At 68.4% G+C, this 454,257-nt stretch carries 424 protein-coding genes, 10 tRNA genes, 9 pseudogenes and 3 riboswitches (2 of these 446 cut by a window edge); of the genes and pseudogenes, 230 read left to right on the plus strand and 213 right to left on the minus strand.

All coding sequences use genetic code 11. The annotated features are described in order from the left end of the window. On the minus strand, window positions 1-90 hold the beginning of the coding sequence (locus ACQP06_RS11670) for a TetR/AcrR family transcriptional regulator (RefSeq protein WP_379278778.1). The gene continues 504 nt to the left of window position 1, outside the view; the window shows 90 of its 594 coding nt (coding positions 1-90); its start codon is at window positions 88-90; the stop codon falls past the left edge of the window. Window positions 91-209: 119 nt separating this feature from the next. On the opposite strand from ACQP06_RS11670, the gene dapB reads away from it, so the two are divergent. The 3 genes from dapB to ACQP06_RS11685 are packed head-to-tail and all read left to right on the plus strand — an operon-like array spanning window position 210 to window position 2,159. Beyond that, window positions 210-965: a 4-hydroxy-tetrahydrodipicolinate reductase gene (gene dapB / locus ACQP06_RS11675; protein WP_433672236.1), complete on the plus strand. Its 756-nt coding sequence runs from the start codon at window positions 210-212 to the stop codon at window positions 963-965. Further along, entirely contained in the window at window positions 962-1,456 is a 495-nt protein-coding gene (locus ACQP06_RS11680) for a hypothetical protein (RefSeq protein WP_404204252.1), read from the plus strand. Before dapB ends, ACQP06_RS11680 begins: the two co-directional genes overlap by 4 nt. Before the next feature lie 55 nt (window positions 1,457-1,511). Beyond that, window positions 1,512-2,159: a hypothetical protein gene (locus tag ACQP06_RS11685; protein WP_433672237.1), complete on the plus strand. Its 648-nt coding sequence runs from the start codon at window positions 1,512-1,514 to the stop codon at window positions 2,157-2,159. A 70-nt stretch (window positions 2,160-2,229) separates the two neighbouring features. Here the strand turns inward: ACQP06_RS11685 and puuE are convergent, their stop codons facing one another. The 7 genes from puuE to ACQP06_RS11720 form a co-directional block, all read right to left on the minus strand. Beyond that, window positions 2,230-3,147: an allantoinase PuuE gene (gene puuE, locus ACQP06_RS11690; RefSeq protein ID WP_433672238.1), complete on the minus strand. Its 918-nt coding sequence runs from the start codon at window positions 3,145-3,147 to the stop codon at window positions 2,230-2,232. Continuing rightward, complete coding sequence (alc, locus tag ACQP06_RS11695) at window positions 3,144-4,175, minus strand: allantoicase (protein WP_433672239.1); 1,032 nt, start codon at window positions 4,173-4,175, stop codon at window positions 3,144-3,146. The genes puuE and alc overlap by 4 nt, the downstream gene beginning before the upstream one ends. Further along, window positions 4,172-5,386 carry a DUF6986 family protein gene (locus ACQP06_RS11700; protein WP_433672240.1) on the minus strand — a complete coding sequence of 405 codons (1,215 nt, stop codon included), beginning with the start codon at window positions 5,384-5,386 and terminating at the stop codon, window positions 4,172-4,174. Before ACQP06_RS11700 ends, alc begins: the two co-directional genes overlap by 4 nt. Further along, complete coding sequence (locus tag ACQP06_RS11705) at window positions 5,383-6,129, minus strand: aspartate/glutamate racemase family protein (protein ID WP_433672241.1); 747 nt, start codon at window positions 6,127-6,129, stop codon at window positions 5,383-5,385. The genes ACQP06_RS11700 and ACQP06_RS11705 overlap by 4 nt, the downstream gene beginning before the upstream one ends. A 5-nt stretch (window positions 6,130-6,134) precedes the next feature. Beyond that, window positions 6,135-7,661: an NCS1 family nucleobase:cation symporter-1 gene (locus ACQP06_RS11710; protein WP_433672242.1), complete on the minus strand. Its 1,527-nt coding sequence runs from the start codon at window positions 7,659-7,661 to the stop codon at window positions 6,135-6,137. Between the two features lie 121 nt (window positions 7,662-7,782). Next, entirely contained in the window at window positions 7,783-8,517 is a 735-nt protein-coding gene (locus tag ACQP06_RS11715; RefSeq protein ID WP_433672243.1) for a GntR family transcriptional regulator, read from the minus strand. 41 nt (window positions 8,518-8,558) lie between these two features. After that, window positions 8,559-9,008 carry a MarR family winged helix-turn-helix transcriptional regulator gene (locus ACQP06_RS11720; protein WP_433672244.1) on the minus strand — a complete coding sequence of 150 codons (450 nt, stop codon included), beginning with the start codon at window positions 9,006-9,008 and terminating at the stop codon, window positions 8,559-8,561. Window positions 9,009-9,094: 86 nt separating this feature from the next. Between ACQP06_RS11720 and ACQP06_RS11725 the strand changes: the two genes are divergently transcribed. Beyond that, a complete protein-coding gene (locus ACQP06_RS11725) occupies window positions 9,095-10,525 on the plus strand; it encodes a DHA2 family efflux MFS transporter permease subunit (protein WP_433672245.1) in 1,431 nt (476 codons plus the stop codon). Between the two features lie 19 nt (window positions 10,526-10,544). Here the strand turns inward: ACQP06_RS11725 and ACQP06_RS11730 are convergent, their stop codons facing one another. From ACQP06_RS11730 to ACQP06_RS11740, 3 genes are read right to left on the minus strand one after another with little or no spacing between them, the layout of a single operon-like run. Beyond that, window positions 10,545-11,549, minus strand: a complete 1,005-nt coding sequence (locus tag ACQP06_RS11730; protein ID WP_433672246.1) for a PHP domain-containing protein — start codon at window positions 11,547-11,549, stop codon at window positions 10,545-10,547. Between the two features lie 55 nt (window positions 11,550-11,604). Then, window positions 11,605-11,874, minus strand: coding sequence for a hypothetical protein (locus ACQP06_RS11735; protein WP_433672247.1), 270 nt, complete (start codon window positions 11,872-11,874; stop codon window positions 11,605-11,607). Next, window positions 11,874-12,530: a TetR/AcrR family transcriptional regulator gene (locus tag ACQP06_RS11740; protein WP_433672248.1), complete on the minus strand. Its 657-nt coding sequence runs from the start codon at window positions 12,528-12,530 to the stop codon at window positions 11,874-11,876. The genes ACQP06_RS11735 and ACQP06_RS11740 overlap by 1 nt, the downstream gene beginning before the upstream one ends. Window positions 12,531-12,600: 70 nt before the next feature. On the opposite strand from ACQP06_RS11740, the gene ACQP06_RS11745 reads away from it, so the two are divergent. After that, window positions 12,601-13,089 (plus strand): VOC family protein, encoded by a 489-nt coding sequence (locus tag ACQP06_RS11745; RefSeq protein WP_433672249.1) that lies wholly within the window; start codon window positions 12,601-12,603, stop codon window positions 13,087-13,089. Window positions 13,090-13,116: 27 nt separating this feature from the next. Here the strand turns inward: ACQP06_RS11745 and ACQP06_RS11750 are convergent, their stop codons facing one another. The 3 genes from ACQP06_RS11750 to ACQP06_RS11760 are packed head-to-tail and all read right to left on the minus strand — an operon-like array spanning window position 13,117 to window position 16,513. Further along, on the minus strand, window positions 13,117-14,211 hold the full coding sequence (locus tag ACQP06_RS11750) for a saccharopine dehydrogenase family protein (RefSeq protein ID WP_433672250.1): 1,095 nt from the start codon (window positions 14,209-14,211) through the stop codon (window positions 13,117-13,119). Then, the gene (locus ACQP06_RS11755) at window positions 14,208-15,146 is read right to left on the minus strand and encodes an alpha/beta hydrolase (protein ID WP_433672251.1); all 939 of its coding nucleotides are present in this window, start codon (window positions 15,144-15,146) and stop codon (window positions 14,208-14,210) included. Before ACQP06_RS11755 ends, ACQP06_RS11750 begins: the two co-directional genes overlap by 4 nt. After that, window positions 15,146-16,513, minus strand: a complete 1,368-nt coding sequence (locus tag ACQP06_RS11760) for a flavin-containing monooxygenase (RefSeq protein ID WP_433672252.1) — start codon at window positions 16,511-16,513, stop codon at window positions 15,146-15,148. The genes ACQP06_RS11755 and ACQP06_RS11760 overlap by 1 nt, the downstream gene beginning before the upstream one ends. Before the next feature lie 103 nt (window positions 16,514-16,616). Between ACQP06_RS11760 and ACQP06_RS11765 the strand changes: the two genes are divergently transcribed. From ACQP06_RS11765 to ACQP06_RS11785, 5 genes are all read left to right on the plus strand, one after another. Next, window positions 16,617-17,267, plus strand: coding sequence for a TetR/AcrR family transcriptional regulator (locus tag ACQP06_RS11765; RefSeq protein ID WP_433672253.1), 651 nt, complete (start codon window positions 16,617-16,619; stop codon window positions 17,265-17,267). A 9-nt stretch (window positions 17,268-17,276) separates the two neighbouring features. After that, a complete protein-coding gene (locus ACQP06_RS11770) occupies window positions 17,277-17,729 on the plus strand; it encodes a flavodoxin family protein (protein ID WP_433672254.1) in 453 nt (150 codons plus the stop codon). A gap of 103 nt (window positions 17,730-17,832) precedes the next feature. Continuing rightward, window positions 17,833-18,513, plus strand: a complete 681-nt coding sequence (locus ACQP06_RS11775; protein WP_357099984.1) for a response regulator transcription factor — start codon at window positions 17,833-17,835, stop codon at window positions 18,511-18,513. Next, complete coding sequence (locus tag ACQP06_RS11780; protein ID WP_433672255.1) at window positions 18,510-19,799, plus strand: sensor histidine kinase; 1,290 nt, start codon at window positions 18,510-18,512, stop codon at window positions 19,797-19,799. Before ACQP06_RS11775 ends, ACQP06_RS11780 begins: the two co-directional genes overlap by 4 nt. Next, window positions 19,786-20,829 carry a hypothetical protein gene (locus tag ACQP06_RS11785; protein ID WP_433672256.1) on the plus strand — a complete coding sequence of 348 codons (1,044 nt, stop codon included), beginning with the start codon at window positions 19,786-19,788 and terminating at the stop codon, window positions 20,827-20,829. Before ACQP06_RS11780 ends, ACQP06_RS11785 begins: the two co-directional genes overlap by 14 nt. Here the strand turns inward: ACQP06_RS11785 and ACQP06_RS11790 are convergent. Further along, window positions 20,826-21,272, minus strand: a complete 447-nt coding sequence (locus tag ACQP06_RS11790) for a MarR family winged helix-turn-helix transcriptional regulator (RefSeq protein ID WP_433672257.1) — start codon at window positions 21,270-21,272, stop codon at window positions 20,826-20,828. The two genes, ACQP06_RS11785 and ACQP06_RS11790, sit on opposite strands and share 4 nt — an antisense overlap. Window positions 21,273-21,344: 72 nt before the next feature. Here ACQP06_RS11790 and ACQP06_RS11795 point away from each other — a divergent pair, with 72 nt between their 5' ends. From ACQP06_RS11795 to ACQP06_RS11805, 3 genes are read left to right on the plus strand one after another with little or no spacing between them, the layout of a single operon-like run. After that, window positions 21,345-21,584, plus strand: coding sequence for a flavodoxin domain-containing protein (locus ACQP06_RS11795; RefSeq protein WP_433672258.1), 240 nt, complete (start codon window positions 21,345-21,347; stop codon window positions 21,582-21,584). Beyond that, window positions 21,581-22,984, plus strand: coding sequence for an MFS transporter (locus tag ACQP06_RS11800; protein ID WP_433672259.1), 1,404 nt, complete (start codon window positions 21,581-21,583; stop codon window positions 22,982-22,984). Before ACQP06_RS11795 ends, ACQP06_RS11800 begins: the two co-directional genes overlap by 4 nt. Beyond that, complete coding sequence (locus ACQP06_RS11805; RefSeq protein ID WP_433672260.1) at window positions 22,985-23,275, plus strand: hypothetical protein; 291 nt, start codon at window positions 22,985-22,987, stop codon at window positions 23,273-23,275. 5 nt (window positions 23,276-23,280) lie between these two features. On the opposite strand, the gene ACQP06_RS11810 is transcribed toward ACQP06_RS11805, so the two are convergent. Continuing rightward, window positions 23,281-23,724 carry a hypothetical protein gene (locus ACQP06_RS11810; RefSeq protein ID WP_433672261.1) on the minus strand — a complete coding sequence of 148 codons (444 nt, stop codon included), beginning with the start codon at window positions 23,722-23,724 and terminating at the stop codon, window positions 23,281-23,283. A 146-nt stretch (window positions 23,725-23,870) separates the two neighbouring features. Between ACQP06_RS11810 and dapA the strand changes: the two genes are divergently transcribed. Next, window positions 23,871-24,779: a 4-hydroxy-tetrahydrodipicolinate synthase gene (gene dapA / locus ACQP06_RS11815; RefSeq protein WP_433672262.1), complete on the plus strand. Its 909-nt coding sequence runs from the start codon at window positions 23,871-23,873 to the stop codon at window positions 24,777-24,779. Further along, window positions 24,776-26,836, plus strand: coding sequence for a ribonuclease J (locus ACQP06_RS11820; protein WP_433672263.1), 2,061 nt, complete (start codon window positions 24,776-24,778; stop codon window positions 26,834-26,836). The genes dapA and ACQP06_RS11820 overlap by 4 nt, the downstream gene beginning before the upstream one ends. A 74-nt stretch (window positions 26,837-26,910) precedes the next feature. On the opposite strand, the gene ACQP06_RS11825 is transcribed toward ACQP06_RS11820, so the two are convergent. Both ACQP06_RS11825 and ACQP06_RS11830 read right to left on the minus strand, forming a co-directional pair. Continuing rightward, window positions 26,911-27,471 carry a hypothetical protein gene (locus tag ACQP06_RS11825; protein ID WP_357097261.1) on the minus strand — a complete coding sequence of 187 codons (561 nt, stop codon included), beginning with the start codon at window positions 27,469-27,471 and terminating at the stop codon, window positions 26,911-26,913. Window positions 27,472-27,490: 19 nt separating this feature from the next. Then, window positions 27,491-27,880 carry a DUF4189 domain-containing protein gene (locus ACQP06_RS11830; protein ID WP_357097259.1) on the minus strand — a complete coding sequence of 130 codons (390 nt, stop codon included), beginning with the start codon at window positions 27,878-27,880 and terminating at the stop codon, window positions 27,491-27,493. Between the two features lie 245 nt (window positions 27,881-28,125). Between ACQP06_RS11830 and ACQP06_RS11835 the strand changes: the two genes are divergently transcribed. From ACQP06_RS11835 to ACQP06_RS11850, 4 genes are all read left to right on the plus strand, one after another. Next, the gene (locus ACQP06_RS11835; protein WP_433672264.1) at window positions 28,126-28,743 is read left to right on the plus strand and encodes a TIGR03085 family metal-binding protein; all 618 of its coding nucleotides are present in this window, start codon (window positions 28,126-28,128) and stop codon (window positions 28,741-28,743) included. A 161-nt stretch (window positions 28,744-28,904) separates the two neighbouring features. After that, window positions 28,905-31,502 (plus strand): DNA translocase FtsK 4TM domain-containing protein, encoded by a 2,598-nt coding sequence (locus ACQP06_RS11840; RefSeq protein WP_433672265.1) that lies wholly within the window; start codon window positions 28,905-28,907, stop codon window positions 31,500-31,502. Window positions 31,503-31,637: 135 nt separating this feature from the next. Further along, a complete protein-coding gene (locus tag ACQP06_RS11845; protein ID WP_433672266.1) occupies window positions 31,638-32,663 on the plus strand; it encodes a DUF5919 domain-containing protein in 1,026 nt (341 codons plus the stop codon). Between the two features lie 107 nt (window positions 32,664-32,770). Next, a complete protein-coding gene (locus ACQP06_RS11850) occupies window positions 32,771-34,015 on the plus strand; it encodes a KamA family radical SAM protein (RefSeq protein ID WP_433672267.1) in 1,245 nt (414 codons plus the stop codon). Here ACQP06_RS11850 and ACQP06_RS11855 read toward each other — a convergent pair. Both ACQP06_RS11855 and ACQP06_RS11860 read right to left on the minus strand, forming a co-directional pair. Further along, complete coding sequence (locus ACQP06_RS11855; protein ID WP_433672268.1) at window positions 34,000-34,215, minus strand: DUF397 domain-containing protein; 216 nt, start codon at window positions 34,213-34,215, stop codon at window positions 34,000-34,002. The two genes, ACQP06_RS11850 and ACQP06_RS11855, sit on opposite strands and share 16 nt — an antisense overlap. Then, window positions 34,212-35,093: a helix-turn-helix domain-containing protein gene (locus ACQP06_RS11860; RefSeq protein WP_433672269.1), complete on the minus strand. Its 882-nt coding sequence runs from the start codon at window positions 35,091-35,093 to the stop codon at window positions 34,212-34,214. Before ACQP06_RS11860 ends, ACQP06_RS11855 begins: the two co-directional genes overlap by 4 nt. 169 nt (window positions 35,094-35,262) lie before the next feature. Here ACQP06_RS11860 and ACQP06_RS11865 point away from each other — a divergent pair, with 169 nt between their 5' ends. Genes ACQP06_RS11865 through ACQP06_RS11875 form a run of 3 tightly spaced genes read left to right on the plus strand, consistent with a single transcriptional unit; the run spans window position 35,263 to window position 36,184 of the window. After that, complete coding sequence (locus ACQP06_RS11865) at window positions 35,263-35,466, plus strand: hypothetical protein (protein ID WP_433672270.1); 204 nt, start codon at window positions 35,263-35,265, stop codon at window positions 35,464-35,466. Beyond that, window positions 35,451-35,921, plus strand: coding sequence for a hypothetical protein (locus ACQP06_RS11870; protein WP_433672271.1), 471 nt, complete (start codon window positions 35,451-35,453; stop codon window positions 35,919-35,921). Before ACQP06_RS11865 ends, ACQP06_RS11870 begins: the two co-directional genes overlap by 16 nt. A gap of 14 nt (window positions 35,922-35,935) precedes the next feature. Then, window positions 35,936-36,184 (plus strand): hypothetical protein, encoded by a 249-nt coding sequence (locus tag ACQP06_RS11875; protein ID WP_433672272.1) that lies wholly within the window; start codon window positions 35,936-35,938, stop codon window positions 36,182-36,184. Between the two features lie 76 nt (window positions 36,185-36,260). Here the strand turns inward: ACQP06_RS11875 and ACQP06_RS11880 are convergent, their stop codons facing one another. Further along, the gene (locus tag ACQP06_RS11880) at window positions 36,261-36,626 is read right to left on the minus strand and encodes a DUF2834 domain-containing protein (RefSeq protein ID WP_433672273.1); all 366 of its coding nucleotides are present in this window, start codon (window positions 36,624-36,626) and stop codon (window positions 36,261-36,263) included. A gap of 99 nt (window positions 36,627-36,725) precedes the next feature. Beyond that, on the minus strand, window positions 36,726-37,322 hold the full coding sequence (locus ACQP06_RS11885; protein WP_433672274.1) for a TetR/AcrR family transcriptional regulator: 597 nt from the start codon (window positions 37,320-37,322) through the stop codon (window positions 36,726-36,728). A 94-nt stretch (window positions 37,323-37,416) separates the two neighbouring features. On the opposite strand from ACQP06_RS11885, the gene ACQP06_RS11890 reads away from it, so the two are divergent. Beyond that, the gene (locus tag ACQP06_RS11890; protein ID WP_433672275.1) at window positions 37,417-37,848 is read left to right on the plus strand and encodes a tautomerase family protein; all 432 of its coding nucleotides are present in this window, start codon (window positions 37,417-37,419) and stop codon (window positions 37,846-37,848) included. A gap of 85 nt (window positions 37,849-37,933) precedes the next feature. Here the strand turns inward: ACQP06_RS11890 and ACQP06_RS11895 are convergent, their stop codons facing one another. Continuing rightward, complete coding sequence (locus tag ACQP06_RS11895; protein WP_433672276.1) at window positions 37,934-38,377, minus strand: hypothetical protein; 444 nt, start codon at window positions 38,375-38,377, stop codon at window positions 37,934-37,936. A 43-nt stretch (window positions 38,378-38,420) separates the two neighbouring features. Then, window positions 38,421-38,858, minus strand: a complete 438-nt coding sequence (locus ACQP06_RS11900; RefSeq protein WP_433672277.1) for a DUF4259 domain-containing protein — start codon at window positions 38,856-38,858, stop codon at window positions 38,421-38,423. Between the two features lie 239 nt (window positions 38,859-39,097). On the opposite strand from ACQP06_RS11900, the gene ACQP06_RS11905 reads away from it, so the two are divergent. Then, window positions 39,098-39,736, plus strand: coding sequence for a hypothetical protein (locus tag ACQP06_RS11905; protein ID WP_433672278.1), 639 nt, complete (start codon window positions 39,098-39,100; stop codon window positions 39,734-39,736). A gap of 72 nt (window positions 39,737-39,808) precedes the next feature. Further along, a complete protein-coding gene (locus ACQP06_RS11910; protein ID WP_433672279.1) occupies window positions 39,809-39,970 on the plus strand; it encodes a hypothetical protein in 162 nt (53 codons plus the stop codon). A gap of 326 nt (window positions 39,971-40,296) precedes the next feature. On the opposite strand, the gene ACQP06_RS11915 is transcribed toward ACQP06_RS11910, so the two are convergent. Both ACQP06_RS11915 and ACQP06_RS11920 read right to left on the minus strand, forming a co-directional pair. Continuing rightward, window positions 40,297-41,448 (minus strand): hypothetical protein, encoded by a 1,152-nt coding sequence (locus tag ACQP06_RS11915; RefSeq protein ID WP_433672280.1) that lies wholly within the window; start codon window positions 41,446-41,448, stop codon window positions 40,297-40,299. 760 nt (window positions 41,449-42,208) lie between these two features. Further along, the gene (locus ACQP06_RS11920; protein WP_433672281.1) at window positions 42,209-42,916 is read right to left on the minus strand and encodes a hypothetical protein; all 708 of its coding nucleotides are present in this window, start codon (window positions 42,914-42,916) and stop codon (window positions 42,209-42,211) included. Between the two features lie 198 nt (window positions 42,917-43,114). Here ACQP06_RS11920 and ACQP06_RS11925 point away from each other — a divergent pair, with 198 nt between their 5' ends. Together ACQP06_RS11925 and ACQP06_RS11930 are read left to right on the plus strand one after the other, a co-directional pair. After that, window positions 43,115-44,119, plus strand: coding sequence for a metallophosphoesterase family protein (locus tag ACQP06_RS11925; RefSeq protein ID WP_433672282.1), 1,005 nt, complete (start codon window positions 43,115-43,117; stop codon window positions 44,117-44,119). Between the two features lie 135 nt (window positions 44,120-44,254). After that, window positions 44,255-44,959: a hypothetical protein gene (locus ACQP06_RS11930; RefSeq protein WP_433672283.1), complete on the plus strand. Its 705-nt coding sequence runs from the start codon at window positions 44,255-44,257 to the stop codon at window positions 44,957-44,959. Between the two features lie 287 nt (window positions 44,960-45,246). On the opposite strand, the gene ACQP06_RS11935 is transcribed toward ACQP06_RS11930, so the two are convergent. Next, on the minus strand, window positions 45,247-45,867 hold the full coding sequence (locus ACQP06_RS11935; protein ID WP_433672284.1) for a hypothetical protein: 621 nt from the start codon (window positions 45,865-45,867) through the stop codon (window positions 45,247-45,249). A 182-nt stretch (window positions 45,868-46,049) separates the two neighbouring features. On the opposite strand from ACQP06_RS11935, the gene ACQP06_RS11940 reads away from it, so the two are divergent. The 4 genes from ACQP06_RS11940 to ACQP06_RS11955 all read left to right on the plus strand — a co-directional run bounded on the left by ACQP06_RS11940 (window position 46,050) and on the right by ACQP06_RS11955 (window position 48,879). Then, complete coding sequence (locus ACQP06_RS11940) at window positions 46,050-46,799, plus strand: hypothetical protein (RefSeq protein ID WP_433672285.1); 750 nt, start codon at window positions 46,050-46,052, stop codon at window positions 46,797-46,799. A gap of 236 nt (window positions 46,800-47,035) precedes the next feature. Then, entirely contained in the window at window positions 47,036-47,596 is a 561-nt protein-coding gene (locus tag ACQP06_RS11945; protein WP_433673295.1) for a DUF6630 family protein, read from the plus strand. A gap of 59 nt (window positions 47,597-47,655) precedes the next feature. Then, window positions 47,656-48,402 carry a helix-turn-helix domain-containing protein gene (locus tag ACQP06_RS11950; RefSeq protein WP_433672286.1) on the plus strand — a complete coding sequence of 249 codons (747 nt, stop codon included), beginning with the start codon at window positions 47,656-47,658 and terminating at the stop codon, window positions 48,400-48,402. A gap of 54 nt (window positions 48,403-48,456) precedes the next feature. Further along, window positions 48,457-48,879, plus strand: coding sequence for a VOC family protein (locus tag ACQP06_RS11955; protein WP_433672287.1), 423 nt, complete (start codon window positions 48,457-48,459; stop codon window positions 48,877-48,879). Between the two features lie 352 nt (window positions 48,880-49,231). Here the strand turns inward: ACQP06_RS11955 and ACQP06_RS11960 are convergent, their stop codons facing one another. Continuing rightward, entirely contained in the window at window positions 49,232-50,053 is an 822-nt protein-coding gene (locus tag ACQP06_RS11960) for a hypothetical protein (RefSeq protein WP_433672288.1), read from the minus strand. A gap of 8 nt (window positions 50,054-50,061) precedes the next feature. On the opposite strand from ACQP06_RS11960, the gene ACQP06_RS11965 reads away from it, so the two are divergent. The 6 genes from ACQP06_RS11965 (at window position 50,062) to ACQP06_RS11990 (ending at window position 52,724) form a co-directional block, all read left to right on the plus strand. Further along, window positions 50,062-50,541 carry a dihydrofolate reductase family protein gene (locus ACQP06_RS11965; protein ID WP_433672289.1) on the plus strand — a complete coding sequence of 160 codons (480 nt, stop codon included), beginning with the start codon at window positions 50,062-50,064 and terminating at the stop codon, window positions 50,539-50,541. Window positions 50,542-50,616: 75 nt separating this feature from the next. Next, window positions 50,617-51,132, plus strand: a complete 516-nt coding sequence (locus ACQP06_RS11970) for a DUF4442 domain-containing protein (RefSeq protein ID WP_433672290.1) — start codon at window positions 50,617-50,619, stop codon at window positions 51,130-51,132. Window positions 51,133-51,161: 29 nt separating this feature from the next. Beyond that, window positions 51,162-51,569 carry a hypothetical protein gene (locus tag ACQP06_RS11975; RefSeq protein WP_433672291.1) on the plus strand — a complete coding sequence of 136 codons (408 nt, stop codon included), beginning with the start codon at window positions 51,162-51,164 and terminating at the stop codon, window positions 51,567-51,569. Beyond that, window positions 51,566-51,922 carry an immunity 51 family protein gene (locus ACQP06_RS11980; protein ID WP_379276117.1) on the plus strand — a complete coding sequence of 119 codons (357 nt, stop codon included), beginning with the start codon at window positions 51,566-51,568 and terminating at the stop codon, window positions 51,920-51,922. The genes ACQP06_RS11975 and ACQP06_RS11980 overlap by 4 nt, the downstream gene beginning before the upstream one ends. A 34-nt stretch (window positions 51,923-51,956) precedes the next feature. Continuing rightward, complete coding sequence (locus ACQP06_RS11985; protein WP_433672292.1) at window positions 51,957-52,361, plus strand: hypothetical protein; 405 nt, start codon at window positions 51,957-51,959, stop codon at window positions 52,359-52,361. Between the two features lie 3 nt (window positions 52,362-52,364). Next, window positions 52,365-52,724, plus strand: a complete 360-nt coding sequence (locus tag ACQP06_RS11990) for a VOC family protein (RefSeq protein ID WP_433672293.1) — start codon at window positions 52,365-52,367, stop codon at window positions 52,722-52,724. Window positions 52,725-52,751: 27 nt separating this feature from the next. Here ACQP06_RS11990 and ACQP06_RS11995 read toward each other — a convergent pair whose 3' ends face one another. Further along, window positions 52,752-53,435 carry a GAP family protein gene (locus ACQP06_RS11995; protein ID WP_433672294.1) on the minus strand — a complete coding sequence of 228 codons (684 nt, stop codon included), beginning with the start codon at window positions 53,433-53,435 and terminating at the stop codon, window positions 52,752-52,754. A 132-nt stretch (window positions 53,436-53,567) separates the two neighbouring features. Between ACQP06_RS11995 and ACQP06_RS12000 the strand changes: the two genes are divergently transcribed. From ACQP06_RS12000 to ACQP06_RS12010, 3 genes are all read left to right on the plus strand, one after another. After that, window positions 53,568-54,797, plus strand: coding sequence for an acyl-CoA dehydrogenase family protein (locus ACQP06_RS12000; protein WP_433672295.1), 1,230 nt, complete (start codon window positions 53,568-53,570; stop codon window positions 54,795-54,797). A 291-nt stretch (window positions 54,798-55,088) separates the two neighbouring features. Continuing rightward, window positions 55,089-55,514: a hypothetical protein gene (locus ACQP06_RS12005; protein WP_433672296.1), complete on the plus strand. Its 426-nt coding sequence runs from the start codon at window positions 55,089-55,091 to the stop codon at window positions 55,512-55,514. A gap of 91 nt (window positions 55,515-55,605) precedes the next feature. Next, the gene (locus ACQP06_RS12010; protein ID WP_433672297.1) at window positions 55,606-56,169 is read left to right on the plus strand and encodes a PadR family transcriptional regulator; all 564 of its coding nucleotides are present in this window, start codon (window positions 55,606-55,608) and stop codon (window positions 56,167-56,169) included. A 4-nt stretch (window positions 56,170-56,173) separates the two neighbouring features. Here ACQP06_RS12010 and ACQP06_RS12015 read toward each other — a convergent pair whose 3' ends face one another. Then, window positions 56,174-57,190, minus strand: coding sequence for a TIGR03617 family F420-dependent LLM class oxidoreductase (locus ACQP06_RS12015; protein WP_433672298.1), 1,017 nt, complete (start codon window positions 57,188-57,190; stop codon window positions 56,174-56,176). Window positions 57,191-57,295: 105 nt separating this feature from the next. Here ACQP06_RS12015 and ACQP06_RS12020 point away from each other — a divergent pair, with 105 nt between their 5' ends. Further along, window positions 57,296-57,781, plus strand: a complete 486-nt coding sequence (locus tag ACQP06_RS12020) for an FKBP-type peptidyl-prolyl cis-trans isomerase (protein WP_357097191.1) — start codon at window positions 57,296-57,298, stop codon at window positions 57,779-57,781. Window positions 57,782-57,952: 171 nt separating this feature from the next. Further along, the gene (locus ACQP06_RS12025) at window positions 57,953-58,981 is read left to right on the plus strand and encodes an AraC family transcriptional regulator ligand-binding domain-containing protein (RefSeq protein ID WP_433672299.1); all 1,029 of its coding nucleotides are present in this window, start codon (window positions 57,953-57,955) and stop codon (window positions 58,979-58,981) included. A 12-nt stretch (window positions 58,982-58,993) separates the two neighbouring features. Here the strand turns inward: ACQP06_RS12025 and ACQP06_RS12030 are convergent, their stop codons facing one another. The 6 genes from ACQP06_RS12030 to ACQP06_RS12055 form a co-directional block, all read right to left on the minus strand. Continuing rightward, window positions 58,994-59,710 carry an AraC family transcriptional regulator ligand-binding domain-containing protein gene (locus tag ACQP06_RS12030; protein ID WP_433672300.1) on the minus strand — a complete coding sequence of 239 codons (717 nt, stop codon included), beginning with the start codon at window positions 59,708-59,710 and terminating at the stop codon, window positions 58,994-58,996. Between the two features lie 613 nt (window positions 59,711-60,323). Then, window positions 60,324-61,016: an LppP/LprE family lipoprotein gene (locus ACQP06_RS12035; protein ID WP_433672301.1), complete on the minus strand. Its 693-nt coding sequence runs from the start codon at window positions 61,014-61,016 to the stop codon at window positions 60,324-60,326. 83 nt (window positions 61,017-61,099) lie between these two features. Further along, window positions 61,100-61,318 carry a hypothetical protein gene (locus ACQP06_RS12040; protein ID WP_433672302.1) on the minus strand — a complete coding sequence of 73 codons (219 nt, stop codon included), beginning with the start codon at window positions 61,316-61,318 and terminating at the stop codon, window positions 61,100-61,102. A 102-nt stretch (window positions 61,319-61,420) separates the two neighbouring features. Next, window positions 61,421-64,123 carry a LuxR C-terminal-related transcriptional regulator gene (locus ACQP06_RS12045; RefSeq protein WP_433672303.1) on the minus strand — a complete coding sequence of 901 codons (2,703 nt, stop codon included), beginning with the start codon at window positions 64,121-64,123 and terminating at the stop codon, window positions 61,421-61,423. 80 nt (window positions 64,124-64,203) lie between these two features. Further along, window positions 64,204-64,719 carry a hypothetical protein gene (locus ACQP06_RS12050; protein WP_433672304.1) on the minus strand — a complete coding sequence of 172 codons (516 nt, stop codon included), beginning with the start codon at window positions 64,717-64,719 and terminating at the stop codon, window positions 64,204-64,206. Between the two features lie 149 nt (window positions 64,720-64,868). Next, window positions 64,869-65,954 carry a fatty acid desaturase family protein gene (locus ACQP06_RS12055; protein ID WP_433672305.1) on the minus strand — a complete coding sequence of 362 codons (1,086 nt, stop codon included), beginning with the start codon at window positions 65,952-65,954 and terminating at the stop codon, window positions 64,869-64,871. Between the two features lie 295 nt (window positions 65,955-66,249). On the opposite strand from ACQP06_RS12055, the gene ACQP06_RS12060 reads away from it, so the two are divergent. After that, window positions 66,250-67,848 (plus strand): GMC family oxidoreductase, encoded by a 1,599-nt coding sequence (locus ACQP06_RS12060; RefSeq protein WP_433672306.1) that lies wholly within the window; start codon window positions 66,250-66,252, stop codon window positions 67,846-67,848. 4 nt (window positions 67,849-67,852) lie between these two features. On the opposite strand, the gene ACQP06_RS12065 is transcribed toward ACQP06_RS12060, so the two are convergent. Beyond that, a complete protein-coding gene (locus ACQP06_RS12065) occupies window positions 67,853-68,944 on the minus strand; it encodes a DUF6236 family protein (RefSeq protein ID WP_433672307.1) in 1,092 nt (363 codons plus the stop codon). A gap of 243 nt (window positions 68,945-69,187) precedes the next feature. On the opposite strand from ACQP06_RS12065, the gene ACQP06_RS12070 reads away from it, so the two are divergent. After that, window positions 69,188-70,108, plus strand: coding sequence for an SGNH/GDSL hydrolase family protein (locus ACQP06_RS12070; protein ID WP_433672308.1), 921 nt, complete (start codon window positions 69,188-69,190; stop codon window positions 70,106-70,108). A 5-nt stretch (window positions 70,109-70,113) separates the two neighbouring features. Here ACQP06_RS12070 and ACQP06_RS12075 read toward each other — a convergent pair. Further along, window positions 70,114-70,184: transfer RNA gene (locus ACQP06_RS12075), tRNA-Gln, on the minus strand. Between the two features lie 8 nt (window positions 70,185-70,192). Then, a tRNA-Arg gene (locus ACQP06_RS12080) sits at window positions 70,193-70,268 on the minus strand. A gap of 400 nt (window positions 70,269-70,668) precedes the next feature. Between ACQP06_RS12080 and ACQP06_RS12085 the strand changes: the two genes are divergently transcribed. Further along, a complete protein-coding gene (locus ACQP06_RS12085; protein WP_433672309.1) occupies window positions 70,669-71,031 on the plus strand; it encodes a DUF397 domain-containing protein in 363 nt (120 codons plus the stop codon). A gap of 83 nt (window positions 71,032-71,114) precedes the next feature. Here the strand turns inward: ACQP06_RS12085 and ACQP06_RS12090 are convergent, their stop codons facing one another. Next, the gene (locus ACQP06_RS12090; RefSeq protein WP_433672310.1) at window positions 71,115-72,035 is read right to left on the minus strand and encodes a helix-turn-helix domain-containing protein; all 921 of its coding nucleotides are present in this window, start codon (window positions 72,033-72,035) and stop codon (window positions 71,115-71,117) included. A gap of 240 nt (window positions 72,036-72,275) precedes the next feature. Here ACQP06_RS12090 and ACQP06_RS12095 point away from each other — a divergent pair, with 240 nt between their 5' ends. Continuing rightward, on the plus strand, window positions 72,276-73,088 hold the full coding sequence (locus tag ACQP06_RS12095; RefSeq protein WP_433672311.1) for a PIG-L family deacetylase: 813 nt from the start codon (window positions 72,276-72,278) through the stop codon (window positions 73,086-73,088). A gap of 190 nt (window positions 73,089-73,278) precedes the next feature. Then, entirely contained in the window at window positions 73,279-73,770 is a 492-nt protein-coding gene (locus ACQP06_RS12100) for a hypothetical protein (RefSeq protein ID WP_433672312.1), read from the plus strand. On the opposite strand, the gene ACQP06_RS12105 is transcribed toward ACQP06_RS12100, so the two are convergent. Further along, complete coding sequence (locus ACQP06_RS12105; protein ID WP_433672313.1) at window positions 73,767-74,324, minus strand: hypothetical protein; 558 nt, start codon at window positions 74,322-74,324, stop codon at window positions 73,767-73,769. The genes ACQP06_RS12100 and ACQP06_RS12105 overlap by 4 nt on opposite strands. 171 nt (window positions 74,325-74,495) lie before the next feature. Between ACQP06_RS12105 and ACQP06_RS12110 the strand changes: the two genes are divergently transcribed. From ACQP06_RS12110 to ACQP06_RS12120, 3 genes are all read left to right on the plus strand, one after another. Then, window positions 74,496-75,554, plus strand: coding sequence for an asparagine synthase-related protein (locus tag ACQP06_RS12110; protein WP_433672314.1), 1,059 nt, complete (start codon window positions 74,496-74,498; stop codon window positions 75,552-75,554). After that, window positions 75,551-76,318, plus strand: a complete 768-nt coding sequence (locus ACQP06_RS12115; protein WP_433672315.1) for a pyrimidine reductase family protein — start codon at window positions 75,551-75,553, stop codon at window positions 76,316-76,318. The genes ACQP06_RS12110 and ACQP06_RS12115 overlap by 4 nt, the downstream gene beginning before the upstream one ends. Window positions 76,319-76,771: 453 nt before the next feature. After that, on the plus strand, window positions 76,772-78,103 hold the full coding sequence (locus ACQP06_RS12120; protein ID WP_433672316.1) for a glycosyltransferase 87 family protein: 1,332 nt from the start codon (window positions 76,772-76,774) through the stop codon (window positions 78,101-78,103). Here ACQP06_RS12120 and ACQP06_RS12125 read toward each other — a convergent pair. Further along, a complete protein-coding gene (locus tag ACQP06_RS12125) occupies window positions 78,063-78,347 on the minus strand; it encodes a YciI family protein (protein WP_404205266.1) in 285 nt (94 codons plus the stop codon). The genes ACQP06_RS12120 and ACQP06_RS12125 overlap by 41 nt on opposite strands. A gap of 41 nt (window positions 78,348-78,388) precedes the next feature. Then, window positions 78,389-78,931, minus strand: a complete 543-nt coding sequence (locus ACQP06_RS12130; RefSeq protein ID WP_357096706.1) for an amino-acid N-acetyltransferase — start codon at window positions 78,929-78,931, stop codon at window positions 78,389-78,391. A gap of 174 nt (window positions 78,932-79,105) precedes the next feature. On the opposite strand from ACQP06_RS12130, the gene pgsA reads away from it, so the two are divergent. The 14 genes from pgsA (at window position 79,106) to ACQP06_RS12200 (ending at window position 91,835) form a co-directional block, all read left to right on the plus strand. Then, entirely contained in the window at window positions 79,106-79,768 is a 663-nt protein-coding gene (gene pgsA, locus ACQP06_RS12135) for a CDP-diacylglycerol--glycerol-3-phosphate 3-phosphatidyltransferase (protein ID WP_433673296.1), read from the plus strand. 52 nt (window positions 79,769-79,820) lie between these two features. Beyond that, window positions 79,821-80,315 carry a CinA family protein gene (locus ACQP06_RS12140; RefSeq protein WP_433673297.1) on the plus strand — a complete coding sequence of 165 codons (495 nt, stop codon included), beginning with the start codon at window positions 79,821-79,823 and terminating at the stop codon, window positions 80,313-80,315. An 81-nt stretch (window positions 80,316-80,396) separates the two neighbouring features. Then, on the plus strand, window positions 80,397-80,762 hold the full coding sequence (locus tag ACQP06_RS12145; protein WP_213556733.1) for a helix-turn-helix domain-containing protein: 366 nt from the start codon (window positions 80,397-80,399) through the stop codon (window positions 80,760-80,762). Between the two features lie 187 nt (window positions 80,763-80,949). Beyond that, complete coding sequence (gene pspA, locus ACQP06_RS12150; RefSeq protein ID WP_357096702.1) at window positions 80,950-81,774, plus strand: phage shock protein PspA; 825 nt, start codon at window positions 80,950-80,952, stop codon at window positions 81,772-81,774. 636 nt (window positions 81,775-82,410) lie between these two features. Continuing rightward, entirely contained in the window at window positions 82,411-83,217 is an 807-nt protein-coding gene (gene pspM, locus ACQP06_RS12155; RefSeq protein ID WP_433672317.1) for a phage shock envelope stress response protein PspM, read from the plus strand. Between the two features lie 373 nt (window positions 83,218-83,590). Beyond that, window positions 83,591-83,767 (plus strand): hypothetical protein, encoded by a 177-nt coding sequence (locus ACQP06_RS12160; protein ID WP_357096697.1) that lies wholly within the window; start codon window positions 83,591-83,593, stop codon window positions 83,765-83,767. A gap of 72 nt (window positions 83,768-83,839) precedes the next feature. Beyond that, window positions 83,840-84,784: an NADP-dependent oxidoreductase gene (locus tag ACQP06_RS12165; RefSeq protein WP_433672318.1), complete on the plus strand. Its 945-nt coding sequence runs from the start codon at window positions 83,840-83,842 to the stop codon at window positions 84,782-84,784. A 121-nt stretch (window positions 84,785-84,905) separates the two neighbouring features. Then, window positions 84,906-86,060 (plus strand): sugar ABC transporter substrate-binding protein, encoded by a 1,155-nt coding sequence (locus ACQP06_RS12170; RefSeq protein ID WP_433672319.1) that lies wholly within the window; start codon window positions 84,906-84,908, stop codon window positions 86,058-86,060. Window positions 86,061-86,069: 9 nt separating this feature from the next. Next, window positions 86,070-86,843 carry an ATP-binding cassette domain-containing protein gene (locus ACQP06_RS12175; protein WP_433672320.1) on the plus strand — a complete coding sequence of 258 codons (774 nt, stop codon included), beginning with the start codon at window positions 86,070-86,072 and terminating at the stop codon, window positions 86,841-86,843. Continuing rightward, entirely contained in the window at window positions 86,840-88,285 is a 1,446-nt protein-coding gene (locus ACQP06_RS12180; RefSeq protein ID WP_433672321.1) for a sugar ABC transporter permease, read from the plus strand. The genes ACQP06_RS12175 and ACQP06_RS12180 overlap by 4 nt, the downstream gene beginning before the upstream one ends. A 25-nt stretch (window positions 88,286-88,310) precedes the next feature. Then, the gene (locus ACQP06_RS12185; protein WP_433672322.1) at window positions 88,311-89,462 is read left to right on the plus strand and encodes an ROK family protein; all 1,152 of its coding nucleotides are present in this window, start codon (window positions 88,311-88,313) and stop codon (window positions 89,460-89,462) included. A 101-nt stretch (window positions 89,463-89,563) separates the two neighbouring features. Next, a complete protein-coding gene (locus ACQP06_RS12190; RefSeq protein WP_433672323.1) occupies window positions 89,564-90,277 on the plus strand; it encodes a PIG-L deacetylase family protein in 714 nt (237 codons plus the stop codon). A gap of 88 nt (window positions 90,278-90,365) precedes the next feature. Next, window positions 90,366-91,514, plus strand: coding sequence for a glycosyltransferase (locus ACQP06_RS12195; protein WP_433672324.1), 1,149 nt, complete (start codon window positions 90,366-90,368; stop codon window positions 91,512-91,514). Window positions 91,515-91,643: 129 nt separating this feature from the next. Beyond that, window positions 91,644-91,835 (plus strand): DUF3046 domain-containing protein, encoded by a 192-nt coding sequence (locus ACQP06_RS12200; protein WP_433672325.1) that lies wholly within the window; start codon window positions 91,644-91,646, stop codon window positions 91,833-91,835. A gap of 7 nt (window positions 91,836-91,842) precedes the next feature. Here ACQP06_RS12200 and ACQP06_RS12205 read toward each other — a convergent pair whose 3' ends face one another. Beyond that, window positions 91,843-92,394 carry a CGNR zinc finger domain-containing protein gene (locus ACQP06_RS12205; RefSeq protein WP_433672326.1) on the minus strand — a complete coding sequence of 184 codons (552 nt, stop codon included), beginning with the start codon at window positions 92,392-92,394 and terminating at the stop codon, window positions 91,843-91,845. Between the two features lie 155 nt (window positions 92,395-92,549). On the opposite strand from ACQP06_RS12205, the gene ACQP06_RS12210 reads away from it, so the two are divergent. From ACQP06_RS12210 to ACQP06_RS12220, 3 genes are all read left to right on the plus strand, one after another. Continuing rightward, window positions 92,550-93,002: a VOC family protein gene (locus ACQP06_RS12210; protein WP_433672327.1), complete on the plus strand. Its 453-nt coding sequence runs from the start codon at window positions 92,550-92,552 to the stop codon at window positions 93,000-93,002. 89 nt (window positions 93,003-93,091) lie between these two features. Further along, window positions 93,092-94,009, plus strand: coding sequence for a pyridoxamine 5'-phosphate oxidase family protein (locus ACQP06_RS12215; protein ID WP_433672328.1), 918 nt, complete (start codon window positions 93,092-93,094; stop codon window positions 94,007-94,009). A 35-nt stretch (window positions 94,010-94,044) separates the two neighbouring features. Next, window positions 94,045-94,497, plus strand: a complete 453-nt coding sequence (locus ACQP06_RS12220) for a nuclear transport factor 2 family protein (RefSeq protein ID WP_433672329.1) — start codon at window positions 94,045-94,047, stop codon at window positions 94,495-94,497. 3 nt (window positions 94,498-94,500) lie between these two features. On the opposite strand, the gene ACQP06_RS12225 is transcribed toward ACQP06_RS12220, so the two are convergent. After that, a complete protein-coding gene (locus tag ACQP06_RS12225) occupies window positions 94,501-95,898 on the minus strand; it encodes an MFS transporter (RefSeq protein WP_433672330.1) in 1,398 nt (465 codons plus the stop codon). Between the two features lie 95 nt (window positions 95,899-95,993). On the opposite strand from ACQP06_RS12225, the gene ACQP06_RS12230 reads away from it, so the two are divergent. From ACQP06_RS12230 to ACQP06_RS12245, 4 genes and pseudogenes are all read left to right on the plus strand, one after another. Continuing rightward, complete coding sequence (locus tag ACQP06_RS12230) at window positions 95,994-97,016, plus strand: Lrp/AsnC family transcriptional regulator (RefSeq protein WP_433672331.1); 1,023 nt, start codon at window positions 95,994-95,996, stop codon at window positions 97,014-97,016. A 171-nt stretch (window positions 97,017-97,187) separates the two neighbouring features. Beyond that, window positions 97,188-98,222, plus strand: a complete 1,035-nt coding sequence (gene recA / locus ACQP06_RS12235; protein ID WP_433672332.1) for a recombinase RecA — start codon at window positions 97,188-97,190, stop codon at window positions 98,220-98,222. Between the two features lie 1,207 nt (window positions 98,223-99,429). Continuing rightward, window positions 99,430-99,858 (plus strand): annotated as a pseudogene (locus tag ACQP06_RS12240) (regulatory protein RecX); the annotation flags it as partial. A gap of 369 nt (window positions 99,859-100,227) precedes the next feature. Then, a pseudogene (locus tag ACQP06_RS12245) lies at window positions 100,228-100,401 on the plus strand (recombination regulator RecX); the annotation flags it as partial. Window positions 100,402-100,452: 51 nt separating this feature from the next. Here ACQP06_RS12245 and ACQP06_RS12250 read toward each other — a convergent pair. The 5 genes from ACQP06_RS12250 to ACQP06_RS12270 form a co-directional block, all read right to left on the minus strand. Beyond that, on the minus strand, window positions 100,453-100,728 hold the full coding sequence (locus ACQP06_RS12250) for a hypothetical protein (protein WP_433672333.1): 276 nt from the start codon (window positions 100,726-100,728) through the stop codon (window positions 100,453-100,455). Window positions 100,729-100,787: 59 nt separating this feature from the next. Continuing rightward, window positions 100,788-101,699 (minus strand): amino acid ABC transporter permease, encoded by a 912-nt coding sequence (locus ACQP06_RS12255; protein WP_433672334.1) that lies wholly within the window; start codon window positions 101,697-101,699, stop codon window positions 100,788-100,790. Next, window positions 101,696-102,376 (minus strand): amino acid ABC transporter permease, encoded by a 681-nt coding sequence (locus ACQP06_RS12260; protein WP_357096646.1) that lies wholly within the window; start codon window positions 102,374-102,376, stop codon window positions 101,696-101,698. The genes ACQP06_RS12255 and ACQP06_RS12260 overlap by 4 nt, the downstream gene beginning before the upstream one ends. Window positions 102,377-102,458: 82 nt before the next feature. After that, window positions 102,459-103,298, minus strand: coding sequence for a glutamate ABC transporter substrate-binding protein (locus ACQP06_RS12265; RefSeq protein ID WP_433672335.1), 840 nt, complete (start codon window positions 103,296-103,298; stop codon window positions 102,459-102,461). A 24-nt stretch (window positions 103,299-103,322) separates the two neighbouring features. Further along, the gene (locus ACQP06_RS12270) at window positions 103,323-104,051 is read right to left on the minus strand and encodes an amino acid ABC transporter ATP-binding protein (protein WP_357096756.1); all 729 of its coding nucleotides are present in this window, start codon (window positions 104,049-104,051) and stop codon (window positions 103,323-103,325) included. A gap of 255 nt (window positions 104,052-104,306) precedes the next feature. On the opposite strand from ACQP06_RS12270, the gene miaB reads away from it, so the two are divergent. Together miaB and ACQP06_RS12280 are read left to right on the plus strand one after the other, a co-directional pair. Beyond that, the gene (miaB, locus tag ACQP06_RS12275) at window positions 104,307-105,833 is read left to right on the plus strand and encodes a tRNA (N6-isopentenyl adenosine(37)-C2)-methylthiotransferase MiaB (protein WP_433672336.1); all 1,527 of its coding nucleotides are present in this window, start codon (window positions 104,307-104,309) and stop codon (window positions 105,831-105,833) included. Between the two features lie 333 nt (window positions 105,834-106,166). Continuing rightward, window positions 106,167-106,751: an Rv2732c family membrane protein gene (locus tag ACQP06_RS12280; protein ID WP_433673298.1), complete on the plus strand. Its 585-nt coding sequence runs from the start codon at window positions 106,167-106,169 to the stop codon at window positions 106,749-106,751. A gap of 261 nt (window positions 106,752-107,012) precedes the next feature. On the opposite strand, the gene ACQP06_RS12285 is transcribed toward ACQP06_RS12280, so the two are convergent. Further along, window positions 107,013-108,449 carry a DUF349 domain-containing protein gene (locus ACQP06_RS12285; RefSeq protein WP_433672337.1) on the minus strand — a complete coding sequence of 479 codons (1,437 nt, stop codon included), beginning with the start codon at window positions 108,447-108,449 and terminating at the stop codon, window positions 107,013-107,015. 210 nt (window positions 108,450-108,659) lie between these two features. Here ACQP06_RS12285 and ACQP06_RS12290 point away from each other — a divergent pair, with 210 nt between their 5' ends. The 4 genes from ACQP06_RS12290 to dapF are packed head-to-tail and all read left to right on the plus strand — an operon-like array spanning window position 108,660 to window position 112,093. Continuing rightward, window positions 108,660-109,418 (plus strand): hypothetical protein, encoded by a 759-nt coding sequence (locus ACQP06_RS12290; protein ID WP_433672338.1) that lies wholly within the window; start codon window positions 108,660-108,662, stop codon window positions 109,416-109,418. Then, complete coding sequence (gene miaA, locus ACQP06_RS12295) at window positions 109,415-110,323, plus strand: tRNA (adenosine(37)-N6)-dimethylallyltransferase MiaA (RefSeq protein WP_387306312.1); 909 nt, start codon at window positions 109,415-109,417, stop codon at window positions 110,321-110,323. Before ACQP06_RS12290 ends, miaA begins: the two co-directional genes overlap by 4 nt. 22 nt (window positions 110,324-110,345) lie before the next feature. Further along, complete coding sequence (locus tag ACQP06_RS12300; RefSeq protein ID WP_433672339.1) at window positions 110,346-111,167, plus strand: TrmH family RNA methyltransferase; 822 nt, start codon at window positions 110,346-110,348, stop codon at window positions 111,165-111,167. Window positions 111,168-111,172: 5 nt separating this feature from the next. Beyond that, on the plus strand, window positions 111,173-112,093 hold the full coding sequence (dapF, locus tag ACQP06_RS12305) for a diaminopimelate epimerase (protein WP_433672340.1): 921 nt from the start codon (window positions 111,173-111,175) through the stop codon (window positions 112,091-112,093). A gap of 8 nt (window positions 112,094-112,101) precedes the next feature. Here the strand turns inward: dapF and ACQP06_RS12310 are convergent, their stop codons facing one another. Further along, window positions 112,102-113,199 carry an alkene reductase gene (locus ACQP06_RS12310; protein WP_433672341.1) on the minus strand — a complete coding sequence of 366 codons (1,098 nt, stop codon included), beginning with the start codon at window positions 113,197-113,199 and terminating at the stop codon, window positions 112,102-112,104. A gap of 60 nt (window positions 113,200-113,259) precedes the next feature. Between ACQP06_RS12310 and ACQP06_RS12315 the strand changes: the two genes are divergently transcribed. After that, window positions 113,260-113,634, plus strand: coding sequence for a MerR family transcriptional regulator (locus ACQP06_RS12315; RefSeq protein ID WP_433672342.1), 375 nt, complete (start codon window positions 113,260-113,262; stop codon window positions 113,632-113,634). Window positions 113,635-113,716: 82 nt separating this feature from the next. Further along, a pseudogene (hflX, locus tag ACQP06_RS12320) lies at window positions 113,717-115,195 on the plus strand (GTPase HflX); the annotation flags it as partial. Between the two features lie 207 nt (window positions 115,196-115,402). On the opposite strand, the gene ACQP06_RS12325 reads toward hflX, so the two are convergent. Continuing rightward, window positions 115,403-115,567 carry a hypothetical protein gene (locus ACQP06_RS12325; RefSeq protein ID WP_433672343.1) on the minus strand — a complete coding sequence of 55 codons (165 nt, stop codon included), beginning with the start codon at window positions 115,565-115,567 and terminating at the stop codon, window positions 115,403-115,405. A 383-nt stretch (window positions 115,568-115,950) separates the two neighbouring features. Between ACQP06_RS12325 and ACQP06_RS12330 the strand changes: the two genes are divergently transcribed. Both ACQP06_RS12330 and ACQP06_RS12335 read left to right on the plus strand, forming a co-directional pair. Continuing rightward, the gene (locus tag ACQP06_RS12330) at window positions 115,951-116,826 is read left to right on the plus strand and encodes a helix-turn-helix domain-containing protein (RefSeq protein WP_433672344.1); all 876 of its coding nucleotides are present in this window, start codon (window positions 115,951-115,953) and stop codon (window positions 116,824-116,826) included. After that, entirely contained in the window at window positions 116,823-117,014 is a 192-nt protein-coding gene (locus ACQP06_RS12335) for a DUF397 domain-containing protein (RefSeq protein WP_433672345.1), read from the plus strand. Before ACQP06_RS12330 ends, ACQP06_RS12335 begins: the two co-directional genes overlap by 4 nt. A 13-nt stretch (window positions 117,015-117,027) precedes the next feature. Here ACQP06_RS12335 and ACQP06_RS12340 read toward each other — a convergent pair whose 3' ends face one another. Further along, window positions 117,028-118,407, minus strand: coding sequence for a DUF1214 domain-containing protein (locus tag ACQP06_RS12340; protein ID WP_433672346.1), 1,380 nt, complete (start codon window positions 118,405-118,407; stop codon window positions 117,028-117,030). Between the two features lie 89 nt (window positions 118,408-118,496). Between ACQP06_RS12340 and ACQP06_RS12345 the strand changes: the two genes are divergently transcribed. Then, window positions 118,497-119,258: a hypothetical protein gene (locus ACQP06_RS12345; protein WP_433672347.1), complete on the plus strand. Its 762-nt coding sequence runs from the start codon at window positions 118,497-118,499 to the stop codon at window positions 119,256-119,258. On the opposite strand, the gene ACQP06_RS12350 is transcribed toward ACQP06_RS12345, so the two are convergent. Next, window positions 119,206-120,117: a helix-turn-helix domain-containing protein gene (locus ACQP06_RS12350; protein WP_433672348.1), complete on the minus strand. Its 912-nt coding sequence runs from the start codon at window positions 120,115-120,117 to the stop codon at window positions 119,206-119,208. The two genes, ACQP06_RS12345 and ACQP06_RS12350, sit on opposite strands and share 53 nt — an antisense overlap. 115 nt (window positions 120,118-120,232) lie before the next feature. On the opposite strand from ACQP06_RS12350, the gene ACQP06_RS12355 reads away from it, so the two are divergent. Beyond that, complete coding sequence (locus ACQP06_RS12355) at window positions 120,233-121,003, plus strand: alpha/beta fold hydrolase (RefSeq protein ID WP_433672349.1); 771 nt, start codon at window positions 120,233-120,235, stop codon at window positions 121,001-121,003. 9 nt (window positions 121,004-121,012) lie between these two features. Here ACQP06_RS12355 and ACQP06_RS12360 read toward each other — a convergent pair whose 3' ends face one another. Beyond that, window positions 121,013-121,810: a thioesterase family protein gene (locus tag ACQP06_RS12360; RefSeq protein ID WP_433672350.1), complete on the minus strand. Its 798-nt coding sequence runs from the start codon at window positions 121,808-121,810 to the stop codon at window positions 121,013-121,015. A gap of 98 nt (window positions 121,811-121,908) precedes the next feature. On the opposite strand from ACQP06_RS12360, the gene ACQP06_RS12365 reads away from it, so the two are divergent. Then, a complete protein-coding gene (locus ACQP06_RS12365; RefSeq protein ID WP_357282915.1) occupies window positions 121,909-122,535 on the plus strand; it encodes a TetR/AcrR family transcriptional regulator in 627 nt (208 codons plus the stop codon). Here ACQP06_RS12365 and ACQP06_RS12370 read toward each other — a convergent pair. Further along, on the minus strand, window positions 122,522-122,647 hold the full coding sequence (locus ACQP06_RS12370; protein ID WP_433672351.1) for a hypothetical protein: 126 nt from the start codon (window positions 122,645-122,647) through the stop codon (window positions 122,522-122,524). The two genes, ACQP06_RS12365 and ACQP06_RS12370, sit on opposite strands and share 14 nt — an antisense overlap. A 168-nt stretch (window positions 122,648-122,815) precedes the next feature. Here ACQP06_RS12370 and ACQP06_RS12375 point away from each other — a divergent pair, with 168 nt between their 5' ends. The 7 genes from ACQP06_RS12375 to ACQP06_RS12405 all read left to right on the plus strand — a co-directional run bounded on the left by ACQP06_RS12375 (window position 122,816) and on the right by ACQP06_RS12405 (window position 130,259). After that, entirely contained in the window at window positions 122,816-124,108 is a 1,293-nt protein-coding gene (locus ACQP06_RS12375) for a PucR family transcriptional regulator (protein WP_433672352.1), read from the plus strand. A 93-nt stretch (window positions 124,109-124,201) separates the two neighbouring features. Then, window positions 124,202-124,753: a nuclear transport factor 2 family protein gene (locus tag ACQP06_RS12380; protein ID WP_433672353.1), complete on the plus strand. Its 552-nt coding sequence runs from the start codon at window positions 124,202-124,204 to the stop codon at window positions 124,751-124,753. 37 nt (window positions 124,754-124,790) lie between these two features. Then, entirely contained in the window at window positions 124,791-126,482 is a 1,692-nt protein-coding gene (locus ACQP06_RS12385; RefSeq protein WP_433672354.1) for an AMP-binding protein, read from the plus strand. 70 nt (window positions 126,483-126,552) lie between these two features. Further along, a complete protein-coding gene (locus ACQP06_RS12390) occupies window positions 126,553-127,428 on the plus strand; it encodes a lysophospholipid acyltransferase family protein (protein ID WP_433672355.1) in 876 nt (291 codons plus the stop codon). 182 nt (window positions 127,429-127,610) lie between these two features. Further along, on the plus strand, window positions 127,611-128,756 hold the full coding sequence (locus ACQP06_RS12395) for an acyl-CoA dehydrogenase family protein (RefSeq protein WP_357096590.1): 1,146 nt from the start codon (window positions 127,611-127,613) through the stop codon (window positions 128,754-128,756). Between the two features lie 308 nt (window positions 128,757-129,064). Beyond that, window positions 129,065-129,481 (plus strand): AMP-binding protein, encoded by a 417-nt coding sequence (locus ACQP06_RS12400; RefSeq protein WP_433672356.1) that lies wholly within the window; start codon window positions 129,065-129,067, stop codon window positions 129,479-129,481. 49 nt (window positions 129,482-129,530) lie between these two features. After that, window positions 129,531-130,259 carry an enoyl-CoA hydratase/isomerase family protein gene (locus tag ACQP06_RS12405; protein ID WP_433672357.1) on the plus strand — a complete coding sequence of 243 codons (729 nt, stop codon included), beginning with the start codon at window positions 129,531-129,533 and terminating at the stop codon, window positions 130,257-130,259. A gap of 35 nt (window positions 130,260-130,294) precedes the next feature. Here the strand turns inward: ACQP06_RS12405 and ACQP06_RS12410 are convergent, their stop codons facing one another. From ACQP06_RS12410 to ACQP06_RS12420, 3 genes are all read right to left on the minus strand, one after another. Next, on the minus strand, window positions 130,295-130,666 hold the full coding sequence (locus ACQP06_RS12410) for a hypothetical protein (protein ID WP_379277652.1): 372 nt from the start codon (window positions 130,664-130,666) through the stop codon (window positions 130,295-130,297). A 199-nt stretch (window positions 130,667-130,865) separates the two neighbouring features. Beyond that, on the minus strand, window positions 130,866-131,198 hold the full coding sequence (locus ACQP06_RS12415) for a DUF732 domain-containing protein (RefSeq protein ID WP_433672358.1): 333 nt from the start codon (window positions 131,196-131,198) through the stop codon (window positions 130,866-130,868). 85 nt (window positions 131,199-131,283) lie between these two features. Further along, the gene (locus ACQP06_RS12420) at window positions 131,284-132,204 is read right to left on the minus strand and encodes a hypothetical protein (RefSeq protein ID WP_433672359.1); all 921 of its coding nucleotides are present in this window, start codon (window positions 132,202-132,204) and stop codon (window positions 131,284-131,286) included. Between the two features lie 321 nt (window positions 132,205-132,525). On the opposite strand from ACQP06_RS12420, the gene ACQP06_RS12425 reads away from it, so the two are divergent. From ACQP06_RS12425 to ACQP06_RS12445, 5 genes are all read left to right on the plus strand, one after another. After that, entirely contained in the window at window positions 132,526-132,936 is a 411-nt protein-coding gene (locus ACQP06_RS12425; RefSeq protein ID WP_433672360.1) for a hypothetical protein, read from the plus strand. A gap of 143 nt (window positions 132,937-133,079) precedes the next feature. Further along, window positions 133,080-134,303 carry an MFS transporter gene (locus ACQP06_RS12430; protein WP_433672361.1) on the plus strand — a complete coding sequence of 408 codons (1,224 nt, stop codon included), beginning with the start codon at window positions 133,080-133,082 and terminating at the stop codon, window positions 134,301-134,303. A gap of 38 nt (window positions 134,304-134,341) precedes the next feature. Continuing rightward, window positions 134,342-134,451: riboswitch (SAM riboswitch) on the plus strand. Between the two features lie 13 nt (window positions 134,452-134,464). Further along, window positions 134,465-135,253 (plus strand): AfsA-related hotdog domain-containing protein, encoded by a 789-nt coding sequence (locus ACQP06_RS12435; RefSeq protein WP_433672362.1) that lies wholly within the window; start codon window positions 134,465-134,467, stop codon window positions 135,251-135,253. After that, window positions 135,250-135,969, plus strand: coding sequence for an HAD family hydrolase (locus ACQP06_RS12440; RefSeq protein WP_433672363.1), 720 nt, complete (start codon window positions 135,250-135,252; stop codon window positions 135,967-135,969). The genes ACQP06_RS12435 and ACQP06_RS12440 overlap by 4 nt, the downstream gene beginning before the upstream one ends. After that, window positions 135,963-136,808, plus strand: coding sequence for a hypothetical protein (locus ACQP06_RS12445; protein WP_433672364.1), 846 nt, complete (start codon window positions 135,963-135,965; stop codon window positions 136,806-136,808). Before ACQP06_RS12440 ends, ACQP06_RS12445 begins: the two co-directional genes overlap by 7 nt. Window positions 136,809-136,814: 6 nt before the next feature. Here ACQP06_RS12445 and ACQP06_RS12450 read toward each other — a convergent pair whose 3' ends face one another. Continuing rightward, window positions 136,815-137,141 (minus strand): DoxX family protein, encoded by a 327-nt coding sequence (locus ACQP06_RS12450; RefSeq protein WP_433673299.1) that lies wholly within the window; start codon window positions 137,139-137,141, stop codon window positions 136,815-136,817. A 266-nt stretch (window positions 137,142-137,407) separates the two neighbouring features. On the opposite strand from ACQP06_RS12450, the gene ACQP06_RS12455 reads away from it, so the two are divergent. Beyond that, on the plus strand, window positions 137,408-138,043 hold the full coding sequence (locus tag ACQP06_RS12455) for a hypothetical protein (RefSeq protein ID WP_433672365.1): 636 nt from the start codon (window positions 137,408-137,410) through the stop codon (window positions 138,041-138,043). Between the two features lie 76 nt (window positions 138,044-138,119). Continuing rightward, window positions 138,120-138,776 (plus strand): hypothetical protein, encoded by a 657-nt coding sequence (locus tag ACQP06_RS12460; protein ID WP_433672366.1) that lies wholly within the window; start codon window positions 138,120-138,122, stop codon window positions 138,774-138,776. Window positions 138,777-138,779: 3 nt separating this feature from the next. Here ACQP06_RS12460 and ACQP06_RS12465 read toward each other — a convergent pair whose 3' ends face one another. Beyond that, window positions 138,780-139,793, minus strand: coding sequence for an NADP-dependent oxidoreductase (locus ACQP06_RS12465; RefSeq protein ID WP_433672367.1), 1,014 nt, complete (start codon window positions 139,791-139,793; stop codon window positions 138,780-138,782). A 108-nt stretch (window positions 139,794-139,901) separates the two neighbouring features. Here ACQP06_RS12465 and ACQP06_RS12470 point away from each other — a divergent pair, with 108 nt between their 5' ends. Then, on the plus strand, window positions 139,902-140,597 hold the full coding sequence (locus ACQP06_RS12470) for an LmeA family phospholipid-binding protein (protein ID WP_433672368.1): 696 nt from the start codon (window positions 139,902-139,904) through the stop codon (window positions 140,595-140,597). A gap of 69 nt (window positions 140,598-140,666) precedes the next feature. Here ACQP06_RS12470 and ACQP06_RS12475 read toward each other — a convergent pair whose 3' ends face one another. Beyond that, entirely contained in the window at window positions 140,667-141,269 is a 603-nt protein-coding gene (locus tag ACQP06_RS12475) for a TetR/AcrR family transcriptional regulator (protein ID WP_433672369.1), read from the minus strand. Window positions 141,270-141,349: 80 nt separating this feature from the next. Between ACQP06_RS12475 and ACQP06_RS12480 the strand changes: the two genes are divergently transcribed. The 4 genes from ACQP06_RS12480 to ACQP06_RS12495 all read left to right on the plus strand — a co-directional run bounded on the left by ACQP06_RS12480 (window position 141,350) and on the right by ACQP06_RS12495 (window position 145,189). Continuing rightward, window positions 141,350-142,372, plus strand: a complete 1,023-nt coding sequence (locus ACQP06_RS12480) for a GlxA family transcriptional regulator (protein WP_433672370.1) — start codon at window positions 141,350-141,352, stop codon at window positions 142,370-142,372. A 106-nt stretch (window positions 142,373-142,478) separates the two neighbouring features. Then, a complete protein-coding gene (locus tag ACQP06_RS12485) occupies window positions 142,479-143,444 on the plus strand; it encodes an alpha/beta hydrolase (protein ID WP_433673300.1) in 966 nt (321 codons plus the stop codon). 29 nt (window positions 143,445-143,473) lie between these two features. Then, complete coding sequence (locus tag ACQP06_RS12490) at window positions 143,474-144,184, plus strand: alpha/beta fold hydrolase (RefSeq protein ID WP_433672371.1); 711 nt, start codon at window positions 143,474-143,476, stop codon at window positions 144,182-144,184. Between the two features lie 39 nt (window positions 144,185-144,223). Further along, window positions 144,224-145,189 (plus strand): DUF1152 domain-containing protein, encoded by a 966-nt coding sequence (locus ACQP06_RS12495; protein WP_433672372.1) that lies wholly within the window; start codon window positions 144,224-144,226, stop codon window positions 145,187-145,189. Window positions 145,190-145,201: 12 nt separating this feature from the next. Here the strand turns inward: ACQP06_RS12495 and ACQP06_RS12500 are convergent, their stop codons facing one another. Next, on the minus strand, window positions 145,202-145,813 hold the full coding sequence (locus ACQP06_RS12500; protein WP_433672373.1) for a DUF4126 domain-containing protein: 612 nt from the start codon (window positions 145,811-145,813) through the stop codon (window positions 145,202-145,204). Window positions 145,814-146,012: 199 nt separating this feature from the next. Here ACQP06_RS12500 and ACQP06_RS12505 point away from each other — a divergent pair, with 199 nt between their 5' ends. Beyond that, the gene (locus tag ACQP06_RS12505; protein WP_433672374.1) at window positions 146,013-147,308 is read left to right on the plus strand and encodes a lipopolysaccharide biosynthesis protein; all 1,296 of its coding nucleotides are present in this window, start codon (window positions 146,013-146,015) and stop codon (window positions 147,306-147,308) included. Here the strand turns inward: ACQP06_RS12505 and ACQP06_RS12510 are convergent. From ACQP06_RS12510 to ACQP06_RS12545, 8 genes are all read right to left on the minus strand, one after another. Further along, on the minus strand, window positions 147,281-148,498 hold the full coding sequence (locus tag ACQP06_RS12510) for a L,D-transpeptidase (RefSeq protein ID WP_433672375.1): 1,218 nt from the start codon (window positions 148,496-148,498) through the stop codon (window positions 147,281-147,283). The two genes, ACQP06_RS12505 and ACQP06_RS12510, sit on opposite strands and share 28 nt — an antisense overlap. A gap of 160 nt (window positions 148,499-148,658) precedes the next feature. Next, complete coding sequence (locus tag ACQP06_RS12515) at window positions 148,659-149,561, minus strand: metallophosphoesterase family protein (RefSeq protein ID WP_433673301.1); 903 nt, start codon at window positions 149,559-149,561, stop codon at window positions 148,659-148,661. Window positions 149,562-149,614: 53 nt separating this feature from the next. Next, window positions 149,615-150,112: a cupredoxin domain-containing protein gene (locus ACQP06_RS12520; RefSeq protein WP_433672376.1), complete on the minus strand. Its 498-nt coding sequence runs from the start codon at window positions 150,110-150,112 to the stop codon at window positions 149,615-149,617. 108 nt (window positions 150,113-150,220) lie between these two features. Beyond that, complete coding sequence (locus tag ACQP06_RS12525) at window positions 150,221-150,916, minus strand: Rieske (2Fe-2S) protein (RefSeq protein ID WP_433672377.1); 696 nt, start codon at window positions 150,914-150,916, stop codon at window positions 150,221-150,223. Further along, window positions 150,913-151,485 carry an RNA polymerase sigma factor gene (locus ACQP06_RS12530; protein WP_433672378.1) on the minus strand — a complete coding sequence of 191 codons (573 nt, stop codon included), beginning with the start codon at window positions 151,483-151,485 and terminating at the stop codon, window positions 150,913-150,915. Before ACQP06_RS12530 ends, ACQP06_RS12525 begins: the two co-directional genes overlap by 4 nt. A gap of 123 nt (window positions 151,486-151,608) precedes the next feature. After that, a complete protein-coding gene (locus ACQP06_RS12535; protein WP_433672379.1) occupies window positions 151,609-152,754 on the minus strand; it encodes a TDT family transporter in 1,146 nt (381 codons plus the stop codon). A gap of 80 nt (window positions 152,755-152,834) precedes the next feature. Beyond that, entirely contained in the window at window positions 152,835-153,401 is a 567-nt protein-coding gene (locus ACQP06_RS12540) for a DJ-1/PfpI family protein (protein WP_433672380.1), read from the minus strand. A gap of 56 nt (window positions 153,402-153,457) precedes the next feature. Continuing rightward, the gene (locus tag ACQP06_RS12545; RefSeq protein ID WP_433672381.1) at window positions 153,458-154,906 is read right to left on the minus strand and encodes an ABC1 kinase family protein; all 1,449 of its coding nucleotides are present in this window, start codon (window positions 154,904-154,906) and stop codon (window positions 153,458-153,460) included. 142 nt (window positions 154,907-155,048) lie between these two features. Between ACQP06_RS12545 and ACQP06_RS12550 the strand changes: the two genes are divergently transcribed. Beyond that, window positions 155,049-155,825 (plus strand): GntR family transcriptional regulator, encoded by a 777-nt coding sequence (locus ACQP06_RS12550; protein WP_433672382.1) that lies wholly within the window; start codon window positions 155,049-155,051, stop codon window positions 155,823-155,825. Window positions 155,826-156,228: 403 nt separating this feature from the next. Here ACQP06_RS12550 and ACQP06_RS12555 read toward each other — a convergent pair whose 3' ends face one another. Next, window positions 156,229-157,488, minus strand: coding sequence for a KasA/KasB family beta-ketoacyl-ACP synthase (locus ACQP06_RS12555; protein WP_433672383.1), 1,260 nt, complete (start codon window positions 157,486-157,488; stop codon window positions 156,229-156,231). 248 nt (window positions 157,489-157,736) lie between these two features. Between ACQP06_RS12555 and ACQP06_RS12560 the strand changes: the two genes are divergently transcribed. Further along, window positions 157,737-158,711 carry an oxidoreductase gene (locus ACQP06_RS12560; RefSeq protein WP_433672384.1) on the plus strand — a complete coding sequence of 325 codons (975 nt, stop codon included), beginning with the start codon at window positions 157,737-157,739 and terminating at the stop codon, window positions 158,709-158,711. Window positions 158,712-158,837: 126 nt separating this feature from the next. Here the strand turns inward: ACQP06_RS12560 and ACQP06_RS12565 are convergent, their stop codons facing one another. Both ACQP06_RS12565 and ACQP06_RS12570 read right to left on the minus strand, forming a co-directional pair. Further along, entirely contained in the window at window positions 158,838-159,350 is a 513-nt protein-coding gene (locus ACQP06_RS12565; RefSeq protein ID WP_433672385.1) for a mycothiol transferase, read from the minus strand. Between the two features lie 44 nt (window positions 159,351-159,394). Then, window positions 159,395-159,670 (minus strand): YggT family protein, encoded by a 276-nt coding sequence (locus ACQP06_RS12570; RefSeq protein ID WP_357096495.1) that lies wholly within the window; start codon window positions 159,668-159,670, stop codon window positions 159,395-159,397. Between the two features lie 177 nt (window positions 159,671-159,847). On the opposite strand from ACQP06_RS12570, the gene ACQP06_RS12575 reads away from it, so the two are divergent. After that, entirely contained in the window at window positions 159,848-160,096 is a 249-nt protein-coding gene (locus ACQP06_RS12575; RefSeq protein ID WP_433672386.1) for a hypothetical protein, read from the plus strand. Between the two features lie 16 nt (window positions 160,097-160,112). On the opposite strand, the gene ACQP06_RS12580 is transcribed toward ACQP06_RS12575, so the two are convergent. After that, on the minus strand, window positions 160,113-161,150 hold the full coding sequence (locus tag ACQP06_RS12580; protein ID WP_433672387.1) for a lysylphosphatidylglycerol synthase transmembrane domain-containing protein: 1,038 nt from the start codon (window positions 161,148-161,150) through the stop codon (window positions 160,113-160,115). Between the two features lie 221 nt (window positions 161,151-161,371). On the opposite strand from ACQP06_RS12580, the gene ACQP06_RS12585 reads away from it, so the two are divergent. From ACQP06_RS12585 to ACQP06_RS12605, 5 genes are all read left to right on the plus strand, one after another. Next, the gene (locus ACQP06_RS12585; protein WP_433672388.1) at window positions 161,372-162,352 is read left to right on the plus strand and encodes an acyl-ACP desaturase; all 981 of its coding nucleotides are present in this window, start codon (window positions 161,372-161,374) and stop codon (window positions 162,350-162,352) included. 113 nt (window positions 162,353-162,465) lie between these two features. Continuing rightward, on the plus strand, window positions 162,466-162,774 hold the full coding sequence (locus ACQP06_RS12590; RefSeq protein WP_433672389.1) for a hypothetical protein: 309 nt from the start codon (window positions 162,466-162,468) through the stop codon (window positions 162,772-162,774). An 80-nt stretch (window positions 162,775-162,854) separates the two neighbouring features. Continuing rightward, window positions 162,855-164,528: an alpha/beta hydrolase gene (locus ACQP06_RS12595; protein WP_433672390.1), complete on the plus strand. Its 1,674-nt coding sequence runs from the start codon at window positions 162,855-162,857 to the stop codon at window positions 164,526-164,528. A 291-nt stretch (window positions 164,529-164,819) separates the two neighbouring features. Next, complete coding sequence (locus tag ACQP06_RS12600) at window positions 164,820-165,467, plus strand: hypothetical protein (RefSeq protein ID WP_433672391.1); 648 nt, start codon at window positions 164,820-164,822, stop codon at window positions 165,465-165,467. An 87-nt stretch (window positions 165,468-165,554) separates the two neighbouring features. Further along, a complete protein-coding gene (locus tag ACQP06_RS12605) occupies window positions 165,555-166,019 on the plus strand; it encodes a DUF2231 domain-containing protein (protein ID WP_433672392.1) in 465 nt (154 codons plus the stop codon). A 68-nt stretch (window positions 166,020-166,087) separates the two neighbouring features. Here ACQP06_RS12605 and lexA read toward each other — a convergent pair whose 3' ends face one another. After that, entirely contained in the window at window positions 166,088-166,780 is a 693-nt protein-coding gene (gene lexA, locus ACQP06_RS12610) for a transcriptional repressor LexA (RefSeq protein WP_433673302.1), read from the minus strand. Window positions 166,781-167,293: 513 nt separating this feature from the next. On the opposite strand from lexA, the gene ACQP06_RS12615 reads away from it, so the two are divergent. The 3 genes from ACQP06_RS12615 (at window position 167,294) to nrdR (ending at window position 169,487) form a co-directional block, all read left to right on the plus strand. Then, complete coding sequence (locus ACQP06_RS12615; RefSeq protein WP_433672393.1) at window positions 167,294-167,503, plus strand: hypothetical protein; 210 nt, start codon at window positions 167,294-167,296, stop codon at window positions 167,501-167,503. Window positions 167,504-167,681: 178 nt separating this feature from the next. Next, window positions 167,682-168,905: a hypothetical protein gene (locus tag ACQP06_RS12620; RefSeq protein ID WP_433672394.1), complete on the plus strand. Its 1,224-nt coding sequence runs from the start codon at window positions 167,682-167,684 to the stop codon at window positions 168,903-168,905. Window positions 168,906-169,010: 105 nt separating this feature from the next. Next, the gene (gene nrdR, locus ACQP06_RS12625) at window positions 169,011-169,487 is read left to right on the plus strand and encodes a transcriptional regulator NrdR (protein WP_357096465.1); all 477 of its coding nucleotides are present in this window, start codon (window positions 169,011-169,013) and stop codon (window positions 169,485-169,487) included. Between the two features lie 111 nt (window positions 169,488-169,598). On the opposite strand, the gene hrpA is transcribed toward nrdR, so the two are convergent. Further along, a complete protein-coding gene (gene hrpA, locus ACQP06_RS12630; RefSeq protein WP_433672395.1) occupies window positions 169,599-173,861 on the minus strand; it encodes an ATP-dependent RNA helicase HrpA in 4,263 nt (1,420 codons plus the stop codon). Window positions 173,862-173,999: 138 nt separating this feature from the next. On the opposite strand from hrpA, the gene ACQP06_RS12635 reads away from it, so the two are divergent. Next, window positions 174,000-174,629: a Pr6Pr family membrane protein gene (locus tag ACQP06_RS12635; RefSeq protein ID WP_433672396.1), complete on the plus strand. Its 630-nt coding sequence runs from the start codon at window positions 174,000-174,002 to the stop codon at window positions 174,627-174,629. 10 nt (window positions 174,630-174,639) lie between these two features. Here ACQP06_RS12635 and ACQP06_RS12640 read toward each other — a convergent pair whose 3' ends face one another. Both ACQP06_RS12640 and ACQP06_RS12645 read right to left on the minus strand, forming a co-directional pair. Beyond that, window positions 174,640-175,095, minus strand: a complete 456-nt coding sequence (locus tag ACQP06_RS12640) for a GNAT family N-acetyltransferase (RefSeq protein ID WP_433672397.1) — start codon at window positions 175,093-175,095, stop codon at window positions 174,640-174,642. A gap of 323 nt (window positions 175,096-175,418) precedes the next feature. Next, the gene (locus ACQP06_RS12645; protein ID WP_433672398.1) at window positions 175,419-175,613 is read right to left on the minus strand and encodes a hypothetical protein; all 195 of its coding nucleotides are present in this window, start codon (window positions 175,611-175,613) and stop codon (window positions 175,419-175,421) included. Window positions 175,614-175,761: 148 nt separating this feature from the next. Here ACQP06_RS12645 and ACQP06_RS12650 point away from each other — a divergent pair, with 148 nt between their 5' ends. Then, a complete protein-coding gene (locus ACQP06_RS12650; RefSeq protein WP_433672399.1) occupies window positions 175,762-176,418 on the plus strand; it encodes a DUF5134 domain-containing protein in 657 nt (218 codons plus the stop codon). Between the two features lie 128 nt (window positions 176,419-176,546). Beyond that, window positions 176,547-177,773, plus strand: coding sequence for an aspartate aminotransferase family protein (locus ACQP06_RS12655; protein ID WP_433672400.1), 1,227 nt, complete (start codon window positions 176,547-176,549; stop codon window positions 177,771-177,773). Window positions 177,774-177,784: 11 nt separating this feature from the next. On the opposite strand, the gene ACQP06_RS12660 is transcribed toward ACQP06_RS12655, so the two are convergent. The 5 genes from ACQP06_RS12660 to ACQP06_RS12680 all read right to left on the minus strand — a co-directional run bounded on the left by ACQP06_RS12660 (window position 177,785) and on the right by ACQP06_RS12680 (window position 182,257). Beyond that, complete coding sequence (locus tag ACQP06_RS12660) at window positions 177,785-179,341, minus strand: MFS transporter (protein ID WP_433672401.1); 1,557 nt, start codon at window positions 179,339-179,341, stop codon at window positions 177,785-177,787. Between the two features lie 139 nt (window positions 179,342-179,480). Beyond that, window positions 179,481-180,173 carry a PhzF family phenazine biosynthesis protein gene (locus ACQP06_RS12665; RefSeq protein WP_433672402.1) on the minus strand — a complete coding sequence of 231 codons (693 nt, stop codon included), beginning with the start codon at window positions 180,171-180,173 and terminating at the stop codon, window positions 179,481-179,483. 21 nt (window positions 180,174-180,194) lie between these two features. Beyond that, window positions 180,195-180,944, minus strand: a complete 750-nt coding sequence (locus tag ACQP06_RS12670; RefSeq protein WP_433672403.1) for an HNH endonuclease family protein — start codon at window positions 180,942-180,944, stop codon at window positions 180,195-180,197. A 159-nt stretch (window positions 180,945-181,103) separates the two neighbouring features. After that, window positions 181,104-181,643: a carboxymuconolactone decarboxylase family protein gene (locus ACQP06_RS12675; RefSeq protein WP_433672404.1), complete on the minus strand. Its 540-nt coding sequence runs from the start codon at window positions 181,641-181,643 to the stop codon at window positions 181,104-181,106. Window positions 181,644-181,669: 26 nt separating this feature from the next. Further along, window positions 181,670-182,257 carry a peroxiredoxin gene (locus ACQP06_RS12680; RefSeq protein WP_213556646.1) on the minus strand — a complete coding sequence of 196 codons (588 nt, stop codon included), beginning with the start codon at window positions 182,255-182,257 and terminating at the stop codon, window positions 181,670-181,672. A gap of 107 nt (window positions 182,258-182,364) precedes the next feature. Here ACQP06_RS12680 and ACQP06_RS12685 point away from each other — a divergent pair, with 107 nt between their 5' ends. The 4 genes from ACQP06_RS12685 (at window position 182,365) to ACQP06_RS12700 (ending at window position 186,217) form a co-directional block, all read left to right on the plus strand. After that, window positions 182,365-183,273, plus strand: a complete 909-nt coding sequence (locus ACQP06_RS12685) for a LysR substrate-binding domain-containing protein (protein WP_433672405.1) — start codon at window positions 182,365-182,367, stop codon at window positions 183,271-183,273. 82 nt (window positions 183,274-183,355) lie between these two features. After that, window positions 183,356-184,132 carry an MBL fold metallo-hydrolase gene (locus ACQP06_RS12690; protein ID WP_433672406.1) on the plus strand — a complete coding sequence of 259 codons (777 nt, stop codon included), beginning with the start codon at window positions 183,356-183,358 and terminating at the stop codon, window positions 184,130-184,132. Next, on the plus strand, window positions 184,129-184,587 hold the full coding sequence (locus ACQP06_RS12695) for a gamma-glutamylcyclotransferase family protein (protein ID WP_433672407.1): 459 nt from the start codon (window positions 184,129-184,131) through the stop codon (window positions 184,585-184,587). Before ACQP06_RS12690 ends, ACQP06_RS12695 begins: the two co-directional genes overlap by 4 nt. A gap of 34 nt (window positions 184,588-184,621) precedes the next feature. Beyond that, the gene (locus tag ACQP06_RS12700) at window positions 184,622-186,217 is read left to right on the plus strand and encodes an acyl-CoA synthetase (protein WP_433672408.1); all 1,596 of its coding nucleotides are present in this window, start codon (window positions 184,622-184,624) and stop codon (window positions 186,215-186,217) included. Here ACQP06_RS12700 and ACQP06_RS12705 read toward each other — a convergent pair whose 3' ends face one another. The 3 genes from ACQP06_RS12705 to ACQP06_RS12715 all read right to left on the minus strand — a co-directional run bounded on the left by ACQP06_RS12705 (window position 186,218) and on the right by ACQP06_RS12715 (window position 188,352). Beyond that, the gene (locus tag ACQP06_RS12705) at window positions 186,218-186,655 is read right to left on the minus strand and encodes an RpiB/LacA/LacB family sugar-phosphate isomerase (RefSeq protein WP_404204769.1); all 438 of its coding nucleotides are present in this window, start codon (window positions 186,653-186,655) and stop codon (window positions 186,218-186,220) included. Window positions 186,656-186,694: 39 nt separating this feature from the next. Then, complete coding sequence (locus ACQP06_RS12710; protein WP_433672409.1) at window positions 186,695-187,678, minus strand: aldo/keto reductase; 984 nt, start codon at window positions 187,676-187,678, stop codon at window positions 186,695-186,697. An 89-nt stretch (window positions 187,679-187,767) separates the two neighbouring features. Beyond that, window positions 187,768-188,352, minus strand: a complete 585-nt coding sequence (locus tag ACQP06_RS12715) for a TetR/AcrR family transcriptional regulator (protein ID WP_357282998.1) — start codon at window positions 188,350-188,352, stop codon at window positions 187,768-187,770. Window positions 188,353-188,449: 97 nt separating this feature from the next. Between ACQP06_RS12715 and ACQP06_RS12720 the strand changes: the two genes are divergently transcribed. Further along, window positions 188,450-189,487, plus strand: a complete 1,038-nt coding sequence (locus tag ACQP06_RS12720; protein WP_433672410.1) for a beta-ketoacyl-ACP synthase III — start codon at window positions 188,450-188,452, stop codon at window positions 189,485-189,487. A 102-nt stretch (window positions 189,488-189,589) separates the two neighbouring features. On the opposite strand, the gene speD is transcribed toward ACQP06_RS12720, so the two are convergent. The 4 genes from speD to ACQP06_RS12740 form a co-directional block, all read right to left on the minus strand. Further along, on the minus strand, window positions 189,590-190,804 hold the full coding sequence (speD, locus tag ACQP06_RS12725; RefSeq protein ID WP_433673303.1) for an adenosylmethionine decarboxylase: 1,215 nt from the start codon (window positions 190,802-190,804) through the stop codon (window positions 189,590-189,592). A gap of 12 nt (window positions 190,805-190,816) precedes the next feature. Next, window positions 190,817-191,917, minus strand: a complete 1,101-nt coding sequence (locus ACQP06_RS12730; protein WP_357094069.1) for a type III PLP-dependent enzyme — start codon at window positions 191,915-191,917, stop codon at window positions 190,817-190,819. 123 nt (window positions 191,918-192,040) lie between these two features. Beyond that, a complete protein-coding gene (locus ACQP06_RS12735) occupies window positions 192,041-194,509 on the minus strand; it encodes a DEAD/DEAH box helicase (protein WP_433673304.1) in 2,469 nt (822 codons plus the stop codon). 88 nt (window positions 194,510-194,597) lie between these two features. Further along, window positions 194,598-195,551 carry a proteasome assembly chaperone family protein gene (locus tag ACQP06_RS12740; RefSeq protein ID WP_433672411.1) on the minus strand — a complete coding sequence of 318 codons (954 nt, stop codon included), beginning with the start codon at window positions 195,549-195,551 and terminating at the stop codon, window positions 194,598-194,600. A gap of 232 nt (window positions 195,552-195,783) precedes the next feature. Between ACQP06_RS12740 and ACQP06_RS12745 the strand changes: the two genes are divergently transcribed. Further along, window positions 195,784-196,458, plus strand: a complete 675-nt coding sequence (locus tag ACQP06_RS12745) for a sensor domain-containing protein (protein WP_433672412.1) — start codon at window positions 195,784-195,786, stop codon at window positions 196,456-196,458. 67 nt (window positions 196,459-196,525) lie between these two features. Here the strand turns inward: ACQP06_RS12745 and ACQP06_RS12750 are convergent, their stop codons facing one another. Together ACQP06_RS12750 and ACQP06_RS12755 are read right to left on the minus strand one after the other, a co-directional pair. Then, complete coding sequence (locus ACQP06_RS12750; RefSeq protein WP_433672413.1) at window positions 196,526-197,095, minus strand: hypothetical protein; 570 nt, start codon at window positions 197,093-197,095, stop codon at window positions 196,526-196,528. A 123-nt stretch (window positions 197,096-197,218) separates the two neighbouring features. Then, window positions 197,219-198,166, minus strand: coding sequence for a helix-turn-helix transcriptional regulator (locus tag ACQP06_RS12755; RefSeq protein WP_433672414.1), 948 nt, complete (start codon window positions 198,164-198,166; stop codon window positions 197,219-197,221). Between the two features lie 94 nt (window positions 198,167-198,260). Between ACQP06_RS12755 and ACQP06_RS12760 the strand changes: the two genes are divergently transcribed. Both ACQP06_RS12760 and ACQP06_RS12765 read left to right on the plus strand, forming a co-directional pair. Then, window positions 198,261-198,668 carry a VOC family protein gene (locus tag ACQP06_RS12760; protein ID WP_433672415.1) on the plus strand — a complete coding sequence of 136 codons (408 nt, stop codon included), beginning with the start codon at window positions 198,261-198,263 and terminating at the stop codon, window positions 198,666-198,668. A 328-nt stretch (window positions 198,669-198,996) separates the two neighbouring features. Next, the gene (locus ACQP06_RS12765; RefSeq protein ID WP_433672416.1) at window positions 198,997-200,238 is read left to right on the plus strand and encodes a DUF4192 domain-containing protein; all 1,242 of its coding nucleotides are present in this window, start codon (window positions 198,997-198,999) and stop codon (window positions 200,236-200,238) included. A 34-nt stretch (window positions 200,239-200,272) separates the two neighbouring features. On the opposite strand, the gene galE is transcribed toward ACQP06_RS12765, so the two are convergent. Both galE and ACQP06_RS12775 read right to left on the minus strand, forming a co-directional pair. Continuing rightward, a complete protein-coding gene (gene galE, locus ACQP06_RS12770; RefSeq protein WP_433672417.1) occupies window positions 200,273-201,253 on the minus strand; it encodes a UDP-glucose 4-epimerase GalE in 981 nt (326 codons plus the stop codon). Between the two features lie 3 nt (window positions 201,254-201,256). Then, window positions 201,257-201,943, minus strand: coding sequence for a metal-dependent transcriptional regulator (locus ACQP06_RS12775; protein ID WP_357093423.1), 687 nt, complete (start codon window positions 201,941-201,943; stop codon window positions 201,257-201,259). Between the two features lie 213 nt (window positions 201,944-202,156). On the opposite strand from ACQP06_RS12775, the gene ACQP06_RS12780 reads away from it, so the two are divergent. From ACQP06_RS12780 to ACQP06_RS12805, 6 genes are all read left to right on the plus strand, one after another. Further along, window positions 202,157-203,413, plus strand: coding sequence for an acetoin utilization protein AcuC (locus ACQP06_RS12780; RefSeq protein WP_433672418.1), 1,257 nt, complete (start codon window positions 202,157-202,159; stop codon window positions 203,411-203,413). 46 nt (window positions 203,414-203,459) lie between these two features. Further along, window positions 203,460-206,162: a GNAT family N-acetyltransferase gene (locus ACQP06_RS12785; RefSeq protein ID WP_433673305.1), complete on the plus strand. Its 2,703-nt coding sequence runs from the start codon at window positions 203,460-203,462 to the stop codon at window positions 206,160-206,162. Between the two features lie 30 nt (window positions 206,163-206,192). After that, the gene (ppc, locus tag ACQP06_RS12790; protein WP_433672419.1) at window positions 206,193-208,955 is read left to right on the plus strand and encodes a phosphoenolpyruvate carboxylase; all 2,763 of its coding nucleotides are present in this window, start codon (window positions 206,193-206,195) and stop codon (window positions 208,953-208,955) included. 125 nt (window positions 208,956-209,080) lie between these two features. Next, window positions 209,081-209,536, plus strand: a complete 456-nt coding sequence (locus ACQP06_RS12795) for a hypothetical protein (RefSeq protein ID WP_433672420.1) — start codon at window positions 209,081-209,083, stop codon at window positions 209,534-209,536. A gap of 65 nt (window positions 209,537-209,601) precedes the next feature. Continuing rightward, a complete protein-coding gene (locus ACQP06_RS12800) occupies window positions 209,602-209,970 on the plus strand; it encodes an ArsR/SmtB family transcription factor (RefSeq protein ID WP_433672421.1) in 369 nt (122 codons plus the stop codon). Then, window positions 209,967-210,410 (plus strand): SRPBCC family protein, encoded by a 444-nt coding sequence (locus ACQP06_RS12805; protein WP_433672422.1) that lies wholly within the window; start codon window positions 209,967-209,969, stop codon window positions 210,408-210,410. Before ACQP06_RS12800 ends, ACQP06_RS12805 begins: the two co-directional genes overlap by 4 nt. 7 nt (window positions 210,411-210,417) lie before the next feature. Here ACQP06_RS12805 and ACQP06_RS12810 read toward each other — a convergent pair whose 3' ends face one another. Next, on the minus strand, window positions 210,418-211,269 hold the full coding sequence (locus ACQP06_RS12810) for an NAD(P)H-binding protein (RefSeq protein ID WP_433672423.1): 852 nt from the start codon (window positions 211,267-211,269) through the stop codon (window positions 210,418-210,420). A gap of 86 nt (window positions 211,270-211,355) precedes the next feature. On the opposite strand from ACQP06_RS12810, the gene ACQP06_RS12815 reads away from it, so the two are divergent. Further along, complete coding sequence (locus ACQP06_RS12815; protein ID WP_433672424.1) at window positions 211,356-212,168, plus strand: helix-turn-helix domain-containing protein; 813 nt, start codon at window positions 211,356-211,358, stop codon at window positions 212,166-212,168. 1 nt (window position 212,169) lies between these two features. Here ACQP06_RS12815 and ACQP06_RS12820 read toward each other — a convergent pair whose 3' ends face one another. The 3 genes from ACQP06_RS12820 to ACQP06_RS12830 all read right to left on the minus strand — a co-directional run bounded on the left by ACQP06_RS12820 (window position 212,170) and on the right by ACQP06_RS12830 (window position 215,708). Next, window positions 212,170-212,544, minus strand: coding sequence for a hypothetical protein (locus ACQP06_RS12820; RefSeq protein ID WP_433672425.1), 375 nt, complete (start codon window positions 212,542-212,544; stop codon window positions 212,170-212,172). Window positions 212,545-212,766: 222 nt separating this feature from the next. Next, the gene (locus ACQP06_RS12825; RefSeq protein WP_357093448.1) at window positions 212,767-213,735 is read right to left on the minus strand and encodes a sigma-70 family RNA polymerase sigma factor; all 969 of its coding nucleotides are present in this window, start codon (window positions 213,733-213,735) and stop codon (window positions 212,767-212,769) included. 437 nt (window positions 213,736-214,172) lie between these two features. Beyond that, window positions 214,173-215,708 carry a DUF7059 domain-containing protein gene (locus ACQP06_RS12830; RefSeq protein WP_433672426.1) on the minus strand — a complete coding sequence of 512 codons (1,536 nt, stop codon included), beginning with the start codon at window positions 215,706-215,708 and terminating at the stop codon, window positions 214,173-214,175. Window positions 215,709-215,942: 234 nt separating this feature from the next. Here ACQP06_RS12830 and ACQP06_RS12835 point away from each other — a divergent pair, with 234 nt between their 5' ends. The 7 genes from ACQP06_RS12835 to ACQP06_RS12865 all read left to right on the plus strand — a co-directional run bounded on the left by ACQP06_RS12835 (window position 215,943) and on the right by ACQP06_RS12865 (window position 220,620). Next, a complete protein-coding gene (locus ACQP06_RS12835) occupies window positions 215,943-216,281 on the plus strand; it encodes a DUF485 domain-containing protein (RefSeq protein WP_433672427.1) in 339 nt (112 codons plus the stop codon). Beyond that, entirely contained in the window at window positions 216,278-217,906 is a 1,629-nt protein-coding gene (locus ACQP06_RS12840) for a solute symporter family protein (protein WP_433672428.1), read from the plus strand. Before ACQP06_RS12835 ends, ACQP06_RS12840 begins: the two co-directional genes overlap by 4 nt. Window positions 217,907-218,138: 232 nt before the next feature. Further along, window positions 218,139-218,450, plus strand: a complete 312-nt coding sequence (locus ACQP06_RS12845) for a hypothetical protein (RefSeq protein ID WP_433672429.1) — start codon at window positions 218,139-218,141, stop codon at window positions 218,448-218,450. After that, window positions 218,447-219,211 (plus strand): F0F1 ATP synthase subunit A, encoded by a 765-nt coding sequence (atpB, locus tag ACQP06_RS12850; RefSeq protein ID WP_404204232.1) that lies wholly within the window; start codon window positions 218,447-218,449, stop codon window positions 219,209-219,211. The genes ACQP06_RS12845 and atpB overlap by 4 nt, the downstream gene beginning before the upstream one ends. Window positions 219,212-219,278: 67 nt before the next feature. Then, window positions 219,279-219,536, plus strand: a complete 258-nt coding sequence (locus tag ACQP06_RS12855; protein ID WP_040810042.1) for a F0F1 ATP synthase subunit C — start codon at window positions 219,279-219,281, stop codon at window positions 219,534-219,536. Between the two features lie 8 nt (window positions 219,537-219,544). After that, window positions 219,545-220,051 carry a F0F1 ATP synthase subunit B gene (locus tag ACQP06_RS12860; protein WP_404204230.1) on the plus strand — a complete coding sequence of 169 codons (507 nt, stop codon included), beginning with the start codon at window positions 219,545-219,547 and terminating at the stop codon, window positions 220,049-220,051. Next, a complete protein-coding gene (locus ACQP06_RS12865) occupies window positions 220,048-220,620 on the plus strand; it encodes a hypothetical protein (protein ID WP_357093468.1) in 573 nt (190 codons plus the stop codon). Before ACQP06_RS12860 ends, ACQP06_RS12865 begins: the two co-directional genes overlap by 4 nt. Before the next feature lie 91 nt (window positions 220,621-220,711). On the opposite strand, the gene ACQP06_RS12870 is transcribed toward ACQP06_RS12865, so the two are convergent. Beyond that, on the minus strand, window positions 220,712-221,455 hold the full coding sequence (locus ACQP06_RS12870; protein ID WP_433672430.1) for a VOC family protein: 744 nt from the start codon (window positions 221,453-221,455) through the stop codon (window positions 220,712-220,714). Beyond that, window positions 221,452-222,378, minus strand: a complete 927-nt coding sequence (locus tag ACQP06_RS12875; RefSeq protein ID WP_433673306.1) for a GlxA family transcriptional regulator — start codon at window positions 222,376-222,378, stop codon at window positions 221,452-221,454. Before ACQP06_RS12875 ends, ACQP06_RS12870 begins: the two co-directional genes overlap by 4 nt. Before the next feature lie 200 nt (window positions 222,379-222,578). Here ACQP06_RS12875 and ACQP06_RS12880 point away from each other — a divergent pair, with 200 nt between their 5' ends. Further along, complete coding sequence (locus ACQP06_RS12880) at window positions 222,579-223,874, plus strand: MFS transporter (RefSeq protein WP_433673307.1); 1,296 nt, start codon at window positions 222,579-222,581, stop codon at window positions 223,872-223,874. Here the strand turns inward: ACQP06_RS12880 and ACQP06_RS12885 are convergent. Beyond that, the gene (locus ACQP06_RS12885) at window positions 223,871-224,338 is read right to left on the minus strand and encodes a DUF3099 domain-containing protein (protein WP_357093477.1); all 468 of its coding nucleotides are present in this window, start codon (window positions 224,336-224,338) and stop codon (window positions 223,871-223,873) included. The genes ACQP06_RS12880 and ACQP06_RS12885 overlap by 4 nt on opposite strands. Window positions 224,339-224,417: 79 nt before the next feature. Between ACQP06_RS12885 and ACQP06_RS12890 the strand changes: the two genes are divergently transcribed. Beyond that, window positions 224,418-224,651 (plus strand): DUF3039 domain-containing protein, encoded by a 234-nt coding sequence (locus tag ACQP06_RS12890; RefSeq protein WP_379277347.1) that lies wholly within the window; start codon window positions 224,418-224,420, stop codon window positions 224,649-224,651. A 732-nt stretch (window positions 224,652-225,383) separates the two neighbouring features. Here ACQP06_RS12890 and ACQP06_RS12895 read toward each other — a convergent pair. After that, window positions 225,384-226,111: pseudogene (locus ACQP06_RS12895) on the minus strand (IS5 family transposase); the annotation flags it as partial. A 93-nt stretch (window positions 226,112-226,204) separates the two neighbouring features. On the opposite strand from ACQP06_RS12895, the gene ACQP06_RS12900 reads away from it, so the two are divergent. The 3 genes from ACQP06_RS12900 to ACQP06_RS12910 are packed head-to-tail and all read left to right on the plus strand — an operon-like array spanning window position 226,205 to window position 229,613. Beyond that, entirely contained in the window at window positions 226,205-227,167 is a 963-nt protein-coding gene (locus ACQP06_RS12900; RefSeq protein WP_433672431.1) for a VWA domain-containing protein, read from the plus strand. Then, the gene (locus tag ACQP06_RS12905) at window positions 227,164-227,877 is read left to right on the plus strand and encodes a hypothetical protein (protein WP_433672432.1); all 714 of its coding nucleotides are present in this window, start codon (window positions 227,164-227,166) and stop codon (window positions 227,875-227,877) included. Before ACQP06_RS12900 ends, ACQP06_RS12905 begins: the two co-directional genes overlap by 4 nt. Continuing rightward, window positions 227,874-229,613: a hypothetical protein gene (locus ACQP06_RS12910; RefSeq protein WP_433672433.1), complete on the plus strand. Its 1,740-nt coding sequence runs from the start codon at window positions 227,874-227,876 to the stop codon at window positions 229,611-229,613. The genes ACQP06_RS12905 and ACQP06_RS12910 overlap by 4 nt, the downstream gene beginning before the upstream one ends. Window positions 229,614-229,654: 41 nt before the next feature. Here the strand turns inward: ACQP06_RS12910 and ACQP06_RS12915 are convergent, their stop codons facing one another. Together ACQP06_RS12915 and ACQP06_RS12920 are read right to left on the minus strand one after the other, a co-directional pair. Beyond that, window positions 229,655-233,332, minus strand: coding sequence for an AAA domain-containing protein (locus ACQP06_RS12915; RefSeq protein ID WP_433672434.1), 3,678 nt, complete (start codon window positions 233,330-233,332; stop codon window positions 229,655-229,657). 23 nt (window positions 233,333-233,355) lie between these two features. Next, the gene (locus tag ACQP06_RS12920; protein WP_433672435.1) at window positions 233,356-233,769 is read right to left on the minus strand and encodes a hypothetical protein; all 414 of its coding nucleotides are present in this window, start codon (window positions 233,767-233,769) and stop codon (window positions 233,356-233,358) included. Between the two features lie 483 nt (window positions 233,770-234,252). On the opposite strand from ACQP06_RS12920, the gene ACQP06_RS12925 reads away from it, so the two are divergent. Continuing rightward, window positions 234,253-234,543 carry a hypothetical protein gene (locus tag ACQP06_RS12925; RefSeq protein ID WP_433672436.1) on the plus strand — a complete coding sequence of 97 codons (291 nt, stop codon included), beginning with the start codon at window positions 234,253-234,255 and terminating at the stop codon, window positions 234,541-234,543. Between the two features lie 148 nt (window positions 234,544-234,691). Here ACQP06_RS12925 and ACQP06_RS12930 read toward each other — a convergent pair. The 3 genes and pseudogenes from ACQP06_RS12930 to ACQP06_RS12940 form a co-directional block, all read right to left on the minus strand. Then, a pseudogene (locus tag ACQP06_RS12930) lies at window positions 234,692-235,081 on the minus strand (Fic family protein); the annotation flags it as partial. Window positions 235,082-235,419: 338 nt separating this feature from the next. Further along, window positions 235,420-235,545, minus strand: a complete 126-nt coding sequence (locus ACQP06_RS12935) for a hypothetical protein (protein WP_433672437.1) — start codon at window positions 235,543-235,545, stop codon at window positions 235,420-235,422. An 89-nt stretch (window positions 235,546-235,634) separates the two neighbouring features. Further along, a complete protein-coding gene (locus tag ACQP06_RS12940) occupies window positions 235,635-236,621 on the minus strand; it encodes an oxidoreductase (RefSeq protein ID WP_433672438.1) in 987 nt (328 codons plus the stop codon). 398 nt (window positions 236,622-237,019) lie between these two features. Between ACQP06_RS12940 and ACQP06_RS12945 the strand changes: the two genes are divergently transcribed. Beyond that, a complete protein-coding gene (locus ACQP06_RS12945; protein ID WP_433672439.1) occupies window positions 237,020-237,943 on the plus strand; it encodes an SDR family NAD(P)-dependent oxidoreductase in 924 nt (307 codons plus the stop codon). 18 nt (window positions 237,944-237,961) lie between these two features. Here the strand turns inward: ACQP06_RS12945 and ACQP06_RS12950 are convergent, their stop codons facing one another. Next, complete coding sequence (locus ACQP06_RS12950) at window positions 237,962-239,614, minus strand: acyl-CoA synthetase (RefSeq protein ID WP_433672440.1); 1,653 nt, start codon at window positions 239,612-239,614, stop codon at window positions 237,962-237,964. Between the two features lie 213 nt (window positions 239,615-239,827). Between ACQP06_RS12950 and ACQP06_RS12955 the strand changes: the two genes are divergently transcribed. The 8 genes from ACQP06_RS12955 to ACQP06_RS12990 all read left to right on the plus strand — a co-directional run bounded on the left by ACQP06_RS12955 (window position 239,828) and on the right by ACQP06_RS12990 (window position 248,789). Continuing rightward, entirely contained in the window at window positions 239,828-241,162 is a 1,335-nt protein-coding gene (locus tag ACQP06_RS12955) for a cytochrome P450 (protein WP_433672441.1), read from the plus strand. 4 nt (window positions 241,163-241,166) lie between these two features. Then, on the plus strand, window positions 241,167-242,297 hold the full coding sequence (locus ACQP06_RS12960; protein WP_433672442.1) for a cytochrome P450: 1,131 nt from the start codon (window positions 241,167-241,169) through the stop codon (window positions 242,295-242,297). Between the two features lie 85 nt (window positions 242,298-242,382). Next, on the plus strand, window positions 242,383-243,336 hold the full coding sequence (locus ACQP06_RS12965) for a hypothetical protein (RefSeq protein WP_433672443.1): 954 nt from the start codon (window positions 242,383-242,385) through the stop codon (window positions 243,334-243,336). 34 nt (window positions 243,337-243,370) lie between these two features. After that, window positions 243,371-244,348 (plus strand): aromatic ring-hydroxylating oxygenase subunit alpha, encoded by a 978-nt coding sequence (locus tag ACQP06_RS12970; protein ID WP_433672444.1) that lies wholly within the window; start codon window positions 243,371-243,373, stop codon window positions 244,346-244,348. A gap of 89 nt (window positions 244,349-244,437) precedes the next feature. Then, window positions 244,438-245,721: a cytochrome P450 gene (locus ACQP06_RS12975; protein WP_433672445.1), complete on the plus strand. Its 1,284-nt coding sequence runs from the start codon at window positions 244,438-244,440 to the stop codon at window positions 245,719-245,721. A gap of 141 nt (window positions 245,722-245,862) precedes the next feature. Further along, entirely contained in the window at window positions 245,863-247,080 is a 1,218-nt protein-coding gene (locus tag ACQP06_RS12980) for a cytochrome P450 family protein (RefSeq protein WP_433672446.1), read from the plus strand. 26 nt (window positions 247,081-247,106) lie between these two features. Continuing rightward, a complete protein-coding gene (locus tag ACQP06_RS12985; protein WP_433672447.1) occupies window positions 247,107-247,865 on the plus strand; it encodes a thioesterase II family protein in 759 nt (252 codons plus the stop codon). A 63-nt stretch (window positions 247,866-247,928) separates the two neighbouring features. Then, on the plus strand, window positions 247,929-248,789 hold the full coding sequence (locus tag ACQP06_RS12990) for a class I SAM-dependent methyltransferase (RefSeq protein WP_433672448.1): 861 nt from the start codon (window positions 247,929-247,931) through the stop codon (window positions 248,787-248,789). A gap of 44 nt (window positions 248,790-248,833) precedes the next feature. Here ACQP06_RS12990 and ACQP06_RS12995 read toward each other — a convergent pair. The 4 genes and pseudogenes from ACQP06_RS12995 to ACQP06_RS13010 form a co-directional block, all read right to left on the minus strand. Continuing rightward, a pseudogene (locus ACQP06_RS12995) lies at window positions 248,834-254,953 on the minus strand (type I polyketide synthase); the annotation flags it as partial. A 31-nt stretch (window positions 254,954-254,984) separates the two neighbouring features. Beyond that, window positions 254,985-270,833, minus strand: a complete 15,849-nt coding sequence (locus tag ACQP06_RS13000) for an SDR family NAD(P)-dependent oxidoreductase (RefSeq protein WP_433672449.1) — start codon at window positions 270,831-270,833, stop codon at window positions 254,985-254,987. Beyond that, complete coding sequence (locus tag ACQP06_RS13005) at window positions 270,830-281,602, minus strand: type I polyketide synthase (protein WP_433672450.1); 10,773 nt, start codon at window positions 281,600-281,602, stop codon at window positions 270,830-270,832. Before ACQP06_RS13005 ends, ACQP06_RS13000 begins: the two co-directional genes overlap by 4 nt. 24 nt (window positions 281,603-281,626) lie before the next feature. Continuing rightward, window positions 281,627-295,165, minus strand: coding sequence for an SDR family NAD(P)-dependent oxidoreductase (locus ACQP06_RS13010; protein ID WP_433672451.1), 13,539 nt, complete (start codon window positions 295,163-295,165; stop codon window positions 281,627-281,629). Between the two features lie 852 nt (window positions 295,166-296,017). Here ACQP06_RS13010 and ACQP06_RS13015 point away from each other — a divergent pair. The 5 genes from ACQP06_RS13015 (at window position 296,018) to ACQP06_RS13035 (ending at window position 301,190) form a co-directional block, all read left to right on the plus strand. After that, window positions 296,018-297,397, plus strand: a complete 1,380-nt coding sequence (locus ACQP06_RS13015) for an FAD-dependent oxidoreductase (protein WP_433672452.1) — start codon at window positions 296,018-296,020, stop codon at window positions 297,395-297,397. A 66-nt stretch (window positions 297,398-297,463) separates the two neighbouring features. Further along, complete coding sequence (locus tag ACQP06_RS13020; protein WP_379272720.1) at window positions 297,464-297,850, plus strand: hypothetical protein; 387 nt, start codon at window positions 297,464-297,466, stop codon at window positions 297,848-297,850. Between the two features lie 138 nt (window positions 297,851-297,988). Next, window positions 297,989-298,672 (plus strand): TetR/AcrR family transcriptional regulator, encoded by a 684-nt coding sequence (locus ACQP06_RS13025; protein ID WP_433672453.1) that lies wholly within the window; start codon window positions 297,989-297,991, stop codon window positions 298,670-298,672. Beyond that, entirely contained in the window at window positions 298,669-299,574 is a 906-nt protein-coding gene (locus ACQP06_RS13030; RefSeq protein ID WP_433672454.1) for an SDR family NAD(P)-dependent oxidoreductase, read from the plus strand. The genes ACQP06_RS13025 and ACQP06_RS13030 overlap by 4 nt, the downstream gene beginning before the upstream one ends. After that, complete coding sequence (locus ACQP06_RS13035; protein ID WP_433672455.1) at window positions 299,571-301,190, plus strand: AMP-binding protein; 1,620 nt, start codon at window positions 299,571-299,573, stop codon at window positions 301,188-301,190. The genes ACQP06_RS13030 and ACQP06_RS13035 overlap by 4 nt, the downstream gene beginning before the upstream one ends. A 25-nt stretch (window positions 301,191-301,215) precedes the next feature. Here the strand turns inward: ACQP06_RS13035 and ACQP06_RS13040 are convergent, their stop codons facing one another. The 5 genes from ACQP06_RS13040 to ACQP06_RS13060 all read right to left on the minus strand — a co-directional run bounded on the left by ACQP06_RS13040 (window position 301,216) and on the right by ACQP06_RS13060 (window position 306,736). Next, on the minus strand, window positions 301,216-302,106 hold the full coding sequence (locus ACQP06_RS13040) for a DUF5995 family protein (RefSeq protein WP_433672456.1): 891 nt from the start codon (window positions 302,104-302,106) through the stop codon (window positions 301,216-301,218). Window positions 302,107-302,172: 66 nt separating this feature from the next. Further along, complete coding sequence (locus tag ACQP06_RS13045; protein ID WP_433672457.1) at window positions 302,173-303,057, minus strand: helix-turn-helix domain-containing protein; 885 nt, start codon at window positions 303,055-303,057, stop codon at window positions 302,173-302,175. A 244-nt stretch (window positions 303,058-303,301) separates the two neighbouring features. Next, complete coding sequence (locus ACQP06_RS13050) at window positions 303,302-303,970, minus strand: hypothetical protein (RefSeq protein ID WP_433672458.1); 669 nt, start codon at window positions 303,968-303,970, stop codon at window positions 303,302-303,304. Window positions 303,971-304,148: 178 nt separating this feature from the next. Beyond that, on the minus strand, window positions 304,149-304,517 hold the full coding sequence (locus ACQP06_RS13055) for a hypothetical protein (RefSeq protein WP_433672459.1): 369 nt from the start codon (window positions 304,515-304,517) through the stop codon (window positions 304,149-304,151). Between the two features lie 308 nt (window positions 304,518-304,825). After that, window positions 304,826-306,736 (minus strand): vWA domain-containing protein, encoded by a 1,911-nt coding sequence (locus tag ACQP06_RS13060; protein ID WP_433672460.1) that lies wholly within the window; start codon window positions 306,734-306,736, stop codon window positions 304,826-304,828. 91 nt (window positions 306,737-306,827) lie between these two features. Between ACQP06_RS13060 and ACQP06_RS13065 the strand changes: the two genes are divergently transcribed. Continuing rightward, window positions 306,828-307,394: a hypothetical protein gene (locus ACQP06_RS13065; protein WP_433672461.1), complete on the plus strand. Its 567-nt coding sequence runs from the start codon at window positions 306,828-306,830 to the stop codon at window positions 307,392-307,394. Between the two features lie 6 nt (window positions 307,395-307,400). Here the strand turns inward: ACQP06_RS13065 and ACQP06_RS13070 are convergent, their stop codons facing one another. Further along, the gene (locus tag ACQP06_RS13070) at window positions 307,401-308,327 is read right to left on the minus strand and encodes a LysR family transcriptional regulator (protein ID WP_357283038.1); all 927 of its coding nucleotides are present in this window, start codon (window positions 308,325-308,327) and stop codon (window positions 307,401-307,403) included. A 124-nt stretch (window positions 308,328-308,451) separates the two neighbouring features. On the opposite strand from ACQP06_RS13070, the gene ACQP06_RS13075 reads away from it, so the two are divergent. Genes ACQP06_RS13075 through ACQP06_RS13085 form a run of 3 tightly spaced genes read left to right on the plus strand, consistent with a single transcriptional unit; the run spans window position 308,452 to window position 312,559 of the window. Continuing rightward, on the plus strand, window positions 308,452-309,831 hold the full coding sequence (locus ACQP06_RS13075; RefSeq protein WP_357283040.1) for an MFS transporter: 1,380 nt from the start codon (window positions 308,452-308,454) through the stop codon (window positions 309,829-309,831). Further along, on the plus strand, window positions 309,828-310,595 hold the full coding sequence (locus ACQP06_RS13080; RefSeq protein ID WP_433672462.1) for a 3-hydroxybutyrate dehydrogenase: 768 nt from the start codon (window positions 309,828-309,830) through the stop codon (window positions 310,593-310,595). Before ACQP06_RS13075 ends, ACQP06_RS13080 begins: the two co-directional genes overlap by 4 nt. Continuing rightward, entirely contained in the window at window positions 310,592-312,559 is a 1,968-nt protein-coding gene (locus ACQP06_RS13085; RefSeq protein ID WP_433672463.1) for an acetoacetate--CoA ligase, read from the plus strand. Before ACQP06_RS13080 ends, ACQP06_RS13085 begins: the two co-directional genes overlap by 4 nt. Here ACQP06_RS13085 and ACQP06_RS13090 read toward each other — a convergent pair. Continuing rightward, window positions 312,524-313,585, minus strand: a complete 1,062-nt coding sequence (locus ACQP06_RS13090) for a YihY/virulence factor BrkB family protein (RefSeq protein WP_433672464.1) — start codon at window positions 313,583-313,585, stop codon at window positions 312,524-312,526. The genes ACQP06_RS13085 and ACQP06_RS13090 overlap by 36 nt on opposite strands. A 122-nt stretch (window positions 313,586-313,707) precedes the next feature. On the opposite strand from ACQP06_RS13090, the gene ACQP06_RS13095 reads away from it, so the two are divergent. Further along, window positions 313,708-315,420 carry a DEAD/DEAH box helicase gene (locus ACQP06_RS13095; RefSeq protein ID WP_357093597.1) on the plus strand — a complete coding sequence of 571 codons (1,713 nt, stop codon included), beginning with the start codon at window positions 313,708-313,710 and terminating at the stop codon, window positions 315,418-315,420. 33 nt (window positions 315,421-315,453) lie between these two features. Here the strand turns inward: ACQP06_RS13095 and ACQP06_RS13100 are convergent, their stop codons facing one another. Both ACQP06_RS13100 and ACQP06_RS13105 read right to left on the minus strand, forming a co-directional pair. Then, window positions 315,454-315,753 carry a DUF1905 domain-containing protein gene (locus tag ACQP06_RS13100; RefSeq protein WP_433672465.1) on the minus strand — a complete coding sequence of 100 codons (300 nt, stop codon included), beginning with the start codon at window positions 315,751-315,753 and terminating at the stop codon, window positions 315,454-315,456. Window positions 315,754-315,797: 44 nt separating this feature from the next. Further along, the gene (locus ACQP06_RS13105; protein WP_433672466.1) at window positions 315,798-316,565 is read right to left on the minus strand and encodes a helix-turn-helix domain-containing protein; all 768 of its coding nucleotides are present in this window, start codon (window positions 316,563-316,565) and stop codon (window positions 315,798-315,800) included. 55 nt (window positions 316,566-316,620) lie between these two features. On the opposite strand from ACQP06_RS13105, the gene ACQP06_RS13110 reads away from it, so the two are divergent. Continuing rightward, window positions 316,621-317,190, plus strand: a complete 570-nt coding sequence (locus ACQP06_RS13110; protein WP_433672467.1) for a class I SAM-dependent methyltransferase — start codon at window positions 316,621-316,623, stop codon at window positions 317,188-317,190. A gap of 25 nt (window positions 317,191-317,215) precedes the next feature. Here ACQP06_RS13110 and ACQP06_RS13115 read toward each other — a convergent pair whose 3' ends face one another. The 5 genes from ACQP06_RS13115 to ACQP06_RS13135 all read right to left on the minus strand — a co-directional run bounded on the left by ACQP06_RS13115 (window position 317,216) and on the right by ACQP06_RS13135 (window position 323,495). Continuing rightward, on the minus strand, window positions 317,216-317,764 hold the full coding sequence (locus ACQP06_RS13115) for a hypothetical protein (protein WP_433672468.1): 549 nt from the start codon (window positions 317,762-317,764) through the stop codon (window positions 317,216-317,218). Between the two features lies 1 nt (window position 317,765). Beyond that, a complete protein-coding gene (locus ACQP06_RS13120; RefSeq protein WP_433673308.1) occupies window positions 317,766-319,499 on the minus strand; it encodes a DEAD/DEAH box helicase in 1,734 nt (577 codons plus the stop codon). A gap of 248 nt (window positions 319,500-319,747) precedes the next feature. Beyond that, window positions 319,748-319,942: a DUF7455 domain-containing protein gene (locus ACQP06_RS13125; RefSeq protein ID WP_364689144.1), complete on the minus strand. Its 195-nt coding sequence runs from the start codon at window positions 319,940-319,942 to the stop codon at window positions 319,748-319,750. Between the two features lie 475 nt (window positions 319,943-320,417). Then, window positions 320,418-322,217 (minus strand): acyl-CoA dehydrogenase, encoded by a 1,800-nt coding sequence (locus ACQP06_RS13130; RefSeq protein ID WP_433672469.1) that lies wholly within the window; start codon window positions 322,215-322,217, stop codon window positions 320,418-320,420. 243 nt (window positions 322,218-322,460) lie between these two features. Beyond that, window positions 322,461-323,495: an AraC family transcriptional regulator gene (locus ACQP06_RS13135; protein ID WP_433672470.1), complete on the minus strand. Its 1,035-nt coding sequence runs from the start codon at window positions 323,493-323,495 to the stop codon at window positions 322,461-322,463. A gap of 53 nt (window positions 323,496-323,548) precedes the next feature. Here ACQP06_RS13135 and ACQP06_RS13140 point away from each other — a divergent pair. The 4 genes and pseudogenes from ACQP06_RS13140 to ACQP06_RS13155 form a co-directional block, all read left to right on the plus strand. After that, window positions 323,549-323,710, plus strand: a pseudogene (locus ACQP06_RS13140) (aldehyde dehydrogenase family protein); the annotation flags it as partial. 59 nt (window positions 323,711-323,769) lie between these two features. Then, entirely contained in the window at window positions 323,770-324,138 is a 369-nt protein-coding gene (locus ACQP06_RS13145) for a DUF952 domain-containing protein (RefSeq protein ID WP_433673309.1), read from the plus strand. A 55-nt stretch (window positions 324,139-324,193) separates the two neighbouring features. Further along, window positions 324,194-324,676, plus strand: a complete 483-nt coding sequence (locus ACQP06_RS13150) for a cation:proton antiporter regulatory subunit (RefSeq protein ID WP_433672471.1) — start codon at window positions 324,194-324,196, stop codon at window positions 324,674-324,676. A 5-nt stretch (window positions 324,677-324,681) separates the two neighbouring features. Then, on the plus strand, window positions 324,682-325,869 hold the full coding sequence (locus ACQP06_RS13155) for a cation:proton antiporter (protein WP_433672472.1): 1,188 nt from the start codon (window positions 324,682-324,684) through the stop codon (window positions 325,867-325,869). On the opposite strand, the gene ACQP06_RS13160 is transcribed toward ACQP06_RS13155, so the two are convergent. After that, window positions 325,768-326,652 (minus strand): rhomboid-like protein, encoded by an 885-nt coding sequence (locus ACQP06_RS13160; RefSeq protein ID WP_433672473.1) that lies wholly within the window; start codon window positions 326,650-326,652, stop codon window positions 325,768-325,770. The genes ACQP06_RS13155 and ACQP06_RS13160 overlap by 102 nt on opposite strands. 166 nt (window positions 326,653-326,818) lie before the next feature. Between ACQP06_RS13160 and ACQP06_RS13165 the strand changes: the two genes are divergently transcribed. Next, on the plus strand, window positions 326,819-327,409 hold the full coding sequence (locus ACQP06_RS13165; RefSeq protein WP_433672474.1) for a YdcF family protein: 591 nt from the start codon (window positions 326,819-326,821) through the stop codon (window positions 327,407-327,409). 16 nt (window positions 327,410-327,425) lie between these two features. Here ACQP06_RS13165 and ACQP06_RS13170 read toward each other — a convergent pair whose 3' ends face one another. Further along, a complete protein-coding gene (locus ACQP06_RS13170; RefSeq protein ID WP_433672475.1) occupies window positions 327,426-329,015 on the minus strand; it encodes a Na+/H+ antiporter in 1,590 nt (529 codons plus the stop codon). A 121-nt stretch (window positions 329,016-329,136) separates the two neighbouring features. Further along, on the minus strand, window positions 329,137-330,099 hold the full coding sequence (locus tag ACQP06_RS13175) for an MHYT domain-containing protein (protein WP_433672476.1): 963 nt from the start codon (window positions 330,097-330,099) through the stop codon (window positions 329,137-329,139). 352 nt (window positions 330,100-330,451) lie between these two features. On the opposite strand from ACQP06_RS13175, the gene ACQP06_RS13180 reads away from it, so the two are divergent. Both ACQP06_RS13180 and ACQP06_RS13185 read left to right on the plus strand, forming a co-directional pair. Continuing rightward, window positions 330,452-331,318, plus strand: coding sequence for an alpha/beta fold hydrolase (locus ACQP06_RS13180; protein WP_433672477.1), 867 nt, complete (start codon window positions 330,452-330,454; stop codon window positions 331,316-331,318). A gap of 111 nt (window positions 331,319-331,429) precedes the next feature. After that, window positions 331,430-331,783, plus strand: a complete 354-nt coding sequence (locus tag ACQP06_RS13185; RefSeq protein WP_379096961.1) for a VOC family protein — start codon at window positions 331,430-331,432, stop codon at window positions 331,781-331,783. Window positions 331,784-331,875: 92 nt separating this feature from the next. Here ACQP06_RS13185 and ACQP06_RS13190 read toward each other — a convergent pair whose 3' ends face one another. Beyond that, window positions 331,876-332,733 (minus strand): DeoR/GlpR family DNA-binding transcription regulator, encoded by an 858-nt coding sequence (locus ACQP06_RS13190; RefSeq protein WP_433672478.1) that lies wholly within the window; start codon window positions 332,731-332,733, stop codon window positions 331,876-331,878. Window positions 332,734-332,885: 152 nt separating this feature from the next. Here ACQP06_RS13190 and tal point away from each other — a divergent pair, with 152 nt between their 5' ends. Genes tal through gnd form a run of 4 tightly spaced genes read left to right on the plus strand, consistent with a single transcriptional unit; the run spans window position 332,886 to window position 337,642 of the window. Beyond that, a complete protein-coding gene (gene tal, locus ACQP06_RS13195; RefSeq protein ID WP_433672479.1) occupies window positions 332,886-334,001 on the plus strand; it encodes a transaldolase in 1,116 nt (371 codons plus the stop codon). Next, on the plus strand, window positions 333,998-335,611 hold the full coding sequence (pgi, locus tag ACQP06_RS13200; protein WP_433672480.1) for a glucose-6-phosphate isomerase: 1,614 nt from the start codon (window positions 333,998-334,000) through the stop codon (window positions 335,609-335,611). The genes tal and pgi overlap by 4 nt, the downstream gene beginning before the upstream one ends. Continuing rightward, a complete protein-coding gene (fgd, locus tag ACQP06_RS13205; RefSeq protein ID WP_433672481.1) occupies window positions 335,608-336,612 on the plus strand; it encodes a glucose-6-phosphate dehydrogenase (coenzyme-F420) in 1,005 nt (334 codons plus the stop codon). The genes pgi and fgd overlap by 4 nt, the downstream gene beginning before the upstream one ends. A 34-nt stretch (window positions 336,613-336,646) precedes the next feature. Continuing rightward, window positions 336,647-337,642, plus strand: coding sequence for a phosphogluconate dehydrogenase (NAD(+)-dependent, decarboxylating) (gene gnd / locus ACQP06_RS13210; protein ID WP_433672482.1), 996 nt, complete (start codon window positions 336,647-336,649; stop codon window positions 337,640-337,642). 451 nt (window positions 337,643-338,093) lie between these two features. On the opposite strand, the gene ACQP06_RS13215 is transcribed toward gnd, so the two are convergent. From ACQP06_RS13215 to ACQP06_RS13225, 3 genes are all read right to left on the minus strand, one after another. Then, complete coding sequence (locus ACQP06_RS13215) at window positions 338,094-338,504, minus strand: hypothetical protein (protein WP_433672483.1); 411 nt, start codon at window positions 338,502-338,504, stop codon at window positions 338,094-338,096. A 65-nt stretch (window positions 338,505-338,569) separates the two neighbouring features. Then, window positions 338,570-338,989: a VOC family protein gene (locus ACQP06_RS13220; protein ID WP_433672484.1), complete on the minus strand. Its 420-nt coding sequence runs from the start codon at window positions 338,987-338,989 to the stop codon at window positions 338,570-338,572. 44 nt (window positions 338,990-339,033) lie between these two features. Then, entirely contained in the window at window positions 339,034-339,243 is a 210-nt protein-coding gene (locus ACQP06_RS13225) for a hypothetical protein (protein ID WP_433672485.1), read from the minus strand. A gap of 159 nt (window positions 339,244-339,402) precedes the next feature. On the opposite strand from ACQP06_RS13225, the gene ACQP06_RS13230 reads away from it, so the two are divergent. Further along, window positions 339,403-339,897 (plus strand): hypothetical protein, encoded by a 495-nt coding sequence (locus ACQP06_RS13230; protein WP_433672486.1) that lies wholly within the window; start codon window positions 339,403-339,405, stop codon window positions 339,895-339,897. Between the two features lie 449 nt (window positions 339,898-340,346). Here ACQP06_RS13230 and ACQP06_RS13235 read toward each other — a convergent pair whose 3' ends face one another. Both ACQP06_RS13235 and ACQP06_RS13240 read right to left on the minus strand, forming a co-directional pair. After that, entirely contained in the window at window positions 340,347-341,252 is a 906-nt protein-coding gene (locus ACQP06_RS13235) for an intradiol ring-cleavage dioxygenase (protein ID WP_433673310.1), read from the minus strand. A gap of 209 nt (window positions 341,253-341,461) precedes the next feature. Beyond that, window positions 341,462-342,037, minus strand: a complete 576-nt coding sequence (locus ACQP06_RS13240; RefSeq protein WP_433672487.1) for a chorismate mutase — start codon at window positions 342,035-342,037, stop codon at window positions 341,462-341,464. A gap of 138 nt (window positions 342,038-342,175) precedes the next feature. Between ACQP06_RS13240 and pip the strand changes: the two genes are divergently transcribed. Beyond that, complete coding sequence (gene pip / locus ACQP06_RS13245) at window positions 342,176-343,138, plus strand: prolyl aminopeptidase (protein WP_433672488.1); 963 nt, start codon at window positions 342,176-342,178, stop codon at window positions 343,136-343,138. Here pip and ACQP06_RS13250 read toward each other — a convergent pair. The 4 genes from ACQP06_RS13250 to ppgK form a co-directional block, all read right to left on the minus strand. Then, window positions 343,135-343,734, minus strand: a complete 600-nt coding sequence (locus ACQP06_RS13250; protein ID WP_433672489.1) for a LemA family protein — start codon at window positions 343,732-343,734, stop codon at window positions 343,135-343,137. The two genes, pip and ACQP06_RS13250, sit on opposite strands and share 4 nt — an antisense overlap. Continuing rightward, window positions 343,731-344,645, minus strand: a complete 915-nt coding sequence (locus ACQP06_RS13255) for a DUF3137 domain-containing protein (protein ID WP_433672490.1) — start codon at window positions 344,643-344,645, stop codon at window positions 343,731-343,733. The genes ACQP06_RS13250 and ACQP06_RS13255 overlap by 4 nt, the downstream gene beginning before the upstream one ends. A 49-nt stretch (window positions 344,646-344,694) precedes the next feature. Then, window positions 344,695-346,140, minus strand: a complete 1,446-nt coding sequence (locus ACQP06_RS13260) for an RNA polymerase sigma factor (protein WP_433672491.1) — start codon at window positions 346,138-346,140, stop codon at window positions 344,695-344,697. A 154-nt stretch (window positions 346,141-346,294) separates the two neighbouring features. Continuing rightward, entirely contained in the window at window positions 346,295-347,053 is a 759-nt protein-coding gene (ppgK, locus tag ACQP06_RS13265) for a polyphosphate--glucose phosphotransferase (protein WP_433672492.1), read from the minus strand. 85 nt (window positions 347,054-347,138) lie between these two features. Here ppgK and ACQP06_RS13270 point away from each other — a divergent pair, with 85 nt between their 5' ends. Further along, complete coding sequence (locus ACQP06_RS13270) at window positions 347,139-348,080, plus strand: inositol monophosphatase family protein (protein WP_433672493.1); 942 nt, start codon at window positions 347,139-347,141, stop codon at window positions 348,078-348,080. 154 nt (window positions 348,081-348,234) lie between these two features. On the opposite strand, the gene cei is transcribed toward ACQP06_RS13270, so the two are convergent. Then, window positions 348,235-348,912, minus strand: coding sequence for an envelope integrity protein Cei (gene cei / locus ACQP06_RS13275; RefSeq protein WP_379280592.1), 678 nt, complete (start codon window positions 348,910-348,912; stop codon window positions 348,235-348,237). A gap of 457 nt (window positions 348,913-349,369) precedes the next feature. On the opposite strand from cei, the gene ACQP06_RS13280 reads away from it, so the two are divergent. Then, window positions 349,370-349,672 (plus strand): DUF4193 domain-containing protein, encoded by a 303-nt coding sequence (locus tag ACQP06_RS13280; RefSeq protein WP_040859007.1) that lies wholly within the window; start codon window positions 349,370-349,372, stop codon window positions 349,670-349,672. Window positions 349,673-349,775: 103 nt separating this feature from the next. On the opposite strand, the gene ACQP06_RS13285 is transcribed toward ACQP06_RS13280, so the two are convergent. After that, window positions 349,776-350,291 carry a DUF3093 domain-containing protein gene (locus ACQP06_RS13285; protein ID WP_433672494.1) on the minus strand — a complete coding sequence of 172 codons (516 nt, stop codon included), beginning with the start codon at window positions 350,289-350,291 and terminating at the stop codon, window positions 349,776-349,778. A 52-nt stretch (window positions 350,292-350,343) separates the two neighbouring features. Between ACQP06_RS13285 and dut the strand changes: the two genes are divergently transcribed. Next, a complete protein-coding gene (gene dut, locus ACQP06_RS13290; RefSeq protein WP_433672495.1) occupies window positions 350,344-350,841 on the plus strand; it encodes a dUTP diphosphatase in 498 nt (165 codons plus the stop codon). Window positions 350,842-350,846: 5 nt separating this feature from the next. Further along, complete coding sequence (locus ACQP06_RS13295; protein WP_433673311.1) at window positions 350,847-351,695, plus strand: DUF3710 domain-containing protein; 849 nt, start codon at window positions 350,847-350,849, stop codon at window positions 351,693-351,695. A gap of 212 nt (window positions 351,696-351,907) precedes the next feature. Here ACQP06_RS13295 and ACQP06_RS13300 read toward each other — a convergent pair whose 3' ends face one another. After that, the gene (locus ACQP06_RS13300; protein WP_433672496.1) at window positions 351,908-352,624 is read right to left on the minus strand and encodes an alpha/beta fold hydrolase; all 717 of its coding nucleotides are present in this window, start codon (window positions 352,622-352,624) and stop codon (window positions 351,908-351,910) included. Window positions 352,625-352,789: 165 nt separating this feature from the next. Between ACQP06_RS13300 and ACQP06_RS13305 the strand changes: the two genes are divergently transcribed. The 3 genes from ACQP06_RS13305 to ACQP06_RS13315 all read left to right on the plus strand — a co-directional run bounded on the left by ACQP06_RS13305 (window position 352,790) and on the right by ACQP06_RS13315 (window position 354,913). After that, window positions 352,790-353,182: an OB-fold nucleic acid binding domain-containing protein gene (locus tag ACQP06_RS13305; protein ID WP_379280631.1), complete on the plus strand. Its 393-nt coding sequence runs from the start codon at window positions 352,790-352,792 to the stop codon at window positions 353,180-353,182. Between the two features lie 245 nt (window positions 353,183-353,427). Further along, window positions 353,428-354,033 carry a DUF3159 domain-containing protein gene (locus ACQP06_RS13310; RefSeq protein WP_433673312.1) on the plus strand — a complete coding sequence of 202 codons (606 nt, stop codon included), beginning with the start codon at window positions 353,428-353,430 and terminating at the stop codon, window positions 354,031-354,033. Window positions 354,034-354,331: 298 nt separating this feature from the next. Beyond that, a complete protein-coding gene (locus ACQP06_RS13315; RefSeq protein WP_357283220.1) occupies window positions 354,332-354,913 on the plus strand; it encodes a sigma-70 family RNA polymerase sigma factor in 582 nt (193 codons plus the stop codon). Window positions 354,914-354,993: 80 nt separating this feature from the next. On the opposite strand, the gene ACQP06_RS13320 is transcribed toward ACQP06_RS13315, so the two are convergent. Both ACQP06_RS13320 and ACQP06_RS13325 read right to left on the minus strand, forming a co-directional pair. Continuing rightward, window positions 354,994-355,704, minus strand: coding sequence for a potassium channel family protein (locus ACQP06_RS13320; RefSeq protein WP_433672497.1), 711 nt, complete (start codon window positions 355,702-355,704; stop codon window positions 354,994-354,996). 16 nt (window positions 355,705-355,720) lie between these two features. Next, a complete protein-coding gene (locus ACQP06_RS13325; RefSeq protein ID WP_433672498.1) occupies window positions 355,721-356,386 on the minus strand; it encodes a potassium channel family protein in 666 nt (221 codons plus the stop codon). Between the two features lie 232 nt (window positions 356,387-356,618). On the opposite strand from ACQP06_RS13325, the gene ACQP06_RS13330 reads away from it, so the two are divergent. The 4 genes and pseudogenes from ACQP06_RS13330 (at window position 356,619) to ACQP06_RS13345 (ending at window position 361,224) form a co-directional block, all read left to right on the plus strand. Beyond that, window positions 356,619-358,607 carry an APC family permease gene (locus ACQP06_RS13330; RefSeq protein ID WP_433672499.1) on the plus strand — a complete coding sequence of 663 codons (1,989 nt, stop codon included), beginning with the start codon at window positions 356,619-356,621 and terminating at the stop codon, window positions 358,605-358,607. Then, a pseudogene (locus ACQP06_RS13335) lies at window positions 358,604-358,978 on the plus strand (TRAM domain-containing protein); the annotation flags it as partial. The gene ACQP06_RS13330 and the pseudogene ACQP06_RS13335, both read left to right, overlap by 4 nt. Window positions 358,979-359,143: 165 nt before the next feature. Further along, the gene (locus ACQP06_RS13340; protein WP_433673313.1) at window positions 359,144-360,286 is read left to right on the plus strand and encodes a class I SAM-dependent RNA methyltransferase; all 1,143 of its coding nucleotides are present in this window, start codon (window positions 359,144-359,146) and stop codon (window positions 360,284-360,286) included. A gap of 128 nt (window positions 360,287-360,414) precedes the next feature. Next, entirely contained in the window at window positions 360,415-361,224 is an 810-nt protein-coding gene (locus tag ACQP06_RS13345; RefSeq protein ID WP_433672500.1) for a hypothetical protein, read from the plus strand. Between the two features lie 7 nt (window positions 361,225-361,231). On the opposite strand, the gene ACQP06_RS13350 is transcribed toward ACQP06_RS13345, so the two are convergent. Both ACQP06_RS13350 and ACQP06_RS13355 read right to left on the minus strand, forming a co-directional pair. Next, window positions 361,232-361,915 (minus strand): SIMPL domain-containing protein, encoded by a 684-nt coding sequence (locus ACQP06_RS13350; protein WP_433672501.1) that lies wholly within the window; start codon window positions 361,913-361,915, stop codon window positions 361,232-361,234. Between the two features lie 88 nt (window positions 361,916-362,003). Further along, the gene (locus tag ACQP06_RS13355) at window positions 362,004-362,603 is read right to left on the minus strand and encodes a winged helix-turn-helix transcriptional regulator (protein ID WP_433672502.1); all 600 of its coding nucleotides are present in this window, start codon (window positions 362,601-362,603) and stop codon (window positions 362,004-362,006) included. Window positions 362,604-362,624: 21 nt separating this feature from the next. On the opposite strand from ACQP06_RS13355, the gene ACQP06_RS13360 reads away from it, so the two are divergent. Further along, window positions 362,625-363,908 (plus strand): pyridoxal phosphate-dependent aminotransferase, encoded by a 1,284-nt coding sequence (locus ACQP06_RS13360; RefSeq protein WP_433672503.1) that lies wholly within the window; start codon window positions 362,625-362,627, stop codon window positions 363,906-363,908. 42 nt (window positions 363,909-363,950) lie between these two features. Here ACQP06_RS13360 and ACQP06_RS13365 read toward each other — a convergent pair whose 3' ends face one another. The 8 genes from ACQP06_RS13365 to glsA form a co-directional block, all read right to left on the minus strand. Further along, complete coding sequence (locus ACQP06_RS13365) at window positions 363,951-364,694, minus strand: glucose 1-dehydrogenase (RefSeq protein WP_433672504.1); 744 nt, start codon at window positions 364,692-364,694, stop codon at window positions 363,951-363,953. Further along, entirely contained in the window at window positions 364,691-365,890 is a 1,200-nt protein-coding gene (locus tag ACQP06_RS13370) for an NADH:flavin oxidoreductase (protein WP_433672505.1), read from the minus strand. Before ACQP06_RS13370 ends, ACQP06_RS13365 begins: the two co-directional genes overlap by 4 nt. Continuing rightward, window positions 365,887-366,462, minus strand: a complete 576-nt coding sequence (locus ACQP06_RS13375; protein WP_433672506.1) for a TetR/AcrR family transcriptional regulator — start codon at window positions 366,460-366,462, stop codon at window positions 365,887-365,889. Before ACQP06_RS13375 ends, ACQP06_RS13370 begins: the two co-directional genes overlap by 4 nt. 77 nt (window positions 366,463-366,539) lie before the next feature. Beyond that, entirely contained in the window at window positions 366,540-366,887 is a 348-nt protein-coding gene (locus ACQP06_RS13380) for a hypothetical protein (RefSeq protein WP_379280041.1), read from the minus strand. Window positions 366,888-366,943: 56 nt separating this feature from the next. Then, the gene (locus tag ACQP06_RS13385; protein WP_433672507.1) at window positions 366,944-368,287 is read right to left on the minus strand and encodes a hypothetical protein; all 1,344 of its coding nucleotides are present in this window, start codon (window positions 368,285-368,287) and stop codon (window positions 366,944-366,946) included. A gap of 59 nt (window positions 368,288-368,346) precedes the next feature. Further along, window positions 368,347-368,529: a hypothetical protein gene (locus ACQP06_RS13390; RefSeq protein WP_357283124.1), complete on the minus strand. Its 183-nt coding sequence runs from the start codon at window positions 368,527-368,529 to the stop codon at window positions 368,347-368,349. A gap of 16 nt (window positions 368,530-368,545) precedes the next feature. After that, window positions 368,546-368,965 (minus strand): DUF1707 SHOCT-like domain-containing protein, encoded by a 420-nt coding sequence (locus tag ACQP06_RS13395; RefSeq protein WP_433672508.1) that lies wholly within the window; start codon window positions 368,963-368,965, stop codon window positions 368,546-368,548. A 194-nt stretch (window positions 368,966-369,159) separates the two neighbouring features. Beyond that, a complete protein-coding gene (glsA, locus tag ACQP06_RS13400; RefSeq protein WP_433672509.1) occupies window positions 369,160-370,995 on the minus strand; it encodes a glutaminase A in 1,836 nt (611 codons plus the stop codon). Between the two features lie 145 nt (window positions 370,996-371,140). Between glsA and dxs the strand changes: the two genes are divergently transcribed. After that, on the plus strand, window positions 371,141-373,099 hold the full coding sequence (dxs, locus tag ACQP06_RS13405; RefSeq protein ID WP_433672510.1) for a 1-deoxy-D-xylulose-5-phosphate synthase: 1,959 nt from the start codon (window positions 371,141-371,143) through the stop codon (window positions 373,097-373,099). A 139-nt stretch (window positions 373,100-373,238) separates the two neighbouring features. Then, window positions 373,239-374,042 carry an enoyl-CoA hydratase gene (locus tag ACQP06_RS13410; RefSeq protein WP_433672511.1) on the plus strand — a complete coding sequence of 268 codons (804 nt, stop codon included), beginning with the start codon at window positions 373,239-373,241 and terminating at the stop codon, window positions 374,040-374,042. A gap of 67 nt (window positions 374,043-374,109) precedes the next feature. On the opposite strand, the gene ACQP06_RS13415 is transcribed toward ACQP06_RS13410, so the two are convergent. The 3 genes from ACQP06_RS13415 to ACQP06_RS13425 form a co-directional block, all read right to left on the minus strand. Further along, window positions 374,110-374,688, minus strand: a complete 579-nt coding sequence (locus ACQP06_RS13415; protein WP_433672512.1) for a hypothetical protein — start codon at window positions 374,686-374,688, stop codon at window positions 374,110-374,112. Between the two features lie 152 nt (window positions 374,689-374,840). After that, window positions 374,841-376,085 (minus strand): HRDC domain-containing protein, encoded by a 1,245-nt coding sequence (locus ACQP06_RS13420; protein ID WP_433672513.1) that lies wholly within the window; start codon window positions 376,083-376,085, stop codon window positions 374,841-374,843. A gap of 203 nt (window positions 376,086-376,288) precedes the next feature. After that, window positions 376,289-376,915, minus strand: coding sequence for a DUF3000 domain-containing protein (locus tag ACQP06_RS13425; RefSeq protein ID WP_357093771.1), 627 nt, complete (start codon window positions 376,913-376,915; stop codon window positions 376,289-376,291). Window positions 376,916-376,989: 74 nt separating this feature from the next. On the opposite strand from ACQP06_RS13425, the gene hemE reads away from it, so the two are divergent. Beyond that, window positions 376,990-378,057 (plus strand): uroporphyrinogen decarboxylase, encoded by a 1,068-nt coding sequence (hemE, locus tag ACQP06_RS13430; RefSeq protein WP_433672514.1) that lies wholly within the window; start codon window positions 376,990-376,992, stop codon window positions 378,055-378,057. 220 nt (window positions 378,058-378,277) lie between these two features. Continuing rightward, entirely contained in the window at window positions 378,278-379,624 is a 1,347-nt protein-coding gene (locus ACQP06_RS13435) for a protoporphyrinogen oxidase (RefSeq protein WP_433672515.1), read from the plus strand. Window positions 379,625-379,629: 5 nt separating this feature from the next. Here ACQP06_RS13435 and ACQP06_RS13440 read toward each other — a convergent pair whose 3' ends face one another. After that, window positions 379,630-380,580, minus strand: coding sequence for a serine/threonine dehydratase (locus ACQP06_RS13440; protein ID WP_433672516.1), 951 nt, complete (start codon window positions 380,578-380,580; stop codon window positions 379,630-379,632). Between the two features lie 121 nt (window positions 380,581-380,701). Between ACQP06_RS13440 and ACQP06_RS13445 the strand changes: the two genes are divergently transcribed. From ACQP06_RS13445 to ACQP06_RS13455, 3 genes are all read left to right on the plus strand, one after another. Next, window positions 380,702-381,352: a TetR/AcrR family transcriptional regulator C-terminal domain-containing protein gene (locus ACQP06_RS13445; RefSeq protein WP_433672517.1), complete on the plus strand. Its 651-nt coding sequence runs from the start codon at window positions 380,702-380,704 to the stop codon at window positions 381,350-381,352. A 60-nt stretch (window positions 381,353-381,412) separates the two neighbouring features. Beyond that, window positions 381,413-382,108 carry a hydrogen peroxide-dependent heme synthase gene (gene hemQ, locus ACQP06_RS13450; protein WP_357093786.1) on the plus strand — a complete coding sequence of 232 codons (696 nt, stop codon included), beginning with the start codon at window positions 381,413-381,415 and terminating at the stop codon, window positions 382,106-382,108. 485 nt (window positions 382,109-382,593) lie between these two features. Beyond that, entirely contained in the window at window positions 382,594-383,556 is a 963-nt protein-coding gene (locus ACQP06_RS13455) for an acyl-ACP desaturase (RefSeq protein WP_433672518.1), read from the plus strand. Between the two features lie 2 nt (window positions 383,557-383,558). On the opposite strand, the gene msrB is transcribed toward ACQP06_RS13455, so the two are convergent. The 3 genes from msrB to ACQP06_RS13470 all read right to left on the minus strand — a co-directional run bounded on the left by msrB (window position 383,559) and on the right by ACQP06_RS13470 (window position 387,077). After that, a complete protein-coding gene (gene msrB / locus ACQP06_RS13460; protein ID WP_433672519.1) occupies window positions 383,559-384,011 on the minus strand; it encodes a peptide-methionine (R)-S-oxide reductase MsrB in 453 nt (150 codons plus the stop codon). A 9-nt stretch (window positions 384,012-384,020) separates the two neighbouring features. Further along, the gene (locus tag ACQP06_RS13465) at window positions 384,021-385,307 is read right to left on the minus strand and encodes a glycosyltransferase family 87 protein (RefSeq protein ID WP_433672520.1); all 1,287 of its coding nucleotides are present in this window, start codon (window positions 385,305-385,307) and stop codon (window positions 384,021-384,023) included. Between the two features lie 207 nt (window positions 385,308-385,514). After that, window positions 385,515-387,077, minus strand: a complete 1,563-nt coding sequence (locus tag ACQP06_RS13470; RefSeq protein ID WP_433672521.1) for an alpha/beta hydrolase — start codon at window positions 387,075-387,077, stop codon at window positions 385,515-385,517. A 186-nt stretch (window positions 387,078-387,263) separates the two neighbouring features. Between ACQP06_RS13470 and zapE the strand changes: the two genes are divergently transcribed. From zapE to ACQP06_RS13485, 3 genes are all read left to right on the plus strand, one after another. After that, entirely contained in the window at window positions 387,264-388,286 is a 1,023-nt protein-coding gene (zapE, locus tag ACQP06_RS13475) for a cell division protein ZapE (protein ID WP_433672522.1), read from the plus strand. A 143-nt stretch (window positions 388,287-388,429) separates the two neighbouring features. After that, entirely contained in the window at window positions 388,430-389,233 is an 804-nt protein-coding gene (locus tag ACQP06_RS13480; RefSeq protein ID WP_433672523.1) for a tyrosine-protein phosphatase, read from the plus strand. Between the two features lie 341 nt (window positions 389,234-389,574). After that, the gene (locus ACQP06_RS13485) at window positions 389,575-391,194 is read left to right on the plus strand and encodes a TlrC/CarA/OleB/SrmB family ABC-F type ribosomal protection protein (protein WP_433673314.1); all 1,620 of its coding nucleotides are present in this window, start codon (window positions 389,575-389,577) and stop codon (window positions 391,192-391,194) included. Here the strand turns inward: ACQP06_RS13485 and ACQP06_RS13490 are convergent. Further along, window positions 391,175-391,711: a GNAT family N-acetyltransferase gene (locus tag ACQP06_RS13490; RefSeq protein ID WP_433672524.1), complete on the minus strand. Its 537-nt coding sequence runs from the start codon at window positions 391,709-391,711 to the stop codon at window positions 391,175-391,177. The two genes, ACQP06_RS13485 and ACQP06_RS13490, sit on opposite strands and share 20 nt — an antisense overlap. A gap of 8 nt (window positions 391,712-391,719) precedes the next feature. Continuing rightward, window positions 391,720-392,952 (minus strand): MFS transporter, encoded by a 1,233-nt coding sequence (locus tag ACQP06_RS13495; RefSeq protein WP_433672525.1) that lies wholly within the window; start codon window positions 392,950-392,952, stop codon window positions 391,720-391,722. Window positions 392,953-393,268: 316 nt separating this feature from the next. On the opposite strand from ACQP06_RS13495, the gene ACQP06_RS13500 reads away from it, so the two are divergent. Together ACQP06_RS13500 and rox are read left to right on the plus strand one after the other, a co-directional pair. Further along, a complete protein-coding gene (locus ACQP06_RS13500) occupies window positions 393,269-394,252 on the plus strand; it encodes a hypothetical protein (protein WP_433672526.1) in 984 nt (327 codons plus the stop codon). A gap of 127 nt (window positions 394,253-394,379) precedes the next feature. Continuing rightward, entirely contained in the window at window positions 394,380-395,807 is a 1,428-nt protein-coding gene (rox, locus tag ACQP06_RS13505) for a rifampin monooxygenase (RefSeq protein WP_433672527.1), read from the plus strand. 10 nt (window positions 395,808-395,817) lie between these two features. Here the strand turns inward: rox and ACQP06_RS13510 are convergent, their stop codons facing one another. The 9 genes from ACQP06_RS13510 to ACQP06_RS13550 all read right to left on the minus strand — a co-directional run bounded on the left by ACQP06_RS13510 (window position 395,818) and on the right by ACQP06_RS13550 (window position 405,165). Beyond that, window positions 395,818-397,176, minus strand: a complete 1,359-nt coding sequence (locus ACQP06_RS13510) for a hypothetical protein (protein WP_433672528.1) — start codon at window positions 397,174-397,176, stop codon at window positions 395,818-395,820. A gap of 82 nt (window positions 397,177-397,258) precedes the next feature. Continuing rightward, window positions 397,259-397,564: a hypothetical protein gene (locus tag ACQP06_RS13515; RefSeq protein WP_433673315.1), complete on the minus strand. Its 306-nt coding sequence runs from the start codon at window positions 397,562-397,564 to the stop codon at window positions 397,259-397,261. A gap of 93 nt (window positions 397,565-397,657) precedes the next feature. Continuing rightward, window positions 397,658-397,730 (minus strand) — tRNA-Gly (locus tag ACQP06_RS13520). A 138-nt stretch (window positions 397,731-397,868) separates the two neighbouring features. After that, complete coding sequence (locus ACQP06_RS13525) at window positions 397,869-399,182, minus strand: hypothetical protein (RefSeq protein WP_433672529.1); 1,314 nt, start codon at window positions 399,180-399,182, stop codon at window positions 397,869-397,871. Beyond that, window positions 399,179-400,852, minus strand: a complete 1,674-nt coding sequence (locus tag ACQP06_RS13530; RefSeq protein WP_433672530.1) for a cutinase family protein — start codon at window positions 400,850-400,852, stop codon at window positions 399,179-399,181. Before ACQP06_RS13530 ends, ACQP06_RS13525 begins: the two co-directional genes overlap by 4 nt. A 17-nt stretch (window positions 400,853-400,869) precedes the next feature. Continuing rightward, window positions 400,870-401,736, minus strand: a complete 867-nt coding sequence (locus ACQP06_RS13535) for a hypothetical protein (protein ID WP_433672531.1) — start codon at window positions 401,734-401,736, stop codon at window positions 400,870-400,872. After that, a complete protein-coding gene (locus ACQP06_RS13540) occupies window positions 401,733-402,611 on the minus strand; it encodes a MinD/ParA family ATP-binding protein (protein WP_433672532.1) in 879 nt (292 codons plus the stop codon). The genes ACQP06_RS13535 and ACQP06_RS13540 overlap by 4 nt, the downstream gene beginning before the upstream one ends. A 3-nt stretch (window positions 402,612-402,614) precedes the next feature. After that, window positions 402,615-403,769 carry a hypothetical protein gene (locus ACQP06_RS13545; protein ID WP_433672533.1) on the minus strand — a complete coding sequence of 385 codons (1,155 nt, stop codon included), beginning with the start codon at window positions 403,767-403,769 and terminating at the stop codon, window positions 402,615-402,617. A 22-nt stretch (window positions 403,770-403,791) separates the two neighbouring features. Then, window positions 403,792-405,165 (minus strand): hypothetical protein, encoded by a 1,374-nt coding sequence (locus ACQP06_RS13550; RefSeq protein WP_433672534.1) that lies wholly within the window; start codon window positions 405,163-405,165, stop codon window positions 403,792-403,794. A 362-nt stretch (window positions 405,166-405,527) separates the two neighbouring features. On the opposite strand from ACQP06_RS13550, the gene ACQP06_RS13555 reads away from it, so the two are divergent. Then, window positions 405,528-406,184 (plus strand): hypothetical protein, encoded by a 657-nt coding sequence (locus tag ACQP06_RS13555; RefSeq protein ID WP_433672535.1) that lies wholly within the window; start codon window positions 405,528-405,530, stop codon window positions 406,182-406,184. A gap of 4 nt (window positions 406,185-406,188) precedes the next feature. On the opposite strand, the gene ACQP06_RS13560 is transcribed toward ACQP06_RS13555, so the two are convergent. From ACQP06_RS13560 to ACQP06_RS13575, 4 genes are all read right to left on the minus strand, one after another. Then, complete coding sequence (locus tag ACQP06_RS13560; RefSeq protein WP_433672536.1) at window positions 406,189-406,503, minus strand: DMT family transporter; 315 nt, start codon at window positions 406,501-406,503, stop codon at window positions 406,189-406,191. 9 nt (window positions 406,504-406,512) lie between these two features. Next, window positions 406,513-406,576: riboswitch (guanidine-III (ykkC-III) riboswitch) on the minus strand. An 82-nt stretch (window positions 406,577-406,658) separates the two neighbouring features. Continuing rightward, entirely contained in the window at window positions 406,659-407,276 is a 618-nt protein-coding gene (locus tag ACQP06_RS13565; protein ID WP_433672537.1) for a LysE family translocator, read from the minus strand. Between the two features lie 39 nt (window positions 407,277-407,315). Continuing rightward, window positions 407,316-407,516, minus strand: a complete 201-nt coding sequence (locus ACQP06_RS13570) for a DUF397 domain-containing protein (RefSeq protein ID WP_433672538.1) — start codon at window positions 407,514-407,516, stop codon at window positions 407,316-407,318. Beyond that, window positions 407,513-408,418, minus strand: a complete 906-nt coding sequence (locus ACQP06_RS13575; RefSeq protein WP_433672539.1) for a helix-turn-helix domain-containing protein — start codon at window positions 408,416-408,418, stop codon at window positions 407,513-407,515. Before ACQP06_RS13575 ends, ACQP06_RS13570 begins: the two co-directional genes overlap by 4 nt. Before the next feature lie 169 nt (window positions 408,419-408,587). On the opposite strand from ACQP06_RS13575, the gene ACQP06_RS13580 reads away from it, so the two are divergent. Further along, complete coding sequence (locus tag ACQP06_RS13580) at window positions 408,588-408,791, plus strand: hypothetical protein (RefSeq protein ID WP_433672540.1); 204 nt, start codon at window positions 408,588-408,590, stop codon at window positions 408,789-408,791. A gap of 4 nt (window positions 408,792-408,795) precedes the next feature. After that, window positions 408,796-409,020, plus strand: a complete 225-nt coding sequence (locus ACQP06_RS13585; protein ID WP_433672541.1) for a hypothetical protein — start codon at window positions 408,796-408,798, stop codon at window positions 409,018-409,020. A gap of 19 nt (window positions 409,021-409,039) precedes the next feature. Here ACQP06_RS13585 and ACQP06_RS13590 read toward each other — a convergent pair whose 3' ends face one another. Both ACQP06_RS13590 and ACQP06_RS13595 read right to left on the minus strand, forming a co-directional pair. Further along, a complete protein-coding gene (locus ACQP06_RS13590) occupies window positions 409,040-409,411 on the minus strand; it encodes a hypothetical protein (protein ID WP_433672542.1) in 372 nt (123 codons plus the stop codon). A 3-nt stretch (window positions 409,412-409,414) separates the two neighbouring features. Beyond that, complete coding sequence (locus ACQP06_RS13595; RefSeq protein WP_433672543.1) at window positions 409,415-410,191, minus strand: hypothetical protein; 777 nt, start codon at window positions 410,189-410,191, stop codon at window positions 409,415-409,417. A gap of 57 nt (window positions 410,192-410,248) precedes the next feature. Between ACQP06_RS13595 and ACQP06_RS13600 the strand changes: the two genes are divergently transcribed. Then, the gene (locus ACQP06_RS13600) at window positions 410,249-410,617 is read left to right on the plus strand and encodes a hypothetical protein (protein ID WP_433672544.1); all 369 of its coding nucleotides are present in this window, start codon (window positions 410,249-410,251) and stop codon (window positions 410,615-410,617) included. Between the two features lie 128 nt (window positions 410,618-410,745). On the opposite strand, the gene ACQP06_RS13605 is transcribed toward ACQP06_RS13600, so the two are convergent. The 5 genes from ACQP06_RS13605 to ACQP06_RS13625 all read right to left on the minus strand — a co-directional run bounded on the left by ACQP06_RS13605 (window position 410,746) and on the right by ACQP06_RS13625 (window position 416,282). Beyond that, window positions 410,746-411,786 carry a ferritin-like domain-containing protein gene (locus tag ACQP06_RS13605; RefSeq protein WP_433672545.1) on the minus strand — a complete coding sequence of 347 codons (1,041 nt, stop codon included), beginning with the start codon at window positions 411,784-411,786 and terminating at the stop codon, window positions 410,746-410,748. Window positions 411,787-411,806: 20 nt separating this feature from the next. Then, a complete protein-coding gene (locus ACQP06_RS13610; protein ID WP_433672546.1) occupies window positions 411,807-412,001 on the minus strand; it encodes a hypothetical protein in 195 nt (64 codons plus the stop codon). A gap of 400 nt (window positions 412,002-412,401) precedes the next feature. Beyond that, window positions 412,402-413,688 (minus strand): ABC transporter ATP-binding protein, encoded by a 1,287-nt coding sequence (locus ACQP06_RS13615; protein ID WP_433672547.1) that lies wholly within the window; start codon window positions 413,686-413,688, stop codon window positions 412,402-412,404. A gap of 26 nt (window positions 413,689-413,714) precedes the next feature. After that, window positions 413,715-415,472 (minus strand): ABC transporter permease, encoded by a 1,758-nt coding sequence (locus ACQP06_RS13620; RefSeq protein ID WP_433672548.1) that lies wholly within the window; start codon window positions 415,470-415,472, stop codon window positions 413,715-413,717. Between the two features lie 36 nt (window positions 415,473-415,508). Next, window positions 415,509-416,282, minus strand: coding sequence for a hypothetical protein (locus tag ACQP06_RS13625; protein ID WP_433672549.1), 774 nt, complete (start codon window positions 416,280-416,282; stop codon window positions 415,509-415,511). A gap of 364 nt (window positions 416,283-416,646) precedes the next feature. Beyond that, window positions 416,647-416,816, minus strand: a riboswitch (M-box (ykoK) riboswitch). A 162-nt stretch (window positions 416,817-416,978) separates the two neighbouring features. On the opposite strand from ACQP06_RS13625, the gene ACQP06_RS13630 reads away from it, so the two are divergent. Further along, a complete protein-coding gene (locus ACQP06_RS13630; RefSeq protein WP_433672550.1) occupies window positions 416,979-417,479 on the plus strand; it encodes a hypothetical protein in 501 nt (166 codons plus the stop codon). A gap of 441 nt (window positions 417,480-417,920) precedes the next feature. Beyond that, complete coding sequence (locus ACQP06_RS13635) at window positions 417,921-418,883, plus strand: hypothetical protein (RefSeq protein WP_433672551.1); 963 nt, start codon at window positions 417,921-417,923, stop codon at window positions 418,881-418,883. A 149-nt stretch (window positions 418,884-419,032) separates the two neighbouring features. On the opposite strand, the gene ACQP06_RS13640 is transcribed toward ACQP06_RS13635, so the two are convergent. Further along, on the minus strand, window positions 419,033-419,431 hold the full coding sequence (locus tag ACQP06_RS13640; RefSeq protein WP_379107728.1) for a VOC family protein: 399 nt from the start codon (window positions 419,429-419,431) through the stop codon (window positions 419,033-419,035). A gap of 103 nt (window positions 419,432-419,534) precedes the next feature. Between ACQP06_RS13640 and ACQP06_RS13645 the strand changes: the two genes are divergently transcribed. The 4 genes from ACQP06_RS13645 (at window position 419,535) to ACQP06_RS13660 (ending at window position 422,735) form a co-directional block, all read left to right on the plus strand. Then, the gene (locus tag ACQP06_RS13645) at window positions 419,535-420,548 is read left to right on the plus strand and encodes a helix-turn-helix transcriptional regulator (RefSeq protein WP_433672552.1); all 1,014 of its coding nucleotides are present in this window, start codon (window positions 419,535-419,537) and stop codon (window positions 420,546-420,548) included. 264 nt (window positions 420,549-420,812) lie between these two features. Further along, the gene (locus ACQP06_RS13650) at window positions 420,813-421,388 is read left to right on the plus strand and encodes a GNAT family N-acetyltransferase (RefSeq protein ID WP_433672553.1); all 576 of its coding nucleotides are present in this window, start codon (window positions 420,813-420,815) and stop codon (window positions 421,386-421,388) included. A gap of 229 nt (window positions 421,389-421,617) precedes the next feature. Then, the gene (locus ACQP06_RS13655) at window positions 421,618-421,869 is read left to right on the plus strand and encodes a hypothetical protein (protein ID WP_433672554.1); all 252 of its coding nucleotides are present in this window, start codon (window positions 421,618-421,620) and stop codon (window positions 421,867-421,869) included. Window positions 421,870-422,018: 149 nt separating this feature from the next. Next, a complete protein-coding gene (locus ACQP06_RS13660) occupies window positions 422,019-422,735 on the plus strand; it encodes an LppP/LprE family lipoprotein (protein WP_433672555.1) in 717 nt (238 codons plus the stop codon). Between the two features lie 69 nt (window positions 422,736-422,804). On the opposite strand, the gene ACQP06_RS13665 is transcribed toward ACQP06_RS13660, so the two are convergent. Continuing rightward, window positions 422,805-423,533 carry an Imm52 family immunity protein gene (locus ACQP06_RS13665; RefSeq protein ID WP_433672556.1) on the minus strand — a complete coding sequence of 243 codons (729 nt, stop codon included), beginning with the start codon at window positions 423,531-423,533 and terminating at the stop codon, window positions 422,805-422,807. Window positions 423,534-423,837: 304 nt separating this feature from the next. Here ACQP06_RS13665 and ACQP06_RS13670 point away from each other — a divergent pair, with 304 nt between their 5' ends. Next, window positions 423,838-424,146: a hypothetical protein gene (locus ACQP06_RS13670; RefSeq protein WP_433672557.1), complete on the plus strand. Its 309-nt coding sequence runs from the start codon at window positions 423,838-423,840 to the stop codon at window positions 424,144-424,146. A gap of 74 nt (window positions 424,147-424,220) precedes the next feature. Here ACQP06_RS13670 and ACQP06_RS13675 read toward each other — a convergent pair whose 3' ends face one another. Together ACQP06_RS13675 and ACQP06_RS13680 are read right to left on the minus strand one after the other, a co-directional pair. Further along, on the minus strand, window positions 424,221-424,751 hold the full coding sequence (locus tag ACQP06_RS13675) for a hypothetical protein (RefSeq protein WP_433672558.1): 531 nt from the start codon (window positions 424,749-424,751) through the stop codon (window positions 424,221-424,223). Window positions 424,752-425,024: 273 nt separating this feature from the next. Then, complete coding sequence (locus tag ACQP06_RS13680) at window positions 425,025-425,447, minus strand: CBS domain-containing protein (protein ID WP_433672559.1); 423 nt, start codon at window positions 425,445-425,447, stop codon at window positions 425,025-425,027. A gap of 380 nt (window positions 425,448-425,827) precedes the next feature. On the opposite strand from ACQP06_RS13680, the gene ACQP06_RS13685 reads away from it, so the two are divergent. Then, window positions 425,828-426,019, plus strand: a complete 192-nt coding sequence (locus ACQP06_RS13685; RefSeq protein ID WP_433672560.1) for a hypothetical protein — start codon at window positions 425,828-425,830, stop codon at window positions 426,017-426,019. A 164-nt stretch (window positions 426,020-426,183) separates the two neighbouring features. On the opposite strand, the gene ACQP06_RS13690 is transcribed toward ACQP06_RS13685, so the two are convergent. Continuing rightward, a complete protein-coding gene (locus tag ACQP06_RS13690) occupies window positions 426,184-426,795 on the minus strand; it encodes a TenA family protein (RefSeq protein ID WP_433672561.1) in 612 nt (203 codons plus the stop codon). Window positions 426,796-427,029: 234 nt separating this feature from the next. Then, window positions 427,030-427,485, minus strand: a complete 456-nt coding sequence (locus ACQP06_RS13695; protein ID WP_433672562.1) for a hypothetical protein — start codon at window positions 427,483-427,485, stop codon at window positions 427,030-427,032. Between the two features lie 234 nt (window positions 427,486-427,719). Here ACQP06_RS13695 and ACQP06_RS13700 point away from each other — a divergent pair, with 234 nt between their 5' ends. The 7 genes from ACQP06_RS13700 (at window position 427,720) to ACQP06_RS13730 (ending at window position 433,566) form a co-directional block, all read left to right on the plus strand. Then, the gene (locus ACQP06_RS13700; RefSeq protein WP_433672563.1) at window positions 427,720-428,271 is read left to right on the plus strand and encodes a hypothetical protein; all 552 of its coding nucleotides are present in this window, start codon (window positions 427,720-427,722) and stop codon (window positions 428,269-428,271) included. A 432-nt stretch (window positions 428,272-428,703) separates the two neighbouring features. Then, window positions 428,704-429,912 carry an FAD-dependent oxidoreductase gene (locus ACQP06_RS13705; protein ID WP_433672564.1) on the plus strand — a complete coding sequence of 403 codons (1,209 nt, stop codon included), beginning with the start codon at window positions 428,704-428,706 and terminating at the stop codon, window positions 429,910-429,912. A 296-nt stretch (window positions 429,913-430,208) separates the two neighbouring features. Next, window positions 430,209-431,051 (plus strand): SDR family NAD(P)-dependent oxidoreductase, encoded by an 843-nt coding sequence (locus tag ACQP06_RS13710; RefSeq protein ID WP_433672565.1) that lies wholly within the window; start codon window positions 430,209-430,211, stop codon window positions 431,049-431,051. A 396-nt stretch (window positions 431,052-431,447) separates the two neighbouring features. Then, window positions 431,448-431,612, plus strand: a complete 165-nt coding sequence (locus ACQP06_RS13715; RefSeq protein ID WP_433672566.1) for a hypothetical protein — start codon at window positions 431,448-431,450, stop codon at window positions 431,610-431,612. A gap of 238 nt (window positions 431,613-431,850) precedes the next feature. After that, complete coding sequence (locus tag ACQP06_RS13720) at window positions 431,851-432,363, plus strand: DinB family protein (RefSeq protein WP_433672567.1); 513 nt, start codon at window positions 431,851-431,853, stop codon at window positions 432,361-432,363. Between the two features lie 73 nt (window positions 432,364-432,436). Next, window positions 432,437-433,153, plus strand: a complete 717-nt coding sequence (locus tag ACQP06_RS13725) for a PP2C family protein-serine/threonine phosphatase (protein WP_433672568.1) — start codon at window positions 432,437-432,439, stop codon at window positions 433,151-433,153. Between the two features lie 5 nt (window positions 433,154-433,158). Next, on the plus strand, window positions 433,159-433,566 hold the full coding sequence (locus ACQP06_RS13730) for a hypothetical protein (protein WP_433672569.1): 408 nt from the start codon (window positions 433,159-433,161) through the stop codon (window positions 433,564-433,566). A 119-nt stretch (window positions 433,567-433,685) separates the two neighbouring features. On the opposite strand, the gene ACQP06_RS13735 is transcribed toward ACQP06_RS13730, so the two are convergent. From ACQP06_RS13735 to ACQP06_RS13765, 7 genes are all read right to left on the minus strand, one after another. Continuing rightward, window positions 433,686-434,051, minus strand: a complete 366-nt coding sequence (locus tag ACQP06_RS13735) for an effector-associated constant component EACC1 (protein ID WP_433672570.1) — start codon at window positions 434,049-434,051, stop codon at window positions 433,686-433,688. Window positions 434,052-434,098: 47 nt separating this feature from the next. Continuing rightward, complete coding sequence (locus tag ACQP06_RS13740) at window positions 434,099-434,503, minus strand: hypothetical protein (protein WP_379278751.1); 405 nt, start codon at window positions 434,501-434,503, stop codon at window positions 434,099-434,101. A gap of 117 nt (window positions 434,504-434,620) precedes the next feature. After that, window positions 434,621-435,607: a TauD/TfdA family dioxygenase gene (locus ACQP06_RS13745; RefSeq protein ID WP_433672571.1), complete on the minus strand. Its 987-nt coding sequence runs from the start codon at window positions 435,605-435,607 to the stop codon at window positions 434,621-434,623. Beyond that, complete coding sequence (locus ACQP06_RS13750) at window positions 435,604-436,026, minus strand: arsenate reductase ArsC (protein ID WP_433672572.1); 423 nt, start codon at window positions 436,024-436,026, stop codon at window positions 435,604-435,606. The genes ACQP06_RS13745 and ACQP06_RS13750 overlap by 4 nt, the downstream gene beginning before the upstream one ends. Before the next feature lie 16 nt (window positions 436,027-436,042). Beyond that, window positions 436,043-436,759 (minus strand): aquaporin, encoded by a 717-nt coding sequence (locus tag ACQP06_RS13755; RefSeq protein WP_433672573.1) that lies wholly within the window; start codon window positions 436,757-436,759, stop codon window positions 436,043-436,045. Further along, entirely contained in the window at window positions 436,756-437,133 is a 378-nt protein-coding gene (locus tag ACQP06_RS13760) for an ArsR/SmtB family transcription factor (RefSeq protein ID WP_433672574.1), read from the minus strand. The genes ACQP06_RS13755 and ACQP06_RS13760 overlap by 4 nt, the downstream gene beginning before the upstream one ends. Before the next feature lie 63 nt (window positions 437,134-437,196). Continuing rightward, entirely contained in the window at window positions 437,197-437,727 is a 531-nt protein-coding gene (locus ACQP06_RS13765; RefSeq protein ID WP_433672575.1) for an ArsI/CadI family heavy metal resistance metalloenzyme, read from the minus strand. A gap of 103 nt (window positions 437,728-437,830) precedes the next feature. Between ACQP06_RS13765 and ACQP06_RS13770 the strand changes: the two genes are divergently transcribed. Beyond that, complete coding sequence (locus ACQP06_RS13770) at window positions 437,831-438,190, plus strand: Rv2640c family ArsR-like transcriptional regulator (protein ID WP_433672576.1); 360 nt, start codon at window positions 437,831-437,833, stop codon at window positions 438,188-438,190. A 53-nt stretch (window positions 438,191-438,243) separates the two neighbouring features. Here ACQP06_RS13770 and ACQP06_RS13775 read toward each other — a convergent pair whose 3' ends face one another. The 4 genes from ACQP06_RS13775 to ACQP06_RS13790 all read right to left on the minus strand — a co-directional run bounded on the left by ACQP06_RS13775 (window position 438,244) and on the right by ACQP06_RS13790 (window position 440,861). Then, complete coding sequence (locus ACQP06_RS13775) at window positions 438,244-438,858, minus strand: class I SAM-dependent methyltransferase (protein WP_433672577.1); 615 nt, start codon at window positions 438,856-438,858, stop codon at window positions 438,244-438,246. A gap of 105 nt (window positions 438,859-438,963) precedes the next feature. Beyond that, window positions 438,964-439,407, minus strand: coding sequence for a nuclear transport factor 2 family protein (locus tag ACQP06_RS13780; protein ID WP_357093981.1), 444 nt, complete (start codon window positions 439,405-439,407; stop codon window positions 438,964-438,966). Window positions 439,408-439,500: 93 nt separating this feature from the next. Beyond that, window positions 439,501-439,573 (minus strand) — tRNA-Gly (locus ACQP06_RS13785). A 112-nt stretch (window positions 439,574-439,685) separates the two neighbouring features. Continuing rightward, window positions 439,686-440,861: a serine hydrolase domain-containing protein gene (locus tag ACQP06_RS13790; RefSeq protein WP_433672578.1), complete on the minus strand. Its 1,176-nt coding sequence runs from the start codon at window positions 440,859-440,861 to the stop codon at window positions 439,686-439,688. Between the two features lie 97 nt (window positions 440,862-440,958). Between ACQP06_RS13790 and ACQP06_RS13795 the strand changes: the two genes are divergently transcribed. After that, window positions 440,959-441,645 (plus strand): TetR/AcrR family transcriptional regulator, encoded by a 687-nt coding sequence (locus tag ACQP06_RS13795; RefSeq protein WP_433672579.1) that lies wholly within the window; start codon window positions 440,959-440,961, stop codon window positions 441,643-441,645. 50 nt (window positions 441,646-441,695) lie between these two features. Here the strand turns inward: ACQP06_RS13795 and ACQP06_RS13800 are convergent. The 4 genes from ACQP06_RS13800 to ACQP06_RS13815 form a co-directional block, all read right to left on the minus strand. Further along, a tRNA-Val gene (locus ACQP06_RS13800) sits at window positions 441,696-441,770 on the minus strand. A gap of 17 nt (window positions 441,771-441,787) precedes the next feature. After that, window positions 441,788-441,860 (minus strand) — tRNA-Gly (locus tag ACQP06_RS13805). A gap of 116 nt (window positions 441,861-441,976) precedes the next feature. Next, a complete protein-coding gene (locus tag ACQP06_RS13810) occupies window positions 441,977-442,849 on the minus strand; it encodes a DMT family transporter (protein WP_433672580.1) in 873 nt (290 codons plus the stop codon). 114 nt (window positions 442,850-442,963) lie between these two features. After that, window positions 442,964-443,452, minus strand: a complete 489-nt coding sequence (locus ACQP06_RS13815) for a MarR family winged helix-turn-helix transcriptional regulator (RefSeq protein ID WP_357093990.1) — start codon at window positions 443,450-443,452, stop codon at window positions 442,964-442,966. A gap of 120 nt (window positions 443,453-443,572) precedes the next feature. Between ACQP06_RS13815 and ACQP06_RS13820 the strand changes: the two genes are divergently transcribed. Then, window positions 443,573-444,073 (plus strand): DUF1772 domain-containing protein, encoded by a 501-nt coding sequence (locus ACQP06_RS13820; protein ID WP_433672581.1) that lies wholly within the window; start codon window positions 443,573-443,575, stop codon window positions 444,071-444,073. On the opposite strand, the gene ACQP06_RS13825 is transcribed toward ACQP06_RS13820, so the two are convergent. Then, window positions 444,046-444,729, minus strand: coding sequence for a CPBP family intramembrane glutamic endopeptidase (locus ACQP06_RS13825; protein ID WP_433672582.1), 684 nt, complete (start codon window positions 444,727-444,729; stop codon window positions 444,046-444,048). The genes ACQP06_RS13820 and ACQP06_RS13825 overlap by 28 nt on opposite strands. Window positions 444,730-444,876: 147 nt before the next feature. Between ACQP06_RS13825 and ACQP06_RS13830 the strand changes: the two genes are divergently transcribed. Continuing rightward, window positions 444,877-446,622, plus strand: coding sequence for an N-acyl-D-amino-acid deacylase family protein (locus ACQP06_RS13830; RefSeq protein WP_433672583.1), 1,746 nt, complete (start codon window positions 444,877-444,879; stop codon window positions 446,620-446,622). A gap of 57 nt (window positions 446,623-446,679) precedes the next feature. Here ACQP06_RS13830 and ACQP06_RS13835 read toward each other — a convergent pair. From ACQP06_RS13835 to ACQP06_RS13845, 3 genes are all read right to left on the minus strand, one after another. Continuing rightward, a tRNA-Val gene (locus ACQP06_RS13835) sits at window positions 446,680-446,754 on the minus strand. A gap of 26 nt (window positions 446,755-446,780) precedes the next feature. Next, window positions 446,781-446,851: transfer RNA gene (locus ACQP06_RS13840), tRNA-Cys, on the minus strand. A 23-nt stretch (window positions 446,852-446,874) separates the two neighbouring features. Beyond that, window positions 446,875-446,947: transfer RNA gene (locus ACQP06_RS13845), tRNA-Gly, on the minus strand. Between the two features lie 373 nt (window positions 446,948-447,320). Between ACQP06_RS13845 and ACQP06_RS13850 the strand changes: the two genes are divergently transcribed. Next, window positions 447,321-447,392: transfer RNA gene (locus tag ACQP06_RS13850), tRNA-Val, on the plus strand. A gap of 89 nt (window positions 447,393-447,481) precedes the next feature. Here the strand turns inward: ACQP06_RS13850 and ACQP06_RS13855 are convergent. Beyond that, a pseudogene (locus tag ACQP06_RS13855) lies at window positions 447,482-447,664 on the minus strand (glycerophosphodiester phosphodiesterase family protein); the annotation flags it as partial. Window positions 447,665-447,883: 219 nt separating this feature from the next. Here ACQP06_RS13855 and ACQP06_RS13860 point away from each other — a divergent pair. Both ACQP06_RS13860 and ACQP06_RS13865 read left to right on the plus strand, forming a co-directional pair. Beyond that, window positions 447,884-449,125 (plus strand): cytochrome P450, encoded by a 1,242-nt coding sequence (locus ACQP06_RS13860; RefSeq protein ID WP_433672584.1) that lies wholly within the window; start codon window positions 447,884-447,886, stop codon window positions 449,123-449,125. A 724-nt stretch (window positions 449,126-449,849) separates the two neighbouring features. Next, entirely contained in the window at window positions 449,850-451,631 is a 1,782-nt protein-coding gene (locus ACQP06_RS13865; protein ID WP_433672585.1) for an alpha/beta fold hydrolase, read from the plus strand. Window positions 451,632-451,736: 105 nt separating this feature from the next. Here the strand turns inward: ACQP06_RS13865 and ACQP06_RS13870 are convergent, their stop codons facing one another. Next, a complete protein-coding gene (locus ACQP06_RS13870; protein WP_433672586.1) occupies window positions 451,737-453,152 on the minus strand; it encodes an MFS transporter in 1,416 nt (471 codons plus the stop codon). 61 nt (window positions 453,153-453,213) lie between these two features. On the opposite strand from ACQP06_RS13870, the gene ACQP06_RS13875 reads away from it, so the two are divergent. Continuing rightward, the gene (locus ACQP06_RS13875; RefSeq protein ID WP_433672587.1) at window positions 453,214-453,627 is read left to right on the plus strand and encodes an STAS domain-containing protein; all 414 of its coding nucleotides are present in this window, start codon (window positions 453,214-453,216) and stop codon (window positions 453,625-453,627) included. 4 nt (window positions 453,628-453,631) lie between these two features. On the opposite strand, the gene ACQP06_RS13880 is transcribed toward ACQP06_RS13875, so the two are convergent. Then, window positions 453,632-454,257, minus strand: partial view of an RNA polymerase subunit sigma-70 gene (locus tag ACQP06_RS13880; protein WP_433672588.1) — the 3' portion only. Its footprint extends 331 nt past the window's final position; 626 of the gene's 957 nt are visible here — the last part of the coding sequence; its start codon lies beyond the right edge, outside the window — the gene reads right to left on this strand; it ends in the stop codon at window positions 453,632-453,634.

Below are 454,257 nucleotides of genomic sequence, written 5' to 3' on the forward strand. Positions count from 1 at the left end.
GACCCGGGCGATCTCCGCGGCGGCCACGTCGAGAATCTGCGCCTCGCGTTCGGCGCGCGGGACGCCCTTGGTTCCGGCTGTGGATCGCACCCTCGAAAATTACCACCCGGTCAATTCGACCGGCCCGTGGTCACCGGCCTGTGGTCCCGGTGTTTCGCCGACCCGATAGGCTCGACGGGTTCCAGATCGGTCATAGCGAAGGAGACCAGGTGGCCACGAACCGGATCCGGGTGGGTGTGCTCGGGGCGCGCGGCAAGGTCGGGCAGTCCATCTGCGCGGGCGTCGAGGCGGCCGCGGATCTGGAGCTGGTGGCGCAGGTCGACAAGGACGACTCGCTCGAGGCGTTCACCGCCGCCGGGACCGAGGTCGTGGTCGACTTCACCCACCCCGACGTGGTGATGCCGAATCTGAAGTGGCTGGTGGAGAACGGCATTCACGCCGTCGTCGGCACCACCGGCTTCGACGCCGACCGGCTCGGGCAGGTCAAGGGCTGGCTCGCCGCCAAGCCCGAGGTCGGCGTGCTGATCGCCCCCAACTTCGCCATCGGCGCGGTGCTGAGCATGCGGTTCGCCGAGCAGGCAGCCCGCTTCTTCGACTCGGTCGAGGTCATCGAGCTGCACCACCCGAACAAGGCCGACGCGCCCTCGGGCACCGCCTTCCGGACCGCCGCGCTCATCGCCGCCGCCCGGGAGAAGGCCGGTGTCGGCCGCAGCCCCGACGCCACCAGCCAGGAGTTGGAGGGCGCGCGCGGCGCGGACGTGGACGGCGTGCGCGTGCACTCGGTGCGGCTGGCCGGACTGGTCGCCCACCAGGAGGTGCTGTTCGGCACCCAGGGCGAGACCCTCACCATCCGCCACGACTCGCTCGACCGCACCTCCTTCGTGCCGGGCGTGCTGCTGGGCGTGCGCAAGACCCCGCTGCGCCCGGGCCTGACCGTGGGCATCGACCCGCTGCTCGACCTGTGAGCGCGCCGGAGGCGAACAACGGCCGCGAGGTCTTCAAGCGGGTCGGCTTCATCGCGGCCCTCGTGCTGGTTCTCGGGTTCTATTTCGTGTTGCTGGGCCGGATCGCGTTCAGCCTCATCGGTTCCGGCAAGCCCGCCGCCATCGGCCTCGGCCTGGGTGTGCTCATCCTGCCGCTGCTGGGGGTGTGGATCGTGGGCACCAGCGTCCGCGCCGCGTTCGCCCACCAGCATCTGGCCCGGCGCATGCACGAGGAGGGCGGCGAGCTCGACGTCTCCGACCTGCCGCGCCGCCCCTCCGGCCGCATCGAGAAGGCCGCCGCCGATGAGCTTTTCGAGCAGGTGAAGGCCGAATTCGAAGCGGACCCGCAGAACTGGCGCACCAGCTACCGCGCGGCCCGCGCCTATGACTATGCCGGGGACCGCACCCGGGCGCGCGAAATGATGAAGCGCGCAGTCGATTTGGAGCGCGCCGAGCGCACCGGCTCACGATAGCCAGTGTTTCGCAGGAAACCTGCCGGTAGGTTGCGACCGGAGTAAAGTCCGCCGGGTGAGGTTCACGGTGGGTTATGCGCTGGCCATCGCCTGCGCGACGATGGGGTCACCTGCGGCGGTATCGGCGGTGGCGCGCGCGGACACCGCGCCGTCCTGTATCGAGTCGGAGAACGACTACAAGCTCGAATGGCAGCTCAGCTGGTCGGTGTATGAAGCCGAGCAGCAGAATCCGGCCGACGCGCGGGCGGTGCGCGAGGTGGATCTGCCGATCACCATCGACGCCCCGCTGGACAAGGTGTGGTCGGTGTACACCGACTTCCGCAACGGCCTGGGCCGCCACTCGTTCCTCAAGGACATCATCGTCCACCGCACCTGCGACGAGGACGGCGTGCGCGTCACCGATTTCACCGCGCTGGAAGACATTCCGATGGGGCCGATCACCTTCCCCGGCCACACCCAGGCCGAGCAGCGCCTGTACGCGGACCAGAACTACTACACCTCCGACACCTGGGACATCCCCAATGTCACCACCCACCAGGTGGTCACCTTCACCGACAACGGGGACGGCACCACCACGGTCAACGAGCACCTGACCTTCGTCGCCGATCAGCCGCTCATCGATTTCACCGCGGACAACGGCGTGGCCGCGCACCTCGCCTCCCAGGAAGCGGTGAAGGCCGATATCGAGAACGGCACGCTCTGAGTGGTTTTCGCGTGACGAACCGAATGCGGCCCGGAACCTGATGGTTCCGGGCCGCATTCCTGTCTCGCGCTCAGGAGGCGGGGTGCACCCGCTGCCAGTGCTCGGCGATGTCGATGCGCCGAGCCAGCCACACCTTGTCGTGCGACCGCACGTAATCCACGAAGCGCTCCAACGCCTTCGCCCGCGCGGGCTTGCCCGCGATGCGGCAGTGCAGGCCGATCGAGAGCATCTTCGGCGCGCCCGCCTCTCCCTCGGCGTAGAGCACGTCGAAGGCGTCCTTCAGGTAGGTGAAGAACTCCTCGCCGTTGGCGAATCCGGCGGGGGAGGAGAACCGCATGTCGTTGGTTTCGAGGGTGTACGGCAGCACCAGGTGGTCCCGGTCGCCGACCTTCACCCAGTAGGGCAGGTCGTCGGCGTAGGAGTCGGAGTCGTAGACGAATCCGCCGTGCTCCACCACCAGTTCGCGGGTCCGCGGCGAGTCGCGGCCGGTGTACCAGCCCTTGGGCGCCTCACCGAAGAGCTTGGTGATGATCCGCACCGCCTCGTCCAGGTGCGCGCGCTCGGTCTCGGCGTCCACGCTCTGGTAGGAGAGCCAGCGCAGGCCGTGCGAGCAGATGTCGTAGCCGAGCCGCTTGAACGCCGCGACCGCCTCCGGGTTGCGTTCCAGCGCCCGCGCCACCCCGAAGATGGTCAGCGGCACGCCGCGGCTCTCGAACAGCCGCAGCACCCGCCACAGTCCGGCCCGCGAGCCGTACTCGTAAATCGTCTCCATCGACATGTGCCGGTCCGGGAACGACGCCGCCGGAACGATATCCGACAGGAACGTCTCCGAGCCCTCGTCGCCGTCGAGCACATTGTTCTCGCCGCCCTCCTCGTAGTTGAGGACGAAGTTGACGGCGATGTTCGCATCCCCCGGCCACTGCGGATGCGGCGGGTGGGGGCCGTAACCGACCATGTCCCGCGGGTAGTTCAGGTCGAAATCGCTCATGCGCGTTCATTGTCCAGCCCGGCACGCAATCGTGCGCGAGCTTCGTCGGTGAGCGTGCCGTAGAGCCGCAGCCGGGCCAGGCCACCGTCGGGGTAGGCGTCCAGGCGGACCGACACCACCGGGTCGGCGGCGTCGATCAGGAAGCGGTGGCGGGTGTCGGGCTGCAGGCGGGTGCGCGGCAGCAGTTCGACCTCGGTGCCGTCGGCGCGGATGCCGGTCAGCGAGCCCGCGCCCGGGCTGTTGAACAGGAAGTACGAGGTGTCGATCTCGGCGGCGGTGATCACGCCTTCCTCGGCCAGCTGCACCAGCACCCAGTCGTTGGTGTTCTTGTCGCGGCGGCGCGCGGTCTCCCAGCCGTCACCCATGCTGCGGGCGCGACCGGGCATGAGCACGTTCTGCGGGTGCGAGTAGAAGCGGTTCGAGCAGTCGGCGACCAGGCCGCCGTTCTCGATCGCGGCCAGATCGAACGGGCCCGCCTCGAGCCAGGCCGGATCCGGCTTGGCGACGCCGTGCACGCGCAGCCGGGCGATGCCGCCGTCGGGGAACATGCGCAGGCGCACATGGGTGAAGCGCTGCGCGGAATCCACGGCGAACGGGATCTCCGAATCACCGTCGACCTTGGCGCGGTCCACCAGGGTGGTCCAGCCCTCGGCGGCGACCAGCTCGTCGACCGATGGATGGCCCGCCACCGCGATGGCTTCCACCGACACCTCGGGTGGATAGTTGCCCTTGAACCACGCGGTGTCCACCACGACGCCCTGGATCACGCCGGGCACGCCCAGGCGGATGATCGCGGTGTGGCAGGCGTCGATGGGCGGGTGGCCGCCGTCCGCGCCGCGCTGGCGCAGCGTCTCCCAGCCGTCGTAGACCTGGCCCTTGTGGCCGAAGGTGGCGGGGGAGTAGGTGGCCGCCTCGGGCCGGATCAGGTTCTCCCGCTCGGCGAAGGACTCGTCGTCGGCCCACAGCACGGCACCGCCCAGGGTGCGCACGGCCAGGTCGGGAAGCAGCGTGAAATCAGCGTCGCTCATAGCGCCGGGATCTTCCTTTCTCGCAATTGATGCAAAACCTCGACAGAGGCTTTCGGGGCGATCGCGATCACGTCGGCGGGATCGAAAGCGCCGCACTCCAGTCCGCGCAGCACCACTGTCGCCAGTGCCTGCGCGGTGGCCGGTTCGTCCATCACCGCGCCGCCCTGGCGGTCCAGGTAGCGGCCGATGCGCGGGGCGGCGATGCCCAGGCCCTCGCGGAAGAACGCGAAGGTGGCCAGCCAGCGGGTGACCAGGTGGCCCGCGCCCATGTCCCAGCCCTGGTAGTAGCCGCGCTCGAGCGAGCGGCCGACCAGGCGGAAGTGCCGCGACACGGCCGCGCGCACCTCGGCGTCGGTGCCGATGGGCAGCACCTGGGTGGAGCCGTCGCACACCCACACGCCGGTGGTGGCCGCGGCGGCCTGCATGACCGCCTTGGCGTGGTCGGCGACCGGGTGCTCCAGCGACTGGAACTTGGGTGCGATTCCGCAGGCGGCGCTGTAATCGTAAGTGCCGTAGTGCAATCCGGTGCAGCGTCCGGCCGAGCGCTGGATCAGCTGGGCGACCGGGGAGGTGCCGTCGGCGGCGATGATGGCCTGCGGGCTCTCGATCTGCAGCTCGAACTTCAGCGATCCGGCGGCCAGGCCGTGCGCGGATTCGACGGCCTCGCACAGGTCCACGGTGATGTCGGCCTGCTCGACGTGGCGGATCTTGGGGACGGTGAACACGAAGCCCTCGGGCACCCCGCCCGCGCCCTCGAGGACCTTCTCCAGGGTGCGCACGGCGCGCGCCCACTCCAGGGAGGTCAAGCCCTTCATGCGGATGCCGCGCGAGGTGACCTCGGGGGCAAGGGCTTTCAGTACCGCACCGGCGTGCAGGGCGTCGCGGTCCTCGACGTCGTCGCCGCGGGTGCCGTAGCCGTCCTCGAAGTCGAAGCGCAGGTCCTGGATGGGCCGCTCGCGAAGAACCGTGAAGACCCGCTCGGTGACGTCGGCGCCGGCCAGCTCGATCAGCAGGTCGCGCTGGGCCTCGGCGAGTTCGATGGCGGCGGCGCCCCACTGGGCGGGCAGATCGATCGAGGCGTCCGCGCCGGAGGCGTACGCGGTGTGCACCGGCTGTCCCGGGCGATCACCCGGATAGCGCCGCAGCAGCTCCGAATCCACGTCCCGCAAACGGGATTCGATCCCGTTCAATGTCTCCGGTGGCACCCTCACGCACGGGCCTCCTTCTCCTCGATGCCGAAATCGGCGAGCAATCCCACATACCGCTTCGGCAGTGGGGCCGCGAATTCCCCGCGGCCGGACTTACGCAGCTTCATGGTGACCAGCGACTGCACGGTCAGGGTGGCGGCGGCGACCCCGTCGATGACGGGCACGCCGACCTCGTCGGTCAGGTACTCGCACAGGTCCGCCATGCCCGCGCAGCCGAGCACGACCGCGTCGGAGTCGTCGGCGGCCACCGCGTCACGGCAGGCGTCGGCGACGACCTTGCGCGCCTTCGGGTCCTCGAGTTCGAGCACCGGGATCTCACAGGCGTGCACGTTCGCGCAGAACCGTTCCATCCCATAGCGTTCGGCCAGATCCCAGGCCCGGCCCGCGGTGCGGCCCAGTGTGGTGACCACGCTGAACTTGCGCCCGAGATGGCTGGCGTACTGCATTGCCGCCTCGGCGATGCCGATCACCGGGCCGCGCGCGAGCTCGCGGGCGGCGTCCAGGCCCGGATCGCCGAAGCAGGCGATGATGTAGCCGTCCACGCCCTCGGCCTCGCCGCGCGCGATCTCGGCCAGCAGGCCCGGCACGGCCAGCGCCTCGTCGTAGTGGCTCTCGATGGAGGCCGGGCCCATGGTCGGGTTCACGCCCTCGACGATGGTGCCGGGCGCGGCCACCAGCTTGGCACTGGCCTCGATCAGGCTGGTCATGGCCGCGGTGGTGTTGGGGTTGATGACTCGAATGCGCATGGATCTCACCGGTTCTCGAAGGACGGGACGTGGCGGGAGGCGTCGATCTTCAAAGGTCCGCGCAACGCCAGCACGCGGTAGGCGACCAGGGCCAGGGCGCAGCCGATGAACCAGCTGTACTGGGCGGCGGTGTACATGCCGGGCACATCGCCGGCGGTCAGCACCGGGATCACCGCGGCGATCGCGCCGAGCGCGGTGGCCGCGATGGCGGCCGGGTTGTAGCCCTTGCGGTACCAGTAGGTGCCCTGCTCGGACATGGTGAACAGCTCGTCGACGAACACCCGCTGGCGGCGCACCAGGTAGTAGTCGGCGATGAGCACGCCGAACAGCGGTCCGATGAACGCGCCCAGCACCTCGAGGGTGTAGTGGATGACGTCGGGGTTGTTGTACAGGTTCCAGGGGGTGATCAGCACCGACCCGACCGCGGCGATCATGCCGCCGGTGCGCCAGCTGATCTTCTGCGGGTTCACGTTCGAGAAGTCGAAGGCGGGGGAGATGAAGTTCGCGACGATATTGATGCCGATGGTCGCGACGGTGAAGGTCAGCGCGCCCAGCACGATCGCGAAGGTGTTGTCGATGCGCGCCACCGTGGCGACCGGATCGGTGATGAGCTCGCCGTACACCGGAATGGTCAGCGAGGCGGTCACCACGACCAGCAGCGAGAACACCAGGAAGTTGACCGGCAGGCCCAGGAAGTTGCCCTTCTTCACCGCCGCGAAACTGCGCCCGTAGCGGGAGAAGTCACCGAAGTTCAGCATCGGTCCCGAGAAGTACGACACCACCAGCGCGACCGCGCCCAGCATGACCGGCACCGCCGACCAGCCGGTGTGGGTGGCCGCCTTGCCCATGTTCAGGTCGATGCCGTGCCAGCCCGCCTTGTAGATCAGGTAGCCGCACAGCACGAACATGACCACGTAGACCGCGGGACCGCAGAAGTCGATGAACTTGCGGATGGACTCCATGCCGCGCCAGAACACCGCGGCCTGCAGCACCCACAGGATCAGGTAGGAGGCCCAGCCCAGCGCGGACAGGCCCAGGAAGCCGTGGTCGGCCTCGACCGCGTAGGGGGCCAGACTCGGAAAGAGCTTGATCAGCACCACATCCAGGGCCGCCGAGGCCAGGAAGGTCTGAATGCCGTACCAGGCCACCGCGATCAGGCCGCGGATGATGGCCGGGACGTTCGCGCCGAGCACGCCGAAGGCGCTGCGACAGATGACCGGATACGGGACGCCGGTGGCCTGGCTGGGCTTGGCGACGAGGTTGCAGAGCCCGTACACGATGGTGATGCCGACGACCAGGGCGACGAGGACCTGCCAGCTGTGCAGCCCGAGCGCGAACAGCGAGCCCGCGGTGACGTACCCGCCGACGCTGTGCACGTCCGACATCCAGAACGCGAAGATGTTGTACGTGCCCCAGGTCTGCTTCTGCAGCGGCGCCAGGTCCTCGTTGACCAGACGGGGGTCGTACTCCGGCGCGGGCGGCGGTATCGGGGCGAGCGAACTCCCGGCCGCCGGCGCAACGGTATCGGGCATTTCGCACATCCCATCGTGTCGTGGTGTCCCGTTGATTGAGACGAGTGTGCGAAGGCTATCCAACAGGCATTGCCCGATTATTGCCTGAACGATATATGTTCCGTAACCCCTGGTTCAGGGCCTATATATCTTCTTCACCTGCTGGTTCGGCGAAAAGTCCGGTGTCCTTCGGGAGATGCGCGAGCACACCGTTCAATCGTGCATGATGCCCCTCGGTCGCCGCCAGCAATGCTTCAGCATCTCTTGCCAGGAAGGCCTGCAACTGCTTGGAGTGATCGGCGTGCAGCACCACGCGGTCCATCGTCGTCACATGCACCATGGGCTGCACGGGCTCGGTGATGTTCCAGGCGTATTCCAGCATGTGCACCAACCGCGGCATGCCCGAGGGGCGGACCAGGGCCAGATGGAAATTGCGGGTCTCGCGGTGATAGGCCACCGCGTTCTCGGTGAGCACCGCCTGCTCGAGCCGCGCGTGGATCTCGCGGGCCAGCTGGTGGTCGGCCCCGGTCGCGTTGTGCACCGCCGCGGCCAGCGCCGCCGACTCCAGCCGTTCGCGCACCACGTACAGCTCGCGCAGCTCGTCGGAGGTCAGCAGGGTCACCTGGTACCCGAAGTTGGGCCGATGCTCGACCAGGCCCTCGCCGATCAGCGTCTGCAGCGACTCGCGCACCGGGATCGCGCTCACCTCGAAGGAACGGGCCAGCTCGCCCAGCGGCAGGCCGGTGCCCGGAGGCAGGTTGCCCTCCAGGATCAGACGGCGCATCTCGCCGAGGATCTCCTGCTGGGAGTAGCCGCGACGGACGTCCAGCGGCGGGTTGAGCTGGGGCAAACGGGGTAGGCGGGGGCGAGAAGGCACGCCCCAACCCTAGACCGTCACCGCAAGCCCCCCGGTGTGGGTCAGATCTCGTCGGCGTCGTAGCCCAGCGCCTTGAGTGAAAGCCGGTGCAGCGTTGCCCGTTCCGCCGGGGACAGGCGGGCGAGCAGCACATCGGTCGCCGCGGCGATCCGCGCGTCGGTCTCGGCGCGCACCCGATTCCCGGCGGCGGTGATAGCCAAACGGTATTTCCGGCGGTCCTCGGGATCACGATTGCGGGTGACCAGTCCGGCCTTCTCGAGGCTGTCGATCAGCCGCACCACCTCGCTGCGGTCGATCTCGAGCACATTGGCCATCTCCTGCTGGGACGGTTCGGCGTGCTCGGCGAGGTAGGTGAGCACCCAGTGCTCGCGCAGCGGCGTCCCGAGTTCGGCGTGCATCGCTTTGTGCAGCTTGCCCAGGGCGTAGGTCGGGTGGCGCAGCAGTCCGGCGGGGTGGATGTCGCCGGGGGTGGCGGAGGGTTCGTCGGTCACCCGCTGATTCTATCTATTGTTGAGGAGCTCAATGATTGATACTGTCTGCAATTGAGTTGCTCATCAACAATTGAAGGAGGGGTCCGATGACGCAAACGCGTTCGGACACCAGGACATCCATCGCCGCCACCCCCGCCGACTCCGACAAGATCCCCGCGCACGTCTGGCGCACCGCCGGCGTGGTGGTGTTCGGCGCGATCATGGGGATGCTCGACACCTCGCTGGTCAATATCGGGTTGCGCACCATCGGCGCGGACCTCGGCGCGTCGCTGGCTACGATCCAATGGGTCGCCAGCGGATACCTGCTGGCCCTGGGGGTTTCACTCACCGTCTGCGGCTGGCTCGCCCGGCGCGTCGGCGTCACCCGGCTCTGGCGCTGGGCATTGATCGCCTTCACCCTCACCTCGACCGCGTGCGCCTTCGCGCCGGACGCGGGCTGGCTGATCGGGCTGCGCATCCTGCAGGGCCTCGCCGCCGGGCTGATGATCCCCGCCGGGCAGACCATCCTGGGTCAGGCCGCCGGGCCGCAGCGCATGGGCCGGGTCATGGGCGTGGTCGGCATCGCCGTCGTGGGCGCGCCCGCCATCGGGCCGACCATCGGCGGGCTCATGCTGGCGCACTGGAGCTGGGAGTGGTTGTTCCTCATCAATATTCCGTTCGGCCTGGCCGGCCTGGCGCTGGGCCTGCGCTATCTGCCGCGCAGTAGCCCGACGGCCACCCAGCCGCTGGACGTGCTCGGGCTGGTGCTCGCGGGCGGCGGCGTGTCGGCGGTGGTCTACGGACTGTCCGAGGTCGGCGTGACGGGGTCGGTGACCTCGCTGTCGGTGTGGCTGCCGGTGCTGCTCGGCCTGGCCGGGCTGGCCGGATTCCTGGTGCGCGCGCTGCGGAACACGCTGCCGCTGCTGGACATCCGGTTGTTCGCCATCCCCGGCTTCCGGGTGGCCACCTCGGCCGGCTTCTTCGCCGGAGGAGCCATGTTCGGCGTGATGGTGTTGCTGCCGTTGTACTTCCAGGAGCTGCACGGCGCGGGGCTGGTCCGCACCGGCGTGAACCTGCTCGGCTTCGGACTGGGCGGTGTCGTCATGCTGCCGCTGGGTGGCAGGCTGACCGACCGCTTCGGCGGCGGCAGCGTCGCGGTGATCGGTAACCTCGCCGTGGCCGCTACCGTGCTGCCGCTGGCCTTCCTGCCGGTCGACGCCAATGGATTCCTCGTCCAATCACTGCTGTTCGCGGCGGGATTGGCGACCGCGGTGGGCGCGATGCCGCTGGTGTCGGCGGCCTACGCCGCGGTCCGGCGCGAGCAGTTGCCCGACGCCACGGCGCTGGTGAACATCATGCAGCGGGTCGGCGGCGCGGTCGCGGTCGCCATGGTGGCCGTGATCCTGTCCCGCGCAACGGCTTCCGGATGGGCGCCGGTGTCCGGCTACCACCTCGCCTTCGCCGCGCTGGCCGCCCTCTCGGTGGTGGCGGCGGTGGCCTCGACGGTCCTGCGCCATCAGCAGCGGGTGACCGCCTAGACGCGTCAGCTGAGCGCGGTCACGCCGCCGCCCATGTGAGGAGTTTGTCCGCCGGCCAGGTGTTGATGATCCGGTCGGCGGGCACGCCGTTGTCGAGGGCCCGTTGCGCGCCGTAGCCGAGGAAGTCGAGCTGGCCCGGGGCGTGGGCGTCGGTGTCGATGGCGAAGTGGCAGCCCAGTTCGAGGGCCTGTTTCAGTAGCCGCGTCGGCGGGTCGCGGCGTTCGGGGCGGGAGTTGATCTCGACCGCGACCCCGTGGTCGCGGCAGGCCGAGAAGACCTGTGCGGCATCGAAACTCGACTCGGGGCGGGTGCCGCGATTGCCCTCGACCAGGCGGCCGGTGCAGTGGCCGAGCACGGTGGCGCGGCCGCCGGACACCGCGCGCACCATGCGGCGGGTCATGGCGGCGGCGTCCATCTTCAGCTTGGAATGGACGCTGGCGACCACGATGTCGAGGCGGTCGAGCAGTTCGGGCTCCTGATCGAGGCTGCCGTCGTCGAGGATGTCGACCTCGATGCCGGTCAGGATGACCATGGGGGAGAAGCGTTCCCGCAGTTCGTCGATCACGTCGAGCTGCTGCCGCAACCGGTCCGGGGAGAGGCCGTTGGCGACCGTGAGCCGCGGGGAATGATCGGTCAGCGCGCAGTATTCGTGGCCCAGGGCCTGCGCGGTGGCCATCATCTCCACGATCGACGCCGACCCGTCGGACCAGTTCGAGTGCACGTGCAGGTCGCCCTTGAGCGCGGCCCGCAGCTCGCCGCCGCCGAGATCCTTGGCCGCGGTGCGCAATTGGACCAGGGTGTCGGGCTCGCGACCGGCCCACGCCTGCGCGATCACCGCCGCCGTCTTCGGCCCGACCCCGGCCAGTGACTGCCAGTCCCCGGTCCGGCCCAGCCGCTCCCGCTGCTCGTCGTCGAGGGCCTCGACGATGTCGGCGGCCTTGCGGTAGGCCATCACCCGCCGCGAATCCTCGCGGGCCCGGTCCTTGAAGAACGCGATCATGCGGAGCGCGACGACAGGATCCATACCTATCAGTGTGCCCGCCGCACGACCGCCCGGTGTGTACTCGGCGCGCCCGCGCTCACACCGCCCGCAGCGTCCGCCGCAGCAGAACCGCCGATCCGGCCGCCACGATCACGCCGCCGACGATCAGGAACCCGGTGGTCGAATCGCGCAGGGAGCGTTGCTCGTCGAATGTCCGCACCACCGCGCGGCCCTTGTCGGTGTCGTGGCACACCTGGCCGCGCTCCATGGTGTGACCGTCGCATTCCACGGGCAGGAACAGCCGGATCACCCCGGCGAGCAACAGTGCCAGCCCCACCGCGATCCCGATGGTGTGGGCGATCTTCATCAGGACTCCGCAAGCGTCGAGGGTGTCGTGGCCAGGCGCATCCAGGTGCCGTGGAGCCACTGCTCGTAACCGTCCGGATCCAGGCCGAGGGTGCTGACCATGAGGTTATAGGTGTCGGCCTGGGCGAGCGGGCCGACGATTCCGATGATCCAGTCGACATCGGCCTCGGGATGCAGCAGTCCGTCGGCGCGCATGCGCTGCCACAGCTCGGCGACGTGCTGCTGGGTGGCGGCGCGTCCGGCCCGGGCGGCCTCGGCGATGACCGGTTCGCTGGCCTCGGCGGCGACGGCGGCCGCGATGAGCGGCGCCGCGCGTTCCATGAGCTGTCGCGCCCCCTGGGCGTAGGCGGTGACGCGTTCGTGCAGGGTGGGCGCGGTCCCGGCCCGGATGTGCCAGTCGCGGTGGGCCAGGTCGACGTCCTCGGTGTCGCCGACGATCGCCACGTCGATGGTGCGTTTGAGCAGTTCGGCCTTGGAGCCGAAGCGCAGGTAGACCGTGCGCGAACCCACCTCGGCGGCGTCGGCGACCGCGGCCAGCGAGGTCGTCGCGTAGCCGTCGGCGATGAACAGCCGCCGGGCCGCGTCGAGGATCTTGCGCTCGGTCTCGGCCTTGCGGGCGTCCCACAGCGGGGACGACTTCTTGACACCCGGACTCAACTGCTGCATCCTAACTGCATCACTACAGTGATACTGCATAAATACATCGATACTGCAAAGGATAGCAGCGATGATCCCCACACTCGCCGGGGTGCATCACCTCAAGGTTCCCGTGTCCGATCTGGCACGGTCCATCGATTGGTACCGCAGCCGTCTCGGCTACACCGTCGGCCTCGAATTCCAGGAGCAGGGCGTCCTGAGGGGTGTCGTCCTGCACCACGCCGCCGGCGGTCCGATGCTCGGCCTGCGCCTACATCCGGAAATGGCCGCCGCCTCCGCCGGATTCGACTTCTTCTCGATCGGCGTCCCGGATCAAGCGGCCCTCGAGGTGCTGGCACAGCATCTGAGCGGCCTCGGTGAATCCCACGCCGGGGTGCACCGCGCCAGCCTCGGCTGGATCCTGCCCGAACTCCGCGACCCCGACGGTCACGAAGTCCGCTTCTACTCCATGGCATCCCACACCGAACTCGGCGACGAACCCGTCATCATCAACAATCCGCGCGCGACCGCGGAAGCCAAGGAACGCGAGATCGCGTTGCGAGGCAACGAGAGTCGGTGATTCGAGCGGCACGTCCGGGCTCATCGGTCACACCGGGGTGAGGCCGATGTCGGCGCAGCCGTCGCGCAGTCCGTCGAAACCGAACGCCTCGATCGGGCCGACGACACCCGCGGTGCGCCCCGCGCCGGCCGCGAGTTGCTCCGCGCCCCAGGCGATCAGCTCACCGGTGAGGTTGTAGATGCTGGGGCCTTCGAGGTGGACCTCGGCGAGCGGGCCGCTCGGGCCCGTGGCAACCGCGACCACATGGGAGCGGGTGCGCTCACGTTCGGCGGCGTCGGGCCCGCCGGGTGCGCCGATCACCGGCCGGGTGCACGCGTCGATCAGCTTGCGGCCCAGCGGGATTCGAGTGGCGATGGCGGTGAACCCGGACAGCAGGGCGGCCGCGCGGCTCAGCGCCGGGAACCAGCCGTTGTAGACACTGATGTTCTCGACGGTCGGGAAGGTCGCCGACAGGTGCAGTACCTCGGTGCCCGACACCAGGAAAGCGTTCTTGCAACGACCGTGCACCGGGAAGGCGTGCACCCGGGATGCCGTGCGCTCCTCCACCAGTCGCCCTCCCAGTCGTCGCGCCGAGGGCAGCGTCACGCCGTCGCGCATGGTGGTTCGGGTGCCCTGGCTCAGGCCCCGCCACAGCGGGCCGGTCGCGAAGTAGCCGATATCGATCGACCGCACGGCGGGCCCGCCCTCGAGCACGGCCAGCGTCCCGGCGAGCACACCCGGCACGTAGTCGTAGCCGAAGGCGGGCAACATGACCGAGCCGTTGGCCCGCGCGATGCGGTGCAATCGGCCCTGCAACTCGCGAACGAAGCCCACCTCGCCGGTGGAATCGATGTAGTGGGCTCCGGCGGTCGCGGCGGCCTCGGCGACCGGGTAACCGAAGCGTTCGAAGGGGCCGACGGTCGTGATGAGCACATCGCCGGGGCCCACCAGCGCGGCGAGGCTCGCCGCGTCGGAGGCGTCGGCGACCGCGAATTCCAGGCCGCCCGCCTGGTCGGCCAGCGACTGCACGGTCGCGCGATTGCGCCCGGCCAGAACGGGTTTGATGCCACGGCGCAGCAGCGAATGCAGCACCAGGTCGCCGGTGTAGCCCGTCGCGCCCAGCAGCACGATGCGTCCGGTCATGGGGTGTCTCCTTCCGGTGTGATCGGGACATGGCGGCGCAGGAACGCGAGCTGATCGGCGATCACCCGCTCGAAGGCCGCACCGCGATAGATGTCGAAATGCCCGTCCGCGTAGGTGCGGACCTCGCCGCGCGGTGCCCGCGCCGCGTAGCGCAGGGTGGGTTTCGCCGGTGCGACGGAATCGGTTTCGCACACCGAGAACAGGATCGGCACCTGGATGCGCCCCGTCTGGCGGCCGGGCCGATCGGTCAGGATGTCGAACACGACCCGGGCCGTGGCCTGGTTGCGGAAGTCGGCGCCGGGCGGAACCAGTGCCAGATAACCGGATTCGGCGTCGGGCGCGGTCATCAGCGCGGTGCCGTTCGCGGGCCCGGCGGTGGTGATCATGTGCGGTTCCCGGCCGAGCAGCATGGCCGCCACATCGCGCACGCCCGCGGCGGTGGCCTTGATCGAGTTGATCGGGGAGATCGCCATGGTGGACGCGACGCCGTCGGTGAACGGGCACTGCGCGATCGCCGCGACCAGTCCGGCCGGGCGTTTCGCGGCGGTGTGAATGACGTGCCCGCCGCCGAAGGACGTGCCCCAGGCGATGATCCGGGCATTGTCGACCTGGGGGAGGTGCCGGGCGAACGCCAGTGCGGCGATCCAGTCCGCGCGCTGCTCACGGGTCGAGAGCAGATAGCGGGGCGCGCCGTCGCTGTCGCCGAAGTGGCGATAGTCGAACACCAGGCAGGCGTATCCGGCGGCGGTGAACCGCTCGGCGTAGGCGGCCAGACCCATGGCGCGGATCGCGCCGAGCCCGTGCGCCATCACCACCACCGGCGGTCGGACCCTCGGGCGCGGCTCGGGCAGGTAGAGGGTGGCGGCGCAGTGGTCGCCGTTGCCGGAAGGGAAGCGCACCTCGTGTGTGGTTGCGCCCGTGGGGTTTCCGCTCATCACGCGACCACCTCGGCGGCGCTGCGCGCGGTGCGGTCGACGGCCGACAGCCCGGCGGGACGGCGTGCGCCGCGTTCGCGCTCCAGGCGCAGATCGCGCATGTAGTCGTCGAAGTCGACCTGGATGGTGTGTCGTTTGGAGGCGACATAGCGGCGCTGGATGCCGCGCCGGTGCGCGGCGATCTCGCTGTCCATGTCGGCGGAGCTCGGCAGGTGGTACCGGCCCTGGAGGTGGTCGGCGATCAGCTGGGCCTGTCGTTCGGCGATCGGCATGATCGCGCCCAGCGGCTGTACCAGACCCACGAAGTACAGGCCGGGCACCTCGGGGTGGAACACGCGCCGGTACAGGCGGATTCGATTGTCGCCCGACGGGTCGAGGAAGTCGTGGTCGAAGAACGGGAAGCTGATCTTGTAGCCGGTGCAGAACACCACCAGGTCGGCGGCCACCCGGCGGCCGTCGGTGAACACCACCTCGTCGCCGTCGAAGTGATCGATGTTCGGGACCGGAGTGATCGCCCCGTGCGCCAGCCGGTCGAGGATGCGGCTGGACATGGTCGGATGCGCCTGGGCGAACTTGTGATCGGGCTCGGGCAGCCCGTAGCGGGACATCGGCCCGGTGGCCGCGGCCATCAGCTTGCGCGCGAAAGGCCAGCGCAGGAACGATGGGAACCACTCGGCGGCCCCGAGCCGGTCGTAGGGGCGGCCCCAGACGTACTTCGGGATCACGTGCACACCGCTGCGGGCCGAAAGATAGGTCTGCTCGGCGTGATACGAGGCGTCCACCGCGATGTCCATGGCGGAGTTGCCCATCCCGAGCACCACCACCCGCTTCCCGGTCAGCTGCGCTTCCTCGGTGTAGGCGTGCGAGTGCATCAACTGCCCGCGGAACTCGCTCGCGCCGGGGAACATCGGCTCGGGCAGGCGGGGATCCCAGTGGTGGCCGTTGGCGACCAGCACCGCGTCGTAGCGCAGGGTCTCGCCGGTCGAGATCGTCACGTCGAACCCGCGGTCCGTGCGCGGCGCGACGTGCAGCACGCCGGTGCGGAAGCGGATGCGGTCGGCGAAGTCGAAATGCCGCACGTACGAGTCGAAGTAGTCGGCGATCTGATCGTGGCGCGCGAAGTCGGGCAGATGCGCGGGCATGGGGAAGTCGCTGAACTCCATGCGCTGGCGCGAGGTGTTGATGTGCAGCGACCTGTACGCCGCCGACACCCCGTTGGTATTGCCGAACACCCAGTTGCCGCCGACCCGGTCGGACAGCTCGTAGCCGTGCACGTCGAGACCGCGTTCGGCGAGCACCTTCACCGCCGCGATACCGGCCGACCCCGCGCCGATGACGCAGACCTTCGGACTCGAATTGAGGGACATCGCTGAGACTCCTTTATGACCAGTGGTCATATGACCACTGGTCACTGTAGGATCGAAACGGTCACGACGTCAATAGGCCGCAGGTGGTCGGAGGAGATCGGTGATGCCGACAGGGACATGGGATCGACTGCCCGCGCCGCGCCGCGCCGCCGTGGTGGCCGCGGCCGAGGCCGAGTTCGCCGCGCGCGGATTCAGCGGCGGCAGCCTGAACACCATCTGCAAGGAGGCCGGCGTCTCCAAGGGCAGCCTGTTCCAGTACTTCACCGACAAGGCCGACATGTACGTCTACCTGGCCGAACTGTCGAGTGAGCGAATCCGCGCGAGCATGGAGGCCACCGCCCGCGAATTGCGCTGGGACACCGACTTCTTCGGCTCCTTCGAAGCCCTGCTCGAGGCCTGGGTCCGCTACTTCTACGACCACCCGTTAGAACGCGCCATGACCGCCGCCGCCAACCTCGAGCCCGATCCGGTGGCCCGCACCGCCGTCCGCGAATCGGTCAACGTCCACTACCTCGCGGTCCTGTGTCCCCTCTTCGAGGCCGGCGTCGCCACCGGAGCCCTGCGCCCGGACACCGACACCCAGGCCCTGCTCGCCCTGCTCCTGCTGCTGTTGCCGCAACTGGCCCTGGCCCCGCACGTCCAGGGTCTCGACCCGCTGCTCGGCCTCGCCGAGGGCGACGCCGACCACGCCGTCGCCACCGCCCTGCGCCTGGTCCACGTCGTGGTAGACCCCTATCGTGGCCAGGGATCGTAGGCTCGCACCGTGCCGACACTGCTGATCATCCACCACACCCCGTCGCCGTTCATGCAGGAGATGTTCGAGGCGGTGCTGGCGGGCGCGACCGACCCGGAAATCGAAGGCGTCGAGGTGATCCGCCGCCCGGCCCTGGGCGTCACCGCCAGCGATGTGCTCGCCGCCGACGGCTACCTGCTCGGCACTCCGGCCAATCTCGGCTACATGAGCGGTGCCCTCAAGCACGCCTTCGACACCTTCTACTACCCGTGCCTGGATTCGACCACCGGTCGGCCATACGGGCTCTACATCCACGGCAATCAGGGCACCGAGGGCGCGGAACGCAGTGTCGAGAGCGCGACCACCGGGCTGGGGTGGGAGAAGGCGGCCGCGCCGGTGATCATTTCGGGCAAGCCGGAGAAGGTCGATATCGAACGCTGCTGGGAGCTGGGCGCGACCGTCGCGGCCCGATTGATGGAGTGAGTCCGGGCTGCCCCCGAATTCTGGTGTCTGACACATTCGGGGGCGAGCCCGTCATACTCGAGGGGGCGTTCTCCGGGAACGCCCACTGGGAGTGTGGGAAGAGGTGACGGCCGCCGTGGAGGCGCAAGAGTCGGGAACACGCCGTATCGGGCTGGTCGAGGATCATGAATCGGTGGTGCTGGGGTTGTCGGCCATGCTGGCCCCGGAAGCCGATCTGGAATTGGTGATCACCGCGGGAACCGTCGCGGAACTGCTGGCCGCCGGGCCGGAACTGGATCTGGTGGTGCTGGATCTGCGGCTCGCCGACGGCTCCTCGCCCGATGATAATGTGCGCGCGCTGCGCGAGCGGGGGATCGAGGTGCTGGTGTTCACCGGGGCGGACAATCCGTTCCTGGTGCGATCGGCCGCGCGGGCGGGCGTGCTGGGTGTGGTGCGCAAGTCCGAGGACGCGGCGACCGTGGTCGCCGCGGTACGCCGGGCCGCGCACGGTGAGCAGGTGGTCACCACCGACTGGGCCGCCGCCATCGACGGCGACCCGCAATTGCAGGACGTCGGGTTGAGCCCGCGGCAGCAGCAGGTGCTGCAGCTGTACGCCTCGGGGGAGAAGGCGTCGCGGGTGGCCCGCATGACCGGGCTGTCCGAGCAGACCGTCAACGACTATCTGGGCCGCATCCGGCAGAAGTACGCCGACGCCGGACGCCCGGCCCCGACCAAGACCGACCTCTACAAACGAGCCGTCGAGGACGGGTGGCTGCCCGTGCCGGAGCGGAGTCCGCGGGCATGACCGCCACGAGCGCCCTCGACTCGACGGCCGCTCCCCGGTCCATGCCCTCGCTCGCGGCGCTCACCCGGCGGGTGCGTGCCCGCCTGAAGGCGACCGAGGATCCGGCCACCGCCGCCTACGACCGCATCATGCGGCGGCTCGGCATCTCCATCGGCATCGCCGGCGCCATCATCGGCGGCGGCGAACTGCCGGAGGTCGCCGAACAGGGCCGCTACGCCTCGGTGTGGTGGTCGGTGGCGGCGATGACGCTCGTCTTCGGCTGGTATCCGATCATCGGCGTGGTGTCCGCGGTGGCGGGGACCAAGGCCATCAGGTTCGTGTGTGGTTGCGCCGCGGTCAGTTTCCTCGGCGCGCTCGCCACCATCCCGTTGGGTTTCGACCCGCACACCGTGGACGCCACCAATATCTGGCCGTACCGGGTGACCGCGCTCGCGGTGAGCGCGGGCGTGCTGGCCTGGTCGGGCCGAACGACACTGATCTATCTGCTGGCCGCGTCCGCGTCGGCGGCGCTGGCCACCGTGTACACGGTCGGCGAGGTGACGCCGCAGCACATCATCGAGAACTTCCTGCGCTCAGCGGGATTGGCCGCGCTGTTCCTGTGGTGCGGCACCGCCGCCGTCGGGGCCGCCGCCCGGGTCGACCGTGAATCCGCCATCGCCAGCCGCCGCGCCGCCGCCCAGGCCGCCGCGCAGGCGCGCGACCGGGAACGCTCGCGCTTCGCCGCGCTCATCCACGACGCCGTGCTCTCGACGCTGCTGGAGGCCTCGCGGGCCGGCGCCGAATCCGCTGTGGTGCGGCGACAGGCCGAACGCACCCTCGAACAGCTCGACGAATACCGTGGCGCGGAACGCGATCCGGACCTCCTCGACGCCCGTTCCGCGCTGCTGTTCCTGCGCGCCGCGGTGCAGGAGATCAATCCGAGCATCCGTTTCGCCACCCGCACCTGGCCCGGCTTCGACGACCTGCGCATGCCGGTGCACTCGGCCAGCACCATCGCCGCCGCGCTCACCGAGGCCGTCAAGAACAGCCTCCGCCACGCCGCCGTCCCGGGCCGCGAGGTGCGGCGCGCGGTGACGGCCACCGTCAGCGCGGGCAGCATCCGGATCGTGTTCGGCGACAATGGGGCCGGATTCGATCTGGCCGCGGTCTCCGCCGATCGGCTCGGCATCTCCATGAGCATCCTGGGCCGCATGCGCCAGCTGGCGGGCGGCTCGGCGTTCGTGGAATCCCAGCCCGGTGAGGGCACCACCGTGACATTGGTGTGGGGTGGCGATGGCTCCCGCTGACGGCATCGACCTGGATCCCCGCTTCGGGCTGCGCGATCTGCTCGGGCTGCGGGGTAGCACCGCGTGGTGGTTCCTGCTCATCCTGGAAGCCGTCATCACGCTGTACATGGCCCGCAATTTCGGGCAGGCCCCGCTGTGGGCGGCGCTGGCCGCGCTGGTCCTGATGCTCAGTGCGGGCGCGCTGGTCACCGCGATCCCGGTCGACCCGCTGCCGATTCCGGTCGCCCTGTACGGGGCCGCGGCGCCGCCGATCGCGACCGCGCTGACCGTCATGACCCCGGTGCGGGATCTGCCGCACGAGTCGGTGTGGTCGGCGTTCGCCTCGTCCTATGTGCTCGGAGTCCTGGTGCTGCGCGGCCGGATTCGCACCGCGTGGGCGGGCGTCATCGCCGTGGCCGCGGTCCTGGTCACCCTCGGCCTGGGCGGTTCGCACCTGGACCCCGGCACCCTGATCGGTTCCATGGTCCCGGTCGGCACCATCACCGCGATCTCGGTCTTCACCGCCGTCATGCGCCCGATGCAGCGCTCCCTGCGCATCCTGCGCGAGGACGCCCTCATGCGCGCCACCGCCGAGGCCACCATGGCCGCCGCCGACAGCGAACGCACCCGCCAGCTGGCCCGTCTGGACCGCGTAGCCCGCCCGATCCTCGAGCGCATCGCCGACGGCGCCCAACTCACCGCCGCCGAACGCGAGGAATGCCGCCTACTCGAAGCCGAACTTCGTGACGGTCTCCGCGCCCCGCAACTGGTCACCGATGAACTCAGCGGCGCCGCCCGCGGCGCCCGCGGCCGCGGCGTCGAAGTGATCCTCCTCGACGACGGCGGCTTCGCCGGAGTCCCTGAATGGGTCCGCCGCCGCGTCATCGACGCCGCCACCAAGGAATTGGACGCGACCAACGCCGGCCGAGTCACCATCCGAGTTCTCCCGTTGGGCCGCCCGGTCCTGGCCACGGTCCTCGCCACCGCCCCCACCCAGGACCGCCGCACCGAAATCGACCAGGACGGCCGAGTCACCACCATGACCGACTAGTCCGGGCCGCGCCGCCGACTGTCGACATTCCCGGTCAAGGTCGCCAGCAGCCCCGGCAGCTCCGCCACGGTCCGCTCCGACAACCCGACCACCGTCTCCTCGGCCAGATCCCGCCACACCCGCTTCACCTCCTGAGCCAGCTCCCGCCCACTCTCGGTGAGCTCGACAACACTGGCCCGCTTGTCATTCGGCGCCGGCGCCCGCCGAACATGTCCGGACGCTTCGAGCTTCTTCGTCATCAACGTGACACTGGGCGGCTCGCACCCAAGCGCTCCGCTCAACTGCGCCTGAATCATCGGACCACTCCGAGCGAGCTCCAGCAGCAACGCCTCCTGCCCGGTATGCAGCCCCAGCGGAGCCAACAGCGTTGCGGCCCTTGCCCGGTGGCGCAGGGTCAGCAGGCGAATGGCCTGGTTGATGGCATCGGCTTGCTCGAAGTCCACGGGTCTCCTTGACAGGATAGTTATCCGCATAACATTATGCGGATAACTAATTCTAACAATCCTGGAGTCGCCATGCTCGTGAAGGTCGCCGTCATCTACTACAGCGCGACAGGAACCGTGCACGCGCTCGCGCAGGCCGTCGCCGCCGGAGCCGCGGCGAGCGGAGCCGAGGTGCGACTGCGCCGCGTCGCCGAACTCGCCCCCGACCGCGCGATCGATCAGAACCCGCTGTGGCGCAAGCACGCTGATGCGACGCGAACGGTCCCGGAGGCCTCGCTCGAGGATCTGGCGTTCCTGGTGGGACGGGAATGAACGCCCTCGCCGGCACGAGTGCCGAGACTGATAGGGATGGAACGCATTCCGGGCGGACGCGGCTGATCCTGGCGCTGGTCTGCGCGTGTCAGTTCATGGTCATCCTGGACTCGTCCATCGTGAATGTCGCGCTGCCGTCGGTGCAGCGGGACCTGGCCTTCAGTGCCACGGGCGTGGCGTGGGTGGTCAATGGCTATCTGCTCGCCTTCGCCGGGTTCATGCTGCTGGGCGGTCGTGCGGCGGATTTGTTCGGGCAGCGGCGGATGCTGATCATCGGGCTGACGGTGTTCTCCGCGGCGAGTCTTATCGGCGGTCTCGCGGCCACTGCGGAGCTGCTGGTGGCGGCTCGGTTCGAGCAGGGGGTCGGGGCCGCGCTGCTGGCGCCCGCGACGCTGGCGGTGATCAATACCGAATTCAGCGAGACCCGCACGCGGGCACGGGCATTCGGGGCGTGGTCGGCGGCGGGTGGGATCGGTGGCATGGCCGGTGCGCTGGCGGGCGGAGCCATCACCACCGGTCTGTCGTGGCGGTGGGTCTTCCTCATCAATGTGCCGATCGGTGCCGCTTTGATCGGCCTTGCCCTGCTGTCGCTGACCGGTAGGCGTGGCGCGCACCGTGAATCACTGGACCTCGTCGGCGCGGTCACCGGCACCACCGGCCTCGCCGCCCTGATCTTCGGTGTCATGAGCAGCGCCGATCACGGCTGGCTGTCGGGTGTGGTCGCCGGGCCGATCGGCCTGGGTGTGCTGTTGCTGGTCGTCTTCGTCGCGGTGGAGGCGCGGTTCGCCGCCCGGCCGCTGGTGCCGCTGCGGCTGTTCCGGGTGCGGCCGGTGGCCGTCGGCAACGCCTTGCTGCTGTTGTTCGGCGCGATCAGTATCGCCATGTGGTATTTCACCTCGCTGCTCCTCCAGAATGTGCTGGGCTACAGTGCATTACGGACCGGGCTCGGGCAGACTCCCGCCGCGGTGACGTTCCTGGTGTTCGCGCGCGTGTCCGCCACCCTGCTCCCGCGAACCGGCGCCCGCCCGCAGATCCTGGCCGGAAGCGCCTGCCTCCTCGCCGGATTCGCCTGGCTGACCCGCGTCGGTGCCGACAGCGGCTATCTCCTCGGCGTCCTCGGCCCGACGTCGCTCATCGCCATCGGCATCGGCCTGACGTTCCCGACTCTGATGGCCGTGGCCACCTCGGACGCGCCGGACGGTGATGCGGGGATCGTCGGCGGGCTGGCGGGCACCGCCAATCAGGTCGGCGGGTCGGTCGGTTTGGCGGTCTTCGCGACGTTCGCAGGCTCAGCCGCGGCGTACGACCGAGTGTTCGTGGTAGCAGCCGGAATCGCGGTGGTGATCGCGGTGATCGCCGCCGCACTCATGACAGCAACTGAATCGGAAAGGGTTTCCTGAATGTCCCCGCGAACGGTGGAGCTGACCATCGTGTCGAGCCCCGACACGCTGGCGACCCTCCAGGCCGGCGGCAAATACGTGCAGTTCACCCCGGTGACGCTGGGCGGCAGACAGGCCGTCGAGTACCGCGCGGCCCAGGACACCCACCATCTGGGCTGTTATGTCACCACCTTCACCGGCGACGGCAGCGTCGCCTTCGTCGCCAAGACCCTGCGGGTGGAGCAGGACGGCTTCGACTCGTGCGCCGACGCGCGCACGTTCGGCACGGCGCTGGCGAGCCAGTTGCCCTGACCGGATCAGGACTCGTCCCAGCGGCCGCCCTTCCTCATCTGATCGCGGAGGGCGGATTGGACGGTGGAGGACAGCCAGGAGTTGAGGGATACGCCGCTCTGGGCGGCGGCTTCCTCTGCCCGGGATTTGATCTGTTCGACCAGGCGGAGGGTGACGCGGCTGATGTCGCCGGTGACCTCCTCGAAGGTGGGGTGCTCGTCGGTGGCTGCGGTCTTGCGCACATCGACGTGGGCGTCGGTACCGTCGACGGAGACGTGGACGGTCCGATCGGGGAGGGTGGCGCTCACCTCGGCGGCCAGCTCCGAGAGAGCGGACAGCAGGATCAGGCGGGCGGAGTTCTCGGTGGCGGCGGCCAGGGCGGCTGCGGTGGCCTGGGTTTTCTCGTCGCCGAGGGCCGCGGCGGCGACGAGATTCTCGCGGAGTTGGGCGGTGTACTTGTTCAGATCCATGACACCAGTGTGACGTCATAGATGGTGTCATTCAAGGAAACTTCTGACGCCAGAAACGGGCGCTCGAGTCGAATCGCCAACCTGCCGGGCACGGTTCGGGTATAACGATGCAAAACCCGTTCCAGCGACGCTGTAGCCTTCTGACTATGACGAACGGTGAATCGACGCGAACCGAGCTGCGCGCGTCCGGCACAGTAGGTGTCGCGATGGTGACCCCCTTTACCGCCGAAGGCAAGCTCGACGTCGATGCCGGTGTCGCGCTGGCCGCCCGTCTGATCGACGGCGGCGTCGATCTGCTCGCGATCTCCGGAACCACCGGCGAGTCGCCCACCACCACCGAGTCCGAGAAGTTCGATCTGCTGCGCGCCGTCGTGGACGCCGTCGGTGATCGCGCCACCGTCATCGCGGGCGCCGGCACCTACGACACCGCGCACAGCATCGAGCTCGCCCGCAACGCTCAGCGTGCGGGCGCTCACGGTTTGCTGGTCGTCACCCCGTACTACTCGCGTCCCAGCCAGGACGGGCTGTTCGCGCACTTCTCCGCCGTCGCGGACGCGACCGATCTGCCGGTCACGCTCTACGACATTCCGCCGCGCTCGGTGGTCCCCATCGCGACCGACACCATTCGCCGTCTCGCCGAGCACCCGAACATCGTCGCCGTCAAGGACGCCAAGGGCGACCTGGGCGCGGGCGCGGAGCTGATCGCCGAGACCGGGCTGGCCTTCTACTCCGGCGACGACGTGCTCAACCTGCCGTGGCTCTCGATCGGCGCGACCGGATTCATCAGTGTCATCGGTCATCTCGTGCCGGACCGCCTGCGCGCCCTGATCGACGCCTACCAGGCCGGGGACATCGTCCGGGCCCGCGAGATCAATGTCAGCATGGCCCCGCTGAACCGCGCCATGTCGCGCCTCGGCGGTGTCGCCATGACGAAGGGCGCGCTGCGCCTGCTCGGAATCGAGACCGGAGAACCACGCTTGCCACAACTCATGCCGAACGGCGATCAGCTCGACGAGCTCGCCGTGGACCTTCGTGCCGCGGGGGTGATTGCGTGACCAGCCCCGCTCGCCGCCCCCGTCGTAGTGCCAGCCGCGCCGCCGGCGCCCCGGCCCCCGCTCCCGCTGAGAAGCCGGCCGCCGCTGAGAAGCCCGCTGCCGTCGAGCAGCCCGCTGCAGCGCCCGAAACCGTGAGTTCGGCTGCCGCGCAGCCGGAACCGGCGCAGGCCGCCCCGGCTCGCGCGGCAGCCGAGCCCGCCCGCGAGCGCCCGGCCCGCGGCCGTTCCTCGGACCGCGCCAAGGCCGCCCAGTCCAGACCGGCCGATGAGGCCCCCCGTTCCCGTCAGGACGATTCCCGCAACCGTGGCGACCGCAACCGCCGCGGCGGCGGTGGCCGTTCCCGGCAGGGTGGCCGCGATCAGGCTCCGGCCCCGCGCGATCCGCACGCCATGGGCACCCCGCCGAAGGCCCCCAAGGGCGGCCTGCGGGTGTTCGCGCTCGGCGGCATCGGCGAGATCGGCCGCAACATGACCGTTTTCGAGTACGACGGCAAGCTGCTGATCGTCGACTGCGGTGTGTTGTTCCCCGAGGACCAGCAGCCCGGCGTCGACCTGATCCTGCCCGACTTCGGTCCCATCGAGGACCGCATGGACGACATCGCCGCGGTGATCCTGACCCACGGTCACGAGGACCACATCGGCGCGGTGCCGTTCCTGCTGCGCTTGCGCCGCGACATCCCGGTGATCGGCGCGAAGTTCACCCTCGCGCTGGTGGCGGCCAAGTGCCGCGAACATCGCTTGCAGCCCAACCTGATCGAGGTCACCGAGGGCGAGCGCACCCAGCACGACGCGTTCGACTGCGAGTACTTCGCGGTCAACCACTCGATCCCGGACGCCATCGCGGTCGCGATCCGCACCCCCGCGGGCATCGCGCTGCACACCGGCGACATCAAGCTGGATCAGCTGCCGCTCGACGGCCGCCTCACCGACCTGGCCGGTTTCTCCCGCCTGGGCGACGAGGGCGTGGACCTGTTCCTGGTCGACTCCACCAATGCCGAGGTGCCGGGCTTCGTGACGCCCGAGCGCGAGATCGGCCCGGTGCTCGACAGCGTGATCGGCAAGGCCAAGGGCCGGGTCATCGTGGCCTCCTTCGCTTCTCACGTGCACCGCATCCAGCAGGTGGTGGACGTGGCGCAGCGCTACGACCGCCGGGTCTGCTTCGTGGGCCGGTCTATGGTCCGCAATATGCAGATCGCGCAGGATCTGGGCTACCTGGAGATCCCGGACAACCTGGTGGTGGATCTGGATCAGGCCGCCAACCTGCCGGTGCACAAGCTGGTGCTGATCTCGACCGGTTCGCAGGGTGAGCCGCTGTCGGCGCTGTCGCGCATGGCGCGCGGCGACCACCGTCAGATCAACATCCGCCCCGACGATCTGGTGGTGCTGGCCTCCTCGCTGATCCCGGGCAACGAGAACGCGGTGTTCACGGTGGTGAACGGACTGGCTCGCCTGGGCGCGACGGTCGTCACCCAGCAGAACGCGAAAGTCCATGTCTCCGGCCATGCTTCGGCGGGCGAGCTGCTGTACCTGTACAACGCGGTCCGTCCGACCAACGCCATGCCCGTGCACGGCGAGTGGCGGCACCTGCGCGCCAACGGCGCCCTCGCGGTGGCGACCGGCGTCCCCGAGGAGCGGGTCATCCTGGCCGAGAACGGCGTGGTGGTCGACCTGGTCGACGGCATCGCCACCATCTCCGGTCGCGTCCCGGTCGGCCAGGTCTACGTCGACGGCCTCTCGGTCGGCGATGTCGGCGAGTCCACCCTCTCGGACCGCCTGGTCCTGGGTGAGGGCGGCTTCATCTCCATCAATGTCGCCGTCGACTCCGCCACCGGCAAGGCCGTCAGTACCCCCGAGGTCAGCGGCCGCGGCTTCTCCGACGACCCCGAGGCCCTCTCCGGCGCTCAGGAACTCGTCGAGAGCGAACTGCACCGCCTGGCCGTCGAGGGTGTCACCGACACCCACCGCATCGCCCAGTCCGTCCGCCGCGTCGTCGGCCGCTGGGTCGCCGAGAAGTACCGCCGCCGCCCCATGATCGTCCCCACGGTCATCGGCGTCTAGGCCGCGGAACCGCAAGGGCCGCAACGCGACAGCGCCCCGGAGCCGTGAGGCTGCGGGGCGCTGTTCTGTGCGCGCTACTTGTCCTGGCAGGCTGCGGAATCGAGCTTGGCGGCCTTGACGATGCTGCAGGCGTAGTTGTGGTCGATCTTCCAGTCGGTGCCGTCGGCGACGAAGGAGACGGTCGCGTTCTGGACCGGCTTGCCGTCGATGGTGACGTCGGCGTCGGCCTTGAGCTTGCCCTCGGCGGGGTCGCCCACGTTGGTGATCTTGATCTTGACGTTGTTGGCCTTGGCGGCGTCGACCAGCTTCTGGGCGAGCTGCGGGTCCAGCCCGGCGTTCTCGATCCAGTCGGTCTTGGTCTTGGAGTCGATCGACGGGTCGAACGCCTTGGTGACCTTGTCGTTCAGGTCCGCGACCGAGGGCTTGGGCAGGTCGGCGACCGTGGTGGGGGCCGGGGCCGCGCCGGTGACCTTGGCGTCGCCGCCGTCGGTGCTGCCGTCGAACTTGCCGGCGGGGGCGGCCGAGGTGGTGGCGGCGGCCTTGGTGGTGTCATCGGACTTGCTGCAGGCCACCAGGCCGAAGGCCGAGGTGGCCAGCATCAGCGCGGCGGTCGCGCGGAAAACGGTGTGCTTCAACGAAATTCTCCCCGTGATTTCAGAGCTGGTAACCGGTGGTGCAGTTCCAGTGAATGATGGTGGCGCCGGCGGAGTTCCGGTTGAGCGCCTGGTTCTTGGCGGCGATCCGCGAGGACGCGGCGCCGAAGGTGTAGTAGCCGTCGCGCGAGGAGTAGGCGACCGCACCGCAGCCGTTGGAGAAGCGCGCGACGATCTTGCAGTCGTTGTAGGTGCACGAGCTCATGGCGGCGTTCTGCGCGGCAGGGCTGTCGGAATAGTCGTAGGAGTAGCCGATACGACCGGTCGACACCGACAGCGCGATGGCGCCGTAGTTGTAGTCCTGGTAGGCATTGGCCGGAGCAGCCGTCCCAGCGAGCAGGGAACCGGCGGCCGCGACCATCACGGCTGCGCCGCTGACGATCTTCTTCAAGGTGTTGCCCTTCTTGTGCTTTCGGGTCCACGACCCTATGGACCGAGGGATCAAGTTACCGATCCGGAAGTGTTGACGCCAACCGGCATCTGTGGTTTGTGCGGCGGCAGTGCGTTGCGGGCCGCCTCCGGCTGTGTTGTGACATCCGGTGCCAGATCATGATCAGCGGCGGTCCTTATGGGAGACCGTGTGGTTTCCTTAACGCCCCGGTGCGAAGCCGGGCAACCCGGACTAAGGTCCCCCTTATGAATATGGCCCAACGTGAGCGCCAGGCCCTGGTTCAGGCGATGGCCGAAGCCGGCCCCGACGCGCCGACCCTGTGCGGGGAGTGGACGGCCCGGGATCTGGCCGCGCACTTGGTCGTTCGCGAGCGTCGCCCGGACGCCGCCCCCGGCATCCTGCTCAAGCCGTTCGCCCCGTATCTGGACAGCGTGCAGCGCAAGGTCACGGAGCGCCCGTTCGCGCAGCTGCTCGACGAGGTGCGCTCCGGCCCGCCGTTCTACCTGCGCCCGGTCGACGCCCTGATGAACACCACCGAGATGTTCGTCCACCACGAGGATGTCCGCCGCGCCGCCCCCGGCTGGGAGCCCCGCACCCTGTCCGCCGCCGACGAGGACCGGCTGTGGAAGGTGCTGACGGGCTTGGCCCGCATGGCCTATCGCAAGTCGCCGATCACCATCGCGCTGGCCACGCCGGACGGCCGCCGCACGGTGGCGCGGCAGGCCGGGGATCGCACGGTCGTGCTGGCCGGCCCGCCCTCGGAGCTGCTGCTGCACGCTTTCGGCCGCAACGCGGTCCGTCTGGAGGCGACCGGCGCGCCGGAGGATGTCGAGTTGGTGCACGCGCTCGATCGCAGCGTCTGATCTGCCCGGAGGGGTGCGCGGCAACCCTGCTGACCCGGTCGTTTCCGGCCTGATCGCGGCGTCGACGGCGGTTTTTCGTTGTGATCGCCACAGTTTCTGATTCGGGTGGGCCGGGTGTTGCGGATGGTCCGGGTGGTGCTGTTGCGGCTAGCCTGGGACGCATGGCAGGTAAGGCCCGCACCGGAACGTCACGTACGCGAGCGGGGGCCACGCGGGGGCAGACTCCCGCGCAGTCCCGCGCGCGCACCCAACGCACCCCGGCCAAGGGCCGCGGCACGGCGGCGCGCAAGGCTCCGGCCCGGCGGCCGGCGCCTCGGCGGGCGCAGTCCAATACGGCCCCGCTCGCGGTCGTCCGGCGTGGTGTGACCAGCGGCTGGAACATGATGGCGCGGGGCCTGGGCGCGACGACGCGGGCGGTCAGCCGGGCGGGGGAGATCGAGCACGGCCACCGGCGTGACGGGATCGCACTCGGCCTGGTGGCTTTCGCCTTCCTGATCGTGGCGGCGGTGTGGTTGTCGGCGGGCGGCCCGGTCGGGCACTGGGTCGATACCGCGGTGCGGGCGGTGTCCGGATCGGCTTCTGCGGCACTGCCGTTCGTGCTGGTGGCGATCGCGGTGATTCTGATGCGCACCGAGCCGCAGCCGGAGATCCGGCCGCGTCTGGTGCTGGGCGGCCTGATGGCGGGTCTGCCGATCCTGGGTTTGTGGCATCTGGCCGCGGGTTCCCCGTCGGACGCGCACGGTCGCACGCACGCCGCCGGTTTCGTCGGTTACGTGGTGGGCGGCCCGCTCTCGGAGGGCCTGTCCGCGTTCCTGGCGGTCCCGCTGCTCATGTTGGCCATCGGTTTCGGCCTGCTGCTGTTGACCGGCACCCAGGTCCGGGATGTGCCCGAACGCCTGCGGGAGATCTTCGGCACCAGCGCGGGCGGCGACGAATACGACCGCTACTCCGACGACCCCTACGATCCGTCCAACTACGACGCGGACGGTTTCCCGCTGCACGCTCCCGAGGTGCGCAAGCGTCGCGGCCGCACCCCGTCGGAGAACTATCCGGCCGACGAGTTCGGCGGTTCGGACGCGGTCACCGAGATCCTCGGCGAGCCCCCGTTGCAGGACGCGAAGGAGATCGTCCAGCCGGAGGAGAAGCCCAAGCCCGCCCCGGCGAAGGCCAAGCCCCCCAAACCCGCTCCCGCGGTGGTCGACCAGACCCCGCCTCCGCCGGAGCAATTGGAGTTCGTCACCGACCGCGAGGTGGACGGCGATTACACGCTGCCGTCGCTGAACCTGCTGACCGACGGCGATCCGCCGAAGCAGCGCAGCGCGGCAAACGAATCCATGATCGAGGCCATCACCGAGGTGCTGGTCCAGTTCAAGATCGACGCCGCGGTCACCGGTTTCGTGCGCGGCCCGACGGTCACCCGCTACGAGGTGGAGCTGGGCCCGGGCGTGAAGGTCGAGAAGATCACCGCGCTTGCCCGCAACCTGGCCTACGCGGTGGCCACCGAGAACGTGCGTCTGCTGGCCCCGATCCCGGGCAAGTCGGCCGTCGGTATCGAGGTCCCCAACGCCGACCGCGAATTGGTGCGCCTGGCCGACGTATTGAAGGCTTCCAGCACCCGCAACGACCATCACCCGTTGGTGATCGGCTTGGGCAAGAACATCGAAGGCGAGTTCGTCACCGCGAATCTGGCCAAGATGCCGCACTTGCTGGTGGCCGGTTCCACCGGTTCCGGTAAGTCCAGTTTCGTCAACTCGATGCTGGTCTCGCTGCTGTGCCGCGCCACCCCCGAGGAGGTGCGCATGATCCTCATCGACCCGAAGATGGTGGAACTGACGCCCTACGAGGGCATTCCGCACCTGATCACCCCCATCATCACCCAGCCCAAGAAGGCGGCCGCCGCGCTGGCCTGGCTGGTGGAGGAGATGGAGCAGCGCTATCAGGACATGCAGGCCAGCAAAGTCCGCCACGTCGACGACTTCAACCGCAAGGTGAAGTCGGGTCAGATCACCACTCCGCTGGGCAGCGAAAGGGTGTATCGCCCTTACCCGTACATCCTGGCCATCGTCGACGAGCTCGCCGACCTGATGATGACCGCGCCCCGCGACGTCGAGGACGCCATCGTCCGCATCACCCAGAAGGCCCGTGCCGCGGGCATTCACCTGGTGCTGGCGACCCAGCGCCCGTCGGTGGACGTGGTGACCGGTCTGATCAAGACGAACGTTCCCTCCCGCCTCGCGTTCGCCACGTCCTCGCTGACCGACTCCCGGGTCATCCTCGATCAGCCCGGCGCGGAGAAGCTGATCGGTATGGGTGACGGCCTGTTCCTGCCCATGGGCGCGAGCAAACCGACCCGTCTCCAGGGCGCTTTCATCTCCGACGAGGAGATCGCCGGCGTTGTCGATTTCGCCAAGACCCAGGCCGAGCCCGACTACCAGGAGGGCGTCACCGCCGCCAAGGCGGGCGAGAAGAAGGACGTCGACCCCGATATCGGCGACGACCTCGACCTCCTCCTGCAAGCCATCGAACTGGTGGTCACCTCCCAGTTCGGCTCGACCTCCATGCTCCAGCGCAAGCTCCGCGTCGGCTTCGCCAAGGCGGGCCGCCTCATGGACCTGATGGAAACCAGGGGAGTGGTCGGCCCGTCGGAAGGCTCCAAGGCTCGTGACGTCCTCATCAAGCCGGACGAACTCGACGGCCTGCTCTGGTCGATTCGAGGCGGCGGCGACGAACCGCCCACGGATGGCGCTGAGCCCGAGTAGTTTTGAGCGGTCCGCTCCATATTGAAGCTCCTCCGCGGTGCCCCTAATCTGAATCCTGTGGCACGCGGGGGAGTTTCATGGCGCCGGAGCTGGAATCGGCGGTGGCGCAGGCCGGAACCGCGTTGGATCGCCGGGTTGGGCGTCGGTGTCGCGACCGTCCTGCTGCTGGCGGTGCTGGCCCGCGGAATGCCGGACTACTGGCGCAATTTCGAGTTGAACACCGCGGCCGACCTCATCGGCGCGGTGTTCACCATCTTCCTGCTCACCCCGATCATTCAGCGGGTCGGCGAATCCCGGGTGCGCGAGCATCGCGAGCTCGACTATCGGCGCTTCCTGGACCGCGCCCACCGCAGTATGAACGCCATCCGGATCGTCGACACCTTCTCGAACATGCTGATCGAGCCGCATTCCGATCGTTTCGGGCAGATCACCCGGGATGCGTTGGCCCGGGGCGTGTCGGTGCGGGTGCTGTTGATCAACCCGTCCACGCTCGCGGCCGAGCAGCGCGACCGGGAACTCGGTGCGGCCGAGGACCTGCAGCGGCAGCTGGCGCTGAATCTGATCTCCCTGCGGGCCCTGCAACGCGATATCGGCGAGCTCGAACGCGCGCACCCGGGCCACGGTCCCGGCGCGGATTTCCAGGTCCGGCTGTACTCGTCGGGTCCCGACGTCACCATGTATCGCTCCGACGACAGGTGCCTCATCTCGTTCTATACGATCGACGGCCTCTCCGGTGATTCGCGCCAGCTCGAGGTTTCGGTGCATTCGCCGCTCGGCAAGTTCGTCAACGATCGATTCCACGCGGTCTGGAGCCGGTCCGTTCCGCTGGAATACCTGATCGACGTGACCCTGTCCGACGGCACCGGTGACCGGCGCAGGTCGCTGGTGAAATCGATTGTGGTGGACGATATTCGGTATCTGCGGGGTGCTCGCACGGACAGTTTCCTGAGCCGGGTGGGGACCGATCCGATCCGGGCGCGGCTCGACGACGGCACCGATCATGAGCTGTTCCGGGTGGTGGACGCGGCGCTGATCGCTCGGCTCACAGCGGTGGCGGGCCGGATCTTCCGCGACTCGTCCGATGGCGATTTCCTCTGTATGCGGCCGGCGGCATTGCCCGGGCAACCTCCCCGCGCCGACGAGGCGGCCGAGGATCGCTAGGATCGTTGCTCGGTCGCTCGACGTCCGTCGGGCCGTGCTGGAGGCATCGGATGTCGCTGGGCACCACGGGGTATGGGTTTCGCGCGATCGGCGCTCGGGAGTTGCCGATGATCGCGGCCCGCGCCGGGCTCGACGCCGAGCAGGCGCGGGAGCTGGCCGCGGTGGCCGAGGTGCTGCCGTTCCGGACGAACCGCTATGTCCTGGACGAACTCATCGACTGGACACGCGCGCCCGATGACCCGATCTTCCGGCTGACCATGCCGCATCCGGGGATGCTCGCCGATGACGACCGAGCGGAGATCGCGGCCCTGCTGGCGCACGACGCCTCCGCCGCCGACCTCCGCCACACCGCCGCCCGCATCCGTAAGGCCATGAACCCGCATCCGGAGGGCCAGCGCACCCTCAATCGCCCCGCGGCAGAGGGGGAGTCCTTCGACGGGTTGCAGCACAAATACCGCAACACGGTGCTGTACTTCCCGCGCAACGGTCAAACCTGTCACGCCTACTGCGCGTACTGCTTCCGTTGGGCGCAGTTCGTCGGTGAGCCGGACCTGCGCATGGCCGCCGCGGGTCCCGAGGTGCTGATCCGCTACCTGGACCGCCATCCCGAGGTCAGCGATGTCCTGGTCACCGGCGGCGACCCGATGATCATGAGCGCGGACGTCCTGTCCCGGCACCTCGAGCCGCTGCTGGACCCACGCCTGGAACAGATCACCTCGATCCGCATCGGCACCAAAGCCCTGGCCTTCTGGCCACACCGCTTCGTCACCGACCCCGACGCCGATCAACTCCTGAAGCTCCTGACCCGAATCACCGAGTCCGGCCGCCACCTGGCGATCATGGCCCACGTCTCGCACTCCCGCGAACTGGACACCGACGTGGTCCGCCACGCGATCCGCCGATTACAGGCCACCGGTGCCGTGATCCGCTGCCAATCCCCGATCGTCCGCACCGTCAACGACACCGCCGACGACTGGATCACCCTGTGGCGCAACGAGGTCCGACTGGGCATGATCCCGTACTACATGTTCGTAGAACGCGACACCGGCCCCCGCGACCACTTCGCGGTCCCCCTGTCCGCCGCAACCGCCATCTTCACCGACGCCTACCGGGCAGTCCCCGGCCTGGCCCGCACAGTCCGCGGCCCAGTCATGTCGGCCACCCCCGGCAAGGTCGTCATCGACGGCATCACCACGATCGCCGACCGCCAAGTCTTCGCCCTACGCCTACTCCAAGCCCGCGACGAATCGCTCGTAGGCACACCGTTCTTCGCGAACCACAGCGACACGGCCCGCTGGCTCGACGACCTCACCCCCGCCTTCGCCCCCCGATTCCCCTACGAGCAACCGTGAATATCGAACCTCCCCGCCGCAACGGCCCCGATAAACGCATCCCACTGCCCCGCAGTGAAAACATGCGCTGCCCCACCAGGATCCTTGGAATCACGAACCCCGATCCGGCCGCCTGCCAGAAACGCGGCCTCGACACACTCCTTGCTACCGCCGCTTCTGCTGCTCTTGAACCACTGTGCGCCGTCTAGTTCGTCGTTCACGCGCTGTACTCCCTTGCTATCTCGCGCACCAGATCTCTGCTGCTCGACTCATCCAGCGCAGCCCGCTGGAGAACTCTGTACGCCTCGACGTAGCGATCGACGACATCGCGCTTCTCCGAGTACATGTCGCTCGAATAGCCCTCGCTGTAGATCGTGGTCGGAGCTACAGGCTGGCCGCGCCCGTCCGTCGTGAAATCGATGATCACGAACGGTCCGGTCTGATCGCCGGTCGGCATCCCGGCGGAGAACGGAAGGATGCGGAGGGTGACGTTGGGCAAAGTGCTCGCCTCGGCGAGGCGTTTGAGTTGGTCTGACATTATCTTCGGACCGCCGATCACCCTGCGCAACACAGTTTCTCCGAGCACCATGTTCAGCTGAGGCTTCTTGAGGTTGTGCGTGAGGATGCGCTGCCTGCGTGCCTTCAACTCCAAACGACCAGCGAGAGCGTCTTCCCCGTCCTCGGGGTTGGCTGTGTAGGCGAGCACGCGCGCGTAAGGGCGTGTCTGGACCAGGCCGGGGATGAGGTCCGGTTGGTAGGTCGTCAGCACCGCCGCGGCGGACTCCATGTCCACATAGATCCGGAAGTCGTCCGGCAGAACGCGACTGAACTCGTGCCACCAGGACTTCCCGGCGGCGGTCTCGGCCAGTCCGCGTAGGTGCGCAGCCTGGCGATCATCTATCTGGTAGAGCCGAATCAGCAGGTCCAGATCGGGCCGACGGATCTTCGCGACCTCGCCGGCCTCGTGCCGTTGGAGCTTGCTCTTGCTCCAGTCCATCTGTCTGCCCGCCTGTTCCAGGGTGAACCCGGCTTCCTCGCGGGCGGACTTCAGGTACCTGCCGAGCTGGCGGCGGGTGAGGGTGCCTTCGCTTTCGGACATGGAATTTCCCGCTCTCGGGTCATCATGCTTCCCGCTCCGCGACGATGGCGATTCCCGGAGCGGGAATATCATCTCACCGTTCGGGGGCCGAAACCTGGTGAAACAGAGGAAAAATCCGGGATCCCGCTTTTCACTTCCCACATCCTCGCTGCCTCGCTCCACTTGAAGCATGACGATCCAGCGAGACCAGCGGTCTGCCCCCAACGCGTTCTGGGTCAACGACGACTGCCGCAACGGTTCGATCTTCCCCATCTCCCGGCAACGTGCCCAAGGCATCCGAAAGATCCACGCCACCTGCGACCCGCCATGCCCGCGTGCGGAAAGCGCCCGCAGCTATCTCGAAGGAGGCCAGGCCCAATGCCCGCGCACGTGACAGGCGAGACCCCACTCGACCGTCAGCTCTGGCTGTACCGGGAACTCTACGGCCTCCCCTGCCGAATCTCCGGCTCCCGAATCACCCTGTCCACCACCGACGTCACCGCGATCAGCGCCCCACCCGCCCTAGCCGCCGCGATCGACGACGAACTGTTCTGGACCAAACAGACCACCCCCATCCTCGACGAGCGCGCCGCCACCGGCCCCCTGATCCTCCTGGCCGCCCCCACCCAACTCGACATCACCCTCCCCGCCAACGATTTCCGCACCCGCGCCCACTGCGAATTCCTCCCGCCAGGCAGGCACCTCACCCTCCCCGCCCCACGCGGTCCCAGCAGGTCCTCATCGACCTGGTTCAGATACCCCCAATGGGAGACCCTTCAGCCCCTCACCACAGTCCTCCGCGCCCTCCGAATCGCCCTCCGCGAAACTCCCCGCACCTACCCGTCCTGAACTCGGGAGGACCCGTGCTCATCGAAATCGCGACCACCGCAGTCGTATTCATCTTCTTCACCGGCTACCTCGCCCGCTCGATCGGCAGTAGCCTCTCTCGCCGGCGGCTTTCGAACCCCCACTCGGTTGCCGCAATCCGAGCTCGCCTCGAGGGCGAGAAGCGTATCGTCGCCGCCTCGAAACGTGAAGCAGTTCGCCTTTCGACCGAACTAGCGTCTGCCGGCCGCGACGCGAACGAGCGCTTCACCTTGGCACAGGTCTAAAGCACTCCGGTAGTGCTTGCCAGTTCCGGGCGAACGAATCAGGCCCGGAGTACAGCTCGATACGTGACCGATTGCGCTACGTGTCAGCCGCAGCCTTCTCCACGGTGAAGTCACGTACCAGCAGGAAAAACGGTATGGCTGTTGCGATTCCGACCGTGAAGGTCAGCACGAACGAGGCGGCCCACCACCGCGTGATGCCGAGTCGCCGAGCCTCGGCGAAGGCCCAGAGGTGGAAGCCCAGGACGACGAAGATGAGGTCGATCATCGCGAATCGGCCGGGGACGGTCTTGTAGATGTCGCCGACGAAGAAGTCGAGCGCCGACTTCGGTCCGTTGCGCCGCACGTAGGGCAGGGCGATCGAGTTCTGCGTGATGAACGCGGCGATGAGCGTGGCGATCAGGGTGGGTCGACGCCACGATTGGTCTGCGACGTTGCAGGACATGGCCACTCCTTCGATATGTGTATACCGCTCGGTGTATGTAACTGAGAGTAACAGTATTAGAAGGGTTGTGGAGCCGGTAGATGCGGTTGCCGCGTCGGCTCAGTCCTGGGTGCCTGTTGGCGTGATCGCGGCATGGACGATTATCTCGAGCTTGGCGCCGATGCGGTCGAGCGCCCTCGTGCTGCGCTCGGCGCGGCACATGGCGACGCTTCCTTCGATGGCGGCGATGATCAGCGTGGCGGTGTGCTCGGCATCGTCCGGATCGGCTCCATGCTCGCGCAGCGCCGCCGACAGCAGGTCGGTCCATTGGGTGAAGGCGGCGGCTGCTGCCGCGTGGGGTGCTCGCTCTGCCTCGGGAAGGTCTTCGACCGAGACGGCCAGGACCGGGCACCCGGCCTGGAAGTCAGTGTCCACCACTATCTTTCGCCACATGCCGAGGAATGCGTGCAACGCCTCGATCGGGCCGTTCTCGAGTTCGCGAACCAACACCGCCGCGGTGAGGTCACCCGCGAACGTGACGGCCTCGGTCGCCAGCTGCGTCTTACCGCCGGGGAAGTAGTGGTACGTCGACCCCAATGGCGCGTGAGCATGCTTGGCCAGCTCCCGAACGCTGGTGGCGTTGAGGCCGCGTCGCCGGATCATGTCGGCCGCGCCGCTCACCAGCTTCTGGCGCGAGTCCTGCGATTCCGCCACCATTACCTCCTTGTCTATAACAGTCGTCATATAGTAGCGTCCGGTGATTATAACGACCGTTATAACTCGGTCTTCCGCGATCTGAAGGAGCATCCCGATGCCGATGATTCACCTGACCGTGCCCGCCGGAGTCCTGACCGGACAGGCCCGCGCCGAGCTGTTGAAGTCGCTGCCGAAGTCCCTGCTGAAGTGGGAAGGCGCACCCGACACCGCCTTCTTCCGAGCGCAGGCGTGGGGCCGCGTCGAGGAGGTCACCGACGGCGGATTCGCCGCGCTGGAAGACGACCTCCCGAGATTCCGGGTGGATGTGACCGTTCCCGAGGGCGGGCTGTCGGACCGCCGCAAGGCCGGCCTCGTCGCCGAAGTCACCAAGCAAATACTCGCGGCTACCGGTCTCGCCGAAGGTGATTCCTGGCGAGTGTGGGTCCTGATCCGCGAACAGCCGGAAGGCACCTGGGGAGCCGCCGGCAACATCGTGAAGTTCAAGGAGCTGGCCGCTCTCGCGCAGGCGCAGCGCGAGAGTGTGTGAGCTGCAGCCTATTCGGCGCGGCCGTCAAGGGCCGCAGCCCGGCGCGAGCGAAGTCTCCCTGAGGCTTTCGCCACCCTCGGAACGCCTAATTCGGGGCGTCGATCGCGCGCGTCAGACGTTGCGCCGCTTCACTGTCGTCGTGAACGGACAAGGCCTGGTTGACGATCAGCCAATCCGGTATGTCGTCGCCGAGCGAGTACTTCCGAAAACAGTTGTAGATCGCGTAGTAGGCGAACTCGACCGGGTCGGGAAAGGCGAGATCGTCGTCTTGCAGCGCTGCAATGGGTTCGAGGTATCGCCCGCCGACATCCGCGAGGTCCGCACCGGCCCAAGCGGAGCGCAGGGCTTCCCCCGGAAGCTCGATATCCACCTGGTGCCGCATCCCGACAACCGAGTCCCGGTAGCGAAGCGAGGCGGGTTTCCCACGGACGTAACCGATCCAGATCGGCAGGGCATCCTCGCACAGCGACAGATGAACCTGCCGGCGGCGATCAGCCCCCAGCTGCGTGAAGAGTTCTTTCGGAGTCATGTGGGATTCAGAGATCTCCGGTCAGCAGCTGCCCGAGCCTGCCCTAGATGTGTTGGTCTTGCTCACGAGTCGTGGCCAACGCTATCGCTCGATCGAATGTCTCGGTGAGTGTTGCACGCCGCTGAGTTTTGAACTCGTCGTCGGGCCCGAGTTCGTCGATATTCTCTTCCCACACCCGCAGATACCGTTCGCGCCACTCGCCGAGCACCGCCACCGAGGGGAAGCTCGCACCGACTCGCGCGGGTTCGACAATCTGGATCAGAATCTCCAGCCAGGCGGGAACCATGTCCCCACCCCACTCATCGGGTTCCAATGCCGTGTCGTCCGAGGTGTCCTGGAATTGTTCGGCGATGTTGCCGATGATGTGGTCGGTCAGTTCCCCGAGCCCGTCCGCAGCGGTGTCGCTGTCGAAGTTACCCGGACCCCAGACACCCATAACAACCTTTCCGGCCGAACGCTTTTGGCGCGCCCAGCCTATCAACCAGTGGGTGCCCCAAAGTGCGTCGCGGTGGCGCTGCGGTTACTTGAACCCACCATCGTGTTCCGAATACCGACCGCCGGGTGGGTTTTGCCTGCTGGGCTGCCATCTTCGGATTCCTCTCGAGTCTGTCCGAAGACCGCTCCGCGGGGGAGAATTCGTGGGGAGGACCTGAGCGGCCGGATGTAGGGGGAAGCCATGTGGTTCGGACATCACACCGTTGCAGGCAGGGCGTGAGGGAGGTGACCGCATTCCTTCAGCAGTTACCTGCGCTGGTCGGGGTGCTGCTCGGTGCCGCTGCGACCTATCTGTCGACCTCGGCAGCCGAGCGGGCGCGGTGGCGCCGAGCCCAAGCGATCCGCTGGGACGAGAAGAGGCTCACCACCTACACCGAGTACGCCTACGCCGTGAAGAAGGTAATCGGTATCTCGGTTCGCATTGCCGCACACCAGGGAATACACCCCGACAGCAACGAACTCCCACTCGACGAAGGCGTAGTCGCCCTTGCCGCCGCGGAGCACGAGAGAACGATGAAATGGGAATCCGTCCTGATGCTCGCGAGCGAGGACGCGATCACCGCCGCGCGGGCCTGGCATGAAAGCGCCTACAGTCTGCAGTTGATCGCGGTCGGCCGAATCACCGGCGCGGCATGGCCAGAAGCCGTCGAGGCGACCAGCCAAGCCCGCCGCAAGTACTACGAGGTTGTACGAAAAGACATCGGCCTCGCCATCCGAGGTTCTTCGCAAAGCTATGAATGGCAACTGGCCAGGTTCATCCAGATCGCCCGCGAGCCAGATGATGTCGAGCGACATGTGCCTGTCCCACCGCCTGCGCCCAACCCCGAACTGCCGCCCCCCGCGCCTGCACCAGCGCCGTCGTAAGGGGATAGTTGCCGGTTGGGCGCCGGTTCATCTTGGCCAGTGAAGGTCTCGTGCCTGTTCTACTCTCCACGGGTGCCCAAGATCAGGTTCAGCAATACGTCCGACAAGTTGCTTCAGGTGTGGACGGAGCCGATCCCCGAGGACTACTGGATGCGGCCCGGGGACGTATTCACCATCGCCTACGACGACAACGACTTCGAGGAGTCTGTGCTCGGCGATGCACACTTCGACTGACGTGGAACGACGAGGGCGTCACGGTGTGGCTGGGTACTTGCGCTATCCCGGATGTCTACGACCAGTCCGGCAACCGACTCGAATGCGGTCACCAGCGTCCGAAGCCGGCATGAACCCCACGCGGCAACAGCCGACGACATCGAGCGTGACAACGAAGCATCGAGCATTCAATTCAGCCGCATACCGCGCTGACCGAACCGGCCAGCGCGGGGGCGTCTGCGTCCGGAACCTGCTGCGGCGCAGAACGTTCGCTACTGCCGATTACAGGAGTAGCTCGGCGACTCGCCGTCACCGCGAATGATCGAAGCGTGCGCAGGGTATGGCTGTTAGTTCATGGGGACAAGAGCGAATTCGGTTGGCAAAGCATGCTTCGCGTATCTATTTTCGAATGGCAAGATGCCCCGACGTAGGACGACACCGGATTCGCCGTCCTCGAACCAGTTGCTCTCCAGGTCCACGCGGGAGACCTTTGAGTTACTCCGAAGAAACTCTTCGATCAGCTTGCCAACTTCGTCGAAGTATGAATCCGGCACCGTGCCCAGTGTGTCGGTTACATCAACAACTATGATGGTCGGCCGATCGCCCGAGAATTGTCCTGCCGCAGACTTCAGCGACGACTTCACCCCTCTGATGTAGTCATGCTCGACATCACAGGAAAGCGACATGAATATCAGTTGATCTAGGGCCTTTGAGCCATCCGGCAGTTCAACGACAATGCCGCTATTGGTTTCTATATCGAAAGGTTTCGATCCGAACGGGCGTCGCGGCAGACTCAGCGCTGCTGCTGGTTCGACATCGCCTCGGTCGACCCCCTCGATACTGTAATCAAACAGAGGCCCTGCGCTGTCGATGGACATGGGCCCGGAACCGCGGATTATCGACCGCGCCGACTCGATGATCTCGTCGATCATCATCCGCTCGGGTTCGACATGAAAGCGCGCGGTGACCACCAAGGCACCGCACCTGGAGCCAGCGACGAGAACCTTCCGGAGCTTTCTGTCGAGCAGAGAGTAGATCTCGTGGCGCGCTCGATCGGCGTCACTCGCTGGCCCTTTGCACTTGCACTCGATTTCGACAGCATCGCCTACTAGGAGGTCGGGAGTTCTACTTCTCCCTTCGGGAATTATCTTCACGGGGAAGCCGCTTCCGCAGAATATCGCCGCTACTCTTATCTCATGGAGAGCGCTTTTCACTCGACTTGGATTGTCCGACAGAAGATCTCGCCACAGATTGTCCAGGGGGCCGACGTCAGCACCTTCGAGTATCGCAATACACTTCGCCAGCCTTCCCAGCAGTACAAGGTGCTGAGAGTTCGCCAAGGTGTCAGGGTCTGACCACCCACGATATTGTGATATCCATAAGGCAATCTCGTGCGGCGTTGAATTCGGTTGTGCTTGATGTTCATCCAGCCAATCGTCACCGATTCGCTGGATGAAGGACTCGATGAGATCAATCGCCCTATCAAGGGATCTGTCCACGACCTCTCAGCTCTCCTCCCGAACCAGGGCCATAAAATTCGTCCGGCAAGCATACTCACCGGAGAGCGGCACCGCCAAACACCTAGCGCCATGAGTCCCGCATCCGTTCCGGCAGCGTCAGTTCGAGACGCGCCCAGGTGGCGGAACGCCGATGCTGTTCGGAGTTACACCCGGCCGGCCTCGGCCTGCGCGTGGTGTATCCAGCTTGGCATTTCAACAGAGGAAGTTACTTTCGGACTGAAGGGCGCAGAGGAGTGGGCGGGATCGACTGATGCCTGCTAGTGGCCCCGGCGAACGCCCTGTCACGACGCGACCCGCGCTGACTGAAGCGGCCAGCGCGCGGCGCTGGTGAAACGACTGAGCCTTCAGTAAGTTCCACCTGAACAGCAGGATTCGAGGTAGCCGTGCCTGACAGCGCAGAGCCTCGACCCCCGCGTCACCATCGGCGAACTGTCCTGACCAGCCGCCAGCACACTTTCCCAGTCGGCGTCGAATACTTGCACGCCGAGACCGGGCCCGACGCCGTACCCGCGCCTTCGGGTTCCGCGGGCTGATCCGGAGCAGCTCCCGCGGTGGGCGCTCCAGTAGCAGGTCCTCGACCATCTGCGTGCGCTGGAGGCCCTGCTCCGCCGCCGGCACCGCCTCGAGACCGCCCCTCCAGCGGCCCCACTGACTGGCTGGCTCCAGCGCACTTGAGTGCGCGCTCATGCCGATTACACGACGATTGTTGGTCTGAGGCCGAGACCGCGCGCTCAAGATCTCACTGCGACTGATCCTGTTGGCGGGCTTCTCGAACACGGCGGTAGGCAGGGAACGAATCGAGTAGATGCTGCTCGAACTTGGGTGCGCGCGACTCCCGCTCGCCCCAGTGCAGGTTTGCCCGCAGGTGTGCATCCATCACCGGTACGGCATCCTCGGCCCGATTCAGCGACAGCAACAACAGGATCAGGCGTCGGACGAACATAGGGTTGCTGTCGCCAGTCACCGATACCGCCGCCGCGACCAGCGGCTCGACGGCCAATACGGCTGTGGCCCAGTCGCTGACAGGACCGTCGACCATGCCGATGAATTCTTCGACGGCCGCATCGACATGGCCGTCGGTCTCGACCAGGATCTCTTGCTCGGCTTCTCCGAAGCTGTCTCTGCGCCCGAAGCTCTTGATCGCGAGTTCGGTGGAGTAGGGCCTGCCGCCGGACAGATCGAGATTGCTGACCGCTGCGTCCGGTGTTGCATCGATGGCGGTTTGCAGGGCGGGAACAGCCATCGAGACAGTGCCGGTCACTCGAAGTTCCCCGTATTTCAGGACGAGATCGGCCAGGACCTCCAGCGCTCCCGAGAAGTGCTCACCCTCAACAGTTTTGCGGAACGCATATCCGTCATCCACTCGGTGCATCGTGAAGCCGCGGTCCGTGCACATCGCTACCTTCAGCTCACGCGCCAGCGCCGCCCGGGTTGCCCCCGTCGCCATCAACCCTCCCAATTACCTCACCAGTTGCCGCTTGTGGCCGTCAGGGACCCAGCCAGCCACCGCCATCACCGCTGGACAATACCGACGGTCGACCTCGGCCGAATCCAGCTCCGAATATCCGCACATGCCGAGTAGCGTGCGGCCGCAACGGCGATATTTCATTGCTAGCCGACCGGGTCAGCGCCTACGGTCGTCCGGGTGCAGCGCACTGTCATCATCGGCGACATCCATGGATGCTTCGACGAGCTGGTCGAGCTACTAGAAAAGGCCGAGCTCGCTGAGGACGACCTACTTGTCAGCGTCGGCGATCTGGTCGACCGTGGCCCGAAGCCTCACCAAGTGGTCAGCTTCTTTCGCGAGCGCCCGAACTCGGTGGCCATCATGGGCAACCACGAACGCAAACACGTCCGCGGGATCTTCTCCTACGCCCAGGAAATCACACGGCTGCAGGTAGGCGATGGATACGCCGACATGGTCGATTGGATGCGGACGCTTCCCTATTACTTCGAGAACGACCACGCCCGCATCGTCCATGCCGGTATGGTGCCCGGTATCCCGCTCGCCGACCAACGTGAGGAGATCCTCTGCGGCTCCACACGCGGTGAGCGTGAACTCCAGACCCTGTTCCCCGACAGCGTCTGGCACGACCACTACACTGATGCCAAGCCAATCGTGTTCGGACACCACGTCACCGGCGACACGCCACTGGTTCGAGACAGTCGGATTCTGGGCTTGGATACCGGTGCCTGCCACGGCGGCGCCTTGACCGCACTCAGTCTGCCGGACTTCGTGATTCACACGCTGCCGGCACATGCCGATCACTGGTCACAGGTCAGGCGCCAATGGCAGCTGCCGGTTCTGAAAACCAAACCGTGGGCCGACTACACCTGGCCGGAACTGAGCGAGGCAATCGCACGGTTCTCCTCCACATCGGACGCCTCCACCAACGCTTGGCTGAGCGCGGTCGAGGGATGGGCAGCAGGGCTGCGTTCAGCGTTTCCAACTCTTGTAGCCGCTGCCTACAAATCCGCAAACGGACTCGAGACCGACCAGCTGCGACAGCATCCCGCTGCGTTGTTCCTTTTTCAAGCCCGTCACAACAGACTCGATCTGCCGAGCTTGGCCAGGCAATGCGTCAATCCCCGCAGAACGATCGATCTCGCAACCGCATTGGATCTCGACGTGCCCGAATTTCCCCAGTAACTGAGACATTCGAGCCATTTCCCCGCGGCTACCGCGCACCCGAAACGCACTGTCATGCCGCTGATCGCTCGGCTCGAGGCGGCCGCGGCAGATCGTGAGCGCGTTGTGTCAGTGAGCGGAGTTAGGCTGCCGCATATGGATTTGGAGCTGCCGCATCCTGGCGCGCTGTGGGTGACGGCTGTTGTCACCGACGTCTTCTTTGCCGCATTCCCTGGGGACGTGTACGACCCCGCCGAGTCGGCCGAGTACATCGGGACCACGACTGTGGTCGCTGGTGGACGTCTGGACAAGGAGGACGGTGCGGGCAACTGGTTCGCTCTGATCCGTTTCCCCGGCGACCGTGCCGTGCTGTTCGGGTGGGATCGCGAAAACGACGTCTACGACAAGTCGTATGATCCCAGAGCTGCTGCGCCGGAATGGGTTCGTGCTATCGAGATAAAGGCCCATCACCCGCGAGTACTCACCACAGATTTAGTCAGCTTCCTGCGGTGGTGGGAGAACGGCCGATGGTCCTCCACGCCCACCGAATACGATGACGGCCTGTACATGTGCCTGCGTGAGTGTGCCGGCATCGACAGCCTCAAAGCGCGTGTAGCGCAGGCTTACGAGAGCGCCGTGGACGTGGCCTACGACATCGACACCGACGAAGCTCTCGACCACGTGAGTCTCGATGAGCTCGCACACCTGGCAGAGGCAGCCGAACGTCATCAGGTGACCGTCGAAGAGCTGAATATTCTCGAACCCGAAGTCGCCGAAGCCGCCTACGAGTACCTGTGGCTGGCGGGGATTGCTTCCGGTGCACCACAACTAGTCGAACCCTCACCTACCACTGCACAGTAGATATCCAGCAATTGTCGGCACTGGTATCCGCTCATGCCGCATACCGCGCTGACCGAACCGGCCAGCGCGGTATTCCCGCGCCCGGATTCCGGTGCGGTGCGAGCAGCCGGTGTCTCTCGCGCTTTGTCAGACACGCCCTAGGTGCCAAGCGGCACAGCGAAAGATCAACGGACCGAGTGTTGTCAGGGCGGTCTCGTGGATGTTGCCGATCGTCTTGTGATGCGTACCGTCGCCTCATGGATGGCGTTGGGCGTCTCGCCCGCAGCCGCCATCCGCCTAGGGCTCAGTTATGTAGCGTCCCAGCAGGAGTCGAGCCACCACCAACCGCCCGCCAGCTCCATCGTGGGGCAGACAGGTTCGCCGAACCCGTCGTACGGTCCGGGCTCGGGTGTTCCGACGAAATGTCCGTAGCCGAGCGCATCGTCGGGGATCCCGATGTAGTCGGGTACGAACAGCACTGGCTGCCCACCACTGGTGCCGATCACTGCCACTCGGCAGTTCGCCGAAACGAGGCACAGGTACGGAGGCAGCTCGACACCGTAGTAGTCGATCTTGCCATCCGGCAGTTCCATCGCTGCGATAGCGGCGAATGCCGGTCGCTCGACCCAAAACCTGGTCCACGCATTAGCGTTCGAGTCGACGAAGAGAAAGACCGACCCGCCGATCCCGATCAGTGCGAGCATCGCGGTTGCCGCCAGAGGCCACCGTCGCGTATCGCGGCCGGCCAGAAACAGCACCAGCACGAAGCAGGCCAAGGCAGCCACGAACGCTCCCAGCAGCAATGGCAAGGCGAGAATCCATAACTTGGTGACTATCCAACCGCGATGCAGCGTCACGCCGAGCACAATCGTGGCCACGACCACGGCGCACAGGGGCGCATCGGAGGATCGAAAAGCTTTGACGACCACGACAGCAGCCTAGGTCGCCGATATGCACGGTTTGCGCCGGAATTGTGAGGATTATGTGAGCGACCGCGTTCGTCCCGCTCCGAACGTCCGCCAACAACCTCCGCTTCTGCCGATTATCGAGTGGTGGGCGTCGGACGGACGTTGCTACCGTGCAAGCGTTCGGTGATCACGAAGGGAAGAATATGCCCGTGGTGCGGCGGTTCTGGATCGAATTCGATCGGGACCGCGAACCGGCTTGGCCCGGATCGAACGTCGGTGTGACCGGCTACGGCGAGCAGGACTGTCTGGCTATGGTGGCCGATCTGCTCCCCGACGGCGTGGAGTTACGCCCGGTGCGCCGCATCACGCCGGATATCGTTGTGGACGAGAACCTTCCGGTGAACATTCGCGCTCTCGGAGTCCCGGTGTGGCGCGGCGTCTGGTATCCGCCCAGCAACCTCCGGACCGGGCCGACGTGGCGTCCCCGAGGCGTCGGCCGAAATCCTGCCGCACCCGCCTCCGGCCCGGAACGCCGCACGGATTCACCCACGCAGCCGGGGGCCGCCGTGCGCCCCGACCCACTGCCGGAGTGGTGGGACGAAATCCCGCATGTCGACAGTCTGCTGTGGCCGGTCGGCAAGATGCCCTACACCTATCTGGGCGATCAGATGTGGCGATACGCACCAGAACTGCGCCGCGCCATCATCGAGGAGCCGAGCTATGGGGACATGGTGCGCGAAGCCCTCGACTACGTGATCGCGCGACGTCCGGCACCGAGCGATTGGTTCGACCCGAACACGACCACGTTCCGAGATCAACAGCATCAGAACGAATATCTGCGAACCTTCCGCGACTACTTATTCGGACACCACCCGGACCCGATCTACCCGCCCCGCAAACAACTTGCACCCGACGCGGACACCACACAGTTCGACGAATGCCGACCTGATTGAGACCACGGGTTGAGCACGGGCCATGAGGGCGAGCCGCTTTGTCGTTGCCTACCGATACGCGGAATAGCGGGTTCAGTACGACCGGACGTCGATTTCGCTCCGTGGCAACGACTTGACCAGCCCCACCTAGGGCTGACAGAACAACAGGTCGAAAGCAGCATTGACGGCCTACCGCACCCGGCTCGGGGTTGCGCAGCCGTTCGGATGCTCGTTCGTATGCTGGCGGCGTGAGCGATATGGCGCATTTCCTTGCGGCGGCTGAGCGGGGATTCCTACTCGATGCGGACGATGTGGTGAATTCCTTGATCCAGGAGGGGGTTCTTTTGCGGGTCGACTGGTCCGGCGAGGAACGGACGGGACAGATAGCGCAGTTCGTGTCGGCTCGGGTGGCGGCCTTCGGGAAGGACAGTGCGGTTGTCGTGGCAGTCGAGTCCGCTGCCAGGCAAGCGGCCGGGGCTGACCTCGATCGTGGTGAACACGTGCCGGCGATCCTGCGCGCAGTGGATGAAGCCCTGGCGAGTGCGGGGTTGGCGCTCGGCGAACTACGGTCCGGCGACGACACCTATCGTGTCGGTGTCATGCGTCGCACGACGGCGTCGAGTCTGGCGTGGGGTCTGGATCGGCCTTCTCCCGAGTTGCTGTACATCATCGACTGTCCGTGCGGTGGCATGAACGTGTGGCAGCTCCCCGAGACGGAAGCGAAGCCTGGTGAGGGCGAGTGCGACTCGTGCGGTCGGGACTTGTTCGATCCCGCCGGTATCCCGATCGTGCCTATGGTCGTGGAGCCCGTCCGCTGAGGCGGCTCCCGCAGGCTCGAGCACTGCGGCAGGCGACCGCCAGTGTTAGTTTCTTGGTCGTGAGCCTCGAGCCGGCCGGTGGAGTCGAGCAGCGCCTGTCCGATTCCCCCTATGTCGAGCGGGTCTATCGGGCTGGATCGGTTGCCGGGGCGGTGGCGGCGCGGATGCGGTCGGTGGCGAATTCGAATTGGGAGCTTGTCGTCTGGCGCGACCGTGGGGAGACACACGTTTCGGTCCGCGGCCCGGAGACCGGTCCCACGGTGCTGGAGCTGGGGCCGGGTGCGGGCGAGACGCTCGGGATCATCTTCCGCCATGGCGCTTTCCTGGCGCCGATGCCGGTGTCGACGCTGGTCGACACCGCGGTGTCCAGTCCGCACGCCACGGCTCACTCGTTCGTGCTGCAAGGCGAGGAATGGGAGATTCCGGCCTACGACAATGCGGACGTCTTTGTGGACCGTCTGGTCCGCGCCGGACTGCTGGTGCGTGATCCGCTGGTCACCGATGTGCTCCGCGGGGACGGGACCACTCTGGTCACTCCACGGTCGGTGCAACGGCGGGTGGTCGCGGCGACCGGGCTGACGCAGGGCGCGATCCGACAGATCGAGCGGGCCAGACAGGCTGTGCTGCTGGTGCAGCAGGGTATGCCGTTGATCGAGGTCGCGCAGTCGACGGGATACCACGACCAGCCGCACCTCGCGCGTTCGCTGACCCGGTTCACCGGCCGCACAGCTTCTCAGCTGCGGCGCGGAGACAGCGACGAGATGTTGTCGCTTCTGTACAAGACCGATGTCGAGGTACGCCCCTAGGTTTGCGATGTCGCCGGGAACACCCGGCGCACCGACCATCTTTGGAGGCACCTCATGGCATTCACGCAGATCTACGTCAACCTGCCGGTCACCGACCTGGAAGCGAGCAAGAAGGTGTACACGGCGATGGGAGGCACGATCAACCCGGACTTCACCGGGGACACCTCCGCCCAGGTGGTCCTCGCCGACGCGATCGTCGTGCAGCTGATGACGCGCGAGACGTTCGCGACTTTCACCAAGCGAGACACCGCGGATGGTCCGATCGAGGTGATCAACGCGCTGGCCGCCGGGTCGCGCGAAGAGGTGGACCGGCTTGCCGACGCCGTGCTGGCCGCAGGCGCCACCGAACCACGGGAGGCACAGGACATGGGGTGGCTGTACAACCGGGCCATCGACGACCCGGACGGCCACAGCTGGGAGCTGTTGGCCTACAACGCGGAAGCCATGAGTGACGCCACCACGACCGGCCAGGACTGACCTCGGCACGCTAGCGCTCACTGGCGGATTCTGCACCACCACAGGCATATCCGACGCCCTCGGTCTTGCCTGTATGGCGCGCCCGCTTACGGACGCCGTTCGCGCTGTTCAGTCCCGCGCCGATGCCCAGACACGAAACAGTGCGAGCGCCTCGGACGAGTTCAAAGGCGCGGAACAATACCACCGGGAGGGGGCGACGGCATCGGCGGACCAGGATCGTGGTCCGAGTTCCGTTGCGTGTCAGGCATAGCGGAACCCGTGCGCGGGCTCTGCTTGCCAGTGCACGCACATGCTAGCGAGCGGTCGTAAGGCTGACCGACGGTGCGGCGGATCATTACCCGCCTGTGCCCGTTCAGGGTTCGTCTGCGAGATGGAGGCTGTCCACGGTGTCGGCCAGCCGCTGGTAGTCGGTACGGCGCTCGTCAAGAATGAAATCGTTCGGACGCTCGCGTGCCAGGCGTGCGTAGCGGTGCTGGAAGTCGGCCATCGCGTCGTAGAGGGTTCCCTCGATCTCGGCATGGATTCTCAGAACGGCGCGACCTATCTGCCTGGTCAAGATGAGTTCGTCGATCGGTGTCTCGTCGACGGGTACGGGATTCGGTTTGCTGAGGCGCACCAGCACCGGTTCGACCGATTGCAGTAGACACCAGTCGAAGCGGGCACGGTAGGGACGTCTGCGCCCGGACTCCGGGTCGACCGCCTCGAAGTCGACTAGGTTCCCGATCGAGCCGAGGTCGATGTCTTCATCGAACGGACCCAGGCCGGAGCCCAGAAACTCCTCTGTCGTGCACGACCAAGGGATCAAATCCTCAATCGAATTCAACTGCGGCGCAGGCACTCCCGGCTTGCGGAGCATTCGATGGAAGAGATGACGAGGCCCCATCGCCCTGAACTCGAACTGCATGCCGGGCCAGAACGGCAAATCCCACCGCGCCGAGCGAATCTCCCGCTCGCCGTAACGTTCGATGTATTCCGAATCCGGCGCGCCCCAAGCAGTTACATATTCGTCGATCGTCGTGAAGTTGTTCGTGGCGTCACCAAACCACCACCGCGCCTGCGCGACCGCAGTGTCGGCGCTGGTCGCGCCGATTCGATGAAGCAGTCCTGCGGCCTGCGTCGGGGCGCTCTTGCACATCGGGTGAAGCAGCGACAATTGGAAGTCATGCAGTGTCATCACAGGTCATGATGAGCATTGATGACGATGAGCAGGAGGAGTACTTCGTGAGCCGGCTCTGGGAGGCTGGTGCTTTCCTGATGGGCCGCAAGTCCTACGAGATCATGGCCGGGTTCTGGCCGACCTCTGATCACCCGTCGGCCAAGGCGATGAACGAAATTCCCAAGGTCGTGTTCTCCCGCACCCTGAAATCCGCTGATGACTGGCCCGAGACACGCATCGCGTCCGGTGACACCGCCGAGGAGATCGCCGAGCTCAAGGCCGAGCCCGGCAAGGACTTGGTGGCCGTCGGTGGCACGGAGTTCATGCATTCCCTGATCAAGCTCGGCGTGGTGGACGAATACCGCCTGTGGGTGCTGCCCGCCGCCGCGGGCAAGGGTGCGCCGCTGTTCCCGGAGATGGATGAGCCCGTGAAGCTGCGTCTGGTGAAGAGCACGGCCTTCTCGTCCGGAATCCTCGAACTGGTCTACGCACCGGCCGACAAATAGTGACCGACCGGCCAGGGCGGCGCGTACGGCCTCCGCCTGGCGTGCGCTGTACTGGCCGGTAGGTAGGGTGGCGAAATGCGTTTCAAACCAGGGGGATTCGAGGGGCGGACCATTCCGGCAGCCGTCCTGACACCACGCAGGCTCCACACGGTCATGAACCTCGCCCCGTCCCTCCTGTTCCTCGGAGTGCGAGTGGACCGATTCGCCGACGACTGGACGTCCACCGACGTGAGCCTGAAGGTGCGCCGCTGGAACTCCAACCACAATGGCGCCGCACCGGGTTGGTCCCTGTTCGCGATGACCGACCCGTTCTTCGGCATGATGGCCAACGGCCAACTCGGCCAGGGCTATCGGATCTGGAACACCACCGCCGACATCGAGTTCATCGCTCCCGGCCGCGGCACCGTCCGCACCACCATGCTGATGCCCCGCGAACTGATGGACGACATCCGCCGCAAAACCGCCGACGGCTCGAAATCCATCACCGAGCACGAAACCCGGATCGTAGATTCCAACGGCGCCCTGGTCGCTCGCGCACACCAGACGCTCTATGTCCGGAAGAAGCTGGAGACTTCCGTAACCCGCGCCTGATCCTTCGAGCACAACGTCAGGAAACACCGATGCACTCTCAGCCGGATTCGTTGCTCGCCCGTTTGTGCGGTCTGGAGTTGGCGTCGGTGGTGTTCGTCCGTGACTACGTCCAACTCGACTTCGACGGTCCACGACTGACGTGCTGGGTCTGGCCGAAGATCGGTTCGGGCGAAACTGTTCTGCACATCGGCGACACCGGATATCGAGACTCGCTGTGCGCGTTCATCGATCAGACCGTGGTGTCGACCGAGGACGCCGCCGGGGACGGCCTCGTACTGCGGTTCGAGAAGGGCACGCTGTCCCTCGATGCGACAGCCGACAAACTCGAAGGCCCCGAGATCGCAATGCTGAGCGGGTTCGCTGACGAAAGTTGGGACGTGTGGCGACCTGGTGACGGCAACTCGGTGTCGGAGGGTTCCGATAGGTTCCAGCCGTGACCGATCGTGAAACCTATGCCCCGCTGGTGTTCTTCGAGTACGACCACAAGCCCGGGCACTTCTGCCTGATGCTGTCCGACAATCACATGCTCTCCACCGAGGAAGTGTTCGCTGAGCTCGGTTACGACGGTGGCGGTTACGGCTGGGCCGGGGTCGCGCGGTCGGCGGTGGCGATGCGGGCGCCCGAGCTGGCGGACCGGATCGACTACGACCCCGAGGCGGGAATGTTCGTCGCCTACGGGGAAGACGCCGAGGCGCTCCGGCAGCTCGGGGCGCTGTTGCAGGAGGCGCATCGGGACTCGACGATCCTGTCCGGGTTCATCGCGGGCGGCGACCCCGACTGGTTCGACTGACCGGTGACGGCGAGCCGTCCGTACGATCGCTGGTGTGACCGACGACAGAGCAGTCAGCACTGTGGACCTTGGCATCGCGATTCAGAACCTGCACGACGATCTCGCGGCCTGGTTGGGTAGCGAGGCGGAGCTCGAGGTGTTCGAACGCTTCGCCGGCGCGCAGGATCCGGGGTTCACCATGGTGAGTACCGACGGGTCGGTGGTTGCGGGTGAGGCGCTGCTCGCCGGGCTGCGTACGGCTCGGAATGCGGTGCCCGGTCTGCGGATCGAGATCGGCGAGGTAGTCGAGTTGAACCGGGTGGGCGGGATGGTCGTGGTCCGCTTCCTCGAGATCCACCACAGCCCGACCGGTAGCGCCGCTCGCCGGGTGACCGCGGTCCTGACTGCCGAACCGGACGGCTACCGGTGGCATTCCGTGCACGAGACCGCGATCGGCTGAGGCATGGACGTGAACTCGCTGTTCTTCGGCCTGGCGGTGACCGATTTCGCGGCAGCCGAGGACTGGTACACCCGCCTGTTCGGTCGCGCCGCCGATGTCCTGGTGACGCCGGGGACCGAGGCGATGTGGCAGCTGGGCGACACCGTGTTCGTCTACATCGTGGTCGACCCCGACCACGCCGGCCGCGCGCTGGTGAACATCGCCGTTCCCGACCTGGAGACCGCCGTCGCCGAAATCGGCTCACGCGGTGTCGATCCCGGACCGTTCATCCTCGTCGGGCCGGACGGCGCGGCCGGTCGCAAAGCCCCGTTCGTCGATCCGGACGGCAACTCGATCTTCGTCATCGAGATCGCGGGAGCATGACGGGCGGGATCCGCACGAAGTGGACCTCTACAACGACGAGTAGTGCCGAATGGCGTCCACGATGAGCGCGGCTCCGAAGAGCGCGAAGAGGATTCGAATCGACAGGGGTCCGAATCGGGTCAGCGCGCGGACGAAACCGCGGTAGAACCGCTGTACGCGGGCTGAGCGGCGGGTGGCGGCGAACAGCACCAGTAGCGGTGGCAAGAGGGCGATGAGGCAGTAGGCGGCCACGATCAGGGGCCACAGGGTGGGGCGTGGCTCTCGGATCGTGAGCATCGCCAGGGCCGCCAGGTAGGGGACCGCGGTCGGCGCTTGCGCGAGACCGATCGCGGCTCCGATCAAGCCCAGGAGTAGCGGTCGTCGTCTGGCCTCGATGGCCCAGGGCGGGATTTCGTTGGTCGCCTGACTGGGTAGTCGAACCGCGCCGAGGATCAGTAGCAGTACCCCGATGACGAGCTCGGCCCAATAGCGAATGGTCGGCGTGATGTCGAAGTGGATGAGATCTGTCAGGAAGCCGAGCCCCAAAACGGTGCAGATCCCGAATGCTGTTGTGACGGCGAAGAGTCCTGCGATGAAGCTCAAGGCCCCGGGAACCGGCGAGCGGCGACCCAGCCGGCTGTCGACGACCACCGCGGCGGTGATCCCGATGTTCAGGACGTGCAGGGAATCGAGGAAGGCGAATCCCGCGAGCGCCAGTAGGAAGATCAGCATGTCCCAACCGACCATACAGACCGGCCACCCCACCCGGATCGCCCCGATGAGCTCACCTGCGGCGTTCAATCGAAGTAGAACGTGTTCTATATTCGGGGGTAACCGTTCCGCGAGCCCTCGGGAGTTCACTACATGTACCAGTGGTCCGACGAAGACCTGATGTTCCGCGACGCACTGCGTGGGTTCATCGACAAGGAGATCAAGCCGAACGTCGAGCAGCTGGAGAGTGGGGCGCTGCCGCCTTTCGACATCATCCGGAAGCTGTACGCCACCTTCGGGCTGGACGAGCTGGCGAAGGAAGGTCTGGAGAAGGCGTTCGCGAAGGAGGAAGGCGCCAGCGCGGGCGGCTCGGGGAAGTCCGGCGGCGGGTTCAGCGGGTCGGGCAGCATGGGGGTGATCCTCAACAGCGAGCTGGCGGGCATCAGCCTGGGCCTGGTGGCCTCGATGGGCGTGAGCCTGGGGCTGACCGTGGGCACCATTCGCAGCCGCGGCACGCTCGCGCAGAAGAAGCGGTGGCTGCCGGAGCTGGTCACCTTCGAGAAGGTCGGCGCGTGGGCCATCACCGAGCCGGACTCCGGGTCGGACGCGTTCGGCGGCATGAAGTCGTACGTGCGGCGTGACGGCGAGGACTACATCCTCAACGGTCAGAAGACCTTCATCACCAATGGTCCGTACGCCGACGTCACCGTCGTCTACGCCAAGCTGGACGAGGGCGACGGCGTCGACAAGCGGGACCGCAAGGTGCTGACCTTCGTGCTCGACAAGGGCATGGAGGGCTTCACCCAGAGCAAGCCGTTCAAGAAGATGGGCATGAACTCCTCGCCGACCGGTGAGATGTTCTTCAACAATGTCCGCATCACCCCGGACCGGCTGCTCGGTGAGACCGAGACCCCGGCCAAGGGCGACGGCAAGGACAGCGCCAAGGAGTCGTTCGCGGCCGAGCGGATCGGCATCGCGTCGCTGGCGCTGGGCATCATCAACGAATGCCACCGGCTCAGCATCGATTACGCGAAGTCGCGCAAGCTGTGGGGCAAGGAGATCGCGCAGTTCCAGCTCATCCAGCTCAAGCTGGCCGAGATGGAGATCGCGCGAATCAATGTGCAGAACATGGTGTTCAACGCCATCGAGCGCACCGCGGCGGGGGAGAAGGTGTCCCTGGCCGAGGCGTCGGCGATGAAGCTGTACTCCTCGCGCGCGGCCACCGAGGTCGCCATGGAGGCGGTGCAGCTGTTCGGCGGCAACGGCTACATGGCCGAGTACAAGGTCGAGCAGCTCGCCCGTGACGCCAAGTCGCTGATGATCTACGCCGGCTCCAACGAGATCCAGGTGACCCACATCGCCAAGGGCCTGCTCGGCGGCTAGTCCGTCGCCGGTCGGCACGCCCGCGGGCGCACCCCATCAATGTCTCGATGAGGTTGGCGCTGCCCGCGGGCGTGCACAGCGACACCGCCGCCGCGCGCGCAGCCGCCGTAACACGGTGTGGCGGTGGGGGATTCGAGCGGCCTCGCGCGGTCCTCGGGAGGCCGGCAGATGCGGGGTGCGGGTCGGCCGTCGATCGTGGGATGCGCGGAAAGTGTGTCGCCACCAGCAGTGAAGCACTATCGTTTCTCATCGCTCACGAAGTTGTGGGCGAATAGTGAGGAGCACACTTTCATGAAGAATTCCCACCGTGCCGGCATCGGCGCGACGGCCATCGGCGCAGCGGCCGCCGTCGCCGCGCTGACCGCCCCCAACGCCAGCGCGTTGGTCAACTCGATCACCGTCAGCGACGCCAAGGTCTGCCTCAACAAGGCCACCACCGTGACCGTCGCCGTCACCCCGACCTCGTTCCTGTTCGATGTCTCCCTCAGCGACAACGACGCCTCGGTCGGCAATGCCAAGGTCTCCAACAGCCAGGCCGTCTTCTCCTGGACCCCGACCACCGTCGGCTCGCACACCCTCAAGGCGACCCAGGAAGTCATCAGCACCAAGACCATCACCGTGGACGTCGTGGACTGCACCCCGACCCCCGTCCCCGGCACCGGCTCGTCCGCGAGCAACCCGCTCGCCGGCCTGCTCAGCAGCCTCTCGGCCAAGTAGCGCCGTGAACCCGGGGGTGCGGCGCGCGCCCGCGCCCCCGGGCCCGCCTCGGCCGCGCACAGTCAATTAATTGATCAGTTAGCCTGACCTGATGGCGCTACGAAACGCGGTGCTGGCCGCCCTGCTGGACGGTGAGGCCTCCGGCTACGACCTGGCCAAGGGTTTCGACGCCCCGGTGGCGAACTTCTGGGTCGCCACCCCGCAGCAGCTGTACAAGGAACTCGAGCGGATGGCCGCCGACGGGCTCATCGAGACCCGCGTCGTCGAACAGGAACGCCGCCCCACCAAACGTTTGCACGCCATCACCCCCGCCGGGCGGGCCGCGTTGCGCGAATTCATCTCCGAGCCCGCCAAACCCACCGCCATCCGTGACGAGATGATGGTGAAGGTCCAGGCCATGGAACCCGAGGACGCCCCCGCCGTGCGGTCCGCCGTCGCCGCCAAACTGGAATGGTCGCGGGCGCGCCTGGCCCGCTACGAACGGCTGCGCACCCGGATGCTGGACGGGCGCAGCGAACAGGCCTACCTGGCCGAAGTCGACCGGGTCGGGCCGTATCTGACGCTGTTGCGCGGAATCTCCCTGGAGCAGGAGAACATTCGGTGGGCCGAGTTCGCGCTGTCGGTCATCGAACGGCGGATCGCGGCCCACACCTAGGGGTTCAGCGCGAGCGCAGGTCCTCGATCGCGAGCCGCAGCCGATCGTCCGCGCCGTCATCGGCGGGCGCGGACAGTACGACGCCCTCGACCAGGCCGTCATACCGCTCGTGCAGCAGGTCCGGCAGCGCGGCATAGTCGCCGCAGATGAGCAGGGCGTCGAGTACGTCTTCCGACATCACCGTGTGCAGCCGGTCCCACTGGTTCGCCTGCGTCATTTCCCGCAGCTGGTCGAACAATTCGGGCAGGCCCAGGCGAACCAGCGTCGACTTGTAGGACGGCGTCGAATACAGGAAGGCCAGCAGGCGGCGCATCCGCTCCCGTTCCTTGCCCACCGACTCCGCGTTCGCACCCGTCGCGACCGGCGCGGCGGCGATGATCCCGGGTGTCGGCCGGGACGCTGCGGCAGCGCCCTTCTCCAACGCGGGCCGCACCACGTCGCGGAGATAGTCCGGATCGGAGTTGGTCGAATGGGTGATCACGCCGTCCGCGAGTCGCCCTGCCAGCGCGCACATTCCGGGATTGACCGCGCCCAGCAGCACCGGCGGGGCGACCGCCGTGCCCGGTCCGGGATTGAAGTACGGCTGCATCCGGGTGAGCCGGTAATGCTCGCCCTCATATCGGACCGGCCCGCCGGAGGTGAAGGCCGCGAACAACTCCCGCACCGCCTCCAGGTATTCGCCCATCCGGGCAACGGGTTCGGACCACGGCATTCCGTAGCGGCCCTCGATGTTCTGTTTGATCTGGGTGCCCAGGCCCAGTTCGAAGCGGCCGCCGGAGAACGCCGCCAGATCCCACGCGCCGTAGGCCACCACCGTGGGGGAGCGGACGAAGGCGAGGGTGATCGCGGTGCGCAGGGTGATGCGGCTGGTGTGTTCGGCGGCCAGCAGCGCCACCGCGAAGGAGTCGTGGATCGTCTCCGGAATATGGATGCCGTCGAAGCCGAGGGCCTCCATCCGGCGCGCCACCGCGCGCACCTGCGATAGGGGCAGGCGCGGATCCAGGGCTGCGAAAACTCTCATCGGCCGTCTTCCTCGGGTGTCGCGTGTTGTCGACGCCGACGGTAGCGAACCGGAGGGTCCGGGTTACATTTGCGCGGTCCGCATTCCTCTGCGAAAGGGTCACCCATGTCGATCGCCGCTGACAAGGTCGTCTCCATCGAATACACCTTGACGGCCGACGACGGCGAGGTGCTGGACACCTCCGTCGGCGACGAGCCGCTCATCTACCTGCACGGCGCGGACAACATCGTGCCGGGCCTGGAGCAGGCGCTCGAGGGCAAGAGCACCGGGGACGAGCTGACCGTCGTGGTCGAGCCCGAGGACGGCTACGGCGACTACCTGGCCGAACTGGTCAGCAGCGTGCCGCGGGACATGTTCGAGGGCGTCGACGAGCTCGAGCCGGGCATGGAGTTCCATGCCGAGGCCCCGGACGGCGAATCCCAGATCGTGGTCGTCCAGCAGGTCGACGGCGACGAGGTCATCATCGACGCCAACCACCCGCTGGCCGGTCAGCGGCTCAACTTCGCGGTCAAGGTGGTCGACGTGCGTGACGCCACCGCCGACGAGCTCGCCCACGGTCACCCGCACGGCGACGACGACCACCACCACTGATCCTCCGCCGGGTCGGTTCGTCACGAACCGACCCGGTGAATCCTCTGAATTCCGGTGCGGCCGACAGGGTTCGTTTTTCGGCCAATCGGCCGATGTCGCCCCCGGATCCCGCGGTCTGTGACTACGTTTTCGACAGCAACGAGTGGTCCTGTGCGCGCGGCCGGAGGAATCTTGGAGACCACATATCGCCTGTCCCTGCACAGGTTCGCCATTACCGAGCTGACGGCGAACGGGTTGGATACCGACTGGTTGCTTCGAGAGGCTGGTATTCCGCACTGGTCCATGCGCGACGGGGACATCCAGGTCCCCAGCTCGGCCTACGCGCGCCTGTGGGAGGTGGCCGCGCGCGCCCTCGACGATCCGCTCGTCCCCGCCCGGCTGGGCTGCCGGTTCGCCCTCGGCGCGGGCGGGCTCTGCGACTACCTGTTCTCCACCTCGGCCACCATCGGGGAGGGCCTGGCCACCGTCGGGCCGTTCATCAGCGATATCACCACCAACCGCCGGCTGTCCCGCACCGAGGAGGACAACGGTGACATCACTTTCGGCTTCGAGATCATCGAGGGCGACGACACCGCCCGCGACCTGACCCACCTGTGGGCGGTCGCCTCCCTGCCCGGACGTGCCCGCCGGGTCGCGGCGGGGCCGTTCGACGCGGTCCGGGTCCGACTACGGCAGCGGGCCCCGCGCAACTACGCCGATCTGCACGACTTGGTCGGCACTCGGGCCATCGAGTTCGGGGCGTCGGACGACTCCATCACCTTCCGCGCCGCCGATATGGACATACCGCTCACCACCGCGGACCCGGTGCTGCGCGCCATCCTCGAGAAGGCCGCCGCCACCGTCCCCCCGCCGCCACCGCTGGCCAGCGCCTGGGTCGATCAGGTCTCCGAGGCGCTCGCCGAAGCCCTCGTCGCGGGCGACGCCTCGCTCGCCACCGTCGCACGACGACTCATGGTGAGCCGCCGCACTCTACAGCGCCGGCTGACCGAGGCGGGCACCACCTGGCGGCAGGAACTCGACCGCGCACGGCTGGAACGACTGCGCCGCGCCGACACCGTCGGGCAGCAACTGGGCCGGGCCAGACAGGCCGAGATCCTGGGATATTCGGGCCCACAGGCGATTCGGCGGGCCGCCCGCCGATGGGAGTCCATCGCCGAACGCCGCGTCTCGGACGGACCCGTGCTGGCGGGACGCTCCTGACGCGCACCGCGATCAGCGCCACCCGTAGCCGTCGTCGAAGCGCGTGCGGGTCGGGTGGCGGGGCGCTCGGCCGTCGTCGCGGACCGCGTAGAGGCCCGCGAAGCGTGGATTCGCCTGCGGCATGGGCATATCCAGCAGCAGCGGGTCCAGGACCAGCATCGTGCGGGGCGCCTCGAACCGGAGGTCGCGGACGCCGAGTACCACCGCGATGCCCTCGTAGACCGGGTCGGCGGCCACGGTGGTCTCGGCCCGCTTGATGGGCTGCCGCATCTGCACCGCGTCGCGCTGCATGCTGACCAGGGCGCCGATATCGTGCTCGAGGGCGAATCGCCGGATTTCGACGGGCAGCATGGAATCGTCACGCACCAGCTCGATCTCGTCGCCGCGCGATTCGATGGTGTGGCGGGCCAGCGAGCAGGACCGCTCGGCGAACCGGATGGCCACCTCGAACGCCTGCCGGACCGTGGGCTGACTCATGACCGCGCGTTCGACCGCGCCGATCTGCGGGGGATGGCAGGTGAGCCCCGCCATCAGGCCGAAGCCCGCCTCGTCGCCGACGCCGTGCACGATATTGCGCATGACCGCCACATGCTGGGTGAAGGTGATCTCGGTGCCGGGGTGGGCGAGCTGCACGTCGCGGATGCCGGTGTGCCGCAGGATCGATGCGATCGACAGGCCGCGGCCCAGCGCGAAATCCACCAGTAGCGCGGTACTGGAGATCGGGCGCATTCGATACCGACGCTGGGCCGGCCTGTGATTGATCACCGGTGTTGCCTCTGGTCCTCGGGATTGCCACCGCCGCCCGGCTGACGCATCGGCGGAACGGTTGGAGGTCTCCGGGTACACCCGCGGCGCGGCCGGTGCGCCCGGATCCCGCTTCCAGCTTCGTGAATCGCGGGCAACACGGCCAGCCCCGATTGCGCCAAGGCTCCGCTGATTGCGCCATCCTGTGCCGACGGGCCTGGTACGAATGTCCGAAATTGGCACCCGCGGGCCGGAAACCGATCTTCATCGGGGCTGGTTCCGGGAGTGATGCGGGTGCGGCGGTGGGGCAGCGGTGCGGTGCACCGGGGTGTCGCCGGGGCGCGCGAAGTTGTCCCGATACCAACGTCTCGTGACCGAAAGCGCACTGGCGAAACGACTTCAGCAACTTTATAGTTACTTCATCGCGCAGTGATCGATGAACCCCCGCCGGACAGCCGAGGCGACCGCAGGTAGGTATCGAAACCTGTTGCGGCACCCCCACGTTCATCTCCCGCACGGTCCGACCGGCCGCTTACGGAGCCCTGCAACCGGAGGGTCTGTACCTGCGGACGTCGCGCGCTGATCGGCGCGCCCGGGCTCACTTGGGTGCGATGGCCTGTGCGGGGAAGTCGCGGTCGGGCGTGACGCTGTGCCCGTCGGATCCGAGGGTCAGCGTCACCACGGACGGGCCGCCCGACGGGCAGCAGTTCGCGTCGTTCCCCGTCAGCCAGCGGTACTGCACCTGCACCGTGCGATCGGAGGATCCGACCACGCTCGTGTAGGAGGTGGACCGTTTGGTCGCCGTGCCCAGGTAGCCGTCGTGGTTGAACAGCATCACATGCCAGGGCGAACTGGCGGTGCCGTGCGGAGTCCCGGCCCGGACCCACAGCAGTGCCGGGCAGGAGCCGACGGCCGCGTCGGTGCCGCTCTCGGCATAGAACCCGTCCCCGCCCACGCCGCCGCCGAGGGTGGCGAGCGCCTGCGTGACCACCGGCGACGTCAGGCTGACGCACCGGCCATTGGCCGCGGTGGCGGGCGCGGTGTCCGCCGGCGGCCGCGAATTCCCCTGGGACTGAGTCGGATTCCCTTGGGGCTGGGTCGGATTCCCCTGAGACTGCGGCGGATTCTCCGGCGACTGCGCGGGCGCCGTGGCCGGCGCGGATCCCGCCGCGCTGACGGTGGTGGCGGGCGCCTGCGACCCACCGCTGGGCGTCGTCACCTGGTCCTGGCAGCCGGCCACCGCCAGGCTCATGGCGGCGGCCGCCGCGACGATTCCGATGATTCGTTTCACGAGTGGTCCTTTCAGATGAGAACCCCGGGCCGCGGGGCCCGGGGTTCCTCGATCGATCGCCTGGTCCGCGACCGCGATATCGCTCAGAAGCAGTACGGGAACTTGCACTTGCCGGGCTCGTTCGGCCCGAAGATGGCCGCGATCAAACCGTTGATCACCACGTCCGCACCCGCGGACCCCGTGCTGATCGCCACGTCCTGCACACCCGCGACCGCTTCGGGCTGTGCGGCCTGCGCCGTCGCGGTCGCGGGCGCGCCGATCAGCATGCCTGCCGCGAGAACCACCAGAGACTTTCGAATCATGTTCCTACCCTTTCGCCAACCTGACGTCGACAGTAGGAATCGGGGTACGTGGGGTCCATCGGACGAATGCCCTATTTCTTGCCGATAGGGGACCCGTGCCGGTCACAAGGACGTGTGCCGGGCCAACTCGACGCGTTTGCTGACGCCGAGCTTCGGAAAAGCCCGGTACAGGTGGTGGCTCACGGTTTTCGGGCTGATGAACAGCTTGGCCGCGATCTCCTTGTTCGTCGCGCCGGCCGCGGCGAGCCGGACCACCTGCAGCTCCTGCGGCGTCAACGCGGCAGTCTCCGCCGCCGGGGGAGTCTCCGGCCGTTGCGCCAGATCACCCGCGGCGCGTAATTCGTTGCGGGCATGCGCCGCCCACGGAATCGCGCCGAGCCGATCGAAGGTCTCGACCGCGGCGCGGAGCTGCGTCCGGGCCTCGCCGATGCTGCGTTCGCGGCGCAGCCACTCGCCGTAGAGCAGCGCCGTACGGGCGTGGTCGTACCAGAGTCCCTCGGCGGCCAGCAGTTTCAGCGCCCGCGCGTAGGCGTCGCCGTCGGAGTGCAGCATGGCCTGACAGCGCACCGAGATCGCCTCGGCGAAAGGCGAACCCAGTGCCGCCGACCACCGATCGATCTCCTCCACCGCATGCGTCGCCCGTTCGGGCCGGCGTGCGCGCACCGCGGCCTCCACCAGATCGCGCAGCAGGTGCAGCCAGTGGCCGCGGATACGGTTCGGAATACGGTGCAGGGTGTCGAGGCGGTCCAACGCCGGTTCGTAGCGCCCGTGTCCGAGATCGACCAGGGCTCGGGCCCATTCGTGGTTGACGTGGTTGATGAAATTGTCCTGCCCGTGCGGTTGGCGCGGGTGATCGAGCAGTTCCAGGCAGCGCAGCTCATCGCCGCGAATCCCGGCGATGAGCGCGAGATAGCCTTCGCCGAAGCCGATCTCGCCCAGCTGACCGATGTCCCGGGACACCCGGACGGCGTGCGCCAGCTTCTCCTCGGCCTCCCACAGCCGGCCCAGCATCAGATCCGCCGCACCGGCGTAGATGGCTCCCGTCGAGAACCGCCCGACCTGGCCATGACACTGGGCGGCGCCCGAGAACCGCTGCGCCAGCGTATGGGCGTCCTCGAGATCGCCGATCAGCATGGCCTGCCCGGTCGCGGCCAGCATCAGCGCCGGATCGTCGGAACGATGGCTCTCGGCGATGGTGGCCCGGATCCGCGTGACGCCCTCGGCGAGCTCGCCGGAATGCAGATTCAGTGCTCCGTCGAGCGCGCGGAGGAACGACGACCGCTGTTCGGGCGGTAAGCGCAACTCTGCCAGGCGGGTGCGCGCGTGGTAGGCGGTCGCGGGATCACCCAGCACCCAGGACGAGCGGGCCGCCTCCATGAACAGTGGTCCGGCGCGCTCGGGTTCGACGGCGGCCACCTCCTCGGCCGCCGCGAACAGCGAATCCTGCGACCCGCGCAGGTCGCCCTGTTCATACGCGATCAGCGCCTTCGCCCAGCCCAGCCGCGCCCGCTCGTCCGGAGCCAGCGGCAGCTGCCCGGCCGACCGGCCCAGTTCGCCGGCACGCTGATAGGCGCCCGCGGCGGCGGCCCACTCGATCGCCAGAAGTATTCGGCGGTTACGGTTTTCGAGATCCGTGGTCAGGGCGGCGGCCCGCTCCACGGCCGCCGAGGCTGCCGAGTAACCGGCTCGATCCACAGCGCGAAGCGCCGCCGATTCCAGCAGTGCCGCGACCCCCTCGTCCGGGCCGACGGTCCCGGCCGCCAGATGCCAGGCGCGGCGATCGGGATCATCGTCGGACGCGGCGGCCAGTGCGGCGTGCACGGGCTGGCGCTCGGCGAACGACGCACCGTGGTAGACCGCCGCCCGCACCAGCGGGTGGCGGAACCGAATCGCCTGCGCGGTAACGTCGATCAGGCTCGAGGCCTCAGCCTCGGCGATGCCCGCCGGATCGACGCCGAGGGCGTCGAGCACGTGCAGCACCAGTCGCAGATCACCGGCCGTCTCCGCCGCGGCCGCCAGCAAGGCGGTGCGCGACGCGGGCGAGAGTTCCGCGATCTGCTGCCGATAGCCGCTGGACAGCCGATGCGGCAACGGCAGCGGCCCGACCGGCAGCGCGTCCAGATTCATCCGCGGAAACTCCAGCAGCGCAAGCGGATTCCCCGCTGCCTCCCGCAGAATCCGTTCCTGCATGTCGCGCCGCAGCCCCGGCCAGTTGTCGGCGAGCAGCCGCGCCGAGGCCGCGGTATCCAGCGGGGGCAGATGCAGGTCGGGCGCGCGCGGCAGGACCGCCTCGACGCGGCTCGCGAACAGGATCACGATGCCCTCGGCGCCGAGCCGGCGCGCCGCGAACCGAAGTGCTTGCGCCGAAGCGGAATCCAGCCACTGGACATCGTCGACCGTACACAGCACCGGGCCGCCCTCGGCGAGTTCGGCCAGCAGCGACAGGGTCGCCAGACCGACCAGGAAGCGGTCGATCGGCTCGGTGGCGACCCGCAGCCCGATCACCGCCCGCAGGGCATCGGCCTGCGGGCGGGGCAGGACGTCCAGCGGGAGAGCGTCGGCATGACCGCCGGCCGCCATCAGCAACTCCTGCAGTCCCGAGAACGGCAGCTCCGAATCGCCCTCCACGCCCGCGCAGCGCAGGACCCGCCAGTTGCCGCCGGTGAGCTCCACCGCGCGGTCCAATAGCGCTGTCTTCCCGCCACCCGCGTCGGCCACGATCTCCACCGCGCCGCTGTGGCCGTCCGCAGCCCCGTTCAGCAGAGTGCTGATCCGCTGTTCCTCGTGTGCACGGCCATACAGCATGTCCCCCAATCTATATGGCTCTGCTATCGCCTCGGCGTCGGTGGCACGCAGGGCACGGTGTTCGCCGCTGTCGGCCGCATCTATTGCCGCGCCAGGGCGGCGGTGAGCCGGCCGCGGGGTGGGAGATAGCCGCCGCGCGGAGCGTTCGCCGAGCTGAAACGAACCCCGCGGGGCTGAGCGGGGGCGGGCGCGAACGGCGAGAGAATCGTTGCCCAGCCATCGAATTGGTCGCGATCGGGCGGGGTCGCGTAGGCGGCCGACGGCGGCGCCAGCGGCCCGAGCAGGGGATTGGCCGCTATCAAACGTGATTCGACCGCGGCCGCGAAAGCCAGTTGCAGCACTGCCCTTTCGGCTCCTGCGGCCAGATCGGCCGCATCGGTGGCCGGGTCGAGCCAGTAGGCGGCCCGCAACCGGTCCGGGGTCAGCTCGGCGGCCGCCAGGCCGCCGAACCGCCGCGTCAACGCGTCCACCTGGGTTCGCATGTCCCGCAGCCGCGCCGCGCCGAGCATCGCGACGATATCGCCGCGGGTCAGCCAGAACATCAGCACCGACTCGACCGTGACCACCGGATCGGGGATCTGATCGAGCGCTGCCATCGGTTACTCCTGATCATCGCGGTTGTCCGGACGCCGTCGTCCGGACTGTGCTACGACCGGGCAAACCGATCGTCCCGGGATTCTCGCAACCGGAACCGCGTTCCATGACCGAATTCAGACAATTGACCAGTTCTGTCGGTGGCGAGTGCCTAACGCACCTGACGGCCGACGTCGTTCAAGTGGCCCAGAGCCTGCGCGTAGGAGGTGAGGAACGAGGTTTCGGCGTAGGGGATGGACAGTTCGGCGCAGAAGTCTCGCACCATCGACTGGGCGTCACGCAACGCGGAGCGGGGCATGGACGGGAACAGATGGTGCTCGATCTGGTAGTTGAGGCCGCCGAGCACGACATCGACCAGCGCGCCACCGCGGACATTGCGGGAAGTGAGGACCTGGCGGCGCAGGAAATCGGTGCTGTCGCCCTCGGGGAGGACCGGCATGCCCTTGTGGTTGGGGGCGAAGGTGCAGCCCATGTAGAAGCCGAACAGGCCCTGATGGACGGCGATGAAGACCAGCGCCTTGACCGGCGACAGCACCAGGAACACCGCTGACAGGTAGAGGACGGCGTGCGCGGCCAGGAACGCGCCCTCGCGGACCTTGTTCCGGATCGGCCAGGTCAGGATCGCGCGCACGCTCGAGAAGTGCAGGCTGCCCGCCTCCAGCAGCAGCATCGGGAAGAACAGCCACGCCTGATAGCGGAAGATGAAGCGCCGCCAGCCTTTTCCGGTGACCGCCCGGCCCGCGGAGTGGGCCAGAATGCCGCCGACATCCGGATCCTCACCCTCGGTATTGGGGTGCGCGTGATGGCGATTGTGGTTGCTCGTCCACCAGCCGATGCTCACCCCGGTCGCCAGATTGCCGACGAACAGGCCGAACCAATGATTGGCCCGCCGGGTCCGGAAGACCTGCCGGTGCCCGGCGTCGTGCCCGAGGAACGCGACCTGCGCGAACGCCACCGCCAGGAACACCGCCGTCCCCAGCTGCCACCAGGAGTCGCCGATCGCCGCGAACGCCGCCCAGCCCAGCGCGAAAACACCAACGGTGAGACCGGTCTTCCACCCGTAGTACCGCAGTCGCCGTTCCAGCAGGCCCGCCTGCCGTACCCGCCGCATCAGGGCCGCGTAGTCGCTGCCGCGCGCTGGGTAGTCGCCGTCGCGGGCGGGCGTGGGTGCGGGCGTCACCGGGGCGAGGGTCTGTTCCCGCTCCGCCGGGCGGCGTCGTTCCGTGAGGATTACCAAGGGTTCTGCACATCCTGCTGTCGTGGTGCGTGGCGGGCCCGCGTACCCGGCACCAGGGTGCCGCGCCGCGGCCACCATCAGATGAACGAACGCGCGAGGCGGCGACACAACTGCATGACGGTTTCGCGACCGCCAGGTGGTCTTCGGCGCCGGAGCCGATCCGGATGTGACAGTACTGTCGCCGTGATCCGGGCTCCGAAACGGGTTCCTGTGCGGCCGCTTTCGAGTATTTTCGCAACACATTCTAGTTTCGCGGCCCGTACGGGACGAGACTTGTGTGGCGGAAGGGCTGATCATGGCTGCTACGGACTACATCGTCATCGGCTCCGGCAGCGCCGGGGCCATCATCGCGCGCCGGCTCGCCGACACCGGCGCCACCGTCACCCTGTTCGAGGCGGGCCGCTCCGACCGCTCCCGGCTCATGCGCAAACCCGGCATGATCGGCCCGATGCACAGCGTGCCCCAGCTCAAGAAGCTCATCGACTGGGGGCACTACACCGTCGAACAGAAGCACGCGCTGGGCCGCAGGATCCCGCAGACCCACGGCAAGGTGGTCGGCGGGTCCAGCTCCGTCAACGGCATGGTGTTCGTCCGCGGCAACCGCCGCAACTTCGACGACTGGGCCGCCGAGGGCAACACCGGCTGGTCCTACGAGGACGTGCTGCCCAGCTTCCGCACATTCGAGTCCTTCGAGGACGGCGCCAACCAGTTCCGCGGCGACTCCGGACCGATCAAGGTGATCCGGGCCCGCGACCTGACCCCCGCCTCCGAATCGTTCATGCAGGCCTTCACCGAGACCACCGACCTGCCGCTCAACCCCGACTACAACGGGGCGGAACAGGAAGGCGTCTCGATCCTGCAGCAGAGCAACAGCGACGGCCTGCGCTCCAGCACCTCGGTCGGCTACCTCGACGACCGGCCGAAAACCCTGACCGTGCTGGCGAATACGCAGGTCCTGCGCATCGTGATCGACAACGGCCGGGCCGTCGGCGTGGAATACCGCACCGGCAACGGCACCGAGATCCTGCACGCCGAGCGCGAGATCATCGTCAGCGCAGGCGCTTTCGGCTCACCCCACCTGCTCATGCTCTCCGGCGTCGGTCCCGCCGACCACCTGCGCGCCTTCGGCATCGACGTCGCCGCCGACCTCCCCGTCGGCGACAACCTGCACGACCACCTGTTCGTCCCCATGTCCTTCGCCATGCCCACCGCCCTGCGCCGCTCCTCCCCGGCCTACTTCGCCCGCGCCTTCGTCCGGGAATCGTTGCGCAACAACACCACCTGGCTGGCCCGCAGCGTCTTCGAAGCCGTCGCCTTCCTGCGCACCCCCTACACCACCGGCATCCCCGACCTGCAACTCCACGTCCTGCCCTGGAGCTACCCCGGCCCCAACCAGGACGCCCCCACCCGCCACATCCCCGACCCCCGCCAATCCCTCACGATCATGGTCACCATGATCTACCCCCGCAGCCGCGGCACCCTCCGCCTCACCTCGGCCGACCCCACCGCCGCCCCCGCCATCGACCCCAACTACCTCGCCGACCAGAACGACCTCGACACCCTCGCCTACGGCATGGACCTCACCCGAGAAGTCATGTCCGCCAAATCCATCACCCCCGCCGTCGACACCGAAATCTCCCCCGGCCCCACCTACCCCACCCGCGCCGACCTCGCCGCCGAGATCCCCAACCGCGCCACCACCGTCTACCACCCCGTAGGCACCTGCCGCATGGGCACAGACCCCCGCGCCGTAGTCGACCCCACCCTCCGCGTCCGCGGCATCGACAACCTCCGAGTAGCCGACGCCTCGATCATGCCCAGCATCGTCGGCGGCAACACCAACGCCGCCACCATGATGATCGGCGAACACGCCGCCTCGATCATCCTGCGCTGAGCGGCTATCGACCGCGCCGCCGCATCCGGTCGATCAGCGACCGGCCCGACAGCTCCTTGTCGACCGCCAGCAGATACGAGACGGGCGACTCACGGTGCGCGGTGCGCCGGGCCTTTCGCCGGTCCGCCACGTAGGACCCGACCGCGAGCGCGGCCCCGCCGACAACGGTGGCCGGAGTCCCGGTAGCGAGACCGACCCCGAGTAGCCCGCCCGCCGTGGTCTTACCGACATCGACCTTGATCCCGAGCAGCCCGATGCCGGATTCGACGCCCAGCGCGCGCAGCGCGCGACGGAGCTCGTCCAGTTGCGGCTTGGTCTTGCCGTTGTAGACGCTCTGCAGGTGCTTCTCCGCGGCCACCGGATCCTTCAGGGCGGCAATGGTTCCCAGTTCGTCGGACAACGACGCGACATGAGCGCGGAAAGCCGACAGCTCGCCGCCGTAGCGTTCCCGGAAGGAGATCAGGGTGCTCAGTGGAACCGCCTCGAGATGGTCGGGCCGGATGGACGCCTCGACCGCGAGATGGATGTACGCGCCCTCGACGTCACCGATCGCGGGCACCTCCGCGTCCTCGTCGAGCAGCAGTTCGTACAGGCGGTCCAGAGTGCCGACGGCGCTGTGGGCGTCCACATCATCGGTGGCCGGGGCCAGCGCGCGATGCCGCGACACTACGTCGGCCAGAGCGGTCAGATAGATCCGCGCGAGCGCGGGATGCAACCCGACATAGACGGCCTCGTCCTCGTCGACGACAACGGCCAGATCCGCCGCCTCGAACGAACTGAGCAGCGGCGCAGCCATCTTCGGCCCGGTCTGCCCCGCGTGCACCCACCGCAGGCCCGGGTAGTCGGCGCGCGGCCCCGATATCGCCCGCGTGCCGGAGGCCTCCTCGACCGCCTGCTGCCAGGAGAACCGCTTGCGCAGATCGTCACCACCCAGGTCCACGATCTCCCGGAACACGTCCGCGATGGCCACGAGCTCGCGCGGCGAAGGCTCTACTCCGAAGAGGAAGTCCGTCTCCGCCCGCAACTGCGTCACCAGGTCGGAATCCACGTCCATCGTGAGCCGCGGCTGAATCCGTCCGACCGAGTCCCAGGTCAAGATGGCGAGCTTCAGCCAGTTTTCGTTCCGGAAGCGCATCCACGGGTAGTACAGGGCTCCTCTTCCCTGGCCAACCACAAACGCTGGTCGCATCCCTCCGGTTGGCAGCGGGTCGTCGACCGGATCGACGAACTGCGAATCGAAACGTCTGGATTTCGGATTATTCGTGATCGAACCTCGGGGCTCCCGTCGCGCGGTTACAGTGGGCGTTTCGATTCGGATCGGTGAAGAGGTACACGGGTAGTGAAGAGTTCGGCTCGGTTGCGGCTGGTCGCGGCATCCACGGTCTGCGGGACCGCCGCGGTGCTCGCCACGATGGCGCCCCCGGCCACGGCGGAGACGCCCGACGGCAAGTCGCTCGTGACGATCGGCGATTCCTTCTCCGCCAACGGCCAGATCCTCGACCTGCTGAACGCGGGCGGCGACCCGGACTGCAAACACGTCCCCACCTCGTGGCCGACCCAGCTGGCCCAGCGCCTCGGCCTGTCCCCGGACGACGTCGAGGACACCTCTTGTCAGGGCGGCACCATCGACACCTCCGGCTGGACCCTGGTCCACCAGGTCAAACGCGCCGCCTCCGACAATGCCTTCGGCCCCCGCACCCGAGCCGTCACGATCCAGCTCGGCATGAACGACGCCTGGGGAACCGACAACCCCGTCGCCCTGTCCCGCGCCTACTCCTGCCTGATCGATCTGAGCAACGGCTGCGACGTCGGAGCCGCCGCCGAGGGCCGCGCCCCCGACCCGGCCACCATCACCGGCCAGGCCTACGCCGACCGCGTCCGCAAGGCCGTCGAGTACATCCGCTACTACGCCCCGAACGCCCAGATCATCTTCGTCGGCTACCCGGAGATCCACACCCCCGGTCAAACCTCGGCCTGCGCCGGGATCCTCGGCATCGACGCCGTCCAGCCCCGAGCCGGAGCCATCACCGAGTTCCTCGACCACATGGACACCGCCCAACGCGAAGCCGCCGCGATCCTGAAGGTCACCTTCCTCGACTCCCGAGCCGTCACCGCGGGCCACGGCGCCTGCACCCCCGACGCCTGGGTAGCCGGCGCCTTCGACCCCCGCACCGAACTCCTCGGTTTCCCCTGGCACCCCACCGCCCACGGCGACACGATCCTCGCGGCCGCCGTGCAGCAGAAAATCGCGCAGGGCTGATCGAGCTGAAGCGCCAGGATTCGAACCTGGATCGGCGGAGTCAGGGTCCGTCATGCTGCCGTTACACCACGCTTCATCGAGAGTTGGTGTGCCCGGGAGGATTCGAACCTCCGGCCGCCTGATTCGTAATCAGGTGCTCTTTCCGCTGAGCTACGGACACGTGGCCCCGCGCGGATGTCGGCGTTGACATCTGCTCTGCGCTGAGGTGCGCGGGGTGTGGAAAGAGGGGTTTACTCGGAGTGGCCTGAATGGGTGGAAGAACTCAGGCGTTGCTGCGGATCCGGCGGAGAGCGGATACGCGGGGTGCGCGCCGGAGCTGGGCGCGGCGGGTGGTCCAGCTCTGCTGGTGAATCAGTGGCTGTCGTGCCATTCCGGTGCCCTCCTCTACGGTCGCGTCGTGATTGTTGAGATGACGGTAGCAGCGCGAATCCTGGTGGTAAACCGAATTATTGACGCTGACGTGCCTCGGGTCGGCGCAGCGAGCCTGACCAGCGGCGGACAAGGTTGGGGGTGCGTGGAGGCATCAGAATCTGTCGGTGGGTCGCCGTAAGGTTGCGTGTATGAGCATTTCGATGCGCCGGGCCGGAGGTCCGGATGAATTCAGTTGCGTGGCAGGTGGTTCGGATAGCACTGTGTTCGGCGTCAGCGATTCGCGTGCAGGGTCATGGGGAGTGGCCCTCCGGGGGGAAGGAATGAATGTCATGAACCGCAATGTGGTTCACGGGGAACGTCGGGGTCCGAGGTTCGCCAAGAGCAGTTTCAGTTACGGTGGCGGCGATTGCGTCGAGGTCGCATTCCACGAAGATCAGATCGCGGTGCGTGATTCCAAGGATCGGCACAGCCCGACTTTGTGGTTCACGAAATCCGAATGGCGCGCGTTCACCTCGGGTGTGCGCGCCGGAGAATTCGATTTCGGCGAGTGACGTGTTGGTGGTGTCGCAGCGAATTCGCTGCGACACCACCACCCCCACGTGCGGCCGACCCCTCGACGGCCGCTGGAAAATGGTCATTGGGTTGCGATGCGGTGGATTTCATCGCGAATCGCCGCGAGAAATTCGCGGGCATCGTTGTCGAACAAGGCCATTCGAGCCAGCGCGTCCCAGCGGCGGCGATGGGCGTCGACGAGTTCGGGTCCGCGAGTGACCATGCTGCCCGGGATCGGCTCCGCGGAAGCGACCGCATGGTCCTCGTTCTCGTAGATGACGAACCCGTGCGGAATCGTGGTGCTCGCCTCGATATCCTGCGGAATCACCCCGATGGTGACCGTATCGAGGGTCTCGATCGAGATGATCCGGTCCAGCTGGGCCAGCAGCACCCGATGCGGTCCCGGCCGAAAACGCAGGGCCGCTTCGGTGATCAGGAATTCGAACCGCTTCGCGGGGTCGTACAACACCTGCTGCCGATCCAGGCGCGCGGCCAGCGCGGCCGCCGCCGCCTCGGGCGCGTAGGGCGGGTCGAAGGTGTCGAACACTCGGCGCGCGTAGTCCGCGGTCTGCAGCAGGCCCGGCACCAGCGCGGGCTGGAAGTTCCGCACCACCTGCGCGTCCCGCTCGAAGGCCTGCACGTCGTCCTGCAGATGCGGACGGTTCGCGAGCGCGCCCGCCCACTCCTCCACCTCGGGCGTGTGCGCCGCCTCGGTGAGCGAACGCAGCGACTGCCGAGAATCCTCCTCCGCCCCAACCGCTTCGGCCCAGCCGAGCACCTGCGGTAGCGGAGGAACCACGGTCCCCGCCTCGATCCGCGACAACGTCGACTGACTGATCCCGACCCGCTTCGCCAGCTCCCGCCCGGAGATCCCGGCCAGGTCCCGCAACCGACGCAGCTCCGCGCCCAACTGCTGGCGCGGATGCGACTGGCGCACAACCGAATTCGCGGCTGTCGCCGCGCCCTCGGTCGCGCCCCGTGTCGGCTGATTCTGTCGGTCCATGATGATTCAGATCGAATCATCTCGATTCGGACAGGTCAAGACTCATCCTGAATCATGACCGGAATCACATGCCGGCCAGTCTGATTCCATGGGCCGGCTCCGAGTCGAGATGCCCGGGCCGGACCGCTGTCGTGCCGGCGGCAGGATGAACGATTCCGTGCCGGTCGGAATCCGGGGACAGGCCGTGGTGTTCATTCGAGGATGAGCACGGAAGCGCCGTGCGGATACAGACGAGGACTCATGACCGAGCAGCTGACGATCATGGCCGTGCACGCCCATCCCGACGATGAGGTCATCGGGACGGGTGGGGTGCTCGCGCACTATGCCGCCGAGGGGATCCGGACGGTGCTGGTGACCTGCACCAATGGGGAGCAGGGGGATGCGCCCGGGGGAATCAAGCCGGGCGAGGCGGGGCACGATCCGGATGCTGTTCGGGTGCAGCGGCTTTCGGAGCTTCGAGAGTCGGCGGCGCTGCTGGGGATCGAGCATGTCGAGTTGTTGGGGTATCGGGACTCCGGGATGGTCGGGTGGGATGGGAACCAGCATCCGGAGGCGTTCTGGAATACGCCGGTCGATCAGGCGGCGGCGCGACTGGCGGACCTGATGCGGCAGTACCGGCCACAGGTGGTGGTGACGTACGACGAGAACGGGAATTACGGGCATCCCGATCACATTCAGGCCAATCGGATCACCGTGACGGCGGTAGCTTCGACCGGGATCCCGGACAAGCTGTACTACACCGCGATTCCGCGGGAGCCCTCGCTCGAGCGGTTCAAGGTCATGCGGGCGCAGGGGATGATCGATTTCGATCCGCCGGCGGACTTCGGCACGCCCATCGATGAGATCACTACGATCGTGGATGTCGCGCCGTATGTCTCACGGAAGATCAAAGCGCTCGAAGCACATGCCAGCCAGGCCGACAGCGTGCCGTTGCTGCGATTGCCCGCGGAGATGCAGCAGTCGTTCTTCGGGACCGAGAGTTTCGTGCGCCGTACCTCCAAGCTCACGGTGGAGGCCGGCCAGGAAACCGATCTCTTCGCGGGACTGCGCTGACCCGGCGGGTGGTGCGCCGCTGATCGAAAGTATCGAACTGGCCGGGCGGGCTTCCTCACCTCGCCATCCGCCCAGCTATCGTTGATTTATCACGAATGGGAGAATGCAGACGTGAGTGACGTGATAAAGACGATCAAAGATCAGCACGGGGCGCCGGCGGGTGTCGTGGCACCCGTCGGAGGATAGTTCGATGTCGGACCAGGAAGTGCCGGGGCGGGGATCCCTGCCGGGGCCCGGCGCGAACCGGTTCGATGCCGTGGAACGGCTGCGCGCGAAGCTGGAAGCCATGCGGGCAGGCGAGGCTGCCACGCCCGAAAAGGACGATTCGAATCTGACCCGCCTGCCGCGTCGCCCGCGGCGCACCACCGATCCGGCCCCCGGCCCGCCGTCCATGCCCTGGAATCCGGCGGGCGGCTCCGCCTACGATCCCGCGCCTACCCGGCCGGTGACGCGCGCGGAACTGCAGGGTGAGACGGGCTGGCTGCCGATCGATCCGGGCCGCGCCCAGCACCCCGCGCCCGCCCCCGAGGCGGGCCGTGGCGACGGCAGTGTCATCGACTTCAACGCGGCGCGCCGGCGCCGAGCCGGTGAGGATGCCCCGGCCACCGGCATGCGGCCCATCGCCAAACCACGCCGCATCGGATCCGGCGACGCGCCCGAAACCAAGGGCGATCGCGGCTAGAGCCGCTTGAATACCCAGCGGGCACGCGGTTCGTCGCTGACGTGACCGAGCAGCGCGATCGGCACCGCCGACGCGGTCTCGCCGTAAAGGGTCAGACTGGGGTCGGACGCCAGGCTGACGCGATGATTGCCCGCGGTCTCGCTCACGTACCACAGGCCCGTGTCGGCGACCCCGCACACGGCCTGCCCCACGGAGTAGGTGACCGGATCGAGCTTGACCGGTTGCAGACACAACCGGGTCGAGGAATTGAGCAGCTGGTACAGCGGACCCGCGGGTTTGTAGGTGATCAGCACCGTCTCCCAGCGATTCACGTCCGCGCCGTCGTCGACGATCGCCTTCGCGCCGGTGGGGGCCGTCACCGCCGGGCGCAGCGTGTAGGCCGGTTGCGCCTCCAGGAAGATGCGATACCGGCCCGGGCGTAGTGGCTCGGCGGAGGCGGGGGTGGCCATGACTGCGGCGAGAATCAGGTGAATCACGATCACGAGAACGGCGCGGGCGGACATGACGCTGCTCATCCTTTCGGGGAGGTGCGCGGACGGATTCACGCTGCGCACGGGTGAATTCGAAACGCCGGCGGCCCGGACATGATCACGGGCCGCCACGCTTCCTATTCGAGGCCGAAACCCGTCCGGCGTGCCCGATTTGCCCCGTCACGGCTGGAATTTCCGAAAGGCCGGGTGTTGTAGGTTCGACTGCGTGATCCGCGGCGAAGGAGTATCGAACCCATGACGACTGCTCGCAACGAGCGGGTCCGCGCCGACCAGACCGGCGAGACCATGCAGTTCGTCGCCGACCTGCGCGATATCGCCGCACCCGATCCGGGATTGCGGCAGGTCACCGACCCCGTGGTGGCGGCCGAACTGATCGGGCAGGAGTTGCGGGATCGGCTGCGGGCCGTGCTCGACGCCGCGACCGCCGATCCGGTGGTGCTGCTGTCGGGCGGAGTCGACTCGATCCTGGTCGCGGCCGCCGCCGTCGCGGCCGGTGCGCGCCCGCACTCGATCACCATTGTCTCCGAGGGCGGTACGGACCGGGAGAACGCGGAAGCCGCGGCGCGGGCGCTCGGTCTCACCCACGAGGTCGTCGAGATCGACGAGCCCGCCGTCGTCGACCTGGCCGCGCACGCGATCGACCGCCTCGGCGTCCAGGAGCTGTGGGAGGTCACCTACGCCGTCCCGCTGCTCGCCGCCCTGCCCGCCCTGGACCGCCTCGGCGCGGTCGGCCCGATCCTCACCGGCAGTGGCGCCGACGCGATCGTCGCGGGCGGCAAGCAACTGCGGCACCCGATCGGCTCGCCCGAGGCCGTCGAGGAACTCGACCGCACCATCCGCAAGGAATCGGCGAACAACTTCGTCCACGCGCGCCTGGTGCCGGACTTCTATCCGCGGATCATGGGGGAGTACGCCGACCGGTTCGTACACGTCTTCCAAACCGTCCGAATGTGGGAGGTCGCCGAGACCTTCGCCCCGACAGCGCTTTTCGGTGAACACGACGGAGAACCGGCCGACAAGCTGTGCCTGCGCCTGGCCTGCGAGGCCCTGCTGCCCGACGCGGCGCGGGGACTCGCCTGGGCGAAGAAGTCGGCGATCCAGCGTTCGGCGGGCATCATGGGCGCACTGGCCACCGCCGCGCGACGGCGGGCCGCGGCCATGCCCGGCGCGACCGCCTACGGCGACCCGATGACCGAACCGTACGAATCGGTCGCCACCCGGCTGTTCCTGGCTCTGCTCGGCACGGATCGAGCAGGGCTCACCGTGGATCGAGAAGGAAAGGGCGTCCGATGACAACCAGCGGAACCTCGGCGGCAGGGATCCCCGACATCGTCGGCGCCACCGGCCTCACCGACGACGACCTCGCCGACCTCTACGCCTACCCGGACACCACCGAGCCGCAGGTCCGCGCGAACTTCGTGGCTTCCGTGGACGGCGCGATCAGCACCGACGGCTCCTCCAGCGGCCTGACCAGCCCCCTGGATCAGCGCATTCTGAAACTGCTGCGCAGCCTCGCCGATGTCGTCCTGGTCGGGGCCGCCACCATCCGGATCGAGGACTACCGGGGCATCCGGATCTCGGAATCCGGGCAGCAGCGCCGCAAAACGCTGGGCCTGGAACCGATTCCGCCGCTCGCGGTGGTCACCGGCCGCGCCGACATCGACCCGGGCTCGCGGCTGCTCACCGATACGATCGTCCCGCCGATCATCCTGACCACCGCCGCCGCGCCGGCCGCCGCCAAGCGCGATCTGGCCGCCGCGGGCGCACAGGTCGTCGAGCTGGGCCCGGATCGCGTCGAGACCCCCGCCATCATGGACACCCTCGTCGGCCTGGGCATGCGCCGCATCCTGTGCGAGGGCGGCCCGAGCCTGGCGGGCCAGCTGGCGGCCGACGACGTGCTCGACGAACTCTGCGTCACCACCGCACCCACCGTGGTCTGCGGCGATGCCCGCCGCATCACCCATACCGAGCGTCCGGCTCAGCTGCGGATGGACTGCCAGCACATCATCTTCGATACCGATGGATTCCAGTTCGCCCGCTGGGCGCGGAAGCAATAGCGGGAGCGCTTCGAATCCGGCGTGGCTCCGGTTCGGCTCCGGCGCAAGATGATTCGCTCGATCGGAATGTAATTGTCTTTGTCGTGCCGCGAAATAGGCAGTGGCCCACTATATTCGGGCTCAGGTGTACGCGCCTCGTGTGGAGTTGAGCCGACCGGCAACACCCACAACCGCGTGGGACCACTGGCCAGGGCGTGTGTCGCGGCTCACACGTCCGTTTCGGGGCGTGTCGCGGCCGGTACTGTCCTGTTTTGTCAAACATGCTGAGCGATCACCATGGGCGATTACCCCCGAGCGGGCCCCGAACCGACGCAGACCGGTCCGGGGCTCGGTCGGTCATGTGCATCCGGGGTGATGTGAAACCTGTTGTGTCGCAAGTGATTGCACCCGGTGTCCTGATTGTCGGGTTATTGTGGATTAATGGTTGCGGGGGCTAAAGAGTTTGTCGCCAGGGTGCGGAACCCGCGCGCCGAGCCCGAAGTGACCGACCGGATGCTGATCATCGGCTTGCTGCTCGCGGCGGCCGCGATCGTGTGGCACATATACGCACTGCCGATCGATGATCCCTACTACGGACTGTTCAACAATGGCGTCGATCTGGACGTCTATCAGGCCGGCGGTGCGGTGATCCGCGCGCGATCGGGCCTCTACGACGGTCCGGTGGTGTTCGGCATGGAGTTCACCTACACCCCGTTCGCGGCCCTGGCCTTCGTGCCGCTCACGCTGTTCTCCCTCGTCACGGTCAAAGCCCTCTGGTGGACGGCCACCCTCGCGGCTCTCATCGCCCTCGCCGGGCGCTGCCTGATCGCCGTGGGATACCGGAACACGCTGCGCACGTGGATGTTCGCGCTCCCGCTCGCGGTGGTGTGCACGGTGCTGGAACCGGTGCGCACGACCATCTGGCTGGGCCAGATCAACATCTTCCTGGCATTGCTGGTCGTCTGGGACCTCACGAGACCGCGCGCGGCATCGCTGCGCGGCGCGGGCATCGGGCTCGCGGCCGGGATCAAACTGACGCCGATCTTCTTCATGGTCTACCTCGCCTGCACCCGTCAATGGCGGGCCCTGGGCGTCGCGTCGGGGGCGTTCGCCGCGACCGTCGCGATCGGCTTCCTTCTACGGCCGCACGAGGCCTGGTCCTACTGGAGTCGCCAGATCGCCGCCCCCGAGCGTGTCGGCGCGGTCGATTCCCCGGCCAACCAGTCCCTGAACGGCTTTCTCGCGCAGCTGCTGCGCTTCTTCGACATCGAGCGCTTCACGTCGAGCCCGTTCGGCGCGACGGTGTTCGAGCCCCCAGCCTGGCTCTGGGTGCTCGTGGTGCTGCCGGTCGCGGTCCTCGGCCTGCTCGCCGCCGTCCTGGCCCACCGCGCGAACCGTGAGCTACTTGCCGTCACGGTGACAGGTATGACCGCCGCCTGCGTCTCCCCGTTCTCCTGGGGACACCACTGGGTGTGGTTCATGCCGTTGGCGATTCTGACCTGGCATTACGCGCGCACCGCCACCGTCCGCTGGGCGATGCTGGCCCCCGCGGCCGTCGTCCTCATCGGATTCAGCTGGTGGTGGACCTTTTCCGACCGTCCGCCCATGGAGGGCTCCCCGCACCCGATCGGCATCGGCCTGTTCATGCTGCCCCGCGCAGACCGGTCGGTGTGGTGGGCGTACCTCACCGTGCCGACCTACGCGGGCTGCTATCCGCTGCTGATGATCGCGACCAGTGCCGTGATCATCTGGCGCAGTGCGTGGTTCAGGGAACGAACGCGCCCATGGTCGGCAACCATTCGGTGATCCGCTTGTCCTCGAGCAGGCCCTCCCGATTGAACGGGTCGTCCTCGAACAGCTTGGTGACCGCGGCCAGATCCTCGGCCGAGACCAGGATGAGCGCCCCGGACCCGTCCGCGTAGGGCCCGCTGGTGAGCACGGTGCCCTCGTCGACGAGTGCGTTCAGCCAGGCCCGGTGCTCGGGCCGGTGGATGTCGCGGGCCGGGACGGTGGCCTCGGAGTAGACGTAGTGGACGGCGAAGACGGCCATGGGCACGCTCCTGATCGAAGTCGGTGACGGATACGGAAGAGTCAGAGCGTCAACAGCATTCGGGTATTCCCGAGCGTGTTCGGCTTGACGTAGGACAGGTCCAGGAATTCGGCGACACCGGTGTCGTAGGACCGGCACATCTCGGCGTACACCTCCGCCGTCACCGGAGTGCCCTCGATCTCCGCGAACCCGTGCCGGGCGAAGAACTCCACCTCGAAGGTGAGCACGAACAGCCGCCGCAATTCCAGCTCCCGCGCGACCGCGATGAGCTGCTCCACGATCAGCCGCCCCGCGCCGGTGCCCTTGATGTCGGGGTGCACCGCGACCGTGCGCACCTCGCCGAGGTCGGCCCACAGCACGTGCAGCGCCCCGCAGCCGAGGATCACCCCGTCGCGTTCGGCGACCCAGAACTCCTGCACCGCCTCGTAGAGAGTGACCAGGTTCTTCTCGAGCAGGATGCGGCCGGCGTAGATGTCGATGAGGTGTTTGATCTCGGGCACGTCAGAGGTTCGCGCTCGGCGGACGACCGGCGCTCCCGCCGCCTGCCCGCCGATCGAACCGCTGTCTGGTGCCCGTGTTGTCATGGGGTGCACAGTAGTCGGCCCGCGTACCGATAGGCTTGTCGGTGTGTCGCACATCCAGCTCTCCCGCATCCCGGCCTGGTCCGGAAACCGTGGCCGGTCCCGCGGCCGGTGGGGGCGCTGGTGACGGTGCAGCGTGACGAGATCGAGGGGCGCTGGGCCGACCCCCGTCCCGCGGTGAGTCCGGGCTTCGCGCCCGCCGCTCGTCCGCAGACCGACCGGCCGGACGCCCTGGCCGCGCACCGGGCGGAGACGCTGGTCGAGCCGAAGCCGGTGCCGCTGCTGAACATCGCCAATGTGCTCACGATCCTGCGCATTCTCATCGTGCCGCTGTTCCTGATGGCGTTGTTCGCACGCGGCGGACACGACCCGCAGTGGCGCTGGGTCGCGGCGGCCGCGTTCGGCGTCGCCGCCATCACCGATCGCATCGACGGGCAACTGGCCCGCAAATACGGTCTGGTCACCGACTTCGGCAAGCTGGCCGATCCGATCGCGGACAAGGCGCTGATCGGGGCCGCGCTGATCGGGCTGTCCATGCTGCACGATCTGCCCTGGTGGATCACGCTGGTGATCGTGGCCCGCGAACTGGGCGTCACCCTGCTGCGGCTGGCCGTGGTCCGGCGCGGGGTGATTCCCGCGGGCCGCGGTGGCAAGCTCAAGACGCTGGTCCAGTCGGTCGCCATCGGCGTGCTGCTGCTGCCGCTGTCGGGCTCCTTCGCCACGGCCGGAATGGACCTGATGTACCTGGCCGTGCTGCTGACGGTGGTCACCGGTCTCGATTACGTCGTGCAAGCGGCCCGGCTGTGGTTCGGGTCGCCGGGCGGCAGTCGTGCCGCGTGAGGTCCGGCCGGACATCGACGGCCTGCTGTCGCGCGTAGCGACCGCCGGTCCCATCCCGCCCGACCCGCTGGTCACCTCCGCGCCCGCCGCCGATCTGGTGGCCGCCCTGATCGCGGCCGAGCAGACCGTGGCCACCGCGGAATCGCTGACCGCCGGACTGCTCAGCGCGACCATCGCGGGAATTCCGGGCGCGAGCGCGGTGTTACGGGGTGGGCTGATCGTCTACGCCACCGACCTCAAAGCGTCGCTCGCCGGCGTGAGTGCCGACACGCTGACCTCGGATGGTCCGGTGTCCGCGAGCACCGCCGAGCAGCTCGCCGTCGGCGCACGTGAGCGGTGCGGAGCGGACTGGGGAATCGGACTCACCGGAGTCGCTGGACCCGAACCACAGGACGGCCGACCGGTTGGCACGGTATTTGTTGGTATAGCGGGTCCGGAGTCCACCGAGGTGCTTCGGTTGAAGTTGCCGGGAGACCGGTGGACGATCAGGGTGGGCGCGGTACGCGCCGCGGTCACCGAGCTCGTCCGCTTGGTTCGGGGCGAGTGACGACACCGGGAACGCGCGGCCGACGCCGGACGTTGTCCAGTCAAACGCTGGGTCCGGCGAGACGAGTGTGAGGAGAACGAGATGACGCTGCTGCGAGAAGCCATCGGGGAAAGCCTGCGGCGCGCTCGGGTCGCCCAGAGCCGGACGTTGCGTGAGGTCTCGACCTCCGCGCGAGTGAGCCTGGGGTACCTGTCCGAGGTCGAACGGGGTCGCAAGGAGGCGTCGAGCGAGCTGCTCGCCGCCATCTGCCAGGCCCTGGACGTCCCGCTGGCGCAGGTGCTGTTCGATGTGAGCTCCACCATGGCCGACGCCGACAAGGCCGCCGCGAAGGTGCCCGTCCGGGGTGGCGATGGTGACGTGGCGATGGCCGCGGACGGAACTTTCGGCCCCCGCATCGTGATTCCGGCCCCCAAGTCGGATCGTCTGGTGCTGGTCGCCGCCAAGTGATCGCTGTACTGAGGGGCCGAAAGGGATAAATTCTCTGTAGGCTTCGTCCCGGAGAGGTCGTGCTGTTGCCGAAATCTCTGGAACGACCGTTGCACAGTGGAGATATGGGACAACAGGGGTGCGCGACGGTCGCGCACTACTGTCGCGCTACGGGGCGCGGCACGTCATATGGAGGCGGGATCAATCGATGGCTAATCCGTTCGTGAAGGCCTGGAAGTACCTGATGGCCCTCTTCGACTCGAAGATCGAAGAGCATGCGGATCCGAAGGTTCAGATCCAGCAGGCCATCGAGGAAGCCCAGCGCCAGCATCAGGCCCTGTCGCAGCAGGCCGCGTCGGTGATCGGCAACCAGCGCCAGCTGGAGATGAAGCTCAATCGTCAGCTGGACGAGGTCGAGAAGCTCAATGCCAATGCGCGCCAGGCGGTTATGCTCGCCGACCAGGCCACCGGCGCGGGCGACACCGAGAAGGCGATCCAGTACACCAATGCCGCAGAGGCTTTCGCCGCGCAGCTGGTGACGGCCGAGCAGTCGGTCGAAGACCTGAAGGTGCTGCACGACCAGTCGCTGCAGGCCGCCGCCCAGGCCAAGAAGGCCGTCGAGCAGAACGCCATGCTGCTGCAGCAGAAGGTCGCCGAGCGCACCAAGCTGCTGTCCCAGCTGGAGCAGGCCAAGATGCAGGAGCAGGTCTCGGCCTCGCTGCAGCAGATGGACTCCACCCTGTCGGCCCCCGGCACCACCCCGAGCCTGGACGCGGTGCGCGAGAAGATCGAGCGCCGCTACGCCAACGCCCTGGGTTCGGCCGAGCTGGCCCAGAACTCGGTCCAGGGCCGCATGATGGAGGTCCAGCAGGCCTCGATCCAGATGGCCGGCCACAGCCGCCTCGAGCAGATCCGCGCCTCCATGCGCGGCGACGCCCTGCCGTCGGGCGGCGCCCAGCAGCAGATCCCGCAGGGCCAGCCCGCCCAGCCGGCGGCGCAGCCGTTCAACAAGGGCCAGGCCGCCCAGCAGTAACTGCTGCGCGGAAAGTAGTACACGATGGGGAGATCGCGGGCCGACCAGAGTCCCGCGACCTCCCCTGCCCGTTTTCTCCGCCGAACCCGGACGAAAAACCCCGATCCCATCCCGGGCTTCCCCGCACCGTTCGGTGCGCCCGCAAACTCCCAGCCACCCGCGCAACCCGAAACCTCCGGGCCCGGAACGGCTTCTGCACCCTCTCCAACCGGTTTCCACGCGCCGGAACCAAACCCCGTCGGTCAGGCCGCTGCCTCAGCAGGCGCGCCCTTCAATGACCACTCCACTGCCCGAGCCGCCACCGCGCCTGCGCAATCCGATCCCATGCAGTCGACGACAGCCCCGCCCCACGCGCCCCGGTCGGCGCCTCACGCCGTTCCGCAGGTCCCGCCGACGGCCGCATCGACAGGGTGGCGCAGCCGCAAGCGTCCGATCGGACGCGACGTGCAGCCTGCCCCCTCGAACTCGGAACCGCGGCCATCGGGCGCGGTACCGGCCGGAGCCACTGGACAATTCGGCGCGCCAATCGATGCCGCTGCCCCGCGCAACCAGTCGGCCGGTCCCGAGGTTCGAGCGTCCGGTCGGCGTGCGAAGAAGCGGGCACGGCGGGAGCGGGCCACCGAAGCGGTGCGGGAGGTGTTGGCGCCCACCGGGTTCGAGCCCGAGGAGTTGGCGCAGCGGCTGCCGGACACCTTGCGGGGTGTGGGGGAGCAGGCGTTGGTGGCCGTGCGGAAGTGGGCCGATCCGCGGGAGCGGGAGCTGCGGAAGCGGCGACGGGCTCGGCGGCGGAGTTTCCGGCTCGGGACCGCCTCCGGGTTGACGACGGCCGGAACCGTTGGGCTGGTGTTGATCTCGGCGCCCGCGTGGGCGGTGGTCGTGGTCGGCGGCGGCGCGGTCGCGCTGGTGACCGGGACCGCGGTGACGGCGCGGCGGTATCTGGACATGCGGCGGGAGCCCTTGCCGCAGGCGGCGTTCGTGCCGCGGAAGTTGCCGCCGATCCGGTCGGCGGCGCGGGCTTCGATCGCGCGGTTGGTGCGGGCGGAGCGGGCATTGCACGGGTTGCACGCGCAGATCGCGCGGTCCGGGCGACTGCCGGCGGATGATCTCGACGACACGCTCGAGACCGCCGCGTCGGGTGCCGCCGCTCTGCACGCCCTCGCGCAGGATGTGGTCGCCATGGAGCAGGCCGCCGGTGCGCTGGGGTCGAATTCGCCTCTGGGCGAGCATGTTCGGGCCGTGTCGGTCCGTCTCGACGGTGGCGTGGTCGAATTCGAGGGCATGGTCGAGGCGGCCGCCCGGGTGCTGGCCGTGCCCGAAAGCGCCGCGGTGGCCGATGATCTCGGCTGGGCCATGGTCGGGCTGCGCGATGCCGCCGATCGGCTCGACGGGTGGGCTCAGGCGCTCACCGAGCTGGCCGACCAGCGTTTCCGCACGCGTCCCTGAGAACTGCCCGCGTCCGAGACGAGAACTCCGTGTGGTCTGGGGCTCTCTCGTCAATGCCCGCACTGCCGCCCGCATCGATGTCGCGGCGGCGCGTCCCATTCCCGCATCTGTGGACCCCGGGGTCGCGCTTCGGGCGCGCGTGCGCGCGATTGCCGGGGCAGCGACGCCCGCGGCGGCCTCGGCCGGCAGCACCGCAGGTAGCGCGGGGTCCGGCACGCCGGATCGACCGCTCCTGGACAGTCGCACGACCTCGGGGTGAACCCTGATTCTGTCCCGGATATCGCGGCTGACCTGGTGATTTTCTGGCCCGGCCGACGCAGTATGGATGGTGTCGGATCGCGCGGACGGCGGTTCGGAAACTAGGAGGCAAGGAATGTTCTGGAAGATTCTCGGCGTCGTCGTCCTCGTCTGGATCGCTTTCATGATTCTCGGCGCGCTGATCAAGAGCCTGTTCCCCATCCTGATGGTGAGCGCGGTCATCTTCGGCCTGTACCTGCTGTACAAGGCGGTGTCGGGGTCGAAGGACAAGTCGCCGCTGAGCAAGTTCTGACCGTACGGCCCACAACGGACCGTCTACCCGGGGAGACCCGGGCGGGCGGTCCGTTCTCCGTATGATCGCCGTATGGCTACTGCTGTCGTTGCCACCGCTTACGGTGGACCGGAAGTCTTGTCGCTCATCGACGTCGATGTGCCCGACCCGGGGCCTGGCGACGTCACCATCGCGGTGCGTGCCGCCGGGGTGAATCCCTTCGACTACAAGCTCTACAGCGGTGCGTTCGGCACCGATCCGAGCAAGCTGCCGATCCGGCTGGGGCTCGAGGTGGCCGGCGTGGTCACCGCCATCGGCCCCGACGCGGTTGGCCCGGCCGGGCCGATCGAGGTCGGTGACGAGGTCATCGCGACGGTGGGCGGCGGATACGCCACCGCGGTCACCGCGAACGCCTCCCGCGTCGTGCCCAAGCCCGCCGACGTGGACTGGAAGCAGGCCGCGGGCGTGCTCAGTGTCGGCGGCACCGCGGTGCATCTGCTCGCCGCCACCGCCGTCGGCCCCGGTGACACCGTGCTCGTGCACGGCGCGGCGGGCAGCGTCGGCGCTCTGGCCGCCCAGCTGGCGGTCGCGCGCGGCGCCCGGGTGATCGGCACCGCCTCGCCGAGTCGTCACGAGCGGCTGCGGGCGTATGGCGTCGAACCCGTCGCCTACGGTCCCGGTCTGGCCGATCGGGTGAAGGCCTTGGCCCCCAACGGAATCGACGCCGCCATCGACACGGCCGGCACCGACGAGGCGGTGGACGTCTCTCTCGAACTGGTCGCCGACCGCGGCCGGATCGCGAGCATCGTGGCCTTCGGCCGCGCGGCCACCGACGGTTTCAAGGTGCTGGGCCAGGGCCCCGGCGCCGATCCGGGCACCGAGATCCGCGGCAATGCCTGGCGTGAACTGCTGCCGCTGCTGTCGGCGGGCAAGCTGGATCTGGCCATCGCGAAGACGTTCCCGCTGGCGGAAGTGGCTGCGGCGCATACCTTCGTGATGGACGGCCACGCCGGTGGAAAGGTCATTCTACTGCCCTGATCGGCCTCGCCAGTTTTGGCGAATCGTCCCCTCCGTGACCGCGCACGGCATATGTTGTTGCCCACAACATATGCCGTGTGTGCGGTCGCAACCCAGTGACCGCTGCTGAAAGGTCACCCTGATGAGGACGAAAAGCGCGCTCCCGCCGAAGAAGTCCGGACGTCGACGGGGTTACGCCGCCGCCGCGCTGGCTCTGTCCGGCTTGCTCACCCTCACCGCCTGCGGATCCAATTCCAGTACCGACACCGCCACGTCCAACGCTCCCGCCGGTGGCGGGGGAAACGGGACGGTCGGTGTCATCCTCCCCGAGACGGCCACTTCGGCCCGCTGGGAATCCTTCGACAAGCCCCTGCTGCGAAATGCCTTGAACCAGGCCGGATTCGACGCCGACGTCCAGAACGCGCAGGGCGACGTCCAGAAGTTCACCACCCTCGCCGACGGCATGATCTCCAAGGGCGTCAAGGTCCTGGTGATCGCCGCCATCAACAGTGAGGTCGGCAGCGCCGTCGCGGCCAAGGCCAAGAAGGCGGGCATCCCGACCATCGACTACGACCGCCTCAACCTCGGCGGATCCTCCGACTACTACGTGTCCTTCGACAATGTGAAGGTCGGTGAGCTGCAAGGTCAGGGGCTGGCGACCGCACTCAAGGACAAGCCGGGCGCGCAGGTCGTCGAGATCGAAGGCGCCCCGACCGACAACAACGCCACCCTCTTCCATCAGGGCCAGCAGAAAGCCCTGCAGCCGCTCTACGATTCGGGCGCGTTGAAACTGGTGCGCAGCCAGCCCATCGACGACTGGAACAACCAGAAGGGCGGCACCACCTTCGAGCAGATCCTCACCGGCAATGGCGGCAAGGTCGACGGCGTGGTCGCCGCCAACGACGGCCTGGCGGGGGCGGTGATCACGGTGCTGAAGAAGAACGGCCTCAATGGCAAGGTGCCGGTGACCGGTCAGGACGCCACCGTCGACGGGCTCAAGGCGGTGTTGCGCGGGGACCAGTACATGACCGTGTTCAAGCCCATCAAGGAGGAGGCGGAGAACGCGGCCAAACTCGCCGTCGCCCTGGCCAAGGGTGACAAGGCGGCCGCGGACGCGCTGGCGCAGGCCGTGAGCCAGGACCCGAAGGGCAAGCGGGACGTGAAATCCGTGCTGCTGCAACCGCAACCGATCACCAAGACCGAGGTCAAGCAGGTGGTGGACTCCGGCTTCGTGAAGGCCGGTGACGTCTGCTCCGGCGACGTGAAGTCCGCCTGCTCCGCGCTCGGCATCGCCTGAGGATTCGGCATGAATGAGCCGCTGCTCCGGATCACCGGCCTGAACAAGAGTTTCGGACCGGTGCACGTGCTGCACGACGTGGACCTCACCGTGCCGGCGGGCGAGGTCACCGCACTCGTCGGTGACAATGGCGCGGGCAAATCCACGCTGGTGAAATGTGTCGCCGGAATCCACGCCGCCGATTCGGGCGAGGTGCGATTCCGGGGCGAACCCGTTCACCTGCGTGGCGCCAAGGACGCGGCGGCGCTCGGCATCGAGGTCGTCTACCAGGACCTGGCCCTGGCCGACAATCTCGACATCGTGGCCAATATGTTCCTCGGCCGGGAGCGCGGCAAGCCGTGGCTGCTGGACGAGGCGAGCATGGAGGAGGCGGCGCGGCGCACCCTGGCCTCGTTGGGGGTGCGCACCGTGAAATCGGTGCGCACCCCGGTCGCGGCACTTTCCGGCGGGCAACGCCAGACCGTGGCGATCGCCAAAGCCGTGCTGTGGAACAGCAATCTGGTGCTGCTCGACGAACCCACCGCGGCGCTCGGCGTCGCGCAGACACGGCAGGTGCTGGATCTGGTGCGGCGGCTGGCCGAACAAGGTCTCGGGGTGATGTTGATCAGCCACAACCTGGCCGACGTCTTCGAGGTCGCGGATCGGATCGCGGTGCTGTACCTGGGACGGATGGCCGCGCAGGTGCGGACCGCCGATGTCACCACCGGGCAGGTGGTGGAGTTGATCACCGCCGGGCGCTCGGGGGATCTCGGGTTGGCGCGTCCGGAAGCGGTGGCGATGTGAGCGAGGAATCCACCGCCATGACCAATGTTCCCGAAGCGACGGCCGAATCCGGGACCGCCGTCACCGACTTCGGAATCGACACCACGACACTGTCGGTGCGAGAAGCTTTGAGCGACTATGTGGCTCGGCTGCGCGGCGGCGAGATCGGTTCGCTGCCTGCGATTCTCGGCCTCGTGGCGTTGATCGTATTCTTCTCGGCCCTCTCGGATGTGTTCTTCTCGCTCAACAACATCGCCAACCTGCTGGCGCAGGGCGCGGGGCAGACCATCATCGCCATCGGGATCGTGTTCGTGCTGCTGATCGGCGAGATCGATCTGTCGGCGGGCACGGCCTCCGGGGTGGCGGGCGCGGTGCTGGCCATGCACTACGTGGAGAACGGGAACCTGTTGACCGGCATGGGGTCGACGGTGTTCTTCGTGTTCAACGCCATGCTGGCGCTGGCCGCGATCCTGGCGGGGCTGCTGCGGATCTGGCCGGGGGTGGCGTTCTCGCTGCTCGGGATTCTGCTGACGGTCCTGGGCCTGTCCGCGAATCCGTGGGTGGAGATGCTGCTCGCGGTATGCGTGGGCGCGGCCATCGGGTCCATCACCGGGTTCCTGATCGCCAAGATCGGGATGCCGTCGTTCGTGGTGACGCTGGCGCTGTTCCTGGCGTGGCAGGGCGTGATCCTGCAGCTCATCGGTGAGGGTGGGGTGCTGGGGATCAGTTCCTCGCACGTGCTCGACGCGGTGGCCAACGGGAATCTGTCGACGGTGGGCAGCTGGGCGCTGTGCGTGGTGGCGGCGGGCGGGTACGCCGTGGTCACGCTCGGCGGGCACGTGCTGCGCCGGCGGCGGGGGCTGGTGACGCGGCCGACGGCGCTGGTAGTGGTGAAGGTTTCGGCGCTGGTGATCTTCGCGGTCGTCGTGACGGCGCTGCTCACCGTCAACCGGTCGCCGAGCTCGCTGATCGTCATTTCCGGTGTGCCGTACGTGGTTCCGATCGTGCTGGTGCTGCTGGTCGCCGGAACCTACGTGCTGACGCGGACCACCTACGGCCGTCACATCTACGCGGTCGGCGGCAATGTCGAGGCGGCGCGGCGCGCGGGCATCAATGTCACCCAGTTGCGGGCCAGCGTCTTCGTGATCAGTTCCGCGTGCGCGGCGGTCGGGGCGATCGTCTACTCCTCGAAGGTCGGTTCGGTGGATCCGCAAGCGGGCGGGCTCAATACGCTGCTGTTCGCGGTCGGCGCGGCCGTGATCGGCGGGACGTCGCTGTTCGGGGGGCGCGGGCGGGTCGCCGACGCGGTGATCGGCGGCGCGGTGCTGGCGGTGGTGTCGAACGGGCTGGGCCTGCTGCGGCAACCGGCGGCGGTGGTGTCCATCGTGACCGGGCTGGTGCTGCTGCTGGCCGCCTCCGTCGACGCGCTGTCGAGACGCCGCGTGGCGATGTCCGGTCGGTGAGCCGCGCGATGGTATATCCGAGTTCATGACCGTCGCCCGTCCGGACGAGGTGCGCCGGTTCAACCGGTCGACCCTCCTGCGGCTGCTACACACCGGAGGCCCCGCCACCCGCGCGACCCTCGCGGCCGAACTCGGGCTCAACCGATCCACCATCAAGATGCTCGTGGACGGGCTCGCCGAGGACGGCGTGGTGGAGGAGAAGGTGCCGCGGCTGGCCCGTGGGGCCGGACGGCCGTCGCTGCTGGTGCTGCCGCAACCCGAGGCGGCGGTGGTGCTGGCGGTGGACGTGCAGGTCGAGCACGTGGGGATCGCGCTGGTCGGGTTCGGTGGGCAGATCATGGGCCGCAACAGCTGGAATCTGCGTGGGCGGCAACGGGAACCGGACGAGGTGATCACCCACGTCGCGGAGTCCTCGGCGATCCTGGCCGAGGATCTGGGACTGCGGCCGGTCGCGGCCGGGGTGTGCGTGCCCGGGGTGGTGCGGCGCGCCGACGGGCTGGTGCACCATGCCGCGAATCTGCGCTGGGGCGAGGTGGCGCTCGGGCAGCGGCTGCGGGCGGTGCTGGACGTGCCGGTCACGGTCGGCAACGACGCCGAATTCGGCGCTCTCGCAGAGCATGTCAGGGGTGCCGGGCGCACCGCCGCCGACGCGGTGTTCGTGTCCGCCGATGTCGGGGTGGGCGGCGGGCTCATCGCCCAGGGCGCGCTGCTGCGCGGGCAGGCCGGGTACATGGGCGAGATCGGGCACATGACGGTGCGACCCGGCGGGCGAAAGTGCTACTGCGGCAACGAGGGCTGCTGGGAGGGCGAGGTGGGGGAGGCGGCGCTGTGCCGGGCCCTGGGCATGCCCGAGCACGGGCCGCGCGGCGCGATCGTGGCCGAACTGCGTGCGCTGGGCGGGAATTGGGAATCCCAGCTCGACGAGTACCTGGACTGGCTGACGCTCGGGCTGGTCAATGTCGTGAACATTCTCGGACCCGAACTGGTGGTGCTGGGCGACCTGTTCACCGCGCTGCCCGACGGGGCGATCGCGCGGGTCCGCGAGGAGGTGCACCGGCGCAGCATGGTCAGCCGGGCATTCGGCGGGGTGCGGATCGAGAAGTCTTGTCTGGGACCGGATCTCAAACTGCTGGGAGCGGCCGAGGCGGCGTTCGAGGGCGTGCTCAGCATGCTGTGATCCGCCGCTGCCGGCTCGGCGCGGGCGGCGCGATACGGGTCCGGGGTGCGAAGTTCGTGCCCTGGTGGCGCGGGCCGGTGCGCCCGGAGTTGAATACAGGCATGGAGCAGCTTCCCGAGGACTGGCAGCGGGGGATCGTCATCGTGGCGCATCCCGACGACATCGAGTACGGGGCCGCCGCGGCGGTCGCACGATGGACCGGGCAGGGCAAGGACATCCGCTACGTGCTGGTCAGCAGTGGTGAGGCCGGTATCGCGGGGCTGTCGCCCGCCGAGGCGGGGCCGCTGCGCGAGGACGAGGAGCGGGCCTCGGCCAAGATCGTCGGCGTCAGCTCGGTCGAATTCCTCGGCTACCCGGACGGCCGCATCGAGGAATCCCTTGCCCTGCGGCGCGACCTGGCCGCCGCCATCCGCCGCCACCGCCCCGAAATGGTGCTCCTGTTCAACTACGGCGACACCTGGGCGCGCGGCTACGTCAACTCCGCCGACCACCGCGCCGTCGGCCGTGCCGCCCTCGACGCCGTCTCCGACGCGGGCAACGAGTGGATCCACCCCGACATCGCCGACCTGCCCGCCTGGTCCCCGCGCTGGGCCGCCGTCTACGGCGTCGGCGTCGGTAGCCACGGCCTCGACGTCACCGACACCGTCGAGGCTGCCGTCGAATCCCTCACCGCCCACCGTCGCTACCTCGAGGTCCTCAGCCCCGAACCCGTCGAAGCCCAGGCCCGCGCCGTCATCGAGATGACCACCGGCCCCAAGGAGGGCTTCCCCGCCGCCCGAGCCCTCAGCTTCGAGCTGTACCGCTTCGCGGGCTGAGCTGGGATGCCGCCGTCCGCCCGGCGGCGCGAGGTCGGAATGCGGGTGAGGTTCCGGAACTGTCGGGCGGGTGTGGCACCCTGGCTGCGTGCGAGTAGCGGTGGTGGCCGGGCCTGATCCGGGGCATGCGTTTCCGGCGATTGCGTTGTGTGAACGATTGCTGGCGGCCGGGGACGAGCCGGTGCTGTTCACCAGCCCGCGCTGGTTCGACGCCGCCCGGGACGCCGGGATCGGGGTGCGACGGCTCAAGGGCCTCGCGCCGCGGGCCGAGGACGACGACAGTGACGCCGGGGCGCGGATTCATCAACGGGCCGCGCATATCTCGACCGAGATCCTGCCGGATCTGAGCGCCATGCTGCCCGAACTCGTGGTGTCGGACGTGCTCACCGCCGGCGGTGGGATGGCCGCGGAGCGGTTGCGGCTGCCGTGGGTGGAACTGTCGCCGCATCCGCTGTACCTGCAGTCGAAGGGGTTGCCGCCCATCGGGAGTGGCCTCGCGGCGGGAGAGGGGCTGCGCGGTCGGGCCCGGGACTCGGTGCTGCGCGGGCTGAGCTCGCGCGCCGTGCGACGCGGAGAAGTGCAGCGTGAGCAGGCGCGGGCCAGTATCGGCCTGCCCGCGGAGGATCCGGGGCCCGATGCCCGGCTGATCGGCACGCTGCCCGCCCTGGAGGTGCCGCGGCCGGACTGGCCGGAGAACGCCCACCTGGTCGGGCCCCTGCTGTGGGAGCCCACCTCTCACATCCTCGACCTGCCGCCCGGCGACGAACCGCTGGTCATGGTCGCCCCCTCGACCGCTCAGACCGGCCAGGTCGGTCTGGCGGAGGCCGCATTGGCGGCGTTCGAGGGCGCGGGCGTTCGTGTCGCCATCTCCACCCTCGACACCCCGCCCACCGACCTCCCGTCCTGGGCCACAGCCGGTTTGGGTCGTCAGGACGAACTGCTGCGGCACGCCTCGGTCGTGATCGGCGGTGGCGGACACGGTCTGCTCGCCAAGACCCTGTTGTCAGGCGTCCCGATCGTCACCGTTCCCGGTGGCGGCGACCAGTGGGAGCTCGCCAATCGCGCGGCCCGCCAAGGCAGTTCCCTGTTCGTGCGGCCGCTCACCCCCGAGGCCCTGCGGGACGCGGTGAAACGCATCCTGGACGATCCCGCCTACAAGACCGCCGCCGAGTCGGCCGCCGCCGGCATCGCGGACACCGTCGACCCGGTCGAGATCTGTCACGCCGTGGTGCGCTGACGCCGCCTGCTCGGCGAGTGCCGGACCAGCGGCGCGAGCTCCGGGCCAACCGGTCGTGTACGAGTCGGGCGATCCGGTCGGACCGGTATGCCACCGGCCGGATTCGGTCGGTGGCGTAGGCTCGCGGCCGTGCGGCTGACGGAGTTTCAGGAGTTGATGCATACCGAGTTCGGCACGGCGCGCGCCGACGCGCTGCTGGCCGATCACGTGCTGCCGTCCATGGGGCGGACCGGCGCGCAGGCCATCGAGGCGGGGATCGATCCCCGCGACGTGTGGCGGGCGCTGTGCGCGGAATTCGATGTACCGAAGTCGCGCTGGTGAATTCGGGTTACCCGGCGGACTGCTCCGACTGGGTCTTCTTCGCGTAGTGCCGCGTCGCCTTGGCGCGATTGCCGCACGCCGCCATGGAATGCCAGCGGCGGGTGCCGTTCTTGGAGGTGTCCAGGAACCACAGGACACAGTGCGGGTGCGCACACTGCTTGATGCGTTCGGGGGAGCTCGCCAGCAGGTGTAGCAGGTTGTCGGCGGCGAGCCAGGCGGGTAGCCAGGCCGGGTCGGCGACCTCGGGGACGTCGGCCGGGCCCGCTGCGGTCAGGGCGCGGCGGATGCGGCCGTGCGCGAGCACCGCATTGAGGTCGTCGGCGATGTGCGGATCATCCGCGGAGTCGGCCTTGGCCACGCGCAGGATCGCGTCGCGGGCGGCTATCAGGGCATTGAGCGTGTCCTCGTCGGCGGGGACGTCGAGATCGTTGTCGGCCAGCCACTGCCGGGCGCCGGCCACATCGGTGAGCAGATCCCGCGGGCCCGTCTGCGCTATCCAGCGCGTGTTGAGCAGGTCCAACGCGGGCGGTTCACCGAGGTGGGGGCGTGGTTCGGGCACGTCTGAGGGTAACCGGCTCCTTGTCGTCATCGGATCATCCACTCCCTTCTAACCAGACAAATCAACTATAGGGGTTGACGATGGGTGACCCCGGCGATTAGTTTCTAACCTGTCAAACAAAGAACATGGGTTAGATCATTCCGAAGGGATTCATCATGACCGCACCCGTCCTCGCCACCGGGCACATCGGCCTCAATGTCACCGACCTCGACCGCTCGGTGTCCTTCTATCGGCGCGCACTCGGCTTCGAACAGCTCGGCGCGGGCGGGGAGGGCGCGCAGCGCTTCGCCTTCCTCGGGCGCGACGGGCAGCTGCAGGTCACGCTGTGGCAGCAGAGCGACGGCGAGTTCTCGGCGAAAACTCCCGGCCTGCACCACCTCTCGTTCGAGGTCGACACCATCGACCAGGTCCGTGCGGTGGAGACCGCGCTGAAGGACCTGGATGTCGCGTTCGCGCACGACGGCGTCGTCGCCCACGGCGAGGGCGCGGCCTCCGGCGGCATCTTCTTCATCGACCCGGATGGCATCCGCCTCGAGGTGTACGCGCCCTCGGGCGCCGAGCACGCTCCCGCTCCCTCGGGCAGCGCCCCGACCTGCGGGTTCTTCTGAGCCGGAATATCGGACTGCCACCGCGGGATTCGCATGGGGTGCCGCTGCGGCGCCTCGCCACCGAACCGAGCCCCCGAAGGGAGACGGACATGAACGACATACGGGTCCGGGACCTGCCCGGCGGGGTCGCCTATCACCCCGGGGAACTGGCGGTGCAGCGGCGGCTGGGCCAGGCCGACATCGCGCAGCGGGTCGGCCGGATGATCCGGCCCGACATTCCGGCCGCCGCCGCGCAATTCCTGGCCGAACAGCCGATGATCGTCCTGGCCGCCGCCGATGACGCGGGCCATATGTGGGCGGGCCAGCTGGCGGGGTCGCCCGGGTTCGTCCACGCCGCCGGCGAGCGCGTCATCGAGGTCGAGGCGACACCGGTGGCTGGTGACCCGCTGGCCGAATCGCTGCGCGGCACACGGCATGTCGGGATGATCGCCTTGCAGCCGCAGACGCGCCGTCGCATGCGGGTCAACGGGGTGGTCGCGCCCACCGCGACCGGACTACGCATCGACACCGAACAGGTGTATTCGAACTGCCCGAAGTACATTTCCCGTCGAGGGGTCGAGGAATGGATCGCGGGCGCGACGCCGGAGGTGCGCCGCGGCACGGAGTTGGATGCCGCTCAGCGGGAACTCGCCTCACGCGCCGACACCTTCTTCGTCGCATCCGCCGACGCCGACGGGCACGCCGACGCCTCCCATCGCGGCGGCAATCCCGGCTTCCTGCAGGTGCTTTCCCCGACCCGCCTGCGCTGGCCCGACTACCGTGGCAACTCCATGTTCATGACCCTCGGCAATATCGCCGCCGATCCGCGCTGCGGCCTGCTCGTGCCCGACTGGGGGACCGGGGCCACCCTGCAACTCACCGGAACCGCCGAGATCACGTGGGACGAGGCGGTTTTCACGCCCGGCGCGCAATGCGCCATCGATTTCACCGTCACCGAGGTCGTCGAGATCTCGGGCGCCACGCCCCTGCGCTGGACCGACCCCGAGCTATCGCCGGTCAACCCCTGACCCGCGATCCCCGTCAACCCGAAAGGCCCGCCGCCATGCGTCCTCCACTGCCGCCCTTCGACCTGGAATCCGCGAAGCAGAAGGTTCGCGCCGCCGAAAACGCCTGGAACACCCGCGATCCCGAGAAGGTCGCGCAGGCGTACACCGAGGATTCCGTCTGGCGCAACCGCGACGAATTCCTCACCGGCCACGCCGAGATCGTCGACTTCCTGAAGCGCAAATGGTCCACCGAGAACGGCTACGCCCTGCGCAAGGACCTGTGGACCTTCACCGAGAACCGCATCGCCGTCCGTTTCCAGTACGAATGGCACGACGACGAGGGCCGGTGGCATCGCAGCTACGGCAACGAACTCTGGGAGTTCGCGCCCGACGGCCGCATGTCGCGCCGCGAGGCCAGCATCAACGATGTGCCGATCGCCGAGTCCGAGCGCCGCATCTTCGGCCCGCGCACCGAGGAGGAGGACGACGCCCTCCTCCCTGTGCGCTAACGATCAGACCAGCGCGGGAGCGGGAGCCGGTTCGGTATCGCGTTCGTGGGTGCGGAAGAGCGCGAAAACCGCGACGCCACACACGATTCCGACGGCACTCGCCACCGCGACCGCCGAATCCAGACCCGTCACGAAGTGCGGCAGCGTCGGACGGCCGTCACCGGCGGCGCCGCGGAACACGGTGCCCAGCACCGCGACCCCGAGCGCCAGGCCCAGCTGCCGCGCGGTGTTCACCGCCCCGGCCGCCGTCCCGCTCTGCTGCGGCGGGACGGCGGCCATGCCCACGGCCACCAGCGGCGGGGCCATCACGCCGACGCCGGCGCCGATCACCAGCAGCCCGGGAACCGCGGCGGTCCAGGACGATCCGGCGTCGATCAGGGTGAGCAGCCCGCTGCCCACGCCGATCGTGAGCAGGCCGCCGCCGATCGACCACTTCGGCGACAGGTCGTGCAGCTGCCGGCCGAACACGCCCGACGTCAGGAAGGCGCTCACCGACATCGGCAGCAGCGACAGCCCGGCCCGCAGCGGAGTCAGGTGCAGTTGCTGCTGGAGCCACAGCGAGATCAGCGGGCTGGCCGCGAAGGCGGCGAAACTCATGCCGAGAGCGGCGATCAAGGTCGCGACCAAGCCGGTGTGACGCAGCAGGGTCAGCGGCAGCATCGGTGCGGCGCTGCGGGATTCGACGGCCAGGAACGCCAGCAGAGCTGCCGCACCGGCGATCAGGGCGGTCACCGCGCGGGCATCGGTCCAGCCGTGTTCACCGCCGCGAATGATGCCGTAGGTCACCGCGGTCGCCGCCAGCGCGAACGCCGCCATACCCGGCAGGTCCACACCACGATCGGCGCGGCGCGGCGACGGGCCGAAAGCGATGGCGGTCAAGGGAATCGTGATCGCCGCGATGGGCAGGTTCACGAAGAAGATCCACCGCCACGACAGCAGATCGGTCAGCACACCGCCCAGCACCACGCCGATACCCGCGGACGCGCCCGCCACCGCGCCCCACGCGCCGAACGCCACACCGCGCTCCTTGCCGGTGTAGGTGGCGTGCAACAGGGACAGCGTCGTCGCCAGCATGGCCGCGCCGCCGATGCCCTGCGCGGCGCGCGCGGCCACCAGCACCTCCGCGGACTGCGCGACACCGCAGGCCAGCGAGGCGGCCGCGAACAGGACCAGGCCCACCAGATAGGTGGGTTTCGCGCCGACCCGGTCGGCGAGCGAGCCCAGGACCAGCAACAGCGCGGCCAGGGCGAGAGCGTAACCGTCGACGACCCACTGCAATCCGGACAGGCCGGTGCCGAGATCGACGGCGATGTCGGGCAGGGCGACATTCACGATCGTGACGTCGATGAGAAGCATCAGCGTGCCCAGGCAGGCCGCGACGAGGGGGAGCCATTTCCGCATGGGAACCTCCAGGAGAACGAGCGATTTCGTCACCTAGACTGACCATGAAGGCCGGTTTCCCCTAGCCGTACCGGCTCTGGCGAAAGATTCCTCCCATGGATGCTGAACAAGCGGACGAATCCGCCGTTCTGGATACGCTCGACAAGCAGATCATCCACGGCCTGGTCACCGACGCGCGCATCCCGTTCGCCCGGCTCGGCGCGATCCTCGGCGTATCCGAACAGACCGTCGCCCGCCGCTACCGGTCGCTGCGGCGGCGCGGCATGCTCCACGTCGCCGGGCAGGTGAATACGGTGCCGCTCGGGCGCACCCGGTGGATCCTGCGCATGCGGACCCCGCCGAATCGGGCGGTCGCGCTGGCCGAGGCGCTCGCCCGGCAACCGGATGTGAGCTGGGTTTCCTTGCTGGCCACCGGATTCGAGGTCACCTGCGTGTGCCGGCCGCGATCGGTGGAGCGTCAGGACGAGCTGCTGTTGCGGATGATCCCGCGCGCCACGCAGGTGCTCGAGCTGACCGTGCACGAGGTGATGCGGCAGTTCCCGTTCGCCGAGGAGTGGCCGCGCTACAGCGGGCTGCTCACGGCCGGGCAGCTGCGTGAACTGGGGCCGCGGCCGCCCATGTGGGAGCCGCGGGGGCCGGAGAAATCGGTCCAGCTGTCGCGGGAGGACGAGGCGATGCTGGCCATCCTGGGGCGTGACGGGCGGGCCTCCTACGCGCAGATCGCCACCGCCACCGGGTGGAGTTCGAGCCGGGTGGCGCGGCGCATGAGCGAGCTCATCGAATCCGGGGTGCTGTACTTCGATCTCGACTTCGCCTTGGAGCGAATGGGTTACGTGTCGCGGGCCATGCTGTGGATGCGGGTGCGGCCCGGGGATCTGGAGGCGGTGGGCCGGGCCGTCGCCACGCACCCGGAGGTCGCCTTCGTCGCGGCGACGACAGGGACCGTGAACCTGGTGGCCGCGGTGGTGTGTCACGACACCGCGCATCTGTACCGGTACGTCACCGAGTCACTGGGGGTGCTGCCGGGGATCAACGATGTTCAGGTGCTGTCGGCGTTGCGGATGTTCAAGCAGTCGACGACGTTGTTGGATGACCGGAAGGTGGGGGTCGTGCCCTGAGCCCGGTCGGCTTGCCGATCGGTTGCTACCAGGTGTTTCGCGTGTCGTTCAGCGCGTCGCTTGCATCGAACACCTGTTCGTCTAAGCTCGTCGTCGGAAGTTGTCGGTGCCTCCCTCTAACGTGGGCGCCAACCACAGTATGAGACTCACCCGTTGAGAAGGGGACAGACGATGGCACCTCCGGCTTTCGATCGTGACAAGGCCCTCGAACTGGCGTTGGCGCAGATCGAGAAGGGTTTCGGTAAGGGCGCGGTCATGCGCCTGGGAGAAGAGGCGCGCCAGCCGATCGCGGTGATTCCCACCGGATCCATCGCGCTGGACGTCGCTCTCGGCATCGGCGGCCTGCCGCGCGGCCGCATCGTCGAGGTCTACGGCCCGGAATCCTCGGGTAAGACCACCGTCGCGCTGCACGCGGTCGCCAACGCGCAGGCCAACGGCGGTGTCGCGGCGTTCATCGACGCCGAGCACGCGCTCGATCCCGACTACGCCCGCAAGCTGGGTGTCGACACCGACGCGCTGCTGGTCTCCCAGCCCGACACCGGTGAGCAGGCGCTCGAGATCGCCGACATGCTGGTGCGTTCCGGCGCCATCGACATCATCGTCATCGACTCCGTCGCCGCCCTGGTGCCGCGCGCCGAGATCGAGGGCGAGATGGGTGACAGCCACGTCGGTCTGCAGGCCCGCCTGATGAGCCAGGCGCTGCGCAAGATGACCGGCGCCCTGAACAATTCGGGCACCACCGCCATCTTCATCAACCAGCTGCGCGAGAAGATCGGCGTCATGTTCGGCTCGCCGGAGACCACCACCGGTGGTAAGGCGCTGAAGTTCTACGCCTCGGTCCGCCTGGACGTGCGCCGCATCGAGACGTTGAAGGACGGCTCGGACGCGGTCGGTAACCGCACCCGCGTGAAGGTCGTCAAGAACAAGGTCTCGCCGCCGTTCAAGCAGGCCGAGTTCGACATCCTCTACGGTGTCGGCATCTCCAAGGAGGGCTCGATCATCGACATGGGTGTCGAGCAGGGCTTCATCCGCAAGTCCGGCTCCTGGTACACCTACGAGGGCGACCAGCTCGGCCAGGGCAAGGAGAACGCCCGCAAGTTCCTGCTCGAGAACACCGACGTCCGCGACGAGATCGAGAAGAAGATCAAGGAGAAGCTCGGCATCGGCGCGGACGTCACCGCCGAGGAAACCGCCGCCGACTTCTGACATGACCTCGCGGGATTCCGAAGGGCCCCGGCGCACCCCGCCGGGGCCCACCCCCCAATTGGACGCGGTGGAACGCCTCCGCCGCCAACTGGAATCCCGCGACGCCAAGTCCGCGCGCCGCGGATCCCGCCCTTCCGCCCCTCGCTCGTCCGAGCCGAGCCACGACCTCTTCGGCCGCGACTCCGCCGACCCCTACGCCTCCGGCGGCGGCTGGAACTACGGCCCCTCCGGCCGAGCCGACTCCTACCGCCCTCCCGCCGAACACAATCCAGCGGAGGGCCACTCCTCCACCTGGCGCACCACAGACGCATCCGACGCGGCCACCCCGCACCCGCCGGCCCACGAGACCGCCGACCGCGACCGTGAATCCGAGGCCCGCGACCGCGAATCTCCAGTCGGTTCAGCCGGCAACAAGTCCGCCGAGCACCACCCCTCGGACACCCACCGGACCACGGGACGTGCCGCCCAGACCGTGCCTGCATCCAACGGTGCAGGCCGTGAGTCGGTTCCGCCGACTCGGGCGACCGAGCCCGGATCCCTCAACGAGCCTGCCGCCCCTGTCTCCCGGGAGACGGCCACCTCGGCGACCAAGCTGTCGCCGATCGCGCGCACCGCTGTCGGTGGGGGAGAGTCGAATTCGGTCACCTGGGCTCCGGGCCACAAGCTGGCTGCGGCGCGGGCGGCCTTGGCCGAGGCCACCGCCATTGCCGCTGCGAACGCGGCGCAGGCTGCGGCGGATTCGGATCGGCGTCGTCGAGGCCGCCGTGCTGAGGCTGCGGCCTCGGCGGATCCGGACGGTACCGAGCATGACGATGCTGACCAGGGGAGTAGCCGTCGCACTGCACGTCGGGCCGGACGGAACTCGGTTTCGGCGGGGGCATATCCGGCCGATAGCGAGAATTCAGGTGCAGCGGGGTCGTATCCAGGTGATTGCGAGAGTTCGGTTGCGGGCGAGCCGTATCCCGATGACGATGAGACTTCCGGCCGGGCTGGTCGACGCGGGCGGCGTGGTGGTCGTCGGCACGGGGAGTATGGGGAACGGGATGGCAGAGATGCGGAACGGGCTGGGGTAGATGGTGCCGACTCCGACGATGACGGCAGTCGTCGCGGTCGGGGCGGCCGTCGTAGGCGACGAAGCGGGGCCGGTGAGGAGACTGCCGGACCGGGTGCTCCGGCGGGCGGCGGCACGGAAGCGCAGGCGAAGGATGTGTGTCTGCGGCTGCTGACCGATCGGGCTCGGAGCCGGTTCGAGTTGGCTGATCGGCTGGCGGACAAGGGATTCAATGCCGAGCTGGTGAAGCGGGTGCTCGATCGGCTGACCGAGGTCGGGCTGATCGATGACGCGGCGTTCGCCCAGCAGTGGGTGCATTCGCGCCACACCTACTCGGGCAAGGGCAAGAAGGTCCTCGCCGAGGAGTTGCGGCGCAAGGGAATCGCACCCGAACACGCGGAACCGGCCCTGGAGGCGATCACCCCCGCCGCCGAGCGGACTCGTGCGTCGGACCTGGTCCGCCGCAAAGCCGCGAATCTCTCCCCGGAACTCGACCGTGACAAGGCTGTCCGTCGCCTGGTCGCCATGCTGGCCCGCAAAGGCTACAACCCGGGCACCGCCTTCGACGTGGTGGCCACCGAACTCCCGCCCCAACCCACCTCTCGCCGCGCCGCCGCGTCCACGCCGACCGGCGACTCGAATTCCACTCACCCCCGCCGCGAATCCCCCTCCGGCGACGCCGAATCCGCAACCGAACTGATCCGCACCAAGCTCCGCACGCTCTCCCCAACCCTCGACCGCGAAACAGCCACCCGCCGCCTGGTCGGCCTCCTGGCCCGTCGCGGCTACGCCTCCGCCACCGCCTACAAGGTCGTGACCACGGAGTTGAACGCCGCCAACTTCGGCACCGATGCTCCCGATCGGACCGACCGGTCATCTGGAACAGCGTCCTCGCCTCGCCGTTCGAAGCTCTCGTCCCCGCCCCCTACCGACTCGGCCGAGGATGACGAGCAAGCCCGTGCCGCCGAATTGGTGCGTTCGAAAATTCGCACCCTGCCCCGAAACCTGGACCACGCCAAGGCCACCCAACGCCTGGTCGGCCTCCTGGCCCGGCGCGGCTTCAGCGCATCGACGGCCTACGCGGTGGTGAAAGCCGAACTGGCCGAGGCCGATCTCTCGGGCGACTGATCACAATCGCCGAGTGCTCACTCCGCCAGCGCGCGTAGTTAGGTCAGCAGGTCAGTGCAGGACCCCACCCGGGCGGCGGGTGGAGAGTGCGCGGCGCGCGTGCCGGTGTCCGGTGTGGCGGAACGGGCGCTGGGCGGCGAGGTGCGGGGACTCGGGCTCCGGAGGTTTCTCTCGGCGGGCGGCGCGGAGCCGGTGTGCGGCCGCGCGGGTGAGGTGGGCGCCGAGGATGGCGGCGAAGGTGGTGAGCCCCGCGAGGAGCGGGGCGAGCACCGTGGCCAGAAAGAGCCCGAAGACGAATTCTCTTCGAGCGCTGTCGTCTTCGGTCATGAAATTCAGTATGCGAGCTGGGGGAGCGGCTTGTCCGGCGGTCGGGCAAGCCGCACCGGTCAGTTCGGCGGTTTCTGCAGGGAAACGTCGGACACCATGGCGTCCATGCCGGGCGGGGCGGTGATGGTGCCCGCCGCGACCACGGCTCGGGAGCCGCGTTTGCGGGTGCGCAGCCACTTCTCGACGCGAGTGGCCAGCACGGTCAGCGTGTAGTTGAGAACGATCATGATGATGGCGATCACGATCAGCGACGGGATCGGGTTCTGCTGGGCGGCACCGAGTTGGGTGCCCGAGCGCACGATCTCGAGGTAGGTGATCTGGTAGCCGAGCGCGGAGTCCTTGAGCGCCACCACCATCTGCGAGATCAGCGCCGGCATCATGGCGGTGATCGCCTGCGGGAGCAGGATCGACACCATCACCTGGGTCTTGCGCATGCCCAGCGCCACGGCCGCCTCGGTCTGCCCCTTGGGCAGCGCGCGGATGCCCGAGCGCACGATCTCGGCGATGACCGACCCGTTGTAGACCGTCAGCGCCGTCACCACCGCCGCCAGCGCCAGCTGATCGGAGGGGAAGGCGTTCTGCTTGGCGAACAGGTAGTAGAGGAAGATCATCAGGACCAGCACGGGAATCGCCCGCGAGACCTCCACCACCACGGCCGCGAACCAGCGGATCGCCCGATGATCCGACATGCGCAGAATGCCGAACAGCATGCCCAGCACCAGCGCCAGCACGATGGACAGCGCCGCCGCCTCGAGCGTGCCGCGCAGACCCGGCAGCAGGTAGGTGCTCCACACCTGGCTCTCGGTGAACGGCTTCCACTTGGCTTCGGTGAACTGACCCTTGTCGGCGAGCCCGCGGTAGACGAACCACAACACCGCGGCGACGGCGGCGATCGCGATGACCGTATAGATCCGGTAGCGCACCCGGGCGCGGGGGCCGGGCGCGTCGTAGAGCACGGACGCCGCGGTCATCGCGCCACCTCGTATCGTTTGGCCAGCCAGCCGAAGAACAGGCCGGTCGGCAGGGTCAGGATCACGAACCCGAGCGCGAAGATGGCGCCGATATTGAGCACGGCCGCCTCGTTCTCGTTCATCTCCGCCATGAGCAGCGCCGCCTCGCCGACACCGATGGCCGAGGCGATGGTCGAGTTCTTGGTCAGGGCGATGAGCACGCTACCCAGCGGCGCGATGACCGCCCGGAAGGCCTGCGGCAGCACCACCATGCGCAGGTTCTGCCCGAAGGTGAACCCCAGCGAACGGCCCGCCTCCGACTGCCCGAACGGCACCGTGTTGATGCCCGCCCGCAGCGACTCGCAGACGAAAGCCGCCGTGTAGACGCTCAATCCGACGATCGCGAACCGGAAGTTGTTCTCGGAGATACTGTTCGGACCCTCCGCCGCGAGCCGCAGCCCGAGCGTGGAGTACAGGCCGATGGAGCAGAACACGATGATCAGCGTGAGCGGCGTGTTCCGGATGATGTTGACGTACAGCGTGCCGATCCAGCGCGCGATCGGAATCGGCGACACCCGCATGCCCGCGACGAGGGTGCCGAGAATCAGCGCCCAGAACCCCGAGTACAGCGTCAGTTTGATGGTCACCCAGAACGCGTCGAGCAGCTTGGTGTGATAGTTGGAGATCAAGTCGAACACGACTGCCCCATTCCTCCGATCGGAAAACGAAGCGTGCCAGGTGATTTCAGCAGCAGGAAATCACCCAGCACGAGTCCGCGAATCAGTACCGGTCGACCTTGGGCGGCTCCGGAACCTGGAATCCGGTGGCGCCGAACTCCTTCTCCAGCGCGGCCTTCCACGCCCCGGAGGCGATCATGGCGTCGATGGCGTCATTGATCTTGCCGCGCGATTCGGTGTCGCCCTTCTTCACGCCGATGCCGTACTTCTCGACGGTGAAGGTGTTGCCGACCACCTTGAGCGCGCCCGGCGACTGCGCCGCGTAACCGCGCAGGATGATGTCGTCGGTGGTGACCGCGTCGACTGCGCCGGACTTGAGCGCCTCCACACACAGCGAGTAGGTGTCGTACGTGATCAGCTGCACCTCATGGGCGGCGACGTACTTGTCCTTGATGTTCTGCGCCGGGGTGGAACCCTTCACCGAGCACAGCTTCTTGTTGCCGTTCAGCGAGTCCGGCCCGGTGATGTCGGTGTTGTCCGACCGCACCAGCAGCGACTGCCCGGTCTGGAAGTACGGGCCCGCGAAATCGACCTTCTCCTTGCGCTTGTCGGTGATCGAGTAGGTGGCGACGATGAAATCGACCTGCCCGTTCTCGATCAGCGTCTCGCGCTGCGCCGACGGCGACTCCTTGAAGGTGATGTTCTCCGCCTTCACGCCCAGCTTGTCGGCCACGTAGGTGGCGACGTCGACGTCGAAGCCGCTGAAGCTGCCGTCCTTGTTGTGCAGGCCCAGGCCCGGCTGGTCGTACTTGATGCCGATGGTGAGCTTGCCGTCGGCGGCGTGCTGGCTGGCGGTCTTGTTGCTGCCGCCGCCGCACGCGGTGACGGCGAGGGCCAGGGCAGCCACTCCGGCGGCGATCCTGAGCGCGGGGTTGATCCTCATCGAACGTCCTGTTCTCTTGTGGAGTCAGTGGGAGAGGATCTTGCCGAGGAAGTCCCTGGCGCGATCCGATTTCGGTGCGGTGAAGAAGGATTCGGGCTCGGTGTCCTCGACGATCTGCCCGTCGGCCATGAACAGCACCCGATTGCCGGCGCGGCGCGCGAAGCCCATCTCGTGCGTGACGACCAGCATGGTCATGCCGTCGCGGGCCAGCCCGACCATGACCTCGAGCACCTCGGACACCATTTCCGGGTCGAGTGCGGAGGTGGGCTCGTCGAACAGCATCACCTTCGGGCTCATGGCCAGCGCGCGGGCGATGGCCACGCGCTGCTGCTGTCCGCCGGAGAGCTGCGCCGGATACTTGTCGGCCTGATTGGCGATGCCGACCCGGTCGAGCAGCTCCAGCGCCCGGGCTCGCGCCTTGGCCTTGTCGGTGCGGCGCACCTTCACCGGCGCCAGCATCACATTGTCGAGAATTGTCTTGTGCGCGAACAGGTTGAACTGCTGGAACACCATGCCCACGTCGGCGCGCAGCTTGGCGAGGGCCTTGCCTTCCTCGGGCAGTTTCACCCCGTCGACGGCGATCTCACCGGAATCGATGGTCTCGAGCCGGTTGATGGTTCGGCACAACGTCGACTTGCCGGAGCCCGAGGGTCCCACCACGATCACGACCTGCCCCTTGGGCACTTCGAGATTGATGTCACGCAAGACGTGCAGCGAGCCGAAGTGCTTGTCCACATTCCGCATCGAGATCATCGGCGCGGGAGTGCTGATGGAATCGGCCACGTCGGTCATGACCAGTGACCCTAACCACCTTGCGCCCGAAATGCTCGTCTTTGCCGGTCCGGCCCGGGCTGTGCCGAGACTCGACACCCGCGCGTAACCAGCGATTGACGCCGCCGAGACCAGTCAGGCCGGTCGGGCGTTGATTCAGCGACAACTCCGCGACCATCGGTGGCCGTCGACCGATGGCGTTTATGGCCCGCGCGGGGCAGCTATTACCCTGGTTGAGTGAATTCCCCGGCCCGGACCTACGAGGTCCGCACCTACGGCTGCCAGATGAACGTGCACGACTCCGAGCGGCTCTCGGGTCTGCTCGAGGACGCCGGCTACGTCAAGGCCGTGGCCGGCGATACCGCTGACCTGGTCGTATTCAATACCTGCGCGGTGCGCGAGAACGCCGACAACAAGCTGTACGGCACCCTCGGCCACCTCGCGCCGATCAAGGCCGAACGCGAGGGCATGCAGATCGCGGTCGGCGGCTGCCTGGCGCAGAAGGACCGCGACACCGTGGTCAAGAAGGCGCCCTGGGTGGATGTGGTGTTCGGCACCCACAACATCGGCTCGCTGCCGGTGCTGCTGGAGCGGGCCCGCCACAACGAGCAGGCGCAGGTCGAGATCATCGAATCGCTCGAGGCGTTCCCGTCCACGCTGCCCGCCAAGCGCGAGTCCGCGTACGCGGGCTGGGTGTCGATCTCGGTGGGCTGCAACAACACCTGCACGTTCTGCATCGTTCCGGCGCTGCGCGGCAAGGAGGTCGACCGGCGGCCCGGCGACGTGCTCGCCGAGGTGCAGGCGCTCGTCGAGCAGGGCGTGCTCGAGGTGACGCTGCTGGGTCAGAACGTGAACTCCTACGGCGTCTCGTTCGCCGACCCCGAGGAGCCGCGCGACCGTGGCGCTTTCGCGAAGCTGCTGCGCGCCGCCGGCACCATCGAGGGCCTCGAGCGGATCCGCTTCACCTCCCCGCACCCGGCCGAGTTCACCGACGACGTGATCGAGGCCATGGCCGAGACCCCGAATGTCTGCCCGCAGCTGCACATGCCGCTGCAGTCCGGCTCGGACCGCGTGCTCAAGGCCATGCGCCGCTCCTACCGCAGCGCCAAGTTCCTCGGCATCATCGAGAAGGTGCGCGCCGCCATGCCGCACGCCGCCATCACCACCGACATCATCGTGGGCTTCCCCGGCGAGACCGAGGAGGACTTCCAGGCCACCCTGGACGTGGTGCGGCAGGCGCGGTTCACCAGCGCGTTCACCTTCCAGTACTCGATCCGCCCCGGCACCCCGGCCGCGACCATGCCCGACCAGCTGCCCAAGGAGGTCGTGCAGGAACGCTACGACCGGCTGATCGAGCTGCAGGAGCAGATCTCGCTGGAAGGCAATCAGGCGCTGGTCGGTTCGACCGTCGAGCTGCTGGTCGCCGAGGGCGCGGGCAAGAAGAACGACAGGACCGCCCGCATGTCCGGGCGCGCCCGCGACGGCCGCCTGGTCCACTTCCGCCCCACCGTGAACCCGGCTCCGGGCAGCGAGATCCGGCCCGGCGACATCATCACCATCGACGTCACCGGCGCGGCCCCGCACTACCTGATCGCCGACGGCGAGGTGCTGAGCCACCGCCGCACCCGCGCGGGCGACGCCCACGAGCAGGGCATCACCCCCAAGACCGCGCCCATCGGCGTCGGCCTGGGCCTGCCCAGCATCGGCGCGCCCGTGGTGGTCGAGACCGCCGCCGCGGGCTGCGGTTCCGCCTGCGGCGACTAGCGGACGCCGCCCGCGCGCGAGCCCGGGGCCGCCCGGGCGCCGCGAACCGTGGGTCGGCTGTCAACTACGCAGCGTCATAGGGCAGGATCGCGGGGGACGTGCGGTGGATCGCCATCGCGGGATTCCGCCCGACACGCCGCCGACCACTCCGGTGCCGTGCCCGAGCGCGGTGCGGGACTCGACGACCCAGGCGTGAGCGAGGATCGCAGCGGTATGACCGAGCAGCAGCCCACCGGCTCCGACGAGCCTCGTGACCGGCCGGAGCAGCCGGAAGACGAAGCAGCACAATCGGATACGGCGTCGCAGCAGGCGCCCGACGCGAACGAGGAGAGCATGAAGGCGGCCGACCACAGTCAGGACTTCGAGCAGTTCCGCGCGGACCTCGAGGCTGTCGAACGCAAGATCGCCGGCGAGATCGACCCGGGCATGCGGGCCATGGTGGTCGCCGGTTCGGTGTTCGTGCTGCTGGCCTCGCTGGTGCTGCCGCACGCGGGCAAGACCCGCGGCTTCGACGTGCTGCTCTACGACACCGTCGCCCAGGCCGACCACATCGGCCTGCCGTCGCGGGTGTTCGTCTGGTTCGTGGTGATCTTCGGCATCGGCTTCTCGGTGCTCGCGCTCATCACCCGCCGCTGGATGCTGGCCTGGATCGCCGTCGCGGGTTCCGCCGTCGGCAGCGTCTTCGGCGTGCTGTCCATCTGGCACCGCCAGACCCCCGGCCTCGGCAACTATCACGGCGCGGGCCCGGGCGTCGGCCTCATCGTGGCCACGCTCGCCATCATCGTGCTGACCTTCCACTGGGTCCGCGTGGTCTGGGCCCGCACCTCGGTCCAGCTCGCCGCCGAGGAGCAGCGCCGCCTGGCCGCCGCCAAGGCCGAGGACCAGCAGCGCCGCCGCCTCTTCGGCGACGAGGACTGAGTCGCGGCAGGAACTCCACGAAGGCCCGGTAGCAACCTGATCGGTTGTGACCGGGCCTTTTCGTGCGATCTCGGCGTTCCGTCGAGCGCTGCGGTCACCGGGTGGCGCAGACCGCCGCGGTCGTGCCCGCGGGGAGGTCGATCAGGTGGCGGCGGCGCGAAAAAGGCCCGGCCGCAACCTGATCGGATTGCCGCCGGACCTTCTTCGGCAGGACATGAGCCGATCGCCTGGGCCGCAAGGGGATCCAGGCGATCGGCGTTCTCAGCGCTGGCTGACCGCGCCCTCGGCGGCATCGGCCCATTCGCGCCACTGCTTGGCCTGCTCCAGGGCCTTCTCCGCGTCGCGGGTCTTGCCCGCGGCCTGGGCCTTGGCGGCCTGCTCCTCGAACTGGGCGACGCGCTCGCGGAACTGGGCGGCGCGGGCCATGGCCTCGGGGTCGGTGCGGCGCCACTGGGCGTCGGCGGCCTCGCGGACCTTCTTCTCGATGGCGCGCAGTCGCGATTCCAGGTCGTGCATGCGCTCGCGGGGCACCTTGCCGATGGCGTCCCACTTCTCCTGGAGTTCGCGCAGGGCGTTGCGAGCGGCATCGAGCCCGGTCTCGGGGTTGATGTGCTCGTAGGCCTTCAGCAGTTCCTCCTTGAGGGAGGCGTTCTGCTCGAACTCGTGGTCGCGTTCGCTGGCCGCGGAGTTGCGGGCGGCGAAGAACACGTCCTGGGCGGCCTTGAAGCGACGCCACAGCTGCTCGTCGGCCTCGCGGGGAGCGCGACCGGCGGCCTTCCACTCCGTCAGCAGCTCACGGAAGATGGCGGCGGTGCCGGACCAGTCGGTCGAGCCGGACAGTTCCTCGGCGCGGACGCAGAGCTCTTCCTTGCGGCCCTTGGCGGCGGCGCGTTCGCGATCCAGATCGGCGAAGTGCGCCCCGCGGCGGCGGTTGAACGCCTCGCGGGCCTTGGAGAAGCGGCGCCACAGCGCGTCGTCGACCTTGCGGTCCACGCCGCGAATGGTCTTCCACTCGTCGAGGATCTCGCGGAGCCGGTCGCCGGCGACCTTCCACTGGGTGGAGTCGTTGGCGATATGCTCGGCCTCGGCTGCCAAGGCCTCTTTGCGCTCGGTTTGCTCGTGCCGGGTGCGGTCCTTCTCCTCCTTGGCGTGCGCGGCCGCCTCGTCGGAGTGTTCGATGATCGCCTGCAGCCGGGTGGTCAGACCGTCCAGATCACCGATCACCGCGGCCGTCGGCAACGTTTCGGCAAGCGCGGTGGCGGCGGTCTTGGTCTTGCGGGCGTCGGTGCCGGCGGCCAGGCGGGCCTCCAGCAGCGCCACCTCGGTGGCCAGATCGTCATAGCGGCGGCCGAAGTGGGCCAGACCCTCGGCGGCGTCACCGGCCTGCCAGGAGCCGATCACCCGCTCGCCGTCGGCGGTCTTGACCCAGGCGGTGCCGTCGTCGTCGACGCGTCCCCACTGGCTGGGGTCGCTGACGCTGGGCACCACGACCGGGTGCGGATGCGCGGCGGCCGGGCCGGGCATGGCGTGCGGTTTGGGAGTTTCGGGTTTGCGGCGCGGGCCCCCCGGGCGGGGTGCGGCGGCGGCCGCCGGTGATGGCTTGGCGCTCTCGCTCGGGGCAGGCACGGCGGCGCCGGGCTGGGGCGTCGGGGTCGACTCCGGGTGGGTAGCCTTCTCGTTTCCGTTGTTGTCGGTCATAGCTCCTCGTCCCTGCCGCGCGTCACGGCTGCCTGGTTACGCCCTAGCTCATCGGTCTAGCTCATCCCATTCAACCAGGCTGAGATGCGAAATGCTGTCTTTGAGGCCGCTTCGGCGGCGCGGCGATCGGCGGGGGTGGGGCTGGTGAGGTGCGGTAGCGCTACGGTTGACGGCGTGTTCTGTGTTGCGTCACTGGTCCCCTCGCCGCCTGTGCTGGTTCCCGAACTGGAGGGTGCGGCCGGGTCTGCCGTCGAGGGGGCTGTCGCGGAGCTGCGAGCTGCGGTGTTGGCCGCGGGTGAGGACTTGGCCGCCCGCGTGTCGCGATGGGTCGTCGTCGGCGTGGCGGAGCCGGGGGAGGGCTCGGGCGCGGGCGATTCGGGCCGGGTGATCGGAGCTGACGCGGTCGGCACCTTCCGGGGCTACGGCGTGGACGTGCGGGTCGGTTTGTCAGGCCGGGTTGCCGAGCGTGTCGCGGATGTCCTGTTACCGCTGCCCGCGCTGATCGCGGGCTGGCTACGCGAGCAGGTAGCGCCCGACACCGTCGCGGAATGCCGTCTGATCTCGGCCGATGCCACCGCGGAGGAGTGTTCGGCCTTCGGCCGGGCGCTGCGCGCGGAACTCGACACAGAATCCGAACCGGTCGGTGTCCTGGTGGTTGCCGACGGCGCGGCCACCCTCTCCCTGAAGGCTCCCCGATACCTGGACGAGCGCGCCGAGGGCGTGCAGGCCGACATCGATCGCGCCCTGAGCGCGGGCGATCGCCAGGCCCTCGCCGCCCTCGACACCACCCTGTGCGCCGAGATCGAGGTGGAGGGCCGGCCCGCCTACCAGGCGCTGGCCGGACTGTTCGCCGCCGACCCCGCCGATCCACAGGTCGAAACCCGCTACGCCGCAGCCCCGTTCGGCGTCGCCTACCACGTCAGCGTGTGGCGCCCGACCCTCTCCTCCGGCAGCGGGGTCACCGCGTGACCCGCCCCGTCGCGGTCGTCGGCCCCACCGCCACCGGAAAGTCCGATCTGGCCCTGGATCTGGCGGAACGCCTGGACGGCGAGATCGTCAATATCGACGCCATGCAGCTCTACCGCGGCATGGACATCGGCACCGCGAAACTCCCGGTCGCCGAACGCCGCGGCATCCCGCACCACCAGCTCGACGTCCTCGACATCACCGAAACCGCCACCGTCGCCTCGTATCAGGCGGCGGCCCGGGCCGACGTGGAGGCGATCATGGCGCGCGGCCGCACCCCGGTCATCGTGGGCGGCTCCATGATGTACGTGCAAGCGCTGCTGGACGATTGGGACTTCCCGGCCACCGATCCGGAGATCCGCGCCAAATGGGAGACGGTGCTGGCCGACCGCGGCACGGTCGCCGTGCACGAGGCGCTGAAACAGGCCGATCCGGTGGCCGCGCAGACGATCCTGCCGACTGACGGCCGCCGCATGGTGCGCGCGCTCGAGGTGGTGGAGCTGACCGGGCAGCCGTTCGCCGCCTCGGCGCCCCAGATCGGTGAACCACGTTGGGGCACGGCCATTATCGGTGTCGATCGCGAGACCGCCGAACTGGATGCCCGCATCGAACTGCGCACCGCGAAGATGTTCGAATCCGGTCTGCTCGACGAGGTCGAGGGCTTGCTCGCGCACGGTCTGCGCCACGGCCAAACCGCCCGCCGCGCCATCGGTTACGCCCAAGTCCTCGATTTCCTGGACAACGAATACGACCTGAACGAAGCTCAGGAGCGCACCTTCATCGGCACCCGGCGCTATGTCCGGCGACAGCGGTCGTGGTTCCGCCGAGATCAGCGGGTGCGATGGGTGGACGGCGCGGATCCCGCCCTGGCGGAGACCGCGCTGGCCCTCCTCGAGCCGCACCGTTGAGGGACGAACAGGAACAACCACAGTGACGCGTCGCGCGAACACACGCACCGCCGCGGTCGGGGTGTGGCAGGCCTACCTGACCACCCGCGCCGCACGCACCCGGGATTCCCGATTCCTGGTGCAGGGCATGCGGCCCATCAGCCGCGCCCTCGAATGCCGTTGGCCGCTGGAGACTCTGGTCTACCGGCTGGGCGATCCGGAACCGTCGCCGTGGGTGCGGCGGGTGCTGGATTCCAGTGGCGTGCCCAGCATCGGCCTGGTGCCGGAGGTGATGGCCGAACTGGCCGAACCGAGCGAGCCGGTGCCGGAACTGGTGGCGGTCGCGGTGACGCGTCGGCCCGAGCTCGAGGACTTCGCGCCGGGCACCGCGGAGGATCCGGCGACCGTGGTGGTCGTGGACCGGCCCGCGTCGGCGATCCGGTTGGGCGCGTTGATCCGATCGGCGGCGGCGTTCGGGGCGGGCGGGGTGATCGTGACCGGTTCCGGCGCCGACCAATACGACCCGCAGAGCGTGCGCGCCTCCGACGGCGCCCTGTTCGAGGTGCCCGTGTTGCGCACCTCGGGTCCGGCGCAGGTGGCGGCGTTCCGGGACCGGCAGCGGGCGCGTGGCATCTCGACGCGGATCGTCGGCAGTGACGACCGCGGCGGCCTGGCCCTCGACGACGCGAAGTTCGACGGCGGCACGGTGCTGGTGCTCGGCGACGAGACCGAGGCCCTGGCTCCGGGCTGGCGGCAGGTGTGCGACGAACTGGTCTGCATCCCCACCGACGGCACGCTCGGCATGCCGTCCGCGGCCGCGGTGGCCCTCTACGAAATCTCCCGTCAGCGCCGGGCGCTACCGTAATGACCATGACGAGCGAGAGCAGCGCCGCCGATATCGAATTCAGCAAGGGCCACGGCACCCAGAACGATTTCGTGGTGCTGCCGGACCCGGACGCCTGGCTGCAGCTCACCGAATCCCGGATCGCCGCCCTGTGCGACCGGCAGCGGGGGCTCGGCGCGGACGGGGTGCTGCGGGTGGCCCGCGCGGGCGCGCTGATCGAGACCGGCGTGCTGGCCGCGCTGCCCGAGGGCGTCGACGTGGACGACTGGTTCATGGACTACCGCAACGCGGACGGGTCCATCGCCGAGATGTGCGGCAATGGGGTGCGGGTGTTCGCGCACTACCTCGTCGCGACCGGGCTGGAGCAGCGTTCCGAGTTCGTGGTCGGCTCCCGGGCGGGCGCGCGGCCGGTGGTCGTGCACCACGCCGACCCTGTGCACGGTGAAGTGACCGTCGCCATGGGCATTGTGAAGAACCTCGGTCCCTCGACGGCGACGCTGAGTGGACGGGAATTCACCGGGATCGGCATCGACGTCGGCAATCCGCACCTGGCCTGCGTGGATCCGGACCTGACTCCGGCGCTGCTCGCCGACCTCGACCTCGAGCAGGCCCCCGGCTTCGATCACACGCTGTTCCCGCACGGTGTGAACGTCGAGATCCTCACCATGTTGAATGTCGGCTCCGACGGCGAGCGGGGTGTGAACATGCGCGTGTACGAGCGCGGCGTGGGCGAGACCCGATCCTGTGGCACGGGAACCGTCGCGGCTGCGGCCGCCGCCCTGGCCCGCGACGGCTTCGACCTCGCCTCCGACACCGGGCATGTGAAGGTCCGCATTCCCGGCGGCGTGGTGACCGTCGGCATCGAGCACGGTTCGGCGTGGCTGCGCGGCCCGTCGGAACTGGTGGCGACGGGCCGCATCGCGGCCAAGTGGTGGCAGGACGCCTGAGCCTTCGCTCACGCGGCGACCGTGTCGAGCACCGGGTAGTCGGTGTAGCCGGTCGCGCCGCCGACGTACATCAGGTGCGCGTCGCGGACGGTGTTGAGCGTCGCGCCGATCCGCAGGCGTTCCACCAGGTCCGGATTGGCCAGGAACGAGCGGCCCAGCGAGACCAGGTCCGCGCCCGCGCCGAGGAGCGCCTCGGCCGCGGCGGCTCCGCCGTCGGCGGGTAGCGGGACGCCCCAGCCGAGGTTCGGGTTCGCGATCAGGGTGGTCGGCCACAGGCTCCGGATGCGGTGGAACAGGCCGCTTTCCGGGTCGGCGAAGACCACGTGGAGGTAGGCGGGGTGCCGCTGCGCGAGCGCGGACACGAGCGCCGGGTACAGCTCGTCGGTGTCGGTCTCGGCGATGCCGTTCACGTTCACCCCGGGCGCGATCCGCACCCCGACCCGCTCGGCTCCGATGGCCGCGATCACCGCGTCCACCACCTCGACGGTGAAGCGGATCCGGTTGGCGATCGAACCCCCGTAGGCGTCGGTGCGCTGGTTGGTGTTGTCGGACAGGAACTGGTGCAGCAGATAGCCGTTGGCGCTGTGGATTTCGACGCCCTCGAATCCGGCCGCGATCGCATTGCGGGCGGCGGTGACGAAATCGGCGACGGTGTCCTGGATTTCGGCGACGGTGAGTTCGCGCGGGGTGACCGCGTCCTGGTGCCCGGTGGGGGTGTGCACGGTGTCGGGCAGCGCGATGGCGGACGGCGCGACGGGAGTCAGCCCGCTGTTGTCCGGGTGTCCGACGCGGCCGCCGTGCTGGAGTTGCAGCACCATGCGCCCGCCCGCGGCCCGCACCGAGTCGGTGACCCGCCGCCAGCCCGCGATGTGCGAATCGGTGTAGATGGCCGGGATATTCGGGTAGGTCAGTCCGACCTGGTTCGGGGTGGCGGCCTCGGCGATGATCAGTCCGGCGGTCGCGCGCTGGGTGTAGTAGGCGGCCATGAGCTCGGTCGGGGTGCCGTCGGCGGCCGCGCGATTGCGGGTCATCGGGGCCATCACGAGGCGGTTGGGGAGGTCGAGTGCGCCGACGCGGCCGGTGGTGAAGAGGTCTGTGTTCGTCATGCCGGTAAGGTAAAACCTGACATCAATGTGAGGTGCAAGCCTCGGATTCCGGAGTGCCGCATGCGAATCGGTGAGCTGGCAAAACGCACCGGCGTGAGCGATCGGTCGCTGCGCTACTACGAGGAGCAGGGTCTGCTGGTCGCCGACCGCACGCCCGGCGGGCAACGCGATTACCCGGAGCTCGCGGTCGATCGGGTGATCCACATCCAGGAGCTGTTCGCGGCCGGCCTCAACAGCAAGAAGATCTTCGAGATCCTCCCGTGCATGCGGGACGTCGACGGCGGCGCGAACGAGCGCGCCACCCCCGAGCTGGTGGACGAGTTGCGTTCCGAACGCGACCGCATCGACCGGACGATCGCGGACCTGCTGCGGTCCCGCGAGGTGCTCGACGATGTGATCGTGCGCGCAGGCGAGCGGTTCGTGACCAGGTCGTGAGCGGTGACGCGGGTGTCGCATGGTGGTCGCCCCGAAATAACCGAGTGCGGTCGTTCGTTGGGACGTGGGACTATGGAGGTGTATGAGTAAGCCAGAAACGTATGAGTTCACTCCCGCCGAGGACCTCGACGAGGAGACCAACGACGCGCCCGAGACCGGCCGCAATGGCTGGTCGGCCGCGCCGACCGTCGGCGAGCAGCAGCTCGAGGAGCGCGCCGCGCTGCGTCGCGTCGCGGGTCTGTCCACCGAGCTCGAGGACGTCACCGAGGTCGAGTACCGGCAGCTGCGACTGGAGCGGGTCGTTCTGGTCGGTGTCTGGACCGAGGGCACGGCCGCGCAGGCCGACGCGAGCATGGCCGAGCTGGCCGCGCTCGCGGAGACCGCGGGTTCGGAGGTGCTCGACGCGCTGATCCAGCGCCGCGACAAGCCGGACAAGTCCACCTACATCGGCTCGGGCAAGGCCGACGAGCTGCGCGGCATGGTGCTCGAGCACGGCGCCGACACCGTCGTCTGTGACGGTGAGCTCTCGCCCGCGCAGCTGACCGCGCTGGAGAAGATCGTCAAGGTGAAGGTCATCGACCGCACCGCGCTGATTCTGGACATCTTCGCCCAGCACGCCACCTCGCGGGAGGGCAAGGCGCAGGTGTCGCTGGCCCAGATGGAATACATGCTGCCGCGTCTGCGCGGTTGGGGTGAGTCCATGTCCCGGCAGGCCGGTGGTCGTGCGGGCAGCAATGGCGGTGTGGGTCTGCGTGGTCCCGGTGAGACCAAGATCGAGACCGATCGTCGCCGGATTCGTGAGCGAATGGCGAAGCTGCGCCGCGAGATCCGCGAGATGAAGACCGCCCGCGACACCAAGCGCGCCAAGCGCTCGTCCAGCGGCATTCCGCAGGTCGCGATCGTCGGCTACACCAACGCGGGCAAGTCGTCCCTGATGAACGCGTTGACCGATGCCGGCATCCTGGTGCAGGACGCCCTGTTCGCCACCCTGGATCCGACCACCCGCCGCGCGGCGCTGGAGGACGGTCGTGAGGTCGTGTTCACCGACACCGTCGGCTTCGTCCGCCACCTGCCCACCCAGCTGGTCGAGGCGTTCCGGTCCACCCTGGAAGAGGTGACCGGCGCGGACCTGCTGCTGCACGTGGTCGACGGCTCCGACGCGCTGCCGGATCAGCAGATCAAGGCCGTGCGCGAGGTCATCACCGACGTCCTGCGGGAAACCAAGACTCCCGCGCCGCCGGAGTTCCTGGTGGTCAACAAGATCGACGCGCTGGACCCCCTGGAACTGACCCAGCTGCGCGGCTGGCTCCCGGACGCGGCCTTCGTCTCGGCCCGCACCGGCGAGGGCATCGACCAGCTCCGCGACCGCCTCGGCCAGATCCTCGGCGGCCTGGATGTCGAGGTCAGCGTTTTGCTGCCCTACACCCGCGGCGACCTGCTCGCCCGCATCCACGCGGACGGCAAGATCCTCAGCACCGACCACGAGGAAACCGGCACCCGGGTCCGCGCCCGCGTCCCCAACAGCCTCGCCGGCCAGCTGGCGGAGTTCGCCTACGCGGGCGGCCCCGCCACCGACATCGAAGAGCTCGACCTCGAGGACGACCTCACCGACGAGCTGGATGACATCGACGAGTTGGACGACACCGACGGCGAGCACGATGCCGACGAGTCGAACTTCGGTGCCGCGTAACCCAACCCGACCCTGACCCGCCCCGGCCGGAAGCCCTGCACAGGCTTCCGGCCGGTGCGTTGTCAGGCCCGTTTCGCCTCACGGTTCCCGCGCCCACAGATTCCATCCCGCCGAAGCCGCCCGCCGCCGCGCGATCATCTCCAGATGCGGCACCAACGCCGTGAAATACCGCTTGGCCTCACACTCCTTACCGCAGTCGCGATGCGCCTCGAGCCCGCGCCGCGCCACCTCGAGATTCTGCACCGGATAATCCGGCACCTCATGACTGATCGCCCGCACGGCTCAGCCCCTGACCCGCCGCCGCTGCGCCCGATGTCTCCCCACCCGACCGCGTTCCGCATTGCGGGAACTCCTGATGTCCTCGATCACGCAGAACGCGATCGACAACCCACCCAAAGCGGTCATCACCGACAAAACCCAAGCATCCCAAGGCATTACGACTCCCGATGTCGTGTCCGATTTTCCGAGGTGAGCGCTCAGGAATAAGTAGACATCGAAAAACATTGCCGGACTGGCCCACTGACGACATCTCGCTGAAATACGATGAATGTCCGCGGCGGTCATGTCCGCGGAGGTCATATCCCTGATAGCGAGGCTAAGAAATGACTGGATTGACGGTCTCTCGCATGGATTTCGGGAACTTCATGCGTGGCGTACGTGAAGAAGCGCATCAGACACTGCTTGCCGCAGCGGCCGGGCTGGAGGTGTCTCGTCAGGTCATCATGAGGATGGAGGAGGGGAGTCCGACCAAGCTCACGAGGCCGCTGATCGGGCTGCTGCTGGATCACTACGGTGCTTCGCCCGAGGTCTGCGACGAGGCGCTGCGGCTGTGGTCCGAAATCTCCGAACAGGACAGAATTGCCAAGGCGCAAGGGAATTCGAAAGGCTTCTGGAAGGCATATACCGACCAGATGGCTCCAACCTTTCCGCGGTTTCTCCGTCTCGAAGGTGCGGCGAGTCGAGTGGTCGTGCATCAGCCGGTGATCGTGCCCGGTCTGCTACAGACTCCCGGATACCGTCGTGCGATTATCCAGATCGATAAACCCGACCTTTCCGCGGTGAATGTCGAGCGCCGACTCGAACTCACGGCTCGCCGCCAAGTTCGTCTGTATGAGGACGGGTTCCGACTCGAAGCTCTCGTGTCGGAGGCGGTTCTTCGCCACCGGCCGGCGCCCCCGGAAGTCATGGCGGCCCAGCTGCGCTGGATGGCTGAGATCGGTGAACGCGACAACATCAGTATTCGTGTCATCCCATTCGAGTCCCGTCCGCACCGCGGGCTGACCATCCAGCCGTTCACCCTGCTGGAGTTCCCCAAAGCAACCAGTGGAATCGCCTTGCCGACAGTGGTTCTCGTCGAAGGTGTGGTCGGAAGTCTGTACCACGAACGCGCGGAGGAGATCGATCAGTATTCGCAAGCGATCACAGCCATGCGGGCGGTAGCGTCGTCGGAAACGGACACCAGAGACATGGTGGTCGCACTCGCGAAGGAGTACGCCGGATGAAGAGGCTCCCGCCAACCCGCCAGTGGTTCAAGTCGAGCTGGTCCGACTCCGCACAGCAATGCGTTGAGGTCTACCTCGGTGAAGGGGCTGTGGGGGTGCGGGACTCGAAGAATCCGGGCGGCCCCGAACTGTGGTTCCCGGACACGGCGTGGCGGTCGTTCCTCGACAGCCGGGTCTGGGAGCGCTGAGGCGCGTTCGCGGTCAGGAGGGCTGGATGTCGGGGAGTTTCCAGGTCTTGTCGAACAGGGGTGGCTGGGGGCCGTAGAAGCGGAAGACGATTTCGAAGCCCTCGCCGGATTTTGTGGGGATCCAGTTCGGCTTCTTGCCGTCGGGGGCGGTCGGGCCCAGGTAGAGGTCGAAGGAGCCGTCGGAATTGGGTTGCAGATCAGGGGTGTTGGAGGCGCGGCTGGGCCAGTCGGCGTTCTTGATCAGGGCATGGGTATCGCGGTTGTAGGCGGTCGCGGACCAGTAGAGGGAGACGGGGGCGTTGGCGGGGACGGTGAGGCGGTAGTTCTTGCCGCCGTCGAGGGGCTTGCCGTCCTTGTCCTCGATGCCGACCAGGTAGAACTGGCCGGTGCCGAGGCTCTTGGCGGAGAAGAACGCGAACGAGTATGTGACACCACGGATGTCGACGGGGTAGCTGGAGGCGTCGGTGTAGCCGTTCTGCAGGTCGTTGATCAAGGTTTGATCGACGGGCAGGGCCCAGTGGGCGTTGTCGTAGTAGGCGGGGGTGAAGCCCTTCACGTACAGCGCGTCGAGCCACTTGCGGGCGTCGGCGGCAGCGCTGTCGAAGACCTTGCCGATGGCCGAATCCGGTTGGAACGGTGAGCCCTTCTTGATGCCGAGGCTGGCGACCTGGTCGATCATGGCCATGTCGCGGGCCAACCAGGGCTCGGCCTGCACCTGCCGGTTCAGGGCGGTGAAGTAGTCGCGGTTGTAGGGGATGGTGGCGTCGAAGTCCTTGCCGGAGGCGTCCACGTAGGTGGTGGGCGGCGGGCTCGCGGCGGCGTCGAGGCGGTAGAGGCCGCACCGTCTTCCGTAGGCGACGGCGGCGGCGATGTCGGCATCGCTGCCGCTCTTCAGGTTCGAGCGCAGCAGCGCGAATCCGGCCTTGGTTTCCGAACACAGCGGAATGAACCCGTCCGGGACCTCGCCGTTGTAGCCCGGCGGCAGGATCAGATAGCGGCCACCCTGGCCCTTGTCGGTACCGGCCGGGCCGACGTCGGCGAGCGGAGTCTGCCAGACCGAGTCGATGGACCCGGTGATCGTCGAATCGCCCTCGGCGGGCGGGATGTCGAGGACGATGGGCCCGTCGGAGGTGTCGTAGAACGGCATCAGGTAGATGGCGTTCGGATTCGGGGTGAGGGTCTGGTTGTGCCAGTCCACCAGCTCGGACCAGCACACGATCTGATTCGGTCCACTGCCGATCGCCTTCGCGGCCTCCAACATCCGGTCGAAATTGACCGCCGGCATCCCCCACACGACCGCCTCGAACGCGCGCGCCGCGATCACATTGCTGTCGACATCGGACCCAGACGGCGACGAGGACGGTGTGGAGGTCGGCTCGCTATTTTCTGGCATGGCTAGAAGCTAGCCAGGCGTCCTTGGCGATTGTGGAATCGCCACGCCGACTCTTGCCCCGGCGTGCCACTGTATGAAGGCTCTGACCTGTGGCTATGCTGCGCGGCATGGCTTCCGGCGGCAGCGATGGGGTGAGCGGGCGGGCGGATCGTCAGGATTCGGAGGGCGAGGGCGGCTCGGAGTCCGGTGAATACGGGGAGGCGTGGGCTACCGGGCTGTCGTTGACCGGGGCCGCGGTGTTGTTCGTGGTGTTGCGGTTGTTCGCGGTGGCGGCTTCCGACTGGGTGCGGGCGGCGTCGGTGGCGGACACGATCGGGCTCGATGACGCGTCGCGGATGGTGTTCGGGACGATGATGGCCGATCCGACGGCGACGGGTGTGGTGCTGGCGGTGCTGGTGCCCGCATCGCTGAGTCACCAATGGCGGCTGGGGAAGCCGTCGTTCCGGACCGCCGGGAACCTCGTGATGCTGATCATCGTGCTGCTGTTCGCGGTGGTGCTGCTGGCCACCTACCGGCTGTGGTGGCTGCTGATCATCGCGGGGGTGGTCGGGGCGCTCATGATCGTGTTGCAGGCCAAGGGGCATCGGGATGCGCAGGGGCGGCGGTTCGCGTTGTTCGTCATGCATCGCACCGGTGTGGTGGCGATTCTGGCTCTACTGGTGACGGCGGCGATCGTGCGGGTGCCGTGGGCGCCGTTGGAGCGCATCGAGACTCGCGGGGGCACGATCATGGGGTACGTGCTGGAGAATCCGCCCGGATTCCTGAAGGTGCTGACCGACGACGAGCGGGAGATCCTGATCATCGATATCGATCAGGTGCGTTCTCGCGAGGAGATTCCGACGAAGCCGTGACGTGCGCGGCGGGCCGGTGTGAGCGGTGGGCGGTGTCGGGGCCGAGCGCGCGCAGGATTTCGAGGGCCTCGGCCGCGGGGGAGTCCGGTGGCGGGGTGAACAGCCGCAGACGCTGGTCCTCGGCCTGTGTGTGCAGTAGTTCGTAGTCGAATTCGATGGTGCCGACGGCCGGATGGTGCACGCGCACATGGCTTTCGCGGCGGACGGCCACCTCGTGGCGTCGCCAGAGGGCGGTGAACTCGGGGCTCGCGGCTTCGAGGCGCTCGATGAGAGCGGTCGCGGTGTGGTCGTAGCCGCGGCGGGTGGCGGCGGCGCGCAGGTCCGCGACCCGCAGGCGGCTCAGGTTCTCGTGGTCCGCGGCGGGATACGCGGCGCGGACGGTGGGTTCGGTGAACCAGCGCCACACGATATTGCGATCCGGCTCGGCGATGGTGCAGACACAGCCGAACAGGGCCTCGGCCAAGGCATTCTGCGCGAGCAGGTCGCCGAGGTCGGTGATCAGCTGGGCGGGGGTGTCGCCCAAGCGGTCGAGCAGGTAGCGCAGGGCGGGTCGCACGGTGTTCCCGGCCAGTGTCCCGGCGGGCGGCCGATGCCCGGCCAGCAGGTACAGGTGGTCGCGTTCGTCGGCGCTCAATCGCAGGGCTTGGGCGAGGGCGGCGAGCAGCTGGGTCGAGGGCTGGGAGCTGCGGGCCTGTTCGAGCCGCATCACGTAATCGGCTGATACGCCCGCCAATTGGGCCAGCTCCTCACGCCGCAGGCCCGGGGTGCGGCGGCGCGGCCCGGCGGCCAGGCCCGCGTCCTCCGGTTGTAGCCGCTCGCGGGATCGGCGCAGGAAGTCCGCCAGTTTGTCGCGATCCATGGTCATATCATCCATCTTCCGGTGCCTAGGAGAGCCGCTCCTAGGGGAGACTCTCCGCTCCTCATCGCCCGACGCCCTTGGCAGGGTCGATGACATCGAGCGAGAGGAGCTGGACATGAAGGAAATCACGGTGGGCACAGCGCAGGTGCCGTACGAGGTGCTGGGCGCCGGAGGTCCGCTGGTGCTGGTGCACGGGGCCGGTGCGGGTGCGCGGTCGTGGGATCGGGTCAAGGACGCGTTCGCGGAGACCAACACGGTTGTGCTGCCGAACCTTTCGGGCAGCGACACAGCACGTGACGACGGCGCGGACCTGACCGTCGAAGAACTGGTGGAGCAGTTGGCCGCCGTGGTCCGGGACCTCGACGCGGGCCCGGTCGACGTCGTCGGGCATTCCCTCGGCGGCGTGGTGGTGGCCGCCCTCGCCGCCTTGCATCCCGACCTGGTTCGCACCGTCGTCCCGGTCGCGACCTTCGCGGGCCACGGCGACGAATACCTGCGCAACGCCCTGACCGTCTGGCGTGAACTCCTCGGCGACGCCGACACGTTCGCCCGGTACTCGATGCTGCTGGCGTTCAGCCGCACCCACCTGCGGACCATCGGCTACGACGCCGTCGAGGAGCTGGCCGCCGCCTTCCGCCCCAATACCGACCGGCGGCGTCAGATCGAACTGGCTCTGCGCCTGGACATTCGCGACCTGCTGCCGCGTATTCACGCCCCGGCCCTGGTGATCGGCGCGGCGCACGACGCCTTCCTGCCGGTGGAGAATGCCCGCGAGCTGGCCGCGGGCATCCCCGGCGCGGTGTACGAGGAGGTCGACACCGGACACGTCGTGATGGCCGAGCAGCCGCGGGAATTCGTGAAGCTGATCCGCGACTTCATCGCGTAGGCGCGAGGATCAGCTGGTCGGCTGCGGTCGCAGGGTGAGACTCTGCTGGGCGTAGCCGACCGGGCCGCGCAGGTCGTGCAGGACCGTGGTGGTCAGGCCCTGGCCGCTGTGGCCGAACACCACAGAGGTGTCCATCCCGACCCACGGGGTTTCGGGCTGCCGGTACAGGTGGATGGTCATATCGACGTTCGGGAACATCCATTTCGTGGGTTCCTGCCGGACGGCGATGCCGTTCGCGGTGTCGACAAGCGCGATGTAGGAGGCCAGCGGATCGACGTCCTCGCCCTCGACCAGGTCCACGGCGGTGGTGATCCACGCGGTGGCGCGGCCGGGTTCGGGGAAGCCGACCTGCCGGGCCTCGATCGATTCGATGTAGCCGCCGGGCCAGACGGGGGTGAGGGACCACGGTGCGAGCGCATCGGGGGCGGGCAGCCGGTCCGGTTCGCCGCCCGCGACGATGCCGGTGTCCTGCGCGCCGAGAAACCAGGCCCGCGCGCTGATGGTGTCGCGGCCGCCGATGACCACCGTGGCCTCCACCAGTTCGATGGTGCGGCCCGGCCGGATGGTCTCGACGCGAATCTCGAACTCCTCGAACGCGATCCGGCCGAGGATGTCGAAGCCGATGCGGCTCATCACCAGGTCGGGGCGATCGGTGCGGGCGCGCAGGATCTCGTGCACGACCAGCCCGGCCACCGGGCTGAAATGCTGTTCGCCGGAGGACCAGGCCCCGCCCGCGTGGTGAGTGGGGACGAAGCGGCGGTCGCCGACGCGCCGGAAGTAGGCGGTTTCGGGTGCGGTCGTATCCATCACGATTCTCAACCTAGGGGTCGAGTTTTGATATTGCCAGTCGGTAAACCAGCTTTGTGGTTGAACTAACGGACCCTAGGGGCGGATATGATCGGGCGATGAGTACGACCGTGGACGAGGAAGCCGCCCCCACCGGGCGCGCGGCCCGCCGGCGTGATCGCCGCAAGGCGGAGATGATCGCGACCGCGCTGCAGATCCTGTCCGGCAGCGGCTACCAGGGAATGCGCTTCGAGGACGTCGCGGAACGCACCGACATCGCCAAAGCCACCCTCTACCACTACTTTCCGAGCAAAGACGCGCTGGTCTCGGCCGCGCTGGAGAAGCTCACCACCGATGTGCTGACCCGCCTGCGCGAAGCGCTCGACGCCGCGGCCGACCGGTCACCGGCCGAGCAGCTGCGGATTCTGATCGCCGAACAGCTGCACATCCTGACCGTGCTCTACCCCGAAGTGGGCAAGCTGTTCTCGTTCCCCGCCCCCTGGCCCGCCGAGCACAGCGAGGCCATCAAGACCATGCGCCGCCGCCACGACCGTATGTTCCGCGAGGTGATCGACCGCGGCATGGATTCGGGCGCATTCGATTGCCCCGATCCCGCGGTGGCCCTGCACTGCCTGCACGGCATTCTCAATCACGCCTCGATCTGGCTGCGTCCTGACACCGACCCCGACCACCACGCCCGTGACGGGGTGGTCGAGGCCTCCCTGCGGCTGTTCATCCGAGGCTGACCGCGGGCTCGACGGCGCGCCGCGTGATCAGCAAGACGATCGCGAGCAGCGGGATACACCAGGACCGGCAGCATCGTTCCGAGCCGGCCGACGTGACATCGGTGGTGCTCATGCGCAGAACGTACCGAGCACTAGCTCCGATTGGTGGCATTCGGAGGGGCTGTGTGATGAGCCTCGTAAACGGCTGTCCCACCCAGTTGGACGAATCGCCCGTTCCCCTTCCGGTCGACCCGGCCGCTCGTCAGTCTGGTCGGATGCCCATCAGTGTGGAGGGAGCAGCGTGACCGAGTCGGCGCCGCCCGCGAATCCGCTCCGGCTGTCCGAGCTCGGTTCGGACCCGGCGGCGGTGCTGCGGCTGATCACCCATTTCGACGCCTTCGACGAGTCTGCCGCCAACGCCGACACCGTGATTCGCGCCGCCGCGCTCCTGGCCGAATGCCCGGCCGGCGCGAGCTGGCCCTCCGGCACCGTGATCCGCTACGACGCCGCCGGCCGCCTGCTCCTTGCCACGGCCGCCCCCACTGACGCATCCGGCTCGGACCCTGCGGTCTGGCTGGAGCGTCCGCCGCAGCAGCGGCCCGCGGATACGTCGGCCCGGCCGCATCCGTTGGACGGCGTGGTGCTCGATCGCCTCCGGCATTGTCTGCGCGTGGTGGCGGCGCGGCAGGTGGCCGATCCGCTGCGGATGGATGACCCGGCGCTGCTGGAAGTTGTGCTGTCGGAGAAGGAGCGGCGGGAGGATCGGGTGCGGGCCATGCGGCTGCTCGGTCTGGATCCCGGGCGCGCCACGCGCGTGCTCGCGGTGACCGGGCCGGGGGCCGCGGAGGCCGTGCGGATCATCGGCGAGCACGTGCCGATCCTGCGGCAGGCGGTGATCGGGGCGACGACGGCCGTGCTCGTTCAGGATCTGACCGCCTTGGGTGGAGCCGACGGTCGTGGCGCGGTCAGCGCGATCGGTCCCCACGCCGCTGCTCTCGGGCAGACCGCGACCGGACCCGGGCGGCCGTCCATGGTGGATCGCGGACTGTCGGACACCTTGAATGCCGCTGTGGTACACGCATTTCCGGCCTCCCAGGCGGGCGCGGCCGGGCCCTGGATCGGGGTGGGGGAGCGGTTGCCCGCGCTGGCGGCGGCCGCGTCGTGGGAGCAGGCGCGGCGGGCCTTGCGGTTCGCGTCGTCGACCTGGCACGGGCGCAGGGTGATCGCGTTCGAGCGGTTGGGGGCGCTGGAGTTGCTGTCGGATCTGCCGGTGCAGCGGCTCCTGGGAACCGCCGATGTGACGCGGATCAACGAATTCGCCGCGACCGAGCCGGGCGCGCTCGCGGTCGACACCCTCGAAGCGTTCTGTGTCTTCGGCACGCTGCGGCGCACCGCGACCGAGCTGCATCTGCATCACTCCACGGTGGCCGCGCGAATCGCGCAGGTGGAGGCCGTGATGGGCTGGGATGTCGACGACGCGCTGGATCGGTTCACGGCCACGCTGGTGTTGTTCGTGCGCCGGATGGCGCTCTCCTCCGCGCAGTTGTCGGCCCCGGCGGCGGCCGACCCGACAAGCGTCGGGCCCGAGCGGTGATACCCGCGACGGACGGCGGGTGATCCGGATCACGTCGCTCGGCGACGATCGTGGGGCACGGCACAGCCGGTGCGGGAGAAGGAGATTCACACCATGGCCATCGTCGAACCCACCAAGACCTGGAAGCTGCTCGAGGAGCGGCTGGCCGTCACCACCAACGAGCGGCACCGCCGGGTGCTCGAGATCGTCATCGAGCACATGAAGGCCGAGGCCGTGCCGGACCTGGACGGTCTGATGAAGACCCTGGTGGCCGAGCCGGACTACCACTTCTGGCAGTTCGGCCAGGATGTCGGTCCGAAGGGCTGGGACGGCGTCCGCGACTATTACGCGGCGTTCGTGGAGAGCAAGTCCAACATTCTGGAGTTCGAGCTGGACCGCCTGCTGGTCGACGACGACTGCGTGGTCACCGAGGGCTACCTGCGCCAGATCTACCCCGGCGCGTACGCCGCCCAGATCGGCCTCCCGGTCGAGGACCCCGAGGCCGACTACCTGATCTCGTTCCGTCAGCTGCTGCTGTGGCCGGTGGACGAGGCGGGCTTGATCATCGGCGAGGACTCCTACCACTCGGGCCCGGTGGAGATCCGCAAGCTGTCGTTCGACGAACTGCCGAGCGAATACGTCGAACTCGTGTACCCGGGTAACTGACAACGGCGAGACTCGGCAGATGGAAGGCGAATCGGACATGACGGACCTATCAGTGGCAACCCCGGCGGCGCAGGCCCCGGTCGAGCGGCGCGCGGACATCGCGAGCCTGCTGCTCGACCGGCTCGGTGACGAGCGGCTCGGCCTGCGCACCCGGGAGCGGGACTGGACCTGGGACGCGGTGGTGCGGGAGTCGGCGGCGCGCGCCGAACTGGCTCGCGACCTGCGGCGTGACGGGCCGTTCCACATCGGTGTGCTGCTGGACAATGTGCCCGACTTCGTCTTCTGGCTGGGTGCGGCCGCGCTGGCGGGCGCGACCGTGGTCGGCATCAATCCCACGCGCGGCAACGCTCAGCTGGAAGCCGACATCCGTTATGTCGACTGCCAGCTGATCGTCACCGACGCCGCCGGCATGGCCCGGCTGGGCGCCCTGGACCTGGGTCTGGAACCGGACCGGTTCCTGCGGGTGGACGACCCGGCCTATGTCGAGCGGGTGGCGGCGCACGCGGCCGAGCCGGTCGCCCACGCCGGTGCGGAGGCCCTGCTGCTGTTGCTGTTCACCTCGGGCACGACCGGCACCTCGAAGGCGGTCAAGTGCACCCAGCGCCGCCTGGCCATCCTCGGATACGCGGCCAGCGACAAGTTCGGCCACATCCGCGAGGACGTGGACTACTGCTGCATGCCGCTGTTCCACGGCAACGCGATCATGGCGTTGTGGGCTCCGGCGCTGGTGAACGGCGCGACGGTGTGCCTGACCCCGAAGTTCTCCGCGACCGGATTCCTTTCCGACGTACGGTATTTCGGCGTGACCTTCTTCACCTACGTGGGCAAGGCGCTGGGCTACCTGCTCGCCACTCCGGCCACCCCGCAGGACGCCGACACCACCCTGGTCCGCGGTTTCGGCACCGAGGCGTCGGTGGCCGACCAAGCCGAGTTCCGCCGCCGTTTCGGGGCCGAGCTGTTCGAGGGTTACGGCTCGAGCGAGGGCCCGGCCCTGGCGGCGCTGGATCCGGAGGCTCCGGCCGCCGCGCTGGGCCGTCCAGCGCATCCGGGTGTGGCGGTCGTGAATCCGGAGACTCTCGAGGATTGTCCGCGCGCGGTATTGGATGAATACGGCCGCGTATTGAATCCGGACGAATCGGTCGGCGAGATGGTCGACAAGGCGGGCGCGATCGTATTCGAGGGCTATTACAAAAACGATGTCGCGGATGCCGAACGTTTGCGGAACGGTTGGTATTGGACGGGTGACCTGGGCTATATCGACGAAGCCGGATTCCTGTATTTCGGCGGCCGCAAAGGCGATTGGCTGCGCGTCGACGGCGAGAACACCTCGACGCTGTCCATCGAACAGGTCATCCGTCGGCACCCGGCGGTCATCGCCGCCGCGGTCTACGGGGTGCCCGATCCGCGCTCGGGCGATCGGGTGATGGCGGCCATCGAGGTCGCGGACCCGGACGCCTTCGACGCGGACGAATTCGCCGAATTCCTCACTGCCCAGGACGATCTCGGCTCCAAGGGCGCGCCCCGCCTGCTGCGCGTCTCCGGCAGCCTCCCGGTCACCGGCTCGAACAAGGTGCTCAAACGTGAACTCCAGGAACAGCGCTGGCACACCGGCGAGCTACTCTTCCGCTGGTTCGGCCGCGGGAAGCCCGAATACGAACGCCTGACCGATTCCGGCAAATTGGAACTCGAAGCCGAGTTCGTCTCATTCGGCCGGGGGAACCTGTTCTAGCCCTGATTCGGTGACCTGCGCGGACTTTCGTTACCATGAAGTTATCGAAGGTTCCGTAGGGAGGGTTGCCTTGTCTCACGACAAACATGGGTCCGAAGAACGAACGCCGAAGGGGCTGACCGACGGCGCGCCGTTGCACGTCGATCTCACCGATACCGATCGCCGGATCATCGACGCGATCATCGCGCCCTCGCGGGCCTGGTTCAGCCCGCGCTTCTACGGGATGGAGAACTTCCCGCTCGAGGGTCCGGTGCTGCTCGTCGGCAATCACAGTCTGGCGGGCGGCACCGACGCGCCGCTGCTCGCACACGAGATCCTGGTGCGCCACGATCGGCTGGTGCGGGGACTGGCCGAGAACCTCCTCATCGATGTGCCGGGGCTTCGAGATGTGTTGCACCGCTGGGGAATCGTGCGCGGCAACCGTCACAACTGCACCACGCTGCTCGAGCAGGGCGAAGCGGTGGCGGTGTTCCCGGGCGGCGGCCGCGAGGCCATGCGCGGCAAGGGGCAGAAGTATCAGCTGATGTGGGAGGGCCGCACCGGCTTCGCCGCGATGGCCATCGCGGCCGGTGCGCCCATCGTCCCGATTGCCATGGTCGGCGGTGACGACGTGTTCGACATCGTCTTCGACGGCGATCACCCGGTCATGTTCCCGCTGCGCAAGGCTGTCGAGGGCTTGGGTCTGCGCTCGAGCCTGACCCCGCCGCTGATCCGCGGCCTGGGTCCGACCCTGGTGCCCAAGCCGGAGCGTTTCTACTTCTCGCTGGGCACCCCGATCGACACCAGCCCCTGGCGCGACATCCCCGACACCGACGCCGCGGCGAACGAACTGCAGGCCGTGGTGAAGAAGGCCCTCGAAGGCGAACTCGACTTCCTGCTCGGCGAACGCGACCGGGACCGCGGTCGCAGCCTGCTGGGACGCACCCTCGGCCGCTTCGGCCTCTGACGCCAGGCTCTCTGACTTCCCGGTAGGTTTACCCGGGTTCAGGACCTCCGTTCCGCGACGTCAATGGCGACTGTCGCAGTTCGGACCACTTTCTAGGCCCGTGAAGTTAACCTCCGTTCGACTTTCGAGTACGGTATTGAACACAGGCGATGGTGCCGATGTGGTCACTGTAGGAGGTTGGCGTGGAGCGCACCCTTTTCGAACCCGAACACGAGCTGTTCCGGGAGTCGTTCCGTAAGTTTCTCGATCAGCATGTGGCCCCGAACCACGAGCAGTGGGAGCACGACGGCGTCGTCGATCGCTCGGTCTGGCTCGAGGCCGGCAAGCAGGGGTTCCTCGGCATGGCGGTGCCGGAGCAGTACGGCGGCGGGGGCGAGGCCGACTTCCGCTACAACGCCATCGTGACCGAGGAGGTCACCAAGGGCATGTACTCGGGCCTGGGTTTCGGCCTGCACAATGACGTCATCGCGCCGTATCTGCTGGAGCTGGCGAACGAGGAGCAGAAGCAGCGCTGGCTGCCCGGCTTCTGTTCCGGCGAGATCATCACCGCGATCGCGATGACCGAGCCCGGTACGGGTTCGGACCTGCAGGGCATCAAGACCCGCGCGGTGAAGGACGGCGACGACTGGATCCTCAACGGCTCCAAGACTTTCATCACCAACGGCATCAATGCCGACATCGTGATCGTGGTCGCCCAGACCGATCCGGCCGCGGGCGCCATGGGCTTCTCGCTGCTGGTGGTCGAGCGCGGCATGGCCGGTTTCGAGCGCGGCCGCAATCTGGACAAGATCGGCCTCAAGGCGCAGGACACCGCGGAGCTGTCCTTCGCCGACGTCCGCGTCCCCGGCAAGAACCTGCTGGGCACCGAGGGCCAGGGCTTCATCCACCTGATGCAGAACCTCCCGCAGGAGCGGCTGTCCATCGCCGTCATGGCCGCCGCCGCCATGGAGGGCTGCCTGGAGCTGACCTGTCAGTATGTGCGCGACCGCAAGGCTTTCGGCAAACCGATTGGCGCACTGCAGAACACCCGTTTCGTGTTGGCCGAGCTGGCCACCAAGACCACCGCGGTCCGGGTCTTCGTCGACCGCTGCATCGAATTGCTCAACGATCGCAAGCTGAGCGTCGAGGAGGCCGCCATGGCCAAGTGGTGGTCCACCGAGGAGCAGCTCGACCTGATCAACCGCTGCCTGCAGCTGCACGGCGGCTACGGCTACATGCGCGAGTACCCGATCGCCAAGGCCTACATGGACGCCCGCATCCAGACCATCTACGGCGGCACCACCGAGATCATGAAGGAGATCATCGGCCGCAGCCTGAAGCTGACCTGACCCGGGTGCCGGCCTCCGCGGAGAGCGACCGGAATGCGTTCCGCGTCAGTGGTTTCCGCGGTGGCCGGGCCGGTTGCCGGGCGGCGACGCCCGGCACGGGAGACTCCTCCGACTCGGAGCGGGCCCGAGTGGTCCACCGGCCGACACGCGATGGGTTGCTCTAATGTTGCCCTCTCGTTGACGGGCTCTGTCAAAATGGTCCGGACCTTGTCTTATGGCTGGACTTTCGCCTCGTCAGCGCAGGCTCCACGGTCGGTAGCTGGTGATGTTCCGGGGCGTCGGCAGAGCATCCTGGAGGAGCCGGGCGTATGCAGGGATCGCGGAGCGACCACCGGACCACCTACCGTGAGCTGGATCGGCGCTCGAATCAGCTGGCGCACTTGCTCATCGAATTGCGGGTCGTGCCCGACGCGGTGCTCGCGGTCGGCATGCCGTGCTCGCCGGAATGGGTGCTGGCGGTGTGGGCGGTCGCCAAGGCCGGAGCCGGTTGGCTGTCGGTGGATCCGGCCCAACCCTACGAGCGGAATCGGTTCGTGTGCGCGGATTCCGGTGTGCGCCTGGGTATCACGCTGGAACGATACGTCGACGAGTTGCCCTTCGAGGACATGTTCTGGGTGGTCCTCGACGACCGGGCCGTCACGGGGCGGATCCGGCGGTATCCGGAGACCGGCTTCCGAATTACCAAGCGTCCATTGGCCCTGTTTGGGCATTCGGATCTGTCATGATCCACACGGGACCGGCGGCGGGCCGGATCACCGAGGAAAGGCGTGTCTCGTGAGTTCAGAGCTGGTCACCAAGACGGTCGAAGACGGCGTCGCCACCCTCACCCTGAACCGGCCCGAGAAGCTGAACGCCCTGACCACGGGCAGTTTCGAGGAGCTGCGCGCCCACCTGGACGCGCTGTCCGGCGTGGACGTGCGCTGCATCGTCCTCACCGGCGCGGGCCGCTCCTTCTGCGCCGGGCACGACCTGGAATCGCTCGCCGCGGGCGACGCTCTGGAATCCCGCTACGACGAGGCCAAGACCGTTACCATGCTCGAGGAGTTCCCGGTCCCGGTGATCGGCAAGATCCGCGGCCACTGCTTCACCGGCGGCCTCGAGCTCGCCCTGGCCTGCGACTTCCTCGTGGCCGGCGACACCGCGCAGTTCGGTGACACCCACAGCCAGTGGGGCCTGGCCCCGGTCTGGGGCATGTCGGTCCGGCTCCCCGAGCGTGTCGGCATGGCCCGCGCCAAGGAACTCAGCTTCACCGCCCGCCGCATCAGCGGCGTCGAGGCCGCCGACATCGGCCTGGTGAATCACTGCGTCTCCGACGTCGGCCTCGACGAATTCGTCGCCCGCCTGGCGGCCCAGATCGCCGCCAACTCCGCGGGCTCGAACCGAATCTACAAGTCCCTCTATGCCAATTCCCGCGACCTGCCCCGCGCCGAGGCCTTGCAGACCGAAACCGACCTCCCCTTCGGCATGCCCGACGACGCCATGGAGCGCCTGACCCGGCGCTGACGCCACCGTCCCCGGCAGGCGACAGCGCCCTCGGGTCAGACCTCGAGGTTTTCCTCGATGTCGCGCAGGCGGTGCCGGGCCAGGGCCAGGTTGCCGCGGGCGCGGTCGATGGCCACGTACAGGAACAGGCCGCGGGATCGGCGGCCGCGCAGGGGACGCACCAGGTGGTACTGGTTGTTCAGGGTGATGAGCAGGTCCTCGATCTCCTCATTGAGGCCGAGTTGCTCGATGGTGCGCAGTTTGGCCCGCACCACTTCGGTATTGCCGGCCGACGCCACCTCGAGATCCAGGGATTTCGAGCCGCCGAGCATGCCCAGGGGCATGCCGCTGCCGTAGTCGACGACGGCGGCGCCGATGGCGCCGTCCAGCATCATCATATCCTTCAGGGCAACTTCCAAGTCCGCCATGGGTTTTCCTCTCGTAGCCGTGACGGTTTCTCGCGAGCGGTGACGCTACGCCCGTACGGGCCCGGCGGTATGTGGATTGCTGAAGAATTCCGCAAGGTACGCAATTAACAACTTACGCAATCAGATAGAACGGGTGGGCGCGAAAAAAACTGCGGGCGCAACCGTTTCCGGTTGCGCCCGCAGGCATCACGTCAACGGGTCAGCCGCAGAGGCTGCCCGGGGCCGTGGCCGCTTCCAGCACCAGCGCGGCCTCGGCGTCCTCGCCCGCGCCACCCGGCAGGCGCGTCGACAGCTGGTCCCGGGGCACCCCGGCGGCCAGCGCCGAGCAGTACGCCTTGCCCAGATCGACGGCCGCGAGCTTCTGGTCCAGATCGACCAGCACGTCCCCGTGCTCCTCCAGGTAGGTGACGAACACCTGCTCCTGTCCGGTGAGCGCGCGCTCCGCGGCGGCCACTCCGGCGGTCGCGCCCATCGTGGCGGCAGCGGCGGCAACCAGTGCGAAACCCGAAGCGAGACGGCTCTTCTTACCCACGAACTCTCCTTCAACATCGAATGAACCCGGCGAGCGTACCGCGCGCCCGGCCGATGGCCGCGTTGTCGAAGGTGACGGGCTCGGCCTACTTCAGCGCCGCGTGGAGGAGCGTCACCCCGGCGGTCAGCGCCGCCCCCGCCACCGGCCAGCTGGTGCCCGCCGGCTGGGTCGACAGCACCACGATCGCGTACTGGTAGGGCTGATCCGGCGACGTGCCGACCAGGCCCGTGGTGTCGAGGGTGGTCGACGAATTCAGGTCCATCCAGCCCTGTTTGACCGCCCAGGTCTTGCCGGTGAGCGCGTCGGGGATGCCGAAGAACTGATCGGTGCCGTCGGCGGCGGTCCGGGCGGTGTCGCGCAGCGCGCCCAGGATCAGATCGCGGGTCGCGGGTGGGGCGGTGGCGGTGATGTAGTGGAAGATCGCCACGACATCGCGTGGGGTGGTGAGGGTTTCGCCCCACTGCGCGGTGTCCTCGGGCGCGGTGGTGGCGGTCAGCCCGATCGCCGCGACCATCCGATCGATGATCGCGTCGTTGCCGCCGATCTCCCAGAGCTGATCGGCGATGTCGTCGTCACTGGCCGAGAGCATCTGGGTGACTTTCGCGGTGGTATCCGGATCCGGCTGCGCGCCTTGGCTTCCCAGGGTGTCGAGCGCGATCAGGAGCTTGACCACCGACGCGGTGTAGAACTGCTGGTCGGCATTGAGACTGGCGATCGCCGTCCCGGTCGTAGTGTCCACCACGTCGATCCCGACCGTGGTGCCCGGCGAGGCCGCCTGGATGGCGGTCTGCATCTGCTGGGCGATGGCGGTCACCGAGATGGGATGCTGCACGGCCACCGCCGCGGGCGCGGTGGCCTCCGGCGTCCGGCCCGGCCCGGCCTGGTCGTGCGAGGTCGCGAAGGCGGCGGGCGCGCCCAGCGCCGACAAGGCGACCACGGCGACGAGGCCTCCGGTCGCGATCCACGACCACCGTGCGCGCGGGGTGCGGGCCTGAATCGAGCTCATGCTCCATTACATCGACACGAAGCTCGAGACATTTCCAGCGGAAACCTGTCAATTTCCTGTTAAGTGCGCGTCGATCTGATCTCGGTTCGGCGACGGTGCTGACCGGCTATTTTGTAGCGAACTAAGATCATCGCTGGGTCCGAAACCATACCGGTGGAGACAGCCATGAGCGCATACCGTGAGATCTTCCGAAATGTCCTCATAAGAAGCCTCGCCCCAGTCGGATTCGGGGTACTGGCGCTGATTGTCCCGGTCTCCGCGCACGCCGACGCGGACCGTGGAAACGGCTGTGTTCTGTACTCTGACAACACATCAGCAACTGTGGACTCACTCCGGTTCAGATGTGCCCTCGAGCAGCTGGACGCGATCTATCGGGACGCCCCGCCCGGTGACGTCCCGGTCGGCGCGAAGGACGGCTGGGTCGCCGCCCCCCTCCAGACGCAGCCCTGGCCACCGTTGGTCTGGATCGGCAAGGACTTCTACACCGGTCCCACCGGCGGCTACCTGCAGAACCGCCTGACCCCCGCGGGCCTGGAAGCCTGGCCCGCCACTGTCTATACCGGGCCGTCCGTCGTCGACGGCGAGCCCACCTGGATCCTCGACTACGCCCCGTCCCCGACCCCGTTCGTGTACGACGAGATCCGCCAGGTCACCCCCGGCGTCTGGCTCGGCTACACGTGGATCCGCGTGGGCGGCAACTTCGTACCGCAGTTGAGTTTCATCCTGGCCTGAGCCGTCCGGCGGCTTCGGATCAGCGCGCACGTAACCGTCGTGCCCGGTGGTCTCGGATTGATAGACGTGGACTCCGTTGTCCACGAAAGGAATTCGATGACCACCTCGTTGTTTCTCCCTGCCCGCGTCCGGGTCGTGCGGTCATGAGCGCGCCCGCGGAGACCGAGGCGTGGGCGCCGGTCGGGCGCACCGTGGGCGCGGTGTGCGCGGTCGGGATCCTCGTGGTCGGGCAGTTGTACGTGGTCCTGCCGGTGCTGAATCGGCTGGCGGCGGACTGGGATACCTCCAAATCCGCGGCAACCTGGACGACCACGGCCTTCGGGCTGGCCTACGGGGCGGGCTTCCTGGTGACCGGGCCGCTGTCGGACCGGTGGGGGAGACGGCCGGTGATCGTCGGCGGGCTGGCGGCCACCGTGGTGAGCACCCTGCTGGTGGCGGCCGCATCGGGTCTGGTGGCCGGGCTGTCGGCGCGAATCCTGCAGGGGCTCACGGCGTCGTTCTTCGCCCCTGCGGCGTTCGCCTATCTGTCGGAGCGGATCGCGCCGGAGCGCAGGATCTTCGCGCTCACCTGCCTGACGAGCTCGTTCCTCGGGGCGGGGGTGGTGGCGCAGGTGCTGGCTCAGCTCATCGGGAACGCGCTGGGCTGGCACGCGATCTTCGTGGCCGGGGCCATCGCGTTCGCGGTCTCGGCGGTCGTGCTGTGGGTGGTGCTGCAACCGCCGGTCCGGTCGGCGGATTCCCTTGCGGACGAAGGTGATCCAGGAACCGGCGTTACGCCGCTGCGGTCGGTGTTCGCGCCGTTCGCGGATCTCCTGCGGCAATCCCGCCTCCTGCTCTTGTATCTGAGCTGCCTGGCGATCCTCGGCTCCTTCGTGGGCATCTACACCGGAATCCAGCTGGCCCCGCCCGAGGGTGTGGGCTCCGGCAATGGCGCGCTGCTCGCCCTGCGGGCCAGCGCGATTCCCGCCATGGTGGCGATTCCACTGCTGGCCGGACGGCTCGGCGGCATCGCCCCGGCCACCCGGCTGGTCGCCGCGCTGGGAGCCGCCGCGCTCGCCGTGGCTGTGACCGCGGTGCCGCTCGGCGGGGTCTGGGTGGCGGTCTGGTTGTTCGTGTTCGTCGCCGCCATCGCGGTGGCCGCCCCCGCCGCCGTCCAGACGATCACGGCCCGCGCGGGTGCGGCCCGCGGCGCGGCCACCGCGCTGTACACCTTCGCCCTGTTCGTCGGCGCGAGCGCGGGCCCTCAGCTGGCCAATCTCGTGGCCCGGCACGGCTATTCGGCGGTCGCCCTGGCCGTCGCGGCGCTCGCGGCGATCGGCGCCGCGCTTGCCGCCACGGCCGGGTTTCGATCGGCGTGGTTGAAATGATTCTCGAAAGTATCTGCCCCCCATACTGTTTCGCTCACGGTCATGAGTTCCAGCGCGAAGCCCCGGCTCGCTGGGCGGCAACCCTCCGGGCGGTGGGGTGCTCCGGGTGACGACCGGATGGCGGCGAGCGTCGCCATAAGCGTCTTGTTCTCGGAGGGAAAATGTCTGTAGCTCAGCTCGATTCGGCGTCCGCGACCGTGGCGGAGGCGGCCGTCGGCGAGGTGTTGCTGGTGGCCGACCGGTTCCGCGGGATCGCCGCGGACGATCGTGCCTTCACCGTGTCCGGTCTGGTGGCCGCGCTGCGCGCGGGCCGCTGGCGGACGGCGGAGGAGCCGTTGACCGTACGGCTCGGGCAGGGGGTCACCCGCCACGATCTCGACTACGTCGAGCATGTGGCGATCGTGCACGCCCCGGCGGGCTTACGGGTGGCCGGGGCGGTCGCCGAACCGGCCCCGCGCCATCAGGTGCACAAGTATCAGCACTCGAATGTGCTGCTGGCCGGGCTGGTCCGGGAATCGGAGACCGTGTTCCGGGCGGATTTGCGGATCCACGGCGACAACGAACTACTGCTCGACCATCAGACCGGCGAGCATGTGCAGGGGATCGTGATCGTGGAGGCGGTGCGCCAGCTGTTCCTCGGCGCGTTCGAGCTGGAGTACGGCCGCCGCTGGCCCGAACAGCACTTCTACATCGTGTGGAACAGCATCGAATTGGAGTTCAAGTCCTTCCTGTTCCCGCTGCCCGCCACCCTGCACGCGACGCTGACCCCGGTGTCCATCGATGATCCGGGGAAGCTGGAATTCAGCATCGAGGTGGAGGTGCGTCAGCTCGGCCGCGCCGTCGCCACCACCCGGATCGGCTACGCCGCCCTGCCCAACGAACGCATCTCGCAGATCGAACGGCACAAGGCGGCCAAGGCGATCGCGGCCTACCTCGACGAGGTGGCATGAGCGCGGGCGCGGCGTTCTTCGACGTCGACGAAACGCTGATCACCGTCAAGAGCATGTTCGCGTTCCTGCGGTTCTGGCTGGCCGAGAACGGGGACGACGGCGGCGAATACGCGCGACTGACCAAGGAGATCCAGCAACGGGCCGCGGCGGGCACACCGCGGGAGGAGGTGAATCGGCACTACTACCGGGCCTATCGCGGCGTCGAGGCCACGGCACTGGACGCGGCCGGGCAGCGCTGGTTCGCGGAATTCGCCGCGAGCGATACCGTCTACTACACCGACACCGTGGAAAGGCTGCGCGCACACCGCGATTCTGGGCATGCCACGGTGCTGCTGTCGGGCTCGTTCGGCGCGGCCGTGGAACCGGTAGCGGCGGCGGTCGGAGCCGACCATGTCATCACCACCGTGCCCGTCGCCGACGAGCACGGCGTGCTCACCGGCGAGGTGTGGCGGCCCATGATCGGCGAGGCCAAAGCCGCGGCAGTCACCGAGTTCCTGCGTGAACACGGGATCGCGCGGGAGCACAGTTACGGCTACGGCGATCACGCCAGCGACCTGCCGTTCCTGCGGGCCGTCGCGCACCCCGGCTATCGCGGTGACGACGCGGTGCTCGCCGTCCACGGCACCGGCTGGATCCACCTGTCCGACCGGGTCGGCGCGTCCGTCGACGACCCGGGCCGCCTTCTCTCCGACCAGGAAGTGCTCTCCGTATGGTGACCAAGCGCTATGAACTCACCCCGACCACCCAGGGGCCGTTGTACCCGCCGAGCGAAGTGCTCGACGCCGACGGCGATTTCATCGTCGTGGGATACCTGACCGTCCCTGGGCCCGGCGGCACCGTCACCCGGCGCTGGGGGCGGGCCATCGTCGCGGCCGACACGCCCGTGCCCGCCTTCGGCGAGCTGGCGGCCTACACGATCGTGCGGGAACTGCCCGACGAGTTGCCGGAGGAAGACGCGGCGGGGGTCCTGCACACGCTGCCGCTTCCGCTGCCCGCCAACAACTATCCGGTGGTCTTCGCGCCCGATCAGCTCCCCGAGGCCGCGAGCGTGACGCGGCCGAGCTACCCGTTCCACGAGACGCCCATCCCGGACTTCCGGCCCGAGGACGGACGCAAGCTGACCGGCCCGGTGACACTGGGGGACTGGCTGCGGGCACGCGGCGCCCTGGACGTGACCGTCGACCTGGACGATGCGCGGCAAGCGGAGTTCCGGTTCGAGTTCACCGGGCTCGTCCCGGATTCGCTGTACACGGTGATGTCCCTGCGCGCCAAGGACTTGGACCCGGACGCGCCCACCCGGCCCGGGCCGCTGGGTGTGCCCAATGTGTTCGTCACCGACGAACACGGCACCGCGAGCTACCGGGCGGTGCTGCCCAATCCGTTTCCGGATCCGGCGCTGCCGGGGGCGAACCGCATCATCAGCGTGGTTGTGCTCTGGCAGAGCTATCAGCAGAACTACGGCGGCGCGATAGGGCATTTCGGGTTGGGCGGTGATATCCACGCCCAGCTCAAACTGCCGGACCCGTCCTTCGACGAGTTCCTGACCACCGACTGAGGCCGATCACCGCGCGGCGCGGTACACCCGTCGCGCGGTGAGCACCAGCGGAATCTGCAGCGGGAGGCGGAGCAATGCACCGGCTTTCAGCGGCAGGGCGCGGTCGCTGCTCAGCCAGTCGTAGGCCATGTACAGGTTGCCGGGAAAGACCGCGACGAAGAGCAGGGCGGCGAGCCGCGCGCCCAGGCCGCGGGTGCGCGGGATCGCGAGCAGGGCGCCCGCGGTGAGCTCGGCCGCGCCCGAAACGTGGGTGTAGGTGCGGGGTTCGCCCGGCAACTGGGGCGGGATCAGGGTGTCGAAGGGCTTGGGCATGAGGAAGTGCAGGGCGCCCATGCCCAGCAGCAGGCCGGCGAGCGCGATGGCGCGACCCCGAATTCCATTGGTGCCGACCGGTTGGATTGTCGCCGGAGAGTGCGACAGATCTGCTGTCATTGGTGCAGCATAACCGGTTGGTATGTATTGCTCGGCGGGCGGCGGGATCCGCTTTTCCTCTCGGTGTGTCGTCGTGGGCGAGTGGCCGATCACCAAGGGATAGCGCACAATTAGGCTGCCGTCCGGGTCGAGCAGGGGATGTTATGAAGGCGCACAAGGGGCTTGCGATGGCTCTGCTGGTCCTGAGCATGACGATCGGATGCTCGAAGGAGGCCGCCCATCCGGCCAATGCGCCCGCCCAGGCGGTTCCGCAGCCCGCGCCCAAACAGAACAATTCCGCGATCCCGGTCGGGCCCGGACCCCAGGGCACCTACACCGTGCAGGCGCAGCCCGCGCCCGGCAGCTGCCACTACCGCAAGACCGCCGCGGGCGAGCCGCTGCCCGACCCGGCCTGCACGCCGGGCGCGCTGAATCCCACAGTGACAGCGGCCAATCTGGCCGACACCATCTGTAAGTCGGGATACACCGCCTCGATTCGGCCCAACAGCAATATCACCGGCCGCGAGAAGACCGAGAACATCAAGTCCTACGGCTACAACGGCGACCCCCGCGACGGCGAGTACGACCACCTCATCTCCCTCGAACTCGGCGGCGACCCCAATGACGCGCGCAACCTGTGGGTCGAGCCGCCGTCCCCTGGGCACAAGGACGGGGCGGGCCCGAACAACCCCAAGGACGGCGTCGAGTCGAAGCTGCACACGCTGATCTGCGACGGCAAGGTCGCCCTCAGCGACGCGCAGGTCGCCATCGCGACCGATTGGACGACCGCACTCGCCACGGTGGGCTTCCCTGCCGGCAAGTGAATGCGGGGCGCGCGTCGCCCCCGGCGTGCCGCCGCGAAACCACCTCACGCTGGTGCCACCGGCCTACGATCGAACGATGCCGGCGTCGCAGGAGCGCTCGACCATGATCGAGGGCCGGGTCGTGCACAAGCTGAACAACGCCCTGGAGATCACCTTCAGTGTGGGGCCCGAGGACGCGCTCGCCACCGGGGTGCAGGGCGCGGGCAACGGGCTCGGGGCCAAGGCCGCCATCCTGTTCGGCTTCAAGAACGGCGGCACCGGCAGGCATCGCATCACCTACGCCGACGGATCGGTGGTGTGGGTGGAGTCCAAGGAGTCCGCGCCCACCGTCATCAGCCGCGGTGACGGCACCTCCATCGGCTCGATCCAGCGCGCCGACACCTCCACCGCCGTCGGATCCACGGCGGGAACGCTTTTCCATTTCGTGCCCGACCCGGACGAGCCCCGCACACCCGAACTGTTCCGGCTGCTCGTACTCGACCGCATGGGTGTGGAAGTCGGCCGGCTCGACGTGGTGCGCACCGCGGGCGGCTGGACCGTGGGGCGGCTGGTGAACGACCTCTACAACGAGTCGTTCTGGTGGGATCGAGCGGGCCAGCCGCTGCCGGTACCCATCCTGGGCACCCGGCTGTGGCTGAAACACCCGCTCGACCCCGTGGAACGCGATGTGCTGCTGGGGGTGTGCGTGGACATCGCGCTCGGGCTGCGGCCCTACATCAGCGCCATGCGCTAGGCGTCAGTCCGCGACCTTGATGATCAGCTTGCCGACGTTCTTGCCGGTGAGCAGACCCTGGAACGCCTCGACCGCGTTCTCCAGACCGTCGACGATGTCCTCGAGGTAGGTGAGCTTGCCCTCGGCGATCCACTGCGCCGCGGTCGGCTGGAACGCGCCGATCTGATCCCAGAACTCCGACACGATGAAGCCGCGCACGGTCAGGCTCTTGCGCAGGATGTTCGAGGTGAGCAGCGGCAGCCGGTCCGGGCCGGGCGGCAGATCGGTGTCGTTGTAGTTGGCGACCAAGCCGCACAACGGAACCCGGGCATAGGTGTTCAGGCGTGGCAGCACCGCGTCGAACACCGCGCCGCCGACGTTCTCGAAGTACACGTCGATGCCGTCCGGGGTGGCGGCGGCCAGCTGCTCGGCGAAATCGGGTGCGCGATGGTCGATCGCGGCGTCGAAGCCGAAGCGGTCCCGCAGCAGCGCGACCTTCTCCGGACCGCCCGCGATGCCGACGGCCCGCGCGCCCTGGATCTTCGCGATCTGGCCGACCGTCGCGCCGACCGGGCCGGTGGCGGCCGCGACCACCACCGTCTCGCCCGGCTTCGGACGGCCGATGGTGAGCAGGCCGGTGTAGGCGGTCAGACCCGGCATGCCGAGCACGCCGAGCGCGGTGGTGAGCGGCGCGGCGGCCGGATCCAGCTTCTGCAAGGCCTGCACGTTCTCCACCGAATGGGTCTGCCATCCGGCCCAGCCGAGCACGATATCGCCGGGTTGCAGTGCCGGATCGGTGGATTCGATCACCCGTGACACCGCGCCGCCGCACATGGTGTCGTCGACCTCGACCGGCGGCGCGTAGGACGGCGCGTCGCTCATCCGCCCGCGCATGTAGGGGTCCAGCGACAGATACAGCGTCTGCAACAGCGCCTCGCCCGGCCGCGGCGGCTCGAGCTCCACGGTCTCGGTCCGGAAGTTCTCCTGCTCGGGCATCCCGACCGGGCGGGAGGCGAGCACTATGCGGGTGGATTTCATGCCTACATTGTGGCGATTTCGTGGGGATTCGCGCCCGGGTTCCGCGTGCCCGTCCTCGTCACCGGGATTCGCCAGCATGATGGGTGGCATGGCTGAACAGATGAACACATGCGCGGACTGCTGATCCTGCTGGTCGTGCTGGCGATCGCGCTGATCGTCGGCGACCGCGTCGCGGTCGGCATGGCCCAGAACGAGATCGCCCGCCAGATCGCCGCCGACTACAAGCTGCCCGAGCAGCCCAAGGTCACCATCGGCGGATTCCCCTTCCTCACCCAGGCCGTGGATGGGACCTACTCCGACATCGGCATTCGGATCGGCGACTGGAGTGACCCCGACATCTCCGTCCGCGACCTGGACGTCAAGCTCACCAATGTCTCGGCGCCGCTGGGCGACGTCGTCAACAAGCGCACCGAGAACCTCACCGCCGAGACCGCCACCGCCACGGCCCGCGTCCCCTACGACACGGTCCAGCGCTACGCCCCGGCGGGCGTCGAGTCCATCTCCGACAGCCCCGAGGGCCTCCGCGTCGCCGGAACCTTCACCGTGGCCGGTATCCCGGTTCCCGCAACGGTCTTCGTCACCGTGGCTCTCGCCGACAACGGCATCGTCGTGACCCCGACGTCCATCCAAGCGGCGGCGGGTGGCCCCACCCTGTCCCTGGCGGCGCTCAGCGAATCCCTGACCTTCACCATCCCGCTGGAGAAGCTGCCCCTGGGCGCCCGCCTGACGTCGATCACGCCCGCTTCGGACGGCCTGCACGTCACCGCCGTCGCTCGCACCGTCCACTTCTCCGACCTGTCCTGAGCCGCTGCCCGGACCGGCCGGAGTCACCGGCTCAGCGGCCGAACAGCTTGTTCACCCACGCCGGAGCGTTCAGCTCCGGGGTAGGTCGGCCCAGTCCGGCGGGAGGATTTCGCAGGACACGTCGGCGATTTCGCCGAGGCGGGCTGCGGGGACGCCGATCCGGCTCAGCTGGATGAGGCCCTGGGTGGTCATGATGACGCTGGCGCCGAGGGCTGAGAGCAGGGCCTCGTCGGGCTGGGGCATGGCCGGGCGGAGCCGGTCGGCCACAGCGGTTTCCATGGCCGTGGTGGTGCGGGTGGCGATGGTGGCCACCTCGGGAATGCGAGTGGCGAGGTGGGCGATGCTGTTGATCATCAGGCAGCCGCGGTGGTCGGGGTGGGCGGCGCAGTCGTCGATGACCGCACGGCACAGGGTGCGGACGGCGTCGCGCGCGGAGCCGGGAGCCGACTCGACGGTCTCGCGCACGAAGTGGGCGCGCTGCTCGCAGTAGTGCTCGAAGGCGGCCAGGAACAGCCCGCGCTTGCTGGTGTAGGCGGCATAGATGCTGCCGTTGCCGATACCGGTCGCGCGCGAGACGTCTTCGACCGACGTGGTGTCGAAACCCTTCGCCCAGAAGAGTTCCACCGCGGCGGCGAGCAATGCCTGCTCGTCGAACTGCCGTGGTCTGCCCATGGGGTCACCGTATCAATATCGATCTGCGATCTCGCACACTCGACTTGTTCTGGAGGCTGGCCTCCAGAATACTAGTGGACATGTCAGCCAAATCTTCCGATACGAACCGCCGCAGGGTGGGGATCCTCGTCTTCGATGGTGTGAAGATGCTCGACTTCGCCGGTCCCGCCGAGGTCTTCATGGAGGCCAATCAGGCGGTGCACGGCTACGACGTGGTCTTACTGTCCCCGGACGGGCGGGAGGTGCAGACCTCGATCGGTGCGAAGGTGGCGGTGAACGGGGCCGCGGCCGAGGCTGGAACCTTCGACACCGTGGTGATTCCGGGCAGTGAGCTGCCCGCCTCGGTGTTCGTGACGCCGGAACTGCGGGCGGCGGCCCGGCATCTGTCCGTGCGCACCCGGCGGCTGGTGTCGATCTGCAGCGGGACCGCGGTGCTGGCCGAACTGGGCCTGCTGGACGGGCGACGGGTGACCACGCACTGGAAGTTCGCACCGGACCTGGCCCGCCGATACCCGGCGGTCGAGGTGGACGCCGACGCCATCTTCGTGCGCGACGGAAACCTGTACAGCTCGGCCGGAGTCGCCGCGGGCGTGGATCTGGCGCTCGCGCTGGTGGAGGAGGATCACGGCGCGGATGTGGCGCGGCGGACGGCGCAACTGCTCGTGGTCTACATGCAGCGGGCGGGCGGACAGTCGCAGTTCTCGGCCTCGCTGACCGGTCCGGTGCCGCGCAGCCCGCTGGTGCGCCGGGTCGTCGATCTGATCTGCGCGGATCCGGCCTTCCCGCACACCGTGCAGACCCTGGCCGCGCACGCGCAGGTCAGTGTCCGCCATCTGACCCGGCTGTTCCGGACCGAACTCGAACGCTCCCCGGCCGAATACGTGGCCTTCATCCGCTTCGGCGTCGCCCGCGATCTGCTGCACGCCGGGTCCACGGTGACCGAAGCGGCCATGATCGCGGGCTACGGCAGTGGTGAGGCGCTGCGTCGGGCCTTCGTTGCGCGCCTGGGCGTTTCGCCGCGCAGTTACCAGCAGCGGTTCCGGACGACCGGGTCCGCTAGCTGGGCGGATGACCAGGAATCGGCGGTCGCGGCCGTGTCCTGAATCGTGGATTTCGCGGCCGGTAGGGCGGGGCGGCGCGAGGTGTTTCCGGACGAAAATGACTAGCGTGGCGCCTGCCCCCATTCCCGGCGTCGCGGAAAGGATCATCATGTCCGGAAACCCGCACCACCTCTCGCTCGAACCGGCCGCCCAGGAGTTCGTGGACGCCACCTCCCAGCCGCCGTTCCTGTACCAGCTGCCCCCGGAGGAGGGCCGCAAAGCCGTTGACTCGGTACAGGATTCGCCCATCTTCAAGCCCGAGATCGACGAGGAGTGGATCACCGTCGAGGGCGGACCCACCGGGTCGGTGCGCGCCCGCATCGTCAAGCCGCAGGGCGTGACCGAGCCGCTGCCGGTCATCGTCTACACCCATGGCGCGGGCTGGGTCTTCGGCGACGCGCACACCCACGACCGGCTGGTGCGCGACCTCGCGGTCGGCGCGCGGGCGGCCGTCGTGTTCCCCGAATACGATCGCTCGCCGGACGTGAAGTACCCGGTCGCCAACGAGCAGTCGTATCGAATCGCGCAGTGGGTCACCACCGATGGCGCGAGCAAGGGTCTCGACGCCACCCGGATCGCCGTCGCCGGCGACTCGGTCGGCGGCAATATGGCCATCGCGCTGACCCTCATGGCCAAGGAACGCGGCGACGTCACCTTCGCCCAGCAGGTGCTGTTCTACCCGGTCACCGACGCCAACTTCGACACCGGCTCCTACCAGCAGTTCGCCGAGGGCTACTTCCTGACCCTCGACGGCATGAAGTGGTTCTGGGACCAGTACACGACCAGCGCCGAGGACCGCGCCCGCATCGACGTCTCGCCGCGTCGCGCCACCGCCGACCAGCTCGCCGGACTGCCGCCCGCCCTGGTCATCACCGCCGAGGCCGACGTGCTGCGCGACGAGGGCGAGGCGTACGCCGCGAACCTGCGCGCCGCCGGCGTCCCCGTCACCCAGGTCCGCTACGGCGGCATCATCCACGACTTCGTCATGGTCAACGCCCTGCACGACACGCACGCCGCGAAAGCCGCTGTGGCCCAGGCCGTCGCGACCTTGCGCGCGGCGCTGTACCCGGCCTGACCATCGACCTCAGCTCAGGAGCACACCGAATGACCACAACCCCGACCGTCGTCCTCGTGCACGGGGCGTTCGCCGATTCCTCCAGCTGGAACGGCGTCATCGACACCCTTGCCGCCGAGGGCATCCCGGTCCTCGCGGCCGCCAACCCCCTGCGCGGACTCACCTCCGACGCCGACTACATCGCCTCGGTCGTCGACAGCGTCGACGGCCCGGTGGTGCTGGCCGGGCATTCCTACGGCGGCAGCGTCATCAGCGTTGCCGCCCAAGGGAAGTCGCAGGTCACCGCGCTCGTCTACGTGGCGGCCTTCATTCCCGAGATCGGTGAGAGCGCACTGGAACTGACCGGCAAGTTCCCGGGCTCCACCCTCGGCCCGACCACCCGCCCCGCGACCTATCACCGGGCCGACGGCAGCGAAGCCACCGAACTCTACATCCGCCGGGAAGAGTTCCCCCAGCAGTTCGCCGCCGACGTCCCCACCGCCGCCACCATGGCGGTGACCCAGCGCCCGGTCGCCGTCGCCGCCCTGGAGGAACCGGCCGCGGCCGCCGCCTGGCGAACCATCCCGGCCTTCGCCCTGCTCACCACCGCCGACAAGAACATCCCCGTCGAGGCTCAGCGTTTCATGGCCGAACGCGCCGGGGCCGACACCACCGAGGTCGACGCCTCCCACGCCGTCAGCGTCTCCCGCCCCGACGTGGTCGCCGACCTCATCCTGCGCGCGGTCCGCCACAACCGCTGAGCCCCCTTCCCGACACGAAGCCTGCCTACACTGGGCCCGGTGTCAGCACCCACCTTGTTCGATACTCCGGTCCTGCATCGTCTACGGGACTGCGAGCGGGTTCTGATCGCCGGGGCCGGTGGGGGTTTCGACGTGCTCAGCGGGTTACCGATCGCGCTGTCCCTGATCGAACGAGGGTGCACGGTATTCCTCGCGAATCTGACCTTCACCGCCGCGAAGCGCACCTCGGCGGTGGAGGTCGGACCGGGCGTTTTCGAAGCGCGCCCGGATTCCGATGGGCCGCAGTCCTATTTCCCGGAGAAGCACCTCGCCGCCTGGTTGGCCGAGCGGGGGTACGGGGACCGGGTGTACATGATCAAGAAGGGTGGGACCAAGGCGGTCCGGGCCGCCTATCGCTGGCTGGCAGACGAATTGGGCGTCGACGGGGTCGTCTTGGTCGATGGGGGAACCGATCTGCTGATGACCGGGGACGAGGCCGGGCTGGGGACGCCGGTCGAGGACATCACCAGCCTGCTGGCGGTGCAAGCCCTGGATGTGCCGGTGAAGACCGTGGCGTGTGTCGGTTTCGGGGTGGACGCGCATCACGGGCTGTGCCACGCGCATTTCCTCGAGAACGTGGCGGCGCTGGCCCGAATGGGCGCCTACCATGGGGTTTTCGCTTTGACGCCGGGGATTCGGGCCGTGGACGAGTGGCTCGAGGCGGTGACGTACGTGCAGGGGAACACGCCCGATCGGGAGAGCATCGTGTGTGCGTCGATCACCGATGCGGCACGCGGCGAGTTCGGAGATCACCGGTCGGTGCCGCGGACCCGGAGCGGGGACTACGAGTTGTTCATCAACCCGCTCATGTCGATGGTGTGGGGGTTCGACCTGGACGCGGTCGCGGGACGGGTGTTGTACCGCAACGAGATCGAGGACGCGGCGACTCCGTACGAGGTCGCGGCCGCCATCGAGGCGTTTCGGGATCAGATTCCGCTACGGGCCCGGCGCGCGATTCCCGGCTGAACGACGCGGGGGTCACTGCTGTGGTCGGTCCGGTTGGCGGTCGCTGCGGGCGCGCCGGGCGCGGAGCCAGCGCCTGGCTCGGAAAGCCAACCAGCCCAGGAAGATGAGCAGCAGCAGGATGGCGGCGAAGGCGAGGACGGGGACGGCCAGGGCCAGGACGGTCAGCAGCAGGGAGGTGCCGTCCTCGGCGGTGGAGACCACCGGGTTGCCCACGCCCGCAGTGGTTCCCGTGACGAAGGGGCGCGCCACGGTGCGGCCCGCGTGGACGCTGCCGGCGGTGACCGCGCCGAGAATGGCGGCGACGGCGGGCGGGAGGTTGGAGGAGATGCTGGTCTCGGCGGTGAAGAGGATCGCGCCGGAGGCGGGGGCCACGAGGGTGCCGATGGCGTGCAGGACCGAGTCGATGGCGGGGATCTTGTCACCGATGAGGTCGAAGACCAGCAGCAGGGCGATCACGATCAAGGCGGGGGTGGAGGAGAGCCAGCCGTAGGAGGAGCCCAGGTCGATCCAGCCCATGCGGTCGGCGGCTCCCACGACCAGCAGGGGGAGCCAGGCATTGAGCCCCGCCGCGCCCGACAATCCGAACGCGCCGAGGATCGCTCCGACGGCCGATGTGATCTCCATGGGACCAGTGTGCAGGCACCCGGGGAAGGCGGCCGGTATTTGGGGGCGGTCGCGGGTCCGGTTGCGGGACTGCGCGGTTCATTTGAACGGGGCGTTACGGTTTCCCCCAACCGGGCGGGATCGGGTGGCGGGGTGGGTGGTGCGGCGAGAGAATTTCGTCGTCGACCCGGGGTGCGCGGTCGGGGAGAGAGGGACCGCCATGGCGGATCGGCGACACCTGGGTGGCGCGTTGGTCGGACGCGTGCGGGCGAAGGTGGCCGAGGACGGGCTGCTGTCGGTCCTGCGGGACATCGGGTTCGTCAGTCTCGGGAAGTACGGGCAGTTCCTGGTGACCGCGGTGACGGTGCCGCTGACCGCGCGGACGCTCGGGGTGAGCGGCGTCGGGCTGCTGGCCATCGGGATGTCGGCGTACTTCCTCGGATCGCTGGTCGTGGATCTCGGGATCAACACCTTCATGGCCGCGCTGCTCGGGGACGACGGACTCGACGAACTGCGGGGAAGTTACCTCGCGGTGCGGGCGGCCGGGCTCGGCGCACTCGGGGTGGCCCTCGCGGCGGGACTGTCTTTCGAGGCCGGGGCGCACCTGCGGATGATCCTGCTCGGATTGTTCGTGGGCGGGTTCCTGTCGATGTCCGAGGACTGGCTGCTGGTGGGGCAGGCCAGATTCGGGGCCTCGATGTCGTATCAGATCGCCGGGCGGGTGGTGTATCTCGTGCTGCTGGTCGGGGTATTGCCGCGGCTGCCGCACGCCGAGATGGTGCTGGTGTGCCTGCTGCTGTCGTCCGTCGTCACGGTCGCGCTGACCTGGTGGGATGCGAACAAGCGGTTCGGGAAGCCGGGGCGGCCGAGCAAGGTGGTGATGATCCTGCGCAAGGGCGCGCCCGTGCTCGCCTCACGGCTGCTGGTCACCAGTTACGGGCAGGGGACGGCCACCGTGTACTCGTCGGTGCTCGACGCCGCCTCGCTCGGGTTGTATTCGGCGGGTGACAAACTCGTGCGCGCCACCCAGTCGCTGCTGGATCCGATCGGGCTGGCGCTGCTGCCCCGGATGGCGCGCGAGCGCACCGATCCCGGCTTCTGGCGGCACGAGCTGCGCGCCCTGGCCGCCTGCGTGATCGTGGCGGCCGTCGCGGTGGCGGGGATCTGGATCGCCGCGCCGCTCGCGGTGCGGGTCATCTACGACGACGAGTTCCGCGCGGTGGTGCCGATGCTGCGGGTCGAGGTGTGCATCCTGGTCGCGACCGCCACCACCTCGTTCGTCACCACCGCGATCCTGCCGGTCCGCCAGGACACCGTCGGCATCATGATCGGCGCGGTGATCGGGACCGCGGTGGCGGCCACCGCCCTGCTGCTCACCCTGCGCACCCACTCGGTGTGGACGCTGGTGTGGGGCACGGTGGCCGCCGAATTCTGTGTCGCGGCCTGGTATCTCGCGCGCACCGGGCAACTGGCCGCGCGCGAGCGGCGTCAGCCGGCGCTACCGGCCAGCCACTGATCCCACGGCAGCGTCCAGTCGCCGTTCTGCCACACCTCGAGCTGCGCGCCGCCGGTATTGCGCACCTCGACCACATCCCCGGGCTGCGCGAAGTTGAAGAACCACTGCGCGTTCTCGAGATTGAGGTTGAGGCAGCCGTGCGAGAGGTTGGTATTGCCCTGCGCCCACACGGTGGAGTCGAGCTGATGCAGGTAGATGCCGTCGGTGCTGATGCGTGTCGCCCAGCCGATGGTTTCCTTGTACCCGAGCCGCGAGTTGATCGGCAGCCCGTAGGACGAGGAGTCCATGATCACCGGGTTGGCCTTGTCCATCACCGTGTAGGTGCCGGGCATGGTCCAGAACGTGAACGTCTTGCCCGCCACGGTCTCGGAGCCGCCGCGGCCCATGGAGGTGGGCATGGTGCGGATCAGCTGACCGTTCTCGAACACCTGCACCTGTTTGGTGTTGTCGTCGGCGATGGACACGTGCGAGGGCCCGATCACGAAGCGCGACTTCGCGTCCTCCTGCCCGAACAGCCCGTTGCCGACCTCCACGCCGTACAGGTTGGCCGCCACGTTCACCTTGGTGCCGGTCTTCCAGTACTCCTTGGGCCGCCAGTGCGCATTGCGGTTGTCCAGCCAGTACCAGGAGCCCTCCACCGGCGGATCGGTGGTGACGACCAGTCGCTTCTGCGCAGCCGCCCGGTCCGGGATGTCCTCGTCGAAGTGCGCGACGATGACCATGCCCACGCCGTAGCTGTTGCCGTCGACGATGGCCTGCCCGCCCGTGGTGTTCAGGTACACCTTGGTCTGGTTCTTCGGGTTGATGGTGGTGAAGGTGGAGGTGACCGGCCCGGTTGGACCGGTCACATCGACACCGGAAGCCTTCAGCGTGTAGGTGCGGCCGTAGCCGAGCTGGTCGTTGGGCTTCCATGCGGTCTTGTCCGGCGTGTAGGTGCCTTCGATGACCTTGCCGTCCTCATTGCTGAGTACGACGTCGGTCAGCACGCCCCCGGTGGTGCTCACCTTCACCGGCGCCGACGGATCCACCTTGTCCGAGCCCGGCGCGGGCGACACCACGATGGACTGCTCGACCGGCGTGCGCGGACCGACCTTCCCGCTCGGGAGATTGGACGAGCAGGCCGCAAGCACCAGCGTGAGCGTGACCAATACGCTCGCTGCGGCGTTCGTCCGAAAACGGCGGGGTGGCATGGCTTCCCTCCTGTAATCGCCGTGCGCCGCATCGCTGCACAGCATCTTGTTACTGCCCAGCGTAGTAGATTACTCGCCGCTTTCGATCTTCCATCACCAGGTCATCCCTGAGAAATGACACCGATGTGAGACCCGCGAGCGACACGCCGGTCGGCAGTGGTCATTTCAGCGTCTGTTCCTTGATAGCGAGTTGCTGTTGCCCCTTCTGGAAGGTCACCTCGCGAATTCCCAGCGCCTCGTGCAGCTTGCCCGCGGGCAGGGTCACCGGTTTGGGCGCGGGCCCGTCGCCGGGCTTGGGCAGGGGATAGGCGGTGGTGGTGCCGCTGTAGAAGGTGACATTGCCCTCGGTCTTCGTGAACAGCTGGTGCACATGGCCGTTGAGGCAGGTGACCGATGAGAACCGCTTCAGGTAGCTGAGCGCCTGCGTGGCATCGTCTGTGCCCCAGCCCCATTGGGGGTACATGGCGAACAGCGGGATGTGGCTGAACACGATGATCGGTGTGTCACTGGACAACCCGGCCACATCCTTCTGGACGAAGTCGAGCTGATCCTGCCCGAGATGGCCGAGGTTCTTCAGGTTGAGCGTATTGACCAATCCGATCACGTGCACGCCCGCGATGTCGAAGCTGTACCAGCCGTCGCCGCGCGTGCCATTACCGAAGACCGACCGGTATCGCGAGCCGCCGTCATCACTCGAATCATGTTCTCCTGGAACGGTGAACACGTGCGGCGTCGACAGCCCGCCCATCATCTGCTTGACCTGATCGAACTGCTCCGCCGTGGCCAGGTGGGTCAGATCGCCGGTGTGGATCACGAAATCGGGCTGATAGCCCAGCGAATTCACCTGCGAGACGGCCTCGGAGAAGGTGTCGGTGACACTGGTGTTCGCGGTCCCGGTGAACCCGATATGGCTGTCGCTGACCTGTGCGAACCGCAGCGTGGGCCGGGCCGGGGCGGCCGGCGCGCTGCCGGCCACGTGCGACACCACCTCGCCGCCCACCACCGCCAGGCCCACCGCCGCGCCGAACCAGGCGCTGTGCCGCATGAGCTGGCGGCGGGTCATCCGCTGTGGATCGCGGGAGTCTGCCTCGTAGTCGTCAGCGGGAAGATCGGTGCTCACGGCGTCACCACCACGGTCGCGTGCATGAACGGATGGATCGAGCAGACGTAGGCGAAGGTGCCCGGCTTGGGGAAGGTGAACGTGTAGGTCGCGCCCGTCCCCAGCGTCGGCGAGCGGAAGCTCCCGTCGTTCGCCACGACGGTGTGCGGCTCCTCGTCCTTGTTGGTCCAGGTCACGGTGGTGCCGGCCGTGACGGTCAGCGAGCCGGGACCGAACGCGAAATTGTCGATGGCGACGGCATCGGGCCCGGCCGGCGCCGCGGGCGCCCCGGCGGCGGAGGTGCCCGCCGCCGAGGTCATCCCGGGCATGGCCGGGCCCCCGCCGTCCGGCACCATGCCGGGCGTGGCGGTGCCGGAAGCGAAGGTGAATCCGGGCGCGGCCGGATCCGCGGCTTCTCCGCCGCCGGTGGAGCCGCACGCGGTCGCCGTGAGCAGGGCCGTCGTGGCGACCCCGACGGCGACGGCTACGCGTCGCGGGCTACGGGTGGGTCTCATGAATCCGGTCCTCCGTCCGGGATGGGTCCGTTCGCTGCTGCGAACCGGTCATCCATGGATAGGGGAGCGGGTTACACGGGAACCGTTGCGCCCGAACGCTATTGATCGTCAGGCAGGCTCGGTGGGCGCGAACACCTCGATGGTGCCGTTGTTCTCGCGCACCTGGACCAGCGGCAGCGGCGCGGGCGCCACCGGCAGCTGATGGGTGACCACCTGACCCTCGATCGAGAACGACGTCGAATGGCAGGGGCAGCGCAGCCGTTCGGCCGGGGCGTCCAGCCACAGTTTGCAGCCCTGATGCGTGCACACGCCCGACACCGCGACGGGATTCCCCTTGTCGCGGCGCACGAATCCGTTCACCGTCCCCACGTCGAAGGCCACTGTCGCGCCCTCCGGCAGATCCGCGGACCGCGCGATCGGCAGCCACGCACCGGAATTGGGCGACAGCGGCGTCTGCCGCGCGGCGGGCGGCGCACCCTCCTGACCGTGCCCGAGCAGGGTCCGATCCACGACCGCGCCGACCGTGGCGGCGGCCGCGGCGGCGGAGGTGCCGATCAGCAGATTGCGGCGGCGATACCCGGTGGGCGACGCCGATTCCGGCTCCGGCTCCGTCATCTCGGCGGCAAGCCGCCGGTGCAGGCCGCTCAGGAACTCCTCGCTGGGCGCGTCACTGCCCAGCCGGGCGGCGCGCAATTCGATGGCCGCGCGCATCTCCTCGGCCTCGGCCTCGTCGGGGGTGAATCCCGTGGACCGCTTGGCCGCCAGTAGTTCGTCGACGAACCGCCGCACATCCCGCCCGCTCACCGCACACCTCGCTCATTCAGCTGGGCCGCCATCCGCACCGCCCGATGCTGCAACACCTTCGCATTCGCCACCGTCACCCCGAGGGTCTGCGCCGATTCCCGGATCGAGAGACCTTGCAGGAAACGCAGTTCCAGGATCCGGCGGTAGTGGTCCGGGAGTTCGGACAACACCGCCTTCGCGCGCGCCTCGGCGCCAGAGTCGTGGAACTCCTCCGGCGGATCGTCGGCGATGTCGCCCTCGATCGTGGTGATCTCCCGGCCCATGCGGGCCTTCCAGTGCGCGGCCAGCACGGTGCGGGCGGTGGCCCGCAGGTAGGCCCGCACCTCGGGGACGCTGGCCGTCATGCGCAGCGGTTTCAATGCCGCGGTGAACACCTCGGCGGTCAGATCCTCGGCGTCGGGCCGGTTGCCGACCTTGCCGAACATCAACGCGTACACCCAGGTGGCGTTGTCCCGGTACACCGCTTCCCAGCCGGGGTAGCTGTCACCGGACACCAGCCGCAACTCCCGACCCGCGCCGGAACTCGCGTCCGGCTGCGTCCGGCGCTCGGATTCGACCCGTCGCACCATGAACCGCCGCTTCCCGCATCCATCGAAGAACTCGACGCGTGTCCACGTCTGTCAGTACATAGCGGGCGGGGTTACAGCGCGGCCTTTTCGACCGCATCGGGCACGATCGGGCCGGACCGTGCCCTAGTGGGCGGGCCGCAGCAGCTCGCCCAGCACCAGCCCGCGGACGGTCTTCGCGGCCACGACCAGCCAGGCGGCGACCAGCAGCGCGTACAGGGCCACCGCGGTGACCGCGAACAGATCCGCGCCGGTGTGGCCGTAGAGGGCGGTGCTGCCGGTGACACAGCAGCCGAGCGGGAAGGTGAAGCCCCACCAGGTCAGGTTGAACGGCATCGAGGTGCGGGCGTGCCAGGTGACCGCGACCGCCAGGGCCAGCCACAGCATGGCGAATCCCCAGATGGGAACACCGAACAGCACGGTGAAGACATCCATGCCGGCGGCGGTGCGCTCATCCACCACGCCGGGGGCGACCGCGGCCAGCGCGCTCGCGGCGGTCACCGACTGGCCCAGCGGGCCCAGCACCAGCCACACGGTCGCGACCATCCCGGCGGGCGGCAGCCCGTGATGCAGCAGCCGCGACCAGATCAGGGTGGTGGTGACCAGCGAGGCGATCAGGCTCAGGCCGAACATGGCCAGGCACGCCACGAACATGGTCAGCCGGGCCTGCCCGGCGGGAGTGTGCGGCACCAGCAGCGCGCCCAGCGCCGCCGACACCATGGGCGGCACCACCGGCATGAGCCAGCCGCCGAACGCCGAATCGGGATCGAATTGGTGCCGGGTGATCATCCGATAGGGGATGCTCGCCGCGGTCAGCAGCCCGAGAACCGTTCCCGCCGACCACAACACCCAGTCCACGGTCACGGCGGCCGACAAGCCGATGACGTCCTTGCCCAACAGCAGGGTGCCCGCGCCGACGGTCATCAACGCCATGGGCGCGGCGCCGTAGAACTGCATCATCACCGGGTGCATCCCGTGGCCGCGGGCCTCCTCGGGATAGCGCCGCCAGTGCAGCACCCACGCCCCGGCCAGGACGATCAGGATCAGCGAGGCCAACGCCCACGCGACGGTCGCGGCGCCCCGCAATCCGGGGAACTGTGTCGGCAGGGTGGCCGCCGCGTTCCCGATGATCCCGGTCCCCATCACCACGGCGAACCAGTTCGGAGCCAGGTACCGCAGCGGCTCCCGGCCACCGGAATGTTCCGCGGTCGCCGTACCCACGCGGTCGGCGGTCGCGGCGGGAACGGTTCGGCGGAAGGTCACTGTGGTCATGCCTCAACCTTGGCCCGACCGCACTTCCGCCGGTAGCGGCCACATTCCGATGGATGCATAGACTCGGTCTATGCCCTGGTTCAGTGAACCGATGGGGCCGCCTTGCGCAGGACCTCCAGGAACGCGCGCATCCACTGCGGATGGTCGGGCCAGGCGCGGCCGGTGACCAGATTGCCGTCGACGTGATCCGGGCTGTCGACCCAGCGGCCGCCCGCGGCGGCGATATCGGGTTCCAGCGCCGGGTAGGCGCTCGACGAGCGGTCGCGCAGCACCCCGGCCGCGGCGAGGATGAGCGGGCCGTGGCACAGGGCGGCGATCGGTTTGTCGGCCTGCGCGAAGTGCTGGACGATGCGACGGCAGTCCGGATCGCCGCGTAGATACTCCGGCGCGCGGCCGCCGGGCACGACCAGGGCGGCGTACTCGGCCGGATCGACCTCGCCGAACGCCAGATCGGCGGGCCAGGTGCGGCCGAGCTTCTCGGTATAGGTGTCGAAGCCCGCGGTGAAATCGTGGACCACGAACTGGAGTTGTTTGCGTGCGGGAGCCGCGATATCGACCTCGTACCCCTCCTCCAGCAGCCGCTGGTAGGGGTACATGACTTCGAGGTCTTCGGCGGCATCGCCGGTGATCAAGAGCACCTTCGTCATGGCGCACCTCCCAGTCGATGGTATCGGGATCGGCTGCGCGCCTATGGGTTTTCGGTTCAGCCGATGATCCGGGCGCGCCGATCGGTCGGCGCCGGTCGCAGGTGGCGCACCACCGCCAGGTCGGCAGGCTCGGCCTGGCGGGTGTCGTAGCGGTCGAACACCGCGGCCAGTTCCGGTGACCAGCGGGCGAATTCGGCGCGGATCGGGCCCTCGGTCTCCAGCTGGCACACCACGCCCAGCGCGGTGAGGAAGCAGCGCGCGAAGGGGGTGAAGTAGGCGGGCATGTCCAGTTGGCGGTGGACGTTCGAGAGCCGGGGCGCCAGCACCGAGCGGGCATGGCCGCGCAGCCAGGCGGTGGTGAGGCGGAAGGTGGGCACGGTGAGCGGCTCGCCGACGGCGTCCAGCCCCTCGGCGAGCGCGGCCACGTCGTAGTCGCGGCCGGGCCGGACGAAGCCGTGGCGGCGGACCGCCGCGTCCAGTTCCGGGATGCCGCCGTTGAACGCGGCGTCCATCACCTCGCCGACCAGCTCCTCGAACCCCGGGGGCGGCCAGGGCGTGCAGGCCCCGAAATCCACCACGCCCAGCCGCCCGTCCGGGAGGATCCGGAAATTGCCCGGGTGTGGATCGCAGTACAGCAGGCCGGTGCGGGTCCACGCCGAGAGCAGGAATCTGATGATCAGCATGCCGACCCGGCTGCGCTCGGCGGGCGTGCCCGACTCGATGATCCGCGAAACCGGTGTGCCGGTGAGCCATTCGGTGACGATCACATCGCCCTGCTGGACGATCACGTCCGGGACGGCGAAGTCCGGGTCGCCCGCGTAGGCCTGCGCGAAGCGGCGCTGATGTTCGGCCTCGGCCACGTAGTCGAGTTCGTCGGCCACGCAGGTGCAGATGGCCTCGGTCACCGCGGGCACGTCCGCGCCCGGCGCGAACACCGTGGCCAGCACCGAGAGTCGGCGCAGCTGTTCGAGATCGGCGAGCACCGCGGCGTGCGCGCCCGGATACATGACCTTCACCGCCACCGGGCGGCCGTCGCTCCACACCGCGCGATGCACCTGTCCGATCGAGGCGGCCGCCGCGCGGCGGTCGTCGAATTCGGTGAACCGCGAACGCCACTGGTCGCCCAGGCCCGCGACCATCGCCTCGTGCACGGTGGCGGGCAGCATGGTGGGCACCGATTCCTGTAGCTGGGTCAGCGCGGTCCGGTAGGGCGAGGCGATCTCGGCGGGCAGGGCGAGTTCGTAGAGCGAGAGCAGCTGGCCGAGTTTGGTTGCGCAGCCCTTCAATTCGCCGAGCACCTCGAAGATGTGCTGGGCGGTGCGCAGCCGGATCTCGGAATCCACCTCGGCGGCCGAACGGCCCAGGGCGCGCTTGCCGACGCCGGCGGCCTGACGGCCCGCGAATGCGACCGGGAGACTGGCGATCCGGGCATTGCGGACGGCAGCGCGGATCGGCGGGCCGCCGGGGTCGCCCGCTGTCCGTTCCCGGATTCGCCGAATCGACATTGCTCACCCCATTGTGTGCGCGGCAGGGCCATCGAGTGCACGGCAGCGTCAGGGTCTGCGGAATAGCCCATGCACGTGCAGTTTGGCACACCAGAGCTTAAACTGTCTGGGACGTATCCGAAAGTTGTCGAAAGGTGACGGGATGGGTGCCCAGACGGTCGTGGCCGATGTCGCCGACGAGCTCGCTCGCCGCGTCGCGACCGGGGAATACGCACCCGGAGACCTGATGCCGTCGGTTCGCCAGGTCGCCGAGGAATTCGAGATGAACCGGGCCACGGCGCAATTGGTGCTGGGCCGGTTGGAGTCCTACGGCTTCGTCGACGCCCACCGCGGCCGCGGGTTCAGCGTGCGCGACGTGCGCCGCGCCGGCGGGGTGGACGTGTACCGGCGGCTGTTCCGGCTCAGCCTGCACGCGCCCGAGGTCGCCTCGGAGATGTTCGGCAATATCGTGGCCGCCGAACGCGCCATCGTGCTCGACGCCCTGCTCGACTACACCGCCGCCGAGCGCGGCATCGCGCCCGCGGAACTGACTGCCCGGGTCGACGCGCTCGAAACCGAGGCCCGCGCCCCGGAACCCGACCGTGCCCGCCTGCTCGACATCGAACTCGGGCTGGTGCGCGCGATTCTCACCGACCTGGGCCACACCATGCAGCGCGCGGTGCTGAACTCCGTGGGGGAGATGCTGTTCGAGGTGCCCGAAGCGGTCGACGCGTACTTCGCGGTCGCCGCCGATCTGCACGTCCTGATGTGGCGCGCCCTGCTCGCGGTCTGGGAAACCGAGGGTGGACCCTCACCGGCGCAATTGGCGCTGTTCGAGGACCTGTTCGCGATGTACCACGACAAGGTGCTGGCCCGCTTCGACGAATCGGCGGGGCTGGACCCGGATGCGGGGATCCGTCCGCACAGCGCGACGGCTTGAGCGTCGCGCTGCGCCGGACTCCACACTGCGCCGACCCACGAAATGGGCCGGGATCTCGGGCAATACGGGCAGATGTCTCAGACGATCAGCCTCCGGCGAGCATGGCCGCCGCCACGAGTGCGCTGATAATGGCTAGCGCCAGCACCGCGAGGATCACCCGGGCGCTCTGGGTGGGTGGTTCGGCGGGCGGTTGGTCGGCCATGCGTTCATCTCCCTCGTAGGTAACGGGTCGTGCGCGGCTATCGTATTCCGGCGGCTCCCAAGATGTTTGGTGTCCCCCGGGTTCCGGCATAAACACTGCCATTTCCCCGGCCACGCCGGGGAAACCGGGGTGGCTGAATACGAAACGCACGACCTGCTGACCTACGGCCCGCCGGACGCCCGTGGCGCCCGACTGTACCGGTCAGTAACGACCGAACAACACCGCCGCATTGTGCCCGCCGAATCCGAACGAATTGTTCAGCGCGAACTCGACTCCGGTCTTGCGCGGCTGTGTGTGCACCACATCCAACTCCACGTCCGGATCCTGATTCTCCAGGTTCAGCGTCGGCGGAATCACCTGATCACGCAGCGTGAGCACCGAGATGATGGCCTCCAGTGCGCCGACCGCGCCCACCGAATGCCCCAGCGCCGATTTGGGCGCGTACACCGACGGATGCGTGCCCACCGCGGACGCGATCCCCTTGGCCTCGGACAGATCCCCGATGCTGGTTCCGGTGGCGTGCGCGTTCACGTGATCCACTTCCTCGGGCCGCACGCCCGCGGATTCGATGGCCCGGCGCATGGCCCGCGCGCAGCCCGCGCCCTCGGGGTCCGGGGCGACCATGTGATAGCCGTCGGCGGTGAGACCGGCGCCCAGCAAGCGGGCCAACGGCTTCGCGCCGCGCGCCCGCGCGTGATCCTCGGATTCGACCAGCAGCAGCGCGGCCGCTTCGCCGAAGACGAAACCGTCGCGGTCCCGATCGAAGGGGCGGGAGGCCCGTTCGGGTTCGTCGAGCCGGGTGCTCAGGGCGCGCGCCATCGAGAATCCGGCGATGGCCACCGGATTGATGTAGCCCTCCACGCCGCCCGCCACCACCATGTCGGCCTCGCCGAGCACGATCGAACGCCAGGCGTGCACCAGCGCCTCGTTGCCGGAGGCGCACGCCGAGACCGGGGTGACCAGGCTCGCGCGCGCCCCGATCTCCAGGCCGACCACGCCGGAGACGCCATTGGGCATGGACATCGGCACCGCGAACGGCGAGACCTTGCGGTAGCCGTGGTCGCGCATGGCGTCATTGGCGTCCACGATGGTGTCCGCGCCGCCGAGCCCGGTGCCGATGCACACGCCCAGGCGGTCCTTGTCGACTTCGGGGTTGCCCGCCGTGTTCCACAGGCGTTTTCCCATCACGTACGACATCTGCTGCACGTAACACATGCGGCGCTTCTTGACCCGATCGAGTTCGCCGGTCGGATCAGCCGCGAGTTTGCCACCGATGGTTACCGGCAGGTTCAGCCTGGTGATTTCCGGGTCGTCGAGGGTGCTGATGCCACTGGCTCCGGACAAAAGTCCCTGCCAGGTGCCCTCGGTGTCGGGGGCGATCGAGGTCGTCATCTCCACGGCGGTGACCACGACATTTCGGAATCCGCCATTCCGGGTGGAGAATTCTGCGAGGCTATTCACTTTTCGCGTGTCCTTTTCGGCCAATTGGCATGTCCTGCAGAGAATTCGCGAGCGCCTGCGAGGTTAACCCGAGAATCGCCAGAGTGTGGCACCGACACTCAGAACCGGTAAGTAACCTGCGTGGGCCTCCGATCGAAATGCGACCGACCGGATTCGGGCGGATTTCCGGCCGCCCGCTCGACTGTCGCGGCCCGGCGGCTCCGGGTACATTGTCTCAGACGGAGATTCGCTGCAAGGAGACCGATCGCATGACCGAGGCCCCGCACCGGCCCACCGTGACCAGCCCGCCCGTGATCGCCCGCCGCTGGACCATCCACGACATCCCCGACCAGACCGGCCGCACCGCCGTGATCACCGGCGCCAACAGCGGACTCGGCCTGCGCACCGCCGAAGCCCTGGCCGCCAAGGGTGCGCACGTCCTGCTGGCCTGCCGCAACGAGATCAAGGCCGCGGCCGCCCTGGAACAGGTCGGGGCCGCCGCCACCGGACCGAAACCCGAAGTGCTGCCACTGGATCTGGCCGACCTCGCCTCCATCCGCCGCGCCGCCGACCACCTCGATGTCCGCGGCACGCCGATCGACATCCTGGTCAACAATGCGGGAGTCATGGCCCTGCCGCGCGACCAGCGCACCGCCGACGGATTCGACGCCCAGTTCGGCACCAATCACCTGGGCCACTACGCGCTGACCGGATCCTTGCTGCCGCTGCTGCTGCGCGCCCCCGAACCGCGGGTGGTGACCGTATCGTCCATCGCGGCGTGGGGCGGGATGATCAACTGGCTGGATCCGAACTGGCGGCGGGTGTACGTCCGCTGGCTGGCCTACAGCCAATCGAAACTCGCCAATCTGCTGTTCACCGCGGAACTGCACCGCCGGGCCGGGGCGGCGGGGGCGAATCTGACCGCTGTTGCGGCGCATCCGGGTCTGTCGGCGACCAATCTGTACACGTCCACACCGGAAAGGGGTGCGGCGGCGGCCCTCGCGGCGGTGCAGCAGCGAATACTGTTCTCGCTGGCCCAATCCGACGCGAAGGGCGCGCTGCCGCAGCTCTATGCCGCCACCACGCCGGGGCTGGCCGGAAACTCCTACTGCGGGCCCGCGTTCGAGACGTTCGGGTATCCGCGCCGGACGCTGCGGAATCCGCTCGCCTACAGCCGTTTCCAGGCGCGGCGGCTCTGGGAGTTGAGCGAGAAGCTGACCGGCGTCACGTACGCCTGGTCCTGATCGTCACGCCCTCCGGCCCGGAATCGACCCCCACGAATTGCCTGGTCCTCCCCAGTCCGCCGGCCCCGCACCATCGAGTCCGCGTCGTCGCGAAACAATGTGCCGCAGAACTGGATTGGTGACCGCTCACCGGCGGCGCAGGAGCATTCCCCTTACGTAGGCGGCTTGGCCCGCGTGCTGGATGTCGTCGTCGACGACGCTGATGAGACGGACTCCGAGGGTGACCGGGGGATCCCAGCGGGTGTCGACGATGCGGGGGAGATCGGCGTCGGTGAGGGTGGAGACGTAGGCGATGGTGGCGGCGTGCACGGCGTCGTAGTAGGCGAGCAGGAGGTCGGCGGGGACGTCGGCCAGGGCCGCGACGTCGGTGGGGTTCTGCGCGTAGCCGGTCGCGGTGTCGTCGAAGGGGAGAGCGAAGCGGGTCGACCAGCCGCCGGCGGTCCAGAGTTGGTCGGTGGCGGCGACGTCGGCGATGTGGTCGTCCTGGACGCGGGTGAGGTGCCAGATCAGCCAGGCGATGGAGTTGGCGTCGCCGTCGGGCTGGATGCCGAGTTCGGCCTGGGTGAGGTCGGCGACGGCGCCGTGGACGTTCTCCTTGATCCGGCCGAAGGCGTCCACCAGCAGGTCAGCGCTTGTCATGGTGCGATCCGATCGTCGAGGTACGCAGGATGTTCCGGGGCTTGCTAGAGGCTGAAAGCGATCGCGCGCAGCACCAGCACGGCGATGAAGACGACCGTGAAGGCCAGGTCGATCTGGACGCCGCCGAGGCGAATCGGCTTGAGGACCCGGCGGACCGGGGCGATCACCGGCTCGGTCAGGCGGTGCACGACATCGCGGGCCTTGCGCAGCGCGGGCGGGGTGTCGCCGAGGACGCCGATCCAGTCGATGATCAGGCGGGCGATCAGCAGCAGCATGAACAGCGTCAGGGCGAGCCCGAGCAGTGAACCTAGGAAAGACATGGCGGACTCCTTCTTCGTGGCCGGCCTTACGTCGATCAACGCCCGACGTGGGTCGAAAGTGCCCCCATCGTCGACCATGACCGTCCGGTTCGCGGGGCGGGCTCGCCGGAGCCGTGCGAGAATCTGGGCTGCTGTTCGCCCAGCTCACCCGCGATCGCACAAGGAGTCCACGTGCGCATGAAGTATCTGGTCGGCCTGCCGGTGGCCGTCCTCTCGCTGACCCCGGTCGTCACCGCCGTCGACGCCGCGACCGCCCAGGCCGCCGCGCCGACCTGGACCTGCAATGCCCAGACCTGGGACGGCCAGACCCTGCCCACCCTCACCGTCGACGCCAAGCGCGGCAAGCATCAGGCCGCGGGCGTCGCGCAGACCAAGTGGGGCGGCATCGCCAAGTACGCGACCATCGACTGCAAGCCCAACAACTGAGCCCGGACCCGTCGCGTCAGATGGCGCGGCGGTGGTTCAGATAGGCGAAGGAGGCGAGGCCCAGCGGGATCTGGCACCAGAAGGTGAGGAGCCGGAACCCCAGGGCCGCGCCCACCGCCACCCCGGCGGTCAGTCCCGCGACCGCGGTGAGGCCGGCCGCGATGGTGATCTCCTTGGTGGCCACGCCGTTCGGGGACGGCAGCAGCGGCGCCAGCGCCACGGTCACCAGTTCCACCACGAAGGTGTCGGGCAGACTGAGATTCGCCCCGACCGCGTGCAACACCGCCCACAACGCCACCACGATGAGCAGCGGCTGCACCAGCGCGCAGATCCACAGCGCCGCCGCCCGGCGCGGCCGGAAAGCGGTGGTGGCCACGGACTTCCACGCGAACTCGGCATCCGAACGGGCATGCCGCAGCCGTGCGGGCAGTCGCCGCCAACCGCCCTGTGTGGCCACTCGGCGATGCAGGATCAGACCCGCCACGGCCGCCGCCACACCGGCCGCGATCAGCGTGACGATCATGATCAGCGCTGTGCGCCAAGGATTCTCGCCCACCAGGTGATGCCACGTACCCGACATTCGCGCACCGAGGTCGTGCCAAGGGGGTTGTGCGCCATTGCGACTCATCAGACTCGGCGCGGCCAGCACCGCGACCACCACCAGGGGCACCCGGACCATGAGCGCCGCGAATCCCATCAACCCCATGGACGCCATCGCCCCGGTATGACTGAGCCCGGTCCGGCGCAGGAATCGCAAGCGCAGCAACAGTGAGGCCGCGGGCACCAGCCCGATAGCGGGCACCGCCAGCTGCAGGGCGAACAACTGCCCGGTGGTCGGCCGGGCCGGGATGGAGCCGCGCAACATGAAAACCGAGGTGGGCCACAGAGCGAGGGTGGCGAGCGCGGCGACCAGCAGCCAGCGCGGGTCCGCCGCGGCGAGGGCGTGCACTCCGGTCAGGACCGCGTCCCGCTGCCAGACGGCCGCGGCCGCCACCAGCAGGGTGCACACGACGGTCGGCAGGGCCTTCCTCGCCGCTGCGGGAACGGCCGCCATCCGCCCCTCCTCAGGTATCGCAGACGTAATTTCCCCGGTGAATCGCATACGCGGGGGTCAACATTAACGCGGTCGGAGGGCCGTGACCAGGGTTGTCCGAATAGTCCTGTGCGCCATCGGCAACGGAACGGTCGTCTTGTGAACGCGCTCCGGTGATACGCCGTATACCCGAGTAGGCTCACGAACGGATGGGGAGACAAGTCGTAATACAGGGACACGACATGACTAAATCCATGATCACCGAGACCCCCGGGGCCGGCTCGATGACTCCGGTGGAGTTGCTGGTCGAACTCGAACCCGTGGCGGAAGCGAATCTGAACCGGCATCTGGGGCTGGCCAAGGAATGGCATCCGCACGATTACGTGCCGTGGGACGAGGGCCGCAATTTCGCCGCCATGGGCGGAATCGATTGGGAACAAGATCAATCTCGGCTCAGTCCGGTCGCGCGCGCCGCCATGGTCACCAACCTGCTCACCGAGGACAATCTGCCCTCCTATCATCGGCTGATCTCCCACGCCTTCTCCCGCGACCGCGCGTGGGGCGCCTGGGTCGACCGCTGGACCGCCGAAGAGAATCGCCACGGCATCGTGATCCGCGACTATCTGATCGTGACGCGCGCCGTCGATCCGGTCGCACTGGAACAAGCCCGCATGATCTGCCTCTCCCAGGGCATCGACGACCCGACCGGCACCGGCGACAACACCATCCTGCACGGCGTCGCGTACGTGACGTTCCAGGAGCTGGCCACTCGCGTCTCGCACCGCAATACGGGCAAGGCCTGCCACGAACCCCGCGCCGACCGCATGCTCACGCGCATCGCCGCCGACGAGAACCTGCACATGGTCTTCTATCGGAACATCTGCGCGGCGGCCCTGGACCTGGTTCCCGACGACGCGCTGGCGGCCGTCGCCGCGGTCGTCGAGAACTTCCGGATGCCCGGCGCGGGCATGCCCGAGTTCCGGCGCAACAGCGTCCTCATCGCCAAATATGGGATCTACGACCTGCGCCAGCACCTCGACGAGGTGGTCATGCCGGTGCTGCGCCACTGGAACATCTTCGATCGCACCGACTACTCCGGCCGCGGCGAGCGGATCCGCGACAACCTGGCCGCCTACGTGGAGCGGCTCGGAAACGACGTCCTGCGGTTCGAGGAACAGCGCGACCGCGCCCTGGCGCGCGAGGCCGCCCGCCGCGAGAAGTGAGCTCCCGGCGCCGAATTGTGAACAGCCACCGCGCTGTCCACAGCGCGCCGTTCTCACCGAGCCCACCCGGTCGCCCGCCGCTAGGGTGTGGTGCACGGACGACAGGGGGAAACATGGCGGACATGCTGCGCGCCGACATCACGGCGCTGCGCATCATGGCGGCGGGTCTCAGGGGTGAGGCCGACGCCGTCACGAATATCGACCCGGTGGATCTGATCGCGAAAGTCTCGCAGGCCATGCCCAATTCGGCCATCGGCGCGGCCGCGGTCACTGTCGGCGAGCCACTGCTCGCCTCGCTCGGGCACACCGCGGATCGGCTCCGATCCTTCGCCGATACGGCCGATCAGGGCGCCACCACCTACGAGGCCACCCAGCTGGCGCTATCGGCCGAGCTGGACGGGTACCTGCACGCCACCTCCTGACCGTCGGCGTCCAGCCTCGACCGGCACGTATTGCCATGAAGCAGGTTCGGTAGGGGATCCGGTCACGGGCAGGAGGGACAGTGGCGCGAGCGAGCCTGTCCCAGGTGTGCGGGTGGGATCCCACAGCCGCCGACCGTGCGAGTGCCGCTGTGGTGGAGGCCGATTCGTCGTTCTCGGCAGCGCAGACACGGGTGGCGCGGGCGGTCGACACGGCCATGGCCGGGTGGCTGGGCGCGGCCGCGACTGCCGCGGCGGTGCGGGCCTTGGCGTCCCAGCTGGCGGCGAACCATATCGGCGCGGCGCTCATCGAGGTCGCGGACGCGTTCGCCGAGGCCGGCGCACTCGATCGGGTGTGCGCGCTGGTCGGCCACATCCGCGATGAGGCGCGCGACACCGGATGCCGGATCGCCGAGGACGGCACTGTCACCGGACCACACTCCCAGATCGGAGACCTGGCGCTGGACTTCATCTTCCAGGCCGGGTTCGACGCGAAGGCGCTGGCCTTGCAGGCGAGGCTGGTGCCGCTGCTCGACACCGCCGGGGAGATCGACGAGCGGGTCGGCACCCGGCTCGCCACGGCCGCCATGGCGCTGGCGGAACTGCGGGCGGATCCGAGCGGCGGTGGGCCGAGTACCCGGATCAGCGGGTTCCTCGACGGGACCGCGCTGCTGCCGGAGGATCCGCAAGCGCTGGGTGCGCTGTGGAAGTCGCTCGGCCCCGCGGATCGCGATGAGCTGTTCGCGGCCGATCCGCTGATCGGGAGTCGGGACGGCCTGCCCGCGCTCGTCCGCGACCACTACAACCGGGTGGTCCTGCGGAAACTGCGCGCGGACGCGGTGGCGGGGGACCGGCGGTTGGTCGACCGGCACCCCGACTGGTATCGCGGTCGGAATCTGCCCACCAGCAGCGGGGATTGGACGCGGCTGCGGGCATGGGAGGCGGCGCGGGCCGAGGCGCTCACCAGGGTCGCGGGATACGAGGCGCTGGAGCGGCAGCTCGGTCCGGTGCCGGGCGGCCGCCTCCTGCTCGCGCTCGATACCGCCGGGCACGGCGCGATCGCGCTGAACAATCCGGACACCGCCGCGAATGTGGCGACCTTCGTGCCGGGGACCGGCTCACCGCTCACCGCCATCGGGGTCGGGGTGCGGCGGGTCCGAGCGCTGCTGGGCGCCGCCGAACGGTCCGATCCGTCTGCCCGAACGTCGGTCATCGCGTGGTACGGCTATGACGCACCGCCGGATCTGGCCGGGGCGCTGGGGGATCGGCGGGCCGACGCGGGCGCGCTCGCACTGGATCGGTTCGAATCCGGACTGCGGGCAAGCCATCTGGGCCTCGCGTCCCATCAGACCGTTCTCGGCCACAGCTATGGGAGCACCGTGATCGGTGCGGCCGCCAGTGGAGCGAACACGCTGGCCGCCGATGACGTGGTACTGGTGGGAAGTCCTGGGATAGAAGTTGACAATGTTTCAGAATTGCGTCTGATGGGTATTCCGGCGGGCCGCAACAGCGGGCATGTCTATGCCACTGCCGACCCCGCAGACCCGGTTCCCGTGTTCGGTCAATTAGTACACGGTGTTAACCCGGTCGATCGCGAATTCCGCGCAACGGTTTTCACATCTTCCGGGGCCACTCTCGGCCTGCCCGTGTTGCGGGCCTTGCCATTCGATGTGCTGTCACACGGAAACTACTGGGAGCCGGGCAATCCGGGCCTTCGCATCCAGGGTGACGTCATTGCGGGCCGCTATCGCCAATGAGGCCGAGCGGCCTGTTCGTTGCGCCGAGATAGCCGCAACTGCGGGTAGCGGATTCGTTGCGGACCATGCCGTACCACTACTCTGAGCGGCCGACCAAACTAGTTTGAAACGGTTGGGTTCATGCTAGGGTTTCGTGAAGTTGGAGTGGGAAGTCGGAGACAAATGCGCACTGAGAACATCAATAGGAAGTTCAAACTGCATGACGAGCGCAGGATTGCCGCCCAACTTCCTGAGCAACTTCTTGGTTTGGATGTTGTCGGATTTGGGAAACCGGATGAGTTTCCGGGCGAGTTGCTGAACTACTTCGGCGAATTCGCGAACGGCTCGATCCCGCCGCGCTCGCGCATCTACCGCAATGCCCAGCCCAATCTCATCGATGCCTGGCTGCTGGAGCTGTTGCGCGGCGCCCGGATCGGTGACCGCTTCTACCTCCGCACCGGACTCGAGTACTTCCCGTGGGCCGACTGCCGCGTGCTCGACCACCGCTGGCTCGAATCCCTGCGCCGGGTGCTGGGTACCAATCAGGGTTACATGGCGCACGACAAGAGCTCGGCCGTCATGACCCTCGGCACGCAGTACGAGGTGCTCGGCTTCGTGGCGGGCGCGGGCCTGCCCGGCGCCGCCGACGCCGGCCCGGCCGAGGATGTGCCGACGCGCCGGATCGTGCACGCCCCCGCCGTGGTGGCCGTCCACGATCTGACCCCCGCCGCCGCTCTCGCGGGCACGCCCGACGTGGCCGCCGCCGCGGTGCCGGATCTATCGATCCCGCAGGTAACCGAGGTGATTGCGGCTCCCGAACCGGTCGTCGCGCCCAGCCCGGAGCCGGAAGCCGCAGCGCCGCGCGCCGCCGAATCGGCGGCCGCGGAATCGGGGGCTCCGGCCGACGAAGCGCCCACCCAGCTGCTGACTCGCATCGTGGAGCCGGTCGAAACCGACTGACCGCGCGGCTCGCGATCGAACCGGACGGGCCCGGCGAACGTTGTACTGAGTACGCCGGGCATTCACCGAGTTCGAAAGAGCCGCTCTATGTCGACAATCAATGGGCTGCCCGCCCATGTCCTCCTCGTGCACGCGGTGGTGATACTGGTCCCGCTGACGGCGGGCCTGTTGATCCTGTGCGCGGTGTGGCCCGCGGCCCGCACCCGGCTGATCTGGCTCGCGGTCGTGCTGACCGTGCTGGTGACGGTGCTGACTCCGATCACCGTCGACGCGGGGGAGTGGTTCCAGCGCCAGCTGGGAATGCCGCCGCTGCTCGATGAACACGCGCGGCTGGGGAAGCAGATGCCGTACTTCGTTGCGCCACTACTGGTTCCGGCCGCGCTGCTCGCCTTCGTGCAGCTGCGGTCCCGGCGGGAACGGCCGGTGGGCAAGGCGCTGGTGGTGGTGATCGCGGTGATCGCGCTGGCCGCCGGCGGGGCCGCCACCTGGCAGACCTTCCGGGCCGGGGATTCGGGCGCGCACGCGGTGTGGAACGGCGTGGTGAATCACTGAGTGAGCGACTGTCGTGACCCGGCGGCCGGTCTGCGGGGCGGCCACCGAGTCACGGCAGTGCGGCACGGTCAGATCTTGCGGATGACCGTGACGACCTTGCCGAGTACCTGGGCGTCATTGCCCGGGATCGGCTCGAACAGGGGATTGTGCGGCATCAGCCACACCTGGGAACCGGTGCGCTTGAAGGTCTTCACGGTGGCCTCGCCGTCGATCATGGCCGCCACGATGTCACCGTTGTCGGCGACGTTCTGCTGGCGCACGACCACCCAGTCGCCGTCGCAGATGGCCGCGTCGATCATGGACTGACCGACGACCTTCAGCAGGAACAGCGAACCCTCGCCGACCAGTTCGCGCGGCAGCGGGAAGACGTCCTCCACCGCCTGCTCGGCCAGGATCGGGCCACCGGCGGCGATCCGGCCCAGCACCGGGACGTAGGTCGGGATCGGGTGATCGTCGGAGGACTCCGCCTCCGCATTGACCGCGCGAAGTTGCGACACGCCGCCCGCGGCGCGCACCGCCGTCTCGTCCAGGCCCCGGACGTCCACGGCGCGTGGACGATTCGGGTCGCGGCGCAGGTAGCCCTTGCGCTCGAGGGCTCGGAGTTGATGCGCCACCGAGGAGGTGGAGGTGAGGCCGACGGCATCGCCGATCTCGCGGATGCTGGGCGGGTAGCCGCGGTCGTGCACCGAGCTGCGGATGACCTCCAGGACCCGGCGCTGGCGCACGGTCAGATCGGCGCCGACGCCGGACGATTCGGACAGGGGGCCGTTACCTTCGGGACCAAGGGGTCCGTTCTCACCGTCCACGCCGCCGTGTTCGCTCACCGCCGCCGTCCTCCGTTCACTGCTGTCGCTCACCGGAATTCGTTCCCGCACGCGCCGTGTCGTACGTCCGGGCAACTCGTGACTCGACTGTAGACCGTGTGACGCGTGTGATCAAACATCTGTTCGACGCATGTCGCGGAAATCAGTGACATTGCCGGTCCGCCGTGGTAGAAATTCGAACATCAGTTCATCGAACACATGATCGAGTCAGTTGTCCAGCACTCTGCGGCCCGCCCTACCCTGGAGGTTACTTCGATGCGCGCCATGGTCAGCGAGATCGACACTCTGGAAAGCGATTTGGGATTCGACAGCCTCCCGTCGGAGCTGCGTTCCGATCGGTCCCCGGTCACCCCGTCCGGGGCTTCGGCACACCCTGTCCTGAACCGCCGGCCCTGCCGGGCGCACGTGCGGCCGATGCCTCGCGCGGGTGTTCGAACCGATCATGTCGTCGTGCGACACGCCGCGGGACGCGCCCGTGGATTGCATCCGCTGGACCGGGTGCAGCGGGCCCAGAACGGTCTCGCCGCGTTGGCGATCACCGCGCTCGTGAGCGCTCTCGCTGTGGCCGGACTGATCGGTCTCGCGCAATTACGCTCCGGTGACTTCGATTCGCAGACCACGCCGCCCACGGTGCAGCTGGTGCAGCCCCCGGTTCGATAGCAGTGGTGATGCTCGGCCGATTGCCCGGTCGTAGCCGGTTTCCGGGATAGGGATCCCCGGCCATGACGTGGCCGAAATTGCAGATTGAAAACTGAAACGTGTTGCTACCGTCCCCCTGAATGTGACAGAGGCTACATCCGCGCGACCGCACGGCGGCGCGCGAGCGACAGGGGGCGTAATGCCGAGAGTTCGAGGGTTGGTCCGGGTGGCCGGAGTGCTCACCTGCCTGATGATCGGGCTGGTGACCGCCCCGGCGGTGCACGCCGAAGCCGGGTACGCCGAATATCTGGACCTGCCATCGGTGAACGGGGACGGCGCGGCGGGCGGCGGCTTGAATCCCGCCCTGCCCCTGGACCCCGACACCCTGCGCGGCGCGCTCGACGCCGCGCGGGCGGCGGGGGTGCAGCCGCGGCACTACGCCACGCTGCTGCACCAGTACTGGCTGGTGGTCGCCACCCGCAATGCCGAGATCGACCTGGCCGGGTGGGATCCCGGGCTCGGCGTCGCGGCCAATACCGCCACCTTCACCCAGGTGTACGTGAACTACCTGCGGCTGAACAACTCTCACCCGGATTACTGGTGGACCGGCCTGGCCGGATTGGCCGGCGGCTCCTTCGCCTCGGGCTTCTTCGACATGGGCGACGTGTCCGCGATCGTCAGCGTGCCGGGCATCCATCAGCTCGGCGACGCGGTCGCCGACCTGTTGCGGGGCACACCCGCGCCGCTGCTCGACATCCTGCCCTCCGACATTCGCACGCTGGGCACCGAGGGGGAGCGGCTCACCGCCGACGACCTGGCCTGGTATCAGACCCGGCTGATGATCATGCAGAAGCACATCTTCATCGACCAGGTGCCCATGCACGAGGCGTACACCGCCGCGGGCACGGCCGGGGTCGAGGAGATGTACCAGGCCGGGGTGCTCGACGAGAACGCCATCACGGCCTGGCGGGAACTGGCCGGTGGCACCCAGGAAGGGCTCGCCGACGCCGCGCTGCGCATGACCGACCGGGAACAGAACCAGATCATCGCCGACCAGTGGGATGTCACCTCGCACGGTCGCGGGGCCATGGGCCGGGTGCTGACCTACGTCAGCACCATCGCCGGAAAGGCCGCCGTCCCCGGCGTGCGCGCGCCCGGCGTGTTCGCGCCCACCACCCTGACGTCGGGAACCATGTCGCTCCGGGCCCCGCTGCCCGACTTCAACTGGGCCGACCGCGACACGCGGTGGAACTACATCACCAACGACCTGCTGCCCCGCTACCTGGAGCTGTGCGCGAACCCGGCCGTCGCGAGACCGGTTCTGGCCGAACCGTTCTCCGCAAAATTGGTCCAGGGACGGCTCGTCCAGCGGCTGCCGGACCTGCTGGCCGACATGACCTCGCAATGGCGGTTGACGGCCTGATTCGGCGACGCCGACCCGGGCGGACGCCGCTGACGGCGTCCGTCACGGTATCCTCGAGATTGCTCGAGGTTGCTGTGGAACCCAGGCATCGACGAAGGATCCCGGATGCATTGCCCGTACTGCCGCCATCCCGATTCGAGGGTGGTCGACTCGCGTGAGGCCGAGGAAGGCACCGCCATCAGGAGGCGACGTGCCTGTCCGGAATGTGGTCGCAGGTTCACCACCGTCGAAACCGCCATCCTGTCGGTGGTCAAGCGCAGCGGTGTCACCGAGCCGTTCAGCCGCGAGAAAGTGATCCGCGGCGTCAGCCGCGCCTGTCAGGGCCGCGAGGTCGACTCCGACGCCCTGAACCTGCTCGCCCAGCAGGTGGAGGATGCCGTGCGGGCCAAGGGTTCCCCCGAGGTGCCCAGCCACGAGGTCGGTCTGGCCATCCTCGGACCGCTGCGCGACCTGGACGAGGTCGCCTATCTGCGCTTCGCGTCGGTGTACCGATCCTTCAGCTCCGCCGAGGATTTCGAGCGCGAGATCGCCGATCTCCGCAAGCACCGCGACGAGCACGCGGTCGGGGCGGCCGCGGAATAGCCGATCGTCCCCGCGAGGCACCGCCCCCGCGTCCCACCGATTCACGGTCCGGCCCCGAGCAATTCGGAGCCGGACCGATCTATATCCGACCGCGCTTCCGAGCTGTGTTCGTCAGCGCTTCTGCGGTGGGCGGCGTGCGGCGTCGATCGCCTTCTCGATCCGCTTCGCCGAGACCGGATACGGGGTGCCCAGCTGCTGGGCGAACAGGCTGACCCGGAGTTCCTCGATCATCCACCAGATCTCGACGATGTCGCGGCCGCCGCGACGGCCCTCGGGGAGGTTGGCGACCAGCCGGTCGTAGGCCGCGTGCACGCGATCGAGTTCGATCATGCCCGCGCGGTCCCGGTTGGCGGCGGCGGGCAGCGCCTCCAGCCGCAGCCGGGCGGCCTCCAGATACCGTGGCAGTTCCCGCAATCGGGCGCTGCCCCACTCGGAGATGAAGCCGGGGAAGATCAGATCGTCGAGCTGGTGGGTCACATCGTCGGTGGCGTCGCGGTCACGCGAGTCGGCGAGCGCGGCGCGCACCCGATGCGCCTCGGCCAGCACCGGAACCACCGAGCGGACGATATTCGCCACCGCCGTGGTGAACCGCGGGCGGACCTTCTCCACCAGGGCCTGGAACTGCTCGGGGCTGCGCACCGGCCCGCCATGGGCGGCGATCAGTTCGTCGGCCGCGCAGGCGCGGCAGTCCTCCACCAGGGCATCGAGGGTGCCGTACGGATTCTGGCTCAGCGCAAGCCGATCCGTGGGCGGCAGGCCGGCGGTGACCGCGCGGGTGCTGGTCGTGATCGCGCCCAGCAGCAGGGCGCGGGTGCCGGTGCGCATGGCGGTGGCCTGCTCGGCGGGGGAGCTGAGCACCCGCACGGCCACGCCCTCGGACTCGGCGACCAGGGCCGGATAGCCGGTGATGGTCTGCCCGCCGACCTGCCGCTTGACCGCGGACGGCAGCGTGCCCAGGGATTCGGAGGTCCACACGGCGGCCGGGGCCCGCTCGGCGGCGTTGTTGGCGCGCGCGACCGACTTCGAGACCTGTTCGGCGAGACGGGTTTTCAGCTCGGCCAGACTCTTGCTGCGGGCCACGATCGTGCCCGAGGGGTCGACGGCGGCGAAGGTCATGCGCAGATGGTCGGGCAGGCCCGCCGGGTCCAGCATGGCGGCGGCGATGGTCACCGAGCCGAGCTGGGACAACTCCCGCGCCAGGCCGGTGCGCAGCGGTTCGGCGCGCGGGGTGAGGCGGTCCAACGCGGCCTTGGCGAAGTCCGGGGCCGGAACCACGGTGCGGCGCAGCTGCTTGGGCAGCGTCTTGATGAACGCCGCGGCCAGCTCCTCGCGCATACCCGGCACCAGCCAGTCGAAGCCGACCGAGCGCACGTGCGCCAGCTGGGCGATCGGAATGTGCACGGTGACACCGTCGTCGGCCTGGCCCGGCTCGAACTGATAGGTGACCGGGAAGGTCAGCTCGCCCTGACGCCAGCTGTCGGGGTAGGAAGTCGGATCCAGCAGGGCCGCATCCTCGTTCACCACCGTGGAGGCGGTGAAGTCGAGCAGGTTCGGGTCGGTGCGCTGGGTCTTGCGCCACCAGCTGTCGAAATGCCGCACCGAGACGATGTCGGAGGGGATGCGCTTGTCGTAGAACTCGAACAGCACCTCGTCGTCGACCAGGATGTCGCGACGCCGCGCCCGATGCTCCAGATCGGCTACATCCTCGAGCAATTCGCGATTGCGCGCGAAGAAGTCGTGCTTGGTCTGCCACTCGCCCTGCACCAGCGCGTGCCGGATGAACAGTTCCCGCGACAGCTCCGGATCGATGCGGCCGAAATCCACCCGGCGCTGGGTCACCAGCGGAATCCCGTACAGCGTGACCCGCTCGTAGGCGGCCGCCGCACCCCGCTTGGCCGACCAATGCGGTTCCGAGTAGGTGCGTTTCACCAGATCCCCGGCCAGCCGCTCGGCCCACTCGGGTTCGATCCGCGCCGCCGTCCGACCCCACAGCCGGGAGGTCTCCACCAGCTCGGCCGCCATCACCCACCGCGGCGGCTTCTTGGCCAGCGACGACCCGGGGAAGATCATGAACTTGGCATTGCGGGCCCCGAGGAACTCCCGGCTCTCGGCCTCCCGCACCCCGATATGCGACAGCATGCCCGCCAGCAGCGCCTGATGGATCGACGTCACATCCCAGGGCAGCGAGTCATCCGCGAGGCCGGCCTTGGCTGCCAGCGATTCCGCGAGGCCGCGCCCGCCGGAGCCGGATGCGCCGCTGCCGGAGCCGCCGCCGCGCCCGGACCGTGCGCCCCGAGCCGCGTCGCCGGCGGCAGACGAATCGCCCACGGTCCTGCCGCCCGCGCGCCCTCCGCGCCCACCGTCACGACCGCGCTCGCCATCGGCGCGCTGTGTGCCGCCGGACCCGCGTCCGCGGCGACCACGGGTGGCCTCGCCACCATCGTCGGATCCGGTTGCGGTGCGGTCGAATTGGGTGTCGGAGCCCTCGGTGTTCCAGCCCAGGCCACGCGTGATGGTGCGGAGCTGGCCGTGCAGGTCCTGCCATTCGCGGATGCGCAGGTAGTGCAGGAACTCGTCGCGGCACATGCGGCGGAACTGGTTGGAGGACAGGGCATTGCGCTGTTCGCGCAGGTAGTCCCACAGCCGCAGGGAGGACAGGAAGTCCGAGCCCTCGATGGTGAAGCGGGCGTGCTTGGTGTCGGCGGCCTGCTGATGCTCGACGGGCCGTTCACGGACATCCTGGATCGACAGGGCCGCCACGATGATGAGGACCTCGGCCAGGCAGCCGCCGCTATTGGCCTCCACCAGCATGCGGGCCATGCGCGGATCGACGGGGATCTGCGCCATCTCGCGGCCGATGGGGGTGAGGACGAGCCCGGCGTCCGGGATCTCGCGCCGCGCGGAGGCGTCGGCCTCGGCGCGGGCGAGCGCGCCGAGCTCCTCGAGCAGGGCGATGCCGTCGCGGATGGCGCGGCCGTCCGGTGGTTCGACGAACGGGAACCCCTCGATGTCACCGAGTCCGAGCGCGGTCATCTGCAGGATGACGGCGGCCAGATTGGTGCGCAGGATCTCCGGTTCGGTGAACTGCGGCCGGGATTCGAAGTCGTCCTCGGAGTACAGGCGGATGGCGATGCCGTCAGCGACACGGCCGCAGCGGCCCGACCGCTGTCGTGCCGAGGCCTGCGAGATCGACTCGATCGGCAGCCGCTGCACCTTGGTGCGCATGGAGTAGCGCGAAATACGCGCCGTGCCAGGGTCGATCACGTACCGGATGCCCGGCACCGTCAGCGAGGTCTCGGCAACATTGGTGGCCAGCACCACGCGCCGCCCGGTGTGCGCCTCGAACACCTTGTGCTGCTCGGCCGCCGAGAGCCGCGCGTACAGCGGCAGGATCTCGGTGCGCGGCAGGCGCAGGTCGCGCAACGAGTCGGCGGTGTCGCGGATCTCGCGTTCGCCGGACAGGAAGACCAGGATATCGCCGTCGCCCTCGGCCTGCAGTTCCCGCACCGCGTCGCCGATGGCGTCGGTGGGGTCGCGGTCGACGATCGCGGTGTCCTCGTCGTCGGGATCCTCGGAGGTGACCGGAACCTCCAGCGACAGCGGCCGATACCGGACCTCCACCGGATACGACCGGCCCGAGACCTCGACAATCGGTGCGGGCGTGCCGTTCTCGTCACTGAAGTGCCGCGCGAACAACTCGGGGTCGATGGTCGCCGAGGTGATGACGATCTTCAGATCCGGCCGCTGCGGCAGCAGCTGCTTGAGGTACCCGAGCAGGAAGTCGATATTGAGGCTGCGCTCGTGCGCCTCGTCGATGATGATCGTGTCGTAGCGGCGCAGCAGCCGGTCGCGCTGGATCTCGGCGAGCAGGATGCCGTCGGTCATCAGCTTCACCAGCGTGCGATCCGACGCCTGATCGGTGAACCGGACCGTGTAGCCGACCACATCGCCGAGCTCGGTGTTCAGTTCCTCGGCGATGCGCTCGGCGACCGTGCGCGCGGCCAGTCGCCGCGGCTGGGTGTGGCCGATGGTGCCGCGAATCCCGCGCCCGAGCTCCAGGCAGATCTTGGGCAGCTGGGTGGTCTTGCCGGATCCGGTCTCACCGGCCACGATCACGACCTGGTGCGCGGCGATGGCCGCGGCGATGTCGTCGCGGCGCGCGGAGACCGGTAACTGTTCGGGGTAGGCGATGGCCGGGACGGCGGCCCGGCGGGATTCCACCCGGCGCTGGGCGGCGTCGAATTCGGCTTCGAGGGAGGTGAGATCGCCGCCGCGGGCCTTGTCGAGCCTGCGACGCAAGCGATGTTCGTCGCGGATCGAGAGATCGGCCAGGCGGGAACGAAGCTCGCGAGAGGTGGCGGCGGTCCTGGTCATTGCACTGTCAACGATAGCGAAGAGTTGGTCCGGACCGGTCGCCGCGGTCTCGGATCGCCCGGCCGGGGGCTTGCCGGAAGTGTGCCGCATCGGCGTATCGTCCGCATTCGCGCGGTTCCCCGTGCGACGATCTGGGCCATGGTCGTCAGAGGTGGTACGCCCTTGTGGATCCGGGCGCTGCGCATCGTCTTCGCAATCGTGGGCATCGTCGCGCTGGTCTGGATCCCGCTGCGGAACCTGGATAATCCGAACTACTCGTACCTGAACTTCTTCAGCTACTTCACCATCCAGTCCAACATCATCGGCGTCATCGTGCTGCTGGTCGGCGGCCTGCGCGACCCCGAGGGCCGCGGCTGGGAACTGGTGCGCGGCGCGGCCACCCTCTATCTGACGATCACCCTCATCATCTACGCCGTGCTGCTGTCGGACATCGATGTCCAGCTGACCGAGAAATGGATCAACGACATCCTGCACCGGCTGATCCCCATCGTGCTGATCGCGGACTGGTTGCTGGTGCTCGCCCCCGGTATCAAGCCGACCGTCAAACTCATCCTGGGCTGGCTCGCCTTCCCCTTGGCCTACGGCGCGTACGTCCTGATCCGCGGCCCCTTCGCCGACTGGTACCCCTACCCGTTCATCGACCCGCGCGAGCAGGGCTACGGCTCCCTGACCATCGGCCTGGTGGTGATGGCGGTGGTCTTCGCCATCCTCGGCGTCATCGTGGCCGCGGTGACCGGCGTGGTACCCCGGGCGGTCGCCCGCCGCTGACCCCGTGGACTCAGAGCGCGCGGGTCATGAACACGCTGTGCGGATCCTCGGCGTAGTCCGCGAACGGCCCGCAGTGCTCGAACCCGTAGCGCTCGTACAGCCGCACCGCGGGCCGATAGAACTCCGACGATCCGGTCTCCAGGCTCAACCGCGCGTACCCGCGCGCCCCGGCCTCGGCGAGGATGTGCCGCAACAACTGTGACGCGACCCCGCGCCCGCGATACCCGGGCGTGGTGCGCATGGACTTGATCTCCCCGTGCGTGGGGTCCAGCTCCTTGATCGCCCCGCACCCGGCCAGCTCGGTCCCGTCCCACGCGGTCCAGAAGGTGATCTCGGGCTTGCGCAGCGCCGCCACGTCGAGCGCGTGCATGCTCTCCTCCGGCGAGTTCGCCAGCATCTCGGCCACATGCGCCTCGAGCAAGCCGATCACCTCGGGCCCGGTCAGATCATCGACCACAATCCGCATGTCGTCAGGCTAGCGAGCCGCCGGCGGGGCCCGCGCGTCGACTGACCTGGCGCGCCAACCCGCCGACCTGGCGTGCCGTCGGCCCCGATATGTCCTGTACGCCTCCTTCGGCTCAGCGACACTCGGTGTGACCGGATGGGTTTCGTGATCACCTCGGGTTACCCGGCCGGTGTTCGGAGCGTCGTGGGGCGAACCGTGAAGTGCACATTTCCGAGAGTGCCGGCGCGGGGCGTCGGATACGTGCACGGCGGCCCGAAGCTTGAAGACGGCCCGGCAGCCGCAAGGCTCCGGGCCGTTGCCATGTCCGCGACCGCGTGGTTCGGTCAGCGCTCGGCGACTCCGGCCTCGAGGGCGCTCAGACGCGCGTCGAAGCTGCGCATCTCCTGCAGGATGCCCTTCATGGCTTCGGTCATCTGCTCGACGGAATAGCGCAGCAGGTTCAGGCTCGCGCGGAGATCGGCGATCGGGTCGACGGGATCGTCGGTTCGGCGCGGGCGGTCGGCTCGGCTGTGACGCATGGAGTGACTCCTCTGTTCATTCTCTCGATACGAACGTTTCAGGGGAGCCGGGCGAGTGAATCGGCCGGGCAATCGGTCACGAGTGGCGGTGCGGGGGCGGGGGATTCGGCAGCGCAAGTTCCGGGCGGTGCGCGCCGAGGATGTCAGCATGGAAGGGGGAGCCGGTCGCCGCGGTGAGAGGTGGTGGGGCGTGGGGTTGTTCGTGGAGCAGTACGGGCTGGTGCGGTGGAGCGCGGTGATCGCCTTCTGCGTGGCCGCCGCCCTGGTGGTCGCCAGGCTGGCGCGGGTGCGGCCGGCCGGGTGCGACGGGCCGCGCGCGGATCGCGAATCCGATGCCGCGCATCTGGTGATGTGCCTGGTCATGGTGGGAATGCTGGTGTTCCCGACCGCTGTCGACGTGCACGCGGTGCGCGGGGTGCTGACGGCCATGGTGGTCGTGTACACGCTGGTGCTGGGTGAGCGGATCCTGCGGTGGCGCAACGGGATCGGAGACGCCGGGGCGGGGACCGCCGGGGCGTTCGCGTATCACGTGCTGGCGGCCGCGGCCATGCTGTACGCGATGAGCGGGCACGGGGCGCACGAGCACGGCGGGCCCGGGCACGGGGGACCCGCGCCCGCTCCGCTGCTGGCGCTCGCCGCGCTGTTCGCGCTCGACGCCGTCGTCATGCTGACGCCGGGCCTGCGCCGCCGTTTGCCGGGAGTGTTCCCGCACCCCGGCGGCACGGCCGGAGCCCCGGCCGTGGTGCCGCACCTGGTGATGGACCTCGGCACCGTCTACATGCTCGTGGCGGCCGCCGCCGGCTGAGCCCGCTGCCCGTTCCGGCGCAGCCGGGGGCCGTTCGACCTGTTCACCGTCCTCCGGGGTTAGATAGTGAGCAAAGGTCGGTTCGCCCGGTTGGGGGTGGCCGGTATCGGGTGATGGAGGTGCTCTGGATGGGTTCGCTGTGGCATGGCTTCGCCGATATGGGTGCGGTCGAGCGGGACGGGGCGTTCGTGGTGGCGCGGGGCGAGGGCGCCCGCATCTGGGACGAGGGTGGCACGGAGTATCTCGACGCCACCGGCGGACTCTGGTTCGCCAATGTCGGCCACGGCCGCCGCGAGATCGCCGACGCGGTGGCCGCCCAGCTGACCCAGGTCGCGCACTACTCCAACTTCGGTGACCTGGTCTCGCCGGTGACCCGCGATCTGGCCGAGCGGCTCTCCGCGCTCGCCCCGGTGCCGGGCAGCAAGATCTTCTTCACCTCGGGCGGCTCCGACGGCATCGACACCGCCGCCAAGCTGGCCCGCCGCTACTGGCAGGAGATGGGCCGCCCCGAGAAGACCATCCTGGTGGGACGGCAGAAGGCGTACCACGGCATGCACGTCGGCGGCACCTCGCTGGCCGGGATCCCGGTCAACGGCGAGGGCTACACCGGCGTCTTCATGCCCGACACCCGCACCATCGAATGGGATCAGGCCAAGGCGCTGACCGCGCTCATCGAGGAGCTCGGCGCCGAGCGCATCGCGGCCTTCTTCGCCGAACCCATCATCGGCGCGGGCGGCGTCTACCTGCCGCCGGAGGGCTACCTGGCCGAGGTCCGCCAGATCTGCCGCGACAACGACATCCTGTTCGTCGCCGACGAGGTCGTCACCGGCTTCGGCCGCATCGGCGGATCCTGGTTCGCCTCCTCGCGTTTCGGCCTGGAACCGGATCTGATGACCACCGCCAAGGGCCTCACCTCCGGCTATGTCCCCATGGGCGCGGTCTTCATCGCGCCCCGCATCGCCGAGCCGTTCTTCTCCGGCGGCGTGTGGTGGCGGCACGGCTACACCTACGGCGGTCACGCCGGCGCGGCCGCCGCGGCCATGGCCAACCTCGACATCTTCGAGCGCGAGAACCTGCTGGAAGCCAGCAAGAACCTGGAAGCGCTGCTGCACGAGCACTTCTCGCCGCTGGCCGACCACCCGCGCGTCGCCGAGGTGCGCAGCGGCCTGGGCGCGGTCGCCGCGGTCCAGCTCGCCGATCCGGCCGAGGCGCTCGGCATGGTGAAAACCCTCCGCGCGCACGGCGTCTCGACCCGCGCGGCCGGTCAGGGCGCGCTGCAGATCTCGCCGTCGTTCGTCATCACCGAGGCCGAGGTCGCGCAGATGGCCACGCGGTTCGCCAGCGCGCTCGGCTGAGCGGCGACCGATCAGTGATCGTGCCCGCCGGACAGTTCTCCGGCGGGCACGTGGCGTAGCCGGGCCACGGCCAGCGCCGCCACCAGCAGCGCGCCGACCGCCGCCACCCCCGCGGTGATGTGCACCCCGTGGATGAAGGCCGTGCGGGCCGCCGCCAGCACCGACGCGCCGACCCTGTCGGGCAGCGTCGCCGCCACCTGGACCGCCTCGCCGAGGGTCTCGCGCACCGCGTCCGCGCCGGGCAGCCCGTGCGGCAGCGAGTCGTCGAGATCGGCTCGGTAGATGGCCAGGCTGATACTGCCGAGGATCGAGATGCCCAGCGCGCCACCGAGTTCCGCGCCGGTCTCGGACACGCCCGAGGCGGCTCCGGCCTGCTCGGGCGGCGCGGAGCCGACGATCAGTTCGGTGGTGATGCCGAAGACCGGCGCCAGCCCCAGCGCGATGAGCAGCGAGGCGACCACCGCCGCGACCGGCCCGCCGTCCACCGTGAGCCGGGTGAGCATGGCCAGACCGATGGCGGCCAGCACCATTCCGGCCCCGATCAGATACGCGGGCCGCACCACGCGCACGATGCGCGGGGCCGCCTGCGAGCCGATGATGAACCCGACACTGGACGGCGCCATGGCGATGCCCGCCGCCATCGGCGTCATGTCCAGCACCAGCTGGAAGTACTGGGCCACGAACAGGAAGTAGCCGAACGCCACGAAGATGGCGATCACATTGATGCCCAGCGCCGTCCGGAACGCGCCGAGCCGGAACAGTCGCAGATCCAGCATGGGATCGGGCCGGGTGAGCTGCCGCCGCACGAACAGCGCGCCCGCCACCAGCCCGACCGCGACGGCCACCAGCGGCACCGGCCCGAGGCCGTCCTGCGCGATCGTCTTCATGGCCAGCACCAGCGACACCATGGTGACCACACTCAGTGCGGCACTGGTCAAGTCGAGCCGCCCGGCCTCGGGATCGCGGAACTCGGGCAGCACCCGGGGCCCGAGCACCAGCAGCAGCGCCATCACCGGGACGGCCAGCAGGAACACCGAGCCCCACCAGAACCGTTCCAGCAGTACGCCACCCAGCAACGGCCCGACCACGCCGCCCGCGGAGAACGCGCTCACCCAGGTGCCCACGGCCAGTGACCGCTGCCGGGGATCGCGGAACATGTTGAAGATCAACGACAGTGTCGAGGGCGCGATGGTCGCACCGGCGACACCGAGCAGCGCCCGGCACACGATCAGGAACTCGGCGGTGGGGGAGAAGGCCGCCACCACCGACACCACGCCGAACAACGCGCCGCCGACCAGGAGCAGACGTCGCCGCCCGATCCGGTCGCCGAGCGTGCCCATGGTGATGAGCAGACCGGCCAGCATGAAGCCGTAGACGTCGATGATCCAGAGCAGTTGGGTGCTGCTCGGGTGCAGTGTCGAACTGATCTGCGGCACCGCCAGATGCAGCACGGTGAGATCCATGGCGTAGACCAAGCAGGCCAGCGTGAGCACCCCGAGGCCGATCCACTCCCGGCGCCCCGCCAGCTCCGGCCGCTCGTGGGCGGCTGTGACGAGGGCGGTATCCACGACGAATCGTCCTTCCGGTGGGGGTGTGGCCGCGGGGGCGACGGCGCGCCCTCCACCATCTCACCGCCCACCGACAGCCGCGCAACCGAATTTCCCCTACCGAACCCGCGAGTGCTCGGCCCACGGAAAGCAGGTGAATCTAGATCACGATGGGGTGGTCGGCGGCTACACGCCCGCCGATGCGGGCCCAGCCGTCGGAGTCCCATTCGGTGAAGAGTTGCGAGCCCTGTCCCTGGGTGATGTGCAGGCCGCGGGTGAGCAGCGCGGTCAGCTCGATGGCCGCCGAGCCGGTGGCCTCGTCCTCGGGAATTCCCAAGCCGGGGGAGAACATTCGGGCGCGGACCGCGGCACGCGGTTCGTCGGTCCAGGCCCAGCAGTAGTGCTGGCCGCTGGGGAAGTCGGCCGGGTCGAGGGTGGCGATCAGTGCCGGATCCTCGAACTGGTGGAATTCGAACGACGGCGACCAGGCGGCGCGGGCGCGGGCCCAGGCCAGCCCGTCGGTGAGCGTGACCTCGACGGGCCCGGCCGGGACGTCGATGACCTTCACCGGCGTCCGCTGCTCGTTGAGCCACCACGCCGCGCCGATGCTGGGCCGCCCGGCGAAGGACAGTTCGACGGCGGGGGTGTAGATGCGCATCGCCGCCCGCCCGTCGACCGGGTCGTCGATCACCGCGGTCAGCGCCTGGCCCACGCGGGCGGCGAGCGCCTGATGGTCGATGTGCTCCACGGCGGAGCGGCGGACGATCCCGAGCGGGCTGCCGAATCGACCGGCCGCGTCGGTGAACACACGCAGGACCTCGATCTGGGCGCTATCACTTTCCGGAACGGTCATGTCACGCGAGCTTACCGACAGTTATCGATTCGCGGGAGGTGCACAGGTATCGAGCATGTCGACCAGGGCGCTCTTCTCGGTGGGTTGCACGCTCAACCCCCAGCGCTCCTTGACGCTCACCCAGCGGCGCGCGTACTCGCACCGGTACGCCTCCCGCGGCTGCCACTGATCGGGCGACTTGGAGCCCTTCTCCTGATTGGCCTGCTTCTCGACCGCGAGCAGATTGCCGACGTCGTTGGCGAACGTCTGGCGCTGCTCGGGCTTCCACTGTGAGGCCCCCGAGCGCCAGGCGTCGCCGAGCGCGACCACGTGGTCGATCTCGATCTCGGAGGATGCGAAGCGGTCGTAGGGAATTCGCTCCCCGGTGTAGGGATCGTCGAGCGTCCCCGACAGCACCAGGCACGAATTACTGTCGCCCACACGGGTTTCGGTGAGGTCGCGCTTCATCACCTGTTCGCGCGCGGTGCACCCGCCGGTGAGTGCCGGCTCGCCGCCGCGCCCCGACCAGCCGGGGCCGAAGGCGTTGCGTTCGTAGGTCTCCCAGTTGCGGTTCCACGCGACGGGCAGACGGTCCAGTCCGGCCCGGGCCCGGGCGGCGTCGAGGATCGGGGTGCCCGCCTGCTCGGGCGGCGGGGGCGGTTCGGCGGCGGGGGTCTCGTGGCGATTCAGATACAGTGCCAGGCCACCCGCGGAGAGCGCGATCAGGAGCACGGAGGAGGCGAAGAGTCTGCGCCGGCGACGCCGGGCAGGGGTCCGGGAGCGCGGAGGCATGCCGGGCAGTCTAGGTGGGCAATCCGGATGTTCCGGGCATTGTTGCTGGATTGCAGCAATCTAGTGGCAAATACGCAGGCGGATGTGACGAGGGGCCGGACACCCGTGGTGTCCGGCCCCTCGCCGAGAATCCGCGTCCCGGGCAGCGCCCGTGATCGACTAGACGGCGGCCGTGGCCAGCGCCTCGGTCGACGCCACGGCCTGGCCCACGCCCGCCACGATCGCGGCCGCGCGCAGCGCCTCGAAGATCACCTCGCGCGACACGCCCGCCTCACGCAGCGTGTGCTCATGCGCCTCCAGGCAGTGCTGACAGCCGTTGATCGAGGAGACCGCGAACGACCACAGCTCGAAATCGACCTTGTCCACGCCGGGAGTGCCGATGATCTGCATGCGCAGGCCCGCGCGCAGATCGTCGTAGCGGCCGTCCAGGAACGCCTTGCCGCGGTAGAACACATTGTTCATACCCATGATCGACGCGGCGCCCAGCGCGGCGTTGTACGCCTCGGCCGACAGCACATCGGCCGCCTCCTCGGCGATCTCCCGCAGCGTGGTCGCGGACTTGGTGGCCGCGGCCGAGGCCAGCAGGGTGCCCCACAGCTGCTGCTCGTTGAGCACGGTGCTGCGCGCCATGGACGACAGGTTGAGCTTGAGGTCCTTGCCGTACTCGGGCAGCGAGTTCTTCAGGTTATCGATGGTCACGACGAAATTCCTTACGAGCCTTGCTCTTACACCGACGCGGTCATGAGCTCGCCGGCCTGGATGGTCGGGTCGCCCTTCTTCCAGTTGCAGGCGCACAGCTCGTCGGACTGCAGGGCGTCCAGCACGCGCAGCACCTCGTCGACATTGCGGCCCACCGAACCGGCGGTGACCGACACGAACTGGATCTCGTTGTTCGGGTCGACGATGAAGGTGGCGCGGTCGGCGACGCCGTCGGCATTGAGCACGCCGGTGGCCGCGGCCAGTTCCCGCTTCAGGTCGCTGAGCATCGGGAACGGGAGGGTCTTGAGCTCCTCGTGCTGCGCGCGCCACTGGAAGTGGACGAACTCGTTGTCGACGGAGGCACCCAGCACCTGCGCGTCGCGATCGGCGAACTCCTCGTTCAGCTTGCCGAAGGCGGCGATCTCGGTCGGGCACACGAAGGTGAAGTCCTTGGGCCAGAAGAAGACGATGCGCCACTTGCCGGCGTAGTCGTCGCTCGAGATCTGGGTGAAGTAGTCGTCGGGCTGCTGAGCGTTCACCTTCGAGAGATCACCGCCGATGACAGCCTTCAGGTTGTACGCGGGGAACTGATCGCCGATGGTCAGCAGTGCCATGAATGCTCCTCGTTGTAGTCATGCCGATTGTGTCGAGACTTCTGTATACGATCCTGGCCGAACAGCGGTGAGAGGTAAAGGTGATCGGTCGCACTACACTCATAGGCGTGACTGATCAAACTTATCAGCCCACCCTGTCACAGCTGCGTGCGTTCGTGGCCGTCGCGGAGTACCGGCACTTCGGTACCGCGGCGACCCGGCTCGGCGTGAGCCAGCCCACGTTATCCCAGGCGTTGGCATCACTGGAAAACGGACTGGGGCTGTTGCTGATCGAACGCAGTACGCGTCGTGTGCTGGTCACCGCCGACGGCAAACGTTTGCTGCCGCAAGCCATCGCGACCCTCGAGGCCGCTGACCGATTTGTCGCGTCGGCCGCCGGGGAGGGGCTGCGCGGCACCCTGCGGCTGGGCATCATCCCGACCGTCGCCCCCTACGTGCTGCCCGCCCTGCTGCCCGAATTGCGCAGGCGGGTACCCGCTCTCGCGCCGCACGTCATCGAGGACCAGACCGCCCGGCTGCTCGACGGCCTGCGCTCGGGCGTGCTCGACGTGGCCATGCTGGCGCTGCCCGCCGACGCGCCCGGCCTGGTCGAGATACCGCTCTACACCGAGGAGTTCGTGCTGGTCGTGCCGCGCGGCCACGAGCTGGCCGGTCGCTCCGACCTGACCCCGGCCGATCTCGACGCGCTACCGCTGCTGCTCCTCGACGAGGGCCACTGCCTGCGCGATCAGACCATGGACCTGTGCCGCACCCACGACGCGCACCCCGGCGCGGTCGGCGACACCCGCGCCGCGTCGCTGGCCACGGTGGTGCAGTTCGTCGCGGGCGACCTCGGCGTCACCCTGATCCCGGCCATGGCGGTCCCGGCCGAGACCGCGCGCGGCACCCTGGACGTGGCGACCTTCGCCGCGCCCGCGCCGGGCCGCACGGTCGGGCTGGCATTCCGGTCCTCCACCGCGCGCGGCGACGACTACGAGCTGCTCGCCGAGATCATCCGCGAGGGCCGTCCACGCTGAGCCCGCGCGCCCGCCGGGTGCCGCGACAAATCCGGCAACCTGCGCGGTTGCGTCACTCTGGGGTGTCTGAAACGCTCGAGCCATGCGCGTCCATCACCTCAACTGCGGCACCATGGGATTCGGCGTCATCGATCACTGCCTGCTCCTCGAGACTCGCGACGCGCTCGTGCTCGTCGACACCGGGTTCGGGCTCGAGACCGTGCGGCAGCCCGGAAAGATGCTGGGTGCCAGCCGGTTCCTGATGGGCGCGAAACCGTCCGAGGGCGAGACCGCGATCCGCCAGATCCAGGCGCTGGGCTACGACCCGCGCGACGTCCGCCACATCATCCTCACCCACCTCGACCTGGACCATTCCGGCGGACTCTCGGACTTCCCCGAAGCCACCGTGCACATCCACGGACCCGAATTCCGGGCCGCCACCGCCACGCCGACCCTGTCCGAGAAGCTGCGCTACCGGGCCGCGCAATGGGCGCACGGACCCAAGTGGATGGTGAACGAGGTCGACGGCGGCGAGGACTGGTTCGGCTTCACCGCGGTGCGCGACCTGCCCGGGCTGCCGCCGGAGATCCTGGTGGTGCCGCTGCTCGGTCACACCCGCGGTCACGCCGGCGTGGCGATCGATCACGGCAACGGATGGCTCCTGCACGCCGGTGACTCGTTCGTCACCGAATCCAGCATCCACCCCGAGGAGCCGTTCACACCGTTCTGGTGGAAGGTCTACGAGACCGGGTCCATCGTGGGGGACGCGTACCGGCTGAACCAGCGGCGGTTGCGGGAACTGCGGAAGCTGCACGGGGACACGGTGACCGTCGTCAACTCCCACGACGCGGGGCTGTTCGCGCGGATCGCCGGGCGATGAGCGACCGGTGGGCGCGGAGGCTTCCGGCCGCGAGTGATCCACTGTTCGTCTACGGCACCCTGCGGTTCGAGGCCGTGCTGACCGCATTGATCGGCCGCGTTCCGCGGATGGAACCCGCGCGGCTGCTCGGACGGCGGGCCGCCGCGCTGCCCGGCCGGGCGTATCCGGGACTGGTCGCCGCGGCCGACGCCGTGACCGAGGGCTTCATGCTCACCGGGCTCACCGCCGAGGACTGGCGGGTGCTCGACGCCTTCGAGGACGACGAGTACGACCTGACCCCGGTGCCGGTGCACGCGGGGGAGCGGGTCGGGTACGCGTGGACCTATACCTGGACCGCCGAGGTCGCCGAGGCCGATTGGTCGGCCGCGGACTTCGAGTCCGGGCACCTACCGTATTACGAGTCGAAATGTGCTGCGTGGCGGCGGGATCTGGTCCTGCTCAGCGAGACTGTATGACGCGGGACACACTCGTGCGGTAGAAGTTGGTCGCATGGATGCACAGGGCACTGATCGGACCGTGACGGGCGCGCGCTCGCAGGCGCTCGGAGATCTGCTGCGGCGCAGCGCCGCCCGGGTCCCGGACAAGACCGCGCTGGTGTGGCGCGATCGGCGTGAGAGTTACGCCGATCTGGACACGGCCGTGAACCGGGTCGCGCACAGCCTGGCCGATCGCGGTGTGGGGCAGGGGGATCGGGTCGCGATCTACTCGCACAACTGCCGCGAGTTCGTGCTCCTCTACTTCGCGCTGGCCCGGCTGGGCGCGATCTCGGTGCCGATCAATTTCATGCTCACCGCCGACGAGGTGGCGTTCATCCTCGAACACAGCGGGGCGGTTGGTTTCATCGCCGAGGACGGCCTCGCCGAACAGGCCGAAGCCGCCGTGAAACAGCTGGGTGACAGCCGGATCCGGCTGCTCGGCCGGATCGCCCTGGGTGATCTGCCCGCGACGACCGGATGGGAGGACGTGAGCGCCTGGGAATCCCACTCCGACACCTCCGCCCCCGAGGTGTTCGTCGCCGACGACGACCCCATCCAGATCATGTACACCTCCGGCACCGAGTCGCGCCCCAAGGGCGCGGTGCTGTCGAGCCGCGCGCTGATCGCGCAGTACACCAGCGTCGTCGTCGACGGCCGTATGAGCGCCGACGACATCGAGGTGCACGCGCTGCCGCTGTACCACTGCGCCCAGCTGCACTGCTTCCTCACCCCCGACCTGTGGCTGGGCGCGACCAGCATCCTGCTGCCCGGCCCCGACCCTTCGACGGTGCTGCGCACCATCGAAACCGAGCGGGCCACCAAACTGTTCTGCCCGCCCACGGTGTGGGTCTCGCTGCTGCGCCACCCCGACTTCGACAGCTACGACCTGTCGTCCCTGTGCAAGGGCTACTACGGCGCGAGCATCATGCCCGTCGAGGTGCTGCACGAACTGGCCGAACGACTACCCGGCGTCGGCCTCACCAACTTCTACGGCCAGACCGAACTCTCGCCGCTGGCAACGGTTCTCGCACCCGAGGACCAGCTCACCAAGCCCGGGTCGGCGGGCCGCCCGGCGCTCAATGTCGAGACCCGGGTGGTCGACGACGACGACAATCCGGTCGGCGTCGGTGTCGTCGGCGAGATCGTGCACCGGTCGCCGCAGGCCATGCTCGGCTACTGGAACGATCCCGCCAAGACCGCGGAAGCCTTCCGCAACGGCTGGTTCCACAGCGGCGACCTGGGCGTACTGGACGCCGACGGCTACCTCAGTGTGGTCGACCGCAAGAAGGACATGATCAAGACCGGCGGCGAGAACGTGGCCAGCCGTGAGGTCGAGGAAGTCCTCTACGAGCACCCGGACGTCTCCGAGGCCGCCGTGGTCGGCATTCCGCATCCACGCTGGATCGAGGCGGTCGCCGCGATCGTGGTGGCGCGCACCGGAACCGCGCCAGACGCCGACGCCGTCATCGCCCACTGCAAACAGCGCCTCGCCGGATACAAGGTCCCCAAGTACGTGACCTTCGTCGAGGCGCTGCCCAAGAACCCCAGCGGCAAGATCCTCAAACGCGAATTGCGTACGCGGCACGCGGATCTGGCCGCGCAGGACTGATCAGCTGATCAGATCCACATGGGCGATGTTCGCCCGATCGCCGGGGTCCTCACTCGGAGCCCCGGCGAACCAGGCGTCGAGAATCTCGCTCAGCTGCGCGCGCGAGGTGAGGCGCAGACTCAGCGCCAGCACGTTGGCGTCGTTCCACTTCCGTGCTCCCTCAGCGGTATACGCGTCCACGCACAGCGCCGCCCGCACCCCGGCGACCTTGTTGGCGGCGATGGACGCGCCGGTGCCGGTCCAGCAGCACACGATGGCCTGCTCGGTCCGGCCGTCGGCGACGTCGCGCGCCGCCGCCTCGCACGCCCACGCCCAATCGTCGCGCTCGTCCGGATCGAGGGCCCCGTGCACGGTCACCTCGTGCCCGCGCGTCCGCAGCTCCTCGACCACGGCCGTGGCCACCCCGGTGTCCTCGTCTGCGGCAACCGAAATCCTCATGCGGTCAGTCTCCTCGACAAGGCCCGGGATCGGGGGGGACTAGCGGTTCGTGACGCGTGAGAGCGCTTCGGGATAGCGTGCCCCGGCCACCGATGCGGCCGGCGCGGCGGCCTCGATGCGGGCCAGATCCTCCGGCGACAGCACGATCTCAGTGGCGGCCACGTTCTGTTCGAGGTAGGTGCGGCGCTTGGTGCCGGGGATCGGAACCACGTCGTCGCCGCGGGACTGCACCCAGGCCAGGGCCAACTGCCCTGCGGTGACTCCCTTCTCGTCGGCCAGTTCGCGCAGGGCCGCGACGATGGCGAGATTGGCGTCGATATTGCCGTCGGCGAACCGGGGCAGGCGGCGGCGCATGTCGTCGGCGGGCAGGTCGGCGGTGGAGGTGATCGCGCCGGTGAGGAAGCCGCGACCCAGCGGCGAGAACGGCACGATGCCGATTCCGAGCTCGCGGCAGGCGGGCACGATCTCGGCCTCGATGTCGCGGGTCCACAGCGACCATTCGCTCTGCAGCGCGGTCACCGGGTGGACGGCGTGGGCGGCGCGGATGGTGTCGGCGGCGGCCTCGGAGATGCCGAGGTAGCGGACCTTGCCGGCCTGTACGAGTTCCGACAGCGCGCCCCAGGTCTCCTCGATGGGCACGTTCGGGTCCACGCGATGCTGGTAGTAGAGGTCGATGTGGTCGATGCCCAGCCGCGCGAGCGACTCGTCGCAGGACTGCTTCACATACGCGGCGTCGCCGCGCGCGCCGAGCGTGCCCTGCTCACCCCAGACGATGCCGAACTTGGTGGCCAGCACGACCCGGTCGCGACGGTCGGCGATGGCGCGGCCGAGCAGCCGCTCGTTGGTCTCCGGGCCGTAGACGTTCGAGGTGTCGAGCAGGGTGACGCCGAGGTCCAGGGCCCGGTGGATGGTGGCGATGGACTCGGCGTCGTTGTCCTGGACGCCGTAGGCGCCGCTCATGCCCATGCAGCCGAGGCCCTGGGCGCCGACGGTCAGCTCGCCGAGTTTCCTGGTCGCGATCATGCGATGAATCCTCCTCGGTTGGAATGGAATTCGCGGCGTTTCGCCGTCTGACCGAAACGCTACGACCTGGAGTGCGCTCCAAGTCAAGATCAGCGGCGGTTGGGTAGGTGGTGGTGCAGCAGGACGGTGAGCTGGGTGCCCGCGTCGGTGAAGGGGAGAGCGGATTTCAGGGCCCGGCTCTGCACGATCGCGCCCTCGATGACCGAGAGGGCGAAGCCGGACAGGGAACAGGCGGTGGCGCGTTCGATGCCCGCGTCGACCAGGCCGTCGGCCAGCCGCGCGGTCCATTCGGAGAAGGCCTGACCCGCGGCCGACTGCAGGGTCGGGTCCAGTTCGTCGAGGGCGGCGGCCATCATGAACGATCCCGCGCGGAACTCGCTGGTCTCGAGCTGGCCGCGCCAGAAGCCGAGCAACTCGTCGACCCAGGCGTCGAGGGAGGGCGCGACCGGCAGCGCGTCGGACATACGGCTCACGTGGGAGTAGACCATGCGCGACACGATGCGGGCCGCGGTGGCCACCAGTTCCCCCTTGCCGGAGGGGAAGTGCTGGTAGAGCGAGTTTCTGGAGGCGTTGCTGCGTTTGAGGAGTTCGTTGAGACCGGCCGCGTGCACGCCGTGTTCCTGGACGGTGGTGATGGTGCTCGCGATCAATCGGGCGCGTGGTCCCGCCGTCATTGCAATTTCCTCCAGCCCTTGTGTGAACCGATCGGTCCATGTTAAACCTAACCCATGTGGACCGATCGGTTCATATGGGAAAAGAGGAAATCCGCGCATGTCAGCCCAGATCGCCACCGCCACCCCGGTAGCCCACGCCGCCCTGCTCGGCCTGGGCGTGTACCGGCCACGCCGGGTGGTCCCCAACGCCGAGATCGTCGACCGCATCAACTCCTCCGACGAATGGATCCGGACCCGCTCCGGCATCGAGGCCCGTCACTGGGCCGATGACGACGAGACCATCGTCGGTATGAGCACCGCCGCCGCCCGCGACGCGCTCGCCGCCGCCGGGGTCACCGCCGAGCAGATCGACGCGGTCATCCTGGCCACCTCCTCGCAGATGGTGTTGGGACCGTCCGCCGGAGCCGTGGTCGCGACCGAACTCGGCATGCACGACACCGCCGCCTTCGACGTCTCGGCCGGATGCGCGGGCTTCTGCTACGCGCTCGCCAACGGGGCCAACCTGGTGCGCGCCGGTCAGGCCCGGCACGTGCTGGTGATCGGCGTGGAGCGGCTCTCGGACCTGCTCGACCAGGACGACCGCACCTGCGCGTTCATCTTCGCCGACGGCGCCGGCGCGGTCGTGGTGGGCGCCTCCGACGTCGAGGGCATCGGGCCGGTGGCCTGGGGCTCGGACGGCAGCCAGACCGCCGCGATCAAGCAGGACAAGGACTTCAAGACCTACTTCGCCGAGGTCGCCGCGGCGGAGGCCGCCGGCGGTACCACCGAGCGGCCCTACATCCGGATGAACGGCGCGGCCGTGTTCCGCTGGGCCGTCACGTTCTTGGAGAAGGCCTGCCGCGACGCGCTGGACCAGGCGGGCGTGAACGTGGAGGATCTGGACGCGTTCGTGCCGCACCAGGCCAACGGGCGGATCACCGACGCGCTGGTGCGGGCGCTGCACATGCCCGAGAACATCGCCGTCGCACGGGATATCGCGGAGGCGGGCAATACCAGCGCCGCGTCGATCCCGATGGCGATGGAGCAGCTGCTGCGCTCGGGCGCCTCGAAGCCGGGCGACACCGCGCTGCTGCTGGGCTTCGGCGCGGGCCTGGCCTACGCCGGTCAGGTGGTCACGCTCCCCGCGATCGCGTGACGATCGGCCCGGCGACAACGAAATCCGTTGTGTGAAACGACGAAAAACGAAGCGCCCCGCACAGCCTGGCTGTGCGGGGCGCTTCGGTTCGGAGCTGATCGACTAGACGGTCACGCTCGCACGCAGCGCGTGCGGCTCGATCGCGCCGCGGACCAGGGCCCGCTCGTCGATGGTCTCGGCCTTGTAGGGCAGGGTCGACAGCGTCTCGGTCATCTTCGCGACCGGGTCCGCCACGGCGGCCGGGGTACCGAAGATGAACGTCCACTCGTGCTCGTCGCTGACGTACGGAACGACGGTCTCGAACAGGTTGTGGAACCGGGTCCACGAACGCTTCAGGGTCTCGTTGCGCCACATGGTCTGACAGCCGGCCTGCGCGGCGAGCACGCCGCCCTCGGCCAGCAGCGCCTTACAGCGGTTGAGGAAGTCGTCCTCGTAGAGGCGATTGTGCTGCGCGTCCTCGACCCGCTCGTCCGGCAGGTCGATGCAGATCATGTCGTAGCGCACGCCCGCGGCCTCGGCCTTGGCCAGGAAGTCCCAGCCGTCGGCGTAGTGCATCTTGATCGGGCCGTTCTGCGCGACCGCCTCGGCCAGGTCGGCCTCGGAGTAGCCGTAGGGGAGGTACTTCGCGCACAGCTCCACCTCCAGCTGGTCGATGTCGACGTGGTCGACGAGCGAGGCGCCCGCGGCCACCGACATCTGCGAGGCGACACCCTCACCGGAACCGATGATCAGCACCTTGTCCAGCTTCGCGGCCAGCGCGTACCCCGGGACCAGCATGGCCTCGTGGTAGGTGAGCTGCGAGAACTCGGTGGACTGGCGGTCGTCGTCGGAGAACAGGGAGATGCCCTGCTCGGTCTTGGCGATGACCATGTGCTGGTACGGGGTGTTGGTGTCGACGATGGTTTCCGTCGTGTTCCACACCCGGGTCAGACCCTCGCCGACCGGCTCGTGGATCCGGCGGGCGGTGTGGCCGCGCTGGATGACCTCGATGTTGACCGACCCCGGGGACAGCTCCTGCTGCAGCAGTTCGACGGCCTTGGTGGCGCCGGAACCGATGCTGCCGCAAGTGAATACGTCGACGAAGATGTCGCCGGACTCAGGGTAGGTGTGGATCGAGGCGTGCGACTCGGCGAGCAGTGCCAGGATGGTGACACCCTGCGGCTCGAACTTCTTGCGCACGACATCGCAGATGGTCACCCCCGCGGCGACCAACGATTTTCGAAGCGCGGTTTCGAGTCGTTCGAGGTCGTCGCAGAGGCCAGCGTCGACACCACCGAACTCGGCCAGCACATGCCAGCCGGTGAATTCTGCCGTGATCATGGCTAAAACTCACTCTCGCTCAGCGCCAGTGACATGGACTGTCAGTGGCGGAAAACCGTTGAAGGACACCGACGAATAGCTCGCCGTATAGGCGCCGGTCTCGAGGATCCGAACGGGATCACCGGCTCGCAACGTGGTCGGAAGGAGGACACGCGTGCGTTGATAGAGTACATCGTCGCCATCACACGTAGGACCAGCGACTACCGCCTCGTCCTTCGGATCCGAGTCCCGATCGGTTTCGAATCGGTAGGCGATGTACTCGTTCTCGGTTTCGGCCATGCCGTTGTAGCGGCCGATGTCGAGGTATATCCAGCGCCGCCCGTCCGGCGCTCGGCGAACATTCACCACTTCGGCGTGGATCACACCGGTGTTGCCCACGAGGGCGCGACCGGGCTCCACCACCAGGGCGGTGTGTTCCGGGAGATAGCGGGCCGCCGCATCGGCGATCGCCGCACCCAGCTCCGAGACCCCCGGAGCCGGATCGACATACGAAATCGGCAGTCCCCCACCGATATTCACCGCGGTGACCGGAATGTCCTTGACGGCCAGCGCTTCCGCGATGGCTCCGGCCTGCTCGATGCCGATGCCCCACGCCTTCGGATCCAGCTGCTGGGAGCCGACGTGGAAGTAGGGCCCGACGACCTTCAGCCCGAGGTCGTGTGCCCGCACCAGCAGCCGCGCGGCCTCGCCCGGCGCGCAGCCGAACTTGGTGCCGAACGGCGTCTGCGACTGCGGCGCCGACGACAGGAACCGGCACTCGACCTCCGAGCCCGGCGCATGCTCGGCGATGCGTTCCAGGTCGTCCTCGGTGTCGAAGGCGTAGCGCCGCACACCCGCCGCGTAGGCGGTGGCGATCTGCGAGGCCTTCTTGATCGGGTTGCCGTAGCACATGACGGCCGGATCGACGCCCTGCGCGAGGCAGAGTTCGATCTCGCCGACGCTGGCGACGTCGAACTCGGCGCCCTCGTCATTCAGCAGCCGGATGATCTCCGGTAGCGGACTCGCCTTGACGGCGAAGCGAATTCGCGCCGCGGGTAGGGCGGCATGCAGTGCGCGGTAGTTCGCGCGCACCCGGTTCAGGTCGACGACCAGACAGGGTGACTCGGGCAGGTTTCGATCGGTCAATCTAAGGGAACTCTCCGTGGTTCGGTGGGCCGGCCGGAAAACGGCAACAGTGCGCGAGAATAGCAGCGTTCGGCCTCGAAAAACGAACCGGTGTGACGGGGGTTGCACTCACCCCGCGCTGATCGACACCTCGTCGAAGACCACTTCGCCCGCTGCGTCCGATTCCGCGAGATCCACGACGGCGTCCAGCGACCATCCGTGATCGCCCGCCGGGTCGTCGAGCACCTGGCGCACATGCCAGAAGCCGGGCCGCTGTTCCACCTGGAACAGTTTCGGGCCCCGGGCGTTCGGCCCGGTGCCGATGGTGGCGTACTCGTCGAAATAGGGGCCCAATTCGGCCTCCCAGTCCAGGTCGTCGCCCAGCTCCTCGAGCGCCGCCCAGCGTCGCAGCGCCGCCAGGTCGACCCGGCGGAACATGGCATTGCGCACCAGGACCCGGAAGGCGCGCTCATTGGCCGAGATCGGGCGCACCGTCTCCGCCCCGAACGCCACCTGCTGCTCGTCGCCCTCGGCGCCAGGATTGGTGAGCTGCTCCCATTCGTCGAGCAGGCTGGAGTCGACCTGCCGGATCAGCTCGCCCAGCCATTCGGTGATGTCGTCGAGTTCCTCGGTGCGGGCCTGTTCGGGCACGGTCCGCCGCAGCGCCCGGTAGGCGTCGGCCAGGTACCGCAGCACTACGCCCTCGGAGCGGGCCAGCTCGTAGCCCGACACCAGTTCGGCGAAGGTCATGGACCGCTCGACCATCTCGCGCACCACGGCCTTGGGGGAGGGCTCGAACTCCGACACCCAGGGATGCCCGGCCTTGTAGGTCTCGAACGCGGGCTCGATGAGTTCGGCGGCCAGCGGCTTGGGCCAGGTGACCTCTTCGAGGAGCTCCATACGCTCCTCGTATTCGATCCCGTCGGCCTTCATCTCCGCGACCGCCTCGCCGCGCGCCTTGTGCTGCTGGGCCATCAGCAGCTGGCGCGGATCCTCGAGGGTGGACTCGATGAGCGAGATCACGTCGAGGGTGTAGGTCGGCGACTCCTTGTCCAGCAGTTCCAGCGCCGCCAGCGCGAACGGCGAGAGCGGCTGATCGAGCGCGAAGTCGCGCTGCAGATCCACCATCAGCCGGGCGTGCCGGCCGTCGGCGTCGGGTTCGTCGAGCTGCTGCACCACGCCCGCGTCGCGCAGCGCCCGGTACAGCCGGATCGCCTTGAGGATGTGCCGGCGCTGCGCCGCGCGCGGCTCGTGGTTCTCCTCCAGCAGGTGTCGCATGGCGTAGAAGCAATTGCCCTTGCGCGCAATCACATTCAGCAGCATCGAGTTGGTCACGTTGAACCGCGACACCATGGGTTCGGGCGAGGCCGCCACCAGCCGGTCGAAGGTCTCCTCCGACCAGGACACGAAACCCTCGGGCGGCTTCTTCTTCTGGACCTTCTTGAGCTTCTTGGGGTCGTCGCCGGCCTTGGCGATCAGGCGCGCGTTCTCCACCTCGTGCTCGGGGGCCTGCACCACCACGGTGCCCATGGTGTCGTAGCCCGCGCGCCCGGCGCGGCCCGCGATCTGGTGGAACTCGCGGGCATTGAGCCGCCGGGTGCGCACGCCGTCGTACTTGGTGAGCCCGGTCAGCATGACCGTGCGGATCGGGACATTGATGCCGACGCCGAGGGTGTCGGTGCCGCACACCACCTTCAGCAGCCCGTCCTGCGCCAGCTTCTCGACCAGGCGGCGGTACTTGGGCAGCATGCCCGCGTGGTGCACGCCCACGCCGTGGCGGATGAACCGCGACAGCGTCTTGCCGAAGCCGGTGGCGAAACGGAATTCGCCGATGGCCGTGGCGATGGCGTCCTTCTCCGCCTTGGAGGACATGTTCACGCTCATCAGCGCCTGCGCCCGCTCCATGGCCGCGGCCTGGGTGAAGTGCACGACGTACACCGGCGCGAGGCTGGTGGTCACCAGATCCTCGAGCGTCTCGGTGATGGGGGTGCGCACGTACGAGAAGCTCAGCGGCACCGGCCGTTCCGAACCGGACACGATGGCGGTCTCGCGGCCGGTGCGCCGGGTCAGGTCCTCGGCGAAGAAGTCGACCTCGCCCAGGGTGGCCGACATGAGCAGGAACTGCGCCTTGGGCAGCTCGATCAGCGGCACCTGCCACGCCCAGCCGCGATCGGGATCGGCGTAGTAGTGGAACTCGTCCATGATGACCTGGCCGATATCGGCCGCCGCGCCTTCGCGCAGCGCCAGATTGGCCAGGATCTCCGCGGTCGCGCAGATGATGGGCGCGTCCGGGTTCACCGCCGCGTCACCGGTCACCATGCCGACCCGGTCGGCGCCGAACACCTCGCACAGCGCGAAGAACTTCTCGCTCACCAGCGCCTTGATCGGCGCGGTGTAGTAGCTGCGCTCGCCCTTGTTGAGCGCGGCGAAGTGCGCGCCCATCGCGACCAGCGACTTACCCGACCCGGTCGGGGTGTTGAGGATGACGTTGGACCCGGTCACCAGTTCCAGCAGCGCCTCTTCCTGCGCCGGGTACAGATTCAGGCCCTCCGAGCCCGCCCAGTCGGCGAAGGTCTCGTACAACCAGTCCGGGTCCACGTCGGAGACGGCACGGTCGGGAACCAATTCGGACAGCTGCACGCCGACAGACGTTACCGGTCGGCGCCTGGTGATCCCGCAACGACCACTACCGCAGCGGCGGGTTCTCCGGTCCGTCGCCGTCGGCGAACCCGGCCTGCTCGGCCAGGAAGCGCTCGAACTCCGCGCCCAGCTCGTCGCCGGTGGGCAGATCGTTCTCACTGGCCAGCAGGCTGGACTGGCGTTCCTGGGCGGTGACGAAGCTGTCGTACTGCCGCTCGAGCGCGGCGACCACGGTCTCCACCTCGGAATTGCCCGCGATCTGCTCGTTGACCTGTTCGCGCACCCGCGCGGCGGCGTCGGTGAGCGCGGCCAGCGGCAGTTCCAGGCCCGCGTTCTCGGCCACGTTCTCCAGCAGCGTCTGCGCGGCTTCCGGGTAGGCGGTCTGGGTCAGGTAGTGCGGCACATGCACCGAGAATCCGACCGACTCGTGTCCGTGCTGGGCCATCCGGAACTCCAGCAGCGAGGACGCGCTGCCGGGCACCTGCAGCTCACCCGGCCAGCGCTGATGCTCGCCGACCAGGTCGGAGTCCGAGGCGTGCGCGGTGACGCCGAGCGGGCGGGTGTGCGGGATGGCCATGGGGATCGCGCTCAGCCCGATGGTCCGGCGCACGCCCAGCTGTTCGGCCAGCAAGCGCACCGCGGTGACGAACCGCTCCCAGCGCAGATCCGGTTCCAGCCCGGCCAGCAGCAGGAACGGCGTGCCCGCGGTGTCCTTGAGGGCCCACAGGGTCAGTTCCGGCTCGGTGTAGTCGGAGAAGTGATCGGTCTTGAAGGTCATGAGCGGACGCCGCGAGCGGTAGTCGAGCAGCTCGTCCATGTCGAACGAGGCGACCAGCTCGTGCTCGAGGCTGTCCTTGAGATGCGAGGTGGCCAGGCGTACCGCGTGTCCGGCGTCGGTGAAACCCTCGAGGCCGTGCACCAGGACCGGGCCCGAGCCGTCGGGAGAGGACAGCTGCGGAGCCGGGAATTCCAGCTCGTACATTCGCGACTCGTAGTCCATCGCGTACTCCTTCCTGCGTGGCCCACTTTCGCGACCAACCCCATTGTCCCTCATACCCATGACAGGTGCGCAGCACCCGCACCCGCTGTGCAACACGCCGAACCCGGACCCGCATTCCCGCTGTCCTGGCGCGCGGCGTGGCATTCGGTGTGAACAGCCGATTTTCGGCATAGTGGGCCGAGTGACCCAGCCCTCCGCACCCCCCGTACACAGCACTCGCAGGACCGCGCGGATGGTGGGGATCGTCACGCTGGGCACGGTGCTGGCGGCCTGCGGGACCACGGTCACCGGGCATCCGACCGCGGTGCGCAACTCGGCGCCGGTCGCCACCGCCGACCAGACGCTCACCGCGATGCTGCCCGATCCGTCGAAGTTCCCGTCGCGCTACACCGCGGTCGTGCTGTCGCCGGAGACCGCGGCCCAGGCCGCTTACGACCTCGAGGGGTATCTGCCGGGGGCGCAGGTGGATCCGAGCACGTGCGCGCCGGTCGCGCCGAAGACCGGTCCGGCCGTGTCGGTCGGGACCGACGACCACGGTCAGGCGACGCTCACGGTGGTGCTGACCCGGCCGGGCAAGCCACTGTCGACGCTGCGGGATCAGTTGCGGCAGTGCGGGACCGTGAAGGTCGGGCACACCGGGGTGACCTCGGTGGTGACCACGCAGCTCGATCCGCCGCCACCGGTCATCGCCGACGACTCGCTCGCTCTGCGGCGCACGGTCGCACCTGAGAATCGGCCGGGCGGTCCGGAGAACCGCGACGGTCTCACCCGCAGCATGCAGACGCTGATCGGCCAGGTCGGCGAGGTGCGGGTCGCTGTGACGTATATGACTTCCGGGTCCACCTCCGATACCGAGGCGCTCGACACCCTGTTCACCGCGGCCGTCCGCAAGGTGCGCAAGGGCTGAGCGTCCCCGGGGCCCGGGAAGCCGCGGGAAAGGGAGCCGACCCTGCCTGCTCGGCTCCCGGACCCCATCAGCAGGCGGGAAGCGGCTGGTTCGAACCCGAGTTGGAACCGCTGCCGCCCGAGCCGGTGCCCGAGCCGCTGTCGCCGGAGCCGGTGGCCGAGCCGCTGCCCGCCGAACCGCTGCCGCCCGAACCGGTGCCCGCCGAACCACCCGACGAGCCCGGGATCAGCGAGGAGATCGGCGGGCACGTTCCGCCCTTGCCGACGATGTAGACGGTCTGAGTCTGGCTCAGCCCCTGGCGGACACCCACGGTGTAGGTGCCGTCATTGGTCGGGTGCCAGGCCAGGTTCGCGGCCGCGCCGGCGCCATACGAGACGGGGGTGAGGGTGCCGATGACCGCGCCGTTCACCAGGAAGTCGACCGGGGTCAGCTGGTCGGCGCCGCCGAGCGAGGCCTGGATGACGCAACCGTCGGCGACACTGCACGGCTTGTCGCTGGTGAGGCCCGCGACCTGGACGCCCTCGATGGAGGCGCCGGCCGGGGCGGCCAGCATGGAACCGGCCACCACGGCGAGCGCGACGGCCGCCGTCGCACCGGCGGCGGGCCGGCGTAGATCTGGGTAGAGCTCTTTACTCACGGAAAATCCTTTCGGCGCGTTGAAGGGGTCGCGCCGGGCGGACTGTAACAGTGGCGGACTGTGAAAGTTCACGAAATCGCCACTGCTGCAACATCATTCGGTTATCGCATAACAGGGAAGCGGTTACTCGCCGGTACGGTAGCGGGCGAGCAGTTCCGCGCCCAGGCGCGCGAGCTCCGCGCGCACCGATTCCGGCTCCACCACCTCCACGGCCGCGCCCCAGCCCGCCAGCTGCTGGGCGATCATGAGCGCCGTCGGCGCGGTGACCGTGGCCCGGACCCGCCCGTCGCCGGTGGGGCCGTCCAGAACGCAGTGCCGCCCTTGCTGTTTGCGCAGCACCGGCGCCAGCTCGGCGGTGATCAGCACCGTCGCCGCGAGCGAGGAGCGCTGCCGTTCGACCTCCTCGACCACCTCCGACCAGGCCGTCGAGAGGTCGAAATCGTCCGGCCGGGAGGCGATCTCGCCGGTCGGCTCGGCACTCGCGATCCCGTCCACGCGGAAGGTCCGTTGCCCGCGCTCGGTTCCGGCGACCAGGTACCAGATGCCGTCCTTGTCGACCAGGCCCCACGGATCGACCAGCCGCTCGGTCCGCTGCCCGGCGCGGTCGTAGCGCAGCCGGATCCGGCTGCGGCGCACCACCGCCCGCTGCAGCTCGTCCACCAGGGCCGGGGGCCGATCGTCGGATTCGCCCCAGCGGGCCGGGTCCACCACGATCGCGCCCGCCGCCGCCTGCGCGGTGTCGCGGAAGGTGGGCGGCAAGGCGCGCAACAGCTTCCGCAGCGCGGACTTGGTGGCGGGGCTCGCCGTGGCCACCGGGCCCAGCAGCAGGAACAACGCCTGGGCCTCGGGGCCGGTGAGACCGCTCAGGTCCGTGCGCGCGCCGCCGACCAGCGCCCAGCCGCCGCCGCGTCCGGGCTGCGGGTAGATCGGGACGCCAGCCGCGGACAGGGCTTCCAGGTCCCGGCGGGCGGTCGCCACCGACACCTCGAGTTCGGCCGCCACCTCGGCCGCGGTCACCCGGCTCCGGGTCTGCATGAACAGCAGGGTCGCCACCAATCGATCCGCGCGCATACCCGGAATTCTGCCCGGAAAAGTGCTCATTCGGTGAGCACTTTGCGCGCGATGATGGTGTGGTAACCAGCTGAACCGATCGAGGAGAACCGCCATGCTGCGTGGAATGGCCACCGTCAACTACTTCGCCGACGATCTCGAGGCGGCCAAGGACTGGTACAGCGAACTGCTCGGCGTGCAGCCGTATTTCGCCGTGCCGGGCGGGTACTACGAGTTCCGCATCGGTGACTACCAGGCCGAACTGGGCATCATCGCGGGCAAGTTCGCGCCCTCGCACCCGGATGTCCCGGGCGGTCAGATCGTGAACTGGCACGTCGACGATGTCGCCGCCACCTTCGAGCGGCTGCTCGGCATGGGGGCGACCGTGTACGAGCCGATCATCGAGCGCGGCGAGGGCACCGGTTTCGTGACGGCCTCGGTGGTGGACCCGTTCGGCAATGTCCTGGGGATCATGTCCAATCCGCACTACCTGGCGATCCTGGCCGAGTCCCGGCCCGCCTAGGCGTCTTTCGTTGCGCACGGTCTCCTTCCGGCGCTGCCGCGGGGCAGTGCCAGGCGGACACTAGCAGCGGAAACGCGGCCGGGCGGGGAAAATGAAATGATTGCATTTCAGGTTCGGGTCCCGAGGGCTCGGCGTTGGGCGCCCGGACACGGCGGCCGTGCGAGCGGGCGCACGATAACAACGGGCACCGACACGGTCCGCGTTGCGGCTGCCTGACCACGCCGAGTACTCCACGACTCGCGATCGGGGCGGTGAATCATCCACAGCCCCAGCGAAACCCGAGGTCGCCGATCGGGGCCGGGTGGTGGCCGGGCGCACTCTCGACGGCATGAACGCACCCATCGAGCCCACGCCGTCCATCGAGCCCACCCTGCCCGTCGAGCTCACTGTGCCCGTCGAACCGGCTCCGCCCGCCGAGCCCGCGCCGCGGCCGGCACCCGTGCTGTCCGATCGCCCGGACACCGCGGCCGACCCGCCGTTCGAGGATCAGGGGGAGTGCGGGCCGCGGCTGCGTGAACCCGGTGACCTGATCGCCGCCGTCCCCGCGATGCTCGGCTTCATGCCCGCGCGGTCACTGGTGGTGACCGTGCTGCGGGCGGACCCGGAGTCGCCGAAGGCCGCGGCGGTCGAGGTGGTGACCCGCATGGACCTCGACAATCGGGGCCGATCCGCGACCGGACTGCTGGTCGAGCGGGTCGCGGGAATCTGTGTGCGGCACCGGGCCGTCGCGGCGCTGGCCCTCGTGATCGACGACCGCGCGACCGAACCCACCGGGCGGCACGCGGGGGTGCGGGCGCGCAAGCACGGTGATCTCGTTGCCGCCCTGGAACATCGGCTCGACGCGGACGCGGTGCCGCTGGCCGGAGCCTGGGCGGTCCAGGCCATCGGGCCGGAACTGCCCTGGTGGACGCTGTCGGGGCCGTGGTCGCGCGGGCTCCAGCATGATCCGGCGACCTCGATGGTGACCTTGCGCCACGTCCTCGACGGCCGCCCGCTGCGCGGGTCCCGCCGGGAGCTGACCGACCTGCTCGCGGTCGACCCCGTGTCGCGGGACGCGACCGCCGCCGCCCTGGAGATCGCGGCAGCCGCCACGGCCCGGCCGGCGCAGCCCGGTGATCCGCGGGTGCGACTGCGGCTCGAATTGTGCCGGGTGCTGGGCTATCTCGAACGGGTCGAGGCCGGGATCCGGCTCACCCCGGTCGAGCTGGCGGAGCTGGCCGTCGCGCTCCGGGATCCGGCGCTGCGCGACATCATGTTCGGGCTGGCGCCGGGCCCGCACGCTGATGGCGCGGAAGCACTGTGGACCCAGCTGACCCGGGCGCTGCCCGATCCGGGTCGCGCCGAAGCGGCAGCGCTGCTGGGCTATTGCGCGTACTCGCGGGGTGACGGCCCCTTGGCCGGTGTGGCGCTGGACGCCGCGCTGACCGCGGATCCGCAGCACCGCATGGCGACCCTGCTGGAACTGGGCTTGCAGACCGGCATGCCACCGGAGCGGTTGCGGCGGCTCGCGGACTCCGGCCGCGAGACCGCCGCCGATCTGGGCGTGCGCCTCGGGCCGGAGCCGCGGTGATCACACCGCGGACCCCGGGCCGGTCCGGAAGGGCTCAGCGGGCGCTGTGCGCGCGGTCGCCGAGAGAGCGCAGGAATTCCCAGGCGTCGGAGACGATCTCGTCGAGATCGGTGTGCTCGGGCGTCCAGCCGAGTTCGGCGACGGCCTTGGCGCTGGAGGCGATCAGCACGGCCGGGTCACCCGCGCGGCGCGGGGCGTCGACCGCGTTGATCGGCAGCCCGGTCACCCGCGCGCAGGCCGAGATGACCTCGCGCACCGAGAAACCGGTGCCGCTGCCCAGATTGAAGATCCGATGCGCACCCGGCTGCGACTGCTCGAGCGCCTCGAGATGCGCCTGCGCCAGATCGCGGATGTGGATGTAGTCGCGCACCGCGGTGCCGTCCGGAGTCGGGTAGTCGGTGCCGAACACCGAGATCGACTCACGGTGACCCAGCGCGGTCTGCAGGACGAGGGGGATGAGATGGGTTTCCACCACACGGTTCTCGCCGAGCCCGGCGTAGGCGCCGGCCACGTTGAAGTAGCGCAGGCTGGTCGCGGCCAGGCCGTGCGCGGCCGCGTACGAGGTGATCGCGTAGTCGATGGACAGCTTCGACGCGCCGTAGGGGTTCGTCGGCGCCTTCGGGGCGTCCTCGACGATCGGCACCTGCTCCGGTTCGCCGTACACCGCTGCGGTGGAGGAGAACACCAGCTTCGGCGTGCCCGCCGCCCGCATGGCCTCGAGCAGGGCCAGGGTCTTGACCACATTGCCGTGCCAGTACTTCTCCGGCGCCACCACCGATTCGCCGACCAGCGACTGGGCCGCGAAATGCAGCACCCCGTCGAAGGATTCGGACGCGATCAGTTCGGTGCCGACGGTGGCGATATCGCCCTCGACGAACTTGGCCCCGGCCGGGACGCCGTCGGCGTTGCCGGTGGACAGATCATCGACGACCACGACCTCGTGGCCGTCCTCGAGCAGAACCTGCGCGCACACGCCACCCACGTAGCCGGCGCCGCCAGTTACCAGAAGCTTCACGGATCAGACCAACTTCACCTGGACGGCATGCGCCATCTCGTCGGACAGTTCGAATCCCTCGTGGCCGGGCACCGAGATGACCACGGCACCCGGCTTGTTCTCCACGGTGACGCGGGCGTCGGGCACCACACCGGCCTGGCGGAGCTGGTTGATGGTCTCCGGGTCGGTCTGGATGTGCTCGGACAGCCGGCGCACCACCACGGCCTGGGCCTGCCCGGCGGGCAGGTCGCTGAGCCGGACCAGCTTCTCCTCGGACCCGGCGGCGGGATCGATGCCCAGTTCGTCCAGGCCCGGAATCGGATTGCCGTAGGGGGAGGTGGTGGGGTGGTTGAGCACCTCGACCAGGCGGCGCTCGACCTCCTCGCTCATCACGTGCTCCCAGCGGCAGGCCTCGGCGTGCACGTTCTCCCACTCGAGACCGATGATGTCGACCAGCAGCCGCTCGGCCAGCCGGTGCTTGCGCATCACCGCGACCGCCATGGCGCGGCCCTTCTCGGTCAGTTCGAGGTGGCGATCACCGGCGACGTTCAGCAGACCGTCGCGCTCCATCCGCGCGACCGTCTGGCTCACCGTCGGGCCGCTCTGCTCGAGGCGTTCGGCGATGCGCGCACGCAGCGGCGTGACGCCCTCCTCCTCGAGGTCGTAGATGGTACGGAGGTACATCTCCGTGGTGTCGACCAGATCCTTCACCTGTTAAACCCCTTCGTCGGCACGAATTCTACCCATGCACGGCGGCTGCACCGGGCGACAGCTTATTTCGCGGACGCACGGTCAACAGCCAGGACGGGCAGCGTGTTCCCAGCAGGTTTGCTCGGTGGCAGCCTGCCATCCCGGTACGACAGCCCGGCGGGCACCGCGGTGTGCCAAGCCTACGAACCGGCGCGACGCATTAGCGTGGCAGGTATGCCTGGCCGAGCTGGTGGTGAACCGAACCTCGCAGTGGATGGAACGGTCGTATGGACCGATCGATTCCTCGACTACACCTGGACCCCCGAACACCCCATGCGCCCGGTGCGCCTGCAGTTCACCATGGCGCTGGCCGAGGGACTGGGCCTGCTCGACGGCGTGGAGCAACTCACACCGGACGCCGCGGGTGAATCGGAGCTGCTGCGCGTCCACACCCACGACTACATCGAGGCCGTGAAGCACGCGCGGCCACCGCTGGGCTCGGTCCCCACCGCCCCGCCCTACGGGCTCGGCTCCGCCGACAACCCGGTGTTCCCGCACATGCACGAGGCGGCGTCGGTGATCGTGGGCGGCACGCTGGCCGCCGCGCAGGCGATCGCGGCCGGGCACACCCGCCGGGCGGTGAGCATCGGTGGTGGTATGCATCACGCCATGCCGGCCTCGGCAGCGGGGTTCTGTGTGTACAACGATGTAGCGGTGGCGATTTCGTGGTTGCTCGACAACGGTTTCGACCGCATCGCCTATCTCGATGTGGACGTGCACCACGGTGACGGGGTGCAGCGGGTGTTCTACGGGGACCCGAGGGTGCTGACGGTGTCCATCCACCAGCACCCGGCGACCCTGTGGCCCAATACCGGCTGGCCGGAGGAGACCGGCATGGGCGCGGCCGAGGGCACCGCCATCAACCTGCCGATCATGCCCGGCACCCGGGATTCGCTGTGGCTGCGCGGGTTCCACGCCGTGGTGCCGGGCGCGCTGGCGGCGTTCCGGCCGCAGATCGTGATCAGCCAGTGCGGTGTCGACACCCACCGCGAGGATCCCCTGGCCGATCTGGAACTCAGCATCGACGGTCAACGCGCGGCCTTCCTGGCCATGCGCGAGCTCGCCGACCGGTACGCCGAGGGCCGCTGGCTGGCGGTGGGCGGCGGCGGGTACGGCCTGATCCGGGTGGTGCCACGGGCCTGGACCCACCTGCTGGCCACCGCCCTGGATCGCACCATCGACCCCACGACCGCCACCCCGCCCGAATGGCGGGAGCTGGTCGGCCGATACGCGCCCATGGTGGCGGTGCCCGAGACCATGGGCGACGGGGCCGACACCTCGTTCGCGCGCTGGGACGGCCCCGGCGGCGGCCGCGACACCGGCGACGAGCGCGTGGACCGCGCCCGCCGGGCCCTCGACACATCCGTATTGGCAACACGCCGAGCGAGTTTCGGCCTGCTCGGCCTGGATCCGGAGGATCCCCGTGACTGACCCGTCCCACTCCGCCGACCCGGCCGCCGTCTCCGGCAACGGCAGCGTGCCCCCGGCGCCGGCCCCGCCGCTGCCGCCGGACACCCCCGGCACCCCGGTGAATCCGCCTCCGCCGCCGGAACATTGGTTCGCCGACGTGCTCGCCTCCGACGGCGGCGTGGTCGGGCTGCGGCCCATCACCCCCGACGACGCCGAGGCGCTGGAGCGCTTCCACACCGCGCTCTCCGACCGCACCCGCTACCTGCGCTACTTCGGGCCGTACCCGCGGATGACGCCCAAGGACCTGTACCGGACCACGCACGTGGACTACCGCGACCGCGTCGGGCTGGTGACCGAACTCGGCGACGAGATCATCGCGGTGGGCCGCTACGAGTACCTGGCCGACCGGCCGGGACCGCGCGCGGCCGAGGTGGCGTTCGTGGTCGCCGACGAGCATCAGGGCCGCGGGCTGGGCTCGATCCTGCTCGAACACCTGGCGGGCGCGGCCGCGGAGAACGACATCGAGACCTTCGTGGCCGAGGTGCTCGCCGAGAACAACGCCATGGTGCAGGTGTTCCGCGACGCCGGTTATCAGGTGCAGCGCAGCCGCGACGGGTCGGTGCTGCACCTGGAATTCGCCATCGACCCCACCGAAGCGCTGCTGTCGGTGCGGGATTCGCGCGAGCGGGCCTCGGAGGCACGCAGCGTCGGGAACCTGTTGTCGCCCAAGTCCATCGCGGTGATCGGGGCCACCCCGTCGACCAGCCGGGTGGGTGGCGCGGTGCTGGCCAACCTGCTCTCGGGGGCCTATCAGGGACCGGTGTTCCCGGTGAACCGGAACCGCACGGCGGTGCGCGGCGTGCGCGCGTATCCGACCGTGCGCGACATCCCCGACGAGGTCGACCTGGCCGTGATCGCAGTGCCCGCCACCGAGATCGGGTCGGTGCTCGACGACTGTATGGCCAAGGGGGTCAAGGGCCTGGTGGTGCTGACCGCCGGATTCTCCGAGACCGGTCCGCACGGCTATCAGGCCGAACGCGATCTGGTCGACGCCGCGCGGGCGCACGGCATGCGAGTGGTGGGTCCGAGCGCGCTCGGCATCGCCAACACCGATCCGGCGATCGCGTTGAACGCCACCCTCGCGCCGGTGTTGCCCGGGCGTGGGCGGATCGGATTCTTCTGCCAGTCGGGCCCACTCGGCGCGGCCATTCTGGGCGAGGCCGCGGCCCGGCAGCTGGGGCTGTCGACCTTCGTCTCCGCCGGCAACCGCGCCGACGTCTCCGGCAACGACCTGCTGCAGTACTGGGACAGCGACCCGGACACCGATGTGGTGCTGCTGTATCTGGAGACCTTCGGCAATCCGCGCAAGTTCTCCCGTATCGCGCGCCGGGTGGCGCACACCAAACCCATTGTGGCCGTGAACAGCGGCCGCAACGCGGCGCGGGTGGACGGGGATCAGGATCTGGATCGCTCGCTGGTGCGCAACCTGTTCGCGCAGGCCGGGATCATCCAGGTCGATTCCATCACCGAGCTGTTCGACTGCGCCATGCTGCTGGCCTATCAGCCGCTGCCCGCCGGGCCGCGGCTGGCGGTGATCGGCAACAGCGCCGCGCTGAGCTGGCTGGCCGTCGACGCGGCGCGCGGTGAGGGCCTGACCGTGGACGAGCCCACCGACCTCGGGCCGCAGGCCGGTCCGGCGGACTACCTGACCGCGGTGGCCGCCGCGACCAGCGATCCGGCGGTGGACGCGGTGATCGTCATCTACTCGCCGCCGGTGCCCGCCGCCGTGGCCTCCTTCGCCGAGGCGATTCGCGCGGGCGCGCAATCGGATCCGGCGACCCCGGTGCTCACGACCTTCGTCGCCGATCAGGGCATGCCGAACCTGCTCGCCACCCGCGGGCTGGGCGGCATCCTCGAACGCGGTTCCATTCCCTCCTACGGCGATCCGGAGCGGGCCGCCCGCGCGCTGGGGCGGGCGCGGCGCTACGCCGAGTGGCGCACCCGGCCGCTGTCGCCGATCGCCAGGCCCGGCGGCGCCGACACCGCGCGGGCGCGGGAACTGGTGGCGCGGTGGATGTCCGAGGACGCCACCGCGTGGCTCACCGATCTGCAGGCCGCGGAACTGCTGGGCTGCTACGGGATCGACGTGGTCGAGTTCCGGGAGGTCCGCGACGCCGACGCCGCCGTGGCGGCCGCCGACGAACTGGGATTCCCGGTGGCGGCCAAGGCCACCGGTGAGATCTGGCGCAACCGGCCCGATCTCACCGGTGTGCGCCTGGACCTGTGGCGGCCCGACGCCGTGCGGCGGGCGTTCACCGATCTGGCGGAGATCTCCGGCAACCCCGTGCACATTCAGCGCATGGCCACCAAGGGCGTGGGCTGCACCTTCCGGGTGCAGGACGACCCGTCGTTCGGTTCGGTCATCAGTTTCGGCCTGTCGGGCACCATCATCGACCTGCTCGGCGACCGGGTGTACCGGGCGCTGCCGCTGACCGAGGCGGAGTCGGCCGAGCTGATCGACGCGCCCCGGGCGGCCCCGCTGCTGTCGGGCACCGTCGGCGGGCGCGATCTCGGCAAGCCGGTCGACAAGGGCGCGCTGGCCGAACTGGCGCAACGGATCTCGGCGCTCTGCGACGACCTGCCGGAGGTGCGAGAGTTGCAGTGCGAACCGGTGCTGGCCTCGCCGGAGGGCGCGGCGGTGCTGTACGCGCGGGTGCGAATCGGGCCGGAACCCAACCGGTTCGACATCGGGCCGCGCCGGATGGGTTGAGCAGTAGCCGAACTCGGAGAGGTGAACGTAGTGCAGGCGAATCAGATCGAGACGGCAACCGCGCCGTTGCGCGACGACATCCGGTTCCTCGGCGGCATTCTCGGGGACACCATTCGCGACCACGAGGGCCCGGAGATCTTCGACCTGATCGAACGGGTCCGGGTGGAGGCGTTCCGGATCCGCCGCTCGGAGGTGGAGCGCAGCGCGGTCGCGGACATGCTGCGCGATGTCGACATCCGTACCGCCATCCCGGTGATCCGCGCCTTCAGTCACTTCCTGCTGCTGGCCAATCTGGCCGAGGACCTGCAGCGCGATCGCCGGCGCGCGGTGCACGTCGCGGCCGGGGAGCCGCCGCAGGACTCCAGTCTGGCCGCCACCTACCAGAAGCTCGACGCCTACGGGCCGGACGGCGCGGTGGTCGCCGACCTGCTGTCGGACGCGCTGGTGTCGCCGGTCATCACCGCGCATCCGACCGAGACGCGGCGACGCACCATCTTCGACGTGCAGGGCAAGATCACCGACCTGATGCGGCAGCGGCAGCGCTACAACAGGTACGAGCCGGAGTTCGCCGCACTCGAGGTCGACATCCGCCGGCAGGTGCTGCAGCTGTGGCGGGCGGCGCTGATCCGGTTGGCGCGCTTGCGGATCCAGGACGAGATCGACGTAGGGCTGCGGTACTACGACCTCACGCTGTTCGACGTCATCCCGCGCATCAACGACCAGGTGCGGGCCGCGCTGCGGTCCCGCTGGCCGGGGCACGACCTGCTGGCGCGGCCGATCCTGCGGCCGGGCTCATGGATCGGCGGTGACCGCGACGGCAATCCCAATGTGACCGCCGACGTGGTGCACCGCGCCACCCGCCGCGCGGGCACGGTCGCGTTCGAGCGATACCTGAGCGCGCTGGTCGAGCTGGAGAAGACGCTGTCGCAGTCGGCGCGGCTGGTGCCGGTGACGCCGGAGCTGGCGGCGCTGGCCGACGCCGGCTTCGACGAGTCGCCGCAGCGGGCCGACGAGCCGTATCGCCGGGCTGTGCGCGCGATCCGGGCCCGGCTCAGCGCCACCGCGATCCGGGCGCTGGGTGAACTCCCCGCGGACGGCATCGACGCCGGGGCGCTGCCCTATGACGGGCCGGGGGAGTTGCTGACCGATCTGGGCGTGGTCGACGCGTCCATGCGGGCGTCCGGGGACGGACTGTTGGCCGACGACCAGCTGGCCTCGGTGCGATCGGCCGTGGAGACCTTCGGGTTTCACCTCCAGGGCCTGGACATGCGCCAGAACTCCGAGACCCACGAGCAGGTGGTGACGGAGCTGTTCGCCTGGGCCGGAGTGCATCCCGACTACGCCTCGCTCGACGAGGACCAGCGGGTGGCGCTGCTGTCGGCCGAATTGACCACGCGCCGACCGCTGGTCGGGCCCGCCGCGCGGCTGAGCGACCTGGCCGCCAAGGAGCTCGCGGTGGTGCGCGCCGCCAGGGCCGCGCTCGACGATCTGGGCCCGGACACCGTGCCCAACTACATCATCAGCATGTGCACCTCGGTCAGCGACATGCTCGAGGCCGCGCTGCTGCTGAAGGAGGCGGGCATTCTCGATCCGGGCGACGCGGACACCGCGCCGTCCAGCCCGGTCGGGGTGGTGCCGCTGTTCGAGACGATCGACGACCTGCGCCACGGCGCCGACATCCTCTCGGCCGCACTGGAAGTGCCCGCCTATCACCGCCTGGTGGCCGCGCGCGGCATGCAGCAGGAGGTCATGCTCGGGTACTCCGACTCCAACAAGGACGGCGGATACCTCGCCGCCAACTGGGCGCTGTACCGCGCCGAGCAGAACCTGGTGGACGTGGCCCGCAAGACCGGAATCCGGTTGCGGCTCTTCCACGGTCGCGGCGGCACCGTCGGCCGCGGCGGCGGCCGCAGCTACGACGCCATCCTGGCCCAGCCGGCCGGGGCGGTGCGCGGCGCGCTGCGGCTGACCGAGCAGGGCGAGGTCATCTCCACCAAATACGCCGATTCCGGCACCGCGTACCGCAATCTGGAGGCGCTGGTCGCGGGCACCCTGGAATCCACTCTGCTGGATGTGGAGGGGCTGGGCGCGGAGGCCGAGCCCGCCTACGAAATCCTCGACGAGCTGGCCGAATCCGCGCGCATCGCGTACTCGAAACTGGTGCACGAGACCCCGGGCTTCGTCGAGTACTTCCGGGCCTCCACCCCGGTGGCCGAGGTCGCGGACCTGAACCTGGGCAGCCGCCCCGCCTCGCGCAAACCCACCGACTCCGTCTACGACCTGCGCGCCATCCCGTGGGTCATGGCCTGGAGCCAATCGCGGGTCATGCTGCCCGGCTGGTACGGCACCGGCACCGCGTTCGAGCAGTGGATCGGCGACGACCCCGCGCGCCTGGCCACCCTGTCGGACCTGTACCGCCGCTGGCCGTTCTTCAACACGGTCATGTCCAACCTGGCTCAGGTGATGGCCAAGGCGGACATGGACATCGCCGCCCGCTACGCCGACCTGGTGCCCGACGAAGCCTTGCGCGACACCGTCTTCCGCATGATCTGCGACGAGTTCACCCGCACCGCGCGCATGCACGCCGCCATCACCGGCGCCGACGAACTGCTCGCCGACAACCCGGCCCTGGCCGAGTCCATCCACAACCGCTTCCCGTACCTGGAACCGCTCAACCAACTCCAGGTCGAGCTACTGCGCCGACGCCGTGCGGGGGACACCTCCGAACTGGTCGAGCGCGGCATCCTGCTCACCATGAACGGTCTCGCCACCGCCCTGCGCAACTCCGGCTAACCGACCCGGCGGCCCTGCCCCGGAAACCTGGGGCAGCCCGGTTGAGTGGAATGTCCGAATTCCACACTCTGTGAACGCTACTGTTCGTGAACCTCGTCCACGGGGTTCACGAACAGGAGTAGCGCATGAGCGCAGGCAATGCGATCGCCCGCGGAATCGGCAGGGGCGCAGTGGTTTTGATGGCGACCGGTGCCCTGGGCGGGCTGGCGACGTCGACCGCGTCGGCGTCGGAAGTCGCCGTCACCCTCACCGCCCCGGCGGGTGGCTATGTCGTGGGAACCAAGGTGTGGATCGACCTGAAGGTCTCACCCACGCTCTTTCATCTCCCGTGGGAGCGGGTGACCTTGCGGGACAACGGAACCTGCTTCTTCTCGGGGTTCCAGGGCTTCATGACCGGCTTCTACACCACCTGGATCCCGACCACCGCGGGCTCCCACACGATCACCGTGACCCAGGGGCCGCAGTCCGCCTCGCAGACCGTCACAGTCGCCGCCGCACCGCCCGGCACGCCCATCCCGGATCCCGGTACCTACGGCTGCGACGGCACCGGAAGCATCGGTACCGGGAGCTTCGGGTTGTGATCGTGGCCCTTCTCGGGGTTGTGCGGGGTTTGACGCGTAGGTAATTTCCTACCTATTGTGGTTGGGTGCCCTACCGCTTGAAGTCCGGAGACGCCGATCGTGTGTTCGGCGCGCTGGCCAATCCGACCCGGCGCGACATCCTCGAGCTGCTGCTCGAGGGTGAGCAGTCGGTGCAGGTGATCGCCGAGCGCTTCGACATGGCCCGGCCCAGCGTGTCCGAGCACCTGAAGGTGCTGCGGGACGCGGGCCTGGTGGCCGAGGACAAGCGTGGGCGGCAACGGTTCTACCGCGTGGAACCGGACCCCCTGTACGACGTGCAGTCCTGGCTCGATCCGTTCGAACGGTTCTGGCGGGCCCGGCTGCGTGACCTGGGCGCGGTGCTGGACGCCATGCCCGACGACCCCGACCAGCCCGACGAGAAGGACCGACGATGACCGACGACACCACCAGGATCGAACTCGACCAGTTCTATCCGCACCCGCCCGCCAAGGTGTGGCGGGCGCTCACCACCCCGGAACTCATGGGGCAGTGGATGATGCGGCCCGTTGGGTTCGAGCCGGTGGTGGGCACGGTCTTCGAGATGACGACCCAGCCCATGCCCGGCCAGAACTTCTCCGGCGAGATCCGCGGCCGGGTGCTCGAGGTCGTCGAGCCGGAACTGCTCACCTTCACCTGGAACGACGCCGAGGCCGAGCGGGAGACGGGCTGGGTCATCAGCTGGACCCTGCGTCCCGAGGGGCGCGGCACCCGAGTCCTGTTCAGCCACAGCGGCTTCGACCCCGAGGATCCGGTCATGCAGCGCGCCCGCAGCATCATGGGCGGCGGCTGGCAGGGCATGCACGACCGGCTAGGTTCGGTCCTGGCGGCCGCCTGACCCCGGCTCAGGCTCCGAACTCGGTGCGGTGGTCGCGCACCCAGTCGGCGTAGGTGCGGGGCGCGCGGCCGAGGACCTGCTCGACATCGCCGGTGACGATCGCGTTCCCGCCGTCGCGGACGAACGCCTGACCGGCCAGCGCACCGTCCGCGTACTCCTCGGACATGCCCGACTCGAGCATGAACCCGCGAGCCACATCCAGGGGGATGTCGGTGACGTCGATGGAACGGTTGAGCGCCGCCGCCAGCACGGCGGCCTGGTCATGGGTGGTCAGTGCCGCGGGACCGGTGAGAGTGTAGATCCGTCCCGCATGGTCGTCGGAGAGCAGGGCTTCAGCGGCCACCGCCGCGACATCGCGCGGGTCGATCACGCCCTGCGCGCCGGCGCCGGTCATGTTCGGGACCGGCTGACCGGCCTGGATCGGGGCGACCCAGCTACGGGTGTTGGAGGCGAAACTGCTGGGCCGCAGGATGGTCCAGTCCACCCCGCTCTCGCGCACCGCCTGCTCGCCGGGCATGTGCCAGGTGCCGACCCGCCCCAGCTCCGGATCTCCGGTGCCGATCGCGGACAGCTTCACCACGCGGCGCACCCCGGCCGCGCGCGCCGCCGCGACCAGCGCCCGATCCAGTTCCACGTAGTCCGGGCCGAGCAGCCCGACCAGGAACGCCGCCTCCGCGCCGGAGAAGGCCGCGGCCATGGATTCGGTGTCGGCGTATTCGCCGCGCACCACCTCGACTCCGGCCGGAACCCGCGCCAGCTCCGGATTCCGGGTCACCGCACGGACTTTCACGTCCCGCTCGGCCAACAACCGGACGACTTCACTGCCGATGGTGCCCGTGGCACCGGTGATAACGATCATGTCCATCACCCTGCCGCCGGGCCCGGCCCGCGAGATAGGAAAAACCGGCACAGCCGGATCGGCCGAGGCTGCCTAGAGTGGATTCGGTGACCACCGCGCAAACCCTGGCCTCCGTCGTGTCCGCCGAGGACCTCGAGCGCCGCACCGCGCCGTCCGCCGGTCTGCGCCCCTGGATCGCCGAGATCGCCCACATCCCGACCACCGATCCCGGACCGGTCGCCTTCAGTCACCTGCCGCTGGCCGCCACCTCGATCGTGTTGCGCCGTGAGGCATCCGGCCGCCGCGACGCCTGGGTGCTGGGCCCGCGCACCCGCGCCACCTACGCCCACCCGGAGCGGCCCGCGGGCTGCACCCGTATCCGGCTGGCCCCCGGCGCCGCCCAGCCGCTGCTCGGCGTCCCGGCGGCCGAGTTGACCGATCGGGTCACCCTGCTGTCGGCGCTGCCCGGCCCGGCGGCCGAGCTGGCCGACGTGCTGCTGGAGCTCGACCCGGACGAGGTGACGGCCTTCCTGGAAGCCGAACTCCCGCACCGGGTCACCGAGGATCCGGTGCGCCGCGACCACCGCCGACTCCTGAATTCGGCGGTGACCGCCATGGACACCACCGCACCGGTCGGCGAGCTCGCGACCGGTCTGGCGGTCTCCGAACGCCAGCTCCGCAACCTGTTCACCGCCGGAATCGGCGTGTCTCCCAAGCACTACGCACGCATCACCCGGCTGCGTCAGGTGATCGCGGCGGGCGGCAATACCCCGTGGTCGGATCTGGCCCACTCCTCGGGCTACTACGACCAGTCTCACCTGAGCGCCGATTTCCGCTCGCTCATGGGTGTCGCGCCGACCGCCTACTTTCGCGGTGACATCCCGGCCCCGACGCCGTGCCAGGCGCTGACCCGGCGCTAGATCATCGCAGGGCGATCAACGGCTGGGTTTCGCTTGTGGTCCACGGCATTTCGATGAACGCGGTCAGCCGGATGCGGGAGTTGCCGAGGCTGCCGGTGAAGACGCGGCGGCCCGCGGCGGCGTCGCGCATCTCGGTGGAGTCGGTGAGAGCGAGTGCCCGCGCCCAGGTCACCAACTGGATATTCGATTCGGCGGCGGGCAGATCGGGGTGGACGGTGCCGAAGAACTCGGCCTCCGCGCCGGTGGGGTCCAGCCGCGCGCGGCAGTCCCACATCCAGCTCACCGGCGGGAGCGGCTCACCGGCGACCTGGCTCGCATAGGTGTTCACCTGCTGCGACAGGGTGTCGATGGCAATCATCGTCAGCGAATCGGTCACGGGCGACAGATTCCCATCCCTGAGAGCCGGTGCCCCGCAATCCCACTAGCCCCGCGTGTCGACGGGGTCCGGACACGGAAACGCCGGCCGACTCGGCTCGCCCGGAGGGGACATCCAGGGGAGCGAATCGGCCGGCGAAATCGGGCCAGCGCCTCGAGATGGCCCGATGACCGGTGTGGAGCCGGGCAGGGGGACCGGCTCCACGAGGTCGGAACTGCGGGACTAGCTGGCGTAGGCGCGCAGGCGGTCGGCGCGCTCGCCCTTGCGGAGCTTGGACATGACCTCACGCTCGATCTGGCGGACCCGCTCGCGGGAGAGCCCGAAGAGCTTGCCGATCTGGTCGAGGGTGCGCGGCTGGCCGTCGTCGAGGCCGTAGCGCAGCCGGATGACCTGCTGTTCGCGCTCGTCCAGCGTGGCGAGCACGACGCGCACGTCGCGGTGCAGCAGACCGGCGATGACCGCGCTCTCGGCGGAGGTGGCCTCGGAGTCCTCGATGAAGTCGCCCAGCGGGGCCTCTTCGTCATTGCCGACCGGCATGTCCAGCGACACCGGGTCGCGGCTGTGGTCGAGCAGATCGGCGATCTTGTCGACCGGAATGCCGGATTCGCGCGAGAGTTCCGCGTCGGTCGCCTCGCGGCCCAGCTGCTGGTGCAGCTCACGCTTGATGCGGGCCAGCTTGTTCACCTGTTCGACCAGGTGGACGGGGAGGCGGATGGTGCGGGACTGATCCGCCATACCGCGGGTGATGGCCTGCCGGATCCACCAGGTCGCGTAGGTCGAGAACTTGAAGCCCTTGGTGTAGTCGAACTTCTCCATCGCGCGGATCAGACCCAGGTTGCCTTCCTGGATGAGGTCCAGCAGCGGCATGCCACGACCGGTGTAGCGCTTGGCCAGCGAGACCACGAGGCGGAGGTTGGCTTCCAGCAGGTGCTGGCGGGCGGCCTGACCCTCGCGAACCAGGATCGCCAGATCCTTCTTCTTCGCGGCGGACAGACGCTTGCTCGTCTCCAGCAGGTGCTGAGCGTAGAGGCCCGCCTCGATGCGCTTGGCCAGCTCGACCTCGTCGGCCGCCGTGAGCAGCGCCGTCTTGCCGATCCCGTTCAGGTACACACGTACCAGGTCGGCGGCGGGGCTTGCGGCATCGAGGTCTTGTTCGCTGGTGCGCACGTCAGTGGTGGCGGGGCTTGTCATGACTTGCCTCCTGTCGGTGGTGTCTCGCTCCGTACAACGGGCCCGACTTCAGGAAAGTTCCCCGCCGGAGCCGGTGTAAACCGCACCTGAGCTGCGGTTTTTACGGTGCACGGCTGAGAAGTTCCTGAGAAGCGCGGATCGCCGGGAACACGGGCCGCCGGCGAACGGGCCCTCGGTGACCGGGTGGTTGCCGCCGCCGGACTCGAACTTCGCGATGCCGCAATCGAATACGTGTGAACGGCCCTTGCCGGGGGCGTCGTGAAGCGAGTACGCGATAGAACGAAACGGGGTTCGAGCGCATTCCCCGCCCCGACCGGATCGGTATCCGCGCGACATTCGATCGTGACGGACCTCACCGCCGGTCAGTGCGGGTTTCCTGCGGAAACGCCGACGGCCGCCGGGGAGTCCGGCGGCCGTCGCGGGGTGGATCGAGGGGTTCAGTTCGGATGCACGAGCCCGTGCCGGACCAGCCCGGCGACCACGGTCATGGCGGCGGTCTCGAAATCCGGGGTCGCCGCGTCGCCGGTCTCGCCGAAGGCCAGCAGGTCGACCAGTTCCCGCAGCGGGAGCCCGTCGGGCCGCATCCCGGCCAGCAGCGCGGCCGTGGTGTCGTCGACCTCGTGCTGCCAGCGCGGCCCGTCGCCGCGGTGCAGCCGGGCCACGGCCTGCGCCCAGCCCTCGTCGCCGGGGAGATAGACGCGCTCGAGCGCGGTGGCCGGATCGACCCGGTAGCGCGAGTCGAGGATCAGGTCCGGGTCGGCGGCCGCGGCGCGCAGCCAGGCCGAGCGCTCGAAGTAGGCCAGCGACTCCGGCCCGAGCGGGTCGTCGAAGCCGTGGGTGAGGTCCTCGGCGAGCAGTTCGGTGGGGCCGTCGATGGCGCGGAGATAGACGAAGCCGAAGCCGATGCCCTCCACCTCGGATTCCCGGAAGGCGTCGAGCCAGCGTTCGGCGCGGGCCTGGGCGGCGGGCTCGCGCGGGTCCAATCCGGCATCGCGCAGCCAGGTCCCGACATAGAGGGCGGGGTCGGCGATATCGCGCTGCACGATCCAGGCGTCGATGCCCGCGTCGGGCAGCCAGCTCGCGACCCGGCCGCGCCAGTCCTGGCCTTCCCGATGGACCCAGGACGCCAGCAGTGCGGCGGTGCCGCCGGGGTTGAGCAGCTCCGGGATGCCGGAGATGACGAGTTCGCTGGCGCCGTCGAGGGCGAGGCCGGAGTCGCGGTAGGTGTGCTCGACGCGGGCGGGGCCCACGACGAACGGGGGATTGGCGACCACCTGGTCGAAGCGGCGGCCCGCGACGGGCTCGAACCAGGAGCCTTCCAGCAGCTCGATATCGAGGTCGTTGAGCGCGGCGGTGGCCTCGGCCAGCCAGATGGCCCGCTTGTTCACGTCGGTGCCGGTGACGCGGCGGCCGTAGGAGGCGGCGTGCACGGCCTGGACGCCGCAGCCGGTGCCGAGGTCGAGGACGGTGCCGGTGGCGGCGGTCGGGGTGGCGCGCAGCAGTGACAGTGAGGCCTGGCCCACGCCGAGCACGTGGTCGGCGTCGAGGGCCCGCCGCCGCATGGAGTCGTCGAGGTCCGACAGCACCCAGCGGGTGCCGTGGCCGAGGTCGAGGGGACGCAGGTCCAGGGCGGCGCGAATCTCGCCGCCGTCGCGCTCGATCAGCCCGGCGGCGACGGCGTGGTCCAGGTCGACGGGCGAAAGGGCCGCTGCCGCTTCGCGTTCGGGGACCGGATCGCCGAGCAGCAGCAGCCGTACCAGGGTGCCGAGCTCGCCGAGGTCGGCGGTTGCCCGGCGGACCGGGACGGGTTCGCCGCGGCCGAGGGCGGCGTGGGCGGTGTCGCCCAGCGCCTCGAGCAGGGTGTCCGCGTTGTAGCGGACGCGGGTCAGCGCCGCGCGTAGGTCGGGCGCGAGGTCGGCGAGCAGGGACGAAGTGGTCGTCAAGCGCGGGGTGACGGAGCGATTCGTCGGCATGACCGGAACTCTGCCACCGCTACCTGTGGGCATCCGGCAGTGGGCCCGGTTGCGGGCGTTCGAGCCCGGGGATCGGGTCGCTCGGACCCAAGGAAACCGGTTGGTTGCTGGCCGCGGAACCTTCCGAATCCCGGCTCACTTGCCGATGAATTCATGATCTCACCTGCGGTTATTCGCCCTTGTTACAACCACTTTCGTTGCTACTGTGACCGGCATCACCAGGAGGTATCGCAGTTGACAACTGAAACCCAGACCGGCGGACCGGATCCCGACTGGCCCCAGGTCTTCGACAGCCCCGAGTTCCAGAGCCTGCGGCGTCGCTTCCGCCGCTTCGTCTTCCCCATGACCGCCCTGTTCCTGGCCTGGTACGCGCTCTACGTGCTGCTCGCCGACTACGCGCACGCCTTCATGTCGCACAAGGTTGGCGGCAATATCACCGTCGGCCTGATCTTCGGCCTGCTGCAGTTCGTCTCGACCTTCGTCATCACCGGCCTCTACGTCCGCTACGCCGACCGCACCCTCGACCCGATCGCCGAGGGGATCCGCGCCGAACTGGAAGGGCCGACCCGATGACCACCTATCTGGCCGCCGCCGTCGAGGGCAGCCGTCCCGGCCTCAACATCACCATCTTCGCGATCTTCGTGGCCATCACCCTGGGCATCGTGGTGTGGGCCAGCCGCGACAACCGCACGGCCGCCGACTATTACGCCGCCGGGCGCGCCTTCTCCGGCCCGCAGAACGGCATCGCCATCTCCGGCGACTACCTGTCGGCTGCCAGCTTCCTCGGCATCGCCGGGGCGATCGCGCTGTACGGATACGACGGGTTCCTCTATTCCATCGGCTTCCTGGTGGCCTGGCTGGTGGCGTTGCTGCTGGTGGCCGAGTTGCTGCGCAACACGGGCAAATTCACGCTCGGCGACGTGCTGGCCTTCCGGATGCGGCAGCGCCCGGTGCGGGCCGCGGCAGCCACCTCGACTCTGGCGGTGAGTCTGTTCTATCTGCTCGCGCAGATGGCGGGCGCGGGCGTGCTGATCTCGCTGCTGCTGGGTGTATCCGGTTCGGCGGGACAGAATCTCGTGATCGCCGTGGTCGGCGCGATCATGATCGTCTACGTGCTCGTCGGCGGTATGAAGGGCACCACCTGGGTGCAGATCGTGAAGGCGGTGCTGCTCATCGGCGCGGCCGCCGCCATGACCGTGTGGGTGCTGGGCCGTTACGACTTCAACTTCTCCAGCCTGTTGCAGGACGCGGTCAACCACGGTGGCAAGACCGGCGCGAAGCTGCTGGAGCCGGGCGCGAAGTACGGCAAGACCGGTACCAGCAAGCTCGACTTCCTCTCGCTCGCACTGGCTCTGGTGCTGGGCACCGCGGGGCTGCCGCACGTGCTGATGCGGTTCTACACGGTGCCGACGGCCAAGGAGGCGCGCCGCTCGGTGGTGTGGGCGATCGGGCTGATCGGCGTCTTCTATCTGTTCACCCTGGTGCTCGGCTACGGTGCGGGCGCGCTGGTGGGGCCGGAGAAGATCGCCAAGGCGCCGGGCAAGGAGAATGCCGCCGCGCCGCTGCTGGCGTTGGAGCTGGGCGGGCCGGTGCTGCTGGGATTCGTTGCGGCCGTGGCGTTCGCGACGATTCTGGCGGTGGTCGCGGGGCTGACCATCACCGCGTCGGCGTCGTTCGCGCACGACGTGTACGCCAATGTGATCAAGCGAGGCCGTGGTGACGGCGATACGGGGGAGGGTAGGAACAGCGAGGTGCGGGTCGCGCGGATCACCGCGGTGGTGATCGGCGCGCTGGCGATCGTGGGCGGCATTCTGGCGAAGAATCAGAATGTGGCGTTCCTGGTGGCGCTGGCCTTCGCGGTGGCCGCCTCAGCAAACCTACCGACCATTTTGTATTCACTGTTCTGGCGGCGCTTCAACACCGCCGGCGCGCTGTGGAGCATCTACGGCGGCCTGGCGGTCACCATCGTGCTGATCGTGTTCTCCCCGGCGGTCTCCGGAGCGCCCACCGCCATGATCAAATCCCATGACTTCCACTGGTTCCCGCTCGCCAACCCGGGTCTGGTGTCCATCCCGGTTTCGTTCGCTCTGGGCTGGCTGGGAACCGTGCTGTCCAAAGAACACGACGACGGCAAGTACGCCGAGATGCAGGTGCGGTCGCTGACCGGCATCGGAGCGGAAAAGGCTGTGCAACACTGATGTCCGAATTAATTGGCGGAAAGTTCGCTGAAAAGCGTTTCAGAATTTCAAGATCAACAATTTGAAGATCAAAAATACTGCCCCGCAACGAGGTTGGGCTGTGTATGCTATTGATCATGCACGGCCCCACTACGAGGTGGGATGACGGCGAGGCGGTGTCGTATTGGACCTCAACAGGCTCCGGATGCGGAGAGCGACTGCAATTGCAATCGCTTTCGGTGTACTGGCATTGATGGTCACAGGTGCGTTGGATCGATTGTTGCTGGGTGTTTTCATGGCTACCGGTCTGACGCTCGGCTGGGTTAATGCCCGGCTCACGTGGATGTCCATCGTGCGCATCACTGATGCGGAAACTCCCAGCAAACAGAAATTGGCGCTGTCCTCGGCGTCTCGATTGATCATCCTGACCGGGCTGTCGATTCTGGTGGCATTCCTGACCCGTCCCTACGGTGTCGGAATCTTCTTCGGGCTGGCGGTCTTTCAGCTGATTCTGGTTCTCCATACGGCTCTGCCCGAGGTGAAAGGACTTCGACAGCAGTCATGAGCATCTACGCGATACTGGCCGCCGAGGAATCCTCGGGGGAGGCCAAGATCCACGTCGGCGATCACGCCCAGGCGCACCTGCTGGGCATGACCTTCAATGTCGACACCATCGTGTCCACCGCGGTGGCCGCGCTGATCGTGCTGGGGCTGGCCTTCTACCTGCGGGTGAAGATCACCTCGGGCGTGCCCAACGGGGTGCAGCTGTTCTTCGAGACCATCACCGTCCAGATGCGCTCCCAGGTGGAGACCGCCATCGGGATGACGGTCGCGCCGTTCGTGCTGCCGCTCGCGGTCACGCTGTTCACGTTCATCCTGCTGTCGAACTGGTTGTCGGTTTTGCCCGTTCAGTACGGTTCGGGCGAATTGATCGCGCCGCCGGCGTCGGACTTCAACTTCACGCTGGCGCTCGCGCTGTTCGTCTTCCTGCTCTATCACGCCGCGGGCGCGTGGCGGCGCGGGCCGGGCGGGCACGCGAAACAGTTGCTGAAGGGCCACACCGGCTGGGGCCCCATGGTTTTCATCAATGTGGTCGAGGAAATCGCCAAGCCGCTGTCGCTGTCCTTGCGACTTTTCGGCAACATGTTCGCGGGCGGCGTCATGGTTTCGGTGATCACGTTGTTCCCGTTCTGGATCAGCTGGGGACCGAATGCCGTCTGGAAACTCTTCGACCTGTTCGTCGGAGCGATTCAGGCATTCATCTTCGCCCTGCTGACCATTCTCTACTTCAGCCAGTCGATGTCGCTGGAGAGTGAAAACCACTGAGCGGCTTCGGCTGTTCGGCGTTGCACCCATCTGGGTGCAGCTATTTTTCAAAACAAGGAAGTGAACAATGGCAGACCCAGCAACCGCGAGTATCGTTCAAGGCGCCCTCATCGGCGGCGGCATCATTCTGGCGGGCGGTGCCATCGGTGCGGGCATCGGTGACGGTCTGGCCGGCGCGGCGTTGATCAACGGCGTCACCCGGCAGCCGGAGGCGGAAGGCCGCTTGCGCGTGAACTTCTTCCTGACCGTTGGTCTGGTCGAAGCGGCCTACTTCATCAATCTAGCGTTCATGGCACTGTTCGTATTCGCTACTCCCGGTAAGTAGACGTCATCATGTCTCCCAGAACGGATGTGGAGGCCGCGGGGAACTTCCTGGTTCCCAACGGCACCTTCGTGGCCGAGTTATTGATCTTCCTGATCGTGCTGGCAGTCATCTGGTTCTTCGTGGTTCCGCCGATCCGAAAGGTGCTGGCGGAGCGGGAGGCACGTGTCGAGGTCACGACGGCGACCGCCAAGGAAGCCAGCGAAACCTTCGCCGAAGCCGAAGCGCGCTACGAGGCAGCCCTCGAGCAGGCCCGACTGGAAGCGGCCGACATCCGCAACCAGGCCCGGGCCGAGGGGCGGGCAATCCTCGAGGGAATGCGCGGCGAGGCCCAGAAAGAGGCCGACCAGATCGTGGCCGAGTCCACGGCGCACCTGCGCGCCGAGGCCGACCAGGTCGCCGCCGAACTACGCGAAGCCGTCGAACCACTCGCTCAGGACCTGGCCGGCCGGGTCCTGGGCGGGAACGATCGTGCCCGGACCAGTGCGGGCCAGCAGAGAGGACGGGGGTCTGCATGATCCTCACCGATACCCATCTCGCCGAGGGTATTTACAACATCACCTTCGATTGGCCCGTCTTCCTCAGTCAGCTGTTCGGCTTCGCCGTCATCGTGTGGTTCATCATGAAATACGTTGTGCCACCGGTGAAGAAGATCATGAACAACGCTCAGGACCAGATCCGCCGGCAACTCGAGGAGAGCGAGGCGGCGGCTGATCGGCTGGCCACCGCCAAAGCCGCCTACGACAATGCCGTCGCCGAGGCCCAGGCCGAACTCGAGCGCATGCGCGAGGAGGCCCGCGCCGACGCCGACCGCATCATTCTCCAGATGCGCGAGGCCGCGGCGGCCGAGGTGGAACGGGTCCGCAAGCAGGGCCGCGATCAGATCCTGCAGTACCGCAGGCAGATGATCCGGGATCTGGAACAGGATCTGGCGGCCGCCATGCTCGCGCTCACCGAGGAGAAGGTGCGCGAGCAGATCGGATCACCGCAGTCCCGTGCCGACAGCATCGAGAGGTTCCTCGAAGATCTGGAGGCGCTGGCCAATTCCGGTGAGGCGCGGCGTCAGCCGCAGACCGAGCGGAAATAACACCAACTCTCGGTAGGGCTCTCGGGGATTCCCGAACCCTGCCCGAGCTCGAGCCCGGCACCCCGGATCCGATCCGGGGTGCCGGGCTCGTTCACGCCGGTTGGCGACTGGTCAGGCAGTAGGCCGAGCCCGACGGGTCGGCCATGACGAGCCAGTGCTTGCCCTGCTCGACGCGGCGCGCGCCGAGCTCCTCGTGCCAGGCGGCGGTGGCTTCGATATCGGTGCACGCGATATCGGGGTGCGCGGAGGTGGGGCGGTCCTCGCCGAGACGCTGCAACAGGAGATCGAGGGGGAGGCCGGGACGGGCCGAAAGGCGGGAGAACTCCGGCAGGCTGGCGGGTTTCCAGGCCCACCCGGTGAGCTCGGTCCAGAAGCGGGATTCGGTGTCGTAGTCGCTCGCGCCGATGTCGAGGCAGATCTGATCCAGCCGGCTGCGGTCGCCGGACGGCCCGGTGACGGTGGGTGTGAGCGGCCCGGTGGCGTCGCGGAACGGCGTGAAGCAGAACGGCATTCCGGCGGGGGAGCGCAGCACGGCGTAGCCGATGCGTTCGGTGAGGATGTAGTCGCCGTCGAGGGTGGCGCCGAGCTGTTCGGCGCGTTCGGTGGCGGCCACGACATTGTCGACGTCGAGGTCGAGGTGGATGCGGCCGGGTCCGCCGGTGGACTGCATCTTGAGCGTGGGCGCGCCGGAATCCGGGAGCAGCGTGAGGAATTCGTCGTGTTCGCCGCGCGGCGCCGACCGGGTGGTGGCGGTGACTCGGGTCCAGAATTCGGCGCAGTCGTCGAATTCCGCGGCGGGCCGGTCGAGAAAGGCCCATACCCAGCGAATGGTCATGCTGTCTCCAGAGTTTCGCGCTTGCGGAAGGTCTTACGGTAGGTCAACGGCGGCACGCCCAGTTCGGAACGCATGTGATGGCGCAGCGAGGCGGAGGTGCCCAGGCCCGCGTTGCGCGCCACCTCGTCGACGGGCAGGTCGGTGGTCTCGAGCAGATGCCGGGCGTGGCGGACGCGCTGCTGCAGGATCCACGCGCCCGGAGCCATGCCGGTCTCGGCCTTGAAGCGGCGGGTGAAGGTGCGCACGCTCATATGCGCGTGCGCGGCGAGGGCATTCAGGTCCAGTTCGTCGTCTAGGTGGTGCAGCGCCCAGCGGCGGGTGGGCGCGGTGCCGTCGCTGCCCGCCTCGGGAACGTGTCGTTCGATGAACTGCGATTGGCCGCCTTCACGCCACGGCGGCACCACGCAGTAGCGGGCCGCGCCATTGGCGGCGGCGGTGCCGTGGTCGGTGCGGATCAGGTGCAGGCACAGGTCGATTCCGGCCGCCAGTCCGGCGGAGGACCACAGGTTTCCGTCCTGCACGAACAACTGGTTCTCGTCGAGGGTGACCCGCGGATACAGGGCGCGGAACTGGTCGGCGAAGCGCCAGTGCGTGGTGGCGCGGTGGCCGTCGAGCAGTCCGGCCGCGCCCAGTACGAACGCTCCCGTGCAGATGGACACGATGCGCGCGTCGGGGCGGATGGTGGCGAGGGCGTCGGCGAGCGCGAGCGGCAGCGTGCCGTCCTGGCGCGGCCCGGGGATGCGGGTGCCGGGCACGATCACGGTGTCGGCGAGCGCGAGCAGTTCCGGGCCGTGCTCCGGGATGACCGTGTACCCGCCGACCGCCACGATGCCGCCGTCACCGAGGCCGCAGATGCGCACGTCGTAGAGCGGTTCGCCGTCCTCGCCGGTGGCCGCGCCGAGCACCATGGAAGGAATGGTCATGTCGAAGCCGACGGTGGGTTCCAGGACCAGGACGGCGACGAGCTGAGGTGCCTGCACGGTGTCTCCCCTCACGGTTGGCTTGATCTTGACGCATTGTGGCATTCAGGCCACTCGTGCCGGTAGGGGATTTCGGTCACGCTCGATCGGTGAGTGAACTCAGGGACCGCCTCGACGTGGAATCGCCGTCGGGCACAGGCTCGTTGGACGGCGCGTTGGCAGCTCCGCGGGGGCGGGCACGGCGGGGCCCGCATCCGGCGTGGATCGTCGCCGCGGTCGGGTTCGTGGCGCTGCTGGGCGCGGCCGGCTTCCGCTCGGTGCCCGGCGTGCTCATGGATCCGTTGCATCAGGAATTCGGCTGGTCGCACGGCACGATCGGGGCCGCGGTCTCGGTGAATGTGCTGCTGTACGGACTGATCTCGCCGTTCGCGGCGGCGCTCATGGACCGGTTCGGCATCCGCCGGGTGGTGGCGTGCGCGCTGGTGCTGATCGCGGCCGGGGCGGGGTTGACGGTGTTCATGACCCGGCCATGGCAGCTCATGGTGACCTGGGGCCTGCTGGTGGGCGTCGGGGTCGGGTCGATGTCCATGCCGTTCGTGGCCACCATCACCGGCCGCTGGTTCGTGAAGCAGCGCGGCCTGGTCACCGGTGTGCTGACCGCGGCGGGAGCGACCGGGCAGCTGATCTTCCTGCCGTTGATCGCGAGCCTGGCCCGCGATCACGGCTGGCGCACGCCGTCGATCGTGGTGTCGGTGGCGGCCTTGGCGGTGGTTCCGCTGGTGCTGCTGTTCATCCGCGACTTCCCCAGCGATGTCGGCGTGCGCGCCTACGGCGCCGAGCCGGGCAGCGCGGTCGGGGTGCGGACCACGGCTCCCGGTGGTGCGGCGCGGGCGCTCACGGTGCTGGCGGCCATCGTCCGCAAGCCGGTGTTCTGGATGCTGGCGGGCGGTTTCGCCATCTGCGGGGCGTCGACCAACGGCCTGATCGGCACGCATTTCGTGAGCGCCGCCCACGATCACGGCATGCCCGCGACCACCGCCGCCGGGCTGCTGGCCGTGGTGGGCGCGTTCGATGTCGCGGGCACCATCGCCTCGGGCTGGCTCACCGACCGCCTGGACTCGCGCTATCTGCTGGTCGCCTACTACACGCTGCGCGGGGTCTCGCTGCTGTTCCTGCCGGTGCTGTTCGGTCCGGACGTGCAGCCGAGCATGTGGGCGTTCATCATCTTCTACGGCCTGGACTGGATCGCCACCGTGCCGCCGACGGTCGCGCTGTGCCGTAAGCACTTCGGCGAGGACGGTCCGGTCGCGTTCGGCTGGGTGTTCGCCTCACACCAGATCGGTTCGGCGCTGGCCGCTTTCGGTGCGGGCGTGATCCGCGACGTGCAGGGCAGCTATACGACGGCCTGGTTCGTCGCCGGCGCGCTGTGCGGTCTCGCGGCCCTGTTGTCCGCGGCGATCCCCGTGGACCGGAAGGCCGGGGCGATCGCGGGGAGCTAACCCTGCGAGCCCTGCGAGTTGGGCCAGCCTTCGACGGACTTGTGCGTTCCCGATTCCAGCGCAGTCTGATTCCGTCGCCCGTCCCAGCGGCTCGGTTCGTCGCTGGTGCGGGGCGGGCGGTCGTTGGCGATGAGGACCGCGATCCACGGCAGCGGCACCGAGACGCCGATGATCAGCAGCGACACCCACCAGCTGTGCCACAGCCCGTAGGCGGCCGCCGCGCCGATCAGGCAGGGGATGCGGAACGCCATGATGGTGATGTACCGCCGCACCCGGTCCCGATGCTGCTGTTCGAGCGAGGTCTGCGCCTCGGTGATCAGGGCAGGATGCTGTTTCCCCTCACCCGGGAAGTACCCCTGGGAGGGCGGGGGCGGTTTCGGGATCGAACCGGCGGGGTGGAACTCGACGTCCGGGCGACCCGCGCCGCTACTGCCGTCGGCCTGGGATTCGCCGTCACGCTGCATACCCCGAGTCTTCCACTACAGCGCGTCGGATGCACACGCCGCCCGCCCCCGGACGGGCCGACCTGGCATGATTGATGCCGTGAGCACAGACACCCTGGTCCGTCCGGAAGAGACCACCGACAACTCGACCGACAACGACACCCCCAAGGTCTTCCACTACGTCAAGAAGAACAAGATCGCCGAGAGCGCCGTCATGGGCACCCACGTCGTGGCCCTGTGCGGCGAGGTCTTCCCGGTGACGCGCTCCGCCAAGCCCGGCTCCCCGGTCTGCCCGGACTGCAAGCGCGTCTACGAGCAGATGAAGAAGGACTGACCGTTTCGCTGGTCAGCGGGTTGTGAGCTGCTGAACTGGGCCCCCAGGGTGCCATTTTGGTGCCATTTCGAACGGGTTCAGCAGTTCCAGGACGTCCGCGTTGTCGACCGCCACTATGTGGCGAATGCCCTGGTGAATGTAGTGACGCTGCGCCATCGACCTGTTTCCGTCCATGTGCCCGAGCTGGGCGCTGGCCAGCTCGTCATCCCCAGTGACCGCGGCGATGTGGGTGGCCACCGTGTCGCGCAGGTCCGAAAGCCGGAACGTTGGGAACTTGCTTCCCCTCCGCATCGCATACACCGACATGCGAGCATTGGACACGCTGACCCATGATCCCGTCGCACTCCGTGGACACTGAAGGACCGGCAGATACTCCGACACGGGGGAGGTTCGAGCCCGCTCGTCGGCCAGTTCGGCCGTCAGCCAACTGGACGATACCACCCTGTACTCGTTTCCGCTCTTGCGGTGCGGATTTCGGTACGGACCGATTTCGGACTTGCACCTGACGGTGACCCCGATATACAGCACTGACCGAACGACGCCGTCGAACTCTTCCTCGGCCAGATCGCACCAACGAAGCGCCAGGCCTTCATCTGGCCGCATGTCGGTACCCAGCAACAAGAGGTACAGGGTTCGCAGGTACTGGGCCTCACCGCATCCGTCCTTCAGCCAGGTGTCGATGTGCCCCAGCACGCCCTTCTGTTCCTCAGCGCTGAGTGGTCCCGGTTTCGCGTGGTGGATGTCGGTGCGTCTTTCCCATCGGATGGCCAGCCGTCTGTAGTGGTGCAGCAGGGCGAAGGTTTGCTCGACGATCCAGCGGCCGGCGGTGACCTTGTCGCGGGTGCCGCGGCGGGCAATGTAGCCGCTGATATGTCGTTGCCGCAGTACTGAATACACACTCGGGTAGTCGTATCCCTTGTCCGCGATCAGGTTGGTGATCCGGCGACGGGGCTGGCCCGCACGCCCGCGCAGGGGTCGGACCCGGTCGAGCAGTGTGGGCAACATCAGGTGGTCGTTGACGTTGGCCGCAGACAACGCGACAACGAGCGGGAATCCGTTCCCGCAGGTCAGAATGTGGCGCTTGGAACCGGTCTTGGCTCGATCGACCGGACTCGGACCTGTTGCGGCGCCCCTTTTTTCGCCCGCACATGCGAGCCATCGACCATCACCCAGTCCAAGTCGATCAACGTGGCCGCATGAGCACGCGCGAGCACGGCCTGATGGATTTCCTCGAACGCCCCGGCGGCCTGCCAGACCCGCAACCTGCGCCAACACGTCATCCCGGACCCGAACCCCAGTTCCTGGGGCAGGTCCTCCCATCCGATCCCGGTGATCAGCACGAACAAGATCCCCTGCAACACCAGACGGGAGTCCATCTGCGCCGGTCCCGGCGTCCCGGCCGGTTTCACCGGCAGTAGCGGTTCGATTACCGCCCACAACCTGGCTGAAAACTGTTGCAGAACAACAGATATTACATCGCGCCCACTGCAATTAGCCAGTAGTGCACGGCAATACAGACAATGATGCATCAAAAGAGTTGATAAATGTACACTTTGGCCAGTGGTTCGCCATCGGGTGAGCGGCCAGGGGAGAGAAGGTGCCGGATGTATTCCGCGGAGATCAATCGGAAGCAGCCCGCGCTGCTGCTGCTCGCTATCGACCAGTCGTATTCGATGTTGGATCCGTGGGCTGAGACGGGGCAGTCGAAGGCGGCGGCTCTGGCCGCGGCGGTGAACAATCTGCTGGGCAATGCGGTGCTGTTGTGCAGCCGCGGTGACGAGCGGGTGTACGGGTACTTCGAAATCGGTGTGTTCGGCTACGGCCTCGAGGTCGGTCCGGTGCTGCACGGCACCGACGCTGATCATCCGATCGCGTCCGTTGAGCAGGTGGCGGACAACCCGCTGCGGGTGGACACGGTCAGTCGGCGGGTACCGGATGGCGCTGGTGGCGTGGTGAGCGTGCAACAGCAGATGCCGGTGTGGGTTGATCCGCTGGCGAATGGCGCGACGCCGATGGTGGCCGCGTTCACCGCGATCGAGCCGGTGATCAAGTCGTGGTGCGCCGCCCATCCGGACAGCTTCCCGCCGATCGTCATCAATGTGACCGACGGGATGAGCACCGACGGCGTCCCCAACCAGGTCGTAGAACGCATCCGGAACCTGGGCACCGAGGACGGTCAAGCGCTGGTATTCAACCTGCACCTATCCGGGGTACAGAGCCAGCCGATTCGATTCCCGGGAACGGCTGAAGGGCTGACGGATCCGGACGCGTTGACACTGTTCGAGTTGTCGAGCGTGCTGCCCCCTTCGATGCTCGATGCCGCTGCGGCGGTGGGCTATTCGGTGGCACCCGGTTCGCGCGGATTTCTGTTCAACGCGGATGCGACGACGGTCATCGACTTCCTAGACATCGGCACCCGATCGGTCACCCCCACCGGATTGGGCGAGCTAACGGACGGCCGTGATCTCCCAGAATTGACGGACGGTGACGAGGACGGCGAAGGCGCTGGTGCATGACTGCGATCCCGGCCTGGGTCGAGTCGGTAGCCAAGAACGGGCGTGCTCCTGCCGAGAATGAGGATCGGGCCGGTGCCGGACGGTATCGGTTCGCGGTTGCCGACGGTGCTACCGACTCCGCGCGTGCGGAGGTGTGGGCGGACATTCTCGTCGAGGCGTTCATCCGGACCCCGGTCACCGATATCTTCGATCCGATCGTGCTGGCTCGTCTGCGTGAACAATGGTGGACCGAGGTCGATCGCCCCGGTTTGCCCTGGCACGCCACGCGTAAGCTGCGCGAGCAGCCCGGCGCGGCCGCGTTCGTCGGTATCGAGGTCGACCCGACGCGCGAGTCGTTCGCTGTGACCGCGGTGGGCGATTCGTGTGCCCTGCATATCCGGCAGGGCGAACTGCTGGCGGTGGGCCCGGTGGAGAACTCGCGGCAGTTCGGGTCGTATCAGCCGTGTCTGGTGAAGGCGCTCGCCGATGCGGAACTGTTTCGAGACCTGCTTTGGCACAACGAGTTTTCCTATCAGCCCGGTGATGTCGTCGTCCTCGCCTCCGATGCCCTGGCCAAGTATCTGCTGCGCTGTCATGAAGCCGATGGCCGGTTGGAGCTGGACGGCTGGGCTGACGAGTCGGCTCCGCCATTCACCGATTGGGTTGCCCGGGCTCGCGCGCACGACGGGCTGGACAACGATGACACGACGGTCTGCGTGGTAATGCTGTGAGACTGCCGTCGCTGCGGGAATACCAACTGGCCGTGCAGCATCCGCACATCGCCTTTCGCAATGACAGCGAACTGGCGTCGGGAACGCTTCGGCAGGACCGCTGGGGGATGCCGAAGGTCGCCTCGGGCGGCTTCGCGACAACGTTTCAGGTCAACACCGCTCACCTTCGGTGGGCGGTGCGGTGTTTCCACAAGAACGCCCCCGGTGACCGGCGACTATTCGACCGTTACCACTGCATCAGCGAGTTCATCCGGGACAATCCGCAGTTGGACTTCCTGGTGCCGGTCGAGTACCGGCCCGATGGCGTTCTGGTGCACGGTATGCCGTTCCCCACGGTGCGAATGGGGTGGGTCGACGGGGCTCCGCTGGGCGTCTGGCTCGCGGACTGGGCCAGGCAACCCGATCTCGACCCCGCCGACATCGATGCCGTCCGTTTATCTGTCGCCGTCGCTGCCAGGATGTTGCGCGAACTGGGTGTTGCCCACGGCGACCTTCAGCACGGCAACATCATCGTCCGGTCCGACCTGTCGATCCGGTTGATCGACTATGACGGGATGTACCTTCCGGAGCTGGCGGGTTTGGGCCCGATCGAGGAAGGCCACCGCAACTACCAGCACCCTGAACGCCGCAATCACTACGATGCGACGCTGGACGAATTCGCCGCCGCGGGACTCGATCTGGCTCTGTCGGCATGCGCCCTGCGACCGGACTTGCTGGACCGCTTCGGCGGTACGGGTGAGAACCTGCTGTTCCAAGCGGCCGACTACGCCAATCCCGACCAGTCACCCGTGTTCGCCGAGCTATTGGGAATCGATGCGATAGCCCCAGCCGTGCGCCGCTTTCAAGACGCGTGTCGGGGTGGCTACGGCGGAATCGCGGCAGCCCTGCGGGGTGCCGTCGGTGTCGCGGCGGCGGGACCCCGCAGCGTCGACGCCGGTGTCGTGGTTCGGGGTGAGCACGGCGATGAGCTTCGGGAGCTGGCGGGCACCGTGGCCACGGTGTTCGGCACTGTCGTGTCGACCAAGCTGCTCGAGGGCGGTGCGATCGCCCTGATCAATCTGGCTCCGTATCAGGATGCGGGATTCACCATCGTCTGCTTCGACGAAGTGGCCGATGAACTCTTCCGCCGGTACGGCCGCAGCGGAAAGTACGGCGAGTACCTGGATCTGAAGGGACGGCGCGTCGCAGTCGAGCATGTGATCACCCTCTACGAGGGCCGGTACTCCAAGAAGCTCACGCCGCAGATCATTCTCGAGCACGCCGACTTCCTGCAGATTCTCGATACCGAACAGTTCGAGGAGCTCATCGATGCAACGGATGTCTGGGCAAGCTGGACTCCACTTACCGAATCGCCCGTGGGCGCAACCGAATCGACCGCGGACGACCATGCCCAGCGCGGATTGCCACCGCCTATGTGGCCGACTTCGCCTCCAGCGCAATCCGACTCGGTCGATTCGCTTGAGCACGAGCGTCAATGGGCGCGCTACTCCGGACTGGATGCCAGGTACCGCAACAGGGCGTTCCCGCCCGCCCAACCGACTCGACCGCCTGCTCAGCCGCGGCACAAGGGGGGACAGGCGCAGCCGGAGAGCCGACCGCCACCGCCGGCCCAGGCAGTGATAGGGCTTCCATTGCCGGGGGCGGGTATGCCCACCGGGCAACGAAACGGTCTGCGCTACTTCGTGTTCTCGGCCGTCGTGATCGTGGCCGTCACCGTGGTGTTCATGTTGCTGTAAGACGTTGCGCTGTAAGCAGACCCAGCATCGATACTCCCCGATCAGGCCAGGTTCTGGACGTCGTAGAGCTTCCAGCCGGGCACTCTCTCCGCGGTGGTCGAATCGGCGCGGTCTTCGCGCAGCTGGGTGCCGCGCAGCATCAGCCGCAGGTGCCGCGAGGGTTCGATGCCCGGCTCGTGTCCGCGGTCGAGCACGTACGCGGTCTTGCTGCCGTCGTCATCGTGCACCACGGCGTCGGTGCGGTGACCGCACACCACTTCGCCCAGTTCGACTTTCGCGCTCGCTCCGCCTAGCCATTCGAACAGCTTGTGTGCCAGGGGGTCCGGGCCGCGGCCGACAGCCTGCTCTGGGCCGCCGCCGGTCTCGGCCGCGTCCAGCAAGGCACCGGCGATCCGGCGTTGCCGCCACAGTTCCTTGTCGCCGACGATGATCAGGTGCGATTTGGCGCGCGTGATGGCGACATTCCATAGATTGAGCTGGTTGTCGACCCGGTTGACCGAGCGCTTGGGCATGCCGTGGCCGGCGACCAGCGAAAAGATCATCACGTCGCGCTCGCCACCCTGGAAGGTGTGTACGGTGCCGATGTCGTCGTCGCTGAGGGTGTTTCCGACCGCGGCCCGGATAGCCTCCTTCTGGGCGCGATAGGGCGTCACGACGCCGACGGTGGCATCGGTATCCAGTCCACCGCGCCCTGACAAGAATTCGACGCACTCGCGAACCTTCGCGACTTCGGTCGGGTTGATCCATGAGAGGCTGGACCGTGGATGCTCGGCATTGCCGGTCGTGGGGACCCAGATGACGGCCGGGCGGGGGAGTGCCGGTCGGCCTCGGACATCGGTCATCACCGTCAGTTGCCCATCATAGAACAGCTCATTGGCCAGCGCAGCGATGCGCGGGTGGCATCGGAAGTGCTCGTCCAGCAGCAAGGTTCGGCCGACCGCGCGCTCGGCGGCGCGGAAGCTGGAGTGCCGCCGATACGACAGGCGATGATGCTCGAGCCATGTCGAGGTGACTCCCGCGGCGGTGCGCGCTTTGGCCTCGTCGTCGGCGGTGATGTCGGCGATGTGCTCGAGCTGCATCGGATCTCCGATGACCAGCGCTCGGCGGGCCCGGAAGAGCAACGGCAGTATCTGTGGGATCGCGCACTGGCTGGCCTCGTCGATCACCACCAGGTCGAACAACGCCGGATCGAGCGGGAAGCGGCGAGCCGACAGCGTCGTCACCGCCCAGGCGCGCAGGACCGGCAGTGCGGCCCGCGTGGCCTTCCACTCGTCTCGGGTATTGAGGCTGCGCAGCAGTTCGGCGATGCGTGTCCGGCCTTCGCGGGCATTGTTCTCGACTGTCGTCGAGAACAATGCTGTCGACGCCTTCTGCACCTCTGCCTCGTTCGAGATGTAGTCCCTCCACGCATCGTCGTCGCTGGGGTGTTCGGACATCTCACCGACGCCGTGAATCCATCGATCATGAGCATCGGCGAATCCGGCCAGTGCCGTGCAGATTTCGGCGGTCGACCGCGATTTCACGGCGATGCCGCAGCGATCGAGCAGCCGCTTTCGACGCCACTCACCGAAGAAGCGGGCTTTGCTGAGCTTCAGCGCGCGTCCAGCGACAGTTCGCGGACCCAGCGGCGAGATCTGCTCGATAAGGTCGACCACGGATGGTCCTGCCTCCGCAGCGTGCTTCTCGCGATCTCGTCCGGCTTGTAGCAAGGCTGATTCACAAGTTGCTTTGTGAGCCAGTGTATTCCGTGACGCCGACCATGCGACGGCGGCGCTGTGCAGGCGCATTGCGGCGGTTTCGACACTTGTTGCGGGTGCCGCCGATCCGTTGGCCAGCTGCTCCAGCGTCTTGACTTCCTCGTTGCGACTGTCGACGTTTCCGGTGCGAACCACGCTGGCGGGCACGATCTTGCGACACCGCTGCCACACCTCGTCCACCGCCTTGTTGTTGGTGGAGGCAACCAGCACCGACTGTCCGTCAGCGACCGCGGTCGCGACAAGATTCGCAACGAGCTGGCTCTTGCCCGTGCCCGGCGGACCTGTGGCGATGGTGAGTCGCCGCGTCATCGCCGAGCGGACCACCGCCTCCTGGGCCTCGTTGCACGATAGGGGAGTCACCAGCCGGACAGTGTCGGGATCGCGCTCCGGCGTCGGTTCGACACGCTGCACCGGATCGGGGGACAGGGCCGCCAGAGCCGTCATGCCGATCACGTCCGACTTACCGTCGATCTCGTCGAGATCCTTCAGCAGTTTGCCCGTGACACCGGGATGGCGACTGACGCGGAACAACACCGCGGCATTGCGGCCACCGGCCTGGGGCGTGTGGACATCGATGCGGTCGAACAGCAGATCCGGCTGCGGCTCCTCGACGCATCCCAGCTCGAATTCCTCGGCGAGCTTACGGATGTCGACCGCCATCCGATCGTGCTGCCCGGCATGCCAGCCCGGACGGAAGGTCTCGTTGAACAGCGCCGCTTCCTCCTCGCCCAAGCATTCCGCGGCCAGCGCGGGATGCGCGAGGATCGCGCCGGAAGGTTGCAATCGGCGAACCCCGCCGGTCTCCACTACCTCGACTCGGCGAATCAGCAAGGGCGCGAAGCGATGTGGGATCCGATCCTGACGCCTGCCGCGTGGTGGAGTCACCATTGCCGGATATCCCGCCCACAACTCGTCATCCGAGCCCACGGCCTGTTCGACGAGATCGATGGCTTCCTGCGGCATCTCGACGCAATGGTCGTCATCGAGCTCGCCGGACAAGAAACGTTCAGCTCCGGTCAGACAGACATACGAATCGCCGTGATCATCCACCGACAGCCACGGCACCTCGTATTGATCGGTCCGCAAGCACCGCCGGTAGTAGTCCAGCACGTTCGACCACGACGGATGCGATGCGCCGACGGCCTTGGCGGTCGAAGCCTGTTGGACCGGTCGCGCAGACAGCGGCGCGAGCACCGGGGCCGCGCCCTGGGGGCACGAGGCGATGAGGATTCGATCGTCCACGCCGGTGGCGTGCAGCACCGGAATCTGGGAGGTGTGGGCGCGCATGTGCTTGTTGACGTGATCGAACAGCTCCTGCACCGAGACCTGACCGGTTCCGTCCTTGCCGACTCGGCCGGTGCGCAGTGCTTCCACCATCACTCCGGTGAACACCGAAGGCTGCGGACCGTCCGGCGTACCCGCACCCGCCCGCGACACCTCACGAGCACGCGACGACGACAGCACGTACACGCCACGGCTTTCCAACGGTGAACGACCGCCATCGGATCGCCCCTTCGCCGTCGGCTGCGCGGGTTCGGCCTCGGCAGTGCGGAACCCGAGCGCGAATCCGCCGCTGAGACAGCTGTCGATCATGACAACCTTCTGTGGCGCCACGCACAGCTCCAACTGGTCATTGACGAAGCCCGCGCTCACCGCCGTGTCCGCGATCCGGTCGTGATCGGTGTCGGTGGCGATGAAATGGAACTCGCCACTGGCCTGCACCAGCCGGTCACCGTGCCCGGAGACATAGAGCAGCGCGAGATCGTCTTCTTCGCAGCCATCGAGGAATTCGGCGATTTCGCCGCACATCTGCTCGGCGGTGAGATCGACCCGGCGGATCACCTGCGAGAAGTGGCCGATCTGCCGGTGAGACAGCACCTGTTCCAACTGCCAGACATCCGCCTGCACCGAGGGCAGCGGATCGAAGAACGGGTCGGCGTAGGTTTCGGTGCCGAGCAGCAACGCTCGCCGACGCAGCGATCGAGTCATCGGGCTTCACCCTCCGAGTCATCGCCGGACTCGGCCCCGAGCTGTTCGATGAACAACTCCACCAGCCGAACCTGACGGTCATCGGGCTTCCCGGTCAACAACAACGATCTACCGTCGCGCTCCAGTTGAACCTTGCGATGACGGTCCTGGCCACACCACTCCTTGATCGCGGCGATCAGCACGCGTGCGGCGGCGTTGATCGTCGTTGCGCCCACACCAGCCCACAACACCAATTCCGGATCCACGCCCCCTTTGTCGCCGGTTGCACGCTGCCGGTCTGCATCCACGAATCCAGCGTCGACACCGCTGGCGCCGGACAGAGCACGGCCCAAGTCCCGCGTGAGCCGTTCGCGCCGCAGCCCGTCGCTGGCTACGACGGCGATCCGCCAACCTGTCGCATCGCTGGTCATGTTGCCCCCCTTATTATTTCCGCTGATATGCCTCATTATCTCGTGTTGCGCAATAGGTTTCGTGCGGCATGGTCCTTTCTGGCACGAATCGTCGCTGTTCCGGCGCACATCAGCCATGCTTCCGGACGTCGATCGAGGGGAATCGTTATGTCTTGGCAATCCGATCAGGCCAACGTCCGCTATCACGCCGAGCTGGCTCACTGGCACACCGAACAGGATCGACACCATCGCATACGCCGTCGCCCAAACCATCCCAAACTCCGGCGGGAACGCCTACGGAGTGGTGATGAAGGCCGGTGAATCGGCGTTGTGGGCCTGCGCCTCCCGGCTGATCGAGCCCCGCCGGCACCGCGGGTACTACGCAGGTCGGTCCGCTGGCGTGAGCCTCCGGGTCGTCAAGGGACTGTGGGTCCGATCCGGCAGCTACCGCGGCCAATACGTTCCCGGACCGGAATTGCAGACCCGATCGACGACGGTCAGGCCGTGATCACCACGTCCCGAGTCGTTTTCACCGGATCGAGATCGACCCGGGAGTGGCGATTCGACAAGCTCGTCAGCGTCGACACCGATCCCGATGAGGCAGCGGTGCTGCTCCACGTCGCCAACCGGCAAAAGGTCTCCGGCCTCCTACCCGGCAATAACAGCCCGACGCTTCAGACCTATCTCGACCTGGGACTGGCAATTTCCGAAAGGGGGCCGGAGGCCGTCGCCCGCGAACTACAGGCAACCGCCAACCCGCACATGGCCAGTCAACCCCAACCACCCGCAGTCTGAACCGGTGCCGCCGTGTCTCCAGCAGGTCTTGCAATGGCTTGTTGTCGCCGCGGAGTGCTGCCATCGATGCCTGAATATTGTTGTCGGCGTACAGGATTGACCAGTCAATCAGCCATCCGGCTTCTCGGCCGAGTTGTCGGAAGAACGTTCGCTGAGCTCGGCCGTTGGCCTCGCGGAAAGGATGAATGGCGTTCACCTCGGCGAAGTAATGGGTCAGTTTCGCTACGAACTCGGTGCGGTCGTGCCCGCGCAGGTAGTGGTCGGCTGCCAGCGCTGAGAACACCTCGCCGGAGTAGGTTGCGATGTGTTTCGGCAGGCAGAATGGATCCGACTTCGCGATGCCCACTACGCGCACCTCACCGGCCCAGGTGTAGACGTCGCCGAAGATCTCTCGAGAGGGTGGTCGAGGTTGTAGCGTCCGGGCAGGATCCGCGTACCGAGATCGGCGAGTGCTGCCAGACTCAAATCCGCTTCTACGCGGTGCAGCATTGCGGAATCGATGATCCCGAGGCGATTCTGCAGCACTCCGGGTTGGGATCGCGGTATGGGTCGGCTGTCATGCCACGCCGTGCAGGGCTCGGATCTGTTCACGCATCTGGGCTGTGCTGATCTCACCTGGGATGTATGGGGATGATGAAATGCCAGGTCAGAATAGGTAGAATCCCCAAGATGGCCAGGTCGGCGCATGATCTTGGGGGCTCTACGAGATGATGAAGAAGGACTAAAGCGTTCCGGCAGATCAGAGGCGGTTGGCGACGGCCGAACGAGACCCTCGAGGGCTGAAAATGTCGGCCAGTGTCTCTCACGCCGTGTCGGGCACGTCCATGTCGAATCCATCGATCGCCACCAGGCGCCGCCACATGCGGGGGCAGCTTCTCATCCGAGCGCTGAGCTCGCGCCCCCGTACGCCGCGACCGCGCCATTGACCCGCTCATGATCCACCACCCCGGCCGACATACCGAGACTCACCTGATCCGGACGCGCCACCACAGCGTCGGCCACGACCGCCGAGAATGCACCTCGACCACACCAAATATCAAGCAGCACAAGAAAATTAGAAGGGCGCACCACTCGAGCTACGCGGCGTTGGATCATGACCTGTCGGCTCCGGCCGGGTATCGCACGCCGGTCAGTCGTTCGGATTCGCTCCACAATCGTTGTTGGGCTGCTTTGTCGTAGGCATTGGGTGCGGGTTCGACACGAACGGGATGGCCTTTCGCGCCCTGGTGTGGACCGTAGAACTCGCCGCCGCGCACCTGTGGGTCAGCGGCCGCGCGCAAGGTGGTCAACGCACCCTGTGTGGCGGTGTTGACCCCTATGACCAGAGGGTCGCGCCCCGGTAGCGTCGCCCAAGCGGCGAGCTTCTGGGTAACAGTGCTGATGACCCGCACCGGGCGGCTCATGTTCTGAACGAACTCCGTGATCGCCGTTCCAGGGTGTGCTGCCGCGGCGATGGTGTCGGTGCCTGCGAGCCGCCGGTGGAGTTCGTGGGTGAACAGCAGTCCGGCGAGTTTGGATTGAGCGTATGCCGTCGTCAAGGTGTACGGCCGACGAGTGAAATGGAGATCGTCGAATTCGAGAACGCCCCGGGCGTGAGCTCGGCTGCTGACTGTGATGATGCGGGCTCCAGGTGTCGTTATCACGCGGTCCAGCAGCAATCCGGTGAAGGCGAAGGGGCCGAGGTGGTTGGTGGCGAGGGTCAGTTCGAAGCCGTCCGAGCTGACCTCACGCCGGATGTTCGCCGTGCCCGCGTTATTGATGAGAAGGTCGATTCGATCGCATTGTGCGCGAATCGATTCAGCAGCTGCCCGAACCGACTCCAGCGAACTCAGATCCAAGGCGACCACCTGGAGGTTGGCGGAAGGACTCGAGACGAGTATCCGTTCGGCGGCGTCCGCTGCCTTCGATGGGTTGCGGCACGCCAGGACAACGAAGGCTCCGCGTGCGGCCAGTATGCGTGCGGTTTCGAACCCCAGACCGGCATTCGCACCTGTGACAATGGCTGTCTTACCGGACAAGTCGGGGATCTCGTCCGCAGTCCACTCCGAGTTCGTCTCGCTACCAAGGCTTTTCACCACGAGCCGAGTATGTGTCCGTGCTCCACCATTTTCAACCGGTGATCTGTCTGTGACGTGAGTCCACGTGTACCCCGCGTCCATGTCTGCGCTTGCGCCGCAGTGAAACACGTTCTACTGTCCTCCGTAGGAGAAACATCGACGGCTAGCCTGGTGAATGTGCCTGTCGCACAGTCGATTACGGGTTGTGAGTCGTCTTCGCGTGCAGCGGATTCCGCCGGATCCGGACGCGTCGACCGCGAGGTGGTCGATCTGATGCGGAAAACCGCAGCGTACCAAGGCCTTTCGGTCCCAATGGGCGGTTTCTCCAAGCAGATTCGAAGGAGTGGTACACGCCTATGTCGCCCTACGTTGCTACCGATGGGACAGGTTTCCTCGGTCGCCAGGCTCGGAAACCGCTCGTGGGCCGGCACGTGCTGATCACCGGCGCGTCCTCCGGTATCGGTCGCGCCGCCGCGCTCGCGGTCGCCGAGAAGGGCGCGGTGGTTTTTCTGCTGGCCCGGCGCGAAACCGAACTCGACGAGGTCGTGCGGGAGATTCGCGACGCCGGTGGCGAGGCCTTCGGCTACCCCTGTGACATCACCGACGGTGAATCGGTCGACCGCACCGTCGAATCCGTTCTGTCCGAGCACGATCACATCGACATGCTCGTCAACAATGCCGGCCGCTCCATTCGCCGATCCTTGCATCGCTCCGTCGACCGCGTACACGACTTCGAACGCACGATGGCCGTCAACTATGTCGGTGCGGTCCGCCTGGTCCTGGCCCTCACCCCGCAGATGCGGGAGCGAGGCTTCGGCCATATCGTCAACGTCTCCAGCTCCGCGGTGCAGGTGGCTCCGCCGCGCTACGCCGCGTATGCGGCCAGCAAGGCGGCGCTGGACAAGTTCACCGAGGTCGCCGCCGTGGAAATGCTGTCCGACGGAGTCACCTTCACCACCATCCACATGCCGCTGGTGGAAACTCCGATGATCGTGCCCAGCAAGGACTACGAGACCTACCCCAGTCGCTCCGTCGCCTGGGCCGCCGCCGTCGTCGTCCGCGCTCTCGTCGAACGTCCCATACGCATCGACACCCCGGCAGGCACCGCGGGCGAGTTCGGCTCGCTGTTCACCCCCGGACTGACGGCTCGGGCGCTGCACAAGATGTACCGCGGCTCGCCCGACTCCGCGGCAGCCAAAGGTGAAGCGGAGACAGCGAGAACGACCTCGCAGGTCACCCCTGCGAAGCCGCGTCCCACCCGGCGTTCCCGGTCGAAGGCGGTGCTCGTTCTCACGCGCGCCGCCCGCCGCGCCGCCAGGCTGATCCCGGGCGTCTACTGGTAGTCGCTCGTCACAGGCGGTTCACCCCGCCGCGCCCGGTTCGCCGCTGGGCGCGGCGGACAGCTTGCGCGCTTTCTCCGGGTTCGTCGCCGCGTATTTCTTCGCCCACGGATAGTTGGCCTTGCCGCTGGGCTGGCGTTCGATTTGTTCGAGAATCCAGAATGTGCGTGGCACCTTGTAACCCGCGATCTTGGTGCGAACGTGGTCGCCCAATTCCGCGACATCGACCGTCGCACCCTCGCGCGGCTGCACGACGGCAGCCACCGACCAGCCGAAACGGTCGTCCGGAATGCCGATCACCACCGTGTCGAAGACGTCCGGGTGCGATTTCAGCGCACCCTCGACCTCCTCCGGGAACACCTTCTCGCCACCGGTGTTGATGCATTCCGAGCCGCGTCCCAGCATGGTGACCGTGCCGTCCTGCTCATAGCGGACGTAATCGCCGGGCACGACATATCGCTGCCCGTCGATCTCGACGAACATCGCCCTGCTCTTCTCCGGATCCTTGTAATAGCCGAGCGGCACCGGTCCACCGCGGGCCAGCCTTCCCACCGCGCCGGGCTCGGGCTCGACGAGGTTGCCGTCGTCGTCGATCAGCACCGCTTGTTTGCTGAAGTTCACTCGAGGCCCATCCGAGTGATCGGAGCCCTTGGTCACCTGGCCGATTCCGGTCAATCCGCTCTCCGAGGAACCTATGTTGTCGGTGATGATCAGGTTCGGGAACGTGTCGAGGTACCGCAACTTGAGGGATTGGGAGAACAGTGCCGCGCCACTGCTCAATGTGATCAGTGAGGACGCGTCGTGGTCGCCCGCCAGATAGGTGTCCAGCAGCGGGCGTGCCATCGCGTCGCCCGCGATCTGCAGGAGATGGACCCCGTGCCTTTCGACCGCGAGCCAGACGGCGGCCGGGTCGAACTGCGGTACCAGAACGACCGTGCCGCCGGAGTTCAACGCCATGAAAGCTGTCCACTGCGCCGCATGGATCATCGGCGTCGCGGGTAGCCAGATCATCGCGAAGTCGGTGGCTTTGGCTTGATTCGCGTAGTGGTACTCATCGGTAATGTACTCACCGGTGACATGTTGGATGCCGCCGCCCAGCGCACGCCAGATGTCCTCGTGCCGCCACACCACGCCCTTCGGATACCCGGTGGTGCCGCCCGTGTAGAGGATGTAGCTGTCCTCGGAACTGCGTTCGTCGAAGTCACGCATCGACGACTGGGCGGCTAGCGCGGCCTCGTACTCGAAACCCGCGTAGCGCGTGTAATCCAGATCCGACCCGTCCTGGATGACGATCACGTGCTCGAGCGTCTCGATCTGCGGCGCGACGTCGGCGACGATGTCGGAGTACCGGCGTTCGTGAATCAACGCGACCAGATCGGCGTTGCCGGCGATGTGCCGGACCTCGTCGGCGACGTAGCGGTAGTTCACGCTCACCGGAATCGCACGCAGTTTGAAGGCGGCATACATCGCCTCGATCGCTTCGATCGAGTTACGCGAGTACACCCCGACATGGTCGCCCTCGCCGATGCCACGGGTCGCCAGGTGGTGCGCCAAGCGGTTCGCCCGCTCATCGAGCTCCCTGTAGGTGACCTGGCGATCGCCGCAGTGGATAGCTGTGCGTTCCGGCACCGCGTCGACGGCGTGTTCGAAAAGATCGGCAACGTTGAAAGCCATGCCGCCAAAGGTAGAACGAGTTACAGTTTGGGGCAACGGGTGTGAAACGCCGTCCTCCTCGCGGTGCCATCGTGGCTATTACGTTGCGGGAGAACGGCTTACCGGTACGCGCGGATGGCGATGCCGGACTCGTTCCTGCCATGGACGTCAGGCGCTGAGAGCGGAAACGTAAGCGGTGCAGCGTAATTGCTGTGCCCGGTTCACTCCCAAGGCGTGGCATGGATCGTCTGTGTCTGCACGAAACTCTCAGTGTTGCAGTCGATATGGTTCGCTTCATCCCCTCGAAACTGGGGGGTCGGAACCGGCCCCGGTACCGGTTGCGCCGGACTGATACGTGTTCTACTGTCTGCCGGAAGAAGATCGGTATCAGATCCGAAATCGCCTGTGTGGCAATCGATTACGCAGTGCTACTGCTTGGAGAGTGTGGCAATGATGAGTACCGAATCCACCGCGCTGGGCTGCCCGGTCAGTCGCATCACCACCCAAACCGGGGATGATGCATGGCTGGTGACCGGCTATGCACTCGTGCGAAAGATGTTCTGCGACAAGCGACTTGGTCGAGCGCATCCGACCCCGGAGACGGCTCCGCGTAAGACGGAGTCGGTGATGTTCGGTGGTCCGATCGGCAACTTCGACACCGAGTGGGAGGACCATGAACGGCTGCGGGCGCAGCTCAATCCGCTCTTCTCGCCGACCGCGATGCGCGAACTGCTGCCCCGCGTCGAATCGGTCACCGCGCAGGTGTTGGACGAATTCGCCGCCCTCGGATCGCCGGCCGACTTTCACGAGCACGTCGCGAGTCGCCTACCGGTGCTTGTGATCTGTGAGCTCCTGGGCGTGCCGTTCGAGGACCGGGACAAGCTCCAGCAGTGGAGTGCGGCGATATTCGACACCCGTGACGGGCAGAAGTCCGCTCAGGCGGGTGCCGAGTGGTTCGTCTATTGCCTGGCATTGATTCAGCGCAAACGCGTGGAGCCGGGCCCGGACGTGCTGTCCCGGCTGTGCGAGAACCCCGAGCTCACAGACGACTCGATCGCCACGTTGGCGATGGTGTTGTTGTTGGCGGGGCAGGAGACGACCGTAGTCGAACTGGGCCTGGGCTTGGTGAAGCTGCTCGAGAACCGTGGTCAGTGGCAGCAGCTGGCGGACGATCCGCAGATCATCCCCAGTGCGATGGAAGAGCTACTGCGGGTACAAGATTCGACCGGATTCGTGCGCTACGCCCGGACCGACATGGAAATCGAAGGGCAACGATTCGCCACGGGCGATCTTGTCCTGCTCGACGTGGATTCAGCCAATCACGACCCCGAGATCTTCGCCGATCCGTACGAACTCGACGTAACGCGAAAGGAGAGCGGGCATCTGGCGTTCGGGTACGGACCGCACTACTGTGTCGGCGCACCGCTGGCCCGCATCGAGCTCTCCGTCGTATTCGGCCAACTGATCGCGAAGTTCCCGACGATGCGACTCGCGGTCGACTCGTCGGCCTTGACGATGCGAGACGACGTGGTCACCAAGGGCCTGGTCGCCTTGCCGGTGGAGTGGTGACCGGATGACACTCGAAACGTCTGCTGCCGGCTGCCCGATCGACCACCGCACCATCCGCCGGATCACCACCGCGATGGGCCATGAGGGCTGGCTGGTGTCGGAATACGATCACGTGCGAAAACTGTTCTCCGATCCGAAGCTCGGTCGTGCCCATCCGGCACCGGAAACGGCAGCACGGGTTGCGGAGTCGACATTCTTCGGCGGGCCGATGGGCGACTTCGCCACCGAGCACGCCGAGCACGAGCGAATGCGCGGCATTCTGCAGCCGCACTTCGCGCCATCGAAAATGCGCGCGTTTCGCGGGCGCGTCGAGGAAATCGCCTCGGGGCTTTTCGACACCATGGCGGAGCAAGGATCTCCAGCCGATCTCTATGGGGCGGTGGCGGCGCGGTTGCCGCTGATGGCGATCGGCGAGCTGCTGGGTGTACCGGTCGGGGAGCGCGACGGCCTGCGTGGCTGGACAGATGCCATGGCTGTCGCCACCGACGGTCTCAAAGCGGCTACCGCGGCAGGCGAAATGCTCAAGTACTGCCTGACATTGGTGGTTCGCAAGCGCGCCGACCCGGCCGACGACGTCCTCTCCCGGTTGTGCGAGCGTGAGGACCTCACCGACTCCGGGGCCGCTATGCTCGCGATGGTCATGCTGTTCGCCGGACATGAGACCTCGGTCGTCCAGATCGGCATGGGCGCCATGCACCTGTTGCGGGATCGTGAGCAATGGCAGATGCTGGTGGACCGACCCGAGTTGGTAGCCGGCGCAACCGAAGAACTGCTGCGCGTGCCGAATGCCGTGGGCCTGCCCCGTTATGCCCGAGAGGATTTCAAGGTCGACGGAGTCGAGATCGGCGCGGGCGAGCTGGTGGTTTTGGATCTCACTGCGGCCAATCACGACGCGGCGGTGTTCCAGGATCCGGATCGTATCGACATCGCCCGGAAAGAGGCGGCGCATCTGACATTCGGATACGGCGTCCGGTATTGCGTGGGCGCACCGCTGGCCCGAGTCGAACTGCAAGCCGTCTATTCGCAGCTTGTGTCGCGATTCCCCACTATGCGGCTGGCAGTCGATCCGGCCGATGTGCGAATGCGAGAGGACAGATTCACCGGCGGAGTCGCCGAGCTCCCCGTCATCTGGTGAATCGATTGGCGCCGACGCCACATTACCCACAATCGGCCGTGCTCGAGATGACGTGCGGTCATTCCGTCACAGACCAGGGAAAGTCATGCGGGTTTCATTTCTGTTCGGGGGACAGGTAACGGTCGACGCCGCTGTGGTGAGGGAATTCCACCATCGCAGCCCGGCCGTTCGTAAGGCGTATGCGGAGGCCGCCGTCATAGCCGGCCTCTCCGAGGCGGAGTTCCTCATCGCGGACGAGGACGAGGCATCGGAGGATCGTCACAGTCGTAATGCATTGCGACACACCGCATTAACGCTCGGACTGGTCGACGACCTGGTTGAACAGGGGGTCGAGGCCGATGCGGTAGGGGGGCTGAGCCTGGGGGCGCTGATCGCCATCTGCGTGGCGGGTGCGATCGAGCGACACGAGTTGTACGCCATGCTTCACCACCGTCGCCTGGTGCCGCCAACCGGCCCCGATGTTCCGGAACAGGGCATGATGCTGATCGGCACGGCGGTAGCGGACCGTCCGGAGAATTACTATGGTCCCGATCATCCGGGCGTGTATCTCGCCGTCGACACCGGGCCGGTCGATCTCGAGCGGCGCTCCTTCGTCGTCTCCGGCTACCGCTCGTCGTTGAACAGGGTGCAGGCGGCCGCTCCCGACGGTGTTCACATGTTCTTGTTCCCGGGCTACCACGGGGCATTCCATTCGCCGTTGCAGCAGCACGCCGTCGATTTCATGAGCCCGTTCATCAACGCCATGACAGTTCGAGACCCGAAGGTGCCGATCTGTTCCCCGGTGAACTCGAGGACCCTCAGCACCGCCTACGAAGTCCGCGAATTCATGTTGGGGCACAATCTATTACCCGCGCGATACGAGCCACTGGTCGAAGAGATGGACAATCTCGGCAGCCAGGCCGCGCTGGTGGTCGGCCCCGGCTTGCCCGCACCCGTGGTCCAGCCGTTTCCGGTCGAGCTGTTCACCCAGCCGTCCGACTTCGATCGGCGTGCCGAATTACTCGAGATGCTCGGCGGCATCCGCTCCGAGATCGTTTGAAAGACAGGCCTCACCAATGCAATACAATAGCCAGTTGCCGATAGAGGTGGCCGACCCACTGCCGCGCGCCGCCGAATCCTCTGCCCCACTGGGATATCCGATGGGCTGGTTCTGGGTTGCCGACGCCCGAGAGCTGAAGCCGGGAACAGTGCGACGGTCGCGGTTGATGGATGGCGATGTCGTGGTCTATCGGACCCGTTCGGGCTTGGTGCGTGCGGTGCGACCGTATTGCCCACACCTGGGTGCGCATTTGGGCGCGGGCGGCACCGTCGCGGGCGAGAATCTGGTGTGCCCGTTCCACCATTTCGAATTCGCCCCCGACGGGCGTTGTGTGGACAGTCCCGACGGGGCCACCATCCCGGTCGGGTTGAATCATTACGAACTGCGTGAGCAGCACGGCCAGGTGTTCGTCTGGCAGGGTCCGGAGGGGCAGTCGCCGACTTGGGAGCTGCCCGAGGTCGCAGATTTCGGAGTGGCACCGATCTTCGGGTGGTCGAGAGAGATCCCGACGCATGCTCAGGAGTTGGCGGAGAACGCCGCCGACTTTCGGCATTTATCCGTCCTGCATGACGTTCACATGGCGGAGGCCGAGCCGTGTGAGGCGGACGGGCCGATATTCCGGGTGCATACCCGATCGACCGGACAGGGCCGCGTCGGCCTCTTCGAGAGCCGCCAGACAATTGTGATGGCGGGCTTGGGCTACACCCATATTCGGTTCGCGATTCCGCGACTGGGAGTGGTGGCGCACATGTGGGCCATGCAAACGCCGATCGCGCCCTGGCGGACGCATGTGTACTCGGTTTTCGCCTGGGAGAGTACGGGCGGGGCCGTGTCCCGGGTGCTCGCTCCCGTAGTCGCTCGACTCGCCTCGCAGGCAATGACAAAGGTGCTCAGTGAGGATATTCCGATCTGGGAGAACAAACGCTACAACCCGCATCCGCGTCTCGTAGCGGGCGAGTCGACGCTGAGCCGATTCCGGCTCTGGACACGTCAGTTCTACCCGTCGGAATAGGCTCAGCGGTTGCGGGTGGCCCCCGGCGGCCTATATTGAGATCGCGAGGCGTTGGCGCCCGCGGTTTTCGTGACGGCACAGGGGTTTTGATGAACGCGAGGTACGCGGTCAGGTGGGCGGCGGAGCATGGGTTGCCGCGGCTGGGGTTTCTCGCGCTGCGCGGCATGGGAGATCCGTTCGCGCGGCTGATGAGTGGGGACGAAGGCTACGATGACCCGTACTCGCTGATCGATCAGCTGCGTGGCGACGGCGGGGTGCGGGTCACGCGCGCTGGTTATGCGGTCTTCGAATATGAGCTGTGCCGGGAAATCCTGCGCGACAGGCGATTCGGGGTCCGCCTGCCGATCGACCCGTCCGTGCCGTTCCCGTTGCGCCGCTACGCCGAACGAGTTGTGCTGCCGCCCAACCCGATCGAGCCGCCGTCCATGTTCGCGCAGGACCCGCCGGAGCACGGACGGATGCGCAAACCCGTCGCCTCCGCCTTCACGCCCCGCGCCGTCGCCCGCCTGGGTGATCGGGTCCGCGAGGTCACCGCGGAGCTGCTCGACGCGATGGCCGCGCACGAATCCGTGGACCTGATGGCGGATTTCGCCGCGCAGGTGCCAATCGCCGTCATCGCGGAAATTATGGGCTTCCCGGCGGCCGATCGCCCGCTGTTCCTGCGCTGGGGGAGCCACGTCGCTCCGCTGCTGGATGTCGGAATTTCCTGGCAGGCCCACCGTCGCGCCATGGCCGCGACCGGGGCGATGCGGGACTACCTGGCCGCCCACATCGAGAAGTTGCGCCGTGAACCGGGCGACGACATCTTCAGTCTCCTGGTCTCCACCGGCGACCTGAACACCACCGAATTGCTGGCCAGCGCGAACGTGCTGATGGGTGCGGGTTTCGAGACCACCATGAACCTGCTCGGCAATGCCGTCCCGCTGCTGTTGTCCCATTCCGATCAACTCGATCTCCTGCGCGCCGAGCCCGAACGCTGGCCGCTGGCGATCGAGGAAATGCTGCGATTCGACACGTCGGTCCAGATGACGGCCCGTCGCGTCCTGGAACCGGTGGAATTCGACGGCGGTGTTCCCCTCGTGCCGGGGAAGTCACTCGTCGTCTCGCTGGCGGGTGCCAACCGCGATCCCGTCAAATTCCCTGACCCGCACCGCTTCGACGTCACCCGCACCAATGCCAAGGAACACCTCTCCTTCGGCACCGGTATGCACGGTTGCATCGGCGCGAGCCTGACGCGACTGGAGATCCTGCAGGCCTTGCCCGCTCTGTTCGAACGCTTCCCCGACATCCGCCTCGACGGCGAGCCGACTCGCCGCCGGCTGTCCACTCTGCGCGGTTACTCACACATGCCCGTTCGGCTGAAGTCTCTTTGATACTGGGTGGTAAGTTTCGCTGTAATGCGACAACGACCCCCATCGACGTGGTGTCGGTGAGGCGGGTCGGCCCCGCATGTCCTCCGCTGGAACAAGATTGAGGCAGTACGGGGTTCGGCCCCGCGGCTCAGGAGTTGGTCCTTGAATACTGAAGCGATTGTGCTGGATCCGACGGGCGCCGATGTTCAGGCTGAGAACGAGCGGATACGCCTGCGCGGACCGGTCTCGTTGGTGGGGTTGCCCGGTGGGGTATCGGCCTGGGCGGTCACCGATGCGGCTGTGCTGAAAGAACTTCTCGCCGATCCCCGGGTGTCGAAGGATCCACGCCAGCACTGGACGGCCTACAAGAACGGGGAGATCGATCAGCGGTGGCCGTTGCACCCGTGGGTGATTGCGGAGAACATGTTCACCGCTTACGGCCCCCAGCACCGCCGCCTCCGCAAGCTCGTGGCCCCGGCGTTCACCAATCGTCGTACCACCCTGATGCGCCCGGGAATCGAAGCCATTGTCGATGGACTGCTGAAGCGGCTGGATGCCATTCCGACGGGTGAGGTCGTCGACTTGCGGCCCACCTACGCGTACCCGGTGCCGATCCAGGTCATCGGTGAATTGCTCGGCGTACCAAAGCATCTGGATGCCAAGATCAATGCGTGCGTCGACGGGTTCTTCGACACTTCCTTCACGCCGGCGCAGTCCAAGGCCAATGTCCTCAAAATGGTTTCGCTCATGGGGCAACTGATCTTCTACCGGCGCGGCCACCCCGGCGACGACATTACGAGTGCGCTGATCTCGGCCGTCGACGAGGACTCCGACCGGCTGACGCAGAAAGAAGTGATCGACACCTTGATCCTGGTGATCAATGCCGGTCACGAGACCACGGTCAACCTGCTCGACCAGGCGATCGTCGCTTTGCTGACCAATCCGGAACAGCGGGCCGACGTACTCGCCGGCCGGGTGCCCTGGTCGGAGGTGATCGAGGAAGCGCTGCGATACCAGCCGCCGATCACGCATCTGCCCCTGCGATACGCGGTCGAGGATATCGAGATCGCCGGTGTTCGGATCGCCGCGGGCGAGGCGATCCTCGCCTCCTACGGGGCCGCGAGCCGGGACCCGGGAGTTCACGGTGACACCGCGGGGGATTTCGACGTGCACCGGGCGAACAAGGAGCACATCGCCTTCGGGTACGGCGCGCACCATTGTCTCGGCGCGCCCTTGGCCCGGCTCGAGGCGGCGATCGCACTCCCGGCCCTGTTCGAGCGGTTTCCGACCATGCGATTGGCGGTGGACCCCGCCGAGCTCCGGCCGCTGGGCAGCTTCGTCTCCAACGGTCATCAGTCGGTCCCCGTTCTGCTGCAATGACATTCACCGATTCGCCGAGAGGTCCCATGGGAAACGCCAGCTGGTTGCGTAGCTTGTCCGCCGGATCGGAGGATGGCGCCCATACTCTGATCTGCTTTCCCCACGCCGGCGGATCGGCTATTTCCTACGGGCCGCTGGCCAGAACGCTGGGACCGCGATTTCGTGTGCTCGGTGTGCAATACCCCGGGCGCCAGGATCGCCGGCGCGAACCGTTACTCGGAAGTGTCGCCGACCTTGTCGAGGGTATGCTGCCGGAAATTCGCGAACTGATTCCGCGGACCGCGGGCTACTCGCTGTTCGGTCACAGCATGGGTGCGGCGGTGGCGTTCGAGACCTGCCGTCGTCTCGAACAGGACCAGGCGATGCGGCCGGCCGCATTGTTCGTATCGGGTCGAATCTCACCGGCGCGGAAGAGTTCTCACGTTGTGCACCGGTACAACGATCAGGAATTGATCCGGCACCTGTTGGACTTCGGCGGCACTCCCGCGGCGCTGCTGGAGGATCCCGATTTTCGGTCGATCATTCTGTCGGTCACGAGAAGTGACTACCGCGCGATCGAAACCTACGCGTGCGCACCGGGCGCCACGGTGGAGTGTCCGCTCGTGGCGCTGGTCGGCGACAGTGATCCCGCCACCAGCGATGCCGACCTGAAAGAGTGGCAGCCGCATACCACCGGGCCCTTCACGCAGACGTCGTTTCCGGGCGGCCACTTCTACATCGATGCCAACGCGCACGGTGTGGCCGACCTGATTCGCGATCATAGCGCCCGCGCATCCTCGAAGTAGCGGTGCCGGTCGACGCCACTCTCCCGTCGTACCCGCCGCGAATTGTTGTGCGAGACTACAACTATGGCTGAAACCGCTGGACCCATTTCGAATGTTTCGGACACCGCCCACTGGGTGGCCGCATACCGCGCGATCGAATCCGCCCGTACCGATGCGCTCTTTCACGACCCGCTCGCGGAGCGGCTCGCCGGCGAAACCGGCAAGGCCATCGTCGCGAATGAACCACGCAATGCGCTGGCCGGCTGGAACTTGGTCACGAGAACCAGAGTCATCGATGATCTGATCACCGAAACCCTCGCCGAGGGCTGCGATCTGGTCATCAATATGGCGGCGGGTCTGGATGCGCGGCCGTATCGTCTCGAGCTGCCCGCCGATCTCCGCTGGATCGAAGCCGATTTCCCGGATTTGATCGCCGAGAAGAACCGTCTGCTGGAAGGTGAGACCCCCCGCTGCGTTCTCACTCGCGCCGCGGTCGATCTCGCGGACCCGAATGCGCGCGACCAGTTCCTGGATCAGGCGCTCGAGGGTGCGAAGAAGGCGCTCGTATTGACCGAGGGACTGGTGTACTACCTGTCCGAAGGCGAGGTCTCGGGATTGGCCGCGGCACTGGCGCGGACCGAAATCAACTGGTGGATCATGGATGTGAACAACAAGCCTGTGGTCGATCGGTTCAACCGAACGAACGAGAAGCTACTCGAGAATTCACCCTGGAAATTCGGGCCGCTCGAACCGCTGCGATTCTTCGCCGACGCGGGTTGGACCGCGGACGAGGTAGTCGGATTGTTCCGTATGGCAGCCCGATTCCGCCGGTTGCCCCCGCTGCTGTGGTCGCTCGCCTTCGCACCTGTCGGCCCTCGGATTCCGGTCGGGGCCAAGCGGATTCCGTGGTGTGCGGCGGTTCGGCTCACCTACACCGGCGCATGATCGGATAGATCAGCCGGGAGGGCGATCGCCCTCCCGGCCGAATCTCACTCCAGCCCTTCCAGCCAATCGTCGACCGCCGCGGCGACCTGATCCGAGCCCTCGTGCAGCATGGCGAAGTGGTTGGCATCCACCTGGACCACGCGATGGCTCTCGTCCCACGGCTGGGCCTGCCACGCCATGAAGTCCTCGGGGACTCCGGGAATCCGCTGTGCGCACTGGAGGAACAGGGTGGGCGCGGTGATCTTCCCGGGCGCGATGCCGCGGAGCACCTGAATGTACTGGCCCATGGCGGTCAACCGGGCGGGGTCGAATCGATCGAAGGCGGCCTCGTTGGTCACCATGTTCTCGGCGACCGGCTTGAGAATCCACTCACTGCCTTCGCCCTCGCCCACCCGGTAGCTGTCCACCAGCACCACTCCCGTCGGCGCGGGTCCGCCGAGAGCTTCCAGCCGTTCGGCGACGCTGTAGGCCAGGACCCCGCCGGAGGAGTACCCGAACAGGATGAACGGCCGGCCCTCGGCGGCGTCGAGGATGGGCTGGAGCAACGCCTTGGTGGCCGCGGCGTAGTCGGTGGGCACCGGCTGGCCCGCGTGGGACCCCATCGGTGCGAGGCCGACCACGTCGCGGGCGGTCCGCAGTTTGCTTGCCATTCTGGCGTATTGGCGCACACCGCCGGCCGCCATCGGCGGGGCGATGCAGATGATGCGCGGCGTGGCGGCGCCGTCGGTCAATCGGATGAGCTCCGGTTCGACGTTCAGCTCGTCGTTGGCGGTGAACTGGTCACGCATCTGTGCAGCCAGGTGCAGGAGCAGGAAGGCGACCGAATACTGTTCCCGCCCCACCGCGGTGCGGAACATTCCGTACAGCGAGTCGTCGGCGACACCCTCCTGGCGATCTCGTTCGGCGGCCGCGTTGACAGCGTTCGCGAGGGCGCCCGCGCCTTCGGCCAATTTCTCGTCCAGTTGTTTGGCGAGAATCTGGGGCGTCGGATAGTCGAAGACGAGGGTGCCGGGCAACTGCACGCCGGTAGCGTCGCGCAGCGCGTTGCGGAATTCGACCGCGGTGATCGAGTCGAATCCCATTTCGCCGAACACATTGTCGACCTCGATGAGGTCGACATCCGCGTAGCCGAGCGTCGCGGCAGCCTGCTTGCGCACGAACTCCACGAGCAGCGGAAGCCGCTCGGCGGAGGGCAGGCCGACCAGATCCAGCAGCGGTGACGGCGTCTCGCGCTGTGCCGAGATCGGTACCAGCCCGCGGACCAGGGCGGGTGCGTGCTCGGCTCGCGTGCGGAGCACGGCCCGGTCGACAGGTAGCGCGGCCAGTTGGGCGATGCCGGAGGTCACGGCGGCATCGAACAGCGCCAGTCCGTCGGATTCGGACAGCGCCGGAAAGCCCTGTCGCCGCATCCGTTCGAAATCCTCGTCCGACAGTTCCGTGCCCAGACCGGTCGATCGTTCCCACAGGCTGTAGTCGATCGACGTGGCCGTCCACCCGGCCGCCCGGCGGTAGGTGGCGAGGGCGTCGAGGTACACGTTGGCCGCAGCGTAGTTGGCCTGCCCGGCGGCCAGCACCAACCCACCGGCGGAGGCCACCAGGACGAACAGCGACAGCGGCTGGTCACTCGTGAGCTCGTGCAGATGCCACGCGGCGTCGGCTTTGGGCGCGAACACGGCATCGATGCGGCCGCTCGTCATCGATTCGATCAGGCCGTTGTCGGCGACGCCCGCCGCGTGCACGACACCCGTCAGCGGGTGCTCGGACCCGATCTCGTCGAGCAGTGCTTTCAACGCGTCTCGATCGGAGACGTCGCAGGCGGCGACAGTCACCTGCGCACCGAGTTCGGTCAACTGGGCGCACAACGCGTCGGCGCCGGGAGCTTGCGGCCCCCGCCGGGACGTCAGCACCAGCCGCCGCGCACCGTATTCGGTGACCAGGTGCCGTGCGAACAGCGCGCCCAGCCCACCGGTGCCGCCGGTGATCAGCACGGTGCCGGTGTCCAAGGGCTCGACCGGCTCGCGGTTCGTCTCGGTGAGCTGATGCGGAACCAGGCGCGGCACCAGGATTTTCGCGCCGCGCAGCGCGCCCTCCGGCTCCGTCGCCAGGGCCGAGGCGGCGGTGACGACGGCGGCCGGATCGTGGTCGGCGGCACCATCGAGGTCCAAGAGCTGGAACCGGTGCGGATGTTCGGCCTGGGCCGCGCGCACCAAACCCCAGACCGGCGCCTGCGCCGGGCGCACCTGCTCGTACTCACTGGTGGTTACCGCGTCGCTGGTCAGGATCACCAGGCGGGCCTCGGCGAATCGAGGGTCTCCCAACCACTGTTGAACGGTGGCCAGCACGCCGTTCAATGCCTCGCGGGCGGCGTACGACGACGCGTCGCCGGTATCGGCGCAATGGAGCAATACGAGCTCTGGGACAACAGCTTCGTCGGCCGCGTCGAGTGCGGCGACCAGCGTAGTGAGATCGGGGTAGCCGGGTACCTCCGCCGAACCCGGCGCGCCGATGACCGCTGTGCGTGCCGGGGCGGCCGAACCGGCGGCGACCGATGTCGCGGCGATCCACTCCACCGTGAACAAGGCATCGGGCGCCCGGTCGGCGCGCAATCGGTCCGCGGACACCTGACGGGTGTCCAGCGAGTCGACCGACAACACCGGGCTGCCGGTGCTATCGGCCAGCCACAGCGTGAAACGGTTGTCGTGCACCCGGATTCGGACCCGGGCGGCACTGCATCCGGCCGCGTGCAGTGCGACGCCACGCCAGCTGAACGGCAGTGCGGGCGCGTCGTTGCCGACAGTGCGCATTCGATCCACGATGAGGGCGTGCATGGCCGCGTCGAACAGTGCGGGGTGGAGGCCATAGCCTTCGGCGGCCTTCGGATCCGGCAGGGCCACCTCGGCGAACAGCTCGTGACCATCGGCGCCGTGCTCGCCGCGTCGCCACATCGCCCGCATGCCCTGGAAATAGGGGCCGTATCCGTACCCGGCATCCAGCATCTCGGTGTACACGTCGGCGATGTCGATCGCCTCGGCGTCGAGCGGCGGCCAGACAGCGAGATCGAAATCGGGCCGGACGTCGTCGGCGGTGAGGTCGCCCTCCGCGTGCAACGTCCACGCGACGGCATCCGGCTGGCGCGAGTGAATCGTGATGCGCCGTCGACCGGAATCATTCGCCGCGCCGACCACCACCTGTACCGAAACTCCGTCGTAGGTGGGCAGTGTCAACGGCGCGTGCAGGATCAGCTCGTCCACTCGCGCGTGACCGAGCAATCCGCCCACATGGGTGGCCAACTCGATGAAGCCGGTGCCCGGTAGCAGTGCCGTACCGAGAACGCTGTGATCGGCCAACCATCCGATCGTGTCCACCGACCATCGGCCGACGAAGCTCACCCCACCCGAATCGGGCTGCGGGACAACCGCTCCCAGCAGGGGATGGGAGACGGGATCCAATCCCGCGGCATCGGCTTCGGCGGCCAGCCACGTCGTCGACAGATACCGCTTCGCATCGAGCCAGAACCGCTCGCGTTGAAACGCATAGGTGGGCAGGTCGATCGGTTGCGCGCCGGGATGGAACGCGGGCCAATCGACCTCGGCGCCCGACACGAACAACTTCGCGACCGCGGCCGTCACCGTGGCGGTCGAGGCCTCCTCGCGGCGCGCCACCGCGACCGCGACGGCGCCTTCGGCGTCCACGGTGCCCGCCACCATCGGCGTGAGGACCGCGTCCGGCCCGATCTCCGCGAAGCGCACCACACCCGTGTCCGCCATCGTGGCCACCGCGTCGGCGAACCGCACCGTGGCGCGGACCTGACGCACCCAGTACGCGGGGTCCGACATCTCATCGGTCACCCGAGCGCCGGTCACGGTCGATACCAGCGGAATGGTCGGCCGGGCGAAGCTCAAGCCCTCGACCACCCCGGCGAACTCCGCCGACATCGGATCCATCAATCCCGAATGGAAAGCGTGCGACACCCGTAGACGGCTTGTCCGCCAAGACTTCTCGGAGAACAACTCGGCCAGCGCGTCGACTTCGGTCTCGACGCCGGAGACCACCACCGAGGTGGGGCTGTTCACCGCCGCGATCGATACGCCGTCGGTCAACAGCGGGGCCACGGCGGATTCCGGCGCTCCTACCGCGACCATCGCGCCACCCGCGGGGAGCACTTGCATCAACCGGCCGCGCGCGGCCACCAAGGTGCAGGCGTCCGAGAGTGACAGCACTCCGGCGATGTGCGCGGCGGCGATTTCGCCGATCGAGTGGCCCGCCACCAGGTTGGGGCGGAGGCCCCACGCCTCGAGCAGGCGATACAGTGCGACCTCGAAGGCGAACAGTCCGGCTTGCGCGAAGACCGTCTGGTTGATCAGATCCGTCGCGGTCAACGCCTTTTCGAGCGAAACCGGCTGGTCGAGAAGCGGATTCAGCTCGGCGACGACCTTGTCGAACGTTGCCGCGAACACCGGGTGCGTACGCAGTTGCTCGGCCATCCCGGCCCACTGCGCACCCTGACCCGAGAAGACGAACCCCGTCGAACCCGAAGCCGCGCGTCCCGACACCACACCGGGCACGGAGTCTCCGCGCCCCAATGCCTCGATACCCGACAGCAGTTCGTCGCGATCGGCGCCGAGGACCACCGCTCGATGGCCGAGGGTGGCGCGGGTGGCGGCCAGGGAGTATCCGACATCGTGTGCTGCGACGGCGTTTTCGCGGACATACGACCGCAAGCGAACGGCCTGTTCGCCGAGCGCACGGGCACTGGCGGCGGACAGCACCCAGGGCATGGCCGCCGCCACGGGCTCGGCCGGGATCGTCGCGGCGGCGGGCGCCTGTTCGAGGGCAGGAGCCTGTTCGAGGATGACGTGTGCGTTGGTGCCGCTGATGCCGAATGACGACACGCCGACGCGGCGTGGGCGATCGAGCAGCGGCCACGGCACCGGTTCGGTCAGCAGCCGCACCTCGCCCGCGGACCAGTCGACCTTGGTCGACGGCCGGTCCACGTGCAGCGTGCGCGGCAGCGTTCCGTGCCGCATCGCCATCACCATCTTGATCACGCCGCCCACGCCCGCGGCGGCCTGCGCGTGTCCGATGTTCGACTTCAGCGACCCGAGCCACAGCGGCCGTTCCGCCTCGCGATCGCGGCCATAGGTGGCCAGCAGCGCCTGCGCCTCGATCGGGTCGCCCAACGTCGTTCCGGTGCCGTGTCCTTCGACCGCGTCGACGTCGGCGGCGGAGATTCCGGCATTGGTCAGCGCCTGTTCGATGACGCGCCGCTGCGCGGGGCCGTTGGGCGCGGTCAGCCCATTGGACGCGCCGTCGGAGTTCACCGCCGAACCGGCCAGTACGGCGAGAATCCGGTGGCCGTTGCGCTGCGCGTCGGACAGTCGTTCCAGCACCAGCACACCGGCGCCCTCCGCCCAGCCGACGCCGTCGGCGCTGTCGGAGAAGGACTTGCAGCGGCCGTCGACGGCCAGTCCGCGTTGCCGGCTGAACTCCACCAACGTGTCCGGGCCCGCCATCACGGTCACACCGCCCGCCAGCGCCAGCTCGCACTCGCCCGAACGCAGTGCGGCGGCGGCCGAATGCATGGCTACCAGCGAGGACGAACATGCGGTGTCGACGGTGACCGACGGTCCCTGGAGTCCGAAGGTGTAGGAGACCCGGCCCGACGCCAGCGATCCGGCGTTCGCGTTGGCCGGGTAGTCGTGGTACATCATGCCGACCCAGACGCCGGTCGCGCTGCCGCGCAGGGTCGCCGGATCGATTCCGGCGCGTTCGAATGCCTCCCAGGAGGTTTCGAGCAGGAGGAACTGCTGCGGATCCATGGTGGCCGCCTCGTTCGGGCTGATGCCGAAGAACGCGGGGTCGAAATCGCCTGCGGTGTGCAGGAATCCGCCGGATCGGGTATGGGAACGGCCGGGCAGTTCGCCGGTGGGGTCGTAGATGCGTTCGATATCCCAGCCGCGGTTGGCGGGGAGGTCGGTGGTGGCGTCGACGCCGTCGGAGACCAGTCGCCACAGGTCTTCCGGTGACTCGACGCCGCCGGGGTATCGGCAGGCCATGCCCACGATCGCGATCGGTTCCCGCAGGGCCGCGTCGAGCTGACGATTGCGGGCCCGCAGCCGATCGGTTTCCTTCAGTGAGGCCCGTAGCGCATCGGCGAGCTTTGCGGTCGGTTCGTCGAAATTCGTCATATCGCTGTCAGTCCTCGGAGTTGTAAGCCAGATTGATCAAGTCGTCGAGATCGAGTTCATCGATGGACTCGTCCGCGCTGTGCGCTGCTGTCTCGCCGGGGCTGTCGGGCCGCTGAGCGAGTCGCATGAGCGCCTCCAGCAGTCCGGCTTCGCGGAGGCGGGTCAGCGAAATCGTCTGGAGCGCACTGCGGATCTCGTCGTCGGACGCGTCTGCCGACGCGTCGGGGTGGTGGTTGTCGGTGAACTCTTCGGCCAGGTATTCGGCCAGCGCGTCCGGTGACGGGTAGTCGAATACGAGCGTCGCCGGCAAGGGCAGGCCGGTAGCGGTTTTGAGGGCGTTGCGGAATTCGATGGCGGTGATCGAATCGAAGCCCAGCTCGCTGAAGGCCCGGTCGGCCGCGATGGCCTTCGCGTTGCGATGCCCCAGCACGGCGGCCACCTGGTCACGAACCAGGTCGACGAGCACACCGAGGCGTTCGCCCGCAGGGGTGTCGGCCAGCCGGGCGCGCAGTGCGGCCGGGGCGGCCGATACCGGGCGAGCGGGGACGAGCCCGGACAGCAGGGCCGTCGCGAACCCCGCGCCGCGGAGTCTCTCTCGGTCCAGCCTGGCGAGAACAGGTGCCGCCGTATCGATGTCGGCGGCGGCGTCGAACAGCGCCAACCCCTGCTCCGCCGACAGCGGCAGCATCCCCGTACGGGCCATGCGGCGCCGGTCGACGTCACCGAGGTCGGCGCCCATGCCGCCGTCGCCGCTCCACAGCCCCCACGCGAGGGACTGCCCGCGGCGCCCGGATGCCCGGCGGTGCGCCGCCAGCGCGTCCAGGCAGGCGTTGGCCGCGGCATAGTTGCCCTGCCCCGGACTGCCGAACGCTCCGGCCGCCGAGCTGAACAGCACGAACGCCCGCAGGGGCAGCTCGGCGGTCAGCTCGTGCAGGTGCAGGGCCGCATCGACCTTGGGCCGCAACACCGTATCCATCCGATCCGGGGTCAGCGAGGCGACGGCGCCATCGTCGAGCACACCGGCCGTGTGGAAGACGCCGGTGAGCGGACGGCTCGCGGGGATGGCGGACAGCACCTCGGCGAGCGCGGCACGATCGGCGACATCGCAAGCGACGAAGTCGATGTCGGCGCCGGCGCCGCGTAGCTCGGCCGCCAGCTCGGCGGCGCCGGGCGCCGACTCGCCACGCCGGCTCAGTAGCAGCAGGTGCCGCACACCGCGGGTGTTCACCAGGTGCCGGGCGAACAATCCGCCGAGGAAGCCACTGGCGCCGGTGATGAGCACGGTCTCGTCCGGACCGAAAGCGTCGCTCGGGGCCGACCTGCTCGTCGCCGGGGTCGTCGCTCGGACCAGTCGCGCGCTGTGGACTCGCCCGCCGCGCACGACCACCTGCGGTTCCCCGGAGGCCAGGATCCCGCCCAACGGCCCGGCGACGTCGGAATCGGTGTCCACCAGGATGATTCGACCCGAACTCTCCGCCTGAGCGGAGCGAACCAGGCCGGCCACCGCGGCACCGGCGAGATTCGTAATGTCCTCCCCGGCAACCGAAACCGCGCCGCTGGTCCGAATCACCAGTGCCGCCCGGCTGGATCGGCGGTCGGCGATCCAGGTGTGCAGCACGTGCAGCACCGCGTGAGTCGCGGCGCGAACGGCGTCGGGATCATTGCCCGCCGGGGCATCCAGCACGACCGCGGCCGGAACCTCGTCACCGAGATCCGCCCAGGACACGGTGCGTACCTCGCTGTCGGACACCGACATCGGTGTCCATTCGACCCGGTACAGCGCGTTGTCGACCGTGGATGTCATCGCCGCGAGCTGCGCGGCGTCGATCGGCCGCGCGGCGAGTCGGCGCACCGTCGCCACCGGAGCGCCGGTCGGATCCGTGAGATCCACCCGCACCGTCCGGTCGCCGACGCGGGTCGCGCGAACGCGCAGGGCGTCGGCTCCCGTCGCGTGCACGGTCACACCGGACCATTCGAACGGCAACGCGGGCCCGGCCTCGTCAGCGCGCCCCGAGTCGCCGATGAGCAGGGCGTGCAGGGCGGAGTCGAGCAGTGCGGGATGGAGTCCGTATTCCGCGGCGTCCCGTGGGTCGGGCAGCGTGACCTCGGCGAACACTTCGCCGCCGCGCTGCCATGCCGCCCGCAAACCCTGGAAGGAGGGCCCGTACTCGTACCCGCCGGCGCGGAGGTCGTCATAGACACCGCCGACCGGCAGCGGCTGCGCTCCGATCGGCGGCCACGCGGTGAGGTCGGCGGCCTCGGCCGCGTCACCGGTGGTGAGCGCGCCTTCGGCGTGCAGCGTCCACGACGATGCCGCGTCGCTCTCGCCTTCGGGGCAGGAGTAGATCCGCACCGTGCGATGGCCCGTCTCGTCCTCGGCGCCGACGACACTGCGCACCGCGACCCCGCCCGCTTCCGGCAGTACCAGCGGCGCGTGCAGGACGAAGTCCGCCAGCGTCGACAGGCCCACCTGGCTGCCGGCCCGCAGGGCGAGTTCGACCAGACCGGCTCCGGGGAACAGCACGGCGCCGAGCACGCCGTGATCGGCCAGCCAGGGATGCGTCTGGACCGACAGGCGGCCGGTCAGGATCACACCGCCGGTGTCCGGTTGCGCGATCACCGTGGGAACCAGCGGGTGTCCGGTGGTGGCGAGGCCCATCGATCGGGCATCGCCCCTACCGGTGGATCCCTCGGGCATCCAATACCGGTGACGCTGGAAGGCATAGGTGGGCAGGGGGATTCGCCGGGCTCCGGTGCCGTCGTACCACGCGGTCCAGTCGAGGTCGGCGCCGGAGACGAACAATCCGGCCGCACCGTTGGACACCGACACGGCGTCGGCTTTGCCGCGGCGTGCCAGCGGCACCACCGTGGCGGCCGGGTGCCCGCCGTCGAGGGTTTGGACGATCATCGGGGTCAATACCGAGTCGGGCCCGATCTCGGCGAACCTGGACGCACCCGAATCTGCCATCGCGGCAACAGCATCCGCGAACCGCACCGTCTCCCGAACCTGACCGACCCAGTAAGACGGATCGCACATGTCGTCGCCGACCCGCGCACCGGTCACCGTCGACACCAAGGCGATACTCGGTTGCTCGAACGTCAAGTTCTCGATCGTCGTGGCGAATTCGGCCAGCATCGGTTCCATCAATGCCGAATGGAACGCATGCGACACCCGCAGACGATTCGTCCGCCAACCCTTCTCGGCGCACACGTCGGCAACGGCCGCGACCGCGTCCGCGGCACCGGCGATCACCACCGACGACTGACCGTTCACCGCCGCCACCGACACGTCACCCGACAGCAACGGCAGCACATCGCTTTCGGCGGCACCGATCGCGACCATCGCCCCACCGGCGGGCAGGGCCTGCATCAACCGGCCTCGCGCGGCCACCAGCACGCACGCGTCGGTCAGCGACAGCACTCCGGCCACATGTGCCGCGGCGACCTCACCGATGGAGTGACCCGCCACCACATCGGCACGCAGACCCCAGGATTCGAGCAGCCGGAACAACGCCACCTCGAACGCGAACAACCCCGCCTGCGCGAACACCGTCCGGTCGACGAGCTCCTCGGAGGTCAACGCCGCCTCCAGCGAAACCGGCTGTGCCAGCATCGGATTCAGCTCGTCCACGATGGCGTCGAAATGGCCGGCGAACACCGGATACGCCTTGCGCAAGTCGGTCGCCATCCCGGCCCACTGCGCGCCCTGCCCCGAGAACACCATCGCCGTCGAGCCCGCCACCGCGCGGCCCGACACCACGCCGGGCGCGTCGGTGCCCGCGGCCAGTGCGCGCACGCCCGTGGTCAGGTCCGCACGGCCCTCGGCCAGTACGACGGCCCGATGGGTGAACACGCTGCGCGTCGAAGCCAGCGAGAAGCCGACATCGATCGGATCATGCTCTGCCACCGGCGATGTCGGAACATCCACCTGCGCGGACAGTCGGGCCGCCTGGCCGGCCAGTGCCGCGCCACCGCGCGCCGAAAGCACCCACGGCAGCAGTCCACCCGCCGGAATCGCTCGAGCCGGGGACTGTTCCGCCACGGGTTCGGGCATCGGAGCCTGTTCGATGATGACGTGCGCGTTGGTACCGCTGATACCGAACGACGACACACCCGCGCGCCGCGCCCGACCGACCTCCGGCCACGGGACCGCCTCGGTCAGCAACCGCACGTGGCCCTCGGTCCAGTCGACCTTGGTGCTGGGGTGATCCGCGTGCAGCGTCCGCGGCAGCAGCCCGTGCCGCATCGCCATCACCATCTTGATCACACCGCCCACACCGGCCGCGGCCTGAGCGTGGCCGATGTTCGACTTCAGCGACCCCAACCACAGCGGACGGTCCGTGGCGCGCTCCTGTCCGTAAGTGGCCAGCAGCGCTTGGGCTTCGATCGGATCGCCCAGCGTCGTTCCGGTGCCGTGCGCCTCCACCGCGTCGACGTCGACGGGTGCGAGGCCGGCATTGGCCAGGGCTTGACGGATCACCCGCCGTTGCGACGGACCGTTCGGCGCGGCCAGACCATTCGACGCGCCATCCTGGTTCACCGCCGAACCGGCGATGACCGCGAGGATTTCATGACCGTTGCGGCGAGCATCGGACAACCGCTCCAGCACCAGGACTCCGACGCCTTCGGCCCAGCCCACCCCGTCGGCATCGTCGGAGAACGACTTACACCGACCATCCGGCGACAACCCGCGCTGGCGACCGAACTCGAGGAACATATCCGGCGTCCCCATGACCGCGGCGCCACCGGCCAGGGCCAGATCGCACTCGCCCGAGCGCAGGGACTGCCCGGCCAGGTGCAGGGCCACCAGCGACGACGAACACGCCGTGTCCACGGTGACCGACGGCCCCTCGAGGCCGAACACATACGACACCCGGCCCGAGACCAGACTGCCCGCGGCACCGCTGCCGGTGCCGGTGGCTTGGGCGTAGTCGTGATACATCAGACCGGTGAACACGCCGGTCGAGCTGCCACGCAGCGCCGCCGGGTCCAGGCCGGCGCGTTCGATGGCCTCCCAGGAGACCTCCAGCAGCAACCGCTGCTGGGGGTCCATCATCGTGGCCTCGTTCGGGCTGATCCCGAAGAAGTCGGCATCGAATTCCGCTGCGGAGTAGAGGAATCCACCGCTGCGCGTATAGGTCTTGCCCGCCTTGCCGGGTTCGGGATCGTAGATGCCTTCGAGGTCCCAGCCTCGATCCACCGGCATGTCCCCGGTGGTGTCGCCGCCCTCGAGGACCAGGTGCCACAGGTCTTCCGGCGACGCGACCCCGCCCGGATAACGGCAGGCCATCGCCACCACGGCGATCGGCTCGTCGTCGGCGCGAACCTGGCGCACCGCCCGTTGCTCGACAGCGACGGTGCCGAGGAGTTGTGCGCCGATGAATTCGGCGACGGCCTGCGGGGTCGGGTAATCGAAGATCAGCGTGGCCGGGAGTTGCAGTCCGGTCGCGGTATTGAGCTTGTTGCGGAACTCGATGGCGCTCAACGAGTCGAACCCGAGCTGCTGGAAGGCCTGCTGCGGTGCGACGGCCTCGGGGGAGGCGTGGCCGAGGATCCCGGCCGCCACGGTGCGGACGAAATCGACCAGCGCACTGTCGCGATCGGCTGCCGAGAGGCTCGCCAGCCGTCGCAGGAGCGCCTGACCCGCCGGGGTCCGGTCGACCCGGCGCGCCGGTGCCGGGACGAGTCCCCGGACCAGGGGCGGAATCTGCTCGCCCCGGGTGCGCAGTACCGCCGGATCGATCCGCAACGCCACCACTTGCGGACGCTCGGCGGCCACCGCCGCGTCGAACAGTGCCAGCCCCTCGGACTCGGACAGCGGGGGGAAGCCCTGCCTGCGCATCCGATCGAAGTCATCCTCGGACAGCTCCGCACCGAGTCCGTTCGACCGCTCCCACATGCCGTAGTCGAGAGCGGTCGCGGGCAATCCCAGGGAGTGCCGATGCGCGGCGAGGGCGTCCAGGAAGACGTTCGCCGCAGCATAATTCGCCTGCCCCGCGGCCAGCACCAGCCCGCCCGCGGAGGACAACAGCACGAACAACGACAGCGACTTGTCCCGCGTGAGCTCGTGCAGATGCCAGGCGGCATCCACCTTGGGGCGGAACACGGTGTCGATGCGATCCGCCGACATCGATGCGATCACGCCGTTATCGGCGATCCCCGCCGCGTGCACCACGCCCACCAGCGGATGCTCATCGGAGATGCCCGCCAGCAGAGCCGTCAACGCCGACCGCTCCGACACGTCGCACGCCGCCACGGTGACCTCGGCGCCGAGCTCGGCCAGTTCGTCACGCAATGCGGCGGCACCGGGAGCCTGCAGGCCGCGCCGGGACGTCAGAAGGAGTTGGCGCACGCCGTATTCGGTCACCAGGTGGCGGGCGATCACCGCACCGAGACCGCCGGTGCCACCGGTCACCAGCACCGTGCCGGGCTGGATCGGCTCGACACTTGTGCCCGGTGCCCGGCGGGTCAACCGCGGCACGAGCACGGTCGAGCCGCGCAATGCGGCCTCGGGTTCCCCGGCCAGGGCCGCCACGGTGTCCGCGGTGACAGCGCCGCCGCCCTGCTCCACATCCAATAGCTGGAATCGACCGGGATATTCGGCCTGCGCGGCACGCAGCAGACCCCATACCGGCGCTTGGTCCAGGCCGACGCGCTCGGAATCGTCGACTGCCACAGCTCGTTCGGTGATCACCACCAAACGTGAACTGGCGAAGCGGGTTTCGATTACCCACCGCTGGATGGTGTCGAGCACACCTCGCAGCACCTCCCGTGCCGCGTCCGTCGGCGAGCCGTCGTGGCGCGGGCATTCGAGCAGCACGAGATCGGGAACGACCGGATCCGTGGTCTCGTCCAGATCAGTGATCAAGGCCGCGAGGTCGCGGTCGGCACCGAGAAGCGCGATGCTGTCCGGCTCGACACCGTCCGACGACAACGGCGCCGCGACCCATTCCACGGTGAACAAGGCATCAGATGCCCTGTCCGCGCTCAGACGCTCGACCGGCACCGGCCGAGATACCAACGCGCCCACCGACACGACGGGTCGACCCTGCTCATCGGCGATCTGTACGGCGAAGTCGTCGCCCACGGGAACGCTGCGTACCCGCACGACGGCGGCACCGGCCGAGTGCAGAACCACCCGGTTCCAGGCGAACGGCAATACCGCCTCACCGGCCTTGCGGCCGTGCAGGATCCCGGCATGCAGGGCCGCGTCGAACAGCGCGGGATGGATCCCGAAACCATCGGCGTCCTGCGGATCCGGCAGCGCGACCTCGGCGAACAGTTCATCGCCGCGTCGCCATGCCGCCCGCAGCCCCTGGAAGAAGGGGCCGTACCCGTAGCCGAGTGCGAGCAGCTCGTCATAGGCGCCGTCGACATCCAGCGGCTGCGCGCCGACCGGAGGCCAGCTGGCCAGGTCGACATCGGCGGCCACGTCATGAGATACCGCGTCCACGGCGAGGACGCCCTCGGCGTGCAGCAGCCACGGACCGTCGGCCGCCTGCCGGGAATGCACGCGCAGCCGTCGCCGACCGGCGTCGTCCGCGTCGGCCACCACGACCTGCACCGCGACGCTGCCCTCGGCCGGCAGGGTCAGCGGGGTGTGCAGGACGAGTTCGTCGACCACGTCGCAGCCCAGCAGGCCGCCGACGTGGGCGGCCAGCTCGACGAATCCGGTACCCGGCAGCAGCACCGTGCCGTGCACGCTGTGGTCGGCCAGCCATTCCACCGAGTCCAGCGACCATCGGCCGGTGAAGCTCACCTGACCCGAATCCGGATGCGGCACGACAGCGCCCAGCAGCGGATGGTCCACCGTGTCCAGTCCGGCGTCGGTCAGTCCGCCCAGCTCGGCGCCCATCCACGACTGCGCGAGCAGTTTCCGGGCATCGAGCCAGTACCTCTCGTACTGGAAGGCATAGGTGGGCAGGTCGATTCGCTGCACGGAGGTACCGGCGTAGAACCCGGCCCAGTCCACCTCGGCGCCGGACACGAACAATGCCGCTACTCCGGTCAGCACGGTGGCCGAATCGGCACGGTCTCGCCGCACCAGCGCCACCGCGCCCGCCGCGATCTGCGCGACCATCGGGGTCAGTACGGCGTCGGGACCGATCTCGGCGAACCTCGACACCCCCGAATCCACCATCACGGCAACAGCATCGGCGAACCGCACCGTGTCGCGGACCTGGCCCACCCAGTACCGCGGATCGGTCATCTCGCCGGTGACAACCGCACCGGTCACGGTCGACACCAGTGGAATCATCGGCTCGGCGAAGGTCAAACCCTTGATCGCCGAGGCGAATTCGGCCAGCATGGGCTCCATCAGCGCCGAGTGGAAGGCGTGCGAGACCCGCAGACGATGTGTGCGCCAGCCCCGTTCGACGCATGTCGCGGCGACGGCGAGGACCTCGTCCTCGATACCGGAGAGCACCACCGACGACGGTCCGTTCACCGCCGCGACCGCGACCCCTTCGGTCAGCAGGGGCGCCACCTCGGCCTGCGGCGCACCGACGGCGACCATCGCGCCTCCGCCGGGCAGGTCCTGCATCAACCGGCCACGCGCGGCCACCAGCACACACGCGTCGGTCAGCGACAGCACCCCCGACACATGCGCGGCGGCCACCTCACCGATCGAGTGGCCCGCCACCATATCGGGCCGCACGCCCCACGATTCGAGCAATCGGTAGAGCGCGACCTCGAAGGCGAACAACCCGGCCTGCGCGTACACCGTCCGATCGACGAGGTCCGCGGACCCCAGCGCGACACGCAACGAATCCGGCTGCCCCAGCAGCGGATCGATTTCGGCGACGATCGCATCGAAATGCTCGGCGAACACCGGGTGCGCTCGACGCAACTCGGTCGCCATCCCGGCCCACTGCGCACCCTGACCGGAGAACACCAGCCCGGTCGAACCCGGAACCACACGACCGGACACCACACCCGCGGACTGCGCGCCCTCGGCGAGCGCCCGTGTTCCCGACAGCAGCGCATTCCGGTTGTCCCCGAGGACGACAGCGCGATGCTCGAAGACGCCGCGCGTGGCGGCGAGCGAGAAACCGACGTCCGCCGGATCCCGATCGTGCTCGACCACAGCCGAGCCCAGCCGTCGGGCCTGACCGGCGAGCGCCGCAGCGCTGCGCGCCGAGACCGCCCACGGCAGCACCTCGCCGACCGGAACGGCCTCGCCTCGGCCCGAGGTCTTAGCCGGTTCCGCCGCCTGTTCGATGACGACGTGCGCATTGGTGCCGCTGATGCCGAAGGACGACACCCCGGCGCGCCGCGGCCGATCCACGTCCGGCCACGCCACCGGCTCGGTCAGCAATTCGACCCGCCCCGCGGACCAATCCACCTTGCTCGACGGCCGATCCACGTGCAGTGTCCGCGGCAGTACCCCGTGCCGCATCGCCATCACCATCTTGATGACGCCACCCACACCGGCCGCGGCCTGTGCATGCCCGATATTGGATTTCAACGACCCCAACCACAACGGCCGGTCCGCGGCGCGCTCCTGACCGTAGGTGTCCAGCAGCGCTTGAGCCTCGATCGGGTCACCCAGCGTGGTGCCGGTGCCGTGCGCCTCCACCGCGTCGACGTCGCTCGGCGCGATCCCCGCATTCGCGAGCGCCTGCCGGATCACCCGCCGCTGTGAGGGACCGTTCGGCGCCGTCAGACCATTCGACGCACCATCCTGATTCACCGCCGAACCGGTGATCACCGCGAGCACTTCGTGCCCGTTGCGCCGGGCGTCGGACAACCGCTCCAACACCAGCACACCGGCGCCCTCGGACCACGCCACACCGTCGGCGGCGTCGGCGAACGACTTGCTCCGCCCGTCCGGGGCCAACCCCCGCTGGCGACTGAATTCCACGAACACCTCCGGCGTCGCCATCACGGCCACACCGCCCGCCAAGGCCAGGTCGGACTCGCCCGAGCGCAGGGACTGCCCGGCCAGGTGCATGGCCACCAGCGACGACGAACACGCCGTGTCCACGGTGACCGACGGCCCTTCCAGCCCGAGCACGTACGAAACTCGGCCGGAGGCAATGGATCCCGAGTTCGCATTGGCCGGGTAGTCGTGGTACATCATGCCCGCGAACACCCCGGTGGCACTGCCCCGCAGCACGGCCGGATCGATGCCGGCCCGTTCGAGGGCCTCCCACGAGGTCTCCAGCAGCAGGAACTGCTGCGGGTCCATCATCGCGGCCTCATTGGGGCTGATCCCGAAGAACGCCGGATCGAATTCGCCCGCGGCGTGCAGGAATCCACCCGCACGGGTGTAGGTGGTGTTGGGCCGCTCGCCCGTGGGATCGTAGATCCGCTCGCTGTCCCACCCACGATTACCCGGGAACTGCGAGGTCGCGTCGACGCCGTCGAAGACCAAGGTCCAGAGGTCTTCGGGCGAGGTGACGCCACCGGGGTACCGGCACGCCATGCCGACGATCGCGATCGGCTCGTCGGCAACGACTTTCGCGGTGACCGCGACGTCCTTCGCGGTGCCGGTCAACTCGTCGGCCAGGTGCTCGGCGAGCGCCTGCGGTGTCGGGTAGTCGAAGATGACGGCGGCGGGCAGCGACAGTCCGGTGGCGGACTTGAGACGATTACGCAGTTCGACGGCGCTCAGGGAGTCGAATCCCAGGTCCTGGAACGTGCGGCCGGGCTCGATCGCGGACGCGCCGTCGCTGCCGCGCACGGCCGCGATCTGGGTGCGCACGGTCTCGAAGACCAGCTGCCGCTGCCGCTCGATCTCCAGTCCCGAAAGTCGCTGCCGCAGACCGGAAACCGGCGGCGATACCACCGCGCGGTGGCGGGCCGCCGGAGCCAGTTCCCGCAGCACGGCGGGTAGCAGCCCGGTGTCGGCCCTAGCGCGGAGCGCGGCGGTGTCGATGGTCGCGATCACCGTGTGCGGCGCGCCCCGTCGCAGTGCCGCGGCCCAACCGCTCAGCGCCTGCTCGTCGGTGAGCGCGGTGAATCCGCCCCGGCTCATCCGCGCCACGTCGGACTCCTGCAGGTGCGCGGTCATGCCGCGAGACCGGGCCCACGGGCCCCACGCCAGGGATTGACCGGCGAGCCCGCGGGCCCGGCGGTGGGCCGCCAGCGCGTCGAGGAAGGTGTTCGCGGCCGCGTAATTGCCCTGCCCGGGGCCACCGAGGGTGCCCGATACCGACGAGAACAGCACGAACGCAGCGAGATTCAAATCCGCGGTGGCCTCGTGCAGATACCAGGCGGCGTCGGCCTTCGGTGCCAGCACCGCATTCATCCGCTGCGGAGTCAAGGACGCGATGGTCCCGTCGTCGAGCACACCCGCGGCATGGATGACGCCGGTCAGGGGCCACTGGGCCGGTACTTCGTCGATCAGTTCGGCTACCGCCGCGGCGTCCGCGACGTCACAGGCCACGACGGTCACCTGGGCGCCCAGCTGCTCCAGTTCGGCGCGCAGGGCTGCCGCTCCCTCGGCCCGCGGGCCGCTGCGGCTGGCCAGCAGCAACGACCGCACGCCGTGCTCGACCACCACGTGCCGGGCCAGCACCGCGCCCAAACCGCCGGTGCCGCCAGTGATCAACACGGTCCCCGCGCCGAACGCGGCCACCTCGTCGGTGCTGTCCGTGCGTTCATCCGCGGGTCGAACCAGGCGAGCGGTGTGGGTGATGCCGCCGCGCACGACCACCTGCGGTTCGCCCACCGCCACGACGGCGGACGCGAGGTGCTCGTCGATGGCGGTGTCGTTGTCCACCAAGATGATTCGGCCCGGTTCCTCGGCCTGGGCGGCACGCACCAAGCCCCACACCGCCGCACCGGGGAGGTCGGTGGGCTCCTCATCGGGCAGGGCGACCGCGCCGCGGGTGGCGATCAGCAGCGTGCTCGCCGCGAACCGTTCCTGGGCCGACCATTCCTGCAATACCGCCAGGATTCGCGCGATCTCGTCATGGGTGGTGGTCACTACATCGGTGCCGTCGGTGTCGTTCCACCCGGCACCGGCTTCGAGGAGCACCACCGGAGGTACCTGCGCGGCCTCATCCAGCCAGTCCCAGCGCCCAACCTCGGCCTCGATCGCGGGCTGCTCGGCAGTGTCGTCTATCCGGGTCGGATGGGCCGGTGACCATACGAGTTCCAGGACCGGGTCGGCCACGCCACCCGACGCGGCCGCGACGAGCTGTTCGAGCGGCATCGGCCGTGCCGCAACCGATCCCGACAGGACCGGTTGCCCGTATTCGTCGGCCACCCGCACCGACACCGATGATCCGGCCGGGGTCAGCCGCACCCGCAGCACGGCGGCTTCCGCGGCGTGCAGTTCCACCGAGTCCCACGCGAACGGCAGTGCGACCTGCCCGGCCGGGACCCTGAACGGCGACTCCGGCTGTCCCGCATCGCCTTCGAGCGCACCGGCCAGGTACCCGGCGTGCAAGGCGGCGTCCAGCAGCGCCGGATGGATTCCGAAACCTTCGACGCGCACCCCGGTGTCGGCGTCGGCGGCGATCTCGGCGAACACCTCATCGCCACGCCGCCACAGCGCCCGCACACCCTGAAAGGCCGGGCCGTACTCGTAACCACGGGCGAACAAGCTCGAATACGCCGCGGCGACCTCGATTTCGGTCGCCGCGGTCGGCGGCCACGCCTCGATCGGAGGTTCGGCCGCACCGTCGGCGACGGTCAGCGCGCCTCGCGCGTGCAACACCCACTCGTCGTCATGGTCGTGTTCAGCACGGGAGTAGACGGCAACCGGCCGTTGACCCTGCTCGTGCCCGCCGACGACGACCTGGATCTGCACGCCGCCCGCCGCGGGCAGCAGCAGCGGAGCCTGCAAGGTCAGCTCCTCGAGCGCCGGGCAGCCGACCTCGATTCCGGCCCGCAGGACCAGCTCCGCGAAACCGGTTCCCGGCAACAGTGCCGCGCCGCCGATCACATGATCGGCGAGCCACGGCTGGGCCGTGAGCGACAGCCGCCCGGTCAACAAGACCTCGCCCGACTCCGGTGCCGACAGCACCGCGCCCAGCAGCGGATGCTGGACCGCACCCAAACCCGCGGCTTCGACCCCGGCGTTACCGCCGACCGGGTCGATCCAATAGCGGCGACGCTGGAACGCGTAGGTGGGCAACGGGACTCGCGCGACCGGGCGTCCGGTGAACAGCGCCGTCCACGCGACATCGGCGCCGACGGTATGTGCCTGCGCGAGGCAGGTCACGAACTGCTCGACCTCGGCCCGCCCGCGGCGGGCTCCGGCCAGCACGGCCGCCTGTGCTTCGACATTCTCCGGCAGGCACTGCCTGGTCATCGCGGTCAGCACCGCATCAGGGCCGATCTCGAGGAATCGGCGCACGCCCTCGGCCACCAGGGTGTCCACGCCGCGAGCGAACCGAACGGCCTCGCGTACCTGCCGGACCCAGTAGGCGGGCTCGAGCACCTCATCACCGGCGATCCGGCCGGAAAGGTTCGATACCAGCGGAATGCTCGGGCGTCGATAGGTCAACGACCCTGCGACGGAAGTGAATTCGGCCAGCATCGGATCCATCAGGTGGGAATGGAACGCATGCGACACCCGCAACCGCGAGGTCCGCCAGCCGCGCTCGGCGCACCGCTCCGCCAGCGCCGTCACCGCCTCCTCGTCGCCCGAGACGACCACGGCTACCGGCGAATTCACGGCGGCGATGGCCAACCGCCGCGCCTCGTCGGCGAGCAGCGGGGAGACCTCGCCCTCGCTCGCCGCGATCGCGAGCATCGCACCCCCGGCGGGCAGCCGCCCCATGAGCCGGCCGCGCGCCGCGACCAGGCGGCACGCGTCCGGCAGCGACCACAGACCGGCGAGGTACGCGGCGGCCAGCTCGCCGATCGAATGCCCGATCAGCGCATCCGGCGTTACTCCGAAGGATTCGAGGAGCCGGTACAGCGCGACCTCGTACGCGAACAGCGCGGGCTGGGTGAACTCGGTCCGATGCAGCGCCTCCGCACCCTCGGGACCGTCGCCGACCGCTCGGCCGGTGAACATCAGCTGCCGCAACGACGTGCCCAATAGCGGGTCGAACTGCGCGCAGATCTCGTCCAGCGCGGCCGCGAACACCGGAAACGCCTCGTACAGTTCGCGACCCATGCCGGCGCGCTGGGCGCCCTGTCCGGTGCACAGGAAGGCGGTCTTGCGCGTCACCGCTCGGCCGATGGCGACATCGCCCGCCGATCCGTGCTCCACGAGCTCCGCCAGTCCGGCGAGCATGGTCTCCCGGTCGCTTGCCACCACCGCGGCCCGCCACTCCATTCGGGAGCGGCCGGTGACCAGCGAACAGCCGATATCGCCGACCGTCAGGTCGGGACGTTCGCGCACCCACTCGAGCAGTTTGGCCGCCTGCGCGCGCACACCGTCCTCGGTCTTCGAGGAGAGCGGCAACGCGGCGATCTCGGAGACCACCGCCGCGGTCTCGGCGGCACCCACGCCGGCCTCGTTGGCCGGATCGGCGGTGCGCTCCACCGGGGCGGGCGCCTCTTCCAGGATCACGTGGGCATTGGTGCCGCTGGCGCCGAAGGACGACACTCCGGCACGCCGCACCCGCTCGCCCGCTGCCCACGGCTCGGCCTCGGTCAGCAGCCGCACGTTTCCCCCGGACCAGTTCACGTGGGGGGTCGGGGTATCGACATGCAGTGTCGCGGGCAGTGTTTCGTGCCGCATCGCCTGCACCATCTTGATCACGCCACCGACGCCGGCCGCGGCGGAGGTGTGTCCGATGTTCGATTTGAGCGATCCGATCCGCAACGGATCGCCGACGCGATCGCGACCGTAGGTGGCGATCAACGCCCGCGCCTCGATCGGGTCACCGAGCTGGGTGCCGGTGCCGTGCGCCTCGACCGCGTCGATATCGGCGGGCGTCAGACCGGCATTGGCGAGCGCCTGCGCGATCACCTTCTCCTGCGAGGGGCCGTTCGGCGCGGTCAGCCGACTGCTGGTGCCGTCCTGGTTCACCGCGCTGCCGCGCACCACCGCGAGGACGGGGTGGCCGAGTCGGCGCGCGTCCGACAGCCGTTCGACCACGAGCATGCCGAGACCGTCGGAGAAGCCGGTCCCGTTGGCCGCGGCCCCGAACGCCCGGCACCGGCCGTCCGGGGACAGCGCGCGCTGCCGGGCGAAGCTGATGAGCTGGGCGGGATCCGACATCACCGTGACACCGCCGACCAGGGCGAGCGACGTCTCGCCCTGTCGCAGCGCCTGGCAGGCGAGATGCAGGGCGACCAGCGACGACGAGCACGCGGTGTCCACCGACAGCGCCGGACCCTTGAAACCGAGACTGAACGACACCCGCCCGGACAGGATGCTGGCCGAAACACCCGGGTGGGCATTGCCTTCGGATTCGGCGCTGTGACCGGGCGCGCCGACGCGGCGGCCGTAGTCGAAGTGGATCACGCCCGCGTAGACGCCGGTGTCGCTGTCCCGCAGCGACACCGGATCGATGCCGGCGTTCTCCAAAGCCTCCCAGGACGCTTCGAGGAACAGCCGCTGCTGCGGATCCATCGCCTCCGCCGTGCGGGGTCCGAGACCGAAGAACCCGGCATCGAAATCGCCCGCCGCATCGAGGAATCCGCCCTCCCGGGCGTACACGGTCCCGGGCACGTCCGGGTCGGTGTCGAACAGCCGCTCGAGATCCCAGCCGCGGTCGGTGGGGAACGGGCCGATCGCGTCGGTTCCGGCGGCGACCAATTCCCACAGCCGGTCCGGAGTGTCGACACCACCCGGGTACCGGCAGCTCATGCCGACGATCGCGAGTGGCTCCCCGGCCTTTTCCTCCAGCTGCTGGATTCGCTTGTTGGCGGTGCGGAGATCCCCGGTGACCTTCCGCAGATACCGGCTGAGGCGTTCCTCGTTGCTGCTGCTCGGATTGGTCATGCTGGGCCGAACTCCTCGTCGATCAGAGTGAATAGTTCATCGTCGGAATGGGACTCGAGGTCGTCGTAGACCTCGAGGTCCTGGTAGACGCCGTCGGGCCACGCGTCACCCAGATGGGCGTGCAGACGGTCGGCGATGCCCCGCAGCGCCGCGATGGTCTCGTCGGTGTTGCCGCCGTCGGCGATGATCCGCTCGACCATGGCCTCGAGCTGTGCGACGTCGGGCGCCATCGCCGCGGCCGCCGGCGTGGGTGCGGCCGCCGGCGCGGGTGTCTCCGCCAGGGCCTGCTCCAGCAGGTAGCCCGCCAGATCTCGCGCGGTGGGGTAGTCGAACACCAGGGTCGAGGGCAGCGACAGCCCCACGACCTTCGACAGCCGGTTGCGGAACTCGACGCCGCCGAGGGAATCGAAGCCCAGTTCGTCGAAGCCGCGATCGGAACCGATGTCGTCGAGCGACTCGTAACCCAGCACCGTGGCCGCGTGTTCGCGCACCAGGTCGAGGACGAAGCCGTGACGCTTGGCCTCCGCCACCCCGTGCAGTCGCTCTCCGAGCGAGGGTCCGTCACTCACCCGCGTGGCAGTCCGGCCGCCCGCTCGGACGAATCCGCGCAGCACCGCCGGAACCGACCCGGTGTGTGCTTCGACGCGCAGCTTGTCGGTGTCGAGGTGCAGCAGCGCCGGCACGGGCTCGGCCGTGGTCAGCGATTCGTCGAACATCCGCAGGCCGTCTTCGTGGTCCAGCGGCGTCAGGCCCAGTCGGTCAAGTCGGCTCATGGCGGTGCGATCCAAGGTGCCGGTCATGCCGAGGTCCTGTCGCCACGGACCCCAGGCGAGCGCGAGCCCCGGCAGCCCTTCGGCACGGCGGCGCAGCGCGAGTGCGTCCAGGAAGCCGTTGGCGGCGACGTAATTCGCCTGTCCGGCCGAACCGATCATGCCCGCGATGGAGGAGAACATGACGAACGCCGACAGGTTCATCTCCCGGGTGAGCTCGTGCAGGTGCCACGCCGCCTCGGCCTTCGGAGCGAACACCTGGTCGATTCGGTCGGTCGTGAGGCCGTCGAAGGTGCCGTCCGCGAGCACACCGGCGGCGTGCACGACGGCGGTGAGCGGGTGCTCGTCCGGCAGGTCCGCCAGCAGTTCCCGCAGAGCACCGCGGTCGGTGACATCGCAGGCGGCTATGCGCACGTGCGCGCCGTATCCGGACAGTTCCGCCGCGAGTTCGGTTGCGCCGTCGGCACGTTCACCGCGCCGCGAGACCAGCAGCAGCCGATCGACACCGTGCGCGGTGACCAGGTGCCGGGCCAGCAGCGCACCCAATCCACCGGTTCCGCCCGTGATCAGAACGGTTCCGGTGCCGAAGGAAATCGGTTCACCCGCAGCCGCTGTCACCGGCTCCAGCCGCGGCGCCAGGACGCTGTCGCCCCGCACCGCCACCTGTGGCTCGCCGACCGCGATAGCGGCTCGAATCACCTCGGCCGAAAGTTGTTGCATACCAACGGATCGGTCCACGTCGAGCAGCGCGATTCGATCCGGATATTCGGCCTGAGCGCTGCGGATCATCCCCGAGACGGCGGCAGCCGCCGGATCCGGTGCGGAATCGGGCAAGGTCGCCGCGCCTTCGTTCACCACAACCAACTGCGACCGTCCGAACCGTTCGTCGGTCAGCCAGCCCCGGACCAGATCCCATGCGGCATGGACGCGAGCCCGCGCGGACTGCGGGGAAGCACCCTGTAGTCCGGCGGATTCGGGCCAGACCACGAGGTCCGGAACGGTCGGGGTGGCGGCCAGCGCCGCCAGATCCGGATACCGCTCCTCGATTCCGGTGACGACCGCCGCTCCGAGCACGGCCGCGCTCCCGATCGGGGCGGGTGGGTCCGGTATTTCGACCGGCGCCCAACGTAACCCGTACCGGCCCGCGCCTCCTCCCGACAGCGTGGCGCGGAACTGGTCGACGTCGTACGAACGCATGACGACTTCGTCGATGGACACCACCGGGTTGCCGGCCTGGTCCACGGCCACCACGGCGATCGCCTCGCTGTTGCGCCGTACGGCCATCACCCGCATCGAGGTGACCGGGGAAGTCGTGTGGAATTGCGTGGCGCCCCAGCGGAACAGGAGTTTGCCCTCGGCCGGGTTGCTGTCGAGGTCCGACCAGATCAAGCTGACGAGCCCGGCGTGCATCACCATGTCGAACAGGCCCGGATGCAGCTGGAACCCGTCGCCGGGCACCTCCGGGTTCAGGGTGATCTCGGAGAACGCCGTGTCATCGCTGTGCCAGGCGGCGCCGATTCCGCGGAACGATGGGCCGTAGGCCAGCCCGGCGACCCGCGTCGCGTGGCCCGGAATCCATTCGGTGTCCACCGGTTCGGCGCCGACCGGCGGCCATGGCGTACTGCGCAGCATCTCCATCAGGCCGAGGTCGATCAGTTGTCGACCACTCAGTACCCCGCTGGCGTTTCGCGCCCACTCGCCGTCGGGGAGGCGGTAGTGGAACGTGAAGGACCGGCGTCCCGCGGTATCCGGTTCCCGCACCAGCACTTGGAGTTCGACCTCGCCGTCCGCCGGCGGCAGGATCGGCCGCTCGAGGATGAGTTCGTCGACGACGTCGCAGCCGATGCGCCGACCGGCGACCAGCAGCATCTCCATGAGCGCGGCGCTGGGGACGACCACCACACCGTAGGTGGTGTGGTCGGTGATCCACGGGTGCGTGCGCAGCGAGAATCGACCCGTGAACATCCACTCGTCCCGATCGGCCACCCGCACCACGTCGGTGAGCAGGGGGTGCTCCGAGGCGTCGGACCGCCGGTCCCCGAGACCGGGTTCGAGCCAATAGCGCTGGTGTTGGAACGCGTAGGTGGGCAGGGTGATACGTGGCGTCGGGCGGTCGCCGAACAACGGCGTCCAGTCGACGGCCACGCCCGCGGTGTGTGCCTGGGCGAGCATCGTCACGAATTGCTCGACCTCGTCGTGGTCCCGGCGGGCGCCCGCCGCGACCACCGCACGCGACTCGATATCGGCGGGCAGGGTCTGCCGGGTCATGGCCGCCAGGACGGCGTCCGGACCGATTTCGAGGAAGCGGCGCACGCCCGAGGCCACCAGCGTCTGTACGCCGGGTGCGTAACGCACCGCGGCGCGCACCTGCGCCACCCAATAATCCGGCTTCAGGATCTCGTCACCGGCGATCTCGCCGGAGACATTGGATACCAAGGGAATCCGCGGGGGATGGAACGTGGCCGCGGCAGCGACGGTCTCGAACTCGCCCAGCATGGGCTCCATCAGGTGCGAATGGAAGGCGTGTGACACCCGCAGCCGGTTCGTTCTGCGGCCCCGCTCGGCGAACTCCTTCTCGAGGGTGTCGACGGTAGCGGCGTCGCCGGAGACGACCACGGCGGCAGGCGCGTTCACCGCCGCGATCGAGATCCGATCACGGTATTCGGCGATCGCGGCGTCGACTTCGTCCTCGGGTGCGGCGACCGCGAGCATCGCACCGCCCTCGGGCAGTGCCTCCATCAGGCGGCCGCGGGCCGCGACCAGCGCGCAGGCATCCTCCAGGGACCAGACGCCGGCCAGGTACGCCGCGGTCAGCTCGCCGATCGAATGGCCCACCAGGACATCGGGTGTCACGCCGAAGGACTCCAGCAGCCGGTACAGCGCCACCTCGAACGCGAACAGCGCGGGCTGGGTGAAGCGGGTGCGATCGAGATTCGCCGCGTGTCCGGTGAACATCGCTTGCCGCAGCGAACATTCGAGCAGCGGATCGAACCGCGCGCACACCTCGTCGAGCGCGACGGCGAAGACGGGGAAGGCCGCGGCGAGTCCCGCGCCCATCCCGACCCGCTGCGCGCCCTGGCCGGTGCACAGGAAGGCGGTCTTCCCGGCGCCCACGGTGCCGGAAACCACTCCGGCGGTCGCGGGTCCGGCGGCCAATTGCGCCAGCCGGGAGAGCAGTTCGTCGCGATCGGCGCCCAGGACCGCCGCCCGCGCCTCGTGCTGGGCGCGGGTGGTGGCGAGCGCGTGCGCGACGCGCGCCGGATCGGCGTCGGGGTGCTCGATCAGCCACCGCTGGAGTTTCGCGGCCTGCGCCCGAAGGGCGGTGTCGTTCTTGGCCGACAACAGCCAGGGCACCGTACCGACCGGGTGGCTATCGGCTTCCGCCGCGATGACGGGACGGGGTGCCTCTTCGAGGATGGCGTGGGCGTTGGTGCCGCTGACACCGAACGACGACACGCCCGCGCGACGCGGCCGGTCTCCGGCCGGCCACGGGTGCGCCTCGATCAGCAGCGCGACGTCCGCGGCGGTCCAGTCCACGTGCGGGCTCGGTGCGTCGACATGCAGTGTCTTGGGCAGGGTTTCGTGCCGCAGCGCCTGCACCATCTTGATGACGCCGCCGACACCCGCGGCGGCGACGGTGTGGCCGATATTCGACTTGAGCGAACCGATCCGCAGCGGGCGTTGCGCGCGGTCGCGACCGTAGACCGCCATCAGCGCCTGCGCCTCGATCGGATCACCCAGTGTGGTGCCGGTGCCGTGCGCCTCGACCGCGTCGATATCCGACGGCGAGAGGCCGGCATTCGCCAGTGCCGCGGTGATCACGCGTTCCTGGGACGGACCGTTCGGCGCGGTCAGGCCGTTGCTCGCCCCGTCGGAGTTGATCGCCGTGCCACGCACGAGGGCGAGGACATTGTGCCCCAGGCGTTTCGCGTCGGAGAGCCGCTCGAGCACCAGCACCCCGGCGCCCTCGGAGAAGGCGACGCCGTCGGCCGCCGCGGAGAACGCCTTGCACCGGCCGTCCGGGGACAGTCCGCGCTGCCGCGCGAAATCGACGGACAGATACGGGCTGGCCGCGACCGTCACGCCGCTCGCCAGCACGAGGGAGCTCTCCCCATTGCGCAGCGCCTGAGCAGCCAGGTGCAGCGAGACCAGCGAGGAGGAGCAGGCGGTGTCCACGGTGAGCGTCGGACCCTCCAGCCCCAGCGCGTAGGCCACCCGCCCCGACATCACGCTGCTCGTGGTGCCGGTGAGCCGATAGCCCTCCAGATCGCCGCCGACCAGGTCGACGTAACCGGACGCGCCCGCGCCGACGAACACCCCGGTGTCGGTGCCCCGCAACGAGTCTGGGTCGATGCCGGCGTCCTCGAGCGCCTCCCAGGACGTTTCGAGGAGCAGGCGCTGCTGCGGGTCCATCGCGGACGCCTCCCGGGGTCCGATCCCGAAGAATCCCGGATCGAAATCACCCGCCTTGTCGAGGAATCCGGCGCGCCGCGCGTAGACGGTCCCGGGCTTGTCCGGATCCGCGTCGAACAGTCGCTCCAGATCCCAGCCCCGATCGGTCGGGAAATCGCCGGTCGCGTCGACCCCGGCAGCAACGAGATCCCAGAGGTCATCGGGTGATTCGACGCCACCGGGGAACCGGCACGCCATGCCGACGATGGCGATCGGCTCGTCCTGCGATGTTCCAGCGGCCCGAACCCGGCGCGCCGCCTGCTTGACGGGTTCGCCCGCCGTCGGCTCGACGCGGGACAGCACCAGCTTCGCCACCGCCGCCGGGGTCGGATGATCGAACACCAGCGTCGACGGCAGTTGCAGACCGGTGGCCTTGCCCAGCCGGTTGCGGAACTCCACGCCGCCGAGCGAATCGAAACCGATCTCGTCGAAACGCTGATCCGACCGGATGTCGGCCGCGGAGTCGTGACCCAGGACCGCCGCGGCTTCGGACAGCACTGTCTCCAGCACCAGGTCGCCGCGCCGTGCCGCGGGTATTTCGGCCAGGCGGCCGCCGAGCGTCCCGGCCGCCGCGACGGCGGTCGGCGTGGCGGCACGCGCGCGGCGGGGGAGGAATCCGCGCAGGACCTCGGGCACCTCGGACTCGTCGGCGGTGCGCAGTGCACCGGCATCGAACCGGATCGGCGACAGTCGCGCCGAGCCGTGCGCGAGTGCCTCGTCGAAGAGACGCACGCCCTCAGCGTCGGCGAGTGGGCTCAGCCCCAGCCGTTCCCAGCGCGCCAGCGCGCCACGATCCAGTCCGCCGGTCATCCCGCTGGACTGGTTCCACGGACCCCACGCCAACGAGGTCGCCGCCAGACCGGCGTCGCGGCGGCGCTGGGCCAGGGCGTCCAGCGCGGCGTTGGCGGCGGCGTAGTTCGCCTGGCCCGAGGTGCCGAGGACGGCCGCGATCGAGGAGAACACCACGAAGGCGCGGACATCTCTGCCCCGGGTCAGTTCGTCCAGATGCCAAGCGCCGTCGACCTTCGGCGCGAGTACCCGGTCGACCTGTGCGTCGGTCAGTGTCGCGACGGTTCCGTCATCGAGCACGCCGGCGGTGTGCACCACCGCGATCGGGGTATCGCCGATGTCGGCGAGCAGCTCGCGCACCGCATCGCGATCGGCCACATCGCACGCGACGACCCGGGCTCGCGCCCCCAGCCGCGCCAACTCCGCGACCAACTCGGCGGCTCCCGCCGCATCCGGACCACGTCGTGAGGTCAGAACCAGTTCGTGCACACCGTGTTCGGCGACCAGATGCCGGGCGAACAGCGAGCCGAGGCCGCCGGTGCCGCCGGTGATCAGTACCGTCGCTCCGTCGAAGGTCGCGGCGGTGGCGGCAAGTTCCGTTGCGGTACCGCTCGTTTCGGCGGCGGGTCGGAGCCGGGGAACCAGAACGCGGTCGTCACGCAGCGCGATCTGTGGTGCGCGCGTAGCCAGCGCGGCGGTGATCCGGTCGGGGTTCGCGGGCGCGGCGGGATCCTCGTCGATCAGAACGAATCGATCGGGATGCTCCGACTGCGCGCTGCGCAGCAGCCCCCACACCGCGGCCGCTGCCGGATCAGGAGTTTCCCCGGGAATTCCGGCCCCACCCGACGCCACCAGTACCAGCCGGGAATCGGCCGGTCGTTGCTGGGTGAGCCATGAGCGCAGGTGCGTCAGGGTCGAGTGAACCCGTGCCCGTATCTCCTGCGGTTCGCCGGAAACCGTTCCATCCGTGGACGAATCGGCACGGAAGACCACGGCCTGGGGAAGTTCCTCGGCGGCGTTGAGATCGCGCGGGTTCGGATCCTCCTCCCAGCGCACCTCGTACAGTGCGGCGGCGTCGGCTGACAGCGCACTGCGGAATTCCTTGACGTCGTACGGCCGCATCACCACGGCATCGACCGAGACGACGGGATTGCCATCCGGGTCGACGGCCGCGACCGCCACGGCTTCCGGCCCCTGAGCGACCGCGATGACCCGCAGTGCGGACACCTCGGCGGGCCGGCCATCCTGGGTCGCCGGACGGTGGAACCGAGCCCCACCCCAGCGGAAGAGCAGTTTGCCGGTGTTCGGATCGGGGTTCCCGTCACGCCAGATCAGCCGGGAGAACGCGGCGTGCATGACCATATCGAGCAGCGCGGGATGCAGAGTGTGACGTCCCGAATGCGTTGCGGCCGTGCTGAGGTCCGAGTTCAGGGCGATCTCGGAGAAGACGGTGTCGTCACGCTCCCACACCTGCTGTACCCCGAGGAACGCCGGACCGTATTCGAGTCCCGCGTCCGCGGCGATCTGCGCGGGCAGTGCGGCACTGTCGAGGTGTTGTGCGTCGGCTGGCGGCCACGATTCCGCCCGCAGCCGGGAGAGCACTTCCGGTTCGCGCCCGACGGATGTGGCGAGCGAACCCGTCGCGTTGTGGATCCATTCGTCGGAAGTCGATGTACGGAAATAGAATTCGAACGCGCGATGCCCGGTCGAATCGGGGGCCTGCACCAGTACCTGGAGTTCGATCTCAGTGCTGTCGGAGGGCACGATCGGTGCTTGCAGGGTGAGTTCTTCGACCGCCTCGCAACCGATGCGGCCACCGGCGACGAGGAGGAACTCGATCAACGTGGCGCTCGGCAGGACCATCACGCCGTACGACAGGTGGTCGGCGATCCACGGATGCGTCGCCGCCGATAGTCGGCCGGTGAAGAGCCACTCGTCCGAACCGGCCAATCCGAGTACGCCGGTGAGGATCGGATGGTCCGACATGTCCGCGGCCGCGCCGTGGTCGGGGTTCAGCCAGTAGCGGCGACGTTGAAAGGCGTACTTGGGCAGGGTGATAGGAGCCGTGCCGCGCTCGGCGTAGGTCGAGCGCCAGTCGACGCGCGCGCCCGTCGCCTGCAGCTGCGCCAAGGCGGCCACGAACTGCCCGACTTCCTCGGACGACCGGCGCGCCAGGGCCACTGTCGCCGGGGCAGCCGCGAGATCGGTGTTCTCGCCCAGGCATTCGCGGGTCATGGCGGTCAGTACCGCGTCGGGGCCGACTTCGACGAAGCGGCGGACCCCGTCGGCGCGCAGGGTGTCGATCGCGGGCGCGAAGCGAACGGTGGCGCGGACCTGCTGCACCCAGTACTCGGGATCGGTCACCGAATCACCGGCCGACTCTCCGGTGACCGTAGAGACGATCGGCAGCTTGGGCGTGCGGTAGTCGAGTTTCCGCGCGACGGAGCGGAACTTCTCGAGCATCGGCGTCATCCGCGCCGAATGGAAGGCATGGCTCACCCGGAGCCGCTTGGTCTGGATGCCCGCGGCGGTGAGTTCGCGCTCCAGGCTCTCGATCGCCTCGGTATCGCCGGACAGGACCGTCGAGGTGGGACCGTTCGCCGCGGCCACCGAGACTCGATCGGCCACTGCCGCGATCAGTTCGGACGCGCGCGCCGCATCGATTGCCGCGGCGAGCATCGCGCCGCCCTCGGGCAATGCGCCCATCAGGCGGCCGCGGGCCGCCACCAGCGCGCAGGCGTGCGGCAGCGACAGCACTCCGGCGACATGTGCCGCCGCCAGCTCGCCGATCGAGTGACCGACCAGCACATCCGGTGTGACACCGAAGGATTCCAGCAGCCGGAACAGTGCCACCTCGAAGGCGAACAGCGCGGGCTGAGTCCATTCGGTGCGGTCCAGCAGGCCGTCGGGGTCGGTGAACATCACCTCCCGCAGCGACCGTCCCAGCGGCCGATCCAGTACCGCGCACACCTCGTCCAGTGCGGTGGCGAACGCCGGGTACGCGTTGTAGAGCCCGGCGCCCATCCCGGCGCGTTGCGCGCCCTGACCGGTGAACAGGAACGCGGTGGCACCGGAATCAGCCTTCGCCACGACCGCGTTCGGCCCGTCCGTGGCCAGATCCGCCAAACCGCTCAGCACTTCGGCACGGTCGCGCCCGGTGACCGCGCCACGCCAATCGAGCAGCGCCCGCGAGCTCGCCAGGGCATGTGCCACCTCGCGCACATCCGTGTCGGGGCGCTCGGCCAGCCACTGCCGCAGCCGATCCGCCTGTGCACGGAGAGCGGCTTCGGATTTGGCCGAGACGACGAGCGCGACGCTGTCGGCCGAGACTCGCGGCGAGGTATCCGCCTCGGCCGCGGCCTCCGCCGGGGCAGGGGCTTCCTCGAGAATGAGGTGCGCATTGGTGCCGCTGGCGCCGAAGGAGGACACGCCCGCCCGGCGTACGCGTTCCCCCTGTGGCCACGGGTGGCTGTCCTGAAGCAGGCGAACCGTACCGGCCGACCAATCCACGTGGGGCGTGGGTTCATCCACGTGCAGGGTTCGCGGCAGCACACCGTGGCGCATGGCCTGCACCATCTTGATCACGCCGCCGACACCCGCGGCGGCCGAGGTGTGACCGATATTGGATTTCAGCGAGCCCAGATGTAGCGGCTCACCGTGGCGTCCCGCGCCGTACACGCCGATGAGCGCCTGCGCCTCGATCGGATCGCCGAGCATCGTGCCCGTTCCGTGCGCCTCGACCGCGTCGACGTCGGCGGGTTCCAGTCCGGCATTGCCCAGTGCCTGCGCGATGACCCGCTCCTGGGACGGGCCGTTCGGCGCGGTGAGGCCGTTGCTCGCACCGTCCTGATTGACCGCGCTTCCCCGAATGACCGCCAGCACGGTGTGGCCCGCGCGCTGGGCGTCCGAGAGTCGTTCCAGCACCAGCATTCCGAGTCCCTCGGAGAAGCCGGTGCCATCGGCGGCGGCCGCGAACGCCTTGCACCGGGCGTCGCTGGACAATGCCCGCTGCCGGGCGAAAGCGATCAGGAGCGACGGGTCCGACATCACGGTGACGCCACCGGCCAGCGCCACGTCCGTATCGCCCTGACGCAAGGCCTGGCAGGCCAGGTGTATTGCCACCAGTGAGGACGAACACGCGGTGTCGACCGCGATCGCCGGGCCGGTGAAGCCGAAGGTGTAGGCGATCCGTCCGGCCAGGACGCTGTTCGAAACACCCAGGTAGGCATGGCCTTCGGTCTCCGCGCCGATGGTGGCGGAACCGATGCGGGGGCCGTAGTGCTGATGGATGACACCGGCGAAGACACCGGTGTCGCTGCCCCGCAGCGACGTCGGGTCGATACCCGCGTCCTCGAGGGCCTCCCAGGCGGCCTCCAGCATGAGCCGCTGCTGCGGATCCATCGCCGCCGCCTCGCGGGGGCCGATGCCGAAGAAGGCGGCATCGAAATCACCGATGTCGTCGAGGAATCCACCGTCGCGCGTGTAGATGGTGCCCGCCGCGTCGGGGTCCGTGTCGAACAGCCGCTCGAGGTCCCAGCCTCGATCGGTCGGATAGCCGCCGATGGCGTCGACGCCGTCCGCGGTCAGCTGCCACAGTTGCTCGGGAGAGCGCACGCCGCCCGGGTATCGGCACGCCATCCCGACAATGGCGATCGGTTCCCGCATTCGATCGGTGAGCGTGCGCAGCTGCTGCTTGGTCTCGTACAGCTCCTTGGCCGTCTTCTTGAGGTACCGGCGCAGTTCGTCGTCGTCAGCCATCAGAGAATCTCCTGGTCCATCAGCTCAGAGGCTGTCGATGAATTCGAAAAGCTCGTCGTCGTCGGCGGATTCGAGATCGCCGGCGTCGTTCACCCCTGGTGGGTGCAGTGGGCCGCGATCGGCCGCTACGTCCTCGAGCTTGCGTAGTAGCGCGGGCAACTTCTCGGCCAGGTCGGAACGTTCCGACCTGGTCAGTTCCGCCTCGGCGAAACTTCTGGTGAGCGAGTCGACCTCGGCGGCGAGCGCCCGCGCGGCCGCGTCGGCAGGCACCAACTCCTGACGGAGGAACTCGGCCAGGGCCGCCGGAGTCGGGTGATCGAACATCGCGGTGGCCGACAACTGCACTCCCGCAGCCGATTTCAACCTGTTGCGGAATTCCATCACCCCGAGCGAGTCGAACCCGATCGCGCTGAACGGTCTATCCGGCTCCAACGTGTCGGCGCCGGTGTGACCGAGCACGGCCGCGGCGTGCACGCCGATCACACCGAGCAGGACCCGCTTCTGCTCCTCGGCCGAACGACCGAGCAGGCGGGTGACCAGCTGTCCCGAATCGGCGGCGATCTCCGCCGTCGCCGGTTCGGTGACCGCCCCCCGCTGCTTCAGCGCTGTCGCCGAGGTGGCCGCCGGCCTGGACAGTGCCCGCATGATCGGGCGGACACCGGCCGGGTCGCCCGCGCCGAGCGCGTCGCGGTCCATGCGAACCGCCACGGAGGTGGGACGGCCGGTGGCCGTAGCCGCGTCGAAAAGGTCCATGCCCTCGTCCGCATTCAGCGGGAGCAGGCCCTCCCGTCGCAGTCGTGCCAGATCCGCTTCGGTCAGATCGCCGGTCATTCCGCTGCTCTGCTGCCATGGCCCCCATGCGATGGAGGTCGCGGGGAGTCCCTCGGCGTGCCGCAGGTGCGCCAGTGCGTCGAGGAAGGTGTTGGCGGCGGCGTAGTTGGCCTGGCCCGCCGTACCGAGCACCCCCGCGACCGAGGAGTAGAGCACGAAGGCCGAGAGGTCCATGCCCGCGGTGGCCTCGTGCAGATTCCAGGCGGCGTCGACCTTGGGACGCAGGACCCGTGCGATCTGCTCGTCGGTCATGGTGGCGAGCAGGCCGTCGGCCAGCACACCTGCCGCGTGTACGACCATGGTCAGCGGGTGCCGGCCGGGGATCGTGGCGAGCAGCCGGTCGAGCGCCGCCCGATCGGCCGCATCGCACGCGACGACGTCCACGTGCGCGCCGAGTGCGGTGAGTTCGGCGACCGTTTCCGCCGCACCCGGCGTCTCCATGCCGCGTCGGCTCGCGAGCACGAGCCTGCGCGCACCGTGGCCGGTGATGAGGTGGCGTGCGGCCACCACCCCCAAACCGCCGGTGCCGCCGGTGATCAGCACGGTTCCGTCGGTGCGCGGCGGTGCCGGGACGGTGAGCACGTTCTTGCCGACACCCCGGGCCTGGCTGAGGTGGCGGAAGGCGTCAGGGGCGCGCCGCAGATCCCATGCGGTGATCGGATACGGCGTCAGCTCACCGCGATCGAACAGTGCCACGAGGGCTGCCAGAATCTCCCGCAGCCGCTCGGGTCCCGCCTCCATCAGCATGAAACTGGCGTAGCGCACGCCGGGGTGCGTCGCGCCGATCTCGACCGGGTCGCGACGGTCGATCATCCCCATCTCGACGAATCGCCCGCCGCGGGGGAGTAGGCGCAGCGAGGCGTCCACGAATTCGCCTGCCAGCGAATCGAGCACGATGTCCACGCCGGCGCCGCCGGTGCGCTCCAGGAATTCCTGTTCGAATTCCAGGGTTCGGGAATCGGCGATATCCGCATCGTCGAAACCCATGTCGCGCAGTACGTTCCACTTGGGTTTGCTCGCCGTGGCCAGGACGCGCAGCCCCAGGTGCCGGGCGAGTTGCACCGCCGCCATGCCGACGCCGCCGGTCGCCGCGTGCAGCAGCAGCGTCTCACCGGACCGGGCGTCGGCGAGGTCGACCAGACCGTAGTAGGCGGTCGCGTACACGATCGGAACAGCGGCGGCCTGTGCGAACGACCAGCCGCGTGGCATCGGTGCGAGCAGTCGCCGGTCCACCACGACAACCGAACCCATACCGGGGGTGAAACCGAAAACGTGATCACCGACGGCGAATTCGGTGACGTCGGCCCCGACTTCCAGCACGACGCCCGCGCCCTCGCCGCCGATGCGGCCGAGCGGATCCGGGTAGGTGCCCAACGCCATGAGCACATCCCGGAAGTTCAGGCCCACCGCACGCATACTCACCCGGACCTGGCCCGGCTCGAGCACGGTTGTCGCGCCCGCGGTCTCGTCGAGTCCGAAGTTCTCCATGGCCAGGGTTCCCCGGTCACGGAGGGTCAGCGCAAAGGCCGCACCGGCGGGGGCGGTCAGGGCGCCGGAGTCGCGGGTGACTCGCGGGACGTACACCGCCGAACCCCGCACAGCCAGCTGGGATTCGTCGGCGATCGCCGACGCCGACTCCACGCCTGCGCGAAGGGCGCCGTCCCCGCCGATGTCCACGAGCCTGATCCGGTCCGGGTTCTCGCTCTGCGCGGTGCGGAGCAGGCCCCACACGGCGGCGCTCGCCGGATCGATGTGCTCGCCGGCCTCGGCCGCGACCGCCCGGCGCGTGACCACCACGACGGGATCATCACCGTCCAGCAGTCGCCGCACTCGCGCGGCGACGTCGATGACCGTCCGGCGCACCGATTCCGGCACGGATCCGGTCGTGGTCGCCGGTTCGATCGATGCGACCACATGTCTGCGCTCGCCGATCGTGGCGATCTCGTAGTCCCCGTCCGGTGCGGCGCCGGCCCAGACGACATCCACTGTGCCGCCGTCCGGTTGCGGCCGGGCCACCCAATCGACGTGGTAGCCGAGGCGGTCGCGCCGGGATGCGGTGAGCGAGCCCGCCGCGATGGCACGCAGGGTCAGTGCCCCCACCTCACCCACCGGCGTGTCGGCCTGGTCGGTGAAGGTCAAGCTGATGCGCTCGCCCCCGGAATCGGAAACCCTCGCGTGCACCCGAAGGGCGTTCGATCCGGTGCCACGCAGGCCGACGTGTTCCCAGGAGAACGGCACGGCGACCGAACCATTCGGCGGCGCGGGAAGCAGCCCGCCCAGCAGGATCGCGTGCAGCGCCGAATCCAGGAGGGCGGGGTGGATCCCGAACTCCCCGGCCTGGTCGCGGACCGAATCCGGCAGTGCGATCTCGGCGAACGCCTCACCGGCACGCGCCCACAACGACCGCACGCCTCGGAACGCCGGCCCGTATCGGTAGCCGCGTTCCGCCAGCGCCGCGTAGCCGTCTTCGACGGCGATCGCCGCGGCATCCGCGGGCGGCCAATCGGGCGATCCGCCCGGGTTCGACGGTGCGAACGCGTCGTCGGTGAGGGTCGCGGAGGCGTGGCGCGTCCACGGCGATTCGCCGTCGGGTCCGGCGTTCTCGACTCGTGAATAGAACTGTGCCGTCACGCCGTTCGAGTCGTCGGGTTCGCCCACCACCAGGCGCAGCTGGACCCCCGCATCCGCCGGAATCGGCAACGGCGCCTCGATCACCAGTTCGGCCAGACGCGGCCGCCCGGTGACCGCACCGGCATGGAGCGCGAGCTCCGCCAGGGCGGCGCCGGGCAAGAGCACCGTGCCCGCGACCGCGTGGTCTTCGAGCCAGGGCTGCGCGCTTCGCGACAGCCGGCCGGTGAACACCACCTGCTCCGAGCCCGGCAGCCGGACGATCGCGCCGAGCAGCGGATGACCGGCGTCTTCGAGTCCCGAACGCCGGACATCGTTCGCCACGACGGGCCGGGCCCAATAGCGCTGACGCTGGAACGCATAGGTGGGCAAGGCGACACGGACAGCAGGCCGGTCGTGAGCCTGCGACCAGTCGACGGGAATACCGGCGGCATCCGCCCGCGCCAATGCGGTGACGAACGCGGTCGGCTCGTCCATCGACCGCCGAGATGCCGCCACCGCCATGGATTTCGACTCCACCTCGGGGTGCTGCGCCAGGCAGGCCGACGTCATGGCGGTGAGCACCGCGTCGGGGCCGACCTCAAGGAACTTCCGTACACCGCTCTCGATCAGGGTGTCGACTCCCGGCGCGAAACGCACACAGCCACGCACCTGCGCCACCCAGTACTCTGGGTCGCGGACAGCGTCGCCCGCCTCGGTGCCGGTGACGTTCGAAACGATCGGCAGCAGCGGCTGCCGATAGGTCAATCCCTCAGCCACAGTGCGGAATTCGGCCAGCATCGGGTCCATGCGCGCCGAATGGAACGCGTGGCTGACCCGGAGCCGACTCGTCCGGACACCGCGCTGCTCGAACAGCCGGTCGACCTCGGCGACGGCGTCCTCATCGCCCGAGAGCACCACGGCGGCAGGCCCGTTGACCGCCGCCACCGAGAGGCGATCGGAATAGTCGGCCACCACCGCTACCGCGTCCGCCTCGGAGACAGCCACCGCGAGCATGGCGCCGCCTTCGGGCAGGCCACCCATCAACCGTCCGCGTGCCGCCACCAGTGCGCACGCGTCCGGCAGCGACCACACGCCCGCCACATACGCCGCGGCGAGCTCACCGATGGAATGTCCGGCGACCACGTCCGGCATCACGCCGAAGGACTCCAGCAGCCGGAACAGCGCCACTTCGAAGGCGAACAGCGCGGGCTGCGTGAATTCCGTTCGGTTCAGCCCGCTTTCGGGCGCGTCGAACATCACCGCGCGCAGCGATCCGCCGAGCCGGCCGTCGAATTCGGCGCACACTTCGTCGAGGGCGCTCGCGAAGGCCGGGTAGTCGCGGTAGAGCCCGGCACCCATGCCGCGGCGCTGCGCACCCTGTCCGGTGAACAGGAACGCCACTCGCCCCGGTGTCGCCGTGCCCGCGACGGCGGTCGTGGTGGCCTGCCCGTCGGCGAGGGCCGCCAGGCCGGCGAGCAGTTCGTCACGGTCGCGACCGATGACCCCGCCGCGCCAGTCCAGTCGGGCCCGGGTGCGGACCAGGGCCGAGGCGACATCCCGTGCGGCGAGTTCGGGGCGTTCGATCATCCACTGCCGCAACCGATCCGCCTGATCGCGCAGGGCCGCCTCGGACCGTCCCGAGAGCATCAGGGCGGCGACGCTCGGATTCTCCGGTGCGAGGGCGGGTTCGGCCGCGGTCACGGGCGGCTCCTCGAGGATGACGTGCGCGTTCGTTCCGCTGATGCCGAAGGACGAGACGCCGGCGCGGCGCAGCCGGTCACCGCCGGGCCACGGCTCGGCGTCGGTGAGCACCCGCACGGCCCCCGATGACCAATCGACATGCGGTGAGAGCTCGTCCGCGTGCAGGGTGCGCGGCAGCACGCGATGGTGCATGGCCTGAACCATCTTGATGATTCCGCCGACACCCGCGGCCGCTTGGGCATGCCCGATATTGGATTTGAGCGAGCCGATCCGCAGGGGTTCCCGGTCGCCGCGAGCTTGTCCATAGGTGGCGATCAGCGCGTGCGCCTCGATCGGGTCGCCCAGGGTGGTGCCGGTGCCGTGCGCCTCGACGGCGTCCACGTCCGCCGCCGTCAAACCGGCGTCGGCCAGCGCCTCGGCGATCACCCGCTCCTGAGCCGGTCCGTTGGGCGCGGTCAGACCATTGCTGGCGCCGTCCTGCTTGACCGCGCTGCCACGGACGACCGCGAGCACGGTGTGGCCGAGCCGCTGCGCGTCCGAGAGCCGTTCGACGACCAGCACGGCCGCACCCTCCGACCAGGCCACGCCGTCGGCGGCCGCGGAGAACGATTTGCAGCGCCCGTCCGAGGCGAGACCGCGCTGCCGGGAGAAGTCGAGGAAGACCGCGGGCGTGGCCATGACCGTGGCCCCGCCGACCAGGGCCAGGGAACTTTCCCCCTGCCGCAGCGCACGGCACGCCAGGTGCAGCGCCACCAGCGAGGACGAGCACGCGGTGTCCACCGTCAGCGCGGGACCTTCCAGTCCCAGGGCGTAGCCGATCCGCCCCGAGACCACGCTGCCCAGCGATCCGGTGAGCGCGTAACCCTCGACCTCCGGACCCGCGTTGCGGGTCAGCGACTCGTAGTCCTGGTACATCACGCCCGAATAGACGCCGGTATCGCTGCCGCGCAATGAGGTCGGGTCGATTCCCGCGTGTTCGAGCGCCTCCCAGGACACTTCGAGCAGCAACCGCTGCTGCGGATCCATCGCGACCGCCTCACGGGGACCGATTCCGAAGAAGCCCGCGTCGAAATCGGCGGCGCCGGTGATGAATCCACCTCGCCCCGAATAGGTGGTACCCGGGTTGTCGGGGTCCGGGTCGATCAGCCGGTCCAGCTCCCAGCCGCGGTCGGAGGGGAAGTCGCTGGTCGCGTCCGTTCCCGCGAACACCAGATCCCAGAGTGCGTCGGGGGATTCGACACCTCCCGGGTAGCGGCAGGCCATGCCGACGATCGCGATCGGCTCATCGGTGCGTGCGGGGCTCGACGCCGCCGGCTTCGCCACCGGTGTCGCCGTCGGCGCGACTCTCGACTGGACCAGCTTCGCCACCGCCGCGGGCGTCGGGTAATCGAAGACCAGGGTCGAGGGCAGAGACAGACCGGTGGCCTTACCGAGCCGATTCCGCAGCTCCACTCCGCCCAGCGAATCGAGGCCCAGTTCCCGGAACGGCGTCTCGGCATCGATCGAGTCACCGGAATCATGTCCGAGGACGGCTGCGACCTGGGCGCGCACCGTCTCCAGGGTCAGGGCGGCACCGCGGTCCGAACCCGCCTCGGCCAGCCTCGCGGCCAAGGTATCCACCGCGCCAACGGATTTCACGACCTCGGCGGGACGCCGGACGAACCCGCGCAGGACCGGCGGCAACGCGCGACCGTCGGATCCGCGACGCAGTGCGGTCGCATCGAAACGCAGCGGAACCAGGCGTGCGGCACGATGCGCGAGCGCGGCATCGAACAGACGCAGTCCCTCGGCGCGTTCGATTTGCCCGAGCCCGAGGCGATCCCACCGGGCGACGGCGACCCGGTCCAACTCGCCCGTCATTCCGCCCGCCTCGCCCCAGGGTCCCCAGGCCAAGGACGTCGCGGCCAGGCCGGCGGCGCGTCGCCGCTCGGCCAGCGCGTCCAGGAAGCTGTTCGCGGCCGCATAGTTGCCCTGCCCGGCCGAACCGATCACTCCCGCGACCGAGGAGAACAGCACGAATGCGGAGAGGTCGATATTCTCGGTCGCTTCGTGCAGATTCCACGCGCCGGCGACCTTCGGCGCCAAGACCCGGTCGACCTGCTCGGCGGTCAGGGAGCCGATGGTGCCGTCGTCGAGGACGCCTGCGGCGTGTACCACCGCGCTCAAATCCAGACCGCTCACCAGCTGTCGTACCGATTCAGGGTCGGCTATGTCGCAGGCGATGATCCGAGCCTGGGCGCCCAGGGTTGCCAATTCTTCGACCAGGGCCGTCGCGCCGGGAGCGTCGGGGCCTCGGCGGGAGGTCAACGCCAGGTTCCGGACGCCGTACTCGGTCACGAGATGCCGGGCGAACAATGCGCCCAATCCGCCTGTGCCGCCGGTGATCAGCACCGTTCCGGTTCCGAACGGGGTGGGGTCGACCTCGGCGTGGGCGGTCTCGGCGCGAACCAATCGCGGTACGAGCACCTCGGCACCGCGAATCGCGACCTGCGGTTGCCCCGTACGCACCACGGCGACCAGCGCTTCGGCATCCAACGGCGCCGCCGGGTCCTCGTCGACGAGGACGAAGCGATCCGGATTCTCCGACTGCGCGGTGCGCACCACGCCCCACACCGCGGCCGCGATGAGATCGGGGGTCTCGTCGGCGACTCCTATTGCGCCGGTGGTGATGACGACCAGCTGCGCGTCCGATTGCCGTTCGTCCAGCAGCCACGAATTCAGCCGGGCGAGCGTCTCGTTCACGGCCCGTCGGGTCGCCGAACCGATATCGGCCGGTTCGCCCGGGAGCTCCGGACGGTACGCCACCGCGGTCGGAATCCGCTCCGCGTCGCCGACGACCTCGCCGCCCGCGCGCTCCCAGCGCACCTGATGCAGATCGGCCGTGTTCTCGGACAGTCCTTCGAAGAACCGTCGCACGTCATACGGGCGCATGACGACGGCATCCACCGAAACAATCGGCCGGCCAACGGAATCGACGGCGGCGACGGAGATGGTCTCCGGCCCCGTCGCGACGGCGGCGACTCGAAGCGATGTCAGCTGCGCCGATCGATCCGCCATCGGCCGATGGAATCGCGCACCGCCCCAGCGGAACAACAGTTTCCCCGAGCCCGGTTCGTGATCCAGTCCGCGCCACAGCAATTCGGCGAGTCCGGCGTGCACCGTCATATCCAGCAGCGTGGGGTGCAGACCGAAAGCGCGGGCCGCGTCACCCGCCTCGGTGCGTAGGGAGACCTCGGAGAAGACAGCGTCCGTCTGTCGCCATACGGCCTGGACGCCGCCGAATGCCGGGCCGTATTCGAGCCCGGAGCCCTGAGTCATCAGGCTCGGAATGCGCGTCGCGTCGATCGCTTCCGCATCGGCGGGCGGCCACGCCTGGCCGAGCAACCGCAATGCCTCCGAGTCGATCGAATGTTCTTGCGCGAGTGCGCCGGTCGCATTGAGTACCCACGGAGCATCCGCGGACTTCCGGAAGTAGAAGTCGAAAGGCCGACGCCCGGGCTCGGGAGCCCGAACAGCGACCTGGAGTTCGATCTCGTCGTCGTCGGCGGGCACGATCGGAACCTGCAACGTGAGCTCGTCGAGCACATCGCAGTCGATTCGCATGCCCGCGATGAGCAGGAATTCCACCAGGACCGCGCTCGGGACGACCACCACGCCGTGCGCCGCATGGTCGGTGATCCACGGGTGTTCGCGCATGGACAGTCGACCCGTGAACAACCATTCATCGGTGCCCGCGACCCCGACGACACCGGTCAGAATCGGGTGATCACCGGACGTGCCCGCGGAAATACTCGGGCGCAGCCAGAACCGCTGATGCTGGAATGCGTAGGTCGGCAACGGGATTCGTCGATCGGAGGCGGGCAGCAGGGGCCGCCAGTCGACGGGGTCACCGGTGACGTGGAGCTGCGCCAGGGCGGAGAGCAGCTGCGGTACCTGATCATTCGACCGTCGCGAAGTGGCCACGACCGAGGTCGACGACTCGATGGCGGGATCGGTCGCCAGGTACCGGTTGGTCGCCGCGCTGAGAATGGCATCCGGTCCCACTTCGACGAATCGCCGCACTCCGCTCGCGAGCAGGGTGGCGATCGCGGGTGCGAAGCGGACGGCGTCCCGCACCTGCCGCACCCAGTAGTCGGGGGTGGCGATGGTCTCGCCCGCCAGGTCTCCGGCGACGGTGGAAACGATGGGCACCCGGGGCGGGTGATAGGTGAGGCGCTCCGCGATCGTGCGGAACCCCGCCAGCATCGGATCCATTCGTGCCGAATGGAAAGCGTGGCTGACGCGCAGCCGGGTGGTCTGAATTCCCTCGGCGGCCAGGTCTCGTTCGACGGCGTCGATCGCGTCGGAGTCACCGGAAAGCACCGTCGCGGCCGGGGCATTGACCGCGGCGAGCGAGAGGCGGCCATCGTGTCCGGCGATGATGTCGTTCGCTCGTGCCTCGTCGACGGCGACGGCGAGCATCGCCCCGCCCTCGGGGAGTTCGCCCATCAACCGGCCTCGGGCCGCCACGAGTGCGCAGGCGTCGGGCAGCGACAGCACTCCGGCCACGTGGGCGGCCGACAGTTCGCCGATGGAGTGGCCCGCGAGGACGTCCGGTGCCGTTCCGAACGATTCCAGCAGCCGGTACAGCGCGACTTCGAAGGCGAAGAGCGCGGGTTGCGTCCATTCGGTGCGATCGAGCACGCCGGTGGCATCGGTGAACATCACCTCACGCAGTGACCGTCCGAGGAGCGGATCGAGGTGTGCGCACACCTCGTCCAGTGCGGTCGCGAAGGCGGGGAAGGCGCTGTAGAGGTCGGCGCCCATGCCGACTCGCTGGGCACCCTGTCCGGTGAACAGAAACGCGGTCTGGCCCGTGACGAGGGTTCCGGTGAGGATCTCGGCGCCACTGCCCGCATCGGCGACGGCCTGCAATCGCTCGAGCAGCTCGTCCCGGTCGCGTCCGAACACCACCGCGCGCGAATCGAGTTGTGCCCGGGTCGAAGTCAGCGCACCGGCGACCTCGGCGACATCCAGCTGAGGGCGTTCCGACAACCACAGTCGCAGGCGGGCGGCCTGTGCGCGCAGCGCCGCCTCGCTCTTGCCCGAGAGGACCAGCGGCACCGCGCTCGTGTTCGGGAGATCCGAGCCGCCGCGCGGAGTGTCCGATGTCGCCGCGTCGACGGGCGCTTCCTCGAGGATCACATGCGCGTTCGTTCCGCTGATCCCGAACGACGAGACCCCCGCCCGCCGCGGCCGCTCCCCGCGTTCCCACGGTTCGGCCTCGGCCAGCAGCCGTACCGCACCCGCATTCCAATCCACATGCGGGGAAGGCGTTTCCGCGTGCAGGGTGCGCGGCAGTCGTCCATGCCGCATCGACTGAACGGTCTTGATCACACCGGCGACGCCGGCGGCGGCGACGGTATGGCCGATATTCGATTTGAGCGAACCGATCCGCAGGGGTTCCCGGTCGCCGCGAGCCTGTCCGTAGACGGCGATCAGCGCCTGTGCCTCGATCGGATCGCCCAGTCTCGTACCGGTGCCGTGCGCCTCGACGGCGTCCACATCGGCCGCCGAGATTCCGGCGTCGGCGAGGGCCTGCTCGATCACGCGTTGCTGCGACGGCCCATTGGGTGCGGTGAGCCCATTGCTCGCGCCGTCCTGGTTGACGGCACTACCACGCACCACCGCCAGGACGTCGTGTCCGAGCCGGCGAGCATCGGAGAGTCGCTCCAGAACGAGCACCCCCGATCCCTCGGACCAGCCGACACCGTCGGCAGCGGCAGAAAAAGCCTTGCAGCGGCCGTCGCGCGACAGCCCGCGCTGCCGGGAGAAATCGACATACAGGTCGGGAGTCGCGGCGATGGTCACGCCTCCGGCGAGAACCAGAGAGCTCTCGCCCCTGCGCAATGCCTGGCACGCCGAGTGCAGCGCCACCAGCGAGGAGGAGCACGCGGTGTCCACCGTCACCGCCGGCCCCTCCAGGCCGAGGACGTAGGCGAGCCGGCCCGAGATGACGCTGTGCGAGGTGCCGGTCAGCCGGAAGCCCTCCAGCTCGCCGGTGACGAGACCGGAATACCCTGACGCGCAGGCTCCCACGAAGACACCGGTATCGCTGCCGCGCAGTGTGGTCGGGTCGATTCCGGCGTCTTCGAGGGCTTCCCACGCGGTTTCGAGGAACACCCGCTGCTGCGGATCCATCGCCAGTGCCTCGCGCGGGCTGATCCCGAAGAATCCGGGGTCGAAATCACCTGCACCGCTGAGGAAGCCGCCTCGTCGCGTGTAGACGGTGCCCGCCTTGTCGGCGTCGGGATCGTAGAGACGATCGAGATCCCAGCCGCGATCGGCGGGGAAGTCACCGATCGCGTCTCGTCCCGCCGCGACCAGGTCCCACAGCTCATCGGCGGAGGAGATACCGCCGGGGAACCGCGCACCCATGCCGACGATCGCGATCGGCTCGTCCGAGGAGGTTCGCCGCGTGACCCGGCCGCGCTGCTCACCGGCCGCGGTGGCGTGTGACCTCAGCAGGTCGGCCACCGAGGTGGCGGTGGGGTGATCGAAGATGAGCGAGGGCGGCAATTCCACACCCGTCGCCCGGGTCAGGCGTTTCTGCAGTTCCACGCCACTGAGCGAGTCGAACCCGAGATCGGTGAACGGCAGGTCGCCGCGAATCGACTCGGCCGATTCGTACCCGAGGACCGCGGCGGCCTGCTCGCGGACCACGGCGAGAACCGCGGCGCGGTGCTGATATTCGGGCATCGCTCGCAGCTGGTGCGCGAGGACCGTCGGGGCGGGCGCTACCGGCGGCGAATCGACGGATTCGAGCTCGGTGGAGTTCTCCCGGCGGTGAAATGCGTACGGCGGCAGGTCTACCCGGACACCGGTCGCCCCGGCCGTCGAGTCCATCGGCAGTCCGGTGCGGTCCGAACCGCCGCCGTGCTCGGCGAGCGTTCCCAGCCCGACCAGTAGCTGCTCGCGGCTCGACACGGAAAAGTCTGCCCGCCAAGGCATCTGGGCGCGGGCGGTGAGCAGAGAATACGCCACGTCGGCGAGGGCGAGTTCCGGGTGGCGCACCAGCCAGTCACGGAGCCGGCTCGCCTGCGCGCGGAGGCCGGCCTCATCGCGCGCGGAGAGCACGATCGGCACCTCGGCGGCGTCTTCGGACTTGCTGGTAGTTGTCGCGATGTCCGCGATCGGAGCCTCGTCGAGGATCAAGTGAACGTTCGAACCGCCCATACCGAATGCGGATACGCCCGCCCGCCGAATGGCGGTCGCAGCCCACTGCTCCGGTTCGCTGACCACACGCAAGCGCAGATCATCCAGGGGAATAGCCGGATTGGGCCGCTCGAAATTGAGGCTGGCCACGAGTTCGCGGTGGCGCAGACACAGCGCGGTCTTGATGAGGCCGATGATTCCGGCGGCGCCCTCCAGATGGCCGACATTCGTCTTGACCGACCCCACCGCCAGCGGCGAATTCGGTTCGCGATCGGAGCCGTATGTCGCGCCGAGTGCGGCGGCCTCGACCGGGTCGCCCGCCGGTGTTCCCGTGCCGTGCAATTCGACGTACTGCACGGAATCGGTGGGCACATCGGCCGCCTCGAGCGCGGAGCGAATCGCGGCGACCTGCGCTTCGCGACTCGGCGCACTCAACACCCGCCGTTCATTGCCGGTATTGACCGCGCTGCCACGGATGACGGCGTGAATCCGGTCGCCGTCGTCGATCGCCTGTGCCAGCGGCTTCAGCACGATCACGCCACCGCCTTCGCCGCGCACGAATCCGTCCGCGCGCGAGTCGAAGGTGTAGCACCGGCCCTGTGCCGATTGCGCACCGAAGTGTTCGATCCGTTCACCACTGGTCGGCGAGAGGATCAGATTGACGCCACCGGCCAATGCGATATCGGTTTCACCCGCCCGCAGGCTTTCGCACGCCAGGTGCACCGCGACCAGCGAGGAGGCCTGGGCGCTGTCGACCAACAGGCTGGGGCCGGTGAAACCGAAATAGTTGGAAACCCGGTTGGCGATGATTCCGCGCGTCGCGCCCCACAGGGAGTGGCGCGTGATGCCGGGCCCTTCGGCGGCGTTGACGAGTTCCGCGAAGTCACCGCTGGTACAACCGAGAAATACCCCGCCCCGGCGCGATTCGCGGGCCACATCGGCCAGCCCCGCGTCTTCGAGGGCTTCCCAGCTCAGCTCCAGCGCGAGCAATTGCTGTGGATCGATCGATCGGGCCTCATGGGGGGCGATGCCGAAGAACTCCGCGTCGAAATCGCTCACGGAATCCAGGAAACTCGCGCGTTCGCTGAGATTCGCGCGCGCCGCCGGGGCGGCGCCGACGGTGGCGCGTCCCTCGCCGAGTAGCCGCCAGAAGTCGTCGAGATCAGCAACTCCCGGCAGCCGGCACGCCATTCCAACGACAGCTACGGGGAAATCTGATCGGGTCACTACTCGAGATCCTTCCTCACGACGAGCACGCACCTGCGCGCAACAGCACCGCGCATGTGTGAAATGTCTACTACACCAAGAGTTTTAGAGATTGTTCGAGGTTGCCTGACCGGGCGGAGGTCGACGCAGCCGGGATCGAATTCCCAGGAGCGGCAAGCCGGAAAGGCTGCGCTCGGGGATATTCACGGCAGTGGCAATGCCAGACACAGAGTCTCCTCGGTAGCTCGAGTCCCCCCCGAGAAGTGATGTGCGGGATCGAGCCCCGCGCGTTGCTAGGATGTGATGCCCCGCATCGATTCGCGCGCAACGACATTCGAGTTCAGCCCGGTGCGGCCATCCGATATCACGCCGCACCGCACGGCGAATGGCAATCTCAACCCTCTGATCAACACCTGCACCTACCCTGCCTCGCTGCGCCCGACCTCCCCGTCGGACCGTCCATCGAGCCCACGCTGGACCGTAACCTGAATCGAATACTGGCGAGTAGCTTACCTGAGGGTAGAACCGGACGCTTGGCTAATTCTGTGCCGTATCGCATTTCGGCTTGCCATTGATTTGCGGCAGGTCATCACCTAAGCTGCCGCGTCGGCAAGCTGTTGCCGCCCAAGGCAATTGACTCTGGCAGCCCAAGGGGCATTGCCGCACCAGATCATCGGTACCGGCGTCAAGCCCAGTGAATTGCCGTGTTGTGCGCTGCCGGTGGCAGCGGTGGCCGTCGGAGTGGATATGGGGGAGCGCGGCGGCGCGGAACCGTCAGCGAGGGCGTCCTGCGCCGGGCCTCCGACGGCCGCGCCCCGCGGCGGAACAGGTTGGTCCCGGTTTCGTGGGCCGTGACCTCGTACCGTGTCAGTCATGAGCGAACGCGTGGTGATCATCGGTGGGGACGCGGCGGGGATGGCGGCGGCTTCGCAGGCGCGCCGGCTGAAGAGCGTGCGGGAGTTGGAAATCGTCGTCTTCGAGCGGGGGCATTTCACCTCGTATTCGGCGTGCGGGATTCCGTATTGGGTCGGTGGGGAAGTCGGTGGGCCGGATGAGCTCGTCGCGCGGACGCCGGAGCAGCATCGGGCGCGGGATATCGATCTGCGGCTGCGGACCGAGGTGGTGGAGATCGATGTGGCCGGGCAGCGGGTGCGGTTCCGTGCGCTCGACGCGGGGCAGGAAGGCTGGATCGGTTACGACAAGCTCGTGATCGCCACCGGTGCGACGCCGATCCGGCCCGAGCTGCCCGGTATCGACGCCGACGGGGTGCACGGTGTGCAGACCCTCGATGACGGTCAGCGGCTCATCGACACCCTCGAATCGATTCCGGGGCGGCGCGCGGTGGTGGTGGGCGCGGGATACATCGGGGTGGAAATGGCGGAGGCGATGATCCATCGCGGATTCCAGGTCACCATGATCAACCGGGGCGCCGAGCCGATGTCCACCCTCGATCCCGATATGGGCGCGCTGATCCGGAAATCGATGCAGGGCATGGGCATCGACGTCATCGGTGACACCGAAATGACAGCCGTCCGGACCGACGAACGGGGACGCGTCACCGCCGTCGCCACCGCCGACGCCGAATATCCCGCCGACGTCGTGATTCTCGGCATCGGTGTCCGCCCCGTCACCGGCGTCGCCCGCGCGGCGGGTCTCCCACTGGGGGAGTCCGGGGGCCTGCTCACCGATCTCGCCATGCGGGTGCGCGGGCACGAGAACATCTGGGCGGGAGGCGATTGCGTGGAGGTGCTCGACCTCGTCTCCGGCTCCGAACGCCACATCCCCCTGGGCACCCACGCCAACAAGCACGGCCAGATCATCGGTTCCGGCGTGGGCGGTGACTACGCCACCTTCCCCGGCGTGGTGGGCACCGCGGTCAGCAAGGTATGCGATCTGGAGGTCGCCCGAACGGGTCTGCGCGAGAGCGACGCCCTCGCCGCCGGCTTGCAATTCGTCACTGTCACCATCGAATCCACGAGCCGCTCCGGCTATTACCCGGGAGCAGCCCCCATGACCGTGAAGATGCTCGCCGAACGCCGCACCGGCCGCCTCCTCGGCGCACAGATCGTCGGCCGCGAGGGCGCGGGCAAACGCATCGACATCGTCGCCGTCGCCCTCACCGCGCGTCTCACCGTCGACCAGATCGTCGCCCTGGACCTCGGCTACGCGCCACCCTTCTCCCCGGTCTGGGACCCGGTCCAGGTCGCCGCCCGCAGGGCCGTCACCGCGGTCCGCCACGACGCCACCCGATAGTGCTCCCGACCTGCGCCGCGACGCCGACCCGCGACGCCGGTTCGCTCACGCGCATAGACTGCCGTCATGACCGCGGCGCGTGAGATCCCCGATCCCTGGTCGGTAGGGCGCCTGACTCCGCACTGGGTCCCGTCGCGGGGTTTGAGCAACGGACTCGACGCGCGAGGGTGGGGAATCCTCGCCGACCTCGACGAGTCCCACGTCTATCGAGTGCTTTTCGCGCTCTCCGATATCGGCATCGCCGCCTACGTCCTCCCGGTCCGTGTCACTGTGCTGGAGGCCGGGGACCCGGAGGTCCTCTGGCGGCTGTGGGTCGACATCCCGCACTATCGCGCGGCGGAGGATCTGCTCATGATCCTGCTGCGCCACGGCCGCAAGCCCCGCCGCTCCGCGCAGCCGGCCCCGGCCCGTCGCCGTCGTCGGCGGGTGGCTCTGGTTCGCAAATCGCGCTGAGGGCCCGTCGCCCCTCCCGCACTCGCCGAATCTCTCGCTGCGCTGCCTCGGTGCACGCACTCCCGTTCCGGTACAACGCTTCTCCTAGCCAGGTGTTGACACCTGGTTACACCTACTGCATTCTGAACCGTGTTCAATATGAACCGTGTTCAGAATGGCGGGTGGATGGCCACGAAGTGGGGTGACCGCGAGGCTCGTCGGGGCGACATCCTCGACGCCGGACGACGGTTGCTGACCGAGCAGGGCTACGCCGCGCTGCAGATGCGCGATGTGGCCAAAGGAGCGGGCATCAGTCCGGGCACCGTGTACACGTACTTCGCGACCAAGGAAGCGCTGTACGCGGCCCTGTACGCCGAACGACTCGGGGAATTCGTCGCGAAGATCGAGCCGCTGTGCGAGAGCCTCGCGGACCCCGAGGACCTGTTCGTGGCGATCGCCACCGACTACGCCGAGATGTACCGGGTGTACGGGCAGGAACTCAATATCTGGGCGGTGCTGGCCGGGGAGGTGGACGTCGATCACGAGGTGGGCGGTCAGCTGGTGCTCGCGGCAGCGCGCGCCTACGACCTGATTCTGCGAACCGTCGAGCGGATGCGGATTCCGGGCCTCGGCGCGCAGATCGACACCGGGACCGTGGTGGCGACGCTGTGGTCGGTGATCACCGGTCTGGCCGACAACTTCACCAGTGTGCGGCACCACCTGCACGCCCGCGGCTGGGACGAGACCGTGCGATTGGCCGCACGGATACAGATCGCCGGTTTACGGACCCTCGAGGCGGTCGCTGGGGCGGGGACCCTCGAGGCGGAAAAGGAAGAGCGATGACGAACAGTGAGAACCCGGTCGTGCGCGCGGCCCGGATGACGCTGGACCGGGCGGTCAACCCGCCGCGGTCCTCCGATCGGAAAGCGTTGCGGCGGGCGGTGTCCGGCAAGACCGTGCTCGTCACGGGCGCGTCCTTCGGGCTGGGCGAGGCGGTGGCGCGCGAGCTGGCCGCCGCCGACGCGACGGTGCTGCTGGTGGCGAGGACCGCGGAGCGGTTGGAAGCCCTTGCCGCGGAGTTGAATTCGAAGGGCGGGCGTGCCTTCTCCTATCCGGCGGACCTGACCGACGAGGTCGCGGCCGGGGAGCTGGCCAAGACCATTACCGAGCGGCACGGCGCCCTGGATGTGATCGTGAACAACGCGGGCAAGTCGATGCGGCGGTCGTTGCACCTGCAGTACGACCGCTTCCATGACTTCGAACGCACCATGGGCATCAACTATCTGGGCCCGATCCGGCTGCTGCTGGGCCTGCTGCCGCCCATGCGGGAGGCGGGCCGCGGCCAGATCATCAATATCTCCACCGTCGGCGTGCGGATCGCGCCCGGCCCGCGCTGGGGCGCCTACCAGGCGTCCAAAGGGGCCTTCGACGTCTGGTTGCGCAGTGTCACACCGGAATTGCGGGCCGACGGCCTCACCGTCACCACCGCCTACATGGCCTTGATGTACACCCGGATGAGCGCGCCGACCCCGATCATGCGGTTGCTGCCCGGACTGTATCCGGAGGAGGCGGCCGAGATCGTCGCCCGCGCCATCGTGCGTCGCCCGCGCGCCCTGGCCCCCTGGTGGGTATGGCCCGCCGACGTGATGTCCACCGCGCTGCCGGGCCCGATGGCCGCGTTCATGCGGGTCTGGGCGCGGGCCACCCGCGACACCGACGCCGCGAGCGCCGGGGGACAGCGATGAATCGGATCAAGCTGGCGCGCAACGGGATAGCGCTGGGTGTGGCGCTGACCGAGGCGCAGGTGCTGCGCCCGGTCGGGGTCGGGGCGGCGGTGCGCATGAGCTGCGCGCTGGCCGGTCACCGCACGAACCCCCCGGTCCTGCCGTCCCTGTCCGCGGCCCGGTGGCCGAATCGGACCGCGGTGGTCGACGACCGTGGCACGGTCACCTACGCGGAGCTGTCGGCGACCGTCGACGCCGTGGCGGGCGGACTGGAGCGCGTGATCGGCGCCGGCACCGGCGACGGGGTGGCGGTGATGTGCCGCAACAGCCGGTATTTCGTCGCCGGGCTGTTCGGGGTGCTGGCCACCGGCGCGGACGCGCTGCTGCTCAATACCGACTTCCACACCGAGGCGCTGCGGCGCACACTGGACCGCCATCACCCGGTGACGGTGCTCTGCGATGCCGAGTTCGTGCCCGTCCTGCGGTCGGCGGGCTACACCGGACCGCTGGTGATCTGCTTCGGGTCGGCCGGATCCATGGACCCGAGCGTCGACGCCTGGCTGCGGATGGGCCTCGCGGCCCCCGCGCGAAAGGCGTCGGGCCGCTTGGTGATCCTGACCTCCGGCACGACGGGCATCCCCAAGGGCGTGCCGCGAGAACCGGGAGTGTCGATGATCGCGGGCACCGCCGCGAGCGTGATCCATCGCACCGGATTGCGCGCGGGCGCGGTGATCGCCGTCGGCATCCCCATGTTCCACGGCTTCGGCCTCGGCATCGCCCTGCTCGGGATCACCCTGGGCGGAAAACTGGTGCTGCGCAGGCGATTCGACGCCGAGAACGCGCTGGCGACGATCGCCGCCCACCGGGTCGAGATGTTCGCCGGAGTGCCCATGATGCTGCAACGCATCATGGCCGTGCCCGCCGAGAAGCGCGCCGACCACGACCTGGCGTCGCTGCGTGTGGTGCTGTCCGGGGGCGCGCCGCTGGCGCCGGCCGTGGCCGCGGCGTTCATCGCGACCTTCGGCGACGTGCTCTACAACGGTTACGGTTCTTCGGAAGTCGGCATCGGCACCTTGGCCACACCGGCCGATCTGCGTGTCGCGCTCGGCACCGTGGGCCGCCCGGTCAGCGGCACCGACGTGCGCATCCTCGGCGTGGACGGATCGCGGTTGCCCGCGTGGGCGGTCGGGCAGATCTACGTCGGCAGCGCGTTGGGTTTCGCGGGGTATTCCGGTGGCGGCGACAAGGCCCGGACCGACGGTCTGATCAGCACCGGCGACCTCGGGTATCTCGACCCGGGCGGGCGGCTGTTCATCGCGGGCCGGGCCGACGACATGATCGTCTCGGGTGGCGAGAACGTGTATCCGCAGGAAGTGGAGAACGTGCTCGCGACCCACCCGGCGGTGTGCGACGCCGCGGTGATCGGGATCGAGGATGCCGACTACGGGCAGCGGCTGGTCGCCTACGCGGTCGTGGCGCCGGGGCAGGACATCGGTCCCGAAGAGCTTCGAGCGTTCCTGCACGACCGGGTGTCCCGGTTCCAGCGGCCCCGCGAGATCGCCGTCGTGCCGGAGATCCCGCGCAATCCCACCGGAAAGATCGACCGGAAGGCGCTGCGGGCATCCGGAGCCTCGTGACAGCCGGCCGGAAAGTGCGAGCCGGTCAGATGGCGTCGAATTGGGCCAGCACGTCGAACGAGGACTCCGCGGTGCGGTGTTCCAGCTCGATCCCGGCCTCCACGGCCGGTGCGAGCGAAGGATTCTCGAGCGCGAGACCATTGGCGAAGATGGTGGTGTTGGCCGCCAGGTCGGCGAACACCAGCATCGGCTTGGTCGCCGCCCCCTGACCGAGCGCGGCGTCGAGACCCTCGCCGAGGAAGTAGAAGCGCCACAGCGGGCCCAGCTTCGCGCGGTAGATCCGGTCGGTGCGCTCGGTGATGACATCGCCGATGCTCGCGATCCCCGCGACGATCGTGAAGTAGTCGCCGGCGTCGGCCGGAGTGGAGCCCGCCGCGGCCACGGCCCGGGGTAGGTCGACCACCAGGTGCGCGTTGTATCCGGCCAGCGCGACGCGGGCGGGGGAGGCCGAGCAGTCGGCGGCCAGGGCGAAATAGTTGCGCCAGTGCGGTTCCGGAGTGCCGCCGCTGAATTCCGCGTGCACATTGTCGAGGAACCGGCGCAGCAGATCGAAGCTGACCCGATGGGCGTATTCCGGATCGGCGAACGCCCGCGGAGTGTGCTGGAGCGGCATCACGGCGAGTTGCTCCACCGTGTCCAGACCGGTCGCGAAGGTGCCGCGCCGGTCGGTGTGGCGTTCGAGGATCTCGGTGAGGCCGTGATCGCGGGCCACCGCGTCGTCGAGCCGCGCGAGCTGGTCGGCACCGGCGAGGGCGGCGGTATCGGAGAGCCGCACGATCTCGTCGATCTCGGCGGGGGACAGGGTGGGCGCGCAGTCCGACGGTCCGACCGGCGCGGCGAACGCGGTCGCGGGGGTGACGATCGTGGCGGCGGTGACGGACAGTGCAGCCAGGGAACGCGCAAATGCATTGAGCACGATGGATTTCTAGCAGGAGTCCTCGCGCGAGTACAGCCTGACACTCGTGGGCGGCGGGCCGATCTGTCAGGCGAGGCCGGGCAGATGCTCGAGCGGTTCACACTGCGGGTCGCTGATCCGGTCGGCCGGGGGCGTCGGGCCGGACCGGTTTTCGGCGGGTGGGGCGTTCGTAGGGCGGATACCGAGGAAGAACTGTATGCGTCCCGGGTAGGCCGGGTCGTCGGTGACACCGTAGAGCTGGGCGTTGATGGTGTACTCGTGGCCGGTCTCGGGGTCGCGCAGGCGCATTCCCGGCTCCGGTCTGCCGTAGCTGGCGGGGGCTTCGTCCCACAGTTCTCTGACGATGTCGAAACGGGAGAGTTCGGCGAGGAATTCGCGGGCCCCATCGGCGGCGCTGTTGTCGGACAGCAGTCCCCGCAATCCTTGAACGGCGAACCGGATCTCGTCGTCCAGGTCCGGGAGTACCCGGCGGGAATTGTCGTCCGTGAGATACCAGTGCAGCAGATTGACGCCGATATCCAGTCCGGGGAACGCCCGCCGGTAATTCTCGTTGCACGCCAGCACGGTGCCCCGGATATCCAGATAGGCGGCCGGATTTGGTTCGTGCAGAACCAGCACCTGCCGCATTTCCGGGCTGACCGCCGCGGTCAGCTCCTCGGCGGTCGGGAACGCGGTCTGGCCGAGTCCGGCGAGGTCCAGCAGGTGCCGTTGCTCGGCCGACGAGATCGGGCTCTGCCGGTCCAGGTATCTGACGATCGCCTCGACCACCTCGATGCCGGGATGGGTGCGGTACCCCTTCTCCAAATGCACGATGTAACTGGCGCTGGTCCCGATCCCGAATGCCAGCCGCTCCCGCGAGATTCTTCGAGTCCGCCGCAATCTGCTCAGCAGCGCCCCGAACGAGGGCGGTCGTACCCGGGGTTCGTCGAGCGCCGGATTCACCTGCAGCATTACGCCATCCCACCGTGTCGGATCAGCGCGGCAACCTATCCGAATGACCCACATGTCACCAAGCCGATCGAATATGCAAATCCGCCCGAACGTAACACCCGGGAAAGGACTTACGGATATTCGACACGGCCCGGAACATCACGGTTCGTCAGTGGGCCGCCGTGGCAACAGTTTTCGCTGCCTCAGCAAATATCAGACATAGGGGACATTGGAAACAATTACCCCACAATGGTATCCATCGGGCTCAGCGCAGCGAGTAGACGTAGCGGCTGGTGGGGATGACGTCGATGTCACGGTCGGCGCCGAAGCGGGAGGTGCTGTCGAGCATATTGGAGAGGCGGCGTTCCAGTTCGGCGGCGTCGCCGCCGCTGCCCCAGTAGGCGTGCGGGTCGGACATGGCCTCCATGGGGAAGAGTTCCTCGACGATGGCGTCGGCGCGGGCGCCGGCGGTCATGGGGGCCAGGACCGGATTCTGGATGTAACCGACGGCGGCCTGATTCTCCAGTGAGACCCGGGTGTGGTCGACAATCCAGGCCCGCAGCCACTCGTCGCGGGGCATGCCCGGGGGAATGCGCAGGATCGCGATGCGCGCCAAGGCTTCCGCACGGGTGCCGCTGTCGGTGCGAGGCGGGGCCACCGGGGTGTACTCGTCGACCAGGAAGCCCTCCAGGCGATCGGCGAGCGGTCGCAGCAGCGAGGTGACGAAGTCCGCGTCCTCGACACCGCGCATGGTCACCACGGCGTCGACGGGAGTGTCATACGTGCAGAACCAGAGTTCCGCTGCGGCGACGTACTCGTCGCGGATGTTGATCTGCAGTTCGCTGACGCCGGAGCGGGCCAGGGTTCGCCGCAGGTCACGGTCGTGCAGATTGGTCTTCAGTTCGGCCCCCCACAACAGATACGTCAGTTTCATAGCTTCACTTACTGTTGTGTGATGTGGATCATCCTGCGTACTGGACAGTAACCCAGACATTCCGTCTATGACCAGGTGATCTCGGTCACTGGGACTGGTGACCGGCGCGGGGGCGTGAACTGGTGAAACGCTTCCCGGCCGGTGTCGTCCGCGACGCGGCGAGGCGGAACCGCCGGACTCAGCAGTCGGAGACGATGGGCCAGATCGTGCCGACATTGGACCGCGAGACCCAGCCCTTGTGGCCCGCGCTGTTCTTGATGTAGACCCAGAGGTTGCCCGCGTTGTTCTTCTCGGTGCACACCACCTTGATCGCGGCGCCCTCGGCCACGGTGTACCCGGTGTGGTCGCAGCTCGAGGAGTTGCCGGTGTACAGGTTGTAGGTGTTGTAGGGGCCGTCCATCACCGAATCGCCGTAGATGGCGTGGCCCACGTCGCTCGGGTACCAGTTGCACGCCTGCCCGGCCTGCGCGGCGGGCGCGCCGGCGAACACCGACAGACCCGTCGATCCGATCGTCACCGCTGCCGCCAGCAGAAGTCTCGCCTTCATCAGAGTTCCTTTCCCTTCCCGGGCACGACATTCCGTGCGCGAGTCAGGAGAACGTAAGTGGCGCAGACCTTTTGGCTCAACGGTATCGGGCTGGCAACTTGTTGCCTCTAGTCGGGGTCGCCCTCGCCCAGCAGCTCGTCCTGGACAACCTCGAGCATGCAGGTGTTGTTGTCGAGCAACCCCAGCAGCTCGTCCAGCCGGTCGTTCTTCATCCGGCAATCGTCCCGCGCCCGGCTCCCGGAGACAAGGGAAGGGGCCGCGGTCCGCACGATGACGTGCGACCCCGCGGCCCCGGCTGTCACCTGCGGTTACCTGCTGCGCCGCCCGCGGGCGACGAGGACCGCGATGAGCACGCCGCCCAGGACCACGACGGCGGCCCCGACCGCCGCGGCGATCAGAATCAGCGTCGAATTCGACTTCGACTCGGTCGAATCCGCCGCGACCGGTGCGCCGGGCGTCTTGCCCGACGGGGACGTGCGGCTCACGCTCGGGCCGGAGTGCTCGCCGAAGATGTCGGCGGTACTCGTGTAGCGCGGGCCGCTCTCCTCGGTGCCGCTGACGGTCAGATCCACCTGCACCGGAACCGGGGTGTTCGAGCCCATGGTGGTGTGGTTCGACCCGACCTTGACCGAGATGTAGTACCAGCCCGCCAGCGCTTCCTCGTGCGACTCGTACCGGTCGGCGGAGCGGTTGGTGTATCGGACGGGCGTGGTCGCCAGCGCCTTGCTCGATGGCAGCACCGTGTCACTGCCGGTGTAGGCGCCGGTGTCCGAGTCGATCTCCTCGCGGATCGGGTTGTAGAACGCGGTGCGGATATTGGAGACGTTGTCCGATCCCCGTACCCCGTTCCCGGCGTAGTTGACCCGGTAGGACAGGGCCTGACCCCAATCCAGATGCACCCGGTAGAACACGAATTCGCCCGGCCGCACCACATCGGTGTAGCGCCCGGCGCCCGGGAGGTCGGCGGCGACGGTGAACGAAGCGCCGCCCGAGACCGGCGTGCCCGGCCCGCTCTGCTCGACGAAGGTCGTGGGCTTGGCGGCCGCCGCGGGCCCGGGATCGGTCACGCCCGGTTCGATCGCGAAGATCAGTTCGATCGGAAGTCGTTCCGGCACACCGGTGGCCACCCTGTCCCACTCCAGCTGGAAGTAGTACTTGCCGCCGCCCTTGCAGGTGTCGGAGGGGTTCTCGCGCTTCTGGGTCGCCCGCTCGAACGACTTCGCCACCGTCATGGCCACGCCGTCACTGGAACTGGTGGTCTGCTGGAACTCGAAGAGGTTGCAGTCCTTGCCGTCCGCGCCGAACGCGCGCATGCGGATGACGTTCATATCCTCGACGACGCCGACATTGGTGACGCGTGGAAACGACACGGTGCCACTGAAATACGCGGTCGCGCCATCGGGGATGTCGATACCCCAGTAGCGCTTCTCCTTCTGGCCGATGGTGTCCAGGTACAGCCCGGGCGTCGCCACCGGGGCGGTGTCGTGGCTGCCGGTGCCGGTGATCGGCGTGCCCACGGCCTTGTAGTTGCGCAGGGCGGAGGCGGTGACGCGCGGCAGCGTGCGCTGCAACGCGGCGCCGTCGGCGGCGTCGGTGTAGGTGCCGCCGGTGGCCTGAGCCATGCAGGTCAACTGCGCTCGCGCCTTGCCGTCCACGGCGAAGCCGATGGTGTGCAGCACCAGATCCAGTCCGCGCTGCTTCAATTCGGCCGCTACCTCGCAGGGGTCGGGCGGGGAGCAGGTGTCGTCGCCGTCGGAGACCAGCACGATCGAACGCGGTCCCGAATCCGGCAGCGCCGCGGCGGCCTGACGCAGTGCGGTGCCCATGGGCGTCCAGCCGCGGGCCCGCACACCGTCGACGGCGCTGCCGAGCGCGGCCCGGTCGAGGGTCTGGGGTTTGTGCAGGACCTGCACGTCCTGGCAGCCGGCGGCCTTGTCCGCCTCGGTGTTTCCGGTGCCGGTGCCGTACACGGCCAGCCCGACCCGCGACTGCGCGGGCGCGGAGTCGACGAACGAATGCACGGCCACCTTGGCCGCGTCCATCATGGTGCCCGCCGGATCGGGCCGTTCCATCGATCCCGAAGCGTCCAGGATCAGCATTGTCGGTGCGTAGTCCGGTGTCTCCTCCGCCGCCGCGGGCATCGTGGCCCCGGTCAGCGCGAGGAAACCTACGGCGGCCGCGGCCGCCCATTGTCGGAGTCTCCCAGTGGTATTCGACATCGTCCTCGTCTATTGGTCGAGTTACAGAACGAAACAGACATTACGGACATTCGATGGACGGTGTCGGACGGCCGGGGCCTACAATCCCGGCGTGAGTCTCACCCCCGCCGACCTGGTCGGCTATATCGATCGCGATCTCGACGACGATCTGGCGCGCTGGTTCCCGGACGCGGAAACCGTTGCGGTGCCGGAGGAATCCCGCCCGGTCGAGCCGTTCCTCGCACGTCTGGACGACGAGCACGCGGCCGCCCTGGCCGCTTTCGACGATCGCGTCCGCTCCGGGCGCATGCCGCAATTCCTCGACATCTTCGACTGGTCCTACGCCTTCGATTTCGCCGGAAACGACTGCGGCATCCTCGATTCGGACTACGCCACCGAGCTGACCGACGACGACGTGTACTCTGTCGGCGCCGACGGCGGCGGCAACCTGTACGTGGTGCTCACCAATGGTCAAGTGGCCGTGTGGTTTCACGAGGAAGAGGTGGTCGAGGGCGGCACCCGCTTCGACAATCTCGACGTCTTCGTCTGGTCTTTCGTCCGCTACCGAGCCGTGCGGGCAGGAGTGCTGGAGCGCTCGGCGGTGGAGGCGGATTTCCTCGCCCTGGGCCAGGACGGCGCGCTCGAGCCGGAACTCGGGCTGCTGCGCCTGATGAAGTAGCCGGAATCAGGCGCTCGGCCGCGTCCCGAAGGTGCCGAGCAAGGCGTCGGCCTCCGCGTGCACCCGGGCGCGCAGGGCCTCGACCACCGCGGCCACCTCGGGGCGGCGCAGCGTCTCGGCGCGCGAGACCAGCCAGTAGGTGAGGCGGACGCCGACCTGGTCGGGCAGTACGCGCACCAGGTCGGCGTGGCGGTCGGCCATGAAACACGGCAGCAGGCCCAGGCCCGCGGCGGCCCGGGTCGCCTCCACGTGGACGAAAACATTGGTGGAGGAGATGGATTCGCGCATGGCCGGGGCGAATCCGGAGGCCAGGTCCAGGTCGTCGACCTGGAGCATGGAGTCGATGAAGTAGATCAGGGGATGGTCCGGCAGGTCCGCGACCGAGGCGGGAGCGCCGTGCTCGGCCAGGTAGGCCCGGGACCCGTACAGGCCCAGGACGTAATCGCCGAGGCGCAGGGCCTCGGCGCGGCGGAGCCGGGGTTCGCCGACCACGATCTCGAGATCCAGGCCCGAGCGCTGCGGGGACGCGCGCCGGGTGCCGGTGACGATCTCGACGCTGATCCGAGGGTGCAGACGCTGGATGTCCGCGATCGCCGGGGCGGCCAGGTAGGCGCTGAAACCGTCGGTCGCCGACATGCGGACCACGCCTTCCAGCACGCGCTCGCCGCGCGCACCGGTGAGGGATTTGACCGCGGATTCGACGGATTCGGCGGCCCGCAGGGCCGCACGGCCCAGATCGGTGAGTTCCCATCCCCCCGAGCCGCGGTCCAGGACCCGTCCGCCGAGCGCCCGTTCGAGCGCGGCGATGCGGCGCGAGATCGTGGTGTGGTTGATGCCGAGTTCGTCGGCCGCGGAGACGTATCGACCGCTGCGACCGACCGCGAGCAGCACCAGCAGATCGTCGGGGCTCGGGGTGGCGGAGGTCGCGCTCATTTCTGCATATTTGCAGACATCGGTTGCGAAAGTGGTCATTGCAGCGACTTCGGTCTGCACGAATACTCTCCTTCAGTGCTGTGGGCTGCGTCACAACGCGGCCCGTGTGTGAAGGAGATCAGGCATGAGCGTCCGAGAAGCGGTGCGGCAGGCGGGAACCGGTCCCGCCGCACTCCGGAGGGTGGTGGCGGCCTCCATGGCCGGCACCGTCGTGGAGTGGTACGAGTTCTTCCTCTACGGCACCGCGGCGACGCTGGTGTTCAACAAGGTGTTCTTCGCCAAGGGCACCAGCGATCTGGATGCCATCCTCGCCGCGTTCATCACCTACGCGGTCGGCTTCGCGGCGCGCCCGATCGGCGGAATCGTGTTCGGGCACTTCGGCGATCGGCACGGTCGCAAGAAGCTGCTGCAGCTGAGCCTGGTGCTGGTCGGCGCGGCCACCTTCTTGATGGGCTGCCTGCCCACCTTCGCGCAGGTCGGCTACCTGGCTCCGGTGCTGCTGGTGACACTGCGGTTCATCCAGGGCTTCGCCATCGGCGGCGAATGGGGCGGCGCGGTGCTGCTCGTGGCCGAGCACAGCCCGAGCCGGGGGCGCGCGTTCTGGGCGTCGTGGCCACAGGCGGCGGTACCGCTCGGGAACATGACCGCCACCGTCGTGCTGCTGGTGCTGACCTCGTCGCTGTCGGACGCGGCGTTCCTGTCCTGGGGCTGGCGGGTCGCCTTCTGGCTCTCGGCGGTGGTGGTGCTGATCGGCTACTACGTGCGCAGCAAGATCACCGACGCGCCCATTTTCCTTGCGGCGCAACAGCAGGCCGAGCGGGAGAAGGCCGATTCGTTCAGCCCGTTCGAGGTGCTGAAGCGGTACCCGCGCGGTGTGTTCACGGCGATGGGCCTGCGCTTCGGCGAGAACATCATGTACTACCTGGTCGTCACCTTCTCGATCACCTATCTCAAGGTGCACGTCGGGGCGAACACCAAGGTGATCCTGTGGTGGCTGCTGGCCGCGCACGCCGTGCATTTCGTGGTCATCCCGCTGGCGGGGCGGCTCAGCGATCGATACGGGCGCAAGCCGATCTATCTCATCGGCGCGCTGGCGGCGGGGACCTGGGGCTTCTTCGGATTCGCGCTGATGGACTCCAAGCACAATGCCCTGATCCTGCTCGCCGTCATCATCGGGTTGGTGTTCCACGCCCTCATGTACGCGGCGCAGCCGGCGATCATGGCCGAGATGTTCCCCACCCGGATGCGGTATTCCGGTGTGTCCCTGGGCTATCAGGTGACCTCCATCGTGGCCGGTTCGCTCGCGCCGATCATCGCGGTGAAGCTGCTGGACGTCTACAAGTCCGCGGTGCCGATCGCCGTGTACCTCGCCGCCGCGTGCGCGGTGACCGTGATCGCGGTGCTGTGCGCGAAGGAGACGAAGGGCCTCGACCTCGAGGCCGTCGACCGCGCCGACGCGGAAGAGACCGCGACGCAGGCTGATTCGAAGACGGTGAGCGCATGAGCCCGGGTGATCGCGGCGAGAGTGACCTGCACGGGCGAACGGTGCTGGTCACCGGCGGCGGGAGCGGAATCGGCGCGGCGTGCGCGCGGGAACTGGCCCGGCGCGGCGCGGCGGTGCGGGTCGCCGACATCGACGGGGTGGCCGCCAAGACGGTGGCCACCGAGATCGGCGGCACCGCATGGGAAGTCGACCTGTCCGACGTCGCCGCCCTGGAGAACCTGGAACTGGATATCGACATCCTGGTCAACAATGCCGGCGTCCAAACCGTCGCTCCCATCACCGAATTCCCGCCCGAACGATTCCGGACCATGCTCGCGCTCATGGTGGAGGCGCCGTTCCTGCTCACCCGCGCCGCGCTGCCGCACATGCAGCGGCAGCGGTTCGGGCGGATCGTCAACGTCTCCTCCGTGCACGGCCTGCGCGCCTCGGCCTTCAAATCCGCGTATGTGACGGCCAAGCACGCCCTCGAAGGTCTGTCGAAGGTGACGGCGTTGGAGGGCGGGCCGTTCGGGATCACGAGCAACTGCGTCGATCCGGGCTACGTGCGGACCCCCTTGGTGGACAAGCAGATCGCCGACCAGGCCAAGGCGCACGGGATCGCCGAGCAGGAGGTGGTGCGGACCGTCATGCTGACCGAGAGCGCGATCAAACGGCTCGTCGAACCGGAGGAGGTCGCCTCGCTGGTCGGCTGGCTCACCTCCGATATGGCGGGCATGGTGACCGGAGCTTCGTACACCATGGACGGTGGATGGAGCGCACGATGACAGGGATCTTCGCACCGGCGGCCGGCCACGAGCCGCAGTGGACACCGGGCCTCGACGTCATCGAGGACGCGCGGATCACCCGGTTCACGCGGTTCGTCACCACACGCACCGGCGTGCGCCTGCCCGACTACCAAGCGCTGTGGCAGTGGTCGGTCGACGATCTGCCCGGCTTCTGGCGAGCGGTGTGGGACTGGTTCGAGCTCGGCGACGTGCCCGGTGCGGTGCTGGCCGACGACTCCATGCCGGGAGCCCGCTGGTTCCCCGGCGCCACGGTCAATTACGTCGATCAGGTTGTGCGGCAAGCGCGCACCGATCGGCCCGCCATCGTGACGCTGCGTGAGGATGCCCCGCCGGTTGAGCTGTCCTGGCCGGAATTGCTCACCCGCACAGGCGCGCTCGCCCGGTCGCTGCGCACCCTGGGTGTCGGACCCGGGGATCGGGTGGCCGGGTACCTGCCCGATATCGCCGAGACGGTCATCGCCTTCCTCGCCAGCGCGAGCATCGGCGCGATCTGGAGTGTCTGCGGGCAGGACTATTCGGCCCAGGCCGCGCTCGACCGGCTCGGGCAGCTGGAGCCGACCGTGCTGATCACCGCGGACGGCTACCGGTACGCGGGCAGAACGCACGACAAGCGCGACGAGATCGCGGCGTTGCGCGCCGGATTGCCCACGCTGCGGGCGACCGTGGCCATTTCCCGGCTCGGGCTCGTGGTGAACGGCGCCCTCACCTGGGACAGCGCCGCCTCGATGGAGTACGCGGGGTCCGGGATCGACACGGTGGCAGTGGATTTCGACCATCCGCTGTGGGTCCTGTACTCCTCGGGCACCACCGGAAAACCGAAGGGAATCGTGCACGGGCACGGCGGCGTGCTGCTCGAACACCTGAAATCGCTGTCCCTGCAATCGGATATCGGGCCCGAGGACACCTTCTTCTGGTACACCAGCCCGTCCTGGATGATGTGGAACTACCAGGTCGCCGGATTGCTCGTCGGGGCCACCATCGTCTGCTACGACGGCAGCCCCGCCCACCCCGCGCCGGACGAGTTGTGGCGGTTGGCGGCCCGCACCCGCGCGACCGTGGTGGGCACCAGCCCCGGATATCTGCTCGCCTGCGAGAAGGCCGGCGCGGTGCCGGGCCGCGACCATGACCTGTCAGCCCTGCGATCGGTCGGCGTCACGGGTGCGGCACTGCCACCATCGTCCTCACTCTGGGTGCGCGACGCCGTGGGTCAGCACGTGTCGGTGTCCTCGATCAGCGGCGGCACCGACGTGGTGTCGGCCTTCGTCGGCGGCGTGCGGACGGTGCCGGTCTGGCCCGGGGAGCTGTCCGCCCCCTATCTCGGTGTGGCGCTGGACTCCTGGGACGAACACGGCCGCCCCACCAGAGGCGAGGTGGGAGAGCTGGTGATCACCGCGCCCATGCCGTCGATGCCGCTGCGATTCTGGAACGACCCCGACGGCGCCCGATACCGCGAGGCGTACTTCGACGCCTACCCCGGTGTGTGGCGGCACGGCGACTGGATCACCCGCACCGAGCGCGGCAGCGTGATCGTGCACGGCCGTTCGGACTCCACCCTCAACCGCAACGGGATTCGCATGGGTAGCGCGGACATCTACCGAGCCGTGAGCGCCCTGCCCGAGATCGACGACGCGCTGGTGCTCGGCGTCGAGCAGCCCGGCGGCGGTTACTGGATGCCGTTGTTCGTGGTGCTCGCCGATGGCGCCGAGTTGACCGACGAGGTGCGCCACCGGGTGAATACGGCCATCCGCAGCGAACTCTCGGCGCGGCACGTACCCGACGAGATCATCGCCGCCCCGGGCATCCCGCACACGCGGACCGGCAAGAAACTCGAAGTCCCGCTCAAGAAACTCTTCCAGGGCCGCGATCCCGGCGAGGTCGTCGCACACGGAGCCGTCGACCGCCCCGAACTATTGGACTGGTTCGCGGCTCTGCGGCCCGGGTGACCCGCCCGGCTCAGGTGATCGCCCGGGCTCCGGATCACTCGATTCCGGCGCGGGCGGTCTGCGCGACTGCCACCAGTGGCGGAGCTGATCCCAGCGGGTGGCGCGGGCGGGCCAGAGCTCCTCCACGCTGGCATTGAACTCCGCGCCGAGGATGATCGCGAAGCCCAGGAAGAAGGTGAACAGCAGGAAGGCGATCGGGGCGGCGAGCGCGCCGTAGGAGATGCCGGTGCGGGTGATCCAGGCCAGGTAGCGGCGCAGGCCCTCGCTGGCGGCCATGAAGAAGACGCCCGCGACCAGCGCCCCGCCGAAGAGGCGATGCCACGGCAGGGTGCGGTGCAGCGCGGTCTTGTAGAGGAAGGTCAGCCCGACGATGAGCAGCAGACCGGTGCCCGGGTAGTAGAAGGCGTCGATCAGGCGCAGGCCCGGTTCGCGCCAGCCGTGCGGGAGGACCCGGCCCATGAGGGTCGGGCCCAGTGCGATCAGCGGCAGGATCAGCACCGCCACGATCAGGAAGCCGACGTAGAGCAGCAGCGCGAAGATCCGCTGCCAGACCGGGTGGCGCGCGGTGGCCTGGCCGTGCGCGGCGGTGATCGCGTCGACGAAGGTCGCCATGGCCGAGGATCCGGCCCACAGCGACAGCACGAAGCCCACCGACACCACCCCGCCGTGCCCGCGTTGCAGCACGTCGTTCACGGTCGGCTGGACCAGGGTGTCGACCACGCTGGGACTGAACGCCTTCCGCGCGAAGGCCACGATCTTGGACTGCACGATGTTCACGGTGTTCGGCCCGAACCAGTGCCCGACATAGCCGAGACTGCCGAGCAGACCCAGCAGCAGCGGGGCCAGCGACAGCGTCTGCCAGAAGGCGGCCGCCGCCGATTTGGCGAAGATGGCGTCATTCCACGCCTTGGCCGCCACATGCGTGACGAGCTGCCGGACGCGGCCCCAGCGGGTGTCGGCGAGCACGACGGGGGTGCCGGGCGGGGACGCGTCGGCGTGTTGCGGAGATTCGTCGTGCGCGTTCATCGTGGCCTAAGCATCGCCTACCAGGGCTTCGAATGGGATGGGACCCGCAATGTGTCGTGCGGCACTCGAAGGGGCTGTGTCGGATTGGAAAGCAGTCGGTCGCACTCGCTAATCTCTTCCGAGTGACTTCGGGTGGTGGCGGTTCGCTACGTGCATGGCAACGCAGGGCGCTGACGAAGTATCTGACTGCCAAGCCACGGGACTTCCTCGCCGTCGCGACGCCCGGCGCGGGTAAGACGACCTTCGCGTTGCGGGTGGCCGCCGAGCTGCTCAACGACCGCACGGTCGACCAGGTGACGGTGGTCGCGCCCACCGAGCACCTCAAGCACCAGTGGGCGGCATCGGCCGCGCGCACCGGGATCCAGCTGGATTCGAACTTCTCCAACTCGACCGGTTCCACCTCGTCGGACTATCACGGTGTGGTCGTCACCTACGCGCAGATCGCGTCGCATCCGTTCAAGCACCGGGTGCGCACCGAGAACCGCAAGACGCTGGTGATCATGGACGAGATCCATCACGCCGGCGACGCCAAGAGCTGGGGTGAGGCGGTCGAGGAGGCGTTCAGCGACGCCACCCGCCGACTGCACCTGACCGGTACGCCGTTCCGCAGCGACGACTCGAAGATCCCGTTCATCACCTACGAGGCCGACGAGTCCGGGTTCGAGAAGTCGCGCGCCGACCACACTTACGGCTACTCCGAGGCGCTCGCCGACGGCGTCGTCAGACCTGTGGTGTTCCTCGCCTACTCCGGCGAGGCGCATTGGCGGGACAGCGCGGGCGAGGAGTACTCGGCGCGACTGGGCGAACCGTTGAACGCGGAACAGACCGCGCGGGCCTGGCGCACCGCCCTGGACCCGGCCGGTGACTGGATGTCGAAGGTGCTCACCGCGGCCGACACCCGGCTGCGGCAGCTGCGCGCCACCGGCATGCCCGACGCGGGCGGCCTGGTGATCGCCACCGACCAGGAGAAGGCGCGCGACTACGCCGAACTGCTGGAACACATCTCGGGCACCAAACCGACCATCGTGTTGTCCGACGATCCGGACTCCTCGGACCGCATCGGCGAGTTCAGCAACAACACCGACCCGTGGATGGTCGCGGTGCGCATGGTGTCCGAGGGCGTCGACGTGCCGCGGCTCGCGGTCGGCGTGTACGCCACCAGCGCCTCCACCCCGCTGTACTTCGCGCAGGCTATCGGCCGTTTCGTGCGTGCCCGCAAGGCCGGTGAGACCGCGAGCGTGTTCCTGCCGTCGGTGCCGGTGCTGCTGGACCTGGCCGCGCAGCTGGAACTGCAGCGCGACCACGTCATCGGCAAACCGCACCGCGAGGCCGACGGTCTCGAGGACGAACTGCTCATCGACGCCAACAAGCAGAAGGACGAGCCGGGCGAGGAGGAGAAGAAGTTCATCGCCCTCGCCGCCGACGCCGAACTCGACCAGGTCATCTACGACGGCGACTCCTTCGGCACCGCCACCTTCTCCGGCAGCGACGAGGAGGCCGACTACCTCGGCATCCCGGGCCTGCTCGACGCCGACCAGATGCGCGCGCTGCTGCGCGAACGCCAGTCCCGCCAACTCCAGGACCGCAGCGCCGCCGCCGAGGCCCGCCCGTCCGGGGCCGGCGTGGAGGCGGCCGCCGAGCGCGCCGCCACCGCCGACCGCCTGGGTGAATTGCGCCGCGAACTCAACAGTCTGGTCGCCATGCACCACCACCGCACCGGCAAACCGCACGGCGTCATCCACGGCGACCTGCGCCGCGAATGCGGCGGCCCGCCGACCGCACTGGCGACCGCCGACCAGCTGTCCCAGCGGATCGCCGCCCTGCGACGGGTGTGAGCCGGGGCCGGTGACACGAGCGGTGTCGTGGTCCTAGGCGATCTGTAGCTCGACCTCGACGGGGTCGCCAGCGGCCAGCCCTTCGGCGGTGCGCACGGCCTTCTTCATCGGCAGCACGTAGGTGCCGCGCTTGCTGTCGGGGAAGATCGAGGTGGACCAGCGGCTGGTTCCGACGGTGACTTTCACCTTCACCGAACCGAATCCGGCCGCGGTGTGGCCGTAGAGTTCGTCGATCTCGTCGGTGATGGCCTCGGGCAGGCTCACGAAGTGCCACGCGGCCTGGGCTTCCCATTCCCAGAGCTCGGCGGTGAACGTGTACGTGGACTTCGCCATGCCCCGACGATAGCCGCGAGGGCCGACAGGTTCGGGTTCGACGGTCAGCGGGTGAAGTATCGGGCGGGGGAGACGCCGACCTCGCGGTGGAAGGCGGCGACGTAGGCGCTCGGGGTGGAGTACCCGACGCGGGCCGCGATCCGGGCGACCGGCAGACCCGAGGCCAGCAGCGGCAGTGAGGCGGCGAGGCGGAGCTGGGTTCGCCACTGGCCGAAGGTGATTCCGGTCTCGGCGAGGAAGCCCCGGGCCAGCGTGCGGGCACTGGTGGCGACCGCCTCCGCCAGCTCGGCCAGGGTGCGCTGGTCGGCCGGGTCGGCGCGCAGCAGTTCGGCGACGCGGCGGGTGCGCGGCTCCTCGGGGGTGCGCGCGCCGATCGGGATCACCTCCACCGGATCGAGCAGGTCGAAGACGACCGCCTCGGTGCGCTCGCGCTGGGCGTCGGTGGTGGTGGTCGCGGTCAGGTGCAGGAACAGTTCGTGCAGGAGCCGATCCACGCGCAGCATCACCGGGTCCGGGTAGTGCACCGGCGACCGCTCGGGGGTCAGGAAGATGCCGTGCATGATCGCGCCGTCGAGGGTGCCGGTCCGGTGGACCGTCCCGCCCGGGATCCACAGGGCGCGCGTCGGCGGCAGCACCCAGTGCCCGCCCGGGGTCTCGACGGTCAGCACTCCCCGTGCGGCCCAGGCGATCTGGTGTTGTTCGTGCTCGTGCTCGTCGAACCAGTACCCGGCGGGCAGCGTGCCGAGGCCGAACACCATGGCGGTCGGCCCCGACGGCGGGGCCAGCACCCGGGTCTGGCCGTTTGGCGACATAATCTGTCACTGTAGTCTCTCGTGGCCACGTGCGCCTCGCCCTAGCGTTATGGCCATGGGGATGAACTACTTTCACCAGCTACTCTGCCGTTCGAGCACCTGGGAGCGGGCCAGCGCGAACCAGATCGTCCCGTGGGCGTTGCGGGGCATGGACCTCGGCGACAACGCCCTCGAGATCGGACCCGGCTACGGCGCGAACGTCGACACCCTGCGCACCCGCGTCCCCGCCCTCACCGGCCTCGAGATCGACCCGGCGCTGGCCGCCCGCCTGCGCACCCGCAAGGCCGGCAAGATGCGGATCATCGAGGGCGACGCCACCGCGATGCCGTTGCCCGACACCGAGTTCAGCTCCGTGGTCAGCTTCACCATGCTCCACCATGTCCCCACCCCCGCCCTCCAGGACGAGCTCTTCGCCGAGGCCTTCCGGGTCCTGCGCCCCGGCGGCGTCTTCGCGGGCAGCGACGGCATCGACCGCCCCACCTTCCGGCTCATCCATCTCGGCGATACCTGCGTCCCGGTCCCGCCCGCCACGATGCGGGCCCGCCTCTCCCGCGTCGGTTTCACCGACATCGAAGTCCGCAGCGCGGCAACCAACTTCCGCTTCCGCGCCCGCCGCCCCGAGTAGGCCGGACGGCGGGTCGGCCGAACGATCAGCCGAAATAGACCGCCGGGTCGAGGGCGTCGATTGGTGTCCAGCGGGGAATCGACACCGGGGCTTCGGTGTCGGCGGCGGGCGGGTCGAGGCGGTAGCCCTGGAGATCCAAGGCGAGCCAGGGGTTTTCGTCGATCAGCCGGACGACCGCGTAGCAGGCGGCCAGCATGTGCAGGCAGCGGGCGTTGCGGGCGCGGCAGGAGCAGTCGGTGGCCGCGAGGATCGGGGTGACCGAGATGCCCGCGGCGAGGACCGCGGCGTGCAGGTCGTCGCCGAGGGTGAGGCTGTCGGCGGGGACCACAACGGCGATGGCGTCGATGGTGGCGCGCGGGAACGAGGTCAGTTCCAGGTGCGTCACCGAGGCTTCGGAGCCGCGGTGGATGTGGGCGCGGACCACGGTGCCCTCGATCTCGGTGCGGACGCCGTTGTTGCGGGCGATACTGCGGGCGCGGGGGAGCAGCGGCTCGGGTTTGGTGAGGTTCAACGGTTCCGCGAGCCGGACCCAGTCCTTGCCCCAGGCGGTGTATCCGAATTCATTGTCGGCCATATCAGTTCCCCCGCTTCCGGCGCAGCAGTTCCAGGAGTCGTTCGTCGTCGAGGCGGGCGAGTTCGGCGACCCCGGCCGCGTCGGTGAGGTCGGTGAGCGCGGACTTGCGGTCGTGCATGCCGGCGATGTGCTCCTCGATGGTGGTGCCCGAGGTGAGGGTGGTGACGGTGACGGTGCGGGTCTGCCCGATGCGGTGCGCGCGATCGGAGGCCTGCGCCTCCACGGCCGGATTCCACCAGCGGTCGTAGTGCACGACGTCGGCGGCCCGGGTGAGGGTCAGGCCGGTGCCCGCGGCGCGCAGGCTCAGCACCAGGATCGGTGGGCCGTCCGGGGATTGGAAACCGGAGACGAGCTCGGCGCGCTGTTCGGCGTTGAGTCCGCCGTGGAAGAACGGCACCGCTATCCCGAACTCCTCGGCGCAGTGCCGGACCAGCAGCTCACCGGTCTTGCGGTACTGGGTGAACACCAGTGTGGGGGAGTCGTTGTCGAGGTTGCCGGCCAGGATGTCGGAGCAGACGTCGAATTTGCCGGAGCGCCCGGCCAATTCGCTCAGGTCGCCGGTGATCAGCCCGGGGTGGTTGCACACCTGCTTGAGTTCGGTGAGCACGGCCAGTACCCGGGTGTGCCGTTGCGAGCCGCTGCCGAAGCCCTGGGCCTCGGCGCGTTCCAGCAGCTGGTCGTAGATCCGTTCCTGTTCCGCGGTCAGGTCGCACACCAGGTCGGTGTGGATCTTGGGCGGCAGGGTCGCGGCGACCTGGGTCTTGCGGCGCCCCAACACGATCGGCTCGAGGGCGTCGCGCAAGCGCAGCACCGCACTCGCCGAGCCTTCGCTGATGGGCCGCACGAACCGTCGCCGGAATTGCGCCTTGTGGGTGAACTCGCCGGGCACGACCAGGTTCAGCAGTGCCCACAGTTCGTCGAGGTGGTTCTCCACCGGCGTGCCGGTCAACGCGATGCGCGCGTCGGCGGGAATCGCCCGCGCCGCCTTGGCGACCTGGGTGCGCGGATTCTTGAGCACCTGCGCCTCGTCGAAAACGACGCTCGCCCAGCGCTGCCCGGTCAGGGCCTCGCCGTGCCCGCGCAGGGTCGGGTAGCCGGTCACCACGATGGCGCCCGCGTCCGCGTCCGGGGCGTCGCCGCCGCGCCAGGCCACGGCCCGCAGTCCGGGCGCGAACCGCTCGATCTCATGCGCCCAGTTGCCGACGAGTGATGTTGGACACACTACGAGTTGTGGCCCGTCCGCGGCCTTCCCGAGGAGGTAGCCGATGGCCTGCACGGTCTTGCCGAGGCCCATCTCGTCGGCCAGCACCGCGCCGCCGTGTGTGGCGGTCGTCTCACGCAGCCAGGTGATGCCGCGTGCCTGATACGGCCGCAGCTCGGCCTTCAGTCCGGAGCGCAGCTCGGCACTCAGCGTGACTGTGTCCCGCAGCGCTCGCAGCGTCCGCGCCGCGGACGCCACGGCCGTTCCCGTGGCGTTGGGCACGGCGTGCGCGGCCGTGGGCAGGAGGCGGGTCTCGATGTCCGTGTCGAGGGCCTCTCGTAATCGGTGTATCGATTCGCCGGGATTCGCGATAGCCAGAGTGCATAACCGTTCCGGTTCCACCAGAGCGCATTCCACGTCGGCGACGCCGATGCCGTCGCGGTCCGGGACGGCCAGGGCGAGGGTCTGCACCTCGCCCAGTTCACGCGGCGCGCTTCCGGGACCGTGGCCGGTCCACGTCCAGAGCGCGACCATATGACGATCCTGCAGGTAGGTGGCTTGCGAGGTCTGCGGCACCCATCCGTTGTACCCGGCCGGACTCGCCGGGCGCACATGACGCTTCTCGCGTTGCGCGCAGTACTTTTCACGTGTCTTCGGCCACATTTGTGACCGCTACCACTTTTTATAGCGGTCATGCATAGCGAAAGCGGGCGACCTGCCGGTCGCCCGCTTTCGGGGTTTTCTGTTGGGAAGATGGAATTGTCGTGAGTTGGGAGGAGCTGTTACAGCGCCGGTGCCGACTCCGAGTCGATCACGGCCTCGAGCGCACGAAGGCGGTCCATGTGCTCATTGGCGTGATGCTGGCAGAAGAGCAACTCTCCACCTGCGGGCAAGGTAGCGCGCACGCGCGCAGCCGCCCCGCAGCGGTCGCAACGATCGACCGCGGTCAGTGGGGTGCTTGTCAGGGTTCCTGGCATGACTCCTCCGTCCTGGCTCTGGGTGTTCACGCACCGTTCGCCTGGTGTGGGGGCCCGCGGACCATTCCGCGAACCTCGCTACCGCTACTTCCCAGCAGTGGCTTGTTGACTACTCTGTCAGACGTTCGGCGAGAGGACTTTGTTCCCGTGCAGTTTCCCGTGTGTTTTCAGTAACACGACCTGGGATTTCGCTGAAAGCGAACAGGTCCTGGTGACTGCCCTTCAGGACGGAGGAACCTCCCGTTCGAACACGCTGATCGAGTTGTCTATCCGGAGACTACCCGGGCGCACTGACACTCACACTCCGATTGGCTGTCGTGCCCTGTGCGCCAGCAAACCGTAATCAAGGCGGCTGAATCGGAGACCGGGCCGCGACCGGCGCGACCTCGCGTTCACCTGGGGCTTCGATACCTTCAGGGGGTATGCGCTTCCTGCATCGTTCGCCCGTCGCGAACGGCCGTGCCGCCCGGCGTGTTCAGAACCAGGATTCGTCGAGTTCCACGGTGGTGCGATCGCCGGAGTCGAGCAGGTCGAATTGCGGTGCGGTGCGGGGGAGTTCCCACCGGAAGAAGTACCGGGCGGCCAGTCGCTTGCCGTGGCCGAAGGCCGACTCGGGCAGGGCGTGGGCGGCCACCGCCTGCTCCAGCCAGATCCAGGCCAGCACCACGTGGCCGAACGCCTCGAGATAGACCGCCGAATTGGTCAGCGCCGCTTCGGGGTTGCCCGTGCCCCACAGGCCCGCCGTGGTGGCGGCCAGCCGGCCCATGGCGGCCTCCAGGGCCTCGCCGAATCCGGCCAGCTCGGCGTCGCCGGTGCCGCGGGCCGTCGAGACGGTGGCCGCCATCGTCTCCAGCAGGGTCGTCAAGGCCGCGCCGTTGTCGAGGGTGACCTGCCGGCCGAGCAGGTCCATGCTCTGAATGCCGTGGGTGCCTTCGTGAATCGGGTTGAGGCGATTGTCGCGGTAGTGCTGTTCCACGTCGTAGTCGCGGGTGTAGCCGGCGCCGCCGTGGATCTGGATGGCCAGGTCGTTGGCGGTCAGGCACCACTGGCTGGGCCAGGACTTGGCGATCGGGGTGAGGATCCGCAGCAGCGTGCCCGCCCGGTCGCGGCCGGATTCGGTTGCCGCGGTGCGGTGCTCGTCGACCAGCTTGCCGCAGTAGAGCTGCAACGCCAGCGCGCCTTCGGCATAGGCCTTCTGCGCCAGCAGCATGCGCCGCACGTCCGGGTGCTCGATGATCGGCACCTGCCCGCCGCCGCGGGCGCTGACCGGGCGGCCCTGCGGACGGGTGCGCGCGTAGTCGAGGGACTTCAGGTAGCCGGTGTAGCCGAGCGCCGTGGACGCCAGACCGACCCCGATGCGGGCCTCGTTCATCATCGTGAACATCTGCGCCAGTCCATGATTCGGCTTGCCCACCAGATAGCCGACCGCGCCCGGCTCGCCGCCCGGGGTGAAGTTGCCGTCGCCGAACACCGGCGCGGTGTTCACCGTGCCGCGCCAGCCCATCTTGTGATTGATGCCCGACAGCACGACATCGTTGTGCACGGTCGGTTTGCCGTCGGCGTCCGGCAGGAACTTCGGCACCACGAACAGCGAGATGCCGCGGGTGCCCTCCGGCGCGCCCGGGGTGCGGGCCAGCACCAGGTGCACGATGTTCTCCGACAGGTCGTGGTCGCCGCCGGAGATCCACATCTTGCGCCCGAACACCCGATACGAGCCGTCCGCCGCGGGCACGGCCCGGGTGGTGATGTCGGCCAGACTGGACCCGGCCTGCGGCTCCGACAGGGCCATGGTGCCGAAGCTGCGGCCCTCCAGCATCGGACGCACATAGGCGTCGATCTGCTCCGGGCTGCCGTGCGCGGCAAGCAGATTCGCATTGCCGGTGGTGAGCAACGCGTACGCGGCGGTGCCGACATTGGCCGCGTGGAACCACGACATGCACGCGGTGTAGACCGAGTGCGGCAGCTGCATCCCGCCGACCTCGTAATCCATTGCCGCGCCGATCATTCCGGCGTCGGCGAAAGCCTGCAACGCCTTGCCGACCGCGGGGATGATGTGCACCCGCTCGCCGTCGAAGGTGGGCTCGTGCAGATCGCTCTCGCGATTGTGCGGAGCGAAGTAGGTGGCCGCCAGATCCTGACAGAGACGCAGCACCTGGTCGAAGGTGTCGCGGGAGTGGTCGGCGAAGCGGTCCCGGGTGGTCAGGGACTCCACGTCGAGCCAGTCGTAGAGCAGGAACTCGAGGTCGCGCGCGGACATGATGGTGGAGGGGTTCATGGTTCCTCGAACGGTCGGGTAGCGAAGTCGTACCTGCCGGTCTACCAGATGCCCCGCGCGCTCCGCTGACCAGCATCGACGCGCCGGAAGTTACCGGACGCGGGTCAGGGTCGGTAAGGAGTTCCGGTAACCGCGCGCCCGCACATCCGGACCTTCACGCGTGCCCGCGCCCACCGCCATGCCGCACCGTCGTGCGGCGCGCCGCACCGTCACGATCGCACCGTCACGCCGCGAACGGCAGCGTCACGACCGCACCACGTGGCGGCCGCGGTGGGCGCGGCCGAAGTGGCCGGGTGACTGGCCCTTCCAGGTGCGGAAGGCGGAGGTGAAGGCGGACACGCTGGCGTAGCCGAGTCGGTCGGCGGCCTGCTCGACGGTGAGGCCGGCGATGAGCAGCTCCTCGGCGAGGATGCCGACGGTCTCCAGGCTCAGTTCGCGGAAGGTGGTGCCCTCCTCGGCGAGACGGCGGCGCAGGGTGCGGACGCTGACGTCGAGGTCGGCGGCGATGCGGGTCTGGTCGGCGGAGCCGCCGTGGCGGATGAGCAGCTGGCGGACCCGGCCGCTGAGGCCGCAGCGGCTGCGCCGGGACTCCATCAGGTCGGCGCACTGCTGCTCGTAGAAGCGGGCGGTGGACAGGTTCGCCTGGGGGAGTGAGGTTTCCAGGGTGGCGGCCCGGAACTCCATGCGGGACTGCGGCATCGAGAAGCGCACGTCCTCGACGCCGAAGACCGCGCCGAACATCTCGTAGATGGGGTGGGCGCCGATGTAGAGCTCGACGCGGACGGCGGGGACGCGGATCGGAATCAGGTCCTGCTGGACGGTGGCGATGGCCGCCAGATCCCGTTCCAGGGCGAAGCGCCGGATCTCGGCGGGCAGTGCGCTGTCGTCGCGCTGGATCCAGACCTGGGTGCCGCGGGTGTCGAGGGAGTGGCGGGCGGTGGTGAACGACAGGTCCGCGTAGCGCAGGGCGATGTCCATCGCGTGCCGCAGACTGGCGCTGCTCATCAGCGCGAAGCCGAGCACACCCATGGACGGCGGATGGCACAGCAGTCCGGCGAGCAGCCCCATGCCGGGTTCGTCGTCGGTGGCGGCGACGACATTGGCCATGACGGAGTACTCCTGCGCCATGGTGATTTCGGTCGACGGGTCGTGCAGGGCGGGTTCGCGGATGCCGCTGCCGCGCAGCACGTCGGCCAGCGGAATGCCGCGGCCCACAGCGAAATCGGCCAGCAGCGCGGTGCTGGTGATGGAACGAATCCGCGCCAACTCTTCCGTCACTCGGGAAGTCTCGCAAACTCCGGGCGTCCGCACTGCCGTTACCGGCCGGTAAGGTGCCTGGTGCGGCCCGTATTCGCTTTCCGTGCTGCCTGGATCTCGGCGGTGAGTCGGCGGCGGTGGCGCTGTCCGACGCCGACCTGGATCGAGCCGCGGCCGGCATCGCGCTCGGCGGGCTGGCGAAAAATGGGCAAAGCTGCAATAGCGTGGAACGCGTCATCGTCGAGTCCGGCCCCAGCCGTACTGAGCCGCCCTCGCCTAGATTGGACGGGTGGGAATCGAACAGGACACGACACCGGCCACCCTGCTGCACATCTGCTCCCGCGAGGAGTGGGAGAACGCCCGCGCCGCAGGCGAATACCGCGCGCCGTCGCTGGCCGAGGCCGGATTCATCCACCTGTCCGCCCCGTACCAGGCGCACCTGCCCGCCAATCGCCTCTTCGCCGGCCGCACCGATCTGGTCCTGCTGCACCTGGATCCCGCCGCGCTCGGCTCGCCGGTGGCATGGGAGCCGGGCGTGCCCACCGATCCGGACTCCATGCTGTTCCCCCACCTGTACGGCCCGCTGCCGCTGACGGCCGTCACCGCGGTGACCGATTTCCTGCCCGGACCCGACGGCGGCTTCGCCCCGCTGGAAGCGAACTGATCACGCCCCGGACGCAGCTCCCCGCTATTCGCGCGCGTTGTCCTAATCTGGACCCGTGAACGTCGATGTGACTGCCCTGCCCGGTATCGGTGTCCGCAAGGACTTCGAAGTCAGATCGGGCCGGCGGATCGGAGTCGTCGCGCACCGGGACGGCGGAATCGACCTGATCGTCTCCCAGCGCGACGACCCGGACGCCTGCATCGCGCAGGTGCCGCTGGCCCCCGACGAGGCCGCGGTGCTGGCCAATCTGCTCGGCGCGCCGCAGCTGGTGCAGCAGCTCCGCGAGGAGCACTCCGACCTGCCCGGGATCACCACCCGCCAGCTCAGCATCAGCGGCAGCTCGCCGTACCGCGGGCGCATGCTCGGTGAGACCGGCATGCGGACCCGCACCAAGGCCTCCATCGTCGCGATCATGCGGGCGGGGCAGGTGCAACCGTCGCCGGGTCCGGATCAGGTGCTCGACTCCGGCGACATCCTGGTCGTGGTCGGAACTCCGCACGGGCTGGACGCGGCCGCTCGCATCCTGGCCGACGGCTGAGCCCGGTGGACTCGACCGGCCTAGCCCTGTTCGAACTCGGCGCGATCTTGTTCGCGCTCGGCATGCTGGGCCGTCTGGCCGCTCGCTTCGGCATGTCGCCGATCCCGCTCTATCTGCTGGGCGGCCTGGCCTTCGGTTCGGGCGGCATCGTGAAGATGAAGGCCGCGACCGAATTCGGTCACATGGCCGGCGAGATCGGCGTGGTGCTGCTGCTCCTGCTGCTCGGATTGGAGTACACCGCCGCCGAATTGGTGACCGGGCTGCGCCGCTCCTGGGTCGCGGGTCTGATCGACATCGTCGCCAATGCCACGCCCGGCGTGCTGGTGGCGCTCATGCTCGGGTGGGGTGCGGTCGGCGCGGTCACCATGGGCGGCGTCACCTACATCTCGTCCTCGGGCATCGTGGCCAAGGTGCTCAACGACCTCGGGCGGCTCGGTAACCGCGAGACGCCGGTGGTGTTGTCCATCCTGGTGTTCGAGGATCTGGCCATGGCGGTCTATCTGCCGATCCTCACCATGATGCTGGCCGGGCTGAGCTTCGTCAGCGGACTGCGGTCGCTGGCCATCGCGCTGGTGGCGATCACCGTGGTGCTCATCGTGGCGCTGCGCTACGGCCGCTACGTATCGGCCATCGTGGACAGCAACGATCGGGAAGTATTCCTGCTCAAGCTGCTCGGCGCGGCGCTGCTGGTGGCGGGCGCGGCCTCGGCGCTGAAGGTGTCGGCGGCGGTCGGGGCGTTCCTGCTCGGCATCGCCATCTCCGGATCCACCGCGCAGGAGGCGGCCAAACTCCTCGAACCGCTGCGAGACCTGTTCGCGGCCATCTTCTTCGTGGCGTTCGGGCTCAATACCGATCCCACCGCGATCCCACCGGTGCTGGGGTGGGCGATATTGCTGGTCGTCGTGACCGCGCTGACCAAGATGGCCACCGGGTGGTGGGCGGCCTCACGACAGGGGATACGGAGGATGGGCCGGGCGCGATCGGGTGCGGCCCTGGTGGCGCACGGCGAGTTCTCCATCGTCATTGCCGGGCTGGCGGTTTCGGTCGGCGGGGTCGATCCGCGACTGGCGGCGCTGGCCTCGGCCTACGTGCTAATGATGGCCGTGCTCGGCCCGATCGTGGCCCGCCTGGTCGAGCCCACCATCCGGCTGGTCCAGCGCAACCGTGGGCGGATCGACCCGGTCCCCAGCTGAATTCGTGCTGCTTCCGGCCGCATCGGCGGATTGCGCCGGATTCCGTTTCGCCGCCTTGCGCTCGCGGACGGTGATCAGCCGGTGCGAGAGCGCCACCGCGACCGCGCCCACCGCGAAACCGATGAGCAGCGCGAAGAAATGGCCGTAATCGGTGAACGTGCGCCCGTGCCACACCCCGAAGCCGTACCAGACCAGCATGGCCAGCGCCCACACCCAGCGGGCCGGACCCCGCAGCCGGAAGGTCAGCACCGCCAGCATCGCCGAGATGCCGTAACTGGGACCGACATCCGAGGCGAACGCCACCCGGGTCGGGATCAGCTGCTTGTCCAGCTTGTGCGCGATGCCGAGCACGGTGATCAGGGTCGCGCCGACATGGCCGATGGCCACCACCACGATCCAGCGCAGCGACCCCAGCCAGCGTTCGGCCAGCGCCATCAAGGTGATCAGAATGACGATATCGGTCCAGGGGAACCCGCCATCGGTCCAGAACGCCGAGGCCACCAGCACCTGGATCGGATCCCGCTGCATATTGCGCAGATTCGTGGAGGCCGAGAAGATCAGCCGCCGGCCCACGATGTCGCTCGCCCCGCGCAGCGTCCACCAGGTGATGAACAAGGTGAACGCGTAGGCGATACACGCCGGGGTGACCGCGAGCAGATCGCGATAGGCCTGGACCCCGCGCCGCACCCGATGCGGCTCCGCCCACCACTGGACGAGTGTGCGGAACCGCTCGCCCAGGTCAACGGTCCGCAGCCAGGGCGGCTGATAGGTGCCCAATGCCATTGCGTCATGCTAACCCGAGGTCAGGGGCTCGTCAGTGCATCGCCGCGACCCGCATCCATGGCGGGACGGTGGCGGGCGACTACCGTCGATGCGGTGCGCGGGCATGCGATCGAGCTGCTGCGCGCGAGCCTTCGATGCTGGAGCCGATCTCAGGAGGTGTGACCTGGTGCGGACGTGGCGGGGCGTCGTGCTGTGGGCCGGGGCCGCGGTGGTGACGCCGTTCCTCGGATTCACCGGATACACCCTCGGCCGGGCCCGGCGGGCGCCCCGGCCGGGCGCGGAGGTGGTGGTCGTGCTCGGCTGCCGACTGCGCGGCGACCGGGTCTCACCGATGCTGGCCCGGCGGTTGGATCGGGCGCTGGAGGTGATCCGGGACGAGCGGGGGCGCAGGCCCCTGGTGGTCGTGTCCGGCGGGCAGAGCGGCCGCGATACCGTGCCGGAGGCGATGGCGATGGCCGATTACCTTGTGGCGCACACGATTCCGGCGACGGGCATCGTCGCGGAGAATCGGTCCCGGAACACCGAGGAGAATCTGCGGTTCACCGCCGAGGAATTGGACTCGCTCGGCATCGACCCGCGCACGGCGCGAATCACGGTGGTCACCAGTGATTTTCACGTGTTGCGCACGCGGCGGCTGGCCCGGCGGCTGGGGTTGCGGGCCGAAGTGGCCGGGGCGCGGACCACCTGTCTGCTGACCCGCAAGTCGTTCGCGCGCGAATTCGTGGCGGTCCTCGTGTCGCTGGGCCGGGACGGATGATCAGGCGGGGAGCGGCTCAGTTGGCGGCGCCGCGCAGGTCCAGACGGCGCATCACCCGGTCCACCACATCCGGCGGGACGCCGGGTTCGCGGCGGGCGGCCAGGGCTTCGGAGCGTCCCGCTTCCAGCACGTCATTGGTGATGGCCCGCATCTTCGCGGTGAAGGCGATCGCGCGATCGGTGGCCATGCGGGCATTGCTGTCGGCGGCCTCGGGGTCGGCGTGGGCGAGGCGGCGTTCGAAGCTTGCCCGCAACCGGTCGTAGACCTCCTCGGGGAGCTGCTCGGTCTGCGAGATCTCTTCCAGCCGTGCGATTTCGGCCTGCAGCACCCGCGTCCAGAGCTCGCGTTCGATGACGCGTTCCGCGCCGGTGTCGGCCCGCACACCCGTGGCGCGCACCACCGCGGGCAGCGTCGGGCCTTGCAGCAGCAGCGTGAACAGCACGACCGCGAACGCCGTGAACAGGATCTCGGTGCGTCCCGGGAACGGCTTCCCGGTGTCGGTGGTGAACGGGATGGCCAGCGCCAGCGCGACGGTCGCCACCCCGCGCATGCCCGCCCACCAGGTGACCAGGGTCTCGCGCCAGTTGTAGGGCTCGTCGCGATCGTGGGCGCGCCACCAGGATTGGAAGAGCTTGGTGGTGATCAGCAGCCAGATCAGCCGCAACCCCACCACCACCGCGATGACCACGGCGGCCCCGCCGAGGAAGCGCGGCCAGTCCGGTCCGGCGTCGCGCAGCACCGTGCTCAGTTCCAGTCCGATCAATCCGAACGCGAACCCGGTGACCAGCATTTCGGTGATCTCCCAGAAGGAGTCGCCCACCAGGCGGTAGTCGCTGTCGCCGAAGTCGGTGGCGGCGTCGGTCAGGTACATCGAGCACACCAGTACCGCCAGCACCGCCGACCCGCCGCGCGATTCGGAGAAACCGTAGGCCGCGAACGGCAGCAGCAGTCCGAGCGCGACCCGCCACGGGGCCTCGTCGAGCCGTTGCATGAGTTTGCTTCCGGCCCAGCCGAACAGCAGCCCGACCGCCGCCCCGACCAGCGCCGACACCCCGAAGTCGAGCAGCGCGCCCCAGGCCGAGAAGCTGCCCGACACCACCGCCTGCACCGCGACCGTGTACAGCACGATCGCGGTCACGTCATTGAACAGGCCCTCGCCCTCCAGCACCGCGACCAGTCGCCGTGGCAGCCCGAGCTTGCCCGCCAGCGCCGACACCGCCACCGGATCCGGTGGCGCCACCAGCGCGCCCAGCGCGACCGCCGCCCCGATCGGGACGGCCGGATACCAGAGGTGGAAGGCCCAGGCCACGGCCACGGTGGTGACGATGACCAGCACCACCGCGCGCAGGCTGATGGCCGCCCAGTTCTCGGCGAACTGCCGCCACGAGGTGCGTCGCGCGGCCGCGTACAACAGCGGCGGGAGGACCAGCGGCAGAATCAGTTTCGGATCGATCTGGATATTGGGGACCTGCGGGATGAGCGCGAGCACCACGCCGAAGGCGGTCATCAGGACCGCCGGGGCCTGGCCCAGCCGTCGTCCGAGCGGCTGCGCGAGGATCGTCGCGAACAGGACCGCGAAGATCAACTCCAGCTGATGGTGGTCCACGGCCCTCAGTTTGCTGCGGATGCGCCCGAAAGTCGAACACCGCGTGCCGATTCTCAGCGAACGCGAACCGTGATTCTCAGGCTGCCGGGCAGGTGGTTCTCAGCCTGCCCGGCCGGGCGGCTCAGCCCGCGCGGTAGCGGTCCGAAGGCCAGTCGCCGGGGACGGCCAGCTCGTGGCGGCCGGGCGCCTGATAGTCGGCGGCGGGCGGATACAGTCCCGCCGTCCGGTAGTCGTGCGGGACGGGTTCGTCCTGGCCCGAACCGCGCGCGGCGGCGGGCGAGTTGGCCTGCAACGACCAGCCGGGCCGGTGTTCCGGGGCGGGCCGGCTTTCCGGCATGGGCCGCGCGGGACCGGGCATCATCGACCGCTCGTCCACCTCGGTGAGCCCGACGTGGATGAGCAGCACCAGCGTCACCATGCTGACGCTGATCATCAGCGGGGCGAGCAGCTCCATCGCGCCCGCGCCGTGCGGGGTCTGGGCGTTGTCCATGTGGTGCGCGTTCATCGACGCCATGCCGGTGTAGTGCATGCCGCACACCGCGACACCCATGATCAGGGCCGCGCCGATGGTCGCCCAGATGCCGGTGATGACCACCGTGAACCACAGCGCGACGGTCGCCGCGACCACCGCGATCACCATGGACAGGGTGACGATCCAGACGTCGTAGCCGATCATGGCGTCCGAGTGCATGGCGTACATGCCCGAATAGTGCATCGCGCCGACGCCCAGGCCGGTGACCGCGCCGCCCGCGAACAGCGAGTAGCGGCCGAACGGCTCGCGCGCCACCACGAACAGCCCGGCCCAGACGACCAGGATCGAGATCACGGCGCTGAGCAGAGTGAGCGGTACGTCGTAGCGGATCACGGCGCCGCGAATGGTGAAGCCGAGCATCGCGATGAAGTGCATGACCCAGATGCCGGTGCCGCCGATGGCGATCGCCGCCGAGATGAGCCAGCCGCCACGTCCGTCCCCCGACCGGGCACGCGCCGTACACCGCAGACCGAGCAGCGATCCGGTGACAGACATGATGTAGGCCAGGACGGGGGTGATCCATCCATAGCTGAAGTGGTGAATTTCCAGCACTCGAACTCCATTGCCAGAACAGGGGTTTCGCAATCGCAGACGCGACGGGGGCACACTACCGGGCATGATTCGCTTTGGGAAATTGAAAGGGAATGTTTCATCTTAATTAATTCCGGCTGGGATGGTTCCGACTGAACAGCAACCTGCTGGTAGCCGGAATGTCATGTCCCCGTGGGACTTTGGCTGGTGCGACCGGTTCGATTCATGTGTCATGCGCATGACGACTGGGCCGATCCTGTGGCGTAGTTATCATTCGGCAGCATTGTCGGCGAACGGCTTTCACGGCGACGCCGGATCCTGTCGCGTAGCGTGCCGATCAGGTAACCCTTCGTTCACGGCCCGGGGGCGGCGCATGACCACGCGACTCACGACATTCACCAATGACGGACTCACCTTCGACGTCGTCGACGAGGGTCCGCTCGACGGCATCCCGATCGTGTTGCTGCACGGGTTTCCACAGACCGCCGCCCAGTGGGCGCGACTGACACCACACCTGCACGAGCGCGGCTATCGCACCATCGCGCCGACGCAGCGCGGTTATTCGCCTCGCGCCCGGCCGCGCGGCCGTTCCCCCTACCGGGTCAGCGCCCTGGTATCCGACATCGCGGCGCTGATCACGACGCTCGGTACCGGGCCGGTCCATCTGGTCGGGCACGACTGGGGTTCCACGGTGGCCTGGTCCACGGCCGCCACCCATCCGCATCTGGTGCGCACACTCACCTCGGTGTCGGTCGCGCATCCGATGGCGTTCATGCGGTCGATGGTGAGCAGCACCCAGTTCTTCCGCACCTTCTATATGGTGCTGTTCCAGCTGCCGTGGCTGCCCGAGGCCGTGATCACCGGACTCTTCCGGGCCCTCGACGCGCCCGGCAATCCGGAGCGCCGGGTGCGCGCGCTGGCCGTGTCCGGCATGGGCGAGGACCAATTCGACCGGCTCGCCCGCGATGTCATCGCCGCCGGGGCGCTGCCGTACGCCCTCAACTGGTATCGCGCCATGCTCATCGTCGACCCGCGTGAGACGACGCGGAAGATCACCACCCCCACCACGCACGTCTCCAGCACGCGGGATCCGTTCATCGCCACCAAGTCCGCCGCCCTCACCCCCGACTACATGGCGGCTCCTTTCATCCACGAGATCCTCGACGCCACCCATTGGATCCCCGAGGAACGCCCCGCCGAACTCGCGGCCCTCATCGCCGCGCGCGCCGCCACCGCCTGAACCGGCCGCCCCCGCACGCGTGTCGCTGTCCGAGCCCGGTGGCGCGCAACGGCCATCATGAGGGGGACCGTGCCGGGTGCGCACCCGGCCGGAACCGATCAGGAGGCTGTTGTGAGCGACCACGAAGTGAAGATGATCATCCTGTCCACCGATGACCTGGACGAGTCGATCAGCTTCTACACCGAAACCCTGGGCATGCCGTTGAAGTTCCGCGACGGCGCGCACTTCGCGGCGATCGACGGCGGGCCCATCACGCTGGCGCTGGCCACCGCCGTCGACCACCCGATCCACGGGCAGGTGGTCGTGGGCATCAAGACCGCGGACGTCGACGCCGCCGCGAAGGCGATCGAAGCCAGTGGCGGCGGCATCGTGACCGCGCCCTACAACGACGCGCACGAACGCCGCGCGGTCGTCTACGACAACAAGGGCAACGGTCTGGTCTTCTACAGTCCGCTGCCGAAGTGACCGACCGGCGCGTCACGGTCGAGGCGGTCGTCGACCACGGGTACCGCGTGCTGGCCGACGACGGCACCGACTCCGCCGACCGGCGCGCCGAACTACTCCGCCGCCTCGCCTGACTCACGCGCGGTCTTGCCGCGTGAGGCCAGGGAGGCCGCCGCCGCGACGGTCGGCCAGGGCTTGGGTCGGGGCGGTTTGGTGACGTCGGCCCGAATCAGGTGGTCGCCATAGGGTTTCGCGGCCTCCTCGTCGAGGCCGTGATCGGTGATGAGGGTGTGGATCTCGTCGAGCCCGGCGACCCGCGCCAGGGCACGGTGGCCGAACTTCGAACTGTCGACGACCACGGCGGTGGAGCGCGCGGTCGCGATCATCGCCCGCTTGACCGGGACCTCGAGGGTGTTCGTATTGGTGATCCCGGCGTCCACGTCCACCGCGTCCGCGCCGAGGAACGCCCAGTCCGCCGCGTAATCGCGCAGGAATTCGACCGTGCGGTCACCGGCGAGGGTGTAGACCGAGCCGAGCAGTTCACCGCCCGCGACGAGTAGCCGGAAGCGTTGCAGGCCCGCGATGTACTCGGCGATGCGCAGGTCGTTGGTGATGACGGTGAGACTTTCGCGGCGGCTCAACGCGACCGCGACCTCGTAGGTGGTCGAGCCGCTGTCGAGGATCACCGTGTCGCCGTCGGCGACCAGGCCCGCGGCCACCCGCGCGATGGCCGACTTCTCCTGCAGCCGTGTGTTTCTCTTCGCCGAATACGGCAGATCCGAGGTGACGCCGGGGATGGGCCGCGCGCCGCCGTGGGTGCGCTGGATCTGGCCGTCGCGTTCGAGTGCTTCCAGGTCACGGCGGATGGTCGAGGTGTCCACTCCGAGCTCGCGGGCGAATTCCTTCGCCTCGACGTAGCCGTCGATGGTCAGCCTGTCGAGGATCCGACGCCGGCGGGTGCTGGAGAGCAACGGACCTCCTGAAGGGTTGTCGAGCCATCGTCGCCGTCTCGGATGGTACGCGATCCTGCGCGAAACATTGACAGCGATCGGCCTCGGTTGCATGATTTCGTGCAACATCTGCTCGAAAACGAGCAATCGCAGAATGTGTCAGAGGTATTCGTATGAGTGATCCGTTGCAGCTCCTCGCCCGAGAAGGCGTCTCCCTCTGGCTGGACGACCTGAGCCGCGGCCGGATCGAATCCGGTGGACTGGCCGAATGGGTCGATCGAGGCATCACCGGCGTGACCACCAACCCGGCGATCTTCGAGGCCGCCCTGCGCGGGTCCGAGCAGTACCGCACACAGCTGCGTGAATTCGCGCAACTCGGTATGGGCACCGCGGACGCCGCGCGCATCCTCACCAGCTGGGACGTGCGGGCCGCCTGCGACGTGCTGCGGCCGGTGCACACCGCGACCGACGGGCTCGACGGCTACGTGTCCCTCGAAGTCGATCCGGCCTGGGCGCACGACACCGAGCGCACGGTGAGCGAAGCGATCCTGCTGTCCTGGCTGGTCGACCGGCCCAATCTGATGATCAAGGTTCCGGCCACGCCCGCCGGACTGCCCGCGATCACCGCCATCCTGGGGCGCGGGATCAGCGTCAACGTGACGCTCATCTTCTCGCTCGGGCGGTATCGGGATGTGCTCGACGCCTTCCAGGCCGGGCTGGAGCTGGCGCGCGAGAACGGGCACGACATCGCCCGGATCGCCTCTGTCGCTTCGTTCTTCATCTCGCGCGTGGATTCCGAGGTCGATGCCCGGCTCGACGCGCTGGGCAGCGATGCGGCGAGTGCGGTGCGTGGCCGTGCCGCCATCGCGAACGCGGTGCTCGCCTACGAGGCGTTCGAGCAGACCCTGCGCGGCGAGCGCTGGGCGGCGCTGGCCGCGGCGGGCGCGCGGCCGCAACGGCCGTTGTGGGCGTCGACCGGGGTGAAGGATCCCGCCTACGACGACACCCGGTACGTGGTGGATCTGGTCGCGCCCGGGACCGTGAACACCGTGCCCGAGCCGACTCTCGCGGCGGTCATCGATCACGGCAAGGTGGCCGGCGACCAGGTCACCGGCCGCTACGACGACGCGCACCGGGTGTTCGGGGAACTCGACGCGCTCGGCATCGACATGAACGACATCTCCGCCAAACTGGAGCGGGAGGGCATCGCCAAGTTCCAGCAGGCGTGGCGTGAGCTGATCGCCGGGGTCGAATCGGCGCTGGCCGACCGGGCCGCGGTGCGGGGATGACCGGCTCCCCGGCGTGGGCGCGGCTGGCCGCGCACCACGAAGAGCTTGCGGGGGAGCGGATCTCGGAGCTGTTCGGGCGGACGCCCGATCGGGGTCCGGCGATGACCGTCGAGCACGACGGGATCGTGCTGGACTATTCGAAGAATCTGGTCACCGGTGAAACCATCGACCTGCTGGTCGAACTCGCCGCCGAACGTGGTCTGGCCGCGGGCGTCGAGGCGATGTTCACCGGTGCGCCGATCAATGTCACCGAACAGCGCGCGGTGCTGCACACGGCGCTGCGTGCGCCCGCGGACTCGGTGGTGGAGGTCGACGGCGTCGATGTCGTGCCCGCCGTGCAGCGCACCCTCGAGCGGATGGCGGGTTTCGCGCAGGCCGTTCGGTCGGGGGAGTGGCGTGGGGCGACGGGCGAGCCCATTCAGGCCGTGGTCAATATCGGGATCGGAGGCTCGGATCTCGGACCGGCGATGGCGTGCCTCGCGTTGCGCGAATACGGCACGGGCACACTGGAATCGCGATTCGTCTCCAATGTGGACGGGCATGATCTGACCCGGACGCTGCACGATCTCGACCCGGCGACGACGCTGTTCGTGGTGGCGTCGAAGACGTTCACCACCGTCGAGACCCTCGCCAATGCGCGGGCCGCCCGGGAGTGGCTGATCGACGCGCTCGACGATCCTGCCGCTGTGGCAAAGCATTTCGTCGCGGTGTCGGTGAACGCTGCCGAGGTATCGTCCTTCGGCATCGATCCAGCCAACATGTTCGAGTTCTGGGATTGGGTCGGCGGCCGCTACTCGCTGAGCTCGGCGATCGGCCTGTCGGTGATGATCGCGATCGGCGCCGAACAGTTCCGGTCGTTCCTCGCGGGCGCGCATTCGATGGACGTCCACTTCCGCACCGCGCCACCGCATCGCAACCTGCCGGTCCTGCTCGGGCTGCTCGGGATCTGGTATCGCAACTTCTGGGACGCCCAGACGCACGCGGTGCTGCCCTACGATCAGCGGCTCGCGCGGCTGCCCGCGTATCTGCAGCAGCTCGAGATGGAGAGCAACGGCAAGTCGGCCGATCGTGACGGGAATCCGGTCGGTGTCGGCACCGCGCCGATCGTCTGGGGCGAGCCCGGCACCAATGGCCAGCACGCATTCTTCCAGCTGCTGCATCAGGGAACCGTCACGGTCCCTTGCGATTTCATCGGCGTCCTCACCGCCGCGCATGATCTCACCGGGCATCACGACCTGTTGATGGCGAACCTGTTCGCCCAGTCGCAGGCGCTGGCCTTCGGACGTAGCAGCGACGACGCGGGGGAGCACCGCGCGTTTCCCGGCAACCGGCCGAGCAGCACCCTCCTGCTGGATGAGCTGACCCCGTACTCGCTGGGCGCGCTCGTCGCCCTGTACGAGCACAAGGTGTTCACGCAGGGATGGATCTGGAACATCAACTCGTTCGACCAGTGGGGCGTCGAACTCGGAAAGATCCTCGCGACACGAATTTTCGACGATATCGAGTCCGGTTGTGAACTGTCACATGACAGTTCGACCAATGCCCTCATCGAACGTTACCGCCGCCTGCGCAAGGCGGCCGATCACCCTGAGAAAGCGGTACAGCGATGACCCTGAAGATCGGCTACAAGGCCTCCGCCGAGCAGTTCGGCCCCCGTGACCTCGTCGAATACGCCGTGCGCGCCGAGGAATTGGGCCTCGACAGCGTGGTCGTGTCCGACCACTTCCTGCCCTGGCGGCACAATGGCGGGCACGCGCCGTTCGCCTTGTCGTGGATGTCGGCCGTCACCGAGCGCACCAGCCGCGTCCAGATCGGCACCAGCGTCCTCACCCCGACGTTCCGCTACAACCCGGCCGTGATCGCCCAGGCTTTCGCGACCATGTCGCTGCTGTCCAGCGGTCGCGTCATGCTGGGTGTCGGCACCGGTGAGGCGCTCAACGAGATCGCCGTCTCCGGCCGGGAATGGCCGGAATTCAAGGAACGCTTCGCCCGCCTGCGCGAAGCCGTCACCCTGATGCGCAAGCTCTGGACCGAATCCGACGTGTCATTCGAGGGCGAGCACTTCACCACCGTGAAGGCCAATATCTACGACCGCCCCGAGCAGCCGGTCCCCGTGTACATCGCCGCGGGCGGCCCGGTCGTCGCCAAGTACGCGGGCCGCGCCGGTGACGGCTTCATCTGCACCTCCGGCAAGGGCATGGAGCTCTACAACGACAAGCTCATGCCCGCCGTCGCCGAGGGCGCGGCCGCCGCCCAGCGTGACCCCTCGACCATCGACAAGATGATCGAGATCAAACTCTCCTACGACCGCGATCCCGAACTGGCCCTGGCCAATACGCGTTTCTGGGCGCCGCTGTCGCTGACCCCCGAGCAGAAGCACAGCGTCGACTCCGCCGTCGAAATGGAAGCCCTCGCCGACCAGCTCCCCATCGAGCAGGTCGCCAAGCGCTGGATCGTCGCCTCCGATCCGGACGAGGCGATCGCCGGCATCAAGCCGTACCTCGACGCGGGCCTCAACCACCTCGTCTTCCACGGCCCCGGTCACGACCAGGAACGCTTCCTCACCCAGTTCGCCACCGACCTCCTCCCGCGCCTGCGCGAACTCGGCTGAGCCACAACCGATCTCCGCCTCGAAGGATCTCCTCATGCATATCGGAATGGTCGGCGCGGGCCGGATGGGCACCGGCCTGGCCCGCCGGCTGGTCCGCGCGGGCCACACCTGCACGGTCTACGACCCCAACCCGGCCGCCGTCGCCACCCTGACCGCCGACGGCATCCCCGCCGCCGCCTCCCTCCCGGAACTGGTGGCGGCCCTGCCGAAACCCTGCGCGGTCTGGATCATGGTCCCCGCCGACCTGACCGGCACGGTCGTCGACGAACTGACGCCGCTGCTCACCGCGGGCGATGTCGTCATCGACGGCGGCAACTCCTTCTTCCGCGACGCCGTCACTCGCTCCCATGCCTTGTCCGAGCACGGTATTCACTACCTCGACGTGGGCACCAGCGGCGGCACCTCCGGCCTCGACCGCGGCTTCTGCCTCATGATCGGCGGCCCTGCCGAAGCAGTCGAACGCCTCGACCCGATCTTCCGCACTCTGGCCCCCGGCATCGACGCCGCTCCACGCACTCCCGGCCGTGACGGTGTCGCTGCCCCCGCCGAACAGGGCTACCTCCACTGCGGCCCGTCCGGCGCGGGCCACTTCGCGAAGATGATCCACAACGGCATCGAATACGGCCAGATGGCAGCCCTGGCCGAGGGCATGTCCATCCTCCGCGCCGCCGGAACCGGCACAGCCGAACCCCATTCCGGCGTCGACCCCACCTACGACTTCGACGTCCCCGCCCTCCTGGAACTCTGGCGCCGAGGCAGCGTCATCACCTCCTGGCTCCTCGACCTCACCGCCATCGCCCTCCACACCGACCCCGACCTCACCGAATTCACCGGCCACGTCCCCGACTCCGGCGAAGGCCGCTGGACCGCCCGAACCGCCATCGACCTGGCCGTCCCCGCCCCGGTCCTCACCACCGCCCTCTACTCCCGCTTCGCCTCCCGCGACGGCGGTTCTTACGCCAACAAGTCCCTGTCCGCCATGCGAAAAGCCTTCGGCGGCCATACCGAACAGCGCGCATTCGCCGAATGACACGGTGATTCATTCGATCCGAAGGAGGCGGTCGAGATGGCCGGACGCCCGATGCCGGCCGCGGAATGCGACCGGCTCTGGGAAGCCTGGACCCCCACCCAAGCCGCCTCGCGACTGTCGAGCGCCCCACCCTGCTGGTACGTCGCGGCCGGGTGGGCATTGGACCTGTTCGTCGGCGGCCTGGGTCGCACGCACTCCGACCTCGAAATCGGCGTTCCCCGTGACCGATTCGGCGAAATCGCGGCCGCTCTCCCCGGCTACCGTGCACTCCCCGCGATGGAAGGTGTCCGGCGATCGCGGTTGTCCGACTGGCTGTCACGGGTACACCCCGGCCACCCCTGGCTAGCGGAACTCGGATAACCAACGGCAAGCAGGGACACGGGGCCGTGCCGCCTCGTACGGTATGGCCTGATCCCGAGGAATGGCGCCAGGAACCCATGGGTACGAGTCGTCAGAGGTGCAGGGCCACCTGACCGGAATCGGTCTTCCAGTACTTCCGGTTCAGCTGGGCTTTGCCGGTGCCCTCGGTGTACGGCACGAGTATGGGCAGGCCATTGGTCGGCTTCAGCGTCGCGGACCAGGTCTCGACCCGGCCCGAGCATTGCAGGGTGATTCCCGGCGGGGAGCTGGCCAGCTGGATCGTGCCACTGCCGCTGGTCCCCATCTGCGCGGAAACGTCGAGATACCCGATTCCACCGTCGCACATATAGGTTCCGGTGGCGTTCAAGCCATTGGGCGTCGAAGTCACCACGGAATTCAGCGTGATGAACTCGTCCTCTTGGGCGGCGCTCGCTGGGCCCGACCCCAGCAGCGTCATCGCGGCCCCCGCGACCGCGACCACCGCACACCTCGTACCGAACATCGCTCGACCTCCTGAAACATCAACTGCCACGGGAAGAATCGCTCTAGATGGTAACCAGTCGCGGCTCAGGCCACGCAGAATTCGTTGCCCTCGGGGTCGGTCATCGTCACCCATGTGAACGGCCCCTGCCGTCCCTCGTGCAGCACTTTCGCGCCCATCCCGATCAGCCGTTCGACCTCCGTCGCCCGCTTCTCCTCCCCGACCCGAATATCCAGATGCAGCCGGTTCTTCACTGTCTTCGCCTCGGGCACAAGCTGAAACAACACTCGTGGCCGGTCCGGATGGCGGATCGCGCCACCGATCGTCCACACGAGCTTTCCCCGATGAGTGGTCGTGTCCGCCTCGGTCGCATGCCCCTGCTCGACCATGCTCCGAATGAACCCCTCGTCCTGCGGCTCGACCTCCCAGCCGAGCGCCTCGGCCCACCAGTCGGCCTGTGTATGCGGATCGGAACAGTCCACGACAACCTGAAACTCGTATCCCATATGCGGCACCCTAACCGCGCACCCCGACAGCGAGCGTCACCTGCTCAACGCGGGTAACCGATGTCGCCGATGTCGCTGTCGAGATCGGCCAGTTCGACCTCAGGGTTGAGTCGGGCCACGATATCCGGCGTCAGCGGTCGCAGCGCATAAACATGCTCCACCTCCGAAAGACTGACGGCGGTTTCGTAGTAGTCCTCAGCCCATCGCTGATATGCCTGCGGAGTCCCTTCGAGCAGCAGTACCGGGATTCCCATTCCGGGCTGAGGATCGCATCCAGCATCGCCATCGCCCGGCAACGGTCACGAAGCACCTGAATCTCGGGCAGCCGCCGCATCATCTCGCTCACCCGACCATCCAAACGCACCCCTACGACATACCCGCCTCGCTGCCTCGCGGGCTACGCTGCAACTGAAATGGCGCGCAGCGAGAACGAAGGACCGAGACAGGTCGAACTCATCGGCCCCTACGCCGGCGTATTCGCCTACGCCACAGGCGTCGTCCTGACGCTGATCGGCCCGATCCTCGGCCTGACCGGTAACGGATTCGCCGACGGCCTCTGCGTCGGCGTCTTCACTTTCCCGATCGGCCTGCTCCTGCTCGCCAGCGCGTACGAATGGCGCCGAGCGGAACGCCGATTCCAAGCGATCGGTGTCCACGGGACCGGAGAAGTACTCTCCGTCAACGAGATTCACCCCGGTGGCGAAAACCCGGACACGGCCGACCTGACGATCCGCATCACCGGCCTGACCTTCGCCCCTTTCACCGCGGAGTGCACCCTCGGCAACCACTCCGGCCTGACCCCGGGTCACACCTTCAACCTCATGGTCGACCCCACCGACAACTCCTTCGCGATCGGCTTCGACCACCTCTTTCCCCGCAGCGACAAGGAAACTCCACCGAAGGAGTGAGTCATTCGCTTCGTCGCAAATGGCTCGACCGGGATGGGTTCGGCTGCGTACGGTGCCAGCATGTGCATCTACCCGAGCCGGACACATCGTGTGTGCCTGCACTGCCGGGCTTCCTACAAGGGCTCGATCGGCGCGGGGCCGGGTTGGTGTGTGCGGTGCGCCGGCGAGCTGATCGATGCGGGGCCGCACCTCGAAGTGCCCAGAAGGGGCGATACCGCTGGGTGGCGAGCACTTGCCGCTGTGCTGGAATCCGGTTTGACGTTCTATGGCGGTTGCTGCGGCACCGGTCCCGGATACCGGCCGCGTACTCCGCGGGAGGTTCGGGAGCGGCTGTTGTTCGCCGAACGCGCGGGTATCCCGATCGCCGACGCATTGGCCACCGCAGACACCGCTATCGCGCCGCGTGCGCGATAGCGGTGAGTCGTCGAACTATTGGAGGTTGTCCGCGTTCAGGGGTGAGGCGGCGGACCGCCCATACCGGAATTCGGCGGGTTACCGCCGGGGCCCCGCCCGCCCTGCTGTCCGGGGTTATTGCCCGGCGGCTGCCCGGAACCACTGCCGGACTGGACATTCTGCGACTTCGCGGCAACGCCGACCGTGAGGGAGACCTTCAAACCTGCGGCGGGAGTGCCTGTCACCGTGGCGAGTTCGGCGTCCCAGCCGTCGCCGAAGACATTGTCCGACGACAGCGATACACCGCTCATATTCGAGATGCTGCGCGAGTAGCCGGCATCGTAGGCGTAGACCGAGGTACAGACATCCTGCGGAAGCGCGATCTGTGAAGTGAGACGGACGTTCTCGCCCGCGACCGCGCTGGTCAGCGAGTCGTAGACCTCGAAGTGGATGTGCGGCCAGCGGCCCGAGTAACAGGCGGGGAAGATCGAGGTGAAGGTGACGGTGCCGTTCGCGTCGGCCACCTGCACACCGCGCAGATAGTTCTGATCGGTGACTCCACTGCTGTACAGCGAGTAATTGCCGTCGCGGTCGCAGTGCCAGACGTACACGGCCATGCCCGTACCGGCCGCCCCGTTCTTGGTCAGGTCCTTCAGATTCAGCGTGAGCGTCATCGGAACACCCTTGGCCACACCGGAATACGATCCGAAACTGGTCGTGATATCCGAACGCACCACCCCCGACTCGATCAGCACATTCGGCCCGTTCGATCCGTCACCCGGATAGGGCCCCGCGGTCTCCTGCGGCGCGGCGGCCGTCGTACCGGACCCGCTCGCCGCCGACGTGGTGGCGCTCGTCGCCGACGCGTCCGACCCGGAGCTTCGCGAGCATCCGGCCGCCACCGCCGCGACACCCGCAGCCCCGGCCGCCCACAACGCGCGTCGCCGATTCATCACCCGCATATCGTGCGCCAGCCCGAGATCGTGCTCATGCCGCTCGTGGCCACCGCCGGAATGCTGTTCCACCGCACACCTCTTTCGTCGTCCTCACTGTTCGATTCCGAACCGTATGGCGACCCGCGCCGCCTCGACCTCGGGTGAAGCTGTGAAGTAGCCGAGAACGGCCGTGGCCCTCGGATCGGGTGCGTGACCGCCCCGGCCGGAACCGACGATCAGCCGTCGCACAATGGCGTCGACGCCCGCACCAACGCCGCAGCATGCAACGCGTCGAGCCGCTTGCTCCCGGCGACGGCGACCACTCCCGCCGCGACCCGCGCTGGACAATCTGCCGCAGCCAATTCCATTCGTTCAGAAGCTAATTCGGCGAGTATCGCGGTATTCAGCCCATCGATCACCGGCCGCACACCCGCGAGATCCGTCCCCGGCGCCCCAGGCACCGCCAGCCCATACCGCCACTCCGTCACAAACCCGCGCTGCACAATCTTGTTGGCCTCGATCTGCCCCTGAAAGACCGCCCGCACCAAACCCCCGGGCAGCCCTCGCTCCGCCCCCGCCTGAGCCATCGCGTCATAAATCGCCGCCTCCCGCCCCGGATCATCGATTACCGGCTCACCTCCATCCCGAACCGCGGCCTCCCATTTGATCGCCGCGACGGTATCCGCGGTAGCGAGCCGCTCCGCCAGCAACCCCACCAGCCGCTCCGCGCTCCCGGGATCCGCAGCGGCCACACCGCCCTGCCCCGCCAACAGAACTATCGCCGCTGCAGCCGCAATCGCCAGATTCCTCATAGCCCCGGTGCTTCCCACGCGCCCACGCTACCCGGGCAGCAAGTAGCACCTGGTCGATGACAGCGTCGGCGTGGTGAGTCGTGGTCCGCGATAGCTCGAGCTCGGGTCTTTCGTCGGCTAGCCTCGGCAACCGTGCCGATGTCTTTTCCCCCGATCGACCCGTACGCCGACGGACTGCTCGAGGTCGGCGATGGAAACCGGGTGTACTGGTGTGCCAGCGGGAACCCGGCGGGTCGGCCGGTGCTGGTGGTGCACGGCGGGCCGGGCAGCGGGAGCAGCCCGGGACCGCGGAAATCGTTCGACCCGAACATCTTTCGGATCGTGCAGTTCGATCAGCGCGGTTGCGGACGGAGCACCCCGAGCGCGGCCGACCCGAGCACCGATATGGCGGTGAACACCACAGAACACCTGATCTCCGACATGGAGCGGCTGCGCACCCACCTCGGCATCGACCGCTGGCTGCTCTACGGCGGGTCCTGGGGTTCGACGCTCGTCCTCGCCTATGCCGAGCGATACCCGGAGCGGGTCACCGGGATCGTGCTGATCGGCGTCACCAGCACCACGCGCCGCGAGATCGACTGGCTGTACCGCGATCTCGCGCGGCTGCTGCCCGCCGAATGGGAGCGATTCCGGGCCGTGGTGCCCGGCGACGGTGACCCGGTCGAGGGCTACCGTCAGCTGCTGGAAGACCCGGACCCGGAGCTGCGCCGCCGCGCCGCGATCGAGTGGTGCCGCTGGGAGGACGCGGTGATCGCCCACGAATCCCTGGGCAGCCCAGGGCAGTACAGCGCCAAGCCGGACGACGCCATGCTCGCCTTCGTCCGGATCTGCACGCACTACTTCGCGCACGCGGCATGGCTCGACGAAGGCGTGCTGCTGCGCGAGGCCTGGCGGCTGGCCGGGATCCCCGGCGAACTGATCCACGGCCGCCTCGACCTCAGCGCCCCGATCGAAACAGCGTGGGAACTCGCGAAAGTCTGGCCGGACGCCCGCCTACACATCATCGACGACTCCGGCCACACCGGGAGCCCCGCCATGGGCGAGGCACTCGCCCACGCCATCTCCCGCTTCGCGCAGCCCGATGCCGATCGGATCGGTTAGGTCCTGAACAGCCGGTCCACTGGGATCGCGGCTCGGGCTTCGGGCGTGCTGATCTCGAAGTACTGCTCGGGTGAGACATGGTGCAGTGAAGCCACCATAGCGGCGGGGATGGACTGGACTTTCGTGTTCAGGGCGCGGACATTCGCGTTGTAGAGCCGCCTGGCGGCGGCGATTCGGTCCTCGACGTCACTCAGTTCCCGCTGCAATGCCACGTAGTTTTGGATGGCTCCCAGGTCGGGATACTGCTCGGCGAGAGCCGACAGTTGCGACAGGGCTGCGGTCAGGGTGTTCTCGGCTGTTGCGACTCTGTCGATGCCGGCGCCGACTTGACCCGGGTCGCCGGCGAGTGAGCGCGCATGGTTGCGCGCTGTTGTCACGGCCTCCAGAGTTCCACGCTCGAATGCGGCGGCGCGCTCGACCGTTGCCACCAGATTCGGCACCAGGTCGTGGCGCCGCTGCAATTCGACATCGACCTGCTTCCATGATTCCGCGATCAGGTTTCGCAGCCGAACGAAATCGTTGTACACCGCGAAATACCACAGGACCGCGACCAGCGCGATGGCGGCAGCCGCGATGACGATGACAGTGGGGCTCATGCGTGGGTCCTTTGCGCGGGTGTTCCGTAGTCGTTCCACACGAATCGTGGGATGCCGTCGGCGATTACACGCATCGCCTCGAATACGCCACCGATCTCGTGCGGCCGATTGCCGAGGGTGGTGATGCCGACGAGAAGGTCTCCGACGATCTCGAACTTGGTCAGGGTCACCGCACCGCCATGCTGCCCGGCGAGGTCGACCAGCTTGCCGATCGTCCGTGGCGTCAGGACCGCGTGGGCGAACGCCGGGTTCGAGGAATACACCGAGAACTGATCATTGAAGTCCGCCGACTCGAACTCCACCCGATCGCCGATGCTGCCGTCCAACGTCACTCCAACCGTCAGTCTCGGCAAAGCCGCGGGAAGCGTGATGCTGAAGACGTTTCGATAGTGGGTGCTGACATTGATCCGGTTGTTGTGCAGCCAGGTCAGATGGAAGAAGCTCGCCGGATAGCCGCCGACCGTGCCCTGCATCGTGTCGCGGACCCGAAACCGTCGTGCCCGGCCGATAGTGAACGGCGGGAAATCCCAGGCGGGCACCGGCCAGTCGCTCACCCGGCGATAGACGAACCCGTTCTCCTCGGCCCACCCCGCGGTCCACCGCTTACGCAGCGATTTCACGATGATCCCCGAGGGCACGAACGCCAGCAGCGGTGTGGCGGGCAGCAATACCCACGAGAACGGACGACCGTGATCGTGCCACCACCGATACTGCGCGAACACCAAGACAGCAAAAGTCATCAGCGACAACGCATTCAGCACGCGCGGTCGAGACCAGAACAACCCGCTGCCACCGCTCGATGGGCGACCGGTCGTGTCGCTCATGATTCCCCCTACCCCAAGCACTCCTGGATAGGGACAGCCTCGGCGATCGAGTCGGGCCCAGGCAAATTGTTTCCGCGCGTCGGACATGAGAAAGGGCTGCCGAGCAGCAGCTCAGCAGCCCTTTCTCAGGACTGGACTAGTCCAGGTAGTCGCGCAGGACCTGCGAGCGGCTGGGGTGGCGCAGCTTCGACATGGTCTTGGACTCGATCTGGCGGATGCGTTCGCGGGTGACGCCGTAGACCTGGCCGATTTCGTCCAGGGTTCGGGGCTGACCGTCGGTCAGGCCGAAGCGGAGGCGGACGACGCCGGCTTCACGCTCGGAGAGCGTTTCGAGGACCGACTGGAGCTGGTCCTGGAGGAGCGTGAAGGAGACCGCGTCGACGGCGACGACAGCTTCGGAGTCTTCGATGAAGTCACCGAGCTGGGAGTCGCCCTCGTCGCCGATGGTCTGGTCCAGGGAGATCGGCTCACGCGCGTACTGCTGGATTTCCAGCACCTTCTCCGGCGTGATGTCCATTTCCTTGGCGAGCTCTTCCGGGGTGGGCTCGCGGCCCAGGTCCTGGAGGAGTTCGCGCTGGATGCGGCCGAGCTTGTTGATGACCTCGACCATGTGCACCGGGATGCGGATGGTGCGGGCCTGGTCGGCCATGGCGCGGGTGATGGCCTGCCGGATCCACCAGGTGGCGTACGTCGAGAACTTGTAGCCCTTGGTGTAGTCGAACTTCTCGACCGCGCGGATCAGACCCAGGTTGCCTTCCTGGATGAGGTCCAGGAACGCCATGCCGCGGCCGGTGTAGCGCTTGGCCAGCGAGACCACGAGGCGGAGGTTGGCCTCCAGCAGGTGGTTCTTGGCGCGGTTGCCGTCACGCATGATCCACTGCAGGTCGCGGCGCGACTGCACGGGCAGCTTCTCGCCCTTGTCGGCGAACTCGCGCAGCTTCTCCGTGGCGTAGAGGCCGGCCTCGATGCGCTTGGCGAGCTCGACCTCCTCCTCGGCGTTGAGCAGCGCGACCTTACCGATCTGCTTCAGGTAGGCGCGGACCGAGTCGGCGGAAGCGGTGAGCTCGGCGTCCTTGCGGGCCTGGCGCAGCGCCTCGGATTCCTCTTCGTCCCAGACGAAGTCACCCGACGCCTTGTCCTTGGCGGACGGCTCGTCGGCTTCCTCGGAGTCGTCGGCCTCGGCGGTGGTGGCGGCAGCGGCGGGCGCGGCGGCCTCACCCTCCTCCTCGCCGTCCTCCTCGTCGACGATCTCCTCGTCCTCGAGCTCGTCCTCGTCGAGCTCGATGTCACCCAGGTCGTCGAGTTCCAACGACTCGTCGTCGATGGCCTCGTCGCCCTCGCCACCCTCGGCACCGGGCTCGGCCGCCTTCTTCGGCGACGCCTTCTTGGCAGCCGTCTTCTTGGCGGTCGCCTTCGTGGCCTTCTTGGCCGCGGTCTTCTTGGCCGCGACCTTCTTCGCAGCGGCCTTCTTGGCCGGAGCCTTCTTGGCGGCGGCCTTCTTGACCGCGGGTGCTGCGGTGGTGTCTGCTGAGTCGGCGGCTGCTGCCGAATCGGCGGTGTCCTGGGTATTCGTGGCTACCACGTACGCCCTTTCGTGACGGTCTCGTGCGGCGTCACGCCAGAGTGATCATCCGGCGGAGCGGTTCTGTCGGGGGGATAAGCCGGCTCTCGTGCCGGTGTCGGTTTCCGGCTCACCGCCGGGCATGCGTTCCATTGTAACGATCGAACCAGCTTACTTACGGTGCGATACCGGCTGACACCGCCATGGCGGCTCCGACGATGCCCGCGGTATTGCGTAGAGCGGCCGGCACCACGGGGGTTCTGTTGGTGAGCAACGGAATCCATTCCTGGTAATCGCGGCTGATGCCGCCACCGGCGACGAACACGTTCGGCCAGAACAGGTTCTCCAGGGTGACCAGCACCTTGGACACCTCCACCGCCCACTCCGGGTAGGTCATGCCGACCCGATCCTTGACCGACGCGGCCGCCCGATGCTCGGCCTCCCTGCCGTCCACCTCGATGTGCCCGAGCTCGCTGTTGGGCATGAGCACACCGTTGTACATGACCGCCGAACCGATCCCGGTGCCGAAGGTGAGCAGCATGACCAGACCGCTGAGATCCTTTGCCGCTCCGTAGCGGTCCTCGGCCATGCCCGCGGCGTCCGCGTCGTTGAGCACCGTCACACCGCGGCCGCCGAGCGCCACCGAGAACAGGTGCCGGGCGTCGATGCCGACCCAGGTCTTGTCGATATTGGCGGCCGTGCGCACCTGGCCGTGCAGCACCACGCTGGGCATGGTGATGCCGACCGGGCCCTCCCAGCCGGCCTGCGCGACCAGCTTGGCCACCGCCTCGGCGACCGCGTTCGGAGTGGCCGGGTGCGGCGTCGCGATCTTGATCCGCTCGTAGAGCAGCTCACCGGTCGCGAGATCGACCTCGGCGCCCTTCACACCGCTGCCACCGATATCGATGCCGAACGCGTGTCCGGGATCGGACATGGACCACACCTCGTTCTCTCCCTCGACCTGCACCTTGTGTCGTGCACGACAAGCCTAATGCGCGCGATGCCGGATCTGTGCTGCGATGGAGCTCGTGCCGGAATCGAATTTCACTTCCATCGCCCCCGCCGACGCCACGAACACCGACACTTCAGACATAGCCGAACTGCGCCGGGTCGCGGTGCATCTCGCCGAGACCGCCGCCGCCCACGTGCGCGAGCGCCGCCCGCAGGTCTTCGGGCCGGGCGCGCACACCACCGACGCCGTGCAGTCCAAGTCCACCCCCACCGACCCAGTCACCATCGTCGACACCGAGACCGAACAGCTGGTCCGCAAGCTGGTCGCCGACCTGCGCCCCGGCGACCGGGTGGTCGGCGAGGAGGACGGCGGCACCATCGCCGACGACCCGGACCTGGTGCACTGGGTGGTCGACCCCATCGACGGCACCGTCAACTTCGTCTACGGCATCCCGTCCTACTCGGTGTCGGTGGCCGCGGTGCGCGGCGGCCGACCGGTCGCGGGCGCGGTCGCCGACGTCGCGCACGCCGTCACCTACAGCGCCGGGCTGGGCCTGGGCGCGCACCGCGCCGACTCCAGCCCCGACGGCACCGCCCCCGGCGGCGACCCGGTTGCGTTGCGCGCCAATCCGGTCGACGCCACGTCCATGGCGCTGGTGGCCACCGGGTTCGCCTACGCCACCGAGCGCCGCACCCGCCAGGGTGAGCTGATCGGCAAGGTGCTGCCGCACATTCGCGACCTCCGCCGCTTCGGTTCGGCCGCCCTGGACCTGTGCGCGGTGGCCGAGGGCCGCACCGACGCCTACTTCGAGCACGGCCTGAACCTGTGGGACTGGGCCGCGGGCGCGCTGATCGCCACCGAGGCGGGCGCGCGGCTGATCCTGCCGCCGGAGCTCGACTCGCCGGGCGCGGCAGGCGATTTGGTGTCTGCGGCGGCGCCCGGCATCGCTGACGAACTGTTCGGCCTGTTCGAACGGTTCGATGTCACCACCCCTATCCCGATTCCCTGACAGCGGGCTGGACGGCCGATCGCCGCGACCCAGGAGGTCGCGGCGATCGATTCGTCCCGGGGCATCGGGCCCCGGGGCATCTATTCGACTGTGACGGCACGAGTTTCGCGGACGGGCGCGAACGGTCAGAGCCGCGCCGTCGCGAAAGAGATTCTCAACACTTCGCGTGGCGCGCGGCGTCGAGCAGTTTCGGGTCCACCGCGGGCGCGGTGCCCGGCGTCGGGTTCTTCAGCGCCCGCAGCACCTCTTCGGCGTCGGTACTGGGCCGGATGTCGCGGAACAGCGAGCCCAGCACCATGTCCACGGTCTCGTCCTGGCGCTGATCCTCGATCAGCTCGGCGCACGGCACCACCAGCTGGACCGCGGCCGCGGCGGGCCGGCCCTTCACGCCGAAGCGGATCTGCCCGGTGCACTCCAGGTCGCCGTTCACGTAGACCGGGTCATTGCCGATCTGCACGTCCGGGGCGCTGGCGAAACCGAGATCGCCCAGCTGGGAGGCCACATGCGCGGCCTGGCCGCGCTGTCCGTTGGCGTTGAACACCCGCACCTTGGAGGCGGCGAGCGCGGCGGGCTGGACATCGCGCAGCCGCGAGTTGCCGACCCGTTCGCCGAGCGGCGCGGGCTTGGCCGCGGAGGTGCTCGAAGCCGGGCTGGGGGAGTTGCAGGCCATCGCGCCCTGGTCACCCTCGCTCGTCGTCAGCGCTTTGAACCACACGACGACGCAGATCAGGGCGATGACGCCGACCATGGCGGCCCAGGGCTCCCAGCGTCGGCGAATGAAGTTCCGCCCGCTCGGATCGGTCGCTTTACCTTGGGTGATCAGTGAAACCACGCCCACACTCTACGAAAACGTCGGGAATGTCGTGTGAACGGCTGCGGCAAGTCGGGCACCGGTGTGGCGCGCGGGGTGTCGCGGAGGTGGAGGGGAGGTCTCGAGGCGGTGCGGAAGATCTCGGACAGTTCCCTCGGCGGTGACGATTGCCCCTCAGTTTCAACTCGCGCGGGTTTTGATTGCGACTTTGGTCCCGGGGTCCGCTATTGTCTGGCGGCCCCGATCGTACAACCCAGGTGAATCTGGGGTTCGATTTCGGGAACAACAAGGGCATGTCCTGCGTTGACCGAGCGCGATCCGGTGCGGATGAGGAACTATCCGGCCCGGATCTGTGACCGGTGTACGCGTGACGTACACCACGGGCGGGGCGGTACCACGGCCCGATCAGGCTCCGGCAGGAGGCTGTCGGACAGGTGCCGGTCCGGGATATACGGAGTGAGGACGAGGGGAAGACGACATGGCAACCGACTATGACGCACCGCGGCGCAATGAATCCGACGACGTTTCGGAGGACTCGCTGGAGGAGCTGAAGGCTCGCCGCAACGAAGCCGCGTCCGCCGTCGTGGATATCGACGAATCCGATACCGCGGAGTCGTTCGAGCTTCCCGGCGCGGACCTTTCCGAGGAAGTGCTCTCGGTCCGGGTCATCCCGAAGCAGGCGGACGAATTCACGTGTTCGAGCTGCTTCCTGGTGCACCACCGCAGCCGTCTGGCCAGCGAGGCCGGCGGTCAGCTGATCTGCATGGACTGCGCCGCCTAAGGCTCGGTCCCTCAGAGCGTGTCCGGCCAGCCCGCGCTCGGTTCGCCGAGCGCGGGCCGGGCCGGATCGCGCAGTACTTCTCAGGAAATGTGATCGAAGGGGATCAGGCCGATTCGGCCGCGTTCTCCAGGCCGAGCGCTGCGATCACCCGTTCCGGATGACGCGTACTGACCAGCCAGTACGGCGTCGGATCCTCGGGATCGTCGAGGACGAGCAACACCATGGGCCCGATCCAGGCCCGATGCTGGACGAAGGCGGCGGGGTCGAGTTGTCGGCCCAACGCCGCACTCTTCGCGCTGGTCGGAACCGGCGCCGCCCGCTTGACGAAGGTCGCGGGCAGATGCGCGCGGCCCGTGCGCAGTTCCGGCACGCCATCCGCGTCCGGGGCCACTTCCAGGCGATGGCGCGAGAACCACAGCAGCACCCACGCCGCGACGGGGAACAACAGCACGTAGGGCAGCCAGGCCCGCACTCCCGGTGCGCCCATGTGGATTTCGGCTGCCAGCAGCCCGGTCACGACGAGCGCGGCCGGCCACCACCACAGCGGCACCCAGAGGCGCTCGGTGTAGAGGGGCTTGGTCTGCGGCTGAGGTTTCACCTGAGGGGGCTGGTCGGACACGACCTCAGACTAGGTCAATGGCTGAGCGGTCGAACGCGTAGGCTCGGCGCACGTGACCGGTATTCCACCTATTCCCCTGCTGCGGCTCGATCCCGGCATCCCCGTACCGACGCGTGCTCACGAGGGCGACGCGGGCGTGGACCTGTGCACCACCGAGGACGTCATCATCGAACCGGGGGAGCGGGTGCTGGTCGGTACCGGCATCGCGGTGGCCCTACCGATCGGCACGGTGGGGCTGATCCATCCGCGCTCCGGGCTGGCGGCCAAGGCGGGCCTGTCGGTCGTCAACACCCCCGGCACGGTCGACGCGGGTTACCGCGGCGAGATCAAGGTGTGCCTGATCAACCATGATCCGCGCACCGCGATCGAGCTCCGGCGGGGTGATCGCGTCGCACAATTGTTGGTGCAGAAGGTCGAATTGGTGGACTTCGTCGAGGTGGACGAGCTCGACGACACCGCGCGCGGCGCGGGAGGATACGGATCCAGCGGTGGGCATGCCAGCCTCGCGCAGTCCGGTGGGGCGGGTCAGGCGACCGGCAAGGAGGCATGACGATGGTGTTCGGACGCAAGAAGAGCAAGGGCGGCGACAGAGACGACGCGCCGCAGTACGACGACGAGTACACCGAGTACGACGAGTACGAGGACGAGTACGACGAAACCGCCGACGCGGCAGACGAATACGACGACGAGCCAGCGCCCGCGCGCGGCCCCGAGATCGGCCCGTACGACTACGAGGACGTCGCCGACCGGCTGGAGGCCATCGCCGAACAGCGCCTGGACCTGGGCTCGGTCATCGTGCCGGTGCCGCCGGGCGGGCAGCTGCAGGTCGAGATGACCCCCGACGGCACCCCGCAGGCGGTGCACCTGGCCACCCAGCACGGCCGCATCACGGTCGCGGCCTACGCCGCGCCCAAGTCGGCGGGCCAATGGCGTTCGGTGGCAGCCGATCTGGCGGAGACGCTGCGCAAGGACGGCGCGCAGGTGTCGGTGGTGCAGGGTCCGTGGGGGCGGGAGCTGCACGCCATCACCCAGGGCGCGGATCTGCGGTTCATCGGCGTGGACGGTCACCGCTGGATGGTTCGCCTCGTCGCCGCCGGTCCGACCGGCTCGGCGGATGAGAACACGCCGCTGGTCGCGGCCGCTCGCGCGGTCATGAGCGAGACCGTGGTCCGCCGCGGCGACGAGCCGCTACCGGTCCGCGAACCCCTCCCCGTGGTCCTACCCCAGGAGCTGGCCGACCAGTTGGCCGCTGCCCACCAGCAGCAGCTGGCGGCGCAGCAGCAGGCCATGCAGGCCCAGATGGACGCCATGCAGGGCGGCCCGGCCTTCCAGCCGGAGCAGGCCCCGACCGAGCCGCGCCGCGGCGCGGAGGGCTCGGCCATGCAGCAGCTGGGCCTGAACTGACCGAGCGGTAGAGGCCGTTCACCGAGCCGGCCGGGTCGCGACCACCGACCCGGATTCGGCTCTGACACACGACGAAACGGGGCACCGCCACACGGGCGGTGCCCCGTTTCGCTGTCGGCTGAATCGGTGTCCGCTCACCGGACAGCCGGGCCTCGGATCCGACGATCGTCGTCGGCTGGGCCGGAGTTCTGCTGCGGTGGGCCGGAATTCGGTCAGGGGGTGGTGACGCGGCGAGGAAAGAGGGCATTGATGCCACGGGTACCCAGAATCGAGGGGTCCGAACCCAACTCGTCGAGGGTGATCCGGTGCAGCGTGGCGTGGGGGAGGTGCGCGGCCCACTGCTCGGCCACCGCCAGCGGGTGCACCGGATCGTCGACGGCGGCGATGATCTCGACGGGCGCGCCGACCCGGCTGAGCAGCGCGGGTTCGGGCCAGGCGTAGGCGGCCGCCTCTTCCAGCGCGGACGGCAGTTCCGGCCACTGGGAGGTCCAGGAGCGGGTCAGGGCGTCGGCCAGCCAGGCGGGGCTGGACGCGCGCATCCGGTCGATGACGGCGTCGAGGCCGTCGGCGCGTAGCTGGGCGGCGGTGGTGGCGGCGGACAGGGCCGCGGGGCAGCCGGTGGTGTCGGCGCCGGTCCAGGCGGGCAGGGCGGCGACGACGCCGAAGACCGCGTCGGGGTGCTCGGCCGCCCAGTCCACAGCGACGGCCGCGCCCAGTGAGATCCCGGTGACCAGGACGGGTCCGGAGCGGGCGGCGGCGTCGAGCGCGGCCCGGTAGCTCTCGATCACGGCGCGTGGGTCCGGGTCGACCGCCAGGAACGGCAGATCCAATGCGGCGCAGGCGGATCCGAAGGCGCGGCGGGCGAAGTGGGCGTCGGAGCCGGTTCCTGGGAGGGCGACGGCGACCGCCGGACGGGGAAGATCGGGCACCGGCCGACTGTAGCGGGGACGGGCGCGCGTGGCGGGTGCAGCCCGTCCCATCTACAGTGGCGGAGGTACGGCCACGAGCGGCCGGGTGGCAAACCGCCGGCCGACGTGGAAGGAACGAACGACGTGAGAACCACGCCGTCCGAGCTCTACAGGAGAGCGTGCGAGATGCCATCCTCGGGTGGGAAGGACACCCCGTCGGGCTATTTCCGGCGGCTCGGCCGCCGACTGACGGAGGACCTGGATCGTTTGGATGCCGAGGAGCTCGCCGAGACGTCGGAGGCGTCGGGCGCGTCCCGGGCATCGGAATGCCGGCGTGGTGAGGAAGTCACCATGGTCGGCCGGCTCCGCAGTGTGGAGGCCTGTCCCAAGGCCGGCGGGGCGGAAGTGGCGGCCGAGTTCTTCGACGGCACCGACAGTGTGGCGCTGGTGTTCATCGGCAGGCGTCGTATCCCGGGAATCGAACCGGGCCGTCGTATTCTGGTTCGCGGCCGCGTCGGTGAACGCGATGGCGGCAAGGTCATCTACAACCCCTACTACGAACTGCGCGGGAATTCCTGACACTCATGCCGAACCCCACCAGCAGCGGCGACGAGGGCCGCGGCCCCGCCGAGCCCTATGGCTCGCCCGCCTTCGATCCGCCCACGGTCCAGCTCAACGCGGTACCGGAGGCCGGTGAGACCCCCTGGCGGCTGGACAACGCGCTGCTGGACGACGACATGCAGGCGCTGGTCGACGCCGAACGCGCGGCCGACCAGGACCACGAGGGCGCCGAGGACGGCCCCGAGCCCACCCTGCTCGAGCAGATGGGCGGCCTGTCGGGCCTGATCTACTCCTCGCTGCCGGTGCTGGTGTTCGTGCCGGTGAATTCGCTGCGCGGCCTGACCACCGCGATCTGGGCGTCGCTGGCGGTGGCCGCGGCGATCCTGGTGTGGCGCTTGGTGCGTCGCGGTCCGATCCAGCCCGCAATCTCCGGTTTCCTGGGGGTGGGCGTGTGCGCGTTCATCGCCTACCGGATGGGTGAGGCGAAGGGCTTCTTCCTGTTCGGCATCTACGCGAGCCTGGTGTACGGCGGGGCGTTCCTGCTGTCTCTGGTGGTGCGCTGGCCGCTGGCGGGCGTGATCTGGGGCGCCCTGAACGGGCACGGCACCGGGTGGCGTTCGGACAAGCGCGCCATGCGGCTCTACGACATCGCGACCGCGGTGTGGGCGCTGGTGTTCGTGGCCCGGTACCTGGTGCAGAACCACCTGTACGCGGCCAACAGCACCGGTCTGCTGGCGGTGGCGCGTATCGGTATGGGGTGGCCGTTGACCGCGGTGGCGGCGCTGGTGACCTTCTGGGCGGTCCGCAAGGCCGGACATCTGCCCTCTGCGACGGCGAAAACGGCCGGGACCTCGGACTCCGCCGTCTAGCTCAATCGTCCATTTCGGGCACTTATCGCGCTAAATCCGCGTCGCGCAACACCTTCGGGGCCGTTGGGGGACGGAAGGGGGTGACCAACCCACCCCTGGGGTACCTATTTCGGCGGCCCCCCGGCGAGCACGATCTTTCTCAGAAGCTCTCACAGGCTACGGAGAAAGGAACGCGGAGTTGAGTACCGACGGCAAGGCAGTGGCAGCGCAGGAACGGAGCGAGGGGCTCGGGACCGCGGTGCAGATTGCAGCCTCGCGCCGGCACCCGGCGGGGCGGGGAGGCAGCAAGACCGGCAGTGTGGCGACGTCGGAGTCCCGGCGCGCCGCAGCGGAATTGGAGAAGCTGATCGGCCCGGCCGCCGCCGGTGACCGCGCCGCCGTCTCCGAGATCCTCAAGATCGTCTACCCGCTGGTGCGCCGCTACTGCGCGGCTCGCATGAGCGGCGCTGGCCATCTGCACGTGACCGCGGACGATGTGGCGCAGGAGATCTGCCTGGCGACGGTGCAGGCCATCCCGCGCTACCGCGACCAGGGCAAGTCCTTCCTGGCCTTCGTCTACGGCATTTCGGCGAACAAGGTGGCCGACGCGTTCCGGCGGGCGCAGCTGCACCCGGCCTACCCGGTCGCCGAGTTCCCCGACGCCCCGAACACCGAGGCGGGCCCGGAGGAGCGGGCGCTGGCGATGGAGACCCGTCGCGCCACCCGCGACCTCATGCAGGTGCTGTCCTCGACCCACCGCGAGGTGCTGGTCATGCGGATCGTGCTGGGCTGGACCGCGGCCGAGACCGCCGAGGCCATCGGCACCAGCCCGGGCGTGGTGCGGGTCATGCAGCACCGCGCGCTGAACCGGCTGCGTGCCGAACTGCGGGAGGCGTCCTGAGGGTTCGGGGGATGAAGACGGCGAATGGGCCGGGCGCAGGGGGTGCGCCCGGCCCATCGCCGTATTCGGGGGTTTGCGGGTCAGGCGGTGGCTTCGGCCGAGCCGAGCCCGTTGGCGCGGAGCCCGTTGACTCCGTTGACGCCGAGCGTCTTGCGCAGTTCGTCCTCGGCCTCGACGGAGGTGACGAACAGCAGTTCGTCCTCGCCTTCCAGCGGATCGTCGGCCTGCGGGACGATGACGCGCCCGCCGCGCAGGATGGTGACCAGAGCGGCGTCGCGGGGCAGGGTGAGGGTGCGAACGGCCTTGCCTGCCAAGGGGGTATCGGTGGGCAGGGTGATCTCGACCAGGTTGGCCTGACCCTGGCGCAGTGTCATCAGTCGCACCAGGTCGCCGACCGAGACCGCCTCCTCGACGAGCGAGGCCAGCAGCCGCGGCGTGGACACCGCGACGTCGACGCCCCAGGAGGAGTCGAACAGCCACTCGTTGCGCGGGTCGTTGACCCGGGCCACCACCCGCTGCACCCCGAATTCGGTCTTGGCGAGCAGGCTGAACACCAGGTTCACCTTGTCGTCGCCGGTGGCGGCGATGACCACGTCGTAGGTCTCGAGTCCGGCTTCCTCGAGCGTCTCGAGCTCGCAGGCGTCGGCGTGGGTCCAGACGGCGGTGGGCGCGCTGGTGGGGTCGATGTGGTCGAGGCGGCGTTCCAGCAGCATGACCTGGTGCCCGCCGCGTAGGAGTTCCTGGGCGATGGAGCGGCCGACGGCTCCGGCCCCGGCGATGGCTACCTTCATCGGGCTTCCTTCACGATCAGTGCTCGGGTGCAGGGGGATTGGCGGCCAGCGCTACGGCCTCGCCGACATTGCCGGAGGTGGCGGCGATGTAGACCAGGTCGTCGGCCTGGAGCATGGATTTGCCCGTGGGCAGCACGCCCTGTCCGAAGCGGATGACGAAGGCGACGCGCGCCCCGATGGCCTCCTCCAGCGCGTTCACCGAACGCCCGTACCAGTTCTCGTGCAGGTCGAGTTCGGTGACGGCGACGGTGCCGGTGGGGTCGCGCCAGGTGGTGGTGGACTGGTCGGCGACCAGGTTGCGCAGGAACCGGTCGGTGGTCCAGGGCACGGTGGCGATGGTGGGGATGCCGAGGCGCTCGTAGACGGCGGCGCGTTTGGCGTCGTAGATGCGGGCGACCACGCGCTCCACGCCGAAGGTCTCGCGGGCAACGCGGGCGGAGATGATGTTGGAGTTGTCGCCGGAGGAGACGGCGGCGAAGGCGCCGGCGCGTTCGATTCCGGCCCGGGTCAGCACATCTCGATCGAAGCCGACGCCGGTGATGCAGAGGCCCGGGAAGTCGCGGCCCAGGCGCAGGAAGGCGCTCGAGTTCTGATCGATCACCGCGACCTCGTGGCCGATGCGGACGAGGGCGCGGGCGAGCGAGGATCCGACCCGCCCACATCCCATGATCACGACGTACACCGTACGAACCCCATTCCCGAAAACCGTGGTGTGCGGTCTGGTTGCTTGATCGAAATATCGGCCGGGTGGCAACCGTACCGCTCGAGTTTCACTGCGGGCACTTTCCCCCTCCGGAACATGTTCAAACCGGAACCGGAAAAACCTCACAGCGCCCGAGGTCACCCTACGGCCGCGGGCCGCCCGCGTCGCGCCGCGAACACGGTCCCCCGCGGACTGACCTATGCTGCCAGGAGTGTCGAAGTTGACGACGGCCGCCAAGCGCATGCTGGTGGGCCGCCCATTCCGCAGCGATTCTCTCGGTCATACGCTGCTGCCCAAGCGGATCGCGCTCCCGGTCTTCGCCTCGGACGCGCTGTCTTCGGTGGCATACGCGCCCGAGGAGATCTTCCTGGTGCTGTCGGTGGCCGGTCTGTCCGCCTACGTCTACGCACCGTGGATCGGTCTGGCGGTCGCGCTGGTGATGGCGGTCGTGGTGGCCAGCTACCGGCAGAACGTGCACGCCTATCCCTCCGGTGGCGGCGACTACGAGGTCGCCACCAAGAACCTGGGACCCACCGCGGGGTTGACGGTCGGCAGCGCGCTGCTGGTCGACTACGTGCTCACGGTGGCGGTGTCGATCTCGTCGGCGGCGTCCAATATCGGGTCGGCGGTGCCGTTCGTCTCGACGCACAAGGTCCTGTTCGCGGTGTCCGCGATTGTGATCCTCACCGCGATCAATCTGCGTGGTGTGCGCGAATCCGGCACGGCGTTCGCGATTCCCACCTATGCCTTCATGATCGGCATGTTCGTCATGCTGATCTGGGGTTTCGTCCGGATCTTCCTGGGTCAGACCGTGCACGCCGAGTCGTACGGGTTCGGGCTCAAAGCCGAGGACGAGCATCTGTTCGGCTTGGCGTTCGTCTTCCTCATCGCCCGCGCCTTCTCCTCCGGCTGTGCGGCGCTGACCGGTGTCGAGGCCATCTCCAACGGTGTGCCCGCCTTCCGCAAACCCAAGTCGCGCAATGCCGCGACCACCCTGCTGCTGCTGGGCTGCATCGCGGTCACGCTGTTCATGGGCATGATCGTGCTCACCCAGAAGGTCGGCATCGTCTACGCCCACAACACCTCGGACCTGATCGGCGCGCCCGCGGGTTACGAGCAGAAGACCCTGGTGGCGCAGCTGGCGGGGGCGGTGTTCTCGGGCTTCCCGGCCGGGTTCTACTTCATCACCATCGTCACCGCGCTGATCCTGGTGCTGGCGGCCAATACCGCCTTCAACGGGTTCCCGGTGCTGGGTTCGATTCTGGCGCAGGACCGTTTCCTGCCGCGTCAGCTGCACACCCGCGGTGACCGGCTGGCGTTCAGCAACGGCATCCTGTTCCTGGCGGGCGCGGCCATCGCGTTCGTGGTGCTGTTCGGCGCGGAGGTGACGCGCCTGATCCAGCTCTACATCGTCGGTGTGTTCGTGTCGTTCGTGCTGAGCCAGACCGGCATGCTGCGGCACTGGACCCGGCTGCTGCGCACCGAGACCGATCCCGCTCAGCGGATGCGGATGAAGCGGTCGCGGGTGATCAACGCCATCGGCCTGACCATGACCGCGACCGTGCTGATCATCGTGCTGGTCACCAAGTTCGTGGCGGGCGCGTGGATCGCGATCATCACCATGGCGGCGATCTTCGGCCTGATGAAACTCATTCGCCGCCATTACGACTCCGTGTCGCGGGAGCTGGACGAGGCCGATTGGGACGCGGTGCTGCCCAGCCGCACCCACTCCATCGTGCTGGTGTCCAAGCTGCACATGCCGACTCGCCGCGCGCTGGCCTACGCCCGCGCCACCCGGCCCGACACCATCGAGGCCATCACGGTGAACGTCGACGAACCCGATACCCGGGCGCTGGTGCGCGCGTGGGAGTCCAGCGATATCGCGGTGCCGCTCAAGGTGATCGAATCGCCGTACCGCGAGATCACCAAGCCCGTGATGGATTACGTGAAGCGCGTGCGCAAGACCTCACCGCGCGACGTGGTCACCGTGTTCATCCCCGAATACGTGGTCGGCCACTGGTGGGAGCAGCTGCTGCACAACCAGAGCGCGCTGCGCCTGAAGGGGCGTCTGCTGTTCGAGCCCGGCGTCATGGTGACCAGCGTCCCGTGGCAGCTGTCCTCCTCGGCGGGCCGGGCCCATCCCAGCCGCGTGGTCAACGCGCCCGGTTCGGTGCGTCGTGGTTTCGGGGACGAGTCGTGAGCGGACCCGATTGGTACGGCGAGGTCTTCGAGGTTCGTCTCGGCCCGCCCGGCCACGGCGGATTCTGTGTGGCCCGGCACGAGGGCCGCGTGCTGTTCGTCCGCCACGGACTGCCGGGCGAGCTGGTCCGGGCCCTGATCACCGAGGATCGCGGCGGCTCGTTCTGCCGTGCCGACGCCATCGACATCCTCGACCCGTCGCCCGACCGCGTGCCCGCCACCTGCCCGGTGTCGGGCCCCGGCGGCGCGGGCTGCTGCGACTTCACCTTCGCCACCCCGGAGGCCCAGCGCGCCCTCAAGCATCAGGTCGTCGCCGACCAGCTGCGTCGCCTCGCCGACTGGGAGCCCGACTTCGTCGTCGAACCCATCCCGGTGCCCCTGGGACTGCCGACCGGCGCGGTGGCGCAGGACTCCCGCACCGGGCTGATCGCCCGGCCGGGCAGTTCCGGACGCACCCGCGGCGTGACCACGAGTCTCGGTGCGACCCTGCTCGCGGGTTCGCGCCCCGAATCGCAGCCGACGGCGGGTGCCTCCGAGGTGCCCGAGCCTGCCGCGCCCGAGAAGTCTCATTCAGGACCGGTATCCGAGTCGCCCGCCGGGGGACGCCCGGACACGTCCGCGTCCACCGGTGTCGCGCCGGGCCGGATCGGGGGAGTGGCCACGCGTGTGGCGAGCGCCCTCATCGGCAGCCCGGCCGGTGAGCCCGGACGCGGCGGGCGGCTGGTCGGGCCGCCGTCGGCGGACGCGTATGCCGGTGGCTGGCGCAGCCGGGTGCGGCTGGTCGTGGACGCCGACGGCCGCGCCGGGGTGCACGGCTATCGGAGCACCGAGGTGATCACGGATCTGCGATGCCCGCAGCCGATGGCGGGCGCCATGGATGGCATCGCCGAACGGACATGGACGCCCGGGGCCGATCTCGTGGTGGCCGTCGACGGGGACGGGATGCGGCATCTGGTCGAGGTCGCGCCCGCCGGGGACGAACGCGGCGGCCAGCGGGAGCGGCGTGATCGGGGCGGTCGCGCCGAGGGTTCCGCGCGCGGCGGGGATCGGCGCAGTACCGCCGCGCGGCGGGCGGCGGCGCACAGCGCCCGGACCGAGCGGGTCGTGGATGGCACCGGGCGGGCGGTGCAGTATGTCGCCGAGCGCCGGTGGGAGCTGTCGGCGACCGGCTTCTGGCAGCCGCATTACGGTGCGGCGCAGTGCTATTCGGATGTGGTGGCCGAGTGGGCCGATGCCGCGCCGGGCGCGCTGGTGTGGGATCTGTACTGCGGTGTCGGCGTGTTCGCGGCGCGACTGGCCGGGCAGGTCGGCGTCACCGGGTTCGTGCACGGCGTGGAGTTCGCGCGCACCGCGGTCGCCGAAGGCCGGGCCGCGCTGCGGGACATGCCGTGGGTGGATCTGACCGCCGAACGGGTCGAGCGCTGGATTCACGAACAGTCCGGCGCCGCACCGGATGTCGTGGTCCTGGATCCGCCGCGCGCGGGCGCGGGCAAGGACGTGATCAACGCCCTGAGCGAGCATTCCCCGCGTCGCATCGTCCATATCGGCTGCGACCCGGCCTCTTTCGCCCGCGACGTGGGCCTCTACCGTTCCGCCGGGTACCACCCCGTGGCCTTGCGCGTCTTCGACGCCTTCCCCGGCACCCATCACGTCGAGTGCATCGCCGCCTTCGAACGCTGACCCCCGAGATCAGGGAGCTGTCACCGCGGGGATCCCTCCGGATCCCCGCGTCGGCCGCTCCCTGATCTTGTTGTGGCGCAGGTGGGTTGGCGGGTGGCGGATTCTGGGGCTGCGCCAAGATGTTGCCCATGAGTACGTTGTCGGACCCGACGGTGGCGTCGGTCCTGGAGCTGATCTACGGGGATCAGTCGAAGTTCCACTCGCTCGAGGCGCTGCTGCTGGGGGTGGATCTCAAGCGGCCGGAGTACGGGGTCCCGATGTGGGTGAACGCCGACAGCTACTGGGGGCGGCTGGTGAGTCCGGTGTACGGGGCGCGGGTCGCGGCGCAGGGCGGGAACGCGGAGGCGGATCGGGCGCTGCTGGATCTGGTCGAGGTGACGGTGTCGCGCTTCCTGCAGGGGGAGTCGTTGCAGCGCAAGAGTCTTCCGGCGTGGATGCCGGAGCTGCGCCGGGCGCTGCTGGCCGACGGGTATCGCATGAAGATCGACCGGGTGACGGGGGACGGCCCCGATGGAACCGTGCGCTGCCGCCTCAAACCCACCGGCGAGCTGCCGGTGCGCCTCGCCGACCGGGTCACCTTGTTGGAGACCGAGTTGGAGGTGCGCGGCCAGCAGACCGCCCTCGACCACTTGCGCGCCGCCGTCAAACACTATGGGCGCGGCCGTTTTCCGGCGTGTGAGAAGCGCCTGCGTTCGGCCCTGCTCCAGGTGACGGCCTACGCCACGGGCACCGGCGACCTCGACGGCACCCGCAATGTCCGCCACCTCGTCGACACCGGCCGGCTCACCATCACCGAGGGCACCCGCCTGCTGCACGACCTGCGCGGCCTGACCGGCGAGGACCCGTTCCCGCACCGAACCAGGGCCGACGCCACCAGATTCCGCGTTCAGCTGACCCTCGTCCACGCCACCGCGCTGCTGGCTCGAGTCCAGCACTGAATCGAAGCTAGGCGAGCTGCCAGGTGACGCGGATGCTGGTGGACATCTCGCTCTCACCGAGTTCCACCGGCATGGCCGGGGCCCCTCCGGCTTTCGCGGCGGCCGCGAAGGCGACGCGCGGGGCCGGGGTCGGGCCCGAGATGTTCTCGGTGATCTCGACGACCGGACCGAGTGTGCGGCCCGCCCGCGACACGTACTGTTCGGCCTTGCTGACCGCGTGCTCCCAGGCCTCGTCGCGAGCGCGGACCATCAGCGATTCCTCATCGGCCACGGTCAGCGTCAGCCCGCCCAGCCGCACATCGTCACCTCCGGCGGCGACGGCGTGGGCGATGATCGCGGCGGGCCCACCGTCCTGGCCGGACTTCGCTTCCCCGTCGGGCCCGGCGATATCGCGCAGAGTCACGGTCAGCGACGTCCCCGCCGAGTATCCGACCAGTTTCTCCCGATTGCCGTCGGTCCACACGGTGTCCGCCCGCACGGTCAGCCCGCTGGTGGAGATGTCGCGACCCTGCACCCCGTCCCCGCGCAGCGACTGGATCACCGCGTCGGCCCCTTCCCCGGCGCGCGCGTAGGCCGCGGCCACGGTGTCGGCGCGGGTGTCCACGGAAATGGCGACCCGCATGATGTCCGGTGTCGCACTGGCGCTCCCGGATCCGATCATCGTGATGGTGCCGACGTTGTCGCTGGTCACGCGGTCCTCCTCGGTCGATGCGGGCGCAACCCAGCCGATGCTACCGACGCCGGGTGACCCCTCGCCCGTGCCGCGCGGACGGCCCGCGTCAGGCGGCCGGATGTCCGCTGCCCGTGGCCTCGGCGAGGGTGTCGGCGAGTGAGCGTGCGCCCGTGGCGATCTCGCTCGCCGCGGCCAGATCGAGCCGCAGGTCCAGGTCGGGCGCGTCGGCCGGTCCGTCGTGGTGGGTCAGGCCGGTCTCGGTGATCACGTAGTGGAAGGCGGTGTCGCCGATACGGACCGTGACCGTGCCCGTGGGGACGAGTTCGGCGACGGACCGCCCGAGGGGGAACGCGAACCAGTGGGCGCGGACCGCGTCGGTGGCGCGCTGCTCCCCGAGCTGGGCGGTGCCCCAGGCCGAGAGGGTGTCGAGGACCGGCCGCAGCGCCGCACCGGAGTCGGTGAGTTCGTAGAGCGCGGTTCCCGCTCGCGGCCCGATGCGGCGTTTGGTGAGAATCCCGTCACGCTCGAGGTCCTTGAGCCGGGCGGCCAGCACGTCGGTGCTGATGCCGGGCAGGTCGGCGAACAGGTCGCTGTAGCGGCGCGGGCCCGAGCAGAGTTCCCGGACCACCAGTAGATTCCACCGGTCGCCGACGATGTCGAGGGCGCGGCTCACGGTGCAGTAGTGGTCGTAGCTTCGGCGTGGCACGATCCCACTGTAACCAACAACTTGGAAATACCAAGTGCAAACTTGGAAATTCCAAGTAGAGTGTGCGGCAACCACACCGAGAAGAGGTCGTTCATGCAGGTGAAGCAGTCGAGCAAGCTGTCGGGCGTGTCCTACGAGATCCGTGGACCGGTCGCCGAGCATGCCGCACGGCTGGAAGCCGAGGGGCATCACGTCGTGAAGCTCAATACCGGTAACCCACTGCCCTTCGGCTTCGAAGCACCCGCCGAACTGCTCCAGGACATGGTCCGCAACCTGCCGCAGTCCAGCGGCTACTCCTCGTCCAAGGGCCTGCTCTCGGCACGCCGCGCGGTGGTGCAGTACTACCAGACCCTGGGTCTGAGCGAGATCGACGTCGAGCAGGTCTTCCTCGGCAACGGCGTCTCCGAACTGATCATGATGGCCATGACCGCGCTGCTGGAGAACGGCGACGAAGTCCTGGTTCCCGCACCGGATTTCCCGCTCTGGACCGCCGCCACCGCGCTCAACGGCGGCCGTCCCGTGCACTACATCTGTGACGAGCAGGCCGACTGGATGCCGGATCTGGCCGATATCGAGTCCAAGATCACCGACCGCACCCGCGCCCTGGTCATCATCAACCCGAACAACCCCACCGGCGCCGTGTACTCGCCCGAGGTGGTGCGCCAGATGCTGGAGCTGGCGCGCCGTCACAACCTGGTGGTGTTCTCCGACGAGATCTACGACAAGATCCTCTACGACGATCTCGAGCACACCGCCACCGCCGCCCTGGCCCCGGATGTGCTGTGCCTGACCTTCTCCGGACTCTCGAAGTCCTACCGCGCCGCCGGTTTCCGCGGCGGCTGGCTGGTCGTCTCCGGCCCGGTCGAGCACGCCGAGAACTACCTCGAGGGCCTGACCATGCTGGCCGGTCTGCGGCTGTGCGCGAATGTGCCCGCGCAGCAGGCGATCCAGGCCGCCCTCGGCGGACACCAGAGCATCTACGACCTGACCCTGCCCGGCGGCCGGCTGCGCGAGCAGCGCGACCGGGCGTGGGAGGCGCTCAACGCGATCCCGGGCATCTCGTGCGTGAAGCCCAAGGGCGCGCTGTACGCCTTCCCGCGCATCGATCTCGACATGTACAAGATCCACGACGACGAGCAGTTCGTGCTGGATCTGCTGCTACGCGAGAAGATCCACATCGTGCAGGGCACCGGCTTCAATTGGCCGCGCCCCGACCACTTCCGGATCGTGACGCTGCCGCACGCCGATGAGCTCGAAGCGATCATCGAGCGCATCGGCCGCTTCCTGACGACCTACCAGCAGTAGCGATGCGCCGAGTGGCACATCCAGCATGTGCCACTCGGTGGATCAGACCGGCCGGCCGGCCGTCATGCCGCCGTCGACGACGAATTCGGCGGCATTGCAGTAGCTGGATTCCTGGCTGGCCAGGAAGACGACCACGTCGGTGACTTCCTGGGGCGTGCCGAGCCGGGCCAGGGGATTGGCCGCGCGATCGGCGGTGGTGCCCTCGGGCACCCCGATCATCGGGGTCAGGATCCCGCCCGGGTGCACGGAGTTCACCCGAACCCCGTGCGGGGCAAGCTCGATCGCCGCGGACTTGGTCAGCCCGCGCACCCCGAACTTGGAGGCGGTGTAGGCGTGCGCGCCCGGCACGCCCTGGATTCCGGCGGCGGAGGAGATGTTCACCACCGACGCGGGCCGCGCCGCCACCAGGGCGTCCCGGGCGGCGGTCAGGCCCAGGAACGGTCCCGTCAGATTGATGGAAAGCGCACGCTGCCACTGTTCTTCGGTGTATTCGCCGAGCGGTCCGAAGTCGAGGATGCCGGCGTTGTTGACCAGCACGTTCAGCTTGCCGAATCGTTCGACGGCCGCGTCCACCGCGACCCGCCAGTCCGCGGCGCTGGTCACGTCGAGATGGACGAACGCCGCCGCGTCACCGAGTTCGGCGGCCAGCTTCATCCCCGCCTCGTCGGAGATGTCGCCGATGAGCACCGAGGCGCCCTCGGCCACGAACGCGCGCGCGTGCGACGCGCCCATTCCCGATGCGCCGCCACTGATCAGGGCTACCCGCCCCTCGAGCCGTCCGCTCATGCTCGCTGCCTTCCGTCGAAATCGATGATGGTCCGCTCCGGCCGGAACACGCAGCGGGTGGAGGTGTAGATGGTGGGCATGCACTTGTTGCAGTGCACGCAGGCCGACTGGGTGCCCGCCTCGGATTGGATGCGCCGCAACAGGTCCGGTTCGCGCAGCAGCGCCCGGCCCATGGCGACGAACTCGAAGCCCTCGGCGCGGGCCAGGTTCATGGTGTCCAGATTGGTGATGCCGCCCAGCAGGATCAGCGGCAGGGACAGTTCCCGGCGGAACTGGCGGGCCCGCTCCAGCAGGTACGCCTCCTGATACGGGTACTCCTTGAGGAAGGCGCGCCCGACCACCTTGAAACCGAGCCGCGCCGGACCGGGCAGGACCTCGGCGAATTCCTTGCGCGGCGCGTCGCCGTGGAACAGCAGCATCGGGTTGAGCAGTGAGCTGCCCGCGGTCAGTTCGAGCGCGTCGAGCGCGCCGTCGGCTTCGAGCCAGGCGGCCACCTGCACGCTCTCGGGGATAGTGAGCCCGCCGCGGCGGCCGTCCTCCATATTGAGTTTGGCGGTCACCGCGAGCCGGTCGCCGACGGCTTCGCGGACGGCGCAGGCGATTTCGCGGGCCAGCCGGGCCCGATTGACCAGCGGCCCGCCCCAGCGGTCGCCGCGCCGGTTGAGCAGCGGGCTAAGGAACGAGCTGACCAGGTAGTTGTGGCCGAAATGGATTTCGACGGCGTCGAATCCGGCTTGCTCGGCCAGCAGCGCGGCCTGCGCGTGGGCTGTGATGAGTTCGCGGATCTCGGCGTCGCCGGGCACCTTCATGGCTTTCATGCTCAGCGGGCTGAACAGCGGGCTCGGCGCGAGCGCGGGCACCCGGTTGGAGGCGGCGTTGGCGACCGGTCCGGCGTGCCCGATCTGGGCGCTGGCGGCCGCGCCCTCGGCGTGCACGGCGTCGGTCAATTCCCGTAGTCCGGCAACGGCTTCGGGCCGCATCCAGATCTGGTGCCGGTCGGTGCGCCCGCCCGGCGCGACCGCGCAGTAGGCGACCGTGGTCATGCCGACCCCGCCCGCGGCGACTTCGCGATGGAAGTCGATGAGTTCGGGGGTGACCAGCGCCTCGGGGGTGCGGCCCTCGAAGGTGGCGGCCTTGATCACCCTGTTGCGCAAGGTGATCGGGCCGAGTTTCGCCGGTGCGAAGATGTCGTTCATGGTTGTTCTCCCGATGCGGTGAGTCCGGCCACCACGAAGGTGCGCAGGGCCGTGAGCGCCGATTCCGGCATGCCGTGATCCTCGATCTCGGGTGCGCCGAATCGCATGATGATCAGGTCGAAGGCCAGCATCCAGCGCTGCGCGGCCTGGCCCCGGGACAGTTCCGGCAACAGCGGCGCCCAGGAATCCATCTGGAACCACGGCCCACGCCAAGTGGTCAGATGTCGTCCGAGGACGAAGCGGGCCAGCAGCCGTAAGTGCAAGCGCCCCAGCGGATCTTCGGCCAGGCTGACGAACGGCGCGAGGATGGCGTCCACCACCGCGGGCACCGAATCGCGTCCGCCCCGCGCCCCGGACAGGCCCTCGGCCCACAGCGGCCCGAGCCGATCCTCGATGAGCGCGCCGACCAGCGCCTCCTTGGATCCGAAGTGGTAGTGCACGGCCGCCGGATTGGCCCCGGCCGCCGCGCACACCGCCCGCACCGAGACCTCGTCGTACGGCTCGGTCAGCAGCAGTTGCTCCGCCGCGGCGATCAGCCGTTCCCGCGTTCCCGCGGACACCTTCTCGACCATGCCAAGCAGTGAAACACGGTTCAATCAGTATTTCAATCATTGATTGAAATACTGATGGAAAGGATTCCGGTGAGCGGCTACTCGCTCTGCGCCCACGCGGCGACGGGCAGTGTCAGATAGACGCCGATCGTGGCGTCGACGAACTTCTCGATATCGGCCAGCAGCCGGTCACAGCGTTCCTGCCGGTTGTCGGCACGACTCGCGAAGTACTTCGACCGGATCTCGATGACCACGTCCAGTCCGGACCGGTCGAACTTGCCCAGTGGCCGGAAACGGATCTCCACGTCCCCGGGCTGCAAATCCCCGTCGTAGGGCTCCTCGGGGCATTCGACCGCCTGGGACACCAGGTGCGGCAGCCATTTGCCCAGCTCCCGCAGGACCGTCTCGGGCAGTTCGGCCTTGTGGGTCACCTCGACGAGGGGCATCGCCCCAGTCTATGGATCGCGATTCAGCGGGCGCCGAGGATGCGCCGGACCGGGGGTCAGGAGGTGCGGACGCTGGCGATGATCTGCTTGGCCTGGTCGGCGGCGAGCTCGCCGGTGGTGCCGCGGTCGGCGAGGATGGCCAGCACCAGCAGGGCGTTCTTGGGGCCGGTGAAGGCGAAGGTGTAGATCGAATAAGTCGTCGTGGTGCAGCCGGCCGCGTCGGGCTTCCAGCTGCCGGAGGTCTCCACCTGCTGGCCGGCGATGCCGCTCGTGGTTTTCACCGCGGTGGGCGCGCCCGCGGCGCCGCCGGATTTGTCCATGTAGCCGCCCTGGGCGGAGATCTTCGCGACCTTGAGCGCGGCCGCGGCCGGGTCGCTGCCGTCGGCGCGGGTGACGTAGGCGAGCGACCGGTACGCCGAGCCGGGGCAGTAGCCGCTGCCCTCGGTGGCCTTGCCGTGGCCGGTGAACGTGCCGTCGATCCCGGTCTGCGGCACGGTGTCGGCCGGATCGCCCACGGTCCAGCCGCTCGGCACGTCGTAGCTGACGCCGTAGGCCGGCACGACCACCGTCCCCGCGCCCGGCTTGGGCGCACCGGACTTGGACGGCCCGGTCGACGGTCCTCCGGAGCGGCTGGTGGGAGCCGGGCCCGCGGTGGTGCTGGGCGCGGCGGTGGTGGAGCTCGACGAGTCCCGGGTCAGCGCGTACGCCGCGATCCCGCCGCCGACGACCACGATCACGGCCACGAGGGCGGCCAGCACGATCCAGGTCCGATTGCCTCCGCCGCCCGGCGTGGGCTGCGGTTGGCCGTACCCCGGAACGGGCTGCTGGCCAAGATAATTCGGTGCCGACTCCTGACCCGGGTACGCACCGGACGGGTAGCCGGGGACGGGCTGACCGGGGTAGATCGCCGTCGGATCCTGCCCCGGGTATCCCGGAATCGGCTGCTGCCCGGTGTAAACCGCCGTCGGCTCGTATCCGGACTGGTTCGGGACCGGTGCCTGGCCGGGGTAGACCGCGGTCGGTTCATAGCCGGGGTGGTTCGGGACCGGTGCTTGCCCGGGGTAGACCGCAGTCGGTTCGTACCCAGGATGATTCGGGACCGGTGTGTAGCCGGGGTGCACTGCTGTGGGCTCGTAGCCGGGCTGGTTGGGCACCGGTGCCTGGCCGGGGTACACGGCGGTCGGTTCGTAGCCGGGGTGATTCGGGACGGGCGCTTGTCCGGGGTGGACGGCCGTCGGGTCGTAGCCCGGGTGGACCATGGTCGGGTCCGGCGTTATCGGCTGGTGCCCAGGGTAATTCGTGGTCGGCTGCTCGCCCCAGACGCGGTTCGGGTCCTGCGGGGCGTGCGCGGGCGTCGCCGGGCTGTCGGGGTTGCGCCACTGATCATGGTTGTCCGTCACGGTGTTTCGCCCTCGTCCCCGGCTCGTCGCCTGTCAGGGCCAACCCTAGCGGCTGGGTATCAGGCGTGCTCGGCGGGCGCGTCGGGGTCGGCCGGCGGCGCGGGCGGGGTCGCGGGGGACACCCGGATGACTCCCGCGTCCAGGTCGAGGCTCACGCGCGGCTGGTGCAGCTGGCCGCCGCCGTCCTCGCTGCCGTCGTCCTCGAGCTTCTTGCCGGGGAACAGTTCACCGAATACACCCACGGATCCACCATAGCCGTCAGCCGCGGTGGTAGCGCGGACCGTGATAGCCGTAGCCGCGCCGGCCCCGCGCGAACACGAAGAACAGCACCGGGAACAGGAAGAACGGGAAGATATGGGTGACGATCGCGAACACCAACGCGAGCACCACCAGCGCACCCGCCCCGACCGGCACCAGCGGCAGCGCGCGGCGCGGAGCGGGCGGTGCGGCCTGGACCTGCGGAGCCGGAGGTTGCGGCCGGGGTAGGTCGCCGAACAGTACGGCCAGCTCGCCCGCGGTCTTGGCGGCGTACGCGCGTCCCACCCGGTCGTCGTATTCGTCGAGGTCGAGGCGGCCGGCCGCGAAATGCTCACCCAGCGCCGCGGCGGCCTGCTCGCGTTCCGCGGTGCCGACGCGCACGGTGGGCGGTCCGTAGACCGCGGGATCGAAATCGGTCATGACATCCGCCTCATGGGAGGGAGGGAATTTCGTTGTCCGCCAGCGTAGGCGCGTTCCGGGCGGCGCGCCTGCACGCGTCGGCGTAATCCCGCGTACGCCCGCCGACGTACGCGGGACGCGACAGGGGTGGCGGTGTGGTCACACGCCGGTTCGGCGCGTGGGGCGATCGCGTCGTCGGCGGAGCGCGCCGGTTCTCAGACTCCGTCGTGCGCCGAGACGGCCCGCACGGCGGCGTCGGCCTGGGCGTACGCGGCGGCCGCCAGCCGTTCCAGGAGCGCGAGTTTGATCTGCGGGGCCTGGCTGGTGAGCTCGTCGAAGCGGGCGGGCGGCAGCACGGCCAGCCGGACGGTGGTCTCGGCGTACACGTCGTTGGCGTAGCGCATGTCCGCCAGCATGGAGGTCTCGCCGAACGACATGCCCGGGGTGAGGGTGATCAGCCGGTGCCGCCGGTCGTCGCGGTCGGTGAAGGTGAACCGGACCCGTCCGTCGAGGATCAGGAACAGTCCGCAGCGTGGGCTGTCGCGCGGCACGATGAGTTCGCCGCGCGCGACGGTGCGGGTCTCGAATTCCTTCGCCATCCGCTCCCGGTCGTCGGCGGGCATGTCGGCGAGCGCGGGATGCTCGTCGACGCTGAGGGCGGCGGGGCAGTGCTGCCCGGCGGGCCGGTGCTTGTCGAGGACGAGTTGTTCGCACCATTCGGTGGCGGCGTCGCGGTCGATGAACACTCGCCCGTTCACGTCGGCGGGGTTCAGGCTGGAGGCGAGCCGTCCGAGTTTGGCGTCCGGATCGACCAGTCCAACAGGGCAACCGGCGGCGGCCAGCTCGGTGCGCAGGTCCTCGATCATGCGGACGGCGATCGGGCTGACGTCCCCGACCTCCTTCAGATCCAGCACCAGGGCCTCGAGTTCGCCGGGCGTGTCCTCGACGGCGCGCACCGCGGATTCGGCTCCGGCGAACAGCAGGTCGCCGTTCAGTTCGAAGATGCGCGCGTGGTCGCCGAATTCGTGCAGCACCGCCAGTTCGTCGGGGTCGCGGCGCAGCCGGGAGGGCGCGTCGGCGACCGTGTACGCGGTCCGGATGGCGGTGTGTGCGGCCCGGGTCACGTGCAGGAAGTGCAGGCCCAGCCGGGTCGACAGTTCCCGGCACGCCTTGACCCCGCGCACGCTGCTGCCGTGCGCGTCCAATCGCGGTGAGTACACCGCGATTCCGATCTGTCCCGGCAGCACCGCCAGGATGCCGCCGCCCACACCGCTTTTGGCGGGCAGTCCGACGGTGGTCACCCAGTCCCCGGCCGCGTCGTACATGCCGCAGGTGGTCATGACCGAGAGCACCTGTTGTACGAGTGGTCCGGTCAGTGCCCGTTCCCGGGTGAGCGGATTGACGCCGTTGTTGGCGAGGGTGGCGGCCATGACGGCCAGATCGCGGCAGGTGACGTCGATCGAGCACTGCCGGAAGTAGCGGTCGACTGCTTCGTCCGGATCGACGTCGATGATGTCGGCCCCGCGCAGCAGATACCCGATGGCGCGATTCCGGTACCCGGTGCGCGCCTCGGAGGCGTAGACGTCCTCGTTCATGGTGAGTTCGCGCCCGGCGAATCGGCTGTAACTGCGCCGGATTCGGGCGAACCGGTCGGCGGCGTCGGTCCCCTTGACGAGTCCGGCCGCGGCGATGGCCCCGGCGTTGATCATCGGATTACGCGGTCGCTGGGTCTGCGGATCGAGGCTGATCTCGTTGAACGGCTCGCCGGTCGGCTCCACGTCGATGCGCCGCGCCACCTCGGCCAACCCCTGGTCGGCGAGCGCGAGCGCGTAGGTGAAGGGCTTGGAGATCGATTGAATCGTGAAGGCGGCGTCCAGATCTCCGCTGCCGTAGACACGCCCGTCCGCGGTTGCCAGGCAGATGCCGAACGAATCGGGTTGCACGGCGGCGAGTTCGGGAATGTAGTCGGCGAGCGTTCCCGACGTGTCGGCGCGACAGAGCTCGTACACTTCGTCGATGATGCGGGCCACGACGCCGGCGGAGGGGACCACAGGCCCAGCGTAACGGGCGTAATCTGTGTTGAGCCTCACATCTGTTACGGATGTCGCAGGTGGTGTTTCGTTCCTGGCATCGGGGGCCGGAAAGGGCTCCGTAGACTGTTGCAAACACAGGAGACATCCGGAGGGAGCAATAGCCGTGGGAGTGCTTTCCCGGGTCGACATGCCCGAGGATCTGCGCCGGCTGTCGGTACCGGAGTTGCAGGAGCTGGCCGAGGAGATTCGCGAGTTCCTGGTGCGCAAGGTCGCCGTCACCGGCGGGCACCTCGGGCCGAACCTCGGCGTCGTGGAGCTGACCATCGCGTTGCACCGGGTCTTCGACTCGCCTGCCGACCCGATCATCTTCGACACCGGGCATCAGGCCTACGTGCACAAGATCCTCACCGGCCGCAAGGACGGGTTCGACACGCTGCGCAAGGAAGGCGGGCTGTCGGGTTATCCGTGCCGCGCCGAGAGCGCCCACGACTGGGTGGAGTCCTCGCACGCGTCGGCCTCACTGTCCTACGCGGACGGGCTGGCCAAGGCGTTCGCGCTGACCCGGCAGAAGCGGCACGTGGTCGCGGTGGTCGGTGACGGCGCGCTCACCGGCGGCATGTGCTGGGAGGCGTTGAACAATATCGCCGCCGGGCAGGACCGCTCGGTCATCGTGGTGGTCAACGACAACGGCCGTTCCTACGCGCCGACCATCGGCGGTCTGGCCGAGCGGCTCGCGGGCCTGCGCACCCAGCCCGCCTACGAGCACGCGCTCGACGCCACCAAGCGGATCGTGCAGAGCATTCCGCGCGTGGGGGATTCGGCGTACTCGATGCTGCACGCCATCAAGACCGGCATCAAGGACGCGGTCGCGCCGCAGGAGCTGTTCAGCGATATCGGCGTGAAGTACGTGGGTCCGGTCGACGGGCACGATCAGGTCCAGTTGGAGGCGGCGCTGCGTCGCGCCAAGGACTTCGGTGGTCCGGTCATCGTGCACGCGGTGACGCAGAAGGGCCGCGGGTACAAACCGGCCGAGGATCACGAGGCCGATCAGATGCACGCCATCAACCGGATCGATCCGGAGACCGGTGTGCCGGTGGGCGGCCCGTCCGCGCCGAGCTGGACCTCGGTGTTCTCCGCGGAGCTGATCGCGCAGGCCGAGCAGCGGGACGACATCGTGGCGATCACCGCCGCCATGCCCGGACCGACCGGTTTGACCCCGTTCGGAAACCGCTTCCCGGACCGCATGTTCGACGTCGGCATCGCCGAACAGCACGCCGTGACCTCCGCGGCCGGTATGGCCCTGGGTGGTCTGCACCCGGTGGTGGCCATCTACTCCACCTTCCTCAACCGCGCTTTCGACCAGCTGCTCATGGATGTGGCGCTGCTCAAGCTCCCGGTGACTCTGGTGCTCGACCGCGCCGGGATCACCGGTGACGACGGCGCTTCGCACAATGGCATGTGGGACCTGTCGGTACTCGGCATCGTGCCCGGCATCCGGGTCGCGGCGCCGCGTGACGCGGTGCGCCTGCGCGAGGAGCTGGGGGAGGCCCTGCACATCAGCGACGGCCCCACCGCGATCCGTTTCCCGAAGGGCGTTGCCGTCGAGGAGATCGAGGCGGTCGAACGTTTCGAGGGCGTCGACGTGCTGCGGCTGCCCGAGACGGGTGACGTCGCGTACTCGGTGCACGCGGATGTGCTGCTGGTGGCGGTCGGCGCGTTCGCCGGGCTCGCCCTGGAGGTCGCGGATCTGCTCGCGGCCGAGGGCGTTTCGGTGACCGTGGTCGACCCGCGCTGGGTGTTGCCGGTCTCGGACACGCTGGTGAAGCTGGCCGGCAATCACCGTCTGGTGGTCACGCTCGAGGACAGCGGCCTGCACGGCGGCATCGGTTCGACGGTGTCCGCGCGGCTGCGCGGCGCGGGTGTGGATGTGCCCGCCCGCGATCTCGGTGTGCCGCAGCACTTCCTGGACCACTCCACGCGCGGCAAGATCCACCAGGATCTGGGCCTGGTGCCCGGTGAGGTGGCGCAGCGGGTGCACGGCTGGCTCGGTGCGGTCGCGTCCGGCGACCTCACGCCGTCCGGTGATGATCTCGCCGAGGCGCTGCTGCCCGCCGCCGAATGACGAGGCGGATTGCGGACGGGTGACCGGCTCGCAGCTGACGGACCCGCGATCCTCGGATCGCGGGTCCGTTTTTCTAGGCGGAGCTGGACTTCTCGCGTAGATTCTGTAACAGGTTACAGTTTTCTGGTCAGGAGTTCGGATGTCGTTTGTGCTGGTCGAGAAGCCGCGTCCCCAGATCGCGCTGGTCACGTTGAATCGGCCGGAGCGGATGAACGCCATGGCGTTCGATGTCATGGTGCCGCTGCGCGAGGCGCTCGAGGAGGTCTCCGCCGACAACGAGGTGCGCGTGGTCGTCCTCACCGGCGCCGGGCACGGCTTCTGCTCGGGCGCGGATCTGCAGCACGCGGGCAGGGTGCCGGGTGTAGAGGGCTTGACGCGCACCACCATCGGCCGTCGCTCGATGGAACTGCTCGACAATGTGATGCTCACGATCAAGCGCATGCACCAGCCGGTGATCAGCGCCATCAACGGCGCGGCCATCGGCGGCGGCTTCTGCCTGGCCATGGGCACCGACATCCGGATCGCCTCGGAGGACGCGTACTTCCGCGCTGCGGGCATCAACAACGGCCTCACCGCCGCCGAACTCGGCATCAGCTACACGCTCCCGCGCGCCATCGGTTCGACCCGCGCCTTCGAGATCATGCTGACCGGTCGCGACGTCGACGCGGCCGAGGCCGAGCGCATCGGCATCGTCTCCCGCGTGGTCCCCGGCGACAAACTCCTCGAGGCCGCCTACGACACCGCCGACCAGATCCTGCGCTGGAGCCGCAGCGGCGGCGAACTCACCAAGCGCCTGCTGTGGAGCGGCCTGGAAGCCGGCAGCTTCGAATCCCACATGCAGACCGAGGGCATGGCCCAGCTCTACGTCCGCCTCACCACCGAGAACTTCGACGAGGCCGTCCGCGCCCGCCGCGACCGCCGCCCACCCAACTTCCTGGACTGAGAACTCCCCGGGAATCGGTGGGCGGCGGCCCGGGTCCCTCGGCTCCCTGCCGAGCCGAGGGACCGGCTCACCGACGGCTGGCGCTACCGGTCGGGAACAGCTGCGAACTGCCCAGGCTGGGGAGAACGATCTTGGGGAGCGCGGCGCTGCCGGAGATCGTGCCGTCCCCGTGGCAGGCGGCCTGCGCGGGCGGCGTGACGCTGATCGACCCGGCCGGCGCGGCGACGACGGTGACGGTGGCGTCGGCGAAGGAGGAGCCCTTGATCGCGCGGATCTTGTGAGTTCCCGGTGTGGTCGGAACCCATGTGATCCGCGTGTAATTGTGGATCCCGTCGGTGTCGGTCGCCGGGGCGCTCGCGACGCACGATCCGTTGTCGAAGGTATCCACGAAGGGGTTGAGCTGTCCCCCGTCGAGTCCGTAATCGATCCCGTACGACGTGAAAATCGTGTAGGCCTGGCCCACCACATATGACCCAGGCGCCACGCACGGTGTCGACGCTGCCGGATCCGAGGGGCAGGCCAGGATCTCGACCGGACCGACGTCCGCTGCGGCGCTGGGCGCGGTCAGCGCGGTGACCGCCGCGCCGATGACCAAAGTCGTTGCGCCCCAGCCGATATGTCGCAGGGTCCGGTTCGTGTTCGGCATTCGTGAGCTCCTTCTGCGTCCCCTGGGTGTGGGGGTCGGCAGAATCTATCCCGCGCGCCCAGCGTGACGAGAAGGAAGCGGAAAACCCATGTGCCCCAACTTCTTTGGGCCACGGAGCCGGGGGCAGCCGATCGGCTCGGCCGAGGCTGCCGCTACGCCTTCGGGTAGAGGGCTTCGCTGAGGCGCGGCACGGTCAGCGCGCGCTGCCAGGGGCGGGCGCCGCCGGTGGAGAGGAAGTCCTCGATGAGGGTCGGCGCCCCGCCGTTGGTGACCGACTTGGGCAGGCCGTCCCAGCACATGCGGCGGAGCAGGTCGGGGGTGAGGAGGTTCTCGACGGGCACCGCGACCTCGGTGGAGAGTTCGGTCATGGCGGCGCGGGCGCGCTGCAGGCGGGCGGCGGCGGCCGGGTCGCGGCGTTCCCAGCGGTTGACCGGGGGCGGGCCGTCGAAGGGCTGGGTGAGCGGGGGGAGCTCGGTGTCGGGGAGGGCGCGGGCCCGTTCGACGGCGCCGAGCCATTCGCGGGAGTAGCGGCGCTGGCGGGGGCCGCCGAAGATCGGCAGGGCGCGCAGGGCGGCGATGGTCTTGGGCTCGCTGGTGGCGGCGGAGACGATGGCCGAGTCGGGGAGGATACGGGCCGGGGCCACATCGCGCAGGCGGGCCAGGCGGTCGCGGGTCGTCCATAGTTCGCGGACGATGGCGAGCTGGCGGGTGCGGCGCAGGGTGTGGATGCCGGAGGTGCGCCGCCAGCGGTCGGCCTTGGGGCCGGAGGGCTCGGCGGTGCGGACGTGCTCGAATTCCTGTGCGGCCCACTCGGATTTGCCCTGGTCGGACAGGTCGGCGGCGACGGCGGCGCGCAGTTCGAGGAGTAGCTCGACGTCGAGGGCGGCGTAGTTCAGCCAGTCGTCGGGCAGCGGGCGGGTGGACCAGTCGGCCGCGCCGTGGCCCTTCTTCAGTTCGCGGCCCAGCAGCTTCTCGACCATGGCGGCCAGCCCGACCCGCTCGTATCCGGCCAGGCGTCCGCCCAGCTCGGTGTCGAACAGTTCGGCCGGGTACAGCCCCAGCTCGGCGAGCCCGGGCAGGTCCTGGTCGGCGGAGTGCAGCACCCATTCCAGGCCGTTGATGGCGTCGGCGAGCGGGGCCAGGTCGCCGTCGACCGGGATGGGGTCGATGAGGAAGCTGCCGGCGCCCTCGCGGCGCAGCTGGATCAGGTAGGCGCGATTGGAGTAGCGGAAGCCGGAGGCGCGCTCGGCGTCGACCGCGAGCGGGCCGGTGCCGGCGGCGAGGCGGCGGGCGGCCGCGGCCACTTCGGAGGCAGAGTCCAGTACCGGCGGTACACCGTCCACTGGCGCGAGCAACGGTACCGCGGCAGTGGCTTCGGGTTCATCTGGTACGGACATGGTCTTGAACTCTACGGGTTGGGCAAGCGCGAGCCGCGTCACGTCGGTGAAACGACCGGCCGTGACACTGCGTCGGGCCATGGGGAATCGTACTCACCGGCTGTCGATTTCGTTGCAGTACAGATGTTCTCGCAGGCAAGAGGGGGTTTCCCGCCCGGACGGGCGGGAATTCGGCCATCGGTGGGCGCGACCGGGGCCGCAATTTACTCGGTGCCCTCGCCCCGGCGCACGTCCAGCCGGGTGACCCCGGCGGGCGGCAGCCCGGCCGCGTACGCCAGCACCTCGCAGAACGCCTCCACGTGGGGGCGCAGGTTGGTGTCGGTGACGGTCCAGGAGGCCCGTACCTCGAGCTGGTGGGCGCGCGGCGGCCCGGCGATGTCGCCGTAGCGGACCGAGCTGGTGGCGGTCACCGTGCCGCCCAGGGCGGTGAACGGGGTGCGCGAGTCGAGCGCGTCGACCAGCCAGCTCCACGCCACCTCGGGCAGCAGCGGGTCCGCGGCGAGCGCGGAGTCGATGTCGGCCTGGCAGTACGCGACCAAGCGGAACACGCCGTGCCAGGCGTCCTGCCCGGCCGGGTCGTGCAGCAGGATCAGGCGGCCGAACGCGTCCCCGTCGGAGTCGACGGGCACCACATTGCTGTCGGGGCGCGTGACTTCCGCCCCGAGGGCGTAGGAGTACGGCGCCAGGCGTTGGGGCGGGCGGATCGGTGCGAGTTCGATGCGGGGATGCACTGATGCGGTTCCCATGGCCTCGACCGCGGCGCGGAACCGGGCTGGTTCTTCGGGCTCCGGGGTCGGGGCAGCGCCGTCGCGGAAGTCGAGCGGTGTCACGAGACGCAACCGTAGACCTCTCGGGTACCCAGCAGTGCGAGGCGCGCCGCCGCGCCCCTTTACGATGGGCGGCGATGACTACTCACGCCCGCCGCCAGCTGACCGATGCCCCGTTCCTCGCCGCCGCCACCGGTGGCGTGCCGCATCGGCGTCCGGTGTGGTTCATGCGACAGGCCGGTCGGTCCCTTCCCGAGTACCGCGAGGTGCGTGCCGGAATCGGCATGCTGGAATCGTGTTTCGACCCGGAACTGGTGTGCGAGATCACCATGCAGCCGGTCCGCCGCCATGACGTCGACGCGGCAATCCTGTTCTCCGACATCGTGGTTCCGCTCAAGGCCGCGGGCATCGACCTCGACATCGTGGCCGGTGTCGGCCCGGTCGTGGCCAACCCCGTGCGCACCGTCGCCGACGTGCGCGCCCTGCCGCGGCTGCGCCCCGAGGACGTGGGCGCGGTCACCGCGGGCGTGAAGCTGCTGCTCGACGCCCTGGGCGAGACCCCGCTCATCGGATTCGCCGGTGCCCCGTTCACTTTGGCGTCGTACCTGGTCGAGGGCGGGCCCAGCAAGAACCACGAGCGCACCAAGGCGATGATGCTCGCCGACCCCGAGACCTGGCACCAGCTGCTGGGCGTGCTCACCGACATCACCATCGAGTTCCTGCGCGCGCAGATCGCCGCGGGCGTGGACGCGGTGCAGCTGTTCGACTCGTGGGCGGGCGCGCTGTCGCTGGCCCAGTACCGCGAATACGTTATGCCGCACTCGGAACGGGTCTTCGCCGAGATCGCCGACGCCGGCGTGCCGCGCATCCACTTCGGTGTCGGCACCGGAGAACTGCTGGGCGCCATGGGCGAAGCGGGCGCGGATGTCGTCGGCGTCGACTGGCGGATCCCGCTCAATGAGGCCGCCCGCCGCGTCGGCCCCGGAAAAGCGTTGCAGGGCAATCTGGATCCCGCCGTCCTGTTCTCCGGACCGGCTGCCATCGACGCCGAGGTCCGCCGCATCGCCCGTGAGGCCGACGAGGCGATCACCCTCGGTGCGAAGGGTCACATCTTCAACCTCGGCCACGGCGTCCTGCCCAACACCGACCCGTCGGTCATCACCGACACCGTCGCCCTGATCCACAGCCTCCCCACCCCGCTCTGACGCGCAAACCTCCAGGTGACGGGGAGATGCCGGGTTCGATTCCCGGCACCTCCCGTGTCCTGGGTCCCGTGCGAACCGGCTGCTGTCAGCGGGACACCGGCTACTGACGCGTCCGAACGCCGGGAGTAGGTTGAGCTGCGGAGCGGCTCGACGTCGAGGTGCGGGTCGCGCGCCGCGGGCTGTGCGTTCGCGGCGGTGACGAGCGGACGAGGAGTGGTCGATGCGGGTCGCGGTGGTCGGTGGCGGGATCAGCGGGCTGGTGGCCGCGTACCGGCTGCGGCAGGCCCTGGGGGAGTCGGTGGAGCTGGTGCTCGTCGAGGAGCGCGACCGTGTCGGGGGAATTCTGCGGACCGTCGACATCGACGGTGATCCGGTGGATCTGGGGGCCGAGGCGTTCGTGGGACGGCGGCCCGAGATCCCGGAATTGATGCGGGAATTGGGGATCGAGGATCAGCTCGTGTTCCCGGCTGGAAAGCGGCCTTTGGTGTGGTCGGAGGGGCGCGGGCATCGCCTGCCCGAACGCACCCTGATGGGCATCCCCGCCGGACCGGAATCGGTTGCGGGACTGGTGGATGCGGACACCCTGGCCCAGGTCGAGGCGGAGCCCGCGCGGCCGCTGCGCTGGAAGTCGGGTGCGGATGTCTCGGTGGGTGACCTGGTCGGTGACCGTTTCGGTGAGCAGGTGGTGCGCCGCAGCGTCGACCCGCTGCTCGGCGGAGTCTATGCGGGCCTGGCGAATTCGATCGGCGTGCGCGCCGCGCTGCCGACCCTGGCCGCGGCCCTGGATCGAGGCGCGAGCAGCCTGACCCAGGCCGTCTCCGCGGCCCTCCCGCCCCCGAGCACGGCCCCGGTGTTCGGCGGCATCCGCGACGGCTACCGCGTCCTGCTCGACGCCCTGCGCGCCGCCGCCGACGTGAAGTCCGAAACCGGCACCGCCGCAACCCGTCTCACCCGCACCGCGACCGGCTGGCAGCTGGACCCGATCGGCGAGGTGGACGCGGTCGTGCTCGCGACCCCCGCCCCCGTCACCGCGCGCCTGCTGCGCGAGGTGGCCCCCGACGCCGCCGACCTGGCCGCCGGCATCGAACTTGCCTCCTCGGCCGTGGTCGCCCTCACCCTCCCCGCCGACACCGCCCTGCCCGACAACTCCGGCATCCTCGTCGCCACCGGTGAACCCCTGCGCGCCAAGGCCTTCACCCTCTCCAGCCGCAAGTGGCCGCACCTCGCCACCCGCGACGTGGCTCTGGTCCGCGCCTCCTTCGGCCGTTTCGGTGACGACTCGACCCAGTCCTGGTCCGACGCCGGCCTCACCACCGCCGCCGTCGAGGACCTCACCACCGTCACCGGCGCCGACATCCGTCCCCTGCACGCGGTCGTCCAACGCTGGCCCGGCGGCCTCCCGCAGTATGCCCCCGGCCACGTCACCCGCATCCTCGACCTGCGTTCCACCACAACAGATCTCCACGGCCTGGCCCTGGCGGGCGCGTACCTCGACGGTGTCGGCGTCCCCGCCTGCGCCGCCAGCGGCAGCAAGGCGGCCGCCCGCATCGCCGCCCACCTGACCTGACGCGATTACCGCGCGACGAGGTCTGACGGGTCGGTGTTCGCGCCGCACACGATGACTGCCACGCGCTCACCGGGGGAGGGGGCGTAGGCGCCCGAGAGCAGGGCCGCGAGGGCGGTTGCCGCACCGTGTTCGACGGCGAGTCGCCGTGTGTCCCACAGGGTTTGGCGGGCGGAAGCGATCTGCTTGTCGGTGACGAGGACCGACTGGACATCGCCTTCGGCGGCGGCGGAGAGGGACATGGGGGTGACGCGGCGCGCGCCCAGGGAATCCGCGGCGATGGAGTCGATGTCGACGTCGACGGGTGCCCCGGCGGCGAGGGCGGCATTGAAGGCGCGGCAGTTCTCGGGTTCGACGGCGACCACCCGCACGCCGTGGTGGTTGGCGGACACCGTGATTCCGGCGAGCAGCCCGCCCCCGCCGACCGCGACCAGCACGGTGTCGAGGTCCGGTATCCGGGCGACGATCTCCTCCAGCAGGGTTCCCGCGCCCGCCGCGATGTACGGGTCGTCGTAGGCGTGGGAGCGCAACGCCCCGCTGACCGCCGCGAACCGCTCGCATTCGGCGGCTGCCTCGGCGTAGCCGCCGTTGCCGCACAGCACCTGCGCGCCGAGCTTCTGGAGCCGGGTCAGTTTGACGGCCGGGGTGGCATCGGGCAGGAAGACCGTGGCGGTCGAGTCCACCAGTCGCGCCGCCCACGCCCCCGCCGCGCCCGCGTTCCCGCCGGAGGCCAGGGTGATCCCGACCTTCGGCAGCCGCCCCTGTTCCTGGTGCGCCAGCACGAAATTCGCGGCCCCCCGCGCCTTGAAACTGCCGGTGTACTGCGTGTGCTCGAGCGCCAGCCACACATCCCCGGCCACCGGCGCCGTCTCGGTGTCGGCGCGGGTGAGGACGACGGGCCGGGTGTGCCCGGCGATCCGTTCGGCCGCGGCTGTCACGTCGGCATGGGTCAACTGCACGTGCGCTCTTTTCGCTCGATCTGGTCAGATTTCCGGTCGGGCGCGTCGTTCCGCACGCATGGCCTGCGGGAAACCCCGGGCCGATCGACCCCATAATTACACTGTAACTTACGATGGATATATGCCCAGGAACTCCCAGTCGCTCGCCGAGGCGACTCCCGAGGCGATCGCCCGCGCGGGGTTGGAGATCATCGAATCCCGCGGCGCGAGCGAGCTGAGTTTCCGCACCATCGCCGCGCATCTGCGGGTCTCGCACACCACCGTGGTGCGCCGCGGCGGCGGCGATTTCAACGGCCTGGTCGAACTCGTGGCGGACGTCCTGGCCCTGGACCTACCCGAGGTCCCGCCCGGCTCCGGCGACTGGTCGGCGTCCACCGAGAGCCGTTTCTCGGCCTGGTACGACCTGCTGACCGCCTATCCGGGCCTGGTCATGCTGCGCGGCCCGCGCCCGTGGGTGGGCCGCCGCATCCTGGCCCGGCTCACCGAACCGCAACTGGCCGACAACATCTCGCTCGGCCTGACCCCGGAGCAGGCGTTCTTCGCCTACCGCGAGTGCAATCTCTACACGCTGGGCTGCGCGAGCCTGGTCGAGTTCCGCGACCGCAAACCCACCCAGCTCGCCACTCGGGGCCGCCTGGCCGCCCTGGATCCTGATGAATTCCCGATCATGGCAACCCATCTGGACACGGTCACCGAATTGCTCACCAGCGACGCCGTCTTCCACGACGGCCTGCGCCGCATCATCGCCTCGTGGGCGGCCACCGCCCGCTGAATCCGCTGTCCGTCCTGCCCGATTCCGGGCGGTCGGGGGCGCAGTGGCACGATGGGGGCCATGGCGCGACTCGACTTCAAGGCCCTCAACGACACCATCCGCTACCTGATGTTCTCGGTGTTCCAGGTGGAGCCCGGCGAGCTCGGTGAGAACCGGGCGGCGGCGATCAAGGAGGCCAAGGCCTTCTTCGAGTCGCTCGAGGAGCGCGGTGTCGTGGTGCGCGGCATCTATGACGTCGCGGGTCTGCGCGCCGACGCCGACTTCATGATCTGGTGGCACGCGGAGAAGATCGAGGATCTGCAGGCCGCGTACGCCGATTTCCGCCGCGTCACCGAGCTGGGCCAGATCTCGAACCCGGTGTGGAGCCAGGCCGCCCTGCACCGCCCGGCCGAGTTCAACAAGTCCCACATCCCCGCGTTCCTGGCGGGCGAGGAGGCGGGCAACTACATCTGCGTGTACCCGTTCGTGCGCTCCTACGACTGGTACCTGCTGCCCGACGAGGAGCGTCGCAAGATGCTCGCCGATCACGGCAAGGCCGCCCGCGACTACCCGGACGTGCGCGCCAACACGGTCGCGTCCTTCGCGCTGGGCGACTACGAGTGGATTCTCGCCTTCGAGGCCCCGGAGCTGCACCGCATCGTGGATCTGATGCGCGATCTGCGCGCCACCGAGGCGCGCCGGCATGTGCGCGAGGAGATTCCGTTCTTCACCGGTCCGCGTGTGGAGCTCGAGCAGCTGATCAACGCGCTGCCCTGACGTGTTCGGCGGGTTGCCGCGGCGGTCATTGCCGCCCCGGTAACCCGCTGCCTGCCCGCAGAATTCGGGGCATGCGGGACATCGTTCTACCCCATAGCGTTCGTGTGACCCGATCCGCCTGCGCTGCCCGAGGGGTGTGGCCCGCGCGTGTCGAGTCGACGCGGTAGCGCTTGTTTGCGGGCGCGGGTTGTCCTTCGCCCCCGAACATGTGCTCCCCGTATCCCAATCTCCCCGCGACTGGCCGGGTTCGAGAAGCCACATCTGTCAGTTGCCGATCGTTAGCCTGTATGGGTGGACTCATTCGCGGCAGCGCTGGGCCAGGAAAGATCCGATATACCTGTACAACTCGGATATAGCGGACTCGTCCGGAAACGAATGGCGACCGGACTCGCCGATACCGCGATCGGCCTCGGAGCCCGACAGACTACTGTGAGCGCGATCGATTGGTCTGCAAGTTTGTCTCTACCGACATCGGAGGGCTCTGCATGGCGAAAGAATTGACGCAACTCGAGCTGCTGACCGAATTGGAACCGGTCGTCGGCCAGAATATCGATCGGCACCTCGCCACCGCCAAGGAGTGGAATCCGCACGATTACATTCCGTGGGACGAGGGCTACAACTTCGCCGCGATGGGCGGAACCGATTGGGAGCCCGGGCAATCCAGGCTCTCGGAGGTCGCCAAGGTCGCGATGATCACCAATCTGCTCACCGAGGACAATCTGCCGTCCTACCACCGCACCATCGCCGAGAACTTCTCGATGGACGGCGCCTGGGGCACCTGGGTGGGCCGCTGGACGGCCGAGGAGAACCGGCACGGCATCGCCATGCGCGACTACCTGGTCGTCACCCGCGCGGTCGATCCGGTGGCGCTCGAGCACGACCGCATGGTGCACATGACCCGCGGCGTGCACGCGCCCGAGGGTTTCGGCGGGGTGATGGACCAGGTCGCCTATGTCACCTTCCAGGAGCTCGCCACCCGCGTCAGCCACCGCAGCACCGGCCGCGTGTGTGAGGACCCGGTGTGCGACCGCCTGCTCGCCCGCATCGCCGCGGACGAGAACCTGCACATGATCTTCTACCGCAATGTCGCCGGCGCCGCGATCGACCTCGCCCCGGACCAGGCCATCGAGTGCATCAATTCGGTGGTGATGAACTTCGCGATGCCGGGCCACGGCATGCCGAACTGGCGTCGCAACGGCGTCCTCATGGTCAAGCACGGCATCTACGATTTGCGGCAGCACCTCGACGAGGTCCTGTGGCCGGTGCTGAAGATCTGGAAGATCTTCGAGCGCGACGACTTCACCGCGCGCGGCGAGAAGGCCCGGGAGGAACTGGGCCTGTACATGGAGAACCTCGAGAAGGACGTCATCCGATTCGAGGAGCAGCGATCCCGCATCCTGGCGCGGGAAGCGGCCAAGGCCGAGCGCGGTCTCGCCGTCTCTCGGTGAGCTCAGCTGGTGGAGTGCTCCGTGGGCTGCAGTCGCAGTGAGAGGGAGTTGATGCAGTAGCGCTTGTCCGTGGGCGTGGGGTAACCCTCGCCCTCGAACACGTGCCCCAGGTGACCGTGGCAGTTGGCGCACAGCACCTCGACGCGTCGCATGCCCAGGGAGTTGTCCTCCACCAGCACCACCGCGTCCGACTCGGCCGGGTCGAAGAACGACGGCCAGCCGCAGTGCGAATGGAATTTCTCGGCGCTGCGGAACAATTCGGCCCCGCAGGCCCGGCAGGAGTAGACGCCCTCGGTCTCGGTGTCGGTGTATTCGCCCGTGAACGCCCGCTCGGTGCCCGCTTCGCGCAGGACGCGGTATTCATCGGGGGTCAGTTTGGTGCGCCATTCCTGCGGGGTGAGCTGGATGCGCGGGACCGGCAGTGCGGTCGGGGTGGGTTCGGCGTCGGAACTCATGGCTCCACGCTAGTACGCCGCGCCCGCCTTGGTCCGGGGCACGACGACCGGTTCCGGTTCGGTGGCGGCCCATTCGGGGTGCATCCAGGCCGGGTCCAGGGACTTGCCGACCCGCAGCCGGCCCTCGCGCTTGGCGGCCAGGTAGCGGTCACCAAGGACGCAGAACGCGACGATGAGCAGCAGGCTCCAGCCGAAGGTGGTGCGCAGGTACTCGACCACGCGGCCGGGGTGCTGCCAGCGGTCCGAGAGCCACTTGTCGTAGGTCATGAATCCGAACACCGCAGCCCACGCGGGCCAGTTGCGCATCACCGAGTTGGGGCGCACCACGGTCATCAGCAGCGGGAACAGGTACATCGAGTAGTACATCTGGCCCAGCGAGCCGAGCAGCAGGGTCGCGGTGATCATGATGCCCGCCGAGGTGCACACGAAGAACACCTCGTCCTCGCGGTAGTAGCGGTACAGCAGCCACAGGGTGAGCGCCACGATGGTGGCCATGGTGATCCGGATGACCCAGACGAGCCAGTCGGCGACGCCGTAGTAGGCGCCGTTGCCGACGATCGCGCTGTTGAAGTAGTCGCGCGACTCGGTCAGGTAGGGCAGCGTGTGCGACCAGAACTGGTCGAAGTCCACGATCAGCGGCCAGGCGATCAGGTTGAGCACCACGGGGATTCCGAGCGCGGTGATGAACACCTTCCACTGCCCGCGGGCCAGCGCGATCAGCAGCAGTGGCGCCAGCAATGGCCCCTTGACCGCGATCGCCAGGCCGAGCGCCACGCCCGCCCACAGGTCCTTGCGCTTCAGGATCAGGTGGATGAACACCATCATCGACAGGAACAGGCAGCCGTTGATGTTGGTGAACACCAGCGTGTTCGTGACCGTCTCGGAGGCGAACATGCCCAGCAGCAGCGCAGGCGCGGCCACCGACTTCAGCGAGTAGTCGAACAGCTTGAGCAGCAGATACCAGGCCAGCAGGATGGCGATCGCGTTGACCAGGATGAACCCCCACCGCGACTTCTCCGGGTCCAGGATGGCCAGCGGCGAGATCAGCAGCGTCCCGCTCGGCGGGTACAGGTAGTGGGGGTCGGTGGTGTCGTAGTTCTCGCCGTAGATGGCGTGATGGTTGAGGAACGCCAGCGAGGCGTTGTACACCGGACGGAAGTCGTCGGTGATGAACCCGTTGACAGCCTTGATGAACACCCGGTTCAGCACCGTGAGTATCGCGAACGGCCACAGGGCGAAGTTCAGTACTTCGGATGTGGTGCGAGCGGTGCGGGGCTCGAGCTGGCGAAGGAACACTCGGGCACGGTACACCGAAACGCCCCGTCACACATGCGCCGACTCCCCCGCCTCCCCGAATTTCCAGCGGGCGGCTTGGGTGCCGTCGGCCGTCTCGCATCCGTGCCGGCGGTCGGGAGCCGAGCCGATTCTGGCCGTACCCGGGGAGTTACCCCGATCCATGCGAGATCAGTTGTCACGTTGGCATACGAAACGCCGATGCGCGCGCTAGGCGGGGCAGGCGGTGCCGTCAGCGGGGAGCTTGCCCTCCTTCAGATAGTCGGCCAGGGACTGCTGGGCGCAGCCGGAGTGGGCGAAGGTCGGGTGGCCCCAGCCCTGCCAGACCACGGTCGCGGTGCGGGCTCCGGCGGTGCCGAGGGCGCCGGTGACGGTGGGCCGCCCGTCCTGGCCGGTGACCGGGTCGGCGCTGCCGCCGAGGACCAGGACCGGGAGCGTGAGCTTGTCGGGCAGCGCCATCGGGGTGGCGGCGGGCCAGGCCGAGCAGGCCATCAGGTCGATGGCCGCGACCTTGCCGAACACCGGATAGTGGGTGGCCCAGGCGGTTTCGAGTTCCTTGGCCTTGCCGGGGGTGGAGGGCTCGTGATTGTCGGTGCAGCGGTTGACGAATTGGCCGTCGCTGGCGATCGCGGCGGTGGCGCGCAGCACGAACGGGGTGATCGGGCCGCGGTCGCCCTTGCCGAGGGCGGTGAGGGCGTCGGCGAATTCGGTGATCTGCTGGTTGCCCTGGGCGCGGGAGTCGCCGAGGAAACCGCTCAGCGTGGTCACGAATACGGAGGCGGACAGATCGGGCAGCTGCCCGGCGGCGGCCCGGTTGGCCAGGTCGACGACCGTCGCGCGCGGATCGGCGCCGAGCGAGCAGTTCAGGGACGCGCAACGCTGCGCGTAGGCGGTGAGTGCCGCCTCCTGCCCCTTCACCTTCTGCTCGGCGCGCCCGTTGGCGTCGAGTCCGACGGCCTGGGGCGAGTCGAGGATCAGGCGGCCCAGATGCGATCCGTACTTGCGCGCGTAGTTCAGCGCCACGTTCGCGCCGGTGCCGGTGCCCATCAGCGCGATGTGGTCCACCTGCAACTGCTTGCGCAGCTGTTCGATGTCGTCGGCGGAGTGCGGCGCGTCGTAGAGGCCCTGGCCCGGGGCCAGGAAGTCCAGGCAGGCCACGGTGGCCTCGCGGCCGGCGGTGGCCATGGCGTCCACGGGATCGGTTGTGCCGCGCGTGAATTGGGCCTGGTCGGCCAGCACCCGGCGCTGCGGGTCGGTCATGCAGCTGACCGGCACCGAGCTGCCGATGCCGCGCCGGTCCACCGCGATGATGGGTCGCGCGGCCAGCAGCGCGCTGGCGGACCCGGCCGCGAGTCCGGCCAGCGTCGAGGTGGAGGACCGGTCGGAGCCGGAGGTCAGCAGCAGCGGCGCCACGTCCTTGGGTGTCCGGTCGTAGTGGGCGCGCATCACCGCGTTCTTGAATATGCCCGACACATTGCCCGCGATGTCGATCTGCGCGGTGTACTCGGCGCATTCGAGCACCAGCCCCTGCGGCGGCGTGCCGAGCGAGAGCAGGTTGAACGTCGGTGTGGTGCAGTCCTTCCACTGCAATTCCGCCTTGGGCACCTCGGGTCCGGGCGGGGTGGCGTCGGCGGGTGCGGTGGTGGGGGCGGTTCCGGCCTGGTGCGGGTGTTCCACGGCGACGGCGGGCCGGTTGGACGGCCCGGCCCCGCAGGCGGTGGTCACCAATACCGTCAGTGTCGACGCCAGCAGAGCGGCCCGAGTCCAGCGCATGCGCTACAGCCTGCCAGGTCGGGCACTCGGTTTCAGCCTCGGGTGCGGGCGCGTTGGACATCGGATGCGATCCGGGTCGGGCGCGGGAGGCGATCCGGGTTCGGGCGCGGATGGGTTCTGTGAGCTGAATCGCATTCGGCACATGCTGCGTAAAGCCCCACGCGGGGCCGGATCTACTCTGACGCAGTGCAGAAACGCCTCGTCGACAGCCACCCGGAGGTTCCGGCCGACCAGCTCGTGGCCCAGATGGTTCCGCCGCCCACCTTCGACGAGGTGAGCTTCGGTTCCTACATCCCGGACCCGAAGGAACCGTCGCAGGCCGCGGCGGTGCTGAAGGCCGAACTGTTCGCAGATCAGGTCACCAAGCTGCGCAAGGCCGCGGACAAGAAGAGCCTGTTCGGCAAGAAGAAGCCGGTGCAGGGCATCGGCCTGTATCTCGACGGCGGCTTCGGTGTCGGCAAGACCCACCTGCTGGCCTCGATCTTCCACAGCGTGCCGAACCCGAAGTCGTTCGGCACCTTCGGTGAGCTCACCAATCTGGTTGGCGCGCTGGGCTTCAACAACGCGGTGGAGCGCCTGTCGGCCAACAGCGTGCTGTGCATCGACGAGTTCGAGCTCGACGATCCGGGCGACACCATGCTGGTCTCGCGGCTGCTGACCGAGCTGACCGCGCGCGGCGTCTCGGTGGTGGCGACCTCCAACACCCTGCCGGGTCAGCTGGGCGAGGGTCGTTTCGCGGCGCAGGACTTCCTGCGCGAGATCAAGAAGCTGGGTTCGCTGTTCGAGCCGATCCGCGTGGACGGCCCCGACTACCGGCACCGCGATCTGCCGCCCGCCCCGGAGCCGACCTCGCAGGAGCTGCTGGTCGAACGGGCCGCGGCCACACCGGATTCCACGCTCGACGACTACGACGAGCTGCTGAAGCACCTGAGCACCCTGCACCCGTCGCGCTACGGCGCGCTGATCGACGGCGTGTCGGCGGTGTACATCTCGGGCGTGCACCCGGTCACCGATCAGGCCGTGGCGCTGCGCATCGTGGTGCTGGCCGACCGGCTCTACGACGCCGGCATCCCGGTGACGGTGTCGGGCGCGAAGCTGGACGAGATCTTCACCCAGGAGATGCTCGACGGCGGCTACCGCAAGAAGTACCTGCGCGCGATCTCACGTCTGCTGGCGCTGTCGCGTTTCGAGGCTCCGGCGCACGCCTGATCCGGTTCCGCCCGGGGTTTCCAGGGGAGATCCCGGGCGTTTGTCCACCCCGGTGGCCTTCATAGTTTGCACGGGTAATAAATTTCGGTGGTCAGCCAAAACCGGGTCGAAGACGGTTTTCGGCCCCGGAAGGGAGTACCACCTTGCGTAAACGTGCTGTTCAGGCCGCCGCGGCGGTCACCATCGCCCTGTCCGCGAGCCTCGGTTCGGTGGCGCCCGCCTTCGCGGCCGACCCGCCGGCCGCCACCAGCAGCGTGCTGGTCAACACCGACAGCCGGGCCCTCGGCCTGACCGGTGTGCTCAATGCCCGCGACGCGGGCGGCTACCGCACCGCCGACGGCCACAGCGTGCGCACCGGCCTGGTCTTCCGCACCGGCGAACTGAGCAAGGCCACCGACGCCGATCTGGCCAAGCTCACCGCCGACAACGTGGTCTCCATCCACGACCTGCGGACGAGCTACGAGCAGTTGATGGGTCAGGACAAGGTGCCCGCCGGGGCCACCGAGCACCACGACGACATCATCGGCCAGGCCCCGCCGCAGGTGATGGCCTCGACCCTGTCCGCGGGCACCGATCTGTACCGCGCCTTCATCACCGCGCCCGGCGCGAACGAGGGTTTCGCGAACGTGCTGCGCGACATCGCCTACAACCCGGGCGGCGTGCTGTTCCACTGCACCGCCGGCAAGGATCGCACCGGCTGGACCTCGGCGGTGCTGCTCACCCTCCTGGGCGTGGACAAGGACACGGTCTACTACGACTACCTGCTGTCGAACTACTACCGCGGCGCCAAGGACGGCGACATGCTCAACGGCGTGACCGCCTCGGCGCTGGACTCGGCCTTCGACCAGGCGACCGAGAGCTACGGCAGCTTCGACGGCTACGTGCGCGACGGGCTGAAGCTGACGGACGGCGACATCGCCGCGCTGAAGGCGAAACTGCTGGCCTGACAAGGCGTTTCACAACACGAGAGCAGCACGGTCGAACGCCGGGCGGGTGATCCCGCCCGGCGCTCGCCGTCTGTGATCCCCATCAAAATGGTTGACGACCCCGCAGCGTCCCCGCTACCGTTCGAGTCCTCATGGGTTTCGGTTTCCTTTTCTTGTGATCGCGTCGCCGCGTTGAGCATCTGCTCCGCCGCGACTCCCTCCCCACGCGTATCCGCTGGTCAGCGGCTGGTATTCGCCTGTCGGCGACCGATTTTCGCGTGGGTTCCCCAACGATCCGGCTCGTGTGCGAGCCAGAACAGGAGACCCCTGTGCTTACCCTCCAACCCTCCGCGGTATCCCAGCTGACCCTGTCCGGCGTCACCAAGCGCTACGCCGATCGCGTGGTGCTCGACGAGGTGAGCCTGTCCATCCGGCCCGGGGAGAAGGTCGGCGTCGTCGGCGACAACGGGGCCGGGAAGTCGACTCTGTTGCGGCTCATCGCCGGTCGCGACCTGCCCGACAACGGCGACGTCGTCGTACAGGCGGCGGGCGGTATCGGCTATCTGGCGCAAACCCTGGAGCTGCCGCCCACCGCCACCGTCGCCGACGCGATCGACCTGGCGCTCAGCGATTTCCGGGACCTGGAGTCCCGGATGCGCACGGCCGAAGCCGCTCTCGTCGCCCCGGGCCCGCTCGGCAAGCGGCTCGACGCGTACACCGACCTGGTGGCCCGCTTCGAGGCGCGCGGCGGCTACACCGTCGACGCCCGGGTGGACGCGGCCCTGCACGGCCTCGGCCTGCCGGACCTCGATCGAAACCGCCTGCTGGGCACGCTGTCCGGCGGTCAGCGGCGGCGTCTGGCGCTGGCGGCCACCCTGGCCTCCTCGCCGGAACTGCTGCTGCTCGACGAGCCCGCCAACGATCTCGACGACAGCGCGGTCGAATGGCTGGAACGTCACCTGCGGGAGCATTCGGGCACGGTGGTCGCGGTGACCCACGACCGTGTCTTCCTCGAGCGGATCACCAGGATCGTGCTCGAGGTGGACGCGGGCACGGTCACCCGCCACGGCAACGGCTACGCCGGCTACCTCACCGCCAAGGCCGCCGAACGCCACCGCCGGCAACAGGAGCACGACCGCTGGCGGGCCGAACTGTCCCGCAACCGCCGCCTCGCGGATTCGAATGTCGCACGCCTGGATGCGATCCCGCGCAAGCTCCCGCTGGCCGTCTTCGCCGCGGGCCCCTTCCGGACCCGCAGCCGCGGCCACGGCGCGCAATCCCGCATCCGCAACGCCAAGGAAAGGGTGTCCCGCCTGACCATGAATCCCATTGCCCCACCCCCGGATCCGCTCCGCTTCACCGCGGACCTCGGCCCCCTGGGTGCGCCCGCCGCCCCGCTGCCGCCCGTCGCCGAGTTGAGTTCGGTTGTGGTGCAAGGTCGTCTGCGTCTGGACGGGCTGGGGATCGGTGCGGCCGATCGGCTGCTGGTGACCGGGCCGAACGGCGCGGGCAAGACCACCCTGCTGCGGCTGCTGGCCGGGGAGCTGGCCGCCGACTCGGGCGTGGTCACGGTCCGCGGCCGGGTCGGGCACCTGCGACAGGAGGACACGGCGGGTCCGGCGGATCGAACGGTGCTGGAGGCGTTCGCATCCGGCCGCCCCGGCTATCCGGACGAGCATGCCGACGAGCTACTGGCGCTGGGCCTGTTCCGCCCGGCCGACCTGGGCCTGCGGCTGGGTGAGCTGTCCTACGGTCAGCGTCGCCGCGTCGAATTGGCCCGTCTGGTCACCGATCCGGTGGATCTGCTCCTGCTCGACGAGCCGACCAATCACCTGTCCCCGAGCCTGGTCGAGGATCTGGAGCAGGCCCTGGACGGCTACACGGGCGCGGTGGTCCTGGTGACCCACGACCGCCGCATGCGGCAGCGGTTCCGGGGCCGTCGCCTCGAGCTGGGCTCGGGTGTCAGAACCGATGCAGCATGACGTAGTCGTGGTGCAGTTGGCTGCCGACGGTGAAGGTCTTGGTGCCCGCCACGGTGAAGCCGTGTTTGGTGTAGAAGCGCTGGGCGCGGGCGTTCTCCTGGTTCACGCCCAGCCACACCGCGATGTCGCCGCCGGTGCGCGCCGTCTCCAGGGCGGCGCGCATCAGGGCCGCGGACACTCCGTTGCCGTGCTGGCCGGGCAGCACGTACATCTTGCTGAGCTCGGTCACCGGCCGCTGCGTGACGACGGCGGCGACGTGCGGGTCCGCGGGCGGCATCGTGTTGAGCAGCGCGTAGCCGACGATCTTCCCGTGCAGGACCGCCTTCAGGACCGACCGCTCGCCGTCGCCGAGGTATTCGCGGAACCGGTCCGCCGACAGCACCTGCGCGATGAACGCCGCCATGTCCTCCGGCGTGGATCCGGGCGGGCAGGCCAGCGGGAAGGTCGCGGCGGCCACGGCGGCGAGCTCGTCGGCATCGTCCGCGACCGCCGGTCGGATTGCTACGACGTCGCTCATGATTCCAGTCAAGCAGGCTCCGCCGCGGGTTCGGTGGTCGAGGGGGCGGTGGTGGCGCGCGGGTGGAAGACCCGCGCGAAGCCGATCAGCAGGATCGCGAAGGCGAGCGGAATCGTGAATCCGGTCCGCATGTTCGCGGCGTCGGCGACCACGCCCACCACCGCGCCGCCGACCAGCGTGCCCGCGTAGTTGAACAGGTTGAGCCGTGCGATGAGCGCGTCCAGGTCCCGCCCGCTGGTGAGTTGCCCGGCCTCGCTGAAGCACAGCGGCGCGATCACCGGCAATCCGATTCCGGCGACCAGGAATCCGAGGATGGCCACGGCCGGTCCCGGCGCGGCGACCACGATCACCAGGCCCACCGAGCCGACGGCGGCGGCCACCCGCACCACCGTGCGCGGGCCGAAGCGGCGCACCCACAGGTCGCCGGTGAGGCGTCCGATCAGCGAGGCGCCCTGGTAGGCGGCCAGCGCCAGCGCGGCGGCCCAGGAGGAGGACAGCAGTTCGTCCTTCAGGTACAGCGCGGACCAGTTGCCGACCGCCAGATCGATGGCGAAGGCGAGCGCGATCACCGCGCCGAAGATCCAGAAGACGCGGACCGGCACCGAACTGGTCGGGACGTGTTCGGCCGGACCGGCTTCGGCCTCGTCGGTGCCCAGCAGTCGCGGGCCCGCCGCGACGCAGCCGGCCGCCACCACGGCCGCGGCGGTCAGGATCGAGGCCGACAGCGGCACGTCCAGCGCCTCGAACCCCGACACCAGCAGCGCGCCCGCGATCGATCCCGCACTCCAGGCCGCGTAGAACGACACCAGGACGAATCGGCCGTAGCCGTGCTGGATGAACACCGCCTGCATGTTCGTTCCGGCGTCGACGATGCCCAGCGCGATGCCGTACACGGCCAGCGCCACGAAGAGCGCGATCTTGTTGGGTGCGGCCGCGATGGCCACACCCGCCACCGCGACCAGCGCCAGCCCGATCCGCAGCGCGGTCCGGCTCGACCAGCGCAGCGCGATCCGCTCGGCGGTGATGCTGCCGGCTCCGGCCAGCAGCGAGATCATCGCGACCGATGCGACGATCAGGCCGTCGGTGAGCCCGAATTTGTCCTTCTGCTGCGGAAGTTCGGTGAGGATGACGGCCAGGAAGAACCCCTGCAGCGCGAACGCCACCGAGTTGGCGGCGCGTGCCGCCCTCAGGGTCGGGTGTAGCGCGCTGAGCTGCGGGTTCGGGGACTGCGGCGGGAGCATTTCGAAAGAGTAGCGGCGGGGGCGCGAGCGGGCATCCCGGACATCACCGGGGGCATCGCGGACGGACCGGTCGGGGCGTGGCTGGTCACGATCATGTTCGGGGTGCGAAGATCGGTCTCGGCATCGCGGTCGACGATTACGATCCGCGACGCGCTTGATCACACGCGGCTCGCGGTTGCGTAACGAATCTGGTCGCTTTGCTGCCGGTGAGTGCATGCGCTGCGGCACTCTGGAAGTGACAGCTAGGGCTGGTGGTTTCCGATGAGGCGGAAGCGGCCCCTGCGGTGAGTGTGGTGGCTGGGGTGATCTTGTGAGCATGAGGCGAGCGGATGATCCGCGCGACCGGTCGGTGGCTCTGGCCGAACCGGTCTCGCGCGTGAATCCCGCGGCGGCGGTGACGGATTCGCCGGCCGCGGCGGGTAAGGGTCGTGCCGCGGGCAAGGGTCATGCGACGGGGGAGCGGTGCCGGGAAACCGACTGTGCGGACTGCCGTCAGGATGTACGACGGCTGGAGTTCTGGTTGCGCGGGCAGCTGCTCGCGGCCGGAGCCGAGGAGGTGCGCCTGGGTACGATGGTCGGCGCGCACACCGTGGATGTGTTGTGGCGCAAGGGTGATCGCACCTGTGCCATCGAGGTGTCCAGTGCGCCACCGGAATTGACGCGCGCCCGATTGATCACGGCCGAGCTGCGGACCAGCGGGTGCGGTGAGGTCCTCTGGATCTGCCCGCCCGGGTTCTGGACCGCGCAGCTGCCCGCGCTGGGTCTCGACGATTTCGCCGCTGCGGGCCGCGAGTACCGGGTGACCGGCGGGTTGCTGAGCGCCGGTCCGGGCGGTGTAGTGTCGGCGCGCCAAACCTCGTGCGAACTGGACGAATTCGTGACGGGCTGGGTGGCCGCGGAGATAGCGTTCGGCTGCCGCGACGAACACACGGGAGGATGGGCGACAGTGACCGACTGGGAGCGCCACACCCGCACGCAGGCCGCGGTCATCGCACGCCAGCGTCAGGAACTCACGAATCAGCGCACCGCGCTGGCGCTGGCTCGCAAGGCCACCCGCGACAAGACCAAACAGCTGCTGCGCCTGACCCATCGCCTGGAGCGCGCCGAGATCGCGGCTCAGCAGCAGGCCGACGACCTGGCCCAGACCCGTCGCCGCATCGCCGACCACAATCGCGTGGACGCCACCTTGCGCCTGACGGTCGCGGCCCAGAAGTCGGCGATCATGCATTGGCAGCTGATCACCTGGTTCGCGGTCATGGTGATCGTGACGTTCATCGCGGCGGGACTCGTCCTGAAGTAGCCGAGCGCGTCCGAATTTCCCTCCCCCTTCAACGTATATCGCAGTGGGGGGCTTGCGGCAAGGCCCCGGGTATGCCGCAGAATCGTCGACCGTAAGGCGATGACCTGCGGAAATCAGGAGGGCGTTCATGGTCGATGTGATCATTGTCGGGGCCGGGCCGACGGGGTTGATGCTGGCCGCGGAGCTGCGGTTGCACGGGGTCGGGGTGGTGGTGCTGGAGCGCGATCCGGAGCCGACCAAGGTGGTGCGGGCGATGGGGATGCACGCGCGCAGTCTGGAGGTGCTCGATCAGCGCGGGGTCGCGGATCGGTTCGTGGCGCTGGGCAAGCAGCACGATCCGAGCGCGTTCTTCGCCGGGATCGTGCCGTCGAAGCCAGTGACGTTGGACAGCTCGTTCCCGTTCGTCCTCGGCCTGCCGCAACCGATCACCGATCGCCTGCTGGCGGAGTGGGCGGTCGAGCTCGGCGCGGAGATCCGCTACGGAGCGCTGGTGACCGGGCTGACCCAGGACGCGACGGGCGTGACGGCCGAACTGGCCGACGGTTCCACCCTTCGTTCGCGCTACCTGGCCGGCACCGACGGCGGCCGCTCCACCATCCGCAAACTGGCGGGCGTCGACTTCCCGGGCGAACCGGCACGCTTCGAAACCCTGCTCGGCGAGGTCGAACTGACCGCCCCGCAGGACGAGGTGATGGCCACGGTCATGGAGGTCCACAAGACCCACCGCCGCTTCGGCGCGGTCCCGCTCGGCAACGGCGTCTACCGCCTCGGCGCTCCCGCCGACGGCCTCGCCGAGGACAGTGACACCCCGCCCACCCTCGAGGACCTCACCCGTCAGGTTCGCGCCTTGGCGGGCACCGACTTCGGCGCGCACTCCCCGCGCTGGCTGTCCCGTTTCGGCGATGCCACCCGCCTCGCCGACCGCTACCGTGTGGACCGCGTCTTCCTCGCGGGCGACGCCGCCCACATCCACCCCCCGAACGGCGGCCAGGGCTTGAACCTGGGCGTCCAGGACGCGGTGAACCTCGGCTGGAAACTGGCCGCCGCCGTAACCGGCTGGGCCCCAGCCGATCTCCTCGACACCTACGAATCCGAACGCCGCCCCGTGGCCGCCGACGTCCTCACCACCGCCCGCGCCTCCAGCGAACTGACCTCCCTCGACCCCGGCCAGCAAGCCATCCGCCGCATCCTCACCGAACTCATGGAGTTCGAGGACGTCCACCGCTACCTCATCGAAAAGGTCACCGCCCTCAATATCCGCTACGACCTGGGCTCCGCCGACGACCTCATCGGCCGCCGCCAACGCGACGTGGCTTTGAAGAACGGCCGCCTCTACGAACACATGCACCAGGCCCGAGGTCTTCTCCTCGATCAAACCGGCGCCCTCTCGATCGCCGGCTGGTCCGACCGGGTCGACCACGTGGTCGACATCAGCGACCAACTCCCGGCCCCCGCCATTCTCCTGCGCCCCGACGGCCACATCGCCTGGGCGGGATCGAATCAACAGGACCTCGAGCCGGCCCTGTCCCGCTGGTTCGGGACCTCTACTCCCTGATCCCGGCGGATCAGCGGGTGAGGCGGAAAGGACCTCGGTGCCACTGCCAGTCGTGACGGTGGACCAGGGCGGCGAGGTCCAGGAGGGTGAGCCCGCTCTCCGTGCGGAAGGTGTCGAGGGCGGGCCAGGTGAGGGGGCCTTGGGTGAGGCGGCTCATCAGGGTGGACTCGTGGTGGGTGTCCACCCTGCGGGACAGCAGTTCTGGGAGGCCGTGGCGGCTGCCGGTCCAGGTGAGCCAGCCCCAGCCGCGGGTGAAGGCGGCCGCGCGGGAGGCGGCGGCGCGGGTGCGCTGGGGGTACAGGGCCGTGTGGGCGAGGGGGGAGACGTCGATGAGGACGGTGCGGCCGTCGGTGAAGGTGGCTGCGGCCGTGGGGTAGTGGACGCGCTCGCTGCCGTCGAGGTCATAGGTGACGGCGACGGGGAGCTCACGGAAGGTCTCGACCCGCGGGCTGGTGTCGAGCAGCCGGAGCAGGCGGGCCTGCAACGCGGTGTCGAAAGTCACTTCGCGGCCGAGCTTTTCGGAGAACATGTGGCCGCGACTGTCGTCGTCGTAGTCGAGGCGGCCCGCCGGGAGGCTGGGCAGCGGCTCCGGGCTCCCGCCACCGGGCCATTCGACGCGGCGCAGCCACGGAGCCCAAACATCGTCTCCCGCATCGGCTGCCGCATCCTGGGCGGCCCCGTCGGCGCGAGTTGCTCGTCGTGTCGATGCCGGATCGCCTGCGGGATCGGTCGCCGCCGTGGTCGCCGGATCGCCCGCGCCGCCGGCCGCGTGGTGGTCGGCGGCGGAGCCCGCGGTGCCCGGCGCACGCCGCGCTCCACCGGTCACGTCCTGCCCCGGCACCGGCAGCAGATGCCAGCGCCCCTTCTGCTGCCAGCCCGCGATGCGCTGGAAGACGAAGCCCGCCAGGCGTTTCGCGTCCTGGAGGTCGTGTCCGGCGAGGCGGAGTTTGAGGTACGCCCAGTCCTGCGCGGCGATATCGCCGTCGGTGGCATAGGTTTCGGCGAGCAGGGCGCGCACGAGGCGTTCGTCGCCGTGGCCGATGGGGTACCGCTGGGCGAATACCGACAGGTCGGGCTGGCCGGTGGCGAGGGTTTGGCGCAGCATGGCGCCGACCGCACGGGTGTAGAGCTGGCGGGCCCGGTCACGGGAGACCCCGAAGCGCGCACCGAGCAGTGTCAGCGTTTCGGGGTTCTCGCCGTCGAGTCCGAGTCGGCAGGTGATGAGTTCGGCATCGCGGGGCCGGTCGGCCGCCACCTCGGTGGCGAGACCCGCCAGGACTTCGTGGACGTGCTCCAGCCCGAAGTCGACCCCGTCTGCCGGGTCGTCGCGCAGCAAGGTGCGCGCGGTGCGTGTGTCGCTCGTCGTCAAGGCGGCCCCTACCCGTGTTCGCCAGTCTGTTCGACGAGCGTAGCCGGGGCCACCGACAGTCGGCGCTGTACGCGCGGGAGGGTCAGAGGACGGCGTTCATGATGGTGCCCGCGCTGGTGGCGACAATGCCACCGATCATCGCGCCGGCCACCATCTTCGGCGAGGCGAGCCCGCTGCCCGACCATTTCTCCCAGGCGAACCGGCCGCCGGCGTAGGTGATGGCCATGACGCCCGACAGCAGCACGAACCAGGTGAAGTAGCGAACCAGCTTCATGAGTTTGTCCGCGACCGGGGGAGTCTCCGGGGTCGGGTTTCCGAGCTGGGCGAGTGGGACAGACACGAGGTCATACTGGGAGAGCACAGTGTCGTGGAAGGCGCTGAGCAACATGGTCACCCTGCAAAGGTACCGCGAATTCGCGCCGACATGCCCGGGAATGTGCGCCAGATCTAGTGCGCTGGAACAACTTTCGTTGTCGTGTTGAGCGGATGACGAGATTCGAACTCGCGACCCTCACCTTGGCAAGGTGATGCGCTACCAGCTGCGCTACATCCGCATCGCTTCCGTTCCGGCGTCTCCGCCCGTCCGGCTGCGAGACAGAACATTAGCCCACCCGCGCGCCATTTCCAAAACGCCCTGGCAAACCCTGAGTACCCCTGCGTGCCACCTCGCCTTCCGTGCCGGGCCGTACCGGCTATTTCGGGGTGTCCTCGTTCATCGGGATCAGCGCCGAGATGAGGGTCGCCCCGCCGAACTGCGTGGTCATGACCAGCTGCGGGGCCCAGGTGCGTTTGGTGGCGTCGGGATGCTGCTCGGTGACGACCATGATGTGCTGTCCGTCGAACGGCCCCGGCATGATCTGCACGCAGTAGGTGGTGCCGACCGGTATGGAGTCGATGCCCGCCTGGATCTGTTCGATGGACGGCGCGGGCGCGTCGGGGGCGTACATCTCGCGCACGGCCTTGCCGGATCGGTCGACGTAATACCGGTTCTGGAGTGCGAGGATCGCCTCCGGCCCGGACCGCGTACTGCCCGGTCCGTTGCCGCGGACGGTGCCGCCCTTGGCCTCGTTGGGGCACAGGTTGGCGGGCAGTCCGGACGCGGGTTGGTCGGAGGCGGCGGTCGTGGCGGGAGCGCTGGCGACCGGGACCGCCGCGGGCGTGGTGGCCGCGGCCTTCGCCCGCTGGTCGTCGCCTTGCCCGACCTTGGCAACCTGCACGACGATCGCCGCCGTCACCACGATCGCGGCGAGTGCGCCCAGCACCGGCACCGCCCACCCGCGTTCACCGGTGGTGGGGAACCGGAATCGTGGCCCCGATCGGGTCGGGTGGGGCGCTCGCTTCAGCGGCCGGCGTTCGTCGGGGAACCCCCATTCCGCGGATCCGCGCTGGCGGGGCGGGGTGAAGTCGCTGGACGCGCGATCCTGCAAGGAGTCGTACACCGCCTGGGCGCGGGGGGAATCGTGTGCGGTCCGGGTGCGGTGCGCGGCGGCCTCGCGAGACGACGGTGTCAGGTGTGAGGACGGCTGGTGTGCTGACGACGCCGGGTGCGAGGTCGGCTCGTGTGCCAACGTGGCCGGGTGCGCCGCCCGGTACCGCGAGGCAGGTTCGTTTTCCCAGGTCTGTGGCTCCGAGACCCTCGCATGCGAGGGTCCGTCGCCGGTCCCGGCAGGGGAGGCGTCGTCCGCTGTCCAGGCATCGGATCGTCCATGGGCCGATCGGTTGTCGGTCGTGCTGTGTTCGGCCCGGTGCCGCGCCTCGTACTCCGCGGCTTCGTAGTCCCCGGTCTCGTCGTCGTAGAACTCGTCGTATCCGTCGTCGGGGTCGTCGTCGTACGCGTTGTAGACGTCGTGGCCGCGTGTCGACCCTGGGTACTCGTCGCGCGGCGGCGGCCCGCTCGCGCCGGTGATCCAGTCGGCCCAGCTGCCGGTGTACGCGCCCTCGGTCGCGGGGGTGGGTGGTTCCGCGCCCGGACCCGTTGTCCGCGACCCTGATTCGGTGGTGCTCATGGCGTCGCCTGCGGGATGAGATCGGGGATCAGCGGAGCCCCGCTGCTCGGCGTCGTGGTGAGCACGCCGCTCGGCAAGGTGGTGGCCGCACCGTTCGAGGGTGTGGTCGTGGCCCCGCCGAGCGGGAACTGCCCACCCGGCGCGACCGTGGTGGTCGCGGTGGTGGTGCCCGCGAAATCCATTCCCACGCTGGGCTTGTCGCTACCGCCGCGCGGCGTGGCCCCGGGCGTCGCGGCCCCCGACAGATCGTGCGCGACGGCCGCGAACCACCGTCCCACCCAGTCGGTCGGGCTGGCCCCGAATCCCGCGCCCTGGGCGTGGGTGTAGTCGTGCTTCTGCGCGGTGTCCCAGTACCGCACCCATGTGGTGATGTCGAGCAGATCCTTGTTGTCGGTGACGTTCTGGGTGACCGCGGAGAACGCCTGCGTGGTGAGCCTGCTGATGGTGGTGGGCGGCACCAGGTTGGCGGCGGCCCCGACCAGTTTGGCCCCGAACACGGCCAGTCCGGCGATCGGATTGGCGAGCCCGGCGGTGGCGATCTCGGCGATATTGCCCGGCGTGAGAATGTCTTTCACCACGGCCACGATGGAGTTGATGGCGATGGTGCCGACCTTGAGCAGCGCTTGGAACGCGCCGGGGATGTCGACCTGGGTATTGGGGTTGGAGGCGTCGGCGATGCGCTGCGAGATGGATTTCTGCGGCTGATACGACATATCGGTGAGCGAGGTCCCCGACACGTCCTTGTTCACCACGGAGGTGGCGGTCTTGATGGAGGTGAACGCCAGCGCCTCCGCGATCGACTTCAGCGATCCGATCGGGTCCCCGGCCGAAAGCTCCACCTGCCCGGCGATATTGGCGACGGTCCGCACCAGCGGCGCGCCGACGGGGGTGTCGCAGGCCAGGTCGCCTTCGGTGCAGAATTCGGCGACCCGCCCGACCAGCGAACCGAAGTTCTCCAGCGTGCCGCTATCGGGTGCGATGCCCGCGCCGGAGGCGGTCTTGGTGGCGGGCGGATCACCCAGCCCGGCAACCGTTTTCCCGTCGGTTCCGGGTGCGGCGGTGGGCAGCTTCTGATCCGGTTTGCCGGGGAACAGCGGCGCGTTGGCATTGCGGTTCGGGTCGCCGAACAGGGCGACGGCCGCGACCTTCTCCGCGGCCACGGTTCCCTTGCCCGCCCCGACCTCCTGCGCGAACACCGAGGCCACGTGCGCGCCCTGCGAGTATCCGGCGATGGCGAGCCGCGTGTTCGGGCACCGGTCGGTGATCTGTTTCGCCATGGACCGCAGGCGTTCCAGCCCGCCGGTCACCGACTGGCTGTAGGTGGTCTTGGAGACGGCGACGACACCGCCGAAGGACGCCTCGTAGGGCACGTAGGCGCGGTCGACGAGCTCGTCCCCGGCGTCGGCCATCATGGGCCGGAACACTTCCGACAGCATCCCGGTGTCGGTGGTGACGGCGGCGTCGGGGGAGGATTCGCCGGTGCCCTGGATGCCGAGCGCGTACAGGGCCGGGCATTTGTCGATGGGCACCGTGGTATCGGGCGGGCCGCCGTGGGCCACGGCGAGGTCGAACACGCCGGGCCCGGCGGCCGCGGTCCCCACCACGCAGACGGCGGCGGTGAGCAGCGCCGCGCTTCGGAACCATCGGGTGGACAGCAGTTGTCGATGCACGACGCACCTCGTTCAGGTTATGGGCCGACTGGGTCCGCGCCGTGTTGCGCGCGTTCGGTGATCCGGGTCCCGGCTATGCGTGCCGCGGTGAGGATCTGCTCGGCCAGGAGCCGAACCGGTTGCGGGGGAGTGCGGGTGGGATCGCCTTCTTCCATCGGCGAGACTCCGGCGGCGGGATCCCAGGCCGCCATCTCGTAGGGTTCCAGCGCCCGCCATTGCTCGAGCCAGCCGAGCCGCCAGGTGCGGGCGCCCAGCTCGATGGCCAGTCCTTCCATCTCCTCGCGCCGTTGCGCGACCGGAACCGGTAGCGGCCGAGCCGAATCCGCCACCGTCAGCACGCCGACGACCGCGCTCCCGGCGGGCGTCGCCCGCGCCTGATGCGCCAGCAGCGCGCGGTGCAGCGCGTTCACCCCGCGCAGATGACTCCGCCCGACCAGCACCACCAGCGGCGAATCCATATCCGCGCCCGCCCCGATCCGCGCGGGCCACCGCTGTCCGGCATCCCCGGCCCAGCGCAGACTGGCCGCGAGACTGCTGACCCCCGCCCCGCCGTGCACGCCGACCAGCCACAGCAGGGGTGGACGCGGCGGGCGATTCGGTACGGCCCGATGCCACATCGCCACGGGCGGCACGGCGGAAGTCGGCGGATTCTGGTCGATGGCCTCGAAAAGCATGTCCCGGCCGCGTGATTGCTCACCGACACCGCTGGACGGTAGGTGCTCCGCACCGTCCGGGTCCGCTCGTGGCGGGTCGCTTGTGGGGTCCGCGGCTTGCGCCGGGCTCGGGTCGTCGGCGGTGCCGGTGCGCCAGGCTCCCGCGCCGCGTGGCTGCCACGCGGCGGACGGACCGGAAGTCGCGGCGCCCGGGAGCTGGGTGCTGGTCATCGCAGCGCTCCCAGCAAAGTGAGGTAGGCGTCGCGGGTTTCGGCGGCGAGCCGGTGCCAGGAGATGGGGCCGCCGGTGGCGAGGTGCAGATCGAAGGGGATCTGGACGACGGCGCGCACCCAGGAGCCCAGGTGGGTGCGCACATGGTCGATGACGGTGGCGGCGGCGCCGGGCACCTGTTCGGTGAGCACGATGACGGCGTCGCCGACGACGAACTCGCTGAAGTTCTCGTCCAGCCAGGCCAGTGCGGGTTGCAGTCGGTTGATGGCGTCGGGCCGCGCGGCCACCGTGATCACCAGCCCGACCCGGGGATCGGACAGCAGGGGAGCGGCCAACCGGCTGGTGACCGGTGCGCCCGCGTCGAAAACACCCAGCAGCCCGGCGTTTTCGAGATATCTGGCCACCGAGGTCAGGGATTCCCTGCGCGGCAACGGGTCCGGCGTCCGTGTCAGCACCCGCACGCCGGTGGAGGTCTGCCCCGAGCAGGCCCCGACACTGGCGGCCGTCCCGGGATCGCGGGTGCCGAGCCAATTCTGGAGTGAGCTCACGGGTGCGGCGGTATCGCAGCCCCGCAAGGCCACGTCCCCGCCGCCGAGCGTGGCGTCCACCACGACCGGCCACACGTCGCCGTCGCTGTCCACCGCGGCCGCGGCGGCCAATCCGAGCGCGGTGGTGCTGGCGCCCGACGCCCCGGATCCGCCCAGCACCAGCGCCGCGGGAACCGCGGCCCGCACGAGCCGTCCCCGCCCGCCGTGCAATGGCACCGCGTCGGTGGGTGACCCGGCGGGGCCGGGCCGCATCAGGTCACTCTCGTACGACTCCCCGTCGCCGCCGTGGCCGGCCGGTGGCCGGAGCCGGTCGTCGATATCGACCATGGCTCACCGGCTTCCGGCGATGATCGAGGTGATGGTGGTGCGCCCGTCGCGGGTGGCGGTGGTGATGACCTGCTGCCACGAGGTCTGGGTGCCGTCGGGATGCTTCTCGTCGACGTTGACGTTCCACCGGTCGGCGTCGGCCTCGGTGATGGTCACGCAGTGCTGGGTTCCGGCCGGCGTCGCCGAGATCGCGTCGCGCGTGGCCTGTTCCGGCGCGACCCGGGCATCGGCGCTGAGCACCGACCGCACCGCCGCCGCGTCCCGCAACACGTACCACGCGTATTCGAGCCGCATGATCACCCCGGGCCCGCTGTTGAGGTTCCCGGCCCCGGCGCCGCTCACCCGCTGCGGCGTATCCGTCTCCCGGCACCACACGGCCTGCCCCGGCTGATTCCCGCTCGCCGTGCTGGTCCCCGCCGTGCCCCCGGGCGCGCTCGCCGTACTGTTCCCCGGAACGGCCTGCGGCTCATTCGAATCCCCGGCCGACGACATCAGCCACGCCACGCCCGCCACGACCACGAGCGCCAGCGAAACCCCGGCAATCGCGATGGCGCGAGCCCGGATCCGCAGCCGCCGCTGCGTCTGCACCGACCGCCGCCGCGCCTCGTCCACCAGCGCCGCCATCGGATCCTCGGCCCGTAGATCCTCCACGGCCCGCCACTCGTCGTCCCACTCGGAATCCCGCCCCGCCGAAACCGGCTCCGCGGCGGCCCCTTCCGTCAGCCACGAGGCCCACCCCGCCACCTCCACCGGCTGCGTCGCCGCCTCCGGCGCGGCCCCGACCGGCACGATCTCCGGCATCACCGGCCGCCGAACCCCTTCACCCGCTACCGAACCCCCACGGACCGCGGGTTCGGTGACCGGGTCCAGATCCTCGCCCGGAGCCTCTTCGCGTCGATGCCGTGACGCGCCAGGCTTGGGTACCCGCCGCGTAGACGCGGATGCGTGGCTGCTCGCCTGCGTGGCCGCGGCCGGTGGGATTTCGGCCGGTGGGGGTTCGGGCGCGCTGGGTTCGAGTCGCAGGAAATCGCCGTCCGTCCGGTCCGGGACGGACTCGCGATGGTGCGCCGCGGCAGCCGGGTCGGCGGCGCGGGGTTCGGGCTGGGCGGGTAGGGGGCCGGGGGCGGAGTCGCTGTCGGCGTTGTTGTCTGCGGTCACGGCGTCATCCGTGTCGTTGCGGTCACGCGCCCGGCAGGGCGGGCTGCAGGGCGGCGATGAAGGCTTCCGGGGTGATCGCGGGCATCTGCGCCACGGCGGCCCGGAACGAATCGACTTGCGCGTTCACGCCTTCCACCACCTGCTCCACCACGGGCGCGGCCTGCGGCACCGCCGCGACGACCTGCTGCCCCGCATCGGCCACCACCTGCTGCACCACCGGCGCGGCCTGCGCCACCGGCTGCTCCATCACCGGAGCCACCGCCTGCGCGACCGGAACCACCTGCTGCTCGATCGCGGCCCTGACCTCCTGCACCGCGGGCACCGCCGCCTGCGCCACGGGCGCAACCTGCTCGATCGCCGTAGCGACCTGCTGCACAACCGGAGCCGCCCCTTGCGCCATCGGCGCGATCTGCTCGATCGCCGCCCCGAGCTGCTGCAACGCGGGCGCCAGAACCTGCGCGATCGGCGCAGGTACCCCGATCAGAGCCGAAACCGGCTGCACCCCGGGCGAACCCACGGCAGGATCCGAACCCGGCACCTGCAAAGCGGTATCGATGAGCGGCGGCACCGAAGCCGGAGGCTGCGGGTTGGCCTGCGGGGACGCAAAGCCGCCCCACGCGCCACCGAAGATGGTTCCTGCTGTGGCTCCGACAAGAACGCCTGGCACACCCAGCGCGGCAGCCCCGAGGGCGCATCCTGCGACACCACCGACGACCGCACCAACGGGTGCGCCGACCCCGCCGGTCGGGACGCCACCGATCAGCGCGCCTGCGAGGGCTCCCATCGCCGCACCAGTGGCGCATCCGCCAGCCACGCCGATTGCCGCCAGTGCGGGCGCACCCGCGACGCCACCGATGAGTCCGCCTGCAAGGGTCGACGCAGCTCGCCGATCGGATTCCTCACGCGGCAAACCCAGTCCGTCGTAGGCGGCGGCCAGCTGCCACTCGGCCAGGTCGACATAAGCCTGAGCTTTGTTCCTCATCTTGAGGTCGACCCAGTCCGGGAGCTGGACGTCGTTGGTGCCGAGTCGGAGTTGGTGCGGATCAGTCGGCGCGACCTCGGGCGTACTCACCACAGGCTGATCGGGCTGAGCCGCTTGCGGTTCCACGTCGCCCTGCGGCTGCGTGGCCTGCGGCTGAATGATCGTGTTCTGCTGCGGCGAGGGCGTCGTCTGCTGTTTGGGCCGCGGCCGGTTCGGAGCCGGAATGGGCGGGTCGGGGATGTAATCCGCCGGGCTGGGCGCCGCGGGCGGCGGAGGCTGGGTGCTCAAACCCGGCTGCCCGTCTCCGGGCACGGCGAGCCCCGGTTGCCCCGGTGCCGCGACGGCGACCCCTTGGCCCGCGACCAGCGCGATCGGCAGCATTGACAGCAGGATCGATGTTCGTGTGGTCTTCATCTCCCCAGTTCCCCTTCCCCGAACGGACAGCAGCGGGCTCGCGACCCGATTCCCCCGAACGCCAGGGCATTACGCACCACTGGCAGATGACACAGGCGGCCCACCGGAACCAGGTCCCGATGATCCATCATCAACCCCACCACCTGCGATGATCATGTTGCGGCCCTGATGTTACCCGGATCGTGGGTCCCCGCAACCGGTTCCGTGACAGGAGTGACGAATTGTTAAACCGATCCGATCAACACTGCTGGACCCGCCGCCGTGCCCGCCCGCGTCATAGAGTGAGCCCGACCGCGCGGCCGCCGAACTCGCGTCCCCGCAACGCTTCTCGACCGTTCTCGGGTTCTACGGGAGGAATCATCGTGCGCGCCAATTCAGCACACCACGCGCAAACTTTCACCGCCGCGGTGGTGGCCCTACTCGTCGCGGCGACTGCCGTCACCGTCTCTGCCTGCGGTCTAGGCGATGATCCCGCCACCAAATCGACTACCACGGCGGCAGATCCGTCCCGCCCGCCCGCCGACGTGCGCTGGGAAAACTACCAGGGTGTCCAGCTCCCGATCGGCGGCCACGACGGCCCCAGCAAACTCGGCACCACCGCCGCCGGCTACACCCACACCCCCCAGGGCGCGGCTTTGGCCGCCATCAACCACAGCACTCGCCTGTCCCTGGCCCCCGACGGTGTCTGGCCGCAGGTGGCCGCGATCTCCCTGATTCCCGGCGCCGCCAAGGATTCCTGGGTCCTGGCCCGAGCCCAGATCTCGATCACCGCCCCCGCCAATCAGACCGTGGCCCCCCACATCGCCGCCTACAAACTCACCGCCTACGCCCCCGACCGCGCCGACGTCACCGTCTACGCCACGTACTCCGACGCCAGCATCACCGCGTCCGCTCAGACCGTCGTGTGGGTTTCCGACGACTGGCGACTCCAACTCCCCGACCCCACCGCCAAAACCCAGACGGTCCAATCGGTCCCCGCCGTCCCCGCCGACGCGGTGAAACTGACCCCGGCCAAATAGCCGTCTATCCGACCAACTTCAACCCGACCACGCACGCCACGATCCCACCGAGCAGCAGAACCTTGATCGCGCTGACAGCGGCCTCGCCGGTGGCCATCGAGTACACGACCGTCAATACGGCCCCGATCCCCACCCACGCCGCGTAAGCGGTCCCCACGGGCAGTCCGCGCATCGCATAGGCCAGCCCGGCCATACTCGAGACGAGCCCCACTCCGAACACCGCGGTGGGTCCCAGTCGGGTGAATCCCTCCGACTTCCCGAGCGCGGTAGCCCACACGGCTTCGAGAACCCCGGACACCACCAACACCAGCCAAGACATGACTACCTCCGAAGGCCGTCTTGTCGCACGCCGGGTACGGCTCCCTCGTCCGGGCCCCTGATGGGGACTACCTACACCATGGCAAATGTCCAGCGACCCGGGCAAATTTCCAGATGGTGATATCTGCCTCCACCTCGGGACCGCGCAGCTCACGTCTATGGGTTCTGCACGGCCAGCCGTCCCGCGAGTGCGATGAACGAGACCCCGAACATGCGACGCATCCACGTCATGACCGCCGGACGGGAGATGACGCGGCTGCGCACCCCCGCCGCGAAGACGCCGTACACGGCGAACACCACGAAGGTCGCGAGCATGAACAGCCCGCTCAGTTCGAGCATGCGCACGGTGGCGCCGGTGGAGCCGTTCGGCACGAACTGCGGCAGGAACGCGAAGAAGAAGATCGTCAGCTTCGGATTCAGCACATTGAGCAGAACGGCGGACACGATCACCCGCCCGGCGGTGGGCGCGGCCTCCGAGCTCTCCTCCGGGACGGCGAGAACTTCCTTGTCCCGCAGCGTATTCCACGCCATGTAGAGCAGATAGGCCACGCCCAGGTACTTCAACGTCTGAAATGCCACCGCACTGGCATTGAGCAACGCCGCCAGCCCGGTGATGGCCGCCACCACATGCGGCACGATCCCCAGCGTGCACCCGAATGCCGCGATCACACTGGCCCGCACTCCCCGCGCCAACCCCGCGGCCAGCGTGAACAGCACCCCGGTGCCCGGCGTCGCCACAATGACAAGCGTCGTCAACAGAAACTCGATGCTCATCCCCCGCACAGTAACCGAGCGCGGCGCCCACCGCGGCGTCTAACGCCGCCAGACTCCACTGCCCAGGAACCGATCCCACTGCTCCCCGGAGAACACGAGCATCGGCCCACCCGGATCCTTGGAATCCCGCACCCCGACGGTGTGTGCGTTTGTGCCTGCGAAGGCGACCTCGACGCACTCGGATGCGTCGGCGGACCTGGAGGACTTGAACCATTCGGCGTCGCGCAGATTGTTGATCACTTCGCGTACTCCTTCGCGGTGGCCGACAGCAGCTCCCTGGTGTCGTCTTCGCTCAACGCTACTCGCCGGAGATCTGTGATCGCCTGCTGGAAGCGGACGATCACCTGCTCCTGGTCCAAGTAGAGCGCGCCGACGGAGCCTTCGACGTAGACCACCGGCGGTTCCTTGAGATGGTTTGCGAAGGGCGGGAATTCGAGCAGTCCGAACGACTGGAGCGCGAGACCGGCATGCGCGCCGACGCCGAACGGCACTACCCGAACGGACACGTTCTCGCGTGCGCCGATCTCGGCCAAGTGCCGCAGTTGCTCGACCATGGCGGCGAGTCCGCCGGGCTGATGCTTCAGCGTTGCCTCCGACAGGATGGCCTCCAGTCGAAAGTTCTTGTCGTTGAGGCGTTCCTGTCTCTTCGCGGCGAGCTCGAGTCGGCGCTCGACATCGACAGTCGAAAGGTCCGGGTGTGTCGCCTTGATCAGGCTGCGCCGGTATTCGGGCGTCTGCAGTAGCCCGTGGACCATGACGAGTTGGTGGGTCGTGAGGTGATTGGCGGCCGTCTCCAGGTTCAGGTAGTGATCGAAGTGCGGTGTGAATTGGTCGCTGTACGACCGCCACCACCCCTTGGACGTCCCCAGCGCCCTCGACACCAGATCCTGCTGCTTCACCTCTTCCCACAGTGCGAGCAGGTCATCGCGTTCTTGGCTCGGATTCGCGATTCCGTAGAACTCGAGTAAGTCGCGTATTTGAGACGTAGATATTTTGACCCGCTGACCATCTTCCATTCGGCTGATGCTCTGCGGCGACATATCGACGTGCCTACCCGCGACGAATTGTCCTTTACTGGCACGCAACCGGAAGCTGCGCAGAGTGCGCCCAAGTGCCCTACGCGGAAGTGTCGATCCAGCCATTTTGTTAGCCTCGCTATCTGGGGAGCGCCGTACTGGAATAGGCCAATCTGGATGTCCAACAATCTCGGTGGAATTGCGCTCTTAGATGGTGCCAATTGCCCCGCCTGATGTCTACTGGGATTCGGCGCGCCACACCGAATTTCGAAATGTCATCGATAAGGAGGCCGAAATGCCCTGGGACGCATGGGCCCTGCTCGCGATCATCGCCCTCTGTACCGTGATCACCGCCCGCACCGCCGTGGACTCCTACCGCCTGTGGCGTGAGTCCCGCACCGACACTCTCCGCCTGTCGCTCACCGGCGGCGGCCATCTCGATATCCCGTGCCCGCCCGGCCATCCCACCGGCCGCCATCGCAACCACGACCCGAGGTGACCCCATGAATCCCGCCGAAATAGCGGTCCTCACCGCCCTTCACCCGGACCGCACCCTCACCGCCCCGCAGATCCAGCAGTCGGCCACCCTCACCGGCCACCGCACCCGAACCGCCCTGTCCCACCTCGAATCCCGGGGCCTCATCACCCCCAGCCGCCCCCGGGGCCGCTACCGAATCACCCCTCGGGGCCGGGCGGCTCTCGCCACCAAGGCCCGCAGGTTCTCCTGATGCCAAGCCAGGACAAGGGTCAAAGTTCGATGGCGTCTTCCGGGCCGGCAGGCTGGTCGGCCACGGGCTCCGCCTTCCTGCGGAACGCGGCGGCGAGCAGTACCAAGGCCGCGACGATCAGGACGTGGGCGGTGAGCATCACCGCCATGGGGAGGACGAAGCCTTCATCGGTGAGCATGCCGTGGTCGCCGACGCAGTACAGGGTGTAGTTGGTGGACGTGCCGTCGGAGTCGTGGAAGGTGTCGGAGACGACCATGGGTTCGGTGGCCGGGGCCGAACAGAACAGGGGAGCGGTGAGTTTCGCTTCGCCGGGCCAGATGGCGACGGGCACGACGATGCTGAAAGCGCCGACGACGAGGCCGGTCGACAGAGCAGAAATCACACGGGCCATCGCCTACACCTGCTGTGCTCGGAGGAACACGCCGGCGCGGTCGAACTCGACGACCACCTCCGAGCGCGCGGACACGACATTGGCCACCATGCGGATATCCCGCCCGAAGCGGCTCACCAGAACAGCGGTGACCTGCCCGTCGGGGATCGCACTGCGCGCCCGTGCCGTGTCGACGATGTCTTCGATCCGCGAGAGCCCCGGCACCTCGCTGACCCTGAAGTTCTGGCCGTCCAGGTCGTCGAAGGAGGAAACCCGCACCGGCCGTGGGTCACTCAGATCGCCGAGCGTGAACGAGTAGTCATCCATCACACGAGACTGTCCGGGCGGCCGGACCCGCACCCGGACAGTCGGTTCGCGCGCGGTGAAGTCGCCCCCGTCGAAGAACTTCGTCACCTGTGCGGGCTGGTCGTTGACCACCATCCGGAACCGAGTCGAGTTCGGCGCCGTCAACAGCATGACGTTCACCTCCGGATCGCTCGCCCCGATCCGCTGCCCCAACGCGGCGACCGCCCCCTGCGGCAACGCACTCACCAACCCACCCCCGCGCGCCCGAATCGCGTTCTCGAATTCCGCCCGATCCACCGCCCCGATACACCCACTGGTACTCCCGAGCACGGCCAAGCACACCACGACACGAAACCAGCCGCCACCACGCATATACCGAATGCTATGCGCCACCGTCCGCTCGCGCTGTGCTGCTCCTCGACCGGATGTGCTTGCCATGCGGCGATTTGCCGCCAGCCGCAACTTCTTGCTATCGAGTGAATCGGTCTGTCGCACATACGGTTTGCGGAAATATGAGCATCGATTGCTCAGCTCGGTTTGATTAGGAATGCGATGAGAAGACTTGCCGCCGCCGCAGCAGTATTGATTTCGATGCTGGGCGCGTTCACCGCCGCCAACGCCCCGCAGGCCTCGGCCGACTCCCGGGACGGATGTCCCTACCCGTACGTCTGCTTCTATCTGACGAAGGCCAAGTGGGACAGCCGTCAGCCCACCGCGATGTTCAAGGACAAGGGTTACTGGCAGACCCTCGGATCGAACAGCCGCGGTTCCTACGCGGTCGTCAACACCAGGAACGACGACGCCGCCATGTTGAAGCAGGCCGACGGCTACATCGGTTGCGCCGGGCCGGGTGGCAGCCACCTCGGGTACGGCAATTCGCCGTACGTGGAGATCAAGATCGTCGACACTCCGCACTGCTGAGTTCCAGGCAGGCCTGCGACGCCCGCACCGTCCCCGCATCGGCGACCCCATACGCCCAACACCCTTGGAAGCCAGACGAATTCGAATGCCCTGTTCAGCGGCTGCGGACGGTCGATGACTCCTGGTTCTCAGCCGGCACGTCGAGCAAAGGGCTCGGCTTGTGCACGTAGACGTGCTGCGATCGCGGCCGGGTCGGTGACGGCTGGTAGCTGGGAGATTCCGTCGGCGAGCTGGTGTAGCGCAAACGTCAGGATGCGCCATTCGGAGGGACCGTTGAGCAGTGGGCGCAGCGCGCGCGGTGCCTCGAAGGTGAGTCCAGCGTTGATTCCTGGGTGTGTCGTGGAGGCGGGCAGTTGCGCCAGAGCCGTTCCGAGTGTGCTGATGATGCCCATCATGCTGATCGCAGTGTCGATCAGCGCCAATCTGTCGGCGGGGGCGCTGTCGGCGGGTCGGCCGTAAGCCTGGTTGAGGCAGCACAGCATCAGGGTGTAGACGGCGTTTCCGGCGTCGTTGACGGCGGCGGCCTCGGGCGCGTCGATGTAGATCTTGCCCGCGGGCTCGGGCGGGCGGCGCATCACCGGATTGGTGGCGACCGGCCATGACGGAGTGAATGCCGGGTCCTCGGCGAGGATCTGCTGGTATTCGGTCCGTAGGGCTTGTAGCCGCGCGAAGTGGTTGTGATCGTCCTTGGCCGGGCCGCCTTCGCCTTGGGTGATGATGGTGTCGATGGCCGCGGTCGCCTCGGCGAGGTTCGTGATCGAGATGAGGCCGGGCAAGGCGACGACATCGGGGCCGACCTGGGCCGCGGATCCCCCGCAGAACAGGATGTCCTCGCCCTGGGAGGAGGCCAGGTCGGCCAGTGATCGTGCAATGGCTTGGTAGAGGTCGCCGATGGTCGGATAGTCCTGGCCGGCCGGGAAGAACCTGCCGGCGGCCGTGCCGCGGAGATAATCGGGACCCCCGCCGAATGCCGGCGGGTCGGTGACGGTGCTGCCGAAGGGCCGTTCCAGGAAGATCAGGTGGTCGAGCGTCTCGAGGTCGAATCCCGCCAGGGCCAGCCGAATGTCGGCAGGGTGACAGCCCGGTGGAACGGGGAAGTTCTGCCGCCCGAAGTGGGGGTGGGCTCCGAGCGCGACCATCAGGTTGGACACCAGCGCGAGGTGAACCATTTCCTCGATAGCGATGCTGATCAGCTCATCGCGCCAGCGCCGTACCCTTCGGCTTGCCGAGGTGGCAGGCCCCCCGCCGGATCTGTGCGTAGCCCGAACGCCGCGTACAGGTAGCCGCACATCACCCCGTGTTCGAGTTCGGCGGCCTCGGCCAGTACCGAGAGCAGTTGGGCCATGGTCGGGATCCGCAAGGTCGGTTCAGCGCCGGCCGTCATCGGGCACCTCCGAGGTCGGGCAACAGCGTCGCGGCATGATGGGCGAACGCTTCGGGATAGCGGGCGATCAGAGGCCGGTAGCGGGCCATGGCGCGGATCCTCCGTGTTCTGCGCGAGTGGACGCAGCAGGGTGAGCGCAGGTTCGGGGTGCCGGTGAAGGAGCGTGTAACCAGGTACAAAACCGATTTCGGTGAAGAATTTCCACCGTGATATTCGGGTGCTCGATTCCAATCTTGATCATACGACCCGAAACGGGCAGATGGACTGAGTGTCGAGAGTGGCGACCTTCGCCTGGTCGCGATCGATTCACCGGTAGGTCCACACCATCCCCCGGTGGCCCGGGTGCAGGCCATGCGCGAGGGCACGCGCCGCGCCCGGGCTCGCGGCAACAGCTGACGCCTCAGGCCTCGCCCGGATGCCGCGTCAGCAGCCGCTCGGCGGCGTCGTACTCGTAGAGTTCAGCGTAGCGGCCCCAGTCGATGGCGATCCGCAGCTGTCGCCGCGCGACGTCCTCGGTGAAGCCCCGCCGCAGCAGGTCGAGGAAGAAGCCGTCGCGCAGTCGCTGGTTGCGCGCGCTGGTCAGCGCGTGGTCGATCGCCGCGATCAGGGGCGCATTGGCTCGTGCCAGCCGCGCGAAAATGGCCTTCGCACTGTCGATATCGGCCTCGGTGAAGAGGGTGCCGTCGAGGGTGAGCTCGATATCCCCGTCGGCGGTGGTGGCCAGCCCCAGCATGGTGGCGGCGTCGACCAGCGGCATCAGATCGTCGACCTCGAAGCGCAGCCCGCCCGCCAGATCTGGCAGGTCGGCCCGCCCGCCCTGGGCGGCAACAAAATCCAGCATGCCGCCGATTCCGTCCACCCCGGCATCGGGCAGCGGCCGGGTGGTGGGGCTGGGGGTGATGCTCGGCCAGCTGCCATCGAAGGTGGCGTCGGTGAGCATCCGATAGGCCTGGTCCACCAGCGCCTGGAACCCCGCGCCGCGCGGGTCTCGCGGCTGCGGGAGACGCACCTGGATCTCACCCTTGATTCTCCCGGGATTGTTGTCCAGCACCAGGATTCGGTCGGCCAGCTGCACGGCCTCCTCGATATTGTGGGTGACCAGCAGCATGGTTTTGGTGGGGAAGGCGGTCTCCGCCCACAGTCGCATGAGTTCGCCGCGCAGGTTCTCGGCGGTCAAGACGTCCAGCGCTGAGAACGGCTCATCCATGAGCAGCACCTCCGGCTGCACCACCAGGGCGCGGGCGAATCCCACTCGTTGGCGCATGCCGCCGGAAAGCTCCTTGGGATAGGCGTTCTCGAAGCCGTCCAGGCCGATCATGTCGATGGCGTCGGTTACCCGCTCGGCGCGCTCCCAGGCCGAAATACCTTGGGCGCGAAGGCCGAGTTCGACGTTCTGCCGCACGGTCAGCCACGGCATCAACGCGAAGGTCTGGAACACCATGGCGGTATCGGCATTCGGCTCGGTGATCTCGGTCTGCCGGATGCGCGCGGACCCCGCGGAAGGGAGCATCAGGCCCGCGATGATCCGCAGCAGCGTGGACTTTCCGGAGCCGGATTTGCCCAGCAGCGCGACGATTTCGCCCTCGCGCAGCTCGAGGCAGACATCCGAGAGCACCGGTAGCTGCTCGCCGGAGGGGTTGGTGAAGTTCTTGGTGACACGATCGACGGTGATGATGGGGGTCGACACGGCGTGTCCTCCTTTCGAAAAGTGTTTCAGCTCAGCGAGAATCGCTGCTCGGCGGTGCGCTGCAGGCGTCGCCAGAGCAGGCGGTTGATGGCCACCGTGACCACGCTCATCACCACGGTGCCGAGCAGCACCTTCGCGAAGACGTCGTCGGTGGTGGCATTGGTGATGTACGCGCCCAGGCCGTATGCCTCCATGTGCGTGTTCCCGGCCTCCACGACCTCGCCGACCAGCGTGGCGTTCCACGCGCCGCCGAACGCGGTGATCGCACCGACCAAGTATCCGGGCGCGATCGCGGGCAGTATCAACGACTTCCAGCGCTGCACACCGTGCACTCCGAGATCGTCCATGGCCTCACGCAGGTCCGTCGGGATCTGCCCGGCCGCGGCGATCACGTTGAAGAGCACGTACCACTGCGCGCCCAGCGCCATCAGGGCGATGCCGCCGATATTCAGTGAGATGCCGGTGTAGGTGAGCGCCGCGATGACGAAGATGAACAAGAACTGGGCCGGGAAACTGGCCAGCACCTGCACCACCGGCTGAGCGAACCGGCAAATCCGCGGATTCATCCCGATCCACACGCCGACCGGAACCCACACGATGGTGGAGACCACCAGCAGCACTGTCACGCGGCCGAGACTGGCCAGCCCCATCAGCGAGGTCGGCCCGAATTCGGCCAGGCCCACTGTTCTTTCGAAGTAGGAGGCGAGTGCCCAGGTGCCCCAGGCGAGCGCGGCGAAGAGCAGTCCGAAGAAGAACACATCACCGATGCGGCTGCCCGCGCGGTCGTCGTAGGCGGAGCGGGTGCTGCGCCCGAAGACGCGCATGAGGCGATCGACTCGCTCGCCGACCGGCCGTAGCACCCGAGCCAGCCGGCCCGGGACCGTGCTACGCCGCAGCAGGTCGAGCACCAGACTCCGTGGGGCCTGCGCACTTTCGGTGTGCTCCACCCGGAATCGCTCCGACCACGCCGTGAGTGGCCGCCAGAACGCCACGTTCACCAAGACGATGGTGAGCACCATGACCAGCGCACCCACTATGAGGTTGCCGACCTGGGCCTCGGAGGTGGCCGCCGCGATGAAGCTACCCATGCCGGGCAGCGCCTCGTCCCGGCCGGATACCGTGATGACCTCCGAGGCCGCGAGCATGAACCACGCGCCGCCGAAGCTCATCATGCCGTTCCAGATCATCGGCACCATGGCCGTCGGCACCTCCAGCTGCCACAGCCGCTGCCAGCGGGTGAGCCGCATCATGCGGGCCGCGTCATCCAGCTCCCGGGGCATATTGCGCAACGCCTGGTAATAGGCGAAGGTCATGTTCCAGGCCTGCGCGGTGAAGATGGCGAAGATACACGCCGCCTCCGCGCCCAGATACGAGCCGTCGAACAGGCCCACGAACGCGGTGACCGTGATCGAGACCAGCGCCAGCACCGGTACCGACTGCAGCACGTCGAGCGCCGGGATGAACACCTTCTCGGCCCGCCGCGAGCGCGCCGCCCACTGGCCCACGATCAGTGTGAAGAGGATGGACGCCACCAGGCCGATGAACATGCGCAGCGTGGTGCGGGCCGCGTAATAGGGCAGGTTCGCGGGATCCGTTGATGCGGTCTCGGTTCCGGTATCCGGCGTCCAGGGCACCGACATGTCCCGAAACAGCCGCAGCACCAGCAGGATCAGCAGCACGCCCGCGCCGATGATCAGGTAGTCCACCGCTCGGAGCCGGCCGCGTGCCCGCGGTATCTCGGGAGTCGTCTTGGGGCGGTCCGGAATTGCCAATTCAAGAGTCATAGCTGTTCACCTCGCTCCGAGGGGCTTCGTCGCAACTCAGTTGGTCGATTCGGCGGCGACCGCGGGCGGTGCGGTCATGACGTTGAAGGCGTGCACGGCCGAGGCCAGCACCGCCGGTACGCCGACGAGCAGGTTGAAAACCACGACGCCGATCCCGGCCCCGGCCACCGCGCCCTCCAGACAGCCGGTGATGGCGCCGGGAATCGCCAACGTGCCCAACGTCAATGCGCCGACCGCGAGACCCTGGCCCGCGCCCAGCAGGACGCAGCCCAGCGGCGCGCCGATGACGGCACCCAGCAGCGTGCCCACCGCCAGGGCCACGGTGAGCTCGTTGTTGACGTTCTGGAAGACGGTATTCATCCGATCCTCGAAGCTGTCGGGATCGGCAATCTGCTGTGCCGCAGGGTCTTCGGCTTGTGCCTCCGCGACGGCGTGCAGCTCCGCGGCGATTCGTCGTTCCTCGGCGCTGACCGGTCGGGCCCGATCCGGGTTCGGGGTGAGGGTGGCGCTGTCGCCGTCGATGCGGGCGTCGATCGGGTACGTCGTGTCCTGCTTGGTGATGGTCAGCGGGATCGCCCCCACCACCACGCCCTGCGGATCGAGGATCTGCAGCTGGTCGGTGGTGGTTCGGAACGTGCCGAGGTCGGTGTGCAGCACCACCGATCGGTCCACGATCCGGGCGTCGCCGGATACGGCCTGAACGTTCACAGCGTCGGCGAGCCGGACGTCCGGTCCGGGTGCCGTGGCCGAAGCGGCGGCCGGGGCGACCAGTCCGGCGGCGGTCAGCGCCGCGGTGGCGAATGCAAGCAAGCGAATTCTCATCGGGATGTTTCCCCTCGGGATACCGCTGCCCGCATCGGTTTCCGGGCAGCATCGAATACCGTCGAGCACGGTGGTGCCGACGGGTCGGATATGCGAATCTCCGAATTCATTCGTGAAATGTGCACGCGAATAATCCGGTGCCGCGTAGGCGGCATCGTGATATCGGAGAATTATGTGCGTCGAGATATCGACGCGGTGTTGGTGTGCTGGCTAGCGGCCCGGACCGAGGTGGAGGGGCCGGCCCGGAGATCCCGGGTCATCATCGGGTGCCATCTTGCTACCCGACCTCCTCACTGGTAGAACGCGATTCGTCAACGCACGCGGGGAGGTCGCCCGGAACTCTCGGGGCGGACGCACACCCCTCTCGTCAGAGTTTTGGCACTGCACGACGTGTTCCGAATCGGAAAGCCACTTTGGATTACCCCTTGATCCGGAGAAATCTGTCCTAACCTTGGGCGTCTCTCGACGTCGTCAGATCAGTGGCCTATGTTCGTGCAGGAGCCTCGCCTATCGAGGTGCAACAGGGAACCTAGTTAAAGACTCGCTAAAAGTCAAAGCCGCTATTCGCATATCGGCGAGCCCTGTGTCACATCGGCGCGCCGGACCGTCGATCGGACATTTCAGATGTGTCGGCGACGCTGGTCGGCGTGGTGAGATCCCTGTTCGAGCGGGAGGACCGCGTCCATGGCCGCGCCATCCATGGCCGCACCACCTCCGACTGGATCGACACCGCGGTCGACACCGGCGGCCAAGCCGGCGCGGCTGACCACCAAACAACCCGTCCTGACCGTGCCGATCCGGCGCGGGCTGAACGTACGTACCGCGCAGACCGAACCGGCCAGTGCGCCCAGCAGCCGGAACCTGGTGCGGTACAGAACGTCCTCAACTGCCGAATGCCGAGTGGCGTATACCCGTGAGGCGGTATATTGCGAAGCGCAACTGTTTCACATCAAGTATCGGGGAATACTCATGCGTCGTACCCTTGCCCTCGTCGTGCTCACCGCCGCGGTCCTCACCGCCGGAACGGGTTTGGCCGCAGCCGAATCGCCGTCGACCGGTTCGGCCTCGGGTTCGGCCGGGACTGTCGCCACTGTTCTCTGCGCGGTGGTCAAGATCTCGGCCTGCTCGATCTCGGTTCCTGAAAACAACCTGCCGGTCTCGACGCCCGAGAACACAGTGCGGTAAATGACGCCAGCGGAAGGATCGCCGATTGCTCAGTCCGGCGGTGGTGGGGTGGGCACCGGATCGAGCGGCCGACTGATGCACTGAAATCCGCATTCCCCGCTGATCGAACCGGCCAACGCGGGGCGTTGGCGACTGGAATCTGTTGCGGCGCAGAACTTCCGCCCATGCCGATGGTGGACGGTTAGAGCCGTTGTCAGCTGCCTAGCGGGCGGCGAGACCGGCTGCGACCCGAACGGCCTGCCTTCGTTGTGCCGCCTGCGACATCGGGCGAGCGCCATTGGTGAGGCTATTGGCCGGCGCTGGGCGTATCTGAATTGCCGCCGATCCTGCTTGTACCCGCGATGTCCTCCGAACAGGTTGGGGCTCCGCGACTTCGGAGTCACCATGATTTCTCCACACTTTGTCACCGGATCGCGCACAACTGGCCGATATAGTGGCCGCGTGTCTGCTCGTGGTACATCGTGGAATCGCTTGAACCGTCTCGCGTACCTATTGCAGGTCATTGCTGTCGGCGCCCTGGCTGTAGCGTGGCTGGCGATCGGGCTCGGACTGTTCTCGAGGTCGGGAGTAGATCTCGAAGCGGGTGACCGATTCGCCGCCAACCCCACGGTCTATTGGCCGTACCTGTTTGTGATCAGCCCGCTGCTGTTCGTCACTGGCCTTTTCGGGCTGTTGCCATACCCGTTCGCTCCTGGCGGCACCATCGCGGGTGGAATTGTTGCCAGTTTTTTCGCTCAATGGGTGGGAACCGAGCTGTACTTGTCCGACCTCAAGCCAGAGCTACCCGGACGCCTCGAAACGAGCTTCGGTGCTGCGTGTTTCGCAGTTGCCGTAGCGTTCACGGCAGCGATCGTGCACGTGTACAGCACCCGATCCGGTCGGACGCGTGTCGCTTCGATTCGAGGCGGAGCAGGGCTGGTAATTGCCATTCTCGTCAGTGCCTGGGTCACGATTCCGCCCCTGATGGCGGGCAGTGGCGCCCCGTCCGGTGTCCTGGCTGGGCTCGTCGCCGATGCCTACTGCGGCAGGAAAGTGTCGGACTGGATGGACGAGGGACAGGCGGCGATCTATACGGGCGACGGGACACAGTGGTTGCCGGTGAAGGCTGCGCCGGACAACAGGTTCGGGGTCCTGGTCACTCTGCGTGACGGCATGGGCAGCGTCGAAACCACCCCGCCGACCGCGATTTCCTTCCGAGACGAGCTGCCATTCAGTTCGGGTCCGCCGGCAACCGAATTGCGTCTGCATCAGTCTGGTGCAGGCAACCGGTCCGCGTTTACTCGTCTGCGTGATCCGAAGTGTGAGTCCGGCAGTAACCGGGTGGTTTCGGCGAACTATTACTATGAGGAATACGGCGGAACGAACAACTCTTCGATTCAGGGCAAGGTATTTCGTAGCAGGTAACACGCTGACAAGTGTGTTGACAGCCGTCGCTGATCCGGATGCCCGCATAGCGCGCACCATGTCGAGCAGCCGTGGTCGTCCCGAAGATCAACGGCCCGAGGTGAACTCGGGCCGTTTCAGTGCCCTCTTAAGTAGCCGATGAGCGGATATCAACCGGCGAACTTCGCGGCGGCTTGCGCGGTGACCGGGGTGAAGAGGTTGATCAGGTTGCCGTCGGGATCGCGAAACAGCAACGACCGGTTCCCCCACGGCATCGTCGTGGGCTCGTTGACGAAATCCTCGACCGTGTCTCGCAACCGCCGGTAATCGGCATCGACGTCGGGGACCAGGAATTCGATGATCGCCGTGTGATTGTCGGCTGGGTGCGCGCTGCCCGCGGCGAACAGCGCCACGGTGCGGGTGCTTCCGATCGCGAGGGTGCCGGCGGGTGTGACGATTTCGGCGAAATCCGGTGTAGCCCAGTTCGCTTCGACGCCGGTCACGTGGTGATAGAAGCTGACCAGCCGCTGGATGTCGTCAGTGATCAGGCGGATCGAGACGAGCTTCATTGTGTGCTCCTGCTGTCGGATGAGGCGGAGGTTCCGCCGCCGCACGCCACGGTAGAGCCGATACCGGACAGTTTCCGCCCGGTATGGATGCGAGAATTTTCCGATGACGCGCCCCACCGCCCGAGTGCTGGCCCTGCTCGAGCTGTTGCAGACCGGCGGTACTCATACCGTCGGCGAACTCGCCGGACGGCTCGGCGTCGATGAACGCACCGTCAGGCGATACGTCACGCATCTCACCGACCTGGATATCCCGGTCCGGTCGGTGCGGGGCCGCTACGGGGGATACCGGCTCGCTCCCGGATACCGAATGCCACCGCTGATGCTGACCGACGACGAGGCGGTGGCCGTGTTACTCGGGCTCCTCACCAGCCGCGGCGCCGACCGGCCGACAGCGGCCACCCGCGCAGCCGACAGCGCGACGGCCAAACTCCGCCGCGTCCTCCCCCCACGTCTGACGGCCCGGCTGGACGCACTGATCAACACCGTCGAATTCACCGCCGACACGGGCCCGGAAGTGGCTGTCGAGACCGCCGTGCTGCTCCGGCTCGCCGAAGCCACCCGCGAGCACCGACCGGTCGCAATCGGGTACACCGACCGAAACGGGCGGTCCAGCCAACGGACCGTGCACCCCTACGGGCTCGTCGACCACTCCGGCCGGTGGTATCTGACAGGGATGGACAGCAACAGCGACGAACTACGCCAGTTCCGGCTGGACCGCATCACCGCGGTGAGCACACAGCCCGGAACGTTCGCTCCGCCCCCCGAATTCGAGCCGGCCGCTCATCTGCTGTCCGCATTGGCCGACGCGCCCTATCGGCACGAGGTATCGGTCCGAGTCCAGGGCACACTCACCCAGGTCCGCTCGCTGCTCCCCGCGACGATCGCGACCGTGCATGAGATCGACCCGCAACCCGCTGACACCAACCCGTGGGTCCGGATCCGAATCCGCGCCGAACAACTCGACTGGATTCCCGCCGTGCTCGCCGGCTTGAACCGCCCGTTCATCATCGAGCACCCCGACACACTCAACGACGCCGTACGCGCCCTGGCCAGCCGACTCACCGCGGCCGCCGACGGCCGACACCAAACCACAGGTAGCAGCCCGGACGCTCGGTAATGCCGCACACCGCGCTGACCGAACCGGCCAGCGCCGACGCCAATGGGCGGAACCTGGTGCGGTGCAGACCGTCCGCTACTGCGTCCGATACCAACCCGAACGGTTGCCCTTGACGTCCCGCGCCAGCGCGACCCGGGCATCAATACACGGCTCCGCACCGGGGCCCGAAGCACAACGGGCCCGCGGTCATCGCGGTGTGCCGAACGCACTATCCTGCCGAATGCAGTGCCATTCCAGTTCTGTGGTGGGTCTACCGTCTGAGGCATGCCGATGATCACTCCGCCGCCGGGTGGGCTTGCCGATAATGTTGTGGCATTGCGCCTTTGGATCGCATCGGATTTCGAGCAACGGTTTGCGGGGTTTCGAGATCCGTGCTGTATGGCGTTTTCCTGGCCCTTGGTCGAAGCCTTCACTGAGGATCATCTGCGGGCGCGGTTCATCGATGAGGAAGCTGAGCGTGTGCGCGGGGAAGCCATCAGTTTCGCGATCGTCGATACGAGTGATTCCAATCGTGTCTGGGGTGGCGCTTCGATCTATGACGTCGATTGGAACGCGGGGCGCGCGGCGGTCGGATATTGGGTCGCTGTGCCCGCCCGGGGGCACGGTGTGGCGAGCCGGTCGGTGCGGCTACTTGCCCGATGGGCTTTCGCTGATCTGGCGGTGATGCGACTGGAATTGACCTGCGCGCCAGATAATCGGGCCTCCCAGCGCGTCGCTGAGCGGTGTGGTTTCGTGCGGGAGGGCGTGTTGCGGTCACATATGCCCTTTCAAGGTCGACGACGCGACACGGTGGTATTCAGCCTGCTTCCCGGCGAGTTGGGAGAAGTCGTGGGCCAGTGATCCAGTCTTCATGCCGACCTTCATCGGTCGTTGTTTGCCTGTCCCGGCCCCTGCCATCGAACGCACTACTTTGCCGCCTACCGCGCTGACCGACCCGGCCAGCGCGGGCGCCGGCGGCCCGAACCTGGTGCGGGTACAGAATGTCCTCAACTGCCGAATTGAGCGTGGTTAGACACGGTGACTGGGTTCGCGGGCACGATCCGCCAGCTGATTAGGGGTATTGGGCATTATGTTCGAGGCGAGCGGGATACAGCTAGCTGGCTTGATCGTGGCTCTCATCTCAGAGGGATTCGCGATCGCCGCGGGGGTCTACGCCTTCCTCGAACAGCACTACCGAGACTCGGCGGATCGAATCAGGATGACGCAGTTTGGTGTCGTCCTCCTCGCAGCCACCGCGGCCGCGCGACGGGACAGCACCCAGGCCACGCCGGCCCTGTACGGGGGCGTCACGGGTATCGCCGGGGAGCTGTCGCCACGCTGACGGGCTGGTCGAATTGCCTTCGCGCCCCGAATTTTTGGGGCATCCCGCCAGAAAGCGCTCCGATAACGCCGCCCCGATCTGGCCCGATGACCAGTTTGTCCTTCCATTTGGATGGAAGTCGGGGATGACGTGTCGATGCGAGGAGAAATATGAAGGCCAGATCTGTGCTGTTCGCCGTGTTCGCCACCACCCTGGTGGCGGCCGCGAGCGGATGCTCCGGCAACTCGTCGACCCCGGCGGCGACAGCGAGCACGACAGTGGCCGCATCCCAGGCGACGACCGTAGCGGCGCAAGGCAACCAGCCGGCTCCGCCGCCTGCCCAGGCCCCGGACAGCCAGGGTGGCAATCCAGCTGCGGGCGAAGCCAATTCGCCGCAGGCCGCACCTGCCACCAGTGTTGCGACCGACACGCCGCAGTCCACGATCGTCCCGGTGACCACCAGTTCGGCACCCAACGGCAGTGGCCACGGAATGTGCTTCGACCCCAATTCCGGGCTCGCCAATTCGGCGATCAAGAGTCTCGCCCCGGCCGGGAACGGCACATGGGGCAATCCGTACGCGAGCGAAGACCCGATTTCGGCGGGCTGCGATGGCGTACTGACATGGATGACGGTGGAATCGGGCAATATTCACCCGTACACCCATGTCCTGTTCTTCACCAACGGCACCTACCTGGGTACCGCGACGTCCAAGCCCTACGGCTACACCGAGGTCATCGGAAAGACCGCGAATACCGTCTCGGTGCAGTACAAGTGGGCGAAATCCGATGACGCCCTGTGCTGCCCGACCGGCGGCCCCAGCGTGGTGACCTTCACCCTCTCGGGTGGCAAGGTGGTGGCGAAGGGGCAGTTCCCGCCGAGCAATTGAGTGTCAGGCCGATGCTCGGGGCGGGTGGACCCATCCCGAGCATCGGCGGGGTGAGAGCGGGCGCGGGTGTCAGAACGTGGCGCGGTCGAACGGGATCGGGAGCTTCTCCAAGGCCCCGGCGGCGCGCAGTCGGGTGTTCGCTTCGAGGATCGTCTCGATGGCCGGGTACTGCGTGCCGTCCCAGGTGAGGTCGATGACCAGTCCATCGTGTGCGGTGCGGACGTAGCGCGCAGGCAGCGCTGCGGGTGCGAGGGCCGCTCGGCGAGCGGAGAGGAAGACCGCACGCCCGCAGCGGGGGTCGCTGTTGGCCAGGTCGAACCGTTCGGCCACGGCGCGGTACTGATGCCTGTCGTAGACCTGTCCGGCGTCGATCTCCCAATGCTCCGCGAGCAGACGCAGGATCCGCGGAGCGCGCCGGATCACCCGCGTGGTCTCGTCGATCTCGCGTGACCGGAAGGCGAGTACGACGGAGTTCACCGTGTAGCGCGAGGTACTGCCCGCGTGAACCGCCATGGACACGTTCGCGGTACCCGGGTTCTGCGCCCACAGCGATGTCGTATACCCGAAGACGTCAAGGTCGGGACCGGTATTCGTGCGCTCGATGTAGTCCGCCAGCGCGGGGACCGAGGGCTCCAGTACGGGATCGGACGGGCGATCAGTGCCGGCCTCGTGCCATCGCTCGAACGTCGAGCCATCGATGTCCTCGAGCCCGCGCAGCGTGGCATACCAGCGTTCCGCGATGCCCGGCACGGATTCCTCGCGCGGACCCCAGAACCCGTTGACTACGACGTCCAGCAAGACACGCACTCCTTCACCCACGGTCGGCCGCCCCGTGCGGCGCCGCCGCCACCATAAGCCGCGGGCCCGACAGCCTGACTGAATCGACGGTCGTAAACCGCAGGCGCTGAGGGCTTCTCGATCGCAAGGTCAGTTCGGATGTCCGCACCACGTTCCCCGGGAGACTCGACGTAGCTCCAGCCGGCGTGGAGGCAGTGCGCTGGTCTGTAGTGCCGACCACAGAAGTAGGGGCAGAAGACTTGAAACTCTGATGCTTCAGACATGCGTAGGGTGGCACCGACATCACGAAATTTGAGGAGCGCCCATGAAAGCCGCTGCCCGCCAACGCATTCTCGCCGCTGCGGCCGGATGCCTGATCACCGCCGCAGCCGCCGGAACCGCTGGCGCCGCGCCCCTGGACCTGCAGCCCGCGGTCGAAGGACCCGTCGCGGCCGGAGGGCCCGTCTCGCCTGTCGTGGCCGAAACCGGATCGTTCGAACGCGCCCTCGGCGGCGATGTGGGGTTCTCGGTGAGCCAAGGCTCGAGTGACATGTACTGGAACGTAGTCAAATTGGTGGTCTGCGACCTGCTGCGAGCCGGTCCGTTCATCTGCGCCCCCGGTGTCAGCCGCTGAAGCGCATCTGGCACTCGACCGCGTAGTCGAGAACGTGGCACCTGCGCGCGGATCCGAAGGCCAGGATCGCGCGCCTAGTTCATCCCGAACGTCACAGTGTGGCCGCCGGTGCTGCCGGTTTGAAAGCCGTTCAGGATCGTTTGGATCGGGTTCGGGATGAAGGAGGAACTTCCAGTGGTGCCGCTGGACTTGACGTCGGTGGACTGCTGGCTGGTCGTGCCATCCGCATTCTTCTGCGAAGCGACGATGTGCTGATCGCCGGCAGCCAGGTTGATTTCGACGTTGACGACGTAATTGACACCGTTGGCGCCGTTGGTTGGCTTCAGCGCGAATGGGCTGCCCCCCAGCGTGACTCCGTTGACCGCAATCGTCACCGGGGTCGAGGTCGTCGCTCTCACAGAGATGTATGCCTCCTGGGTCCCGCCGCTGCCGGTGCGGCTGAACAGCTGGACGGAGACGATGTCGGCCGATGCTGGGGCTGCTCCGGCAATGAGCGCGGCTGCTGAAGCGGCCGCTACGACGATGGCGCTGAGCCCTGTCATGGGCAGCGTCTTGACGTTCATGAATGGCGCGGGGGTCCGGGCCGCCCGGTTCTGAGTGTTCACGGGGCTGAAGCTATGTGAAATAGGCTCGTTCTAAACGAGATTGAGCGCCCCCTGTTTCTTTGGCAGCGCTTCCCGGGGGAGGCTTCACGGCGACCCGGACCGAGGTGTTCGGAGAACGATCGTTCTCCGAACACCTCCCTTGGTGTCGAGGCCCGTTGCTTGGAGGGTTCGGCGACCTGCTCGCGCGAAATCACCTACCGCGAGCGCACCGCCGCCGGTCCGCACCACCCCTCTTGGCGCGGACTGCGATTCGACACTGGTACGGCTTGCGGCTCAAGGCCTTCCGTAGATGGCCGTGACGAAGTCACCGAGGGATTCGTCGTCCAGATGCCTGGCCAGGTCGGACTCGCTGATCATCCCGACCATCCGCTTGTTGCCGTCGATCACCGGCAGACGCTTGATTCGATGGACTTCCATCGAATCGAGGACATCATCGACGTCGGCGTCCTCGGCGATCCAGCGTGGCGTGGCCTCGCACAGATCGCGGGCCTGGGTGGTATCGGGGGAGTGTCCCCGGGCGATGCACTTCACCACGATGTCGCGGTCGGTGATGATGCCGACCATCCGCTCGTTCTCGTCGGCGATGACGATCGATCCGACATCGAGGTCGGCCATCACTCGCGCCGCTCTGGCGACCGTCTCGTCCTGGGATATCCACCGAGCGCCGGGCTTCATGATGTCGCGTGCCGTGGTCATAGAGCTACCTCCTCATATCCAGCAGAGCTGATCAATGGGATGAAGCGCCTCCATTCTCCAGGAGATCGTGGCGCGGGGTGGGGGATTGCGGACACTCTTGCCACGGGCCGGGAGCCGCCCCTCACCTCGGAGCCTGTAGGCCGCTGACCTGGGCGGCATCGGGCATCGGATCGACCGTAGCCTGTCGTTGACCTTGAACGCCTACCATCGATCAGGTCGGCCTCCGCTTTCGCGGTGGCGCGGACCTTCGGCAACGTCGCCTGGGCCTTCGTGGCATTCCTCGGGCGCGGTCGACCTCGGCGTAATTACCGCCGCCGCGAGCTGAGAATCCAGCCCGCCTCGGTGAGACCGGACGTCGGGCAGCGATTCGAAGGTGCGCCATGACAGCAACACCGCCCGAACAACACGACGACAGATTCGCCCGCCGACCGGCTGAGCGGCGTACGCCGCCGCCCACCATCACACGAGATGCCGATGAGGATGTGCCCTTGCGCTGGCCGGAACCGAGCAAGCTCGAACCCTGGTGGGACGCCGTGATGCAGCACGCCGACGAACCACACACCCACACCTGACCAGCACGGTCAGTACGTCCTCGGCGATACGGCTAGGTGCAGAACTCGAAATCACCGGACCGCCGCCCGAGCCCTCGCCATGGACTGCACTACACAGCGCCAACCCTGCGTTCTTCGAACGCGTAGCCGCCGCGCGGACCGGACTGGCCAGCACGCCGCCGACTTCATCCGCGGCCGACCGGCACATCCCAGAACGCGAGTTCGTGGCGCATGCCGGTCAAGAACAGCTCCTCCGCGTTGTCGCCGCCGGCTTCGTCCAGCATCTGGGCGCAGCGGGCGGTGAGGGCCGCGAAGCCGGGGTCGGCGTAGGTGTCGATCCAGCGCCGGTAGCGCGGGTCGGCGGGAGGATTCTGCGCGAGGATCGAGCCGAGCGTCGAATAGCCCCACATGCACGGGTAGAGGGCGGCCAGGCCGTCGGCGTAGTTCGCGGCCGAATCCAGCAGGAACGCAGTGTATTTCGTGCACGGCTCGCCCTTGGTGGCGCCGTCGAGGTCGGCGCCGAACTCCGCGGCCAGACCGCGGTGCAGCGAGATTTCGTCATGGAAAGTGGCATGGGCCAGGTCGACCAGGTCGCCGAGGTGGTCGGCGGGCGCCTGCCAGGCAAGCCGGGAGAAGACACGGACATAGTCGAGCAGGAACAGATAGTCCTGCTCCAGCCAGGAGCGGAACACCGGCTCGGCGAGGTCGCCTTTCGCGATCCCCGCCACGGTCGGATGCGCCCGCTGTTCCTCGACCAGCGGGCGGCCGAGCTGCTCCAGACGTGCTGCAAGACTCATGCGAGCAGTCTCTCCTACTCACTTGATCGCGTTGGCGGCGGTATTGCGCGTTGCGATGCTGTCTCTCCACCATGTCACCGGCACACCCACCACGGAACTGTCCGCACATGTCGTCGGCCGAACCGACGACATGTGCGGTGGAAGATCAACTGGCAGTGGCGGTTCGAGTCCTGTCCAACGATGCCGATGTGGATTGCACTGCTCGTGAACCGAACTGCTCGACGCGCGACCGGATCAGTCTTGGGACAGAGCGGGCTCGAAGGTGATGGGTATGTCGTCGTCGGGGTCCAGGGAATAGCCCTGGTCTTCGGATTCGACAGCAACCCGCTGGTTCGCGCGAAGCACGGTTATCAGCCGACGAGGCCGAGGGAGGTAGCCGGTTTCCAGTGGCGGGTCGAAGGTGTCGACGGACAGTATGCGAACGATGGTCGGTGGAATGCCGATGCGACAGATATCGCCCGGATTCAGTTGCGCAGGAGCCGGTTCGACGCGGAAGAGTTCGTCGGACCAGTCGTACGACGAGGGGTCGATCGCGATTGCCACACACCCGTTCCAGCTCGCGGAGCGAGCCAGGGGATCGACGGTCCACCAAGGCCACTCGACTACGAGGTAGCTCAGTGATTTCTCGACAATTCGTGCGGGGGTGGCGGGGCAGGAGATCTGGAGAATGTCACCGACGTGAAGGTCCATGTGCACATACCCTCCTTCCGCTCTCCGCACCGTAATCCAAGATCGGGTCGATATTCGCAGGCGCCCTCGGCGAACCCGCCAGCTCCTGGATCACCGGCGAGATCATCACCATCGACGGCGGCAAACTGCTTGTCTGACCGTGTGCCCGCGGATTCGAGCCGAACCGCGAAAGCCTGACCCATTCAGCGGTTCCGAGGGTTTGCGGCAGATTTGCGCCTCTGTCATCATCTGCCGATGAAGAAATCGAAGGCCGTGGTGTTCGGTGCCGCAGTGGTGCTGTCCGTGGGAATCGCCGGTTGTAGCTCGGACCAGGAATCATCGCCGACCGGGACCTCGGTCGCGCCGACCAGCGCGGCCGCATCACCCGCCGCGAGCGATTACGCGAACCTGCTCATCAAGCCCAGCGATATCGACTCCGACTGGGCGTTGAAGACCTCCAAGGCGGAGCCGCACGGAATCACCGGCGTCTTCGGCAACGGCGCTGGGACCGAGAAGATCAGCACCGCGGTCATTGTGCGCGAGAACGCCACGACCGCTGCCGCGGCCAACACGGCGGCGAAGAATGATGTGGCGCAGAAGGCCGGTGCGGCCTTCACGCCTATCGATATCGGTGTCGACGGCGGCATCCTGAACGGCCCGAACGGAACCACTGTCGTGGTGTTCGCCGAGGGCGCAGCATTCGCGATCATCGAATTCAACAGCAAGACCGGCGAACACGTCCCCGCCGAAGTGGCGCTCGCGATCGCCGAGAAGCAGGACACCGCCATCAAGAACGGCGTGAAGTAGCGACTCGCGGTGTCAACGGTTCCGCTGCCGGATCGCCGGCAGCGGAACCGTTCTGCGTCACAACAACTTTCGGGCGATGTCTTGGATGAGTCGATGATTTGTCGCTCAGTCCGCTGATGGTGGACCTGAGTTCGGTAGAGATGCGATGACGGAGTCGAGCATCATGCCGAACTCCTCGGCGCTTTCGACCGTTGGGCATTCCGAGATGATCACGTCGTTGATCAGTCCATCGAGAGCCGAGTATCAGCTGGACCGGACCGGCGACAACACCGAGGCTGGGCGGGACGCCGGTGACAATCGATGCGGCTGGTGCCTGCTGAACCATGGGTCAACTAGTAGTTGACGAATAGGCAATCGTCAACTACTAGTTGACCGCACGGCGATAGTTCGTAGATGGCTTTCGCCGACAGCACATCGAACCGGGGAGTCGCAATGGAAGTCTTCGAGAGCGCTGCGCACCAGCATGGCGAGCCGACGGGCAGGCGGGCGATGGTCGTCGGCGCGGGTATCGCCGGTTTGGCTGCCGCGTTGCGATTGGGTCAGCAAGGCTGGGATGTCGTCGTGGTCGAACGCGCGCCGAGTCGCCGCAGTGGCGGATACCTGGTGAACCTGCACGGACCCGGATATGCAGCCACCGAACGGCTCGGGCTGGTGCCGGCGTTGACTCCGCGCGATATCGGATTCTTCACCTCGGTCCTCGTCCACGCCGACGGCCGGGAGAAACTCAGAATTCCGGCCGCCGTCACCGAGGCTGCCGTCGGGAACCGGGCATTGAGCCTGTTCCGCGGCGATCTGGAGTCGGCACTGTACGACGCCGTGGCTGATTTCGCCGATATCCGTTTCGGCACCACGGTGCGGGCCATTACCCAGACCCCTGGGGAGGTCCAGGTCACCCTCAGTGACGGCACCCACCTGCACACCGAACTCCTCGTCGGCGCCGATGGCGTGCACTCCAAGGTCCGCGAGCTCGTATTCGGTGCCGAGCCCGAGTATTTCGTGGACCTCGGCCACATGGTCGGCGCGTTTCCACTGGAAACGTCTCCCGCGCACATGCCCGATGGTGTCGGCACCACGTATATCGGTCCCGGACGCACGGCCGCGGTGATGAACCTGGGACCGGAAAGGTCCTCGGCGTTCTTCGCCTACCGCTGCCTCGACCCTGACGCCGAACTCGCTCTCGGTGCCACATCCGCCCTCATCCGAGCGTTCGGGGATCTCGGCGGCGGTGTCGCCGACACCCTCCGTCAGCTCGAAGCCGAGCCCGGCGCCGCCTATTTCGATTCGGTCGGCCAGATCGTGATGGACCGCTGGAGTCAGGGCCGAGTCGTCCTGCTCGGCGACGCGGCGTGGTGCGTAACGGTATTCGCCGGCTACGGTGCCGCCCTCGCTCTCGACGGCGCCGACCGGCTCGGCACCGCGCTGGCGGCACACGGCGACGACATTCCCGCCGCCCTCGACACCTGGGAGGCGTCGTTGCGCCCGGAGGTACACAAACGACAGGCGTTGGCGCGGAAGGGAATCAGCCGATTCGCGCCGCCGTCACGCACACATGTGTGGGCAGGCGAACTGATGCTCCGCGCAATTCAGCTCCCCGGCATCCGCAGCCTGGTCCGGCGCTCAATCCAACGCGCCAACAACTAGGCCGCGTTTTGAAAGTGGGTGAGGGCGGGTGGGTGTCCGCTCTCAGTCGTGTCGTAGCCCCACACGGCCTGGTGCGGCAGCAGGCAACGCCGCCTGACCGCACCAGCGGCACCTCCCGTCGATCGTGCTGACCGACCGCGCTCAACGGACTGTTACTTGCGCAGGCTGTCGCTGATCGTGGCGAGGTAGGTTTCGAACGAAAGATCTCCGACCAGCTAGCTTTCCTCGCTCAGCACGTCCACCTCGCCGCCTGAATCAACCGCGCACCTTCGACCACAACCGAGGAGTTATCCACTGTGTCTCGCTACCACCTCGCCGGACGCACCGTTCTGATCACCGGCTCCACCGGCGGACTCGGATCCGCGCTCGCACGAGCATTGGCTGCCCGCGGCGCCAACCTGGCACTGCTCGACCTCGACGCCGACGTCGTCACTCGGCAAGCCGAAGCGCTGGGCCCCGACACCGCCGCGCGCGGGTGGGCCGCCGATGTCCGAGACTTCGACAGCCTGCGGCGGGCAACCGATGCTGCGGCAGCACATTTCGGTCGTATCGACGTGGTGATCGCCAACGCCGGCATCGGGACAATGGCCCCGCTGTCCACTGTCGACCCCGCCGTCTTCGACCGCGTCACCGACATCAACCTCAACGGCGTCTGGCGCACGTTCCGCGCCGGACTCCCGCACGTCACCCAGCAGCAGGGCTACCTACTCGCCATCTCCTCGATGGCAGCCTTCGTCCACTCTCCCCTGCAAGGCGCCTACACCGCGAGCAAGGCCGGCGTATGGGCACTGGCCGACTCGACCCGCCTCGAGGTGCGCCACCTCGGCGTCGGTGTCGGCAGCGCACACCCCACCTTCTTCAAAACCCCGATGATGGACCAGGTCCACGCTGACCCCGCCGGCAACACCCTCTGGAAGGGCAACGCCAGTGGCCTGTGGAAGATGATCCCCCTCGACGACGTAGTCACCGGCATCGTCTCAGGCATCGAACGCCGCGCCGACCTGATCATCGTGCCGAAACGCCTCGCCCTACTCGCCCGGATCCCCGGCCTCATCCGCCCCATCGTCGACCGGATCGGATTCCCGGGCACCACCATCCCCGACGCCATCGCCCAAGCGTCACCGACCGGGTGGAACTGACCACGCCGCAAGAGAACTGGCACATCCGCTCATACCGAGTTGAGGGTGCGGATGACTCCGGCTTTCGAAGATCGATCGACGCTGTGTCGATACCCGGAATGCCGTCGCCGTCACCAGTCGCAACGGCTTTTGCCCTGTCGACCGCAACGGGCCGTTTCCCGCGTTGCCCTACAACATAATTAGGGCGTTTAACCGATAGCGGCTGATTTCCTTGATCGCTACCATCGAGTTGATCGCCGGGCAGACACTCCCAGCATCTCGAACCGAGGATGGCCCACTATGCACTGGCTGCGATCGAGAGTCTTCGCTGATCCGCCGATGGAACTCACAGACGCGGAACGCAAACGGGGCGAGCGGGCAGCTCGGAAAGCGGCCCGCGACGCGCGGAAGTCCCTGATGCGGACCAAGCGGTACCAGTATCGGCGCTACCGGGAAAAGGCCGGCGACAAGTATCTGGATTGGCCGCAGTGGCGCATCACGTATCTCGAGGAATACAGAAGTGGCCCCCTCCCGGAGTCCACGAGGGGCGGCATCTCCGCGGGGGACAGCCTTTCGGGCTGACGCCGTGCGTCGAGCTGAGCGGTGGGGCCGCCGAAGGAATGCCGCGCACGCACGGTTGCACTCCATTCGATCTGGTTGCTGGCACAGGCAATCTCAGGTGCTACCTAACCATCCGCTCATGCCACATACCGCTTCCACTGAACCGGCCAGGGGGTCCGCCGCTGGCGGCGAAGGGTTTGCGGCCCAAGAACGTTCGCAACCACCGCGGACGTTCATCGACATTCGGCATCATGGACAGGTGGAGTCGACGGAACAAACTGAAGCGCATCAACTTGCCGGAGAACGCGAAGAGCTCACCAGTGTCCTGGAGTTCCATCGGGAGACGCTGGCCCGCAAATGTTCCGGGCTGACGCCGGAGCAGCTTCGCCGGCGAGCTGTGGAACCGTCCGAGCTTTCGCTGCTCGGGCTCGTGCGGCATCTGACCGATGTCGAGCTGGGCTGGTTCGCCCGGATCCTGTCCGGCACAGAGGTCCCGTTCGCGCATTGGCGCGCCGATGCCCCGGACGGCTCGGACTTCGATGTCGACGAAGCTGACGCGGACGAATCACTCCGGTTGTGGCACAACGCATGTGACCGCTCCCGCGAGATTGCCGACGCCTGCGAGTCGCTCGACACCTTCGGGGTGCATCAGCCGACCGGTGAACGCTTCAGCCTGCGTTGGATTCTCATCCACATGATTCAGGAGTACGCCCGGCACAACGGGCACGCCGACCTCATCCGGGAACGGATAGACGGCCAAACCGGCGTGTAAGCGCCGAAGGCGCGATCCACCGGTATTCGCGCATACCGTGTGTCGGCTTTTCGTCGTGGATAGCCTTGGCGCTGTGGATGGTCTTGATATCAAAACCGCCGTGGGCAGCGAAACGGGCAACCGCTATTCGGCGAACTTCGACGTCACATACCTTGCTGAGGAACCTCTTCTCGCGGTGCTGGCCGACGGTATGGGAGATGGACCGGGTAGCGCGGCCGCGGGGCGGATCGCTGTCGATACCTTCGTCGACTACGCCACGCGTGCGGCAGAGCCCGGGCCGGACACGCTGCGCGACGCTGTGGCAGCGGCGCACGCCGGGGTGAGCCGCGCCGGCTGTGAATTGCGGGACCTGGCCGGATGCACTCTCACTGCCATGATTGCCGCGCCACAGGGTTGCTGGCTCGTTCAGATCGGTGACTCTCGGGTGTATCGGTGGCGTGCCGGGCTGCTCGAACTGTTGACCACCGACCACACGATGGCATGGCTGGGGGCGGTGCACGGTTGGTATCCGTTCGACTCGGCGCAGGCCGCGGCGGCCCGATATCAGCTGACACGCTATGTCGGCCATATGTCCGCGCCGGAACCCGATGTGTTCAGCGTGACGCTGAGACCGGGTGACCGGTACCTGCTGTGCACCGACGGTGTGTCCGAACAGGTCGGCTACGACGACTTACGGACCGTTCTCGGTCGCGATACACCGCCGAACTCTGCCGTCACCGCCCTTTTGGCTGCCTGTGAGACAGCGGGCGGAAACGACAACGCCTCCGCCATCGTGATCCGGGTCGATTGAACAACATGCCGGAGGTTGTGAATTTGACGGCGGTTGATTCCGCGGGTGTGCAGTGGCCGGTCATGCTTCGTCTGGGCGAGCCGTCGGTGGCGCGGGTGGAGTTGGTGGGTCATGGCGCGTTCGGGTCGGCTGATGACGACTACCTGAGTTGTCTGCTCGCTGTCCGCGAGTATCTGGAGGAGCGGGGCCGGCTGTTGTGCTGTCAGGGCGCTCGGCCGGATGTGTGGCCGTCGGGCATGTTGCGGCAGTTCGACAATGGCCGGCGCGCATACGTTCTCGACCCTGCGCGGCGCGGTGCGGAGCTCGAGGTGGTGGACATCTTCGCTCCGGCACCGGCGGAGCTGGTCGTGAGCGTGCTGGAGCAGGGCAAGGCCGTGTTCGCGTTCCATGGCTTGCCCTGGCGCGGAGAGTAGTCGCCACTTCACCGCCGGAAAAGTCGGCGCAGGCGAGTGCGTCGCCGAGTCACACGTCCTGGGGATTCGCCCGAAGTCCCCTCCAGGACGTGGATCGGACGGGGCTATGCTTCCTCGATCTACTTCGTGTCCGGGTTGTGAACCCCGTTGGGGCGGATCTGCTCGAGGGCCTGTCGCACGACAGCCTCGGAGACGTCGCCCTTGACCGAGATCTCCGAGTCGCCGATCTTCAGCGTGAATTTGGTTGTGCGGCTGGCGATCCAGGCTGTCACGCAGGCGGTGACCGCACCCATCAAGGGCGCGGATTCGACCACGAGTTTGATGAGTTCCGTCGCGCCGAGCGCGTCCGGGACGGGTTCGCCGCTGATCAGTCGTTTGTGGACGGCGCGCAGGTCGTCGTCCACGACGATCGCCTCGAACAGCGAGGCCAGTTCGGCGATGTCGTCGTCGGCGTCGGTGATCGAGATGGTGATCGTTGCGGCCACGTGGATCCTCCCCGGTAGGTCTGTGGCCGCAATTCTAAGGCGGACGGTCAGTGTGCGCCCGAGTGGCACTGGGGGACGGGAGGATTCGTGCGTCCGGTGCAGTACCGTCCCTCCGGGGAATTGCCCGGGGGACGGTCCGCACCGTCCGCGCGCCGCTGCCGGCGGTCGCGTTCGATGATGCGCGCCGCCAGGCGGACGACGGCCTCCTCGAGCCGCATCCCCAGCGATTCGGCTCGCAGCGCCGCCATCTCCAGCACGAACTCCTCTTCGGTGGAGGCCAGGTCGCTCAGGATCTCGTCGAGCGCCATCCCGTCGATGGCCTGCTCCCGGGTCAGATCCCGCCCCGGCAGCCAGCTGAGCACCCACCGGCTCCCGGCAGGACCGGGAACCAGATGTGCGGTCTCGGGCGTCATGTCACTGGTGATCGCCTGTCCGGAAATACGTAGCGCCATAGCCTTTCACCCCCTCGGAGCTGGACTCCCCGAAAATGTACGGTCCGGCGCTTAACGATCGCTATCGATTTCCTTACCGGGAACGGTCCGGTCGCCGTCCCGGAGGGCGCCCGGTGATCAGCCCTGGCGGGGTGGGATCCCCTCGCGGAGCATGTCCTCGACGGTGGCGAAGGCGTGGGCGGTGAGCCACAGGCGCAGCAGGTGGCGGCGACGGGCGGGGTCCTCGTGGTCGGTGTAGGCCTCGCGGCTGTGCAGGATCTTCGCGTTGTTGAGGATCTGGATGTCGCCGGGAGCGAAGTCCATGGGGAGGTAGAAGGCCGGGTCGTTGGCGGTGTCCTCGAGCATGCGCATGGCCTCGAGTTGCAGGTCGGTCAGGGGCGGGACGCCGGGATGGCGTTGGGCCTCGCGGATGTACCAGCCGATGTAGAAGATGCGGGGCGTGCCGTTGATGTCATGGATGGCGGGCAGGGTGAAATACGGTGTGTCGCCGGGGGATTGCTCGTCGTTGCGGTCCCAGTGGAAGGGGCTGCGCAGGACCTCGAGGAGATCGGGCCGCTCGGCCAGGATGTGGTTGTAGACGGCCAGGGAGCTCGCGATGCGGCTCTCCCCACCGGCTTTCGCGGCGTTCAAGCACAGCAGCCCGACCAGGTCGGAGCCGTCGGTGTGGAAGTCCTGACGCTCGTTGGTGGTGTAGAGCCGCACCGCCGGGCCGGTGCGCGGGAGGCGCTCGTCGCGAACATGGCCCAGCAGATCGCCCGCCGCGTTCTGGCTGACCGGAGTGCCCAGGTGCAGGCCGAGACCGACGTAGGCGAGCTCGATCTCGGCTTCGGTGAGCAGCTCGACGGGGAACCGGCGGATGAGGACGAAGGCGCGGCCCTGGGCCAGCGTGACCGTCCACTCGCGCAGCGGATCGGCCAGGCCCGGCAGCGGGAAGTCCTCGCGACGCAGGTTCGCGGCGTCACGCCCGACGGCGACGGCCGCGCGGGTGGCGTCCACGATCTCCGCGCGCTGCGCGTCGGTCAGGACGGTCGACCATTCGGCGGGGTCGGTGAGGTCCGCGCCCCGCCACACGGCGGGCGACTGGACAGGTTGGGGGACATTCATCGCAGGTCCGCTCCTCGTGCCGTCAACTCGTCGATGAGTTGTTCCACCCGGGTACGGATTTCGTCGCGAATCGGCCGCACGGCCTCCACACTCTTGCCCGCGGGATCGTCCAGGGTCCAGTCGCGGTAGTCGACGCCGGGGAAGTAGGGGCAGGTGTCGCCGCACCCCATGGTGATCACCACGGTGGAGGTCTGCACTGTGTCCGGGGTGAGGACTTTCGGCGTCTGGGCGGTGATGTCGATGCCCAGTTCGGCCATGGCCTCGACCGCAGCGGGGTTGATGGTGTCGGCGGGCGCGGTTCCGGCTGAACGAACTTCGATGGCGTTCCCGGCCAGGTGGGCGAGGAAACCCTGTGCCATTTGGGAGCGGCCCGCGTTGTGGACGCAGACGAACAGGACGCTCGGCTTGACGGAGGTCATGGGTGGGCGGAGCCTTTCAGGCGGTCGGGACGTCGAGAGCGGTGCGCTCGGCCGGGGCGGGATCGGGGTACAGCGCGCCGACCAGGACGAATCCCAATGCGGCACCGAGGAATTGAGCGGCGATGAACGCCGGTACCGAGGAGGGCGCGATTCCGGCGAAGGAATCGGAGAAGATCCGCCCAACCGTGACGGCGGGATTGGCGAAACTGGTGGAGCTGGTGAACCAGTACGCCGCACCGATGTAGGCGGCCACCGCGACGGACGCCAGCGCGGCGCGGCCGGTCCGCACCAGCGCGAAGATGACCGCGATCAGCCCGGCGGTGGCCACCACCTCACCGACCAGATGGCCGGTGCTGACCCGGTGATGGGTCGCGATCTGGACGGCCCGCTGATCGAACATGATGTTGGCCAGCACCGCCCCGGCGATGCCGCCGGGCACCTGGACGCCGACATAGGCGAGCAGCTCGGCGGTCGTGAGACCGGTGCCGAGGCGGCGACCCGCCCACCAATCAGCCACCGAGACGACCGGATTGAAGTGCGCGCCGGAGACCGGTCCGAGGATCAGGATCAGAATCCCGAGCCCGAACACGGTGGCGGTCGAGTTCTCCAGCAGCTGGAGCCCGACATCGTGGGCGGACAGCTGCTGCGCCGCGATGCCGGACCCGACGACCACGCACACCAGCAGTCCGGTGCCGACGAACTCGGCCAGCAGACGCCGGGACAGCGTGGTCATCGGGCGGCCGCCTCGGGCAAGGCGATATCCAGCAGATCCGACAGCTGCCGCAGCGCTCCGGGCTCGACGCGGTAGTACACCCACGAGCCGCGGCGCTCGCTCGACAGCAGCCCGGCTTCCCGCAGCACCTTCAGATGGTGGGAGATGGTGGGCTGGGAGACGTCGAAGCCGTCGGAGATGTCGCACACGCAGGCCTCCTGGCCGACATGGCTCGCGATCACCGACAACAGCCGCAATCGCACCGGATCCGACAACGCTTTGAACACCCCCGCCAACTCGGTGGCGGCCGCCGGGGTCAAGGGTTGCCGGGCCAGGGGAGTGACCTCACATCCGGGTGCGGTCACCGCGGTGAGCGGCAATTCTCGTTTCGACACGCATCGATATTGACGGTTGTCGAAGTCATGTGCAAGCGAACAACCAGCGAATACGCGGTGATGTCAGCCGCAGCAGGACTGGCCCGACGCCACCGCCTCCGCCTTGGCGGTGCTGCCGCAGCAAGCTCCCTCCGCGGCGGCTTCCTCGGCGGTGCCGCAGCAGACCGCCATGGCCTGCGCGTCCGTCGCGGCCTCCCCGGAGGCGAGAATCGGTGCCGTGCCGAAGGTTTCACTGTCCGCCAGCACGGTGTAGACCTCCCACCGTTCGGAGTCGGGCCCGGTCACCCACACCTTGTCCTGGGTGGCGAAGCAACAGGTGGTGGCGATCTGCTCCTCGGTGAACATGCCCGCGTCGGACAGGCGGGCGATCTCGGCGTGCACCTGACCGGAGGATTCGACCTCCACGCCGAGGTGGTTGAGGCTGCCGCCCTGGCCCGGGTTCTCGATGAGAACCAGCTTCAGCGGCGGCTCGGCGACGGCGAAGTTCGCGTAACCGGGCTTGCGCTTGGCCGGTTCGGTCTTGAAGAGGGTGGAGTAGAACGCGATGGCCTGGTCGAGGTCGTCGACATTGAGGGCGAGCTGGATGCGGGACATGATGACGGTACCTCCACTTGTGAGACATATGTCGAAATTCTGATGCTGTCGAGTCTGCGCCACTATTTCGACATATGTCAAGAAGGTGCGTACAGTCGTTCTTATGCCCAAGGCGCTACCCGTGATCGACATGTCCGCCCCCGTCTGCTGCGCGCCGGTCGCGGCGGGCCCGGTCGACGACGCCGCCGCGCTCGAAATCGCCCTGCGGCTCAAGGCGATTGCTGACCCGGCCCGGGTGAAACTGCTGTCCCTTCTGCTCACCAGCACCGCAGGCGAGGAGAACACCGGTGATCTCGCGCAGGCCGTCGGCCTGGCCGAATCGACCGTCAGCCACCACCTCGGCCAGCTGAAGAAGGCGGGCCTGATCGAATCCGAACGACGCGGCATGAACACCTTCCACCGCGCCTATCGCGACGCCCTGTCAGCGCTGTGCCTGGTCCTCGACCCGAACTGCTGCCGCTGACACCCGTGCCGGCGCACTAGCTTTCGGCGGTGCCGATCAGCCGGTCGGGCACGTCAGTTCGCGCGGGAGAACACGGCCACCAGGAAGTCCGCGTCGGCGGTGAAGGGCCGCAGATCCCAGGTCGACAGGAGCAGATCCGGTGTGAGGCCGGAGGTTTGGGCGTCGGAGAGGAACTGGGTGAAGTCGTAGCCGCGGTCGGCGCCGAAGCCGATCACCGCGCGGCCGGTGGGGGCGAGGTGCCGGGCGAAGGCGGACAGGACGGCGCGGCGGGTGGAGGGCGCCAGGAACGCCATCACATTGCCCGCGCAGACGATGGCGTCGAAGTCGGCGGGCACGCCACGGCTGGGGAGGTCCAGTTCGGCCAGGTCGCCGACGAGCCAGGTGGGGCCGGGGTGGTCGTGTTCGGCGGCGGCGATCAGGATCGGGTCGACGTCGACGCCCACCACGGTGTGGCCCACCTGGTGCAGGTGGCCGCCGATGCGGCCCGGCCCGCAGCCCGCGTCCAGGACGCGGCTGCCGCGCCCCAGCATGGCGTCGATCAGCCGCGCCTCGCCGACGATGTCGGTGCCCTCGGCGGCCAGATTGCGGAAACGCTCCACGTAGCGGGTCGAGTGGGTGGGATCGGCCGCGATGATCTCCTCCCACTGGCTGGGGGTGCGTCCGCTCATGGTCTGAACCTCCTCGCTCGGGGCGCGTCCACTTCACTCTGCCAGTCCGGGAATCGGTGTCCGGGTGGGGGCTGGCGTGTAGCGGACGCGCCCCGGCTGCCGCGCCTACGCCAGGCGAGTCGGCAGCGGGGCGAGGGTGTAGTTCTGCCAGACGTAGTTGTCCATCTGGTGCTGGTCACCGGAGAGGTTCACGACGCGGTCGACCTTGCCGTCGGCGTTGAAATGCCAGACGAGCGCCCACATGGTGTCGACCTTGCCCTCGCCGGCGGTGGAGTAGCCGCGGTGGATGTCCACGACGTATTCGTCATTGGCTTCGAGGAAGAAGGTCTCGGCCTTCATTCCCGCGGTCGAGAGCTGGTTGAAGAATTCCACGACCTCGTCGATACCGTGCTTGGTGCCCGACAGCGGGTGGCGGCCGGGAATGGTCCAGCTGATGTCCTCGGTGAGGACGGCCCGCATCCCGTCGAGGTCGTAGCGGGCGTAGGCCTCGAAGAAGGCGGCGATGGCGGCGATCTTCGGATCCTGTTCGGTCACAACGTTTGTCGTCATACGAGCAGGTTATTGCCGAGCTGCGGCGAAGAGAAGAATCGATCCGGAATGGACCTGAAACGGATCGTTATCAATCGATCCGGACTTCGGTTGAGCGGATGACGAGATTCGAACTCGCGACCCTCACCTTGGCAAGGTGATGCGCTACCAGCTGCGCTACATCCGCGTGCTCACCCGGCCTTGTGGGCCGATCGGCTTGCGGGACAGAACATTAGCCTATGGGTGGGTGGGTAAAGCAAATCGGGTGGAACCGGCGCTCCGGCCCCACCCGTTCGGCCTCAGCGGCGCAGCGCGTCCGCGGTCGCCCGGAAGGCGAAGATCGCCTCGCCCATGTTCTCCTCCGAGTTGAGATCCTCGCTGGTCTTGACGATCACCACGTTGTCCTTGGGCGACACGTAGATGTACTGGCCGAGGATGCCCACGGCCACGTAATCGCCCCGGTCACCGTCGCCGAGCCACCACTGATAGCCGTAGCCGTAATTGTTCTCCGACGACTCGGGCGACTCCGGCATCAGGTGATGCGGCTGCAGATACGGCTCGCTGCTGTGGGTGGAGTCCCGTACCCACTGCGCGGGCACCACCTGCCGGTCGCCGACCCGCCCGTCATGCAGATACAGCAGTCCGAATCGCGCGAAATCCCTTGCGGTGGCGTGATAGCAGCAGTACGCGATATCGCTGCCCCGGTAGTCGTGCCCCAGCAGCGCGGACATCTGCATGCCCGCCGGCTGCCAGATCTTGTCCTGCACATACGACGACAGCGGATGCCCGGTCGCCTCGGCCACCACCCAGCCCAGGACGAAGGTGTTCATCGAGTCGTAGTTCCACCGCGTGCCCGGCGGGGTGTCGCGCTCGGCCTCCTTGGCCTGATCGATGAGCGAGGTCCCCGCGACCATACGAATCGTGGTGGCGGTGGACCCCTTGGTCGGATCGGCGTAGTCGGTCTCGTCGTACTCGTGCCCCGACGCCATGTGCAGGACGTCCCGGATCCGGACCCCGTCGTAGCCGGTGCCTTTCAACTCGCCGACGTACCGGGTGACCGGATCGTCCACCGACCCGATCCGCCCCTCGGCGATCGCGATCCCGACCGCGGTGGCGGTGATCGACTTGCCGACCGACCACGAGTTGAAGCGGCTGGCGGCCGAGTACCCGGCGAAGTAGCGCTCGTCGACGATCGAATCGTTCTGCACCACAACGAAACTGCGCGCGGAGCTGCGTGTGAGGTAGTCGGCGAGCGTGCGCTGCTGCCCCTCGTAGGTGTAGGTGGCCTGGATCGGTTTCCCGGTTCCGGGCAGCGGCGTCGGATGGCTCGACGCTGCGACGGTGGTCGTCGGATAGAAGGGCACGTGGGGGAGCAGCGGTAGCGGCAACGGGCCCGAGGCGGCCGCGGAGCCGCTCACGGCGAGGGTCGCGGCGACGGCCAGGCAGGCGACGGCGGACAGGGATCTTCTGAGCATCAGTGCTTCCGTTCTTCAGCGGGTGCCGGAGCATGGAATCACTTAACAACAGTGGTGTCAACGCTGGTGCTTATTTGCTGCCGGTACCCTGACCAGGGTGAAATCCTCTGGTTCCGCCGCACCGCGTCGCCGCCGGTCGCTGAGTTTCCTGACCCCTGAGTTGATCTTGGAAACCGCGATGACGGTCATGGAGCGAGACGGGGCCGACGCGCTCACCCTGCGTCAGCTCGGCGCGGAACTGGGCGTCGACCACACCGCGGTGCTGCGGCACTTCCGCAACAAGGACGAGCTGCTGCTGGCGCTGTCGAACAAGCTCATCGCCGAGGCCCTGGAAGGCATGGTCCCGTCGCCGGACTGGCGTGACACCCTGCGCGACCTCGCCGCGCGGGTGCGCCGCGCCTGCCACACACACCCGCGCGTCGCGGTGGTGGTGGCGGGCCGGACCTCCCGGCGCGAGGCGGAATTCGCGGGCGCGGAGATCGTCATCGGGGCTCTGCTCCAGGCGGGATTGCAGGGCCGCGAGGCCGCGTCGTCCTATCGGGCGCTGGTCGAAGTCGCCCTGTCCTATTCGGCCCTCGAAGCGATGTTGCTGACCGTGCCCGAAGCCGACCGGGCCGCGGATCACGCCGCGTGGAGTCGCGAATACGTCGCGTTGCCCGCCGATCGCTATCCCAATATCGCGGCCGTGGCCTCGCATCTGCCGGAAGTGGAGGAGGAGGACCAATTCGAGGTCGCCCTGGAACTGATCCTCGACGCGGTGGAACTGCGCGCTCGGCGTCGGTAGCCGGAAAAGCAGAAAGGCCCGGCGGTGGCCGGGCCTGATCTGTTCATTCGTGGTGCGCGATACTGGGATTGAACCAGTGACCTCTTCCGTGTCAGGGAAGCGCTCTCCCGCTGAGCTAATCGCGCGGGTAAATCCCCCTTTGAGCGGATGACGAGATTCGAACTCGCGACCCTCACCTTGGCAAGGTGATGCGCTACCAGCTGCGCTACATCCGCGTGCTCACCCGGCCTTGTGGGCCGATCGGCTTGCGGGACAGAACATTAGCCTATGGGTGGGTGGGTAATGCAAATCGCCAGGAAAACGGGCTATTTCGGACGTGTCTCGGTGCCGGTCAGTCGGTCTCGGGGAGCGGGTCGGCCAGGGGCGCGGCCTGCGCGCGGGAAAGGCGCACCGCCGCAACGCACATGACGACCACCGAGAGGGCGACGAAGGCGGTGCCCAGCGGACCGGACCGCAGCCGCTCGTCGAGGACGGTCATGCCGAGGAAGGCCGCGCCGAGCGGCTCGGCGACGGTGAACGCGGGCAGCGAGGCCGACAGCGGGCCCACCTGATAGCCACGCTGTTGCAGATACAGGCCCAGCAGGCCGCAGGCGGCCAGGACGTAGATCTCCCAGCTCGTGAGGGCGGTCCCGATGCTGATCGAGAACAACTGCGTCACGTTCTCGGTGAGAGCGGCCGAGACGCCGAAGAGCAGACCGGCCGCCGTGCCCAGCAGCAGGGCTTGCAGGGTCGGCACCCGCACGGTGGTGGCCACCACGACGCTGACGGCGATGACACCGGCCGCCAAGCCCAGCGGGACCACCCAGCGATGCCAGGGCGCCTCGGTGACCCCTTCGGTCGGTTCCCCGACCACCAGGAAGCACGCCAGCGCGATCGACAACGCCACCGCCTGTAACCACATCACCGTGGTCACCCGCCGCCCGCTGTAGTGCGCGGCCAGCGGCAGCGCGAACACCAGAGCCGTCACCAGAATCGGCTGCACCACCAGCACCGACCCCAGGGCCAGCGCCGCCACCTGGAACGCGAACCCACCCGTGTCTCCGATCACCCCCGCCACCCACCGCGGATTGCGAATCAGGCTGGCCAGCAACGCATCCCCCTCGGGGACGTCCGCCGCCGCCCGCTGCTGTGCCACCGCCGACACCGCGAACAACACCGCGCCGATGAACGCGCAGACCACCGCTGCCACAGGTAGGTTTCCCACCCGATCAAGTCTGCCCGACAAGGTCATCCCCGTCGGTTGGCGGGGCCGTCGAGCGAGGCCCGAATTCGGCGGTCGAACCGCCGCGCCCGTCGGCCCGGCTCCCGACGATTCGAGTCAGTCGATCTCGTCGGCCCAGGCTTGCAGCCCGGCCAGAAACCCCCGCCGCTGCGTCGGTGTCAGCCGCCCCATCGCCCGCAGCAGCGCGTCCGATCGGCGGTTGATGAAGGTTGCCACATCGTCGCGGCGATCGTCGGGCAGCGACAGCAGGGTGCGCCGATTGTCGGCCGGATCGTTGTGCCGGCGCAGCCACCCGGCCCGGTTGAGCTCCCCGGCAAGCTGACTCGCATTGGTCAGGCTGATGCCGAGCCGGCGGGCCAGATCGCTGACGCTGAGACTCCCCGCCGCCAGCACCTGCGCGAGCACCGCGCCGTGCCGATTGCCGAGCCCGCCCGCGTCGAAGGATTCGCGCAACGCGGCGGGCATATCGCCGTGGGCGCGCCGGAAATGGGTGGCGATCAGGGGTGCGAGCGCCTCCAGTTGCCGCTGGTGTTCCGCACTCACCGGTGCGCCCGCGGCGTCCGCCGCTCGCTGTGGCCGAGGCACGAACCCCTCCCATCGATGTCGTACTGCGGTCTTGACAGATCCAGGATACAGGTTCGAAGATTTGAACTATTCCGAAAACTGAACCAATTGGAGACGGCGCTCTCCGCGAAAGGCTCACCCATGCGCACTCGACTGCTCACCGCGGCCGCCCTGCTCACCACCGGATACCTGTGCGGCGCCTTCGGATACGGACTGATCAATGTCGCGCAAGCGTTCAAGACGGTGCCGCTGGATGTGCGGTTCACCTTCCATACGGCCCTGATGAAGGTCAACGGACCCGTCATGCAATCGGCGATGGGCTTGGCCGCGCTGACCTCGCTGCTGCTGGCGATCTACAGCGGGGGAGTCGTGCGCCGTTCGGCCGCAACGGCTTCCGGCCTGGTCATCACGTCCTTCGTCATCACCCGATTCGGCAATGTCCCGATCAACGGCAAGATCAAGCAGTGGGCCGTCGGGCCCCGCCCCGACGACTACGCCCAGATCCTGCACCGCTGGGAGCTGTTCCACATCGCCCGCACCGGCACGGCGCTGCTGGCCTTCCTGATCATCATCGCCATCGCCGTCTTCATTCAGCCCGCTCGGGCGGAGCGGGATCAGACAGTTCTGTCCGCCCCCAACTGAATTCGCGCGGCCGGGGCGGCGCCGTGATAGAAATGCCGCCCCAGCCCGACCGTGAACACCAGAATCCCGTACGCGGCATGCTCCACCGACGCCGTGAACAGCGACCGCGTCCGCATGTACCGTGCCGCGAACAACCATCCACCCACACTGCTGGCCGCCACCGAGAACCAGCTCCCGAACACGATGTGCACGTACCCGAACGCCGCCGCGCTCGCGGCCACCATCGCCCGGCCCTCCCCGAACACCGGCGCGTACCGGTGGAACAGGAACGACCGGAAGATCAACTCCTGCGGATACACGCTCAACGCCGGATACAGCACCATGACCGCCAGCCAGATCAATGGATCGCGCCGCGGCAGATCGAACAGATCCTCCCGCCGCAGCAACGCGGTGGCCGCGGTCAACGCGACCGCGTTCGCCCCGGCGCCCACCGCCATCGACCGCGCCTGCTCCGGGAATGCCTCGGCCCGCCACAGGGATTGGCGGTCGAACCCCTTCGCCCGCCGCAGGTACACCGTCACCCCGGTCCCCAGGATCAGCAACGCCGGAATCGGTGGCTTCCCCCGCATCACCGCGTTGTACAAGGTCGTCCCGCCGAAGAACAACGCCGCGTACTCGGCCGCCAGATATACCCGCCGCCACCGCCGAATCCTCATGGGCACCACCATAATTTCCGGCCCGTGACCGCGCAGCGAAGCAAAATTCGCCACAGGGTGTAGCGAATTTCGCCGAATCAGCTGTCGCTGACGTTGTGTCTAGTTAATCTGTGCGATGTCAGTGAACCTGGAACGCTAGGACCTCGCGTGAGCTACTCACTCATCATCGAGAACGGCACCATCGTCGACGGGACGGGCGCCGAGCCGTACACCGGCGATATCGCCGTCGAGAACGGGCGCATCGCCGCCATCACCCCGCCCGGCCAACTCGCCCACGCCGAGGCCGAGAACCGGATCGACGCGCGGGGACTGCTGGTCACGCCCGGCTTCGTCGACATCCACACCCACTACGACGGCCAGATCACCTGGGACCCGCAGCTGACCCCCAGCTGTTGGCACGGCGTGACCACCGTCGTGATGGGCAACTGCGGCGTCGGGTTCGCACCGGTCACTCCCGAGAAGCGGGACTGGCTGATCGGGTTGATGGAGGGTGTCGAAGACATTCCCGGCGCGGCGCTCTCGGCCGGAATCCGCTGGGACTGGCAGTCCTTCCCGCAGTACCTGGACGCGATCGACCGGCTGCCGCTCGCGGTCGACGTCGGCACCCAGGTGCCGCACGGCGCGGTCCGCGGATACGTCATGGGGGAGCGCGGCGCCAAGAACGACGCCGCCTCGCCCGAGGACATCGCCATGATGGCCAAGCTCGTGCGCGAGGGCATCGAGGCGGGCGCACTAGGCTTCTCGACCTCCCGCACCATCGTGCACCGCGCCATCGACGGCGAACCGGTCCCGGGCACCTTCGCCGCCGAGGAGGAACTCTTCGCCATCGGCCAGGCCCTGGCCGACGCGGGCGCGGGCGTCTTCGAACTGGCCCCCGCCGGCATCATGGGCGAGGACCTCGCCGCCCCCGACCGTGAACTCGCCTGGATGCTGCGCCTGGCCGAGCAGACCGGTCGCACCGTGAGTTTCGGCCTGCTGCAACACGATGGCGCACCCGATGACTGGAAGCGGCTGCTGGACACCGCCGGTGCTGCCTTCGAACAAGGAATCCCGATCCGCCCACAGGTTTCCGCCCGCCCGCTGGGACTGCTCATCGGCCTGCAGACCTTCAACCCGTTCTCGTTCCGGCCCAGCTACCAGGCCGCCGTCGAACGCGCGGGTCAGAGCCTCGACGCCCTGGTCGCCGAACTCCGCGATCCGGCCCTGCGGCAGACGATCCTCACCGAGGCCGACCTCCCCGACAACCCGATGGCCTTCATCAGCATGGGCCTGGACCGCACCTTCACCCTGGGCGATCCGCCGGACTACGAGCCGGACCCGGCGGCCAGCCTCGCCACCGACGCGGCCCGCGCGGGCGCCGAGCAGTTCGAGTACATCTACGACCAGCTCCTGACCCGCGACGGTACCTCCCTGTTCTACCGTCCACTGCTCAACTATTCGGGCTTCACCCACGACCCGATCCGCGAGATGCTGATGCACCCGGCCAGCGCGGTCGGCCTCGGCGACGGCGGCGCGCACGTCGGCGCGATCTGCGATGCCTCCAACACCACATACCTGCTGACCCACTGGGCGCGCGATCGTTCCCGGGGCGAGCGGATTCCACTGCCGCTGGCGATCCGCAAGATGACCCTCGACACCGCCCAGATGTACGGCCTCGATGACCGCGGCGTCGTGGAGGTCGGCAAGAAGGCCGACTTCAACGTCATCGACTTCGAGGCCCTGCGCCTGCTGCCGCCTACCATGGCCCATGACCTGCCCGGCGGGGCGCGCCGCTTGCTGCAGCGGGCCGAGGGCTATCGCGCCACGATCGTCTCCGGTGAGGTCGTGCTGCGCGATGGCGAGGACACCGGTGCTCGTCCAGGAGCCCTGATCCGCTCCCAGCGTGACCGCTGATCCACCCCGGAAATGCAGAAAGGCCCGGCGTGAGCCGGGCCTGATCTGGATGAAACGTGGTGCGCGATACTGGGATTGAACCAGTGACCTCTTCCGTGTCAGGGAAGCGCTCTCCCGCTGAGCTAATCGCGCGGGTCTTTATGCTCTTCAAAAAGAAGAGGCGGCGACGGGAATCGAACCCGTGTGCACGGCTTTGCAGGCCGTTGCCTCACCACTCGGCCACACCGCCAAGCAGGCCGTGTTGGCCCCTCGAGCGGATGACGGGATTCGAACCCGCGACCCTCACCTTGGCAAGGTGATGCGCTACCAGCTGCGCTACATCCGCATTTCGTCCCGGGCGCCTCTCGGCTGTCCCGCTGACGAGAGAGAACATTAGCCGACTATCTGCGCAGGTAACAAATCGCCTGGTAGATGGGGGTAAATATGAACTACAGGCATGTGGTTTCGCCGGTCGGCCCACGGACTCGGCGACCGGACGGACACGGATCGCCCATATCCCACCCCGTCTCGGCGACGCCCTCATGTCGCCCCGGCAACACCCCGGTGAAACCTCACCCGCCCCACCGCCCCCGATAACCTCAGTTTTACGCTGTTGTGCACGCGATTTGGTGTGACGGCAGCCGGGTGTGTAATCTTCATTCTCGTTCGAGCGGCACCGCAAACGCCGCTCCGAACAGTCGCCTCGGCGACAAGACCCCGGTTCTATAGCTCAGCGGGAGAGCACTCGCTTCACACGCGAGGGGTCGCTGGTTCGATCCCAGCTAGAACCACAACAAAAGCAGGTCAGCGCCCTAAAAGGTGCTGGCCTGCTTTTTTCGTGCCAGATATCAACCCTCGAAACGGGGTCCGTGCTGTCGTGGGTGACGACCTCGCGGCCGTCCTTGGTGATCGCGATATCCATCTCGAGGGTCGACACCCCGAGCTCGAGTGCCCGCGTGAACGCCGGGAGCGTGTTCTCGACCGTCAACCCGCGCCCGCCGCGATGGGCCTGCAGGTCGAAAGCAGCGGGTGGGTCCGCCGCGGCACCGCCGGGGAGGAACACCGTCCGTGGTGGCCAAGGTCAATGGGAGTAGAGGCCTACGCGCTCGCGCCCGCTGACCCGGACGTCAACGAGAACGATGACCTGGCCCACCGACCGCCGAAGCGGGCGATAGCCGTGCACGCGGGTGGCACACGTCGGTAGGGTGACCGTTCCGCGTCGGTCCGGGATGTGCGGTTTACGGCGGCGGGGGAGTGTTGTGCACCGCGTGAAGTGAGTTCGATGTCAGAGTCTGTGCCGTTCGTCCGTACCGGGGATGCCGGGCCGGCCGATCCGGGCGGTACCCGGGTACCCATGTACACCCCGGAATTCGCCGCCGACCCGCATCGCGCGTATCGCGAGATGCGGGAGAAGTACGGGTCGCTGGTTCCGGTCGACCTCGCACCGGGCGTTTCGGCCACCCTGGTGGTCGGATATCGCACGGCGGTAAGGATTCTCAACGATCCCGAGCGATTTCCCGCCGATCCGCGGGTGTGGCAGGCCGGGGTGCCCTCCGACTGCCCGGTACTGCCCATGATGCAGTGGCGGCCGAGTTCCCTGCGCACCACCGGGATCGAACATATGCGGTACCGGCAGGCCAATGCCGCCGCCCTGGCCGGAGTCGACCGATACGGGCTGCAGAGCGTCGTCGAACAGGTCTCGGTCTCGCTGATCAATTCGTTCTGCGCCTCGGGTTCGGCGGATCTGGTGCGCGACTACGCTTTTCCGCTCGCCTTCCAAGTGCTCAACCACCTGCTCGGCTGTCCGGTCGACCTCGCCGGGCAGGCGGCGCAGGGCTTTCGCGCGATCTTCGAGGGCATCGGCGCCGAACAGGGCAACATGCTGTTGGCCGACGCCCTGCACCAGCTGACGTTGCGCAAACGAACCCATCCCGCCAACGACGTCACCACCCGCATGCTCCACCACTCCGCCGAACTGACCGATATCGAGATGGTGCACCAACTGGTCACCCTCTACGGCGCGGGCATCGAACCGCAACAGAATCTGATCGTCAACACCCTGCTCCTGCTCCTGGTGGACGACCGGTTCGCCGGCAGTGCCCTGGGCGGCAGCCTCTCCACCCGCGACGCCCTCGACGAAGTGCTCTTCGACGACCCGCCGATGGCGAACTTCTGCATCAGCTACCCGCCCCGCTCCGTCCTCATCGACGACTGCTGGCTGCCCGCCCACCAACCCGTCGTCATCAGCATGGCGGCCTGCAACACCGACCCCGAGATCCGCAGCGGCCAATCGACCGGCAACAGATCCCACCTGGCCTGGAGCATCGGCCCCCACGCCTGCCCTGCGAGCTCCCTCGCCTACCTGATCGCCCAGGAAGCCGTAGACCAACTCCTCGACGCCCTCCCCGAAATCCGCCTGGCCCTCCCCGCCCCCCAATTATCCTGGCGCCCAGGCCCATTTCACCGAGCCCTCGCCTCCCTCCCCGTCACCTTCACCCCCGCCCCACCCCTCCCCGAAACCTGACCACGCCCAGCCGCGTCGATTCGGCACAACGGGAGGGCGACACGCTGATGTAGTCCCACGCTGGTCCGGGGAAACCCCGCCCCGGACAGCCGCTTCGGCGGCGGCCAGACTCGAAGAACCCAAGTCGCGTCGGTGGCCCCGCGGATGATCACCGTGGTCGTTCCCGATCACGTCCTGCCCAGCACGAGAGCCCGGCTTCGGTGATCGAACAGCGTGTGTTCCGACGGCCGGTGGATGGGCCGGGCAGTGATGGGTGCGGCGCCGAATCCTCCGCACATACGGTGCCACCGTCGGATTCGACAGATGAATCCGTGGGTCAAGCCCTTGCTCGTGTGCTGAGTGTTCCGACCGGCTTGATCCGTAACTGCGGTCCGTGGGCCGTGGGATGGTTCGGGTTGATCATGGTTAGGACCACCGAGAAGAGCAGGCCACACCTCGAGGTGTGGCCTGCTCTTTTGTGTCCGGGGGCAGGATCGGCGGCGATTGCTTTGTTTGGATGTCCCGACTGGTCATCGCGACCAGTCGGTTGAATCCAGTCCATTGTTCGCCGGGGATGCTCGGTGAAATGTGTTCTGCGAGAGCGTGAGTCGCGGTATGTTTCGCTGGTTCGCCACGCGCTCGTATGGTTCGCTCCTACGATGAATCAGTGCCGGATGCGTTTCCTGGCACAGGTTTTCACCATTTTCATCATGCACGACATGAGTGGAATCGGGGTGTGTCGATAGTGACCGAGCCTGTCCAGAACGTAACCAATGAAACCCTGGAAAGTATTGCGGCCAATGGCATGTGGGCCGATGGTCTGACCTTCACGCCGGAGGTGGTGCAGGTCGCGCGGGCGCTGCTGGCGGCGGTGCGCGGGGTCGCGCCGGCCGGGGTGCTGCCGCCGGAGTTGCATGAGGTGGTGGATACCGTCCGGGGTGGCGCCGGGGTGGAGATCACGCAGATTCCCGGGGCCGACGGGGTGCTGTTGTCGGCGTTGACCGTGAAGCTGAACGGGGACGAGCCGCGTCCGGTGGTGGTGGTGCCGGCGGGGTGGAGTCCGCTGGGCTGGCTGCCGTTCGTGTGGACCTATCTGACATTGGCCGTGGCGGGTTATCACGTGCTGGCCTACACGCCGCGCGGTCTCGGCACGCCGGGTGAGGTCACCACGTCGCAGGGGTTCATCGACGTCGCCGGTGAGAAGGACCGGGCCGACGGCCACCGCGTGCTGGACTACGCGCGGGAACTGTTCGGGCCCGGTCCCGTCGGCATGCTCGGCGAGTCCTACGGTTCGGGGCTGAGCCAGTTGATCGCGGCCACCGACCCGGGGGAGCGGGTGTCGGCGGTCGTCGCACTGAGCACCTGGGGCAACCTGGCCACGTCGCTGTACGACAACGGAACCCGGCACCTGGCCGCGATGCAACTGCTGGTCGATTTCACCGGTGGCACACGCGAGGAGAAGTTCGACCCGGACACCCTCCGGATCCTCGACCTTTTCGAGCGGGGCGAGAACATGGACGAGGTCGTGGCCTGGGGGCTGGACCGCTCGCCGGAAACCTTCGTCGAGCTGACCAACTCTCGCGGCATCGCCACGTTCATGTCGAACACCTGGCACGAGACCCTCTTTCCGGTCAACGAAGTGCTCGACACGTTCAACCGGTTGACCGTGCCGAAGCGACTCAACGTGTGGATCGGCAATCACGGCGCACCCGAAGCCGCCGGACTGGTCGGAATCCCATTGGGATTCCCCTTCCCCGGCCTGCTCACGCCGATGCGAGAAGCGCGTGACTGGTTGGACATTCACCTGCGGGGCATCGACCGCGGCCCATCCGAACCGGTCAGCGATCAGATCATGTTCACCTACCGCACCCAGCCGATCGCCGGTGGCGCGCAACGGATCACCGAACCCGCGCCACGGGAAGCCAAGCTCGACTGGAGCGAGGTCAGCACCGAAACCGAACGCTGGTACCTCGGTAACGGCGGCGCGGACGGCACCCTCGTGCCGAAGCCGGAAACCGGGTGGACGCGCAGCTTCACCGTCGGCGACAAGGACTCCGCGGCCACCTCGGCCACCGCGGTCGCCGAGTTCCTGAAGACCGGGCAGCGGGAGTGCTACGGCAATCCGCAGCTCTATCAGGTCGGGGACTTCGAGCGGGACCGCCTGCTGATCTGGCAGTCCGAAGCGCTGACGGGTGGTCGCCGCGTGCGCGGCATCCCGGCCCTGCGCCTGTCGGTGGGCAGCACGGCCTCGGCGGCCACCCTGGTGGCCTACCTGTTCGATGTGGCCCCCGACGACACGGCCCGGATCATCACCCACGAGCCCTGCACGGTGCTCGAGCTGGGTCCGGGGGAGCAGCGCGTCGTCCGCTGGCGCCTGCAAGGCGCCTGCTACGACATCCCGGACGGGCACCGCCTCGCACTGGTCGTCAACGGCTACGACAAGCTCTACTCCTACAGCCCGCCCGGCACCACCACCATCACCTCACCTGAGTACTCCGAGTCCTACCTGGACCTCGAACTCGGCTGAGCAGTCCCGCCTCTCGCGCGTCCGGTGTGGATCGACGATCCTCGATCCACACCGGACACAGCTCTACTTCTTGCCGGATGCCGCGCCGGACCATCAGCCCGAGAATTAGAGCGCCTCCACCACGACGGGCGCGGTTGTGCGAGCAGAGCGTTCGGCGCGGCGCACCACGGCGACCGCCGTCACGACCGCGGCGACGCTGAACCCGGCCGCCACCAGCGACCCGCGCTGGAATCCCGCCGTCACTGCCGCGGCCGGGCCGGTCGACACGCTGCGGCCCACCGCGATCGCCACTGCCGCCACGATGGCGATACCGAGCGACCCGCCGATTTCGCGCGCCGTCTCCACCATGCCGCCCGCCAAACCGCTGACCTTCTCCGGGATTCCGATGAACGCGGCGACCTGGAGCGAGGTCTGGGACAGCCCGATGCCGATTCCGACGGCGACGAAGCCGGGGAACAGATCCGGCCAGTACGCGGCATGCGCAGGTATCCGGGCGAGCCACAGCAGCCCGGCCGCCGCGATCCCCTGCGCCAGCGCCAGCGACCATCCCGCACCGAGTCGAGTGAGCGCGACGGGTGCGATGCCCGCCGCGGCCACCACGGCGGTCACCGCGATCGCGAGATAGGCGAGCCCGGTGCGCAGGGCCGAGTATCCGAGCGCCTGCTGCATGAGCAGCGACGCCTGGAAGATGGTGGCGAAGAAGGCGGCGAACACCAGTGCCGCAACGAGATTCGCGGCATTCAAGGTCGGACGCCGGAACATCGACAGCGGCACCAGCGGCGACGCGGATCGAGATTCGATGGCGGCGAACGCGGCCAGCAGCGCGCACCCGGCGATCAGGAAGCCCAGCGTCGTGGCCGAGGTCCAGCCGTGATCCACGCTCTTGTTGATGGCGTACACGAACGCGGTGAGCCCGGCGGTCACCGTGACCGCCCCGGCGATGTCGAACGGTCCCCGGTGGATCTGCCGGTCGGCGGGAACATATCTCGGGATCAGCGCGACCATGCCGGCCACGATCGGAACATTGATGAAGAAGATCCACTGCCAGCCCGGCCCCGCGGTGAGCGCGCCGCTCAGCACCACCCCGACCGAGGCGGCACTGCCGCCGGCGGCGCCGAACACGCCGAGCGCCTTGTTTCGGGAGGCCCCTTCGGGGAAGGTCGCGACGACCACCGCCAGGGCGGCCGGAGCGGCGAGTGCCGCGCCCACGCCCTGTACCGCGCGTGAGGCGACCAGCGGGGCGAACGATCCGGACAGCCCGGCGGTGAGCGAGGCGCCCGCGAACAGTGCCAGACCCGTCTGCAGGATCCGGCGGCGGCCCAGCAGGTCACCGGCGCGACCGCCGAGCAGGAGCAGGCCGCCGAGCAGCAGCCCGTAGGTGATGACCACCCATTGCAGATCACCGGCGGCCAGGCCGAGATCGGATTGGATGGACGGCAGCGCGACATTCACGATCGCGATATCGAGGGTGACGATGAATTGGGCGCCGCACATCAATGCGAGGATCGCTCCCGGCTTCATGGTGGTAGGCGGCCGCATCGGTGGTGCGGATTGCCCTACTGGGGAATGTGTTTCGTTGACCATGCTCCTGACAACCGGCCGGGCGCCGGAAACTCGTCGCGGCAGTGCGCTCGGGCCGCGACGAGTTTCCGAGGCCGTGACGGTGGTGCACGGTATGTACTTCGAACAGGCATCGCCGTCCGGTGGCGGCATCGTGGTGCTGGCCGGCGAGCCCGATGCGGGCCGCACCGCCGCGTGGTGTGCCCGCGTCAGCGCCCTGCGCGCCGACGGGCACCGCGCGATTCTGTGTGATGTGCGCGCACTTTCGGGTTGCGCGTCGGCGGTGGTGCAGGCGCTGGCACGAATCGCCCTGACGGCCAAGCGCTCCGGATGCCGGTGCGTGCTCGTGGGTGCGGATGATCGCCTGCTGATCCTGCTCGACCTGGCGGGACTGAGCGAGGTGTTCGACACCGCCGCGCCCGACTGCGGTGGGTGAACCATCAGTCCAGCTGGTGCGGTAGCCCGAAGGCCCCGAACAGTTCCGGTTGCAGGAAGGTGTGCAACCGCGCGATCTGACCGCCCGAGCACTCCAGCACCTGAATGGCGAAGGCGGTCATCCGCCCGTCGGTCTCCCGGTACAGTGCGGCGGCGGGACACCCGTTGGCCTGGATCGGAATCAATCGCTTGCGACGGCATCCGATATCGGATCCGATCAGCCAGCGGCGGAACGATTCCCGGCCGAACAGCCAGAACGCGACCGGCGGCATGTCGACGATCGCGTCGTCGCGCAGCAGCGACACGATACCGGCGATGTCGAATCGCTCGAAGGCGGCGACATAGCGTTCGAGTAGACCGGTGTCGATCGGATCGAGCGGCCGCGCGCCGCCGGCTCGCTGTGCCTGCGCCAGTGCCGCCCGGGCCCGGCGCAGCATGCTGTTGACGGCGTCGACGCTGAGATCCAGCAGTTCGGCCACCTCGGCGGCCCGCCAGCACAGTACGTCCCGCAGGATCAGGACGGCGCGCTGGCGCGGCAGCAGATACTGCAGGGCGGCGACGAAAGCGAGCCGGACCGACTCGTTCGACACGGCCTGCTCGGACGGATCGACGGTCGGGCTGCTCGGGAACG

Source organism: Nocardia sp. CA-136227, assembly GCF_050955695.1.
In the GTDB taxonomy this organism is placed as follows: domain Bacteria; phylum Actinomycetota; class Actinomycetes; order Mycobacteriales; family Mycobacteriaceae; genus Nocardia.

Excerpts from the sequence above, each read along its gene's own strand:
- puuE (WP_433672238.1), bottom strand. The coding sequence starts at position 3,147 with ATGAGCGATTTCGACCTGAACTACCCGCGGGACATGGTCGGTTACGGC.
- alc (WP_433672239.1), bottom strand. The coding sequence starts at position 4,175 with ATGAGCGACGCTGATTTCACGCTGCTTCCCGACCTGGCCGTGCGCACC.
- ACQP06_RS11705 (WP_433672241.1), bottom strand. The coding sequence starts at position 6,129 with ATGCGCATTCGAGTCATCAACCCCAACACCACCGCGGCCATGACCAGC.
- ACQP06_RS11710 (WP_433672242.1), bottom strand. The coding sequence starts at position 7,661 with ATGCCCGATACCGTTGCGCCGGCGGCCGGGAGTTCGCTCGCCCCGATA.
- ACQP06_RS11725 (WP_433672245.1), top strand. The coding sequence starts at position 9,095 with ATGACGCAAACGCGTTCGGACACCAGGACATCCATCGCCGCCACCCCC.
- ACQP06_RS11730 (WP_433672246.1), bottom strand. The coding sequence starts at position 11,549 with ATGGATCCTGTCGTCGCGCTCCGCATGATCGCGTTCTTCAAGGACCGG.
- ACQP06_RS11735 (WP_433672247.1), bottom strand. The coding sequence starts at position 11,874 with ATGAAGATCGCCCACACCATCGGGATCGCGGTGGGGCTGGCACTGTTG.
- ACQP06_RS11745 (WP_433672249.1), top strand. The coding sequence starts at position 12,601 with ATGATCCCCACACTCGCCGGGGTGCATCACCTCAAGGTTCCCGTGTCC.
- ACQP06_RS11750 (WP_433672250.1), bottom strand. The coding sequence starts at position 14,211 with ATGACCGGACGCATCGTGCTGCTGGGCGCGACGGGCTACACCGGCGAC.
- ACQP06_RS11755 (WP_433672251.1), bottom strand. The coding sequence starts at position 15,146 with ATGAGCGGAAACCCCACGGGCGCAACCACACACGAGGTGCGCTTCCCT.
- ACQP06_RS11760 (WP_433672252.1), bottom strand. The coding sequence starts at position 16,513 with ATGTCCCTCAATTCGAGTCCGAAGGTCTGCGTCATCGGCGCGGGGTCG.
- ACQP06_RS11765 (WP_433672253.1), top strand. The coding sequence starts at position 16,617 with ATGCCGACAGGGACATGGGATCGACTGCCCGCGCCGCGCCGCGCCGCC.
- ACQP06_RS11780 (WP_433672255.1), top strand. The coding sequence starts at position 18,510 with ATGACCGCCACGAGCGCCCTCGACTCGACGGCCGCTCCCCGGTCCATG.
- ACQP06_RS11785 (WP_433672256.1), top strand. The coding sequence starts at position 19,786 with ATGGCTCCCGCTGACGGCATCGACCTGGATCCCCGCTTCGGGCTGCGC.
- ACQP06_RS11795 (WP_433672258.1), top strand. The coding sequence starts at position 21,345 with ATGCTCGTGAAGGTCGCCGTCATCTACTACAGCGCGACAGGAACCGTG.
- ACQP06_RS11800 (WP_433672259.1), top strand. The coding sequence starts at position 21,581 with ATGAACGCCCTCGCCGGCACGAGTGCCGAGACTGATAGGGATGGAACG.
- ACQP06_RS11805 (WP_433672260.1), top strand. The coding sequence starts at position 22,985 with ATGTCCCCGCGAACGGTGGAGCTGACCATCGTGTCGAGCCCCGACACG.
- ACQP06_RS11810 (WP_433672261.1), bottom strand. The coding sequence starts at position 23,724 with ATGGATCTGAACAAGTACACCGCCCAACTCCGCGAGAATCTCGTCGCC.
- dapA (WP_433672262.1), top strand. The coding sequence starts at position 23,871 with ATGACGAACGGTGAATCGACGCGAACCGAGCTGCGCGCGTCCGGCACA.
- ACQP06_RS11835 (WP_433672264.1), top strand. The coding sequence starts at position 28,126 with ATGAATATGGCCCAACGTGAGCGCCAGGCCCTGGTTCAGGCGATGGCC.
- ACQP06_RS11840 (WP_433672265.1), top strand. The coding sequence starts at position 28,905 with ATGGCAGGTAAGGCCCGCACCGGAACGTCACGTACGCGAGCGGGGGCC.
- ACQP06_RS11850 (WP_433672267.1), top strand. The coding sequence starts at position 32,771 with ATGATCGCGGCCCGCGCCGGGCTCGACGCCGAGCAGGCGCGGGAGCTG.
- ACQP06_RS11860 (WP_433672269.1), bottom strand. The coding sequence starts at position 35,093 with ATGTCCGAAAGCGAAGGCACCCTCACCCGCCGCCAGCTCGGCAGGTAC.
- ACQP06_RS11865 (WP_433672270.1), top strand. The coding sequence starts at position 35,263 with ATGACGATCCAGCGAGACCAGCGGTCTGCCCCCAACGCGTTCTGGGTC.
- ACQP06_RS11870 (WP_433672271.1), top strand. The coding sequence starts at position 35,451 with ATGCCCGCGCACGTGACAGGCGAGACCCCACTCGACCGTCAGCTCTGG.
- ACQP06_RS11880 (WP_433672273.1), bottom strand. The coding sequence starts at position 36,626 with ATGTCCTGCAACGTCGCAGACCAATCGTGGCGTCGACCCACCCTGATC.
- ACQP06_RS11885 (WP_433672274.1), bottom strand. The coding sequence starts at position 37,322 with ATGGTGGCGGAATCGCAGGACTCGCGCCAGAAGCTGGTGAGCGGCGCG.
- ACQP06_RS11890 (WP_433672275.1), top strand. The coding sequence starts at position 37,417 with ATGCCGATGATTCACCTGACCGTGCCCGCCGGAGTCCTGACCGGACAG.
- ACQP06_RS11895 (WP_433672276.1), bottom strand. The coding sequence starts at position 38,377 with ATGACTCCGAAAGAACTCTTCACGCAGCTGGGGGCTGATCGCCGCCGG.
- ACQP06_RS11920 (WP_433672281.1), bottom strand. The coding sequence starts at position 42,916 with ATGGCGACGGGGGCAACCCGGGCGGCGCTGGCGCGTGAGCTGAAGGTA.
- ACQP06_RS11930 (WP_433672283.1), top strand. The coding sequence starts at position 44,255 with ATGGATTTGGAGCTGCCGCATCCTGGCGCGCTGTGGGTGACGGCTGTT.
- ACQP06_RS11940 (WP_433672285.1), top strand. The coding sequence starts at position 46,050 with ATGCCCGTGGTGCGGCGGTTCTGGATCGAATTCGATCGGGACCGCGAA.
- ACQP06_RS11945 (WP_433673295.1), top strand. The coding sequence starts at position 47,036 with ATGGCGCATTTCCTTGCGGCGGCTGAGCGGGGATTCCTACTCGATGCG.
- ACQP06_RS11955 (WP_433672287.1), top strand. The coding sequence starts at position 48,457 with ATGGCATTCACGCAGATCTACGTCAACCTGCCGGTCACCGACCTGGAA.
- ACQP06_RS11960 (WP_433672288.1), bottom strand. The coding sequence starts at position 50,053 with ATGACACTGCATGACTTCCAATTGTCGCTGCTTCACCCGATGTGCAAG.
- ACQP06_RS11965 (WP_433672289.1), top strand. The coding sequence starts at position 50,062 with ATGATGAGCATTGATGACGATGAGCAGGAGGAGTACTTCGTGAGCCGG.
- ACQP06_RS11970 (WP_433672290.1), top strand. The coding sequence starts at position 50,617 with ATGCGTTTCAAACCAGGGGGATTCGAGGGGCGGACCATTCCGGCAGCC.
- ACQP06_RS11975 (WP_433672291.1), top strand. The coding sequence starts at position 51,162 with ATGCACTCTCAGCCGGATTCGTTGCTCGCCCGTTTGTGCGGTCTGGAG.
- ACQP06_RS11990 (WP_433672293.1), top strand. The coding sequence starts at position 52,365 with ATGGACGTGAACTCGCTGTTCTTCGGCCTGGCGGTGACCGATTTCGCG.
- ACQP06_RS11995 (WP_433672294.1), bottom strand. The coding sequence starts at position 53,435 with ATGCTGATCTTCCTACTGGCGCTCGCGGGATTCGCCTTCCTCGATTCC.
- ACQP06_RS12000 (WP_433672295.1), top strand. The coding sequence starts at position 53,568 with ATGTACCAGTGGTCCGACGAAGACCTGATGTTCCGCGACGCACTGCGT.
- ACQP06_RS12005 (WP_433672296.1), top strand. The coding sequence starts at position 55,089 with ATGAAGAATTCCCACCGTGCCGGCATCGGCGCGACGGCCATCGGCGCA.
- ACQP06_RS12010 (WP_433672297.1), top strand. The coding sequence starts at position 55,606 with ATGGCGCTACGAAACGCGGTGCTGGCCGCCCTGCTGGACGGTGAGGCC.
- ACQP06_RS12015 (WP_433672298.1), bottom strand. The coding sequence starts at position 57,190 with ATGAGAGTTTTCGCAGCCCTGGATCCGCGCCTGCCCCTATCGCAGGTG.
- ACQP06_RS12020 (WP_357097191.1), top strand. The coding sequence starts at position 57,296 with ATGTCGATCGCCGCTGACAAGGTCGTCTCCATCGAATACACCTTGACG.
- ACQP06_RS12030 (WP_433672300.1), bottom strand. The coding sequence starts at position 59,710 with ATGCGCCCGATCTCCAGTACCGCGCTACTGGTGGATTTCGCGCTGGGC.
- ACQP06_RS12040 (WP_433672302.1), bottom strand. The coding sequence starts at position 61,318 with ATGATTCGAAAGTCTCTGGTGGTTCTCGCGGCAGGCATGCTGATCGGC.
- ACQP06_RS12045 (WP_433672303.1), bottom strand. The coding sequence starts at position 64,123 with ATGCTGTATGGCCGTGCACACGAGGAACAGCGGATCAGCACTCTGCTG.
- ACQP06_RS12050 (WP_433672304.1), bottom strand. The coding sequence starts at position 64,719 with ATGGCAGCGCTCGATCAGATCCCCGATCCGGTGGTCACGGTCGAGTCG.
- ACQP06_RS12060 (WP_433672306.1), top strand. The coding sequence starts at position 66,250 with ATGGCTGCTACGGACTACATCGTCATCGGCTCCGGCAGCGCCGGGGCC.
- ACQP06_RS12085 (WP_433672309.1), top strand. The coding sequence starts at position 70,669 with ATGAGCATTTCGATGCGCCGGGCCGGAGGTCCGGATGAATTCAGTTGC.
- ACQP06_RS12090 (WP_433672310.1), bottom strand. The coding sequence starts at position 72,035 with ATGGACCGACAGAATCAGCCGACACGGGGCGCGACCGAGGGCGCGGCG.
- ACQP06_RS12095 (WP_433672311.1), top strand. The coding sequence starts at position 72,276 with ATGACCGAGCAGCTGACGATCATGGCCGTGCACGCCCATCCCGACGAT.
- ACQP06_RS12100 (WP_433672312.1), top strand. The coding sequence starts at position 73,279 with ATGTCGGACCAGGAAGTGCCGGGGCGGGGATCCCTGCCGGGGCCCGGC.
- ACQP06_RS12110 (WP_433672314.1), top strand. The coding sequence starts at position 74,496 with ATGACGACTGCTCGCAACGAGCGGGTCCGCGCCGACCAGACCGGCGAG.
- ACQP06_RS12115 (WP_433672315.1), top strand. The coding sequence starts at position 75,551 with ATGACAACCAGCGGAACCTCGGCGGCAGGGATCCCCGACATCGTCGGC.
- ACQP06_RS12125 (WP_404205266.1), bottom strand. The coding sequence starts at position 78,347 with ATGGCCGTCTTCGCCGTCCACTACGTCTACTCCGAGGCCACCGTCCCG.
- ACQP06_RS12130 (WP_357096706.1), bottom strand. The coding sequence starts at position 78,931 with ATGACAACACGGGCACCAGACAGCGGTTCGATCGGCGGGCAGGCGGCG.
- ACQP06_RS12145 (WP_213556733.1), top strand. The coding sequence starts at position 80,397 with ATGACGCTGCTGCGAGAAGCCATCGGGGAAAGCCTGCGGCGCGCTCGG.
- pspA (WP_357096702.1), top strand. The coding sequence starts at position 80,950 with ATGGCTAATCCGTTCGTGAAGGCCTGGAAGTACCTGATGGCCCTCTTC.
- ACQP06_RS12160 (WP_357096697.1), top strand. The coding sequence starts at position 83,591 with ATGTTCTGGAAGATTCTCGGCGTCGTCGTCCTCGTCTGGATCGCTTTC.
- ACQP06_RS12165 (WP_433672318.1), top strand. The coding sequence starts at position 83,840 with ATGGCTACTGCTGTCGTTGCCACCGCTTACGGTGGACCGGAAGTCTTG.
- ACQP06_RS12170 (WP_433672319.1), top strand. The coding sequence starts at position 84,906 with ATGAGGACGAAAAGCGCGCTCCCGCCGAAGAAGTCCGGACGTCGACGG.
- ACQP06_RS12175 (WP_433672320.1), top strand. The coding sequence starts at position 86,070 with ATGAATGAGCCGCTGCTCCGGATCACCGGCCTGAACAAGAGTTTCGGA.
- ACQP06_RS12185 (WP_433672322.1), top strand. The coding sequence starts at position 88,311 with ATGACCGTCGCCCGTCCGGACGAGGTGCGCCGGTTCAACCGGTCGACC.
- ACQP06_RS12190 (WP_433672323.1), top strand. The coding sequence starts at position 89,564 with ATGGAGCAGCTTCCCGAGGACTGGCAGCGGGGGATCGTCATCGTGGCG.
- ACQP06_RS12210 (WP_433672327.1), top strand. The coding sequence starts at position 92,550 with ATGACCGCACCCGTCCTCGCCACCGGGCACATCGGCCTCAATGTCACC.
- ACQP06_RS12215 (WP_433672328.1), top strand. The coding sequence starts at position 93,092 with ATGAACGACATACGGGTCCGGGACCTGCCCGGCGGGGTCGCCTATCAC.
- ACQP06_RS12220 (WP_433672329.1), top strand. The coding sequence starts at position 94,045 with ATGCGTCCTCCACTGCCGCCCTTCGACCTGGAATCCGCGAAGCAGAAG.
- ACQP06_RS12225 (WP_433672330.1), bottom strand. The coding sequence starts at position 95,898 with ATGCGGAAATGGCTCCCCCTCGTCGCGGCCTGCCTGGGCACGCTGATG.
- ACQP06_RS12230 (WP_433672331.1), top strand. The coding sequence starts at position 95,994 with ATGGATGCTGAACAAGCGGACGAATCCGCCGTTCTGGATACGCTCGAC.
- recA (WP_433672332.1), top strand. The coding sequence starts at position 97,188 with ATGGCACCTCCGGCTTTCGATCGTGACAAGGCCCTCGAACTGGCGTTG.
- ACQP06_RS12250 (WP_433672333.1), bottom strand. The coding sequence starts at position 100,728 with ATGACCGAAGACGACAGCGCTCGAAGAGAATTCGTCTTCGGGCTCTTT.
- ACQP06_RS12255 (WP_433672334.1), bottom strand. The coding sequence starts at position 101,699 with ATGACCGCGGCGTCCGTGCTCTACGACGCGCCCGGCCCCCGCGCCCGG.
- ACQP06_RS12265 (WP_433672335.1), bottom strand. The coding sequence starts at position 103,298 with ATGAGGATCAACCCCGCGCTCAGGATCGCCGCCGGAGTGGCTGCCCTG.
- ACQP06_RS12270 (WP_357096756.1), bottom strand. The coding sequence starts at position 104,051 with ATGATCTCGATGCGGAATGTGGACAAGCACTTCGGCTCGCTGCACGTC.
- ACQP06_RS12280 (WP_433673298.1), top strand. The coding sequence starts at position 106,167 with ATGAAGGCGGCCGACCACAGTCAGGACTTCGAGCAGTTCCGCGCGGAC.
- ACQP06_RS12285 (WP_433672337.1), bottom strand. The coding sequence starts at position 108,449 with ATGACCGACAACAACGGAAACGAGAAGGCTACCCACCCGGAGTCGACC.
- dapF (WP_433672340.1), top strand. The coding sequence starts at position 111,173 with ATGACGAGCGAGAGCAGCGCCGCCGATATCGAATTCAGCAAGGGCCAC.
- ACQP06_RS12310 (WP_433672341.1), bottom strand. The coding sequence starts at position 113,199 with ATGACGAACACAGACCTCTTCACCACCGGCCGCGTCGGCGCACTCGAC.
- ACQP06_RS12315 (WP_433672342.1), top strand. The coding sequence starts at position 113,260 with ATGCGAATCGGTGAGCTGGCAAAACGCACCGGCGTGAGCGATCGGTCG.
- ACQP06_RS12330 (WP_433672344.1), top strand. The coding sequence starts at position 115,951 with ATGGATTTCGGGAACTTCATGCGTGGCGTACGTGAAGAAGCGCATCAG.
- ACQP06_RS12335 (WP_433672345.1), top strand. The coding sequence starts at position 116,823 with ATGAAGAGGCTCCCGCCAACCCGCCAGTGGTTCAAGTCGAGCTGGTCC.
- ACQP06_RS12340 (WP_433672346.1), bottom strand. The coding sequence starts at position 118,407 with ATGCCAGAAAATAGCGAGCCGACCTCCACACCGTCCTCGTCGCCGTCT.
- ACQP06_RS12350 (WP_433672348.1), bottom strand. The coding sequence starts at position 120,117 with ATGGATCGCGACAAACTGGCGGACTTCCTGCGCCGATCCCGCGAGCGG.
- ACQP06_RS12355 (WP_433672349.1), top strand. The coding sequence starts at position 120,233 with ATGAAGGAAATCACGGTGGGCACAGCGCAGGTGCCGTACGAGGTGCTG.
- ACQP06_RS12360 (WP_433672350.1), bottom strand. The coding sequence starts at position 121,810 with ATGGATACGACCGCACCCGAAACCGCCTACTTCCGGCGCGTCGGCGAC.
- ACQP06_RS12365 (WP_357282915.1), top strand. The coding sequence starts at position 121,909 with ATGAGTACGACCGTGGACGAGGAAGCCGCCCCCACCGGGCGCGCGGCC.
- ACQP06_RS12370 (WP_433672351.1), bottom strand. The coding sequence starts at position 122,647 with ATGAGCACCACCGATGTCACGTCGGCCGGCTCGGAACGATGCTGCCGG.
- ACQP06_RS12380 (WP_433672353.1), top strand. The coding sequence starts at position 124,202 with ATGGCCATCGTCGAACCCACCAAGACCTGGAAGCTGCTCGAGGAGCGG.
- ACQP06_RS12385 (WP_433672354.1), top strand. The coding sequence starts at position 124,791 with ATGACGGACCTATCAGTGGCAACCCCGGCGGCGCAGGCCCCGGTCGAG.
- ACQP06_RS12400 (WP_433672356.1), top strand. The coding sequence starts at position 129,065 with ATGCAGGGATCGCGGAGCGACCACCGGACCACCTACCGTGAGCTGGAT.
- ACQP06_RS12410 (WP_379277652.1), bottom strand. The coding sequence starts at position 130,666 with ATGGCGGACTTGGAAGTTGCCCTGAAGGATATGATGATGCTGGACGGC.
- ACQP06_RS12420 (WP_433672359.1), bottom strand. The coding sequence starts at position 132,204 with ATGAGCTCGATTCAGGCCCGCACCCCGCGCGCACGGTGGTCGTGGATC.
- ACQP06_RS12430 (WP_433672361.1), top strand. The coding sequence starts at position 133,080 with ATGAGCGCGCCCGCGGAGACCGAGGCGTGGGCGCCGGTCGGGCGCACC.
- ACQP06_RS12435 (WP_433672362.1), top strand. The coding sequence starts at position 134,465 with ATGTCTGTAGCTCAGCTCGATTCGGCGTCCGCGACCGTGGCGGAGGCG.
- ACQP06_RS12440 (WP_433672363.1), top strand. The coding sequence starts at position 135,250 with ATGAGCGCGGGCGCGGCGTTCTTCGACGTCGACGAAACGCTGATCACC.
- ACQP06_RS12445 (WP_433672364.1), top strand. The coding sequence starts at position 135,963 with ATGGTGACCAAGCGCTATGAACTCACCCCGACCACCCAGGGGCCGTTG.
- ACQP06_RS12450 (WP_433673299.1), bottom strand. The coding sequence starts at position 137,141 with ATGGGCGCCCTGCACTTCCTCATGCCCAAGCCCTTCGACACCCTGATC.
- ACQP06_RS12455 (WP_433672365.1), top strand. The coding sequence starts at position 137,408 with ATGGCTCTGCTGGTCCTGAGCATGACGATCGGATGCTCGAAGGAGGCC.
- ACQP06_RS12460 (WP_433672366.1), top strand. The coding sequence starts at position 138,120 with ATGCCGGCGTCGCAGGAGCGCTCGACCATGATCGAGGGCCGGGTCGTG.
- ACQP06_RS12465 (WP_433672367.1), bottom strand. The coding sequence starts at position 139,793 with ATGAAATCCACCCGCATAGTGCTCGCCTCCCGCCCGGTCGGGATGCCC.
- ACQP06_RS12470 (WP_433672368.1), top strand. The coding sequence starts at position 139,902 with ATGCGCGGACTGCTGATCCTGCTGGTCGTGCTGGCGATCGCGCTGATC.
- ACQP06_RS12475 (WP_433672369.1), bottom strand. The coding sequence starts at position 141,269 with ATGGGCAGACCACGGCAGTTCGACGAGCAGGCATTGCTCGCCGCCGCG.
- ACQP06_RS12480 (WP_433672370.1), top strand. The coding sequence starts at position 141,350 with ATGTCAGCCAAATCTTCCGATACGAACCGCCGCAGGGTGGGGATCCTC.
- ACQP06_RS12485 (WP_433673300.1), top strand. The coding sequence starts at position 142,479 with ATGTCCGGAAACCCGCACCACCTCTCGCTCGAACCGGCCGCCCAGGAG.
- ACQP06_RS12490 (WP_433672371.1), top strand. The coding sequence starts at position 143,474 with ATGACCACAACCCCGACCGTCGTCCTCGTGCACGGGGCGTTCGCCGAT.
- ACQP06_RS12500 (WP_433672373.1), bottom strand. The coding sequence starts at position 145,813 with ATGGAGATCACATCGGCCGTCGGAGCGATCCTCGGCGCGTTCGGATTG.
- ACQP06_RS12505 (WP_433672374.1), top strand. The coding sequence starts at position 146,013 with ATGGCGGATCGGCGACACCTGGGTGGCGCGTTGGTCGGACGCGTGCGG.
- ACQP06_RS12510 (WP_433672375.1), bottom strand. The coding sequence starts at position 148,498 with ATGCCACCCCGCCGTTTTCGGACGAACGCCGCAGCGAGCGTATTGGTC.
- ACQP06_RS12515 (WP_433673301.1), bottom strand. The coding sequence starts at position 149,561 with ATGACCCGCCGCCAGCTCATGCGGCACAGCGCCTGGTTCGGCGCGGCG.
- ACQP06_RS12520 (WP_433672376.1), bottom strand. The coding sequence starts at position 150,112 with ATGAGACCCACCCGTAGCCCGCGACGCGTAGCCGTCGCCGTCGGGGTC.
- ACQP06_RS12530 (WP_433672378.1), bottom strand. The coding sequence starts at position 151,485 with ATGGTGCGACGGGTCGAATCCGAGCGCCGGACGCAGCCGGACGCGAGT.
- ACQP06_RS12535 (WP_433672379.1), bottom strand. The coding sequence starts at position 152,754 with ATGACCACAGTGACCTTCCGCCGAACCGTTCCCGCCGCGACCGCCGAC.
- ACQP06_RS12540 (WP_433672380.1), bottom strand. The coding sequence starts at position 153,401 with ATGACGAAGGTGCTCTTGATCACCGGCGATGCCGCCGAAGACCTCGAA.
- ACQP06_RS12545 (WP_433672381.1), bottom strand. The coding sequence starts at position 154,906 with ATGTCGATTCGGCGAATCCGGGAACGGACAGCGGGCGACCCCGGCGGC.
- ACQP06_RS12550 (WP_433672382.1), top strand. The coding sequence starts at position 155,049 with ATGGGTGCCCAGACGGTCGTGGCCGATGTCGCCGACGAGCTCGCTCGC.
- ACQP06_RS12560 (WP_433672384.1), top strand. The coding sequence starts at position 157,737 with ATGACCGAGGCCCCGCACCGGCCCACCGTGACCAGCCCGCCCGTGATC.
- ACQP06_RS12565 (WP_433672385.1), bottom strand. The coding sequence starts at position 159,350 with ATGACAAGCGCTGACCTGCTGGTGGACGCCTTCGGCCGGATCAAGGAG.
- ACQP06_RS12570 (WP_357096495.1), bottom strand. The coding sequence starts at position 159,670 with ATGTCTTTCCTAGGTTCACTGCTCGGGCTCGCCCTGACGCTGTTCATG.
- ACQP06_RS12575 (WP_433672386.1), top strand. The coding sequence starts at position 159,848 with ATGAAGTATCTGGTCGGCCTGCCGGTGGCCGTCCTCTCGCTGACCCCG.
- ACQP06_RS12580 (WP_433672387.1), bottom strand. The coding sequence starts at position 161,150 with ATGGCGGCCGTTCCCGCAGCGGCGAGGAAGGCCCTGCCGACCGTCGTG.
- ACQP06_RS12585 (WP_433672388.1), top strand. The coding sequence starts at position 161,372 with ATGACTAAATCCATGATCACCGAGACCCCCGGGGCCGGCTCGATGACT.
- ACQP06_RS12590 (WP_433672389.1), top strand. The coding sequence starts at position 162,466 with ATGGCGGACATGCTGCGCGCCGACATCACGGCGCTGCGCATCATGGCG.
- ACQP06_RS12605 (WP_433672392.1), top strand. The coding sequence starts at position 165,555 with ATGTCGACAATCAATGGGCTGCCCGCCCATGTCCTCCTCGTGCACGCG.
- ACQP06_RS12620 (WP_433672394.1), top strand. The coding sequence starts at position 167,682 with ATGCCGAGAGTTCGAGGGTTGGTCCGGGTGGCCGGAGTGCTCACCTGC.
- nrdR (WP_357096465.1), top strand. The coding sequence starts at position 169,011 with ATGCATTGCCCGTACTGCCGCCATCCCGATTCGAGGGTGGTCGACTCG.
- hrpA (WP_433672395.1), bottom strand. The coding sequence starts at position 173,861 with ATGACCAGGACCGCCGCCACCTCTCGCGAGCTTCGTTCCCGCCTGGCC.
- ACQP06_RS12635 (WP_433672396.1), top strand. The coding sequence starts at position 174,000 with ATGGTCGTCAGAGGTGGTACGCCCTTGTGGATCCGGGCGCTGCGCATC.
- ACQP06_RS12640 (WP_433672397.1), bottom strand. The coding sequence starts at position 175,095 with ATGCGGATTGTGGTCGATGATCTGACCGGGCCCGAGGTGATCGGCTTG.
- ACQP06_RS12645 (WP_433672398.1), bottom strand. The coding sequence starts at position 175,613 with ATGCGTCACAGCCGAGCCGACCGCCCGCGCCGAACCGACGATCCCGTC.
- ACQP06_RS12650 (WP_433672399.1), top strand. The coding sequence starts at position 175,762 with ATGGAAGGGGGAGCCGGTCGCCGCGGTGAGAGGTGGTGGGGCGTGGGG.
- ACQP06_RS12655 (WP_433672400.1), top strand. The coding sequence starts at position 176,547 with ATGGGTTCGCTGTGGCATGGCTTCGCCGATATGGGTGCGGTCGAGCGG.
- ACQP06_RS12665 (WP_433672402.1), bottom strand. The coding sequence starts at position 180,173 with ATGACCGTTCCGGAAAGTGATAGCGCCCAGATCGAGGTCCTGCGTGTG.
- ACQP06_RS12670 (WP_433672403.1), bottom strand. The coding sequence starts at position 180,944 with ATGCCTCCGCGCTCCCGGACCCCTGCCCGGCGTCGCCGGCGCAGACTC.
- ACQP06_RS12680 (WP_213556646.1), bottom strand. The coding sequence starts at position 182,257 with ATGGCACTGCTGACCATCGGCGATCAGTTCCCCGCGTACAACCTGAAG.
- ACQP06_RS12690 (WP_433672406.1), top strand. The coding sequence starts at position 183,356 with ATGCGCGTCCATCACCTCAACTGCGGCACCATGGGATTCGGCGTCATC.
- ACQP06_RS12695 (WP_433672407.1), top strand. The coding sequence starts at position 184,129 with ATGAGCGACCGGTGGGCGCGGAGGCTTCCGGCCGCGAGTGATCCACTG.
- ACQP06_RS12700 (WP_433672408.1), top strand. The coding sequence starts at position 184,622 with ATGGATGCACAGGGCACTGATCGGACCGTGACGGGCGCGCGCTCGCAG.
- ACQP06_RS12705 (WP_404204769.1), bottom strand. The coding sequence starts at position 186,655 with ATGAGGATTTCGGTTGCCGCAGACGAGGACACCGGGGTGGCCACGGCC.
- ACQP06_RS12710 (WP_433672409.1), bottom strand. The coding sequence starts at position 187,678 with ATGATCGCGACCAGGAAACTCGGCGAGCTGACCGTCGGCGCCCAGGGC.
- ACQP06_RS12715 (WP_357282998.1), bottom strand. The coding sequence starts at position 188,352 with ATGACGGCGGGACCACGCGCCCGATTGATCGCGAGCACCATCACCACC.
- ACQP06_RS12720 (WP_433672410.1), top strand. The coding sequence starts at position 188,450 with ATGTCAGCCCAGATCGCCACCGCCACCCCGGTAGCCCACGCCGCCCTG.
- ACQP06_RS12740 (WP_433672411.1), bottom strand. The coding sequence starts at position 195,551 with ATGGACTACGAGTCGCGAATGTACGAGCTGGAATTCCCGGCTCCGCAG.
- ACQP06_RS12745 (WP_433672412.1), top strand. The coding sequence starts at position 195,784 with ATGGTGGGGATCGTCACGCTGGGCACGGTGCTGGCGGCCTGCGGGACC.
- ACQP06_RS12755 (WP_433672414.1), bottom strand. The coding sequence starts at position 198,166 with ATGCGCGCGGATCGATTGGTGGCGACCCTGCTGTTCATGCAGACCCGG.
- ACQP06_RS12760 (WP_433672415.1), top strand. The coding sequence starts at position 198,261 with ATGCTGCGTGGAATGGCCACCGTCAACTACTTCGCCGACGATCTCGAG.
- ACQP06_RS12765 (WP_433672416.1), top strand. The coding sequence starts at position 198,997 with ATGAACGCACCCATCGAGCCCACGCCGTCCATCGAGCCCACCCTGCCC.
- ACQP06_RS12780 (WP_433672418.1), top strand. The coding sequence starts at position 202,157 with ATGCCTGGCCGAGCTGGTGGTGAACCGAACCTCGCAGTGGATGGAACG.
- ACQP06_RS12795 (WP_433672420.1), top strand. The coding sequence starts at position 209,081 with ATGAGCGCAGGCAATGCGATCGCCCGCGGAATCGGCAGGGGCGCAGTG.
- ACQP06_RS12805 (WP_433672422.1), top strand. The coding sequence starts at position 209,967 with ATGACCGACGACACCACCAGGATCGAACTCGACCAGTTCTATCCGCAC.
- ACQP06_RS12810 (WP_433672423.1), bottom strand. The coding sequence starts at position 211,269 with ATGATCGTTATCACCGGTGCCACGGGCACCATCGGCAGTGAAGTCGTC.
- ACQP06_RS12825 (WP_357093448.1), bottom strand. The coding sequence starts at position 213,735 with ATGACAAGCCCCGCCACCACTGACGTGCGCACCAGCGAACAAGACCTC.
- ACQP06_RS12830 (WP_433672426.1), bottom strand. The coding sequence starts at position 215,708 with ATGCCGACGAATCGCTCCGTCACCCCGCGCTTGACGACCACTTCGTCC.
- ACQP06_RS12840 (WP_433672428.1), top strand. The coding sequence starts at position 216,278 with ATGACCACCTATCTGGCCGCCGCCGTCGAGGGCAGCCGTCCCGGCCTC.
- ACQP06_RS12845 (WP_433672429.1), top strand. The coding sequence starts at position 218,139 with ATGGTCACAGGTGCGTTGGATCGATTGTTGCTGGGTGTTTTCATGGCT.
- atpB (WP_404204232.1), top strand. The coding sequence starts at position 218,447 with ATGAGCATCTACGCGATACTGGCCGCCGAGGAATCCTCGGGGGAGGCC.
- ACQP06_RS12855 (WP_040810042.1), top strand. The coding sequence starts at position 219,279 with ATGGCAGACCCAGCAACCGCGAGTATCGTTCAAGGCGCCCTCATCGGC.
- ACQP06_RS12860 (WP_404204230.1), top strand. The coding sequence starts at position 219,545 with ATGTCTCCCAGAACGGATGTGGAGGCCGCGGGGAACTTCCTGGTTCCC.
- ACQP06_RS12865 (WP_357093468.1), top strand. The coding sequence starts at position 220,048 with ATGATCCTCACCGATACCCATCTCGCCGAGGGTATTTACAACATCACC.
- ACQP06_RS12870 (WP_433672430.1), bottom strand. The coding sequence starts at position 221,455 with ATGACCATTCGCTGGGTATGGGCCTTTCTCGACCGGCCCGCCGCGGAA.
- ACQP06_RS12875 (WP_433673306.1), bottom strand. The coding sequence starts at position 222,378 with ATGACCATTCCTTCCATGGTGCTCGGCGCGGCCACCGGCGAGGACGGC.
- ACQP06_RS12885 (WP_357093477.1), bottom strand. The coding sequence starts at position 224,338 with ATGCAGCGTGACGGCGAATCCCAGGCCGACGGCAGTAGCGGCGCGGGT.
- ACQP06_RS12905 (WP_433672432.1), top strand. The coding sequence starts at position 227,164 with ATGACTGCGATCCCGGCCTGGGTCGAGTCGGTAGCCAAGAACGGGCGT.
- ACQP06_RS12920 (WP_433672435.1), bottom strand. The coding sequence starts at position 233,769 with ATGACCAGCGATGCGACAGGTTGGCGGATCGCCGTCGTAGCCAGCGAC.
- ACQP06_RS12950 (WP_433672440.1), bottom strand. The coding sequence starts at position 239,614 with ATGGCTTTCAACGTTGCCGATCTTTTCGAACACGCCGTCGACGCGGTG.
- ACQP06_RS12960 (WP_433672442.1), top strand. The coding sequence starts at position 241,167 with ATGACACTCGAAACGTCTGCTGCCGGCTGCCCGATCGACCACCGCACC.
- ACQP06_RS12965 (WP_433672443.1), top strand. The coding sequence starts at position 242,383 with ATGCGGGTTTCATTTCTGTTCGGGGGACAGGTAACGGTCGACGCCGCT.
- ACQP06_RS12975 (WP_433672445.1), top strand. The coding sequence starts at position 244,438 with ATGAACGCGAGGTACGCGGTCAGGTGGGCGGCGGAGCATGGGTTGCCG.
- ACQP06_RS12985 (WP_433672447.1), top strand. The coding sequence starts at position 247,107 with ATGGGAAACGCCAGCTGGTTGCGTAGCTTGTCCGCCGGATCGGAGGAT.
- ACQP06_RS12990 (WP_433672448.1), top strand. The coding sequence starts at position 247,929 with ATGGCTGAAACCGCTGGACCCATTTCGAATGTTTCGGACACCGCCCAC.
- ACQP06_RS13000 (WP_433672449.1), bottom strand. The coding sequence starts at position 270,833 with ATGACCAATCCGAGCAGCAGCAACGAGGAACGCCTCAGCCGGTATCTG.
- ACQP06_RS13005 (WP_433672450.1), bottom strand. The coding sequence starts at position 281,602 with ATGGCTGACGACGACGAACTGCGCCGGTACCTCAAGAAGACGGCCAAG.
- ACQP06_RS13015 (WP_433672452.1), top strand. The coding sequence starts at position 296,018 with ATGAGCGAACGCGTGGTGATCATCGGTGGGGACGCGGCGGGGATGGCG.
- ACQP06_RS13020 (WP_379272720.1), top strand. The coding sequence starts at position 297,464 with ATGACCGCGGCGCGTGAGATCCCCGATCCCTGGTCGGTAGGGCGCCTG.
- ACQP06_RS13025 (WP_433672453.1), top strand. The coding sequence starts at position 297,989 with ATGAACCGTGTTCAGAATGGCGGGTGGATGGCCACGAAGTGGGGTGAC.
- ACQP06_RS13030 (WP_433672454.1), top strand. The coding sequence starts at position 298,669 with ATGACGAACAGTGAGAACCCGGTCGTGCGCGCGGCCCGGATGACGCTG.
- ACQP06_RS13035 (WP_433672455.1), top strand. The coding sequence starts at position 299,571 with ATGAATCGGATCAAGCTGGCGCGCAACGGGATAGCGCTGGGTGTGGCG.
- ACQP06_RS13045 (WP_433672457.1), bottom strand. The coding sequence starts at position 303,057 with ATGCTGCAGGTGAATCCGGCGCTCGACGAACCCCGGGTACGACCGCCC.
- ACQP06_RS13050 (WP_433672458.1), bottom strand. The coding sequence starts at position 303,970 with ATGAAACTGACGTATCTGTTGTGGGGGGCCGAACTGAAGACCAATCTG.
- ACQP06_RS13055 (WP_433672459.1), bottom strand. The coding sequence starts at position 304,517 with ATGAAGGCGAGACTTCTGCTGGCGGCAGCGGTGACGATCGGATCGACG.
- ACQP06_RS13060 (WP_433672460.1), bottom strand. The coding sequence starts at position 306,736 with ATGTCGAATACCACTGGGAGACTCCGACAATGGGCGGCCGCGGCCGCC.
- ACQP06_RS13070 (WP_357283038.1), bottom strand. The coding sequence starts at position 308,327 with ATGAGCGCGACCTCCGCCACCCCGAGCCCCGACGATCTGCTGGTGCTG.
- ACQP06_RS13075 (WP_357283040.1), top strand. The coding sequence starts at position 308,452 with ATGAGCGTCCGAGAAGCGGTGCGGCAGGCGGGAACCGGTCCCGCCGCA.
- ACQP06_RS13080 (WP_433672462.1), top strand. The coding sequence starts at position 309,828 with ATGAGCCCGGGTGATCGCGGCGAGAGTGACCTGCACGGGCGAACGGTG.
- ACQP06_RS13085 (WP_433672463.1), top strand. The coding sequence starts at position 310,592 with ATGACAGGGATCTTCGCACCGGCGGCCGGCCACGAGCCGCAGTGGACA.
- ACQP06_RS13090 (WP_433672464.1), bottom strand. The coding sequence starts at position 313,585 with ATGAACGCGCACGACGAATCTCCGCAACACGCCGACGCGTCCCCGCCC.
- ACQP06_RS13100 (WP_433672465.1), bottom strand. The coding sequence starts at position 315,753 with ATGGCGAAGTCCACGTACACGTTCACCGCCGAGCTCTGGGAATGGGAA.
- ACQP06_RS13105 (WP_433672466.1), bottom strand. The coding sequence starts at position 316,565 with ATGTCGCCAAACGGCCAGACCCGGGTGCTGGCCCCGCCGTCGGGGCCG.
- ACQP06_RS13110 (WP_433672467.1), top strand. The coding sequence starts at position 316,621 with ATGGGGATGAACTACTTTCACCAGCTACTCTGCCGTTCGAGCACCTGG.
- ACQP06_RS13115 (WP_433672468.1), bottom strand. The coding sequence starts at position 317,764 with ATGGCCGACAATGAATTCGGATACACCGCCTGGGGCAAGGACTGGGTC.
- ACQP06_RS13120 (WP_433673308.1), bottom strand. The coding sequence starts at position 319,499 with ATGGTCGCGCTCTGGACGTGGACCGGCCACGGTCCCGGAAGCGCGCCG.
- ACQP06_RS13125 (WP_364689144.1), bottom strand. The coding sequence starts at position 319,942 with ATGCCAGGAACCCTGACAAGCACCCCACTGACCGCGGTCGATCGTTGC.
- ACQP06_RS13130 (WP_433672469.1), bottom strand. The coding sequence starts at position 322,217 with ATGAACCCCTCCACCATCATGTCCGCGCGCGACCTCGAGTTCCTGCTC.
- ACQP06_RS13160 (WP_433672473.1), bottom strand. The coding sequence starts at position 326,652 with ATGGCATTGGGCACCTATCAGCCGCCCTGGCTGCGGACCGTTGACCTG.
- ACQP06_RS13180 (WP_433672477.1), top strand. The coding sequence starts at position 330,452 with ATGACCACGCGACTCACGACATTCACCAATGACGGACTCACCTTCGAC.
- tal (WP_433672479.1), top strand. The coding sequence starts at position 332,886 with ATGAGTGATCCGTTGCAGCTCCTCGCCCGAGAAGGCGTCTCCCTCTGG.
- pgi (WP_433672480.1), top strand. The coding sequence starts at position 333,998 with ATGACCGGCTCCCCGGCGTGGGCGCGGCTGGCCGCGCACCACGAAGAG.
- fgd (WP_433672481.1), top strand. The coding sequence starts at position 335,608 with ATGACCCTGAAGATCGGCTACAAGGCCTCCGCCGAGCAGTTCGGCCCC.
- gnd (WP_433672482.1), top strand. The coding sequence starts at position 336,647 with ATGCATATCGGAATGGTCGGCGCGGGCCGGATGGGCACCGGCCTGGCC.
- ACQP06_RS13215 (WP_433672483.1), bottom strand. The coding sequence starts at position 338,504 with ATGTTCGGTACGAGGTGTGCGGTGGTCGCGGTCGCGGGGGCCGCGATG.
- ACQP06_RS13220 (WP_433672484.1), bottom strand. The coding sequence starts at position 338,989 with ATGGGATACGAGTTTCAGGTTGTCGTGGACTGTTCCGATCCGCATACA.
- ACQP06_RS13225 (WP_433672485.1), bottom strand. The coding sequence starts at position 339,243 with ATGGGAATCCCGGTACTGCTGCTCGAAGGGACTCCGCAGGCATATCAG.
- ACQP06_RS13230 (WP_433672486.1), top strand. The coding sequence starts at position 339,403 with ATGGCGCGCAGCGAGAACGAAGGACCGAGACAGGTCGAACTCATCGGC.
- ACQP06_RS13235 (WP_433673310.1), bottom strand. The coding sequence starts at position 341,252 with ATGCGGGTGATGAATCGGCGACGCGCGTTGTGGGCGGCCGGGGCTGCG.
- ACQP06_RS13240 (WP_433672487.1), bottom strand. The coding sequence starts at position 342,037 with ATGAGGAATCTGGCGATTGCGGCTGCAGCGGCGATAGTTCTGTTGGCG.
- pip (WP_433672488.1), top strand. The coding sequence starts at position 342,176 with ATGTCTTTTCCCCCGATCGACCCGTACGCCGACGGACTGCTCGAGGTC.
- ACQP06_RS13250 (WP_433672489.1), bottom strand. The coding sequence starts at position 343,734 with ATGAGCCCCACTGTCATCGTCATCGCGGCTGCCGCCATCGCGCTGGTC.
- ACQP06_RS13255 (WP_433672490.1), bottom strand. The coding sequence starts at position 344,645 with ATGTCCGACGCGCGGAAACAATTTGCCTGGGCCCGACTCGATCGCCGA.
- ppgK (WP_433672492.1), bottom strand. The coding sequence starts at position 347,053 with ATGTCCGATCCCGGACACGCGTTCGGCATCGATATCGGTGGCAGCGGT.
- ACQP06_RS13270 (WP_433672493.1), top strand. The coding sequence starts at position 347,139 with ATGGAGCTCGTGCCGGAATCGAATTTCACTTCCATCGCCCCCGCCGAC.
- ACQP06_RS13280 (WP_040859007.1), top strand. The coding sequence starts at position 349,370 with ATGGCAACCGACTATGACGCACCGCGGCGCAATGAATCCGACGACGTT.
- ACQP06_RS13305 (WP_379280631.1), top strand. The coding sequence starts at position 352,790 with ATGCCATCCTCGGGTGGGAAGGACACCCCGTCGGGCTATTTCCGGCGG.
- ACQP06_RS13310 (WP_433673312.1), top strand. The coding sequence starts at position 353,428 with ATGGGCGGCCTGTCGGGCCTGATCTACTCCTCGCTGCCGGTGCTGGTG.
- ACQP06_RS13320 (WP_433672497.1), bottom strand. The coding sequence starts at position 355,704 with ATGAAGGTAGCCATCGCCGGGGCCGGAGCCGTCGGCCGCTCCATCGCC.
- ACQP06_RS13345 (WP_433672500.1), top strand. The coding sequence starts at position 360,415 with ATGAGTACGTTGTCGGACCCGACGGTGGCGTCGGTCCTGGAGCTGATC.
- ACQP06_RS13365 (WP_433672504.1), bottom strand. The coding sequence starts at position 364,694 with ATGAGCGGACGGCTCGAGGGGCGGGTAGCCCTGATCAGTGGCGGCGCA.
- ACQP06_RS13370 (WP_433672505.1), bottom strand. The coding sequence starts at position 365,890 with ATGAACGACATCTTCGCACCGGCGAAACTCGGCCCGATCACCTTGCGC.
- ACQP06_RS13375 (WP_433672506.1), bottom strand. The coding sequence starts at position 366,462 with ATGGTCGAGAAGGTGTCCGCGGGAACGCGGGAACGGCTGATCGCCGCG.
- ACQP06_RS13380 (WP_379280041.1), bottom strand. The coding sequence starts at position 366,887 with ATGCCCCTCGTCGAGGTGACCCACAAGGCCGAACTGCCCGAGACGGTC.
- ACQP06_RS13395 (WP_433672508.1), bottom strand. The coding sequence starts at position 368,965 with ATGACCGATTTCGATCCCGCGGTCTACGGACCGCCCACCGTGCGCGTC.
- ACQP06_RS13410 (WP_433672511.1), top strand. The coding sequence starts at position 373,239 with ATGTCGTTTGTGCTGGTCGAGAAGCCGCGTCCCCAGATCGCGCTGGTC.
- ACQP06_RS13415 (WP_433672512.1), bottom strand. The coding sequence starts at position 374,688 with ATGCCGAACACGAACCGGACCCTGCGACATATCGGCTGGGGCGCAACG.
- ACQP06_RS13420 (WP_433672513.1), bottom strand. The coding sequence starts at position 376,085 with ATGTCCGTACCAGATGAACCCGAAGCCACTGCCGCGGTACCGTTGCTC.
- hemE (WP_433672514.1), top strand. The coding sequence starts at position 376,990 with ATGACTACTCACGCCCGCCGCCAGCTGACCGATGCCCCGTTCCTCGCC.
- ACQP06_RS13435 (WP_433672515.1), top strand. The coding sequence starts at position 378,278 with ATGCGGGTCGCGGTGGTCGGTGGCGGGATCAGCGGGCTGGTGGCCGCG.
- ACQP06_RS13445 (WP_433672517.1), top strand. The coding sequence starts at position 380,702 with ATGCCCAGGAACTCCCAGTCGCTCGCCGAGGCGACTCCCGAGGCGATC.
- hemQ (WP_357093786.1), top strand. The coding sequence starts at position 381,413 with ATGGCGCGACTCGACTTCAAGGCCCTCAACGACACCATCCGCTACCTG.
- ACQP06_RS13455 (WP_433672518.1), top strand. The coding sequence starts at position 382,594 with ATGGCGAAAGAATTGACGCAACTCGAGCTGCTGACCGAATTGGAACCG.
- msrB (WP_433672519.1), bottom strand. The coding sequence starts at position 384,011 with ATGAGTTCCGACGCCGAACCCACCCCGACCGCACTGCCGGTCCCGCGC.
- ACQP06_RS13470 (WP_433672521.1), bottom strand. The coding sequence starts at position 387,077 with ATGCGCTGGACTCGGGCCGCTCTGCTGGCGTCGACACTGACGGTATTG.
- ACQP06_RS13490 (WP_433672524.1), bottom strand. The coding sequence starts at position 391,711 with ATGAGCGACGTCGTAGCAATCCGACCGGCGGTCGCGGACGATGCCGAC.
- ACQP06_RS13495 (WP_433672525.1), bottom strand. The coding sequence starts at position 392,952 with ATGCTCCCGCCGCAGTCCCCGAACCCGCAGCTCAGCGCGCTACACCCG.
- ACQP06_RS13500 (WP_433672526.1), top strand. The coding sequence starts at position 393,269 with ATGAGGCGAGCGGATGATCCGCGCGACCGGTCGGTGGCTCTGGCCGAA.
- rox (WP_433672527.1), top strand. The coding sequence starts at position 394,380 with ATGGTCGATGTGATCATTGTCGGGGCCGGGCCGACGGGGTTGATGCTG.
- ACQP06_RS13515 (WP_433673315.1), bottom strand. The coding sequence starts at position 397,564 with ATGTTGCTCAGCGCCTTCCACGACACTGTGCTCTCCCAGTATGACCTC.
- ACQP06_RS13525 (WP_433672529.1), bottom strand. The coding sequence starts at position 399,182 with ATGAGCACCACCGAATCAGGGTCGCGGACAACGGGTCCGGGCGCGGAA.
- ACQP06_RS13535 (WP_433672531.1), bottom strand. The coding sequence starts at position 401,736 with ATGACCAGCACCCAGCTCCCGGGCGCCGCGACTTCCGGTCCGTCCGCC.
- ACQP06_RS13540 (WP_433672532.1), bottom strand. The coding sequence starts at position 402,611 with ATGGTCGATATCGACGACCGGCTCCGGCCACCGGCCGGCCACGGCGGC.
- ACQP06_RS13550 (WP_433672534.1), bottom strand. The coding sequence starts at position 405,165 with ATGAAGACCACACGAACATCGATCCTGCTGTCAATGCTGCCGATCGCG.
- ACQP06_RS13560 (WP_433672536.1), bottom strand. The coding sequence starts at position 406,503 with ATGTCTTGGCTGGTGTTGGTGGTGTCCGGGGTTCTCGAAGCCGTGTGG.
- ACQP06_RS13565 (WP_433672537.1), bottom strand. The coding sequence starts at position 407,276 with ATGAGCATCGAGTTTCTGTTGACGACGCTTGTCATTGTGGCGACGCCG.
- ACQP06_RS13575 (WP_433672539.1), bottom strand. The coding sequence starts at position 408,418 with ATGGCTGGATCGACACTTCCGCGTAGGGCACTTGGGCGCACTCTGCGC.
- ACQP06_RS13580 (WP_433672540.1), top strand. The coding sequence starts at position 408,588 with ATGCCCTGGGACGCATGGGCCCTGCTCGCGATCATCGCCCTCTGTACC.
- ACQP06_RS13585 (WP_433672541.1), top strand. The coding sequence starts at position 408,796 with ATGAATCCCGCCGAAATAGCGGTCCTCACCGCCCTTCACCCGGACCGC.
- ACQP06_RS13590 (WP_433672542.1), bottom strand. The coding sequence starts at position 409,411 with ATGGCCCGTGTGATTTCTGCTCTGTCGACCGGCCTCGTCGTCGGCGCT.
- ACQP06_RS13600 (WP_433672544.1), top strand. The coding sequence starts at position 410,249 with ATGAGAAGACTTGCCGCCGCCGCAGCAGTATTGATTTCGATGCTGGGC.
- ACQP06_RS13605 (WP_433672545.1), bottom strand. The coding sequence starts at position 411,786 with ATGGTTCACCTCGCGCTGGTGTCCAACCTGATGGTCGCGCTCGGAGCC.
- ACQP06_RS13610 (WP_433672546.1), bottom strand. The coding sequence starts at position 412,001 with ATGACGGCCGGCGCTGAACCGACCTTGCGGATCCCGACCATGGCCCAA.
- ACQP06_RS13620 (WP_433672548.1), bottom strand. The coding sequence starts at position 415,472 with ATGACTCTTGAATTGGCAATTCCGGACCGCCCCAAGACGACTCCCGAG.
- ACQP06_RS13630 (WP_433672550.1), top strand. The coding sequence starts at position 416,979 with ATGGCCGCGCCATCCATGGCCGCACCACCTCCGACTGGATCGACACCG.
- ACQP06_RS13640 (WP_379107728.1), bottom strand. The coding sequence starts at position 419,431 with ATGAAGCTCGTCTCGATCCGCCTGATCACTGACGACATCCAGCGGCTG.
- ACQP06_RS13645 (WP_433672552.1), top strand. The coding sequence starts at position 419,535 with ATGACGCGCCCCACCGCCCGAGTGCTGGCCCTGCTCGAGCTGTTGCAG.
- ACQP06_RS13650 (WP_433672553.1), top strand. The coding sequence starts at position 420,813 with ATGCCGATGATCACTCCGCCGCCGGGTGGGCTTGCCGATAATGTTGTG.
- ACQP06_RS13655 (WP_433672554.1), top strand. The coding sequence starts at position 421,618 with ATGTTCGAGGCGAGCGGGATACAGCTAGCTGGCTTGATCGTGGCTCTC.
- ACQP06_RS13660 (WP_433672555.1), top strand. The coding sequence starts at position 422,019 with ATGAAGGCCAGATCTGTGCTGTTCGCCGTGTTCGCCACCACCCTGGTG.
- ACQP06_RS13670 (WP_433672557.1), top strand. The coding sequence starts at position 423,838 with ATGAAAGCCGCTGCCCGCCAACGCATTCTCGCCGCTGCGGCCGGATGC.
- ACQP06_RS13680 (WP_433672559.1), bottom strand. The coding sequence starts at position 425,447 with ATGACCACGGCACGCGACATCATGAAGCCCGGCGCTCGGTGGATATCC.
- ACQP06_RS13685 (WP_433672560.1), top strand. The coding sequence starts at position 425,828 with ATGACAGCAACACCGCCCGAACAACACGACGACAGATTCGCCCGCCGA.
- ACQP06_RS13690 (WP_433672561.1), bottom strand. The coding sequence starts at position 426,795 with ATGAGTCTTGCAGCACGTCTGGAGCAGCTCGGCCGCCCGCTGGTCGAG.
- ACQP06_RS13695 (WP_433672562.1), bottom strand. The coding sequence starts at position 427,485 with ATGGACCTTCACGTCGGTGACATTCTCCAGATCTCCTGCCCCGCCACC.
- ACQP06_RS13700 (WP_433672563.1), top strand. The coding sequence starts at position 427,720 with ATGAAGAAATCGAAGGCCGTGGTGTTCGGTGCCGCAGTGGTGCTGTCC.
- ACQP06_RS13705 (WP_433672564.1), top strand. The coding sequence starts at position 428,704 with ATGGAAGTCTTCGAGAGCGCTGCGCACCAGCATGGCGAGCCGACGGGC.
- ACQP06_RS13715 (WP_433672566.1), top strand. The coding sequence starts at position 431,448 with ATGCGGACCAAGCGGTACCAGTATCGGCGCTACCGGGAAAAGGCCGGC.
- ACQP06_RS13730 (WP_433672569.1), top strand. The coding sequence starts at position 433,159 with ATGCCGGAGGTTGTGAATTTGACGGCGGTTGATTCCGCGGGTGTGCAG.
- ACQP06_RS13740 (WP_379278751.1), bottom strand. The coding sequence starts at position 434,503 with ATGGCGCTACGTATTTCCGGACAGGCGATCACCAGTGACATGACGCCC.
- ACQP06_RS13745 (WP_433672571.1), bottom strand. The coding sequence starts at position 435,607 with ATGAATGTCCCCCAACCTGTCCAGTCGCCCGCCGTGTGGCGGGGCGCG.
- ACQP06_RS13750 (WP_433672572.1), bottom strand. The coding sequence starts at position 436,026 with ATGACCTCCGTCAAGCCGAGCGTCCTGTTCGTCTGCGTCCACAACGCG.
- ACQP06_RS13755 (WP_433672573.1), bottom strand. The coding sequence starts at position 436,759 with ATGACCACGCTGTCCCGGCGTCTGCTGGCCGAGTTCGTCGGCACCGGA.
- ACQP06_RS13765 (WP_433672575.1), bottom strand. The coding sequence starts at position 437,727 with ATGTCCCGCATCCAGCTCGCCCTCAATGTCGACGACCTCGACCAGGCC.
- ACQP06_RS13770 (WP_433672576.1), top strand. The coding sequence starts at position 437,831 with ATGCCCAAGGCGCTACCCGTGATCGACATGTCCGCCCCCGTCTGCTGC.
- ACQP06_RS13775 (WP_433672577.1), bottom strand. The coding sequence starts at position 438,858 with ATGAGCGGACGCACCCCCAGCCAGTGGGAGGAGATCATCGCGGCCGAT.
- ACQP06_RS13780 (WP_357093981.1), bottom strand. The coding sequence starts at position 439,407 with ATGACGACAAACGTTGTGACCGAACAGGATCCGAAGATCGCCGCCATC.
- ACQP06_RS13790 (WP_433672578.1), bottom strand. The coding sequence starts at position 440,861 with ATGCTCAGAAGATCCCTGTCCGCCGTCGCCTGCCTGGCCGTCGCCGCG.
- ACQP06_RS13820 (WP_433672581.1), top strand. The coding sequence starts at position 443,573 with ATGCGCACTCGACTGCTCACCGCGGCCGCCCTGCTCACCACCGGATAC.
- ACQP06_RS13825 (WP_433672582.1), bottom strand. The coding sequence starts at position 444,729 with ATGAGGATTCGGCGGTGGCGGCGGGTATATCTGGCGGCCGAGTACGCG.
- ACQP06_RS13860 (WP_433672584.1), top strand. The coding sequence starts at position 447,884 with ATGTCAGAGTCTGTGCCGTTCGTCCGTACCGGGGATGCCGGGCCGGCC.
- ACQP06_RS13870 (WP_433672586.1), bottom strand. The coding sequence starts at position 453,152 with ATGAAGCCGGGAGCGATCCTCGCATTGATGTGCGGCGCCCAATTCATC.
- ACQP06_RS13875 (WP_433672587.1), top strand. The coding sequence starts at position 453,214 with ATGCTCCTGACAACCGGCCGGGCGCCGGAAACTCGTCGCGGCAGTGCG.